This window comes from Cyclobacteriaceae bacterium (genome assembly GCA_013141055.1).
GTDB lineage: Bacteria > Bacteroidota > Bacteroidia > Cytophagales > Cyclobacteriaceae > ELB16-189.
In genome coordinates this window covers 576715-1038087 of sequence record JABFRS010000002.1, presented here as the reverse complement: position 1 = coordinate 1038087, position 461373 = coordinate 576715, and the positions used below count along the sequence as shown (strand labels likewise).

Here is a 461373-nt window from a genome sequence, read left to right as displayed (position 1 = left end):
ATGGCAGAAGACCCTACTTCACCCGCTTTGATCGTCTGCTTGAAATAGTTCATTGCAATGTATTGCCATACGTCACGACAATAGTCCAGAAGGATGGTGTCAATTCTCTTGATCCCATCAAACAAAGCGGCCATGTTATCATAATGCTCTATCTGAGTAGTGGGATGACTTCTTTTCAGTCCTAGATATTTTGAGACAAACTGATCGCCAAATACCAGCCAGTCAATTTCAGGATAAGCAATATGATGCGCATTGAAATTGCCTGTCGCGCCGCCAAACTTTGCGGAATGTGGAATCTGAGTGAGAAGCTCCAGTTGCTTTTTGATTCTAACAGAAAATACACTCAACTCCTTTCCTAATCGTGTAGGAGATGCTGGCTGACCGTGAGTTCTTGCCAGCATGGAGATGTCTTTCCAACGAGTCGATTGCTGGTCGATAAGATTTGTAACCCCGGCAAGTTTCGGAAGAAATTCCTTTTCCAGAAATTCTTTCAGTAATAATGGAGTTGCTGTATTGTTAATATCCTGGGAGGTAAGTCCGAAGTGAATGAACTCTTTAAAACCGGACAGTCCGTTCTCATCAAACTTTTCTTTGAGGAAATATTCAACCGCCTTTACGTCGTGATTGGTAATTTTTTCAACTGCCTTGATCTTACCTGCAGCCACCTCATCAAATTGCTCATAAAAGGAACGAAGAAGTGTAAACTTATCTTTTGGAAAAGCCTGCAATTCAGGGAGTGACCATTCACATAAGGCGATGAAATATTCAACCTCCGTGCGAATGCGATAGCGCATCAGGGCATATTCCGAGAAATAGGACGCTAAAGATGATGTTGTTTGAAAATAACGACCATCAATAGGGGAAATAGCCGTAAGGGAATTGAGCTGCACGGGATGCTGATTAAGCCGCTAAAATAAATCATTTTAACCAATCATTAACTTTTCCGTTTACGGGATTGTAAAATCAATCCATTAGATTTGATGGGTTTTTTATAAGACCTACCTATAGATTATTGATGAGACAACTTTACCGGATTACAGGTATTATTTTATTGGTTTGCAGTAACTCATTCCTCTTTGCTCAAAAGCAACCGAAGAATTCTCCGGGAATGGAATTACCGATCCGGAAAGCAAAGAGCGCCATGGTTCTTGATGGTAAGCTTGACGAGCAGGACTGGAAGGATGCAACTGTCGCCACCAACTTCTTCCTTAATTATCCGGTAGATACCGCAGCAGCACCTTTTCAAACAGAAGCCCGCATGACATTCGATGATCATGCAATGTATGTTTCGTTTGTTTGTTATGATGACAATACGCCTCACATTGTTCAATCCCTTCGACGGGATTTTGAATACGGAGCAAATGATAACGTCGGAATCTATTTCGGACCCTATAACGATGCGATCAATGGATTTTATTTTCGCACAACTCCTTACGGTGTGCAGTCAGAAGGAACAATTTCAGGAGCCGGTGCAGAAGATGGAGCCTATAGCAGTACCTGGGATAATAAATGGTATTCACATGTTATAAAATCGGATGACCGATGGGTAGTAGAGATGATGATCCCATTCAAGAGCTTTCGCTTCAAAGGTGAATTATCAGAATGGAATGTAACCTTCCTGCGATCTGATCTAAAGCGGAACCATACATCAAGCTGGATTGCTACTCCGATACAATTTATACCAGCTTCCTTTGCGTTTTCGGGAAAACTGAAGTGGGTAGATCTTCCGCCACATCACACAACCAATATCTCACTGATCCCTTACATCGCAGGTGGTACATCGGCAGATAATACCACAGTTCCTGTAACAAAGTCAGACGAACTACAGGTAGGTTTTGATGCAAAGATCGGAGTGACGCCATCCCTCAATCTTGACCTGACAGTCAATCCGGATTTTTCCCAGGTGGAAGTGGATCGTCAGGTGATCAATCTTACACGATTTGAATTCCAGTTTCCTGAGCGACGACAATTCTTTCTGGAGAATAGCGACTTATTTGATCGCATGGGTTTCCCTGATGCGCGCCCATTCTTCTCACGAAGAGTAGGACTTGCAAGAGATTCTTCAGGAAACCTGAAACGTGTACCAATTCTTTACGGTGCCCGATTGAGTGGATCACTTTCCAAGAAGTGGAGATTGAATGTAATGAACATGCAGACGAAGGAAGCACTTGAATTGGGGTTGCCTTCCCAGAACTTTACCGTTGCTGCTCTCCAGCGTAATTTCTGGAAACAATCCAGCGTGCAGCTTTCATTGGTGAACAAGCAATCGCTTGGAGTTGGATCCGGTGATTCCGTGAAATTTTATAACAAAGATCTGTGGAAGGATCGTGTTTCAAATAATGTAACGCAGCGTGTTCTAAATGATTTTAATCGTGTGCTAAGTCTGGACATTGAAAGCAGGAGTATAGACAACACATGGTACTTCAGTGGTTATTATACTAAATCATTTGACTCATTTAATACTGAGAAGCAGGCTTCCGGAGGAGGTTTTCTCCAGCAAACCAAACGTCACTATCAGATCTTTACAGGATCAACATTCGTTGAAAAGAATTATGTAGCGGAAGCTGGATATGTTCCAAGTCGTGGAGTTTATCCGGGAGTGACCAATCTTTTCCTCAGCGTCTATGGAACGATCTATCCAAAAAATAGTATCCTGGTAACGATGAGGCCGATGCTTGATCTGTCAGCGTCAGTAATTCCAGGAGGTGATGTAACAGACAAATCAGCTGCCTTAGGGTATAGTTTCAATTTTTTGAATACATCCATGCTGACACTGGGATATGTTCACACTTTCCAGCAGATGACTAATGACTTCAGTCCGATCGATGCGGAAAAATTTACCAACTTCTTAATCGGAGAGCGCTATAGCTGGAATCGATATTCATTAATATATCAGTCGGATCAGCGAAAGCTCTTTAAATACACTTTAGGTAGTACGAAGGGTGGATTCTATAATGGTGAGAATCTGAATTTCAATGGAGAAATCAGCTATCGCTATCAACCGTATGGAAGCGTTTCAGTAAGATTTGATTACAATGATTTAAAGCTTCCAGGAAACTACGGAACGGAAAAATTATTTGTGGTTAGTCCCAGGTTTGACCTGACGTTTACGAAGAATATTTTCCTCACAACTTTTGTCCAGTACAATACTCTGGCTGATAACGTAAACTTAAATGCACGTTTTCAGTGGAGGTATAAACCCGCAAGTGATTTCTTTGTTGTCTACACCGAGAATTATCTGCCTGAAAGCCTGGTAAGCAAAAGCAGGTCATTAGTCTTCAAATTAACCTACTGGCTCAATATTTGAAGTAAAGTTTGAGAGAATAGACTTTGGCTCGTAGCTTTGCTGCTGTCTATTGAGCAGACAAGCGTTAGGTTTTACTTAAATAGTGTACGATGGCATTTGGCCTGTTTAAAAAGTCCGATAAGAAGAAAGAAGAGTCTCACAGCGGTCCTCGTTATTACGACCTTACCGTTAGAAATATCATTCAGGAAACGAAAGATGCTATTTCAATTGTTTTTGAGCATCCTGCATCCGGAAAAATCGCATATAAATCAGGACAGTTTCTTACCCTCATTGTAAATGTCCAGGGAAAGGAAGTTCGACGTGCTTATTCACTCTGTTCATCTCCTTTTAGCGATGATCATCTCGCTGTTTCCGTCAAACGTGTTGATAATGGTTTAATGTCCAATTGGCTACCTGATAATATAAAATCGGGTTCTATCGTGAAGGTCATGGAACCGATGGGCCAGTTCACCACAGAGTATTCCAAAGAAAAAAAACGCCACCTGATCTTATTTGCAGGTGGAAGTGGTATTACTCCCATGATGTCGATCATCAAGAGTTTGCTAACGCAAGAACCCGATAGTATTGTTTCTCTTATTTATTGTAATCGCAATGTTGACAGCATCATCTTTAAAGATGAATTGACAAAATTGGAAACAAAGTATGAAGGAAGATTACAGACTGTTCATGTCCTTGATGAGGCTCCAATGAACTGGCAGGGATACTCAGGGTTGCTGAATCATGATATGCTTGTGAAACTGTTTGAACGCATTCCAAGCTGGGGTATCGACAAGTCTACATATTTAATGTGCGGACCTGAAGGAATGATGAAGAACGTAGAGGCGATTCTTCAGGAACATAAGATTCCAAAGGAAAGAGTTTTTAAAGAGAGTTTTGTCGCGGGTACGATTGCGAAGGATGAAAAGAAAGAACCCGCTGCGACAGAAAACAAAGCTCGTGAAGTGACGATTCGTTATGATGGTCAGGAATATAAAGTATTGGTGCAGCCAAATCGCGCGATTCTTGAAACAGCATTAGACGCAGGTATTGATTTACCTTACTCATGTCAGAGCGGTTTATGCACAGCTTGCCGTGGAAAAGCTTTATCCGGAAAAGTTAAGCTCGATGAGGAAGAAGGATTATCTCAGTCGGAGAGGGCAGAGGGTTATGTGTTGACTTGTGTTGGGCACCCGCTGACAGATGATGTGGTAATTGAGATTGGATAAATTAAAGTGAACAATAAAGAGTAAGAAATGTGACTTCCCGGTCACATTTTTCTTTAGTTTACGTTCTGATTTCCCTGACACATAACTTGCCTGAATGAAATCTTTCTTTCACCAGCGTTTTGAAGAGCAATTTTTAAATAGCGAAAGACTTCGTACAAGGATCCTGCTGATCTCGTTTAGCATAGGAAGTCTATATGCAATCATCAACTTTTTCATTCTCAGTGGTGAGGCATCGTCCGAGCTGAGAAATGTTATGAGATCCGCGATGCTATTTCTCCTATGCATGACGATCTTTGAGTGTGCTACTTTTTATCTGATCAATCGTGAGATCAGTAAAGGTTCAGGAAAGATTCCGGTGGCTTATTCTTATATCAATGCGTTCATTGAAATTTCTTCGCCGACCTTAATCATGTTGATTGTTGCGGCTAATGTTTCCACTCCCGCCATCGTTCTGCAATCACCGATAGTTTATTTTTATTTCGTTTTCATTATCCTGTCAACACTTCGCCTGGATTTCAGGCTTTCAGTTTTTATTACTCTCATCGCTTCCATTGAATACCTCTTGCTCAGTCTCTATCTTATCGGGTATCATTCACCCGGAGCAATTGATCAGTTACAGAATTCATTCGTTTCCATTCTTGGCAAGTCCCTTGCAACATTTATGTGCGGAATGGGTGCGGCATTTGTGTCAAGGGAAATCAGAAAGGAGATTGACCGATCTCTTGCATTTGCACAAAAAGGAAGCGAGGTCGTTAATATGTTTGGTCAGCAGATATCGAGAGAGATCGTTGATCAGATGCTGGAAGAAAAAGGAAGCATTCCAAGCAAGAAGATGAGAGTGTGCATCATGTTTATTGATATCCGGAATTTCACTTCCTATGTTGTTGGTAAGACACCTTCAGAAATTGTTGCTTATCAGAATATGTTTTTTTCAGTGGTGGTAGATGTTGTAACGAAACACCATGGAATCATCAATCAGTTTCTGGGTGACGGATGCATGGTAACTTTTGGTGCGCCAATGGCTGTGTCCAATCCCGGAAAGAGTGCGGTGATAGCTTCGTTGGAAATACTGGAGCAGCTTTCTCAAAAGCATAAGAATGGTGAGATTCCTTTAATAGGCGTTGGAATGGGTATTCACGTGGGTGAAGTAGTAACCGGAAATATCGGAACATCAGTCCGTCAACAATATTCCATTACAGGAACTCCTGTGATCCTGGCGGCTCGTCTCGAACAGCTCAACAAAGAATATCAATCGCAAATACTTGTTTCATCTCAGGTGATGGAAGAGATCGATCAAAGTCAATACAAATCTGAAAACCTGGGAAGCGTGATGGTGAAGGGGTGGAGTGAGAAGGTGGAGGTCTACAAACTGGCGTAATAAGTCAATGTTATAAGTGAGAGAATGATTGTGAAATCACTCTCTCACTAATCTTTGTCAGTTCTTCGCTTTGTTGAACTCAAAGCCATCAATATTAACCTTGCTTACTTTTCCGTCAATTCCAAGGCTGAACAGCGCATTGATCTTTCCATTTTCTTTTTCATCAAACCAGCCACGGAAAGTATCATAGTTCCAATGGTCAACCGTTGCTTTGATAAAATTATTCATATTGATCGCCAGTTTGTTATCGGCGACTTTAATATCCAGCTCACCGTATTGTGGTGAAGTATATTTTCCTGCGTATTCTGTGATGACCAGAGAAGGCTTGGTATTTAATACTCTCTTCTCTTCAAAAGTCTTTTCGGCTTTTTGCTGATTCTCGCGAAGAGTCGAATAGAGCTTTAGCATTTCCCTGCTCCAGTCGCGATCTCCGCCAAGAGCAAATAGATCCATTGCCTTATACATCAGCGCATGGCGTAATTCAGCATGATCATAATTCTCAAAAATGTAGAAGCCGATATTTTCTTCCTGAATTTGAGCATTGATAGCCGTTAATCCTGAAAGACTTCCTGTATGAAAATTCAGCATCTTTCCTTTATAATCGTGCTGGAACCATCCAAAGCCATATGTTTTCCAGTGTGGCTTGGTTAACGTCTGCGTTGGATAAAATTCTGCATCTGTAACAATGGTTTGTGGCTTGAACATTTCTTTCCACGTTTCCTTTTTCAGCAATCTTCCTCCGCTGTATTTACTGCTGTCAAGCATGCACACAACCCACTTGCTCATATCATCAATGGAAGACCATACAGAGCCTGCCGGGCCCACTGCATCATCTTTAGTATAGGTAATAGGTGTGATCACATTCTCAATCTTGAAATGTGGTTTTGTCTGATTGTCATCTTTAATGTACTTCCTCATAGGCGCTGTGCGTGTCATTCCAAGTGGAGTGAAGATTTTTTCCTGGATGTAAACTTCCCATGGTTTACCACTGATCTTTTTAATCACTTCTCCTGCCGCGATATAAAACACGTTCTGATAAATAAATCCTGCGCGGAAAGAATAGCTCGGCTTCACATCGCGCATCTTCCTAAGCACCTCTTCAACAGGTATGTCCATCAGTCCCCATACAAAATCTGCATTGCCGACACCGCTATTATGTAGAAACAGATCCCGCACACGCAATTCACGAGTCACATAAGGATCGTATAATTGATATTCAGGAAGGTATTTGCTAACCGGATCATCCCATTTTACTTTTCCTTCGTCTACCAGAATACCCATGCACACTGCCGTCATTGCCTTTGTGGTAGAAGCGCACGCAAAAAGTGTTTCTGTATTTACGACACCAGGTTTTCCTATTTCCCGCACTCCGTATCCTTTTTTCAGAATCACCTTTCCATCTTTCACCACGGTTACGGCAAGTCCTGGAATTTCCCACTGCTTGCGACCAGCTTCAACATATTGATCAAACTCCTTGATCTTTTGATCCAGCGTAGAAGTCTTCTGTGCAAATGCGATGGAGCAAATGAATAAAAAGGGAAGGACAAGTTTCATGGTTTGGGATTAGGTTACACGTATGACTAAGATTTTACAGATGGGTTAGACGAAGCTTTGCGAGAGATGATCATCCGCGCAAGCGCAGACACAGCAACTACAACCCATACAACATTAATGACGGTCGATGCAAAGGCTTCTTTGTAATTGGTGTAAACGATCAGAAAAATTCCACCCGTTAAATTTAAAAGTTGAAACACCAGGGAGTCTGATTTTATTTTCTGATAGCTATTCAAAGCATAAGCCGCAATTACAGCCGCTGATCCTGCCCATCCGATGGTCTCGATAATAATTTCTAAAGTTGTCATATTCTTACTTTCTCAATTTTACACGCAACAAATACATATCGTTGGTGATGTATAAAACTTTTCCGTCAGGGGATAATGCAGTATTGGAGCATGCTTCATCAAGCTTGATCTTTCCTAAAAGTTTTCCTTCAGGATTGAAGATAAAAACACCACCCGGTCCTGATGCGAAGATAGTCCCATTGTCATCCACTTTTAATCCATCAGGAAGTCCCTTTACAGATGAGGTCAGAGAGGTAGCATCATAAAATATTGATCCACCTGAGATAGCGGCATTACCCGTTCCATCCGTGATCATGTTATATTTATACCAACGTGCTTTATCAGAATCTGAATTGGCAACATATATTTTTGTATGATCGGGAGAGAACGCGATGCCATTGGGTCTTGTGAGTGAATCGACTAGAAGATTTACCGTTCCATCCTTTGCAATACGATAAACTCCCTGAAAAGAAATTTCTTTCAAAGAATCAGCAGCTAATCCATAGGGAGGATCCGTTAGATAAAAATCACCATTGTAAAAGGCAGCGTCGTTAGGACTATTAAATCTTTTGCCCTGATATTTATCAGCGATGGTCTGGTACTCTGCTTTCTGTACATCCACAGTGGCGTTCATCCGCGCAAGTCTCCTGTCGCCATGCTGACAGAGAACGAGTGTTCCATTATCATCCAGTAAAAGTCCGTTAGAGCCTGGCTCACCTCCAATTGGTTCGGTGGTAGTATGTCCTGAAGGAAGGAGATAGGTTTCAATACCTTTCTCTTCTGTCCATTTAAACACAGTATTTTTGGGGATATCTGAAAAGAGGAGCATTTTTTGGTCCTCGATCCACAGTGGACCTTCCGTCCATTCAAATCCCTCGGCAATCACCTCAACTTTCGCATCTTTTGTAATAATGTTATTGATCGCTGAATCAAGGCGTTCAATGCTTCCGATGGTTTTTGTCTCGATGGAGGGCTTACAGCCGTAAATCAGGGCTATTAAAACTATTCCGAGTATTCTCTGTTGACTTTTCATGCGGGTTTGAAATCTGCTTTCTGTGTTGGTTCGTAAGTTTAATAAAATTCCATGGCATGGTATCCTTTCTGAAGATTTTCCTGAGTGTAGTATGGCTTTTTATGGTCTATATGGTCGTTTCGACAAGCCTGGAAAGCAGCCTATTCGAAGAGTGGAACTTTCTGGGATCAATCCCCTGGATGAGAGCAACTCTGTGGGATTTCTACGCCAATGTCCTCGTTATTTATCTCTTTGTTCTGTACCGTGAAAGAAACCTTGCTATCAAGCTCATGTGGGCTATCCTGTTCTTTACACTTGGCAGCATTGGCACCATAGGTTACATATTAATTGAATTGTTTTCCCTGAAAAAGGGAGAGAAGATAGATGTTTTGCTGAAACCAAAATCAGCACATTCATGATCGCACTAACCGATCTGTTCATCTATGGTGCAATAGCATTGTTGTTATTGTTCACATTCACATGGTTGATTCAGCTTCAGACGAAGAATGCAGCCATCGTTGATACTATCTGGTCTGCAAGCTTTCCCATGCTCGCGATCATTTATTTTATTTTTGTGAATGGTTACATGCCGCGTCAACTATTGATTCTTGGCGCTGTCTGCTGCTGGGGATTTCGCTTGGCTTTTCATCTATACCAACGTACAGTAGGTCAACCAGAAGATGTCCGGTATACAGCATTGCGCAAAGAGTGGGGCGATAAGCAAAACATTCTCATGCTTCGGTTCTATTATTTCCAGGCCATCCTTGCATTGGTGCTTTCATTACCCTTTGCATTGATCATGGTCAACCCTGCAGAGGAATTAAATTATTTCGAGATCATTGGGGGTGTGATATGGTTTGTGGCTTTGATCGGGGAGACTATCGCCGACAATCAATTAAAGAAGTTCAAGGAAAGTCCGTCCAATAAGGGAAAGGTTTGTGATCGCGGACTATGGTATTACTCACGTCATCCTAATTATTTCTTTGAATGGATGATCTGGATAGGATTTTTTGTGATGGCATTGAGTTCTCCCTTTGGATACATCAGTATCATCTGTCCGATTGCGATGTGGTTTTTCCTTACCAAAGTGACAGGTATCAAATACACTGAAGAACAAATGGTTAAATCCCGTGGTCAGAAATTCATCGAATATCAAAAAACGACATCACCTTTTATTCCATTACCAAAGCGCAAACCTTAATTGTTCATTCATTTTAATGTAAAAATATGTGGTACAACAGCCTTCTTGAAAAAAACCTCGTTCCTGATTTTCTTATTCGTGCCGGAATCAAAAGAATTTGTGCCGAAAGAATTAAAGAAGAGACAGTTGCTGACTTTGAACACCAACAGCAGAAGTTCATGGACTTCGTTGCGTTGCTTAAGCAAAGCCCGATTGCTGTTGAGACCAAAGCTGCCAACGAACAACATTATGAAGTTCCTACAGAGTTCTTCAAGTGGGTATTGGGCAAGAATCTTAAATACAGTTCAGGCTATTGGAAGGATGGCGTTACTTCATTCGATCAATCGGAAGATGACATGCTCAGCCTTACCTGTGAGCGTGCAGAATTGAAGAATGGGATGGACATCCTGGAATGTGGTTGTGGATGGGGATCGTTGTCGCTCTTCATGGCGACAAAATTCCCGGAGAGCAAGGTAACAGGTGTTTCCAATTCTGCTACCCAGAAACTATACATTGATTCTGAAGCAAAGAAACGTGGCATCACCAATCTTCAGATTATCACGTGTGATATGAATGTTTTTCAAACCTCAGAAAAATTCGATCGCATTGTGTCGGTCGAGATGTTTGAGCACATGCGTAACTATAAATCATTGCTGGAAAAGCTTTCGGGTTTCCTTCGTGATGATGGCAAGATGTTCATTCATATTTTCACACACCATTCTTTGAGCTATTTGTATGAAGTGAAGAATGATACTGATTGGATGGCGAAGTATTTCTTCTCCGGAGGCATCATGCCGAGTGATCACCTGTTGCTTTACTTCGCTGATCACTTCAAGATTGAAAAACACTGGCGTGTCAATGGAATGCATTACAGCAAGACTTCTGAAGCATGGCTGACGAAGATGGATGAACATAAGGAATTGATCATGCCTTTGTTTGAAAAAACTTATGGGGAAAATCAGGCAGTGAAGTGGTGGGTCTACTGGCGTGTCTTCTTCATGGCGTGTGCCGAACTGTTTGGATATAAAAATGGTACAGAGTGGATGGTCAGTCATTATCTGTTTGAAAAGCAGCCTCAGCATCATTCACTGGCGCAGGCACTTTCAATGGAAGAGCGCAATGATTATTTCTCTGCAGAAAAGTCCTTCCGTAATAATTAATCAACGACCTAACAAAAGATCATGGAATCAATAGCAATCATAGGAACCGGCATCGCAGGAATGGGATGTGGACACTTTCTTCATCGCGAATACGATCTTACTTTCTACGAGCAGAACTCATACGTAGGTGGTCATACAAATACCGTCTATGTTGAAGAGGACGGTAAAAAGATTCCCATCGATACGGGCTTTATCGTTTTTAACGAGACGACATATCCTAACCTGGTAAAACTATTCAGAGAGTTGAATGTCGGCGTCAAGCCCACCAATATGTCTTTTGGTGTACAACATTTGCCCAGTGGTCTTGAATACAGCAGCCTGAATCTTTTCGCACAGAAGAAAAATTATTTCAGTCCTGGTTTTTGGAAGATGCTTCTCCAGATCAATCGCTTCTATAAAGAGGCTGAAGAAATTCTTACGAATGATCGATTCATCTCCTATTCCATTCATGATTATGCAAAGGAGAGAGGCTATGGAGACAGATTCCTATATGATTATATCGTCCCAATGAGCTCAGCTCTCTGGTCGACGCCAACGGATATTACTTTAAAGTATCCTGCCCGCGCTTTGGTACAGTTCTTTAAGAACCATGGCCTGCTTGGAATCACCGGACAGTTTCAGTGGTATACTGTTCACAATGGTAGCTGGCAGTATCGTGATAAATTGATTGCTCCTTTCAAAGACAGGATACAGTTGCGTAATGGGGTTCAGAAAGTGGTCCGTAAAAACGGAAAAGCCATCATCACATCAACCGATGGTTCTGAAAAAGTTTATGATAAAGTAATCTTTGCATGTCATGCTGATCAGACTTTACGCCTGCTGCAGGATCCTACCGAACTGGAAGGAAGACTTCTGAAAAACTTCGATTATCAAAAGAATATTGCCACTCTTCATACAGATGAAGCGGTTATGCCGAAAATCAAATCGACATGGTCAGCGTGGAATTACCGTGTTGAAAAGGTAAAGGGTGAACTGACAACCTGCACCATTTATGACATGAACATTTTGCAAAAGGTTTCTGCAAAGAAAAATTACTTTGTTTCTATCAATGATCCTGGTGTGATTGATGAATCTAAGGTGATAAAGAGGATAGAGTATGATCATCCAATTTTTACACCTGCAACGGCCGAAGCGCAACGCCTTCTCCCAAGATTGAATGAAAACGGTGTCAGTTATTTTGCCGGAAGCTATTTCCGTTTTGGCTTCCATGAGGATGCCTTTACCAGCGCGGTTGATCTCTGTACAAAACTGCTCGGAAGAGACGCCTGGGCCGCTCCGAAGGTCAAAAATCCGGAAATGCTGGTCACTGCGTAGATAGTGGAAATTCGTTAGGAAAATGAACTCTTGCCTGTATCGTTGCGAAGTTATGCACCATCGTCTGGTGCCGCGCGAGCACAAATTCCGGTATAATGTATTCATGTTTTACATCGACCTCGATGAGGTTGAGCAACTTCATAAAAAGCTCCGCTTCTTAAGCTGTGGCAGGTCAAACTGGTTCAACTTCAGAAACCAGGATCATCTTCAGTTTCCACTTGGAAAAGGACACAATCAGAAATCAGTAAAACAGAACGTTTTAGATTATTTGAAAAGCCAGGGTGTCACAGTAGAGGGCAGAGTAATGCTGCTCACAAATGTTTCGACGCTGGGTTATTCTTTCAATCCTATTTCATTCTACCTGTGCTTTGATACGGATAACAATCCTGTGTGCTCAGTAGCGGAAGTTTGCAATACTCACGGTGAGATGAAACTCTACCTGTTGGACAAAGATTGCTATGATGGAACAGCGTTTGGTAAGCTTGTAACAAAGAACTTTTACGTTTCACCTTTCACTGACCTCGATGCTGCCTTCCACTTTATATTTAAAGTTCCCGGTGAAACAGCGCTGATGCGTGTTGACGACTATCAGGAAGGCAAGCGATTCCTGCTGACTTCCCTTTCCGGAAAAAAGAAACCGTTGAATGACTGGAATTTGCTTTTCTATGGTATTCGCTTTCCGTTCATCACAATGGGTATAATGTTCTCTATCTATTGGCAGGCATTACGTCTGAAATTGAAAAAGATTCCATTTCGCGATAAAGATTTTAACATTCACTTACAACAGGATAAGTATCAATACAAAAAAGTATAACCTATATGCCATCTACTTCCTTAGTTCTAACCAGAAAGTACTCATTGTATGAGACGTTGCTATTCAAGGTTTTCAATCAGCTTCCGCTGGGCTCTCTTGAACTTGAACTTCCCGATGGCCATGTCTTGTATTTTGGTAATGGAAACGAAGTGAAGGCGCGGATCCGTGTCATCAACAACGACTTCTTTTCAAAGTCGGTATGGTATGGTGATATTGGCTTTGCTGAATCCTATATGGATGGCGACTGGTACACAGACAATATTTCTGATGTTATCTCATGGTTTATCATCAACCTGAATTATAACCCGATCCTGACAGGAAAGGGAGTACGTAAGTATGCAATCAACTTTGCCAGGTTGTTTAATAACTTATACCACAAGGCAAGAAAGAATACCATCGCGGGATCGAAAAAGAATATTTGTGAACACTACGATCTGGGGAATGATTTTTACAAGTTGTTCCTTGATAAGACGATGACATATTCAAGTGCTATTTTTCAACATGCTGATCAAAGCCTGGAAGATGCGCAAACTGAAAAGTATGATCGTCTGTGCCGCCAGATATCATTAAAGCCAACGGACCATATTCTTGAGATTGGCAGCGGCTGGGGAGGATTTGCTGTGCATGCTGCAAAGAACTATGGATGTAAAGTCACAACCGTAACGATCTCCGATGAGCAATTCAAATATGCGAAAGCAAGATTTGAAAAGGAGGGATTGCAAGATCAGGTTGAAATTCGTTTGCAGGACTACCGCACACTGGAAGGAACTTTTGATAACATTGTTTCCATTGAAATGCTGGAAGCAGTAGGGCATGAGTTTCTGCCGGTGTATTTCGCAAAGGTTAATGAACTACTGAAGTCCAACGGAAGTATTGCTCTTCAGGTGATTACCTCAGGGGAGAAACGCTATAATGAATTCCGCAAGGATGTCGACTTTATTCAGAAGCATATTTTCCCGGGATCACAAACGCCTTCTATCAGCGCGATCCAGGATGCGATCAACAAGGTTTCTGATTTGAATCTGTTTGATGCAAAAGACATTGGTCTGCACTATGCAAAAACTTTAAAGCTGTGGTCTGACTCTTTCAATCAAAAGCTGGAAGAAGTGAAGAAGCTTGGAATGGATGATAAATTTATCCGTAAGTGGAACTACTATCTTCACTATTGTGAATCAGCGTTCAGACTCAGACATGTATCGGTGATGCAGTTGGTCTACACCAGACCCAACAATACAAGCATCTAAACATTTAAGATCTCAAATAAGAAAGGGCTTCGATCTTTAAATCGGGAGCCCTTTCATTTTTACTATCGCTTTTAATTCTACTTTCTTTCCTGGTACAGCTTCCTCATCGCCATAAAATGTAAACCATACGCCATCGGCACCAGCAATCCCGGTAACCAAATAAACGGGAAATGGGTAAGAATTGTATTCGTGGGTTCATTCATAAATACTCTGAATGGTGTTGGCAGGGAGAGAATAGCAACAATAATGATGTTCATCAAAATCCCCAATGAAATGACATTCCAAAGGATCATGACTGTTCTGTTCTTCGAAAAGAAATAAGCTGCGAAAGGAGCTGTGACACCCACAACGACATCAATGTTTCTTCCTTCAAAGGTCATTTGCACAGGAAGTACATTTTGAATGAACAGCATCCAAAGAAGTATTTCCACAAACAATCTGAAGACCTGAAGTCGCACGATGTTGAGCATTGGTATTTGCTTTAAAATCTCGGTCGTCTTACCGGAGAATGTTGAGAACAGAAGTGTGATCAGGGGAAACACCAGCAGGATCATGAAGCGGGGAGGAAACGTGGAGAAGTCCTGGAAGAAGCCGATCAATCCTAGAACACTGATCACCAGCGTCCAGCCAATGGTAACTATGACTGCGCGGTTGAAGACTGTTGATTTCTTCTTCTCATCCCAGGAAGTCAGGAAGATTGCTTTTCTGAGTTCCTTGAATGCAAGGGCGTACATAACAATGGTGAGTACGATAAAGCCTGTCTGAGTGAGAATGAGGGGGGTATTTTCCATGTGATTTGTATTTTTTTCAATAATACGGGCCGCTGTGACAGAGAGTGTTGACAAAAGTTGCTAAAAATCCGGAAACGCCATTCTGGTCGTACATTGAGCAATGGCACCATCGAAGCTCATCCGGACCCTCGTTCCTTTCCTCTTCTGGATGATATCCTCATTCATAGCCTTTGGGCAATCTCAGGTAATCCTCAATTCAAAGAAACTTTTTGAGGAACGAAGCTTCGAAAAAGCCAAAGCTATTCTAAGCAATGTTCAGTCAACTCATTCCGACTATGCAGAAGCACTATACTATCAGGGAAGAATTGCAGTTGAAGAGAGAAAGTATGATCTGTCAATTGAGAAATTTGAAGAAGCCATAGAGATCAATCCTGAAAACGTTGAGTATCACAACTGGCTTGGAGTTATGTATGGAGTAGTGGCCATGAATTCCAGTCCATTGAAGCAGGCTTACCTCGCACCCAAAATCAAAAACGAATTTGAAAAAGCAGCATCCATTGATCCGGACAATCTTCCAACTCAATGGGGGCTCATTACCTATTATACAAAAGCTCCCGGATTTTTAGGCGGCAGTTGGGAAAAAGCATTGGCATGCGCTGCTACAATCACACGCCATAACAAAGCACAGGGCATACGTGCATATGCATTAGTACATGCAGGTCAGAATAAAACTGCGTTAGCGGAAAAAGAGTATCTCGAAGCAATTCGATTGGAGCCAACCACATGTGAACATGTTTTTGCTTTAGCACAATTCTATAACGATCAAAAACTTTTCGATAAGGCAGTTCGCCTATATGAAGATGTGCTCAATAAAAATCCACGGAACATGGTTGCATCCTATCATCTCGGTGCAGTGAGCGCTACTTCCGGATTACAGGCCGACAGAGGAATTGCCTGTCTGAATCAGTATCTCGCTTATACACCTCGTCCAAATGAGCCAGGACATTCTGATGCCAATCTTAATCTTGCTTTGATCTATGAAAAAAAGGGAGATAACAGGATGGCTAAAAAATATTATGAATCAACACTTGCGATCTTCCCGGGAATGAAAGAGGCGAAGGAAGGTCTCGCCCGAGTTAATTGATTCTTTAACTGACGATCTCCCTGAATCTTGTCGGATACACTCCGCTCTCATTCTTAAACAATCTGCTAAAGCTGCTCACCGTATCAAAGCCGAGTTCTCTTGCAATCCCACCAATTTCAGATTTACCTTTCAATAGTTCTTTAGCCTTCTGAATCTTTAAAGCTGTAATGAGCTGATGTGGTGTTTGATTGTAAGCAAGCTTGAAGAGTCTTAGAAAATGAAACTTGGATAAGCAACTGATGCGCGACAGTTCATCAAGATCCGGATTGTGATGATAGGATGAATAAATATAGTCCGTTGCGTGAAGCAGTCTTTTCAGTATCTCTTCCCGTGTGGATTGTTTTACAACAGTTAAATTGGATGAGATCTTTAGCACTTTCTTTTCTTCATTCAACAGGATGGTGACGAGCTGGAATAATTTTTCCTCTACAAGAAGTTTGTCATTGTCGCCGCTCCTGATATCAGAAATAGTCTGATGAAACTCTTTTGAAGATGGGATCAATCGGTTATAAAAACCGAAGTTTTCATTTCTGGCATCAAGTCTGTTTTCAATCAATTGATCCGGTGAAGAGAAGATGCTCTGAAAAGCTTTTTTAGAAAATGCTTCTCCGAAGTGAATGTTAAAGGTTTCAGCAGGCTTCTGATTCTCTACCTCAAGCGTATAGACTTGTTTGGTATTGGAGATGAAAAACATTCCCGGTGTCAGCGCTACTCTTTTGCGGTCGACCGTCACATGACTTTTGCCGGAAAGATTACTGAAAATGGAGAGCGGTCCGGAAATATTATCCCGAACGATGTTACTCGCAGTGACATTTAAGATCGCCGTTGGCCATCCCTGATTTTCCAGCACATGGCCATTCGCCCCCTTGCGATTGGCGAATTGATCCGCCACTTGTGATTTCAGCCATGCCAGGTTAGGAAACTGCTTTAAAATCATGGTCCCTTCAACGATTTCTATTCTGTAAAGTTCTCCCCCGTGAATTTATGAAAAAGTGATTTGGTAATTTGAAATTTTGGTGATTGGTTCGCCGTTGATTTAAAGATAGTTGTTACTTTAAACTTACATCATCAAATACTTAAGCTAAATGTCTGAACTCGTTATTCCCACTCGCCCTAAGCGCCTCTTTCTAAAGGAAGATTTCACAGTGACTAACTGGGAGGAATTAAAGCCCTATTTCGATGCTCTCCTAAACAAGAACATCAGCTCTTCTTCCGACCTCAGGGATTGGTTCCGCGATCGCAGCGAACTGGAGTCCGCCATCAGTGAGGATCTTGGGTGGCGATATATTCGCATGACATGCTACACAGATAACAAAGAGAACAGCGATAAGTACCAGGATTTTGTTCAGAACATTCAACCACAGATCGCACCTGTTTCAGATCAGCTGAATAAAAAGGCTGCCGCTTCACCTTTTCTTCAGGAGCTTTCCAAAGAACCAGGATTTAATATCCTTATCCGCAACCTTAAGAAGGATATTGAGCTCTTCCGTGAAGAGAATGTCCCTCTTTACACTGAGATCAATACCGAAACACAGAAGTACGCACAACTGTCAGGGGCCATGACCATTGAATGGAAGGGGCAGGAGCTGACATTACAACAGGCATCCGTTGTTCTGCTGGAAACAGATCGTGCTGTTCGTGAGGAAATGTATCACAAGATCACAGCGCGTAGATTGAAAGATAAAGATGTGCTGGATGAGCTGTTCACCAAACTTATAAAGCTGCGCCACCAGGTAGCGGTGAATGCCGGGTTCTCCAATTTCCGTGACTATATGTTTAAGTCATATGGAAGATTCGACTACACACCAAAAGATTGTTTTGATTTCCATGATTCTATTTCGTCAGAAGTAGTTCCGGTCATCGAAGAACTGGTAGAAGCAAGAAAAGAATCGTTGGGGGTTGACACTCTTCGTCCCTGGGATAAAGCGGTGGATACGCAAGGTCGCCCTGCTTTGAAAGCATTTGAAGGCGGCAAGGATCTAACCGATAAATCCATTGAGTGCTTTAAGCGAATTGATCCATTCCTTGGGGAGTGTTTGCAGATCATGAATGCAATGGGTCACCTTGATCTTGAATCCCGCAAAGGCAAAGCGCCGGGGGGTTACAATTATCCTTTATCAGAGATCGGAGTGCCGTTTATATTTATGAATGCGACATCCACTATGCGTGACATGACTACAATCATGCATGAGGGCGGACACGCTGTTCACAATTTCCTTACGAAAGATCTTGCCCTTGGAGACTTCAAGAGCCCGCCAATGGAAGTTGCCGAGCTTGCATCAATGTCGATGGAATTAATTTCCATGGATCAATGGGATATCTTCTTTAAGAATCCTGAAGACCTGAGTCGCGCACGCATGGAACAACTGGAAGATACTATTGAGACGCTTCCATGGGTAGCGACCATTGATAAATTCCAGCATTGGATCTATGAAAACCCGGAGCATACTACCGAGCAAAGAAAGAGACGCTGGAATATTATATTTCATGAGTTTGCAGATACAGTAACCGATTGGCAGGGACTTGAAGAAGCAAAGGACTACCTGTGGCAGAAGCAGCTTCACTTATACGAAGTGCCATTCTATTATATTGAGTACGGCATGGCTCAACTCGGTGCCATCGCTATCTGGAGAAATTATAAGAAAGACAGGAAGCAGGGATTGGATGGATACCTCAATGCATTAAAGCTTGGAAATCTTAAGACTATTCCTGAAATCTACAAGGCAGCAGGAATCAAGTTCGACTTCAGCAAACCTTATATTAAGGAGCTGATGAGTTTCGTCAAAAAAGAAACGGGCATTTGAGAATATACTGGTGGTGATGATGAGATGGATGAAGCTCATCATCACCACTGAATTACTTGATCAACGAGGAGGTATGATCATATACCGCCAGCCACTTCCCATCAATTTTCTGAAAGATCAGTGTGATCATTCCATCCATCGGACCGACCTCACGTGTGAGGTGAAAGCTGGCGCTCACTACAAAAGTGGTTGGTGAAAGGGGAGTGATCTTCAGGATTTCATAACCGAGGGTACCCATCGACGCACGGTCAGGATAGGCCTTTTTGTATTGCTCAAGCACATCCTGCCATCCGTGATTGATACCCCGCTGACTCATGAACTGAAGTGCATCGGATTTCCAGTAGCCTTCCATAAAAGCTTCCAGGTCGCCGTTGTTCCAGGCAATTTGTTCTGCATCCAGGATCGCCCGGATAGCAGCCTCGTCTGCTTTTACGTCGAAGGTGGGTCTCTTTAAATAGTCGCAAGCAGCGGTAAGGATGCAAAAGATCAGCAACAGACTGAATTTTGATTTCATGAGTGGAGGTTTAAGCCAATTAAAGTTAATATTTTGCATCTTTTAAACGCATGAAGAAGATAAGCTTTAGTGATATTTTGCCGCACGTGCTGGCCATAGTGGTGTTTTTGATTGTCACCATCTCTTTTTTCAACCCATTTTTTTTTGAAAACAAGACCCTGAACCAGAATGACATTACCCAGTTTATCTGGGGAAGTCAGGAACTCAGGGATTATCGCGCAGAAACTGGAGACGAAGGTCTTTGGGCCGGGACGATGTTCAGTGGAATGCCAGCATACCTCGTCAATCTTGATTGGAGTGACGACGTGGTGGTAGCCATCAAGAAAACATTATCTCTTTTCCTGCCTCATCCGATCTGTAACATATTCCTTGCCTTCATCTCCTATTATATAATGCTTCTTGCCTTCCGGGTAAGACCCTATCTCGCCATCGCGGGGGCATTGGTATTCGGATTGTCTTCCTACATGATCATCGGCCTTAGTGCTGGTCATAATGCACGTATCGGAGCCATTGCTTTTATGCCGCTGGTGATGGCAGGCATTCATCTTGCGTTTACCAATCGCAGAATCCTTGGATTGGGAGTTACGGCTGCCGGACTTTCACTTCAGCTTCGTGAAAATCACCTCCAGATCACCTATTACCTCATGATCATCGTGATCGTGTATGGGATTATTCAATTGGTAGAAGCGATCCGTGAAAAGAAGCTTGTTGAATTTTTCAAAACAATAGGCATCCTCGTCGGTGCCGCTGCCATTGCCGTGTGCACATTTATTGGACCGCTGTGGGCGATCACTGAATTCAGCAAATACTCAACGCGTGGACAATCTGAACTGAAAACAACGTCTACGAATACCTATGGCTCCGGCCTGCCGAAGAGCTATGCCTTTGCGTATAGCAATGGAATCTTTGAACCTCTTACTGCACTGGTGCCAAATTTTTATGGTGGAAGCAGCTTCAGTGCTCTTGTGAATGATGAGAAGAGCAAGACCTATCAGGCACTTGTAAACTCAGGAGATCAGAATATGGCCAACCAGCTTGCGCAACGTTCTTCATCTTACTGGGGTGATCAGCCGCTGTCGGCTCCATACTATGAAGGTGCTATCGTCGTGTTTCTTTTTGTGCTGGGATGTTTTATTGTAGAGAAGAAGTATTGGATATGGCTTGTGACTGTCAGCGGTATTGCGATTGCCATGAGCTGGGGTGACAGTTTTCAGTCATTCAACTATTTTATATTCGATTACCTCCCGGGATACAACAAATTCAGATCCGTAACATTTGTGATGGTCATTGTATTCTTTTCTCTTCCATTGCTTGGAATGATGGGATTGGAAAGTATTCTGCAAACAGGTGTAACCAAAGAAGTAAAGAGAAAACTTATCATCGCATTTGGTCTGACCGGCGGAGTGTGTTTGTTATTTTTTGTCGGTGCATCAGCATTCTCCTATGCTCGTCCCAATGAAGCAAATCTTCCTGCCTGGTTCCTGAATGCCCTTCATTCAGATCGTGAATCGTTACTGAGATCAGATGCTTTCAGATCTCTTGCTTTCATCACCTCAATCTTTATTCTCCTCTACTTTGACGTTCCAAAGAGAACTTTCATCGGCTTTGTTGCCTTCCTGATCATCATGTCTACCATCGATGTGGTAGTAGTGGATAAGAGATACTTTACAGAAGCAAACTATCAGCGTAAGACCAACATGACAAAATTCACTGCGACTGCTGCGGACGAGGCCATGCTTCAGGACAAGAGCTATCATCGTGTGTTGAACATTGCGGATTTCTATAGCGCTGCAACTTCTCAATTCCACAATTCTCTGGGTGGCTACAATGGAGTTAGATTAAAAAGGTATCAGGAATTGTATGATTCAGCTATCAGCGTTCAGACCGAACAGCTGATCGAAACTCTTCAGAAAGGTGCTCCTGAATTCAAAAGGTTTGGTGTGCTGAATATGCTCAACACAAAGTACTTTGTTTATGGACCGGATGTCTCCAACGTAATTCCGAATCCCGCCGCCAATGGTGTTGCCTGGTTTGTGAAAAATGTGGAGGAAGTTAATTCCCCTAACGAGGAACTGATAAAAACACAAAGTGTCAATACAAAAGAAGTTGCTGTTATCGATGTATCAAAGTTCAAAACAAACCATCTTCTCACATCGGATTCACTCGCCAGTATCAAACTGATAGAGAAAAAACCATTCTGGCTGAAGTATGAATCTCAAACTTCACAGGCGGGTCTTGCTGTCTTTTCAGAGATATACTATCCATGGGGATGGCATGCAAAAATCGACAACGTCGAAGCTCCCATCATGCGGGCCAATTACGTCTTGCGGGCATTGGAACTTCCGAAGGGTACGCATACCATTGAATTTGTATTCGAGCCAAGGCCTTATACCGTGGGCAACAAGATCACCATGATCTTTGGCTGGATATTGTTGCTTGTTTTATTGGGAAGTCTAGGATACAGTCTTCGAAAGCAATAGATTCAGGAATTGAATGAATATGAACGCAGCACTGAAATCAAAAATTGAGAAAGACTTTGTTGCTCGCTTTCATAAAAAGCCTTCACTTTTCGTAGCGCCTGCCAGGATCAACATCATCGGTGAACATGTCGACTACAATGACGGGTTTGTTATGCCTGCCGCTATCGACAAAGCTTTTGTATTTGCCATCACCTCCAGCGGCAATGAGAAGTGTAATATTTATGCCGACGATTTTAAGGAAGGCGTCTCATTCTCCATTCATGATCTGAATCCGGGTGAAACCTGGCTCAATTATATCATGGGAATGCTGGATGCGTTTCAACGCAAAGGTCTTCTCACCGGCGGCGTGGACTGTGTATTCGGTGGAGATATTCCTGCCGGCGCCGGTATGTCATCGTCTGCTGCATTGTGTTGTGGATTTGGAGCTGCACTGAATGATCTCTATCACCTCGGACTGGATAAGCTGACCATCGCACAGATGGCTCAGTATGCGGAACATGAATTTGCAGGAGTGAATTGCGGCATCATGGATCAGTATGCATGCCTCTTCGGTGAAGATAAGTGTGCCTTGCTGCTGGATTGCAGAAGTCTCACCCACGAAACATTAAATTTCTATTTCCCGGATCACTCACTTCTACTGATCGATACTAAAGTTAAGCATACGCTAAGCTCTTCAGCATACAATGACAGAAGAGAAGCTTGTGAAGCAGGAGTGTGGGCAGTTCAAAAAAAGTACAAAGAAGTTCACTCCCTGCGTGATGTCACTCGCGCGATGTTGCTTGAACATCAGGAAAAACTGGGTGAAGACATTTTTACTAAATGTCTTTTCATCGTGGAAGAAATTGAACGCGCCAGAAAAGGAGGGGAGCTGGTGAAGCAAAAAGATTTTAGCGGACTGGGTGATCTCATGTACAAAGCTCACTGGGGTTTGAGCAAATCATACAATGTGAGTTGCCAGGAACTCGACTTTCTTGTTATGCTGGGAGAGCAAAACAAAGCTGATGTCATAGGTTCCCGCATGATGGGCGGCGGTTTTGGAGGTTGTACCATCAATCTTATCAGAAACGAGGCGCAGGAATCTTTTAAAGAAACGGTTCGCAAAAAATATTTTACTACTTTTAATCATGAACCTGAATTCTACTCCGTTCGCCTTTCGGAAGGAGTACATAAACTCAACAATGACTAACCCTACTTTAAGCTTCATGCTTACGGCGCTCAGCTAAAAAACCTATGCAACAACTAGCTACATTCGATTACATTGTCTTCCTTATCTATTTTGTGATTGTTACATCCTACGGCTACTGGATCTACAACCGGAAAAAGAAAGCGTTGGCCGACTCAAAGGATTTCTTCCTTGCCGAAGGTTCCCTGACATGGTGGGCAATCGGTGCCTCTCTGATCGCATCCAATATCTCTGCCGAGCAAATGATCGGTATGTCTGGCTCAGGATTTAAAATGGGTCTTGCGATCTCTACCTATGAATGGATGGCGGCCGTTACGCTTATCATCGTCGCTGTATTCTTCATCCCGGTTTATCTCAAGAACAAGATCTACACCATGCCGCAATTCCTACATCAGCGGTACAATGGAACGGTTGCTATGATCATGGCGGTGTTCTGGCTTATGCTGTACATCGTTGTAAACCTTATGTCCATTTTATACCTGGGTGCCCTTGCAATCAGCGGCATCACAGGCTTTGATATCTACTTATGTATTATGCTCCTGGCAGTCTTCTCGATTGTCATTACGCTGGGAGGTATGAAAGTGATCGGCTATACCGATGTTATCCAGGTATTCTTCCTGGTGCTCGGCGGACTGGTAGCAACCTATATCGCATTGAACCTCGTCTCCCAACAGGCAGGCCAGGAAGGAATTCTCAATGGCTTCAGCATTCTTACAACAGAAGCCAACGACCACTTTCACATGATCTTCAAACGGGACAATTCCAACTATATGGATCTGCCCGGCCTCACCGTCTTAATCGGTGGTATGTGGATCACGAATCTAAATTACTGGGGATGTAATCAGTACATAACACAACGTGCCCTCGGTGCAGATCTTAAAACGGCACGCAGTGGACTTCTCTTTGCCGCTGGCTTGAAATTGCTCATGCCGATCATCGTCGTGTTACCAGGTATCGCAGCGTACATGCTTCACTCAAAAGGATACTTCGCTACCGAGATGCTGGATTCAAAAGGTATTATTGATGTGAACAAGGCATATCCATCACTATTGAATCTTCTTCCGAACGGAATGAAAGGTCTCGCTTTCGCTGCATTGACCGCGGCCATCGTTGCGTCACTGGCAGGTAAAGCGAATAGTATTGCCACTATCTTCACGCTCGACATCTATAAAAAAGCAATCAACCCTGAGGCTTCTGAATCAAAGCTTGTAAGCCTCGGTCGTATCGCCGTCATCGTATCGATGTTCCTTGCCGTGATCCTTTCATTATTGATCGGTGAGAAATTAATGGGTGAAGGAAAACAGGGATTCCAGTATATCCAGGAATATACCGGCTTCGTATCACCGGGTATCTTCGCCATGTTCATCCTCGGCTTCTTCTGGAAACGCACTACGTCCAACGCCGCATTGTTTGCTACCATCGGAGGATTCTTATTCTCTCTGATATTCAAAGTAATGCCTCAGTTTGTTGACCTGTCATTCCTTGCACCGATAGGCTTCGCAGTTCCAAACGCAGACGGTATCTATGAGATCCCATTCCTGGATCGCATGGGATTTGTCTTCGCGCTGTGTATCCTCGGTATGAGCATCATCACCAACATCGAGAACAGGAGAGGGGTTAAGACCAACGGACTGGAAATTGACGCCAGCATGTTCAAGCCATCACCGGCATTCACTGCAATAGCATTGCTGATCATCGGACTGATTGCAGCATTGTATACGATTTACTGGTAAGAATAAATAGCTGGTTGCTTATGTTTAGCGTGAGCAACCAGCATTTTCCACTCACAGATGAACAGACTTGATCGCCTTACTGCAATTCTTGTTCAGCTTCAATCAAAAAAGATTGTGAAGGCAGAGGAGATTGCGGACAGGTTTGAAATAAGCCTCCGCACTGTCTACCGCGATGTGAAGTCATTGATGGAAGCTGGTGTACCCATCGGCTCTGAAGCCGGCACCGGTTATTTTATTGTAGATGGCTATCATCTTCCCCCAGTGATGTTCAGTCAGGAAGAAGCCAGCGCCATGCTGCTCGCCAACAAGCTGGTGGAAAAGATGTCTGATCGCTCTATCCGCGCGGCATATGAATCAGCATTGTTCAAGATCAAATCGGTCATGAATGATGTGGATAAAGATCATCTCGAAGTGCTTCAGTCATCAGTGATGGTGGCACGGGCGCAAACTCCAGACACCGCCGAATTCCCCAATAACTTCCTTACCAATATTCAACGGGCACTGGTTCAGAAGGAGGTGCTGGCAATAGAATATCAATCGAACCAGGAGGAGCTCACCACAAGAGAGATCGAACCCATCGGCATACAGTATTATAGTGATCACTGGCATCTGATAGGATGGTGCCGTCTTCGTGGTGGCTATCGCGATTTCAGAGCAGACCGCATCAGGTCACTGAATAATTGCGACAAGAAATTTGACGGACGCAATCTCGTCAGCCTTCAGGAGTATCTGCATTCATTGATGGAATCTTACAAGGGACTTGAAAAAGCAGTAGTGGTAATCAATAAGTCTGTTCTCAGCCAGAGAAGATATGTCTATGGTTGTATTTCTGAAGAAGATCTTGGAAGCAGCCTGCGATTAACATTTCTGGTGGACCGTTTTGATCTGCTGGCACGCTGGCTGATGTCCTATGGCAGCAATGTTGAAGTGGAGCATCCGGAAAAATTGAAAGAGATCATTATCGAATATGTGGAAGAACTACAGGAGCATTATGTTTCTTCCGGTGTAAGTCATTATAAATAAACTAAGAGTACCATGGATCAGCAGTCTTCGAATCTCAATCAAAGAAGAAAATTTCTCACACAACTGCTGACCGGGTCAATGGCAACCCTTGCGCTTCCTGCTTTCGCGAATGATCTTTCCTTCGCTTCCGCGGAATCACTATCATCACCAGAAGATCCTTCTGATGAACGTTACTGGGAAATGATCAAGAAGCAATTTATGGTTCCGTCGAACCTCATCATGTTCAATGCGGCGAATCTTTGTCCAAGCCCTTATTATATCAATGATATTGTAGATACCGCTATGAAAGGCCTGGAGAAAGATGTCTCCTTTCAATACAGAAGTCAGTTCGCTGCAAAGCGTGCAAAGTCATTGGAGAAGATGTCGCAATTCCTGGGGGTGTCAAAAGAGGAAGTGGGAATTGTGCGCAATGCTTCAGAAGCTAACACGATCATCGTTCAGGGTCTCGATCTTAAGTCAGGGGATGAGATCATCATCTGGGATCAGAACCACGCCTCCAACGGAATGGCATGGGAACAACAGGCCAGACGTTTTGGATTGGTGATAAAGAAGATATCCATTCCGGTGCAACCAAAATCTGTGGATGAGTTGATAACTCCATTCGCGAAAGCGTCACAGCAAAAACAAGAGTCATTGCTTTCTCGCACATATCCAATGTCAGTGGAATAGCATTGCCGGCAAAAGAGATTTGTCAACTGGCAAAAGCTAAGAATATATTGTCTGTTATCGATGGTGCGCAATCATTGGGAATGATGGATTTGAATCTCACCGAGATCGGCTGTGATTTCTACACCGCAAGCACTCACAAATGGCTCATGGGCCCGCTTGAAAATGGAATTTTCTTTGTGAAAAAGGAAAACATCGCGCGACTCTGGCCAAATGTTCTCAGTGCAGGCTGGAAGGACACCACCACAACAGTAGATGAGAAACTCTGTGTGCTGGGTCAGCGCAATGAGACTTCGGCCTTTGCTATTCCCGAAACGATCGACATGCATCTTACCATCGGCAGGAAAGTCATTGAGGCAAGAGTAAGGAAGGTCAATGGTTATCTTAAGGAACGCATTCAATCCCGCATTCCCCAGGCCACCTTTGCTTCGCCACTTTGGGAAGGGGCCTCTGCCGGAATTACCATTGTTGGTCTGCCGGGAAAAACTCCCGCTGACATCAATCAAAAGCTTTACGACACCTATGGCATTGCTGCTGCTCCTGCCGGTGGAATCCGTATGTCACCGCACATTTATAACACCCTTGCTGACGTCGACAAGGTTGTGGAGGCGCTGGCTGCTCTGGCGGTCTGATAAGGCATTCTTTTTGTGAAATATTTTTCATCCACGGTTTTCTACTGACATAGGGCTGTCACCCACTGTTCGTTGATTAGCATAAACTTTAAAATTTATGCAGATCAAAGACATCAAACCCGTCAATTTCCTGTTCTTCCGTACCGAAACAAGGGTTAGTGAGCTTGCCAAGTTCCTGCCTGTCTCTCAGGAAATATTCCGTGAGGCAGTACTTCGTTTCATTCCGATCACCGGACCCGTGCACTGGCATTATACCGGTTTGACCGATATGGAGAAACCGTTCACGCTGGAGGTTTGTGTTCCTGTTGCCGGGATTCCAAAAGAATATGATGGCCTGTTTCATTTCAAGAGAACGGATTCTTTCAAATGCGTGGCAGTGATCCATGAAGGCAGCTGGGATAAGCTTCCCGATACCTATGGAAAGATCTTCGCTTTTCTGGGTGAGAATAAACTGCAGCCTTCCGGTGTTCATCGCGAATTGTATATCAACGTCGACTTCACCCATCCTGAGGCAAACACAACAGAAGTACAATTCGGAATTCTGTAAACAAAGAATAAATACTTAACGACATGTCACAAAATCAAATGCTGAACTGTCATTCATGCGAACACCTGAACTCTGAACTATGAAAAAGACCTGCTACCTCTTCATCTTCCCCGGCTTCTCCGATTGGGAAGCATCGTACGCCACCGTTGGGATATCCCTGAGCGATCGCTATGAAGTAAAAACAATTGCCATTCAGAAAACAATGGTGAAGTCTCTGGGTGGAATGTCTGTCCTTCCTGATTATGATTTCATTCCTGAAGTAGACTTAAAAGATATAAACTCATTTAACACCGGCATCGTTATACTTCCGGGTGGCACTGCCTGGGAAAAAGGATCCAATAAGGAAATTGAACCGTTGGTAAGGCACTGTCTTGAGAACGGAATTCCGGTTGCTGCTATTTGTGGGGCAACAGTTTTCCTGGCCGACCACCATTGGCTGAACGATCGTGCACATACCAGCAACGACCTGGGATATCTTCATGCGATGTCTTCATCTTATCGTGGTCACGACTTCTATCTCGAAAAACTTTCTGTCAGAAATGGAAACCTCATCACCGCCAACGGCACTGCGCCTGTTGAGTTCGCTAAAGATATCTTCGGTGTCCTGGGAATCAACAACGAAGAATCGGTCAAAGAATGGTTTCAGTATTTCGAAAAAGCGGTTGTTCAATAACTCTCTCACACTAAATCTCACATTAAATAAATCATCCATATGTCAAATTTCAGTATCAACACATCTGTTACCATCAACGCTCCAGTTTCTGAAGTATGGGATGCTGTCACCAATCCCGTGCAGATCAAAAAGTATATGTTCGGCACCGACACAAAATCCACCTGGAAAGTAGGAGAGCCGATTGTCTTCAGTGGAGAATGGGATGGGAAGCCGTATGAAGATAAAGGCATCATTCTCGCCATAGAGAAAGAGAAGCTTCTCAAGTATAACTACTGGAGCAACCTCTCCGGAACAGAAGACACCCCTGAGAATTATGCTGACATCACTTATGAGATGGAATTCAAAAACGGTAAAACGGTATTTGCTGTCACTCAGACAGGATTGAAAACAGAAGAAGCCAAAGCTCAGTCTGAGTCGAACTGGGGAATGCTGCTCGGTGCTGTTAAAGAGATGCTCGAAAAGAAAGATTAAGGATTGTGATCAGGGATTAAAGGGACGCTGAACAAGGTTCCTTTAATCTTTCCTCTTTAATCTCTTTCTTTGCATTGTGGAATTACCCGAAAAAGTTCAGGCAGTCGAAAATGTATTCAAAGACCTCGATGCTGCGATCTCTAAATTCCAGTCAGGGTCAAGTCTTCATTGCAAGTTCGGTTGTGGTAAGTGTTGCTTCAAACCTGATATAGAAGCGACCATTCTCGAATTTCTTCCCTTTGCATTTTATCTGCATCAGCAGGGAACTTCAGAAGAGTGGTATGAAAAACTTAAATCCAATGATGCACCCATCTGCCTGATCTTAAATCCTACACAGGGTGGCACTGGTCTTTGTTCCGAGTATGTCTATCGCGGAATGATCTGCAGACTGTTCGGCTATTCGGCCCGTACCAATAAGTATGGAATGCATGAACTGGTAACGTGCTCCATCATCAAGACCGAACAGGCCGTTGCCTACAACGAGGCTGAAAAGATCATCGAAGACGGAGGGGAGGTTCCTGTCATGAGTGAATACTACATGCAGCTCCACAGCATCGACTATCTGCTCACAAAAGACTTTTATCCCATCAATCAGGCCATCCTAAAGGCCATCGAAACGGTAATGCACTATTACGCTTACCGGTAGGTTACCCCCACTTCCCGAGACTTATAAACCTTCCGGTGAAACGCTTTTCTGATTATATTTGTTAACAGTCCATGAAATCGAACACAATGAGAAAGTACTTGCTCATAGCCCTGACGGCTATTTCTTCCGTCAGTTTTGCACAGGAAACGCATTCCAGTCCCGTAAAATGGATGACCTTTGAGCAGGCTGTAGAGAAATCAAAGACTGAAAAACGCAAGATTTTTATCGATGTATACACCGACTGGTGTGGCTGGTGCAAGGTGATGGACAAGAATACCTTTAGTGAAGCGCAGGTTGCCAAAGTCCTCAACGAAGAGTTCTACCCGGTGAAGTTCAATGCTGAACAAACTGCTGACATCGTTTTCAACGGAACCACTTTCAAATTTATAGGTGAAGGAAATCGCGGCACTCACCAGCTGGCGATGGCATTGCTCAACAATCAATTGTCATATCCAACAGTTGTGTTCCTGGATGAAGAATTCAAAATGATCCAGCCGCTTCCCGGCTATCAGAAGGCAGAAGACTTTCATAAGATCATCACCTTTATTGGTGAAGATCATTACAAGACAGTGAAGTGGGCCGACTGGCCAGCGATGTACAAGTCTCCTTACCAGCAACCTCCTGCAGGTAATGGATCAGGACACTAAACAACAGAATACAATCTCATAAAAAAACCCTCGAAAGAGGGTTTATATTTTTATCTCACCTGCGTGAGCTTATAAAGCATTGACCAATAATTAATTTCCCTGTCCCTTCTCTTCCTGCTCCTTGGCAGTCTTGCGGGAATCTACATAGGCAAGCGCATTTACAAATCCGAATAATAATGCGATGATGAGGATGAATAAGTTGGCTCCGTCGCCTGCTACCTGCTCGAACATAGTCTTGTTGTTTTTAGATTTCCAAAGGTAATCGTTCAGGGCAATTCCCAAAAGCCATAAACGACTAATTTTTAGCTTTTATATGCCTAATTCCTCTTTATTCTTCTTTAATACGTCAATGATGAAAGCGATATGCTCCGTCAGATCCACCCCAAACAGTTCAACGCCCTTGTAGACCTCTTCCCGGTCCACCTTCGCCGCAAAGTTCTTGTCTTTCAGTTTCTTGATCACCGACTTGGGTTCCAGCGTTGAAATTCCTTCCGGTCTCACTTGTGCACATGCCACCACAAATCCGGTCAGCTCATCACATGCCAGCAGTCCCTTGTCAAGTATGGTATCATATGACACGCCCCATTTTGTGTAATGTGCTGAAATAGCATGAGCGATCTTTTCTTCACCCATGCTCCTTAGCTTTTCAACAATAACCTTTGGATGCTCTTCCGGAAATGGCTCATAATCGGCGTCATGCAGCAATCCCGCCAATGCCCATTCTTCCTTATTCTCTCCCAGCTTTTCAGCATAAGCTTCCATTACGAGTTCAATCGTTCTCATGTGACGCAACAGGCTCACATTTTGAGTCATGGATTCAAGAATGGTACGGGCTTCGGAATGTGAGATCATAGAGAGAATTACAATTAGAAATGAAGGCTGAAAAATAAGAGAATTTTATCGGCGCGGTGCCCTCATTCTCTTCCTCATATAGACCACATTCACTACCAGCAGCAACGCTACTGCCGCAATCACCACGGTGGTGATCACAATCTGTGTATTGCGAAGTTTAAGTGTTTTGATCCTGCTGTCAGCTTCAAGGGCATCTACTTCCTTTTCACGCTCCTGTAATTCCAGGGCTACATCCATTTGTGCAATGCGGCGACTGCTTTCTTCACCGTAAACTTTCTCACGGGCTTCATCATACTTTACCATCGCATCAAAAGCTTCTCTCATCTTTCCCTGTTTCGAATAATTGGAAGCCTTGCTCTTCCAGATCTGGGGCAGGTAGAATGAGGCATTCATCTCTGCTGCCAGTGCCTCGGCCTGATCCAGGTACTTCTGCGCCTGTGCAGGCTGATTACCTTTTGTATAGACTTCACCGATGTTGGCAAGCAATGCCAGCTCACTCACTTTATCATTCTGTGCGATAACGATCTTCAATGCGCGTTCATAAAATTCAACAGCACGCTGAAAGTTATTCTGACGATAATAAAGATTTCCGATGTTGCTCAGCGGATCTGCAAACTTCAATCCCGACTTCTCACTCAGCTTCCAGGCTTCATTGTAATAGGTCATCGCCTGATCATAGAGCTGCAGTTCGCTGTGGAGGTTTCCAAGATTATTCATCGATCCAACGATCCTGTCGGCTTCACCCATGGCAATAAATCCATTGTGTGACTCCTGAAAGTATTTCAATGCCTGACTGTAATCTTTCTTCAGGAGGTAGATGTTAGCAATGTTGTTCTTCGTGGTAGCGATACCTTCTCCGTTGTTGATCTCCACATAGATATTGGAAGCTTTGATGTAATTCTCCAAAGCATAATCCAGCGCACCCTGGTTCTTGTAGGATATTCCAATGTTGTTGAGAGATGCTGCCATCCCTTTCTGATCATTGATCTCTGTTGCCAGCGTAAGGGCCTCATGACTATAGCCGATGGCCTTGACGGGATCGGAATAGATATACGCCCGGAAGAGCTCATTCATCACCTTCACCTTTTTATCACCCTGTGCAGTTTTAAGTGCATTTTCAAGGCTGTCGGTAGGAGAGCCCATGACAGAGGACCCGAAAAGAGCCAATACTATAATGATAAGAGAGGTGCGTTTATTCATTTGGGATGTTTAGGAAGGCTAATTTAAGACAAATGCAGCAACCACAAAGGCGCCGCCGCTCACGGAATGGTCGTGGCTAAAATGCGTTTTTAAATTTATCTTTAAACAAACAATCTCCATATGCTGAAATTACTCTTCGTCATTCTTTTATCACCCGTCTTTCTCTTCGCACAGGAGGACAAGAAAGTCATGGAACCTATCAACCGCCTCTTTGAAGGGATGAAAAAAGGTGACAGCGCTCTCGCTCATTCTGCCTTTCGTCCAAATCCTTCTTTCTATACCGTCTTTGTTGACAAGACAGGCCAACCTGCTATGAAGGCAAATGCTCTGGGTGATTTCTTAAAAGCAATCGGAACACCACATAAGGATGTCTGGAATGAATTGATCTGGTCACCGAAAGTGGAGATCGATGGAAACCTTGCACAGGTCTGGGTGCCCTATGGCTTTTATGTGAATGCAACCTTCAGCCATTGCGGTGTGGATGTTTTTAATTTGTTTAAAGATGGTACCGGACAATGGAAAATATTTCACCTTGCCGACACCCGTCAGAAAGAAGCTTGCTCAGTGCCAAAAGAACTTACCGATAAACTGAAATGAAAAAATTAATATTTGTTCTGTTGATGCTCGTCAGCATTGGCAGCTTTGCACAATCTCCTACCACGATCATTCTCGTGCGTCATGCAGAGAAAGCAAGTGAAGGCGGCAATGATCCTGAGCTTTCAGATGCAGGCAAGCAACGCGCTGAACTTCTCGCGAAGACATTGAGCAAGACAAAGGTGACTGCGATCTATTCAACACCTTATAAGCGCACAAAGAATACGGTAGCGCCACTGGCAACCGCAAAAAATCTGACCATCGAAACCTACAATCCAAAGCCGGAAGAGCTGGATGCTTTGATTCAGAAAAATAAAGGCGGGACTGTTGTAGTAGCAGGACATTCCAACACTACACCTTCTTTCGTCAATTACCTTACCGGAAACAAAGGTGAGTATCCCAACTTCGACGATGCTGATTATGGAAACATCATCATCGTTACATTCGTTGAAAAGGGCAAGGATGTAAAGGTGGTGTGGATGAGTTATTAGAGATTAATCATCGGGCCCGCCCGAAATGAAAATTTAATGTGCAGGCATGAGTGCTCAGGCTTTTACCTTTCATGTTTCCTCTCTCATCACACGTAGTGCGAAACTATTCATTGCCATTACTCTCATTGTCTCCATAACCTCCTTCGCACAGGACAAGCAGATACGAAAAAGCATTTTCTTTGATGGAGGCAGTGCTTACATCGATGAGTTCCAGGCGGCAGATCTTGCTCACTGGCTGGACTCCATTCCCAACTTATTGGACAAGTATGAGATACAGTTGATCAGTCACACCGACAACATCGGGAGCCGTCGCTCTAACCAGATCCTTTCCCGCATGCGAAGCGAAGCCGTATTCGAATTGCTGATCCAAAAAGATATTCCTGAAAAGGTGATTCACATCAAGGACTGGGGATTTGAGAATCCGGTCTATGAAAACACGACCTACAAGGGGTTGATCATGAACCGCAGGGTGGATGTGATCCTGCATCCTGTCGTCTTCTGAGGTAATTTCCATTCAATTTTTGACTCCGGCCTCGCCCGGAATCGAACACCTTTTTTCACCTCCGGACGTATTTAGCGAAACTATTCTTATAATTCAGCCGTCTAAAGGTGGTAGTGCAGATGGCACCATTATTGGCATTAGGACCCGGGCCTGAAGGTAGGCAGGGCGCAAAAACCCAAAAAATATAAGATGATCAAGCTTCAAAATGTTGACAAGTACATTGATTCACGCTTCCAGCGTACGTTCATTCTCAAGAGTATCGACCTCGAGGTTAAGCAAGGTGAATTCGTAACCCTCATGGGTCCCAGCGGGGCCGGAAAATCCTCGCTCATGAATATCATCGGGATGCTCGATGAACCTTCTGCCGGAGAGTATTACTTCTTCGATGAGCCTGTCCATAAAATGAAGGAACGCCAGAAGAGCGAAATGCATAAGAACTATATCGGATTCATCTTCCAGGCATATCACCTGATCGATGAGCTTACCGTATATGAAAACATTGAAACTCCGCTTCTATATAAAGGCGTTGGCGCAAGCCAGCGTAAGAGCATGGTAGCGGAATTGCTCGACCGGTTTAACATGGTTGCCAAGAAAGATCTTTTCCCTGAACAGCTCAGTGGAGGTCAACAGCAATTGGTGGGCATTGCCCGTGCTATTGTTGGTGAGCCAAAACTATTGCTGGCGGATGAGCCTACCGGAAATCTTCATTCCGATCAGGGTAAGCACATCATGGACATTTTTCAAAAGCTGAATGAAGAAGGTATCACCATTATTCAGGTAACACACTCTGAAGAAAATGCAAAGCGCGGCAAGCGCATTGTGAAGGTGGTTGACGGAACGATTGAGTCAGACATATTAAACTAAGAAAGACAGTAAAAGACAATTTGAAAAAGATATGAAGCGGACGTTACTTTTCCTGGCCATCATAGGCACGATCACATTGAATGTTGAAAGATCTGAAGCGCAGGTCAAGGTGCTCACTTTTCAGGATGCTGTAAAAATTGCAAGCCAGAACAGTGTATTGCTCAATCAGCAAAAGAACAACCTTGAGCTGAGTCAGTTTCAAAAAGTACAAAGTATTGCGGGTATCGGACCGAACGTAAACCTGAACGGTTCTGCCTCCCAATACAATGGTAACTCGTTCAATCAGAATACCGGTACGGTTGTCAATGGTATTCGTGACAACGTCAGCGGATCCATCAGCGCGAACATTAATTTGTTCAGTGGATTCAACCGCATCAACCAGGTAAGACAGTTTCACAATGCCCTGGATGCACAATCCTATTTTGTAAAACGTACTGCACAGGATGTTATCAATACCGTAGCAACACAATACTTGAATGTGATGCTGGATGTAGAGCTTTTGAAGATTGCCAAAGAGAATCACATTGCATTGGAAAAGCAGTTGCAACAGGTGAAAGAACAGGTTGCATTGGGTGCCCGCTCTCCGGTGGATGAATACAATCAGGATGCTCTTACCAAAGCTGCGGAGTTGAGAATGGTGCAGGCAGAGATCAATCTTAACAATGACAAGACCTTATTGACGCAGACACTTCTGATTGATCCGATGGAATTGTATGACGTTGAGAAACCAAACTGGGATCTCAATCAGCTTGGATATGACACCCTTGACATTGAAAGACTTGCTGAAGAGGCAAAGATCAATCGCGGGGATTATCTCCGCGCTGTGAAGAGTGAAGCAGCAGCACGTTATGGTACTGCGGCAGCAAGAGGATATCTGGCGCCGTCATTGATTGCCTTTGGCAGCTATGGATCTTCTTACAACTATCAGCACGGAGTTTCTGATTCTGTTACCAACACATATTATTCACCGGTGGTGATTGCAAATCCTGCAACACCTTCAGGTTATTCAATTGCTGAGATCAGCGAGAACAGGAGAGAAGCGAATCAGCAGAGACCACGTTCCTTTGATGAGCAGTTCCGCACCAACAATGCCTACAAGCAATACGGTTTGCAGTTGACAATACCATTGTTCAATGGTCTGCAGAACAGAGCCAATGTAAAACAGCAGAAAGTGCTTTATGAAAATGCCCAGCTGACCCGCAAGAATCTGGAGTATCAGATCAAGAATGATGTGATCCGCACCGTCCGCAACTATGATGGATCGCGCAAAGCATATCTCATCAGCGTGGATCAGGAGAAAGCGGCGGCACTTGCGTTGGAGCTTGAAACCGAGCGTTATAATCTTGGAGTGACGAGCTTTGTTGAATTCACGAATGCCAACAGAGTATATGTGCAGGCGCTGACTGACAAAGCGCAGGCAGAATACAAATTGGTGTTTCAGAGAATCGCGATTGAATACGCGATCGGAACGCTTAAGCCGGAAGATCTGGAATAGTCATGTAGTCTTAGTGCTGCATGGCTATAGGCAATTTCTCTGCAAAGAATGTTGCGTACCTACGGCACGCCGGTGCAAATTCTGGACTTCGTTGACTACAAAGATTTAGTCCTCCGGGACCGTTAACCTATAGGCACAAATAGATAACACAATAAGAGATGTACATAGGTGCTGGTCGCAGCGGGACTCAATCTTTGTAGAAAATCGTATGATTTAGTTGGGCCAGCGTGCCGTAGGTACGCAACAATATGGTCCATGCCTTCAAATAAACCGCACTACCAAATATCAGCTTTGCTGATCTTCGAACTCAACTTTAACTGCATCCTTGTTAATCCATTATCTGAAGCAAAAGCTATTTCTTATCCGTGTGTGTCCGTGTTCCTGTATTTTTTCTTGTCTCAGGTTGGTATTAATCACCAACCTATTTAGTGCATTTTCCACCCTCTATTTCCAAACTTTTCACTAAATTTGCAGCCCTGTTCAATCGAAAAGGGCCATCCTGATAGGTTTCAGGGCGGTATTACTCACAAATTTGCAGCGTTTCGGCCCGACCGTCTGCATGTAAAATCAGGGCAAATTGTATGGCTAAAGGTGAAAAGAAAGGTGGCGATCAGAAAGCTACCAAGACAGACGCTCCAAAGAAACCTCTTGCAGTAAAAGGCGCTGAGGCAGACATGGACGTGAAAACAGCGGAAGTTGAGCTCGAGAACGATGAGCTTGCCGCTTTCAAAGCAGCAAAACGTGCTGAAGAAGAAGAGGGTATCAGCCGCGTAGTACGCGATGTTACCGCTCGCAAGAGTGCATCTGCAAACACAGTATCATTGGAAGGTTTCGACTGGGATACTTTTGAGCGCAGAGGTTTTGGTGAAGGTTACAACACTAAAGACCGCGACAGCATGTTGAAGCTTTACTCTGGCACCGTTGCCACTGTAAACAACAGCGAAGTAGTAAAAGGAACTGTCGTAGGTATCAACAACCGCGACGTGATTTTGAATATCGGATTCAAGTCAGATGGTCTTGTGCCATTGGCTGAGTTTAAAGACATGTCGAATCTTAAGATCGGCGACCAGGTAGACTTATTCATCGAAGAGCGTGAAAACGCGATGGGACAATTAGTTCTGTCACGCAGAAAAGCGAAGCTGGTGAAGGGCTGGGAATATGTACAGACAGCATTGGATAAGGATGAGATCATCGAAGGTTTTGTAAAACGCAGAACAAAGGGTGGTTTGATCGTCGATGTATTTGGAATCGAGGCATTCTTGCCAGGATCCCAGATCGATGTGAAGCCTATCCGTGACTTCGATATCTATGTTAACAAGAACATTGAAGTGAAGGTTGTGAAGATCAACTACACGAACGATAACGTTGTGGTATCTCACAAGGTGTTGATCGAGAAGGATCTTGAGCAACAGAAGGCAGCGATCCTTACAAACCTTGACAAGGGTCAGGTGTTGGAAGGTGTGATCAAGAACATGACCAACTTCGGTGTATTCATCGATCTTGGAGGTGTTGACGGATTGCTCCACATCACTGACATTTCATGGGGACGTATTGCGCATCCGGAAGAGATGCTTAAGCTTGACCAGACCGTTAAGGTGGTTGTGCTTGATTTCGATCATGAGAAGAAACGTATCTCTTTAGGTATGAAGCAGCTTACGCCTCATCCTTGGGAGTCACTTCCAGCCGACATTCAGGTTGGCTCAAAGGTGAAGGGCAAGATCGTGAATGTTGCCGATTACGGTGCGTTCCTCGAATTGCAGCCTGGCGTTGAAGGCTTGATTCACGTAAGTGAAATGAGCTGGTCACAGCACTTGAGAAATCCTCAGGATTTCATCAAGGTTGGAGATGCTATCGAAGCAGTTGTATTAACGATCGACCGTGCAGAGCGCAAGATGTCATTAGGCATCAAGCAATTGACAGAAGATCCTTGGACAAGACAGGATGTGCTTACTAAGTATGCAGTAGGTACTACACATAAGGGAATCGTTCGCAACCTTACCAACTTCGGATTATTCCTTGAGTTGGAAGAAGGTATCGACGGATTGGTACACGTATCAGATCTAAGCTGGACGAAGAAGGTGAAACACCCTTCAGAGTTTGTGAAGGTAGGAGACAGCCTTGAAGTGAAGGTATTGGAATTGGATGGAACCAACCGCAGACTGGCATTGAGCCACAAGCATTTGGAAGAGAATCCTTGGGATACATTTGAGTCGATCTTTGCTGTGGGCACTGTTCACAAGGGAACGATCGTCAACAAGAACGACAAGGGAATGGTAGTTGAGTTGCAATATGGAATCGAAGGATTCTGTTCTACGAAGAATCTTGGCAAGGAAGACAATGGCAAGGTTGAGATCGGAGAGACCCTTGATTTCAAGGTATTGGAATTCAGCAAGGAAGACAGACGCATTACATTGAGTCATCGCGCGATGTGGTCAGCAGAAGAAGAGAAAGCAGCAGCGCCGGCAGCGGCAGCGAAGCAGACTAAGAAAGCTGAGCCAAAGGGCAAGACGATCGCTAACATCAACCAGCAGAGTGAAAAATCTACGTTGGGAGATCTGGAAGCGTTGAGTGCGTTGAAAGAGAAGATGTCCGCTGGAAAGTCAGCTTCTGCTGACGACAAGGCAGAATAAGTTTTAGTAATCAGTAAACGAAAGTTAAAGGTGGTCGATTTATTGACCACCTTTTCTTTATAACCGGGAAAGGTTAATTTTGATGCTTGCTGCTCTTCTTAAAGAGTAATTAAAATAAAAGGTCTCGTGGCCGAGTGGCTAGGCTGAGCTCTGCAAAAGCTCCTACAGCGGTTCGAATCCGCTCGAGACCTCCAAGAAGGCCCAGTCGCATAAGCGCTGGGTCTTTTTTTATTTCTCGGGGCATTTTCGGGGCAGTTACCTCTATAAAGTAATCTAGTGACTGAATCCTAAGGCATCATCGTGAAATGATGAGAAGAGCGCGATGAAGAGTTCAGATCGTCGAAATTTATTTCAAATTTTACGACGCACTTGATATGAAAAAACACCAACATTTTATTCCGCGATCCTACCTAAAGAATTTTGCCCTCGAAACAGAGAAAGATAAGTTCATGGTTGAGGCTAAGTATCGTTCTGACGAGCAGCCGAAAGAAAGACTTATTAGTATAGCAGATATCTGTGTTAATAAAAACTTGTATACAATCCCCAAAACTGACAGCGCAAAAAAGTACGCCCTCGAGGACTTCTACGCGCAGCATGTCGATAGTGTTTATCCCGAAATTTATAATTGGCTGATCGACCCCACCTTCAAAATAATGACGGCTTTGCAGAAGGTGAAAATGTTAATGACGGTAATGAGCATGTTTTTTAGGACTCCGCGTTTTCTAAAGTTTCACGAGGAGAGGTTTGACACGGCTCTTGAACGGGCACAACACGAAATGGATGGAAATGGCAGAATAAAATTCACATTTGATGGAAAGGCTTATGACGTTCAAAACGGAGAAGAAGAGAACGTTCGCCAAGACTACCATATAGAAAATAAAAAGAAGTTCCTGCACAGTCACCTGGAGGCATGGCATGACTTTACAAGAATCAAGATCAATGCAAATGTTGCGGTAAGTAGGATTTATGATGATGGGGAACTTATAACCTCAGACAATCCGGTCGTTATTCGACGCATGAAAGGGAGATTTCAAAGTATATTCGATCCGGAAAACATGATCGAACTTCCCCTAGATAACAAGCATTATCTTACCATTTATCCAAATTCCGAAAACGTTGGTACTGGTGAGTCAATCGGCAGAGGGTCATGGGATAAACTTTTTGCGCTCAAAATAAACTACAACACCGAGCAACACTCGACAGATTGGCTGTTGGGAAAGCCAAATTCAGTTCGGGCGCATGTTTTGGATCAGCGCAAGTATGGTGCCCACACGCCCGAAAACTACGAAATGCTAATAGACCGACTTGAAATGGAAAAAGATATGAAGGAAATACTGAGGCTTGTCCAGTTGGGATCAATCAGGATTTCGCTAGTCATGTCACTAAAATGAGGGTAAAGAAAATTTGGCAAGGCACTCCCCAACTCAATGAATTGGTTGATCTGTGTTCTCAGCATGGTTATTCGACCGCATGAACCTCAAGTTTTGTATTCTAGTCGGTAAATGACATTAGTAATCGTCCAAAAGGCGCGACTCTCCTTATAAGGTGTAATCTATTTTTCAAGTTGAAATTAAATTTACTTAGGCAAAATGTTGGCCTTCACGTTTTGTTCACTTAACATATGGTAACTAATTTCTTATCATATGGTAACTAAGGAATTAACAAATGGTAAGAACTGGAGGAGAGAAGAAGTCTGTAGTGGTGGATATTCTCGCGGCATCATTTGATGACAATAAGAGTGTCAATTATGTTGTCAAGCAGGACGCTAGAAGAAAGGAACGCGTCCGGGGCTTAATGGAATATTCATATAATGTTTGCAATGCTTTTGGTGAGGTATGGGTTTCAGATGATGAGCAGGCGTGCGCGCTGATCCTACTACCTGATTGTAAAAGGACAAATCTCGATGCGATTTTAAGGGATGTGAAACTCGCCACATCCGTTATTGGTTTAAGCCGGGTAGGTCAAGTCTTGAGCCGTGAATCGAAGATCAAAGCGTTCCATCCGAAGGAACCTTTCAGCTACCTGTGGTTTGTTGGAGTCAGACCGGAGGTCCAAGGCAGAGGAAAAGGCAGCCAGTTGCTGAATGAGGTCATTAAGGGACAAGACAGCAGGCCTATTTACCTTGAAACGTCCGTCGAGAAGAATCTTTCTTGGTACAAAAAACATGGGTTTGAGATCTTCAACACATTAGACTTTACCTATACCCTTTACATGATGCGCAGAGTAAAAGGCTCTTTGTGATTAAGAAGACTTTGTTTGGTTTATGAGGCTTGAATTTGTTAGTAGGTAGAATAGACTGCATTGGTTATGAACTTCATGGGCACGCAGATGCACATGGTTACCTTCGTGATAACCGTATTCGAGATGGCAATGCTATTCTTCCAGGTTATCTATTTTCTGGAAAGAACGAGTGATAGAAAGCGACTTCTTTACCTTATCCTCCTTGTCTCGGTAATCCTTTACAACATCACCAGCGGATTATTTCCCGATCAAAACATTCCCATCCCGGTAATGCTGCAAACCATTTTGGCTTACCTCTTTGCATTTGGAACGTCGATGTACTTCGTTTACTACTACTATAAAGCATTTAATCTCAGACGCCTCAAATTCTTTGTCACCTTTGGTTCTTTGATATTCCTTTTTGTGCCCTTCCTTTTCTTGTTTGTAGTGCCGTACTATATAACAGGTGATCTTGCTCAAAGTAGGAAGTTGGGCGTAGTCATCCCGTTTCTTTATGGTATTGCCTTTATCGGCGCGACAACTCGTGCGTTCATTTACAAATTCCGGGAGAGGGAATACTCCGACAGGATAAAATTCCAATTGGTGATATCTGCCTACATAGCCTTGTTATGCTGGGTAGCATTACCGTTGATAGTCTTTTTCGGAGATTTTCAGGTTTTGGAACATTCTGTGACTAATTCCGGGTTCATGGTGATGACCTTAGTGTATATCCGGTCATCGATACATCAGGCTAGAAGGGAATATGACCTACTTCTAGATCGGGTGCATAGCCTGGAAAAGCTTATTGAAGTGAATTGCGGGAAATACAATTTGACGTCCAGGGAGACTGAAATAGCAAGACTGATCATGAAGGGGCACCCTTATAAAATCGTTGCTTCAGACCTTGGAATCTCCGAGAAAACGGTAGCCCGCCATGTCTCCAATATTTTTTCCAAGGTTTCGGCCACTAACAAAGTTGAACTGATCAATAAACTTGAGCAACGGGATGTACAAGTCCATTAACCCTTAATTATCCCCCAATTTGCTATCCCAATCCGGGAAACTACATAGAAGTATGTACCCGATTACGCCATTTTCCCTATTGCATGACGGTGTCAAACCTTGAAATTTTGCATCGTCAAGTTGGTTGTCAATAAATCAGGGGAAGGAAAAATGCAGGGCGATTGGACTATGAATTTAGAAATATCGAATCCTTGATCCGAAATGCAGTCAGCTCAACAATAAAATCCAAGAGTTCTCTTGGGGAGCAATTTGCAAATACTCGGAAAGCCGTTGCGGAAGAGAAGGCAAGGGTCCGGAATTCATTTGCAATGCAAGTGGTAGCTTTCCAAGACAAGGATCAGGTAACGCGCTACGTCCACTACCACCAGAGTTGCCTGATCACCTTCATTGATGAATTATACCTTTTGGCAACGCAAGAGGCTCCTAAAAAAAATGTGTTGAATGTCGCGTTAAGGTCAGAGGCATTCTTTTTTTGTGACCAGGTGGAGGGGATTCTTGATTTCATTCAGGTGGAATTCAAATCATTTTTTAATGTCGAGGCGAAGGTGCCAGAATTAAAAAGGTCAGTGTTTGTAAAACGATTTTCCAGGGAAGCAAGCAGGTTAGAGGAATTTGTACTTGTCAACCAAATAAACCCGGTCCTGGCTGGCATCCTTACAAGTACTTCGCGTGCCTTTCTGAGTGCAATGAGAATTACCTATCGATTGATGTCTTATGTCGAGGATCTGGTTGCTCAAGTGTTGAACCTAAAAGAGGATGCCACATTCAAAGAACCGAATGCCGCAATACAAGCGATCCTACTAAGCCTGAATTTCAATTCTCCTGAATACTTTAGATACTACACAGCCCACATCCAGACAGACTTTGAACCTGACGCGGCTGCAACATTAGCATTCTATTTCAAGCAGGTAAATCAAAGCAGACAACAGCCAGGAGTTGCTTACGACATCAATTCACCATCGATCAGAGAGGATTTATCAAACTGGCTACGGGAGGAAATTCTCTTTATTCAAAACAAGCTTCCTGCCCGGGCCCGGCAAATTGAGGAACCAACTGCCGAAAAAGATGATTTCAAGGTCGAACTAGATATGTCCGTTTCGCAATTCGCTCTTTTCACAAAGGCGTTTGTCGAATCTGGTGTCATACAGAACAAAAACGTATCCGAACTTATACGGTTCCTATCAAAATTTGTTAAAACGAAGAGATCGGGTACCATTTCACCGGAAAGCCTTCGGATAAAATATTACGATGTGGAGAGCAGTACGAAGGACGCCGTTAAAAACCTCCTTCACACGGCGATTGGATACATAAATAGCAATTAAATATTCGGGTTATGAAAACAGAAATTTGTATTATCGTTTCAGTTGGCATTTGTTTGATGTCATGTGGAAAGAAGAATAGTGATACTGGTACCGACAATATCTCGGGCACGTATGCAAGGGAATATTCAATGAGAGTAACTAATCCCGAAACCGGGGCCGAAATTGGGATGCGAACAATCCGTGACACAATTTTCATTCAGCCTATCGATCAAAAGTTCGAGGTCTCAAATCGCAAATGGAAACTGAATGACTATGATAAAGATGGCTGGAAAAACATGGATCACGACGAGGATCGCCCCAACCCAACAGCTCTAATGACTTTCGATGCGAAAACCGCTACCTTCACTAACGATCAATTCATTGCTGCAAACACCCTATCTCTAGATATAACTACCCACTTTTTGTATCCAGGAAATAATCATTCAATTTCATTCAAGAAGGTTTCAGCAGATTGACAGGTAGGTAACCGTGAGATTTAGTAAATTGATTCTCGATCCTTGAGAACCCTAATCTCATGAATATGCCACGAATTATTAATCCAAATGCCACTCCCAATCACAAAAATATTTTTGAGTCGTTGGACTTGATAAATGAGCTACAGGAAGATCACTACGTAACGATTAATAAGTCAAATAGTCGCCTCGACAAAGTACTGGCTTACTTAAAAAAAGTGGACAGAGGATTCAAGCTCAACATCGAGGATGAACACGCGCATCGATATGATTTAGGAGACGTTGCAGAAGTAAAGCTAACTTCCAATAGTTTTGAATTCAATGTTGAAAAGGTCTTCATTAATAATATCTCTGATTCAAATGTATCTGGTTCGGTTTCAAATTTCAGCATTGGTCAGTTCAAGAAGACCGAAAACAATTTTTATAGATTGTTTGTCCCGCTAAGGCAACGGACTGATTTCCACTTCTACATTGCGCTGTTCGGATACCAAACAAAAAAGCATCGAAGTTCAGATTGCATAAGGATAAATTATTCCAATTTGGACTTGGACCTCTACTTGTACTCGGACAAAGCAACAAATTCGACTTATGTTATTTTCGATGTTTCTCAAAAGCTTTCCTTTGAGAAATTCATTGATTATTGCTTTTCAACAATAGTGTCATTCGGATACGTCACCGGCTCAATGCCACAAGATGAAGGATATTTTATTACATACGACGATGCTGGCCGGCAAAAACCCAAAGATGTATATTATTCGGACCTTCGGCCATCGATTAAATCAATGTACTCGCCTATTTATGCCAACGCCTTTGGCTTAATGCGAGATCGAAGCGAGTTCAAAGCCACCGACAAGGTTAATAAAACTCTTCGCCCTCTTCGAAGAGAGGAATTCTCTAAGCTCTGTCAATGGGCGCATGATTCATTAGAATTCTCTTCCGTGTTGCTTCTTATCATTGAGGCGACTGCAGCCTCCCTTGTCATTATGCCTGCGGGGATGTCGGTTGCTTTGGAGGGTTTGACGAACTTGATTATCGAGACAAATAAAGAAACCATTTCACCAATTCAGGACAAGAAGATTTCGAAGAAGGTAAGGGCTGAATTAAATAAGGTCATTGACGACAATAGCAAAAGCCTTCAACCAGAGGGTATCAAGATTCTGAAAACAAGGATTGAGAATATTAACCAATTAACCAATAAAGCAAAACTGACTAAGCCATTTGAGCTTTTAAAATTTAAGCTTTCACAAGAAGATCTTCGGGCTATTGAACATAGAAACGACTTTTTACATGGACGATTGACTTTAGGTATTACAAATGATAACAAAAATGCAAGTACAGAGATCTATTACATAGCTCTTAGGCTTTATACGTTACTTGCGGTACTTATTTTGAAGTCCGTGGGATATGACAACAAGGTTGTAAACTACCCAATGACTCAAATGGAGGTCTACGAAAAGAAATTTAAAGAACCTTTCTTTCGACAGGTTTAGATGCTGCCAATTGCATCTTAAAAAACGGCACGAAAACAATTTTTTGTGATTGATCCTCAACAACTTACCGGGGTACCTGTTACCCCTGTTACTGTTTTAGAAAACACTCCCGCCTTTCCTTTGAGCCATAATCAAAACGGTTATGGCAACAACAATCATCACTCTCGAAAACCTGCAAAATTTCAAGCAGGAACTGCTGGCGGAGATACAAAATCTCCTCGCACAACGACAAACCACGCCTGCACGAAAGTGGCTCAAATCTCGTGATATAAGAAGGCTACTGGGTCTTTCTCCAGGCACTCTCGCGAACCTCCGCGTCAACGGGACCCTGCCCTTTACCAAAATCGGCGGAGTCATCTTTTACGACTATGACGACCTCCAAAAAATGATTGAGGCGCATAAGCATAATCCACATTTCGCAGGAAAAAAGATCAACCCCTGAAAAACATGGTCAAGGCAGTTTCCAAGAGGTCTGAATCTCAGACTTGCCAAAGGTCAGAAACCCACATTCTGGTTTCGGCAAGATGTACGAATGCTAGCGCATTCGTACTGAAGACCCTGCAAGGCCTACAGTGGAAAGCCTCGGAACTCGGCTTTCCAAACCCCTCAAAATCCCAGAATTTATGACACGCAAAAAAGCTGACAGGGACGCAAGACTAAGCAGGCTGATTGGCCTGCGGGTATCGGAGTCGTTTTATAAGCGACTAAAAGAATGGCTCGCAAACAGCAACTGCCGGTCTATCACAGAACTGACCAGGAGCATCCTCTACAGGGAAGAGATAGTATGGAAGCATACCGATGCCTCCCTTGAATCGACCGCCATCGAACTGGCAGGGATCAGGAAAGAGCTAAACGCGATCGGCAAAAATATCAATCAGATCACGCACCACTTCCACACCACCGACAGCGCACGGGAGAAATTCTATGATGTGCAGCGGATCGATAAAGAATACAAACAGGTCAGTGCCAAAGTTGAAAGGCTGTTGACAATTGCCGGTGAACTTTCAAAGAAATGGTTACAGTAATCAATAGCGCAAAACGAATGCTGACCATTCTCAACTACAATGAGAATAAGGTTAAGGAAGGTGTTGCCAAGTGCATCCTGGAGAATTCATTCGGTCGCCCGGTTGAAAAACTAACCTTTAATAACAAAGTCAACGGGCTTGAGGCATTCAGCCAGATGAACCGGCGGGCCACTTCAAAGGCTGTTCACATATCCATCAATTTTCATCCCGAAGAAAAACTAACCGAACAGAAATTAAGGGATATAGCAAATGACTATATGGATATGATCGGTTTCGGCAAACAGCCTTACCTCGTCTATCAGCATTTTGACGCCGGACATCCTCACATCCATGTGGTCACCACGAATATCCAGCGCGACGGCAGCAGGATCATTATGTACAACATTGGCTGGAATCAATCGAAGAAGGCAAGGTTGGAGCTTGAGAAAAAGTACGGACTTATGAAAGCGAAAGGACGCACCTATGAACTCAATCCTGATCATGCGAAAAAGATTGTCTACGGCAAATCTGAAACGCGAAGAAGTATCTCGAACGTAGTGACTAAAGTGGTGCAGTCCTATTTCTTCACCTCACTTCCTGAATTCAACGCGGTCCTGAGACAGTTCAATATCATAGCGGACCGAGGAGCAGAGGATTCAAGAGTTTTTAAGCACGGCGGATTGCAATACAGGATTCTTGACGGCAAAGGAAACAAGACCGGCGTTCCGATAAAGGCATATTCAATTGTGGGACGCCCGACGCTGACACGCCTCGAAAAATTGTACAAAGGCAACGAGCGCTTGCGAGGTCCACACAGGTCGCGCGTTATAAAGTGTTTCGAAGATTCCTTTGGCCGGAGCAAGACCCTGACAAGAAGCGCGTTCATCGGTGCGCTGCAAAAGCAAAATATCTACACACTATTCAGGGAGAACGACGAGGGCAGAATCTACGGAGTAACCTTCGTCGATAATGAAACAAAGGCGGTGTTCAATGGAAGTGATTTGGGGAAACCCTACGCAGCCAAAGCATTGACCGAGAGACTAACTGGTTTGTCAGGCCCGACCACCAAGCAGGACTTTGAGCATGTCGTCGTTTCCAATGGTCAAGGTGACAAGGAAAGAGAATTCGGTTTTGCGGAGACAATGGAAGATCTCGCCGAAGCCAAAGCTTTCGACCATACGTCACCTGATGCTGCAATGAAACGAAAGAGGAAAAAGAGAAAGGGAAAGTCAATTTAATCTAGTCACATGGCACACACAGGAGAGAACGAACAAGCTTTGCAGAAGATCATTGATTTCATACGACTGCTGAGTATCGTCGTAATGCTGATTCATTTCTATTTCTATTGTTACGCCGCATTCCAGACATGGGGACTGACACATTCTTTATCTGACGATCTTTTCAAAAATATCTCCCGAACCGGACTCTTCAATACCGTCTATACTTCGAAAGGCTTTGCCCTCGCCCTGCTCATCATTTCGCTTGTAGGTGCCAGGGGCAGAAAGGATGATACCATCAGTTTGCGTCTCGCAGTTTACTTAGCCATTGGCGGACTCCTGATATTTCTTTTCGGGCATTACATCCTCCTCATTCATATCGGAGCTAGTCTGGCCTGTTGTATTTACATAGCCATTACGACAATCGGATACGGACTTATGCTGTCCGGTGGCACCCTTCTATCACGTTTGATCAAACTGAATCTTGGCAAGGACATTTTCAACAAGGCCAACGAGTCATTTCCGCAGGAAGAGCGGCTCCTTGAAAATGAGTATTCAATTAACCTCCCAGCCGTCTATACGCTTAAGGGTCAGAAAAGAAAAAGCTGGATCAATGTGATCAATCCATTCAGATCCCTGCTCGTGATCGGAACGCCTGGAGCCGGAAAATCCTATTTCGTAATCAGGCACATCATTACCCAGCACATCCGAAAGGGCTTCACCATGTTCCTGTACGATTTCAAGTACGACGACCTGACGCGGATCGCTTACAACGCTCTTTTGAAATATCAGGGAAAGTATAAAGTCAAACCTGCATTCTATGTGATCAATTTCGATGTGATCTACCACCGCTGTAATCCACTCGACCCGGCAACGATGACAGATATTACCGACGCAACGGAATCCTCAAGAACCATCCTCCTGGGATTGAACCGGGACTGGATAAAGAAGCAGGGCGATTTCTTCGTGGAGTCGCCGATCAACTTCCTGACCGCAATGATTTGGTTTCTTAGAAAGTACAATGATGGAAGATACTGCACCCTTCCCCATGTCATTGAGCTAATGCAACTCGACTATCCCAATCTCTTCAAATTGCTCAGGACGGAACCGGAAATAGAAGTCCTGATAAACCCATTTGAATCAGCCTTTAAGAATTCTGCTATGGAGCAGCTCGAAGGCCAGGTGGCCAGTGCCAAAATAGGTATGGCCCGTTTGTCTTCGCCTCAATTGTACTATGTACTCTCCGGTAATGATTTTACGCTAGACATTAACAATCCTGATGAACCTAAGATCATTTGCATGGGAAACAATCCCCAAAAGCAGCAGATATACGGTGCTGTACTATCCCTCTACATATCGAGGGTTATAAAGCTGGTCAATAAGAAGCATCAGCAAAAAAGTAGTCTGGTTTTCGATGAATTTCCTACGATCTACTTCAATGGCATTGATACCCTGATGGCGACAGCTAGGGCGAACAAGGTAGCGACGACTTTGGCGGTACAGGATTATAGTCAGTTGAAAAAGGATTACGGACGTGATCAGGCCGAAGTTATTATGAATATTGTGGGCAACGTGATCAGCGGGCAGGTCGTTGGCGAGACCTCTAAACTCCTTTCGGAACGTTTTGGAAAGATTGTTCAGGAGCGTGAGAGTGTTTCCGTGAATGCCTCCGATACATCCGTTAGCCGGTCTACCCAACTAGATTCCGCTATCCCACCTTCAAAGATTGCGTCCCTTTCCTCCGGGGAGTTTGTAGGAACCGTCTCAGACGACCCCGACCAAAAGATCGACCTCAAAGTCTTTCATGCCGAGATAATTAATGATCACGAAGCTATCCGGGCAGAAGAAATTAGCTATAAGCCAATCCCAATAATTCGACAAATCACGGAATATGAGATTCAACAGAATTATTTCAAGATCAAGAAAGACATCCAGGAGATACTAAGTGCAAAACTGAAATAACAAGGCCATGAAAACCATAGACATAAATGCATATTCGTCTCAACTCCAAGACAAGTTGAATTCAAAGATTGAAAATATTGCCGGGGAAAACGCAGACTTTATTCAACGGTCAAGCAAAAGCCTCGTCGCTATTCAGGAAGTACTTTCGGACATGAAGGAATTTGTTTACAAATACGAGTTTCAGAGCGCGATCGAGGAAGTTGCATTCTTCAAAGAGACGAAGCCTGGATTTCTGAGTCAGTACTATTACTACGATGGTCTAATTGACCTAAAGCTTAGCGAGCCTGTAGATCATGAGCGACTCAAGTTCCATTACTTCGATCAGCTTAGTAAACAGCAAGAATTTGTAAAGGCTCATCAGGAATTTTACATCTATTGTGTCTCAGGATCGACGCATTTCGACGAGCAGTACTTCACTCGGGGTAAAGCAATATTTAAGGCACCTGACATAGACACCAGATTCTCGACCGGCTACGATAATACCTTAGCGCGAATACTCGCGAGCCATCTGATTAGAGGTCGTGTGGAAAAACTTATCAAAGGGTTGGTTAACGAGCCCGGTATTTCACCCCTGAAATGGACTGCAAAGAAAGCTGATCTAGTGGAGTTGATCTATGCCTTACATAAAGTGGAGGCATTCAATGATGGAAAGGTGGAGATCAAGCAAATCGCTAATCTGTTTGAAAACCTCTTTAACGTGAGTCTCGGCAATTTTTACAGACACTTTCAGGAGATCGGCCTTCGAAAGGGTGGCCGGACAACGTTCATCGATCTGTTGAAGGAAAAATTGGAGCAACGGTTAGATGAGAAACTATAGAGATCATGAGAACTATTGGGGACATCAAGATTTATCATTGGAGCGAGATTCAGGATTCCTTCCTGGGGGCAGATATTTTCCTCGGCAACGGCTTTTCTATTAATATTAACACAGCTCTGAATTATCGATCCCTGTTTGACAGGTTTCTGACATACCTCGACGCTGCCGATCAGCTCATATTTAAGAAATTCAACATGACCAATTTCGAAGGGATACAGGGGAAACTTGTCGACGGTTCGGAAGTCAATAAAGCATTTGATCTCGACACCCTCAAATTTGAATCGGCCCTGAAGAAACTGAGACTTGGACTGTTGGGCGCAATTAAAGATCTACACCCAGCCTACTCCCAGATTGATCCGAATACAATTTTTCAATTGTCGCAAAAGCTCGACTGGTTCGAGGACATCTACACCACCAACTACGACACTTTCCTTTATCATATCATGCTTGCTACCCTTGACCGGGCAAAGCGCAATAGTGTCGTTAAGAAGTATCAGGACTTCTTCAGGGCAGAAAACGGTCGCCTGGAATTTGCTGATAAGCTATTGACCGGCTTTAAGAACATATACTATCTCCACGGCGCACTTTTCCTCCGTAAAGAGGACGACCGGATAATCAAGATTAGACGCGGGGCCAGGAATGAGGAGCTCCTTGAACTGATTAGACTTCAAGTCCATATCGGCTATTTGCCAATTTTTGTTTCTGAAGGGAGAGCCGCCCTGAAAGCAGAAACGATTTCGAAGAATCAGTACCTATCATTTTGTCGTGATGCGTTCAAGGCATCGTCCAATGGCCTCGTCATTTACGGATTCTCATTCTCAAAATGTGACGACCACCTGATAACGCACCTGAACGGCACCAAAAGGAAGCTCGCCATAGGGATCTACCTTAAAGGTCTCACTGAAACCCAAATTCAACGACATATCCGGGGAATCCATGAGAATCTTTTCAAGTATCGCGCCCGTGAAATCAAGTTCTTTGAATCGTCCAGCCTATTCTGAAATTTGCATTGAAATGATCAGGAACAAGGTATAGCCGCAAGCAATGACGCTCACCCACCCAATCACCCCCAGTATCCAATAGGAGACTTCTCTACCTTGAAATAGTAGGCAATTCCTGGCGAACAGTTTAAGGAAGTGGACCATTTAATAAAGTGGCTAACCCACCTGGGAGGTCGGCAATTCAAAGATAATCAACACATTATTACCATATAAGGTGTGCTATCATAAGTGGTAACATTAATGTAAATTACTGCGGAATTTGGCTTCCGTGAAAGAAGAGGAAGCCGTACAACAGTTACAGGAAAGGATTGGTCAAAAGCTCACACAACTCCGTAAGGATAAGGGCTACACCAGCCACGAAGATTTTGCTTATGACCATGACATCCCTAGAGGGCAATATTGGCGCGTTGAGAAAGGGAAAACCAACCTGACCCTTAAAAGCATGGTTAAACTCTTGGCTATCCATAAGATGACCGTCGAGGAGTTCTTTGCGTCGCTAAATAAAGAATCTAGAAAGTAGAAGAATCACGGTACAAGTGCTTATTGTCTTATTCAAAGTTGGATTTAATGGTGATTACCCCATATCATGCGAAATATTACGCTTATGAACTGACGAAACGTAGCTCTTCCGACAGCGTAGAAAAGCTGGCGTCAACCCTAGTTGATGCGCAGGTTGACCTCAATCCACATCAAGTCGATGCCGCACTGTTCGCATTCCATTCTCCCCTCTCTAAAGGAGCTATCCTCGCCGACGAAGTTGGACTAGGAAAGACTATCGAGGCCGGACTAGTTATTGCTCAGAAATGGGCTGAACGAAAACGTAGAATCTTAATCATTACTCCAGCTAACCTCAGGAAACAGTGGTCTCAAGAACTGTTCGATAAGTTCTTCCTTCCATGCCATATTCTGGAGGCAAAATCCTTCAATAATGCGGTTAAGAATGGAAACATGAATCCATTCATTCAAGGCGAAATAGTTCTTTGTTCATACCAGTTCGCAAGGTCAAAAGAGTCATACGTAAAGAGTGTCAAGTGGGACTTGGCCGTAATTGACGAAGCACATCGGCTAAGAAATGTATATAAGCCAAGTAATAAGATTGCTAAATCAATCAAAGCATCCCTGGAAGACATACCTAAAATATTGCTTACAGCAACTCCTCTTCAAAATAGCTTAATGGAGCTTTACGGCCTCGTGAGCATAATCGACGATTTTACTTTCGGGGATCAAAAGAGTTTTAGGTCTCAATACAGTCGAATAGCAAATGGAACTGACGACCAGCTATTTTCCGAATTAAAAGAACGACTTAAGCCCGTCTGCAAACGAACATTGAGAAGGCAAGTCTTAGAATACATTAGCTACACAAATCGAATTGCCCTTGTTGAAGAGTTTTATCCAACTCAGGAGGAGCAAAGGCTTTACGACCTCGTCTCGGAATATCTTCAAGCTGACAATCTGTATGCTTTACCAGCGAGTCAAAGGAAATTAATGACCCTGATACTCCGAAGACTATTAGCATCTTCAACCTACGCAATATCAGGAACACTAGAAGGTTTAGCCGCAAAACTTCAAGGCATTATAGCAGAAAACTCGAACTCAAAACTTGAATCAGAACTAGAAGACAATTTTGAAACATACGATGAATTAAAAGATGAATGGGAAGAAGAGCCTGAGGAAATAAGCGCCAATGGAGAATTAACGAGACTCGATTTCGAAAATATTAAAACCGAAATCAAGTCACTAAAGGAATTTGAGGGCCTGGCCAAGTCAATACGAAAAAACTCAAAGGGAGAAAAACTGTTTACAGCGCTTGAGAATGGATTTAAAGAATTACACCGCCTAGGTGCCCTGAGGAAGGCAATTATTTTCACTGAAAGCAAGCGAACTCAGGAATACTTGAGAGAAATCCTTGAAGGACGTGGGTACGAAGGAAAAGTTGTTCTGTTCAATGGTACCAATACCGACCTTAAATCCAAAGACATATATCAGCAATGGACTGAGAAACACAAAAATACAGATAGGATTACTGGATCTAGGTCCGCAGACATGCGTGCAGCCCTGGTAGACTATTTTCGTGATGATGCAACAATCATGATTGCAACTGAGGCCGCAGCCGAAGGTATTAATCTTCAATTCTGCTCACTGATCATTAACTACGATTTACCTTGGAATCCGCAGAGAATTGAACAACGGATCGGCAGGTGCCATCGATATGGTCAGAAATTCGACGTTGTGGTTGTAAACTTTTTAAATAAGGCGAACGCAGCAGATCAACGGGTGTATGAACTCCTGAAAAATAAGTTCAAGATCTTTGATGGAGTTTTTGGCGCTAGCGATGAAGTACTCGGTAGTATTGAAAACGGAGTAGACTTTGAGAAAAGGATTGCAAGTATCTATCAAGAATGTCGAACCACTGGGCAAATCGAAATAGCCTTTAATCAACTGCAAGCTGATCTGGAGGCAAGTATTTCCGATGAGTTCAGTCGTACGAGGCAGCAATTATTGGAGAATTTCGATGAAGAGGTTCACGAGAAACTCAGAATTAACCTGGAAGAAAGTAAAGCGTACCTATCGAAGTATGAAAGCTGGCTTTGGAGTATAACAAAATATAGTCTAGGTGAGAATGCCGTCTATTCAAAGGATGAGCACTCTTTCACTCTCAAGACAAATCCTTTTCCTGACACCCAAATTCACTCTGGACCATATCGTATCGGAAAGAACATCGAAGATGCTAACATCTATCGCATCAACCACCCGTTAGCTCAAATCATCATAGAACGATGCAAGACCTTCAGGCCAGAGCCTGCAGTTTTGGAACTTAGCTACTCTAACTCAGGAAAAAAAATTAGCATACTAGACGACTTAATTGGCAAGTTTGGGTGGCTTATAGCTAAATCTTTGTCTGTTTCAACATTTGAAACAGAAGACTTTATATTGCTAGCAGGTGTCACACAGGATGGCCTACTCCTTGATAAAGATCAATGTTCTCGGTTGTTCTCGATTAATGTCGAAAGCCATTCCAAAGAAACAACTCTTCCCGAAGATGTGCTTGCAAAGCTAGAGTCTGAACTAAAGCGGCAGCAACAAAGTGCTTTAGAGGATGTTGGAACACGAAACATCAACTATTTCGATCTGGAATTGGAAAAACTTGATAAGTGGGGTGAAGATCGCAGGAATTCATTAAAGGTGACATTGAAAGAATTGGACGATCAAATCAAGGAGATAAAAAAGCAAGGTCGCCTGGCCCCAAATCTGCCCGATAAACTTAAACTTGAGAAGGAAAGAAAAAAGCTTGAAAGCACAAGAGATGAGGCATGGCACGACTATGATAGTGCGGCCAAGGCGATTGAAAAAAATAAAGATGAGCTAATTAGCGCTATCGAAAAGCGCTTAGATCAAAGACTGGCGGAGGATCACCTTTTCACTTTTAAGTGGATCATCACCTAATGACTTATGGACAATAACGCAAAGGTTGCAACAGAAATAGTGACGAAGCTTAAGGAACGAAAGCTTGTCTGTGAATCTGATTCGGTTGTTGAAAGTAAGATATCAAATGGATCAGTCCGAGAAAATGACTGGAAGGTTTTTTTAGAACATAAAATAAGAGAATTGGAAAAACAGAAAGCGGCCAACGATACCATTGAAACTGAGTGAACTACATATTGAGTACTTCCGAGGTGCTACTAAGCCCTTCACCCTTCGATTTAGCCAGGGCAAGAACATTACCTTGCTATACGCAGAGAATGGGAACGGAAAGTCCACAATTGCCGATGCCCTCGTATGCTTGTGTACTGATGGATTTGGTTCTTTGGACGATAAGTCGAACATCGATTTTTCGTACTTGAAATCTTTGGGTTCAAAGAACTCAGATTTGCTGATCAAGCTCACCACCGACACACAAGTCTTTCAAACGACCTTATCTTCCTCGTCTAACAAGCTTACCAAGGACCCCAATAAGGGTCAACCCAAACTTAAAGCTCTGAGAAGGGCGCAAGTGACGTCGTTTATTGAAGACACACCGTCGGAGAGGTATAAAGTCTTGTCCTACTTCATTGATGTCTCGAACATTCAGAAATCTGAGTCTGAACTTAAGAAGTTAATAAATACCCTTGAGGAGGACTTGGAACGAAATGTCAAGAGCCTGTCGGATGCAAATCAGACCTTGCAGGATATTTGGAACAAAGGCGGAAAACCCTTAGGTGACATTGACACGTGGATCGCTGCGGAAATCGCAAAGGATAATGCACAACTTCAGAAGGACTACGAACAGAACAAGAATGTTCTGCATATATGGCAGTCATTTCAGACTATCGTCGAGAGTATCCAGCAGGAAAATACGAAGTACAAATCTGCTAAAGAGGCCTTTGAGGCCGCTGACGAGAATCTGAAGAAGTATCAGCAAGAAAACACTCAGTATGAGGCAGATCTACTGACGGTGTTGACTGAAACAAGAAAATTCCTTCAGGGAAAGACTTCTGTCGAAAAATGCCCAGTGTGTGGAAAAGAAAACGACCGACAAAGTCTTCTTCAGCATGTTTCAGATCACATAACCAAGATGGAGGATCTAAACAAGCTGACTCAGGCTCTCAAGACTGCAAAGACAGAAAAGGACAAACTACATCAGAGACTTGAGGGTCAAATTGAACCTTTCAATAGAGGCGTCATAAAATTTAAGGACGAGGCGTCCAAATTGACAACTTACAATTTCAATGATCTGTTAAAGTCAATCGCGTCGGCAAATTCAACGCGAGACAACTACCAGGCGTTCGTTGGTGTATTTGACCAAGCCAAGGCTGAGATTCAGAAATTGATCACAGACAATGATGCCACTAGTAAATCGCTCAACTTTAGCAATTCAATTAAATCCAACCACAATAGCGTACTACAACTTACAAAAAAGTGTAATCAACTTGAAACCCTAGTAAATCAAGCGAAGCCTGCTTTGGTGATAGTGGAAACGACGAGAAAGGAATTCATTGACAGTGAGCTAAGGTCTATTTCTGGTGAGGTAGAATCGATGTATAGAAAGATACATCCAAACGAAGGTTTAGGCAATGTGAAGCTCTTCCTCAATCGAACATATCAAAGTTCGCTCAGTCTGACAGCTGACTTTCATTCAGTCTCAGATGTGACCCCCCAATCGGTCTACAGTGAATCACATCTAGATACATTAGGCATTTGCATCTTCATTGCACTTGCTAAGAAGGAGAGTAATAAGGATCTGGTTCTTGTTTTAGATGACGTTGTGATGTCCGTAGATGAAAAACACCTCGATAGAATCATTGACCTAATTCATGATGAGGCGAAACACTTTGCTCATGTAATAATTTCTACTCATTACCGTCCATGGAGAGAACGATATCGAAATCATAGAGCCCCAAGTGCGGACGTTCAATTTGTTGAACTAAGAGGATGGACAAAAGAGCGAGGTATTACTCAGGCCAAACCTCAGTTAGTCCTTGAAGAGCTTCGACATTATTTAGTGACTCCTGAGAATTTCCACAGGGAAAACCTCGCTGGAACGACCGGTAGATTTCTTGAGGCCATTCTGGATTTTTTGACGTTCAACTTTCAGTGCAGACTAAAACGAAAGCCAGGTGCGGACTACACATTAAATGACTTATTGGACGCACTTTCGAACAATCTCCTTAAGATCCTGAAAGTGCATCAGATGGAACCTCTGGCTGATGGGAAGTACAGCACAACAAATCACACGGCTGAAATAGCCTTGAAACCAGTCATAGAAAATATAAAGACGTTGAAGGCGGTTCGCAATCAAGTAGGAGCTCACTTCACCTACGATGGTGCGCTAGTAAGCGACAGCGATATAGAAGAATTTGCAAAAGCCACGATTCAGCTGGCAGAATTGCTGATTTGCCCAGTTGACGGCAACCTGCCTGACAGAAACAAAACCGGTTCGTTTTGGGAGACCAAGAGTGGTTCAGTCCGACTCTTTCCGTTAATTGAGCCATAATTTATCGACCACATGGAAATAGAGAAATTGACATTAGCACCAATGAGCATTCCCGAAGCGCAACAACAAAGGTTAAAGGAGTTATTCCCCGAAGTATTCACAGAAGGAGGCAAGGTCGATTGGGACAGGTTACGCCTTACTCTTGGTGAACAAGTTGACGTAGGAAAGGAACGCTTTGGTATGAACTGGCCAGGTAAAGCGGATTGTTTTAAAACTATCCAACAGCCTAGTATTGCGACTTTAGCTCCGGCACGTGAAGAGAGTATTGACTTTGATACTACTCAAAACCTTTTCATTGAAGGCGACAATCTTGAAGTATTGAAGCTTTTGCAAAAAAGCTATCTCGGCAAGATCAAGATGATTTACATTGATCCACCATACAATACTGGAAATGATTTTATTTATCCAGACAACTATTCTGAAAACCTTCAGACTTACCTCGAATACACCGGACAGGTGGACGGCGAAGGAAGAAAGTTTAACACTAATGCTGAAACAGACGGGCGTTTTCATAGCAAATGGATGAATATGATGTATCCCCGTTTATTTCTATCAAAGAACCTAATGAAAGAAGATGGCCTGGTTTTCATTTCCATTAATGATGGTGAGGTCAATAATTTACGAATGATTTGTAACGAAATTTTTGGGGAAGAGTGTTTTGTTACTGCTCTAATCTGGAAAAGCAGACAAAATGTAGATAGCAGAGCTCAATCAGGGGTTTCAATTGATCATGAGTACATTGTGATATACTGTAAAAGCATCTCAAGGCTAAAAGGAAAGGAAATTGACAAAAACAAGTACTCAAATCCAGACAATGACACACGAGGACCCTGGATGAGCAACAATATGTTGGGACTGGCAACGCGAGCTCAACGCCCTAACTTACATTATGACCTAACTGACCCTGAAACGGGAATTATGTACTCTTGCCCTGAGTCTTCGGGCTGGAGGTATTCAAAGGAAGCCATGGATCAAAAGATCAAGGATAAGAGGATCATTTTTCCTAAAAAAATTGACGGTAGACCAAGGGAAAAAATATTTTTGAACGAACTATCTAGTACCCAAACAAACTTTTCATCCCTATTGGATGAAGATTTAGTTGGTCATACTCTCAATGGTACAAGGGAAGTGAGAGATATTTTGGGGGAAAACATATTTTCATTTCCGAAACCTGTCTCTTTGCTAAAGGTACTTGTGGAACAAGGCAGTGCGGAAGATGATATCGTATTGGATTTTTTCGCTGGATCAAGTACAATCGCACACGCGGTAATCAAACTCAATCTCGAAAATCAACAGCGTAGGAGATTTATTTGTGTTCAATTACCCGAGCCAATTGAAACAGGTCAATCGAGTAATAAGGACTTCAAGACAATATCTGATGTCAGCAAAGAGAGAATCAGGCGTGTTATTGCACATGTTCGTAAGGAACAAAACGAAAAACAAACTGAGGCGAAGAAGACACTATTTGGTACGGACTTGAAGGATATAGATTTAGGTTTTAAGGTGTTTAAGCTCAATCAATCAAATTTTAATTTGTGGAAAACAGATACTGAAAAATCTGCTGAATCTATAATAAAGCAGCTAGAGCTAAATATCAGCCACATTTCACGGGACGCTAGCCAAGAGGCTATCCTATTTGAGCTACTGCTAAAAAGCGGATTCGAATTGACGACTTTAGTAAGCAAGGAAGCCATAGCAGGAAAATCTGTATTTAGTGTCGCTGAAGGAGAACTGTTTGTTTGCTTAGAAAAGGAATTAACTCTGGAACTAATTAAAGGAATTGCGGAAAAGAGGCCGTCACGAGTAATCTGTCTCGATCAAGGTTTTCAAAATAATGACCAATTGAAAACAAATGCAGTTCAAATAATGAAGAGCAAAGGAGTAATCAAGTTTCAAACTGTATGAAATTAAAGTTTGATAGCTCCCAACCCTACCAACTTACTGCCATCAGCAGCATTGTTGACTTATTTGATGGACAACCCCTAAGTCAGGGCGATTTCTCTATCGAGCTAACAGCCTATGACAATTTCGGGCAAAAGAGTTTACTTCAAACGGAATTGGGAACCGGGAACAATCTGCTCTTGTCCGATGAATCTATACTAAAGAACCTTCAAAGGACTCAAGAAAAGAACGACCTTGATCATACTAATGAAGACGAGTTTAAAGAAAATGCGTTGAATTTTTCCGTTGAAATGGAGACCGGTACCGGCAAGACGTATGTTTACCTGCGGACCATTTTCGAGTTAAGTCACAAGTACGGTTTCAAGAAATTTATTGTAGTGGTGCCAAGTGTGGCCATTCGGGAAGGTGCGTTAAAAAACATTGAGATTACCAAAGACCATTTCAAGGCTCTCTATAATAATATTGAGTTTGAGTACTTTGTTTATGATTCACGTAAGGCCAATAGGCTGCGGCAGTTTGCAACCAGCAATCAGTTGCAAATCATGATAATTAATATTGATGCATTCCGTAAGGATTTTTCAGATGATGATGATAGCAAAAAAAGTAATGTTATTTTCAAAGAAAGTGATAAACTCTCAGGCAGAAAACCGATTGAATTTGTTCAAGCCGCCAGGCCTTTTGTAATAATCGATGAGCCTCAAAGTGTTGACGGCACGCCAAAGGCGCAGGAGGCTATTAAGTCGCTGAACCCACTTTGCATTTTTCGTTACTCAGCTACTCATAAGAATGTTTACAACCTTGTTCACAAACTTGACCCTATTAAAGCGTACGAACTTCGTTTGGTAAAACAAATTGTAGTCGCTTCTGTTGAGGGTGTGAATGCACAGAATGATGCCTATATAAAATTACTAGCCGTCGACAATAAGAAGGGAATCCAGGCTCGGATCGCAATTCATGAGAATACCCCGAAAGGCCCAAGAGAAAAGAAGATCTGGGTTAAGCAGAATGCAGATCTGTACGTATTGTCAAACGAGCGCGAAAACTATCGAAATGGATTTCAAATAACAGATATAAGTGCGGAACCCGGCAACGAATACATAGACTTTACGCTTGGCAGGCTAATGCTTGGCCAGGAACGTGGCGGAGTTAGAAATGACCTCATGGAGGTTCAGATTCGAAACACTATCAAAAGGCACTTGGACAAAGAGTTGCAATTAAAGGGCAAGGGCATCAAGGTGCTATCTCTTTTTTTTATCGATCGAGTTTCCAACTATCGTGAGTACGATGCGGAAGGACGACCGGTTAAGGGCAAATTTGCGCAACAATTCGAAAAGCATTACCAGGAATTAATTAAGCAACCTCAATACAAGGAACTGGACGAATTCAGCGTTGACAGAATTCACGATGGTTATTTCAGTCAAGATAAGAAAGGGGCTTTTAAGGATACCAGCGGCTCAACTAAGGATGACGATGATACATACGCCAAGATCATGCAGAACAAGGAACAGCTTCTTTCAAATGAAGAGCCTTTAAAATTCATTTTCTCACATTCGGCATTGCGCGAGGGGTGGGACAACCCAAATGTTTTTCAAATCTGTACATTGAACGAATCACGGTCTGCAATGAAAAAACGTCAGGAAATAGGTCGTGGTCTGCGTCTTCCTGTAAACCAAAATGGAGAACGAGTGTTCGATGACAATATCAACAAGCTTTTGATAATTGCTAATGAGAGTTACGAGGATTTTGCCCGAGCGTTGCAAACGGAGTATGAAGATGATTGCGGCGTGACATTTGGTAAAATCCCTAAAATTGGATTCTCAAATCTGATTCAGAAAGTTGAAGCTGGCGTTGAAATAGGTCTGGGGCGGATCGGTTCAGAAAAAGTATGGACTGAATTGGCAGCAAAAGGATTTATCGATGCTAGTGGGAAGATCACTAAGACTTTCACTCCCCAACAAGACGGGTTTTCTCTAGGTCTAAGTGATGATTTGAAGGAATTGGAGCCTCAAATCATTGACCTGCTACAAAGCTATCAACTAAACAGACACATCAAGAGGGACGAAGAACCAAAACGGCTTAAGATTAACAAACAAGTATTCCTTGACTCGGAGTTTGAAAACCTTTGGAATAAGATTAAGCACAAAACAACCTACGAGGTCAAATACTCAACAGAGGAACTTGTTTCTAACAGCATCAAGTCAATCAGAAGGATGGAAAAGGTTGAGGCAATGAGTGTCTCATATCGAGAAGCACAATTGGATATTGACATAAAAGGAATCACCTCCGAAGAAACCAGGGTACATTATCTTAAGCTTTCACACCTCGGTGGTTTACCAGACATTATCGCCTATATTCAACGTGAGACGGAGTTGACAAGAAAGACCATAGTCGAAATCCTGAAAGGCAGTGGACGCTTGGAAGAATTTGCCATCAACCCACAAAAATTCATGGACGCAGTTTCGGGCATAATCAAGATTGAACTACATAAGGTAATGATCGATGGCGTTCAATACAATAAGATTGCAGGCGATGAATGGCGCATGACACAATTCGAGGACGTTGAAATCTTAAGTTATCTACATAATCGGTTGGAAGTAAAGAACTCTATTTATGATGCTGTAGTTTATGATAGCGAGGTGGAAAGGAAATTTGCGGACGACTTGGACAAACGTGATGACATTAAGCTATTTGTTAAGCTGCCTAGATGGTTTCAGGTAGAAACGCCAGTAGGATTTTACAATCCTGATTGGGCTATTGTTAAGGAAGAAGACGTGAAGATCTATTTGGTGAGGGAAACAAAAGCTACTAAAGATTTTGAAAAGCTCAGAAACTCGGAGGCTGATAAAGTTAAGTGTGGCAGAAAGCACTTCGATGCACTTGGTGTGGATTTTGATGTTGTGACTTCCTCGGTGAATTTATGAATGGAAATTCTAGTAAGAGAAAACAAAATATTTCAAGATTCAGAGCTCTTCTTTTTTGAAAATGGCTTTGCCATTTCGGAGCATGAGCAACTTGAAAAAGCAAGAGCTTTTGCTATTTCGGCGAAAGAGGAATCTCTGTTCGCGGTCTTCACTTCATCATCTGAAGAGTTCGAGTATTGTTGTAAATCTCCGTCAAAACTAGAGGACCTCGAAAGGAAACGAATAGCGAAGCGGATACTTTATTTTATTCGTTGCCGAGACAGTGGCTCGTATGAATTTGTTCTTTGCACGAATTTGATAACGAAAAAAGAACAATTTCTGAAATATGTCAATGGGATTTTTCAGGGAAAACTGACATCACAACATTTACAAGCACTCATCGAAAGAAAACCGATACATCTTTTTCGTTTTAATCATGAAAAGTATCAGGTTATCGGATACACCCTTAATATAGGATGGGATCAGGAAATATTAACTAAACCAATCTTTAATCGCCTAATACAAGAAGACATTCGGGAACGAGTTAATGAGCTCTTTACATCAACTCGTAAGGCCGTGCCGCGCGTGACTGCAGCCAAAGAATTGTTTTATAAGTCGTCAGTGATTAAACGATACAATGACGTCGTAGCCCTGTCCGACTTCGTCGTTGCTACTCTAGAGTTAAGGCGGGATTCTTATGTACTACTAAGGGATCTTCGTGGGGAAGTATTCATTTCATTTCTAAATTTGGATGATGAGGTATTTGACATTCATCTAAAGGTCAATTCAACTCGGTACGCACGAAGGCCCTTAATTGATTCAAGCCAGTTTCCTCTTGTCATCTATTTGAAATATGCGTCAAGGGTTGATTTGTTCAGCGTTCTTGAAAACGAGAGGGAGTACGAAATTGACTTGGAACCCGAATATTTCGAAGGAAATGTCTGGTATCGCATAGGCTAGAGAAGCGTGAGGCCGCTCATCGTAGCCGTAGACTGATAACTTACAAGATCTTACCCATAACGATGTAAGTCTTAACAAAAAGCAATTGATAGAGTTATACGAGAACTGCAAATATGCAAACACGTTGGATGAACTGATAGCAGCATGCATTGTAGCTGTGCCAAAACCAACTTAAATAAATCGTCCCCATCTTCGCCCGAACTTCTGAATTTTCAATTTAGTTAGCCCGCACTTTCGCCTTCGTAATCAAACACGAAGGCTATGTTACAATCAATTTCCTGGCAGGAGTTCTTTACGACGATCAGCCTGATCGTTGGAAGTTATTATGCAATCACCGTGCTGTTACTCTACAGCGAAGAGATCAAATTTATTTTCAAACAAAAGAAGTCAAACGCTATCAGCGAGATTCTCGCTACCGATCAAAGTGATTCAAATGAATCCAACGATCTCATGGGGAAAGTCAAATGCATGACCACAGTAAATGTTCCACATGAAAAAAGTGTCGATGCAGAGGATGTGGAAGTTAAAGAGATGGTGAAGAAAAACGAACCTGAGGAACCGATTACGGTTTCTACCGCCGACGCTCCAGAGGATACACTCGCGAAAGCTGTCGCCGAACTTCTCAAACAGGCAAATTCAATAATCGAAAACTTCCCTCCCTACGACAAGGAGGAAGCAATGCTTGCTTTCAAACCGCTATTCTCAAAGTTCCCACAACTCATTGAATCGAGTTTTCAGGATGAAATCAACGTCTACATTCAAAATGGATTATTCGGTAACCCCAACACTCAATTCGAAGAGGATGAGATCAAATCATGGTGGCTTGATGACAACAAAGATTTTACAACAAACTAAAATCAATCAAATAAATACAAATGCTATGAAACAGAGGATTCATTTAACAATCAGAAAAGGCAGGGCTTTTGGACTGGCGGTGGTTATCTACGCCTTGACTCTTCTCTTGCCAGCTCATGCCCAGGACGGCAATGCCGGAATCAATGAGGCAACAATGAGAGTGAGAAGTTATTTCACCACCGGCACAAGCCTTATGTATGCCATCGGTGCAATTCTCGGTCTTGTCGGGGCCGTCAAGGTTTATCAAAAATGGAATAGTGGTGATCCGGATACAGGGAAGGTGGCTGCTGCTTGGTTCGGAAGCTGTGTATTTCTTGTCATTGTTGCTACCGTGCTTCGCTCATTCTTCGGAATCTAACTTTTCGATTATGGAAGAGTCTAGAATACTCCCGATACTTAGAATCCATGATACCGACTTCCACGTCGATCTGGAGAAACTTGAGTTCCGTCAAGTCGATAACGACAAAAATACAATCTCCTTTTATGACGTGCACGACAGCGGCGACCATACCGAGGTCATGTATGACCCTAAGACCAAGAACGCATTCAAGGGAAGTTGGGGAGAAATGTCGCAACGAGAAGACCTGGTGCTCGTCAAAATGCCGCCTGCAATAGAACTCGACACGCAATACATCGCCGACCAGTTAGTGAAGAATCTTCGAGAGAAGTATTTCGGCATCAGGCAAACCGACGATGAAGACAAAGTGCGTGGGGATGTGAATCAAAAGACAGATCAGGTTAGTCAAAATCCCACACCCGAGGCATTCTCAAGAAATGATGCGAAGAGCCCAAACGAACAGAAACGAAAGGCCGGACGAGGAATATAATCTCACGTACATGAGCAGCATTTATAAGATCAACAAGGGAATCAACAAGCCAATCGAGTTTAAAGGACTCAAGGCACAATACATCGCATACTTGGCGGTGGGCTTGATAGGATTGTTGATCCTGTTCGCAATACTCTACATCGCCGGTGTCAATATGTTCTTCTGCTTGGCCCTCGTCGGGATACTCGGAACTATTTTGTTCATGACCGTCTACCGGATGAGTGATAAATACGGGCAATACGGTCTGCTAAAGAAGTTGGCCATCCGGAGTATCCCGGACGCCGTCACTGGAAGGACACGCAAGATTTTCACTCAACTCACAAAGGCAAATCATCCATGAGTCAGCCAATTTCCCTCTCGAAAGTATTTCCCATCTACAAAGTCGAGCACGACTGTATCCTGTCAAAGCAGGGTGACATTACCCTTGCCTACGAGGTGACTCTCCCGGAGATATTCACGTTGTCGGATCAGGAATACGAAGCCTTCCACCAAGTGTTGGTCAAGGCCATCAAAGTTCTACCGGCCTATTCTATTTTCCATAAACAGGATTGGTTTTTCTCAAAGGGATACAAGGCTGATTTTGAATCCAAAGACACGTCATTTCTCTCGCGGGCAAGCGAGAGATTTTTCAATGAGCGCCCATACCTGGATCACCGATGCCAGATCTTCCTTACAAGGAAACCGGCCAATAGAAAGCCATCCAGCTCAGTGTTCTCAAATCTCATTCGCCGGACCATCGTGCCGGAGGAAACGCTCAATCCACAACGGATGCAGGAGTTTCTTGACAACGCAGGTCAGTTTGAAAGGATACTCCAGGACAGTGGGTTCATAAAGCTTCAACGTATCAGGGATGATCAACTTGCAGGGACGGAAGAAAGCCCCGGACTCCTGGAGAGGTATTGCTTTCTTCTGGCAGAGTCAGACAAACCAGTGGTGAGCGACATTCATTTCCGGGATGAACTGCGGATTGGAGATCAGCATTGCCAACTGTATTCCCTTGCTGACGTTGAAGACCTGCCTTCATTATGTGGATCACGTATTAACTACGACAAATACTCCACCGACAAGACAAAGTTCAGCGTCGGATTTGCGTCTCCGCTGGGTCAATTGCTTTCGTGTAATCACATCTTCAATCAATACATATTCATTGAAGATTCACACAAAACGGTCAAGCAACTCGAAAGCAAACGGCTGAGACTGCAATCTCTTTCCACCTATTCCAGGGAAAACTCCATCAGCCGCGACGCGACCAATGATTTCCTGAACGAGGCTATTTCATCTCAAAAGCTTCCCGTCAAGGCACATTTTAACATTATGCTTTGGACTGAGAACAAGCAAGAGCTAAAAGAACTTAAAACGCAAGTCTCGTCGGCTTTAGCACAAATGGATTCAGTAGCCCGCCAGGAAACCGATGGAGCCCCGCAGATTTTCTGGGCAGGTCTTCCGGGAAACGAGGCAGACTTTCCTATGAATGACACCTTCGACACGTTCGCCGAACAGGCGACTTGCTTTCTCAATCTCGAAACGAATTATCAATCGTCCATTAGTCCTGTGGGCATCCGCCTTGGCGACAGGTTAACTGGCAAACCTATTCACGTTGATATTTCTGACGAACCGGTAAAGAAGGGAATATGTACCAACCGGAATAAGTTCATACTTGGCCCTTCCGGAAGCGGAAAATCATTCTTCACCAACCACATGGTCCGCTCATATTATGAGCAGGGTACCCACATCGTACTTGTGGACGTTGGTCATTCTTACAAGGGGTTGTGTGACCTGGTGAATGGATATTACTTCACTTACGACGAAGCCAATCCTATTCGATTCAATCCCTTCTATATCGGACAGGGAGACACGCTTGACACCGAAAAGAAGGAGAGCATCAAAACACTTCTGCTTGCCCTTTGGAAAAAGGATGATGAGACATTTAACCGCTCAGAATACGTAGCATTGTCCATTTCCCTTCAGATGTATTACAAGCAACTGAACGAAAACAGGAAACTGTTCCCATGCTTTGACACATTCTACGAATTTCTAAGGGATGTCTTTGTCGCGACCCTCAAGGAAGATAAAGTCAAGGAAAAGGACTTCGACGTAGAAAATTTCCTATACGTTCTACGGCCTTACTATAAAGGTGGCGAGTTTGATTACCTGCTGAATGCCAGGGAGAATCTTGATTTATTAAAGGAAAGGTTCATCGTCTTTGAGCTGGACAACATTAAGGATCACCCGATCCTGTTCCCGGTTGTCACAATCATTATTATGGAAGTCTTCATTTCCAAGATGCGGAAGCTGAAAGGAGTTCGCAAGATGATCCTTATCGAAGAGGCATGGAAGGCAATTGCTCGCGAAGGCATGGCGGAATATATCAAGTACCTATTCAAGACAGTTCGAAAATTCTACGGAGAGGCAATTGTTGTCACCCAGGAGGTTGAAGACATTATAAGCTCACCGGTTGTCAAGCAGGCAATCATCAACAACTCAGACTGCAAGATCCTTCTGGATCAAAGCAAGTACCAGAACAAGTTCGACCAGATACAGGAACTCTTGGGATTAACTGAGAAGGAGAAGGCTCTCGTACTCTCCATCAATAAAAGCAATGATCCCTCTCGCAAGTACAAAGAGGTGTTTATCAGCCTTGGCGGGATGCTATCGAAAGTTTATGCCACTGAAGTTTCCTTGGAGGAGTATCTGGCTTATACAACAGAGGAATCCGAAAAGATTAAAGTTCAGGCCTATTCTAAAAAATGGGGAGGAGATATCCGCAAAGGCATTGCTGAGTTGGCGAACGATATACGGTCAGGTAAATCTTAAAAGCACACTTATGAATCGATTCAGGAAATCACTTTTTATCACGCTTTTGGGAACGATAACACTTGTGGCAACACCTGTGCGTGAAGCAAAGGCAATTGCAATCCTCGAAATAATCAGGCAAGCCGTGATCAAAGTTATCAAGGCCGTTGACCTCATGATCCAGCGAATCCAGAACAAGACGATCTGGCTTCAAAATGCTCAAAAGGTATTGGAGAACAAGCTATCTCAATTCAAGCTTGACGAAATCGCTCAATGGACTGAAAAGCAAAGGCAACTCTACAAGAAGTATTATGATGAACTCTGGCAGATAAGGAACAACCTGGCCAATTATCACCGGATAGCCCTTGCTATTCAGCGTCAGAAGCAACTTGTTGCGCAGTATAAGTTCACCTGGCAGATGGTAAGTCAGGACAAGCATTTTACGCGGTCCGAGATTGATTACATCTATGTAGTCTACACCGGCATCCTGAACGATAGCCTTTATAACCTCGATCAGATACTGCTGGTAATTAATTCCTACAAGACACAAATGTCTGATGCCAAACGACTGGAGATCATCAACAAGGCCAGCGAGGGTATTGAAAAGAACTACGACGATCTCCAGCAATTCAATAACCAGAATATCCAACTGAGCCTTAATAGAGCCAAGAACCAGCAAGAGGTGGACGCTGTCAGGAAACTTTATGGATTACCAACCGAATAAAGCTATGAAACACATACTATTGATATGTATCGCAGTACTGCTGTTCCACAATGTGAAAGCCCAGACCTTGGACGAATGGTTCAGGCAGAAGAAAACGCAAAAGAAATATCTCGTTCAGCAGATCGCCGCCCTTCACGTATATCTCGACTATCTCAAAAAGGGATATACGATAGTGCACAATGGTCTCAACACCATCGAAAACATCAAGAATGGGAGTTTCAACCTTGATCGTGATTTCTTTAGCTCGCTCAAGAATGTGAACCCGGCAATCAGGAACACGGCAAAGGTGGCTGACATCATTGCCTTCCAGATCTTTATCAGCCGCGAGTTAGGAAGGGTTTACAATTTCTGTTCCGGCAACAAGCATTTCACGCCTGAGGAGATCAGGTATATCGCGCAGGTTCACACCAACATGGTGTTTTATTGCGACGCCTCCATTTCTGAGCTGCTAACAATCATTCAACCTTATAAGACCGAAATGACAGACGACGAGAGGATTCATCGCATTGATAAGATCTACGATGAGATGAATGACAGGTGCGGGTTCGTTCGCGCCTTCGGAGGTGACGTTCAGGTGATTTTAATGGAAAGGGCCAAGGAAGAAAAGGAAACTGAATTGCTCAGGAAGAACTACGAGACACTTTAAGAATACCCTATGAACCGGATGACAATAATACTGACAGTTTTAATGAGCCTCATTGGGACAATCAGATCCTTTGGACAATCCGACGAGGCACAACAGCTGCTATTGAACTGGGAGAAACTCCAGGAGCTTGAGAAGATACTCGACAATATGTACGTCGGCTATAAAATACTCGACAAGGGTTACACCACGATCAAAAATATTTCAGAGGGCAATTACACAATTCATCAATTATTCCTTGATGGACTTTTTGCTGTAAATCCGGCTGTCAGGAATTACAAGAGAATACCCTACATCATCGATTACCAAAAATTGCTTGTCAAGGAATACAAGAATGCCTACAACCGGTTCCGTGATGATCCGCACTTCACTCCGCAAGAGATCGAGTATATGGCAAATGTCTACAACTACTTATTCACAGCCAGTCTGAGGAACATCGATGACCTGGTCATGATAACCACGGCCACGAAATTAAGAATGAATGATGATGAACGGATGAGGGCCATTGACCGGATTTTCTATGACATGGAAAGTAAGGTAGGCTTTCTCAGAAGCTTTAATAATAGCACTCAACTATTGGCAATTCAACGCGCACGCGCGGCCAATGATGTAAGAACACTAAATCATTTGTATGGGATCAACTAATCACGAAGACCATGAAAATAAAATATTTTAAACCATCAATAATATTTCTCGGCGTGAGCTTTTTGCCTGGCGTTTTAAATGCTCAGAGCTTCACGGGAGAGATCCACAGCCTGCAAAGTGTCCTGGACCAGCTGTATTATGAAATGCTGCCTCTGTGCAGTCAACTCGTCGCCGTTGGGCGTGGGCTCGCCGGCTTTGCAGCGCTGTGGTATATTTCTTCAAGGGTATGGCGGCATCTTTCCAATGCCGAACCCATCGACTTCTATCCATTATTGAGGCCGTTTGCTCTCGGTCTTTGTGTGATGATGTTTCCCTACGTTCTCGCGATGATCAACGGAATTCTCCAGCCTACGGTAACGGGCACTGCGGCAATGGTGACTGGCTCCAACAATGCGATTGCTTATTTACTCAAACTAAAGGAGGAAGCGATCAAAAAGACCCCCGCATGGCAAATGTATGTAGGGACGGACGGAAGCGGCGACCGCGACAAATGGTATCGGTACACTCACCCCGACGGCACCGAGGAAGGAACGCTTGACGGGCTTGGCAACGATATCAAGTTCGCGATGGCCAAAGCATCCTATAATTTTCGCAACACGGTGAAACAGTGGATGTCGGAGATACTGCATATTCTCTATGAGGCTGCAGCTCTCTGCATTAATACAATCCGAACATTCTACTTGATCGTGCTGGCAATCCTTGGGCCTTTGATCTTTGGAATATCCGTTTTTGACGGACTTCAACATACATTGACGGTCTGGATCGCCCGGTACATCAATGTTTTTTTATGGCTACCCGTAGCTAACATCTTTGGAGCGATCATTTCGAAGGTACAGGAGAACATGCTGAGGATCGACATTCAGCAGGTGACGAAGTACGGTGATACATTTTTCAGTGAGAACGATACCGCTTACCTGATATTCCTGGTGATGGGAATAGTTGGATACTTTACTGTTCCCAGCGTTGCAAATTATATCGTACACGCCGGAGGCGGCAATGCCCTTCTTTACAAGGCATCCAATGTGTTCACAGGCGGGTCCATGGCCGCTGTAAGCACAGTCACAGCCGGATCATCAGCGATGTTCAATTCGTCATCCAACCAATCCCAGCCAACGGGATCAGGTCAATCGACCCAGGGAAACGGAACTGAAGGTAGTCGTCCTGCTACAGGAGATTATATGCACGATAAACTCTCTGGCAAATGAGCGACAGGACGATTTTCCGACAGCTAATGAACATTGATTCAGCATTCAGGCATATAAGGCTATTCTCATTTGCGCTGATCATGGCATGCATAGTGATCTGCGGCTACACTATATATAAGAGCTTCCAAATGGTTATGCACATTGAGGAACGCATTTACATCCTGTCCAATGGAAAGGCACTCGAAGCCTGGTCCGCCGAAAGGAAGGACAACATTCCTGTAGAGGCCCGCGATCATGTGAAGATGTTCCATTATTACTTCTTTACGCTTGACCCGGATGACAGGGTGATCGAGGCGAACGTGACAAAAGCGCTTTATCTGGCAGACGCTTCCGCGAAACGTCAATATGACAACCTCAAGGAAAGCCGGTACTATTCAAACATCATCTCGGGCAATATCAGCCAGGAGATTGTAACCGATAGCATCCGGGTTGACGTCAATCAGTATCCATTTTATTTCAGAAGCTACTCAAAGCAAAAGCTGATACGCACAACTTCCATTGTAACACGAAGCCTGATCACGGAAGGGTATCTAAGAAATGTGTCCCGTTCAGACAATAACCCTCACGGCTTCCTAATCGAAAAGTGGAGAACACTGGAAAACAAAGATATCAAAACCGAGAATCGATGACAGAATTGAAACAGAAGGCGGAAGATCTATCAGGAAGGATAGGGTCCGCAGTGAAAACCAAAGTGGGCATGTTTAGCAACAGGTTCAACGCATTGGAGTCAGGGACAAAAAAATGGAGTCTCGCGCTCTTAGGCATTTCGATGGCGTGTATGTGCACAGCCATAATAATAAACGGGTTACAGTCTGGTAAGCCCGAATATCTGAGAACAGAAAGTATATCACTACCAAAAGACATTTATATGGACACAATAAAAGCAGAACGATTAACGCCGGTCGGGAAAATGAAAGGTGAAGTTTACGGAGAGTTTGAGTCCTTCTACCTGGCTACCAACAAGGAGGGTAAACTCTTTATCAACAGGAACATTGAGTATTCAGAGAATGCGTATGACAAATCAAACGGTTGGGAGCAAATAACCAGGCAGCAACTTGAAGTCTTTGAAAAACACCTTGACCTGATACCTCCAAGGAAAAAAGGAATGAAGAGGTAACGCAAGAAAATTCTATTCAACAACAAAACATAATTTATATGAAACCGCATACACAGAAATTTTTGCAGAGAAGGAGGTTTGTGATGGTGATGCCTATGCTGGTATTGCCTTTCATTACCGTGATCTTCTGGTTGCTCGGTGGTGGCCAGAATTCCGATCCGACAGCCACGACTTCAGAGAACGCGGGGTTGAATCTTCAACTTCCGGATGCGCATTTTGAAAATGAGCAATGGAACAAGTTGGCGCTTTATGACAAGGCTGAAAGAGATTCTCTCAAATTTAACGAGGAACGACAGAACGATCCCTATTTCAAGCTTGAAGCCCTGGAAGATGAGCCAACAGGTGAAGGGCAGCAAGAGCCTTCAACACAGACCCCCACTGCGAAATCGCGATCAAACAAAAACCCGAAAGCCAAGCAAAAGGAAGTCGTTGATCCTAATGAAGCGAAGGTCAATCAAAAGCTTGATGAATTATACAGGGAATTGAATAAGGCAAAGGAGCCGCAAGTCAGTAATAAATCCGAAGTAACAAATTCAGAAAATGTGCCTGATCCCCAGTTCTCGTCGGATGTACAAAAGTTGGAGCAGATGATGGAAATGATGAAGTCCGGTGATGCTGAAGATCCTGAAATGCAAAAGCTAGGCGGCATGTTGGACAAGATTCTTGATATACAGCATCCCGACAGAGTCCGTAATAAGATCAAGGAACAAAGTGAGCTTAAGAAGGGAAAGGTCTTTCCGGTTGAAACATCGCACGTTGAGGAAAACATTTCCATGATCAAAGGCTCCAATGGATCACAAGCGATTGTTGAGGATTCCGCAGTGTTACTAAGCAGGGCTTTTTCGGTTGGGGCAAGACAAAACCAATTTTATAGCCTCGACGATGAGAACTCACAGGAACAAAAAGCGGGTAACGCCATTGAAGCCATTATACACGACACACAGGAGATCGTAGCTGGATCAACGGTAAAAATGCGACTCCTTACCGACGTCTATGTTAACGGCAGGCTCATCCCCAAAGATCAATTCGTTTACGGGACCGCAGCAATCAACGGAGAAAGACTGACTATCGCTATTAACTCCATCCGTGATAATAATTCACTATTCCCTGTTTCTCTTTCCGCCTATGACCTGGATGGCCTTCAGGGAATTTACATTCCTGGCGCGATTACCCGTGATGCCGCCAAGCAATCTTCCGATCAGACAATGCAAAGCCTTCAATTCATGACAATGGACCAGTCGCTAAGCGCACAAGCCGCGAGTGCTGGTCTTCAGGCCGCCAAAGGACTCTTTAGTAAGAAGGTCAAGCAGATCAAAGTGACAATCAAGGCTGGCTATAAGATCTTCCTGATGGATGCCAACTGAGAATTGGTACACGCAAAAAACGAAATACAATCAAAGTTATATGGATTAGCGAAAGGATACTATGGGGATTGTGCCTCTTATGCTGAGAAATGCGAATAGTCCAATCCCGGATGAACTGATTTCGGTGTCTCATTCCAACAATTTTAAACATTACAACTATGCTATTATTCATTGGAGCCTTATTTGGCGCGATAGCGGGATTGTTCGGTGCAGCCGTGGGCGCACTTGGCGCAGCGGCGCCAATCATCCTACTGATTATTTTATTGTAAGGGCCGGGGACGGCGTTGCCGTCCCTTCCTTTTCACTCAGTTCCATTTTTTATAAACGTTAAAAATATTCGACATGCAATACTATTTGAATAATCTCATTACAAGGTTTCTACTGGGCTGGTGCCTGGTGGTCGCCCTAGCATTAAACGCAAAATGCCAATCCAATATGGAAACGCAAAACGTGGAAGTGACTTTTAACAAGACGTCCACGATCGTCTTCGCCGCTGTCATCAAAAGTGTGGACCGGGGAAGTCGGGATGTACTGGCGCAAAAGGCAAAAGGAGTTGAAAACGTTCTTCAGGTAAAAGCCGCGAGGCGGGATTTTCCGCAAACCAATCTTACAGTGATCACCGCCGATGGGGTGCTTCATCATTTTACCGTGAACTATTCAGAGCAACCAACCAGCCTGACAATGGTTACTGATCAATTGGCCGACCCTCCAGTTGACCCACTGATCTTTCAATCGGCGTTAACCGAAACGGACATAGAGAACTATTCAGCAGGAATAGCCAAAGACAAACGAAGAATACTCGGAGTCAGCGAAAGCGGTAACAAGATGGTCATAACGCTTCTGGGTATCTACATTAAAAGCGATGTCATGTTTTATCACTTCCGGATAGTCAACCGCTCAAACATTGACTATGACATAGATTTTCTGAAATTCTATATCCGGGATAAAGCCCGGATAAAAAGAACAGCCTCTCAGGAAATTGAGATCAGGCCACTCCATATCTATGGCAATGACAAGGAAGTAAAGGGAAATTCTTCGACTGACATTGTTTACGCCTTGCAAAAATTCACCATCCCAGAGGCTAAATACCTACAAGTCGAATTGTTCGAACAAAACGGAGGACGGCACTTTAACATGAACATCAAAAACAGAACGATCGTCAACGCCAGGCTACTTGAATAACGATGCTTTCAGATTTAAATCATTATTACAAACTATTAAACAAAACGTTTATGAACACCAAGAATTTTGAATTTTTAAGAGACGGTCTCAAGTACATGGGTTTCGGTGAGAAACTCAATACCGACCTTGAGGCGAGGATCAAAGAACAACCGGCTGAATTCCAGCTTTCGCTCCAGGGTGAGTTCAAACGAGACGCAGTCACCGATAAGGTGGATTACAAGCTCGATTTTAAGAAGTCCGATCAAACGGATATGTACTTCTTCAACCGGTACCAGGCGACGCTTCGGGGCGAAGATTCATCCCAGGATAAGTCACAGACCTTCTACATTACCAAGAACTCAGGAATGACAGCCAAGGAAGCTTATAACCTTCTGAGTGGCCGATCAGTCAATAAAGACCTGACAAACAAGGAAGGTCAGCCGTTCAACGCCTGGCTCCAGCTTGACTTCAAGGAAAAGGACAAGAACGACAACTTCAAGGTGAAGCAGTTCCATTCGGGCTACGGTTATGACCTGGAGGCAGTCCTCAATCGCTACCCGATCAAGGAACTCTCAAGTAACGACGACAAACTTAAGATTATGAAATCCCTTGAAAAGGGCAACGTCCATCAGGTGACTTTCGTCGGGGAAGGCAAAGAAGATAAAATGCACATCGAGGCGAATCCACAGTTCAAGACCCTGAATCTCTATGATGCCAAGATGCAGAAGGTATTCCAGGGGATTGAAAGAAAGGAAGTGAAGGAGGAGCCTGAAAAGGGAAAGGAACAGGAGAAGTCGAAGGACAAGAAGGAGACGCGAAAGCAGGAAGATATGGACGAAGGTGACAGAAATCACGAAAAAAAGCAGCCCAGATCTCGGCGTGCGAGAGTTTAGGCTACCATCCGATTACAGAATGAAAGCCCGCCGAAGTACGGCGGGCTTTTTTAAATCTCATCGCAAAAGATGAAAGAAATATCCAAATAAAACTGCCACTTTTACAAACGAATCGGCACTCCTGTAGAAGATCAATTACTTAAAATGCAGGCAATTTCAGAGAACCAGAATTCTTCTGGCCGTGATTGAGCGAATAATTTAGACCAAGTAAACCTATGGATTACATCATTGAAATTGCATTAAATAAGTATACTGACTTCAATAAATTTGAAGAACTCGCAACGCGAATATTGAATGATGAGGGTTATGACTCAATCCGTGCAATTGGCGGTGTCGCTGACAAGGGAATTGACGGCGAAGAGACACGCTACTATCATGACGGGACTAAAAAGACCATCTTTCAGTATTCATTGGATAAACGCAATAGGCAAAAACTAATTGATACCATCGAAAAACTAAAGGAAAATGCAATACAATTTGAAAGCATTGTATTTGTCACAATTAACCAAATCAATAATACTGAGAAACTAAGATCTGATATCAGAAAGCATTATAAAAATGCATTTCAAATCGACATCGTAGAAAGAAAAACAATTCTTTCTCGTTTGGCTGCTAATAATTACAGTTTATTCAACATCTACTTTCCCAATATTCGCTCGCAAATTGAAAGCACCGTCTTTAATAAAAAAGTGTATTTTTCTGATGAAACTGCGGACGTTTTACAAACCTCTCTATTAAAATGTTCGCTGCTTTTTACCTTTAATAGGAATGCGCAGTCGACGCGAAAAGATCTATTTGATAGACTTATACTGTCGGTCATTGCTTCTGCGAATGGAGTAACCACCAAAGATATTTTAAATACTCTTAACAATAAATATAGTCGATCATTCAGCGAGGATCAGATTAAAACCTCAGCTCTGCGTTTAGTTAAGCAAGAATTTGTAAACAACAACAACCAATCGTTCTCCGCTAGCAAAAGAGCTATTGAATATATTGAGGGCAGTGTAACAAAAATTGAACAATCGACGGATGCGTTGATAAATGACATTGTCGATAAAGTAATAGTTGCGGAGAATTCTCAATTAGATCGAGCAACTATAGCAAAGGTAAAATCTAATGTAAAAAAATCTCTTAGTGCATTTTTTAGATTACATGGTGTTGACTACACTAATTCGCACATAGCTGAGAAGTCAGTGAATGCCGACTTTGGATTTGAAAAGAATAAGGCCTTGATTGATCTTACGAAAGAAGGCCTGTCAGAAAGGATCGGTACTGCCCTAACGTATTCGATTGGAGATACAATTCAAAATCCTACAGACGAGCAAGCAGAAACTTTATCGCATTGGGCCAAAGCATTTATTGGGCTCCAAATATTGAATTTAGATCCTGCTTTGAAAGAATTTCAAGCCACGAATTTTTCAAAAAAGACGTTCATAATTGACACCGACTTTTTACTCAATTGCTTAGTTGAAGAATGTGAACTAAGCAAAATATACCGCAGACTTGTTAAGCAGTTGAAGGTTCTTAACTGTAAAATGATCATTTCGCCTGGGGTAATTGCCGAAGTAATTAAGCATGGAGAGGCCGAGAATAACTACACGTATTTTCGAGCGACATTCAAGACCGTAGATGAAAACATTGTAAATGAAAAGATTCACAATGTCTTTGTTAAAGGCTACTACTTGGGCCTTTTACATGGGAGCATATCTCAGACAACAACGTTTAAAACATACTTGTCCAACTATATCCATAAAGATGCCCCCTATCAGTTTATTGTGGATCTGATTGAGCAATACTTTCCTAACACGTTTATATTCGAAGAATTGTCGACAACTTCCCAGAAGCCCCTTGATCAAGAACTTTTGGAGAAATTGACAAACCTAATAAATGATCAAACCAAGAATACATTTAAGGCCCAGTGGAGGAGTGAGGACGAGAACCGCGAAGTGTCGTTAAATGACGCAAAAATGTACTTAATCACCTATTTCTTAAATGAACAGACATCCCACGATCCTAAAGCGATTCTTCCGGGTAAATACTATTTACTCACTTCCTCTACAAGAGCCGCGAGATGTGGACTAAGGATTAATCTGACGACGTCTATTTCTGTAAAACCTGAAACATTAATCAGCCTTTTGGATCAATTGGGCTCCTTTGAAATTAGTTCAAAGGAATTCGTGAACGTTTTCGAAAACCCTTATTTAGTAGAGGTGGCTAATGAATGTTGGACTGACATAAAGACTTTGATTGATGCGGGAGTGGATTTACGAGATAAGAACCCGGTAAATCTTAGGTACGAGTTGAAGGACACAATTCATTCTTATTTAATTGAACGAAACAAATACGAGAACAACGAAAGTCAGTCTGAGGAAAAACAGGAAGAGGAAGTTGAGTTTAGTGATTTCATTCAGTTCGCTAGGCATGTCAAAGCCAAAGGTTACAAATTTACCCCTAGCATCGAGCAAATAATTGGCAAGTTTAAGGAAATGCAGACAGACATTAAGGAGAAGGATAAGGCAATAAAGGAGTTAAGAGAAACTACGGTGATTTTTGGAAGGAGAAAACAAAAGTATCTTGACAAGATTGCTAATGCCAACAAAAGAAAATGAGATCTCTATCGGTACCGCTCCTGTTAATTACGAAACTCTCAAGCTAAGTATTTGAAATATATGTAGGCGGATTAGGTCGTCTCTCAAGCCTATTGCTCGGGGAACTGCTTAAGGTCAAGGACCAAGAAACCTGCTAGGTTATTTCAACCACTTCTTCCGGAACCCGTAAGCCACCAGTTGCGCAGCATTCCTCACCTGAAACCGATTTAGCATTTCCATCCTCAGAGAATCAATAGTTTTCTTACTGTTCCCCAGTTTTTTGGCTATTTCCTCACTGTTGTAACCCTCGGCAATAAGGCGTAAAACTTGAAGCTGCTTGTCGGTGATATCTTTTTCCACCCCCAAGTTTACAGGATATAAATATTTAGGTATATTTACCCCCGTATTTATACGGTATTGCCATTCGCGCAATTGCCTGAAAATCAATTAAAAACAAAACAAACGGTTATGCGCTACCCATTTGTAAAACTTCCGAAAAAGGTCGAAATGGCTCTTTTCCTGATCGGCGAAGAGTTGAAAGGCCGCAAATTCTTTAATGAACTCCAGAATATCGGAGTGTCCGACTCCCCGTACGAACGCCATTTCAATGCCCCAATTGCTGTATGCCTAGGTCTGGATGACCATGCTGACAATGTGTTCACCCAGATCGATAACATCCTGGAAAGGCACAGCGAAAAGATCGACGCAGACGACAACGATTCGGTCATGAGGCAGGTATTCCGAGCCTACGTAGATCTTGTCATCGAGCGGCGGGCTCAAAGACGAAATAAGGCAAAGCTAAAGGGAACCGACTATGTTGAGCCCGGTCCAGTAGCAAGGACAGGGAAAGCTGACTTTCGAAACCTTGCTCCATTCGACAGCATTGCGCTTGACACATTCGCCGATATAGTACTCATCCCGGGTGACAAGGAAGAGTTGGAGATAATATCAGAGGCGAACCCGGACAATTATATACTTGCGTTCGTAGAAAACCGACGTCTCTTCATTGTCACGGGGAAGGTGGAGCCAGAGTTGATCCAGGCGACAATCTATATCACCTACAGGACTCTAAGTGGATTGGTCGTTCATCATTCAGGCAAAGTCAAGTGTGATGGAACCATTGAAACCGACAGACTTGGCGTAGTCCAAAACGGCAGGGGATCAATTGAACTTGATGTAGAAACTCTGGTGGTGGATTTAACCTTAACCAAGTCTGGCTCACTGACCGTCACCGGTTCCTCGGACGAAACAATTGTTCTTAATACAGGAACAGCAACTATTGACGGCGCCAATCTTGAAACGACATCGGCTAAAGTGACTATCAAAGATTCAGGTGAGGTCATGCTCGCAATCGAAGATGAACTAACGGCGCGGCTGGATGGAAAGGGCTGCCTTTTGTACAGTGGCTCTCCAAGATTGAAGGCTTTATCTGGTGAGGGAGAAGGAACATTGAAGCAAATCGAAACCAGTACAGAAGATGGCAAAGAAACCGAAGAAGAAGGCGAAGTGCAGGAAGACTAAGCCACGGAAAGCAGAACCTATCCTAAGTATTGAATTGCAGGAGAAGTTTGCTCATTTCCTGAGTTTTGTATCTCCCAAACATTTCAGCCGAAGCTTACGGGATGCCACTCTGGAAATCTCTAAAGATTGCGACGTGGGTGTGCCAAACTATTACGCTGAATTAATCGACGGATTGGAAATGTTCTTTCATGTCCTCGACGTCGCCGAAGATGAAGGCAAACACTGTAGCAAGAATATGTATGAACGCTAATCCTGATTCCTCATGGACTCCAGAGCTAATGACGAAGTTTTGCTTGGCGCTTTGAGGAACGATGACCCGAATGCTTTTGAGATCATTTACCGCCGTTATGCCGAAAGTCTTTATAAGTATATCTCGCAAAAGGTGTTCACACACGAAGACGCTGACACGGTCCTTATCAACGGATTTGTTTCCTTATGGAATTCCCGCAAAGAGATTGGAACAAAGAACCTCCATGACCATCTACTTTCGACAATGAGGACTGAATTGTGCAGATACATAAGGAACTCGCCCGACATCGAAAGTTATCGGCAATCCTTCAGGAACTTCGTGACATCGACTGACCCAAGAAATTCGATGCAAAACGAGTTGCCGGTTACCGATTCACAAAAGAGAGATTTCTCGGACACTCTAGATGTGGTGATCCCAAAGATTCGACCAGAAACAATAATTTGCTTTGGTATCAGAAGTTCTGCATTCAGTCTTTGGAGCCCATTTAGAGAAAGCGAGCAGTCACTGGTCACGACCTACGATCTCCTGATAATACTGACACAAGGCGATAAGAACCTGAGGGAGTTTACTTCTGAACAGATAAAGCAACATTCCACAAGTACAGTCAAATTCAATCCGATCTCGCACAGCAGCAAGGCTGTCAGGGATGCTATCTCATCAGGCAACCACTTTTTTCAGACTGCATTTCAGACGGGCATACTGGTTTATGGAGAGCATCAGCCAATCAATTCACCTTACGAACCAGAGGCTCATGCCGACAGTATTGTTCGCAGAGTCAATGCACGTGCTAAATTTTCTCTAGCCAGGGAATTCTATGAAGTCGCTACCAACTGCCTTACTAAGGAGAAATACGATGTGAGTATTTTTACACTTCACCAAGCCGTTGAACTTGCATGTTCAGCAATACTCTTGAACGAACTCGGATACCGGGCTTCATCGCATAGTCTAAAGAAGTTGTTTCATCTCCTTCGGAATGTCACTTCGATATTTGTTGAGGCTTTTCCTGAATCGACCGAAGAAGAGATAAATCTGTTAGACCTACTGCACAAAGCGTACTCTGACGTTAGGTATAAGGATAACTATTATGCTGATCCCCGGCTTGTTCAAGCGGCGCATGGGCGAATTGACAAAATCCTGAATGCCACCGAAGACTTGTTAAAAGACTTTCTTGTGAATGGATACTTACCAAATGTTAAGTGACGGAATATTCCCGCACTATTGGTAAATTTATAAGGCAAGTTTTTCGGAAACCCAATGTGGCGGACTCTGCCTTCGGGATCGTGCTGGAAGTCTATTGGAAACCGATGGTTTTGCATATACGGAGGTGGAAAATAAAGTCACCTCCGTTTCTTTTAAAGAAAGATTCCGATCGACGGGCCTTTATCTTCCTGCAACTCCACTTTTCCTCCATTATTGACATGTACTTTGAGGAAAAAATCGATGAAAATACTTTGGTTCATCATCGGCTTGCTAACAGTTTCAACGGCGAATAGCCAGTCTCTTCACGAATTACTGAAACGTGCTGAGTCCAATTACCCATCATTGAAGGCGAAAGTGCTGGAAACCCAAGCTGCCCAATACAATGTTGCCAGTGTAAGAAATTCAGCCCTACCATCCCTTGATGCGGCCTATCAGGTCAACTATGCCACTTACAATAATATCACTGGTATGGCCCTGTCTCAATATCTGGTGCCCATGACTGGTCCGCCTTCATCGGATAATAGTTCCAGTGGGGTCTTTGGCAGTATCGGGAGCCTTTTACTCAAATGGGAGCCATTCACATTTGGCCTACGGAGGTCCCGAATTGACCTAGCCAAAACCAGCGTTCAATACAATGAAGCGGATGCACGCAACGAGGTATTCAAGCATCAGGTAACATTTATCAATACTTACCTCGACTTGCTCATGGCGCATGAACTTCTAAAGGTGTATTCCAAAAACCTGGAGCGTTCGAATGAGAATTTGAGAGTCGTGAGCACGCTTACAACAAGCGGCCTTCATCCCGGCGTAGATACAGCATTGTTTCACGCAGAATTATCCCGTGCTAAAATCGAATTGCTCAATTACAGGAAATACGTGGAAACGCAACAAGCCGCCTTGGCGGAATTACTGGGTAGTGATGAATCTGCCTACACTCAGGATAGTAGTTATTTCAGCCTTCTTCCTTCAAACACTCCCGACACCATATCAAACAGTCACCCGTTATTGGCACTTTCGAAGAGCAAGCTTCTTATTTATCAACAGCAGCAGACTTCCGTACGGCGCACGCTCAACCCGAACTTATCCGTGTGGGCTACTGGGTATGCAAGGGGTTCGGGAATCCGTTACGACGGAAGCGTTAATTCAAGTGATGGCCTGTCGTTCAGTCGCTACAACTACGGAGTAGGTGTTCAACTCAGTGTGTCATTACTTCGCTTTATCGACGTTCACAAACAGATTCAGCAACAAGGCGCATTGATCGGCGCCCAGGAAGAAAGACTCAAACAGGTGAATCTCGAACTGAATAAACAGAATCGGGTTGCAGAATTGACATTCCAAAATGCAGTTGAGATTGCTCAAGAGAGTCCGGTCCTCTATAGGTCGGCAGAGTTTTCATTCCGCGCGCTGGTCACGAGGTACAACTCGGGTCTCGCCAATTATGCCGATTTGATCCAGGCTCAGTACTCACTGGTAAAAGCGGAGACGGAATTAAAGAAGTCCTATCTGGAGGCGTGGAAGGCGCTTCTCTATAAGGCAGCCGTTCAAGGCGACATTGAAATATTTTTGAATCAAGTGAATTGAGCGGTATGAATTTAATACAAGTCGCACTACGCAGACCTGTTACAGTGGTCGTAACGATCATGGCTATTTTGATTTTTTCGGCTGTCGCCATCCGTAACTCCAAGATTGATATTTTCCCAACGGTTGGCTTACCTACTATTTATGTTGCTCAAACCTACGGTGGCCTTTCTCCTCAACAAATGGAAGGTTTTATCACGTCATACTATGAGTATCATTTCCTCTACATCACCGGGATCAAATTTGTGGAAAGCAAATCTGTCCAGGGTGTAACATTGATCAAATTGCAATTTCATGAAGGGACTGACATGGCTGCGGCGATGGCCGAAACAGTGTCCTATGCAGCCAGGTCAAGGTCATTTATGCCCTCCGGCACATTGCCACCCTTTATCATGCGCTATGATGCAGGCTCTGTTCCTATCGGTCAATTGGTCTTCAGTAGTGAAACAAGGTCATTGGGTGAGATTCAGGATCTGGCATTGTTTAAGGTGCGACCTATGTTTGCTTCTTTGCCTGGAGTTTCGGCACCACCACCATTTGGCGGGAATCAAAGAACGGTATTGGTCAAGGCCGACCCCGAACGAATGAGAAGTTACGGACTGACACCCGATGATCTTGTTACTGCCATCGCGAAGAATAACACCATTTCACCAGCTGGAAACCTTCGGGTGGGAGATTTCACACTGATAACGCCTTCTAATAGTGTGGTTGACAATTTCAAGGAACTTGAATCAATACCTCTTAAGACTGGGACCGGTGCATCCATATATGTGCGGGACGTGGCCAGTGTTGACAATGGTGCAGATGTGACCTCGGGCTACGCACTAATCAATGGGAAGCGTTCGGTTTACATTCCGGTTACTAAAAGAGCCGACGCTTCCACCTGGGATGTTGTCCAAAATATAAAGAAGGCACTCCCTGATATGCAGGCTGCCGTTCCAGAAGACATAAAAGTGTCTTATGAACTGGATCAATCCGGCTACGTTGCAAATTCTCTAAGAAGCCTTTTGTTTGAAGGTGCGCTCGGTGCAATCCTCACAGGGCTAATGGTTTTATTGTTTTTGGGTGACCGGAGAAGTGCACTTATAGTCGTTCTCACCATTCCGCTCGCGTTACTTTCAGCAGTTGTGTTTTTATACCTCTTTGGGCAGTCGTTGAATATTATGACGCTCGGTGGTCTGGCATTGGCTGTGGGTATATTAGTAGACGAAGCGACGGTAACGATTGAAAATATTCATCACCACCAGGAGAACGGAAAATCCAAAGCACGCGCTATCGTTGATGCGTGTAAGGAAATTGCGCTTGCGAAGTTACTCATTTTGCTCAGCGTTCTGGCAGTATTTGTGCCCTCTCTCTTTATGTCAGGGGTACCAAAGTCAATGTTCCTTCCGCTGTCACTTGCCGTCGGTTTTGCAATGATTTCTTCATTTCTGCTGTCCCAGACTTTCGTTCCTGTTGTCGCTAATTGGCTTTTAAAGAACAAAGCCGATACCCGGAGCCCGAGATTCGACCGGTTTAAAGATTGGTACATCAAATTTTCGGACAAGCAAAACCAACGATCAAATGTTCTGGCCCCGCTGTTTTTAGTTATCGCTCTACTTATTGCAGGGCTGGGCTATTATTTTATTGGCACTGAAATATTTCCGCAGGTGGATGCGGGTCAATTTCAAGTTCGATTGCGTATGCCCACCGGAACACGGATTGAGCGAACTGAACAAGCTACAAAGAATATTCTCGGGATGATTGAGCGCATGGCGGGCAAGGATAACATTGCGATTACTTCGTCTTTTGCCGGACTGCAACCTCCGACCTATGCGATCAACCCCATCTTTTTATGGACCAGCGGTCCCCACGAATCGTTAATGAAAGTGAAATTCAAGGACAACTCGGGAATAAGGCTTGACAGATTCAAGGAACAACTTCGCGACAGCGTAAAGAAAGAAATGCCATCCGCATTAATTTCTTTTGAACCGGCTGATCTGGTTGATCAGGTGATGAGCCTGGGGACAAATACGCCCATTGAAATAGCCATTCAGGGTAGAAATCTTGCTCAAGGCCGTGAGTACGGTGAAAAAATAAAAATAGAGTTAGAAAAGATTCCCTATTTAAGGGATGTTCAATACGGACTTCCCCTCGACTATCCAAGTCTTGAAATTACCTACGACCGTGTCCGTGCCGGGCAGATGGGTGTCTCCGTTGAGCAGGCATCTAAATCGGTATTAGCCGCTACATCTTCCAGTCGTCTGACGCAGCCCTTGTATTGGCTCGACAAAGCGGCAGGCAACGCCTATCAAGTTCAGGTAGAATATCCACAATTCAGGATGAACAGCCCAGACCAAATTGAACAGATACCAATTGATGGACGTGGTGATCAAAATGTCTACCTGCGAGATGTTGCCGACTGGCGGAAAACTAATACCGCAGGCGAATACGACAGGCTGAATCAGCAACGCTACATTACTATAACTGCTAATATCAATAAAAAAGATCTTGGCTCAGCGATCGAAGACGCGAATATGGCCATAAAACAAATCGGACAGATACCTACGGGTATGAAGATAAATTTACGTGGACAGGCGGAAACATTAAATGAAACGTTGCGCGAACTGGGAACGGGGCTTCTGCTAGCTATCGTAATCATTTTTTTATTGCTCGCGATAAATTTTCAGTCTTTTAACATTTCGCTGATCATACTTTCAGCTATTCCAGCGGTAATAGCCGGATCATTTCTCCTGTTATTGCTTACGGGCAAAACCTTGAATATTCAGTCGTTCATGGGGACAATTATGGCCATTGGTGTTTCGGTGTCGAATGCCATTCTGTTGATCACGACCGCAGAAGGATTGCGACAGCAGGGCACCCATACGAACGCAGGGCTGGAGGCGGCAAAGAATCGCTTGCGTCCAATTCTCATGACAACCATAGCAATGATCGCCGGAATGATCCCAATGGCAATAGGGTTCGGAGAGGGCGCAGAACAGACGGCCCCGCTTGCCATTGCTGTTATTGGTGGGCTATTCTTTTCAACGGTTACAGTTCTGTTCATCTTGCCTGTTGTCTATAACCGGATAGCAGGAAAGAAGAAATATATCAGCGCGTCTCTTGATCCAGACGACGAAACGAGCGTGAATTTTGGACAATAGAAACATTCAATTTCAACCCATGAGATCTTTTGCAGTTATCTTATTTTTTGGCTCCCTGTTAGCCGCTTGCAGTCAGAGACACGATAACAACACGACCAAAAACGAACCAAAGCCAGATACGCTGAAAGTGTTATCGCTGAAGAAAGGAAAAGTAGAAAAGCAGACTTCCCTTCCCGGTGAACTTTTTGCATTTGAACATGTGGAGATTCACCCCAAAGTGACGGGATATATAAAGCAGTTGAAGGTTGACATTGGCACCGTGGTAAAGCGGGGGCAGATACTTGCAGTGATAGACGCTCCTGAAATACAGTCAAGGCTCGGTGAAGCAAATGGAAAATTCCAGGCATCAAAGGCGAAATTCCAGGCAAGCCTTGATAATTACAATCGGATTAAGGATGCGGCCAAGACAGAAGGTGTAATTGCTCCCAGTGAATTGGAACGTGCAAAGAATCAAATGCTAACGGATAGCGCCGATTATAATGCAGCCAGATATTCGGCCGCGTCGTTTCAGCAAGTAGGCAATTATCTAGCGGTCGCGGCACCATTCAACGGAACTATCACGCAGCGGAACGTCAACGAAGGTTCCTATGTCGCACCAAATGGCGGAAAACCTATACTGGTAATCGAAGATAATTCTAAGCTCAGATTGCGCATTGCCGTCCCTGAAGCGCTGACTGGCGTTTCTCTAAAAGACAACAAGGTAAAGTTCTCGACCAAAAGCAATCCGAATCAATTATTCGATGCCGTTTTGATGAGGAAGGCTGGCACCATAGATGCAGACACAAGAACAGAGATTTGGGAGTTTGAAATACAAAATGAGAAAGGCGCATTAAAGCCGGGATCGTTCACTAACGTTGTCATGAATATCTTCAGGAGTGAGAATTCGTACCTGGTCCCATTCTCATCTGTTGTCACAACTCTTGAAAGAAAGTTTGTAATCAAGGTCTCCAATGATTCAACGCACTGGATCGACGTATCGCAGGGATTGAACCTGTCGGATAAAACAGAGATTTTCGGCAATTTGAAAGAAGGTGATACCCTTGTAATCAAAGGAAATGAGGAAATTAGGGCAAAGCAAAAAGTTGCTGTCAAATTTGCCGGTAAGTAGGTCCAGACTAATAATATGAAAGTCCTGATTGTTGAAGACGAAAAAGACCTTCAGTCAATATTGATTGATTTTCTCACACGCGAAAAATACGCATACGATGCAGTAAGCACTTATTCGGAAGCGTCCGAAAGGATCGCTTTATACGACTATGACTGTATTTTGCTAGACATCAACCTACCCGATGGAAGTGGATTCAAGCTCCTGGACGAACTCAATGACGTAAACAAATCCGAGGGTGTAATCATTATATCAGCCCGCAATTCAATTGATGACAAGATAAAGGGACTTAATCTCGGAGCTGACGACTACCTCACCAAGCCGTTTCACCTTTCAGAACTTAATGCCAGGATACAGGCGGTGATCAGGAGAAAAAAATTCGACGTCAGCCGCAAGATCACTTTTGCAAACATAGAACTTGACCTGAAGCAACTGTTAGTTAAGGTCGGTCAGGATCAGGTCAGCCTGACACGAAAAGAATTCGATATTCTTCAGCATCTTATTGCAAACAAGAACATCGTGATTTCGAAAAACGCCCTTCTTGAGTATATCTGGGGAGACTATGTGGATGCTTCTCTCTCACTGGATCTCCTTTCTACTCACTTGAAGAACCTGAAAAGGAAACTGAAAGTAGCCGAGGCAAAGGCTGAGATACGCAATGTCTACGGGGTGGGCTATCAAATAATGGAGTTATGAAGCCTTTGAAACTCCTTTATCTGACATCGCGAAATTATCTGGCCATATTCTTTGGTCTGCTGGTTCTATTTTTTGGTGTGTTTTATTTCATTCTGCGATTTGAGGTGACACAAAATATCGATGAAATTCTTTTCAACCGAAAGAACTATGTCATCGAAACGTTCACGGCACGAAACGGTAAGGTGCCATACGAGGAATTCAGTTTCACGGATTTTACAATTACCCCCGAAGCAGCCGGATATACATTCGACGATGTTTATTCGGATACGCTGATTTTCGAAAAAACAGACCAGGAGCTTGATGAGTACCGGAAGCTTACAACATCATTTACATTCGATCATCAAAACTACAAGCTTGAAATTGTTAAGGCGCACCTGGAGGCGGTTGAGATAATCAATACGGTCGTCATTTCACTAGGTTTGATCTTCATTTTGATGCTTGCGGTTTTTTATTTTACGACACGCTTTTATTCTGGAAAATTATGGTATCCATTTTATCATAGCCTCGAACAGCTAAAGAAATTTGAGGTGGAGAAATCTGCTGGAATTGAGTTATTGGATTCAAGGATCGAGGAGTTCAACGAGTTGAATAAGTCGATAGCTGATCTTACAGAAAGAGCGCAGAATTCATTTGTCAGCCAAAAGCAATTTATTGAGAACGCTTCGCATGAAATGCAGACTCCGCTGGCCGTGATTCAAAATCAACTTGAAATGTGGATCGGTGATGCTAATCTGACGGAGTACCATTCGGAAAAGATTCGGATGTTGCTGGATTCAACCCGACGTCTTTCAAAGCTAAACAAAACGCTTTTGCTCCTCTCGAAGATTGAAAACCAACAATTTTTTGAAACGGAGAAAAATGACGTCAAAATACTGGTAGAAAAAATACTTACTTACTTTGAAGGGCAGCAGGAAAATCTGGAGATCCAGGTGTCCTTACAACTCAACAGCGTGTATGTAGAGGCAAACCCCATGCTTCTTGATGTGCTACTGACGAACCTTGTTAAAAACTCGTTCCTTCATAACATCGCAAAGGGATCAATCGACATTCGCGTGACAGAGAACGTATTTGAAATAATAAATACATCTAATTCAGTTGAGCTTCCACGCAACAAGCTATTTCAACGCTTCTTTAAGCAATCAGCAGCAAAGGACAGCTGGGGGCTGGGTCTGGCCATAGCAAAGAAGATTTGCGACATCAACGGTTGGTCGTTGAAATATGAGTTTCAAGGAAATAAACAGGTTTTTAAAGTCCATTTCGGCAAAAGCCCGGTTGCGGTTGTTTGAAACTCCACTATTTCTCCAATATGATGCCCTAGTTTAGTGGCAACCAAACTGCATGAAAACAACCTGGCTTTTAAACATTGCGGTTCTCTTTGTCGGGCAAGCCAATTGCCAAACAAACCAGATCGTATTTGTTTGCGAGCATGGGTCAGCCAAGAGCATCATTGCGGCGACATACTTTAACAAACTCGCAAAAGAGCAAAATATTCCCTGGCTTGCCATATCGCGTGGCACCGATCCTGATGCGGAAATTTCACCCAAGACAAGAGCTCTTCTAATGCGTGAAAATCTGCTTAACAATTCTCTTGTCCCACAAAAAATTAATCAGACCGACGTCGATGCTTCGCAGCAAGTTGTTCTCTTTTTTCCATTGCCTGCTGATATTGGAACCAAGAATAACACACGAAATTGGTTGGAGGTCCAGGCAATGAACGACGACTACAAGAAGTTGAGAGACGATATCCTCTTAAAATTGGTTCCTTTAATAGACTCACTCGCAAACCATAAATAACAAGACAATGGACAGAAACGAATTCTTAAAGACATCAGCGATCGTTGCAGGGGCCGCCGCCTTATTGCCAACCAACAGCGTATTCTCACAAAGCCTTCAGCAATCAGGATTAGATCGCTTGACCGACAAAGACGGCAACTTCGCTTTGCAACCATTACCCTACAATGAAACCTTCCTTGAGCCGTCGATGGATCAGGAGACCTTACACCTCCATTATACGTTTCATCATGGCGACGCGGTGAAGGCGGCCAATACCGACCTTACCAATATCAAAAAGGCTATCGACGCTAATGTGCTTGACACCGTTGACTACTGGACAAAGAAGCTATCGTTTCATTTATCATCACACATACTCCACACCATCTTTTGGACAAATCTGACGAACAAGAAGAGTGATCCAGCTGGAGCCCTGCTCAAACAAATTGAAAAAGATTTCGGATCGTACGACATGTTAAAGGCCTTGCTTGGTAAGACAGCCAAAGGTGTTGACGGCAATGGCTGGGGCATTCTTGGATATCAGCCCTACACGCAAAAGCTGACTGTATTGCAATGTGAAAACCATGAGAAGCTTACCCAATGGGGCGTCATCCCGATTCTTGTTGTCGATGTGTGGGAGCATTCGTATTACCTCAAGTACAGGAATCGCAGGGCGGAATTTGTGGACAATCTTTTTCCAATCATCAATTGGGACAATGCGGCTGAAAGGTTTCAACTGGCAACTCGGTTCAACTAATGTCAACAGAAAATCAACACTAACATGAAATTGACAAAAATCATTGTAGTGGCGCTGGTTGTGGCAACGAGTTGCGCCAGTGAGATCGAAATCGCGTCCTCTGATGTGCCTACTGCTGTGATGACTGCATTCAACAGCAAATATCCGCAAGCGAAGGACGTTGAATGGGAGATTGAAAAGCAGGACGGGAAACTATACTACGAAGCTGAATTTAAGACTGATGGTAAAAAGATGGAGGCGTACTTCCGTCCTGATGGAACATTTTCGAAAGTGGAATAGATTAGCAACGCAAATGTCTTAACCTTACGATTTGAAGAAATCTCTACCGGTACTTTTAGCCTGCCTTATTTCATTTGTTTCTTTTGCTCAACAACCGGAGCAAAGAGAGATCAGCGAATTCTCGTCAAGAACCGGACTGAAAATAAAAAAAGCAACTGGTCGTATTACTGTAGACGCGCTAATGAATGAGGAAGATTGGGCGACGGCTGATATTGCTGGAAAATTCAAACAAGTATTTCCATTTGACTCGTCATACGCCAAGGCACCTACAGAAGTCAGGATGACGTATGACGAACAATTCATTTACATTTTCGCGGTACTGCACAATATCGGCGACCGGAAGTATGTGACCCCTTCTCTAAGGAGAGACTACGACGGTCAAACCAGTGATGGATTTTCAATTGTCTTTGACACTTACAAAGACAAAACGAACGGATATTACTTCGGCATTAATCCATTCGGTGTCCAGCGTGAAGGATTAATTGTAAATGGCGGCGCTACGAGCGATGACATATCCTTTACATGGGACAACAAGTGGTATTCGGAATCGAGAATACTCAACGACTCCTGGGTATGTGAGATCGCCATACCATTCAAGACAATTCGTTTTAAGCATGGGTTGGATTCGTGGAACATGAATTTGTTTCGAACAGACAGTGAGTACACGGAGCGGTCAGCTTGGACACCCATACCTAGAGTCTATCAGCTTTTTAGTTTGGCATTTGTCCAGGAGTTGATCTGGGACAAGCCACTTGAGCATCCCGGAGGTAATGTCTCTATTATTCCTTACACAGCAGCAAAGATCAATCGTAATTTTGAAGAGGGTTCTCCCGGCGAAAAACAAATTGCCATAGGTGGAGACGCAAAGGTCGCTCTTGGTCCCGCGCTTAACCTGGACATCACGGTGAATCCAGACTATTCGCAGGTAGAAGTTGATCAACAGGTTACCAACCTCAGCCGTTTTGAAATATTTTATCCAGAGAAGCGCCAGTTCTTTCTTGAGAATGCTGATCTCTTTGGCAATTTTGGTTATAGTAATGCGCGACCTTTTTTTTCGCGACGTATCGGCGTCACCCGCAGTAATGCAACGGGCCAAAACATTCAGAATCCCATCATCGGCGGTCTCAGACTAAGCGGAAAAATAAATAACAAAACGCGGATAGGTTTTATGAACCTCCAAGCAGCCGGTGTGGACAGTATTAATTTGCCATCCATTAATTATACTGTTGCCGCAATTCAAAGAAGGATATTCAGCCGGTCGAGTATCGGACTAATCATGATCAACAAACAATCCTTTCACGACTCTACCGATACAAAATTCACTCTGACACCCGATAAATACAGCCGCCTTGTCGGAGTGGATTATACTCTTGCCTCTCCTGACAACAAGTGGAATGGTAAATTCTTTTATCACCGCTCTTTTGACGAACGTAAGCTTGACAACGCTTACGCGACCACGTTTAAACTGAACTATAAGGTCCCCAATTTCGAGGCGAGCGTTCTGGCGCAGGACTTCGGCACAAACTATAATCCTGAAGTTGGCTACGCACCGCGTACCGGGTACAGTCGAATAGCCCCGGAAGCCTACTACTCATTCTATCCACATTCCAAGATCATTAATAATCATGGACCTGGGTTTGACGTCGACCTGCTTGGCAATAAGAAGTTTGGTTTCACAGACTGGGATGCTAATCTTTGGTACAATGTGACTTTTCAAAGTACAGCAAATGGCTTTGTAAGACTGAGGAAGGACTACACCTATCTTTACTTTGATTTTGACCCGACCAATACGGACGGGGTCAAGCTACCACAGGGCACAGGATACTATTATTATTCAGCGATATTCTATTTCGAGTCAAACGCCCGCAAAAAATTCTACTTCAATATTACTCCGAGGTTCGGTCAGTATTTCAATGGCCGCCGGTACGCATCGGACGCCACGTTCAGCTATCGATTACAGCCTCATGCTATAATATCGATGAATGTGAGTTACAATCATATTGAACTACCAAAGCCATATGCAACGGCCGATTTGGTACTGATCAGTCCGAAGTTTGACTTTACGTTTTCACGGAAACTGTTTTGGTCGACCTATCTGCAATACAATAATCAGATTCATAATTTTAATGTCAATTCAAGGCTTCAATGGAGATTCAAACCGGTTTCTGATTTCTTTCTGGTCTATACCGACAACTATTTTGCCGATACTTTTAAAGAAGGCAACGTGCTTTACCTCGGCCAGCCGAAGCTACGGGCGATAGTGTTGAAGTTCACGTATTGGCTGAACCTTTGAACATTCCAATTTGTGGAATCTCGGCAGTCTTATCTTTCGAGTGCTGCGAGTTGTAATAAGCTATCTCGTCCCGCAAACAGTGTTTCATCATTGCATTAAATGTTGGATGTGCGAAACTTCTGTTTAGTTTTCTGTTGACAATTGGCTGAAGCTGTTCCTCACCCCATTCCAAGAAAATATGACGGGGTTGCAAGTAAGGATCGGTTTTACGACGCCCTTGGTAATAACCGTTGAAGTTGGCAGTCAGGACGTCAGGGTTGAGCCCGATTTCTTTCAAAATGGTCCAAATTTTCTCAGCTTTTGGCATTTCAAAGACCAGTCGTACTTCTTCGCTCACCATAGAGCAAAGGAATCCAGTTCGATTTTATTTTACTAATTATTTTAGTAATTCTGAGTGAGAAGTGGTAATTTTATCAAAAATAGCGGGAATTGGAATTCAACTTTAGATCCTTTAAGCAGCCAGAGTTCGACTCGCTGCTTCACGGCTTGCGACACGCGTATAATTTGGGCGCCGGACATGTTGTAACGTACAATCGTGACGGTGACATGACAACAGCCCTTATAGAAGACAATGTCGTTGCCCAATTTTCAAAAGAAGAAATAGCAGAACTAACAACAGTGAAATAGACAGGCATTGAATCAGACACGGAGCAATTCAAAACAGCACAAAAAATCAGGCATTATGACAGCTGAAAAGAGAACAATCAAGATTCGCGCGATGATGAACACTAACCTTGAGTTTACAGACAGAGCGCGGGGCAAGTTCAGTCAAAAGTTTATTGATTTCCTCGTCGATACAGACGAAAGCTTCCGAAACGAATTAATGATTCCTATAAACAATGAGGTAGGACTGTTCAATTGGGCGATAGACTTCATCGAGAATCCCGCTGAGGGTTTCCTGGTTGACATTTACTGTGATGGGCTGAATGATTATCATAGGATTCTGAACATTATCACCGGTCACTTTCCAGACACGGAATTCCTTTTTTACAATAAAGGACCGATCAATACGCAGGTTGCTGCCTGATGCACCTAAGGCGGGAAGCCCATTTCACCGCAAGCCAAAGGTAGGCCCGTCGCGGTACCGTTGTAAAGGGCAAGGCAAGTGTTGATCTTATTTTTTATCCACTCTGGCATCGACACCCTTGACAACGGTACCGCGCCGAGCTCAATTGGCGGCTTGTCGGAAGCAATGGTGGGGTGGATTCACCCACATCAAGAGTTATTTAATGTTGGAGATCGTAAAACCTGACTTGAAATTCCATGTCGCCGTGCAAGGCATTGGTGGATTGGTACAGATCGAATAGCATTTCGGAATGTTGATCTGAGTCAACTCTAATTTTCTCGCCAACTAGATCAAATCCTCCATCGATGTTGCTCACTCCTGCGACAGCACGTCCTAAGCGTGTAGGTGTCGCAAAGAAAATATAGTTTTTCAACGACAGAAACTCCGAAGACCCAATCTTCATGCGTACTTCATTTTTGCCTTTCTTCAAAATGGTTGTTAAGTGTAATTTTTTGATCACGTCAATGCATTGTTCGGTCGACATCTGCCCGAGGGTCGCAGACCACCTTCCGTAATAAATTCGATTTTGATTTTTGTAATCACCAATAATAGCCGTTATCGCCTCCGTAATCCGTGCTTGCAGTACATCCTTAGAACCAATTGAGTCCTTTAAGGAGTAAATCAACAGCCTCCTAGCTTTCAGATCAAATGGCAAATCATCGACCTTACCATAGGCTTCATTGAAAACAGAAATGACATTGCTCCAAGACATTTGCGAAGCGGCGTAACCTAACTCAATCAATACGTTTGGATTAGGGGTTTTTCTCACTTGATCAATGTGACTATTAATGATTGAGATGTCACCAACAAAAATTTGACTGCTCTTTATCTTATCAAAAATTGTGTTCGCTATGTCAGGCGATCCACTAACACCGCTGGTGTCTCTATCGATTGCGATTTCTAAGTCAACTTCGTCTTTTTGAACGTTTTTGATCGCCTTCTCAATTGCTGTTTGTATGGCTGTTCTATTGGAATTGTTTGGGAGATCCGACTGCCAGGAATAAAACACTGAAAATTTCATTAGTTGATCGCTGTTAGTTTATAATTATTGGGGCTTTTGGGCTCAAGCACTGGTGTTTGAGAAGGAAATAAAAACAACCGTATAGGCTAGTTACTTACCTCCTGGCTTAAGTAGTCGTTATCGATATTAAGAATTTCACGAAAACTTCTTCCGTTAATGAGTTTTCTGGTGGGAAATTGCCGATCCGTATCGGTAAAGATATATTGATCAACATTCAGTATGGACGTTGTCAGCGGATATTCGGCCCAGGGATTGTGCCATAGAATCGGACGAGCGCTGTTAAGGTTCCATCTGCCTAAATCTTTGAAAAGTAGGAGAGCAGATACGGTTCTATTCTGTGGCTTTTCATTGCATTTCCAGAAACCATCCTCATAAAACAAGGCTTGCATAATATCCATCTCATCCATATAGAAATCAAAACTATTCAGACAAATTAGATAAGGCAAGGAAAGACTACCATACTTACTTGCGCGTTTTCGATTTAATGAGTTTCGAAGAGAACTGACTGAATCTATTATTTCTGCGCCACCACTCGAATTAATTCCGAGTGTACGGGTGCTCTCCTTCGGTTTTGGAATCAATGAGACGGTTATCTTCCAACCGCTTTCTTCCATCGTCCAATGATTAACGTCGTGCAAAGAGTCTACCGGTGTTTGCCCTTCCGCGATCACCTTTTTTACAAAGGAGATAATCTTGTTCTTGGCGATAGAAATGGTGCCTGATCGCTCAAAATCCACGTTGATGTAATAATCAGGAGAAGCAACTGACTCGATCATGTCTTTGATTTGATTTTCTAACCGGTCAATACCAGGACTATGATTTGGAAGACCGGATAGCGTACATTCTGCGATCAAAATCTCTTTCCGTTTTCTGTAAACAGTAAAGTCAGGACGACGACTTGAACCAGCAATTGAGGGTAACTGAAAAAAGACCCTATAACCAAGATGGCGTAAGAATTGAAAAGTGACCAATTCAAAAAAGGCTCCCGCGTGCTCCTTGTCCTCGTGAGATGTGAACCTAGCAACGAAATCTTTGTCAAGAGGGAAGTCGCAAACCCACTCGATTATTTTGTTTCTAACGTATGACGCGGCCTTCCACGCCGAATTGTCTAAAAATTCATAATTGGAGCTGTCGTGATTTGCTCTAGCCATACTTGTTCTCTTGAAGGCGGAAAACAGGGCTAAATTACCCCTTCTCATCCGCCTATTGCCACACATTCTCTTGAAATGTGAAATCAAGTTCTGCCACACTTGGTTATAAAAGCTGCTCGCTATGTTTGCCATCAGAATTCCCAACGCTTTCATGTAGAAATCAATTATCCGAACACCTGCAGGTACTCAAGGTTGACGGGCACAGGCAGCAAACTAGCCGACTTAAGATATCTTCTTGTCCCCCTTCTCATCAATCATCGGTACAAAATTAGCCTTATCACGGAATATGCTGGCAAGGAATTTCCGGCATAAACGGTTTCCCCCTTTTCAGTCGTGCCTCCTTTAAGGAACCCCCATTTATTCCGTTCCTCCTTGCGCAAATTCCTTCATAAGGCTGTGTGTGCACCATAATTAATTCAAACGATTATGGAAAACACAAATGAAAAGAAAATGTTTGAGGTAGCTGAGATACAGCTCACCTACAAGTCCAACGTGAAGCCATCGTTACGTCCGAAGATCAATGGGTCAAGGGATGTTTATGAAATCCTTAAAGGGAATTGGGATGATTTAAAAATTGAGTTTATTGAACAATTCAAAGTGGTTCTCTTGAACAGAGCCAACAAGGTTCTTGGAATCCTGGAAGTATCCACTGGAGGAGTCACCGGAACTGTTGCCGATCCGAAAGTGATCTTTGTGGCTGCCCTCAAGGCTAATGCCTGCGGGATCATAGTAGCACACAATCACCCTTCGGGAAATCTTACCGCCAGCCAAGCCGATATTGACCTCACCAGAAAATTAAGAGAAGGCGGTAAATTTTTGGAGGTTCCATTGCTTGATCACCTGATCGTGACTACGGAGGGATACTTTTCATTTGCTGATGAGGGGCTCATACACTAAGCCGGTGGATGGAAATGATTCAAGAGATTTTGAAGTCTTTTGGATCATTTTCATCTTTCAGTTTGTACTATTTCATAAATATCATCCCCACCTTCGGGCGAACTTGTGCGGGTTCGATGATCAATCTCCAGAATTTAGCCCTCACACTTAGAGAGTTGAAGGATGGGAACGGATAAGGTTTTGGCTCAATTGCTGGAAGAATCGCTGCAAAGAACCTTGCAGGCGATCATGCCAAATGTCATTGAAAGTATTATTACTAGGTATCCATTGGCAAGCCAGGAGTTCATTGCGATAGAAGAGGCGGCAACCCGCTATCATCTAAGCAAAAGGACTTTCTACAACTATCACAAACGGCATTATATTACGCTGCGATCAACTGAAGGAAAAACATTTGTATCTATCGTGGAGCTTGAGAATCATATCAGACAGAATCCGATTCCAATTCATTGTGAGAACCCGATCTTAGCTTCTAACAAGTGAGTCAGAATAAATTTCGTCCCACTTTGTATTAGCATCCTCAAGAATTTTCTTATCGACATCGAGGTAGCGCTTGTAAGAATTCCATGTGGAATGGCCCGATCTTTTCATGCTTACCTGGGGAGCAATTCCAAGCTTGGCATCAATAGAAATCGCAGTTTTTCGCATGAACTTGGTGCTAAATATTTCTTTAAGCGGAACCTTCTTAACATCCAGCAGGCTTCCTGATGAATTATAGCTTGGTATTTCCTTGGGTTCATCCCATTTCAATAGTGCAGCGATAGTCTTAAGATTAACATTCATACGGTAATTGGACGGGACATGAGGAAAACAGTAATTGTATTTCTTTAAGATCTCCACACCAATTTTATTCGGTGCTATGTCAAGATGGGCTTTCCCGGTTTTGTTTTCGAAATAGGTCAACTTGCCTGTAGAGAGTTTTCTTTGATCTTCACGAAGTCCCTTGCCGATCTTTTGGAGGTCACCATGACGGGGGCCACCGATGGAGACGCCGAAGACAAAGATGTCGCGTGTCCGCTCCAGTTCTTTCCTTTCACTTAGATCCTTTTGATACAATTGAATGAATTGCTCGTAGGTCAAACCTATCGGATCACCATACCTGGCTTTTACACTGATCTTGCGGTAGGCAGAAGGTATCTTGATCTTATCGTCATCATCATTCCACTTTATCCAGTTGAGAAAGATCCTTAGATTTTTAAACTGTTTGTGAATAGTAGGACCCTTGAGTTTCTTGATGATTTCCTTGCCCTCCTTGTTGATGCTTTTAGTTTTTTTATTGGTTAGGTAATCCCGAAACTGTTCGAGTTTGCCTAAGGTCAGTTCCGAAAATTCCAGCTTCATATTTTCACCAAAGCACTCTTTGAGGTGTTCCAAAGTACTCTTATAAGATTTCAAACCGGCGTTAACTGTTTTAGATTTGGTATCGATGAATTCCTGATACCAATCATACACACCGCGCTCTTTTTCTTCTTTCGCGGAAGGTTCCCCAAGATATAATCGTTCAATTTGTTTTGCTGCAGGCTCAATATTCTGAAGCCTGAGAAGCGCAGTAATGTCCTGAAGTTTGGAAAGGCATTTGGAAAGATTGCGTTGGTTCTTTTCAAGCTGGCTCTTTTCTTCTTTGCTGATCTTGTCGGTAGGAGTGATCAGGCCGGTTTTGGTATCCAAGCTGTATTTTTCTGCGTTGAGGGAAACCTCAGTATAGAACCTTCTTCTCTCACCTTGATGAATATATGTCAGAAAGATTCCATTCAGACCTTGCTTATCGGTCCAGTCTTTTCGTATGGAGCAACTCACTTTTGCCATACTCAAAGATAGGATTTTCGGGGCATATTCGGGGCATTCTCGGGGCAGTTTTTACTAAATATTTCGACGGTGCCGTTCTGAAACGTTGTATTTAGCGCATTATAATGCATTGTCAGGAAATAGAAGGTAACGGTGTGAATCCGCTCGAGACCTCAACGAATACAAGCTGCACGGCGATAGCCGTGCGGCTTTTTCGTTTTTATAACGAGCCAAGACGAGGTCTTTCACTATCACCGCGCTCGTATGTATCTGGATAATCTTCGATAATTACTTTAACGTCTTGAGCGAGTTATGAAAACGAAAAAGCCGTAGCACGCATTAGCGTGCGTGCAGCTTGTATTCGTTGAAGCGCCCAACCCCCAGGATCGCCGCAGGCAATCCGATTTTCTTTCACTTTGCGTCAACAAAACAATTCGAATCACTCTACGCATTGTCACGCCGCCTCGTCCTCCGCCTCGTCTCGCAAAGGAGGAAAGGCAATCCGTTTTTATAACGAGCCAAGACGAGGTCTTTCACTATCACCGCGCTCGTATGTATCTGGATAATCTTCGATAATTACTTTAACGTCTTGAGCGAGTTATGAAAACGAAAAAGCCGTAGCACGCATTAGCGTGCGTGCAGCTTGTATTCGTTGAAGCGCCCACCCTTAGGATCGCCGCAGGCAATCCGCATTCTTTTACTGAAATCATAAGGTCTTTAATAAGCGAATAAAAAAGAAAAACTAGCCCCTGAAAGGGGCGTGGCTTTCAGATTTGTTGAAGCGCCCACCCCCAGGATCGCCGCAGGCAATCCGATTTTCATTCACTTTACGTCAACAAAACAATTCGAATCACTCTACGCATTGTCCCGCCGCCTCGTCCTGAGTAGCGTCTCTCAAAGGAGGAAGGCAATCCGTTTTTATAACGAGCCAAGACGAGGTCTTTCACTATCACCGCGCTCGTATGTATCTGGATAATCTTCGATAATTACTTTAACGTCTTGAGCGAGTTATGAAAACGAAAAAGCCGTAGCACGCATTAGCGTGCGTGCAGCTTGTATTCGTTGAAGCGCCCACCCCCAGGATCGCCGCAGGCAATCCGATTTCATTCACTTTGCGTCAACCTTTGCGTCAACAAAATAATTCGAATCACTCTACGCATAGTGACGCCGCCTCGTCTCGCGAAGGAGGAAAGGCAATCCGCATTCGTTCAAACCCAATAAGGTCTTTCATAAGCCTATAAAAAGAAAAACCAGCCCTCCCCAAAAAAAGTCAATGTATTATCTGAAAAGTAGAAACATATGCTCACCTTTCCCGTATTGAAGAAAATAACCCTAAAGTATGATCGGATACATCGGTGAATTTGAAGAGTTAGTGCTTCTTACCATCGCAGCATTGGATGAAGCCGCTTATGGCGTTGCTATCAAGGAAGATATCGAGCAACGAACCGATCGCTCCATCAGTATTGGTGCCCTGCATTCTACGATTACCCGTTTGGATGAAAAAGGATTTATTAAATCCTGGCTTGGTGACCCGACACAAGCGAGAGGTGGAAGAAGGAAGCGCTACTTTCAATTAACAAATCAGGGCAAGGCTGCCTTGCGCAAAGTAAAGGCATTGCGCGATGAACTTTGGGATCTTTCAAAAGTAAATCTGGCGTTTTCTGCATGAAAGAAATAAAACCACCGAAGCTCGCTCAAAAACTTTTTGAATGGTTTTGCAACGATGCTGCCGCTGTAGAAGACCTGCGTGGCGACATCGAAGAATTGTTCTATGTCAATATCGAAAGGATGCCGGTGTGGAAAGCCAGACTGAACTATTGGATGCATACACTGTCGCTCGTGACTTCCTATGCAGTTAAAAAGCGAAAAAAATCAATCACTGAATTCTCATCTGCAGAATATTCTATGGACATATTAAAAAGCTATTTCCTTATTGCTACCCGCAGTTTAGCAAAGCATAAGTTCTTCACCATCATCAATGTATTAGGTTTAGCCATTGGCATGTCCATTAGCTTGTTGCTGATAGCAATGATCACGTTTGTATCAACCTATGATGACTTTCATGTAAACAAGGACCGAATCTACAGGGTTGTTACAAAAACTAACCTTTTGGATAATCAGGAATTTGCAAGAGTACCACTTCCGTTAGCAGAAAAGCTAAAGAGTGAGTACCCTGGAATTGAAGAGGTTATTCGGATCAGCCCCGATTTATCAGGCGAAGCAGAATTTGATGGCAAGCAAATTCCGATGGATGGTTTTTTTGTGGATTCCCACTTCTTGAATGTGTTCTCATTTCCTCTTTTGAAAGGTCACGCAACAACATCACTTGAGAAGCCGAATAGCATGGTTATTACCGAAGCAGGAGCCCTACGCATGTTTGGTAACGAGGATCCGATGGGTAAGGTGATCAAACTTGAAAAATTTGGAGAATTTGAAATAACAGGGGTTTTAAAACAGCTTCCTAAGAACTCACACATTCAGTTTGAAATATTGGTACCGTTTCAGGTGTTAGAAAATTTTGGACAAGCCCAGGGTTTTGTTGCTTCCGAAAAAAGATGGTCAGGTTTGGATATCTACACGTACTTACTTCTGCCTGAAACTTTTTCAGAGGATGATCCGGAACGCATTGTCACCTTTATGAATACGGTAGCGAAAGGAGTATATTCTGAAAACTCGGATTTTTTAGCTTCTTTCTATCTGCAATCTTTAGAGGATATTGTGCCCGGACCGGATTTGGCATATGAAATAGGTCCGGTATGGGACCTTCCCACTTTTATATTCTTTGGCGTGCTCACGCTGCTAATATTATTACCTGCTTGCTTTAACTACACCAACATTTCAATTTCAAGGGCACTAAAGAGATCAAAGGAAATTGGTTTGCGAAAAGTAGTCGGGGGTCAACGGAATCAGATTTTTTTCCAGTTCGTTCTTGAAACCGTTATTGTTACGCTCCTGGCATTATGTGTATCCTCTGTGTTTTTTGTCTTAAGCCGGAATGAATTCACAGCAATGATCGCAGCTTCTGAATTTTTGGACCTTACACTAACAACTACAACGATACTATGCTTTGTTGGCTTTGCTGTTTTTGTTGGCCTGATAGCGGGGGCAGTTCCCGCACTCTATTTCGCAAAACTCAATCCAATTCAAGCGTTGAAGAGTACGTCATATTCAAAAGCTTCAAAAGGATCTTTTCTGCGACAGTCCCTTATCGTTGGGCAGTTTGCTCTATCGTTGGGATTTATAATGGCTGTTGCCATCACAACTAAGCAACACATTGCCACATTGAATTATAACTTTGGTTTTGACCAGGAAAACATTCTGGATGTTGAGCTTCAGGGAGTAGACCCGAATATTTTCAGGAACGAATTTTCGAAATTATCAGACATCCAGGCTGTTTCGATGTCTTCTGGCATTATGGGGGCACTCCCGCAAGAGCCAGCATGGATTCAGAAGACTGAGGAGAAAGATTCTATAGACGTGAGGCAAATTTTCGTTGATCACACTTACCTGACAAATCTTAACCTGGAATTAGTAGCCGGAAAAACTTTTCCGGACCAGCAAGAAGGTCGGGAGCGTTTCATTATTGTGAATGAAGAATTTCTTAAGCAGTTTAAAATTGCACACCCCGTTGACGCCCTTGACAAAACAGTTACTGTTTCTGGTGTAGGGGAGCTTACGATCATCGGTGTAGCAAAGGATTTTCACTATAGTGATTTGAGGATGCCGATCCAAAGTTTCTTTTTTCGCTACAATCCTAAAATGCTTAACTACGCGAATCTGAAAGTTACATCAAGCGACATGCACGCAACGATCGCGAAGATGGAGGCTGTTTGGAAAACCATTGGAGGGGAGAAGAAATTCGAGGCGCGTTTTTTTGATGACGAAATTGAAGAAGCTTATTCTGTATCCTATTCATTGATTAAAATTTGTGGGTTCCTTGGATTTCTGGCCATTACAATCTCCTGTCTTGGTCTTTTAGGTATGGTTGTTTACGCCACGGAAACCCGAACCAGGGAAATTGGCGTGCGAAAGGTAATGGGCGCATCGTCTTCTACTATCGCTATGCTTCTTTCAAAAGATTATTTGAAGCTGATGCTTATTGCAACGGTAATTGCCACACCCCTTACGTATTTCTTCTTTGATGTATTGTTATTTGGCGAACAATCCTATCCAATTGCAATTGGAGCGTTAGAAATTGTTGCCAGCATTTTGCTGTTGTTTGTGTTGGGGGTCGTCACAATTTTATCTCAAACGGTGAAGGCTTCCAAGGCCAATCCTGTTGATACATTGCGTTACGAGTAGGGGAGCTTAAGTTCGCTGAGTGTAGTAAACCTTATTTTCACGGGTGAAGTCAAACAAGGTCCTCCATAGCGTTTCGCGAAGGTGGAATGCACCCACCTATAGGATCGTCGCCTCGTCCTCCGTAGCGTCTCGCGAAGGAGGAAAGACAATCCACTTCATTTTAATTAATAAATTGAGATTAAATTGATGGTATTCCGCAGGAACTCAAAAAATTAAATGTTCCATCATATTTCGCAACTGGTCTAGTCTGATCCATTTCATTCCCATGTGGCACGAAGATTATTAGTCCTTGTCTTGCTCTAGTCATCAATACGCGATAGGCATTCTTCAGATAAGATTTTTCAATCTCACCAATGATTTGCTTCCATTTAGTCCCTTCAAAACTTTGATAGTTCCATTTATTGTTCTCAAAATAGAAATTAATGTCCCAGGCAAGTGCTACATAATCAATTTCTAACCCTTGAATATCGAATTCGGTAGCAACTATCTCCAGGTAGTGAGAAGATCGAACATCACCTGAATTATTTAAAAACCATTCTTCTGCAGAGATATCATTTTTTACATCGATACCTACAGGTCGAAGCCTCATTCCTCCAGAACTTCCTACCAATCCGATTCTCTCTGTTCCTTTAGCGTTTCTATGAAGCCAATCTTTTGCTTTTTGAAGATCTCGTGTAAGATAAATTGGAAACACATTATTGATTTCCTTCAAAATATTCCTTGCTCCAAGAAAATTCCCATTGAGAATTTCGTAAACAAAATTTGAAGTTTTTTCAGATCGAAAAGAACGAACCGAGACAGATAGATGAAGATCTTCCTTAACGGAACCATGCTGTTCTAACCATGAGGATAGATGTTCATTTTTTAAATAATTTTCATTCGTAGTTATCAAATTTGAGTAATATATATTCCAATTTGGGTATTTATTTTTCAGGGCCTCTATCCATTCTGAAAGTCCAGCTTCTCCTGTATTAATTTCCTGCCCACCACCAATTAAACAAATAACAGTACAGTAACTTTCATGTCTATTCATCACTTCAATCAGGAAATCAGGCTCGGACATATCAAAATCTTTGCCTTTAGATTTCATAAACGAAATAGCTTTTTGCCGAGTCCATGCTCTTTGAGCTTCGTCAAATACTACAACCTTTTCATCAGGCGCCTGATTAGAAATCAAATTGTCGTCCCTGAAATGATGAATGTTCTGAATAAATGCATTTGCCTTTATTGCTGAATTTTTCTTAGTTAATTTTTCTCCATTCTCTTTAGCATGCTGCACTTCATCTCGAACTAAAGCTTCCCTTAATACATACACTAAAGGACCATTACCCGATAGGAATACTGCATTCTCATCTTCATGAGCTTTTCTACGTTCGTTTGCAATATTAAGACCCGCTAAAGTCTTGCCTGCCCCTGGCACTCCCGTAAGAAAGCATATGGATTTTGAAGAACTTTTTTTTGAATGTTCTATGATGTTATTAATACACTCTGTAGTTCTCGACAGGTTTATGGCTCCAGAGTCACTCCTTGAAATTTCAGAAACGGAATGTCCTCTATATAAAGCTTGAGATGCTTCAATAATTGTTGGTGTTGGTTTGTATTTCGCATTCTCCCATTGTTCCGTATCAATGGTTTTTCCACTGGTAAGTGAAATAGCTTGACTAATGATTTGCGAAATGTTGTTTTGATTTGATTTTATAGGTAAAAATAAATTATTCACCATTTCAAATGTATTTTCAATGGAGGGTGCTTTAGTAGAGATTAAAACTGGAGCAATTTTCTCTGAGTGACTACCTTCATGAAAATTTTGTAAATCGAGACAATAATCAATTACTTGGTCGATAGCATACTTTTGATACAGAGCGTCCCCAACCTTAAATTCAATGACAAAAATGACGTCATTAATAATAATTATATTATCTACTCGCTTTCCCATTCTAGGAATTGAGAATTCAAAATAAATTTTTCCTTGCTTGAATATCTTAAGCGATTCTTTGAGTATTTGAACTTGTTTTATCCAGGCATTTTTTTGCAAGTCTTCAAGCGCATGGTGATGATTAAGTGCTAATTGACCCAATATTTTGGTTTCATTTTCAGCTAAGAATCCCGGTATTGTATTAGAATAATAACTTCTTTGCATTTTAATAATTTGATTCTACACCAATTCTTACTAACATTTAACAACAATCCCCCTCACTCCCCATACCTCTTCCCCCACACCTCTTTCCCCTTCTCATGTTCCCCTTCGTATTTCAGTTCACCGTTTTCATACCATGAGTGTGATGGGCCGTGAAAGAGATAGTCTTTGAAAGAGTATTCAGTTTTTAGTTTGCCGTTGGGATACCATTCTCTTTGAATGCCTTCGGGGTAACCGTTTAAGAAGTTGCTTTCGGCGAGCATCGATCCGCCAGGAAGATATTGAGTGGCAGTGCCGGTGAAGGGTGTGCCATCAAGCGTGCAATACCATTCCCCCATCTTGTCCTGTAAGAATTCAAGTTTCGATATGTCGATGATGTCCGCCATTCTTTAAATTTTCTGTTGTCACGTATGGTTGAAGTTATAGATTTTCTCCTGAATGAGAGATGCGACTGGGTATGATCTGAACAGAGATCGAATAGAGATCGGATAGAGACTGGGTAGACTCTGGGTAGCGACTGGGTAGAGATGGGAAAGAGTAGGTCCAGGATCAGAGAGGCAACCGTGATGAATCAGAGAGGAATAGGGGATGGATCAGAGAAACATCAGAGAGCAATCAGAGGTGAATCAGAGAAGAATAAGGGAATAGATGGGGAAAAGCAGTGTTTTATAGGGGATCGATCCGAGGTGAATCAGAGGTTTATCAGAGAAAGCAGCGTTTTTATAAGGGAAACATCAGAGAGCGATCAGAGAAACATCAGAGAAAGCATGCAATGGTAGCTGAAAAGTCCGAGGAACCTCCGAGAAACGTTCGAGAAACACCCCCAAAAACCCTCAAATCAGGCTAAAAACGAATAAAAGGGTGTTCAAAATCTGAGGTGGACTATCAAAAAGTGCGATTTTGGGGTGATTTGGAGGTTTTCTGCAAGCGTCTGGTATAAGCCAGTTATTCAAAAGGCTTAAAACAGACTAAAAAAGCCTTTTAACGGAACCATATAGCACTAAAAAGCTATAGGATGTGGCCTGATGAGCGATGAACGGCGAAGCCCTGTAGCCTTAGTGCTACAGGGACACGGATTATCAGCTACGCTGATGGGCACTAAAAAACCATCTGTTTTTGGGGCGTTTGTCGCCCGCTTCCGGACGAGGCGGTCAGTTTCTTAACAGTTTCTAACAGTTCTTAACAGTTCTTAACAGTTTGTAACAGATCGTGAGTGTTCGTGTAGTTTCGTAACAGTTTCTAACAGTTCGTGACATTTTGGTTTTGCGGCCGTTGCATATTTGGGGCATGAACAAACAGACGGCATATGAAAACCAGAATCAGAAAAAGCCATTTGGAAAAACACAAAGAAAAAAAGGAACGTGACCATGTAGCCCTAGTGCTACATGGCACGGATGCACGGATAAAAGGTAATACAGCTTTTACTTGAGAAAGGAATGCAGATTGACACGGATGCAGTGGGACACTGCGAAGCTAACTAACAGCGTTTGTTTTATAAAGGAATATGGTCAAGGCCTTTGCTTCAGCGCAAGCGGCGAGATATGGTTTATAATTCACCATGAAACATTCACCATCATAAGCGTCGATTCCAATATGTGGTAATACGCAACTAACAATCTCGCCCCTTCAGGCTTAATGCACTTTTGCATCCGAAACCCTGGCTAATAAATCTCGGCCCTTCAGGGCTTAAGCTTGTAGCCATCAATGAAGCATACTTCAAATGAACCGTGCTTACCAATATCGGCTTGCTGATGAGTGCTCTTCAATTTACCTGCTTCCGTGTCTCCCGATATCTATCGGGACAATTTTTCGAAGCAAAAGTGGTTTTATTATTTATCCGTGTGTGTCCGCTATGCCATATAGCCTTAGTGCTATATGGTGTTCCCAGTTCTGGGTTTACTGTCTCCCTCATATAAACAACAATACCAACGTCAGCACCACACCCGCCGCTGCAAAGTACAACCCCTTCCTGAACACCGATGTCTTTGGTAAAAACATATAGAATGCAGACACTACAAAAAATAACAGCGACACTCCAAAGAAGATATTCAAAAAGAACAAGGGTTCTTTGGTGGATGCCTTGTGAAGATGGGTAAGTCTTCCAATAACATACGGTAACTCTTTCACGGTTTGTTGTGCCAGGCCGGTCTGCTTGTTATAGTTTCCCTGGCGGAAGGTCAGCGTGGTCTCTGTCTCACTGTCAATCTTTATATCCCGTATGCGGAGCTCTTTGCCTACTTGCTCAACATTGAGGTTTGGAGCCAACTGTTTTTCAATTTGCTTTTCCTGTTTAAGAAAATCGGTATCACGGAAAATCAATATGATTCCACTGATCGCATACACGGACATAATGCCGGAAAGAAAGTATCCGAGGTAGCGATGGTAGATGCGCATTTTATCATTCATGGGGGAAGTTTTTTAAGGGCCGAAATAACGGTTAGACAATCAGAATGTCCAAAATATTCCAGGCGAAACGTGAAAATAGATGTTGATGATGAGAGGCTCGTGATCGTCTGTAGGTATTTTTAAAGGGAGGGATGGTAGATTTTGAATGGCCTTTAGAAAAACTCGCCATATAGCACTAAGGCTATAACACGGATCCATCCTGCAGACAATACAAATGATGGCCACGGATGATCAGCAAAGCTGATGGGTGTAGAGAATAGTAAGGTCAGTGAAAACTGATTTAGGTTAGTGTTAGCACCAACCATGGCCACCATATAAAAAATGTAGCGTACCTACGGCACGCCGTGCAAATTCGATTGCATTGACTACAAAGTTTAGGGGTCCAGAGGACCTGATCCTAGTTTCTTAGACAAAAAATATTCGCAGCAAGATAACCTGCTGCGAATAGAATTTATCTTTTGCTTACTTCAATCCCCACAACTCCACATGCGCCTTCTTGTCTGCTTTGTTGGGCTCCGACTTATACGTAAATACTACCTTGGTAATTCCGCGGGTTGGATCCTGTAAATAGAATTCCTGTGTTTCCTTTCCAACTTTGAAAGTGCCCGTTACCGGAATGTTTTGCATCGTTTCATTGTCGAAGTAAACCACCACCTTGCTCACAGTGATCGGAGCTTCAGCAATCTTCAGCTTGATCGCTTTGAATTTATCATTGCCCATCACAACAATGGACTCGCTTTCCTTTGTGAAGTCGGCTTTCACTTCACCGATCTTGTGCCATCCCGGTTTCGTGCTGACAATGACGGCTGGATCCTGAGCAAATGCTGATTGACCGTAAGCAATCACTGCTATGAAGAGAATGAGTAGTTTTTTCATGGTATATATAGTTTTTGGTTACCGCTGAGGATACAATTTGCATGCCGCAGGAGCACAGGCCCTGGACATGATACCATTGATTATGCATGCCTCTAAAATAAACCGTACTAGTAATTATCAGCTTGCTGATCCGCGAACTCAAATTAACTGCATCTGTATCAATCTGTTTTCATTTCCAAAGCAAACGCTGTTGGTTATGCTTCACAGTGCAACGCACTGAATCCGTGTATCCGTGTTCCTGTATTCATCTCCCAATCAAACGCTGTGGTTATCCCCGGGAACACTTTTTGCAATACCCATCCCAATGATCATTCTCGCGATTATCCTCACCATTATCTCCATCCTCATCCTCCTGAGGCTATTATTGCCCTCGTGGATGCTGAATAAAATCAACACCAGACTCGCAAAATCCGCAGAGTACAAGGGTCGCGTCGAACGACTTTCACTAAGCCTCCTGAATCAGAAAGTAAAGCTTCACTCAGTTCGTATTAACAAACTCACTCCTGCAGGAGCGGAGATTCCTTTCTTCACCGCTTCTTCCGTCATCGCTTCCATTCAATTCAGATCATTATTAAAAAAGATATTCAAAGCCGACATCCTCATCGAAGAAGGTCAGATCATCATCACGTCCGACAAAAAAGAAACCAGGAATACGGACAGCATAACCACTCCTTTTAATCTTAAAAATGAATTAACACAGATGATGCCCTTCGTCATCAACCTCCAATGTGTAAAAGGCAAAGGCATCTACCTTTCGCAAGGCGCGAAGGGACCTGTGAATCTTGAACTAACGGATCTCGAAGTGACGATCCTTAATCTCACCAACATAGATCACAACAGCAGTGAACTTCCCGCGAGGGTCAGCATCGGCGGCAGCGTATATGGTGGCAAACTCACGTTTGAAATGAAGCTTGATCCTCTCAACGATCAGCTTACGTTCGATATGAACACCAAACTTGAGAAGGTAAGTCTTCCACTCATGAATGATTTTCTGAGATCTTATGCAGGACTGGATGTGAGTGCAGGCACTTTTGAAATGTACATGGAGGTGGCAGCGCGTGAAGGGGAGTTCAACGGTTATATCAAACCTATTATCCGCGACCTGGATGTTATCAGCGCTCAGGACAAAGACGACAAGTTCTTTACGCGACTATGGGAAGGGCTCGTGGCCGGTGCCTATCAACTGCTTAAGAATAAATCAGAAGATCAGGTAGCAACGAAGATCCAGATCAAAGGGAAGCTGGATGATCCTCATATCAATATTTTTTCCGGCATTGTGTCCATTCTGAAGAATGCTTTTATCCACGCGTTGAAACCTACCGTGGAAGACGTGATCAATCTTAATACAGTGAAAGCCACCATGAAGAAATCGGGCAGGTTTGTTAAGGATGTCCTTGGTATTTAGATACCACTACTTTTAAATTTCAGAAAATCTGCCTAAGTTGTATGTGTCTCCCCTAAACCAAACACTATGACTACAGCAATAAAACCTGCTACTACCTTCTGGATCATCGGCGTGCTTGCACTGCTATGGAATTTAATGGGCGTGTCTGCCTATGTTATGCAAATCATGATGACGCCGGAAGCGATTCAGGCATTACCGGAAAATGAACAAGCCCTGTACACCAACATACCGATGTGGGCAACGATGGCCTTTGCTATCGCAGTCTTCGGTGGAGCACTTGCCAGCGTACTTTTGCTTATGAGAAAAAAACTCGCTACTACCATTTTCATGATCTCATTTGTTGGTATTGTAGTACAGATGATCCATTCTTTCTTTATCAGCAATTCAATCGAAGTTTACGGACCTGGTGGCATGGTGATGCCGGTGATGATCATCGTAATCGGTGCTTACCTGATCTGGTACTCCAAGAGTGCCAGCGACAGGGGATGGATTAATTAGCCATCAGAATTGAGAAGCCAATTTGTTACCTTTGACTTCTGTCATTAATTAAAACCTATTATGAAGCACTTATTTGTCATTCTGATCCTGTTTGTTTCTATCAACTCATTCGCTCAGTCCACAGACGAGCTGGATAAAAAAGGTGGTTTCAAGGACTTCAAGATCGCAGAAGATATTTCCACTTATAAAGACAGGGCCAAGTTCACCAAGACCCTGGACAATGCAGACACCAAGCTTTTCCTGGTAAAGGATCGCGTAAGCGTAAAGATCTATACAGGTGAAGTAGAGTTGAAAGTCTATAAAGAAAAAGTGGCGGAAGTGATTGTCTCTTTCAAGAATTCAAACAAGGACGACTTTGAAGATCTGGTGAAGTCTCTGGAAGTTCTTTACGGTGAGTCAAAAGCCAACAAAAAGAAATCTGCAGAGCTGGATCGCTTTGAAAAGATCCAGACCTGGAGTGGAAAAACAATCGAGCTGAGAATCGGATACGATGCCAACCGCAAGCTGAGCGAGATGGTGTTCTCAGGAAAGAAGAACGATATCGATAAATTGAAAGAAGAATTCTAAAGAATTGAAGTTAGCTGCATGATTATCGGTCTGCAAAAGACGAGATCGTGCAGCTTTTAACTTCGATCTGACTGATCACAACCGACTTATTCTCATCAAAAGTAACAGGCACCAGCGTTAGGGTGATCTTCCTGTTCAAAAAGCTCTTAGGGTTATTGATCTTGCTGGCAGACAAAAAATCATTAAGATTAAAAGCGTATGAATTGGCATCTCCGAAAGTAGAGAAGCTGCCGATGTAATTCTTCTCATCCGTTGAAGTAAGATGAGTGGCATCCGGTAAATCAAGAAATACTCGTACCGTGCTGCGTTTAACAGAAAGCTGGAACGTGGATAGTTCCAGCTTTAAGACCAACGGCTTTTCAGGATTCAACGACTCTGAATTTTTTACTTCCTGATCAACTTTAACTTCTGTTGTAAAAGTCTCACGCAGTTGTGCCGTACCCTGGTTGCTTTGCACAGGGCTGCACGACTGAATGACAAGGAGTAAAAAAATCAGAATCATCGGTTTCATTTACTATAGAAATACAATTTCCGCGCCATCAAATTTAATCTCTGCTGACTCAGCAACAGCCTTATTGTTTTCCAAAGGTACCGGTATTAGCTGAATATCGATCTGCTCTGCAACGATGCCGGCTTTTGCCTGGTTAAGCTTGCTGATGGTATTCGTCAGATCGAAAACATAGGAGAAACCTTCTGCCTGTCCGCCGCCATGCTGATTGTGGTCCACATGTGCTGCCGCAAAAAAGCTGAGACTTCCTACATAATGCGCATCATCGGCAGGAGTAGTTGGCTTCAGATAAGGGCAATTCATGAACACTCGAACGCGAACATTCGGATCTGCCGGAGGTGTTACGTTTTTTACAATGGCAAGAATGCGTCGCTGCTTTGGTGTATTAAGCTTTAGCGTATTTGCTTCGGCCACCGCACTCTTGGTAATCGGTACGGAAAGAAGTCCGTCTTCTTGCAATGTTGCCGTTGTCAGTTGTGTGAAAGCAAACTTGCGACTGAATGCCATGGACATGAAATCGGTGCTGGAAGCAATGACCTCTGCCGCAACAGGATTGATGTTGGGATAGGTATACCCAAGGGCAGTAGTAGACTCCATGTCCCCTACAGTTACATCATACTTTGCTGATTGAGGATCAACAAAGTTCCCTCTGAATACAAACGTCTTCCAGAAAGCATTGTTAGAATTGGATCTGCCTCTTGAATTCCAGTCGGCCCATACTCTGTCAATGTTGCAATGGTGAAGCCAGAAGATCGGGTCACGGGGAGAAAACATCGCACCCATATTGCCGCTGATCCATACATGCACATCGTCGTGCGGTGTATGCTCCAGGGTTGATTTTGTTCCTCTGCCTCGCTGCCAGGAAGGATCAATGCTATTCTGATTCCTTGGCATGAAGCTTCCGAAAAGTTCAAAGACTGTTTCTTTAAATATTCCATCCATGACCTTTGCCTTACCAACGGATTCATCGGGAAGCTTGCTGACTTGTGTTACTTCGCGGGTCGCATCCATTAAAGTTCCATTCCAGAACGGAGCAGGGATAGAGCGGTTGGTAGTCCAGTCCCAATACGGCAATGCAAAAGTAGGAGTAGCCGTAACATCCCGTATGATTTTTTCAAGACACTGCAGATACGCTCTGTGCCATGGAAGGAAATACCAGTTACCGTGTGGACAGAAATTTACATGGATAAGAGCAAGGTTCTCCCAGTTCCTGGCATCATTGGCAGGAAGATTCTTTAACAACGTAACACCTCTCACGTAAGTAGCAAGGTCATTTGCTGCATTAGGCTGATTAACATCCCGCCGTGTGACGATAGCTGGTTGATTAAATGAAAATAGTTCTTCAGGTATCAGCAGTGGCACAAGACCTGCCATGCCTGATTTGATAATGAAATCTCTTCGTGTGGTTTTCATATGACAATGGTTTAAGGTTTTGCGGTGGGCTTAGGTAACTTTAACTTAAGGGTGATGGTATTTCCTTTCGTTGAACCAACTTCCAGAGATGGCCCGATGCCAACCACACCAATCTTGAATTCCGCACCTGCCGTGCCTTTGGTAGAGATGACCAGCGCTACCTCAAGATCAATCTCGTTAAGATTGTAGTCAGGACTCTGATATTCCTTGATGCAGGTTCCAAGTGATTTCAAAGCTTTAACAAGATCTCTGTTGGTAGATTTCAAGTTCCCATAATCCGCAGAGGTCAACAGTGACTTTGATTTATTGGGTTCAAAATTGAAAGTGAAGGTGGTGGTTCTTTCTCTGCCCCGTGAACCGCCGGCTTTGATCACCCAGAAGGAAACTTCGCCACCCACTTCCCTTGAAACTCCATTCGCGAGACTTACTTCTACCTCTTCAAGGAAGTTAAGAGCATTGTCGGCGCCGGAATACCCCTCAGCATTGTACGCTTCACAGATCGCAAGCTGAATCCCTTTGAGGATATCCTGAACCTTTGCATAATTGGTTTTAAGCTCTGTGTCCGAGGGGACTTTCATGGTCCTGCATGAGCCAAATGACAGGAACAGTATCACGCATGATACTTTGATTAAAGTTTTCATAAAATGTTTGTTAGTTAAGGTTGTGGGGTGCACCTTAATTTACAAATCCTGGTGGGTAGCTATTGAACAGTTACATTACTGTGAGGTATGCTTTGAATTGAAATCCTAAAACGGAGGTGAAAAGATTCTATGAATTTGAGTATTGGTAAGCACTTTTAATTATGTTACCCGGGTATAGTTTGCCTAAAGGATCCTTTAGATAAACTATAGAATAATTTAGATTGGAGGCTAGCGCTTTAAGGATATGAATCCGGTAAGGGTCTCGCGCTTTGCAAACTGTATCTTATAAAAGTAGGTTCCGGTGGGAAGTTCTGTTCCGTTCTTACTGGTTCCTGTAAATGATACGGAGGAATTATCATAATTGGTGCCTTCCCAGATCTCATCTCCCCAGCGATTGAAAATAAATACTTTGTTTTGCCGCGTGTCCGGAATGATATCAATGTATTCAATGTAGAAACTGTCATTCTTCCCGTCACCATTGGGGGAGACAGCATTATAGATCCTGATATCTCTTTCGAGCTGAATCGAGATGCTCTTCTTTGAACACATCATCGTGAGATCGCAAACCTGTAGTTCAATTACATCTGATCCTGTAAAAGGAAGTCCTGTGTAATCAATTACCAATTTGAAATCTTCCACCGTGGCTTTGGCTCCGCTGGAAGGTTGTGTGACGATCACAATAGAAGACGGATCCAGATTGCCATCCGTATCACTCACCAGATCACCAAGATCAATAGTTATCACTCCATTGTTAAATGCTGCCCCAACCTCAGCCGCTACATTCGGTGGATTACAAGGACTCACTGTGGCAGTCACCGGTGCTTTAGCGCTCTCGCATGTTCCGTTATGAATCGAAACGCCATAGCTTTTTGTTGCTGCAAGATTTGCAATAACATAGGTCGCGTTGACCTCACCCGGGATCAATGTTGCTCCATCATACCATCTGTATTGTCCGTTGGTTCCCCCTGAGGCTGTAAGCGTGACACTTGCTCCGGAGCAGACAGGCGCCGGATTGCTTGCCAATGGTGAAGCAGGTAATGGAATCACATTTGCATCTACAGGAGTGCGCGAGCTTTCACAGGTTCCATCATGAATGGTAACATAGAAAGTAGTAGTCGTCGTCAGCACTGGTGTGATGTAGGTTGAGTTAACCGCACCGATGATCGCTGTACCACCAACCGATGTTGCGTACCAGCGATACTGACCTGCCGCAGCACCGAAGGCGGTGAGGGTGATCGATGAATTTGCGCATCCATTGCCTGCTGTAACAGTTGGAGCCGATGGCGGTGCATTGATTGTCGCGGTCACTGTGGTGCGGGCACTTTCACACGGACCGTTGACGATCGATACATAATATAAAGTGGTGGTAGTTAAAGATGGAGTTGTATACGATGCATTCACTTCTCCCGGGATGGCAATCCCGCCACTCGGCAGCGTATACCATCTGTAATTTCCCGCAGTGGTGCCGCTGGCAGAAAGGGCTACCGTTCCAGGTCCGCAGTGATTTCCATTGGTGACGGTCGGGGCGGTAGGAGGAATGCATACCTCGACGGTAAAGTCGGCAGCCAGTGTATAGCTCCAGAATCCTTTGGAGTCTTTTACTCTTATATAAAGTTTATGATTGCCGGTGGGCACACTGCTCATGTCGAGACTGAATAGCTCATCGATGCTGGCGGATGCAGTGATGGGCAGATTTATTCCTGAACCAAAGCCCGGATCTGTGTCAACAAAGTATTCTGCCTTTACAATCGTTGGAGCTGTAAACACATTGAAAGGAATTATATAAAACTTACGATGAAGGAATAGCGACCATCTTCCGAGATTATCCTGATAACGAACTGCCGCCTGATGGAAGCCTGATGCCAATGCACTGATGTCGAGGCTGAAAGTATTATCCAGAGTCGCTCCGGCAGTGAGAGGCAATGAAACTCCGTTGCCGGGACCGGGATCAGTGTTTAAGAAATATTCTGCTTTCACGATGCTGGTGGCAACCGTTGGTGGAGCAACCGGTGCAGGCAGAATGTAGAATCTCCTGCTGGTCGTTAATGTCCATCTTCCAAGATCATCCCGATACCGGAAGCCAACGATATGAAATCCACGTGACAGTGCGCTGATGTCGATGCTGAATTCATTGTTCTGTGAAGCGGACGGAGAAATAGTGAGTGGGATTGCGTTGCCATTGCCAGGATCATTGTCAATAAAATACTCCGCACGGTTGATCGTCTGCGCTGATAATTCAACACAGAAGAGGAAGCATGCGAAGAGAAGAAGGATCCTTTGCATTTTTATTAATGAACGGTTGCTTTCACTCTTACTCTGAGAAGAGTAGTGGGTTGTATGGATGAATTCTGAACATCGGCAGAAGTGATCTCAGGAATCGCAGGCAAGGCACTCAAATCATATCCACTGCCGGGAGCGCCGCCACTTGGAAAAGGATGTGCGCCTCCATAGATCCCCAGGTCAGAACCATCCGTTGCAGCATTGCGAACAGGCGAGCCTGACTTCAGGCGATAGTTATTGACGTCATTAAAGAATTCAAAGTTTGCAACGCTTTCATAAAGAGGATCCACTCCCACGAAATTTCCACCACCCGTGTTTGTCGTTCCTTCAAAGGAATCATAAGGTGGAGAATTGCCAACCGTTGTGGTATTGTAAAGATTGTTGTTGAAGGTATTGTTGTCCACCACACTTTGCCGCATTACAATACTCTGTGTGGTAAAAATGTTATTGGTGATGGTGCTGTTTCCAACATAAAGAAAGATGGCGTTGTGAAATACATTATGATCAATGATCGTGGCAGGATCAAAGAAGAACGACACTCCTCCAACGATGATGTTGTTCTGGATCTTGACGTTTTTGCTATTGTATCCTCCATCTACACCGCCTATGATATTATTGTAGATGTTCCAGTTTTCACAGGAAGGATTGGCAGCCGTGGCAATTGTGGTAATGGAGTTTCTGAAAAGTTTGATATCATTCACCGGCAGCGTGCCGGCGGCAATACTGATAAAGGTGATCCTGCATCCTTCAATGATGGATCCAGAAGGATCATTTCCTGCTGTAGCCTTAAAGGTGATGTTGCCCAGCCAGGTGATGAGATGAAATTGTGAATTGGTCTTGTACCCGCCACCAATGAGAATGATTTTCCGGTCGATGATGAAATCAGTGTACTGCGTGGCGGAGACATTCACATACACCGTGTCCCCTGAGGTTGATGCATTGATGGCATTCTGAATGGTGGTAAACTGAGCGGGGTTGATGGCATCATTGCTCACCGTCCGGATAGTCGCATACGAGACGGGTGATAATAGAATAAGGAGCAGGCCGAGTTGAAAGGACTTCTTCATAGTAAAAGGTTTGCATGAAGCTACAGTCCGCAGGGTTTTCAATCTTTGGGGAATTAGTCAACACCGGTATTTTTTTAGTGACGAGGTGCTTTTTTCGAGTCAATTTTCGCATCAACTTCTGTATCTTCCAGTCTTGTCACCCCAAATGAAAGTCATCAGCATCCTGGTTCTCATCTTCTTAATAACGGATTGCTTTGGGCAGTCCAGACCGGACAGCGTGATCGCAACGCTATCGCACCAGCCTGACTCTGTTAAAGTGCAGACATTAAATCAGCTGGCCCTTCAGTATTCCCAAAGAGATAATGTCCGGTGCAGGCAGTATGCTGAGAAAGGGCTGGAGATTTCAAAGACTATTAATTTCTCAAGGGGAGAGGCGGATGCATCGTGTATTTTATGTGGAGTGATGGCTCAGCAGGGACAGTTCTCTGAAGCGCTGGACATGTGCAAGCGCGCTGAAGTCATTTATGCTAAAGCGAATTACGGAATTGGATTGGCAGATGTATTTAATCGTGTGGGACTGGTCTATAATTTTCAGGGACAGTATCCGCAGGCACTGGAGAGTTTTACAAAATCGCTGAAGCTCTTGCGTCAGCTGAATCAGAAAGACAAGATCCCATTAACGGAAGAGAATATCGGTATGGTCTATTTCCGTCAGGGCGACTATCTGCTGGCGTTGGATTATTTTAAAGAGTGCTACAAAGAATATCAGGAGCAGAATAATATTTCATCATCCACCAAGATACTGGTGAACATGGGTGCGGCATACAATCGTCTGAAGATGCCGGTTCAGGCACTTGAAGCACATATGAAATCCCTGGAGTTCTTTGAGAAGAACAATAACTACATGGGGATGGGGATTGCAAACAACAACATCGGAAATGTTTATTGGGAAACGAAAGATTACAGGAAAGCGCTTACATACTATGAAAAGAGTCTTGCGATTAAATTGAAGATGAATGATAAACGTGGAACGGCGGTTTCCTTAAAGAACATTGCGGAGACGTACCTGATTCTTAATGAATTTGATAAGGCCAAAGAGAACATTGACCGAAGTCTGAAGATTGCGGAAGAGATCGGGTCGAAAGAGCAGATGAAAGATGCTTATGATATCCTGGTAAAGGTATATGAGGCGACAAAGGATTATAAAAAAGCATTGACCTTTGAAAAGAAAATGATGCAGGCAAAGGACAGTTTGTTCTCATCTGAGAAGACAGAGCAGATTTCCCGGATGAGGGCGTTGTATGAAACAGAAAAAGCGGAACGGGAAACGGAAGTGGCTAAGCTGGAAGCTCTGAAAAAAGATGTTGCTATTGAGCTTCTGAATAAAGAGCGTGAGGTAGAAGAAGGTCAACGGAACGTTCTCATTATAGCAGTCATTTCATTGCTGGCGATTTCTCTTTTGATCTACTTTCAGTTTTATCAGAAGAAAAGATCAAACCAGGTTCTCGTGGAGAAGAATGAGATCATTGGCAAGGCATTGAGCGAACGGGAGATCTTGCTGCGGGAGATTCATCACAGAGTAAAAAACAATCTGCAGATCATATCAAGTCTTTTGAATCTTCAGTCCAGGAGTGTGGAGGACAAAGCAGCACACGGTGCAGTGATTGAAAGCAGAAATCGTGTAAGGTCCATGGCGATGATCCATGAGCAATTGTATCAGGAAGATACTTTGACAGGCGTGTCGATGCCGGAATATGTTCAGCATCTGGTGGATAGTTTAGGGCGATCATACGGTGTGGATCAGAAGAACATAGAATGGAAGCTTGATGTTGATGCGCTTTTGCTCGATGTGGATACTGCCATTCCCCTGGGTCTGATATTGAATGAGCTGCTGACCAATTCACTGAAGTATGCGTTTGCGGATCAACAGACTGGAAGTATCTCGGTATCATTGAAGCAAAAGAATGGGAAACTTCACATGTTAGTATCTGATACCGGAAAAGGAATCGATGTGAATGAGAAGTCAGGGAATTCATTCGGGTTGAATCTTGTCAACTCACTGGCTCAGAAGTTAAGAGCGGAAGTATCCATCTCAACCGATCGCGGTACACGCGTTGAGCTGGTGGTGACTGAATTTAAGTTAGCGAATTTAAAGTCCGCCGTACCGGTTTAATTCAGGCGTACTGCTTATCTTGGTAGCTAAACCTTTCGGGTCTTGAGTGGATCAATTCTTATTGTTGAAGACGAGCCTATCATCGCCAGTGATATCGCAGCGACTCTGAAAGATCGCGGTTTCGTAATTGCAGGCATTGTGGACAACGCTGATGATGCCATGAAGTTTCTCTCCACGACTACACCGGATCTTGCGTTGCTGGATGTCAAGATCCGGGGAACTAAAGATGGCATCGCGCTGGCTCATGATATCAGGGCACGCTATAAGCTTCCGTTTATTTTCCTCACCTCTTACTATGATGCAAAGACGGTAGATCGTGCCAAGGCTGCTGAACCCGAAGGTTATATTGTGAAGCCATTCGATGAGAATGATCTCTTCATCAATGTTGAAATGGCGTTATATAAGAACAGGAGTAAGCCTGCTGCACCGGTTGCGGATAAGTTCTTTGTCAAGAACAATCAGGAGATGATTGCTTTGGAAGTCAGCGACATTCATTATGTTGAAGCGTTTGACAACTATGCCAAAGTCGCGACCGATAAGGAGAAATATATTGTCAGTCATACTTTAAAAAGTGTAGAAGAAAAGCTGATCACAAAAGGATTCGTGCGGGTGCACAGATCATACCTGGTCAATTTTCAAAAGATAAGCTCCATCTCTGAAGGATATCTTTTTATCGGCCTCACTAAGATCCCGCTGGGTCAGTCATACCGGGAAGAGCTTTTAAGTCGCATAACTTTTCTATAGGCAGGCATGTTTGCCCAGGTACAAAATCCGGATCACCTAGAAGCGCAAGAGCTGGATGCTTATCTCGCTCAGGGATGGTTCCGGATGGGCCAGACTATTTTCACCACAAACTTTATACGCTTTCAGCAGCAGATCCACAGCACCATCTGGTTGCGGATTCTTTTGGATAGTTATGTTGCTGATAACACTCAGGTAAAGTTATTCAAGCGCAATTCAGAATTCAGGATAAGCTTTAAGCTGGCGGAGATAACAGAAGAAAAGGAAAAACTTTATTCGATCTACAAGCAGACCGTTTCTTTTCCAGCCAGTGACTCACTTCAATTTCTGTTGCTGGACAAACGTAATAATAGTGAGCAGCCTGCAACGAAGACAGGTTCTATTTTCACAACGTACGAAGTAAATGTTCATGATGGCGATCGGCTAATCGCCTGTGGCTTCTTTGACCTGGGTGCCGTCAGCGCGGAAGGTATTACCTCGTTTTATGATCCTGAATATAAGAAGCATAGTCTTGGGAAGTATCTGATCTATCTCAAGATAAAGTTCTGCAAGGAGTTGGGAATGCAATACTTCTATCCGGGTTATTTCGTTCCCGGGAATCCGCATTTTGATTACAAGCTGAGCATAGGAAATGAAGTGTTGCAGTTTTTGCAATTGTCTACACAAACCTGGGAACCCATTCAGACTTTTCTTCCGGAGAATATTCCCTATGATGTGATGCGTGTAAAGCTTTTGCAGGTTCATGAGATGTTATCTGCGACCGGACAATACAGTAAGCTGCTCAAGTATAATTTCTTTGATGCAAATTTCGTTCAGGAGATGCGTGATACCGGTCTGCTGGATTTCCCGATACTGTTATTCTGCGGCGTGATTGATAATGTGGAGCCGATTCTGGTGTATGATGTAAGAGATGGAATGTACCATCTCTTGACGTGTGTACCGGCATGGAAACCTTTTGAGGTCAATTCCGATGAGGAGTTTTATTCCGATTATTTCCTGATGCCGGTGGCGGAGATATACCGCTGTGAGGAAGGTGAAGAAATCGGGAATTTTCTGATCAAGCTGAAGAATGAAGTAATGAAAGAAGGGAAGGCCACGGATGATCACTAAATATTAATGTTCCTCTGTAGAATTTGAATCCCGCAGAACCTAAATTTAAAGGATGAGGCTCGTTCTCTTTATCTGCCTTTTGTGCATCCTTTCAAACACCTTTGCTCAGGAGTATCGGTTGAATGGAGTCGTGCGCAATTCTCAGGGACATCCTTTGTCATCTGCCAGCATTCAGATTCTTTCTGTTAAAAAAGTTATGATCTCGGGGGAGGAAGGTAAGTTTTCTCTCCAGCATCCGGCTGGTAATGTTGAGATCGAGATTTCATATACGGGGTTTAAGAGATTTCGGGAATCATTCAATCTTCAAAAGGACACAACGGTTTATTTCTTTCTCGAATCCAAAGTAGAGCAGCTCGATGAAGTTGTCGTCTCTTCTGATCGCCTCCTGCAAGCGGAGCAATTCAAGACGACGCGCATGAGCACGGTTAACCTCACCGAAAAAGATATTACTTCAATACCGGTCTTTGGTGGCGAAGCCGATCTGTTGAAGATCATTCAGTTGCTTCCGGGTGTTTCGAAAGGAGTGCAGGGCAGTACGGACTTGTTCGTTCGCGGTGGAGCAGCAGATCAGAATCTCGTTTTGCTGGATGGCGCTCCTGTTTATAATACCGGGCACCTGTTCGGATTTCTGTCTGTGTTCAACTCGGATATTCTCCAGGGAGTAGAGTATATCAGTGGTGCATTTCCGGCACAGTACGGCGGGCGACTTTCTTCCATATTGAATGTCAATACAAAGTCTACGATGTCTTCTCATACGGAAGGGCAGGGAAGCATTGGGTTGCTCGCTTCACGACTGATGATCCGCCAGCCTATCATTAAGAATAAACTTGATATCTGGGTTGCCGGCCGTCGGACGTATGTTGATCAGGTGGTAAAGGCAGTGGGGCAGGACCTTCCATATTATTTCTATGACATCAATGCAAAAGTCATTTTCAAACCAACACTTCGCGACCGGATTGAAGTATCCCATTACTCTGGTGAAGACAAATTGAATTACAGACGACAACCTCAGGATACTTCTGCGCGAAGAAGAAACATCTCCAGCAACTTTACGATCGCCAACAGTTCGCAGACTTTACTCTGGAAAAGACAGATCCAGCCCAACATTCATTCAGCGCTTTCACTCTATCGCACAAACTTTAATTACACCATTCAAACGGGCTTTGAAGAGAGTAGATTGTTCGTTCATTCTTCCATTGAGGATGTTGGCGGGAAGTATTCATTGCACTGGGACAGTGTCGGTCAGGTGTCTATCACGGCAGGAGTGGAGTCTGCGCATCATAAAGTAAGTCCGAATATTATTGACACCTCCGGCAGTATCGCAGAGTTGCTGCAAAGCAGTTCAACACAAGCTCAGACCAGTCTTGAGTCAAGTGCATTTATTCAGGCTGATGGAACCTGGGATCAGAACTGGTCATGGAGTGCGGGCTTTCGTTTGTCGTCTGCAATTGTTAGAGATAAATTCTATTCCAATCCTGAACCCAGAGTGGCGATTCGTTATAAGCTGAGTGAGACACTCGCATTAAAGGGAAGCTATTCACGGATGGCTCAGTATCTCCACAGAGTATCCAGTGCTGCCGTTGCTTTCCCTACCGACATCTGGTATCCGGTTACAAAAGATGTTGTTCCGCAGACTTCAGACCAGCTTACACTTGCTCTTCAAAAGCGGATTCCCGGGATGAATGTATTTATAAGTCTGGAAGGATATTACAAGAACATGAATGATCTTATTGGCTATCGTGAAGGTGCCAATCTCTTTTTGAATACAGAGTTTGAGAAACAATTGATCCAGGGAAAAGGTACAGCATATGGATTGGAAGTTCTGATAAAGAAAGAATCAGGAAAGCTTACAGGATGGATCAGCTATACGTTATCCAGGTCTGAACGTCAGTATGATGAAGTTAATAATGGCTTGTGGTTCCTTTCACGCTACGATAGAAGGCATAACGGAAGTGTGGTAATGAATTATGAATTTGCCAAAAGGTGGTCTTTCTCTGCTGTGTTTGAGTTTATCTCAGGTTCAAGATTTACACCCATTGTAGGGCGATATGCAGTGCCTGCCAATACATTGGGAGGGATTCAATTGATACCAGTGTACGCCACGATGAATTCTGTAAAGCTTGCCGACACTCACCGTCTTGATCTTGGAATTAAATTAAAGTCAAAACCGGAAAAGAAATTTCAATCTGAATGGTTTGTAGGGATTTACAATGTCTACAACCGGGCAATGCCTTACGGAATTGTCATTCAGCAAAATGCAGATGGTTCTTACCGGTACGAGCAGCCTGGGCTTTTTGGATTACTTCCTTTTGTTAGCTACGGTTTTAAGTTTTGAGTATGAGAGCAGTGAATTATATCGTGGGATTCGTTTTGGCGGGGTTGATGGCAGGATGTATTCCTGATCCACTTCCTGTAACGGATATTGAGAAACCCGAAACAAAAATTGTGGTGTCATCTCAACTGGTACCGGGTACAGGCCTTGTGGTTTTTGTTACCAAAAGTGTGGGTGCATTGGAGGCAGGCGGAAATTCCGATCCGGAAGTATTGCTGGAAAAGATCGCTATTGCGGATGCAACGGTTACTCTTCGTCACGGTACGCAGTCGGATGTATTGAATAATCTTGGAAATGGGTTATATGGAGGATTCAATACTCCATGGTCTTCCGGCGATGTGTATGAGTTAACGGTGGAGACCTCAACGTTAGGAACGGTATCGGCAATTACGCAAGTGCCACAGGCAATAGGCTTTACATCGGTGGATGTGCAATTCTATCCAACAGGATTTGATTCACTCTTGCAGGTTGACTACAGTCTGAATGATCCGGTGGGCAGGAATTTTTACATGGTCAGCGTTCAGAAGTTTTCGCAGAAGCAGAATTTACAATCTATTATCAATCCGAGAATATTCACTCACCTGACAGATGATACCTCTTTTGATGGAAAGTTATTTGAAGAGGACTTCAGGACGTTGTTCAGGAGTTTCTCTAAAGGTGATTCGGTGGCTGTTGTGATGTCCAATGTGAGTGAGGACTACTACAAGTTCCTGAAATTGAGAAACGACCGATTCAGGTTTTCGGAATTTTCGAGTGAGCCTTTCAATTACCCAACGAATGTGAAAGGAGGCTATGGATTTTTCAACCTCCATGCCCCGGACATCAGGGTATTTGTGCTTGAGTAGCTTTTGCTACTCAACAAAATGCCAGCAAACACCTGCGATGTCAATGACATTCACTTCTTTCCCGTATGGCTGCTGTGTGATTTTGCTGATGCTGATGCCAAACTTTTCAGTGAGCTTCTTTTCCAGAACGCCATTGCGGAATTCCTCTACATTGTCAATGCGGACGGTAAGCATCAGGTTTTCAGCAAATTCTTTTGAATCATACTTCTGAAGGATGAAGCCACATCCATCCCGTTCATAGCCAACAAAATCGCCCTGGTCCCAGGCAATGTCAAATCCAAGTTCAACAAAGAGTTTTTTTGAAGCTTCAAAGTTATTCCCGGAAGGAATGAAGGGTTGGAGACTAAGGAATTTCATGCGAGATTGGATTATCATACAAGATAAAGGAAGAAAGGAAAAGGTCTTAGCAGGAATATCCTAACTTCGTGGAAATTTAATTCGATGTATTCCAAAAGCTGGCTGATCATAAAGGACGATTCAAAAAGGACCTTTGAAATATGTGGTCAGGAAACCAACACAAATTATTTCACTAATAATGTCTATGGAATGCAAAAGGCGGGAATGAATGTCAGCGGCATCACACCCTCCCTTACCAATAAAAACTCAAGCAAAGAACTTGTAAAGGTTCCGGGCTACACTTTGGAAGTTGGACTGGAGAAGAGACTTGCTGAAGAATACCGTAAGATAACGATGGGCGCCATTGAGGATTGGTAAAGTTCGATAGTTCTAAATTTTATCTTCCATTGCATAAGAGGTGATCTCCTCAATCTTTTCATTCCTGAATTGGAATACGTCACAATACGAAACTCTTCCTGGCTGGTTATCGGGAGTGGTGTAATCGCAATATCCCTGAATAGCGATAGAGCTGTCTCCAATGATGCTGTTCTTATTCTTCAGGATTGTGTCGCTCATTTCTTTTCCAATCTCAGTACACCATTCGATTACTTCATCCTTACCCTTAAGGATCTTATTTCCAATGATGTTCCATTGAATGTTCTCTGACAGATATTCAAAGGCAAACTGAAAGTTTCCTTTAGAAAATTCTTCGCTGATCTTTTGCTGAATAGTATTCATGGCTAATAAGTTTATGTCGTTTTGTTAATACAAACTTAGAGCCTCTGCCTCGTTCGATGCGGGTGGAGGTGCGACTTCCTGAGGGGGTGAGTACGACAATTTACCGATAGCCTGCTGCCTGTATCTCAAACAGTTCAGAGTATCTGCCTCGGTTCTTCATCAATTCCTCATGTGATCCGATCTCGGAAACTTTCCCGTCGGCAATCACAGCAATACGATCTGCAATTCGAACGGTTGAGAACCGGTGAGAGATAACAATGCCAATTCTTCCTTTCAGATTTTGCTTTAATTCTGCAAAGATTGCTGCCTCTGCTTCCGGATCAAGCGCTGAAGTAGGCTCATCCAATATCCAGATATCGGCATCACGATACATGATGCGCGCAAGTGCCAGTCGCTGCCATTCACCACCGGACAGATCATGTCCTCCTTCAAATAACCTTCCGACTTTTGAGTCCAGACCATGAGGCATTTTTTTAACGAGCCACTCACTTCTTGAATCTTCCAGTGCTTCCAAAACGAGTTCATCTGAAACAGGGACATCCGGTCTTCCCATCGTCACATTCTCACGCACCGTCAATTCATAATTTGGATAGTCCTGAAATAAAACTCCGATACGGTTTCGTAAAGCTTCAGGCTCTGTATTCTTAAGATCCACGCCACCGATTTTTATTGAGCCCTGATCAGCATCATAAAACCTCAGAAGCAGCTTTACTATGGTGCTTTTACCGGCACCGTTCTCACCGACCAATGCAATCAATTCACCACTTTTGATATTGAGATTGAAATCCTTTATGGCATTTTCGGAACTTCCTGGATAATTGAAGTTCACATGCTCAAAGGTTATCCCCTGATCAAGCTTGACGGGGAGTGATTCAGGATGTTCGATGGTCTTGATTTGCTGATCTAATGAAGTAAAAGAAAAGTAATCATCCAGGAAGGTCGTATGCTGATCTACTGAAACAAATGTGCTGGATATTTGAGTAAGCGTTGAAGAAACAGAAGTGAATGCTCCAATGACAAGAACGACACCACCCGGATCAATAGAACCTTCGGCACCTTTGATGGCTACAAAAAGATACGCCAGCGCCAGTGTAGTTCCAGTTACCAGGCCTGTCAGTAATGAAACACGTGTACCGGATTTGTACATGATCTCGCGTTGACGATAAAGACTTTCAGAAAGCGCTTTATGTCTTCCCAGTAAATAGTCGGCAAGAACATAAGCACGGATTTCTTTCGTGGTTTTCGGTTGAACAAGAAGATCACCCAGGTATCCTCTTTCCCTTTCTTCGGGCGTCTCTTTATAAAAGAATTCGTAGAGCTTGGATGTCACACGACTTTCAAGAGCAAGTGAAAGTAATGCCGCGCCAAGCGCAAGGATCACCAGCATATAATGCAGACTTGCAAGGAGTGAAGCCATCAGAATGATGGTAACGATATTACCTGACAATCCTAATACAGACCAGGTAAGATCACCAGGCCGCCATGAGACATCACGCTTGGCCCGTGCAAGCCGGTCATGCCAGTTTGAATTATCAAAGTTTCCCAGATCAACCTTGGATGCTTTTGCCAGCAACCTTCTTTCTGCCTCGAGCTCTACCCGTCGAACGAAAAGATTTCTTCCATAGCCCATATAAGCACTGATTGTGCGTTGGACACTGACAACAATCCATAATCCCAGAACGACATAGAGAATGTCATTAAACGTACCGTTGTGAAGTCGCGCGTCAGCAATACGATTGACCAGCACGGCACCGAGATAGACGGAGATGGGGAGCATCGTCGCATTCAGCATTCCCAGTAATGAAAAACGTATCAGTGATTTTGGGGAAGCTGCCCAGGCAAGTTCCATTCCTTTTCTGAGGTTGGCCCTGATACGTTTTGCGCGACCACCGGATTTGGATTTTTTTGTTTCCATGCCCTTAAATTAATAGAAGTCTTTCATCATCAGTCGTTTTTGATTCTTGATTATTCACTTCCCATGGCAGGGTATTTGTATTCTTCCTGAAAACCTCTAAACCCCCAAATCAGCTTGCAACAAGAATCCACCCGGTATCTTATTTATTCCAGAATTGCCCAGATCATTCTAGGCATCATTGGATTCTTTTTCATTCTTTACGTCGGACAGGAGATTTTGATCCCGGTAGTATTTGCCATTCTGATCGCGATTTTGCTGAACCCGATTGTGAACTTCCTGTGTTCAAAGAAGATCAACAGGATCATTTCAATTGTTATTGCCATTCTCTTCCTCACTATTGTTTTTGGAGCCCTGGGATTCTTTATCATTACTCAGGTCGGGCAATTCAGTGACACATTCCCATTGTTCAAGGAGAAGTTTTCAATTCTCACCAACGACATACTACACTGGGCGGCAGATACTTTTAAGATAAGTGAGCCGAGGATCAAAGAGTGGATCAGCAAATCTCAAAAGAACATTGATGGCATGATGGTGCTGGAAGGAGTGATGGGGACTCTGAAGGGCATGCTCGCGGTCTTTGTCATGCCCGTTTTAATATTTATCGTTCTTTACTATAAACCGCTATTCCTTGAATTTATAATGGAGCTGTTTGAAAAACGTGAACAAGGTGTAGTTTCAGAAGTATTCACGGAAACAAAATCTTTAATACAGCAGTATCTCGTCGGACTTTCCATTGAAGCGATTATTGTAGCGGTGCTCAATTGTGCGGGATTGTTAATTTTGGGAATACCATATGCAATTCTTCTTGGAGTATTAAGTGCCTTGCTGAATGTAATCCCTTACATAGGAATACTGTCGGCAAGTGCATTGACAATTCTTATTGCTATGACTATGAAATCTGCCGGAGCGGGACTTTCAGTATTCATTCTTTTTCTGATAGTGCAGTTTATCGACAATCAATATATTCTACCCAAGATCGTGGCAGGAAAGGTTCAGGTCAATCCTTTGTTTTCCATTGTAGTAGTGTTTGCTGGTGGAGCTCTATGGGGAATACCAGGAATGTTCCTCGCTATACCGCTTACTGCTATTGTCAAAGTTATATTTGATCGTGTAGATTCTTTAAAGCCCTTTGGACTTCTACTCGGCGATACTATTCCGGGTCAGGCTAAGAGTACAGGCAAGAGTTCAAAAAAATAAGTTTAATTATGAGGTTGACGTTTTCAGCCAACCTCATAATTAATGATTTAAGGATTGATTAAGCAATTGCTTTCGCGGATACCAACTGATAATCAGTATAGCCTTTTTCATCTGGCATGTAGAAGGTAGTAGGATCAGGCTTTACAAGCTCCAGATCATTTTCAAGGACGTGAGGAAGATTTGGATTTGAGATGAATGAACTTCCAAAAGAGATCAGATCAGCTTCATTGTTTTCAAGCGCTTTGATAGCGCGTTCTTTATTATAGCCGCCATTTAGAATGAGCAGCTGATTGAAGTTTGTTCTGATTTGTTTCAGGAGCTCCTGACCCTTCTCATTGCTTCTTGCTGCATAATCTACAACATGAAGATATACGAGTTTCATACTGCTTAGTTCTTTTGTCAGGTAGTCATAGGTCTCAACGATCTCATCATAATGTGGCATGGTGTTGAAGGTTCCATAAGGTGAGATTCTGATGCCCGTCTTTTCAGGTCCTATACGTTCAGCAACAGCTCTGGCGACTTCGATGACAAAGCGCGCACGATTGATAAAGCTTCCACCGTATTCATCCGTTCTTGTATTGGAATTTGGATTAAGAAATTGCTCCAGTAAGTATCCATTGGCGCCATGAAGCTCTACTCCATCAAATCCTGCTTTGATTGCATTGCTCGCGGCTTGTGCATACTCTTCAATGGTACTTTTAATTTCTGCCAGGGACATCTCTGCCGGCTTCTCTGTTTTCTGTAATCCCTTTGTGTCTGTCCACATATCAGTATCGGCAGAAATAGCTGAGGGAGCAAGATGTTTTGCGTTCTTGGGAAGATTCTCACTGTGAGCTACTCTTCCGGCATGCATCAGTTGTGTAAAGATCTTACCATTATTCTTGTGAACTGCGTTGGTGATTTTTTTCCAGGCTTCTACCTGATGATCACTGAATATTCCCGGAATCCTGGCGTAACCCAATCCGTTAGGTGAGGGAGAGTTGCCCTCTGAAATGATCAGTCCGGCGGAAGATCTCTGCTCGTAGTATAGGGCCATCAGATCGTTCGGTGTATTATTGATAGCGCGGCTTCTGGTCATAGGAGCCATGACAATTCTGTTAGAAAGTTTTAATCCTTTGTTAAGCGGAGTGAAGAGTTTTGATTGAGTCATAATTTTAATTGTTGAGTTCAGGCAGAGATAACTTTAACTTCTGTTGTTCAGTTCAGACAATAGCCGACTATATTTTTGATTTTTCACTGCTGAAGGTGAACTTTTCCCGGAAATGGCCTGCAGAAGTCCAAACGAGGATGAGAAAGTTGAGTTCTGGTCTTTAATATTGTCTATGATTCAGAACATTGCTCATGTGGCCATCGTCGTAAGAGATTACGATGCGGCTATAAAATTTTATACCGAGAAGCTGAACTTCGTCCTCAGGGAAGATATAAAAATGGATGGGGAGAAGCGCTGGGTGCTGGTTCAGCCTCCTGGCTCAACGGGTTGTTCGCTGTTGCTGGCAAAGGCAGTTGGCGATGAACAGGCGGATAGAATTGGAAATCAAACGGGAGGAAGGGTTTTTCTTTTCCTCAGGACAGATGATTTCTGGAGAGACTATAATTCTATGATCGCCAAGGGTGTTCGTTTTGTTCGTGAACCTAAAAGCGAAGCGTACGGAATAGTTGCTGTATTCGAAGATCTCTATGGTAATCTCTGGGATCTTCTTGGCGCTCCGGCATAAAAAAGCCACCCCTTTCGGAGTGGCTTTTTAGAAATTCGGTATTCAGGTGCTTATGATTCTTTAAGAGTAGAAAAATCAAAGCTTGTCTCCAGGAACTTCGTCGTGAACTTTCCTGATTTGAATATTTCATTATCCATCAACGCAAGGTGGAATGGAATAGTAGTCTTGATACCAACAATGACAAACTCACTTAATGCTCTCTTCATACGGGTGATCACTTCATCCCTTGACTGACCTGTTGTGATCAGCTTGGCAATCATTGAATCGTAGTTGGGAGGAATAGTGTATCCGGCATAAACGTGACTATCTACACGAACACCATGTCCTCCGGGTAAGTGTAGGTTAACAATCTTTCCTGGTGATGGTCTGAATCCGTTAGCAGGATCTTCTGCATTAATGCGGCACTCCATGGCGAATAAATTAGGGAAGTAGTTTCTTCCTGAGATCGGTACGCCTGCCGCAACTTTTATCTGTTCTTTGATAAGATCGTAGTCCGTTACTTCTTCTGTGATAGGGTGCTCCACCTGGATACGGGTATTCATTTCCATGAAGTAGAAGTCTCCGTGCTTGTCCACCAGGAATTCAATCGTACCAACACCTTCGTAGTTGATTGCTTTTGCTCCCTTGATGGCAGCCTCACCCATACGCTCGCGCAACTCCTGGCTAACAATTGGAGAAGGTGTTTCTTCCACCAGTTTCTGATGTCTTCTCTGGATAGAGCAATCACGTTCTGAGAGGTGACATGCTTTACCATATTGATCTCCGACCAACTGTATCTCAATGTGACGTGGCTCTTCTACAAATTTTTCAAGATAGAGACCGTCATTACCGAATGAGGCACCTGCTTCACGCTTGGCATCATCCCAGGCTTTCTTGAATTCGGATTCATCATTGATAATCCGCATTCCTTTTCCACCACCGCCGGCAGTTGCCTTTACAATGACAGGATACTTTATCTCTTTGGCGATCTTCATTCCTTCTTCAATGGAAGAAAGCAATCCGTCAGAACCAGGGATTACAGGTACACCTGCTTTTCTCATGGTATCCTTGGCGGTAGCCTTATCACCCATGAGATTGATCATGGTAGGAGTGGGCCCGATAAATTTAATTCCGTACTCATGACAGACGGCAGAAAATTCAGCACGCTCAGAAAGAAAACCATATCCCGGATGGATAGCATCGGCATTGGTGATCTCGGCAGCAGAAATGATCCGTGGAATGTTCAGGTATGAATCTTTGCTTGGAGGAGGTCCGATACAAACTGCTTCATCAGCAAAACGCACATGAAGGCTTTCGCGATCAGCAGTAGAGTAGACCGCAACAGTTTTGATATCCATTTCCTTGCATGTGCGAATAATACGCAATGCAATTTCCCCACGATTGGCTATTAATATTTTCTTAAACACGTTCGTTCAGTTTGGTAGTAAAATAGTTTGTTGGTTTAAATCAGAGCATAAAGCTCACCAACTAATCAGGTTCTACGATAAATAGCACCTGATCATATTCCACTGGCGATGAATTTTCAATCATCGCTCTTACGATCGTACCGGATACTTCCGATTCTATTTCATTGAAAAGCTTCATCGCTTCAATGATGCAAACAGTTTGTCCTTTGGTAACCTTATCACCCACTGAAACGAATGAAGGGGTGTCAGGATTGGATGAGCGATAGAATGTACCGATCATTGGCGACTTGATTTCAACGGTGTTCTTTCCTGGAACCGCAATTGGAGTTTCAGGTTTTGCAATCACTGGAGGAGTAGTAATCTGCTGATGTGCTGCAACCTGCTGAGGAGCTTGCATGGTCATCATCGCTGGTGCTGATGATTTCATTACTTTCTGATCCGGCTCACGCTTCACATGAAGCTTAAGTTCTTTTGTCTCAATGTTGACTTCATTAAGTCCCGACTGGGAGATGAAGTCAATGAGGTCTCTTATTTCACTTGTTTTCATTTCTTGGTTTGATTTGGGTCCTTCCGACTTAGCTGCGGCTGCGGATTTTGATTTGCCTTTTGATGTAGATTCTTTTGTCATTTTTTGGCAATGGTTAGTAGTTACTTAACACGTTCAATATACGCCCCTGTTTGGGTATCGATTTTTACATTGTCTCCTGTATTGATGAATAACGGTACGCGAATTTCTGCACCGGTATCAATTGTTGCTACTTTCAAGGTGCGGGTTGCTGTATCTCCTTGAACACCTGGTTCTGTATAAGTGATGTTTACAACTACTTGTTGTGGCGCTTCGGCGGTAATGGCAGTTGTTCCGTTTTCGAAAGCGATCATCAGCAAAACACCTTCCTTGATATATTTAGCAGAATCACCTAATAAAACTCTGTCAACATAAACCTGATCAAAGGTTTCGTTGTCCATACATACCAGGCTGTTGCCATCGTTGTAGAGGTACTGATAGTTCTTTGTTTCAACACGCAGAAGCTCTACTGAATCTCCCGGACGGAATCTGTTTTCAGCGATTTTTCCATTGCGAAGGTTGCGCATTTTTACCTGATAGAATGCTCTTAGATTTCCTGGAGTTCTGTGTTGAAGTTCTTCAACCTGCATAATGTCGCCGTTGTAGCGAATATAATTTCCCTTACTTAAATCTGAAATCGTAGCCATAGAAAAAATGAATTGTGAAGTTACTAATGAATTAAATATTTACAAGATTACTGCGTCCTTAGCTATTATAAGCCCACTTTACATAAACGGCACCCCATGTGAATCCACCTCCGAAAGCTGCAATAATCAGATTGTCGCCTTTCTTTAATTTCTTCTCATAATCCCATAGTAAAAGCGGAATCGTACCGGCAGTGGTATTGCCGTATTTTTCAATGTTCATCATTACTTTATCTTCTGTAATGCCCACTCTGTTAGCAGTGGCATCAATGATGCGTTTGTTCGCCTGGTGAGGAACCAGCCATTGAATGTCTTTTGATGTAAGGTTGTTGCGCTCGGCCACCTGTGCTGCGACATCCGCCATGTTGGTAACTGCAAATTTGAATACAGCAGAGCCCTCCTGATACACGTAATGCATTCTTTTATCCACAGACTCATGCGTTGCAGGCATGCGACTGCCGCCGCCCTTCATGTGCAGGTAGCTTTCGCCGGCACCATCACTTTTTAATATTGAGTCAATAACTCCAACATCTTCCGTAGTTGGTTCCAGTAACACACAACCTGCGCCATCACCAAAGATGATGCATGTGGTGCGATCTGTATAATCGAGGATCGCCGACATCTTATCACCACCGATCACAACTATCTTTTTGTATTTACCTGATTCGATGAAGCTTGCTCCTGTCGATAATCCGAAAATAAATCCTGAACATGCTGCGCCAAGATCATAGCTGAAAGCATTTGTAGCTCCTACAGCAGTAGCAACGATGTTTGCCGTTGCAGGAAATGTCATGTCTGCTGTAATAGTAGCGAAGATGACAAGGTCAATCTCTTTGGGATCTACTTTGGTCTTGGCAAGCATTTCTTTCACAGCAGCAATTGCCATAACAGAAACTCCAAGATGGTCTCCCTTTAATATTCTTCTTTCTTTAATTCCTGTTCGTGAGGTGATCCACTCATCGTTGGTGTCGACGATTGTTTCCAGTTCTTTGTTGGTCAGAATGTAGTCAGGTACATAACCACCTACACCAGTAATCGCTGCTCGGATTTTATTCATATTATATCTAAAAAAAACAAATGCCCGACTGTTATCCAGTCGGGCGTAGACCTATGCTTATCGTTATAGCTGATTCTTAAAATCAGCGAATCGAATCGAATGGTGATTAATCAAATGAAAGAAGTTCATACTTGCTTACGCCAGTACTTCCTTCTCCATTACAACATTACCCTTGAAGTAGAGTTTTCCCTCGTGCCAGTAGGCGCGGTGTGGCAGGTGATGCTCACCAGTTGTTGGGTCAATTGTAAATTGTTTCGCAACAGCCTTGTAGTGAGTTCTTCTCTTGTCTCTGCGGGTTTTGGAGGTTTTTCGTTTCGGATTTGGCATAACTATTTATTTTAACTTTTTCAATTTTTCCCATCGCGGATCGATGGCATCCTCATCTTTTTCTTTTTCACTAATTGGAGAGGAGTAAACCAATTTTATATCACTTTCTTCAAGGTCGTCTTCCTGAAACTTAGGATGTAATCGCTTCATGGGTACGTTTACCGCAATTAACTCATACATATACTGACCTATATCCAAACTTTGCTGATTTCGTGTGATCATCACGATCTCGTCACTCAGTTCTTTTTCTTCTTCACCATACTTGAACAGGATCGTACGATCAATGTCCATCGGAAAATCAAAAGGCTCCAGACTCCTGTCACAAATCAACCTCGCTGTTCCTTCAATGCGAAAATTGGTTTCAATCAATGTTTCGCGTTTGTCAAGGGTCACCGCCGCCTTAAACTGTCCGCCTTCCAGAAGCACCTGACCATAAAGCTTAAAGAACTCATCACCGAACTCGTAGTCAAAGCGATGTGCCTTTTGACTCAATCCAACGATGTTAACCTTAAACTCCTGCGCCCTCATTACTTCCGAAATAAGCGCGCAAATTTACCACGTTTTTCTGAATTGGACGGAGAAATTCCGGATTTGTGAGTTCGTTTTTTGAGGGATTTGAAGGTATTTACTGATTTTGAGCTCAGGCCCATGCTGTGCTGGTACTCTCAGGTGAGTGTATAGTCCTCAAAAACCTTCTTTTTAAGCTGATCCAATGGTACTTTTTCGAAGTTTTCCACAAGGAAATCCACCACCGTTTTCTTGAATCCCAGCTTGATTGCAATGTTTTTGGTGAAAATCAGCTCACTTTCAAAGACTTTCTGATCGACGAAAATCAACTGGATCGAACTTATCAGATAATCAAGCTTTTGACCCTGGGAAAGGGCTCCAAGTGTTTCAATAGGCTCAGGATTGCGAATTAGCTCCGTAACGACCTCTTCCGAGAACTTGCGTTCCCTGGCTATCTGATAAATCATGTCACGCTCGGTCTTGGCGAAATGCTTGTCCGCCTCTGCCAGTTGAATCAGGATGTTGAGCTTTTTCTTGGTAACGATATCCATTCAGTAGTGCTTGCTACCAAATTTAAGCATTCTATCGCTGGAAAAGCAGTCTTCGGGATAAACCTGTATTAGTTACAGACCACTGACAGTCTGATTCGTTCTGTTGTTAATAATATCTGTCGCCAGGAAGATCGCCTGCCTCAGAGAACTTTCATCTGCCTGATTCTTTCCGGCAATGGAATATGCTGTACCATGATCCGGAGAGGTTCTCACGATTGGCAAGCCTGCTGTAAAGTTGACACCGTTTTCAAAGTCGATGTACTTAAATGGAACCAGGCCCTGGTCATGATACATCGCCAGAATGCCATCAAACTTTTTATGCTGGCCTGAGCCAAAGAAACCATCGGCAGGGAATGGTCCAAAGATGAGTTTGCCTTTACTTTTTAAATCCTCGATCACCGGTTTGATCACCTGAATTTCTTCGTCACCGATGAGGCCTTCATCTCCGGCATGCGGGTTAAGTCCCAGTACCGCGATTTTTGGTTTACCGATATGGAAATCTTTCTTCAGCGAAAGTTCCATCAATCTTATTTTCAATTCCACACGCTCGCGTGTAATGTTCTTCGAAACATCTTTTAAAGGAACGTGTTCAGTAACAATTCCAACTTTCAATGATTCACCGACCAGCAGCATCAGACTTTCGGTCGCTTCAAATGTTTGTGTGAGGTATTCTGTGTGTCCGCGAAATGGAAATTCCTCACAGTGAATAGTGTTCTTGTCAATAGGAGCTGTTACGAATCCATCAATAAGACCTTCCTTGATTTCCTCGACTGCTTTCTTCAGGCTTAGCAGTGCGGCATTGCCTGCTTCTTTCGATGGTTGCCCTGGCGTGATCCTGATTTCTTCTTCCCAGCAATTGACAACGTTGATTGCTTTCGGAAAGAATTGTCCTTTTGTCTTTACGGTACTGTAATTCAATTCCTCCAGTGCCATCAGCTTCCTATAATACGATAGGACCCGCGTCGATCCATAGATCACCGGGGTGATCATATTCAAAATGCGTGGGTCGGTGAGAGCCTTGATTATAACTTCAGGTCCGATGCCATTAATGTCGCCAAGCGTGATTCCAATCCGTGGTTTATGAGAAGAGGGCTGAGTAGAATTCATAAGGGCAAGGTAGTGAAAAGTACAGAGAGCGTACAGAAGTCATGAACACAGTTGAAGCAATCACTTGCTGCTTCAACTTATTAATTCTTAATTCTAAAAGAATAGCAGTAGTTTTCAGCATGGTTAGACCCAAGAAATTTCTAGGCCAGCATTTCCTGAAGGATACCAGCATCGCAGAGAGGATCGTTGAATCCCTTGAGCTGCCGGCTGATACCCGATCGGCTGTTCTTGAGATAGGGCCCGGCACTGGTGTTCTTACGAGAGGATTGATGGCAAGAAAGGATGTTGATCTCAAGGTCATTGAAATAGACTTTGAGTCCATCGCTTATTTAAAGAAACAGTTGCCAACCCTTACCCTCCTGGAAGGAGACTTTCTTAAAAAGGATATTGCGTCCTTCTTTCCCGGCTCTTATAGCATCATTGGAAACTTCCCTTACAATATATCTTCACAGATATTCTTCAAGGTTCTGGATCACCGGAACCAGGTTGATCAGGTGGTGTGTATGCTTCAAAAAGAGGTAGCCGATCGTATTTGTTCCAGTCATGGAAGCAAAGTCTATGGGATCCTCAGTGTTTTGTTGCAGGCTTTCTATGATATTGAGTATTTGTTCAAAGTTCCACCGGGAGTTTTTATCCCGCCGCCTAAAGTGATGTCAGCGGTTATCCGGTTGAAGCGAAATAAAAGAGAGACACTCGATTGTGATGAGCAACTTTTCAAGAGAGTTGTTAAGGAGTCATTTCAAAAGCGCCGGAAAACCTTGCGTAACGGACTGAAACATCTAAATTTGCCCAGTGAGTTGGTGGTGTTGGACATCATGGACAAGCGACCTGAGCAATTATCAGTAGAGGATTTTATTTCTTTAACACGATTGATCCAACAAAGTGAAGGAGTTCGTTGAATTTGAATTGACCAAAGAGTTTCGTGACCGCTTTCAGGAGGCCCTGGATCAGCGTGATAATGCTTTTATCCTTGAAAGCCTTACCGATATCAATCCGGCTGATATCACTGCTCTCTTGTATGAATTCAATTCGGAAGAGTCCAAGTATACCCTCGATATTTTACCGCTGGAAGTGCGTTCCCAGATCATCAGTGATCTTGATAGTGAAACCCGCACGACCTTTCTGAAAAACTATGAGCATGGTGAGATCACGGAAATCATTGATCTCCTGGATTCCGATGATGCGGCAGATATTCTTAATGAACTACCTATCAAGACCAGTGAGGAAGTAATCGCAGGTCTTAATCCTATCCTCAAATCACAGGTTATTGATCTTCTCCGATACGATGAGAATGTTGCCGGTGGTTTGATGGCGAAGGAGTTGATCAAGGCACGCAGCAACTGGTCTGTAGTTCAGTGTGTGGAGGAAATCCGCAAGCAGGCGGAAAATGTTACCAAATTCTACACTGTGTTTGTTGTGGATGAAAATGACAAGCTTCTGGGAACGGTTTCTTTACAGGAGATTGTCACCTCGGATGCCAATAAATCGGTGGCTGATATCTATGAACAGGATGTCGTTTCTGTGGAGACCTATCTGCCCGATACAGAAGTTGCTGGTATCATGAAAAAGTATGACCTGGAATCTGTTCCGGTTGTAAACGTTCAGGGGCAACTTGTAGGAAGGATTACCATTGATGACGTTGTGGATGTGATCACTGAACAGGCTGAAGAAGATCGTCAGCTCATGTCTGGTATCACAGAGGATGTGGAGGAGGATGACACTGTCTGGAAAAATACCCGTGCCCGACTGCCATGGCTGTTAATTGGAATTTTCGGAGGAATGCTCTCTGCCCGTTTCATGGGATTATTTGAACAGGAACTTGCCCGGGTTACTGCTATTGCCTTTTTCGTTCCGTTGATTCAGGCAACCGGAGGAAATGTAGGAATTCAATCCTCGTCGCTTGTGGTGCAGAGTCTTGCCAGTACTGATTTTGTCGATGAAGGAATCTGGCAGCGATTGACCAAAGTACTGTTTGTTGCTTTATTGAACGGTTTGGTTCTCTCAGTATTGGTGTTCGGTGCCAACTGGATGCTCTTTGGAAACCATCAGCTTTCTATTGTTGTATCGATTGCATTATTCAGTGTGGTAGTCTTTGCCTCGCTGATAGGAACCATTACTCCTTTGATATTGGACCGATTTGGATTCAACCCCGCCGTAGCATCCGGCCCATTTATTACCACGATTAATGATTTATTGGGATTAACCGTCTATTTTATTACGATTCACCTGATGTTATAATCTCGTGTAAGGTTCTCTCAATTATTGTTAAAGTTCCGCTGGTTACTTAATTTACCTTTGTTAAAATCTTTAACCATTTGAAGCTTTTTACAAGACGATTTTCCTGGAAAAACATGAAGGTAAACTTCTCAGACAACGCCAATTCGGTGGTTGAGAAGCCTTTACTTACATCATTGATCGTTTTGGTGACTGTCACCATCCTTGTAGTTGCCCTAAGCTTTAAGTTTTATCTGAATGACTTCGACAAATTCTGGGAGCAGATACTGGTAGAGGCTCATGGTATGATCTTCGATATTGCGATCATCGGTATTTTACTTTTCTGGCTTAATCAAAACGGTGAAATACGTCAGCGGATCAGAACCTTTAAAGATGAGATTGATGACTTTCGTTTGTTGGAGTCAAATGAGGCGGCATTCCGTATGGTGGGGAACATCAAACGTCTTAACCGTCATAAGATCCATGAGATCAATCTTGTTAACTGTTATCTGGCACGCACTCACCTTAGTTATATTAATCTGAAAGGATCTAATATGAATTCGGTGAATCTCTCCAGCGCATCCTTGCTGGAAACCAATCTTGAAAACACCCGTCTGAATCAGACTAATTTTGAAAATGCAAACCTTAATCAGGCAAATCTGAGAGGGGCATATGCCAGTGGAGCGAATTTCAAGGATGCTTTTCTTATCAAAACACAATTTGAAAGTGCATTTTTAATTAAAGCTAATTTTGCAAATGCCTATCTGATGGAAGCTAATTTACAGAACAGCTATCTGATGGGTGCTGACTTTGAAAATGCGAGTCTATATAAAGCAGACTTCAGAGGAGCGAAAGGACTTACCATTGATCAGCTCTCAAAAGCGAAGACGCTTTATCTGGCGAAATTTGATGATGATCTTCAGGAACAAATCAAAGAAATGATGCCAGAGCTTGCGGAAGCCTGAGGTAAGTTATTGAATCCACATTTTATAGTAGATCAGGCGCTTTTAGCTCAACGCTTTGTGCTTTATGGCCATTTTAACTATCTTTGAATTCATAAAGCAACAACGGTTTCCGCAACGAAGCCGTTGTTGCTTTTTTGCCGTATCCTGAATCAATAGCGTTACAGCATTTATATAGTAGATCACATAATTCGTTTCATTATGAGCAAGAGTATATCATATTATACAAAAGAGGGGTTGGAGAAGATGACGAAGGAACTCAACGAACTTAAAACCTCTGGACGTAAATTCATCGCTCAGCAAATCGCTGAAGCTCGTGATAAAGGTGATTTGAGTGAAAACGCAGAGTACGATGCAGCGAAAGATGCACAAGGTCACCTTGAAGCAAAGATTGCCATGCTTGGCGAACTTGTTTCCAATGCAAGATTGATCGATGAAAGCAAACTCGATGCTTCCATCGTCTCCATTCTTTCAAAAGTTACCATCAAGAATAAAAAGAATGGCGCGTCTGTTACTTATATGCTTGTATCAGAAGAAGAAGCTGACCTGAAGGCAGGAAAGATATCAACCCAATCGCCCATCGGTAAGGGATTGCTGGGCAAGAAGAAAGGGGATATGGCCAAGATCAAAACACCTGCCGGAGAACTGGAGTTCGAGATTACCAATATCGGCATCTGATTTATGCCTTCGATTTTCACCAGGATCATCCAGCGTGAAATTCCAGCTCACATCGTTGCTGAGAACGAACATTACATTGCCTTTCTTGATATCATGCCTTTGCAGAAAGGTCATACGTTAGTCATTCCCAAGAAAGAAGTTGATTACATTTTTGATCTCGATGCAGAGACACTTTCAGGCTTGCATCTATTCGCTGCTGAAGTGGCAAAAGCCATCAAGACTGTTACTCAATGCAAGCGAGTGGCGGTAGCGGTGCTTGGAATGGAGGTACCTCATGCTCATGTTCATTTGATCCCCATGAATGCCATGAGTGATGCAAACTTCTCAAATCCCAAACTGAAGCTTTCTCAGGAAGAACTTGCTGCTGTTGCCAACAGCATCCGTAAAGAATTATAACATGATAAAAATTGTCAAGCCGACTTTGCTGCTCAACGAAGCAATCTGCAAAGCGAACATTTTGCGCATGGCCGACAAAGCCAGAAAGGCAAATGTTAAATTCCGTCCCCATTTTAAGACTCATCAATCTCTTGCAGTAGGAGAGTGGTACGGTGAGTTAGGTGTGGATTGTTGTACGGTATCATCTATAAAGATGGCCACCTACTTCGCGGAAGGGGGATGGAAAGATATTACCATTGCGTTTCCACTGAACACTCTTGAGATCGACGCTATCAACAAGCTTGCATCCATTTGTAAATTGAATGTCCTCATTGTTTCTCCCGAAACTATAAAGCAATTAAAAGGAAAACTAAAACAGCCTGTTAACTGCTTCATTGAAATCGATCCAGGTTATAAACGTACCGGCCTCCTTCCGACAGACCATGCCGGCATTGATAGAATTCTGGCTGAGATATCTTCCGACCCATTACTGACCTTCAAAGGATTTCTGGCACATGCGGGACATAGCTATCAGTCAAGAACACGCGAAGCAATCATGAAGATCCACAACGATTCAATATTATTGATGAAAGTACTGGGGGATCACTATCGCAAGCAATATCCTCAACTGGTTTTATCTACAGGCGATACGCCAACATGTTCTTTAGCAACAGATTTTACAGGCGTGGATGAGATCCGGCCCGGCAATTCGGTGTTCTATGATCTTCAGCAAACTGAAATTGGCTCATGCACAAAAGATCAGGTGGCCATCGCAATGGGATGTCCAGTGGTGGCGATGAATGAGGAACGTGGTGAGATATTCGTTCATGGTGGAGGCGTTCACTTTGCCAAGGATGCAATGAAAAAGGAAGATGGCACGATGTACTATGGTGAGATCGTAAAACTGAATGACTCGGGATGGGAATTACCGTCCACTACAATGTTTATGAAATCTCTCTCTCAGGAGCATGGGGTGGTTAAGGCTTCAAAGGAAGAGATGAAAAGTATCAGGATCGGTGATGTGCTGGGTGTGTTGCCGGTACATGCGTGCCTTACGGCAGATGCGATGGGTGCTTACACTACATTACAGGGTCAGGAGATTCAAATGATGAAGTAAAAGCTTAAGTCAGCTTGATATCCACGTTCAATGGATAGCGCATGAGATAATCCAGTGCATCCTGAACGGTCATTCCTTCAAACAATACTTTGTAAAGCGTGTCTGTAATCAAAGGACGAACCTTGTAATACTCACTGCACTTTTTCGCAATACGGATCGCGTTGACACCTTCGGCAACTTCTTCCATGTCTTCCAGAATGTCTTTGAGCTTTTCTCCTTTTGCAAGCCGAAATCCTACTGTATAATTCCGGCTCATTGGACTGTTGCAGGTGGTGATAAGATCTCCGATACCTGCAACCCCTAAAAATGTTTTTGTATCTCCTCCCAGCACCTTGCCGAGATAGACCATCTCCACAGCACCGCGACTGATTAATAATCCCTTTGCATTCTCACCGTAACCCAATCCGCTGAGCATGCCCGCGGCGATAGCAATAATATTCTTAATGACACCGGCAATCTCAACTCCTACAAGGTCATTGTTTTCATAAACCTGGAAGCGATCGTTTCTTAACAATCTTTTACCGGTTTGTATCACCTCCTGAAAATGACTTGCCACCACCGTAGCTCCGGGTTGGCGTTGTGCGAGTTCCTTGGCAAGATTGGGGCCGGCCAAACAACCAACCCGTACGACCACTGTCTCTTCCTGAATCACCTCACTCATCGTGCGGACTTGCTTGCGACTGAGGGTCTTCACGGTTTCAATCGTTTCACCCTTTTGTAACTTAATATCAAAACCTTTTGTACCGTGAATGAGAATATGATAGGGATGAAGGAAAGGTGCAAGGGTTTTGATCACCGTTCTGAAATGTGAAGAAGGAACGATCGGGAAGATCACGTCGCACTGACTTGCAAGATATTCCATGTCGCTGGTGGGCAGGACATTCTTGCTCATCTTGTAACCACGGTTCTCGTGGGTTTCCAGAATCTTCTTTACAACTTTTTCATCACGTGCGTAGAGAAGCACCTTACGATTTCTCGCAATGATATTGGCTATTACTGTGCCGAAGTTGCCGGCTCCGATTACTCCAATGGGTTTATCAGATGAGCTTCTCAAGGTCATAGCCCACGAGGCGGTTGTGGTAGTAGTAGAGAACGTTAAGATCCTGTGTAACGATATTTCCTTTTTTGTTTCTCAGCAAGGGTCTCTTCAAATGGAAGATTCCCACGTTATCCAGTCCACGGCGTATAATAATATCGGCTTCTCCCTTGAGATGAGTTGCGTGATAAACTTTACCCTGATCCTTCAGGTTATAGATCTCTTTTCTTACTTTCTTGAACATCGCTTTGAATTCTTCATAGTCGATCTCAAGATCTTCTTCCGGTAAGCGAAGGAATCCAAATAAATCAAGCTTTGGATATTTGCGCTGCCACATTTCAAAAGCAACGAAAGCTACGAGGTGACTTGCGAAAACACGATTAATGCGATGATACTCGCTTACGATCCTGGATGACAGCATGCGGGTATACTCGTTCTCACGCTGCTTGTCGATGGTAACTTCGCCACCCGTCATGAAATACTCACGCGGGTTGATGATCTGTCCGTTAGCATCCAGACTGTTTCCGTCATCGTCAACATAGTTGCCCATAACGTCTAAGCCCGGACCAACGGAAACTGAAATGCTTGAGCCTTTGGTGAAGAACTTGAACATGAACTTGATCAGCTGAAAGCTTCCGTAGTTATCTTCTTCCGCAAAGTAACGATCCTGACCTTTTACCTGGAGATAGTCTTCAATAAGTTCAGGGGCTTCCAAAACAAAGTGATAATTGAGCGTAACCGGCACGACGAATATTTTCTTTGCATCCGGTTTGTTCTCAATATAAAGATTGCGCTGCGCTTCGATTGCTGTGCTGAGCAAGCCAAGCTTCAATTGTTTTTCGATCAGGCCGGAGCGTGAACGCGTTCCTCCCGGGAAGAACAAACTATGAGCGCCTTTCTGAAGTGCAAGATTTGAATACATCCTTAGCGTTTCGAGGTAAGGAAGATTTTTCTTTCTGCGGTCTACCTTATACGCCCCAAGGCTGTTCATAAAGTATGCAAAGATCTTGATGTTGAAGAGGTTTAATCCTGCTCCATAAAGAAATGCCGGTAAACCCAGGGAATGGATCACCCATCCGATCAGAATACTATCCAGATTGCTGAAGTGTGTAGGAACGATAACGACCGTGCCTTCCTTTGCAAGTTTGCGCAACATCTTCACCTTACCTACGATGTGAATCTTATCGCGAAGGCTGTATTGATTTCTGAAGTAGGCTCCGAATTTTTTTACACGTGCTCCATTGAGCAATCGGACAAACCAGAACTTGATGACCTCACGGGCGAAGCGATAAGAGCTTGGCTTGAATGATCCGGCGATCTCATTCGCATAGCGATGTACGATCTCATAAAGAATTTCTTCTTCCTTCTTTCCGGCTTCTTCAGCAGTTTTAGTGTTGAGTTCAATCAGATCATTTTTGATCCTTGACCAGAACTTTGGCTCATCTTTGGGATCGACTCTCCAGCGATTGCGCTTAAGGCGATTTTGTTCACGGAAGACGGTGGCTTCAAGTTCGTCGATCAGTTGTTTACGGGAAGGACGCAAAAGACGGATCTGTTCGATGGCTTTGGCAGTAACCTCTTCCAGGAATTCCTTTCGGTTCTTACTTAGCTGGTAAACAGGCCAATCCGGGATGCCGTCCAAAATAGGCTCATACCCGATATTTTTGTTCTTCTTTTCTACTAAAATCTCCGCCATAGCTATCGACTGGGGTTCAAAGTTAAGAACTTTGAGAACATTAGACCTTTCCCATTGCCTCGTGGAGGGCCTGGCCCATGGATTCGAATCGCTGGAGGGCGGATTGGATGAATTCTTCGGACACCACCAGCTTGATATCCTCTTCTGAAGTAAGGTCGTATTCCTGAATTTTATAAGTCTGCTCAAACGGCCCTTGCTCAAGCTTGATCAGATAGCGATTGTTCCAGTGGAAGAGAGTGATCTTACAATGTGTGTGAGGTATTTCTCCGATGACGCGCATGGAGGCAAGGTAGAAAAAAGAAATCTGAGATGTGCGTACAGGAAGCTCCGGAAACTATTCCTTTTTAAATTTTCTAATGACTCTCTAATTTCTCTTCAGAAGGAAAAATCCGCCAAGGATGGATGCCGGGGCAAATACGAATATGGCTAACAGTTGTGACCAGTGATTGCCTTCTGCTTTGAAGAAGGAGAAAGTTGCAAAGCCAGCGATGATCAGTGCAAGAACATAATTGATGTTCAGATTTTTTGTCCTGGCAATGAGTTGCAATACGAGTCCACCCAACAATGAAAAGATTGTCCCGTAGACAGCCGTCAGTAATTTAAAGCCAGTAGATGTTTCTCCGTGTGGATTTTGTCCTGATACCTTAAATAAGATGACTGAGCTTGCGACAAAAATTGCGTACCCGGCAATAACGCCTGAAATTTTTCTTAGCATGGATCAGTTGATCTTGAGATCAAAGGTAGAAAATCTATACCAATGCCAGCGAAGGAAAACCAGTTCCAATGATCTTTGAATCTGTGCCCAGCCAGTTCTTCAGCATGGTAGCATACACCTGACGAAAGTCTACTTCATACATCAGGTCGCCCTGGTCAAGTCTGAGAAGATCAGGTGTCTTGTTAAAGAACCCTGGTGTTTTAAGCTTGCCACCCATGAGAAATAAATTGTTTGCAGTGCCATGGTCTGTGCCGCCGCTTGCATTCTCTTCCACACGTCTTCCGAATTCCGAAAAGGTCATGATCACTGAACGATCAAAGTTGCCGGTTGCCTTAAGATCTTTCACGAAAGTGTTCACTGCTTCTGAATAAGTCGTCAGCAATCGTTCCTGTTGCGCGGTTTGTCTGACATGTGTATCGAATCCCGTAAGTGACGCATAATAAACTTTTGTCTTAATGCCAGACTGGATCAGTTCGGCAATGGTCTTTAGTCTTTTTGCAAACTCATTGTTAGGATATTCCAGGCCTGAACGTGAGATCTTCGACTTGTCATAAATGTATGCTGCATTCGAGACCGTCTCCGCCATCGTCTTGTACAGGTATTCTACATTGGGCTCATCGGCATGGTTCTCGGAGACCTTTTTGTAAAAAGAAGATTGTGTTGCCTGGTAAAGTTTTGCAGGATCCTTGATCGCCATTCCTTTTACACGTTCGCCCCGCAGTGCAAGACTGAGTGAGTCATCAATCTCTACCGCTGTGTGTGATCCGCATCCTTCGCAATTGGAATCCAGATATCGTCCGATCCAACCCGTTGACAAGTATTCATCCGACTGACTTGCTGTCTGCCAGATATCCATTGATCTGAAATGTGAACGATCCGGATTGGGATATCCTACATTATTGATCACTGTCACAAATCCCTGATCATAGAGTTCTTTGAATTTACTCATTGCGGGATTGAAGCCCAGTTCATCCGTGCCTTTCAGTGCCTGCTCTTTTGTGATTCCAATAGAAGGCCGCATGCGATAATAGACATCGTTGCGGTAAGGGATGATCGTATTCAATCCGTCATTGCCGCCAGACAGTTGTATAATGATCAGAATCTTTTCAGAGTCGGAAACATTCTCTGCCTCCATGGCTTTAAGAAACTGTGGAATCAGCAGAGAACCCGAAGTGATCAGGGCTGAAGTTTTTAGAAATCCTCTTCTTGAAATATTTTCCATGATCAGCAAAGTTGATATTCAGGTACCGACATAAATCCTATAAATGCTTTCTTAACGAACTCAGCATCTCCGTGTGTGCTTCCGGCCAGTCGTGCGATGTTGCTTTGATTCGTTGATGTGGTGGGTCGGGCAAGTAAAAAGCTTTGAATGGTTTCCAGCGTTTCTGTTGCGGAACTTTTGGTAAACTGATTTGCAAGATTTGTCCAGTCGACATTGCATTGGAGTCTTCTCTTTTTTGTTGCCTCTTTGCCCAGGCCATTTGCATCGCCATCATCAGCTGCTTCGAAATCTGTTTCACTGCCTCCAAACAATAGCATGGGCAATGAAACTCTGAAGGTAAGGCTCGTGCTGTCGATCCATCCCTTGCCCGAAGTCCATCCACTTACATTAGGCGGATAGAATAAAATTTGTCCCAGTGCGCGCTCGAGGAAAATAATGCTCTGATCGTTTTCGAATTTGCCTCCGGTGTGCAGCAGCAGGCTGATGATAAGATCGATCGGTGATTTGATCCGGTTACCGATATGAGTGGCATTATTGAATTCATCCGACTGAAGCATCGTCTGCAACAACTTCTGAATGTTATAATCGGATTTGTAAAATGATTCACTCCATTCATCAGCAATTTTGCCTGGCGCATTCTGATCCGAAATAAAGTAACGGTAAAGCTTATTCGTAATGAAGCTTGCAGTCTTCCGATCCTCAAGAATACTTTCCAGGATATCTTCTCCGGTAAAGTTGCGTGTAGTGCCCCTGAAAGTTTTCGAAGAGAAGTCATGCTGCTTCTGCCGGAATTGAAATTCTCCCTGGACATTGAAAGCCCATCCTGTAAAGGCACGCGCCGCTTCTTTAACATCAGTCTCTGTATAATTTCCACGACCCAGTGTAAACAGTTCCATCACCTCCCGTGCAAAGTTTTCATTGGGATGATCTTTCCGGTTTTGCTGGTTGTTCAGGAACTGAAGCATGGCAGGATCTTTTGAAATACCCATGAGCATTTCCCGAAAGGATCCTAAAGCTGAAGTGCGTAGAATGTTATTCTGCTGTTGTGCAAAATAGGGGACCAATGTTCTGCAGGCGAAGTGACCATGCCAGAAGAAGGTCATCTTTTCGCGAAGTGAAGGATCGGCAATTATCTTATCTACCCAGTCGACATTGAGCTTCATGAGTTCCTGACGCGACTTGCTGAAAAGCTCTTTCACCATTTCCTTTCGAGTGGCTTTATCTTTCATGGATTGCAGATCACCGGCATCGATCTCCGGCTTGGGAACCGAATTCAGCAGGGATACCTTTTGCGACTCCTTATTAAGGTCTGCAAGATCGATTGCCGGACGGTTGATACTTAATCCAAATGCCGCACGGTTCATAAGATGTTTTACCCTAGGCTGGGGGATAATGATGCTCATGTTTACGTTTTGTCTCCTTTAGATATTAAATAGAGCGTAAAGTTTAAACGAGTATTCCTCCTGATCCAATATTTAAGATGAATGAGCGTTTTTTACCGTGGAGCAGGGAAATTCTTCTTTTAATTTTAACCTGTAGAACGGCTGAGTTATTGTAAATTTGATTCTTTGAGGTACTAACTTACGGGGATGCGTATTCGATATCTGATTCTTTTGACATTGCTGATATTTTCAGGCTGTTATTCAGCGAATGCCACTCACCTTCGGGCAGGAGAAATAACCATCACCCGCCAGAGCTGTACCAGTCTCACATTTACCATTACCATCACCGTCTATACCAACACGGGTTCCCAGATCAGGTTCGGCGATGGCTTGCTTGATTTCGGTGATGGAAGTGATCCCTTCACAACACCTACTGTTGAAAACACACCCCGCACTGACCTCGGTCCTGATATTGGTACGGTAACGTATTCCACCACCCACGTATACGGTGGGGCGGGTAGATATATCATCAGCTACATTGAGCCCAACAGAAACGCTGGCATTCTTAATATGTCACAATCGGTAGATACTCCTTTTTATATGGAGTCCGGATTCACGATTGATCCGTTTGTTGGTTGCGACAATAGTCCCCGACTGTTGGTTCCGCCAATCGATAAGGCCTGTACCGGTGCAGCATGGTATCATAACCCTGGTGCATACGATCCTGATGGCGACAGCTTGTCGTATGAATTTACAATCCCTAAGAAGAACAGAGGTATTCCTGTTGATAACTACCGCGATCCAAACGTTAAAGAATTCTATGACAGAATTGGTATCAACTATGGCACAGCCAATGAAACTGCTGATGGTCCTCCGACTTTTACAATCGATCCGTTAACGGGAACTATTGTATGGAACTCTCCCGGCGTCTCAGGAGAGTATAACATTGCTTTTGTTATAAGACAGTGGAGACAAGTTGTAGGCATATGGATCAACACGGGATATGTCGTGCGGGATATGCAGATCATTGTTGAAGACTGTCGTAACAAGCGCCCGGAACTACAGGTGCCTGCAGATCTTTGCGTTGAAGCCGGTACAAAAATCAATGCTGATATATTTGCTACCGATCCGGATAATGATCCTGTCAAGATCGAAGCATTTTCACAGATATTAAATCAGGGAGTTAATCCGCCTTTCCCAAGTCCCGCGACTTACACTCCCTTCCCGGCAGTGAATCAACTCACAGGCCCGGGCCATACAGCGAAACTTTCATTTGAATGGCAAACAACCTGCAATCATATTAAAGAACAACCTTACCAGGTGGTGTTCAAGGTCACAGACAATCCACCAGTATCAAGAGGTGCAAAGCTTGTTCAATTCAAAACATGGAATATAAGAGTGGTCGGGCCTGCGCCTGTATTTAAAAATCCTCCGGTACTGATACCATACCGCACCGCAAAGCTTGAATGGAATACCTATCCATGTCAGACAGCAGAAGCAATGCAGGTGTGGAGAAGAGTTGACAGCAAACCGTTTACACCGGCTGCCTGTGTTACCGGCATACCAGAGTCACTTGGATTCACCAAGATCGCTGAAGTGCCAATCACACAAACTATTTATAATGACACGAATGGAGGCAAGGGACTTTCTCCGGGTGCAAAGTATTGTTACAGACTGGTAGCAGTCTTCCCGCGGCCGGGTGGAGGAGACAGTTATGTTTCTGCAGAAACCTGCATGCCGCCGATTCCTGAAACTGCTCCGATCATCACGCATGTGACGGTCGATCAGACGAAGACTTCCGGTGGAAAGATAACCGTTAAGTGGAGAGCGCCTTTTGCACTTCCGGATACAACGATCTTCAGATATAAAGTCTTCCGTGCGGAAGGCCTCTCAGGAATTCTGAAACTTATCAGCCCTCATACCGGAACATTGGTCAACACCTCCTATCAGGATACCGATGTGAATTCAGAGGCTCTTTCCTACAACTACCGTGTGGTGATGTTCAATGCATCGAATCAGCCAACCGATACTTCTTCCACGGCTTCACAGGTACGGCTTGAAGCGAAGCCATTGTTTCAGGAGATCAGACTTACCTGGAATGCTGTTGTGCCATGGTCGAACAAGACAGACAAGTTCCCGTATCATTATATTTATCGCGGACCGGAAGGAGCCACCGAGGCTCAGCTTGTGAAGATTGACAGTATCCGTTCAATCACAGGAAGATTTACTTACAGCGATATAGGGTTGGATAACAACAAGAGATATTGCTACCGGGTTATGACGCAGGGAGTTTATGGAAATCCGCTGATCAAGGAACCATTCAAAAACTTCTCACAGATAATCTGCGCACAGCCGAATGACCTTGAGCCGCCGTGCAAGCAGGAGCTTTCCATTGTTGCTACCACGTGCGATCAGTATTATACTTCACAGCCATGTTCTGTTCAGAGCTTTAGTAACACAGTGTCCTGGAAGAAACCTCTGGACCCGGATTGTCTTCTGGACATCAAGACGTATAATCTTTATTTCGCAAAGCAGGTAGGAGATGAGTTTACACTGCTGGCATCCGGTATTACCGATACCGTATATGTTGATTCGTCATTGCCATCGTTCGCAAGATGTTATAAAGTTGCGGCGGTTGACAGGGCGGGACAGGAGAGTGAGTTGAGCGAGTCATTCTGTTTTGACAACTGCCCTCACTATGAGCTTCCCAATGTATTTACACCTAACGGAGATAATTGTAATGAGAAGTTCAGCGCCTTCAGCGACCGGGCCATCATTGACGAGGAAGGTAATGGACCTTGCGGTGTGATTGATCCTGTTGAAACAAGAAGACGCTGCGCCCGCTTTGTTGAAAGTGTAACGTTCACCGTCAGTAACCGGTGGGGTAAGGAAGTCTATACGTATCAATCCGGTGGAGAGAAAAATATTTATATCGACTGGGATGGTAAGGACAATGACGGCAAGGATCTTTCTTCAGGAGTCTATTATTATAATGCTCAGGTAACGTTCACCGTCGTAGATCCGAATCAGAAGAAGAAGGACATCCGCGGATGGGTGCAGATCATCCGGTAAATCAACCTCTTACATTTGGATTCACACCCTTCGTTGGGAACAGACCGCCATGCGAAGTTCGTTACGGAGACTTTTTTATCTTCGCATAAAATTTCGATTTCATGAAGGCATATATTTTTCCGGGTCAGGGTGCCCAGTTCACAGGAATGGGCAAGGACATTTATGATTCCAATCCCCAGGCAAAAGCATTGTTTGATGAGGCTAACAAGATCCTGGGCTTCAACATCACCGATACGATGTTTGCCGGAACGGCGGATGAGCTAAAGCAAACCAACGTTACCCAGCCGGCGGTTTTTATTCATTCTGTTGCGGTAGCACTCTCGAGCGCATCCTTTGCCCCGTAGATGGTAGCGGGTCATTCACTGGGCGAATTTTCTTCTCTTGTTGCCAACAAGGCGTTGTCATTTGAAGATGCGCTGAAGCTTGTTGCCAAACGTGCTCATGCCATGCAGCGTGCCTGTGAAATAAACCCTTCTACCATGGCGGCAGTTCTCGGTCTTGATGACAGCAAGGTAGAGGAGATATGTGCATCTATAAAAGAAGAGATCGTTGTTGCTGCAAATTATAATTGCCCGGGACAGCTGGTGATCTCCGGATCCATGAAGGGAATTGAGATTGCCATTGAAAAACTTAAAGCTGCCGGAGCAAAACGCGCACTGCCATTACAGGTAGGAGGAGCATTCCACTCACCGTTGATGGAGCCCGCTAAGGAAGAGCTTGCAAAAGCTATTGAATCAACACACTTCAGCACTCCCATCTGTCCTGTATATCAGAATGTGAATGCACAGCCATCCAAAGATGTTGCTGTTATTAAGAAGAATCTTATTGACCAACTGACCTCACCGGTGCGATGGACGCAATGTGTGCAAAGCATGGTGAACGATGGTGCCACCCTTTTTGTAGAATGCGGTCCCGGAAAAGTTCTCCAGGGATTGGTGAAGAAGATCGCCCCGCAGGCGGAAGCTCAAAGCGCGTAAAGCTAATTTATTTTAATAGCAGGAAGCGTATCCGTGCATTCATCCAGTAATTGCCGCATACTTTTTTTAAGTACAGGATGGATCATTTCCGGAACAAGTTCTGCCATGGGCTCCAGTGTAAATCTTCGTTGAGCAATGGCGGGATGAGGAACGACCAGATCAGGTTGGGATATGATCTCCTCACCATAGAAAAGAATGTCGATATCGATGGTGCGGCTTCCCCATTTTTCCATCCGTATCCTTCCGAGGCCGGACTCAATTGAAAGAATTGCTCTTAACAGATCCTCCGGAGATAAACCGGTAGTGAGCACAACCACCTGGTTGAGAAAAGGTGACTGGTCTTCCTTTCCCCAGGCAGCAGTTTCATACATTGAAGAGTGATAAGCATCACTGCCAAGCGAATGAATTTCAAGGAAAGCTGCATCTATATATTGCCGCCGATCACCCTGATTTGAACCTAAAAGAAGGAATGCCCGTACCATACTGTAAAATTGATATTTTTGCGGTCTAAATCAGTGTTATGAATTTTTTTAAGTTGTTTTTCGCTTCCTGCCTGGGCACCGTTGTCGCTTTTGTGGTCATCATATTTTTATCCATTGCGATGCTGGCAGGGCTTTCAACTGATAGCCAGGTTTCCATAGGCGAAAAATCCGTGCTTCATCTCAACCTGGAAGCGCCGATCACTGAACTTGAAATGGAGGATGCTCTTGCCGAGATCATTCCGGGAACGGGAAACCAGAGCTATGGCCTTTTGCAATTGAAAGAAGCTATTCAACATGCTGAAACGGATCCTAACATTGAGGGGATCTATCTCAATACATCCTACCTGATGACCGGAACGGCGTCGATCCAGGAGCTTAGAAATTCGCTGATCGATTTCAAAAAATCCGGCAAGTGGGTTATTTCCTATTCTGATTTCTATACCGAAGGAGCCTACTACCTGGCAACAGCCGCCGATAAGGTGTATATGTATAATGAAGGCGAAGTTGAGTTCAATGGACTGACATCGGAAGTATTATTCTTCAAGAAGATGTTTGACAAGCTGGACATCAAGCCAGAGATCTTCCGTGTCGGAGATTTTAAAAGTGCCGTAGAGCCATTGATCCGCGAAGATCTCAGTGAAGAGAATAAACTGCAGCTCAACTCCATGCTGAATTCAATCTATGGAGATATGCTCAGCGGAATTTCAGACGCCCGCAACATCCCGGTAGAAAAATTAAGAGAGATCTCTGACAAGATGCTGGTGCGCAGTGCACCGGATGCCGTTACCTATGGCCTTGTTGATTCATTGTATTATGATGATGAGATCAAAGACATTATCCGCGGCAAGCTGGGACTGGAGAAAAAGGCGACGATTCCTTTTGTGACCTATCGCAAGTATAAAAAATCATATACCTCTTCAGGCTCTTCGGCGAATGAGATCGCTGTGATCGTTGCTGATGGAAATATTGTATTGGGCAAAGCAGACCAGGGCAACGTGGGTGCGGAGACGATTGTACAGCAGGTAAGAAAAGCCCGGAACAGCGACCGCGTGAAAGCCATTGTGCTGAGAGTAAATTCTCCGGGTGGAGTTTTCCAGGCAGGAGACATGATGTGGAGAGAGCTGATGCTGGCGACAAAACAGAAACCGGTGATCGCATCGATGGGAGACTATGCTGCATCGGGAGGTTATTACATTGCCATGGTATGTGATACGATCGTGGCACAGCCGACTACCATTACCGGTTCAATCGGAGTATTCGGTATCACGTTTGATCTTAGCAAATTCCTTGACAACAAGATTGGCATTACATCAGAGGAGGTAAAGACCGGTGAGATCGGGGAGATGCTGAGTGTTGCTCATACGATGACGGATGTTGAGAAGAGCATTATGCAGAAATCCGTGGATGAGATCTATGAGACGTTTACAAGCAAGGCTGCGGCAGGAAGAGGCATGACGCAGGACAACATCAAGAAGATCGCATCTGGACGAGTGTGGACGGGGACGCAGGCGAAGGGCAACGGCCTGGCCGATGTCATTGGTGGCTTTGATGATGCGGTGAAGATCGCGGCAAGCAAGGCGGGAGTTGAAGATTACAAGCTTCGCTATTATCCGCAGCCACGACCTTTCATTGAACGACTGATGAACAACTGGGAAGAGGACAACACCAGGAGCGCGATACGTTCCGAGCTGGGAGTGTACTATCCGATGTATGAAGAGTGGCAGAAGGTGAAGACCCTACAGGGAGTTCAGGCGAGAATGGGAGTGGAGTTTAAGGTGAAGTAGAAGTTAATGCATCGATTGTTTTTTGATTGGATCTGACGATTCAAGTGAGAGGAATTCATAAGACCCTCACAATTCCGCAGGCACCTCAACCGGATATTGATTCCTACACCACTCATAGTAGTGGCTCTTCTTGTTGAAGAGGGAGGAGTGGCTGCCTTCTTCCAGGACTTTACCGTTTTCAATCAGCACGATCTTGTCGGCGAGGGCGATGGTGCTGAGGCGGTGGGCAATGATGATGACGGTCTTTCCCTGGCTTCTGAGGATTTGGATCATCTTCTGTACATATTGTTCTGATGCTGCATCGAGGGAGGAGGTAGCTTCATCGAGGATCAGGATCTCGGGATCGCGGTAGAGTGCACGTGCGATGGCAATTCTTTGCTTCTGACCCCCGGAGAGTGTGGCGCCATTTTCACCGAGGTAGGTATTGAATCCATTGGGTAATCTTTCGATAAAATCAAGAATGCCCAGGGAGGTGCTGATGGAGATGATCTTTTTCATGTCCGGTGTAGGGTCTCCTGCAGCGATGTTATCAATGACATTGCCTGCAAACAGATCGATCTTCTGCGGAACAATGGCGATCAGTTTTCTTAAGGAATGATGATCCAGGTATTTCAGATCGTATTCACCGATGTGAACATTTCCTGAAAGGATCGGATAGAGTTTTTGGATGATGTGGATGATGGTGGACTTGCCAGAGCCGCTTTCCCCGACCAGTGCCACGACGCTACTTTTGGGGATGAGGAGGTTTAATCCCTCAAATACCGTGGTTCGGGTTCCGTAGCGGAAGAAGACATCTTTAAACCGGATATCTCCGATCATGGAGGGAGTGAGTTCAATTTTGTTCTCTTCATCCTCATGTTGGAGATCAATGATTTCAAATAACCGATCGGCGGCGATGTATGCATTTTGGAAGATCTTGTTCAAGCCGATGGTGTTGCTGACGGGGGAGGTGAAGTAACCAATCAGAGCATAGAAGGAGAGAAGTTCTCCGGGTGTTATTTGCTGATCGAGGACAAACCCCGCGCCGATCCAGAGCAGTAAGATGGTAAAGGAGCGCGAGACAAACTCCGTTGAAAAGCCGGATGAAAGGGCGTTGAGTCCTGATTGGTAGACTGTGTTGAGGAGTGTGTAGAACCTATCCTCAGTTTTATATTGAGCCTGTTCCTCCAGTCCCAGGCTCTTGATGGTGCTCATGGCGTGAATGGACTCTACGAGCTGGGCTTCCAGTTCTGCTGAGTTTTCCATCAATCTTCGCTCGACTTTTTTATTTAGCCTGTTTGTAATCAGATAAATAATGGAATAAAAAGGAATGACCAGTAGCATGATGATTGCTAGCTTCCAGTAGTAGGTGAACATCAGGCAAAAAGAAAGTACAATGATGAAGAAATTGACTGCGAGATTGATAAATACGTCATTGATAAATGCCCTGATCTTGACGGCATCATTAATCCTCGATAGTACTTCTCCCACGCGCATCGTGTCGAAGAATTGCTGTGGCAACTTAAGCAGGTGCTTATAGTACCCCAGAATCAATCTAGTATCAATTATCTGACCGGTTTGGAGGGTGAACAAGCTCTTCATGTAGCCGATGAAAATGGCAGTCAGCATAAGAGCAAACATGACAACACTCATGAGATTGAGAAGATTACGATTTCCATCAATCAGTACGTAGTCGACTATTTTTTGAACGTAGATAGAAGTGCTAAGTCCAATGAAAGTGTAGACCAATGCTCCGAATAATGCCTGGATCAGAACTGATTTATGAGGCTTTACTAATGTCCATAGTCGATTGAAAACAGATTCTTTTAGATTTCCTTTTTGAAAGCTTTCTTCGGGGAGCATAAGTATTAAAACCCCTGTCCATGTCTTCTTGAATTCTTCATTTCCCAACTGATGCATTTGACCATCTGCAGGATCCATTATTTCGATGTAATGCGTCTTTACTTTATAGATGACTATGAAATGATGGAGCACTTCTTTGACGGTCACGTGCGCAACAGCTGGCAACGGAATTGTGGAGAGACTTTCAAAAGTTCCCCTTACGCCTTTAGAGTCGATCCCAAGTTGCTTTGCTGCTTCGATCATTCCAAGTACGTTAGTGCCTTTTTTATCTGTTGAAGCTAATTGACGAATGCGGGCAACTGGGTATCGAAGTTTGTAATGAGCAGCGATAGACGCAAGACATGCGGCACCGCAATCCGTGATGTCTCTTTGTTTTACCTTAGTACCCTTATTCATCACCTGTTTTAAAGATTTGGATTAATCCAATCATCAACCTTATCAAATAATAATTGCCACAAAGTTCTTTCAGTAACTATAAAATGAGATCTGAGTGTCATTCCCTTCCTTAGCAGAACTTTCTGACCGTTTTTTAATTGAAGAAAGTCCTTATCCAAAGAGCAACGAACTTCAAATACAGGTTTGTTCTCGATGATCTTTATGTCACGGGAAATCAGTAGTACTTTTCCTGCCGCAAAGCCCCAGTAATTGTAATTATATGCATCTATTTGAAAGCGGACTGGCATATCGATATGAATAAATCCTATGTCATTAGAAGGGATCATTGCTTCTATTATAAGACTCGTGTCAGGTGATATTTGCCCCAACTCCTGATTAGAGAGCACAATACTTCCTTTAGACAGTCCTTGCATATTCTGAAGTGTTCCAGTAACAGGAGCAACAATTTGAAGATAGTGCTTCTCCTTTAGCAGTAGTCCGACTTGAGATTTATTTTCTTGAATTTCTTTTTCGATATTTCTTTTTTCAGACTGCCATTGATTTAATTGAGTTTGTTTCAGGGTCTTGAGATCATCGTTGGCTTTCTCAAGTTCAAATTGAAAATTCTCCAGATCAACATCTGTGATTACTTTTTGATTGTGAAGTTTTTTGTTTCTTTCGAAATCGTTCTTCGCCTTCTGATAGTGCGTAAGTCCCCAATGCAGTTTTTGCTGGTACTGTAGAAATGATTGTTTGTATAATGCTGTATAAAATTTATAAGATAAGATTTCATCACTCACCAATAGTGTAAGATCTCTAAGATAATCTTGAAGTTCATCTATTTTTATCTGAAGATTTTTTTCTTTTTCGGAGTTTAATTCGTTTTCTAAAGTGTATAAAGTTTGACCCTTTTCAACATTGGAGTTTTCTAAAAAAAATGACTCTTTGATTTGTCCGTTGACCATTGATCTAATGGAGTGGATTTTACTTGCAGGGCGTATCAGACCAAGTGATTTTATGCTAATAGAAATTTTTATAAATGAAAGACCGCAAAAAACTGCAATAAAGGCTAATATGGAGAAAATGTAAATTACTCCAGATCTTGAGGCATTTTGTGGTATTGTGATTTTGGGTAAAGCCCGATTGAGGTTTGGTATATTGGATTTCTCAGACATAAATACCTGTTTATTATGTTTTTTTGTTTGAATTCTCTATCAAGTAAAGGGGGGCAAGGCATAGAAGCGAACAGCAGATAATAATTCCGCTTTGCATGAAGACTTCCAATTCTTCATATTGATAGTAGATAACTGAAGATGCTATCACTATTCCAAGATTTACCATGATCATAATATGAATGTAAATCGATCGTATTTGCTTTAGTTTCATGACTTAGTATATTGAAAAAAGTGTGCTTTGATGAGCAAAGCACACTGAATTTAAGAATGAAATTCTTAAGAGATTATGCTAACTGTTTATTAACAGCAAACTTCTTCAACAGGTGCAACCTCCTCAGGACATTGTTGTTGTTGGTGTTGTTGCCGCAATCTTGGTAGGACTCTTTGTTCGAAGTATGCTAAAGCCACTCCTACGAAAAAGAATACAATCACATCGCCTCCAGATGTTTCTTTGCTTTCATTGTAGGTAAGCTCAGTTAGTGCGGCATTTTGAAAATTTTTCATTTGATTGAGGATTTTTAATAACCGGATTGCCTCCGGAAAGGGCTGTCAAAAATCTGTTTGACTCAGTTGGTGGCCGACCATAATTCGAATATGCTACCCTTGTTGTCAGGAGGCAACTCCCTATGACTAATAGTCAGGAAAACCATACACATCTCGCGTTAGAAATCCATTGGCGGATGTGAGTGATGTATTATCTTCGTTATGGCTGTTTTATTTTTAGATAATAGCACTTAACGTTATATTATGAAAAAAATCAGTATGTTGTTGGTAGAAGATGAAGCTCTTATCCGCCAAGGGATGCGTTCATTACTGGAGAGAGAGGAATTTGTTAAAGATATTCATGAGGCGTGTGACTCAGTTTCATTTTGGGAGCAGCTTCATAGTCATCCTATTGATATTATACTTCTTGATATTAAACTTCCTGGTGCTAAGGGTCAGGAGATTATTGCTGAACTTTCCTTAAAGGAAAGGCGACCGAAAGTGATTGTTGTTACCGGACTGGAGGGGGTGGAACTCATCATAAATCTTCTGAAGGTAGGTGTGAATGGTATTGTGTTTAAACTTGATGGATACACAGAAATTGTAAGAACCATTAAAGAGGTAATGACTTCCGATCATTTCTTTCAGGAAAAAATTTCGGGGATCATTCAGAATAATGCGCATCGCTGGGATCATATCCCTCCAGTTTTGCTCAGCTTTCAAGAAAATGAATTGTTGAGGATCATCGCTAGTGGACTAACCACGAAAGAAATGGCGGTTAAGCTCAAGATGACAGAGGCTACCACGGAAACATATCGAACTCGACTCATAAAGAAATTAGGTGTCCCTAACTCAGCAGCTTTACTGGCTTATGCTTACCGAAATGGGATTTTATGAAGCATTAAAGATGCTTCTATCTTTTTAATCAATTCGGTAAAATACCTTTGCCAATAGTCCTTTGATGCCCTTGTGATAGCTTAGTTTGGCTCCGATTACATTTGATCTCATTCTTAGTGTATTATGCTTTTTCTGAAGTATCTCAATGAATTCTGGAACCTTGGAGAACCCTGTCCCATCATCCTCAACTTCAATTATGACTTTATTTTCAAGCCATTGCAGTCGAATCCAGACATGCCATGCAGAAGAGTGCTTAAGTGCGTTATGTATCAGTTCCTGTATAATCCTGAAAAGATAAATCTCTGCGAGTTCAGGTATTTTTTGTTCTTGACCAACATTCTCAAAGTGAATAGTTCCTCCGCCAGGACGTTCAAGATTCTGGCAGAGCATAATGATCCCTTTTTGAAAGGAATCATCTTCCATTTTAGCAGGCAGCAATCTTCGAGAGATGCGACGAATAGATTGAACTATTTCCTCAAAGTCAGCATTCATTCCAACAATAAGAGAATCCACTTCTCTTTTATTTTCCTTAGAGCGATCAAGCCGGTCGAGGTAAAGCCTAAACACGGAGATTTTTTGAATGAGATCATCATGTATTTCAGCCCCCATTTCGTTAATAGCCTGTTCACAAATTTCCATGGCTTGTCGAGATACTTCAGCCTCAAAAGATGTTTTGGACTTAAATAAGTAAAACATTTTTATTAACTTTTAATTATAATTACAATGTCACCCTTTCATTTCGAACAGTAATTTAAATGAAAAAAACGCAACTATTTTGCGGTTTCATTTTTTTTAACCTGATGATTCAATTCTTGCAGGCTCAGAATCCGCGTATTGATTCATTAAAAAATGAACTGACGAATAATAAAGAGGCAAATCGCTTTGATATCCTTTGGGGTCTTGCGTACGAGCTTTTTGACGTGGACAATTTTCAAGCTTTAGACTACGCGTCACAGGCTCATGAATTTGCTTTAATTCATCGCGACACATTGAGTATAGTTAAATCAGGCAGAATCTATGGCCAGCTGCTAAGGAGGGTTGATAGAGTAGAAGATGCTATTGATGTTCTCAATTCAGTGTTGTTCATGGCAAAACGTCATAAATTGAAAAAGGAACTGAAGATTATTCTAAATGCTTTAGCTACTGCGCATGTGGAACGATCTGAGTACACCAAGGCTCTAGATTATAATTTTCAATCTTTGGTGATGAGGGAATTTGAGGGAGACAAAAGGGAAATTAGTGTCTCTCTAAACAACATTGGAATAGTTTATTTTAGAATAGAGAATTATAGTCTAGCGCTAGAGTATTTTTTAAAATCGGTCAAATTAAAGGAAGAAATTAGTGATTCGACAAGCTTAGATTTAATATTTATTAACATTGGTCTTTGTTACGGTGAACTTAAAGAGTATAACGAATCAAAAAAATACTTTGATCAAGCAAATATTATTTGCTATCCTAACTGCAGTTATAACGTAGTTATGGCAAGGGAATTTGGTCTTGGATATTTTTGGCTTGCGAAAAAATCTTATCATGAATCTCAGATGCATTTTGAAAAATCTCTAGAAATATCAATAAGAGAAGGCTCGAGAAGACATCAATTGGAAAATTTGATAGGTTTAATAACTCTTTTCTTAGAGACTAACAATTTTGCTAAATCAAAGATTTATTTGGACTCGATTGATCAAATATCGCAAAAAGATCAATATCCAGAATTATTGGCTAGTATCTATCGATCGAATGCTGTATACTATGACAAAGTTAAAAATTCGACAGTTTCAAACTTGTACTTTATTAAGTACTCGGAGTTAAGAGATAAAAGGTTAAGTGAAGAGATAAATAGAGATTTATTTAAAGTTCAGGCTAAAATGAGTGAACGAGAAAATCTTGGACAAATTGAATCACAAGGTCGTATATTAAAACTGCAAGAAGAATCATTATCTCAACAAAAAATTTTAATTGTAATGATCTCTGTTATTGGATTGCTTGTAACAGGCCTGTTGATAATATTATTTCGAAGAAATAGAATCAAACAAAGGATAAATATTTTACTTGATCAAAAAGTTAAAGAAAGAACTATTGAACTGGAAAAGAATAGGAATGATCTTAAGCACGCTCATGACGAGCAAGCCCATATATTAAGTCTTGTTTCGAATGACCTAAACTCTTCCTTGGCGACAATCAAAGGTTTATCAGAAGCCGCAAAAATGGATTTGCCAGAAGAAAAGATAATTTACTTTAAAGAAGCGGAATCAATGACGCAGAGGTTAATTGGATATGTTAATCGATATCACTTTAACAATAAAATCAAGTAAGCCATCCGATTATAGTGAATGGCTTACTTGATTTTGTTTAATGATCTTCAGAAACAATACCCCCTAAAGTCCCGGCTTGATAGTTTAGTGTCGTTGCAGAATCCCTGTTCTTAGCCGTCTGAGGAGTCTTCCCCACTTTGGTTGCCCCCAGGAAGATAATCAGGGCAAGTATGAGAAGTAGAATTTTCGTTCTCATAAAATTATTTGGGATCTGAACCAATACCTCCATTACCTCCTGCTTTAGGTTTTATTTCTTGTTCCGTGCAGGACGTTATTGCAAAAGAACTAATAACAAGAAGAACGATAATGAATAATAGTTTTTTCATAGAGTTGAGATTAGGTTTTGTTAATTTGAGGTTTCATGTTGGTTTGGTCAAATTTGTAAAACCAACTAAATATGTCCTATGTAATATTTTGTAAAAAATTACCTGTGTACCAAAAAAGTCATTTTTTGTTTATCGTTTTATCCTGTCTCATCCTTCCGCATGTGGCTGCTTTTGGGCAAGAGGCTAAGATTGATTCCCTAAAAAAAGAGTTAGCAAATGTCCACGATACTAGTAGATTCAATGTATTATGGGGTCTAGCGTATGAACTTTTTGATGTTGATAATCTGAAGGCGTTAGACTACGCAAGATCGTCTAACGCTTATGCTAAAAAAGAAGGTGATAGTTTGCGAATTGTGAAATCTGGAAGAATAGCAGGTCAGCTTTATAGACGTGTTGATCAGCTTGATAAATCGATTGAAATTCTAACAGAAACTTTGCCAATATCAAAAAGAAATTTTTTTGATAAAGAAACAAAACTGATCCTAAACTCCCTTGCTTTAGGCTATACCTTTAAAGCTGAGTATGACAAAGCATTGGAGTATCATTTTCAGTCTTTAATAATGAGAGAGGCTGATGGAGATAAAAAACAGATCAGCATCTCATTGAATAATATTGGGTTGGTTTATTATAAACTGGGAAACTTCGAATTGGCTCTGGATTATTACCTCCAATCTCTTAAGTTAAAGGAGGAGACCAAAGATACATTCGATATTATTGAATTATATCTGAATATTGGATTATGCTACAATTGGTTGGTAGATTATAAGCTTGCACAAGAGTATTTTCATAAGGCTTTTAAAATGTGTTCCACAGATTGCGATACTAAGATCGTTATTATTGGAAAATTTGGTCTTGGAACCTCTTTTTTAGGATTGAAGAATTTTGAGGAAGCGAAAAAATATTTTGAAGAATCTCTTCATCTTTCAACAAAGGAGGGCAATCAGAGATTTCAGGTTGAAAGCCTAGTGGAACTTACTCGTGTTCATCTTGCAATTGATGAATTGGCAATAGCCTTTGTATACTTGAATCAATTAGATGCTCTTGATGAGGTTACGCCTTACAAGGAAAGTCTTCTCAGTGTTTATGAATTGAGTGCTGATTATTATACGAGAGCTGGCAACTTCGAAAAGGCCAACTTCTTCCAGCGGAAGTACTCTGGATTAAAAGACAGCATCTATGCCGTCAGCGTGATCAAGAACCTCAACAAGGTGCAGACGCAGTTTGCCCAGCGGGAGAACCTGGCCATCATCGCCGCCAAAGATCAGAACCTTGCACTCAATGAAGAGGTGATCTTGCAGCAACGCCTGCTCAACTGGCTGCTTGCGGCCGTCATCCTCCTCACCGCCGTACTCGGGGTGGTCATCTACCTCAACTTCCGGAAGATACAATCTGTCAACCACGCACTCGCCTCCGCCAAAACCGTCATCGAAGATCAGAACCACCTGCTCGATCACCAGGTGCAGACGAAAACCAAAGAGCTCGTCCACACCAACGAAGCTCTTGTGAAAGTCAACGACGAGCTCGACAACTTTATCTATAAGACATCCCATGATATCCGCGGACCGCTGGCAAGTCTCAAGGGCATGGTCAACCTCGCCATCATGGATGTGAAAGATGAAAAGGCGCTGGCCTACCTCGGCAAGCTGGACCTCACCGCCGAGAAGCTGAACACGGTGTTAACGCGTCTGCTGATCGTCAACCGTATCAACCATGCGGAGCTGAAGCCGGAGGAGATCCACTTTGAACCCATCATCCAGGATATCCTCACGTTGCAGATGAAGAAGGGCGTTGCTCCCAAGATCAATATTGAATATGAGGTGGCATCGGATGTCAGGCTGGTGTCGGATGCGGAGATGGTGCGTCTTATTCTTGAGAACCTGATCGACAATGCCGTTAAGTTTTATAATGAGTCGGATCATGTGAAGTCGTTCGTGAAGATCTACGTGCGTGAGGAAGGCGGGAAGGTGGTGGCGCATGTGATGGACAATGGTACGGGCATTGTGCAGACCAGCAGGGAGAATATCTTTCACATGTTTGTGCGGATATCGGAGCGGTCGGAGACAGGGGGCATAGGTTTATACCTGGCGAAGCTGGCGACGGAGAAGCTGGGGGGAGACATTACGTTGAATGAGAGTCATGAGCATCATACGGATTTTGTGGTGATCTTCCCGCACGACCTGGAGAAGATCATAGAGCAGCGCAAGGAAGAGCAGCGACAGCTGGAGAAGGAGAAGATGTGGATGGAGGGAAAGGGTGGGGCAGTGCAGTCGGCGTGAGGTGAATGTTTGGGCGAGTGTGGGAATGTTGGGCGAGGTCTATGACATCGTCCGATTCGAAGGATAGTTTTCAGAGCGAAGAGGGATTTGTAACCTGCGATAGTCTAAATTGATTTTATGTCAATGGATGTTGACGTTGATAAGTTGCTGATAGGATTATTCTTCATTCTATGTGCATTGATTTTTCTGAGGCTTAATTTAAAATTTAAATCTCGGAAGGATTATGGTTACGGTGATACTTTGATTTGGACAGGTATAATTGGTTCTTTCGTTGGAGGAATATGGATGATTATTCTTGCATTCCAGTAGCGAATACTGGATATTCCCGCTCGTCTGGATATACTTTATCATATGGGAATGTTGGGCGAGGTCTGTGACCTCGTCCGATTCGAAGGATAGTTTTCAGAGCGAAGAGGGATTTGTAATCCTTTCTTAAATTCACTTTAACATCATTCTATCATGGTAAGATCTTCCAACGCACCCTGCATCGTTTGACTGACTGAAACATAATCTATAACATGAACCGTGAATGTTCCCCGACAGCCGTGGCGGGTGGGCGTCCACGAATGGCGCGGCGTAAGGCGATGCACCAAATGATCAGATTAAGAGCAAAACTATCAGAGACGCGCAGCATTCGTGGGGCCTTTTCTTTTGCCTTACTTTTCTTTGGGCAAGCAAAGAAAAGTAAGAAGAGTTAATGGAGGGTACCCTCAAATCTGAAAACGGTTAATGACGATTGGTTGAAGCGAAAAACTCAAATGCTGAAAAATTCTAAACTCCGCCTAATTTTAATAAAGAGAAGGAGAAAATCAGTACTTAAAAAAAACAAATTAATTATATGAAATACTTTAGTAAAACACTTATTATTATTCCTTCAATTCTGATAGGGGTTTTGATTGGATGGTTCGTGTTTGATAGTAGAGAATGTGCTGAGATAGATAAGGAAGCTATAAGAGGGATACTTGAACGACATGAACGGATTAACACAACATTAAAGCAAGTTGATGGTATAACAGAAAGACTTCATGTGAAGATAAATGAAAAACTTGCAAATTATCCTATAACAAGTCGCCCTGATACAGTCAAGGACATACTACAGCATTCTTTAGCTGTGATAAGTCAATATTCAAGTTTAAGTTCATTTCTTAGTAAGGTCCATAAATCGGATTCTATTGTGCTTGAACGAGCTCTTGTAGGGCATTGAAATTGAGTTGTGATATTGTTGTAATATACTTTATCGGGTGGGGTCGTTGGTGGAGTCTGCTCCCGCTCGTCTGGATATACTTTATCATATGGAATCGTTGGGCGAGGTCTGTGACCTCGTCCGATTCGAAGGATAGTTTTCAAAGCGAAGAGGGATTTGTAACCTGCGATAGTCTAAATTGATTTTATGTCAATGGATGTTGACGTTGATAAGTTGCTGATAGGATTATTCTTCATTCTATGTGCATTGATTTTTCTGAGGCTTAATTCAAAATTTAAATCTCGGAAGGATTATGGTTACAGTGATACTTTGATTTGGACAGGTATAATTGGTTCTTTCGTTGGAGGAATATGGATGATTATTCTTGCATTCCAGTAGCGAATACTGGATATTCCCGCTCGTCTGGATATACTTTATCATATGGGAATGTTGGGCGAGGTCTGTGACCGCGTCCGATTCGAGGGATGGTTTTCAGAGCGAAGAGGGATTTGTAATCCTTTCTTAATAGTCAATTCGGCATTGGTCAGATGGATAGATGATGAAGCTTACAAGTTCAGAGCGCAGTTAACGTTAAGATAGGTATGGATTAAAAATCCTCCTTCGTTGGGAGATGGTGTTTCAGGCGAGGCCCGGATTGCAAATCCGGCCCAGCGGTGAATCTGATCCTGTTGCAAAAGGCACTGGGCGGGGCGTTGAACGGATTGCTCAAAATCTGCCAAAAGTTGGCGATATAGGTGATATGAGTAAAGTTGTTGTAGGTACTGTCGTGGCATTAAATAATACTGGTAAGGGGGAACTTAAGCCAGAGTATGACTTTAGACATACGGGAATTATCTCTGAGGTTATCAGGGGTGATGATGGTCGCATAATCTCAATGAAAATGATTGATTCGGGTGGAACTGCTGGAAGCGGAGCTTCTGGCCCAAGAGTCTCTGAATTAATCACTAATGGCGAATCTCAATATTGGGGGAATAGAATAAATGGATTTTATAAATGGGATACTAAACCAGATACCGGAGCTCAGTCTACAAATACTGCTAATGCCGTTACGACGAAGGCGAATTTCACATGTGAACCGAAATAAGGTAACTTATGATAAGAAATAAAATATTATATCTATTAGTCTTGTTTATTGCTTCCTGTTGTACGAATACCTCGTCAAGACAGAACATTGTAATAAAAGATGACTATCCAGATAGCTTGTTCAAATACGCTGACATGAGAATAATTTCAAATGATAGTTTGGGAAAGGATTACAATCGTCAGGCAATTCAATTTAAATTAAGGCGGCTGAGTCCAAGTGACAAAATTGAATTGACTGATTCTTTTTTTGGAAAATCCCTTCCTTATGATGCGTACTTTTACTCAAAACAGAGTGCGGTTAATCAGTCGACGCCAATTTTGGTACTTGCAAATGCTGATGATTACCAATCTGTAATTATGTTCGTTATGTCAAGCAAGCAAGTGCTGGACAGACTCGAATTGACACTTCATTCCTGTGATGCTGTTTCCCAAGGCAACGGGAAGGAAGTTGTGAATTGTCATGATCGGTACTCAAAGTTTTTAAATGATTCCACGATTCAACTTACGGACTTAAAAATATCTATTAATGACTATGAAAAAATCGATGAGATCACGACCATGGATTCGTTGAGTATAGATTACAGGATAACTTCAGAAGGTAAGATTGTACAGGTTAAAAAGGATAGCATCAGGAGTGTCAAGAAGAAGACCTGAAAGTCCATGGTGATAGAGATATGAATCTAGTAGAAGTTTACTTTGATGATTTTAAGGTGGAGCATGTGAAATCGCCTGTAGTGCAGACAGAACGATTATTATTCGTTTGGGTTGGCCTTCAACCCCTGCTAGTCCGGATATACTTTATCGCGGGGGATCGTTGGGCGAGGTCTGTGACCCCGTCCGATTCGAAGGAGTTTTCAGAGCGAAGAGAGATTTGTAATCCTTTCTTAATATTTCACTTTAGCATCATTCTATCATGGTAAGATCTTCCGACGCGCTCTGCATCGTTTGACTGACTGAAACATAATCTATAACATGAACCGTGAATGTTCCCCGACAGCCGTGGCGGGTGGGCGTCCACGAATGGCGCGGCGTAAGGCGATGCACCAAATGATCAGAATAAGAGCAAAACTATCAGAGACGCGCAGCATTCGTGGGGCCTTTTCTTTTGCCTTACTTTTCTTTGGGCAAGCAAAGAAAAGTAAGAAGAGTTAATGGAGGGTACTCTCAAATCTGAAAACGGTTAATGACGATTTGCTATATTGAATAGTGAAGCTTTCGGGTGCAGAGCGCAGTTAACGTTAAGATATGGTATGGATTAAGAATCCTCCTTCGTTGGGAGATGGTGTTTCAAGGGAGGCCCGGATTGCAAATTCGGCCCAGCGGTTTGGGTAACCAATGAGGCGGCAAAAGTAGTAAACGATAGAGTGGTTGATGGTCATACTTTTGGCTATAACACATTTCTCAATTGGGCTGCAGATAAATATTTAATAGCTCTAAGGATGATAAAAAATAGAATATGAGTTATAGTGGTTTCTTACGATTTATAGGTGTGCTAATAACGGTAGTATTTGTTGTGGGTTTTTTCCTACTGTTCATTAACTCGCCAGGATCTTTCGAAAAAAGTGATAGATTAAGTATTGCGTCTTATTATTTAATGGGTATTGATCGAGGTAACTTGGCGATTTATCTATGCTATCATATCCTTGGTGGATTGCTTGTTATTTTTTGTATGGGATTTTTATCTATTCGGGCTAAACAGATTCAAGTTTTTATTGCGAAAGTTCTTCTGCTTTTCTCGGGAATTCAATGGCTAAGTTTTGGAATATTTCCTGATAAGGAAGTTGGGGAAGACTTATTTCTTCTTCGGGTTATTGTCTTTAATTTGACTTGTTTTCTCAGTTTCCTGATACTTGGCGTTGATTTTCATTCAATAAGTAGAAATAAGATCGCAACATATTATACAATTATAACGGCTGCAGGTATGTTAATCATATTTCTTAATGGAGTATTTACTCTCGAAAATCGATCATTTCTATTCACTAATATTCACATTAGCATGTATTTTGCATGGTTTGGTTTTTTTGGGGTATTGAATTTTTTGAGATCGGATAATTTAAATTTATCTTATGTCAATAGATGTTGATAAGTTGCTAATAGGATTGTTCTTCATTCTATGTGCAGTGATTTTTTTAGGTCTTAATTCCAAATATAAATCTCGGAAAGATTATGGATATAGTGACACCTTGGTTTGGACAGGCATAATTGGTTCTTTCACCGGAGGAATATGGATGATTATTCTTGCGTTTCAATAGAGTAGTTATATACTTTATCTTATGGGATCGTTGGACAGGTCTGTGACACCGTTCGATTCGAAGGATAGTTTTCAGAGCGAAGAGGGATTTGTAATCCTTTCTTAAATTCACTTTAACATCATTCTATCATGGTAAGATTTTCCGACGCGCTCTGCATCGTTTGACTGACTGAAACATAATCTATAACATGAGCCGTGAATGTTCTCCGACAGCCGTGGCGGGCGGGCGTCCACGAATGGAGCGGCGTAAGGCGATGCACCAAATGATCAGAATAAGAGCAAAACTATCAGAGACGCGCAGCATTCGTGGGGCCTTTTCTTTTGCCTTACTTTTCTTTGGGCAAGCAAAGAAAAGTAAGAAGAGTTAATGGAGGGTACTCTCAAATCTGAAAACGATTAATGGCGATTGGTTGAAGCGAAAAACTCAAATGCTGAAAAATTCCAAACTCCGCCTAATTTTAATAAAGAGAAGGAGAAAATCAGTACTTATAAAAAAACAAATTAATTATATGAAATACTTTAGTAAAACACTTATTATTATTCCTTCAATTCTGATAGGGGTTTTGATTGGATGGTTCGTGTTTGATAGTAGAGAATGTGCTGAGATAGATAAGGAAGCTATAAGAGGGATACTTGAACGACATGAACGGATTAACACAACATTAAAGCAAGTTGATGGTATAACAGAAAGACTTCATGTGAAGATAAATGAAAAACTTGCAAATTATCCTATAACAAGTCGCCCTGATACAGTCAAGGACATACTACAGCATTCTTTAGCTGTGATAAGTCAATATTCAAGTTTGAGTTCATTTCTTAGTAAGGTCCATAAATCGGATTCTATTGTGCTTGAACGAGCTCTTGTAGGGCATTGAAATTGAGTTGTGATATTGTTGTAATATACTTTATCGGGTGGGGTCTGCTCCCGATGGTCCGGATACTTTATCGTGTGGGAATGTTGGGCGAGGTCTGTGACCTCGTCCGATTCGAAGGAGAGTTTTAAGAACGAAGAGGGATTTGTAATCCTTTCTTAATATTCAATTCTGCATCGGTCTGTCACAGACAGATCATCATGAAAACCGGATTTTCTTGTTTCCGGGGTTGTTGTAATCTTGTTGAAGGAAAACAACGTTTATTGAGGGACTAAAAACAGATTTAAAACGAGGCGAAAATGTTAACTTTGAAAATGCAAACCAGGAAAGTTAAGGACATCGATACCGAGCGATCTTTACTGATTAAAGAACTTCAGCAAGTAGATGATATATCTCTGCTGAAGATGTTAAAGACCGTGCTGCACTATGGACTGAAGAATGAAGGACGTATCAGCGTTGAGCAATATAACCGTGAATTGGATGAAGCCGAGGCAAGGGTGGATGGGGGAGAATTTTTTACTCATGAAGAAGTAAAAAAGATGTCTAAGGAATGGTGAAGAAATGTAAGCTTGTCATAGTATGGGATAAGCAAGCCTACTACTCACTACAACAAGTCTATGATTACATCAAAGAAGATTCTCCGGTCAATGCTGAGAAAGTCCGGAAAGGCATTTTGAGGATCACTGATAGTTTAGCAACTCATCCGGAAAAATATCCGCCAGACAAATACAGGACAAAGAATATGGGAAGCTACCGGGCTTTTGAGAAATATTCCTATAGGGTTACTTATAGAATCACCCATAAAGAAATTATTATTCTTCGCGTTCGTCATGTGAAGCAGGAACCGAAAGAGTACTAACTCCCGTTGGGTGGGGTCTGCGACCTCGTCCGATTCGAAGGATAGTTTTCAGAACGAAGAGGGATTTGTAATCCTTTCTTAATTTTCACTTTAACATCATTCTATCATGGTAATATCTTCATGAAAACGGCTCATGAAGATTTGCTATATTGAATAGGTAAGCTTTTGAATTCAGAGCGCAGTTAACGTTAAGATATGGTATGGATTAAAAATCCTCCTTCGTTGGGAGATGGAGTTTCAGGTGAGCCCGGATTGCAAATCCGGCCCAGCGGTCCCACGCGGCACGAGCAACTGCTTTGGGGGAAGAGGCGGGCTAACGGGGGAGGCGAATCAATGTCCGCTAATGGGAACAATATTTTTACAGGAACCCCAAAAGTTAATGTGGGAGGCAATATAGAAGGGTTCGGAGTTGAGGCAGAGATAAATATTGATAGCAAGGATGTAACAACAAATGCAGAAGCGCCTATTGCGCCAGGTGTAGCTGCGGTAACAAGTATAACAAAGATCAATGATCGCACTACAGTTACTCGGACAGAACTTCAAGTTGGTTTTAGTGGAGGATTAGATCTTATGGGTGATTTGAAAGGTTATACTGTTCTTGGTCAAGATACCTCTGTGCAATCCAAAAAGAAAAAATGAAAAAGTTTATTTTTTTCCTGACATGTTTTTTAGTGGTATCAATTTCATATGTTACCTATTACTATTTACCTCATACTAAAGAGGAGTACTATGAAAATGGTCATATAAAAATCAAATATTCGATAAAAAAAAATGCGCCAGATGGTTCATATACTGAGTATTATGATAATGGCAATGTTAAACTAGTGACTCAATTTGTTAAAGGAAATCAGAATGGTAAAACAATTACTTATTATGAAAATGCTCACGTTGAAAGGGAGGTTAGTTTTGTGAATGGGGTACAAAATGACAGCATGAAACTTTATTTTCCTGATGGCAAAATATCAGAGATAGGATTTTTTGCTATGGGCAAACAGGAAGGTTTGTTTAAGTCATTTTATAAGGATGGCTCAGAAAAACTCCGAGGAAAATTCATATCTGGTAAAAAAAACGATACTTGGATTGAATATGATGAGAAGGGTAATTTAGAATTGATATTTTATAAGAAAGGCGCAATTGAGTCCCGTTTTTTTCTGAATTCATATCAGAATTATAAATTTAATTATGAATTAAAACTTCCTGCTGGATGGAACATAACAACAGAGGGGGGAACTTTGCGGCGTTCGCAGGGAAGACGAAAAAACTATCTCCAACAAGTCTTGCAATTGTAATTAGAGAAGTTCAAAACAATGCATCACTATCTCAGGAAATTGAGTCAGAGTTAGAGGCTAATCGAAAAATGGTTGAAGACTTTTTCTTGATTAAAAAGAAAATCTCAGTTACTCTGAATACTTCTTTTGTATATTTTAAGGGTAATTACAATGGATTAAAATATTATTTTCTTGTTTTTCAGTATAAATCATCCGATGAGTTAGTAACTGTTACATTAGGGTACAGTTCCGCTGGCGTAGATACCGAGATGGAAAATTCATTATTATCAATTATAAGATCTTTGGAATACAAAGGTCGTCGCATTTTTTTGTGAATCAACTAAGTAGTTGAGTTGTGATATACTTTATCGGTTTTCTTCATTTCCCCGCTCGTCCGGATATACTTTATCGTGTGGGATCGTTGGGCGAGGTCTGTGACCCCGTCCGATTCGAAGGAGAGTTTTCAGTGAGAAGGGGGATTTGTAATCCTTTCTTAAATTCACTTTAACATCATTCTGTCATGGTAAGATCTTCATGAAAACGGTTAATGAAGATTTGCTATATTGAAAGTCTGAATAAAAGCTCACGACTGTCAATTACCATTCAGATTTTGACCAATCTAACTCCGGACCAACTTTCTGAAAATCTCACAAGTGTTAATCCTGGATTATCGGGAAGTCAGCTTATGAAGAATAGGGGACAAGCCATTCAACAGGCATTAATAAATATGGGAGTTGATCCTAGACAGATTGTTTATATGTATAAGACTGATGTCCCTAAGGGCCAGGCAGGTTCCATTAATATCATTTTTAGATAGAAAGTTCTGATGAGACTTTTACTTTTGTTATTAATTTTCTACTGCCTTTGGGCGTCAGATAATAATTCAGTCAATAGTATTTGTTGGTCTGAGAATTATAAATTGACTTGGAGAGATTTTAAAGGCGTTCCAGATACAACAACTTCTTTTGTTAATATGAAAGCAGCGACAGCCTATCAACTTAAAAGGGATTATTTAATTGAATCGGGATTTCCGTCTTATCGTATAAAAGCGGTTTTTCAAAGACAAAAGTCATGGACTCGTGATACTTTAAGCATTGATCTTTTGAGTCATGAACAAAGACATTTTGATATTGTGGAGTTGTATGCAAGAAAAATGAGAGAAGGAGTCAGTAGGCTAAGATTAAATAAAATAAGAGAAGAGCAACGATATGCTGAATTGATAGCTACTAGCCTTAAAGAGTTAAAAGCCTATCAACGTGAATATGATAAGGAAACGCAAAATGGTGTTATTGATTTCATTCAGACAGAATGGGATTCAAAAATAACTAAACAATTACGGGCTCTGGAGAAGTATAAAAGTATTAGTGAGGATTGTGAGAAGTAGTCCGCTGGAAGTTTGTCCACGAATGGCGCGGCGTTAGAGTGGCGAGCAAAAGAAAAGTAAGAAGAGTTAATGGAGGGTACTCTCAAATCTGAAAACGGTTAATGACGATTTGCTATATTGAATAGTGAAGCTTTCGGGTGCAGAGCGCAGTTAACGTTAAGATATGGTATGGATTTAAAAATCCTCCTTCGTTGGGAGATGGTGTTTCAAGGGAGGGCCCGGATTGCAAATCCGGCCCAGCGATCCCAGGGTGTTCAAGCGGGTGTTTTGGGGAAGAGCTTGCTATAGAAATAAATAAGACTTCAAATAAGGATAATGGTATTGTGATCCTTGTTTAAAGTCTAAGCGACACGCGGCAGAGCTGTCGCGCCAGGGACAAAAATAAATAGTATTGCACAGACCCGGTTCCCCCGGACTGTGCAATACTATTATCTTAATGAAAAATCAGTTGAACTGATTCTTGTCTTCCATTGCCAGGCCCTTGTTGACACGTGGTTCAACAGTTACAGCCTTCTTCACCGCAGCTTTTGGAAGCTTCGCAGTCTGTGTGCTGGCAACCGTTAATGTTACCAGGGAAATGACAGTTGAAAGAATGATGATTTTTGCTTTCATAAGATTTTTAAAGTTAAGCTTATGCTATATAAATTAGTTTCCTTTTGGAGGGCAGCCAGGACCACCGAATTGACATCTGTCAGTACCGCCGTCATCCTTAGGTTTGATGTTTTCTTCAGTGCATGATGAAACTGATACCATTGTAATAAGAGCGAATGCGATTGTGTAGAGAAGTTTTTTCATTTGGTTTTAAGTTTGATTGGTTTGGTTTGGTTTTTTTTAATTAGGTTATTAATATTAAGTTGATTAAATTTTAAATTGTGTTCGTCTGTACATGTCGTTTTGACGAGTGCAAAAGTCACATTTCGTTTGAATTCTTACATTGTAATATTTTTTTAAAAAGTACAGGTGTACCAAATTTTTTTAGGAATTATCAAAAGCGTAAGGGTCTGCCTCATTTTTATCTGTGGGTTTCTCACCATAGGCGCGCATGCTCAGAGTTATGAAAGGATCGATTCATTAAAGCAGATCCTCCGCACCGCCGAACGCGATCAAAGATTTGAAATTCAATACGCACTCTTCCGTGAATACCTTCCCATCGACCGCGATCAGTCGCTCCACTACATCAGCGATGCACTGGAACATGCACTCGCACTCGGCGACAGTCTCGGAATCGTAAAAGCATCCAACGGCAAGGGATATATTTTTGAATATGACGGCAATCTCAAGGGCGCCATCGTCACCTTTGAATATGCACTGGAGATCGCCCGCCGCAATCACTACGCCAACCAGATCAAATACATCTTAAACAACCTCGCCAACACCCACATCTCCGCGGCATCATACGACAAAGCCCTTAACTATAACTTTGAATCCCTCAAGATCCGCGAAATAGAAGGGAACCCGGATGAGATCGCCACCTCCCTCAATAATATAGGCCTCGTTTACTTCGGTCTGAAAGATTATGAAAGCGCCCTGATCTATTTCGATAAGAGTTATCAGGTGAAGGTCAAGAACAAGATCACCTATGAGTTTGAACAGAGTCTTGTCAACCTCGGTCTCGTTCACAATGAGCTGGGCAATTACGACAAGGCAGAGGAGAGGCTGAAAGAGGCCGTGGCTATCTGTAAGACAAGAGAGTGCAAGCCGGCCGTTCAGCTTGAAGTGAACCAGGCATTGGGGGTGTCGTACCTCAATCAGAAGAATTACACTCAGTCGGAATTCTATTTTAACCTGGCCATGGAGTTTGCTCAGAAGTCCGAAATTCCCGAATACACCGCCTCCAATTTCTACTGGCTTGCGAAACTGAAATACAGTCAGCAGCAGATGGAACAGGCGGTAAGTTTTCTTGAGAAGAGCCAGGAGATCTGTGTGAAGATGGGTTACAGAAACCTGACGCTATTGAACTACTTATTGTATTCCAAGATCTATGCGGATCAGAATGATTTCAAGATGGCTTCCAGCTACCAGGACCGTTACATCCGTCTGAACGAAGAGATCTTTAATGGTGACCTGATCAAGAATGTGTCGAGGATCCAGAGCGACTACGAAGAGCGGAAGAACATCAAGACGATTGCAGAGAAAGATGAAATCCTTGAACTGAATCAGGAAGTGATCGGGCAGCAGCGCACATTGAACTGGCTGTTGATCACGGTCATCGTTCTTACCAGCACCCTGGGGTTTGTTATTTACCGCAATTATCGGGGAATCAAGGCTGTAAATGAGGCTTTGGCCTCCGCCAAGCGCATCATTGAAGTTCAGAACCAGCTGCTGGATCAGCAGGTTCAGGATAAAACAAAAGAGCTTATCGACACCAACGAGTCGCTGGTAAAGGTGAATGATGAGCTGGATAATTTTATTTATAAGACGTCTCATGACATCCGCGGTCCGCTGGCGAGTCTGAAGGGTATTGTCAACCTGGCGATGATGGATGTGAAAGATGACAAGGCGCTGGGCTATCTCAGCAAGCTTGATCTTACTGCCGAAAAACTGAACATGGTATTGACGCGTCTGCTGATCGTGAACCGGATCAACCATGCAGAGCTGAAGCCGGAGACCATACACTTCGAGTCGATCATTCAGGAGATTCTCACGCTTGAAATGAAGAAGGGTGTTCCTTCCAAGATCAGGATCGAGTATGATGTGGAGCCTGAGATCGAGCTTACTTCCGATCGTGAAATGGTGAGACTTATATTGGAGAATCTTATCGACAATGCGCTGAAGTTTTATAATGAGTCGTTGCGGATCGAGTCGTTTGTGAAGATCGCCGTACGTAGCGTAGACGGAAATGTAAAGGCGCATGTGATGGATAATGGTGTGGGGATATCACAGATGAACCGCGAGAAGATATTCCAGATGTTTGTCAGGGCATCAGAGCGTTCAGAGACCGGCGGCATTGGATTGTACCTGGCGAAGCTGGCGACAGAGAAGTTAGGCGGAGACATCAATCTGATCTCCACTGATGAAAAGTACACTGAGTTTATTGTGGAATTCCCGAAGAATCTTTTCAGCATCATTGAGAAGAGAAAAGAAGAGCGGAATCGCCAGGAGCAGGAGCGAATGCAGGTGGGCAGATTAAGTGCCCAGCGGCCTCCCGACTTTGAGATGATCTGAGTTGTACTTCAGAATCACAAAAATAGTTCCATCCGTATTTTTAGTATTGCATGCATCATCGCGGGGATGAACCGGTTAATCCTGAATTTCAAGCTTTGTTACATGCTGACAAAGGTGACCCCGATGGGGGAGATTTTATTTTAACGGCAAGTGATTCACGACTGATAGTTCATGATCCTGCCGTCAGTTTATTAGTTTTGTGGGTTGTTTTTCGAAAATCAGAGAATGTCAGAGAGAAAAGAGATTAAGCGATACATGGTTACGTCGGCCCTTCCTTACGCCAACGGTCCGAAGCATATAGGCCATTTGTCAGGGGCCTATATTCCGGCAGATGTGTATGTAAGGTTTTTGCGGCTTTTGCAGAAAAATGTGGTTTTTGTGTCCGGAAGTGATGAGCATGGAACTGCCATTCCGAACCAGGCATTAAAAGAGGGTACCACCGCTCAGGCGATCATTGACAAATACCATGTAATGATCAGGGACTGTTTCGAAAAATTGGGAATTTCTCTGGATATCTATCATCGTACCAGCGAAAAGATCCATCATGAGACGTCGCAGGAGTTCTTCCTCAATCTATATCATAAAGGACTGCTGACGGAGGAGACATCCGAGCAGTATTTTGATGTTCAGGCTAACGTATTCCTGGCAGATCGTTATATCGTGGGCACCTGCCCGAGGTGTTCCAACCCAAATGCCTATGGCGATCAGTGTGAACGGTGCGGTTCGACGTTGAGTCCGCGTGAGCTGATCAACCCCCGGTCGACCCTTTCCGGGAATGCGCCGATCCTGAAATCAACGAAGCACTGGTATCTGCCATTACAAGATTATGAGCCATGGCTCCGCGAATGGATATTGAAAGAGCATGCCGATGACTGGAAGACCAACGTGTATGGCCAGTGTAAGTCATGGATCGACTCCGGGTTACAGCCCCGCGCGATGACCCGTGACCTGGACTGGGGAATAAAAGTTCCGCTGCCGGATGCAGAGGGGAAAGTATTATACGTGTGGTTTGATGCTCCGATCGGGTACATCTCTGCGACACGCGCACTTTTCCAGGAGATGAGTGACGGCAAGCAGCAATATTCTGCACCGAAGTCGGACTTTGGCAAGGTGAAGGCAGACGACTGGAAGAAATACTGGGAGGACGAGGAGACGAGTCTCATACATTTTGTGGGCAAGGATAATATTGTGTTCCATTGCATCATCTTCCCGGCGATGCTGAAGGCTTCGGGTCAGTATATCCTTCCGGATAATGTTCCGGCGAATGAGTTCATGAACCTGGAAGGTGACAAGATGTCGACGAGCCGTGGGTGGTCGATCGAGATGCATGAATACATAGAGCAATTTCCGGATAAGCCGGATGTGTTGCGCTATGCATTGCTGACGAATCTTCCTGAAACCAAGGACAGCGAGTTTACGTGGAGAGATTTTCAGTCGAAGAACAATAATGAGCTCGTTGCCATCTTTGGAAATTTTGTGAACCGCGCACTGGTGCTGACGCAGAAGTACTTTGATAATAAGGTTCCGGTTGCGGGAGCGTTGACGGCCATTGATCAGAAGGCGATCGATGATGTGAAAGAATTCCCATCACGCATTGCGGCGAGTATTGAAGCATATCGTTTCCGTGAGGCGACGGCATTGCTGATGGACCTTGCCAGAACGGGCAACAAGTATCTGGCGGAGACCGAACCATGGAAGCTGGCGAAGACTGACATGGAGAGAGTAGGGACGATTTTGAATATCGCGTTGCAGATATCGGCGAACCTTGCGGTGCTTTGCGAACCATTCCTTCCATTCACATCGCGCAAGCTGAAAGACATGCTGTTGGTGGGAGATCTGTTCTGGAAAGACACTGGTTCGGTGAAGCTGTTGAAGGCAGGACATTCGTTAGGAGTGGCCGCATTGTTATTTGAGAAGATTGAAGATCCAATTATAGAAGCGCAGATCAGGAAGCTTATGGAAACAAAGAAAGACGAGCCAACGCCAAAGGTTTCGGCGGTCAAGGCCTTAAAGGCGGAGATCACGATTGATGATTTCACGAAGCTGGACATCCGGATAGGGAAAGTGGTGGCGGCGGAGAAGATGGAGAAGTCCAACAAGCTACTGAAGCTGACGATCAACAGTGGGTTGGATACGCGTACGATATTGAGTGGGATAGCGCAGCATTATACTGCGGAGGAGATGGTAGGCAAGCAGGTGACGTTCATTGCGAATCTTGCACCCCGCAAGATGATGGGGATGGAGTCGCAGGGGATGATATTGTCTGCTGAAGATCATGATGGCAAGCTGAAGCTGCTGCAGCCGGGAGGAGATGTAGAGCCGGGGAGTAGTGTGAGTTGAGGGTCTTGCAAGCTATTAGAGAGAATGAAGAGGAAATGGAAATAGATTTTTACTATTTACTTTTTGGCCTATCAACTATTCTCTTTGGATTGATAATGTTAAATTTTGGTAAGAAATTGAGGAAGGGAGAAAGAGTAATACTTAAACAAAAAAATCCCGTCTGCTTTCGCAAACGGGATTTGATTCTGATAAAAGAAATATAATTACTTCTTCTTCTCGTCTTTCTTTGGAGCTTCTGCAGCCGCCGCAGCCGGTGCACCTGCAACAGCAGGAGTAGAAGCAGCTTCAGTAGCAGCCTTCGTAGCATCTTCAGCAGCCATCTTAGCGGCACGCGGAACTTCCACAACGGCGATAGACGACTGATGTGGGTCTACAAACGTAAGGTTCTTGATCTTCATGTCGCCAACCTTTACTGAGTGATGGAAGTCAAGCTCAGAACAGTCAACATCAATATGATCCGGCATGTCTTTCGGCAACGCCATCACTTTCAATGATGCCTTCTTGCGAACCAATGTTCCACCCTTGGCAACACCAGGAGCCTGGCCCACCATGCGGGTAGGGATGTCCATCTTGATCTTGCGGTCATCAGCGATGCGCAGAAAATCTGCGTGCAGGATGATCTCACTCACCGGATGGAATTGTGCTTCCTGAAGAATGGCCTGGCACTCTTCGCCTTCAATGTTCAGGTGAACAAAGTGTGCTTCGTTTGTGTAAACGATGTCACGGAATAAAATCACCGGCGAATAGAAATGTACTTGTTGACCACCTCCGTAAAGGACGCATGGAACATTACCTTCCTGACGGATATTTTCAGCAGCCGCCTTGCCGAGATTTGCTCTGTGATACCCTATAATCTCAACAGTTTTCATAATTGTTTATTTGTTTAGTTTAAAATTGATTACAACTTGATAAATAATGAACTGATCGACTCATGATCATGGATCTTGCGGATCGCTTTCGCGAAAAGCGTAGAGATAGAAAGCATCTTGATCTTGCTGCTTTGCTGTCTCATCGGAATGGTATCCGTTACGACAATCTCTTCCAGATTTGAGTTCTCGATATTTTCATATGCTTTGCCGCTCAGCACTGCATGCGTACAAACCGCACGGACTGAACGCGCACCATTTTCTTTCAAAAGAGCCGCTGCTTTGCAGATCGTGCCCGCTGTGTCCACCAGGTCATCCACCAGTACAACATCTTTTCCTTCCACTTCACCAATGAGTCGCATGGACTCTACCTTGTTGGCCTCCTTGCGGTACTTGTCGCAGACAGCAAGATCGGCAGTGAAATACTTCGCGAAACTTCTGGCACGTTTGATACCACCGACATCCGGAGTGGCAAACATGATATTGGGAAGGTTGAGTGACTTCAGGTAAGGAATAAAAATATACGCTCCGTCCAGGTGATCTACGGGGATGTCAAAGAATCCCTGGATCTGGTCTGCATGAAGATCGCAGGTCATAATTCTGTCGGCGCCTGCAGCTGATAAAAGATTGGCAATCATCTTGGCGGCGATGGCAACCCGTGGCTTGTCTTTACGATCCTGGCGTGCATATCCGAAATAGGGGATGATGACGTTTACATTCGCGGCGCTTGCACGCTTGGCGGCATCGATCATCAGGAGAAGCTCCATGAAATTGTCTGCCGGCGGGAATGTTGACTGTACCATGAACACATCATGGCCACGGACGGATTCTGTCAGGTAGGGCGACATCTCCCCGTCGCTGAACTGCTGGTAGTTCACTTCGCCGAGGGACTCACCATATGCCTGAGCAATTTTGTCTGCCAGATAGGTGGTTGCGCGACCTGAAAATATTTTTACCGCCATTCGATTAATTAAAAATCCCGCATCAGCGGGATTGATACTGTTGCCCGACCAGGGCTCGAACCTGGACTTTCCTGAATCAAAATCAGGCGTGTTGCCAATTACACCATCGGGCAATACCTTCCAAAACTCGCTTCCTGAGTGTTCAGGGGCTTATTTTGGACTGCAAAGGTAGAATTATTTCGTTAAAGAAAAACCCTTGGGAGAGAAGATTTAAGGGGTTTTACAAGGGATCACATTCCCTTGTCTTCATCATTGGTTGGTGAACCTTCAATGAATCCGTCTGCCCAGAACCTGTATTTGTCCAGGATCGAGATCACTGCGTTTTTCAGGTGACGGTTATTATGAAAGTCGATGCCTCCGTAAACGGTGGTTGCGTAGCCCTGCCAGATCGATCGGTTCTGGCGGCGATCAAAGAATTGTATCAGGAGCGTTCCTGAATTGAGTGTAAACTTTTGCTGTGTGTAGTTGAGTTCCGAATTCTGGGATTTGATCCACTCTTCAATCTCCGGCTGGCTGTAGCCATTGAGCTTAAGACTGTCGTTGAACATTTTGAACCCTATAATAAGATGTGGTTTGCTGGTGGATTGCTTGTATCCCAGGAAGCGCATTCTTGAAACGATTGATTTCTCAATTACAGCATTCACCATGCTGGAGTCAGGAATTCCGATGGGGCGCATGATCTCAAAAGTGCGGTACTTTTTGAAGTTGCCACGGTAGCTATAATCATATTCTACCGGCAGCTCTTTATAACCGAGACAGGAAGAAAGTATGGTCAGTAATACGAGATATGGTAAAATTCTCCGCATAGCTCAGGGTCTTTTAGGTAATGTATCCAAAATTTAGCGCAGATGTAACAATATATCAATCGGACATAGTGTTAATTTTTTGACCCTCTTTTTTGGCCTGAAAAGGAACAATTCTGCCATTAAGATTGGATATTGCCTTCCTTAAAATGATCTTTCTGAGATACTATTAAAATCATACCGCCGTGAACCAGTTTTCCTCCATTGTCTCTACCCGCTTCTCTATATATAATAGTCTGTTTCTGAATCTTCCTTTTCAGAATATCTCCAGAACAGGAAATTTTTTGCCGCTGTTGCAGCAAGCCTGTGAGCAGGGATTTGAAGCAGGCCTCCAGCCGGATGAGATCATGAGCAAGTTCTTTGATGATTATCTGCCCGGCAGCTCTTCAAAAGAGAAATTTGACTTTCTGTTTCGTGTAATCCAATACATTGAACGACAGGTTGTATTGTTTGATTCTATCGAAGACTCTTCTTTTGAACAGATCAATGATGTCAGGGGCAAGGGTTCTGTGGCTGCACTTCTGTTAAGAGCAGATGCTGATGGAAGACGCCAGGCGTTGCGCGAAAGCGTAGAAGATTTTTCTGTTCGTGTAGTGCTCACCGCTCATCCTACTCAGTTTTATCCGGGCCACGTGCTTGCGATCCTTACCGACCTTGAAATTGCCATACGCCAGAATGATTTTCAGCAGATCAATCTGCTGCTTCAGCAACTTGGCAAGACCGGATTTATCAATCAGGAAAAGCCAACACCTTTTGATGAAGCAGTAAGCTTGTGCTGGTATCTCGAAAACATTTTCTACCAGGCTGCACCTGCTATTGTGGAGCAATTCATGAAGGGCTTGTCTATTCCACTAGATGAATGGAAGAACGACCGACTCATCAGCATTGGCTTCTGGCCCGGTGGCGACCGTGATGGGAATCCTTTTGTTACGACAGAGATCACATTAAAAGTGGCGCAAAGATTACGTCAGGGAATTCTGAGAAATTATTATCAGGATGTTCGTCAACTGAAACGAAGATTCACATTTGAAGGTGTCGAACCTTTGATACAAGGTATCGAGAAGAAGCTGTACGGAGCGTTATACACCAACGATGGCTATACTCATTCTTCCGAATTACTCAATGACCTGCAGGCGACACGGAAGATTCTTATCGAGCGTCACGGAAGTTTGTTCCTCGATCTGCTGGAAGAATTCATTCTGAAGGTCCAGCTCTTCGGATTTCATTTTACGTCACTGGATATCCGGCAGGATGGACGCAAGCACGAGCCGGTGGTAAGAGCCATTCTTGCCAAAGGCGGTAAGGAAAAAGATGTATTTGACCAGGCTTCTGATCAAAAGAAAATTGAACAGCTGTTGAAGTTCACACCGGATGAATCTGCACTCAAGGTCGATGATGCTGTTGCTGCTGAAACAATTTCAAGTTTCAGTGCGATCAGGTTCATTCAGAATCAGAATGGCCCACAAGGTTGTCATCGATATATTATTAGTAATTGTCAGAGTGCGTTTCACATCATGCAGGTCTATCAGATGGCTCAATGGCTTGTAGCTGACAAGAGTACATTGCCACTGGATATTGTTCCATTGTTTGAGACTATCGATGATCTTGCTCATGCGCAGAAGATCATGGAAACTGTTTATCAGATCCCTGCATACAGAAAGCATCTTGAAAGCCGCAATAACAAACAGACGATCATGCTCGGCTTCTCTGATGGAACGAAGGATGGCGGCTATCTCCGCGCCAACTGGTCGATCTTCAGGGCAAAGGAATCTTTAACTGATATCTCCAGAAAATTCGGTATCACGGCGCTCTTCTTTGATGGAAGAGGAGGCCCTCCGGCACGTGGCGGTGGCAACACGCACGACTTCTACGCTTCACTGGGAGATTCCATTGAGAACAGTGAAGTTCAGATCACGATTCAGGGCCAGACGATCAGTTCAAACTTTGGAAAGGAAGCCTCTTGTCAGTACAATCTCGAACAGTTGCTTTCGGCAGGATTGGAGGGCAGGGTATTTGGACATCCTTCCAGCCAGTTATCTAATGATGATAAGGCATTGCTGGATCAGCTGGCAGAAGCAGGATATAAATCTTATCTGGATCTGAAGCTGGATCCGAAGTTTGTTCCCTACCTGGAGAAGATAACACCGTTGCCATACTTTGGTGATACGAACATCGGATCGCGCCCAGTGAAGCGGTCCAGTGGTGAAGGTCTGAAGTTTGAAGATCTGAGAGCAATTCCTTTTGTGGGATCGTGGGCGCAGATGAAGCAGAATATTCCAGGATTCTATGGAGTAGGGAGCGCGCTGAAAGAATTAAAAGATAAAGGAAGATGGAATGAGTTGCAGGCGTTGTATCAGCAATCGCTTTTCTTCAGAACGCTGGTGGGTAATAGCATGATGTCATTGACCAAGTCATTTTATCCTGCTACTGCCTACCTCGCGAAAGATGAAGAGTTTGGTGCATTCTGGAAGAAGATGTTTGCCGAGTATGAGCTGTCGCGCAAGATGATTCTTGAGCTGGCGAATATGCCGGAGCTGATGGAGAACAATTCACAGATACGGGAGTCGATCAAGCTTCGTGAGAAGATTGTGCTTCCATTGATCATGCTGCAGCAGTTTGCATTGATGAATCTCCGGAGTGGCAACGACAAGGAAAACGAACAGCTCTATCGCAAGCTGATCATTCGGTGCATGTTTGGAATTATTAATGCGGCGAGAAACTCCGCTTAGATCCTTTTGAGCTCTCAACAAGTCTGTCTGCCATTATCTTTCGGTAACGGCAGACAGGACTCATCTTACGTTTAATAAAAATTAACTAGTTACTGCTAACTAACTTTATCTAACGTAGCAACTCGTTGGATCATTTGAAACAACTCAGACGACCGTAATCGATTTCTGAATGAAAAGAATTTCCGGTATCGATTGAAAAGGGGAGTCAAAAAAAGAGGAGACCAAATGATCTCCTCTAAATCACCCATAAACCAACTCCCTTTATTTCTTGTTGTTCTTTTTTGAATTGAATACCCTGCTGAAATTGAAACCGAGCCGTACGGCCTTTGCCCCATCTGTGAAGTTGGTGGTGGTCCGTCCCAGGAATTGCGGTTCGATCAGTCCTGTTGAGTTGGTCAGCATGATTTGAAAAACGTGACCGCCGGTATCTACGTCGAATCCGATAGCGACAGGATTATAAAACCCTTCACCGATGGTATTGGATTGGTTATAATAGTATTCTGCCGTCAGGGCCATACGCTTGCTTACTTTCAATCGTGCACCAACACCCATTGAAAACAATGTTGTCTTCTGATCATCGGCCTCTACAAGATTGCGATGAAGGAATGTCGGCATGAGCTGAAGTGAAAAGCGTTCGCTGAATTTCCTGGCGATCAGTATTTGTCCTGTGTAGGCAAAGCGGTCGTTATCGGTGCGGATAACTCCGGGAGGCCATTTCTCAGTATCGATGGCAAGAGCACCGAGAATGGAAATTGTGAAAGGCATATTGATTACACCTGCTGACTGACTGATGATCTTATACTTTGCATAGAAATCGTAGGTAGGAGGAGGAACAAATCCACCGAGTCCACTGCTTCTCCCAATACCGACGGCAAGCTTGTTGCTGATCCCATAGTCAAGTCCGAAACGGATGGCTGCCTGATTCATGCCAAGAAATGTGTAGACAGGATCTTCCAGTGTTCCAAAGCGATGGGAGAACATCAGTTGCCACACACCCTTTCCAGGTAATTCAACAGAGTGGCCGTTGATGAGGCGTGTTCCCTTGAAAGTTGCGGAAGTGTAAACGGTTTCTTCTGGCTCATTTTGCTCCATGAGTGAATCCAGGTTCTGTGAGAATGATGGAAGAAAGCTTACGGATAGTAATGCGAAAAGAATAGTTCTATTTATTGTAGGGTTCATAGGTGAAGGCTGCTGTTACATTTACTTTCTCTGCGAGTTTCTCCCAGAGAATTTTAGGGCGATCGATCTTGTAATCGGAAAGGGTGATGAAGAACTTTGTTTCGCCCTGGATTTTTCCATCTTCTGAATGGAGGACGACATTGATTTCAGTTTCCTTTGAAACTCCATGAAGTGTTAATGTGCCGGTGATCGAAATTTCAATAGACTCAATGGATTTGAAATTGATCTTTTCAACATCTTTTATCTTTCCCTTGAATTGAGCTTTCGGATACTTTGAAGACTCCAGGTAGTTCTCATTGAAATGTTCTTCCATTAATGGACGTTTGAAATGAAAGTCTTTAATGGGAATGTTAATAGAAATCTCTCCCGTAGTGCTGTTAAAGAAACTCCATGCTTTCGTATTGATCGCATCAATATCCTCAACAGGGGTGCCGGCAAAGAATGATATCTTTGAGGACGTCGCCTGATAGAGTGATTGCGCGTTCGTTACGCAGGCAGTGATGGCAAAAAGAAAGAAGAGAAGGATTCTCATTATGAAAATACTCTTAAAGAATTTCCGGTAAGCTCTGTTTTATATTGAACGAGAGATTGCGTTGCCGGACCGTTGATGACGGATCCTGTGGAAGAGTAATCGGATCCATGATTCGGACAGTGAAAAGTATTGCTGCCGGCAACATATTGGATTGTTGTCCCCTGGTGGGTGCAGGCGGCAGAAACAGCGATGAAGGTTCCTGTGCCGGTGCGGCCGATAATAATTCCATTTTGAACAAGAAAGCCGCCATTATTGGACAATGCTCCTGTGGAGACATCAATCGTAAAATCAGGATTGGCGGGAGGTGCAGGAAAGACTCCATTGGCATCAGATGAAGATGAACAGCCTGACAATGATCCTAAGCAAGCGGGCAAAAGAAGTGCGGCGGCGCCAATTCCTACCTGACTGACAAACTCTTTTCTGGTCATAAAACGGGGTTATAGGTTGTTTTTGTTAATCACGCAGGATTTACCGGAATGGTTGGTTGCAATAATTTATATTTTTGAACCAACCATTTTCACATTGTCTGCGTGATGCTGATTATGGTTCGAAAGTGTCTGACCCTAAAGCTTCTAACCCATCGAAGAGGAGAGAGAACTTCAGAATCTGATTAAGGCTTGTCGGAAGAAGGATCGCAAAAGCCAGGATAAGCTGTATAAACAGTTTTACGGATTTGCTATGGGTATATGTTTGCGGTATTCCCGGTCACGGGAAGAGGCAATTGAAATACTGAATGATGGCTTTCTGAAGATCATGACGAATCTGGATAAGTATAATCCTGGATTGTCATTTAAAGGATGGCTGAGAAGAATTATGACGAACGCGGCGATAGATCACTTCAGAAGAAATGAGAAGCATTATGACAATGTTGATATTTCTTATGTCAAAAATGAGAGCCTGACGTCGGATGTGCTGAGCGATCTGTCAGAAGAAGTGATTCTGAAAGCGATCCAGGAACTGCCGCCTTCGTATCGTATGGTTTTCAATTTGTATTGCCTGGAAGGATATAAGCATGCAGAGATCGCGCAGAAGCTGAATATCAGTGAGGGTACTTCCAAGTCGAACCTGAATATTGCAAGGATTAAATTGAAGAAAGCGTTGAGCGTTGAGTTTGACTTAAATGTTGAGCAAAATGGATGATCAGAATTTTGATAAGTTTATAAAAGACAAGCTGGAGGGTTATCAGGATCCTTCCTTTGATGAGTCTGCCATGGCGGGCTTTCATGAAAAGCTTTCGGCGGTTCAGCCATTGCCCTTTTATCAACAGACATGGACACATTACCTCGCAGCGGCTTCTATCGCGGTCCTTACCGTTATACTATTCTGGTACTCTTCTTTTGAAAAAGGAACGAATAATGTTTCAGAAACTAATAAAGCTCAGTTAAAAATTGATTCACTACTCATTGTTATTCATGATCTGAAAGAGCAGGTTTCATCAACATCATCATTATCTTCTTCTTTGAGTAATGATAATGTTTCAAATACTGTTAATCAAAAGGGTGAAGAAGGGTCTGTAATCGTTAATGAAAGGACATCTAAAGGCAGTTCACGGAAGATGATTGCCCTGGGTCGGACAAGCGATCTGCCTGCGGAGATTTCCAGCGTGTTGATGAGGAAAGGTATGCTGGTAGATGATAATGGTTCTGCATACCTCGTGGCTCCAGACAAAGAGGGATTAATGTATGTTTCTCTTGATCATGATCAGAAGAGTATAAGCAGTGTTTATCCTTCCCCGCGATTTAATGGATCATTTGTGTCCGTCAGCAGAAAGGAGAATGAAGTTGCCAGAGTTACATCGATCAAGAAGAATGAGATTTCCTCAGAAAAGAGAGAAGATCTGGAAAAGCATTATACCAATGGGATCGGAATTAACCTTGGTCCTCATGCCGACCTCATGTCGCAAAGTTTTTCAAAAGGTCATGGATTGATTGTGCCAAGATTTGGATTGCTGGCAGAGGTGGTTGTATCTCCGAAACTGAGCTTTGAAGCGGGTGTTGATTATTTCTACACGGCGATGGATTTCGACCGTAACTTCCAGTTCCAGACGATAGAAATTCCTAATCTCGATTACAGTCTTGGTACCATCAATCAGGCTCACATTGAAAACACAATCCTTTCAACACCAATCTCTATTAAATACAGGAAATGGGTTTCTGAAAAGAACCAGGCGTTTGTCAGAATCGGATACACACCGTACTTCTCTATTATCCAGGAATACCAGTGTGGATATGAATTTAATAACATGTCGGGCAACTCCTATCCACCACCTTATTATTCCACAAATCACCAGGTGACTTCCATTCTTCAGGTAAAGGACAATTTCTTCTATGGAAATACAACATCTGTATCTCTTGGATTGACACATCAAATACGAAACAAGGATAAAATAGAAGGGTCTCTTTTCTATGAATCAAGTCTTGCACCGGTAGGTCACGAAAGACTATCCATGTCGCTCTTTGGAATCCGGACCGCTTACTGGTTCAGGTTGAGATAGAGAACTTCTCTGAGACGGGAACCGGTAAGATTTTGCAAACATCATTCTGATGACTTCCTGCCCGGGTGTGTCATAAAATAAATGCTGTATCATTTCAATGCTGGTGCTGGTATTACTCTCTTCTGTCTTTTCAGAATCTATCTTCTGTGCGTAATCCGGATTCTGATGGAATGATCGAAGAGTCATACAACATGGATTGGTAATGATAAACACGGGAAATACGGACAGAAGGTTGGTTCCGACCGGGGGTATATTCCTATGATTTAAGAAAATCCAGTAATTTGAATTGCCCGGACATCTATTTATATAAATGGTGAGCAGAATTGGCGTCGCGGGTATTACTTTGGTTAGCTGAAACAGACTCTATTTATATGAAAAGCTTTATCGTGATCCTCCTTTGTTCCTGCTTTGTAACAGGATTTTCACAATCCCTTGTCGACTCCCGCAAGCAGGAGATTGTTTTTAAATCGGTCAATGTCATTCCGATGGATACCGAGCGCGTTCTTGAAAATCAGGATGTGGTTGTGAAGGCTGGAAAGATCACAGCGATCGGAGCAACCGGAAAAGTAAAATTCGGAAAAGAAGCAATGATCATTGATGCAAAGGGAAAATACCTGATGCCGGGCCTCGCAGAAATTCATGCGCACGTTCCGCCAGTGGATGACATTGCACCAATGAAAGATGTGCTGACCTTATTTGCCGTCAATGGTGTTACAACGATTCGTGGGATGCTGGGACATCCAAGACATATAGAGCTAAGAGCAAAGATCCAGAGCGGAGAGATCATTGGGCCGCATTTTTATACTTCGGGACCATCCTTTAACGGTAACAGTGTCAAGACTCCTGCAGAAGGCGACAAAATGGTGCGCGATCAGAAGACAACTGGCTATGATTTTCTCAAGATCCATCCTGGACTGACATTGGAAAATTTCAATGCTGTAACAAAGACAGCCAAGGAAGTTAAGATACCGTATGCTGGACATGTACCGTTGGCAGTAGGAGTGTGGCGTGCGATGGAGGCAGGTTATGCATCAATCGATCACATGGATGGATTTATTGAAGGAATGACACCTGGCATTGAAACTATGACTCCTGAGCAAATAGGTTTCTTTGGATTATTTGCAGCAAGCAAAGCAGATGAATCAAAAATTCCTGTGTTGATGAAGGCATTGCGTGAGAATCACATTTGGGTAGTGCCCACACAATGCCTTGCTGAACGATGGATTGCTCCTGATAAGAGTCCCGATGAACTTCGCAATGCTCCTGAAATGAAATACATGGATCTAAAGACACTCGACGCCTGGACCGAGAACAAGAAACGCCAGGTGGCAACACCTGGATACAGTGAGCCGGTGGTTACAAATTTCATCCGATTAAGAAAGAAACTTATTTATGAGTGTCAGAAAAACGGAGTCGGATTGCTGCTGGGCTCCGATGCACCGCAAGTATTCAATGTTCCTGGCTTTTCGATTCATCACGAATTAAAATATATGGTAGATGCAGGCCTGACTCCTTATGAAGCATTGCGTTCAGGAACTGTAAACGTAGCGACATTCTATCATCAGACAGATCGCGGAACGATTAAGACGGGAAATATCTCTGATCTGATATTGCTGAATGGAAATCCTTTGAAAGACATTACGCAGACAACAAAGATTGAAGGCGTGATGTTGGAGAATAACTGGATGGGGAAGGAATATATCGGTAGTGAGCTGAAGAGGCTTGAGAAGAATTAGTAACAGGTTACGAAAAAAGGGAAGTTATGAGAATATTTAATTTATGCGTGTTCGTTATGCTGATGTCTTCTGGAGTGTTTGCTCAGAAGAATACGGGATCGAAAAGTTCTGCTGAAAAGTTGGATGCGGAGATCAGTAAGATGGTAAATGAGATCTCTGCAGATAGTATCAAAGCCCACATCGCGAAGATGGTGAGTTTTGGAACCAGACATTCGTTGAGCGATACAGTAAGTCAGACCTCTGGTATTGGCGCAGCAAGACGGTGGGTGGCTTCCAAATTCTATCAGTTCAGGAAGCAGTCTAACGCAGATATGAAAGTAGAACTGGATCCCTGCGAGGTGAAACCGGGAGCAAGAAATCCCCGCATTCCAAGAAGAGTGATCATGAAGAATGTGGTGGCGACGCTGAAGGGAACAGATCCAAACGATAACAGAGTATTGCTGGTGAGTGGTCATTTGGATTCTCGCAATACGGACGCAATTGATAGTGTGGGTAAGGCACCGGGTGCAAATGATGATGCATCAGGGGTTGCAGTGGTCCTGGAACTGGCGCGCGTAATGTCAAAAAGAAAATTCCCGTGTACAATCATTTTTGTTGCTGTGCAGGGAGAAGAGCAGGGCCTCATTGGCGCACGGTGTATTGCGGAGAGATTCAGAAACACGAATGTGAATCTGATCGCTATGCTGAACAATGATATTGTCGGCAATTCTGTGGCGAGTGAGACAGGAGAGAAGAATGACAGGACGGTGAGGATATTCAGTGAGATGATTCCGGCAGTGGAAACGGATGATGATAAGAAAGTCCGGGAGTCATTGCGATCTGAGAATGACAGTCCTTCGCGACAGCTGGCGAGATATATCAAAGAAGTTTCGGAGCCTTATGCAAAAGGATTTACAGTGACGATGAACATGCGACCTGATCGTTTCTTAAGAGGAGGAGATCATACTCCGTTTTTGCAGAATGATTATATCGCAGTGAGATTTACAGAGTTCAATGAGAACTTCACGCAGCAGCATCAGAATCTGAGAACGGAAAATAGTATTGCTTACGGAGATCTTCCTGAGCATGTAGATTATAAGTATGCAGCGAATGTGGGGCGTTTGAATCTGGCTGCGTTGGCGTCATTGGCAAAAGCACCGGGACCTCCTGAAGGAGTGAAGATGAAGATCAACCTGGATAACATGACCTATCTTACATGGGAAGCGCCAAAGTCCGGACCGAAACCGAAGGGTTATAATGTTCTGATCAGAGAGACCTATCAGCCGTTTTGGGAAAAGAAGATCTTTGTCACTGAGCTGAAGGCAGATCTTAAATTCTCAAAGGATAATTATTTCTTTGGTGTGCAGGCAGTAGGAGAGGATGGGCATTTGAGTCAGATTGTATTGCCGGTGCCGGTACGGTGATATTGGTTAAGGAACTTTCCAACCAAAGGACGGGAAGCTGTGTCTAATCGTAAAGATTACCATGAAGAATCTGACCCCTGTAATATTTGTGTTTTTGATCATTGGATTTATCTCCTGTTCCAGGGATAATGCTGTCGCTGATATTTATAAACCTGAATCCAGAATAGGTTTATGGATTACAGCTGATAAAAGTGATACGATTGAATTTGTGGACAATGCTAACTTTATCAGGAAAGGATACTACTCTACGCCGGAAGCATATTTGTATGAAATAAAAGATAATACGCTCTATTTGCGGAAGCCAAACATAAACTCCGAAACACAACATCCGATTATGAGTGCAAGTGAAGGTAAGGTGGTGCTTGCAAATATGTACATCACTATTCTTTTGATAGGAGAAAGTAATGCAGGTACTTATTATAAGGAGCCTTAGAGATTAAAAAAAGCCATCGATGGTCGCATGATTCAACTTTTAGTGCTTATTGCAATTTCATGGGCGTTGGTTTGGCTGATAGAGAAGAAGAATCTTTCTGTTTTAGGTTTGACACCAACCGTTGACCGATTAAAGTATTTTTCAATCCTTTTAATTGTTTCAGCTTTATGTTCTGCGGCTGCATTTCTTTTAAGAATGTACTTTGCAAAGGAGGAATATTCGATTTCCTCAACGATGTCACCTGGCTCAGTGGTGGAAGAAGTGTGGAATCAATTCAGGACGGTATTAACGGAAGAGCTTCTGTGCAGGGGAGTTCTACTCTATATTCTGATTAAAAGATTTGGGCAGGGTAAGGCAATTTTAATTTCAGCCATCATTTTTGCTGCGTTGCATTGGCTTAATGCTGGTGTATGGGGAAATGTTATGCAGATGGCTATTGTGTTTACTTTTACATTTGCTATGGGACTTTTACTGGCATATTCTTATGCTAAGACATTTTCCCTGCTGATCCCATTTGCGATTCACTTCGGCTGGAATCTGACACAAAACTATATTTTCCCCGATACACATACAGGTAATCACGTTTTTGAATTAGCTCTGCCGCCTCCCATTGTAACAGTTTCTTACCTGACACTTTTTGTTATGTTGTTACTCCCAAAAATATCTGTTATTCTATTCAACTATTTAGTTGTGCGACAGTATAAGCAGGCTGAGATTCCTTAGTCATAAGGCATGGATGATTATAGGAATTTGTTAAATCAACTAGGTTACCATCATTAGCAATGATAAATTCATGAGTATGAAACTAAATAGAATTTTCAGAACTCTACTGATCGTTGTGATCCTGGGTTCCAACATCGGTTGTGACCAGATTTCGAAAAGTGTGGTAAGAGAGCGAATTCAAATTGATCAGCAATTCGGATTTATCGATAATCATGTTCTGCTAATGAAAGTTGAAAATCCAGGTGCTTTTCTAAGTCTAGGCGACTCGTTACCCCGGTTTTTAAGAATACTGCTTTTGACGATCATCCCTGTGATCGTTCTTTCCCTTGGCTTTATTTATGTATTGGCAAAAAAGACTCTCTCAAAAGGCATGGTGACTGGAGCCTGCTTCGTGATTGGAGGAGGAGTCGGAAACATTTACGATAGGATTGTATATGTTTCTGTGACTGACTTTCTTCACATTGATTTTGGGATCTTCCGGACGGGTATTTTTAACATGGCAGATGTTTCAATTCTTGTAGGGGCGTTCATTATTGTACTGGATTCTCAGATCAGTAAGCCTGAGGAAAAGATTAACCAAGTCTAAATCTTTGAGGTTTAATTTATTCGACCGAAATAATCTCTGTCTTCATTCCTTCACTCTTTACACTCACCATACTCTTTCCTTTGTTCTTCTTCATTCTGATGATGGCTCTTCCATTATAAAGCTGGACGTAGTTTGAGCCGCCGGAAGTTCCCTGATGGTCAATCAATGTTCCGTCACCAGCAACAGCGAACCTTACAAAGTTGGAAGCATCCAGGCATTGTATCTTATTTTCATCTATCATTTTTACCTGAAGCGTAACCATGTCACCATCATCGCTGATCTTTTCAATCATCATACTTCCTGGCTTTCCCCATTTCTGTGTCTGGTAGAAAAATTCAATATGGTCCTCTGTAGTGATTTTTCCTTTTTTAGCGAGCACCCTGACCTTGTTCTCACCATTGTTGAACTTCATCATCCATCGAAGTCCGGCAGCAGGGAAATCCTGCCCGTTTCTTTTTTTTACTCCATAGCTCTTTCCATTAAGAAATAACTCAGCTTCATCGCAATTAGAGTAGACCTTTACCATTTTTTCTTCATCTTTTTCGCCCCAGCGAACCGGCCATGAATGTCCGTAGATATGAACCATCGGTTTATTCGTCCACCAGGATTGGAAAACATAGTATGCTTCTTTCTTGGTAAAGTCACGTTCCACAACCCCCTTTTGATTCATGTAAGGAACGGGATTATCAGGGCGTACCGGCGTTGAAAAATCTTTGAATGGCCAGTAGGCTGTTCCCGTAAGCAATGGCATTGTCTCCTGTTCTTTCAAATGCCAGTCGATCAGATTGCAGATATAGGATTCACTCCAGTCGCCGTCTTTGGAAACGCGGGCAGAACCACCAAATAATGATGCATCACCTGCACGCTCATCCACCGTTTTAGTGGATACTATTTTGCTTAATGTATTGTCAGGTGTTTCTGAATGACGACCTGCATGACTATCTCCACCCCATTCGACATGAAGGAAGTGCTTTACTTTTTCGAATTCGGTTTGTGTCGCTGTTTTATAGTCGGTATAAATTCCCCGATACCAACCCGCCCAGATAGAAGGTGAGTAAACATCCACTATGTCTTTGCAGAAATCACATCGGCGTATTGCAGTCTTGCGGGAAGGATCAAGTTGATGGGAGAGGTCGTTGAGCTCTTTCATAAAAGATCTGATCTTTTCCTTATCAAATTCAGGAAAATCTCCCGGCCAGTCATTTTCATTCCCCAATCCCCAGATCATAATGGAGGGATGGTTATAATGCTGTTCGATCATATTGGTAAGCATGCGTCTTGCTTGCTGTTTATAAATGTCATTGCCCAACCCGCCCCGGCACCATGGGATTTCTTCCCATACCAGGATGCCAAGACTGTCACATAGATCCAGAACAATACGTGACTGCTGATAATGTCCGAGCCTAATAAAGTTGACGCCCATTTCTTTCATGGAGATCATTTCTTCGAGGATCATCGATTGAGTCATCGCAGCCGCCACTCCTGCATGGTCTTCATGACGATGAGTACCTCTTAGCAGAAGTCTTTGACCGTTTAATAGAAAAGGTCCTTTCTCAACAAATTCATAATTCCTGAAACCTACTTTTTCTTTTTGGGTGCTTTCACCCAGGGACGTTTTAAGTGTTGTGGTGACCGTGTAAAGTTTAGGAGTTTCAGTAGACCAGCGCACAGGATTTTTTAAATCAAAGGTTGCGATGGATTGATCTCCGCTAAATGTATTCAATTGAATTTTTCTCTGATCAACTATTTTTCCGGATGGATCAGTGAGTGTTACAGATATTTCGCCTTCCGATTTAGAGTCTGGATTGTAAAACCGCGCCTTTATGTTGAGCTTTCCGATCTTGCCTGCTTTGTCCGTTTCCGCGAAAGCGAATAGTTTATCAATTGAAACAGCTGGAGCGTAGACAAGATTGAGGTATCGGTAGATTCCACCATAAATATTAAAATCAGAAAGACTCGAAGGAATCATTTCAAGGTCGCGGGAATTATCCGTGCGGATTGATACCGGTATCTTTCCCTTGAATTGTTTTTGAAACTCTTCCTTGGTCTTGAATTGATTAACAGCATCAGTGATGTCGACAGTCCATTCATCATAACCGCCTACATGCTCACCAACTTTGGTAGTGTAAATGTAGACTTCGGTTTTTTGGCCGGCTCCTTCAAAGTGAAGAAGTGTCCTTCCTTTATCATGCGGATTGCTAATGCTGAGTTGCGTACGATACCATGCCGGCCCCTGATAATAATTAACATCAGGATCTACAGCATCCAACGCATTGACACAATGAGGTAATGAGACAGAATCCCATAGCGGCACACTTTCAGGATTTCCTTTGCCAACGGGGCGGACAGCTTCCCAGATACCACCGAGATCCTGCTTCAGAAATTCCCAATGATCATTCAGTCTTGTTTTTTGCTGTGCATGAATGAGGGAGCATCCTGAAAGAAGGATAGCCAATAATAAAATTCTTTTGTTCACGGAGTGTAAATTATTTCAGTTGAAGCATATGATGTATTCCGAGTTCCAGTCCACGCAGCTCTGCAAGTCCTCTGAGTCTTCCGATCGCAGAATATCCGGGGTTTGTTTTCTTGTGAAGGTCATCGAGCATCTGATGACCGTGATCGGGACGGAATGGAATAGGATCTTTTCTTTTCTGCTGTTCTAAAACAAGTGCATGCATCACAGCGGGCATGTCAACATCTCCATCAAGGTGATCAGCTTCAAAGAAACTTCCTTCTTCATCTCTGCGGGTACTTCTTAAATGAATGAAATTGATCTTGCTGCCCAGACGCTGAACCATTCCCGGCAAATCGTTGTCGGCCCTTACTCCGAATGACCCAGTGCAAAAACACAATCCATTAAAAGGAGAGGAGTAAGCGTTGATCAGTTGTCTGGCATCAGACTCAGTGCTTACCACGCGTGGCAATCCAAAGATCGGATAAGGAGGATCGTCCGGATGAATGGCAAGCTTCACCTGCTCGCGTTCGGCCACCGGACCGATGTGTTTAATGAAGTGGTAAAGATTGTTGCGTAGCTGCTGATCATCAATGCTGGCGTATTCATCAAGAACACTTTGAAATGCTGAAAGAGTATAACCTTCTTCTGCTCCTGGAAGTCCGGCAAGGATATTTTTTTGAAGGGCCAGAGCCGAATCAGTTGTTAATTTTTCAAAATAAGATTTAGCTTTTGCAACTACCGGCAATGAGTAGTCGCTTTCTGCATTCTTTCTTTTTAATATAAAGAGATCGAAGGCGGCAAATGCAATAGCATCAAACCGAAGAGCCTTTGATCCATCTCGGGTTACAAAAGCCAGATCGGTGCGCGTCCAGTCCAGCACGGGCATGAAATTGTAACACACTGTTTTTACTCCGCAAAGTGAAAGATTTGTAATACTCTTCTGATAATTGCTGATATACTTTTCAAATCCGGGCTTTTGCTTCTTGATATCTTCGTGTACTGGAACACTTTCCACGACTGACCAGGTCAACCCTGCGTTTTCAATGATCTCTTTCCTTTTTCTGATCTCGTTTACCGGCCATTCTTCTCCATTGGAAATATGATGCAGAGCGGTAACGATGCCTGTGGCACCTGCTTGTCTGATGTCACTCAGACTAACGGGATCATTTGGACCGAACCATCGCCAGGTTTGTTCTAACTTCATTTTTTGAATTTTACTTTAGCCAAATCAATGGATTTCTAACCGGAACATTGCGGATCACTTCTTCAACTTTCGGATCGTGATCAAGATTTTTCCAGGTGTTGTACCAGTTTTTTTCATGAAAAGCAACGGCTCCAAAAATCAATGATGGTTGGGCAACAGGCCAATTATCCCAATACATCACATCCTCTTGAAATTTCCATGAAGACTTATCATTAAGATAGGGATATAAAAATTCAATTCCTTTGCGAATCGATTTTCCATCCTTCGTCTGATATTTCCATAGGTCGTTTTTATCATCAGAGAGAATCTGGCACACCATGACCATTGCATCCAGATTAAAAATTGAATAGCCATAAGGTTTGGTTCTTTTCAATTCCAGAGGGAAGCTCCCATCGATTGCCATTTGATTGGGTAACAATACAGTTTTATAGCGGTCACGACAGAAATTCAGAAGCTCGTTGTTGTTGGTAAACTTTGCGAAGGAGGCAACTTGCATGACCCAACATGTTCCATGGTTGTTCAGCGCATTCATTTCTTCCTTTCCGTAAGGATGTGTAGTTAGCCATGTCAGATAATCGCTAAACCATTTTTTTATTTTAATTACTGTCGATAGATCAATTGCTTTAGATTTCTCTATGACCATCACGCCTTGTGCGACCTCCATAAGATGGATTGTGTCAATGATCCCGATGCCTCTGCCAGTGACTTTGCCTTTGATTGCTTGCGCGAATTGCAGGTTAGGATTCATCAATGTCTCTGAATTGACAAACCAGGCTTTCAGGTGCGTGACGGCATGTACGACATACTTTACATCACCGGTTAATTTGTAAGCAGATGCAAGCGATCCGATGATCTTACTAAAGCGGATCATGGCGAGGCGATGGGCGACAAAATTCTCCGGATTAGTTAATCCATCGCGTTGAATGTAAGGTCCGTTTATATTGGTAGAGTCCGGCCACCAGTAATCTCCTTCCGAATAAAAATCATGCAAACCACCAGCAGTTCTAGGGGAAGAAGTAGTAGTTACAGTGATAGGTTTCTGTCGTAGAGCTTCTTCGGCAGATCGTAATATCTGTTGACGTAACGTTATGCTTATTTCTTTTTCATTGATCTGCTGACCATAAAGAATTCCCCGTGATGAGAGAATAATCAGACATAAAAGAATTCTAAAAATCATTTGAAAGTTATCCAAAGAGGAGAAGAAATGCGTTCTGAGAATTTGTCCAGATAATTATTCCAGATGTCTTTTGAAGTGATCACTCCGGCTTTCTTCCATCCAAAACCTGTATAGTAAACCAGTTGACTGGGTTGGCTCATCAACTTAGGAGATTTCATTCTGGCAAGAACATACAATTGGCTAAGATCTTTTTTTGGAGTTCTGTAATCAATGTATTTTATCAGTGATCCCTTTCGAATCACAACGCCGGTACCCAACTCTGAGTCGTCGATGGATTCCCAGTAGCTAAACCATGCCTTTGTGGAGTCTGCACTCGTAACGCCTTTTTTGTCGTGAAGCGTTATTCCTACGGTAACATTGGGTATACTTCCAGAGCTATGAATAAATTCTTCCACCATGTAGAGTTGACTTCCGACATCAAGAGTGATCTGTTTTGTTTCCTGAATGGTGACATCGTCCACTTTCCACGGGGCGTACGTTAGAGTAAAAATATTCCGCAAAGGTCCTTCTGCTATCTTTCTGTATGAGATAAAATTCTTTGACACATAGAGGGAATCATTCTTCCAGACACCGATGCCGCCGCAACCTCTGCTTGCACCAACATGGTAGGGATCATAACCCTCATTCTGATCATCCTTGTGATAGCTTCCACCATCCACATATTTTTTGTACCATTTGTCGATGATGGGATAATCAACTCGTTTTAGCCAGCAATCCAGTCCGCTGGATAGTGTTCCTCCTTTTTCATTCTGATCTACGAGTCGTTGTGCTTCCGGTCCATACGTACGAAAGGCAACCAGGTTATTTTCCCATGCAAAGTCATCAATGCGTTCAGGAACATATCGGGAATGAGTGAGGCTTGGTGCTGTTGCTTTCTTAGAGCCAACCTGAATTTTATATGTCTGGGTTTCGTTAGCTCCGATGGTTGCCTGAAATACAATCTGATCGTATGTAGAGTCGCCATTCATATCAATTAGTTGACTGATGACGATTTTACTATTTTGATAAACTTCCAGTAATGGAATCTCTTTTGATTTTATTCTAATAAACGAAATCGGAACTGTGACAATCTCCTTCCGTTCGTAGTTGAGATTATTTTTGACGACAATCTCCTTGACGACAGGAGATTTAAAGGAGGTCAGGCATAGAATGCAAAGAAAAATTGGAGCGATCCGTGTATAATGCATATGCTGGATTTCATTTCTTCGTCGTCATTCTGTCATAACGAATCAGAGCCTCAAGATAATAGTAATCTGCATAAATAATTGGCACATCGACTTCGGATTTTGCAGGCTTGTGACCAGTGCTGTGCATCAGAATAAAATCATGATTACTACCTGTATTGGCTAGATAGGAGGGACTGCTCAGGCTTGTCAGAATTTCTTCAGAGAATTTTTTGTAGCGTTCACCCTCTTTGACGTAGCCACTCAGTTCAAGTAATCCTGAAGCAGTGATGGCAGCCGCGGATGCATCTCTCTCCTCATTTGGAATATTCGGAGCATTATAATCCCAATAAGGAATTCTGTCCTTGGGAAGAGTAGGATAACTGATAATAAAGTCAGCAATCTTTACAGCCTGATCCAAAAATCTTTTGTCTCTTGTTTCGCGATAAGCGACTGTATAACCATACATGCCCCAAGCCTGACCTCTTGCCCAGGCAGATTCTGCACTGTATCCCTGATGAGTTCCTTTCCAGATGGTATTGCCCGTGAGTGTATCATAATCAACTACATGAAAGCTGCTGTTATCAGGCCGGAAGTGATTCTTCATCGTTGTCAAAGCATGGGTAACGGCGATTTTATAGAAGCTTGAATCGCCACTTGCTTTGGTTGCCCAGAACAGCAATTCAAGATTCATCATATTATCGATAATGACAGGAAACTGCCACTTGCCATGATTCCATGAGCGAATCGTTCCTGTCGATGGACGAAACCGTGATGACAACGAACGCGCGCCTTGCAGAAGTATTTCTTTATAAGCTGGGTCTTGTGTTAATCGTAATCCATTTCCGTAAGAGCAATAGAGAATAAATCCCAGATCATGAGTCGATCGGTTGAATTTCTCTTTCTCTAAACCTTTGGTCCATTTTCTTGCAGCGATATCCCATTTTTTATCCTTCGTGAGATCATACATGTACCAGAGGTTGCCGGAATAAAACCCACTGGTCCAGTCGCGCGATATAACTGCATTGAGTGTATCAGCCTTTGTTGATCTTGGAAAACGTGTTGAATCTTTAAAATCCTTTAAGCGTTGTTCAAGTTGTTTTTGTGCTGCCTTGAGAGGCACTTTGGGATTGAATTTTTTACTGACATAAAATCCGGAGAGTAAAATGGTGCAAAAAGCAAGGATGATATAGATATTCTTCATGTCCGTCTTAAAAAATTAAAAGCATAAGTTACCAATTTGTAAGAGGTAACTTATGCTTGAATTATGAGTTTAAAAACCTGGATTGTTTGGCTTTAAATTCGGGTTGATTAGAATTTCCGATTGCGGTACAGGGAATAGCAGGTGATTATCATCAATGTCACGGTTGTAAACTGTTTTCTGATATTGTTTCAATCTCCCCATTCTGATGAGATCATAACGGCGGTGACCTTCCATGCAAAGTTCCCAGGCACGCTCCTGAAGGAGTGCATCAATGAAATTATCATTGGTAGGAGTGGTTCCGAATGATAAAGGTCCCAGACCTGCTCTTGCCCGAACGAGATTGATACCATTGAATTTGTTCACGTCTCCGGTGTTAATAGCATTCGTTGCTTCTGAGTGCATCAACTGAACGTCCGCCATTCTCAGGATGATAAAGTTGTTTCGTGCGTTGTTGTTTCCGTTTGCGGTACGATTTGGATCCCTGTACTTGTTCAGATAATAATAAGGCAATACCGTTGCGCCAGCCATGTTGCTGGTATTCCATGCTTTTCTAATATCCGTTCCTCCAAACGATGCAACGAAAGCATTGTTAAGCTTGAATGAACCTGAGCCCTGACCACCGATCACACCGGCAACCGTTGGGAACATCATTGCGATCACGATATTTCCTGTAGCGTTCGGATTGTCAAACTGGACAGAGAATATGTGTTCATCCTTATTCTCCTTAGCTGGATCCGGATCGAAAATGTCTCCGTAAACAGGAATTAGTTTGTAAAGATTCTGAGCGATCACACGATTACATGCATCCAGTGCTTTTTGATTATCTCCTGATACAGCGGCAGAAGTTGAGGCACGGGTAAGATAAACTTTTGCTAGAAGGGCGGCGGCAGCCCCACTGGATACGCGACCTTTTTCCCCAGTAACAATTGCATTTTCTTTAACACAGTTTGCTTCAGCGAACGTAAGATCTTCAATGATCTGGGTATAAACATCAGCAAATGCTGTACGTGCAGGTTTTAAATTTGGGTCACTCGGACTCTTTATGGTTTTCAAAACCAGGGGCACATCTCCAAAAGAACGAATAAGGTCAAAGTATGCGAGGGCACGTAGAAAACGTGCATTGCCAAGGATGTTATTTTTGCTGGCATCATTCATAACGATTGACGGAACTTGTTCCAATAAATCGTTCGCGCGATTGATCATGATGTAGGAATTGATCCACCAGTTCCTGATCTCATCGTTTGCGTCGGTGTAGAAGAACCCCTCAATTTCCTGACGAGGTGCATTCACAAGTGCCGTCTGCAGATAATCCCCCGGTAATTCTGACACGAGCCACGCTGTTCGCTGATAATAGGTTTGCGCCTGCATGGGAACAAACACGGCGTTCAAACCAATTGCCGCATCCTTCTCAGTTTTGTAAAAATTATTTCCAAGAAAGTCGTATGGCTTTTCTGTAAGGAAGTCCTGGCAGGATGAGAGTATGCCAAGGATAAAAATAATTGCTATATATTTTTTCATAGTGATATTCATTTATGCTTTAAATCAGAAACCAAGACGAACTCCTACAATGAAAGTCTTCGAAGCCGGGAAAGCGTTGTAATCCGTGTTCAGGCTTAAGTTATCAGACCCGAATGAGTTTACTTCCGGATCAAAGCCTTTGTATTGTGTGAATGTGAAGAGATTTTGTCCTGTCACATAGATGCTCGCTGACTTCAACGTATTTCCAATTGCTTTTGGAATCGGAAGATCATAACCAATGGTTATGGTCTTTACTCTGAGAAAACTTCCGTCTTCAAGAACTTCACTGGTGATACCGGTGCTTCTGCGGGCAACACTGTTGGCCTTTGGAATAGTATTGCTTGTTCCGGGACCTGTCCATCGATCCAGCATGGTTGTCATCTTATTTGTGTTGGTAGTTCCGGACTCAAGCTCGTAGCGATTCAGATTTAAAACATCCTGACCCTGAACACCCTGCAGAAGAACCATGACATTTAAGCGCCCTACTGTAACAGTGTTAGTCATACCATAGTAAAAATCAGGCTGTGCACGTCCAATGATAACGCGATCATCAGAGTTGATAATGCCATTCTTATCCTGATCAACATATTTAGGATCCCCAGCTCTGTAGGTTGGAGTAGTGATTCCGGATGCAACGATCTCCTCAGCTGTCTGCCAGATTCCATCAAACTGATATCCATAGAAAGATCCGATAGGCTCTCCAACGCGAAGGATGCTTGTAGTTGATGCACCTGATCCGGGGAACAAGCTGCTGCTGGAGGCACCAACAATGCGCTGAGTTTCTCCATTCAAGTCGAGCACTTTATTACGATTACGTGTAAAGTTAAGATTGGTAGTCCATTTTACTTTTTTGGAATCGATGTTGATGGTTGTTACTGAAAGCTCGAAGCCATTGTTTCCAACCTTTCCAGCATTCAGAAGGATACTGTTGAGTCCTGCAGTTTGTGGAATAGCAGCCTGAAGCAATAAATCACTTGTAACCTTGTCGTAGTAATCGGCAGTAAGGAGTACGCGATTATCAAACAAGCCCAAGTCGATACCAACGTTAAACGATGCAGTAGATTCCCAGTGCAGATCAGCATTGGCAATGTTTGCAACCGCCTGACCAACAAGTCTGGTAACACCTGATACATAATTGGAATTTGTATAACGTCCCATGGATTGGTAAGGATCAATTTCCTGATTACCAACGATTCCGTAACCTACGCGAAGCTTCAGGTCGCTCACCTTAGTGATGTTTTTCATGAAGTTCTCTTCAATTATCCTCCATGCAATTGCACCTGAAGGAAAATATCCCCACTTTTTATTGGGACCAAATTTGGAAGAACCATCTGCACGCATGGTGAACGTAACAAGATATTTATTCGTGAGTTTATAGTTAATACGTCCAAAAAAGGATGCTAACTGGTTTCCTGTTTTTGAAGATGTTGGAGCTACTGCACCGGAACCAATTCCAAGATTATTGGCACCTAATGCGTCAGTAAAGAAAGATGTAGCTGCCGATCTGAAACTTTCAGTGATGGATTGCTGTGCACTGAATCCGCCGACAACGTTGATAGTATGCTGACCGAATTCTTTATCATACGTTAAAGTGTTCTCATTTACCCAGTTGGTCCTGTTGGTAGATGATTGTGCAGCAGAGCCTACCGTTACCCCACCACCGAAGAATATTCCGGATGGAACATATGAATTGATATTTCCGTAATTCATATCAATACCACCACTCACTCTCAATTTTAGTCCTTTGATGATGGAATATTCACCTGCTGCATTCAGTAATGCGCGAAATACATTCCGATTGTCTGAAGCAGAATTGGCATACTGCACAGGATTACCCGTTTGTGTTGTTTCAACATATGGTGCCGGGCCATTGCGTAAGGTATAGTTTCCGGTTGCATCGTAAACAGGTACTCCTGGATTCATACGCATTGCATCCATGACAACTCCACCTGCAGAACCTCCTGCAGTATTGACCAATGATTTATTTTCAAGTGAACGTGTTAATTGGCTGGTGAAAGAGAAATTTAACTTTTCACTCACTTTCCTGTCTATGTTAAATCTTAATGAACCTCTTTTGAATCCTGAATTGATAATGATACCATCCTGATCAAAGTAATTCATACTTACATTGTAACGGGTGCCGCCGCTACCACCATTAAACCCTAACTGGTAGTTGCGGATCGGTGCCGTTCTGAAAATTTCGTCCTGCCAATCTGTTCCTTTTCCAAGGGCATCAAGATCGGCCTGAGTAGGATAGGGAAGAGCAGTTGTTGAACCTGTTTCCTGATTAGTCAAAGATTGAACGTCATTCAGGTAGGAGCCGAATTGCTGAGCATTCATCAAATCATATTTCTTGCGCACCGTCTGAATGCCAGTATAAGCTTCAAACGTGATGGAGTTCTGATCCATCTTTCCCTTTTTGGTTGTGATGATAATAACTCCGTTAGCTCCACGACTTCCATAAATGGCAGTTGCGGATGCATCTTTCAATACATCGATTGATTCAATATCGCTTGGGTTAATGCTGTTGAGATCTCCTGCGCCTGGAAAACCGTCAATTACAAACAACGGCTGATTGCTTGTATTGATAGAGTTTGTTCCGCGAATACGGATTGAGATATTACCACCTGGTTCAGCACTTGTCTGTGTGATCTGAACTCCACTTACACGTCCTTGCAACATCTGATCTGCGCGTGTAACAGGTACGTTTCTGATCTCTGACATGGCAACAGATGATACAGCGCCAGTGAGATCACTTTTCTTTTGAGTACCATATCCGACCACTACCAATTCACTCAGTTGGGTAACATCTGTTTTCATTTCGATGTTAACCTGACTTAGTTCACCTACAGCAACTTCCTGGTTGCTCATTCCAATAAAAGAAAAGGTCAGGACGGCTCCGGCATTTACGTTGATAGAGTATTTTCCATCAGCATCTGTTACCGTACCATTATTGGTTCCTTTTTCGAGGACGTTTACCCCAGGAAGACCTTCTCCTGTATCAGCCTTAACCAAGCCAGTGACCAATCTGGTCTGGGCCTGGGCGGGAAGCACAGAAAACAGGCCGAAAACCACTAGCACCTGAAGGATGTGTGTCAGCTTGTTAGATAAATTTTTAATCATAGTTTTTTAGGTTAGTGCGTTTAGATTGCCAGCGATTGCAATCGATTTAAATCAATGACGTATAAAACATGTCTTTCCCCTACAAGAGGAAAAATTAAATCAGTTTCTAAGGGCGCTCGTGGGTATTGGTATTCCAGAGTGCATGGAGGATCTCCGGATTACCAGTTCAGGCATCAGCACGATTTTCTTTGGTATAAACTTGTCAAGGGGAGAGGCACTTATCTCATCCAGAAAGATCTCTGACGCGATGTTTCCCATTCGCTTACAATGTTGGTCGATCGATGAAAGCGGTGGATCACTGAACTCTGTAAAGGGTTCATTGCTGAATCCCATGATCGCGACCTGTTCAGGTACTTTGACATTTCGCTCCTTCAATACCTGCAAAGCACCCATTGCACTGAGATCACTGGATGAAAAAACAGCGTCTGGTAATGCATCGAGTTCCAGAAGCTTGACCATACAATTTCTCCCATCGATCAATTGCATATCACCTTCCACCACTAATTCGCTGAGGAAAGGAATACCGTTGTCTTCGAGCGCTGCCTTGTAACCCCGAAGTCTTTCTTTATAAATATTGATCTTTTGATAGCTGGTTAAATGAGCGATTCTGTTGCATCCTTGTTGAATAAGATGCTCTACTGCCTTGTAAGCACCGAGATAATCGTCAATGACCACGTGACTGATCTCCAGTTCATCATTGGATCGGTCAAACAGGATCACCGGGATGTTTTTGCTCTTTGCTTTTAAGAAATGATCGAAATTTTCCGTCTTTTTTGAGTGAGAAGCAATGATTCCGTCTACCCGGGAATTCAGCAAAGCTTCAACGGCAGCAGCCTCAAGCCTGGGATCTTCGTGCGTCTGGCAGATCATAACCTGGTAGCGTGCTTTGATCGCCACTTCTTCAATGCCTCTTACGATGGATCCAAAAAAGTTACGATCGGCCGAAGGTATGATTACACCGATGATATTGCTTTTACCATTTCGCAACGCAGCGGCGATGTGATGAGGTTGATAACTGAATGCTTTTGCTGCTTTGTTGACAGCGCGTTTTGTCTGTTCGCTGATGCGTGGACTATCATTAAGTGCTCTTGAAACAGTGGAAGCGGCAATTTGAAGCTCCCTGGCGATATCGTGAATAGTTGCTTTCTTGGTCATAGTTTACCCTTACATTAATCCATCCTCTTCCAGTCTATGGCGTAGTTTGTCAAAGTGATTCTTGCTGTTACTGTTGGAGGAATTATTTTCGCAGCGATCAAGCAGCAACAGTTTTATCAATTCATATTCAGTTTTTAATTCCGGATCATTAGACAATAGCTCCATAAGCTTTCCGGAATCTTCGGAAGTACCTTCCCGGGAGAGACACCGGGCAATCAATTCATAAGTTTCAGATGAGTATATTTTCACAGTCTCTCACAAGACGGCAAAAGGGTAGGGATACCCTTACAAGGATTGCTAAAATGCTTAAATCAGTGCGATATGGCGTTAAATCCTCTCGTCAATAATCAGAAGTTTGAAATATTTAGTTCTCCACGGAGATGTTTCAATGCTCTTCCCATTTGGGTATCAATAGTTTTAATGCTGAGATTTAACTTTTCTGCAATTTCTTTATATGTGATCTCTTCATTTCTGCTCATTAAAAAAATGATCCGGCACTGAGGTGGAAGAGTCTGAATAGCAGCCTGAATTTTTCTTGAAAGCTCTTCATAAACAATGGCCTCAAGAGCAATCGATTGACCACACGGAACGTCAGGGATATTCTCGATGCTTGCGTGCTTGGTATTCTTTGATTTTCGGAGGCAATCCAGTGAACGGTTACGAACTGAAGTGACCAGATAGGATGCAAACGAAGTTTTAATTTGTATGTCTTTTCTGTTTTTCCAGAAATTATAAAAAACGTCATCCACAACCTCTTCTGCTAATTCTATGCTATGAACAATCCTGCTGGAAAGGTGGCAAAGGGAGCGGTATGTTTTGTTGAAAAGTCTTTCGAAAGCTACTGCGTCATTATGAAGTGCAACGCGTTGGAACAATTGATCAATTCCTTGATTTCCGCAGTGTAGCGTAGGCGCATAGGGTCTTGCCTGCTGTTGCACTAAGGTTGATATTGTGTTCATTGTGCGCAATCGATTGTACTAATTTTATACGATGGTAGGAATATTTATTAGAAAATGGTTGCTTATTAAAATATATTTTATAGGGACCGTTCCCGGGAACGATCCCAACTTTTCTGACTACCTTACTATGGTAAAAAATGAAACAAATTCATGAGCAGTAATTCCGTCACGATAAAAGACATTGCAAAATTCCTTGGCATTTCTAAGTCAACAGTGTCGCGTGCGCTATCAGAACATTCAGATGTCAACATAGAAACGCGAAAGAAAATCATTGAAGTTGCGGAGCGATTAAACTATCAGCCTAACGCACTTGCACTTAACCTAAAACAGCAGCGAACCAATACAATAGGAGTGATCATTCCTGAAACGGTTAATCGCTTTTTCGCAAAAGCGATCGGAGGCATTCAGCGTGTAGCAAATCTGGCGGGTTATAATGTGATGATCTGCCAATCCGACGAATCTTATTCCGCTGAGCGAAGTAATCTGCGATCCCTCATGGCATCACATGTGGATGGGGTATTGATTTCTGTTTCTGGTGAGACAGATCGTACTGATCATTTTGAGGTATTGTTACAGAAAAAAATCCCCGTTGTATTTTTTGATAGGGTTCGGGAAGATCTGAACACTTCTCAGGTATTTACTGATAATTATGATATCGCTTTTGCGGGAACAGAACATCTTATTGCTCAGGGATGCAAACGCGTAGCAATTGTGGCAGGTCCTCAAAATTTATATAATAGCCGCCATCGTCTGAATGGGTATCTCGATGCATTGAAAAAGCACGAACTGCCGGTAAAAGACAGTTATATCATTCATTCTGATTTCAGAGGAGTAAATGTGGAAGATTACACTCGCAGGTTAATCAACCTTCCTCAACGTCCCGATGCAGTTTTTGCCATCAATGATTATTCAGCCATTGAGATGATGCATGTTTTTAAAAAAAATGGACTTCGTATTCCTCAGGATATTGCAGTGTTGGGTTTTAATAATGAAAAAATCTGTCGTTTCGTTGAACCTTCTCTAAGCACGATCGATCTATCGGCTTATGATATGGGTGTAGCTTCAGCAGAAATACTGTTAGACCAAATCAAAGATCCCGGAGCTCCTATTAAGAAGAAGCTGATAAAAAGTGAACTGATCATGAGAGAATCAACTCACTTGATCTCAAAACACTAAAGGATAAGGAAATAATTGCGGCTAAGGTCATTTTTGAAATTCAAGCGTGCGTATCCAGAACGATTCTGAATCCTGAAAAAAAGACTTGCCCTTGGAATAAATAGTGGCTTTCCTTTGTCTAATCCTCAAAACCAGGTAGTGCCGAATGGAACAAACCGATGATGACTTGGTAAGAAAGTCCCGAAATGGCGATGATCAGGCGTTTAAAGCCCTGGTGATGCGGCATGAAGGAAAAGTCGCGGGGGTGGTTCAGTCCATGCTGGGTGCTACACCCGAAGCCGAGGATGTCGGCCAGGAAGTATTTGTAAGATTTTATCAGTCTATGGACAAATTCAAAGGTGAGTCTGCTCTGAGTACCTATTTGATTCGAATTGCAATCAATCTCTCTATCAATGAGATCAAGAAAAGGAAAAAGCAGAATTCGCTCTTCACGAAAGAAGAGGCAGGACTCAATGTTAGAACCACGGATGATAAGAGTGATGTGAAAGAAGTTGTTGCTTATGAATTGAAGCGCCTTGATCCTGACTTTCAGTCGGTCGTAACGCTAAGATTAATTGAAGGTTATTCAACAGAAGAGACAGCGGAGTTATTGGGTATACCGCTTGGAACAGTTCTTTCACGACTATCAAGAGCGCAGAAGAAATTAAAAGGAGTTTTAGCAAAACATATAGGAATATGAGCCACGAAGAAACCGAAAACTTGTATCTCAAGTCACTGGATCAACCATTGTCTGATTTCGAGAGGCAATTGCTTACTAATGCAATTCAAGGAAATGCTGGTTTTGCTGAAGAGATTGAACGTTATAAAGAAATGCGTGAATCATTGACGCGTCAGCAACCCGCTACATTCGGTCCTTATTTCGCTCAGAAAGTGATTAGCCGTATTCAGGGAATGAGGGAGGAGATCGACAATAGTATTGCTTATTTCTTTAAGAAATATCAGCTCCCTGCTTTCGGTTTCCTGATTGCCCTGGTTGTCGGAAATATGTTTTTTACTCCTACAGATTTTTCAGACTCCGCAGATGTAACAACCGAAGATTCTTCTTTTGTAGAATCTTCCAATGATGATGAACTTTTATCATTCGATTTTTTTGAAAACTTTAATGAATAATTTGTTATGACCTCAGAACGTAAGAAAGCAGTACTTTTTTTATCAATCACACTGGTGATTGGGATTTTAATCGGAGCGATGATTCCTTCCTTTTTTGGGAGAATGCGTCATAAAGTCGGTATCGATCGGACTAAAATGGAACAGCGTGATAATAAAAAGGATGCAAAGAAGATGGATCGCAAATCAGGATTTGAGAGAATGGTCTTTCGTATTACCAAGCCTGATTCTGACCAGGTAAAATTGATCAGACCCATTTTGAATGAAACCTCATTGCAGATTGAAGCTCTTGAAAGAAAGTCTAATGAGGAGATGTCTGCAGTAATGGATTCAATGAAGGCGAAACTCAAGCCTGTATTGAGGGAAGATCAGATGAAAAAACTTGAGGACTTTTCACAAAAGGCTCGTGCGAGGCGCCGCAGATAATTGAAGTAAAGTGATCTATACTGATTATAAATAAATATTTTTTAAAAAAATTATTGCCAACATTTATCACAACTCTTCAGGATGGATCGCTTCAACGCCGCTGCACTGAAAAGGTTTTGCGAATTCCGACAATCTCCCATCAATGTTCACCACTCTCAACAATGAATGCTTTATTCAAGCATTCTGATTTGATTCTTTCTGTCTACTAACCGTTAGGTTTCAACCTGATATCGACACAGTTTAATAGTCTTTTGATTCCATTCAGTGTGTGAATCAGGGGTTTAGTGTAACGCTTTTCAAATTGCTCCGTTAAGCCACCTCTGAACACCCCAAACAAATACTTTATGAAAAAAATATTTTTACTGGCACTCGTTATGATGAGCATGCAATCATTTGCTCAGGATAAGAAAAAGACAAAGGATGAAACCTTTTTTAGCAAGGAGATTGAGAGCACTGGTTATGGAGCAATTACGACACAGTACTCTGAATTCAATGGGAGAGGCGCCATCTTCATGGGCCTTTATGGCGGTTGGATGATCAATCATAGACTGATGATCGGATTAGGCGGTGGTGGTCTGATGAATCGCCCCGACGGCTTCAATAAAGTTGGCGAGCATGATGGATCGAATGAGATTCAAATGGGATATGGCGGTCTTATGGTTGAATATACTTTCGCCAGCACTAAGAAGATACATCTGACTACCAGTGCATTAATTGGCGGAGGTGGTGTGTCAAACGGTCACTATTCTCCGGTTTCAAACACGCAGGCAACGCAATGGCGTATCATAGATGACTCTGGATTCTACATTTTTCAACCTACGCTGAACATTGAAATGAACATGACCAATTGGTTTCGCATAGCAGCAGGTGGCGGTTATCGTTATGTAACAGGAGCTGAGATCGCTGGATTGACTAATGGACAAATGTCAGCACCCACTGCAAGCCTTTCATTGAAATTTGGATTATTCTAGAAAGAATTAGTAAACACCCCTAAGTAAAAACGCCTCTGATCATTGAGGCGTTTTTTTATACTTCTTATTTCTTCGTTTTCTTTACCCACTCTCTTGCATTTACGAATGCTTCCATCCATGGTCCTATCTCATCTTCCTGTTTCGATCGAGTATAGTATGGCCAGTTCCATGGGAAAATGGTTCTCTCAATGTGTGGCATGATCGCCAAATGTCTTCCGTCTTTTGAACACAGCGCTGCTGTTGCAAAATCCGAATCATTTGGATTGCCAGGATATTCAGGATAAGTATAATTTGCTGCAATGGTGAATGATGTATTGCTCCCTAGCCTAAACATTCCCTCACCGTGAGCAAGCCAAACCCCTAATCGCGCTCCTTCATAACTGTGAAGCATTACAGAATTATTCTTGGGAATTTCAATATTAATAAAAGTAGACTCAAACCGGCCAGAGCCATTATGATGCATCTTAGGATGTTCATTCATTGGCATTTCTCTATTTACTAATCCTAACTCCATCATCAACTGACAGCCGTTGCAAACACCAAGACTAAGTGTGTCAGAGCGCATATAGAAATTATCAAGTGCTGCTTTGGCCTTTTCATTATAAATAAAAGCACCTGCCCAGCCCTTTGCAGAACCTAATACATCTGAATTGCTAAATCCACCAACAAACACAATCATATTGATGGTTGAAAGATCTTCGCGACCCGTAATAAGGTCAGTCATATGAACATCTTTCACATCAAAACCTGCGAGGTAAAGTGTATATGCCATCTCACGATCCCCGTTCACACCTTTCTCGCGAATAATGGCTGCCCTTAATCCAGATGATTTTCTTCTCTTTGGATCTATCTTAAGTGTCGAGAATTTACCATCAAATGCTGACTGGAATTTGTATTCAAGCTTCTGTTGAAAGATATTCTTCTTCCTGATGTCTGCATGACCTTTTGTTCTCTGAAGTTTATCCAGAAGGTAAGAGGTCTTAAACCATTTTTCACGAAGCTGTGGAATGTTAAAAGAGAATGACTGACTTCCGAATGAAATATCAATGGTAGATGAATCAATAACGTCTCCAAGCACCTTAAAATCGATTTTATTCTTCTTTAAAATATCAATTACTCTTTCATCTGAAAACTGGATAACGATGGATGGATTTTCACTGAAGAGAACTGCAACAGGCTCCATTCCCATTTCAGAGAGATTGAGTTTCAATCCAACGAGTGGTAAGGGGAAACACATTTCCAGTAGGGTGGTGATCAATCCTCCCGCTGAAACATCATGTCCGGCAAGTATGAGATCTTTTTTGATGAGCTCCTGAATTGTATTGAATGCCCTGGCGAAGTAGGCATCATCGGTCACATTAGGAACCTCTGTACCCAACTGATTAATAATCTGGGCAAAACTGCTTCCGCCAAGATTGAAATCTGCTTTTGAAAAATCAATTCCGATAAGTTTTGAATTGGCTACGATTTTAAGATCAGGTGAAACTGTCCTTCTTATGTCCTCTACTTCAGCAATGGCAGAAATGATAACTGTTCCTGGTGAGTGAACAACTTCACCATCTTTGTATTTCTGCGTCATGGAAAGGGAATCTTTGCCTGTGGGAATATTAATCCCTAACGCGCAAGCAAAATCACTAACCGCCTCAACGGCTTTATAAAGTCTTGCATTCTCTCCGGAACTCTTGGTCGGCCACATCCAGTTTGCACTTAATGAAACTCCTTTTAGTCCGTGTGAAAGAGGAGCCCATATAATATTAAGTAATGATTCGGCGATCGCAAGCTTGCTTCCTTTAGCAGGATCTATCATGGCAGCAGCAGGAGCATGACCAATACCAGTTGCAATTCCTTTATGGCTTGTAAAGTCAAGAGCCATCACTGAAACATTATTCAAAGGAAGCTGTATGGGTCCACACGACTGTTGTGTGGCAACTTTTCCGCTCACGGAGCGATCAACCTTATTCGTAAGCCAATCTTTACAGGCAACGGATTCAAGTTGGAGAACTTGCTCCAGGTAATATTGAATATGTAACGGATCGTATATTAGTGCTTTATAAGAATTCTCTTTTGTTACATCTTTTAAAATGGTTTTGGGAGAAGATCCAAAAAGATTATCAACCATCAGATCGAAAGGCCTGATGCTTTTATTTTTGGTAGCGAAGGTGAGTTTATGATCGCCAGTAGCTTCACCCACAACATAAAACGGTGCTCTTTCTCTTTCTGCGATACGATTAAAGTTCTCGACTCCTTTGGCACCAATCGCAACTCCCATTCTTTCCTGAGATTCGTTGCTAATGATTTCCTTTGCGGAAAGCGTTGGGTCGCCTACTGGAAGCTGATTAACTTCAATATTTCCCCCTGTTTCTTCCAGAAGTTCACTCAGACAATTCAAATGACCCCCTGCACCATGATCATGAATTGAGACGATGGCATTTTCCTTTGACTCAACCATTGCCCGGATGGCATTCATCACACGCTTTTGCATTTCTGGATTGGAACGTTGAATGGCATTTAGCTCTACCGCGTTTCCAAACTGACCGGTAGTCACGGATGAAACAGCAGCGCCGCCCATTCCGATGCGATAATTATCACCTCCAAGAATTATAATCTTATCGCCAGCTTTTAAATGTTCCTTCTGGCTGTCTTTCTTTTTGCCAAAGCCAACTCCTCCAGCGAGCATGATCACCTTATCGAATCCAAAATTAGCATCGCCTTCAAAATGCTCGAATGTAAGTACACTTCCTCCGATCATGGGCTGACCGAATTTATTTCCAAAATCACTCGCACCATCAGAAGCCTTGATCAGAATCTCTGCCGGAGTTTGATACAACCATTTTCTCTCCTTAAAATTTTTCTCCCAAGATCTTCCATTCTCAAGTCTCGGATAGGAGGTCATGTACACAGCTGTTCCGGCAAGTGGAAGTGAACCCTTACCACCTGCAAGTCGATCACGGATCTCGCCACCAGAACCGGTAGCAGCTCCATTGAAAGGCTCAACCGTTGTTGGGAAATTATGAGTTTCTGCTTTTAATGAAATAACAGAATCGAAGTCTTCGATAGTAAAATAATCAGCAGTATCCTGACGTGCGGGGGCAAACTGCTCGATGGTCGGCCCTTCGATAAAAGCCACATTGTCTTTATAAGCGGAGACGATGTAGTTAGGATTTTGTTTGGAAGTCTTTTTAATAAGTTGAAAAAGTGTAAACTCTTTTTCTTTTCCATCAATAATGAATGTGCCGTTAAAGATCTTGTGTCTGCAATGCTCAGAGTTGACTTGAGAGAATCCAAAAACTTCACTGTCAGTAAGTTTTCTGCCGAGCTTTACGCTAACATCTTTCAGATAATCGATCTCATCAGCACTGAGTGCCAGGCCCTCATTGTCACTGTAGGAAGCGATATCGTCAATTTCATAAATAGGTTCTGGAGTATGATGAATTGTGAAAGTACTTTGATCCAGAGTTGTGTAAAGAACCTGAAGCATTGGATCATGAGGTGCTTTGTCGTTTTCAACGGAAGAAAATTCCTCAATTCGCTCAATGCTGATCAGCCCCATATTTTGAGTGATCTCCACAGCATTCGTGCTCCAGGGTGTTATCATTTCTTTCCGAGGTCCGACAAAGTATCCGGTCAAAGACTTTTCATTCAGAGGTTTTGCGCCTCCGAAAAGCCATATCAGTTTTTGTATGTCGTCAGTGGAAAAAGATTGTGCGTGCCCAACCGCATAAAGTTGGCTGGAAAGAGACCGGAAGAATGAAATCATGTGGTGAAAGTGAGTCCAAAATTACAGGATTTGTGGAATTATGGGGAAGGTTATTTACTTTAATCACCCTCCTTTAAATCTATTTCCATGAAAAGTCAGTTGGATGTTTGGCTCTTTTGCTGACGAGTTTTTGCATGTTTTGGTTGACCGATTCTAAACGCGCAGGGCAATGGGATATAATTTTTTGATCGAAACCGCAGCTCAATCGTAGCAATAGCCCTTGCGGGTCTCCAATCCATGATTGTAGTGCCTCCTTAAATTTTCCCATTTTTACTAAAATATTAAAATGGCTGTCGCGTCTTTGTTCTTGTATGGAGCGAGTAGTAGCGATCGACTTAACCCTGATGCAGGAGATTAAACAGGAGACTTTCCGGAAGGAGCGAGGAAAGCTTTTAAGCTTTATCCGTGGGAAGGTTTCGTCCAGCGAGGAAGCGGAGGATATCATGCAAGATGTTTTCTATCAATTCGTTGCAGGATTTGAATCGATTGAGTCGCTGGATCGGGTTACATCGTGGCTATATAGTGTTGCGCGCAATAAAATCATAGATCGCTATCGTCGTGATGCTGCGCGTCCTAAAAAGACAGATTTCGAGGGAATGATAGGAAATAAGGACGAGCCATTGACACTTCAGGAGATCTTACCTGATTTGGATAATACTCCTGAGCAGGCATTACTGCGTGAGGCAATCTGGGATGAGATTACTTTGGCATTGGATGAATTGCCGACTGATCAGCGGGAGATATTTATTCAAAATGAAATGGAAGAAAGAAGCTTTCGCGAAATATCGGAAGAAACGGGAGTGTCAATCAATACACTGCTTTCGCGAAAGCGTTATGCAATATTGGCCTTGCGGAAACGATTACAGAAGTTTTACAACGACGTAGTCGACGAATAAAGAAATTGAAAACATTAAAATAATAAGTTATGAATCGTGTACTGTGGGTGTTGAAATTTTTAGTGCTTGGAATACTGGTAATGGTGGTGATAGGTCTGGTGACACAAGGATTGTGGAATTGGTTAGTGCCGGTGTTATTTGCCGGGCCTGTCATCACCTTTTGGCAGGCATTAGGTCTGCTACTTCTAAGCAAGATATTGTTCTCAGGCTTTCACAAAAGTGGCCACCGTGGTCAGCATAAGCCGGGATGGGGCTATTACTGGACTCAGAAGTGGAAAGGTATGTCACCAGAAGAAAGAGAAAAGCTCAAGCAAAAGATGAAAGAGAAATGGTGCTATCCCGAAAGTAAACCAAAGGAGTCATCTGACACGATAAGCCAGTAGGCTGAGATTCTAGAATTATATCCCTTCATATTCCATTAAGGATGAAAATGAAGGGATTTTTTTTGCCTAAACGGTCGAATTTTCCCCTTAAATCCTTTATGAGAGCATTTCAAACGGTTGAAAAAAATTGGTCAAAAGTTTCTCGGGTTTTTTCGGGAAATGGCCAACCAATTCTAAAAATGGCCGTTAAAGGAAACTACGGAAACTTTGGTTATCACAATAGTTTCCATAGTTTTGCAATTAATATGGAAGACAAAGACATAAAAGACAGGATTTTACAGGGCGCAACGGAGCTTTTCATGCGTTACGGGATCCGGAGTGTTTCGATGGATGATGTGGCCCGCCATCTCTCCATGTCTAAGAAAACGCTCTATCACTTATTTCGCAGATAAGGATGAGATAGTGACAACGGTGGCTTCATTTCACATGGAGAATGACAAAATCAGGTTTGAAAATTTTCACACCACTGCCAAGAACGCCATTGATGAGCTAATGAAGATATCTGAATGCATTAAGACAGATTTTCAAAAGATGAATCCCTCATTATTGTTTGATATGCAGAAGTATCATGCAAAGGCGTGGGAATCCTGGTTGAATCACAAGCAGAATTATGTGAAGCAATCGGTCATCAGGAATCTTAAGCAAGGCATTGAGGAAGGATTCTTCAGGCCGGAGATCAACACCGAGATACTGGCGATCGTGAGACTGGAGACGATTCAGAAAACTTTTGAAGGCCAGATCTTTCCTGCTGAGAGCTTTAACATCGCCGATGTAAACATTCAGCTTTTTGAACATTTCGTTTATGGAATTCTAACAGATAAAGGTCGCAAGGCCTATGAAAAATCGAAACTACAACCCAATAACCCCGAGTTAATATCTCAACCTATATTATGAAACGACTATATCTATCCTTCATTGCAATTCTGTTTTTAGTCTCTGCATACGGCCAGGAAAAATCTCCTGTTTCGTTTACGTTGCAGCAAGCTATTGACTTTGCCAAGGAGAACAACCCCAATTTAAAAAGTGCAAAGATTGCAATAGACGCTGCGAGATCAAGAGTGAATCAAACAGTTGCTACTGGATTGCCGCAGATTACTGGTTCGGCTGATATGAGCAGTAACTTAATTATCCCAACTTCATTCTTGCCTGCCGAAGTCTTTGGTGGCCCGTCGGGAGAGTTTGTTGGGGTGAAATTTGGAACTCAATATCAGGGAAGAGCCTCTCTAAACGTTGATCAGATGATCTTTAACGGATCATATTTCGTAGGACTTAAAGCAAGTCGTACATATACTGAATTGTCGCGTAAAGATCTGATCAGTACAGAAACAGACCTCGTTGCTGCTATTAAGAAAGCTTACTATTCTGTCTTGGTGAACAAGGAACGCCTTTCTCTGGTTGAGAAAAATTACGGACGACTTGACTCTCTGGTAAGACAGACGGAAGCAATGTTTAGCAATGGCTTTGCGGAAAAAATTGATGTCAACCGCGTACAGGTTCAATTGAACAACGTCATTACTGCCAGGAATGCCGGTAGGATAGGTGTTGAAGTGAGTACTAATCTTCTAAAATTTCAAATGGGCCTTGGGATGAGTGAGCCAATAGAATTGGCAGACAACCTGGAGACTATAAGATTACTTGCCCTGGATGAAGATATGAATAAGGATTTTAGCTACAGCAACCGAATTGAGTACAGTAAGATTGAAACTAACCTGGCCTTAACGCAATTGGATATAAAAAATACCCAGTCTCAATATCTACCATCGTTGAATTTTTACGGTAGTTATGGTGTCAGTTATGGTTCCTCGGATTTTAATGATTTCATAAAGATCAGCTCTCGTTGGAAAGATCTTGCTGTTATTGGCATCAGAGCAAACATTACTCTTTTTGATGGACTTAGTAAGAGTAACCAGATCCAGCAAAAGAGAATACAGTATAGACAATTGGACAATGCAAAACTCTTGACAAAAAATCAAATTGACATGGAGCAGGTACAATCAAATCTGACGTTCAAGAATAATCTCGAAACACTCAAGTCTCAGAAATCCAATATGGACCTTGGTGAAGAGGTTTATAAAGTCGCAGTAATAAAGTATCAGCAAGGTGTTGGTTCAAACATCGAAGTTATTAATGCTGACGCCTCTTATAAGGAAGCTCAGACAAATTATTATGCCGCTCTTTACGATGCATTGATTGCATCTGTTGATCTGGAGCGTGCTTATGGAAAAATTCTAGAATCAGAAAAGTAATAACCCACAACCCGATAAAAACTAATCATGAAAACTAAATTATACTTAAATGCTATTCTTGCAGTTGCTGTTGCGGCCTTGATCGCTTCATGCAGCGGTGCATCAAAAGATAAAGCAACCCAACTTGCTGAATTGAAAGCTCAGCAAACAAAGCTGGCTGCAGACATTCGTAAACTTGAGGACGAGGTGGCGAAGGAAAACCCTCAAGCTACCAAGGCAAGAACAAAGGAGGTAGGTGTTACTGAAGTAAAACCTGGCAAATTTGAATACTTCATTCAAACTCAGGGTTCTATTGAAGCCATTGATAATATCATGCTTAGCGCAAAAAGTGCCGGCATCATATCTCAGGTTTATTCACGCGAAGGAGATGTTGTCAAGAAAGGCCAGACTTTGGCACAAATTGATAATTCACTTCTGACTCGCAATGTTGATGAGCTGAAATCTTCAATTGACCTTGCGACAACTGTCTACAATCGCCAGAAGAATCTTTGGGATCAAAAGATCGGAACTGAAGTTCAGTATCTCCAGGCAAAGAACAACAAGGAAAATCTTGAAAAGAGACTCGCTACTCTGAACGAACAAATTGATATGTTCAGAATCAAATCACCTATTGATGGTTCTGTTGATGAGGTGGATGTTAAGATCGGCCAGAACGTAGCTCCCGGTATGCCTGCATTCCGTGTGGTAAGTTTTGATAAGCTGAAAATGAAGGCGAACGTTTCTGAAGCTTATGTGATCTCTGTTAAGAAAGGCGATAAGGTAAAACTCAGCTTCCCTGATATCAATAAAGAGTTTGAGGCACCTGTTACATTCGTTGGAAAGACTATCAATCAGCTTTCAAGAACATTCCCATTGGAAGTAGCACTTCCAACTCTGCCTGATCTCCGTCCTAATATGAGTGGTGTATTGAAAGTTATTTTCAAAACCGTTCCAGACGCAATTACTGTACCTGTGAATGTTGTACAGGATGTGAATCATCAGAAGATTGTCTACATCGCTGAAGTAGACGGCAACAAGCAGGTAGCAAGAAGAAAGGTTGTGGAGGTTGCAGGCGTGTACGGTAACGTAGCACAGGTGAGTGGCTTGAAATCCGGTGACAAAGTTATTACTGTCGGATATCAGGGATTGAATGATGGTGAATTGATAAAATTCTAAACGAAGATGTGACTAAGGTCGGACCCCAATCTTAATCCAACTTCTAACCTCTAATTATATGCAAGACATAGAAAAAGAATTTAAGCCCACCAGTTGGGCCATTGATAACAAGGTGAGTATTTACGTAGCCACGATATTCGTGTGTCTCGCAGGTATCATGACCTATGTTGGTCTTCCAAAAGAAAACTTTCCGGAAGTTGTGTTCCCACAGATTTTCGTTGCAACAGTTTACCCTGGTGCTTCACCAACAGATATTGAAAATCTTATCACCAAAGAAATTGAGAAAGAAGTCAAGTCAATTTCAGGTGTAAAGAAGATCAAGAGTAGCTCTGTCCAGAGTTTTTCCAACGTCATTATCGAGTTTGAAACAGATATTGATGTTGCGGAAGCGAAAGTAGAAGTAAAAGATGCTGTTGATCGCGCAAAGCAAAATCTTCCTAGTGATCTGAAGGATGATCCTCAGGTTATAGAAATTGATATTTCTGAACAACCAATCATGAATGTCAACCTTTCGGGAGACTATGATCTCGCGACGTTGAAAAAGTATGCTGAGCAGATGCAGGATGCGATTGAAGCTGTCCGTGAAATCAGACGTGTAGATATCGTTGGTGCATTGACCCGCGAAATACAAATCAATGTTGACATGTTCAAGTTAGGACTGGCTGGAGTTAGTCTTGATGATATTGAAAATTCGGTAAGAGGTGAAAACGTGATCATACCAGGAGGGCAGTTGTCTGTCGATGGAATGAAAAGATCTCTAACGGTCAATGGTGAATTTATTTCTGCTGAACAATTAGGTAATACTGTTGTGGGATCTACCAAAGGTGGTAAGATCTACATGAAGGATATCGCCGATGTGATTGATTCCCATAAGGAACAAGAGAGTTTCGCTCGTCTTGACAAGAAAAATGTAATCACGCTTAACGTTATTAAACGTAGTGGCGAGAATCTGATCATTGCGTCTGACCAGATCAATCAGATTGTTGCTGATTTCAGACAAACATTACCGGCAGGAGTGGAGATTACCATTACAGCTGATCAATCTGATCAGACACGTATGACCCTTCATGATCTTATTAATACAATCATCATTGGATTTGTATTGGTAACACTGATCCTTATGTTTTTTATGGGGGCTACCAATGCAATATTTGTTGCGTTATCAGTTCCTCTATCTGCTTTTATTTCCTTCCTCGTTTTCCCGACACTAGGGTTTACGCTGAATATGATGACGCTATTCTCATTCTTGCTGGCGTTGGGAATCGTTGTGGATGATGCAATTGTGGTTATTGAAAATACACACCGCGTTTTTGACAACGGAAAGGTTCCAATCCGGAAAGCCGCTAAAATTGCTGCTGGTGAAGTATTCCTTCCTGTATTATCAGGTACACTTGTTGTTCTTGCGCCGTTTATACCCCTGGCATTCTGGCCAGGTGTAATCGGAAAGTTCATGTTTTATCTTCCGATAACTCTCATCGTAACGTTGCTGGCTTCATTGCTTGTAGCGTATATCATGAATCCGGTTTTTGCCGCTGACTTCATGGATGTTCATGATCATGATCATGAAACGAAGAGCAAATTCACACGTGGGTATAAGATCACTGCAGTTGTTTTTGCATCTCTTGCGCTTGTATCTTACATCATAGGTTGGTTTGGTATGGGTAATTTTGCAGTCTTCATGTTTGGAATTTATTCCCTGCATCATTTCTTGTTAAGTCGTGTCATATCTCATTTCCAGACTGACGCGTGGCCTAGAGTGCAGGTTAGATATAAGAAAACAATTGCTAAGCTATTACAAGGTTACAGACCAATATGGGTTATGTTAGCTGTGATTGGATTGTTTTTCGCTTCAATAGGATTTACAATTATCCGTAATCCACCGGTTGTATTTTTTCCTAACGGTGACCCTAACTTCATTTTCACGTACGTCACCATTCCGATTGGTACAGATCAGCGTGTTACGGATTCGATCACAAACATTGTGGAGAAGCGTGTGACAAATGTTGTTGGTGAAAATAACCCAATGGTTAAATCGATTATTTCCAATGTCGCTGTCGGAGCTTCTGAAGATCCGTTTGGTGGTACCAATGCACAACCTCACTTGGGAAAAGTGACGGTAGCTTTTGTTGATTTTTCCAAGAGAGATGGACAATCAACGAAAGTGATATTGGATTCAATTCGTAAAAATGTAAAGGGTATCCGTGGAGCTGAAATTTCCGTAAACCAAGAAGCTAATGGCCCTCCGACAGGAAAGCCAATCAATATTGAGATTGCTGCAGAGGACTTTGATATTCTGGTTGCAACAGCAAATCGCACGAAACGTTATCTGGATTCACTTCAGGTTCCAGGTGTGGAAGAATTGAAATCTGATTTTCAAAGTGATAAGCCTGAGATTATTATTTCAATTGATCGTGAGAAGGCAAACCGGGAAGGTATTTCAACTGCTCAAATAGGAATGGCATTGAATACTGCGATCAATGGAAAGGAAGTTTCAAAGTTCCGTGATGATAATGATGATTATGAAATAACACTTCGAATCAAGGAAGATCTGAGAAACGATATTAATACGTTAATGAATCTTCCATTGACATATCGAGATATGAGTTCCGGTGGACAAGTTCGCCAGGTTCCAATGTCTTCAGTAGCTAAAATTGAATATTCAAACAGCTATGCGGGAATTCGACGCATCGATCAGAAACGTGTGATTACTTTATCATCCAACGTTTTGACTGGTGCAAATGCGAATGAAGTTGTAGCGGATATCCAAAGTAAAATATCTGATTTGAGTGTTCCGGATGGAGTGACTATTAAAATGACAGGTGAACAGGAAGAGCAGGCTGAAACAGGCGCATTTCTTGGAGTAGCGGCGTTGACAGCCCTTGGTTTGATCCTTATGATTCTTGTCACTCAATTCAACTCAACGAGCAAACCCATCATTATCCTTGCGGAGATTGGATTCAGTATTATCGGCGTGCTGATTGGATTCTCTTTATTCAAAATGGAAATTTCGATTGTCATGTCAGGTGTTGGTGTGATGGCCCTTGCGGGGATCGTGGTAAGGAATGGAATTTTGATGGTTGAATTTATAGACTTGCTGATTTCTCAAGGAATGGAATTGCGTGAAGCGATTGCCGAAGCGGCGAAGACGCGTATGACTCCGGTTTTGCTGACAGCAATGGCTGCAACACTTGGACTAATTCCGCTCGCCGTGGGTTTGAATATTGACTTCGTAACATTGTTTACAGAATTCAATCCTCATATCTTCTTTGGTGGCGATAACGTTGCATTCTGGGGACCTCTTTCATGGACAATGATCTTTGGATTGATCTTTGGAACTATCCTGACACTCTTTCTGGTACCCGTTATGTATCTGCTGATTGCCAAGCTGAAGTCTAAGGTTTTCAAGAAAAGCAAGGCTCCTGAAGTAGTTTCTGAGACCGTTGTAGTAGCACATTAAAATAAAATGCCTGAAAAGTCGTCCTTTGTAAAGAAGGGACGACTTTTTCATTTATGAGGTACCGGATTATGACAATTGCTATTTTCATCTTCTTCTTTCTGCTGATTGATTATTATTTCTTTCAGGGCGTTTTGGCAGCTAGTAAAAATTGGTCTCCAGCTTTAAAAAGTATTATTAGAATTGGATTTTGGGTTCCGACTTTCCTTTGCATCGTAGCTCTTTTCTGGTGGGCTATTGGAAACCCTTATTACTTTACAGCAACTACCCGCAGCTTTATTATTACTGGAATTGTTGCAACTTATTTTTCTAAAATACTTGGAATCATTGTGCTCTTTACGGATGATCTTCAAAGGGGTGTAAGATGGATTGTTGGTTTGTTTTCTGAAAAAAAGGAAAGGCTTCCCGGTACTGCTATCCCTCGTTCTGAATTTTTATCAAAAGTTGCATTAGCAACTACCGTCGTTCCCTTTACGGCTTTTGCCTATGGAATTCTTTCCGGCGCTCATGATTACAGAGTGAAAAAAGTGACTGTTAAATTGAAAAATCTTCCGAAGGCATTTGACGGTATTCGCATTGGTCAACTTTCAGATATTCATTCAGGAAGTTTTTGGAATAAGACTGCGGTCAAGGGTGGAGTGGAAATGATGATGAAAGAAAAGCCTGATGTTATATTTTTTACGGGCGATCTGGTGAATAATGAAAGTTCTGAAGTAAAGGACTACGTTCCGATCTTTGATAAACTGAAAGCTCCTCTTGGTGTTTTTTCAGTGACAGGTAATCATGATTATGGTGATTACAAAAACTGGACGTCAGAAGCGGAGAAGAAAAAAAATTTTCAAGATCTGGTGCAGGCTCACAAGCTCATGGGTTATGATATTCTTATGAATGAACATCGTTTTCTTGAGCAAGGTGGTGAAAAGATTGCAATTATAGGAAACGAGAACTGGGGTGCTGGAAGATTTTCAAAGTATGGAAAACTTGATCTTGCATGCCAGAACACAGACGAGGCGGCAGTTAAGTTGTTATTGTCTCATGACCCAACTCATTGGGATGCACAGGTAAGACCTAATCATCCTGATATTGATGTAACCTTTGCTGGTCATACGCATGGATTTCAATTTGGAGTTGAAATCGGTAATATCAAATGGAGTCCTGTGCAATATGTTTATCGTCAATGGGCGGATTTATACCGCGAAGGGGATCAGTATATTTATGTCAATCGTGGTTTTGGTTTTCTTGGCTATCCCGGAAGGGTAGGTATGCCACCAGAACTTACGATCATGGAATTAAAAAGAGGATAGAAGTGAAACCTTCCTCGTTAATTTCTATACTAGAATTCTAATCTTGAATCTCAACTCTCAACAGAAATTCTCTTATTCCCTTTAAACATCTCCGTTATTGTTTTCTTGAAAGAGTCCTTTTCTTTAACGCTAAGTGGACTTAGATCAAAAATATACTTCGTTTCACCTTCTTTGCCCCAGGGTTCAATGGTTAAGTTTGGTTTGTGAATGTTTTCTTTTTGAAACTTCTTAACATAAGCCTGAAACTTAGCCTTGGCTTTGTGATCAATTCCTGATCCGGTACTTAGAAAATTGACTACCAATTGATCTTCAGTAAAATTGCCCGATGCCCTTCCATTGACAACGAGTGCCAGTGTAAGGAATAGTATGGACAGGAGTGTTGTGATGGTTCTTTTATTGGATTTCATAAGAATACCTTTCGTGTAATTTTATTTCAGTAACTCATACAATTCTCCTGCCACAACCCCATCAGGATTGCTGACTGGCGCTTCAGAGCGTTAAATACACCCTGGATCCTTTAAATAACCTCTATTCATAAGTCAAATATTATTTGCAATGCCTATTTCTTCTTTGTGCTTTACAGTCCCAAAGGTATCTTTAGCGTAAAGAATATTTTATGTTTCAAGGTGTTATTCCAGCTCTAACAACAAAGTTCAACTCTAACGACACGCTCGATTATAAATTGTTTGAGAAAAATCTCAAGGCCCAGCTTGATGCTGGTGTTGAAGGTGTCATTCTTGGAGGATCTCTTGGTGAGGCGAGTGTGCTGTCAACAAACGAAAAGTTTGATTTGGTAAAATTCACTCTCGAGAAAGTTGCCGGTAAAGTTCCGGTCATCCTTAACATTGCAGAAGGAAGTACACGAGATGCAATAAGTCTTGCGCAATCAGCTGAAAAGCTTGGATGCAGAGGATTGATGTTGTTGCCGCCTATGCGTTACAAATCAGATGACAGAGAAACGGTAACGTATTTTAAATCTGTTGCAGCAGCTTCTTCATTACCCATTATGATTTATAATAATCCAGTAGACTATAAGGTAGATGTGACACTGGATATGTTTGCTGAATTGGTGGATGTTCCTACCATTCTGGCAGTAAAAGAGTCTACGCGCGACGTGAGTAATGTAACACGCATGTTCAATCGCTTTGGCCAAAGGTTTAAGGTACTTTGTGGTGTTGATCCTCTTGCAATGGAAGAATTGCTGATGGGTGCGCATGGATGGGTAGCGGGACTAGTCTGTGCTTTTCCTGCTGAAACTGTTACGATCTATAAATTGATAAAAGCCGGAAGAATAGCAGAAGCTTTGGTTATTTACCGTTGGTTTCTTCCTGTTCTGGAACTTGATATTCATGCAAAGCTGGTACAGTACATAAAGCTTGCAGAAGCTGAAACCGGTCTCGGTTCTGAAATTGTCCGCGCTCCAAGACTTACATTAGTGGGAGAGGAGCGTGAGCGGATTCTTAAGATCATTCGCGACGGTATCTCAACAAGACCAGTTATCCCCAACCTATAAGTTCAATAACCATAATTCTGATAAAATGCATACCAACCTTGCTCAAAAATTCTCCAAGTTTTCGGAACACTGGCACCCATACATCATTGGTGAATTGAATGAAAACTATGTAAAGATTGCCAAACTGAAGGGTGATCTCATCTGGCATAAGCATGATGGTGAAGACGAATTATTCATTGTCCTGGAGGGAACGTTAATGATGGATTTCAGGGACAAGGCAACGGTCTCTACAAAACCAGGAGAGATTCTTATTGTTCCAAAAGGAGTTGAGCATCGCCCCTGGACACAAGATGAGGAAGTCAAGATTATTCTCGTTGAGCCTAAATCGACCAAGCATACAGGGGATGTGATTGTTGAACAAACAGTCACTCAGCAAGAATGGATATAGTGAACTAACAGATAAGTATGTTTAAAGATATTGGAGATAAAGAGATTGATAAGATTCTGCAACAATCGCAACAGGCATTTTTGAAGTATCGACGCGTAAGTGGACTTTCAAAGTCTGTGTTTCTTGAAGTCATTGCAAGTGAAATTGAAGCTTTGGGTGAAGCCCTGATAAGGACAGCAATGGAAGAAACAAATCTTCCTCAGGCACGATTAGAAGGTGAACGTGCCAGAACCTGTAATCAACTCCGTCAATTCTCTGCTTTAGTGAAAGAAGGATCATGGGTGGATGCAAGGGTAGATACAGCAGTTCCTGATCGTACCCCCTTGCCTAAACCTGATATCAGAAAAATGATGGTTCCTTTGGGCACCGTAGTTGTTTTTGGCGCAAGTAATTTTCCTTTTGCATATTCAACTGCTGGTGTGGATACTGCTTCAGCACTGGCTGCCGGATGCCCTGTTGTATTAAAGGCACATCCTGCTCATCCTGGAACTTCTGAACTTGTTGCAGAGGCAATCTTAAATGCTGCTTCGAAAACCGGAATGCCGGAGTATACTTTTCAGCATATTCATAGCTCAAATTTTGAATCAGGAAGGATCCTGGTTCAGCACTCAATAACGAAAGCGGTAGGATTTACAGGATCTTTTTCTGGAGGTAAAGCATTGTATGATTATGCCGCTCAACGCCCTGATCCAATTCCTGTATTTTCTGAAATGGGTAGTATCAATCCAGTGTTCATCCTTCCAAAATCTTTGAAAGTGAGAAGTGAGAAAGTAGCAGAAATGTATGCAGCATCGATCACTCAAAGTGTTGGACAGTTTTGCACCAACCCGGGCATTATGTTTAGTGTTGACAACCCTGATCTTGAAAAATTCGCAAAACAGTTGGGGGATAAAATGAAAGAAATCGCTCCTGCAACAATGCTCCATCCCGGAATCGCAGCAAGTTTTAAAAAGAACCGGGAAAAGGCTTTAACTCAAAAAGGTGTCTCTCTAATTGCAGAATCGAATCAAAAGCCGAAAGAGAATCAGGGAGTTTCTACATTGTCGACGGTGCATGCAAAGGATTTTCTGAATAATCCAGTTTTGGAGGAAGAGGTATTTGGGCCATATTCTTTATTGGTCAAAGCATCTTCCATCGAAGAGCTTACAGAAGCCGTTCATAAATTGCCAGGACAACTGACTGCCACTATCATTGGTGAGGAAGATGACCTGATTGAATATGCTGAGTTTATCCAACTTGTTGTCGAGAAAGCCGGACGCATTATTATCAACGGCGTTCCTACAGGAGTAGAAGTGTGTCCTTCCATGCATCATGGAGGACCTTTTCCGGCAACAACAGATTCGCGTTTCACCTCCGTGGGAATAGATGCTATAAAACGGTTTGTTCGTCCTGTTTCATTTCAGAATTTTCCCGATGTTTTACTTCCTGATGAATTGAAATATAGTAATCCACTCCATATCTGGAGATTAGTTAATAATGAATTAATGAAATAATTGGTGGGTATATCACTCTTTTTATAAAATGATCAATACTTTCACTTGCATAGATGCTCACACCTGTGGTAATCCCGTTAGAGTGGTTGCGAAAGGCGGACCTGCTCTCATTGGCAAGGACATGAGTGAAAAGCGTCAGCATTTTCTCAAGGAGTATGATTGGATCAGAAAAGGACTAATGTTTGAGCCGCGCGGGCACGACATGATGAGTGGGAGTATCTTGTATCCTCCATCTGATCCAGCCAATGATGCTGGTGTTTTGTTCATTGAGACCAGCGGCTGTCTCCCTATGTGTGGGCACGGAACAATCGGGACTGTGACAATTGCCATTGAAGAAGGTTTGGTAGTGCCAAAGAAGCCTGGCCTTCTCAACCTTGAAACTCCTGCAGGAATTGTAAGAATTGAGTATAACCAGGAAGGAATTAAAGTAAAATCAGTCAAGATCAGGAATGTAAAAGCTTACCTGGCAGCAGAAAATATTTCAGCTTGTTGTCCTGCTCTGGGTGAACTTACTTTGGATGTTTCTTACGGTGGAAATTTTTATGCAATAGTAGATGTCCAGCCGAACTTTCCCGGATTGGAGAAATTCACTGCAGATCAATTGATAAGCTATAGTCGTGAGCTGAGAGCTGATATCAACAGCAAACATCAATTTATTCATCCTGAGAATCCAACGATTAATGGATGTAGTCATATTCTTTGGGCAGGAAAGGTAATTGATCCTTCTTCAACCGCCCGCAACGCAGTGTTCTATGGAGACAAGGCAATTGATCGTTCGCCTTGTGGTACCGGAACTTCAGCACGTCTTGCTCAATGGTTTACAAAAGGTAAATTGAAGCAGGGACAGGAATTTGTTCACGAAAGTATTATTGGCTCAAAGTTCATTGGACGTATAGAAGAAGTTACCCAAATTGCTGGCAGACCTGCTATTATTCCAAGTGTTGAAGGCTGGGCAAAAATTTACGGACACAACACAATTACCATTGATCCTGAAGACGATCCTTACGCTTATGGATTTCAAGTGATCTAATCTGACTGCAAATGAACAGAGTTGGAATTGTTGGAGGTGGCATCATAGGACTGAGCAGTGCCTATTATTTAATAAAGAGAGGGTTTAAGGTTACAATTTTTGATAAGACGGATCTGTCAGAAAGCTGCTCAATAGGGAATGCGGGTATGATCGTCCCCAGTCATATCATTCCATTAGCATCACCGGGAATGATCTCCAGGGGATTTCGCTGGATGTTTAATTCTTCAAGTCCTTTCTATGTAAAACCAAGATTCAATCGCGATCTTATTCAATGGGGATATCAGTTTTATAAGCACTCCAACAAAAAACATGTTGAACGATCTGTTCCTGCATTAAAAAACTTAAGCCTTTACAGCAAGTCATTGTATAAGCAATGGTCGGATGAACTGCCGTTTGATTTCGGGTATAAAGAGAAGGGACTCTTGATGCTTTATCAGAATTCTGAAACTGAAAAAGAAGAATTGGAAGCTGTGCATGTTGCAAACAAAGCGGGGGTAGAAGCTCATATTCTTTCTTCAAAGGAAATTCAGGATTTGGAAACACAAGTTCGCGTTACAGCAAGGGGAGGTGTTTATTATCCTGGTGATGCACAGATCATTCCACAATTGCTCGTGACTCATTTGATTAGTTATCTGAAACAGATGGGTGTTGTATTTCAGACTTCAACGAAGATCACCGGGTTTCAACCAGATGATAGAAGGATAAAATTTTTGACTACAGATCGCGGTGATTTTGAAGTGGATAACGTGGTGATAGCTGCGGGCTCGTGGTCAGGAGCATTGCTGGGTATGTTCGAGATTTCCGTTCCAATGCAGGCGGGTAAGGGATATAGCTTTACATTGAATGATGTTGCTCAGAATATTCAGATACCGACCATCTTTCTCGAGCCCAGAGTTGCAGTTACGCCTATGGGAAATTCATTGCGCTTTGGTGGAACAATGGAGATATCCGGAGTAGATCATTCCATCAATATGAATAGGGTGAAGGGAATTGTCAACTCCATTCCTGATTATTATCCGGATATGAAAGTAGGGATTCCAAAGATTGAAAATGTATGGCATGGTTTACGTCCATGTTCTCCGGATGGATTGCCTTACATTGGAAAGTCAAAGAAATGGATAAACCTTACAATAGCTACAGGTCATGCTATGCTAGGTATGAGTCTTGCACCTGGTACAGGAAAGATCGTGAGTGATGGGATTATGGAAGAACATCTTGATTTAAATATTGATGCCTTCGATCCGGAACGCTATGATGACAGGAATCGATTGAAATAAAAAATGTCCTGCTTTCGCAGGACATTGAGTATATCGCAGGATAAGAATTATCTTATTAGTCTTCGCGATTGAAACCGCCTCTTCCGCCGCGGAAACCACCACCACCACCACCGCCATTGCTGCGGAAGTTGTTAGGTCTTTCTTCACGTGGGCGAGCCTCATTCACCACCAGGCTTTTGCCTTGAAAGTCAGCGCCATTAAGACTTGTGATCGCCTGACGAGCAGAGCTATCATCAGCCATCTCTACGAAACCGAATCCACGGCTGCGTTGAGTAACCTTGTCCATAATGATCTTTGCAGTGGTCACTTCCCCAAATGCTGCAAAATGCTGTTTTAGTTGGTCTTCGGTTGCCTTCCAGGGAATGTTGGCTACATAAATGTTCATGTGTACTGTTGAAATTAGTTAAATAATAAAGTTCCGTTAATCAATAATCTCAACTCAACTGAAGTACCAGGTAAACTATGTGCCGACAGGGCCGATTATTTTATTAACCGAACAAATATAATAATTTTTTAATTATCAAAATTTGATACAGTTAAAATGAACCTTTTTGGATGCCCGGCTGCCATTTGTTACAACAGGCAATTGTGGCTAGAGTCCCAGTTTTTTAACAGGGTAAGTCGTGCTTTTTTCCTCTCACCATCCTTAAAAAGCTATTTGGAAACTCAATTTCTGTGTTTTTGGACGAACACATAGACACGGTCACAATAGGTTTTAAATGGAAATTTCTTCTACCAACCCCAAAATTATCAGGAAAACAAGGCAAGCAGGTACACTTCTAGCCTTTATATTCGGGATGATCTGAAATAAATTTTGACAGACTTTTCTGTGCGGTCGCCCTTACTTTCGATTGCAAAAATGGCGTCCATCCAAGCAATGTTCCTGAGAGACCCAGCGCCATTCCTGCCCACTTCCACAGGTTGAATGAATCTGTATGACGAATGATCTTTCCGTCCTTAAATTCAAATTTTCCTGCAATGACATTATGAACTTTTCTGCCTGTTCTCGAAAATGAATACACTGCATCCCAATTGCATGATCCACTTTTATCGTCTGACTTTACATTCTTAAATGTCACAACCAGGTCCTTTCCTGCAGTTACCAGCATATGCCACATTGCTTTCGCTTCCTTTCCTTTCAGATTTGGAAAGACAGGATCTGAAAATTGAATTTCCTGATGATAACAAGCTTGCATTCCTTCCCAGTCTTTCTTTTGGAATGCTGTGTAAAAATCTTCGATCACTTTATTGTGGTTAGTCATAATTTCTATTTTCTTTTAATCCATTCGAAGGAAAAGACATCCGGTCTGGCATAATGTCCAATTACATCAAAATCCATTTTTGCTTTGATGATCTCACGATGATCTATTTCTGCGGTGATAATTCCTTCTTTCTGATAGAGAGGCCCTGCGATTACCTTACCCAACGGATTGATGATAACACTGCCGCCTGTGCTTGGTAACGACGGATGGTCCTTGTCCAACAAGATTTGTAGATCGGCAGGATAATGTTCTCTGGATAGGTATTGATTGCAACCTAAAACAAAACATCTTCCCTCGCATGCAATATGTGTGAGTGAACCTTGCCAACTATCCCTGCAGTCTGCGGTAGGAGCGAGATAAATTTCTATTCCTTGCTGGTACAAGCTCATACGTGCAAGAGGCATATAGTTTTCCCAGCAGATCAAGCCTCCGACCTTACCTAAAGAAGTATCAAGAACGTTTAAATCTGTTCCGTCACCTTCCCCCCAGATGATTCGTTCTGCAGCTGTCGGCTTAATTTTTCTATGACGGTGAATTAGCTGTCCTTCAGGTGAAAAATAAAGTAATGAACAATAAAGGGTGTCACTTACTTTGTCCTTTTCGGTCACGCCGATAACGACGTAAGACTTTACTTCTTTTGCCCATTTAGCTATCTGATCTGTTTCAATTCCGGGGACTTCAATTGAATTTTCCCAATACCGAAGAAAAAGTTCCCGGCCTTCAGGAGTTCGTCCTCCAACAGAGGTGCCAAAGATCAACCCTCTGGGATATCCCGGAATAAAAACTTCTGGAAAGAGAATTAGCTGTGGTTTGCTGCTGGCAGCCGAATGAATAAGCTCACCAATTTTTAAAAGTGTCTTTTGTTTGTCAAAAAAGACTGGCGAAGCCTGAACAACCGATGCAATGAATGGAGACATGCATCGAAGTTAGGTTATTATTCCCGCTGATTAAAATGATAAATGATGTCTGGTAATATTTGCAGGCAAGTAATACGATGCTTAGTATACTCGCTCTACTGTTCCAGTTCCGTAAACTTTCTTTGTGAGTGTCTTCGTATTTCCCTTGTGCTTAACGCTTCCACTTCCGTGAACATAAGCTTCAAGACTATTAGTAACATTAACTTCACCGAAGCCGCTTCCGCTTAGTTTTACTTTGCCCATTTCAACAGGACAATCAAATCCTTTTAGGCTTCCACTTCCGCTAACCGATGCATCGAGTGAGGTGGCATAGCCTCTCAGAATCAGATTGCCGCTTCCGCTTACTTCTGCTTTTACTGTATTTCCTTTGATATCAACATCCAGCGTTCCGCTTCCTGACACACCCAATGTTATGAAATCAGATGCGATAGAATTTTCAGAAATGATCTTACCTGCCCCGTTTACCTGCAATTCTGTTACATTTTTCATGCTCACGTAGATCTTCATAGTAGGATTTAACTTAATGTCGTCGATCTTAGCCCAGAGACTCTTATTAGGAGTTTCAGCTTTACGTTCAACATTGATCATAAGAACACCATTTTCTACTTTGATCTCACTGACTGCAAAAATCTCCGTCAGAGCCTCGACCACGACTTCCTGCTTGTTGGTCTGTTTCAACATTACTGTATAATTTGAGTTGACATAAATGCTTTTAAAATCGGCTAGTTCCAGAGTCTTTTTGGTGGTCTGTGAAAATGCTATTGACGCTGCAGAAAGAAGAAGAAGTGACAGAACGATCAGGAAGAAGAGGACATTTATTTTTCTCATGGCTCGGTTGGGTAGATTAAGGCTAAAAAATGCAGGAATAGGTTAAGACTATCGTTATCAGATCGTTAAATCTACAAACAAAGCGATAAAATGTCCAAACTGGAGTTAAGTAAAATCTAAAATCACTTCTTAGACTTCCTGAAAATAAGCCTGTAAACAATGATAAACAGGGCAAGTCCGATGGCTAAAACGAGTCCGACTTCAGGGGTCACATGTGAGGTTCCGTGCATATATGAGCTATCAAGGGTTAAAATCTCACCCGAATCTGAAATTTAATATCATTTCCTGTATTCCCAGCAACTGTTTCATTTCCAGAGCCTATTTCTGCCTGATTGATGTATCGAATATGCGACCATCGAAGCCAAAGATCTGTGTTTTTGGAAAGGCTGTACTGTAACAAAACGTAGTTTCTGACACCGACTCCATAGTAAGCAGGAAAGGAATATGCTAACCAGACGTTTTTTTCATAGACATAAAGCCGATTATCGTAGTCATCAGTATCGAAAAGAGCATATCTCAATCCAAGGGACCAGCGATTCAAGGTGAAATTCAAATCCTGAATCAGAGCCATTCCCTGTGTTGAATGTCCATTAAATTCGAAAGTGCTGAATTGCGCTCTTGTTTTGAAAGTGAAGTAAGGCGGAGCGACATAATCACAGTTGATCCAATAATTTCGCTTAATGCCAAGATCATTGAAATAAAGTGTAGTCTCATCACTCAGATTTCGAATTTTCGATTCTTCCCTCATCTGTATAAATAATAATACTTTTTTTTTGAAGGAGTATAGTTAAAGCGAATGAGCCATTCACTTCCATCAGAAGGAGAGTAGCTTCGATAGCGCAACCAGGGGAATTGAAAAATGTCCATATATCCGCTTGCAGTAAATTTTTTATTGAAGGAATATTTCCATCCCCAGTAAAACCCTTCCTCATTCTGAGGTGTCGAACTTTCGGATAACGCATTAGAGTAAAAAGAATAGAAGTCTTTTGAAAAATTTCTGTAAAGCATAGAAACCTCCAATTGATTCGACAGATTTCCAAGTAGTCCTGCCGTAATTGCGTTTCCGTGATCTATGGTTTGAGCAGCCTCAGTAAAGAATGTAAAATTTGACCAATGAAAATTAACAAAGATTCCCGCATTGCGATTTACTGAACCATTGAAGGCAAACTGATTATACGGAAAAGTGGTTCTTAAGACGGGTTCACTAAAATCAATCTGATGAAAGATAGCGCCAGCATCGATTCGTGAGGTTCTAAATTGAATCACAATTCCTTTACCGGTTTCTGTTATCCTCTGCCTTCTTTGGATTTCGGTGGGTGTTCGGTGCAGGCCTGAAGCATTAAAGGAAGAGACTACAACATCTTCTTCTGTTTCCTGATTTATCGTTCCGTCTTTTTTAGTACTGGAAAAAAATGCATGCAGGGTAAAATTTTCAGAAAGAGCATAGCTTCCGCTTGCACCTCGAAAGAAATTACTTTCTCCGGCGGAAGTATAAGGAAGAAATCCAAGATTGCCTCTTCTGACTGTTGTTACCGTTTCAGAATTTTTCCCAAATCCGAAAGCGCTTCCCAGAATTAAACCCTGACCAAATTGTGTCTGATAATCTCCCACAATAAGATTTTTTAGTTTCCCTTTGTTCATCACCTGTGCGTGAATTGATAAATAGTCGAGGCCATAATACTGTTGTGATGGTAGCCATTGTAAAACTTCACCAGGATCCTTCTCGGCTGTAAATCCGAAGCTGAAATCATTTGAGCGCGAGACACGATACCTTAAATAAAGTTTTTCCGGAGATCCTTGATATCGCTGTGAAGAATCTGTTTCGGACTTATAGCCTTTTTTAGTTTCTATACTCCGCTCTATTCTTATGACTAAATAATTATTCTTCTCTTCAGAGACTCTTTTAAATAGGGATGAATTTAATTTTGATTGAGGATCAATTACTGTGACAAACGGGATGATCTTGTCGAATGTTGCTCTACTCCAGTCAGGGATCGATTGTAATTCATACACCGAGAGTAGTGGGCCATTCTCGGTGCGGTAGGAAAGGAATTTATCAATCTCATTTTCATTGACGACAAACAGACCTTGTAATTGCTCACGCGTGATGCTATTAAGATCAATGGGGTTGGACAATAGCTGAGCAAGATTTTCATATAGGTCTTCATAATTCAGATCTAGATCCTGAATCGGGAAGATCTCATCTGTTAATTTTTCAAGATTAAAATCCTTTCTTGGGTAATCCTGCGAATACACGATTTGTGGAATCAGAAAGAGTGCAATACAAATCAACTTTCTCATTTCTTGTTCGAAGTTTCGATTCTATAGGCTACCGAAAGCTGATGAGTACTTCCAGGAATTCTGCTAAATGAAAGGGCATAGTCGATGACGAGTCTCCTGGCTTTTGATCCGATTCCGAAGTACCCAGCAGAAGGATTCAGATTAAATCCTGTCCGAACAAATATCTTTTTGTGAATTGTGTATTCCGCACCGAGTTTCCACCGTGCATCGTAATCGAGATCTTTTTCTATTTCTGTTGAAATGAAGAAGGCATCTGCGGGTTTTAATCCGATCCCAGCTACAAGTTTTGTTGGAAGTTGTTCATCTTCCGATATTCTGGATTGGTTAATGTTAACAATGTAGGCTCCAACGAGGATTTGCTTTGTGATCTGAGCAATTCCTCCAAAATTGATACTGACTGCATTCTTAATTCCAAAACCTGAAGCATTGTATTGAATGTAATTAGCTTTAATTCCAAGGGATGCAATACCAAATTTATTGCTGAAGCCAGCGCTTAGTATTTGTTCGCTGTAGATTTTATCGCCAAACTTGAATATCCCGATACCTGCTGTGCCAAACTTAAATGGCAGGGAGAAAGCCGCAGCCATTCTATTTGCGCCTAATAATCCAGGCTGCATGTCATAGGCAAAGAAGACTGAAGTGTTTTTTATTTCTGCAAGTGCTCCGACATTATTGAATAAAGCTGCATCATCCTTGTGAGTAGCGCTGGAGTAACCCATTCCGGCTGAGCGCGCTCCCATCAAAGTATTAACGCTTTGACCGTGACCAACGGTTGCGAATGCAAACCATGATATCAGGAAGTAATACTTCATTCCATGTGATTTGAAATTAAGTTTACACCTTTGCAAAGAATGCAGCCGAAAATGAAACGATATGTTTTCCTGATCTTCTCAATAATTACATCGCATGTGCTTTATGGACAGTCATCTGACACCGTAGAATACTATTCAACAGGTCAAACCCGCGCCAGAGGAATGATGTCACATGGTTTGAGAGTGGGTGCATGGAAGTTTTTTTATTTGTCAGGAAAACAGAGCGCAGTTGAAAACTATGAAGAGGGCAAATTGAACGGGGAGGTTGTTTATTTTTATCCAGGCGGAGGTGTTTTGGGAAAAGAGAATTGGGTATCGGGAAGTTTGATGGATTCGGCATTTTACTACCATGAGAATGGAAGGATTGAAAAGAAAGGAAAGTACAACCGGAGTCAATACGATGGTACGTGGAAACATTTCTTTGATAACGGTAAGATCAGTAGAACTGTAAGGTATGAGGATGGATTACCGGAAGGAGAGACAAAGGTCTTTTCTATGAACGGAATACTTCTTCAATCGGGAAGCTATCATTTAGGTATAGAAGAAGGTCATTGGAAATTCTATGACGAAGCTGGTAGACTGGATTATGAAGGTTCCTATAAAGATGGAAAGCGCATAGGTATCTGGCACCAATATGATCGAAAAGGAAAGAAGAAAATCTGGAAGGGTGATTAAAACTCTTTCTTGATGTTGAAAAATACTCCGCCAGCTGGCTGTCCCTGTGTAAACGTGTACTCTACTCGAAGTACGAGGTCATAGGTAGTAACCATATCCATCCCAAATCCTGCGCCTGTTAGCCACTGATTGGAGAAGCGTTGATTTAATGACTTCTCATCGTAATAGGGATAATTCTGAATGTACCCGACATCAAAAAATGTTTTAACGTAAATAGCTAATGGAAGATAACTGAATTGTTCAATGGGCATTCTTTCTAATTTCCATACACGAGAGAATATTTTTTTCTTAAAAGTGGTCTTATTCAAAGCGAATGCTGGGCCTTCGATTACGTAGTTCTCATAACCTCTCACCAACTGATTCTGATAACCTAACCCATTGAATGAATTGTACGGTTGGTTCTTCCTGCTGCTATAAAATCCTGAAGTAAAATTCGACAGATAAAAATCATTTTTTAGAGGCCAGTGCCTTGCATAGCTCAGATTAAGCTCCCATTGATCAATATCATCTGTTGGGAAGAGTCCTGTCTTTCCAATGGTTCCGGTTATCTGATAACCTTTTAAGGGATACAGTACTACGTCACGGTGTTCTGAGTTAAAGGCGTATCCGAATGAAAAGTACCGTTGCGTAGTTTTATTGTTGTTATAATAAATGGGATTCAGCATCAGAACCGTGTCAATTACCTCTGACTGTCTGAAATTCAAACCCAAAGAATGTGTTTCGTAAAATGATTTGCGGTAGGAATAACCAATACTGGCTCCAAAAGTTGTTCTTACAACTTTCTTGGTTTGTAGAAACACAAGTCTGTGATCCAGTGTCTGGTAAGCAATGTTTTTAGGTGATCCGTAATCCAGACTAAAGGTGAGCCCTTGTTTTTGTTTACGATCAAGGTTTGGAATTCTATATTGCAGATCAAACTTTCGAACGAAGCCAAATTGTGCGGTCAATCTGAGTGATTCATTCCGGCCACGGAAATTATTTTTATAAATGCGCATCCCATAATTGATGCGATCAAGGTCATGATTGTAGTTGTTCCACCATTCGTTAAAATTCCTGTCAGAAAGTTCAAAAATTGGTACAGGAAAAATATACCAACGTTCTGTGACTTCGATCAATAGATCAATGTGATCGTTGCCAAGTTCCAACGCCCGCACAGTAACAGTATTGAATAGCCTGAGATTATAAATTTTGTTCTTGTCCCATTGCAGAATACCAGGAAGTTGTTTTACGCTGACAGTGTCTCCCGGATGGAGCGATATTTCTCTTTCAAGGATCCTATTGCGTGTAACTTTATTGCCAATAATGATAACACGGTCAACGTAAAGAATCCGATTAAGTGAATCGATTTTTTTTTGCTGAATTGAATCAGTCTGCGTGACCTGTTCCTGAAAGTCTGTTTCCGCTCCTCCGAATGTCAGCAATATTCCTACTAACCAGGCCAGCATGTAAGCTCATCTTGAATTAATGATATGAACGAAGAATTCTCTTTAGTCAATATAATCATGTATTAGATTGTGGCAACCGATAAGATCTGATCAGCACGAAAATTCCAACGATTACCAGTGGAATGCTTAGGATCTGTCCCATATCCAGGGGGAGATTTTCTTCAAAGGGCACCTGAACTTCTTTCAGATATTCATATAAGAAACGCAAGCTCCACAGAATTATCATAAAGTAGCCAAAGATTCTTCCTTCGGGAAGCCCGGCTTTATGCAAGGACCATATGTATAAAAGAAAGAGGAACAGGAAAATGCAGGATATGGCTTCATAAAGCTGTGCCGGATGGCGTGAGATACCATAGGTGGTAATCTTTGCCATCACCTGATTTGTTTTTTCATCCAGAATAGTTTGAACTGGCTGTGTAACTCCGAAATTATCAATGAACTCACTCAGATAGCGTGAGTTGAGGATACTTCTCGCGTCCAGCTGAATGAAAGTTTGTGCCTGACTTTCCGGAACTCCTGGTTTGAAAAACACAAAGAGCTTTATTGGCATTCTTCCATTGGGCCCATTTGGAGTGTTGGGATCTCTTTCCACGACAACTTCTTGCACGGGATTGGCTGGGTTGTCCTGATCACCTTCCAATGCAGTGGTCACATGATTTATAAAAACAATTCCATAAGAAGCGTCTGTAGGCTTGCCAAGAATCTCTGAATTAAAATAATTCCCAAAACGGATCATAGCACCTGTCATGGCAACTACAATGACAATGCGGTCAAGAACCTGAAGATAATTCTGTCCTGGTTTCTTCTTTCTTGAATACAACCATAGTGCAAAAAGAATTCCTATTGCAGCACCATGACTTGCCAAACCCTGAAGTCCTGTAAACTCAAAAGTGGGGGTGAATTGAAAAGGAAGAATAATTCCTAACGGATCCTGCCAGATAATCTCAGGTTGATAGAAAAGGATATGTCCTAATCTTGCACCAAGGATCGTGGAAAGAACCATGTAGATGGTCAGCGTGTCAATATCGGTTTCGGGTTTACCTTCCTTGCGATAGATATAGTACAATACTTGCTGACTCAGAAGAAATCCAAGAGCGAATAATAAACCATACCAGCGAAGAGTAATAGGTCCAATAGTGAACAGTTCAGCACTTCCGTTCCAGATTATGTAATTCAGTGTATGCATGCGCAATGAGAGAAATTAATGCCGGTAAATATAGGTAGAAACTGGTTGCCGGTAACTAGCAGTCTGTAAGTAGGTATTGATTAGGAGGGTATACTATTAGACCTTGTCCAGTTCCTCAAGTTCTTCAGTAAAACTTCCTGAAAGTATTGGAAATCTGCACCAACTCCTGGGGTCAACATTGAGATCGTCAAAGTGAAAGGAAGGAGCAAAGCGTTCACGTTTCCATTGATTGATGGACCAAAGTCTAAAGAATTTTTTAATCCAGCCTTTCAATTCGGATTTTGGGTACTCAGAAGAAAGTCTTTTGAAGATTTCAACCGGAGGTCTTCTTTCAAAAATGGCCAGACGCTCGATAGCAACCAGAACATTGTACGGCATCAGATCTTTTTCATCAGTTTGAGCACGCTCCGATGGACGTAGTTCAGCAGTAGGTTGTAAATGATTGACTGGATCAAGACCTTTATGATCTAATGCCTGTTGCGCCCAGCGAAGCCATTGAATGATAAATGGTTTATCGATGCCAGCAATAGGAGCAAGGCTTCCGCTTGTGTCTCCGTCCATAGTGGCATAACCAACATCACCTTCACTTCGATTGGAAGTTGTTAATAGAATGGATTGCTTGATGTTTGCCAGCAACCAGATAATCGGGGATCTGGACCGTGCCTGAATATTTTGCAAGGCAATATCATCCTGATCCCAGGTTAATGATCTTTTTAAAGCTCCTTCAATTTTTGTCCGATAGGAATTTGTTTCTTCTTCGATCGACCACTGATAGAATTGAGCACCAATAGAATCCGCTAATGTTTGTGCTGCGTGAAGAGTTTTGTCAGAAGAGTTTTTTGTCGACTGATAAGCGCATGTTAGAATTTTATTGACGGCTTTGTTTACATCTATGGGTAGGTCCTTTTCTTCAAAGCCAAGCTGTGCCCAGAATTTTTCCCAGCCTATTTCTTTTGAGGCTCTGCGAATCATTTCAGCCACCAGGACTGCACATAAAGACGAATCGGCACCACCACTGAGGCTTAATACAAATCCTTTGGATTTACTTTTCCTCAGATAGTCAAAAAGAGCAAGGGATGCAGCACGGGCAAACTCTTCATTCTTTTCTTTTCCGTCAGATGATTTTATGATTTCTGATTTGGCAGGATTCTCAAAATCAATCAGGCAGGAGAGGAGATTAAAATTTCTGAAAGACAAACGGCTGTTTTCTTTCAGGAGCTTGCCTTTTTGTGAGATGATAATATCTCCATCATAAATCATTCGGCCGGCTTCATTACCTAAATGATTAACAAATAAATAAGCGCAGTTAAATTTCTCCGAGCCATCGAGAACGACTTCCTGAGCTCTTAGCTCACTTTTTCCGAAAGCAAAATGACTTGCGCTTGGATTCAGGATAAGGTCCACTTTGCGTTCAGCAAGACGATAGCCTGGACGATTCTTCTTTCTCCAGGCGTCTTCACAAATTTCGAAGCCGAAATGAATGCCATGACTTTCGTAAATAAGGTCCCCCGCACTGATTTCTTTTCCTTCGATAGTAAGACTAACTACTTTCCCGGCTGGCCACGCGTCAAACCATCGCGGTTCATAATGCACTCCGTCTCTGGCAAGGTTTTGTTTAAGCGTAACACCAAGAATTTCCTGATTTTTAATGACGCAGACCCCGTTATAAGTAATGGAGTTGATCCTTACCGGGATGCCAATACAGACAATAATATCTTTTGAAGCTTCAACAACGGCAGAAAGTTTTCTCCAGGCCGTTTCAGTTAGCCAATCACTGAGAAAAAGATCTTCACAGCCATAGCCGGTAAGGCAAAGTTCGGGCAGGCAAAGAAGTGCTACATTTTGCTTCCGTCCTTCCTCAATAGCATCAAGAATATTGGTGACATTGTTCTTCCAGTGAAAAGGAATCTGGTTTAATGTGGCTCCGGCTATCTTGAGAGTAGTCATTAAGGCAAAGGTAGGATATGGAGGCGGTTATTTTATGGAAATAACGATGAAAGGCCGCTACACAATATTTAACTGTTCGCATGTTTTCATGGCAGCATCCTGTTCGGCTTTCTTTTTTGTAAATCCGAAGCCGGTGCCATAAGGCTGGTCGTCAATAAATATCTGGATCGAAAACTCTTTCTGATTCTTGGATTTTTTAGTCTCCATCATTTCAAAGCGTACCGTTTTATTATTACGCTGTGTCCATTCGATGATCTTGCTCTTATGATTAAAGTTAGATTGGATAACAACTTCAAGATTAAAGTGAGGTTGGATCAATTTATCAATCACAAATTTTTTAGCCCGAAGGTATCCGCGGTCGAGGTAGATAGCGCCCACGATGGCTTCCAGTGTGTTGCCCAGCACTACTTGTTGAAGTTGTACATTTTTCTGATCGAACTGCACGATGAGATTGATGCCCATCTTTCTTGCAAGAAGATTCAGTGAATCACGATTCACAATACGTGAACGTATTTCCGTAAGGAAACCCTCATCTTTGAAAGGATACTTCTTGAAAAGATAATCCGCTACGGCTGCGCCAAGAATGGCATCACCTAAATACTCCAATCGTTCATTGGATTCCCGAAAGCCATCAGTCTCCTTGCTGCGACTTGTATGAAGGGTAGCAAGTTTGTAGAGAGAAAGATTGGATGGAGTAAATCCAGTAATGGCCTGGATTGCCTTGGTCAGTTTTTTATCGTCTTTCTTTGATTGACTGGCGGAAATTTTCAGGATGCTCCACACAGGGTGACCTTACTCAGGCTTTCTGATAATGATACAGGCATTATGTCCACCGAAGCCAAACGTATTGCTTAATGCGATGTTGACATTGCGCTTTTGAGCTTTGTTGAATGTGAGATTAAGGTTTGGATTGAGACCTTCATCATCAGTAAAGTGATTGATCGTAGGAGCAATGATTCCTTCGTTCAGCGCCAGAAGACAAGCGATAGCTTCAATGGCTCCCGCAGCACCCAAAAGGTGACCTGTCATTGATTTTGTGGAGCTGATATTCAGCTTAGATGCATGTTCACCAAAGACTTTTTCGATTGCCTTGATCTCTCCAATATCTCCAAGAGGAGTGGAAGTTCCATGGGTATTTACATATTCAATGTCGGACGGTTTGATACCAGCCTCTTGAATAGCAAGGTTCATAACATTGATAACACCCGCACCTTCAGGATGAGGAGCAGTGATGTGATATGCATCGGCAGTCATTCCGCCGCCGAGAATCTCACCATAAATTTTTGCACCGCGTGCTTTCGCATATTCATATTCTTCAAGCACCAACGCACCAGCACCTTCTCCCAGAACAAAACCATCACGATCCTTATCATAAGGGCGTGATGCAGTTTCAGGAGAATCATTGCGTTCAGAAAGGGCTTTCATAGCATTGAATCCACCAATGCCTGCCTCACAAACAACTGCTTCAGAACCGCCTGAAATAATCACGTCAGCTTTGCCTAAGCGGATATAAGTAAATGCATCGTAAATAGCATGAGTAGAAGAGGCGCAGGCAGATACCGTTGTATAGTTCGGTCCACGAAAGCCATACTTAATAGAGATATGTCCTGCGGCAATATCCGCGATCATTTTCGGAATGAAGAAAGGATTGAATCGTGGAGTACCATCCCCACGTCCAAATGATTTCACTTCTTCCGAGAATGTTGTAAGACCTCCAATACCCGACCCCCAGATAACCCCGACACGATCAGGGTTTATGGTTGAAAGATTAAGTTGTGAATGGATGATTGCTTCATCAGCAGAGATAAGAGCGAACTGCGCGAATGGATCGAGTTTGCGTGCTTCTTTCCGATCCATAAAGTTGGTCGGATCGAAGTTCTTTAGCTCGCACGCAAATTTGGTTTTGAAGAGAGTTGCATCAAACCTGGTTATAGGTGCAGCCCCGCTTTTTCCGGCTTTTAAACCTTCCCAATATTCGTTGAGAGTATTTCCGATTGGCGTGAGTGCACCTATCCCAGTGATAACAACCCTTTTAAAATTCATGCTGAAAAATTGGTGTCAGAATTTAAAATCAGGATACGTCCTGATTATTTCTTCGCGTTTTGTTCCAGATAAGAAATTGCTTGTCCTACTGTAGCGATATTTTCTGCCTGGTCGTCCGGAATGGAGATGTTAAATTCTTTTTCAAACTCCATAATCAACTCGACTGTATCAAGAGAATCTGCTCCCAGGTCGTTCGTAAAGCTTGCCTCAGGTGTTACTTCAGATTCTTCTACTCCCAGTTTGTCGATGATGATCTGTTTTACTTTTTGTGCGATGTCAGACATGTTTATAAGGTTTAAGGTATTTTAAAAATCTGCGCAAAGTAAGAGATTTGGAGCCATATTGTCAAACTTTTTACTTTTCAATATACCTGTCCAAATGACTGCGAAAATCAAGAAAAATAAGCTTGAGATTGAATACTCTTATGATTTTGAATTGCTGGGAGTGAGGACTTCATTAAAGGGCTATAAACTGGCCTGGCACCTCAATAAAACATTGAAGACCAATCTGGTAAAGCAGCAGGATCTGATCATTCACTTTAAAAAAGACCTTACTGCATCCTATGATCATTATTCATTTCAGACGCCGCTTAATGAGCTGCACCTTTTCAAAAACAGGGCTATGGAAGGAGAGAACGCCACGCCTGAATTAGTACCTGAATTTCCTCATTTTGATTTCATTTTAATGACCCAAAGTGAGGAAAACCTGTCCGGAAATCGATTGCAGGAATACTTGCGGACTATTCCTTCCGTTGAATTGGTCACTTTGATACCTTTGTCGGCCTTAAAATCGAAGGATAGCTTTATTTTTTAATGAAATAGCCTTTGATTAAGGCCTCACAGAACTAACTATCAGAATGGAAAAAGCTTCTTTTAACAAGACCAAAATTGTTGCCACCGTCGGGCCAGCATCCAGTTCAAAAGAAATGCTTCTCGCCCTTGCCAAAGAAGGTGTTGACGTATTCAGATTGAATTTTTCTCACGGTAAACATGAAGACCACCAAAAAGTGATTGACTTTGTGCGTGAGATCAACAAAGAAATGGGATCTCATATTGCCCTCCTGCAGGATTTACAGGGCCCAAAAATCCGCGTTAATGAAGTTAAGGAAGGTACAATTCTCACACCAAGAGAAACCCTGATCATTACTACCCGTGAAGTGGTGGGAGATCATCAACTGGTCAGCACCAGCTATAAAGGTTTGCCAAATGACGTCAAGCCAGGTGACATGATCCTGATCGATGATGGTAAGATTGAATTGAAAGTTATAGAAGCAAGAGATATAGATGTTGTCTGTGAAGTGGTTTACGGCGGCCCATTGAAATCCCGCAAAGGAATCAACCTCCCTTATTCAAAGGTTTCGGCTCCATCGTTAACAGAAAAAGATCTAGTAGACCTCGAGTTTGGTCTGAAGAATAAAGTTGATTGGATAGCTCTTTCATTTGTCCGTAAGGCAAAAGACATTGATATCCTTCGTGCGATCATTGAAAAGAATAACTCAACCAGTCGCATCGTTGCAAAGATTGAAAAACCCGAAGCCCTGGAAAATATTGATGCAATTCTTGCGGCAACAGATGCTGTCATGGTGGCCCGTGGTGATCTTGGAGTTGAGATCTGGCTGGAAGAAGTTCCAATGGTTCAGAAGATGCTCGTTGAAAAATGTAATAAACTTGCCAAGCCTGTGATTGTCGCAACGCAGATGATGGAAAGCATGATTGAGAACCCGCGCCCTACACGTGCGGAAACCAACGACGTTGCGAATGCTGTTATGGATGGAGCCGATGCTCTAATGCTTTCTGCAGAGACCGCGGCTGGTAAGTATCCTATTGAAGTGATCCGAAGCATGGTTCGTACCATCGGGTCAGTAGAAAAGCAAGCAGCTCTTTACTACCGCTTTCGCGAAGTCGATGCTCACTCACCAATCTTTATTCACGACAGTTTGATCCTGGCAGCCTGTAAACTTGCACAGGAAGTGAATGCTAAAGCAATTGTAGGAATGACTTCTTCGGGGTATACAGCTTTCAAGTCTTCTTCACATCGTCCAAATGCAAACATTTTTGTGTTTACCGGAAATAAGGCTGTATTGAACACGCTGAATCTTGTGTGGGCTACACGCGCATACTATTACGAGAAGTCAAATTCCACAGACGAAACAATTGCGGATGTTCAGGAGATATTAAAACGTGATGGTCATGTAAAGACCGGAGATATCTTCATCAGTCTTGCCAGCATGCCAATTCATGAAAGAAGCAGGACCAATATGATGAAAGTAAATATTGTGAGCTAAAATTTGGTAATTCATTGATTTGAATTTTGTCAAATCAATGAATTACTGATTACTTATTGGTGTTACCAAAATAACATTTTCCCTCTCTACAACGACTGCTCCGGCAGGATCTCCTTTTCTCTTCCTCACAAATTTCTTAGCAGTATATGCTACAGGGCAAAGCGATTCATTCTTGCGTTTGGAATAAAAGGCCGCAAGACCCGCTGCATGTTCAATGACATCTTTTGGAAATGGCTTTCCTGATTGGTACTTGATCAGGACATGTGATCCTGCCACATCTTTGGCGTGAAGCCACAGATCTTCTTTGTACGAGTGTTTTAATGTAAGTGTGTCGTTTGATTGTGCATTCTTTCCTACCCAAATCCTGAAGCCTTTGAACTCAAACTCCCGATAAGGGAGTGCAAGCGTTTTTTGCTTGTCCGGTACTTGTTTAACAACATCGCCCGAAAGATTTTTTAATGAATTCAAATCAGATGCACTCTGTAAGGATTGCTGAAGTTGTTCAAGTTGGAAAACTTCTTTTTCCTTTTTTTCTATTGAATCTTTTAAGGTCTTAATCTCAATTGCCTGATTTTTTGACTTACGATAAAAAACCTCGGCATTCTTCTGTGGGCTCAGTTCTTTCTTGATCTTTATGGTGACGGGCTTCTGATCGTTATAGAAGTTTTCTACCTCTACCACTTCTGAGCCTTGTCGAATGTTGTTCAGATTGGCCATAATAAGGTCGGCCCATTGCTGATAATGTACATCAGTTTCAAGTTCTGATAATTTTTGTTTATTCTTTTCAAGGTAGGACCTTGCTTGTTTCAATTTCCCGTTGACTTGTGAGAGGAGCGTAGATTTTTCTTTTTGAAATGCCCCGGTTGAAATTCTCTGATGAAAGAATTCATTGATTGCCTCTATTGGATCTTGAAATTTATTGACCGTGAATTCGGAAGGGAAAAGACTTAAGGAAATGCTCTCATTCGTATTCGTAATAAAGTATGAAGGCTTTTCCAGCGCCTTTAACATCTCCATTATCAGCTTCCAGCGGGCTTCAATTCCCATCTTTTCAAAGCCATTTTCATTTAAATGACTCCAGATCTGTTTGCCGAATGTGAAATAGATTGTGCTTAAGGCCGACTGATTTTTTGAGAAGTTCTCAAAGCTCCAGTCAATCGTGCGATCCAGTTCATTTAATTTGAGTTCAAGATCTGCCTGAAAGTTATTGCGAAATATTTCCTGAACATTATTGCCGGTAAACCAGATAACGTTTGAGCGCGCGCCATGCATAGTAAAGATAAGAGAATGCTCGTTCTCCAAAAGCACGGCAAAGCTTCTTTCATTTGAAAATTGACGAACACCCAAAACTTTATTCATGATAATCTTCTCAAAAAGATCAATACTGTTTTTTCGGGCACGATGAAAAGCAGTCGGAAATGATAAACACTGGAATTCAGGAGTGAGACTGGCTTTTATGAAGAAAGAACTCTTAGCGTTATTGAATTCAAGAATCAGTTCGTCTTTGTTTTGGCTGAAGCAGGAAACTAATGTGAATCCTTCAAGGCAATGCTGGAGTGAGTTAGATAGTTGACGAAGGAAATAGAAGTTATTATGCACAAGTCAATATCCAGGGAGACGATCCGGTCTACAAAGTAACATTTAACCCATCATAAGCCAAGGCTATGGAAGAAGGGAGTTCCTTCTCAATTTGCTTGTGGAGGCCAAGCTTATGACTAATGTGAGTAAAATATGTTTTCTCAGCACCAATTTTTTGCGCCATTGCGAGTGCTTCCGGAAGATTAAAGTGAGAGACATGTTTTTCGCGTTGAAGGGCGTTGAGCACAAGAACCTTCGTCCCTTTTAATTTCTGAATGGTCTCTTCTGAAATCAAATTTGCATCCGTGATATAACTGAAATCCTTGATGCGAAAACCTAATACAGGCATGTGCAAGTGCATGACGGGTAAAGGAATGAACGTAACTCCTTCAATACTAAAAGCAGAATCAAAAATCTCGATCAGATTGAGTTGAGGAATGCCGGGATACCTGTTGGGTTCAAATGCATAAAAGAATTCGGATTTCAATTGTTCAAGGACAGGCCGCTGTCCATAAACATCCATGTCTTTTCCTTGAAGAAAATTATACGCACGAACATCATCAAGACCTGCTGTATGATCTTTATGGCCATGGGTAAAAATCACCGCATCGAGTTTGCGAATATCTTCACGTAGCATCTGCTGACGAAAATCAGGGCCAGTATCAATCACGAAACTTTTTCCGTCAACAGAAACGTGAACAGAAGTACGAAGCCGGTTATCTTTAAAATCAAGAGATCGGCAAACTTCACACTGGCACCCAATCACGGGTACACCTTGTGAAGTGCCGGTGCCAAGAAATGTGATTTTCAATTATTGAAGTTTGACTTCTTCAGAGGCAAGTTCTTCATACAATTTCAAATTCTTCTCGCTGAATTTACTGGTATCGAGCGCAACGTTTCTGAAGATTTCAAGAAGGATATTAATCTTGCCCTCTGTTGTAAAAAACTTATTAACAACAATGATCTTTTGGTCGCGGAGCAGGCAGTAACCTGATTTGAAATTGCCTTTCTCGTAGCGTAGGAAATAATCCGATTCTGCGATAAGGTCTTCCATTTTGATGAGAAACTGATTGGTATACTTAATCATTCGTAGTGGCGAATTTTGCTGCAAGTTAGGGACAAATAGATGAAAGATTAAAAGATTAAGACGAAAGATTGGAGATATGTTGACCAAAGGAAACCTGCCCGTAAATTCAACAAGTTTTTCTTTTACTTTACAATCATGTCTTCCACCAAAACTCTTATTGTAATCGCTGGCCCTACGGCGGTGGGAAAGACCGAGTTAGCAATTAAAGTTGCGCGGCATTTTGATACCGAAATTGTCTCTGCTGACTCCCGGCAGATATATAAAGAGCTGGAAATAGGAACAGCCAAGCCCACAGAAGAGGAGCTTTCCATGGTCACACATCACTTTATTAACACGAAATCGATTCAGGAGAATTATGATGCTGGCACCTATGCACGAGAGGCCAGAGGGGTAATCGATCAGCTGTTCAAAACTCATGATTATCTTGTTATGTGTGGTGGATCAGGATTATACATCAAGGCTGTGACTGAGGGATTTGATGATCTTCCTGAGGTTTCTGACGTCATACGATCTCTGGTAATTGCAGATTATAACCTTAAAGGATTGTTGTGGCTTCAGGAAGAGGTTGCTTCACATGATCCAGACTATTTTGAAGTAGTGGATCGTCACAATCCCCAAAGATTGATGAGGGCGTTGGAGGTAATAAGAAGCAGCGGAAAAACGTTTTCAGGTTTTAGAAAAAAAGAGAAGATCGATCTTCCTTTTAAGGTAATTAAGATTGGATTGGAACTGGAACGCGAAGAGCTGTATAAACGTATCGACGACAGAATGGATAAAATGATAAGTCAGGGATTGTTCGAAGAGGCCGAAAAATTCTTTACGCTGAGACATTTGAATTCATTACAAACCGTTGGCTATCAGGAACCATTCGGTTTTTTTGAAGGAGCATTTGACAGGGAAGAGGCAATCAGGCTGATGAAGAGAAATTCCAGAAGATATGCGAAAAGACAGATGACCTGGTTCAAGAAGGACGGAGAGATTAATTGGTTCGGCTCCGGAGACATTATGAAAATACTGAATGTGATAAAGGACGGAAGTGTTTAGAATTTTTTAAAATTAGGAGATGAAGAGAAGGTCTTTTATAAAAGCGGCAGGAACTCTTACCGTTGCGCTATCTACGGATGTTTCTGCTTTTGCTAATATATCGTTTCCGGCAAGTGACTATAAAATCGTACTGCGAAACGGAAGATCTTTCTATGAAAATAAATGGCAACTCCTGGATATCGGGATTGATGGTGCGGGAAAATTGAAGATCGGTCCTGTTAATTCATTGCAAGGAGAGCAGATCATTGATGCCTCAAACAAAATCGTCTCACCTGGATTTATTGATATCCTTTCTGATAACTCCGCTAGTCCTCAACGTACCTATAAGATTGTAGAGAAATTTAAAATCGCGGATGGCGTTACAACAGCATTGCAGATGCATGGCGGCAACGCGACAACTTCAGTTTACTATGAGGCGTTTGGTAAATTACCTCATTACATCAACTATGGCGTCTCTACCGCGGTCATGCACATTCGGTATGGAGTTCAAAGCTTAACCGATCGCAAAAAGAAAGTTGAGAAATGTCTGGAGGAAGGAGCGCTTGGTGTTTCTCATAGCATTGAATATCAGCCTACTCCTTATGAAGAGACCCTGGAGTATGCAAGGCTGGCGAAGAAGTATGACCGGACTTTCTTTCTTCATTTGAGGTACTCATCGTCAGAGCAAGAGTTGGAAGGTGTGGATGAAGCAATCCGCATTGCAAAGAATAGCGGAGCAAGAGTTCATATTGATCACCTTCACTCGACGGGTGGTACCTATCATATGAAGGAAGCTTTGGATAAAATCCAGCTTGCCAATTCACAAGGACTTTCAATTACTTGCTGTGTTTATCCCTACACCTTCTGGGCAACCTATTTGCATTCAAAAAGATTTGATGAGGGCTGGCAAAAGAGATATGGACTTACCTACAATGACCTGAGATTGGTAGGCACTGGTGAACGATTGACCAAAGAGAGTTTTGCAAAGTACCGGGCTTTGAAAAGATTGGCCGCTGTTCCGGAAGGAACTCTTCCTCTTGAGAATACAGTTGACCTGGCACTCAGGAAAGATTTTTGCATGATTGGTTCAGATGGTGGGATAGAGTATGAACCTAACGCGAATTCTCATCCGAGAGGAGCTGGGTGTTTTTCCACAGCGATTCGTCATGGTCTTGATATTGGAATGCCTCTCGAAAAAATTCTGGAAAAAGTGACAACACTTCCGCGCAGTCTCATCCTGCCAGCTATGAATGAAAGGGGTGTCTTGAAGGAGGGTACATTTGCTGATATCACAATTTTCGATGAGAAGAAAATCAAAGCAAAGGCTACTGTTGAAAATCCAAACCAGTTCTCGGAAGGTATTGAGTTGGTGATAGTTGGCGGCGTTATTACTTATAAAGATGGAAAGTTGATTGGAAGTAACGGTGTTGGCATCCGATACCAGAAGGTATGAGAGGTCAGAACATTAGACTTCTTATTTTTCACATTCTTTATTCTGCTCTTCAGAAACTAATTTAGCCCCGTGAAAAAACTCCTCATCATCACCTACTACTGGCCTCCTTCAGGCGGTAGCGGCGTTCAGCGGTGGTTGAAGTTTGTTAAGTATCTACCTTCCTTTGGATGGCAACCATTTGTATTTACTCCCGACAAACCTTCTTTCGAAATCAGTGATGCTACTTTGTTAAAAGATGTTCCCAAAGAAGCGGAAGTCATCCATTTTCCAATCTGGGAACCATACGGACTTTTTAAAAGTATTTCAAAGATTGCAGGCAGGAAGTCAGTGAGTCAAATTGATATGATCTCTTCAGGAAAGAAGAGCATGTTTCAGCGTATCAGTAGCTGGATCCGGGGGAATGTGTTTATTCCTGATGCCCGCATTTTCTGGGTAAGTCCTTCAGTAAAATTTTTACAGGATATTATTCATTCAAATAATATAACAACGATCATCACTACAGGTCCGCCACACAGCCTTCATCTGATTGGATTAAAGCTTAAGAAAAAAAATCCTTCTCTTCATTGGGTTGCTGATTTCCGTGACCCCTGGAGTGAGTGGGATCTTTTGGATACTCTTTCATTAAGCTCATTTGCGAGAAGAAGGCATTGTGAACTTGAAAGGGAGGTACTTCAAACCGCAGATCGCGTCGTAACAATTGCCCCCTTTCATGTAGATCGGCTAGAAGTATTAGGAAAAAGAAAGGTAGATCTGATCACCAATGGATTTGATGAAGATGATTTTGCGGGAATTCAAAAGAATGCCACAAACATTTTCACCGTCCGGCATATTGGAATGGTAGATGAGTTGCGGGATCCCAAACCCTTTATGCTGGCAGTGAAAAACCTCTCCATTCAATCAAATGAATTCAGTAAAAATGTTAAGATTGAATTTATCGGATCCGTAAATACTGCCTTTCGGGAATTTGTTGCAGCAGATCCATTTCTTTCTGAGATCACTCTGTTTTCAAAACCGATGCCACACGAGGCTTTGGTGAAACTCTATGGTGAGACAGATATTCAGTTGTTGATATTGGCACACACCGCTCTGGCAGCCGGCAATCTTCCTGGTAAGTTTTTTGAATACCTCGCGAGCGGAAATTTTATTTTTGGAGTTGGGCCTGAAATAGGAGATGCTGCCACGATCTTACAAAGTACACAAGCAGGACGCATGATTGATCGGAATAATGCAACGGCGATCAAGGCCTTATTGCTGGAACGTTTTGAATGCTGGAAAAATGGTTCTACAGAAGACAGAAGAAATGTGAGATTGTTCAGCAGAAAAGTGCTGACTGAAAAAATGGTGAGCCTCCTGAAGTAACAGATCGCTAAATTGGTATCTTAAAATACCTTACAATTTTTATAAAGAGATTATTCCCATCAGGAGATACGCGAAACCACAGAGTCAGCACTCCAAAGACAGTCGTAATGACGGCAGATCGGGATATCATATCTGCAATTACCCAATCTACTCTCGGCATCAGATATTGAGCAATCCAGGCGGCAGCGCCGATAACAATTACTTTTATAAAGGCAGATGAGAATGGCTGAAGCCTCATTTTTATCCAGATAAAAATAAACTTAACAAGGTTAAAAACGATCAGCGTAACAGCGGTGCCTATTGCAGCCCCTTCAATACCATAGATTGGTATAAGAATATTGTTGGATGTAATGATGACAACTGCAAGAATTAAGATCAGAATAATGTTAAACCGAAAATACTTTGAATAAACGATCAGCTCACTACTGGGACCGAACAACATATCAACAAGCTTTCCGGCACCTACAATGATCACCACCCACTTACCGGTTTCATAAATCTCACCTTTGGGCATTAGTAAAAATATTGAATCGAGATTGGAAACAATTCCTATCAAGAGCAGGGTTCCAAGTATGAACTGATTCAATGAAGTTTTGTGGTAAATATTTTTGACTTCAGCGAGATCATTCTTTTCAAAGCCTCGGGAAATAAGGGGAGAGGCAATCTGTGTCATGGCCCGCTTTGGAATTTCAATAACGGTGGCCATGTATGCGGAGGTTGTGTAGATCGCAACAGATTCAAGTCCCAATAGACCGGCTACCATCAAACTGTCAACTTTACCAATGATGATCAGGCCGGCAGTTCCGGCAAAGCTTAACAGGCTAAAGTTGATAAGGTCTTTCCAGAGGGCGGGCTCAATAGATCGGATTTCAATTTTCAAATCAAGATAGCCCTGAGCTAAAAGTGTTCCCACTAATATGAGCAAACAGAAGACATAGATCAGCACAGAGCTAATCATTACCTGTGGAAAAGTAAGTACTCCTTTGAAATACAACAGAACGAGAATAGCCAGCAAAAGTCGAACGACTATTTCTTTGAGAAGATTAGGCAGAACATTTTTCAGAAGAGATCGTGAATAAACTTCCAGTAAAGTAGTGATCACGGTGATGAATGTCAGCCACAGGGCCAGACTGGAATAATGAACAAATTCTTTAGCGTTGGCTTGAAAGTATCCAAGGATTTGTTGTTCAAAAACGAAGAATCCAATAAGGAAGAATCCAAAGGCGATCATGCCTGCCAGCAATATGATATTGATGAAATTTCTGGATCGGGTCTGGTTTCCCATGAAGCGGGGAAAGAAACGGATGATGCTTTGAGCCAGTCCGAACTGAGCAAATTGGGCTAACAATATTGCTGAATCTTGCAGGGTGCGCATCAATCCCACCTGCTCAGGTGATAAAAAGCGTGGATACAGATAAAGCAAATTCACATAACCAATCCCCACACCGATGTAAGATATGATGGTGGTAATGATGCTTTGTCTGATGATGACACCCATTTTTGAAATTATCTGCCCGCAAAATACTTTATTTGTAAAACTTAACGTCATTCTGTGGGATTGCTGAATAATATTTTAGGAAAGAAGGGGCTTCAATTTTTTTTCGAAAGACTTTATCGTTTTTCACTTAAAGGAATGAACTATGGCCGGGCCAGCGACTATAAGCATAACGGTGAATCATCGATGCTGACCCAGATCAGTTCCCGTATTGAATCTCTTTCTCCTGTTCTTTTTGATGTCGGAGCGAACAAGGGAGAATTTACCCAGCATATCCTTGATGTTTGGGAGGGAAGAAAGATTCGCTTGTATGCCTTTGAGCCTTCAGTAAATACGTTTACTATTTTGAGGAATTCGACACTGTACTCTGAGGATGTACATCTGATCAATAAGGGTCTAAGTGATAAGGCAGGTAAACTGGAGCTTTACTATGATCGTGAAGGTTCTGGACTGGCATCTGTTTATCAACGTGATCTTTCATATCACAATATTGATTTTACAGATCACGAGACAATTGAGCTCACTACACTGGATGAGTTCTGTGAAGAGAATGAAATTGAGTACATCGACTTTCTTAAACTTGATGTTGAAGGACACGAGCTTGCGGTTTTAAGGGGCGGCAGAAAGATGTTTGAGGAAGGAAAAGTTAAAATGGTTCAATTTGAATTCGGCGGATGTAACATCGATTCGCGATCCTTCTTTCGTGATTATTTTGATTTCTTCAAAAAGGACTTTGATCTTTACCGGATATTGTCTGATGGTTTGAGGCCTGTAAGTTCTTATTCCGAAAGACTGGAAGTTTTTCTTTCTGCAAATTATCTGGCGGTGAGAAAAAATTGAATAATAATGATTCTAAACACCAAACCATTACCTAGTTTGGCAACTTCAAAAACAAACATTCTCCAATGGGGCTTAAACAAAGACTTAAGAAAATTCCTCAGGCCTATAATGCTCTCCTGTTTATATTGAACAGTATAAATTACTTTGACTGGCGTTTCCATCGGGATTTTCCGCGGTATAAAATCACACCTTATTGGCAACAGCGTATCGCAATTGTGAAGATGAGCACGGATAACCAAAAGCTGGAGCATGTTGCTGAAGCTGGGAAGGTCTTCTCAGACCATCAGCTTGTTCATAATGGAATGAAAATCACCCTGGGTAGTTATTATGATTATGGTAACACTCATCTTCTGATGGAAAATCATGGAGTTCATGAGCCTCAGGAAGAATATGCGTTCAATGAGATTATGAAAGTAATTCCTGTTGGTGGTACCATGATGGAGCTTGGGAGTTATTGGGCATTCTATTCGATGTGGTTTGCAAAACGTGTGAGGGGCGCTCAGTGTCTTATGATCGAACCTGATCCTCACAAAATGAATTTCGGAAAGTTGAACTTTAAGCTAAATGGATTGGAAGGAGTTTTTGATGCTGGGTTTATAACGGATGAAGCAGACATCAATCCTTCCATCCCATTTTATTCAGTCGACTATTTGATGAAAAAACATAGTATTAGTCATTTAAATATTCTTCATAGTGATATTCAGGGTTATGAGTTGAAAATGCTGGATGGATGTAAGGATGCAATGAATGCCAGTAAAATTGACTACTTTTTCATATCAACTCACAGCAACGAACTTCATCAATTGTGTATTGATAAATTGAAGCGTCATGAGTATTTAATAGTCTGCGATGCTGATCTTGATGAGAGTTTTTCTGTTGATGGTTTGATTGTAGCTAAAAGAAGAGGAACGGAAGGCCCTGACATAATTAGTATTTCCAAGCGGGTCAAATAGGAATGATTTATAATTTTTGAGACTTTAAATATTCTGGCATGTTGAAATGCTTTACGGTGATAATGCTCATTACCTGCATGCTCATTGAATCTCAGGGACAGGTCTATCCCACTAAATTCAAAAAAATAAGCCGGACTTCCGGAGGTTTAACGACTCCCATCAATACTGGAGCAGTGTTTGGTATACTCTGTGCTGCTATTGGTGATCTTGATGACGATGGTGTTACAGATATCGCCGTGGGGGCGACCAATCAAGGAGGTGCAGACAGAGGTTCAGTCTTCATACTTTTTTTGAACAGAGACGGAACTGTAAAAGGAAGCCGTGAGATCCTCCCATTAGAGTCTAACCAGAATGATTCTTTTGGATCCTCAATTGTCGCATTGGGCGATATGAACGGTGATGGAATTGAAGACATTGGCGTGGGTGCCAACTACGATGGAGATGGTGGAGGGACTTCGGGATCGCTCTGGATACTTTTCATGGAAAAGAATGGTACCGTGAAAGGTTCACAGAAAATCAGTGCTACACAAGGAAATTTTACACAACCCTTAACTGGTTCTTCAACTTTTGGAACAGGTGCGACCAATCTTGGAGATTTGGACAATGATGGAGTAATCGATTTGGCTGTTGGATCGTTCGGACATGGACAAATTGATGGTGCAGTTTATATTCTCTTCATGAATAGCAATGGGACTGTAAAAAGTTCAAGAAAGATTACTCAAGGTACAGCGGGCATTTCGTTTGATAACGATGGATATTTCGGATATGGTTTAAGTGCACTGGGAGATGTGGATGGTGATGGAGTCACGGATCTAGGGGTTGGTGCTCACCGCACGGATGACGGAGGTGTGGATCGGGGAGCAGTCTGGGTAATCTTTCTAACCTCCACTGGCTCAGTTAAGGGTTTCAATAAGATAAGTGCCACTTCAGGAAGTTTCACGCAATCGACTGGTAGGTTAGGTGTTTCTATTGCAGGGATTGGAGATTATGATAGTGACGGAGTGCCAGATATGATTGTGGGAGGCAATGATGCTTCGGGCAGTGGTGCCATATTCTATTTGATGTTGAATAATAACGGAACTGTGAAATCGAGTTATAAAATTAGCTCAAGTAGTGGTAATAATGATTTGGTTCTAAAATCGAATGATTATTTTGGAGGAAGCATTGCTTTCTTAGGAACCGATATTAATAATGACGGAATTAAAGATATTGCCATTGGCGCTTTTCTTGATGATGATGGAGGAACGGACAGCGGTGCAATTTGGATAACTGCCGGTTGTCAAACACCCACTTCCGATGCAGGTACCAATCAAAATGTTTGCTCTGGTAATCAAGTGATTCTTCAGGCTGGCAATCCTGCGATTGGCACAGGTACTTGGTCTGTATTGCAAGGTGCAGGTATTTTTGCAAACTCTCATAATCCTATAAGTCAGGTGAATAATCCGGCAAAGGGGATTAACAAATTTGTTTGGACTGTGATGAATTTTTCCTGCTCTGCAACTGATACGGTAACCGTTGAGGTTCTTGAGATGCCAAAAGCAAAAGCAGGAATAAATCAAAATGTTTGTATTACTGATCCTGTAATTCTTGGGGCTGAAAGCCCTTCTCTTGGTATCGGCACATGGTCAGTATTGCAAGGTGCGGGTAGTTTTATAAACTTACATGATTCCGAAAGTCAAGTAAATAACACTGAAATAGGGATTAATAAATACTTATGGACTGTAATAAACTTAACTTGTTCAATGAGTGACACTGTTACGATAACAGCATTTGGAAAATTGAAGGAAACAGATTTTCCAAATGTAATCACACCCAATGGAGATCTCAAAAACGATGTATGGATTATCAATAACATCAACGATGCACCTGATAATAACATTAGGGTATATAATCGATGGGGTTTGTTAGTCTTCAATGCCTCCAACTACAAGAATGATTGGGGTGGTGATCATCTTTCTCCAGGAACTTACTTCTATTACTTTTCTGATGGCTGTAAAACGGACATTAAGGGTTCGCTGTTAATTACTCATTAGAGTAATTTTTTGAGAAAGAAAAGCCGGCTAACTTTGACCATTAAAGATTCTGAATAATGATCATTGTTCGTCTTAGAGGCGGTTTAGGAAACCAGCTGTTCCAGTATGCTGCTGGTAGCGCTCTGGCGGAGCATTACAAAACCGAACTCACACTGGATCTTTACACTTACACAAAGCATCCTTATCGTAAGTTCGAATTATCCAAATTCAACATCGATGCTCGTGAAGCCACACGAAAGGAAATTCATCAATTTACGGGTTCCAATCCCATAATCCGTTATCTGAACAAACGGGAAAATTACTTTCGATGCCCCACCGTCTTCGTTCAGCCACACTATCATTTTTATCCTGACTTTCTTTCACTGCCTTCCAACCTTTACCTCAGCGGCTATTGGCAGAGCGAAAAATATTTTGAGTCCATTTCTGAAAAGATAAGGCTTCAATTTTCGCCAAGCCTGCCCCTTGATTCAAAAAATGAAGGGATGAAAATGAAAATGCAAACTGAAAATAGTATTGCGGTGCACGTCAGGAGGGGAGACTATGGCGCAGAGACAAAGCACTCCTCTTCGTTCTTCAAAGTGCTCCCGATGGATTACTATCAAAAAGCGATCTCGAAAATGAACTCAGAAATCGAGCAACCGATTTATTATTTTTTCTCTGACGATTCTGAATGGGCCCGCAAGAATTTTACCAATATGAATGCTGTCTTTGTAGATCATAATAAAGGAAATGAATCTTATAAAGATTTATTACTTATGTCCGCCTGTAAACACAACATCATCGCCAATAGCACCTTCAGCTGGTGGGGTGCTTGGTTAAATCGGAACTCAGAGAAAAAAATTATTGCTCCACAGCAATGGTTTGGGTCAGATTATCTCACTAAAAAAGAACCAGTTTATACAAGTAGGTTATATAATACAAAAGATCTTATCCCTGAATCATGGGTAAGACTTTAATCACCAATGTTGTAATGCTTGCGAATGCGGGTCACAAACCGCTTGACACACGCATCTATTACAAGGAAGCCAGATCATTAGTGCAGTCGGGCTACAAGGTTTCCATTATCATTCCACATCACGAGGATTTTGTAAATGAAGGTGTCGCTATTCTTTCAGTTCCGTTACCACGGAAAGGATGGGAGCAATTGGTAAAGTGCCCCTGGAGAATTTTTAAAAAAGCAATGAAACAGCCGAAGGATGCCGTGTTTCATTTACATGATTCTGAACTGTTGATGGTTGGAATTGCTTTGAAGGTGTTCAATAGGAAGGTAATTTACGATGCTCATGAAGACACTCCTTTGCAAATATCATATCAACATTGGATTCCATGGATTGTCAAAAAACCTTATACATGGTTTTACAGAATTCTGGAGAAGATTGCAGGATGGTGGTTCGATGCCATCATAGTCGCTGAGCCGGTGATTGCGAAATATTTCCCGTCACGTAAAGTAACTCTCATTAGAAATTTCCCAATCAGTGAATCCTTCAGGGAAATAAAAAACTCACAAAGCAGCTCATTAGTATATGTCGGATTGCTCAGTAAGCCCCGTGGTCTTGTTGAAATGCTGGAGGCACATCGTATTGCATCAGAAAAAATTCCCATTGAATTTATTCTCGGTGGAAAGTTTGCGCCCGCATCTTTGGAAAAGGAATTGTTAGCAAAGTATCGGGTGAATTATCGTGCATGGCTTCCATACAATGAGATGATCGCTACTGTATTCTCTTCTACAGTTGGAATTATTGTCCCGCACCCTATTGAACGGTATAAAACAAATTATCCTGTCAAGCTATTTGAATACATGGCAGCTGGCAAACCTGTGATTGCCTCACGTGAAGGTGAGTCAGCAGCATTTGTCATCGAGGCAGAGGCGGGTATTCTCGTTGATCCGCTAAACGTAAACGAAATTGCGGAAGCCATCACCAGACTAATATCTTTTCCTGATGAAGCAAAAGTGATGGGCGCACGTGGAAGGAAATTGATCTTTGAGAAATACAACTGGGAAAAAGAATCAGAAAAATTAATAGGACTTTATCGTTCTCTTTAAAATATGTTTAAAAGTTTTTACAGAATTTTATCAAGTCTCGGTATCTATCCGAAATTAGTACTCACAAGCCTGAAAGGTTGGCCATACTTTCGACGTGATTATCGGGAGATAAAAAAGCAACTCAAGAACTATCCTGATTTTCAAATCTCTGGACTCTATCCAGTCTTACGTGAGCGTTTTGAGACAAATGGTGATTTGAAAAGCCACTATTTTCATGAGGACCTCACAGTTGCCAGGCGTGTTTTTGAAAATAAGCCCGTAAAGCATGTTGATGTTGGTTCACGCGTTGACGGATTTGTGGCCCATGTAGCCTCCTTTCGTGAGATTGAAGTTTTTGATATACGCCCTCAAACGGCAATCGTAAAAAACATTCGCTTTATCACTGCTGACTTTATGGAGGTGTCTCCAGAACTTTATGGATATACAGATTCATTGTCGTCACTCAATGTTATTGAGCATTTTGGACTTGGTCGTTATGGGGATCCGATTGATGTAAAAGGTCACCTGAAAGGAATTCAAAACATGAACAAGGTTCTGAAGAAAGGTGGAAAATTTTATTTCTCTACTGCCATCGGCCCTCAACGCATTGAGTTCAATGCTCACCGTGTGTTCAATGTAGCATATCTGATCAATTTATTTGAACCAGATTACACTATTGATTTTTTTTCCTATGTAAACGATCGCGGAGATCTTTTTGAAAATGTACCTCTTGCGGAAGAAGATGTAAGAAATAATTTTGGCTGTGTATTTGGATTCGGAATATTTGAAATGACAAAAAGGTTTTGATGCTGACTTAGAGCTTCTTCACCTTATCAGGATTCTCCTTCACAAAACTCTCCCAGCTTCCTTTCTTCGCCTTCCCAATCCCCTTCTGGTAATGATGACATACTGCAACACCCAACGCATCAGAGGCATCCAATAGTTTTGGTAGTTCTTTCAAGTTAAATATCTGCATCAGCATTTCGCTACCTGCTCTTTCGATGCATTACCATTTCCGGTAACCGATTGCTTTACCTTTTTAGGAGCATACTCCGTTATTGGAATATCGCGGTACAGTGCAGCAGACATCGCCACTCCCTGCGCACGCCCAAGCTTCAGCATCGACTGAATATTCTTTCCATAGAAAGGAGCCTCCAGCGCTACCTCATCCGGCTTGAATTCTTCCACCAACCCCAGCACACGATCAAATATCTTCTTGAGCTTCAGCTCATGGGTTTCATAGCTGCTGAGCTGGATCACACCAAACTGAATTAAATCCATTTTGCTGCCTCGGATCAGGATCAATCCGTAACCCATCACGTTTGTTCCAGGGTCTAATCCGAGAATTATTTTCTCTTTTGGAAGCGTGCTTGGTTTCGTTACTTTTTTTTCAACTTTGCTCACACCCGCAAAATACAGACAACTTTTTCAATGACCGGCATCTTCACCGTTATTTTAAGTTTTTACTGTATCCTGCTCATCGTCCTGCTCGTCGGCTGGATCCTTGTTCGCAGGCAATCCATTTCCCTAAATAAGGTTGCAACACCCGGCATTTCTATTGTGCTCGCTGCAAGGAATGAAACAAACCTTATCGAAAATATTATCACTGACTTTTCCAGGATCGCTTACCCTTCAGATAAATTCGAAGCAATCATTGTAAACGACCATTCAACAGATGATACAGTACTTCGGGCCGAACAACTTACAAAGAACTTTTCCAACATCCGGATCCTTCATCTCCCTCAAGGCAAAGAGGGTAAGAAGCAGGCATTGACATTCGGGATAGAGAATTCATCATTTGAAATCATTGCCGCCACCGATGCTGATTGCCGTATTTCCAAGAACTGGCTTCGTTGCATTGCATCTCATTTTGAAACGGATGAAACGAAAATGGTTATCGGTGCAGTTAAACTCACTGCCGGTAAGTCTTTCTTTAAACGATTGCAGGTAATGGAATTTATAAGTCTTGTGGGATCAACAGCTTCCACCATCGGACTCGGACACCCGATCATGTGCAACGGTGCGAACCTTGCATTCAGAAAAGATACTTTCAAAGAAGTAAAAGGTTATGAAGGAAATCTTCAGATCGCGTCCGGTGATGATGAATTTTTAATGCGCAAGATTTTTAAGCGCTATCCAACTGGAATAAAATTCCTTAATTTTTATGAAGCCGTTGTCAGCTCGTTGCCACAGGAAAGTATCTCAGGATTCTTTCAGCAAAGACTTCGGTGGGCCGGAAAATGGAAGCATAACTCTGACCTTGTCACTCAAGCCATTGCTGTTTTGATACTGTTGGCACAGATCTCTTTTATCGGATTGATAATTCGAAATCTTAATAGTGTGGATGCCACCGTCGTGCTGATCGGTGTCAAACTTTTTTTGGAAGGAACCATGATCTTTTGGACCGGAAGGTTTCTGGAGAGACGCTTCGATGTTCTGGCATTTGCCGCTCTTCAGATATTATACCCTGTCTATGTTGTGGTAATCGGCATTGCTTCACTCATGATATCGTATCGCTGGAAGAATAGAAATTATAAGTAAGGTATATTGAGGTAATTTTCTTTTATTTTTACCGTTGATACAGAAATGAAGGAATCAGAACTACAGATACAATTAGACCGTAAAGAGCTTGAACTCAATGCACTGCTTGAGATTACGCAGGCGATCAATAGCAATGTGCCGGAAGAGTCTCTGTACAAGATGTTTAACTTCACCCTTCGCTCAAATCTTAGGATCAAAAAACTGGCCCTCTATGTTTTCGACGAAAAATGGAGATGTGTTGTCAATTTTGGAACGAAGACTAATTTTCTCAAATGCCCTCTGGACGATCGCTTTCACCTCATCAAACAGGTGCACAAGCTTATCGAATTTGAAAACGACTGCAACTTCCATGAGTTTGATATTGTCGTTCCTGTCGCTCATCAGGATGACACTCTCGCCGTTGTCTTTGTGGGTGGGATAGAGGCCAACAAAGAGAACCGTGATTACGAAGACAGCATTCGCCTCATCCAGGCGTTAAGTAATATCATCATCGTTGCAATTGAGAATAAAAAGCTCGCCCGCAAGCAATTGGAACAGGAAGCTTTCCGCAAGGAGCTTGAAATTGCCAGCGATGTTCAGCAGTTTCTCTTTCCTGATAAGCTTCCAAACACAGAACGATTGAAGATGGTAGCAAGCTATCTTCCTCATGACATGGTAGGAGGTGACTATTATGACTATGTGCCTATCAACAAGAACCAGTTCTTACTGTGTGTTGCCGATGTAAGTGGAAAAGGAATTGCCGCTGCACTGATGATGTCCAATTTCCAGGCTTCGCTCAGAACGTTGCTCCGTCAGATGCCAAACCTTTCTGAGATTGTCGAAGCTCTTAACTATCAGGTGCTGGACAGCGCCAAAGGCGAACGATTCATAACTTTCTTTGGTGCTATTTATGATATCAATCTGAAGACACTGGTCTATGTGAATGCCGGTCATAATCCTCCATTATTATATGATCGTAAACATGGTATCCGGTTGCTGGAAGATGGATGTACTGTCCTCGGTGCTATGCAGCCTTTGCCATTCCTGAAGGAAGGCTTCATTACCGACCTTGATGATTTTCTATTGTTCTGCTATACGGATGGTCTGACGGAAACAGCCAATGAGCAGGATGAAGAGTACGGACAATCTTCCCTTATCAAGTATTTCGAAGAGAACCATGAAAAGGATTTGAATGTAATTCATCAGGATATCATTGTCAGGCTGGATGGTTTCAAAGGACGTAATAGTTATCGCGACGACATCACCATGTTAACATGCCGCGTCAGTAACTAATAAAAATTGAACAGGCAGATTCAGGATACATATCAAAATGTTTTTCAGAAATCCATTCTTTCTTCCCTGGATCTATCCTCAGCTTACCTGGAGAATACCTACAACTTCCAAAGAACTTTATCTGACATTTGATGATGGCCCTGTTCCCGGACCAACTCAATACGTTCTGGAAACACTTCTGAAGTCAGGTATCAAATCAACTTTCTTCTGCATTGGAGACAATGTCAGAAAGCACCCAGAAGTTTTTAACCAGATCATCAAAGATGGTCATGCCATCGGCAATCATACGTTCAATCATTTGAGCGGCTGGAAAACAAGCGCGCAATCTTACATTGAAAATGTAAATCTTTGTGAAGAGCAGATTCAGCAACAAGCGAAGACCCGGCTCTTCCGACCGCCTTATGGCCGAATTACAAGAACGCAGATCAAAGCTCTTTCTGATTATCAAATAGTAATGTGGGATGTTCTTACCCATGATTACAATAAAAACATCTCACCGGAAAACTGTCTGAAGGGTTCAATCGGAGCAACCCGGGAAGGATCAATTATTGTATTTCATGACAGTCTGAAAGCCGAGAAAAATATGACCTATGTTCTGCCTCGCTTTATTGATCACTTCATGAGTCAGGGGTATTCATTTAAAACCCTGCATTGAATTACCGATCTTTGCCATAATGGCGATTCAAAAAAGAGTTATCGTTTGTCCGCTCGACTGGGGTCTTGGTCACGCAACCCGTTGTGTCCCTGTTATCCGTGAATTGACAAAGAGAGGAGCGCAAGTCTTCATTGCCTCAAGCGGAGGTGCATTGGAATTGCTGCGCCAGGAATTTCCTCAGCTTGTCTTTTTTGAGTTTCCTTCCTATGACCCCGTTTATCAGGGCAAAGGTTCCATGTCATTCTCAATGATTCTTCAATTGCCGAAGTTCAGAAAGGTAATAGAGGAGGAGCATGTTGTGCTCGAAAGACTGATTCAGGAAAATAAGATCGATATCGTTATATCAGATAACCGATATGGTTGCTGGACCTCATCCGTAAAATCTGTTTTCATTACACACCAGGTCAATCTTCTGATGCCAAAAGGATTTATCTGGATGTCACCCGGAGTAAATCATCTTCTTCATCAGTATATAAAGAAGTTTTCACAGGTGTGGATCCCTGATATGCCGGAAGCGGAGTTGACGAAGCCTTTTACTTCCCGAAGCGTACCCAACCAGAAGTACATTGGCTGGCTTTCAAGATTTGAAGGCTCCAGGCCTGTCAAGCAGCAATTCGATATTCTCGCTCTGGTATCCGGGCGGAACCCCAGCGATCCATGTTTGAGAAAATAGTAACTGACGAATTAAAAAGATCTGGATTAAAGTCCTTGCTGGTAGTTGGCAAACCAGATACACCTTTTCATATTCAGAAAGGACGATTGGAAATTGTTAATCATCTCACTTCTGATAAGCTGCAGACCGCCATTCGCGATGCGGGCGTTGTGATATGCCGCAGTGGTTATAGTAGTGTGATGGATCTGATTGCAATGGGGAAGAAGGCTATCTTTGTTCCAACACCTCAGCAGCCGGAGCAGGTTTTTTTGGCAGATTATCTGAAGGAACAGGTTGTTGCATTTTCAATGGATCAAAAAAAATTTTCTGTTAAGGAAGGTATGAAGACGGTGGATCAGTTTAAGGGTCTGTCGTATTATGAATATGATAACGCGCTTCTGTTAAAGGCCATTGATTCTATAGTCGCATGAATGCATTTCTGAAAAGCTTTCGCTATGCTGTAAAGGGTATTAAGGTTGTTGTGAAAGAGCAGCGTAATTTTAAGATCCTGCTTTTTATTGCTGCGATCGTTATTGCTTTTGGATTTTACTTTAGCATCACTACGGCAGAGTGGATCGCCATTATTCTGGTCATTGGCATGGTGCTGGCAATGGAAATGATAAATACTTCCATCGAATACATCATCAACATGATCTCGCCGGAATATTCACATGTTGCTGGAAAGATCAAGGACATCGCAGCGGGAGCAACGATGATTGCAGCGATCGCTTCAGTCATAATTGGTTTTATTATTTTTAAAAAGTATTTACTGGGATGAGATTACAAGACCCTGTTACTGTTAATTCTGCGTCCGACTATTGGGTCGACACTCACACTCATATCTATTCAGAAGAGTTTAAGATTGATCGTGAAGATATGCTGGTGCGTGCTGGCGATGCGGGCGTGAAGAAAATGTTCATGCCCAATGTGGATCATGCCTCGATCGATGGAATGATGGAACTCGAACGAAAGTATCCGCAATCATGCTTTCCAATGATGGGACTTCATCCCTGTTCTGTAAAGAAGGACTTTGAAAAAGAACTCTATATCGTTGAGACGTGGCTCCATCAAAGAAAGTTTTGTGCAATAGGAGAGATGGGTACAGACCTTCATTGGGATAAAACATTCTGGGATCAGCAGAAGGAGGCTTTCCGGATTCAGGCAGCGTGGGCAAAGAAATTTGAATTGCCGCTGGTGATTCATAGCAGGGAGTCAATTGATGAGACCATAGAAATACTGGAGTCACTTTCAGATGATAAACTCACAGGTATCTTTCATTGCTTTTCAGGAACCGCAGATCAGGCAAAGAGAATAATCGCTCTTGGATTTCGTCTTGGAATCGGGGGAGTGGTAACATTCAAGAATGGTGGGTTGGACAAAGTGTTGCCGGAAGTGACGCTTAATAATATTGTCCTTGAAACGGATAGTCCCTATCTCGCACCTGTGCCTCATCGTGGTAAGAGAAATGAGCCGGCATATATACCTTTGATAGCTGAGAAAGTCTGTGACCTTATGAAAGTCAATATGAGCGAACTTCAGTCAGCCACAACTTCAAATTCCTTTAAGATATTTGCTAACGCTGGTATTTAATTTTAATTCACAATGAATCAGAAGCCCCTTACCGTCAACACTGCTACTCCCTTAAAGCCGAAGGCAAGGGTTATGATTATCTATACGGGAGGAACTTTCGGGATGGTGCATGATGCGAATGGAGTATTGCTTCCATTCGATTTCTCTTTGATCCTTGAGCATCTTCCAACGTTGCGAAATTTATTTCTGGAGATCACTATTATATCTTTTGATGAGCCCATTGACTCTTCCAACATAGAGCCTGAGCACTGGCAGATGATCGGCAACATTATTAAAGAGCATTACGAAAGTCAGGATGGATTTGTGGTATTGCATGGAACAGATACCATGGCGTATACAGCTTCAGCCTTGAGTTTCATGCTTCAGAATCTTGCGAAGCCTGTTGTATTTACAGGAGCGCAGTTACCAATTTCAGAACCGAGATCAGATGCACGTGAAAATCTTATAACGGCATTGGAGATTGCCTCAGCATGGGAGGATGGAAAAGCAATCGTACCGGAAGTTTGTATTTATTTTGACTATGAACTTCTGAGAGGATCTCGTGCAAAGAAAGTTGAGAGCATGCACTTTGATGCATTTAACTCTGGTAACTATCCGCCATTGGCGAAAGCAGGAGTGAAAATTGATTACAACGTATCGGCAATCAGGCCCTTGTCGGGAGGAAAGTTGAACCTCGTATCCAAGTTCAGCAGGGGTGTTGCTATTCTTAAGTTGTTTCCGGGTATTAATGCTGAGACCGTTGCTCCTGTAATTAGGAATCCAAATCTGAAAGCCCTGGTGATCGAGACCTTTGGATCCGGCAATGCACCGTCGGCGTCCTGGTTCATCGATCTGTTAAAAGAGGCAATCTCAGGAGGTCTGCTGATTCTTAATATTTCACAGTGTCCAGGAGGAATGGTGATTCAGGGAAAGTATGAAACCAGCAGGGCGTTGAGAGATATTGGAGTCATCAGTGGTGCAGACATGACAATTGAAGCTGCTGTTACCAAGCTGATGTTGCTGTTGGGGGAACATGGATCAGAGAAAACCAAACAACTGATAGGTAAGCCCATCGTGGGGGAGATGAGTGAGGACCAGATATAGGGGAACTTTCAATGTGTGAGTCACACAAAAGAAGTTAGTTTAACTATATAAGATTGTTTGGCGAAGCTCTCCTTCGCGAGCGACTCGCGGATTGCATCCGTCGTAGCTCGCTTCGCCGAAAGATTCGCGGATTGCATCCGCTGTAGTTCGCTTCAGCGAACGATGGCGGAGAGGGCGGGATTCGAACCCGCGATACCCGTGAAGGTATACACACTTTCCAGGCGTGCTCGTTCGGCCACTCTGACACCTCTCCAAAAAGGGTCACAAAGAAATAGAAAATAAGGGAAAAGACAGTTTTAGTTGTGACTTTTCGGAGGGTTAGGGTTTATTCTTACCGACTGTCAAACAAAAGCGAGTTTTTTCCGGTAAAAATTTGAGATTTCTTGTTTAGAAATGAACAAAAACTTTAATTTTGGCCACTTCAAGACTTAGACTTAAACCTTAAACCATGAAAAAACAATTCGCTATTCTTTTCTTTTTCGGAGTGCTCCTCTGCGGATCGATCGCCACGATTGCGCAGACAGCTGATACTACTAAAGCAGAACCTGCACCCGTTGAAGCAGCCCCTATGGCAGCTGAAACTCCAGCAGCTGACGCACCGGAAGAAATGACTTTCCATCAACAAGTAAAAGACTACTTCATTCAGGGTGGTGTGCCATTCATGTGGCCAATCCTGATTTGTTTGATCCTTGGTTTGGCAATCGCCATTGAAAGAATCATTACATTGAATATGGCTACAACTAATACAACCAAGCTTCTTGCTCAAATCGAAGATGCTTTGGCAAAGGGTGGTGTAGAAGCTGCTAAGAATGTAACTAAAAATACTCGTGGCCCTATCGCTTCAATCTTCACACAAGGTTTGATGCGCGCTTCTGAAGGAGTTGACATGGTTGAAAAATCAGTTGTTTCTTATGGCGGTGTTGAAATGGGTAAACTTGAAAGAGGTCTTATCTGGATATCATTGTTTATTTCACTCGGACCCATGCTTGGGTTCTTCGGAACTGTAATCGGGATGGTGTTCGCATTTGATGCGATTGAAGCTGCCGGTGATATTTCTCCTCAGGTTGTTGCGGGTGGTATGAAAGTGGCCTTGATCACTACCGTAGGAGGTCTTATCGTAGGTATGATCCTTCAGGTGTTGTATAACTATCTCGTTTCTAAGATTGATACGCTGGTGAATTCTATGGAAGATGCCTCTATCTCCCTGGTTGATATCCTGGTGAAACACAAACTTTCTAAATAATCTGACCTATGGATTTAATTGACATCGGTATCTACTTTGCATATATTCTATTCTTTGTTGCAGCAGGAGCAATGGTTGTTCTTCCATTGATCAATGCCCTTAGATCTCCTAAGGATCTTGCAAAATCTGCGATGGGAGTTGGTGCACTAGTAGTCCTTTTTATTATTGCATTCGCTCTCTCAAGTGGTAGCCTGAACGCAAAGTATGTTAATCTGGGTGTAACGACTGAATTTAGTTCTCGACTAATCAGCGCTGGATTGACAATGTTTTACTTTGTGTTTGCCATTGCTTTGATTGGAATGATCTATTCTGAAATCAGTAAAGCATTAAAATAGCCATAAACACATGCCACGTTCAACTCCAGAAATTCCGAATGCGTCGATGGCAGATATTGCGTTTCTGCTGTTAACGTTCTTCCTGGTAACAACTACGATCGCCAATGACCGTGGATTGAGCATACAGCTGCCTCCTCCTCCTGAAGCACAACAGGATTTGGAAGTAAAGATCCAGGAACACAATATGTTCAAGATTCAAATCAATTCATCTGATAACTTGCTGGTGGAAGGAAACCCAATGACCGATATATCCGGTTTGAAAGAAGAAATAAAGAAGTTCATCCTCAACAAGGGTGCTGATCCACTTTCTTCTGACTCTCCTGAAAAGGCCATTGTTTCCTACAAAACTGACCGTGGTACAAGCCACAAGAAGTTTGTGGAAATCCTTGACGTCATCCAGGCTGCTTACTATGATGTGTATGCAGATCAGGCTGGTGTTACAAATGCAAGATTTCGTGAAGCTGCTTCTGACCTCACAACTCAAGAGAACAGACAGATTTACGATAAAGGCAGAGCCGGAGTACCGATGCAGGTTTCTATTGCAGAACCTACAAAAGTTGGTAACTAATAATTTAACAAAGACTTAAGAAGACTATGTCAAAGTTTAAGAAAAAGGCTCAGGTAAAACAGGACATCCCGACATCTTCCATGCCGGATGTGGTTTTCATGTTGCTGTTCTTTTTTATGGTTACAACCGAATTGAGAGAAACAGCCATTGATGTACAACAGCGTATTCCTGAAGCTACCCAGCTTCGTAAATTGCTTCGTAAATCTCTGGTAACTAACCTCTACATCGGAGAGCCTAAAAAAACAGAACAATTTGGTAAAGAGCCAAAAATTCAGGCAGATGATGTGTTCATCGAACCTAAGGATATCATCCTTTGGGTGAACCGTCAGAAAGATTTGCTCGCTGAAAACGAACGTGATCAGCTGACAATCTCACTGAAAGTAGACAATGAAGCCAAGAGAGGTATCATCGCCGATGTGGAAACAGAACTCCGCAAAGCAAATGCCCGTAAAATCCTTTACACTACTCTTGAAAAGAAGAAAGAAGAAAAATAGAATTGTTTTTCAATAATAAAGGGACCTCCTGACAATGTCGGGAGGTCTTTTTTTTGGGTCTTAAGCGGATCTTTACATTATCTTTAATCTGTGAGCAGTCAAGTCATTACAACCCCTATCAATGACCCTAAGATCATCCGTGCCTGGTGCATGTATGACTGGGCCAATTCAGTGTACTCTCTTGTCATCACATCAGCCGTATTCCCTGTTTACTACAACGCCGTCACCACATCCAAAGACGGAGGTGACATCGTGCTCTTCTTTGGATATCCTATTGTCAATTCAGTTCTCTATTCCTATGCACTGTCTTTCTCTTTCCTGTTGATTGCTCCCTTTCTTCCATTGCTTTCAGGAATGGCAGACTATACCGGCAACAAGAAGGCGTTTATGAAGTTCTTCGTTTACCTCGGAGGCTTTGCCTGCATGGGTTTATTCTTCTTTACAAGAGAGAATGTAGAGTGGGGCATAATATGCTCCATCCTGGCAAGCATCGGGTACGCAGGAAGCATTGTCTTTTATGATGCCTTTCTGCCTGAGATAGCCTCTCCCGATCGTTTCGATGCCGTCAGTGCAAAGGGCTACTCACTGGGTTACTATGGAAGCGTGATCCTCCTTGTGATCAACCTGGCTATGATCCTCTCATGGTCCACCTTCGGCTTCCCCGATGAAGGAACAGCCACACGTTCTTCTTTTCTCATGGTGGGACTATGGTGGATCGGATTTTCTCAATTTGCATTCGCCCGTCTTCCCGACAATCCTTTTCAAAGAAAACCAACCGGCCGTGTTCTGTTTAATGGATATCGCGAGCTAGTAAAAGTCTGGAAAAGCCTCAGTCAGTATTTTAATCTGAAACGCTTCCTCTTTGCTTACTTCTTTTTTAACATGGGCGTCCAGACCGTCATGTATCTCGCCGCTTCTTTCGGCGCGAAAGAACTCAAGCTGGAAGATGGCAAGCTCATATTTACAGTGTTGATCATTCAACTGGTTGCATCAGCAGGAGCACACGCCTTTTCCAATATTTCCAAAAGACGTGGTAACAAAGCTGCCCTTATGATGCTGATCGGAATCTGGATCGGGATCTGTATCCTCGCTTACCTCACTACCAATGAATATGAATTCTATGGCGTGGCCTTCCTGGTAGGGATTGTCATGGGAGGAATTCAGTCCCTGTCAAGAGCAACGTATTCAAAGCTCATTCCAACCAATGCGATTGATCATGCTTCGTATTTCAGCTTTTTCGACGTGACGTTCACCATGTCCATCGTCTTCGGAACTTTCTTTTACGGTCTCATCGAACAGATCTCCGGCAGCATGCGCAACAGCACTCTCGCACTCATGGTATTTTTTATTATCGGAATGATATTGCTTTCAAGAGTAACCGTTACCAACGAAAAAACCTCAGAGGTTTGACTCTGAGGTTTTTTACTTAATGTATCCAGACCACTAAATTAATATCTCAGGTGCTTCACCGTTGCGCCGTTATTAATCAATTGCTTAAGTGAGTCGATTCCAATCTTTAGATGAAGGTCAACATAGCTTGCAGTTACTACTTTATCGCTTGCCTCAGTCTTCACTCCATCCGGTACCATCGGTTGATCCGAAACTAAAAGAATAGCACCAGCCGGAATCTCATTATAAAAAGCCGTTGAGAAGATCGTCGCCGTTTCCATGTCAATGGCCATCGCCCTGATCTTGATCAGATAATCCTTGAACTGTTCATCCCACTCCCAAACCCGACGATTGGTTGTATAAACAGTACCCGTCCAGTAATCCTGATTATTATCACGGATGGTAGTTGAAATTGCTTTCTGCAATGCGAAGGCTGGCAGGGCAGGAACTTCCGGTGGGAAATAGTCATTCGATGTTCCTTCTCCTCTGATGGCAGCGATAGGAAGGATAAAATCTCCCAGATCATTCTTCTTCTTAAGTCCGCCGCACTTGCCCAGGAACAGACATCCCTTGGGCTTAACCGCTGACAGACAGTCCATAATCGTCGCTGCATTCGGACTTCCCATTCCGAAATTAATAATGGTGATTCCTTCTGCAGTAGCACTTCGCATAGCCTTGTCCATTCCATGAACTTCCACGTTGTGCCATTCAGCAAATTTCTTTACATAGTTATCAAAGTTGGTGAGGAGGATATAGTCTCCGAAATCTTCCAGGGCAAGACCTGTATAGCGGGGTAACCAATTTTCTACAATTTGTTCTTTTGTCTTCATGTTGTTTTGATAATGATTGCGCTTCAGTTTCTGTTTGGGGTTAATAGCTGCTGTTAGCAACTCTGAAGCTGGCCTTGTGAATTTAGTTTGGATTCAGGTATTTTCGTTCCATGACTCCTCTCAATCTTCCGGCCTATGACTTCAAAGTTAAGAAGAGTGAGGGAAAAGTATGGATTTTTGATAGTCTGCGTAAAAAATTTGTAGTCCTTACCCCCGAGGAATGGGTAAGACAGCACTTTGCGAGCTTCCTGATTCAGGAGCATCATTACCCAAAATCACTCTTTAAGATCGAAGGAGGCCTTTCCTATAACAAAATGTTGAAGCGGTCAGACATTCTTATTCATGATCGTTCAGGTAAGGCATGGATGCTGGTGGAGTGTAAATCTCCTTCCATCAAGCTAAGTCAGAAGGCTTTTAATCAGGTGGCAATCTATAATATGACGATCGGAGCAAAATATATTGCTGTCACCAATGGCATGGTTCACTTCTGCTGCATCGCACCTAAGCCCGGTCAGGAGGGAAAGTTCCTGGAGGATTTTCCGGACTTCGAAAATCTGGAATCACCAGAAAGTCTTCAACTTTAAACTTTACTCTTTCGCTTTTAGTCTTTTCTTCTTTCCGATATCAAAATTTGCTCCTACAAGAATATTTGATTGCAGGAACAGAAAGTGCTGATCAGCTCTGTCTTCACTGAATTTCGTAGTTCGGATATCTGGCATGTTGATGTAGCCTGCTTTTAATTCACTTTGAATAAAGAAATGATCAAAGAACGTAATGTTCAGTCCTACAAATCCGCTGGCTCCATATCCCGCAAGGTGAAACTCATCATATCGCTCGTTGCCAAGCAGGGTAGTATTGGATTTAGGTAGCAACGCTCCAATTCCAAATCCTTCCGTAACATTCAAATCAATATTCGGTAAATGATATCTCCTCAGATTTAAGATGTTGTCAAACCTCCTGATCTCTGCATTGATATAATTGAGTCCGTCCGTATGCTCGAACATAAGGAAATCGGTTGATAGCAAAATGTTGTCATTGGTGTACGTTCCATCATAGCCGGTACCGCTGTTCTGGATCGAGCCGTTGATCCTGACATTCTGATCCTGCTGCATCACATATTTCATGTGGTCAAGTCCCAGGGAGATGCTCCAGTTATCTTTAAAGAAATATCCTATTCTGAAGTTGGTTTGAGGAATGGTGATCGCAGACGGATTAATATAGGGATCCAGCCCGAATGGAGTCTGGTGGTCTCTGGCCTCTACTTTGGCAAGGCTGAAATCGTAATTGGTTCCGTGAAAATGGATATCAGAATTCGTGTACCAATCGCTGTTCCAACCCCAGTAGGCAAAAAATTGATGCTTGTAATGTTTGGTGGAAAACGGCTGCTGATTTTGACCTTTCGAAATAATGGCGGTACCCAGGAAAAGAATAAAAAATACAGCTTGTTTCATTGATTGGATTACAAGGCAGCAAAGATATTCTTTAATTAACGCATTTAAAGATCCGAATTACTCCGTGTCTGTTTTTTGACTGCTTAACTTTCTCAAGGGTATTTCTGCTCTTATCTGAAGGATAGAATTTTTGGCAGGAAATGCATCATCTTTCACGACATACATCAGTCCTGTATAATACTGAAGCCCAAGCGTTAATCTTCTCCTGAACGCAATCCCCATCGTTACTCCGGCATCAAATTGATGCATAAGATATTTGGAGTCCACAATGAGCACATCATTTCCAGTTGAAGATTTATAAAAGTCCTTACTCCCTGTAGTAACCATAAACTGTGGCCCGACATTTACACTGAATCGATTGGTGATGTAATAACTGACAGGCGCTTCAATGCTGATACTGGTAGTCCTTCTTTCAACATCATCCGTTTTTAACCCAAGCCCTGAATAAACCGCCGGTGCCGGGAGATTAAGCCCACGGGCTCCTGTACCGTAAGGAAAGAGGATGCGTGGATCGATTGAGAATCGTTCAGCCAATTTAAATCTTCCATAAATTCCTATGGAAACGTGATTGGCTAATGTACTTCCACCAACACCTGAATAGGTTGTTGCACTGAAGCCAGCAATAATACCGATTTCTCTTTTTGGAATATCAGCCTGCCCAAAGCAGAAGACAGAAGTCATGGTCACTAGCAGTAAGCTCACTAACGGATTTGATTTCATTCTTAAATAAAGTTTAAGACTTCCCGGATGTTGTTGAGTTGCCGGAAGTTCTGATGTTCGACTTTCTTCTCAATTTTCTCATGACCCCACGTAACATGATAAGGTATATGAAATGCATGACCGCCGATATTAAGAACAGGCAGGATATCCGACTTAATTGAATTGCCGATCATCATAAATTCATGTGGCTGAATGTCCAGGTGACGGATGAGTTTCAGATAATCCGAATCTGCCTTCTCAGACATGATCTCTGTGTGATGGAAATAATTGATGATCCCCGATTTCTTTAGTTTGCGTTCCTGGTCCAGAAGATCTCCCTTCGTCGCAACCACCAGCCTGTATTTTCCTTTAAGTGCAATCAGAACATCTTCGACTCCCTCCAGTTTCTGAATAGGCTTATCAAGAAGCTCCTGTCCATATTGTATGATCTTCTCGATCACCGTGTTTCCAATGGTCTTGTCGGAAACATGAATAGCCGTTTCAATCATCGAGAGCATGAATGCCTTGATGCCATAACCGTACAGCGGGATGTTCTTTATTTCAATCCGCAGAAGTTCTCTTGCGGTACTATGTTGGGGAAGATATTCCTCCAATAGCTCAAAGAATTTTTTTTCCGTCTCCTGGAAGTAGATCTCATTATCCCAGAGTGTATCATCTGCATCAAATGCAATTACCTTGAGTTGGCTTTGGTCTGACATTGAAGAATTCCTGTTAATAATGAATTAAGATACAAAATTGTTCAAAAAGCCCTGAGCCAGGAGTTTTAGTTTTAAGATCTTTTAGACTTATTTTGAACATGGATCGCTCGCACTATAAAAAATCAGACATCATAGTCTTCGCCATCCTCATCCCGTTCATCAATCTCTTTAACTATTACCTGACCTACAACAATATCACGTTTAGTCTCAGAACATTTCTCACCTTCACAATCGATACACTGGAGGGATTTGTAGCCTGGGCTGTTATTCATGTGATCATTCTGTATCTCGACAAAAAAATTCCTTATGCCGGAAATGTTCTAAAGCGCATTATCATTCAGTTGATTTCAACTGTCGCCGCCGCAATTCTTTCAGTGATCGTCCTTACGTTTACCATAAATTATTTTGCAAGTGATAATCCTTTGCCCGCAGGCTTTTTTCTGTATGATATTTTTATCATCTCCGTTTGGTTTGTGGTCATCAACGGCATCTACATAGCAATCTATTTTTATCGCGAATGGCAGTGGGCGGAAAACAAAAGACAGGAAGACAATAAGATCAAAGCATCCGGGTTCAGAGTTAAGACAGGCAAGCAGGACTTATTGCTTTCGTTTGAGGAAATTGAAGGCTTCTGGGTGCAGGATGAGTATGTAAGCTGTTGTACCATTTCCGGTAAGAAGTATGTCTTGGATCAATCAATCGACAAGCTTGAAAAGATACTTCCCCTCTCATTTTTCTTCCGTTTGAATCGTCAGTTTATGGTCCATCGCAATTCTGTCGCCGGTTTTGAGCGATCGGAGAATGGCAAACTGAACATCCTTTTAAAGCCATCCCAATTCCTTCCGCCGGTCATCAACGTCAGCAGAACGAAGGCAGCGGATTTTAAAGAATGGTTTCAGTAGATCGTTAGGCAGTTCGCCGCTAAATCTGCTACACTTCACGGAGAAACTTTGAAATTGATCAGTCAGGGGCCTTTACAGCCGTATAATTCCCAAAAATTATACCTGCATGAACACCTCAGATCAACCCCTTCAGGACCAGATTTCATCAACCCGCTTTCATGGATTGGATGCCGCCAGAGCTATTGCCCTGCTGATTGGCATTCTTCATCATGGGATTGAATCTTTTGTCACCTACGCAAACGGTGACTGGATTACACAGGACTCACAAAGCAGCCTATTCCTTGATATTGTCTTTTACGTTTCTCACGTCTTCCGCATGCAGGCATTTTTCCTCATGTCAGGATTTTTTGCTCATATGATCTTCCATCGTAACGGACTAAAAGCATTTGCCCTCAATAGAATGAAGCGACTGGTTATTCCTTTCATAGTCTTCTGGCCTCTTCTGTACTTCTCTCTTTACAATTTGTGGATCTGGGGAATTCAGTATAACCAGGGCTTGTCATATGCCGCGGCCGTTGCGAAACTCCCATCGTACATGATCTGGTCTCACGGTTTTCCACTCATGCATCTTTGGTTTTTATATTTCCTTATTCTCTTTTGTGCCGGTGTTGTTGTCTTCAGATCTCCGATCGTTTCCTGGATCGATCCTTCATGCAGAATTCGTCATGCAGTTGACAGGTTAATTTCCTTCTTTATGAATCGCTGGTGGGGGAGTCTTGCCTTTGGATTGGCAATGGTAGGTCCCATGCTGGGAATGACGGATTGGTTTGGAGTAGATACTTCTGCATCAGGACTAATACCGAGAGCGGCATCTTTTATTATTTACGGATTATACTTTACACTTGGATGGTTTCTTCATCGCCAGTCATTCTTAATGGAAGGCATGAAGAAATTCAGAGTTGTCAATCTGTGCATGAGTATAGTCATAACATTTTCTGTTATCATCATTAGTCTTTTGTTCAGCGAACCAGCTGATCCTGCTGATGGCCGATTCATTTTGATGGGTATTAATACATTGTATGCATTTGCCTCCATGACGATGGTCTTTGCATTTATCGGGTTTATGCTCTCATGGTTTGAAGATCCCAGCCCGACGATCCGCTACATGGCAGACAGCGCCTATTGGGGATACCTCATTCATTTACCGATCATAGCATTTTTAGAGATCATTGTGGCAACTTCAGATATCGTGTGGCCTCTGAAACTATTGATCATCATCGTTCCAGCTGCTGTTTTGTTGTGGTTCACCTATCAATACGGCGTGCGAAACACCTGGATTGGAATTCTTCTGAATGGCAAAAGAAAAGGTTAGGACTTTCTCAGGATTTTATTGATATTTTAATTCAGATAATGGATTAAAATATCAATATGATGTTAAGAAGCATTTTAGCTCTCGTGTTTATAAGCCTTTGCTCACACATTCATGCTCAACAAGCACGGCTGATTGTAAGAGGGGATGATATGGGTTATTCCCATTCCGGGAATGAAGCGATCATTAAATCTTTTAAAGAAGGCATTGAATCTTCTATTGAGATCATCGTTCCGTCACCCTGGTTTCCGGAGGCGGCAAGATTGCTGAATGAATATCCTCAGATCGATGTAGGCATTCATCTTGCGATCACCAGCGAGTGGGACAATATCAAATGGCGACCGTTATCAGAATGTCCCAGCATTGTGAACGCTGATGGCTATTTCTTTCCCATGTTATTTCCCAACAAAAATTATCCGGGACAATCTGTCTCCGAGAACCAATGGAAGATTGAAGACATTGAGAAAGAATTCAGAGCTCAGATCGAACTCGCGTTGAAGAAGATCCCCCGCATCAGTCATATCTCTTCTCACATGGGTTGCACAGATCTTGCACCCGCCGTTAAAGCAATGACAAAGCGTCTGGCAAAAGAGTATAAGATCGACATTGACTTGTCGGAATACCAGGTGGAGTATGTTGCGATGGAAGGTGCCCGGAAAACATCGGAAGAGAAAATTCAAAGCTTTATGAAGATGCTTGACAAGCTTCAGCCGGGAAAAAACTACCTGTTTGTCGAGCATCCTGGTTTTGATAATGCAGAGCTGCGGGCTGTTTCTCATATTGGCTATGAAAATGTTGCTGAAGACCGGCAGGGAGTAACGGATCTTTTTACAAACGATAAAGTAAAAGAAATGATCAGGAAGAAGGGTATACTTCTGATTGGTTATAAAGATCTTCTGACGGGAAAGAAATGATTCACTTTTAAGTAGCTTCGAACCTTACCACGTAGCGCCGCTACAGAACTTCCGTGCTGTCATCCCTTAGTTTAGAAAGTATCGCCATTGTCATTGCTGTAGCACTCCTGATCGGCATGGCGAAGACCGGTGTTCATGGTGCCGGAATGCTTTGTGTCCCCCTGTTTGCAATAGTGTATGGTGGTAAATTATCAAGCGGACTGATGTTGCCGCTGCTCGTCATTGCAGACGTCATGGGTGTCTGGTACTATCATCGTCATGCTTCTTTTGCGCATTTGAAGATCCTGTTCCCCTGGGCAGCATTAGGTGTCATCGCAGGAAGCTGGGCGGGTAACTACATCCCTGAAGATACATTCAGGGTCATCATGGCCATCACTATTTTCGCCAGTCTGATTGCAATGATATGGCTTGAGCTGGGAGGGAAGGAAAAAATTCCTGATAGTATTTACTTAGGGATCGCTGCAGGATTTCTGGGAGGATTTACTTCGATGGTTGGCAATCTTGCCGGCACTGTGATGGTAATTTATTTCCTGAGCATGCGGTTACCCAAGAATGTTTTCATTGGAACCACAGCATGGTTTTTTCTCGTCGTTAATTGGTTCAAGGTACCTTTCCATATCTGGGTATGGCATACCATCAACATAGACGGATGGATACTCGCACTCTATCTGACACCCGCTATTGTGCTGGGAGCCTTTCTCGGAATTGCCTTTGTCAAGAAGATGAGTGAAAATGTTTATCGCTGGTTTATTGTCGCCATGACATTGGTAGCTGCGATTGTAATGTTGTTGAAGTAGTTTATTGCGTAGCAAATTTTGCTCCTACCCAGACGGAAGGCAGTGCTGTTAACGCTAATGCAATAGGGTACCAGTGATCCGAAAGATCCCACCCAATCACAATCCCAACAATACTGAGGGCAGTTCCAATGCATCCAAGGATAAAAGCATTTCGCATCGGATCGGATGGTGAGAGTTTTGCGGTGACATAACCGCCTGCTATTCCATACACAGTTCTGTATAAAAGTGCGAGTGCCAGCATCCATGTCGAAAGTTTTCCTTCTTCCCGCGTTGGAAAGATATCGTTAGACTCAAGGATGTAGTCCGTTGCGATAGAAAGCAGGACAATCGTTATCATCCCCGCAAGGATGGCTCCAATACTTTTAAGGGTCTTCATGATCAATATTATTTAAGTTTCATGTAATAGTCCTTCTTCTTTTTATCAAGCTTCTCCAACGTGTTTCTGAGCATCGTTCTTGGCATAGTGGAAGCATGCTCATCAAGAAATTCAATGAGTCGCTCGTGATCTTTATCACCTGCGAATCTCAGCATCCATCCTGCGGCTTTCTGTACAAGATCTTCTGTTTCTTTCAAAAGCATTTCTGAGATCTTGTAAGTATCATTAAGATCACCGTGACGTATAAAATAGGTAGTACTCAGAATAGCAGTCCTTCGTTCCCACATATTCTTTGATTTAGCCATCTTGTACAGCAATGTTCTTGGCTTGTCAAATAAATAGCTTCCGGTCATGTGAAGACATCCCAGATCTACAAGATCCCAGTTGTTGATGCGATCATGTCTTCGCATGTAAAGATCAAATAACTCTTTTCGGCGGATGTCACCTGTGTGCTTGTCACGGGCTGATTTATCCATGATGCTTACTGCTCCAGCCCTTACTTCGTGAATCTTATTCTCCAGTAATTTTTCTATTTCTTTAACCGGCATGTTCATGAATTCCTTTGCTACTCCGAAAAGTGAACCCATCCGGATGCCCATAAATGTATCACCTGCACCATAAGATCCATCATCGGTCTTAAAATATCGCTGAAGCTTTTCTTTCTCTGCGTCTGATTGCAATGATTTTAATTTATCAATGAACTTCTTCGCGGTGAGTTCTTTTGATGAAATGACAGACTTGGTTTTTGGCTTGCTCTTTAAGCTTTTCCTTGCAGGCATGACTCCTGGATTATTTAAATCTAATTTATCAACTAAGATAAATTATTTAGCTCATCCCTTACTTCCATTAAAGCAAATCCAAGGAGATTCAAGCCCCTCCATGTTGCGGGATTTTCAATCATGGGAGCATCCTGACTCAATCCAATACCCCAGATCGTGTCAACGGGACTGGCTTCTACAATGATCCGATCACCGGTGCTGACGAGATAGTCTTTAAGCTTTTTACTCTGACTGAACTTATGATAGTTGCCGGCCTTTACGATGCCAAACTTTTCCTGATTCCACTTATCTTCATTGAAATTTCTGATCTGCCTGCCAAGTTCTTTTACAGCTCCGGGTTTATCGGAAAGAAGAATCTTCCGGAAGATCTCTGGCTCATTAAAGAGTATCGCCTTTTGTGCCATCATCCAATGTTCAGCAGTAGGGTAGAGAACCCCTTCAACAGTGAAAGGAGAGTCGTACCATTGACTGAATACAAATTTCCCTGCTTCATCACTCTTTGAAGAATGACCCCAGAAGAAAATATATTTTAAAATTTCTCCCTGGTTAAACCTTGCGGTGAGCGAGCTTATATCATACTTCATGTCTCCATGCTTTGTTGGATTTAAAGATAATCACTGTACCTTGTTTAAATACAAATTTCTATGAGTATCATACGGGATCGTGAACTATCACTGTCGGAATTAATTGAAGAATCCAATCTTGTTGTGGAAGTCGGGTTTATAAAGAAATATACAGAAGAAGTGGCAGTTACGAGAATGGATTCCTTTGAGACATTTCCGCCCTTTATCAAGAAGGGAAATATTTTTAAAGTAAAAGGAGTATTAAAAAATACAGCAAAGATCACAGTTCCGGAAGAGATCAAGGTTCCTGAAGAGAACTGGAGACGATCGCTCAGTCAGCATAAAGAAGCTGTCATGAATGGACCCAGCAAATCCTACACAGTGCCGGAATACAAGACGGAAGTAAAGTCGATCAGTAAGGCGGGAATACTATTCCTCCATCATTTCCAGGATATGTTTGATCTTACGGCAAAGAATGCATTTGAAGATTTGAACAGCAAAGAGAAAATAACGATGATCATCCAGGATGAGAATCCTTTTGATAAAGGTGTCAGATAGTGATCTCTATATTATTTCCTTCAGGATCCAGTATCACACTTTCGTAATACCCATCTCCGGTTGTTCTCGGCTCACTTTCAATAATGTATCCATCGGTGCGGAGACGTTCTGTAAGATTATTGACCTCTTCTTTGCTGCCTGCCGCAATGGCGAAATGAGCAATTCCTTTCACAGAACCGCGCTTTGCGGAAAACTCATTGATATCGTGCCGATGCATTAACTCTATTCGTGTCTTGCTTTCTCCGAAGGAAAGGAAATAGGAACTGAATCCTTTCTTTTCATTCCTGTATTGATCATTGGAAGTCAATGCAAAATACTTCGTATAAAATTCACGCATTCGTTCCAGGTCTTCCACCCAGATGGCAAGATGTTCGATCTTCATCAATTTGAATTTCTCTTAATATAATCTTCCAGTGTTCCCTTCTCTTTCATCTTGACGTATTTTTCTATGCTTTTGATTTTGGGAATGGAGCCACTGTTCTTTGTGTATACTTCCATAACGGCTTCTATTCCTTTAAGATTATTGGCAGCCTTATTATCAGCATCCCTGGTTTCAATTGTGTTTTTAGCCCACGCGCCCATAAAGATCATCAGCAGATCGGGTGAATCCATAAAGGTTACAATTTCCTGCTTGATTTCAATGTGAACATCCGGAGTTCCTGTAAGCCATTGCATCAGGTAGCGATTGGCCTCCGTCCTTTTTTCTTTTTGTTCGGTAAGGGGAGTCTTCATTAACCAGTCCACGCAGGAAAGAATGTTCTTTTCCTGAGCTGCAAAATCTTCACGACTCTCCAGCTTGATGTCTTCCGGAACCTTAAACTCCTGTGAAAAGGTTATCAGGGATGTAAATGCAAAAAGGAATGTGATGATGGTCTTTTTCATGTGGGATAGTTTATTCCAAAATAACAATATCGGAACTGAAGTACCATTTTCAGAATACGGTATAAATAAAAAACCCAACCCAGGCAGGGTTAGGTTCTTTTGCTGTTGAGCTTAAAATCTATCTATTGGAGGGATGCTCGTCTTGTCTTTCCGGAGAAGATAATCCAGTGAATACCTTCCGCCTCCTGTGATGACCAGTGTGATAGTCATGCCTGCCCAGAGAATAAAGTACTCATATCCTTCTCCGGCCTGATTGCCAAACCAGTTCATAAAGAATCCATTTGGTAAATGTGTTGTGAATACAATTCCTGCTGCAAGAAAAGTAAAGGCGACTCCAAGTGCTCTTGTTCCCAGGCCTGCCAGTAAGGCAAGCGTTCCTACTGTCTCAAGCAGGATAGTTAAAAATCCCAGAAGCCATGGCATCCCGATAGTTTCGGTAAAGAATTGCATCGTTCCGGTAAAGCCATATCCGCCGTACCATCCGAATAGTTTTTGTGCGCCATGCGGGAAGATAACGAGGGCAAGGACTACTCTGAGCAAGAGCAATGCTGAAGACAGATCTGATTTGGTGATTTGATTTTTCATTTTGATTAGTGTTTAAGCTGCGTAATAGAATTTTTCTCTGATGATCTTTTCGTCTTTCCATTCCTGGATGGAAACCTGTTTGTAGTTTTTAACACCCCATTCTTTGTGGGTGTAATCGTAATGCCACTCCACCATGGTGACTCCTGCACCAACAGTGATCTTCAGTGGACGTGCGCCACGGAATTCTGTGATGGAGGCAAAGAATTCTTTTTCGCGTTGGCGGTTGGCATCCTTCCCAACGGTAGGAGCGTTTTCATTTTCCTGCATGATCACGTCGTCGTGATAATACTTTTCAAAGGCCTCCAATGCCTTTCCCTGAAGTACTAAATCGTTCAGGTCTGTGATGTTCTCGAGTAGTTTTTTCATGTGTGCTTTTGTTTTATTTGATGGAACAAAGCACGGGCGAACGGCCCCCGGTAAAAATGAGGTAGGTTAAAAAGGGATATTAAACCAGGTTAATAAAGTTTCCCTCGCCAGATGAAAAGCTTATAAAAAAGGACACTCAATGGGACATTATCCGATACCTGACAGATATTAACCTGTGATTAGATGGGTATTGACCTATGAAAAGGGTATTAAGAACCTAGGCAGAACCTAGCCTGAACCTAGCCTGAACCTAGGTAGAACCTAGCCTGAACCTAGGTAGAACCTAGCCTGAACCTAGGCAGAACCTAGCTTGAACCTAGGCAGAACCTAGCTTGAACCTAGGCAGAACCTAGGGAAAGAGATGAAATTGGGTGACAGACATCACCAATTCCGACTAATTCCCAATTGCAAATCCATGTCTTCAAAATTCCGATCAGGATAACCAAAGACTGTGCAGAATGGCATCAAAATTTACGATCAAACAATGCTGATGTTACAGATTGTATGAATTTTTTTTTGTGGAGAGGGTCTTAGGCGAGTAGCTATGGATGACGCATGCCTTCAAATAAACCGTGCTTATCAAATATCAGCTTACTGATGAATACACTTCAAATTACCTGCTTCCGTTAATCTAATTTCCGAAGCAAAAAAATTATCATTGCTCAAAGACCAACTGACTTCTGATCTTGCTTAGAAACTCCTTTGTAATCCCCAGGTAGGAGGCAATCATATACTGAGGCACCCGCTGCTCAATCTCAGGATACATCTTTCGGAACTGAAGATATTTCTCTTTAGCAGTAAAGCTGAAATTTCTAACGATCCTTCCTTCAGACGCAACAAAAGCTTTCTGAATGATAATTCTGAAAAAGCGCTCAAGCCTGGGAATTTCCTTATAGAGAAATTCAAGGTTATCATACGAGAATTGTATCACCTCAGTATTTTCCAGGCACTGAACATTATAATTGGCAGGCGTCTGACTGATATAACTTCCAAGATCTCCCGTCCACCAGTTCTCAATGGCAAACATCACAACATGCTCGATTCCATTGTTGTCGGCATAGAAAGTTCTTACGCAACCTGAGATCACGAAGCTCTCAACTTTACAGATGTCTCCCTGCTGAACAATGAATTGGTTCTTCAGATATTTTCTGTGGATCAGTTTAGATTGAAGAAGAATCTCTTCCTGACTGGAAAGATCGACATACTTCCGGATGTACTTCAGAATGGGTTCGGCATTCATAGGACCTTGTTCCATCACTTATCCAATAATTTAAGCCATTTGGAAATAACTTTTTTCAGGTCTGCCTCTTTCGCTTTCACTTCCTTAAGATCGGAAAAATTGGCGATACGCCTGCCGTCAGCATAATCGCCTTCCAGCAAGCCTGTTTTATCTCCAACAATAGCACCGGATGGAAATATAAGTCTGATCGCGTCCTTCTTATGAAGATTGAATACAACGATATGCCTTTTATATTCTTTTGGATCAAAGGGTTTCATTTCCCCGGTATAGAAAAAGGAGGGAGCATTCCACTTTATTTCTTCACCGATCTCTTTATCCGTGCTGAGGATGATCTTTCTTAATGCCTCCATCACCTTCACCAGCGGATGCACGGCCGACTTCATGAACTGATCTACTTTTTCTGGTTCAGAAAGTTTGACCGTCGTACTCTTCTTCGTTGGCATTGCTAAATTTAATTAAATACTGAAGACAATAGATCGCCATACTTCAATAAAAATGCCTGCGACAGACTTGATCCATCGCAGGCATTTAAAAATCTGACAAATAACTTATCCTAAAAACTCTTTCACTTCTGTGAATGGTAAGTTGAATGAATCGGCAACAGCCTTATACACTACTTTACCCTGGATAACATTCAATCCCTTTCTCAGCTCCATGCTCTCCTGACAGGCTTTCTTCCATCCCTGATTCGCAAGCTTGATCGCATAAGGCAACGTTGCATTTGTAAGGGCAAGGGTAGAAGTGTATGGAACTGCTCCTGGCATATTCGCCACACAATAATGAACTACATCATCAATAATATAAGTAGGATTCTCGTGGGTTGTTGGCTTACATGTTTCGATACAACCACCCTGATCCACCGCAACGTCCACTAGCACGGTACCCGGTCTCATAGTCTTTAACATGTCGCGTGTGATCAGCTTCGGTGCTTTCGCTCCCGGAACCAGCACGGCTCCAACAATAAGATCATGTGTCTTTACAAGTTCGCGCAGCACATAATCATTTGATACCATCGTATGAACATTCTTTGGCATTACATCGTCAAGGTAACGAAGACGGTTAAGATTGAGATCCGTGATGATAACATCCGCGCCCATACCCGCTGCAATTTTGGCTGCGTTGGTTCCTACCACACCGCCACCGAGGATCAGAACTTTACCAGGCATTACTCCGGGAACACCACCCAGTAATATACCGCGACCTTTCAAAGGTTTCTCAAGATATTTTGCACCTTCCTGTATGGCCATACGTCCTGCTACTTCACTCATCGGCACCAGCAGGGGCAGGCTTCCGTCAACACGTTCAACGGTTTCATATGCAAGACAAACAGAACCCGTTTTGATCATGGCATGTGCCAATGGCTCGTAAGAAGCAAAGTGAAAATATGTGAATACCAATTGATCTTTGCGAATGAGCGTGTACTCTTGCTCTACAGGTTCTTTAACCTTCATGATCATTTCAGCAATGCTGAAAATGTCTTCTGCAGTGGGAAGGATCTTCCCGCCGGCTTTTAAATATTCCTCATCTGAAAAGCCACTTCCTTCTCCAGCTTTGGTTTGAATGTAAACGGTGTGATTTCTGCGGGTCAGCTCTTGTGCTCCGGCAGGAGTAAGCGCCACGCGGTTCTCATTATTCTTAATCTCTTTTGGTACACCAATGATCATAATGATTATAAGTTTATAGTTCTGTGTTTGTTCTGATCTGAATTTTATCTGCAATGCTGCGTCAAATGTGTGTTTAACGAGCGGCGCGCAAAGTTAGAATTTTTCACTTAAATAAAACCCACTTTGAATACACAATCCAATCATGCATTTGCAGGTCTTTAAGACGCTGAATATGTGGGTTTGATTATAATAGGGTGACCATCCGGGGGTATTTATCTCTTTGAAAAAGAGGTGGGGAAACTTTGGTAAAAAACGGTGATTGGGTTCAATTCTTTCGTTCCTGACAGTAGTATCGCAATTTTATTGGGGTAAAATTTTCATTTTGAACCCTCTTCCTAATTTCTTTAATTTTGATTCAATCCATTCAATAGAACGTGAGCCAGACAAAAGCCATTAAGTCGAGATTTACGGAGAAGAAGATTGCTTCCATTCTGGCAGACTACAAGCTCGCTTGCGCCAGTCGTGAGGCAAGCCTGATTGGCCGTAAGGAAGTATTCATGGGTAAAGCCAAGTTTGGAATCTTCGGCGACGGCAAAGAGATCGCCCAGATTGCAATGGCAAAGGTCTTTAGAAATGGTGACTTCCGCTCCGGTTATTATCGTGATCAGACGTTCATGCTTGCCATCGGCGAACTGACGCTTCAACAATACTTTGCTCAGTTGTATGCTCATCCGGATGTGAATGCGGATCCCGCCTCTGCAGGAAGATTGATGAATGGTCATTATGCTACACGAATGCTGGATGAGAAGGGTGCATTCAAAGCATTGTCAAAATCAAAGAACAGCAGTTCCGACGTTTCACCAACAGCATCACAGATGCCGCGTCTAGTGGGACTTGCCTATGCTTCAAAACTTTTCAGAAATAATCCAGGATTAGCCGGACTGACCGATCTTTCCACCAAGGGAAATGAAATTGCCTTTGGAACAATCGGTAATGCATCGACTTCAGAAGGGATGTTCTTCGAAGCGATCAATGCTGCCGGAGTTCTTCAGGTACCAATGCTCACCGCAGTCTGGGATGATGCGTATGGTATCTCTGTTCCAAAAGAATTTCAGACAACAAAAGGAAGCATCTCCAAAATCCTTGAAGGCTTTCAGCGCGACAACAATAGCAAGGGCTATGAGATCTATAAAGTAAATGGCTGGGATTACGAAGCGCTTTGTAAAACATTTGAAGCAGCAGAAAAAGTTTGCCGCGAAGAACATGTTCCTGTGCTCATTCACGTAGATGAAATGACCCAGCCTCAGGGCCACTCCACTTCAGGATCACATGAGCGTTACAAATCCAAAGAGCGATTAAAGTGGGAAGTTGAGCATGACTGTAATCGCAAGATGCGGGAATGGATTCTTCAGAATGAACTCAGCACTCCGGAAGAATTAACAGAACTTGAAAAGGAAGCAAAAGCTTTCGCCAAATCCGAAAAGGAAGCAGCATGGAAAGCATTTAATAAAGATATTCAGCGCGATCAGCGTGAGTTGATGGGTTATCTTGAGGATGCCAAATCCCAGAATGAAGCCATCGATGATATTCGTCATGAACTTGAAAAGACCATCAATCCTCTTAGGCTGGATTCTGTAAAGGCTGCCAAAAGAACGCTGAGGCTTCTCATAGGAAAACCTTCTGAGGTTCGTGAAAAGATAATACAATGGGTAGAACGTACTTCTTCTGAAAATGAAGAGCGCTACAGTTCCCATCTCTACAGTCAATCAGAATGGTCTGCATTGAAAGTGAAGGAGCAGAAGGCTGTGTATTCAGACAACTCTTCATTGGTGGATGGTCGTGAGATATTGCAAGCTTGCTTCCGCGCTGCTCTGGAACGTGACCCTCGGGTGCTTGCTTTCGGAGAAGACGTTGGAAAGATTGGCGATGTAAATCAAGGCTTTGCAGGCTTACAGGAAAAGTATTCCGACCTGCGTGTCACTGACACAGGAATTCGTGAATGTACCATTCTGGGTCAGGGAATTGGCCTTGCGTTGAGAGGTCTTCGTCCTATTGCTGAGATACAATACCTGGATTATCTCTTGTATGCCATTCAGATCATGTCTGATGACCTTGCATGTCTTCAATATCGCACCAAAGGCGGACAGAAAGCACCGTTGATCATTCGTACTCGTGGTCATCGTCTGGAAGGTGTATGGCATGCTGGTTCCCCGATGAGCCTTATCCTCGGAAGTATCCGTGGTATCTATGTTCTTACACCGCGCGACATGACGCAGGCGGCAGGATTTTATAACACGATGCTTCAGTCTGACGATCCTGCTTTGATGATCGAGTGTCTGAATGGATATCGAATGAAGGAAAAGCTTCCTGATAATGTCAGTGAGTTTACAGTGCCGTTGGGTGTGCCGGAAGTATTGAGGGCGGGAACAGATGTTACCATTGTTACGTATGGATCTATGTGCCGTGTTGTGATGGATGCAGCTAACGAACTTGAGAAAATCGGAGTTTCATGTGAGGTGATCGATGTGCAGACATTGCTTCCTTTTGATATTCACCATTCAATAGTAGAATCACTCAAGAAAACCAATCGTATTGTTTTCGCAGATGAGGATGTTCCTGGAGGAGCTACCTCTTTCATGATGCAGAAAGTGCTGGAAGAGCAGGGGGGATATCATTTCCTGGATGCAAAGCCATTGACGATCACAGGCAAAGAGCATAGACCAGCTTATGGCACGGATGGTGATTACTTCTCAAAGCCAAATGCCGAAGAGATCGTTGACAAGATCTATCTCATGATGAGAGAATCAGATGCGGATAAGTTTCCTCCGATCTATTAACTGATCTTAAACTCTGATCCTTATTTGATTGAGGAGCAGAGGCTCACTTTCAACAGTATTACTCCTGTTTAAAGACCGGTCCTGAATGGTAACTTTCACTTTGAATTTCCGGCTTCCAATAATCAGTTCAAAAAGCGGTGACGGGAATCCCCAGTTGATAGTACCTTCAATGGGAACGCTCTTTCCGGTTCTTGAAAGAATGGGAAACCGTCCGTTGCTGGATATACCGCAACTATTGGGGCCTGTTACAAAATCCGTTTGAAAGTTAAGTTCATTGTATTCCGCTGTGATAGGATCCTGTACATAGAACTTGATGAACCAGTTGTAATAGTTTGGGTTGAGCTGAAAATAAACGGTGTCAATTTTACCATTGATTTTACGGATCTCCCAATTAAGACAATAGTAAGGTTTTATGAAAGCAGGAAGAGTATCGTAGTTCGGATTGGTACGACGGGTCTTGTATGTGATTAAAGAATTATCAAGGAATCTGAAATAGTACTTATTGTTGTAAGGATCCAGCGTATCCGGATCATTGAGACCGAGGTCGCCATTTCCATCTTTGAAAGTGACGCTTACGATGAGCGAATCGTTCAGACTGGGGTTGGAGGCATCTTTGTACACCGTTTTCACATAGGAAATGACCGGTGTATTGGAATACTCAGGTGGATCGAAACAAGAACCCATCAGGACTGCCACCACCATGAATAAAATCAACCCTTTTCCTGACAACTTCATTTATTATAAATTTACCAACCTGTAAAATTGTAACCGCTTGCAGACATTTGAAAGTTTTGCCACAGATTTATATCCTGAAAACGAAGATAGCTTCCGGGAAATTGCATTAAAACAATTCCACTTTCAAGCGGTTAACAGCGAAGTTTACCGAAATTACCTCACTTATCTGGGGGTATCAGCAGACAAAATCAACTCTTTAGCAGAGATACCCTTCCTTCCCATCAGCTTTTTTAAATCTCATAATGTTGCATCCGGTCAGTGGAGACCGGAGGTTGTATTTACCAGCAGCGGTACTACAGGGCAGGAGGTAAGCAGACATTCAGTCCCTTCCCTGAATTTTTATCTAAGGCACAGTCAAAGATTATTTGAGACGGCCTTCGGACCCCTGGATCAGTTTCATGTATTGTGCCTGCTGCCTTCTTACCTGGAGCGCACAGGTTCCTCACTGGTGGCAATGGCCAATCATTTCATTCAGGAAAGTAAATCACCCTCTTCAGGATTTTATCTCAATGATCTTGAAAAGCTTGTCAGGCAGCTGGAAGAGTTGAAAGGAGGTAAGAAGGTTTTGTTACTGGGGGTTTCATTTGCGCTGTGGGATATGGCAGAACAATTTGATGTAGATCTTAGTCATTGCATTGTGATGGAAACCGGTGGGATGAAAGGACGCCGTCAGGAGATTACGCGACAGGAGCTTCACGGTATTCTGTGTGAGAACATGAATATTGACAAGGTCTATTCTGAGTATGGAATGACGGAATTGCTGTCGCAGGCATATTCGATGGGAAATGGAGTATTTGAGTGTCCACCGTCAATGAGGGTACTTTTGCGGGAAATAAACGATCCCTTTAGCCTGGAAAACCATACAGCGGGACTGATAAATGTGATTGATTTGGCCAATGCCCATTCCTGCTCTTTTATTGAAACTCAGGATTTAGGGAGATTAGATCAGAATGGTCATTTTGAGGTACTTGGACGAATGGACAATAGCGACGTCAGGGGGTGTAATCTGCTGGTCGGTTGACCATTTTTCTCGCTAAAGTGACAAAAACTTACGTCAGGCTTGCGAAACAGGGGGGCTTTACTAATTTTGTTACCCATAAACCTAGCCATTATGAAAAAAGTTTTAGCAGTTATCGCGTTAGCAGGATTCCTTACTTCATGCAGCCAATACACTTGCCCAACCTACAGCAAGAAGGATATCAAGAAGACTGAGAACAAGATCTAGTAGTTTGCTTTTCTTTTGTCTGACCTTGACGATTAATCTCGGAAGGATGTCAGATAAAATTACAGATACTTCTTCACGTCCTCAGGCTTGATACTATCGCCGGCCATAATTACCAACCTTTCAATAACATTCCGCAGTTCGCGGATATTGCCTGCCCAGGGATGGGCTTCCAATAGCTTAATCGCTTTCGGCTCGACTTCTTTTTTCTTCGATCCATATTCTTCCGAGATATCCTTTAAGAATTTCTCAGCAAGGAGTGCGATATCTTCTTTACGATCAGTAAGAGCCGGCACATCAATGAGGATCACTCCAAGGCGATGATACAAGTCTTCACGAAAGTGATTTTCTGTAATTTCCTTCTTAAGGTTTTTGTTGGTTGCCGCAAGCACACGAACGCTCACGGAAATATCTTTATCACCACCCACGCGGGTGATCTTATTCTCTTGTAATGCCCGCAATACTTTAGCCTGTGCGGCAAGACTCATATCTCCAATCTCATCCAGGAACAAAGTACCTCCTTCAGCCTGTTCAAACTTTCCGATACGTTGCTTTACGGCAGAGGTGAAGGATCCTTTCTCATGACCGAATAATTCACTTTCAATCAGCTCACTTGGAATAGCGGCGCAGTTAACCTCTACAAATGGACCATCGGCGTTATGACTTTTTTCATGGATGGATCTTGCGACAAGTTCTTTTCCACTTCCATTAGGTCCTGTAATAAGTACGCGCGCTTCGGTAGGAGCGACTTTATCGATCATTTCACGAACACGGTCCAGGGCAGGAGAAGCGCCGATCATTTCATACTTGCGTGAAACTTTTTTACGAAGGGATTTTGTCTCTTTTACCAATGAGTTGCGGTCCAGTGCATTTCTTACAGTGATCAGCAGGCGATTCAGGTCAGGTGGCTTCTGCATAAAATCGTAAGCTCCCATTTTGATTGCGTCCACTGCCATTTCAGTAGTGCCATGAGCAGAGATCATAATAAAAGGAGTGTTGATATTTTTGTCTTTGGCTTTCTGCAACACTTCCATTCCGTCCATCTTCGGCATTTTTATATCACAAAAGGCCAGGTCATAGGTACTGCTTTCGAGAAGGAGCAAGCCTTCCGCGCCGTCTTTGGCTTCATCGACTTCCAGCTTTAGTTCTTTTTGATCTAAAAGGATCTCCTTTAGTACTGCACGAATGCTGGCTTCGTCTTCGATGATTAGAATTTTTGACATAGGGCAAAAATAGTGAAACCTGCCGCGCTTTCACGCAACAGGTTTCATGTTAAAAATGCAAGCCGATAAGCCGGGTTCTGTTCCCTGAAAGACACATGTTCCTTCAGGGCACCTATCATTTGTCTGGCCTCGTCATCACTGACGGACTCTAGCAGCCTACCCGTAACGCTGTCTGCCAATTGGCGGACAATAGCGAGCAGCTATTCCAAATGAATGGACGTCACTTATTTGGCTTTTCAACTCGTAAGGTTTACCATGCCTCCAATGTCACCATTCGAGCGGTGAGCTCTTACCTCACCTTTTCACCTTTTCCCCTGAAGTACACTTTCGTGATTTCAGTGGTAGTCTGTTTTCTGTGGCACTTTCTGTTCCTGAAACATTTAACTGCTTCAAGACCTTCCTGTTAGGAAGTACGATGCTCTATGTTGCCCGGACTTTCCTCCCCCCGACAAGTCGGGAAGCGATAAGTTGTCTTGCATCAGCAAAAGTAGGTAAAAGAATGTTAAATGCGGATTTAGTGCAGTAGCGCTAGTGGATATCAGCGCCTGTCAATTTCATTTCATACTGATCCGCAAGATTGGCGACTTCCTGTAACATCTCCTTGATATCATCTTCTGAGGAAGCTTCCAATGCAGAAACTGCCTCAACCTGAAGATAGTTTTCAGATATCATGAACCTGCAGTAATTAAAGAATGCAGTCTGCTCCAATAGCATTTTGAAATCAATCGTATCCGTCATAGGGCAGACCTTGGAAGTGAAGGTAATCACCTTGCGGTTGTACAGAGCGCTTTGTTTGATATTGCCCATCACCGTTTGAAAGCGGTTTCCGGCAACGGGAATAATGATCACTGAAAGTGTTGAGTTATATTCAATATACTGACCATTGATCTGTTCAGCGTATTTTTTCATGAAGGCGGTGAAGTCCATGGCGGTTCAAATTCAGGTCACAAGTTACTGTAGAAACAGCTTTGAAATTAAGAATTTCTTAAGAATTAAAGTCCTTGCTGGTTTCTATGCTATTTCTGTGTAATCGCCTCTATTTAAAAATAAACAGGATGAAACTTCATGCCTTCACTTGAAATTTCGATGGCGGGGGCAGGGAACTTGATAACATTCAGAATCCTCAATCCTGCATTCATAATCTTTGAGGAGGTCTTGACTTCTGTGAGATTCAGATCAAACGATAAAAAGTATTTCCGGTGAGGAGATAGATTCATTAATGCATTCTCTTCATCACGGGCACGAACCATTCCTTCAGCACCAACACCTACTGCCAGCGTGAGCCACGATGGAAGCGGAAGGATTTTGAAGCTTGCGCTGTACCAGAATGTCTGTCCGTTATAATCTTTTAACACTTCTTCCAGAAAGCCATCTCCCAGCATATTAGGTCGCAGAGGAGCAAAGGCGGTAGGGTGAAAGGAGAATTTTGGCCAGACCATTATCTTTTTGAAGATGAGGCGTTGTGAAATAAATGCAAGGCAACCAGCTGCATTGGCAAGTACATCGTAAACCGATGCTCCATAATCCTGTGAAAAACCATCGAATATTTCAATGGATGAAACGAAGAGAAAGCCGAGAGTCGCTCCCCAGATAGATGCTTTGCGCGTGTCAGGTTGAGCCCATGTAAGAAGTCGTGTTGCGAGCACACTTACCTGAAATGTCCAGAAGAAATGGGCAAACTTGTCCATCTGCTTCCACTCTGCTGCGTCATTGAAGAAATGAAAGGAGCCTCCCCATTGTTGAGAATACCAGGCATAACCCAATGCCAGCATCATGAGCGAGTATACACCGAATGAGAATGCCAATACCCCTTTGATTCGCGCTCTTGCAAATGACGGGTCCTTGATATTTTTGAAGAATGTCTTAATTCGATCCCTGATCGTCATCTGGTTCTTCTTCAGGAGGATTTTCTTCCAATTCTCTTCTTCTTTTTTCCCGTGCGGAGGTGAGAAGATCTTTAAACGTATTAAAGTTCTGTGTATAAGTAAAACTTGCGCCTGTGGTAACGGCCGTGGTCTGGTTGTTCAGCGTTCCCTGCAGCTGATTGACATTGGAACGACTGTACATCTTTACTTTGAATTTTCCATCCGGTGTAAGAAGGTAATCTACTGTCCAGTCGCCGGCAATGGTTGAGATCTCCGAACGGGTCACTTGTGAATTACCGAAGTTACCGTCTTTAGTAACACGCAATCTTCCATTCAGGAATGAATAGGAAAGCCTTAGCTGGAAAGTATTAAAGGTTTCCTGATCCAGCTTTCCCAAGTCAAGATCTACCTCCAGATTCTGATCCACCTGGCTGAGCCAATAGCTTAATTGATTGGACAGCAACTCACTCACACTATTGTAGAGAGAACCACCCGTATCGAACGCATCAAGAGGAGAAAGCTTTCGCAGGATGATCAAACTGAATACCTGTCGTTTTAATTCCTGCTCATCAAGCTTCGCCCTGAATGCGTTGAACTCAAACTTAAGGTTAACGGATTTCCCGGATGTTGCTGCCGTAACGTTGTCAGGAAGATTCTTTGCTTCAATGTCATAATTGAAAACGGGTGAAAGCATTGCTCCATCCAGTTTTAGAAGTACTTCCACCGGATATTTTCTTTTGATATTCGGATCATTTACAAGGGTCTGGTCCGCCAGAATAGGTCCGAGGGAAGTCAACTGACGATAGCTTGCGGTAATATTAAGAATTGCCTGATAGGGATCACCGAACCAGGTAATACTGCTTCCTGGCCTGATGCTGAATTCTTTATTGATAATATCTGCCAGGGTAAAGTTGTAAGCTCCTTCGGTAAAGGCCAGTGATCCAAACATGTTAAAATCACCTTTGGTATCTATCTGAAGCTGTAGGTCACCGTTACCTCTTCCACGGATAATGTCTCCCGATTTAATATCGAAAATGATCTCAGCATAGGCATCCGGTGTTACTTCAACATTCATATCCAGAGAGATTCCGGAGAGTTCGCGCTTCAGAACTTCCTTTGCTGCAATTTTCTTTTGAAGGCTGTCAGTGAAATGTGTGAACTGAATGAACTCCTTCTTTTCCTGGGAGGAAGTTCCGCCGACAGGGATAGAAAGTCTGGTGTTTTTATTCGTTCGTACCGTGGAGGATATTTTAAGATTGGCAACGGGGCCGAGAATATTAAGGTTACCTGTTCCAAAAGCCTGACCATAGAAAAGATTGTTATCCTTTGCCGTAGTATTCAGCAGATGAAAATTATTAAACGAGGCATCAATGTCAATTCGCATCTTGGAGAAACTTTTGTGCGCGATATATCCATCCAGTGTTCCTTTATTTTTGAAGGGATCGATCAGTTCGAAGTCCTTGAAGAGAATGCGGGTAGGGGTGATGCCAACCGTTCCGGTTATTTTGTATAGTGTTTTCAGGTAATTGATCATCAGCTGACCATTCTCAATTTTTGCTTCCCCCGTGATGTTTGGTTTGGCAAAGGTTCCTTCAATGTTATAGACACCTGTGATCGTGCCATCGAGACGAGTGAAGATATCTTTGATAACAGGCTCCAGCAACTTGAGGTTTGCCTTCTCAAGGATTGCTTTTGTGTGTAATGGATTCTCTGTGTCTTTGGGATCATAGTATCCCTTGATGTCAACAATCCTGTTTTTAAGTCGATCGATTGTAAAATCAATGTTGACGTGATCAGTTTCAGGATCACGGACATTATTCCCTTTTATCTCACCTACAAAAAAATCGTTGATAACGAGAGAATCAATCGTGAGCTGATTCTCAATATAAAGACTGGAGTACATATCCCGTTGCCTGATCTCCGCATTTAAAAGTCCCTTGAATTTTTCTGAACTAAAGAAGTCGAAGAAGGAGAGATCAAAATTTTCAATACTGACTTCCAGGACTTTTGTGGGATCATGGGATATGGCGCCATTGATAATGATGGATTCTGCCTCATGCCGGATGCCTAGATTGTGAATATCCCACTCGCGTCCGCTGACAAGCGTGTAGTTTCCTTTGTTGAAAGTCCAGTTCTCCCCCAGTATTTTTACGGAGGATGGCAGGATCCTGATCTTGGTACTGTCATTGAGAAAATCAATTTCAGAACGGAGGCGAATAGAGTTATCATACCCCTCCTGATCGATATCAAATCCCAGATCAATGTGATCACGGTTCCAGATGCCTTCTACAAAAAGGTTTTTGGTATAGACATTTTTGTTCAGCTGCTGCCTGGCGGAGTTGACTGTAAGTTGTGCCAGTACCTGTGCGCTATCCCTGACTTTCGATCCATTAAACTCGATTTCATTTCCAATAAAAGTTTGACCATTGTAGGTGATGGAGTCAATGGTTGAGAACATCTGAAGGTTGGAAGTAATGTTGTTGGAAAATTCGCCCTGAATTAAAGTCTCTTTCGAGGAGTGAAGATCAAGATCCAATAGCTGGAATACTGGATTCACATTGTGAACTTCAGCCCTGATGATCGCTTTATAGGTTTGTTCAGTCTTTGGCTTGTTTGCATAATAACCCTGAATGGCAATAGGATCATTCTTAAGATTGAGCAAGAACTCACGGATCAGACGATCGATGTCATTGAATAATGTTGAATAGTAAAAGTCACCTTTCAGTGAAAGATCCAAGGCTGAGCTACGCAGGGTAAGAGATCTCTGATTGTTTTCATTTTCAGAGATAACCCTGACCGAATCAAACAGGATCGTCTCGTCGCGGAATTGTACCTGCGTGTTTTTGAAAAGAGCGGTACCGATAATGGAATCCAGCTCCAGGCCTTTGCTATCAATATCCACGTATGATTGAAGAAAGATCTTTTCTTTGGTGAGCTTCAGTTCGTGAAGGAGGGCAGTGTCGAGCCGTGCCTTGACGTTGATAAGATCTTTTCCTTCACGAAGGTCAATGGAACCTGTCATGCTGAATTGAAGGTTTGGATCATCAATATCCATTTCACCTTTGAAAAACTGATTGGCAAAACGTGCGTTGGAGTGAATATTGGAATAGGGATATCCCCATAAGCCAATGGAAGCAACGTCGCCGTTCAGGGTAAAATCAGCAGTCTCTTTATTAAAACCTTTCCCGTTGATCTTTCCGCTTAACGTCACCTTTTGGAAGTTGATGGTGTCGCTGAGAAATGTTCCCAGATCAAAATTGGTAAGCTGGAGTTTTCCACTGTAGGAAGACTGACTGATGTTATCTTCTGCGATCTTATAGTTAATGTCCGATTGGACTTTTCCGAAGCGGGTGTTGAAATCGCCATTGGTTACAAAGTCATTGATGAATCCGGTGAAGCTTGCCTTTAACTGTATCTGATTAAAGCGTGCGAGATTGGTATTGACATTTTCGGGAAGGATAAAAGCAATGTCACGAACCGAGATCGTGGAAGGTTTAAGCCTGGCGTTGATGAATGTTTCTTTAATGGAAGGAAGTCCATCCATTTCAAGACTACCGGTAATGTAGGATGAGCCAATGGAAATTTCCATCGGATTAAAATTGAAGTGATTGATTTTTCCATTGAATCTGCCACTTAATAAGATCGGATCTTTCCATCTTTCCAATCCAGACGTAAAGACACTGAGATCATCCGGATGTAGTCTTGTCTTATTGAGGTGAGCTTCAATAGTAACTTTATTATAAAAGTCACTCAGATCATCCTGGCTATTGTATTTAAGGATGATAGTATCTGAAACATGACTCTTGTTAACATTCAGATTGAGTCCACGAAATTCCATCGAGGATTGACTGATGCGAAAGAAGGTGCTCATCTCTTTTATGGTGAGCTGGGTCTTCCGATCCTTTGCCTGCATGGACTCAAGATTGAACTCGATCGTATCACCGATGACTTTAAAATTATTCAGATTACCTTCGTCCAGGCCAATGATGAAGTGATTGGAGTCAAAGCCATAACGGGTAGAGTCTTTGTCAATGCGGTTGTAGGAGAATTGGCATTGCTCCACCACCACTTCCCCGATGTTTACCTTGGCACCTGAGCCTCCTGTACTTTTCTTTCCGGATGAGAGTTGTTTTTCAATGGCAGCGATCCATACATTAATGTTGAGATCTTTCGAGCTGTCAGATTCCGGGATGGTAACAAGATTCACAACACCACCGGTGAGGGAAACGGCATCGAGGTTTATGTTTTTGTTTTTTGTAAGACTCTTGAGACTGTAATTAATATAAAGGCGGCCTGCCTCGATCATGGTATTATTCTGGGGATCGGTGATGCGGAGGCCCTTGATTTCAAGGCGATCATACCAGAGGAGGTAAAAGCTATCGAATTCTGTTTCGAAACCTGAGACTTCAGAAAATCCCCCTACAAGCCGGTTAACAATTGCTTTTTGAACGGAGGGGATCTGCAGTACACCGAATGCTACAACAGCAAAAACCAGTGTTCCAAAAAGGCCATAGAGTACAATTCTCTTTAGCCACTGTAGAACCCGAATTTTAATAACTTGCCATTTCATTCACCTGAATATGCGGCCTACTATCCTTGCTATTGAGTCTTCGTGTGACGAGACTTCCGCGTCTGTAATACAGAACGGCAAGGTACTCAATAATATTATAGCCTCGCAGACTGAGCACCATAAATACGGTGGTGTAGTACCTGAACTGGCATCCCGGGCGCATCAGCGTCTGATCGTGGAGGTTGTTGATGAAGCAATGAATGGAGCGGCTGTCAAACCACAAGATCTTGACGCTATTGCCTTCACAAGAGGACCCGGCCTGATGGGAGCTTTGCTGGTAGGAGTTTCCTTTGCAAAGGGACTGGCGCTTTCGCAGAACATTCCCATCATCGAAGTGAACCACATGCAGGCACATATTCTTGCTCACTTTATTCCCAGAAATGGGGATGGCGGGATCGCGTCATCTGTACCTAACTTCCCATTCCTTTGTTTGACTGTTAGTGGTGGTCATACTCAGTTGGTGATCGTTAAAGATCATCTTGATATGGAGATCATTGGTCAGACACAAGATGATGCGGCGGGTGAGGCATTTGATAAGGCGGCGAAAATTTTAGGACTTCCATATCCGGGAGGACCGCTTATTGATCGATATGCCAAAGAGGGTGATCCAAAGAAATTTAAGTTCCCGGATACTGATATGCCCGGATTGGATTATTCATTCAGTGGCATTAAAACTGCTTTCTTGTATTTTGTAAGAGATGGAAAGGAGAAAGATCCGGCTTTTGTGGATAACAATCTGAGTGACATCTGCGCCAGTCTTCAATCTAAACTCGTCCGGATGCTTCTCGGTAAACTTGAAAAGGCAAGTGCGCAGACAGGAATAAAAGAGATTGCATTGGCAGGAGGAGTATCTGCTAACTCTGCCTTGCGAAAAGGCTTAAGTGAATTAGGAATGCGTCATGGATGGAGAACTTTCATTCCTGAATTTCAGTATTGTACCGATAATGCAGGCATGATCGCGATGGCGGCACACTTTAAATACATCAAGGGAGAATTTGCAGGCATGGATATCACACCTGTTCCGAACTTAAGCATTGACGCAGCTGTTAAATGAAAAATATTTTCAAAACGGGTGACGAAAAAGTTTATAAAAAGACTGTGGAGGAATCTGATCAGGCGATTTTTCACAATGAGATTTTACACGCAGTTTGTTCTACCTTTGCCCTTAGTCGTGACTTTGAATGGTCTTCCCGCCTGTTTTTTTTGGAGATGCGCGATGATGATGAAGAGGGTGTAGGGACGTTTCTTCATATTGATCATAAGAGTCCTGCATTTGTTGGAGAAGAGATCGTGATCAAGGCAACGATTGAGGAAATCAGGGGAATGGAGTTGATCTGTGGAATCGAAGCGAGGGTTGGAGAAAGATTAATTGCCATTGGAAAGACAGGGCAGAAGATGTTGAAAAAGGAAAAACTTTTAAAAATATTCACTAAGAACTGAGAATTGCTTCACTAAGGAATGGCATCGGACAGGTTTTCAAATACAGTCAATATAAAGAACAAGCAAGCTTCGTTTCAATATGAGTTGTTGGATACGTATGTGGCGGGTATTGCTCTGCGCGGAACAGAGATTAAATCGATTCGTGAAGGAAAGGTGAATCTCCAGGATGGGTATGTTTACTTCAATGACCAGAGTGAAGCATTTGTGAAAGGTGTTAATATCAGCCCTTTTACACAAGGCACTCATTACAATCATGAGGCAGCGCGTGAACGAAAGCTTTTGTTAAAAAAATCTGAAATGGTGAAATTGAAAGCCCGGATCGAAGAAAAGGGTTTGACAATTGTTCCCCTCAGATTGTTTATCAATGATCGTGGATATGCAAAACTTGAGATCGCCGTTGGAAGAGGAAAGAAAACTCATGACAAGAGGAATAGCATAAAGGAAAAGGACATTAAACGCGAATTATCCCGCGTCAAATTTTAGTATTTAAATCATTCATGGAAGCAGGAGAGTTTGGAGTATGTCGTTTGGCCGTAGTGCCGATTCGTTTAGGTCCCCTTGACAGTGCTGAGCAGGTGACTCAGTTATTGTTTGGTGATCACTATGAGGTGATAAGTGTTTCGGCAGATGCTAAATGGGTTTTGATCAGGGTCTATACCGACCAGTGTGAAGGATGGCTGGACGCAAAACAGCATCATGCAATATCGAAAGATTACTTCGATCAGATCAATCATACCGATTACAAGATTACGACAGACGTTGCTTCAACGGTTCTGTACAAGAAAAGTCCTTTGACCATTGTTATGGGAAGTATTGTTCCGATTTCCAATTCAGAACTTTTTAAAATTGAAGAGCAATTTGCTTTCAATGGTGAATCAAAAGGACTGGGTCAGCGTCGTGATGGGGATTTTCTAAAAACTGTCGCGAAAAAATATCTGACATCACCATTTCAGTGGGGGGGTAAGAGTCCTTTTGGAATTGATGCTGCCGGATTTGTTCAGATGGTATTTAAAATTACAGGCTACTCGCTGCAGCGCACAGCAAATCAGCAGTCCAATCAGGGTAAGAAGATAAAATCAGGAGAGGAATTGTGTGTTGGTGATCTTGCATTCTTTGCTGAGAAGAATGGTAGTGTCAATCACGTAGGTATTATCCTGGATGATGAGAAAATAATCCATTCTTATGGTCAGGTAAGGATTGATAAAATTACTGAAGAGGGAATTCTGAATCCTGAAACCAAAATCTATAGCCATCTGTTGCACTCTGTCAGGAGAATCATAAATTGATTTGAAGTTTTTGGGCCTGATCCCACTCGGCATTCATCAAATTTGATGTTTGCAGAAATAAAAGTTTGAGACTATCTTTTCATCATGGATAGTAGGGTATTGGTACTTAATCAAGACTTTAGTCCGCTCATGGTATGCTCGGTCGAGCGTGCTTTTATCCTCGTTTATCTCAATAAGAGCGAAATGATCCGTTCGGCCAACGGTCATAAGATCCACAGCATTACCCGTAGCTTTCCAATGCCTTCTGTTATCCGGTTAAACCGATACGTGAATGCTCCATATAAAGGTGTTAACCTCACACGCCAGAATATTTTCAAGCGTGATAATTTCGAATGTCAGTATTGCGGAACAAAAAGAGATCTTACTCTCGATCACGTGATTCCAAGCTCACGGGGTGGTGCTCACTCCTGGCTGAACCTCGTTGCAGCATGCAAGAAATGCAATGCTAAGAAAGGAGATTACTCATTGGAAGAAGCTCAGATGACGATGCGTACCCGACCTTTTAAACCTTCCTATACATTGTTTCTGAGAGATATCAGTGGCATGAAGCAGGAGGAGTGGGATGAATTTCTTAAGGGAGCTTAAAACTTCAACCGGAACACGGTCTTAACTCCCGGCTCTGATTCCAAAGACAAAGAGCCATTGTGCATCTGCATGATTTGTCGCGATAGACTGAGACCAATTCCTGAGCCTGTTTTCTTGGTAGTAAAGAACGGGACGAACACGCGGTTGAGGGCTTCTTTAATAACTCCCTGACCATTGTCCATTACTTCGATAATCACCGTATTGGCAACCGCAGTGCCAGAGAGTTCAATCTTCGGATCTTTAGTTTCCCCAAGAGCCTCAATAGAATTCTTGATCAGATTTATAAGGACCTGCTCGATCATCTCTTCGTCAGCCTGAATCGTCAGATAGTCCGAATCATAAGAGATGCTGAAATTGATAATCGTCTTTTTAATTTCTGGTCGCATTAGCTGAGCAACCTTTTCAATCAGCTCTTTTACCAGTACGGTCTTTATTTTCGGTTGTGGAACAGAAGTATATTCACGGTAAGCATCAATGAATTTGATAAGGCCCTTGCTTCTGTTTTCAATGGTGCTTAATCCTTCACGGAGATCTTCAGCTCCTTCATTTTTCAATTCATAATGATTGCTCATCTGAACCATATCATGATCCAATATCTCCCGTAAGGTGGAGGTAAGGGATGAGATCGGAGTGATGGAATTCATGATCTCATGGCGAAGTACTCTGGTAAGATTTTGCCATGCCTCAATTTCCTGCTGCTGCAACTCAGTCTGGATATTCTGCAAGGTGAGGAGTTTCATGGTATTGCCTCTGATCCTGAGTTCCGTTGCCTGAATCGTTAATTGAAAATCCTGATCGGCCTTGAACAAAGTACTCTTGCCGGGTTCCACTTCGCGAATGGCCTCAAGAAGCTTAGAGTTTTTGTCGGCCAGCTCATCAATGTTTTTGATCGTCTGGACACCCATAAATTTCTTGGCGTTCGCGTTAATCAATTGAACGTTTCCTTCAGGGTCAAATGAAAGAATGCCGGTCCGAACCTGCTGAACAACTGTATTGAGATATTGCCAGTGTTCTTCTTTTTCTGAACGGGCTTTGCGAAAGGCTTCCAGCACTTCGTTGAACTCGTTATTCAGATCCCGAAAGCTCGCGCCAAGCTTGTTATCGGCTGTGAATCCGGAAATGAAATCAGAATATTTAACTGATTCAAGAAATCGGGTAAGCTTGCGGTTCGTCTGGGATGTAAACCGATACAATTCCATTAACTGCCCGATGATAATTGCGCCCGTGAGCATCGCGGCAAAGATCATATTGGGATGATTGATCATGTACACGAAGAGTGCCATGGTCAAACCAATGAGAGAAACGCGAAATGCAATGCGAAACCGAAAATCCCTGAGAAACTTCAAATGAGAGTTGAGTTATAAATTTTTACCTGCGAAATTCCCCACAAATAAGATTGAATTACACAAGATTTTAAAGTCCATGCTTTTCCAATCTCCGGTATAGCGACGATCGGGTCAAGCCTAATTCAGCGGCAGCCTGGGTAATGTTGCCATTATACTTTTTAAGCACCTTCCGGATGAGAAGCTTTTCTACCTCATCAAGATTAAACTGGTCAAGATTAAGCGGTTGCTCGTTTTCTTTTCCACCGGTAGAGTTGAAATTAAAATCTTCTGGTTGCAGTACAGAGCTATTGGAAAGAATAACTGCACGTTCAATGGAATGCTGCAACTCCCTGATGTTTCCCGGCCACGGATGCTTGTTCATTCGGGTCATCGCACCATCACTGATCTTCGTTATATTCTTGTGATATTTTTCAGCATAGTGTTTTAAGAAATGGTGGGAGAGAAGTGGAATATCTTCCATGCGATCTCTCAGTGATGGAATTTCAATCTCAATGGTATTAACTCTGTATAAAAGATCCTGTCTGAATCGATTCTCTTTCACCATATCATATAATGGCAGGTTGGTTGCGCAGATCAGGCGTATGTCGATTGCAGTGTCTTTGTTGGCACCTACTCTGCTGACCTTTCGATTTTGAAGTACGGTCAGGAGCTTTGCCTGCAAGGGCATGGACAGATTTCCAATTTCATCCAGGAACAATGTTCCGTTGTTTGCGATTTCAAATCTCCCTGGACGATCTTCCTTGGCATCTGTAAACGATCCGCGCTTGTGACCGAATAGTTCGCTTTCAAATAAAGTTTCTGTAATGGATCCAAGATCGACACTTACAAAAGACTCTTTGCCACGGGAAGAATGACGATGTATTGCTCTTGCAATTAACTCTTTACCAGTTCCATTTTCACCCAGGATCAAAACATTTGCATCAGTATGAGCTACACGATCAATGGTTTGAAAGATTCTCTGCATGGCAGCACTCTGTCCGATGATCTCTTGATAACGATCATTGACTGCCTGATTGATCTCAAGATTCTTGAGCTTCAGTGTGTGGACTTCATCGCGTGTTTCGCGCAAGCGCATAGAGGAGTAAAGCGTAGCCAGCAGTTTTTCATTTTCCCATGGCTTCAACACAAAGTCAGTTGCTCCGGCCTTGATTGCTTTTACTGCCATTTGAATGTCGCCATATGCGGTGATGAGGACAACGACCGCGGAGGGATCTATTTCCAGTATTTTCTCCAGCCAATAATAACCTTCTGAACCGCTGCTTACGTCTTTCGTGAAGTTCATGTCAAGCAGAATGACGTCATAATTATCATGATTCATTAATGCCGGAATTGCTTCGGGATTTTTCTCAATGTCTACCTGTGCAAAATGACGCTTCAGGTGCATTTTGGCTGCTTTGAGTAAATCTTCGTTATCGTCAACGATGAGGATTTTTCCTTGCTTTTGGTCAGTCATCTGATCTGTTTTAATCTATTTTACTAAGCGATGGGCAAAGTTGATACCGATATTGATAAACCCTTAAGGCGCTTTATTTTCCAATATTCGTCCTTGCAATTTATATAAACTACGTCCGTATCCGGACAGATACGTTCAGCTTTGAACGAGTATTTTCGGGAAAAGATGGCTTTTAGTTCGATTTGGCCATTGGCACGGTAGTTGGAAACGTGGAAGGCATCCTTCCCGTTAAACAACCGGAAAGAATAAAAAAACACCTAAGAATGGATAAGCAGATCAAAAAGAAGACCTGGACAGTAAAGAGAATTTTGACTTACGGTGGTATCGCTGTATTTGTATTTTTTGTTTCCTATCTATTGATTTTTGCAGATCGACGTTCGACGTTGGTTGTTGAAAAAGACAAGATCACAATCTCCGAAGTTAAGCGTGGTGAGTTTAAAGAGTATATTCCTCAAACCGGTATTGTTGAACCAAGTCGTCAGGTTTTTCTGGATGCTATTGAAGGTGGAAACATTAAGCATATTGTTCGTGAGAGCGGTGCTATGGTAAAAAAGGGTGACGTTATCCTTGAGATCACAAATTTAAATCGTGAGATCACCGTACTGGATCAGGAATCAAATCTTACTCAAACCATCAACAGAACCCGGGATACTCGCGTAACGATCAATCAAAATGCTTTGCGTCAACAGGAGAGTTTGATCACTATTGATAATGCTTTGGCAACTCTGAAACCTAAATACCTACGTCAAAAGCAGTTATTTCAAAAGAAATTGATAGCTCAGCAGGAGTTTGAGCAAACAGAAGCGGATTACCTTTCTAACCTGAAGAGACGCGATATTACCTATCAGGCATTTGTGATAGATTCAATCAGCCGTTCCAATCAACTTGGACAGTTGGATGCCTCTGAGAGAAAGCTTCTTTTAAGTCTTCAGAGTGTTGGAAAGATTCTGGACAATCTTACATTAAGAGCTCCTATTGACGGACAATTGTCAACACCACACTGGGAGATCGGGCAATCTGTAACAATCGGTCAGCGCCTTGGTCAGGTGGATATTGTTGGACAGTATAAAGTGAGAGTTCCTATTGATGAGTTATACCTGCCACGAATTTCAACAGGTCTTCATTCTACAACGGACTTTGCCGGCAAGACTTATAATCTTACGATTGCTTATGTCTACCCTAACATCACAAATGGTCGTTTTGAAGTAGACATGAATTTTGAAGGGGAGACTCCGCAAGGAATTCGAAGGGGTCAGTCGTTGAGAATGCGTATTGAACTTGGTCAGTCTTCTGAAGAACTTTTGTTGCCGATGGGCGGATTCTATAAGGATACCGGCGGTAACTGGGTATTCATCCTGGAAGGCGAGGATCGTGCCGTGAAACGCGACATTAAGCTTGGTAGAAAGATGGGAAGTGAGTATTTTGAGGTATTGGAAGGTCTGAAACCAGGCGAAAAGGTAATCACTTCATCATACGAGAACTTTGGTACCAACGAAGTTTTAAAATTAAAATAGTGCAACTATTTGACCGATCTAGCGTCTAATGGTCTGTAACCAATTGAAATAAAGACAGTATTTAATAAAACTATTTAGAACTAACTGACATCTAACCACAAACTCCTTAAGTTATGATCCGATTAAAAAACCTAGAAAAAGTCTACACAACGGAAGAAGTAGAGACAACGGCACTCAACAGCATCAACCTTGAGATCAAGGATGGTGAGTTTGTTGCCATCATGGGGCCCTCAGGATGCGGTAAATCTACCTTGCTGAATATCCTCGGCTTGCTGGATAATCCTTCTGGTGGTGAATACCATTTCGGAGAGCACGAAGTTGCTAAATACAGCGAACGCCAGCGTGCACAATTACGTAAAGGATCCATTGGATTCGTGTTCCAGAGCTTTAATCTAATTGACGAGCTTACCGTTTTTGAAAACGTAGAGCTTCCATTATTATACATGAAAGTGCCGGCATCCGAAAGAAAGACTCGTGTCGAAGAAGTATTGGAGCGCATGAATATCATGCACCGCCGCAATCACTTCCCTCAGCAGCTTTCTGGTGGTCAGCAGCAGCGTGTTGCGATCTCCCGTGCTATTGTAGCAAAACCAAAGGTGATCCTGGCCGATGAGCCTACAGGTAATCTTGATTCAGCCAACGGTGAAGAAGTAATGAAATTGCTTTCTCAGTTGAATGAAGAAGGAACTACCATCGTAATGGTAACTCACTCACCTTATGATGCAAATTATGCTCACCGTATCATCAACTTGTTTGACGGTAAGGTGGTCACTGAAAATATCAAAGAACATTTTCACGTTTAGTCTGTGAGTAAAGACTTCAAGGTCTACGCACCTTGAATGCGTTCTTCATAGTTTAGGTTTAGGTTAGAATGAAACCCGCGTTGTTCTGCTGCATCAGGATGACGTGGGTTTCGTCATTGAAGACAATCTTTAGTTTAATGAACAGTTTTGTACAATCAAGTGTACAGCATCGAACACATTTGATCGCTGAATCTTGTTAATTGACCAGAATCTGTATTGGTACAATTGTTGGCTCATGCAACCCTTGTATAATTCCCTTGTCCCTGTCCTGACTTTCTCTTTTTCAATTTCTTATTCATGCCCCTATGATTAAAAATTACCTCCTCATTACTTTCCGGAACCTGATGAAAAACAAACTTTTCATCATCATCAATGTTTTTGGAATGGGTATTGCCATTGCGTGTTGTATTGTTGCTTACCTCAATTGGGATTTTACCAATAGCTGGGATTCCAATCAATTGAAAGCTGAGAAGATCTATCGTGTTCAATCCATAAGGGAATTTCAGGGTAAACGCGAGCGTCACGGATTAGCGCCAATTCCGCTAGCGAATTACATAAAGCAGAATTTTAAGGATGTGGATAAAACCGTCCGCTACATGTCAGCATACTGCGATATGAGGATTGGAGATAATGTCTATGGTGCCAACACTGCTTTTGTGGATTCAGCGTTCTTTGATCTTTTTAATTATGAATTGAAGCACGGAACCTTCGCAGACTTTCATAGTAAGGGTAAAATCTTTATCAGTGATGAAGTCGCGCGAACTTACTTCAACTCTGAGGATGTTGTGGGGCGTACCGTTTCCCAGATTATATTAGGTAAGGATGGTGTCAGAAGACCAAAAGAATTTGAAATCGGAGGCGTTTTCAAAAGGCAACCACTGAATTCAACTTTTCGTGCTCAGGTAATTACGCTCTATGATAATTTCTGGGACATTAATCTGGATTCTACTTACACAGAAAATAACTGGAGGAAATGGACGCATGCATTGTTTCTTGAAATTGATGACCCTTCCAGCGTAGCGGGCATCGAGCAACGTCTTCAACAGTATATTGAACCACAGAATAAAGTCCGTGATGATTTTAAATTGACATCCTATCATCTTGAGAACTTCAAGGGTATGATGAAGAGGAGTCGTCAGAATCCAAGAGTCGATAGTGATTACCTGGGTGGAGGTGTTCCGGATGAGGCAGTAACAGCACCTTCTATTCTTGCGGGTATGCTATTGTTGCTCGCTTGTTTCAATTTTACCAATACTTCTATAGCAATTTCAAGCCAGCGGTTAAAGGAGATTGGCATACGAAAAGTAATGGGGGGAATGCGTTTTCAACTGATTGCGCAGTTCCTCGGAGAGAATCTTATTCTTTGCTTTTTGGGATTAATCGCAGGACTATTAATGGCTGAGTTTCTCGTTCCTGCGTATGATTCTCTATGGGAATTTATTGATCTTAACTTAAGCTATACAGAGAACATAGGATTTCTCCTGTTCCTGGCAGGCTTGCTGGTATTGACGGCAATTATAGCTGGAGCTTATCCATCTTTTTACATTACATCTTTTGAGCCAGTCAGTATTCTGAAAGGAAAATCAAAATTTGGCGGCACCAGCTGGTTTACGCGTATTTTATTGGGAGGTCAGTTCGTGATATCGTTGACAATGCTCATAACAGGCCTTGCTTTTTATCGCAATGGACATTACCAAAAGGAGTATGATATGGGATTTGCTTCTCATGGCGTTATTTCTGTTTGGGTAAATAATGAAGGCTCCTTTAATACCTACAGGGATGCTCTGGTTTCTAATCCTGATATTCTGGTGATTGCAGGTACCCGCCATCATATCAGCAATGGCTGGAATAATGATCCGGTTAAGTTCGAAGACATCGAAAAAGAGATTGACATCATGGATGTTGGTGACAACTATTTTGAAGCAATGGATATGACTTTGACAAGCGGAAGAAAATTCCAGAAGGATTCAGAGACAGATCGTAAGGAATCAATAATTGTAACTGAGCAGCTTGTTCAGGAATTTGGATGGAAGGATAATCCAATTGGAAAACGATTGGTGTGGCATGATACCGTTCAATTGTTTGTCATAGGAGTTGTAAAGAATGTATATGCAAGGGCACTGTGGGAACCTACCCAGCCTTTGATGATTCGCTATACAGCTCCATCGCACTATCAGCAGCTCATTGCAAAAATGGATCCCGCAAAGGTAGGAGAGGTGAATGCTTACATGGAAAAGAAATGGAAGGAGATTAACCCAAATGCACAATACCCTGGTGAAATGATTGATTCTGAGCTTCAGGAAACAAATGAGATCAATAATAATGTTGTGATCATGTTTGGATTTCTTGGTTTCTTCGGTGCCCTTATGACAGGTATTGGATTATATACACTGGTCTCTCTCAATATTGTGAAAAAGATGAAAGAGATAGGTGTAAGAAAGGTGTTAGGTGCATCGGTTGGCAATATTGCAACGGTGATTAATTATGAGTTTATGGTTAATCTGGCCATTGCTACAATCATTGGTGGTGCATTGGGATATTTTATGACCGAGTGGCTGATGGATTCTATCTGGGAGTATTATTTAAAGATTGGTGCTCTCAGTATCAGTCTTGCTGTCATTACAATGGTCGGTATATCCGTACTTGCTGTCGGTTATAAAACAGTTTCTACCGCTTCCCTCAATCCAACAAAAACATTACGTGATGAGTAAGGCCATGGTTACAATTATGATCATCTATGATTTTATTTCAGAATCACTGTAACCAATGATAAGTCTTTAGCGTCTGACATTCAGAGTCGCTAAAGCTTATCATTATGTTAAGAAACTATTTTGTCGTTGCTATTAGAAACATTCTAAAGTATAGATTCTTTTCAGCAATCAATATTTTCGGAATGACAGTGGGTATTACATCATGCCTGCTTCTTATATTATATGTTTCAAATGAGCTCAGCTATGATAAATTTCATAAGGATGCAGACCGGATCTATCAGGTAGGCTTGCATGGTAAACTGGGAGGGCAGGATATAAGAGTATCCAATACATGCCCTCCATTGGCGGCCGCTATGGTTGCTGAGATCGCTGAAGTTGAGAGTGCAACGCGGATCGCGCAGATGGGTTCCCCATTGATAAAGCTGGGCGATGATTCTTTTACAGAAGAGAAAGTCTATTATGTTGATTCAAATTTCTTTGAATTTTTCTCTTACAAACTTAAAGAGGGAGATATCAAAACTGCATTAAAGGAGCCCAATACCCTTGTTCTTACAGAAAGAATTGCAAAAAAATACTTCAAAGAGGAAAACCCTGTTGGAAAGCTTATTGTAATAGGGGATAAAGGAAAGACTTATACCGTCACGGGTATCGCGGAAAACTCGCCATCAAATTCTCACTTCACTTATAATATTCTTGTGTCTTCTGAATCAACGGACCGCCTTAAGCCAAATGCTATCTGGCTGAATAATTTCATGTATAATTATTATAAGCTTCATCCAAACACGACCCCCGCTCAGGTAGAAAAGAAATTTGAGCCCATGGTAATAAAGTATGTGGGCCCGGAGATGGAAAAATTTATGGGCAGTTCTCTGGCTCAGATGAAAGAGGCGGGTGGTGCATACGGATACTTTTCAACCAATATTCTTGACATCCATCTTCATTCAACTGCTCAAGGTGATATTGATCCAGGTGGAAATATCATGTATGTATATTTCTTTAGTGGAATAGCGGTGCTTATCATGATCATTGCCTGTATCAATTTTATGAATCTTGCTACGGCAAGATCTGCAGGACGTGCTAAAGAGGTAGGTCTTCGCAAAGCACTGGGATCTTTACGCACCCAAATGATTGGTCAATTCCTCGCAGAATCAATGATGTATAGTTTTGGAGCCGTTGTGCTTTCATTGATCGCATGTTATTTTCTTCTTCCACAATTCAATGAATTAGCGGGAAAAGAATTGGGCATGCAGGTTTTTGTAAGTCCATTTTTCATCGTTGGGATTATTGGATTAATGTTGGTCGTGGGTGTGGTGGCAGGAAGCTATCCGGCATTTTATCTCACTTCTTTTTCTGCGGTTGAAGTGTTGAAAGGAAAGGTAAGATCAGGAATGAAGAGCAAGGGTATCAGAAGTTTTCTGGTAGTGTTTCAATTTGCTCTTTCAATTTTCCTAATCATTTTCACTGTGGTTGTTTTTCAGCAGATCAAGTTTATGCAGGAAAAAAATCTGGGTATTGACAAGAATAATATTTTGATGTTGGAAAATGCAAATAGACTGGGTAATAATAAGGCGGCATTTAAAAATGCATTGATTCAGCAAACAGGAATTGTAAATGTGAGTTATGCAAACAACACATTTCCAGGTATAAATAATACTACTGTGATTAAGTCAGTAGGTTCAGAGCATGATCACATAATAGGCGTGTACTCTGCTGATTATGAACACCAGCAAGTGATGAAATTTGAATTAAAGGAAGGACGTTATTTTTCAAAGGAGTTTCCAACAGATTCAATGACAGTGATTTTGAATGAAGCTGCCGCACGTGAATTTGGTTTTGAAAACCCAATTGGTCAGGAGATTCTTTACAATGGAAATGGAGATGAAAGTAAAAAGTATAAAGTAATTGGTGTGATGAAGAATTTCAATTTCGAATCTCTCCGTGAAAACGTTCGCCCTTTATGTCTTTTCCTTCGCGAAAATGAATACAACCTGCTAATTCGTTATAGCGGTAATTCATCAGCTGTTGTTGAAAATGTGCAAAACTTATGGAAGCAGCACGCTGCCGGATCTCCTTTTGAATATTCTTTCATGGACGAGAGTTTTGATAAGCTCTTCAGAACAGAACAAAGAATGGGGCAGCTTTTTAGCATCTTCTCCGGACTTACAATTTTCATTGCATGTCTTGGTTTATTTGCGCTGGCAGCTTTTACATCTGAACAACGAACCAAGGAAATTGGTATACGCAAATCAATGGGTGCCTCTTCTTTTAGTCTTACTCTGTTGTTGTCTAAAGAATTTACGAAGTTGGTAGTGATTGCATTCATCCCTGCAGCAGTGATAGCCTGGTATGTTTCCGATCAGTGGCTTCAGGGTTTTGCATTCAGGGTACCCATCAGTCCGGTTGTATTCTTGCTTAGCGGCCTTTCTTCGATCGTGATCGCCTGGCTGACCGTCAGCTACCAATCAGTGAAGGCTTCCGCAGCCAACCCTGTGGATTCACTGCGGTACGAATAGGTTTCAGCTTAAAGTTAAAATTTGACACGTCAGTGCCTGATATAGGGCACTGGCTGTATTTACGAGCAGTGTCTGAAACCTTTGACCTTAGATTAGCGTCTAATCACGACTCCCTAATTATACCCTATGTTTGAAAACTACCTGAAAATCGCCCTTCGGAACATTTTAAAACAAAAGTTCTTCTCGGCCATTAATATTATTGGCCTTGTCATCGGGATGGCCTGCTGCCTGCTCATTTTTGTCTATGTAATGGATGAGGTGAGTTATGATAAGTTTCATCCTAACAATGAGAATATTTACAGGATTGGTCTCCATGGAAGAATTTCAGGTCAGGAGATCTATACAAGCAACTCCAGTGTTCCTGTCGGACCTGCAATGCAAAATGAGATTCCTGGTATTGAAAAGATGGTACGTGTCGCTCGTGCCGGGTTTGGTAGTGGAGGCATGGCTTTCCGTTATGAGGATAAGTCATTTACAGAAGAGAAGGTGTTTTATGCAGACTCCAACTTTTACGACTTTTTCGGCTTCAAGCTTTTACAGGGAGATCCAAAGACTGCTTTGAAGGATGCTTATTCGATCGTCCTTACGGAAGCATTTGCTATTAAATATTTCGGCACGACCGATGCACTTGGGAAAACATTAATCATTGGAAATGATAAGTGGTCTTGTAAAGTCACCGGTATTACAGAAGATGCTCCTTCGAACTCACATTTTCATTTTAATGCAATCGTTTCTTTTATTACCAGCAGAGATCAATTTTATAATGGCTGGACAGGAAATTCTATTTACACCTATATTCAGAAGACTCCAACAGCCTCTGTGAGTGAGATCAATTCCAAACTTGAAGACCTTGTTGCTAAGTATGTTGGTAAAGAGGTTGAGCAGGGGCTAGGTGTTACTTTTGAACAGTTCAGAAAACAGGGAGGTTTGTATAGTTACTTTCTTTATCCTCTTACAGATTCTCATTTATATTCAGCTTTCAATGATGACATAGAGCCTGCCAGCGATATCCGTTATGTATACATTTTTTCAGGTGTTGGACTATTTATCCTCCTGATCGCATGCATCAATTTCATGAATCTTTCAACGGCCCAATCTGCTGGAAGAGCGAAAGAAGTTGGACTAAGAAAAACACTGGGTTCTCAGCGTGGGCAAATGATAGGGCAGTTTCTGTCTGAATCTTTTCTTTATAGTTTAGTAGCAATTGTATTAGCCATTGCGCTAAGCTTTGTAATGCTTCCTGCATTCAATTTGCTGGCGGGCAAAACGCTTTCACTGGATGCGTTGATGAGTCCGGTTTTTATGACCGCTGCTGTGGTATTGATCTTGCTGGTGGGTATTGTCGCTGGAAGTTATCCGGCTTTTTATCTGACATCATTTAGTGTTGTTGAAGTATTAAAAGGAAAAGCGAAAGCGGGAATGAAGAGCAAGGGTGTGAGAAGCTCACTTGTGATCTTTCAGTTTTCGGTATCAACGTTTTTGATCATAGCAACCGTGGTAGTGTTTGAGCAGCTGAGTTACATGCAATCAAAAGACATGGGCATAGATAAGCAGCACGTGATTACCGTTTCTGGTGCGCGTCGTTTGGCGAACAACGTGAGTGCTTTTAAAACTTCTGTTGAAGCTCAGGCAGGTGTTCAAAAGGCCAGTTATACAAACAATGCCTTCCCCGGTGTTAATAATACATCATTATTTCGCGAGAAGGGAAGTGATGTTGATCATCTTGTTGCGTCCTACCGCGCAGATTGGGATCATCTGGATGTGATGAAGATCGAATTAAAGGAAGGTCGATTCTTCAGCCGGGAATTCAAATCTGATACCATCGCTATCATTATAAATGAAGCTGCTGTGAAAGAATTTGGTTTCACCAATCCACTGTCAGCAGAAGTTCTTGATTATAGTAATGATGTTCCAACGGTCGTGAAAGTGGTTGGTGTTGTAAAGGATTTCAATTTCGAATCTTTAAAGCTTAAGGTTCGTCCCCTGATCATTCTGTTTGCCCCAACGTCCCGGCATCTTACAGTCCGGTATGATGGTGATCCCAAAAGCGTAGTGGCTTCCATTGAAGCGCAATGGAAGCAATTGGCTCCGGGAGAACCTTTCGAATACGCATTCATGGACGAGCGTTATGATTTGTTATTCCGCAGTGAGATGAGACTGAGAGATATCTTTACTGTATTTTCAGGTCTTGCTATCTTCATTGCCTGTCTCGGATTGTTTGCGTTGGCTGCATTTACAACAGAGCAGCGTACAAAGGAGATTGGTGTAAGGAAAGCCCTTGGTGCATCTTCAATTAGCCTTACAATTTTGCTTTCTAAGGAATTCACAAGACTTGTGCTTATTGCCATTGTTCCTGCAGTTTTGCTTGGCTGGCTGGTAGCTAATTGGTGGCTGAAGGACTTTACCTATCGCATTGATTTGAATCCTATGTTATTCATAGGAAGTGCTCTCCTGGCAGTCCTGATTGCCTGGATTACGGTGGCGTATCAGGCGATTAAAGCATCTGCATTGAATCCAGTGAGTTCGCTTAGATATGAATGATCAGAGGAATATTGAAGATATGAGTTATGCACAAATGCATCATTAAGTATCTAATAATCAATTTTTTAGCTCTGTGGACAACTTGTGTCTTTCTTGGGGTAGCATTCCGATAAGATTGCGGTAATACAGTGGTAAATTTGATAACGCATAAAACGTAATCCCATGGAAAATAAAAAAGTCTCTAAAAAAGCATTGCGAAGTCTTTTAAAGGACTCTTTGCAGGAATCAATAGGCCATCTTGAGTTGCCAAAGCCTAATAAAAAAGTTAAGAGGATCATTGACCGTACTACAAAGAAGATGGCACTGGAGTTTTCTTATCTGTTGAAAAAAGAGTTTAAGAGAAGCAGACCAAAGAAGGCCAAAGTAGAAGAATCTTCACAAGCTGCTGCTTGATTAAAATATTCTGATTCGTAATGAATTTGCGATGAACCGTTTGATATTGAAAATATCAAACGGTTTTTTTATGTTCTTTCGATTTCATTTTATAATAACAAACTCACCTTCATCAATTACTCCATCTTCAACTCTATACACTACAACACCGGAGGGCATTTTAAACGCCCCCTCAGAAATAGGTCCTACAACGGCAGCACTTTGTTCAAATCGTATTTGTTGTCCTTCTGTTTCAAGATAATACCGTTGACGTGAGTGATGATGTCCCCCCAACGCCAAAGGAAACGGATGTGATTGGAGTATTGTGATAACTTCGTGTGCATTGGATACAACGTGTCTGAACTGTAATGTTCCCTTTTCATTTTCCAATGTTCGACCGGGCCCGTTGGCGGTGTAACCCTCAAGGCTAAGTGTTCCAGAGATAAACGGGACATGCTGAAAAGTAACTACTGGCATGCTGGCAGGTATGGCAGCAAGATCTTTCTTTATCCACTCACGCTGCAGAGAATCAATTGATCCGTAATAATACATGTCATCGTACTCCAGTGAGTTCAATGCCATAAAGTGAATGCCGCCGTAATTGAATGAATAGTAATCAGGTCCAAGGTAATGCCGATACATCTTTCTGCCGTATAACGGATTTTCTTTGCTGACACCGGAGAGATTTCTTTCAATTCCAAAAAGTTCATGATTTCCTGGTGCAGTCCAGATGGGAGTGGGAACTCTATTCATCTCTGTTTTGAATAATTCGTAAAGACTACTGGCTTCCTTTTCAGGAACGCGTAATGCATCCTTTACCAGATCGCCTGTAATAAGTACGAAGTCAGGATGAATTGAATCTATCACTATTTGAAATTTCTTAATTCTGTCAAGACTTTGGGGGCTGATATGGGTGTCAGAGGCGTGAATAAAAATGAACTTCTTACCCATACTTGATTTTGTCAAAGCAAAGTCAGCCATGACAATGCTGGTACGTAAATCAATCTTTTGAAAGAAAGATCTTACGGTTTTGTACCCTTGAGGCACTGAGACGAAGATTACCCCGAAGCCTTTTGTATTCGTTAATGTATAAAATCCATTAGCATCAGTAAGAACAACATTGATCTGATCAGAGACGGCAACGCCTTTTATTCCAGTTTCAGACTTTTCACGAATTCCATTACCATTGACATCATTGAATACGATTCCGGAAACAGAAGTGGCAAAAAGGGGAGAGAAGAATGAAACAAGGATTAAGGAGAGGAAGAAGGATTTCATGTCAATGAAGTTGAGCGTTTCTGAAGTGCTTCAAAAATACTCACATTCATCAAAATTAGTAGCATCCCATAGAAGGTGTCTTCAAAGGGAATTGTCATGATTCTGATCCCGAGATTTTCAGCGTTGTTGTACCATACCACGGGTTCTTCAATAGCAGTTCCTGTCAGTATACCGTTTACAATAAAAAATGGAATGAGAATGAAGAGGTAAGCAAAATAGAATCTTCCAAGATATTTTGGTTTGACCACAGTGATCAGAAAAATCAGAAAGAGGGATGTAGAAAGGAACGTTACACTGGTGTACCACTTATCGTAGTGCTTAATGCCGACGACAAGCAACCCAAGAATAAGAACCCATGTCAGCCGTTTTCCGTTATCCGGAAATACTTCCGCTTTTCTTAAATAGTTCACGGCTTCATATGTAAAAACACAGGCGTAGGGAATGCAGATGAAAAAAAGTATTTCTTCGATTGGGAGATGAAAGAAGTAGATGCCACTCAAATATCTCGTATTGAACCCCCAAACACCTATTTGAGTAAAGAATTCATCCCATACAATAAATATGATTGCTGGAATGAGAATCGCCGGCCATAAATACTTCCACTTTTTTGAAAAGTTCTCTCGTGGAACAAAACTAAAAAGCAATGGGAATAATATGGTGAGAATATCCAGCAGCAGGTATGTGTACTTTTCCAAACCTTATTGTGTTTCTTTTCGCGTTTCTTTTACAACAAATTTCTTTGGAGTATATTTTTTAGGAGCATAAAGAAACCCAAATGCCTCGCATTCGTCTTTTGAATGTTTGCTGTGATGTATATAATGCGCATGGATCATTCTCTGTAAATAGCTACTTCTTCTTTCGGGTCTCCACTTGATGCGTTGATGAACAATTACATCATGAAAGACGAAATAGAATAACCCATAGCAAAAGATGCCTACACCTACTGCTATCAGATAAGGATTATATGAGGTAACGCTTCCGTAATACAAAAGTCCGATGGAGGGAAGGCTAAATACAACAGCGAACCAATCATTTTTTTCAAGGACATGATCATGAACGGTGTGATGAGATTTGTGCCAGGTCCAAAGAAATCCATGCATGATATATTTATGGGAGAACCATGCCACGAATTCCCAGAATAGAAATGTGCTGACAACGATCAGGCTACAGAATACAATCGTCACACCATCCATCACCTTTTATGATTTCTTTTGGAAATAAGTTTGTAGCACTTTATTACGATATTCAAAAATAGCATTTACATGTTGGCCTACAAACAACCATTTGGCAATCTGACCGAGTGGACCCAATGGAATTGCGTAGTCAAGTTCATCTATCATCTCAATGCCTCCAGGAACAGATTTGTAGATGTGTTTATGATGCCATAGAGCAAATGGACCGGATAACTGCGTATCGATAAAATAGTCAGGCTCTTGTACGTCCGTGATCTTTGTGATCCATCCCGTACGTATGTAGGGAAGAACATTCACTTTGTATTTGATGACCTGTCCTGAAAACATTTTCTCACCTCCGCTGATTGATAGTATTTCAAAATTCATGTGTGCAGGAGTGATGACGGATAAGTTTCTGGGGGATGAGAAGAAATCCCACGCTTCAGCCTGAGAAATCGGGAGAAATTGGGTGCGTGTCAGATGGTATGTTTTCATTGATTCTTAAACAACGGATGGCTCAAATGGTTTAGGTAATGTATGCAAGCTATCTGGATTTTTTCACTGTAGAATCCTCCATTTTTCGTTTTAAGTCGTCGTAAATGCCCCTTTACATTGTCGTTTCTGCCCCCTTTAGAATTCTCTTTAACTTTCTAAGTTTGATCAACCAACTCAACCAACAATGAAAGCTGATGCAATTGTTTCAAAGGATATTGATGCCTACATCGCAGGTTACCCGGAAGAAGTTCAGGAGAAGTTACAGAAAGTAAGAGAAGCCATCCGTAAAGCGGCACCCGAAGCAGGCGAAACGATAGCATATGGAATTCCAACTTTTACACTCAATGGAAACCTTGTTCACTTTGGTGGATTCAAAAATCATATTGGATTTTATCCTGCACCGATGGGGATTGCAGCGTTCAAGAAAGAGCTATCGGTTTACAAGGGAAACAAAGGGTCAGTTCAGTTTCCGCTGGATAAACCTATGCCGCTGGCTTTGATTGCGAAGATTGTAAAATATCGTGTGAAGAAAAATCTGGAAAAGACTAAAGCCAAGTTGAAGAAGAAAGAAAAGGAAGCCTGAAATAAATGATGTAACCAGTTCACAACAACTATCTTGTTTTGTCGTTTATTACTAAATGAAAAAGCTTGTCATTCCAGCCCTCATTGGAGTTATTCTAATAGGAGGTGTTTATGCAAGAAGAAAGTACTTTCAGGTAAAAGCGAAACCGCTCAATCATAAAGAAGCGTCTGTTGCAGAGCTCGCAGTCAACGAATTAAAAGATGGGGATTTAATCTTTCAGACATCTACTTCCAAACAAAGTAAGGCAATTCAACTTGCTACAAAATCGAAATACTCTCATTGTGGAATTATCTACAGGGAGAATAATAGCTTTTATGTTTTTGAAGCAATTCAACCAGTGAAAAGAACCCCTCTTGTTGAATGGATTGCTCGGGGAAAAAATGGTGAATATGTTGTGAAGCGATTGATCGAACGCGATCATTACTTGACGTCAGAAGTATTGGGCGAGATGAAAGTAATTGGAGACGGATTTGCTGGAAAAGATTATGATCCCGAGTTTGATTGGTCTGATGACCGGATCTATTGTTCAGAACTGATCTGGAAGATTTATAAGAGAGCAACTGGTCTTGAAATTGGATATCTTCAGAATCTTAGTGAATTTGATTTGAGCAGCGAAGTAGTAAAGAATAAATTAAAGGAGCGATATGGTGATGAAATTCCAAAAGATGAGAAAGTGATATCACCGGGAGTAATGTTTGACTCCGAGTTACTGGAAGTGGTAAGGTCAAATTAAAAAAGGTTGCAATAGATAAGATTGAGGAGGCGAATAGTATTATTCTTTAAGTGATGATTTATACACCCTCAATACCCTTTCCCTTGCAAATGCATGCTCAACGATTGGAGTTACATAATCTTTCGATCCAAATTCGGGAACCCATTTCTTAATGTAAACCAACTTGGGGTCGAATTTTTCTGTTTGCAACTGTGGATTAAATACACGGAAGTAAGGAGCTGAGTCGCAACCAGAACTCGATGCCCATTGCCAACCACCATTGTTTGGTGCAAGATCAAAGTCGAGAAGTTTGATTGCAAAGTATGCTTCCCCCCATCTCCAATCGATCAATAAGTGTTTGGTTAGAAAACTCGCGACAATCATTCGTACACGATTATGCATAAAGCCAGTGCTGTTCAATTCACGCATACCTGCATCTACAATCGGATATCCGGTTTTACCATCACACCAGGCCTTAAATTCATCGGGATCATTCCTCCATTTTATATTATTATAAGCAGGTTTGAATGCACTCTTTGCCGCGTGAGGAAAATTAAAGAGGATCATATGATAGAAATCTCTCCAGATCAGTTCATTCAGCCAAACTCCATTTTTCTTTAGTGCGATTTGAACAAGTTTACGAATACTTACTGTGCCAAACCTAAGGTGCACACTCAATTTTGTCGTTCCCTGAATAGCAGGAAAATTTCTGGTCTTGTCGTATTTCTCAATGATGGATTGTTTGATCGCTCTTTCAGGAAACCATGGATGTGTTTCTATAAATCCAATTTCTTTTAATGTCGGAAAGGGAAGGGGTTTTATTTTCTTAAAATTAGAAAAGTACTTTTCATTCGGATAGCTCTTTACATAGAATTTGCTCAAGGTTGCTTTCCACTTGCGGCTGTAGGGTGTGAAGATCGTGTAAGGTGTGCCATCGTCCTTCATTACTTCAAGTTTTTCAAAGATCACCTGATCTTTAAATGTTTTAAGTTCTGATCCTTGTTTCTCAAGGAGTTTTCGAACTTGTTCATCACGCTGTATGGCATAGGGTTCATAGTCGTGATTAGTGTAAACAGTTTTAGGTTTCAGGGTTTTAAAAATATCTACTGGATTTCCATAAAGGACCAGTAATGAGCTGCCTAATTTTTCCAGTTCAAGTTTTAAATGTTCGAGCGACTGATGAATAAATTCTACACGGCGATCAGTTTTATCATCAAGCTGATTCAAAATTTCAGTATCGAAAATGAAAATTGCCAGTACATTTTTATTTGCTTTTAATGCATGATACAGACCTGCATTATCGTTAAGTCTTAGGTCTCTGCGAAACCAGAAAATGCTTGTTTCCTGAGTGATGATGTTATCGGTGCTTTCGGGATTATAAGTCTTCAATTTTAAATCGCTTTTAATACTATAACACTGACATTCAATAGATTGTTATCCTTTTACACATTCTTTTACTTTTTTTATGGAATTCGCCCTTGTGTGGCATCTATATTGTGACTTTTAGAAAATGATGTATTTTATCACTATTATCAATAAAAAACGCCGTATGATTAAGCAATTCGTAGTCCTTGGACTTATTTTATTTTATGCCCAAAGCTGCACGGCACAAACTAAACCCCAACAAATGCAAAAATTCGACTTTGAAAAGGCCTGGAAGGAAGTAAATGAAAATGAAGGAAAAGGATTGCCGGAATCGGCTATTAAGATTGTAAATGAGATATATAGTAAAGCTAAGGAAGAGAATAATACCGGAGAGTTGGTAAAAGCTGTTATTCATAAATTCAAATTCACTGACGCAAAAGAAGAAAACGCATTTATTAAGAATATGGTCAGTTTAAAGGAAGAGGCGCGTCTTGCCACTTTTCCTGTAAAACCATTGCTCCACTCAATGCTAGGTGAATTATACTGGCAGTATTATCAGCAGAATCGGTATGAGTTTATGAACAGGAGCGAAACTGTGAATGTCTCAGAGACTGATATTGAAACATGGAGTTTAAGCAAAATTGTACAAGAAACTTTTGAAGAATATAAGAAAAGCCTTGAGGATTCGGAGAAAAGTAAGCTTGAGAAGATCGATGTCTTCAACACTGTCATGTATCAGGGAAATGAGTTAGGACGTGTCTATCGACCAACATTGTATGACTTTCTTGCTCATCGCGCTGTTGACTTTTTCCAATCTCAGGAAGCAGGTTTAACTAAGCCAGCTTATTTTTTCACACTTGATAAAGAGGAGTACTTTTCAGAGTCGAAGAAGTTCGTTGAGGTGAAGGTTGAATCGAGAGATACTTTGTCGATGAAATTTTATGCCATCAAAATTCTGCAGGACCTGACTCGTTTTCATTTAAATGATAAAAATATTGAAGCGTTGGTGGATGTTGACCTAAAAAGACTTCAGTTTGTAAACACTCATTCAACGACACCCAACAAAACTGGACTCTATCTCAAAGCTATTGAACAACTTGAAAAAAATAGCATTGATAACAAGATAGTAGGAGTCATTACTGCAGAGAAGGCAAGTATTTATATTGGAAAGGCGGCACTTTATTCACCCTTGATCTCCGATGATCATAAATGGGATTTAAAGAAAGCGTATGAGATATGCGAGGAAGCGAGAAAAAGATTTCCTGATTCCTATGGCGCCATCCTTTGTGAGAATTTGCAGGAAGGAATTAAAACAAAATTTGTAGCATCAACCATTGAAGATAATAATCACCCTAACCTTCCTTTTAAAGCCCTTGTTCGATATAGAAATTTTACCGAATTAAATTATCGCATTATTAAGGTGACCAGGGATGAAGTTCAGAACCTGAGAAGGAAACTTGATAAGGATTATAATGTTGATCGTGAACAGAAATTCATTGAATATTTCGCTGCGAAGACCCCCTTGAAAAAAGGTAAGTATCAGCTCCCAGATGATGGTGATTATCAACAGCATAATATTGAAGTGAAACTCGATCCTGTTCCAGAGGGAGAGTACATGATTTTATTTAGTAATCGGTCTGATTTTTCCACTCCAAAGAATGGAATGGCATATGCTTTCACAGTTGTCTCAAACATTAGCTATGTTCATCGCAATACGGATGGTGGTGAAACCGAATTCTTTGTATTGAATCGTCAATCCGGTGAACCAATCGCAGGTGTCACGGCAAATGTTTTCACCCAGCGTTATAACAGCTCGAAAGGCATTTACGAGCCGGTCAAAGCTGGTACTTACAAAACGGATGAAAAAGGATATTTTAAAATCCCATTTTTCTTAAAAGAAGACCGCAGAAGTTTTGCAGTGAATTTCAATAAGGGAACGGACTTCAATAGTACAGAGAAGATTGACAAAAGGTATTACTACAATGAATCAATCAGTCAGTATAAGGAAGATCCTGATTATGCAAGAATTCAAACATTCTTTTTCCTGGATCGTGCTATCTATCGTCCAGGGCAGACAATCTATTTTAAGGGATTGGTAATTGAAACAGATGGAAAGAATCCAAAGATCAGAACAAAATATACTACCCAGGTTTCGCTATTGGATGTAAATTATCAGGAGCGCGGCAAGGTGATGGTCACCACTAATGAGTATGGAACATTTAGTGGAGTATTCACCGCACCTAATGGCGGACTGATGGGCGAGATGCAAATACAGGACGGGTCAGGATCAGTCTCTTTTTCTGTTGAAGAATACAAGCGTCCAAAGTTTGAGGTAGGATTTAATCCCGTTACTTCAGCATTTCGGTTAAATGACAAGATCAAAATGGAGGGATATGCCCGTGCTTATTCAGGAGCGAATATTGATGGAGCAAATGTGAATTATCGTGTAGTGCGTGTTGCGACGTTTCCTTTCTGGTGGTTTTGCCGATGGGGAAGCTATCCTTCTTCACCTGAAATTGAGATTATCAATGGATCTACAAAGACCGATGCTGATGGAAAATTCGTTGTTGATTTCACTGCAATTCCGGATCTCAGTGTGGATAAAGCTTCTGATCCTACGTTCACCTACATGGTTTATGCTGATGTAATTGACATCAATGGTGAGACGCATAGTTCATCTTCTTCCGTTTCGGTGGGATATAAATCGCTGAGTGTTTCTGTTGATATTAATAACATTAACAGGGATCAAAAGGATACTAAAAATCAGTTTTATATTAATACCACCAATCTTTCAGGAGAGTTTCAGGCGGCAAAAGGCCAGATAAAAATCTATTTATTAAAATCCCCCGCCAGAGCTTTCCGCAAAAGATCATGGACTCAGCCCGACAGAAAACTTTATTCACAAGAGGAATATTACAAACTTTTCCCTCATGATCTATTTGATGATGAAGCTAATAAATTCAAGTGGGGTAGAGATAAAGAAGTATTATCCTTGAATTTTGATACTGAAAAACTAAAAACTTTTGACATTGCCAATATTCAACAGTGGAAAGACGGTGAGTATGTTCTTGAGATATCCTCCATCGATAAGGATTCTCAGCCAGTTCATGAAGTGTTTTATTTCACAGTTTTTGCGCCATCATCCAAACTAATTCCAACTCCTGCTATAAGTTATTTCCAGGCAGTTAAGACGACTGCTGAACCTGGAGAGACTGCTTCTTTCACGATCGGAACATCAGAACCTGTTGTTAAGGTATTGTATGAGATTGAGCATGATGGAAAGATCATTTCAAGCGAATGGTTGACGCTTAAAAATGAACAACGATTGTTGCAGATTCCCATTAAGGAAGAGTATCGTGGTAATATTGGGGTGCATTATACTTTTATCAAGGATAATAGATTGTATTATCAAAACCTCACCATCAACGTTCCTTATACAAACAAACAACTTGATATTACCTTCTCAAGCTTTAGAGATAAGCTTCAGCCCGGGGCGAACGAGCAGTGGAAGATATTGATCAAGGGCAAAACAGCAGATAAAATCGCAGCAGAGATGGTTGCCACTTTGTATGATGTTTCTCTGGATGAATTTCGAATGAATAGCTGGTATGCAAGTTTCTATAATTCTGCCTATGCAAGAAGGGGATGGCAGAGTGTGAATGGATTTTTAAATCAGGAACTGACTCTCTATGCAAGCACCTGGAATCCGAATGATGCAAGATCTGCTTACGGTCCCTATTTCGATCATTTAAACTGGTTTGGAGTCAATTTCTACGAATTCTCAAGAGATTCAAGACGCTATAGATCGATGGGTGCTGCCTCTCCGGCAATGAGTAAAAAATCCATGAAGGAATCTGAACAATTGAGTGAAGAAGTGAAGGTAAATGATATGGCACAGCCTGAGAGTGTAGATAGAACTGATTCACAGGTTGTCGCGAAAGAGGCAGACAAGGTTGATATGTCTGATGTTAAAATCAGAAAGAATTTTAACGAGACTGCCTTCTTCTTCCCGCACCTTCAAACCAATGAAAAGGGTGAGATCATTATAAGCTTTACAATTCCTGAAGCGTTGACCCGATGGAAAATGCTGGGATTTGCACATACCACAGATTTGAAATCTGGCTGGACTCAAAACCAACTGGTTACTCAAAAGGATATCATGATAGTACCCAATCAACCAAGATTCTTCCGTGAGAATGATAAAATGATTTTCTCTGCGAAGATCAGCAGCCTGGTCGACAAGGAACTCACAGGGCAGGCACAGCTTGAATTTTTTGATGCCCTTACTATGAAATCTGTGGATGTTTTGATGAAGAATCAGAACAAAGCAAAGACCTTTGCGCTAAAGCCACGTCAAAGCACCAGTCTTGAATGGAGCATTGAAATTCCGGAAGGAGTGCAGGCGATCACCTATCGGATTGTTGCAAAAGCAGGAGATTTTTCTGATGGTGAAGAAATGGTGCTGCCAGTAGTTACCAATCGCATGCTCGTTACAGAAACGTTGCCATTGCCGATTCGTGGTAAGCAAACCAAAGAATTCAAATTTGAAAAGTTGTTGAATAATAAATCAACAACGTTGCGCCATCAGCGCTACACCTTGGAGTTTACTTCCAATCCTGCTTGGTATGCGATTCAGGCATTACCATACCTGATGGAGTATCCCTACGATTGTGTGGAGCAGACTTTCAGTAAATTCTATGCGAATAGTATTGCATCGCACATAGCAAATTCAAATCCACGCATCAAGCAGGTTTTTGATACCTGGAAGAATATTCAACCGGATGCGTTGCTCTCGAATCTTGAGAAGAATCAGGAACTAAAATCTGCTTTACTGGAAGAAACACCATGGGTATTGGAGGCTAAAGATGAAAGTCAGCGCAAGCGAATGGTAGGTGTCCTGTTTGACCTTAACAGGATGGCAGGTGAATTGGATCGTGCGTTGGATAAAATCAGGAAAGCACAGGAGTCAAGTGGTGGATTTAGCTGGTTCCCTGGGTTGCCTGAAGATCGTTACATGACTCAACACATCGTATCAGGCATGGGGCATCTTGATGTGATGGGTGTCAAGTCTATCCGTACCGACAGCAGAACATTTGCGATGATTACCAGCGCTGTCAGTTTCATGGATTATAGATTGGCAGATGATTACGAAAGGCTGAAAGCCCTTGCGAAACGTAAGGAGATTAAGCTGGAAGACAATCATATCAATTATATTCAGTTTCAGTATCTCTATACAAGAAGTTATTTCAAGGATATAGAAGTTCCGACTGCTTCAAAGGAAGCGTTTGATTACTTCCTGGGACAGGCAAAGAAATACTGGCTTTCAACGAACATGTACATGCAGGGAATGACGTGCCTTGCTTTGCATCGCTTCAATGACAAGGCGGTGACGGCCGATATGATCAAATCTTTTTCAGAAAAGGCATTGCATTCTGAAGAGATGGGAATGTACTGGAAGAGTGATCGTGGCTACTACTGGTACCAGGCGCCGATTGAAACCCATTCCCTGATGATAGAGGTTTATGATGAAGTGGCCGGTGATACCAAATCTGTTGAAGATATGAAGGTATGGCTGCTAAAGCAGAAGCAAACTCAGGATTGGAAGACCACCAAAGCAACTGTTGAAGCTTGCTATGCATTGCTAAGAAGAGGAACGGATGCTTTAGCAAGTACCAAAATGGTAGAAATAAAAGTTGGCAATGAAGTAATCGACCCAACGAAAAGAGAGGATGTTAAAGTTGAAGCAGGAACAGGCTATTTCAAAACTGCATGGCAAGCAGGCGACATTAAGTCTGAAATGGGGAAAATCACAGTCACCAAAACTGATGACGGTGTTGCCTGGGGTGCAATGTATTGGCAGTACTTCGAACAGCTTGATAAGATTACACCGGCCGAAACTCCATTGAAGTTGAAAAAGGATTTATTCCTGCAAGTGAATACAGATCGCGGGCCGGTGATTACACCGATTAATGATAAGGCTTCTTTTAAAGTTGGAGATCTCGTGAAAGTAAAAATTGAACTTCGTGTAGATCGTGATATGGAGTATGTTCACCTGAAGGATATGCGTGCAGCAGGGTTTGAGCCAATATCCACCATTTCTCGTTTCAAATATCAGGACGGATTATATTATTATGAGAGCCCAAGAGATCTAGCAACGAATTTCTTCATTGAGAATGTTCATCAACGATTTTTTTATCGGTTAATGGCTTCTTTTCCCAAATGGATTCTGAAACAAGAGATCAAAGGATAGGTAAGTAGTGTACTCAAAATTCTTCTCTTCATTTCTCCAGAATTGATGCATTAATCCAACATCGAGAAAAACTGAAGGCTTGTGGAATGTATGTCGGAAGAAGGTGCTTAATCGATCTTCCGTAAATTCCAGTGTACTCCATTGAGATTGAGAATTCTTGCTGGTAGCAGTCAGCCACTCATTTGCTACGATAATCTGGTTAGACTTGCTTGTGTTTACAGGAATGTTGATTTGAGCTTTCAATCGCAGTCTGACTTGAAGAGGAGTGGGCCAGGGATCACCATCTGGTGTAAAGAAGACACGATATTCTGGGCGAAATGAATATGTAAAAGTTGTCTTTCGGTATTCGCGTTTGAAAAAAAGCCGTAAATAGTATCGTGTTTCTTTCCTGTAAGCTGGCTCTTCTGAAGTATAGGGTGCTTCCTTTTGGTAAAGATCCTGAAGTCTGACACTCGCTCCAAAGGCAGTCTGCCAACTCTTGTTGAATTGAAATAACGTTTCCTGATTCAAAACAAAAACCGCTGGCTTTTTGAGAGCGGAGAAATTAATGGGATCGCTTTGTTCAGAGCCTCCGATGTAAATGGTTGTTGATATTCTGCTGGATATTTTTTGATTGAAACCTATAGCTCCCCAGCTTACCATTTTGGCACCATCCAATCCTGGAGGGGAAATTTGTCCATGAACTACTGCGACTCGCAGGAATGTGATTATTGCAAATGTGATTTTTAGGCTTGATTTCACTCTGAATTCTGCTTTTTACACGATAAACCTGGCAAATATCAGTGTTAATTGAAAGTTACGCCAATGTTAAATTCATAATATTTGGATAATATTTGGTTAACTACTTTTGCCAGCATTAATACAAAAATGATGCAGGGGTAATGATAAGATCACTTTTTCTGACCTTAATTCTTCTCGCCGGATTCGCCCCAACCTCATTTGCACAACGTGAAGTAGTTAATCAACCGGCTCAATGGTTTGCTTTTGTTTCTCATACCCGGGTCAGCAAAACATTTTCGATTTTGGCGGAAGGCCAGTTCAGATTTGTAAATAATTTGGAACCTATGCAATTTCAGGCGCGTACCGGATTGGACGTGTCGGTTAATAAGCACTTTTCTTTCATGCCAATGGGTTATGTCTATGTTTGGAATCCCATCTATGGCAATCAACCAGCTTCGTATTCAAATAATGAGCATAGGATTTTTCAGCAGGTTCAATACATACATCAGTTTGGTAGATTCCATTTTAGCCATAGAGTAAGACTTGAGCAAAGATTTATTCAGGTGCATGATAATGTTGATGGTGAAATTATCAATAGGGGATATGACCTTTATCTGAACAGAATAAGATATCGTCTGCAGATGATTATCCCTTTAACGCATAAAGAGATGGTTCCCAGGACATTTTATCTTAGTTTTTATAATGAACTTTTTGCTGACTTCGGTCCCAATGTTGTGAGTTCAGATCCTGATCAAAATCGATTCTTCGCAGGAGCGGGATATAAGATCAGTAATAAAGTAAATTTTCAGGTAGGATATCTGCATCAGACGCTTGTAAAACTATCCTGGACAAAGCAGGAAGATAATATTGGTCTTCAGGCTCTGTTTGTTTACAATATTGATCTTACTAAAAAAGAGAATTAGTCCGGGCTTACGAGTTCAAATTCCGGATGGTGCAAAATTATTTTAAACCACACTGTATAATTTTGTGGATTCAACTCAAGATCCTTGTAGAGATCCTCCATTGGCATGTATCGCCAATCTTCAACTTCTTTTAAATTGATTTCAGGTTTGCCATCATAGCGGCCTATAAAAACGTAATCGAGCTCATGTTCGGTTAAATTATTTTCCAACTCTGCTTTGTATATGAACTTGAATGCAAATTCTGGAAAAAGCTCAATTCCCATCTCCTGCTTCAGCTTTCGTGCAGTAGCATCTGTCATTGATTCTTTGGGCAGGGGATGACTGCAGCAAGCGTTGGTCCACAATCCACCACTGTGGTATTTTGATGATGCGCGCTTTTGCATCAGGATTTCACCTTTCGAATTAAAGATCAAAATCGAAAAGGCCCTGTGAAGAAGACCTTTAGAATGGGCCTCTAATTTTTCCATCGTTCCAATCTCACGATCATCATCATTGACGAGTATCACCTTTTCCATTTTCAGATCAGGTTAAATTGGTGTTTGAGAAATGAGTAACCAAGGATCGCCAGTTTATATCGATTGGGAATGCGTACACGGCTCTCCAGCACTTTATCTGATGGAAGCCGCTTGATCTTGCGGAAGAGTGCCTTGTAATAGACAAACGCAACATATACACCAAATCTTGCTCCTCGCGGAAGTTGTTTAATGCCTTTATATCCTTCATGAAAATCAGCAGCGATACTCTCTTCAATTTTTCTTTTATTGAGATCATCGAATTTTTCAATTTCTATTTCAGGAAAATAGGTGCGTCCCATTTCAAGATAGTCGGCATTCAGATCACGTAAAAAATTGATCTTCTGAAAAGCAGATCCCAATTTCATAGCGGATGGTTTGAGTTGCTCATAAGCAGCATTCTGACCGTTTGTGAAAACCCTCAAACACATCAAGCCTACAACCTCAGCAGATCCGAGGATATATTTTTCAAAGCCTTCCTGATTGTAATGCTTTTCTTTCAGATCCATCTCCATGCTGTAGAGAAACTGCTCTATCAACTCATGATCAATCTTGTATTGATGAACCGTTGACTGAAAACTATTTAAGATTGGATTGAGGCTTATCCTTTCTTCAATGGCTTTCCACGTATCTTCTTTAAACCTGTTTAGCAATGATCCTTTATCGTAATCATGGAAAGAATCTACGATCTCATCAGCAAATCTCACAAACCCGTAAATGGAATAGATAGGATTGCGTAGTTTTTTTTCAAGACATCCTATGCCCAAAGAAAATGAAGTGCTGTACGATCTCGTTGTAAGACGACTGGTGTTAATGCAAACCTTATCAAATAGTAGCTTTTGGCTCATGCAGTCTTCAATCTTTCAAAATTTACCAATTAATTCTTTCTTCATTCTTTGACGGTTCAACTCCTGAGCGACCACCTGACCTGAAATAATCGACGGTGGCACGCCAGGGCCTGGAACTGTAAGCTGTCCAGTATAAAACAGATTTTTTACCTTTTTGTTAACGATCGAAGGCTTAAGATTGGCTGTCTGAGAAAGCGTATTCGCCAAGCCATAAGCATTCCCCTTGAATGCATGATAATCATCGATGAAGTCACGGTGGGCGTAACTCCTTTTATAGATAATGCTTTTTCTGATCGGTTCTCCGGTAAGATACTCCAATCGATCAATCATAAGATTAAAATATTTTTCCCTGATTTCGTCTTCATCATTTAATCCCGGAGCCACCGGCATTAGTAAAAATAGATTCTCACAGCCTTCCGGAGCCACCGAAGGATCTGACTTTGATGGACAGCTTATATAGAATAATGGATTTGTCGGCCAATCAGGATGCTCATAAATTTCCCTTGCATGAAGTCCAAAATCCTGATCAAAGAAAAGATTGTGGTGAAGAAGATTCTTTACCCTTTTATTAATTCCCACATAGAAAATAAGACTTGAAGGGGCCATTACTCTTTGGTTCCAATACTCTTCTGAATAATTTCTGAACTTACGTGGGAGTAACTGTTGTTCCACATGATGGTAATCGGCACTCGCCACAACATAATCTGAGGGTTTGTTCACTCCATTTATTATTATGGAAGTAATGGAGTCATGATCAAGTTCAAATCCTTTTACCTCACTATTAAAATGAAATTTTACACCTTGATCTTTTGCTACTTCGAACATGCCTTCTATGATCTTGTACATTCCACCCTTTGGATACCAGGTGCCTAATGCCATGTCTGCATAGTTCATCAGACTATAAAGAGCCGGTGTTTTAGAGGGCATAGCTCCAAGAAATAATACCGGGAATTCCAATAATTGAATGAGACCAGGATCCTTAAAATTCTTTCTCACGTGAGTTGATAGTGATTGAAAGACATCAAGCTTAAAAATTCCTTTGAATAGTTGGGCATCAAAAAGTTCAGTAATGGATAAACCTGGTTTGTGGACCAGCTTGTTAATCCCAACTTGATATTTGAATTTTCCTTCCTCGAGAAAAGAAGTAAGTCTGACTCCGCTTCCTGATTCTCTTTTTTCAAACAAATCATGAAGACCTTTTAATCCTGAAGGGACATCCATGACATCCTCTTTTGAAAAAAAGATCCGATAGGAAGGATCAAGTCGGATTAATTCATAATATTCTGACGAGTTCTTACCAAAGCGATTAAAGAAATTTTCGAATACTTCGGGCATCCAGTACCAACTAGGCCCCATATCAAAAACAAATCCTTGCTCTTCGAATTTTCTCGCTCTTCCTCCTGGTGTGCTATTCTTCTCAAATACAGCCACATCATTTCCATCCTTTGCAAGACAAGCTGCTGCGGAGAGACCTGAAAAACCGGAACCAATAACCGAAACAGATGACATAGAGAATGTTAAGTCCTGTATTCTAGCGATAACCTACCAATTTTTTCTGGATTTCCTTTCGCGCATGAAAGATCCTGTTCTTCACTGTTCCAATAGGTAGTTTCAGAAACTCTGCTATTTCATGATACTTGTAACCCGTTGCATGCATTTTGAATGGAATAAGTAGTTCATCCTTAATGTTGTTCATTTTTCTCCAGACTTCTTTAAACTCCATACTTTCTACAGGGCGATTAAAGGTATGCTCATCTTCAACATTGAGAAAGTATAGATCCTTTGAATAATCATGCGATGTTCTTTCGCGCTGAGTTTTACGATAGTTATTAATGAAAGTGTTTCGCATAATCGTAAAGAGCCATCCTTTCAGATTTGTATCTTTTCTAAATTTCTTTCTGTATTTCAACGCCTTTAGAATCGTATCCTGAACCAGATCCTGGGATTCTTCACGATTGGATGTGAATCGATAAGTAAATGTTCTAAGTGTGGGCCTGAGCTCCGAAATGCTGCTGTCAAATTCTAGGGCTGTCATGGGCTTTTTGTTTAAGTTTCTACTTGAAACTTTGGACAAATTTAGTGCCATCACACCCGTGTTTAGTGTTTTGTTTAACGTCAAATTTTTCCTGAAAAGCCCCCTATAAGCCTTTTATAAGCTGAATTAGCTCTTTTGCCGTAAAGAATAGTCTTAGATTGGATGGAATTTTTAGTGCCGTCTTGCGAAGGACCTGACCAGTGGCAAAAACAATGCACTCAGGCTGCTCAGAGCAAAGCTTGTTAAGTAATTCTGGACTTCATAAGACCCAGGAGAATTGGTGATCGCTGTGATAAGGATTTTTGGTTGATGGGTCTTGCAAACACTTACCACATCTTTATAGGGCACCATTTGACCAAAATAATAGGTCCTTAAACCTGCCCTTTTAACAAGGTAATAGTAGAATAAGAGTCCAAGTTCATGGAGCTCATTTTCCGGAAGGAAGAGTAAGGCTCTGGTATTGTTTTTTGAAGCCAATGGAAGTGCGTCAATCGCCACAATGATCTTTTGACGGATCAGATTTGAGATGAAATGCTCCTGCGCAGGTGAGATATTTTCAGTTTGCCAGAGAATTCCAATTTTATCCAGGAAAGGATAGATGATTTCGGTAACTGTTTTTTCGAATCCGTAGCGACTGATTATTTTTTCAAGTACTTTTTCAAAATTGCCTTCATCAAGATCAACCATTGCAACAATCAACTGATCAATATGTATATCATTACTGCTTCTTAGATCACTGAGCTCGCTTACCTTTTTGATTAGCTGATCTGAAGAAAGGTCGGCTATTTTAGATATTTTTACTCCATTGTTGTTGAGCAGGGAGATGTTGATTATTTTTTTCAGATCATCATCAGAATAGTATCGAATGTTGGTGTTGGTCCGTTGTGGTGTTACAATCCGGTGGCGTTTTTCCCATATCCGAATGGTATGGGCCTTGATCCCGGAAAGTTTCTCTAATTCTTTAATGGAATAATTCCCCATCCTGACCTTTTCTTTGTTTGAATAACTCAATAAAAACAGTTTTGTTCAAAGTTTTGTGAAAAAAAACGATCCTGACATTCAAAAAGCTGTTGATTGGTTCAATAAAATGAACTGGAAACCCTTTGCTTTTCAGCAGGAGGCTTGGTTAGCTCATTTGGATGGAAAGAGCGGCATGATCAACGCTCCAACTGGAAGTGGTAAAACGTATTCGCTAACCGTCCCCATTTTGCTGGAAGGGCTCGGTAGTAAGGAAAAAAAAATTCAGGCCATCTGGATTGCACCTATTCGTGCACTGGCAAAGGAAATACAGATTGCAGCTACAAATGCGACTGAAGGGCTTGGATCTTCCTGGAAGATCGGCGTACGCTCAGGTGATTCAACGGCGGCTCAAAAAGTAAAGCAAAAAGAGAAACCACCTCAGTTTCTCATCACCACACCAGAAAGCTTGCATTTGTTGCTTTCCCATAAAAAATACGCTGAATATTTCTCAGAACTCAAGACGATTGTTGTGGATGAATGGCATGAGTTGATGGGATCTAAACGTGGTGTGCAAATGGAACTCGCACTATCCCGACTTAAAACTGTAGCTCCAGGTTTGAAGATATGGGGAATTTCAGCAACCATTGGAAACATGGAACAGTCCCTACAGGTTTTGTTGGGATCTGATTATTATAAGAAAACGCATACAGTTATCAAGGCTGATATTCATAAAGAAGTGGAAATCGTTTCTGTGTTTCCTGACAAGCTCGAACGAATGCCGTGGGCAGGTCATCTCGGAATTCATTTATTGAATAAGGCAATAGACATTGTTCGTAATAATAGGAGCACACTCATCTTTACCAATACCCGATCTTTTGCTGAGATCTGGTATCAGAAAATGCTGGATGTTGCACCTGAACTTTCAGGGCAAATCGCAATGCATCATGGATCCATCAGTCAGAAGATCAGACACTGGGTTGAGGATCAGCTTCATGAAGGAAAGTTGAAGGCGGTAGTATGTACCTCTAGCCTTGACCTTGGCGTTGATTTTCGTCCTGTTGAAGCAATTATCCAGGTTGGAAGCCCGAAAGGGGTAGCAAGATTTCTTCAACGTGCAGGCCGTAGCGGTCATCAACCTGGAGCGGTGAGTAAAATTCATTTTCTACCAACCCATTCGCTTGAGTTGGTAGAATCCGCAGCGGTTAGGGAAGCGATGAAAAGGAATATTGTTGAAGACCGCATTCCGTATCTCAGATCTTTTGATGTGCTGGTTCAATACCTTGTGACATTGGCGGTGTCTGATGGATTCAGGGAGGAAGAAATATTCAAGGAAGTGAAAGGTACCACTAGCTTTGAGTCAATCACGGAAGAGGAGTGGCAGTGGGCGTTGCGTTTCATTACGACAGGCGGTGAATCATTAACTGCATATGATGAGTATCGTAAAGTGGAAGTTGACAACGGCATCTATCATGTTGAAAATAGAAGGATTGCACTCAAGCACAGGCTATCAATCGGTACGATCGTGGGTGATGCTTCTTTATTTGTCAGGTTTGTCTCGGGAAAGAATCTTGGAACCATTGAAGAAGGATTTATATCACGATTGAATCCAGGAGATGTATTCTGGTTTGCAGGACAAACGCTCGAATTGGTTCGTGTCAAAGATATGGAAGTGCAGGTCCGCAAGAGTAAAAAGAAGTCTGCCCGTGTTCCTTCCTGGCAGGGAGGAAGGATGCCGCTCTCATCACAGATGAGTGAAATGATTCGTTTTAAGATCAACGAGGCAGCAGAAGGACGAAATGATGATGAGGAGATGAAGTTTCTAAAGCCATTGATGCAATTGCAGTCCGATCGGTCTCATCTCCCCAAAAAGAATGAATTTCTGATAGAGTATTTTGAAACAAGTGAAGGTCATCATGTAGTCATGTATCCATTTGAAGGACGACTTGTACATGAAGGCCTGGCTTCGCTGGTAGCATATCGCATTTCTCAAATCAAACCGATTACGTTCTCCATCGCTATGAATGATTACGGTTTTGAATTACTTTCTGATCAGGAGATTCCTATCTATGAAGCAATTGAAACGGATTTATTGGGTGTCGATAACCTGTTAAAAGACATTCAGGCAAGTATCAACTCAGTAGAAATGGCCAGAAGGAAATTTCGTGATATAGCATCGATTGCCGGACTGATCTTCAAAGGTTATCCTGGACAAAAGGTGCGCGACAAACATATTCAATCTTCCTCCCAGTTGTTTTTCAATGTATTTCATGATTACGATGCCACGAACCTACTGTTACTTCAGTCCTACGAAGAAGTGATGGATTTTCAATTGGAGGAAGCGAGAATGAGAAAGGCACTTGAGAGAATCGCCAGCCAAAGAATTATTGTTAAGGAACCTGAGGCACCGACGCCATTCGCTTTTCCGATTATCGTTGATCGTTTAAGCAGGGATAAATTAACCTCTGAAAGGTTGGAAGATCAGGTGAAGAAGATGTTGCTGAAATATGATTCTTAAGAAATTAAAGATTAGAAACAATCTTATGAGTTTCTAATCTTTAATTTTAAAATATACTTCTAAAGATCAGGAATAATGTTCCGGACATCAGCACTACTACAGGAACTGTAAGACACCATGCGATGATAATGTTCCTTACGGTATCAGGTTGTAGGTTCTTAACGCCTTTACTGGCTACCATACTTCCTGCAATCCCGGATGAAAGCACATGTGTTGTGCTGACAGGCAATCCATAAGAGCTTGCAAGGCCAATAGTAGTGGCCGCCACAAATTCGGCGCTGGCTCCCTGAGCGTAGGTAAGATGTTCTTTACCAATTTTTTCCCCGATGGTTTTAACGATTCGTTTCCATCCGATCATTGTTCCTAAACCTAAAGAGAGAGAGATCATTACGATTACCCAGCCTGGTGAATAGTCTGTAACCTTACGAAGATCTTTAAGACTATTTTTTAGAACAGTCTTGTCGCTTTCACTGACGCGGGCTTCTTCTTTTTTTAAAAGCTCGTTGAGATTGCGATCCATTACAAGAATATCCTTTCTAACTTCGAAGCGTTGTTCTTTGGGAAGTTCACTGATGGTACCGATGTTTATCATGGTAGCCTGCAGTCTACCGTTCATTTCGGACGCATCCCGTAGCCTGAGCTTATCTGGTTCTGATAATGGATTTGGATCAATCGTTGAGATAACTGATTCTATTTTATGAATAGGATCCATTAGTTTCCTTGCATCATAACTTGCATTCAATGCGAAAAATCCGGGAACAATTCCAATCAGTATCAGCATGATAAGTCCCACACCTTTCTGACCATCATTCTGTCCGTGGAAGAAGCTTACAAATGTACAGGTCAATAAAAGTGTTCCGCGGATTGCTGTTGGTGGGGGAGCATTCTTTTTTGGTTCTTTAAACAGATCATCTCCATAGGATTTTCCTTTTGTGGTAACCCTTAAAAGATACATGAGGATAATAGTGATGGCAAATCCAATCAATGGTGAGATCAGAAGTGCAAGTCCCATTTCTTTTGCTTTCACCCAGTTCACAGCAGAACTAGTGGCGCCTGGCAGAAATGAATAAGCAATTCCTACTCCAAGGATTGATCCAACCAAAGTATGAGAGCTTGAACATGGAATACCCATGTACCATGTAAGAAGATTCCAGAAAATAGCACTTAATAGAAGTGCCGCTACCATGGATATGCTATGAGCTATATTCTGATCTACGAGCGATTCAACCGGAAGAAGATTTACAATTCCCATCGCCACTGCAATTCCACCATAGAAAACTCCAAGTGAGTTCATGAAACCAGACCATATGACGGCTACCCATGGCTTCAGGGAATTAGTATAGATAACTGTTGCTACTGCATTGGCAGTGTCATGAAATCCATTTACAAATTCGAAAGAGCAGGCTGCAATGAGGCAGATGATCAGAAGTACCGAGTAGGAAAATTCTAGTTCAAACATGGATTTTAGTCAGGTAACCGGATTGCCAGGAGAGGCCTGAAAACCCATAGTGGCGGCTAAGGTAAGGCGACTTGCTATGCCCTGTGTTATGCCAGTGTTAAAAATTTTAAGCGGCTATTTCTCCTTATTCTGCAATTCATTGATCCTTAAAAGGATAGCAAAAAAGGGGTTCAAATTCTGATTCATTCGTACTTTTAAGACATTGAAAACAGCGATTCTTAAAGATGGTATTCAACTCCTTCCTGAAAAGGCGATTTTTCTGCCAGAGGAAAAAGTTCTGATCGTGGCGGATCTTCATTTCGGGAAGATCAACCATTTCAGGCAGGCTGGATTACCAGTTCCTAAATCTGCCAATCATAAAAATGCAGAGAACCTGATCGACCTGGTTAATCTCTGGAAGCCATTACGCACAGTATTTTTGGGAGACCTGTTTCACAGTCACTACAATGAAGAATGGGAAGTGGTCGGACAAATCATCAGGCATTTTCCAGGCTGCAGCTTTGAGTTAATCATTGGCAATCATGATATCATGAGCGAACAGCAATACATCCGAAATGGAATCAAAGTGATTGATCAGGATGTCATTGGTTGCTGGATATTGACGCATGAACCAATGGATCGATTGGAAATTCCTGATGGCAAAATCAACATGGCGGGCCATATTCACCCAGGGGCATTTATGCAGGGTAAGGGAAGGCAGTCAGTAACTCTTCCTTGCTTTTGGTTTTCTAAAAATCAGATCATTCTTCCTGCCTTCGGTTCTTTCACCGGACTTTATCCGATCAGTCCCGCTGAAGATGATAACGTATTTATTATCATAGAGAATAAGATTATGGAAGTAACCCTCTCACCAACTAAGAAAAGATCAAAAGCTGCACGATGAAAAAACTACTGATTATTTTATTGTTGATAGTGAGCAGATCTTTATTTGGTCAGGATACAACCCGATTGTCTCTTCTTTTTACCGGGGACATCATGCAGCATGAATCACAAATCACGGCAGCATTTAATCCTGACTCAAATCGATTCGATTATAAACCTTGCTTTCAATATGTAAAACCTATTCTTTCAGCACCTGATCTTACTATTGGTAATCTTGAATTGACATTGGCAGGTCCTCCCTACAAAGGCTTTCCGCAATTCAGTGCTCCGGATCAGTTGCTGGATGCTTTGAAAGATGCAGGATTTGATGTCCTTGTTACCGCCAACAACCATTGTGTTGATCGTGGAAGAAAAGGTCTCGAGCGAACCATCGATCAACTTGATCAGTATGGTATTCCTCATACGGGAACTTTTAAAGATACTCTTGACTGGCTCAATAATTATCCATTGATTGTGAATTCAAAAGGTTTCAGTTTTTCGTTATTGAATTATACTTATGGTACGAATGGTATAAGTGTAACAAAACCAAATATTGTTAACAGGATTGATACGGCGCGCATTCGAAAGGATTTGAAAAAAGCGATGGAACAGAAGACGGACGTCGTCGTTGTATTTCTTCATTGGGGAGAGGAGTATAAAAACTTACCCAATAAATCACAGAAACAAATAGCGGACTTTTGTTTTAAGCACGGAGCAAAAATTGTTATTGGGGCTCATCCACATGTATTGCAACCACTGGAATGGAGAAAGGAAACGGATCAGGTAATTGCATACTCACTTGGAAATTTTGTTTCAGGTCAGCGGGATCGCTATAAAAACGGTGGAGCGATGATACATATTGATCTTGAGAAAATCGTTCAACGCGACAGTGCTTCTTCCGTTAAGATGACAGAGGTGAGTTATTCACTGGCAGGAGTGTACCGTGCACCGGATGCCAGAAGAACGTATCAGCTTATTCCTGTTCAGCAGTTGGAAAATGATTCAACTTTGATAGAAGGAAATATAGCCCGTGAAATGATCCGCCAATTTGGTGTTGATTCACGAGCGTTATACGGAAAGGAAAATAAAAATATTGAGGAGAAAAGATTGAAGACTAAAGATTAATCTGTTGTTCTCATTCTTAGGATTTAGTTATCTCCTTTTTCCTGTATTAAAAAATACGCCGATGGAAAATTCAAGTCCTGTAAAATCAACGTTGGCATCCTTAAAATCTTCTGCTACCGTTTGAATGGTTCCACCAATGTTCCCACCAGAATAACTTCCTGTTAATGGCAGCTTGGATTTCCCCATAAGATAATTCGTTTCAATAGAAATTCCCCATTGCTTTGTAACATCAATCGTTAATTCTACGCCTCCCTGATATCCAAATCCGGGATTGTTCTCAAATGAGTAAGACGAGTTAACGACATCCCAACCTGCATACTTGCGTAAGGCTTTGTCCAGATTTCCATTGTTCAACCTTTGATCAAAAGCGTAAAAGAAAAAAGCACCCGCTTTGATATCAAATTGGACTCCTTTGCCGCGGATGTTAAAGACAAGTTCGGCAGGAATAAAAAGTGTAAAGTTAGGACCTGTCAGTGCGGATTGACTTTCAAAAGGCAGATCGATAACGTTCAGTCCAGACATCCTGTATAATGATGCGCCTGTTTCCAGAGAGATGAACCTGTTTAGATCGACGCCAAGTCCACGGAAAGAAAATGGACTAATAGGAGTAGAGAACTCACCGTTTCTTGGAATAAAATAGGAAAAAGATAATCCAACATTTTGAGCGAAGGCCTGTTGTGTACCGATAAAACAAAAAGGATGATGAGCAACCGCTTCATTATTTCTATTTTTCAACGAAGATAGTTCATCTTTTCCATTGAAATAATTTCAACGACGGTATGATGCCTTTCTGTTAGATTTACGTATCAATTTAATCTATGAAAAAAGTATTTATTTATCCTTTTGGTTGTATTTGGATGTGCATCTAAAAGGACACCTGCTGATCTCATCATTTCCGGTGGTACGATCTACTCCATGAATGAAGCCAGTAAACGGGTGGAAGCGGTAGCTGTCAAGGCCGATACAATTTTATTTGCCGGAAGTCTGGCAGAAGCTGAGAAATTCAAGGATGAAAAAACCGAAATGATTGATCTGAAAGGAGCCACGATGACACCTGGATTTATTGAATCTCATGGACATATCATGGGGTTGGGCTATACTGAACTTCGTCTTGATCTTATGTACATTAAAAGCTATGATGAGCTTATCCAAAAAGTAAAAGAAGCAGTTGCAAAAGCTCAACCTGGTCAATGGATACTTGGCCGTGGATGGCATCAGGACAAATGGGATAAGAAGCCGGAGAAAATCGTAAAAGGCTTTCAGACTCATGATCTCCTTAGCGAAGTGTCACCCAATAACCCGGTTTTTTTAAGTCATGCAAGTGGGCATGCTGCATTTGCAAATGCAAAAGCAATGCAAATTGCTGGAGTGAATCAGCTTTCAATTGAGAAATTGGAATCGAATCTTGGTGAAGGGGGGGAGATCATTCGTGATCAATTGGGAAATCCAACAGGTATCTTCAATGAACGTGCCCAGGGACTTATCAGTAAGTTCATTCCGGAGAATACCGCTGATACAGATGCTCAGGCATTGGAGCTTGCCATGACTGCCTGTGCGCGAAATGGAATTACGGGTTTTCATGATGCAGGTGCCCCCGGAAAAAATATCGAGTTGTTTAATAGATTTAATGCAGAAGGAAAATTAAAGACCAGACTCTATGTTATGCTTACAGGATGGGATAGAGACCTCATCTATCAGTGGTATAAGAAAGGACCTCAGATTGACCCACGTGGTGTAACAGTACGTTCCATAAAATTAAACTGCGATGGAGCACTTGGATCAAGAGGTGCATGGCTCCTGGAGGAATACACCGACCGTCATGGTTTTTTTGGGATGGCAACACTACCTATGGATACTGTTTTGAAAACTTCACGTGATGGATTGAAGTATGGCTTTCAGGTTTGTTCTCACGCCATTGGTGACAGGGCTAACCAGGAAATCCTGGACCGTTATGAAACTGCTTTCAAAGAAAATCCTTCCGTAAAGGAACCACGCTTTCGTATTGAGCATGCTCAGCATTTATTTCCTTCAGACATTCCACGATTCGGAAAGTTAGGTGTGATTGCCGCCATGCAGGCGATTCATCTTTCATCCGACAGACCCTGGGCTATTGAAAGGCTGGGAGAGAAGCGTATCAAAGAAGGAGCATACATGTGGCAATCATTATTGAAGTCAGGCGCAAAAGTTATAAATGGAACAGACGTTCCGGTAGAACCTATTAATCCCATTGCAAGTTTTTTTGCTTCTGTAACACGCCAGACATTAAAAGGTGAACCTGAAGGTGGATATGAACCTGAAGAAAAGATGACACGTGAACAAGCGTTGCGTTCATATACGCTTGACGCTGCGTTTGGAGCATTCGAGGAAAAATGGAAAGGCTCAATTGAAGCGGGCAAGCTTGCCGACTTCACCATATTTTCCCAGGATATTATGACGGTACCGGATGGTGATCTTTTAAAGACAGAAGTCGTAATGACGATTGTTGGCGGAAAGAAGGTCTACGAAAAGCAATAAAAAAAACGTCACTGTTTGCAGTGACGTTTTTTAGAGAATGCTATAAAGAATTATTTAAGGAACTTGTGAGCGCGGGCCATCAGATCTTTACGATCGGAGGTTATGGTTGGATCACTGTATATTCTGCTGGATAATTCGCTGACAACTTTCTTGTTGTAGCCTAGTTTTTCTGCAATACCTTCACAGAAATGAACTTCACTTTTGAATACCTGACCATCGCTCTTCATGAGTTGAATGAGATGGTATAGGTTCTCGAATTTCTGGTCTTCAGTAAGGCCTGATAGATTTCCAATAGGTTTTGGATTCTTCATCATAGCATCTACTTCTTCGTTGGAGAGGCCATTGGCTCTTCCAATCATGTGAATGGTCTTTGATTCTTTTTCCCCAACGCTCCGGTCACTGGCCGCCAGGTTAATCAAAACGTTGATTTGTTCTTTGATCATAGCTTTTAATTTTGCGTCAAGTTAAAGTTTGAAACCATCGAAATTTATATAAAAATAGAGTAATTCTTACATTCAATCGAAAATTTAGTATAAAATGCGACTTTGTTGTGCAACCTATTAAAGAATGGTTGGTCAATTGATCAAAACCTGTAAAACAATGAAAATAAAAGTCTTAATCCTGCTAGCGTTTGTGTCCCTTTCCTTGATTTCTGGTGCTTCAGCGCAACAAAGTGAAGTACGGAATGTGGGGTCTTTTAAAGGTATTAAGTCCGCCACTGGTATCAATGTCTATTTGAAAAAAGGAGATAAAGAGAGCGTAAAGGTTGAGGCTCCAAAAAACTTGTCAGATGTAGTGACAGAGATTTCAGGCAGCTACCTGAAGATTCAAATGCGCAGCAGCGGCGGTTGGGGTAACAACACTTCCGCAAAGGGAGTGAAGGTTTATGTTACTTATGTTGAAATCGATAAAATATCAGCCAGTTCGGCCTCAAATGTTTTTTCTGAAGGAATAATGAAAACCGCGTCCATGGAGATCCATGCATCCAGTGCTGCCAATATTGAGGTAAGCCTAGATGTTACTGATCTCGACGTTCAGACTTCCAGTGCCGGTGATGTCGTGCTGGAAGGAAAAGCAAAGACTATCAACGCTGAAGCAAGTAGCGCTGGAGAAATTGATGCTTATAATCTTGCAACAGAAACAGCTTCGGCAAGCGCCAGCAGTGGCGGAAGCATTAAGATCAATGTTTCTACTAATCTCACAGGTCAGGCAAGTAGCGGTGGAAGCATTCGTTACAGAGGAAATCCAGTAAAGACAAACACGAATTCAAGCAGCGGCGGATCAGTTACCCGATCAAATTAATATTCTGCCTATTAATTCTGCTGATATTCTCCCATCTTTAGAGAATGGAAAGCTTGTTCGATGGCGCCAATAATCGGTTTTATCCGATTCTCATGGTTATCTTTTTCCGATATGTGATTCTTGCGGGTATAGCCTTTGTTATTTTTTACCTGCTGAGAAGGAATGCATGGTCGTTTAAGAAAATTCAAAGGAAATTCCCGGTTATATCAGATTATCAGCGCGAGTTTTTATACTCAGTCAGTACTGCTTTCATCTTTGCAGGATTAGGATACCTTTTTTTTCTTGGACCTTTAGCCAGGTATACTCTGGTGTACAAGAACTTTAGCGATCATAGCCTCTTGTATTTCTTTTTCAGTGTTACTGTTATTCTTGTTGTTCACGATACTTATTTCTATTGGGCACACAGATTGATGCATCATCCCAAATTATTCAAGTATTTCCATAAGGTTCATCATCTGTCAACAAATCCATCTCCGTGGGCTGCTATGGCGTTTCATCCATTAGAGGCAGTAGTAGAGTTTGGTATCATCGTAGTGATATCATTTCTTTTCCCGGTTCATCTGGTTGCTATCGCATTATTTCTCCTGATCATGATGATCTACAATGTGTATGGACACCTCGGATATGAACTTTATCCTAAAGGATTTTCTAAAAGCATGATTGGAAAGTGGATCAACACTTCTATCAACCATAATCAGCATCATGAGCATTTCGTGGGCAACTATGGATTGTATTTTCTGTGGTGGGACCGGTGGATGGGTACCCTTCGCGAAGACTACGATAATAAATTTGAAGAGGTGAAATCAAGGAATTCCTAACTCTTCATTTGAACCGATTCATTCCATCATACGCCAATCCCAGTCCAACGCTTGATAGTTTGTTCTCGTCCGCAACATCTGCCTGTGGAAAAAGTTTTTTAAACTCCATTTGAACAGCAGGTACTTCCGTAGAACCTCCTGTAAGAATTACAAGATCAATATCTTCCTTTTTTACTTTTGCAAGCTTAAGACATTCGGATGCTGCCTGAGAGATTTTTCTAATTCTTTCATGAATAGCTTCTTCGAATTGACGACGACTAATGTTTACCACAAGGCTATTTTCAAGAAAGTCGAAGGGGGATTGATAATCATTCATAGTAGTAAGTGCAATCTTGGCTTCTTCAGTTGCCGCCAAAAGTGAATGCCCCGTCTCTTGTTCCAGCACTTTGAGCAATCGTCCGAAACGCATTTTGTCGTGTGCCTGGTAGAGCATTTGACGTGTCTGTGAAATTACTTTTGTGGTGTAGAGAAAATTCACTTTACTCCATTCCGCAAGATCATGGTATGGTTTGGGAGGAACTTCGAGGTTCTTCTCTCCGTAGGTAGTTTGATAACCGATCTCAGGCATAACGGCTGCAAGACTAAGATCTTTGTCAAAGTCATTACCACCCACGCGCACGCCGGTATTGGCAAGAATATCCGAAGTGCGATCTGTTTTATGGATAAATTTGTTGGATAAACGAATGACAGTGAAGTCGGAAGTTCCGCCACCTAAGTCGGCGACAATGGCGAGCTTTTCTCCTTCAATTTTAACTTCATGTGCAAATGCCGCCGCGATAGGTTCGAACTGAAATTCTACATGCCTGAACCCAACCTGCTCTGCAATGGCTTTTAATTCCTTTTGAGCACGTATATTCCCTTCAGGATCATTATCAATAAAGTAAACAGGTCTGCCCATTACCACATTTTGCAGTTCTGTTCCTGCGTCAGCATCTACCTTGTCCTTCAGATTCTTAAGAAATGAAGCAATGATCTTTTCGAAACGCATCGGCTTCCCATTGACAAGCGTTCCTTGTTTCATAAGGGAAGTTCCCAATACACGTTTCAGACTTCTCATAAATCTTCCATCAAGTCTGCTGAAGAAAAGATTTACAGCTTCCCGTCCGTAAAGAGGATTATTGCCACGCTGATAGAAAATTGCACTTGGGATTGTTACGTGCGTGCTTTCCACTGGAACGAGATGAATCTCACCACTGTTAGCGATTGCAGCACTTGAGTTAGAAGTACCAAAGTCAATTCCGCAGGAAATAGATTGTCCCAACCCTTTTTTTTTTGAGGGTGGCAAGAGTACAACTAATATTTGTTATTCGAAAGATTCTAAGACATCCAAATCTTCAAATTTTCAGACTTACAGGATCTTTATATCCTGGGGCATATTTTTCAAAGAGGTTGTATACGACATACAAACCCAGGCATGCTGTTACAAATCCGCCTATGATGTCTGTGAAATTATGAACTCCTAAAACGATCCTCGACATCATCATAATAATCATCCAGGGGATTGAAGCGGCCCTACTTCTGGGTGTTCCGAATAGTAGGATCATAAATCCCAATGCGGCAACGGATGTCTCTGCGGTATGTCCAGAAGGAAAGGAATTGCTGCCCCCAACACTGTACTGTGTGATGCGCGAATCCACTTCATAAGGACGGGGTTCTTTTACGGTGCGTTTAATGCTCTGAGCGATAATTCCGGAAAAAGCCATCGCCAGCAAAACGATGAGGGCATTGCGCGTATAATTCTTCTTTTTAAGCCATAATCCAATGATCAGAAAAATAGCAGGAATTCCAATGTTGATGTATTTCCCATAATCTGAAATGATCTGGAAGAAAGTAATGGAAGTAGGTGATTGCTGTGACTGAAGGGACGCAATGATATCCTGTTCGTAAAGTTTAAAGGGTGATACGCGTAGAATGCACAGGGCCGCAAGTAAGATGATCAGGGCACCAGTGATCAACCAAAAGTTTCTTTTCATAGATAGAGGGTCAAAAATAGGGAAAGGCCTTCAAGGTGAAAAATACCTGTGTCTCAACCTCTTGACAGTTAAGTTTTAAACCGTCTATATTAATGAAACCCATATGTTTAAATTTTTGACCATTTTTTTAATCAATAGGGTCAAAAAATACCTTTGCAAAATAAAAATTGGTCTATTTTTGAGCCCGAATAGATTTAAACCAACCCTACTATGGCACAATTACGCTTTGAAGCCCTTAAACGTTTGAGCGAACGCCACAAAATTCATGTGGACGCGGCTTCTCCTAATATTTCTAAAATTTTTGGTGAGAATGTCTTTGGTACTGAACAAATGAGAGCTTCTCTCGCACCTGCTGTATTCAAAAAGGTGAGTTCTTCAATTAAGAATCACGAAAAAATTGACGAAGCAACTGCTGATGCTGTAGCAGCTGGCGCTAAAACATGGGCGATTGCAAAAGGTGCCACCCATTTTACTCACTGGTTTCAGCCCATGACCGGTGGTACTGCCGAAAAGCATGATTCCTTTTTTGATGCTACTTCCGGAATAGAGCGCTTCAAAGGAAGTGAGCTTGTTCAGCAGGAACCCGATGCATCATCATTCCCAAGTGGTGGTATTAGAAGCACATTCGAGGCGCGTGGTTATACAGCCTGGGATCCAACTTCACCAATGTTCCTTTACGGAAAGACATTATGTATTCCTACGATCTTCGTTTCCTATACTGGAGAAACCCTAGATACTAAATCTCCATTATTAAAAGCATTGAAGGCTGTGGATGCATCTGCGACCAGAGTTTGTCAGCTTTTTGATAAGGATATTCAACATGTTGTTGCTTCGCTGGGAGCGGAACAAGAGTATTTCGCTGTAGACGAAGCATTATACATGGCACGTCCTGATCTCGTGATGGCAGGCCGCACAGTATTTGGTCATGCGCCGGCACGGGGTCAGCAGCTTGAGGATCATTATTTTGGAACAATCCCTGGCCGCGTTTATGATTTCATGCGTGAGTTTGAAATTGAATCATGGAAACTTGGCATTCCTGTAAGAACCCGTCACAATGAAGTGGCTCCGAGTCAATTTGAGGTTGCTCCTTTATTTGAAGAAGTGAACGTTGCGAACGATCACAATCAGTTGATGATGGATGTTATCAATCGTGTGGGAGAGAAACACAAGTTGAAGATACTTTTCCATGAAAAACCTTTTGCTGGACTGAACGGTAGTGGTAAGCATAATAACTGGTCCTTGATTACGGATACGGGTGTTAATCTTTACGCACCTACGGGTTCTGCTCGTGATAACCTGATGTTCTTAACATTCTTCATTACAACGATAAAGGCTGTTCATGAACATGCTGATCTCCTTCGTGCCAGCATTGCCACAGCTGCGAATGATTTCCGTCTGGGTGCTAATGAAGCGCCTCCAGCAATCATGTCTGTATTCATTGGTTCACAAATGACTGCAGTTCTGGATGAATTGGAGAAGAAGGGAAATGTTAAAATTGAGAAGGGTGATAACATGTATATGAAATTGGGAATTGATCAGATTCCTGAGATCATATTGGATGCTACTGACCGTAACAGAACTTCTCCTTTTGCATTCACAGGAAATAAATTTGAATTCAGAGCAGTAGGAAGCAGCGACAATTGCGGAACTCCGATGACCGTTCTGAATATGATTGTTGCAGACCAATTGGATAAATTCCATGATGCGGTTAATAAGGAAATCGAAAAGGGTACTGAAAAGCGTCTTGCTATTGTTAACGTCCTCAGAAAGTATATCAAGGAATCCAAGAACATCCGTTTCGAAGGAGATGGATATTCAGATGAATGGGTGAAGGAGGCAAGCAAACGTGGTTTGAATAACATAAAGAACATGCCACGCGCAGTGAATGCCTTTATGTCTAAATCGTCTCTTGAACTTTTTGAAAAACATGATGTCATGAGCCATAAGGAAGTAGAGGCTCGCAATGAGATCAAGCTCGAGAGCTACATTAAGAAAGTGCAGATTGAAGCTCGTGTGATTGGTGATCTGGCTATCAATCACATTATCCCTACAGCAGTGGCTTACCAGAATAAGCTCATCGTTAACGCGAATGGCTTGAAAGGCCTTGGGGTTGATAATAAAGGTGTGATTCAGACCATCAAAGAGATTTCTGGTCACATTGACATCATCAAGTCCAGTGTTAACAAGATGATTGAGGAAAGAAAACGTCTGAATAAGCTGTCAGATACGCATAAAAAAGCAAATGGTTATTGCGATGATGTCAAGGAAAGATACTTTGAGTCGATACGTGATTCAGTTGATAAACTCGAATTGCTGGTGGATGATGAAGATTGGCCACTGGTGAAATACAGAGAACTTCTCTTTTTGAGATAGTAATTTACCAATACCTAAATCCTGACGAAGGCGACGCATAAAAGTGTCGCCTTTTTCTTTTTTGGAAAAGAAGGGTAGTTTGGTGCAGATTTAGCCTATGAAGAAATTACTGCTCTTATCTGCATTGTTGATCAATGCATTTCCAATCTTCTCACAGAAGAAGCCTATTGTTGAAATAAACAAACTTGTAACACAGCCTTCGGTGGAAGCGCCTTTGGCTTTTCTTTCAGCAGATGAGATGAGAGGTCGCGATACGGGATCCAGAGAACTCGATATAGCAGCGAATTATATAGCTTCACAATTCCACGCATGGGGATTAAAAACAGTTGCTGGTGCAGACAAATATTTTCAGCCTGTTGAACTGCATACATTCACTCCTGTGGCTTTTGCGGAACTGAAGTTTAAAGATGATGCTCTGAAATTCAATGAGCAGTTCCTGGTATTGGAAGGTGTTAACGGTGACTTTACAGGTGAATTTATCTTTGTAGGATATGGATCTAAAGAAGAAATGCCCGCTGATATCAGAGGAAAGATGGTGGTATCAATTGTCGGTTCAAGACAGGCTGTCGGAGTGCAACAGATAATTGCTGCGTCCTCTGAAAAATTTGACCGCGTAAAAGCAGCAGGCGGCGCGGGATTGATAGAGTATTTTGTAACTCTTCCATTTCCATGGCAGGCATTGGTAGGATATTTTACTTCGAATGCACGGACTGGAATAAAAAAGGACGGACCTGATTTTCCTCATGTATGGATGAAAGATTCAGAAGTTGCAGGAATGAAGGAATTGAAAGAGCAAAAGAAGGTGACTGGTTCTTTGAATATCAATGCGAAAATGCCTGTGCTCGTCCCCTCCAGGAATGTTGTTGGCATGATTGAAGGAACTGATCCTGTTCTTAAGAATGAATATCTGGTGATCTCAGCTCACTATGACCACGTTGGCGTAGGCGTGAAGAAAGGGCAGGATTCAATTTATAACGGGGCGCGTGACAATGCACTAGGCACAGTAGGCATGATGACCGCTGCGCGTTTCTTTTCGCAGTTTCCTCCAAAGCGTTCCGTATTGTTTATTGCTCTTACTGGAGAAGAAAAAGGTCTGTTGGGAAGTGCCTGGTATGCAGAGCATCCACTGGTACCTCTGGCTCAGACTATTTTTGATCTTGATTGCGATGGTGCTGGTTACAATGATAAATCAGTTGCTACGGTGATTGGATTGGAGCGTACAAGTGCTGAAGCTGATATTTCCAAAGCGTGTAGTGCATTCGGATTGAAGGCTGGAAAAGATCCGGTACCGGAACAGAATTTATATGAGCGTTCTGACAACTATAACTTCGCTAAAAAAGGAATTCCTGCCGTAGATTTTGCGCCGGGAATAAAAGCATTTGATGCTGAATTGATGAAGTACTATCATCAACCGGCTGATGAAGTTGGGTCCCTGGACTTTGAATACCTCGTGAGATTTTATAAGGCTTTTGTATATGCTAATTACTTAATCGCCAATGGGCCAAAAGCTCCAACGTGGACGGCAGGAGATAAATATGAGGCAATAGGGAAGTCGCTTTACAATAAATGAAATCTGTGAATCTTTATTTATTGTCCGAAATTCATCAACCCTGCTTCTTCCAGGTCGAGCTCATACTCCAGCTTTCGTAACACTTCGTCAGGATATTGATTTTTTCTTCTTGCTGATTTTATTTCCCTTCGCTCGAAGTTGATCATGTGGACCTGAAGTTTGTTGTATTCCCTGAAAACTTCTTCCGAGTGGCCTGAAAGATCAGCCGTTAGCATCCTTCGATTGATCTGATCGATTTGACGTTCGAATTTAGTTTTGATATGATGCAATGCATCGCGTGTTGCATCCTCCTGGGCATAGTTTGATTCAATGAATTCAATTGCTGCGTAGGAGAGATACATTCTCAGCTTCTTTTCTTGTTCCTCCAGATTATCAGGATCAGGAATTTTAAACCACTTGATCAAAAGAGGTAGCGTGAGTCCCTGAAGTACCAATGTCATAAGAATAACACAGAACGTGATAAATAAAATTGTATTTCTGAACGGGAAGGGAGTTCCGTTCGTGAGGGTTAGGGGAAGCGCAAGAGCAGCTGCGAGTGAAACAACACCCCGCATACCACTCCATCCGCCCAGTGCAACAGATTTCCAGTTTGGCAAGGGTTCATTTTCCCGAACACCCTTGAATAGATAAGGGAGATAAGTTCCTGGAAATATCCAAAGGATCCGTATGACCATGATCAAAAGACTGATCGTTACACCAAAGAAGATCGCTTGAGATAGCGTGAATCCATCAAGGTTATTAATAATCAGAGGAAGTTGAAGGCCGATGAGAATAAATACAATTCCATTTAAAATGAAGATCAATGCTTCCCAAACGCTGTATGCCTGAATGCGCGAGTCAAACTTGAATATCTCGTCAGAACGCCAGGAGAGAAACAGTCCGGCGCTGACAACTGATAAAACTCCTGAGAAGTGATAATACTCAGCTGCTAAATAGCAGAGGTAAGGTGAGATCAATGTAATGGCCGTATCAATGCTGGGTGTTGTTGGAAGGTACCTGTGTATGAAGTAAAGAATATTTGCAATAGCGATTCCTATCACTACTCCCATGATGGACACTAAAACAAATTGACTGGAAGCATGGCCAAAGGAAAATGTGCCGGTCAGGATCGCGGCAATAGCGAAGCGATAAATGATTAAGCTGGAGGCATCATTGATCAAACTTTCTCCTTCCAATATGGTAGAGAGTCGTTTAGGAACTTTTAATCCTTCCATAACTGAAGTGGCAGCCACTGCATCGGGTGGTGAGATAATTCCACCCAAAAGAAATCCCAACGCCAATGTAAATCCAGGAATTAAAAAGACTGAAAAATATGCGACCACGGTAGAAGTGGCGATCACAAGTCCGAAGGCAAGAAGCATGATCGCTCGACGCCATTTCCAGAAATCATTCCAGGATGTCTGCCATGCGGCGGCATAAAGAAGTGGAGGCAGAAAAATAAAGAATACGATGTCAGGATTTAATTCAATCTGCGGCATTCCTGGAATCATCCAGATTACAAGACCAGCCAATACGAGAAGAATGGGATAGGGAACTTTGATTTTTTCAGCGACAATCGCCAGAAGGGAAACGCAGAAAAGGAGAAATACAAAAACTATGAGTTGCTCGGTCATGCGATAAAGATAGAATACAGTCCATCATTTTTAAAGCCCGATCGCCAAATTGAAGATGATCACTTTGATCAATGAGAGGGTAATAATTCAAGAATAGCATCCCGAATGAGCTCTGGATTTGACCACGGCACAAAATGCGTCATACCTTCCACCATTTCCACTTTTACTTCAGTTCCAGTGAGCATTTTTTTTGCAAAGGCGGCATTTTCTTTTGGAACCAGTGTGTCCTTCGTTCCCTGAATGACAATCGTTTTCGCTTTTACTTTAGGCCAAAGCGGGATCATTTCTTCCAACTCAGGTTTTAATTTATATATCTCATCGTTTGAAGCCCGAATAGAGCGTGGGAGAAGCCATTTAAGGAACGGCGTTGCAAGAGGTCCTCTGAACCACTCATAGGGTTCTAACTCAGGATCAATGCTTGGGGCAACCATCACCAATCCATCAATGAGATCCGGATAATCCATTGCCATGCGTGCGATCAGGGGGCCACCCAGTGAATGACCCACCAGGATAATGGGGCGTTGCGATTTATGTTTCTCAAGAATTGGTTTTAGTAATGCTGCCTGCTTTTCAAGAGAAGGCTCAGCATATCCAAAATTGGAAGCACCAAATCCCGGACGATCCACTGTGATGAGTTGAGCTTTTGAAAGCAGTGAAGTGTCTGCCATGAAATCGATGAAAGCGCTGAGCGAACCGGGTGAGCCGTGAACAAAAACAACCAAGGGTAGGGTAGAGTCGCCAACCTCAAGATAGTTCATGACCCGCTTGTCGACGTCATATCGATGCAGTGTGCCTTTATTTTGTTTGCCGGAAAAATACTGATTGATTTCAGATTTACTCATCCGGAATTGCATGCAGCTATCCATGAGCATCATCAGGCAGGAAAAAATGAAAAGTGGAATAATTAGCTTCCACCATTTCTTCCAGGAATTCTTCATGGCTTAAAGATGAAGAATCTTTTTGTATTGTGTGGGGTTGTTTAACAGATCAATGGCAGACTTAATTCCTGCGTCTTGTTTGAATGATACTTCGATCCGTCCTCGTTCAAGGTAATACCTGATAACGATATCTTCTTCCAGCATGAGCTTGATCTGATCTTTAAAAGTGATCAGGTCGTTCTTTCTGCTTTCTGTGAGGCGCGCCTGTATCTGATCGATCTGTGGTTTCAGATCATCATAGAAACGTTCAGTCTTTGCTTCCTCAGCAAGTTGACTCAATCGTATTTCGATGGGTGAACGATAGTTGTATTCTTTTGTTTTTACCCAGCTGACAAATTCGTTATACTCAGCGTCGGTCAGACTGAAATTCTTTGCGTCCGGAATCGTCGGATGCTTTGCTGCATAGATGGTTCCGTAATCAAAAACTAATCCGTTTGTGTATAAGACTTGTGTCAGCGTACTTGGAGCTTCTTCCGGTAATAATACATCGGGATCAATTCCACCACCATCATAGACGGTTCTTCCTCTTGTTGTTTTAAATGCTTTCTTACTGGAGTCAGGAACAGAGGCAACACTACCGTCATCTCTGCGATGCGTGTAATCCAATACCTGAATGCAGCGACCGGTAGGAGTGTAGTATTTTGCTGTGGTAATTTTTATTTGGGCATTGTATGACAAAGGACGGCTCAGCTGAACCAGACCTTTTCCGTAAGACTTTTCTCCGATAATTACTGCACGATCATAATCCTGTAAAGTTCCTGCAACAATTTCAGATGCGGATGCACTACCGCGATTGATGAGAACGGCAACCGGAATATCGAGATCCAAAGATGGATTAAGAGTTTCGTAATTGATGTTGTTCTCCTGAATCTTTCCTTTCGTAGTAACAACTTGTTTTCCTTTTGCAATGAAGATATTACAGATGTTTACGGCTTCGAACAATAGACCTCCTGGATTGCCACGAAGATCAAGGATGATTGATTTCGCACCTTTTTCTTTCAAAGCCACGATAGCATTCTTGACTTCTTTACCTGCATCAGCCGTAAAGTCTATCAACTGGACGTAACCAACATTGCTGGAGACCATTCCAAAATAAGGAACGTTGCTGATCTTGATCTTTTCCCTTTTGAATTCAAGTGTAATGGGTGCACTTTCTCCATAACGCAAAACCGTTAATGAAACAGGTGTTCCAACCTGACCACGCATCAAGTGATTTGATTCTTCTATAGTGATCTTGGATAATTCCACTTTATCCATTTTGATAACCTGATCACCGATCTTGAGGCCACCCTTATATGCAGGATACCCCTCATACATCATCGTCACAATTGTTCTGTTTCCGGCAAACTCCTGGGTTACGGCTCCAATTCCTCCATAGTGTCCATTATACATCGTTCGGAAATCTTCAACTTCATCTTCAGGAATGTAATTCGTGTAAGGGTCGAGTGAATTCAACATTGCATCAATTCCCGTGCGCACCAGCTTATTGGGATTGACATCATCAACATAAAGAGCATTGACTTCTTTAAAGAGAGTGGCGAAAATGTCGAGGTTCTTGGCAATCTCGAAGTAGCGGTCAGCGGGAGGCGTGAACGCAAAAAGGGTGAGTGCAAAGGCAACTCCAACAAACGCAATCCATTTTTTCATCCTATGCAAAGTTATCTTCTATATCTACGGAAACGTCTGAAGCTAAGTTTTCATTGTTCCGTGAAAGGTTTCCTTAAAATTTATCCGGTATCTGGATGATCCTGACGACAATTTCGTGCGGATCTCCATCCTTGTCCAGGAGGCTGAATTTGACCATGGGGTTGTCGCGGTTGATGTTGCTCTCAACATTGACAATTTTATTATCCTGAAGGTGCTTTTCTATATCCTTTTGCAAAATAAACAGAGCGTTGGCAAAGTCCACTTCCAGGGGACTTGGATTATAGGCAGCAGTCTTCATACAGATCAGTAGGTTGGGAGAAATTACCAGCGGATAATTGCAGAAGCCCAGGTAAAGCCACTGCCAAAAGCCGCTAAACAAATTAAGTCATTTTCCTTGACTCTTCCGTCGGCCCAGGCCTCACTTAGAGCAATTGGAATCGAAGCGGCTGTAGTATTTCCGTACTTCATGATATTATTATAAACCTGATCTTCGCGCAGAGCCAGCTTTTCCTGAATGAACTGACTGATGCGGAGATTCGCCTGGTGAGGAATCAGCAAATTAATGTCCTCTTTTTTAAGATTGTTGGCAGTCAGCGCTTCATTGATGACTTCCATAAATCTTACTACAGCATGCTTGAAAACCATGCTGCCATTCATATAGACTTTGTATCCAGAGGTGTCTAATATCTGATCTGCCTGACGCTCTTTTGGCGGGCGACTGCTGCCGGGATCTTTAACATAAAGCTCTTCAGCAAATTTTCCGTCGGAGTGAAGGTGAGTTGAAAGAATACCTGGTTTATCTGATGCCTGAACGATGGCAGCACCGGCACCATCACCGAAGATTACTGCAGTATTTCGGCCGCGATCGGTAACATCCAATGCAGTCGACTGAATTTCTGCACCCACTACCAGAATGGTTTTGTACATCCCTGACTTTATAAATTGATCGGCAGTCGACAAAGCATAAATAAATCCTGAGCATGCATTCCGTATATCAAGAGCTCCAATACTTTCAAGCCCAAGCTCGCGTTGCAACAATACTCCCGAGCCAGGGAAGAAGTAATCCGGAGTGATCGTTGCAAAGACAATAAACTCAATATCTTTTTCGGTGAGATTGGCACGCTTCAATGCCATGCGTGTGGCTTTGGCCGCCATATTAGCTACCGTATCTTTTGCGGGATCCAACCATCGGCGCTCTTTAATGCCTGTACGCTCTATGATCCACTCATCAGAAGTATCCATGACCGTAGAGAGATATTGATTGGTGATGACCGTTTCCGGAACGTGGTGACCGAGGGCGACAATCTTAGAGTAAGGCATAGTCGATTTTTATAAAAACGTGAGGGCAAATGTAATTTAATTTGGTGATTTGAAAATCCACAGTGAGTATTCCCATTTGCTTAAAAAGAGGTTTCTGAATCAGGTTGGCTTAAACTTCTTTCATTTTCCGATGGCTGAAATTTTAGCTATCTTCAAAAAATGAAATGGTTATTGCTTTCACTTTTCATTGGAGCAGCACTATTCACGGAAGGACAAGTAGTCTTCCGCAACGACTTTATAATCGGTCGTCATCAAAAAATAAAGAACAAGGGCCTTACTTTCATTACGATCAACCTTGATCGTCATCCCAATCTGAACATGCTGATCAACGGAAGAGGAGGCAGAAGCCTTGTGATTGATGTAGCTGCATTGAAGAATCCAATGAAGACCTATTCGTATTCAGAACTCGCAGAACGGATTTATACACCAGGACCTGTTTATCAACCGAGTGTAGCACCTGTACCAATGCACCTACTAATGGAACCACCTCCAAGAATTAAAATGCCTGCTTATAGCAGCAGGATTTTTGAAAGCAGACTGTAATAATCTGCTGATAGTGATTACAATACTACGTTTACAATTCTTCCTGGCACTACGATCACCTTCTTAGGAGCTTTTCCTTCTGTCCACTTCATGACAATCTCTGAAGCAAGAACAACTTTCTCAATATCCTCCTTTGGCATGTCAAGGGCAAATCTCATTTCAGCGCGCACCTTTCCATTGATAGAGATCGGATAATTGAAATCACTTTCCTTTAAATAACTTTCATCAAAGGGAGGGAACGTTGCTTTCACAACGCTATCTGTATGTCCAAGCTTTTCCCACAACTCCTCTGTCATGTGAGGGGCAAAAGGAGAGAGGGCGATTACCAAAGGCTCAATGATCGCACGCTTGTTGCATTTTAATGCGGTCAATTCATTAGAGCAGATCATGAACTCACTTACAGAAGTGTTGAATGAAAAATTCTCTACATCCTGTTCTACCTTCTTCAGTGTTTTATGAAGAATTTTTAACTCCTCGCGGTTAGGGGCTTCATCGCTGACTTTGAAATTTGCGTTTGAGTCGTGAGCCAGATTCCAGAATCTTCTCAGGAATTTATAAACGCCATCGATGCCATTGGTGTTCCAGGGTTTCGATTGCTCCAAAGGTCCAAGGAACATCTCGTAAAGACGTAATGTGTCGGCACCGTAACTGTCGATGATCTGATCCGGATTGACAACATTGAAATATGACTTGCTCATCTTTTCAATTGCTGAGCCTGTGATGTAGCTTCCGTCTTCCTCGAGAATGAATTCAGCATTAGTAAAATCAGGCTTCCATTTCTTAAATGCTTCGGTGTTCAGAACTAATCCATCAACAATATTGATGTCAACATGAAGTGGAGAAAAAGACTCGAATGAAATATTAAATTCACCACTCTGCAGTTTGCCATCCTTTCTGTATTTCTCGTTTATAATCTCTAATTGACGAGTGATTTGTTTACCAGCTGATAAGCGGCTTAATGATTGCTTTTCAGCCAGATCCTGATTCTTCACTTCTGGATAAAGGGCTTCCCGTACTCCATTGGAAATAAAAATGGTTGGATGAGCAGAAGCCTCCCCATTGCAAGTAACGAACGCACGATATACAAATCTTGAATCTCCTGTAATCTTACCCTGATTGATCAGCTTCTTAAAAGGCTCATCAAAATTCAAATACCCAAGATCTGCCAGAACCTTAGTCCATAATCTTGCATACAATAAGTGTGCTACAGCATGTTCGGAACCTCCTACATACACGTCCACCTGGTTCCAATACTCAAGCGATTTCTTTCCCGCAAACTCTTTATCATTATGCGGATCCATATAACGCAAAAAATACCATGCAGCACCCGCATGTGTCGGCATAGTGTTGGAATCTCTCTTTTCGTTCGGTCCAATGTTGATCCAGTCTTTAAGATTCGCTAATGGTCCCTCACCGGAACCTGATGATTTAAAGTTGTCTGATTCAGGCAATGTGAGCGGAAGATCTTTTTCAGCCATAGCGTATGGCATGTCATCACGGAAGATTACCGGGAATGGCTCTCCCCAATAGCGCTGACGACTCCATCCTGCATCACGCATCTTGTAATTTACCTGTCGTGTGCCAATACCTTTCTCTACAAGCTTTGCAACGATCACATCGATAGCAGCTTTCATTGTCATGCCGTTCAGAAAATCAGAATTTTCTAAAATTGCATCGTATGTTGGATTTGCCTCCATGTAATCATAATACTTGCCGATGATGTTGGTAATCGGAAGCTTAAAATGCTTGGCAAACTTGTGATCACGTTCATCACCGCAAGGCACACCCATAATCGCACCCGTTCCATAACCCGCTAAAACATATTCACTGATCCAGATCGGAATCTGTTTATTATTAAACGGATTGATTGCATATGCTCCTGTGAAAGCCCCAGTGATCTTTTTCACTTCGGCCATACGCTCAATTTCAGAACGGCTTTCAACATATTTCAAATAGCCATCAACATCTGCCTGCTGTGCTTTGCTGGTAATATCTTTCACCATTTCGTGCTCAGGAGCAACCACCATGAAGTCAACACCAAAGATGGTTTCAGGACGAGTTGTAAAGACGGTCATGTTAGGAACTACCGATTTCTCACTCTTTACATTGAATATAACTTTCGCCCCAACACTCTTTCCAATCCAGTTGCGCTGGATCTCTTTCATGGAGTCACTAAAGTCAATCTCATCAAGACCTTTTAATAGACGCTCTGCATATTCAGTAATACGCAAGCTCCATTGACGCATCTGTCGTTTAACTACCGGAAATCCACCTCGATAGCTGACTCCGTTAATCACCTCATCATTCGCCAGTACGGTTCCCAATGCTTCACACCAATTCACGTCAGTGTAGGCCAGATACGCAAGACGATATTGCATTAATACTTCCTGCTGCGTCTTTTCATTAAATGATTTCCATTCAGCGGAAGTAAAAATTTCTTTTCCATTCGCTAACCGGAACTTTGTATTTGGAAATGCATGATGCGTGTTTCCTTCGACTTCAAAAATCCTGATCAGCTCAGCAATGCGTTCTGCTTTTTCTTTCTTGCGGTTGAACCAGCTGTCAAAGATTTGCAGGAAGATCCATTGCGTCCACTTGTAATATTTCGGATCGCAGGTCTGCACTTCGCGATCCCAGTCATAACAGAAACCGATCTTGCCAAGCTGTCGCTTGAAGTTCAGAATATTTTCCTGGGTGGAGATTGCAGGATGGATGCCATGTTCAATTGCATATTGTTCGGCAGGTAAGCCAAAGGCATCAAAGCCCATGGGATGCAGTACATTAAATCCTTTTACCTTTTTAAAACGGGCAACAATATCGGATGCAATATATCCTAGCGGGTGACCAACGTGCAGGCCAGCACCGGACGGATATGGGAACATGTCGAGGACGTAGTACTTTGGTTTGACCGTATCCAATTCAGTCTTGTAGACCTTATTGTCAATCCAACGTTTTCGCCACTTTTCCTCAATTTTCCTGATCTCGTCCTTCGAATATTCGGCCATGCTTGCTGTTATTTATTAATGGACTGCAAAAATAACCTAATCGGTGAAAAGTAGGAGTGTTTTTCTTATCGCCACCGTGAATTAAAGTGCATTGATAAGGTGTCGCAATTTGCGACACCTCTTTTAAAGCATGCCAATATTCTTCCTGAGATGAATCTTATAAAGATGTCAGGAATTCAGGATTGCTTGCCTTGAAGGGATTTAACATTTGAAGCTTCAAAAACTTGAAAGAAGATCCTTAAAGCAAGATGAAGAAGTGAAACTGATCTTTAAATATTTGAATGAGTTGCTAAATCCTAAAGCTGAGCCGATGCGACGGATTGGCTTCAAAGTCTAAAGCCTGTACTTCTAAGGTGTCGCATTTTGCGACACCCCTTATCCCCAAAAAGAAATCATTTAATACAGTTCATCCTAACCATCCAACAGTTCAGTAGGTCTTATTAAGTAATCATGTCCCGAAAGGACAGATTTGTCGTGTAATCAGCCAAAAAAGGCCATATGAAAACGACACTACTAACTCTTTCATTCCTTCATTTTTTCCTCCTTTCATTCTCCCAGTCTGTTATTTCTGGTAAGATCCTGGATGAAAAAGGAGAAGGTATTCCAGGTGCCAACATTTCTATCCGTGATACATACGATGGGGCAAGTTCAGCGGTGGATGGTTCCTTTTCATTCAAGACAAATGAAACAGGTACTCAAACGATAGTCTCCACTTTTGTTGGCTATAAAAGTTTTGAGCAAATCATTGAGATAACGGGTAAGCCAATTGAATTGATCATTGTTCTTAAGGAAGAGATCAATCAACTGGAAGCTGTGACCATTTCTGCAGGTTCATTCACTGCAGGTGAAGAAAAGAGAAGGACCATTTTAAAAGCTGTAGATATTGCAACCACTGCAGGTGCTACTGCTGATATCGCTGGCGCATTGAATACACTTCCAGGAACTACAAAAGTAGGAGAGAGCGGCAGATTGTTTGTGCGGGGTGGAGGCAGTAATGAGACAAGGACATTCATTGATGGACTTGTTGTGCTGGATGCATACGGTCCATCTGCTCCCAATACTCCTTCCCGCGGAAGATTCCTTCCATTCATGTTTAAAGGAACAAGCTTCAGCACCGGTGGATATTCTGCTGAGTATGGGCAAGCTTTGTCGTCCGCTCTTGTGCTTAGTTCAAAGGATAAGGCTGAGATGAATCAGACCGACATTGGATTTTTATCGGTGGGAACTGACCTCGCTCACACGCAGGTTTGGGATCGTGCATCGGCGTCAGCGAAAATTCAATACACCAACATCCGTCCTTATTACAGTATCCTCAGTCAGCGTGTTGACTGGATTGATCCTCTTGTTTCTTTTCAGGGGAGCTCTGCCTATCGCCAGCAGATTGGAAAAGATGGACTGCTTAAAGTATTTGGAAACTTCAATCATTCAACCTTTGCGCTTAACAATCATGACATTGATCAGCCGGAACTTAAGCAGAGGATGGATCTCACCAACCGGTATGGTTATGGAAACGTTGCGTATCAAAAACCTCTGAATGAAAACTGGTCATTGCGAAGTGGTTTCGCTTACAGTTACAATGAGAATGCAGCGCAATTCAATTTTCATCCTGCTACAGAAGTTGAAAAAGGAATTCATACAAAGCTGGTGCTGGAGAATTCTGTTTCTGATAAGATCGAATTAAGATTTGGCGGAGAATTAATTGCCAGAAGCTATTCTGCCTCAAAGCAGGACGAGATTTCTCTGCAAACATTTTCATCATCTTTTAATGAAAGCATCGCTGCTTCATTTGTTGAAATGGAAGCATATGCCAGTAATCATTTTGTTGTGAAGGGTGGAATGCGGACCGAATACAATTCATTGTTGCGTCAGGCTTCACTTGACCCAAGAGTATCACTTGCCTATCGTCCAGGCAAGCAAGGACAATTTTCATTCGCCTACGGAACTTTTCGCCAATCGGCCCAGAATCAATACCTGAGAGTCAATAACAACCTTAACAGCGAAAGAGCGGAACACTTCATCCTGAATTATCAGATCATTAATAACAAGAGAACTTTCAGGGTTGAGACTTACTACAAAAAATACAAGGACCTCGTCAAGTTCATGGATGCAGATGGATTTGTATTAAATAACAATGGTAATGGATATGCAAAGGGAGTGGAGTTCTTCTGGAGGGACAGTCAAACCCTGCGCAATGTTGATTACTGGATTTCATATTCCTTCCTGGACACTCAGCGTGATTATCTGAATTTCCCTTCTTCAGCAACACCAACCTTTGCATCCAAACATAATTTTTCATTTGTGTATAAGCACTTTGTGACAAAATTGAAATCACAGTTAGGATTCACATACTCCTACAGCAGTGGAAGACCATATTATAATCCTAACAATGAGAACTTCAATTCTGATCAGACACCTGACTATCATGATGTCAGTGCGAACGTCGCCTATTTACCAAAAAACTGGTTGATAATTTATCTGTCCTGCACCAATCTCCTGGCACGCGACAACATTTTTGGTTACACGTATAGCAGCACACCTGATGCAAATGGGGTATATGCCAGTCGTGCTGTTACTCAACCTGCACCACATTTCCTGATGGCAGGAGTATTCATCACGATCACTAAAAACAAGTCAATTAATCAACTACCAAATTTATAATTAACTCATAACCTTTAAATCCAATTATTATGAAAACGATCATCTTATCCCTCATTATCGCATGCTCCTCTGCCTGTGCATTCTCAAATGATGCCAAGTACTTTGAAACCATGGGCAAAAGCATAGAACAGGTTTATAGAGCTCAAACCATTGAAGAGATCCAGCAGGCAGTGAATGTTCTTGACAGGGTCGGAAATTCAGAAAAGACCAAATGGGAACCATTCTATTATGCATCTTTTGGATATGTATTGATGGCTACCAAAGAAGGCGACGGAACAAAGAAAGATTCCTATCTCGATCAGGCGCAGTTGGAAATAGATAAAGCAATAGCCATTAATGCAAATGAATCGGAGATTGTAACGCTGCAAGGATTCATTCATACCATTCGTGTCACTGTAGATCCAAGGTCAAGGGGTCAGAAGTATTCAAGCCTTGCCATGCAGTCGTATGGAAAAGCTAACAAGTTGAATCCTGAGAATCCACGTGCACTTGGATTAATGGCTCAGATGCAGTTTGGAACAGCCCGTTTTTTGAATGCATCAACAGCAGAAGCTTGTGCTACCGCAAAAATTGCTCTTGAAAAATTCGCCAGCTATAAGTCTGAAAATGTTCTGGCGCCGGTATGGGGAAAAGAAACAACGGCAGAACTGTTAAATCAGTGTAAGTAATTTTTACCTGATCAATAAAACTTATATTAGCTTTTGCTTTCAGATTTAACTTTCAGCATTCATGGTAATGGGTTCGTCATTGTGGTCAAAATCTCTCAGGGTTTTTCTGATCTCCATCGTGGGGTCGGGTATCATGACCTACTTTACGTGCACAAGCTGCCACACGAATGCTGAAAGTTATCTTTGGGTTACTGGATTTGGTTTCAGTGTATGGTTCTTTTTGTGGATGGGCAATGACGTCCTCACTCATTATGCAAATGACAAAATCTCCTGGGTAGAATTTCCTATTAAAAGATTGGTCGTTGGCATTATTATCACAACGATCTATACAACAGGCATTGTTTTGCTGATTGATTTTGCCTGGTCACAATTGGTGCCATTCAAAATTGGAAATAATAGATGGATCGTCGGATTTTCCCTGATCCTTACTTTTTTAGTGTCACTGTTTCTCCATGGGAGAGAATTTCTGATCCGTTGGAAGCAATCTGCTGTACGGGAAGAGCAGTTGCAAAAGGAAAATGTCCGTTCACAATATGAGAGTCTGAAGAATCAGGTTAATCCACATTTTCTTTTCAATAGCTTAAATGCCTTGACCAATCTTGTGTATGAAGATCAGGATAAAGCGGCTCGGTTCATTAAACAACTCTCTGAAGTTTATCGATATGTCCTTGATACCCGGGAAAAAGAAGTCGTGCCACTGGAAGACGAGTTGAAATTCATTGATGCTTACCTGTTCCTTCAGAAAATAAGATTCGGTGAGAAGCTTAAAGTAGAAATCAATTTATCGGGTGTACAATCTTCTGTCGCTCCGCTGGCAATGCAGATGCTTCTGGAAAATGCGATCAAGCACAATGTAGTGTCAGAAGACAATCCATTGACCCTTAAACTTTATTCGGAAGAAAATTTTATTGTGATTGAAAATTCAATCCTGAAGAAGAATTCTTTACCGGAACCTACTTCAGGGCTTGGATTACAGAATATTAAGAGGAGGTATGAATTTCTCAGCAATACGAAAGTTGAAATCTCCGATAGCGGTGATAAGTTCATTGTCAGATTGCCAATCATTTCAACATTAGTATGAAGATATTGATCATTGAAGATGAAATACAGGCAGCGGATCGGTTGGAGAACCTCATCCTGAAAATATCCTCTGGTTCTGTCATTGTTGGTAAGCTTGATTCTGTAAAACGTTCTGTGGAATGGTTTTCAAAAAACCTTCCGGTGGATCTGATCTTTATGGATATCCAGCTCGCGGATGGTCTTAGCTTTGAAATATTTGATAAGGTAGAAGTAAGATCGCCGGTTATATTTACAACTGCTTATAATGAATATGCTTTAAAGGCATTTAAAGTAAATAGCATTGATTATATTCTGAAGCCTGTTGATCATGAAGAGCTTTCCAATGCATTTAAAAAATATGAGCGCCTTGTGGGAAGCAGTCAGCCGCAGGAAAAAATGATTGAAAGCATCGGCTTTGCCATGCAAATGCTTACCAAAAAATATAAGGAGCGCTTCGTTTTAAAAGTAGGAGAGCACCTCAAGTCGGTCGAAGTAAAAGATATCCTTTTTTTCTATAGCCTCGAGAAAGCCACATTCGCCCAGACTTCCGACGACCGCAAGCATATTCTGGATTTCACATTGGATCAACTGGAAGGGATAATCGATCCTTCGCGATTCTTTAGAGTAAACAGAAAATACTTTGTTGGTGTCGATTCAATTCAGGACATGATCAGCTTTACCAATAGCCGACTGAAACTTCTGCTAAAGACCAGCGATGATATGGATATTATTGTGGCCCGCGAACGTGTACAGGAGTTTAAAGAATGGCTGGATCGATAAACTTTGCGTTTTCCGCTTTGGGTTTTATATTTAGTTTATGAATTGCATCAACTGCGGCGCTGAAGTTCAGGGTAAATTCTGCTCCCAATGCGCCCAACCTTCGCCTCCCAAAAAGCTTTCTTTTGGAAATTTGTATCATGACTTTCAGGCCAGGATATATGGCTTTGATGGAATGTTTCCCAGAACTCTGAAAGACCTGACGATTCATCCAGGTCCTGCATCCAGATGTTTTATTGAGGGAAACCGGGTATTGTATTATGGGCCTGTAGGCTACTTCTTTTTGATGATCACGCTCATGCTGCTGATTGCAGAAATACTGAGTGTTGATTTGGTGGCATTCATGAAATCAGCCAGCGAAACTTTTCAGACAGTCAAGCCAGGCAAAGGGCAGGCGCAGTTCCAGAAAATGGTCCTGCAGTTTAGCTCCGACAACATAAAATTGTTTTCGTTTGCCATCATACCTATTCAGGCTTTTGTTTCCAGGTACATTTTCTTTCGTAAGAGCGGACTGACTTTTCTGGAGCAATCTGTCCTTCCATTTTACCTTCAGGGACATATGTATTGGCTAAGTATTTTCGCGCTCATTTATTTCAAGATTTCAGGAGTGTATTTTCCTAACGACATCATGGTGGTGATGATGATCTTGTACTTCAGCTATGGTCAAATGAGTTTTTTCACCCACCAGTCAAAGGTCAAAGCATTCCTCAAGGGTTTTGGAGTATATGCGGTTTCAATGATTTTCTTTACAATTATTGTAGCCATTGTAACAATCATAATCGTCATAAATAATAAGGAAGTCTATGATTTGGTTAAGCCTTCCAATAACAAGTAGATCAATGATGCGCTGCTTTGTCTTAAACAATTAGTCAGGTTTTATCAATCAATTGTCTTTTGACGGACACATCCTCTGGTCATAAGATGCGTTTCATTTCTGACCTTTGACAAAATTTTAAACCTATGAAATTTACCACCCTTCTTTACTGGGCAACCCGCATTCTTGCAGCTGTGATCATGCTTCAAACTCTGTATTTCAAATTCTCAGCATCACCTGAATCTGTTTACATTTTTACTACAATAGGAATGGAACCGTGGGGACGCATCGGAGTGGGGGTCATGGAGTTGATTGCTTCTGTACTTATTCTGGTTCCGGCAACAACATGGCTGGGTGCAGGACTCTCCCTCGGTTTGATGGCGGGTGCCATTGGCATGCACTTAACCATTCTTGGAATTACAATTCCATCGGAGAATGGAGGGAACGACGGAGGTCAGTTGTTCCTGTATGCTGTCATCGTTACAGTATGCTCTCTCTATGTTCTCTGGTATGATCGCGAGAAAGTAAAATCAGTAATTCAGAAATTTATTAAGAAGTAATTACGGTTTCCTGATCAAAGCCACCAGCTGATCAGTTTCTTCTTTAAACTCAGGAGCGTCTTTAACAGTTTCTTTCAAACCCTCTAATAAATAGTTAGGAATGGGTTGATTCGCAGCTGTCTTTTGTGCAAGATCTTTTAATATGTCTGAGGCATCTTTCTTCGTTGAAAGCGAACTTACTTCAATACGATCCTGTAATTTTTTAATTGCCTCAAGCGTTGGGTTGGTAGTTATCACAGTAACTACTGGCTCAGTAATTTTTGGAGCCTGAAGACATTTATTGTACTCCTCGACGACCTTATCAATATCCTTTCTTTTTAATTCCTCGCTCTTGATCTTATCACTCACAGACTGACAATCGCCGAGATAAGTCATTAACACCTTCTTGAAATACAATCCCGGTACTTCCATTGCCGTACCATCTTTTTTAACGAGGTAGTCATTTTCGTAGACATAGCTGTTGGGACGCCGTGCCTTATACAGACTTAAAAACCCTGACCGGATTAGCTTCATCATCCGGTACGCACCCTCTACTGACTTGACAGGGGTGTATGTTTCACCTTTAATGAATACGCTTTTAAGTTGAATGCAGGTGAAATGACTTTTCTTGTCGGGTTGTACAACATCCACGCGATCGATAATGTCATAACCCTGGATCTGGACTTTCCCGCGAAGGGTATCATTCTTTTGTGTCACAGCATAATCCTGTGCATGGGTTAATCCTGAAATAAGGATCAGCAAAAAGAAAACGACTGCTTTCATTTAGAGGTATATTTTAACCACAAGTTTAACGTTATTTGAAAATACTTTATTGGATTTTTTTTAATAAACCCTGTAAATTCGGGCGAATTCTTAAATATGGTAGATTATAATCCCAAGGCTTGGTTTTCTCTGATCACACATTCATACAGTCGTCACGTGATGCGGACGCTGCAGCCCGTTTTGATCTTTATGGCTGCATACTCGGCAATTACATGTTATCTTATCCTCGACGTTTTCAGATTGCATGAGAAGGATTTTCACAGCACCATTTCCATGCATTCCCTGCTTGGAATCGTGCTCGGCTTGTTCCTTGTCTTTCGTACCAATTCTGCCTACGACCGCTGGTGGGAGGGGAGAAGGCATTGGGGAAGCATGGTCAACAATACCCGCAACCTTGCTCAGAAGATGAATGCTTTTCTGCCATTGGATGATATGGAGAACCGTAAATTCTTCAGCGCCATGATCATCAATTTTGCCAGATCTGTCAAGGATCATTTAAGAATGGGTGTCAACGTTGCTGAACTTGAACCGGTAGGAGACAACTTCCTGGACAATTTTAAAAACGTGAAGCACGTTCCCAATCGTGTCTCCTCCATGATGTATCAGCGTATGAATGAATTGTATCAGAAAAAAGCTATTTCCGGAGATCAATTATTCCTTGTAGACAAAGAATTAAAAGAGTTTTCTGATATCCTGGGTGCCTGTGAGCGCATTAAGAATACTCCTATTCCATATTCCTATTCGATGTATATTAAGAAATTTATTTTCATCTACATCATCACTCTGCCCTTTGGTTTTGTGACAACAACAGAGTACATCACTATTCCGATTGTTGTCCTGATCTCTTTTGTGATCTTCAGTGTTGAATTGATTGCAGAGGAAATTGAGGATCCTTTCGGAAAAGATGTGAACGATCTTCCTACAGATGAGCTGACCTCAAAGATCCGCGATAACGTGAAAGAGATCTTGTTGCCTCAACCTGCCAGCAAGGTATAGATCCCGTACAGGATAATTAGCAATATCATTACGCCATACATCACCAGGTCTACTCTGAAGTAAGCTTTGTATTCGCTGTAGAATTCACGGAGCTTTCTGAACATAACCGGATATATTTTTTGGTATTCGTAAAACAATTGACTCTTTTTGACGTCTTATTAAGTATTAGGCCAAATTACTATTATGCAGAGATTGTTTTGGGTAGGAGCATTTCTTTTTTTATGCTCAACAACCTTTGCTCAGGAGAAATTTACGATCAATGGTTATATCAAGGACGCTTCCAACGGTGAAGCACTGATCGGAGCAACCGTCTACATTAAGGAGATCAAAAGCGGTGCTACAACGAATGAGTATGGCTTTTACTCCATCACCCTGCCAACAGCTTCTTACTCCATAAATTACACTTACATCGGATTTCAATCGGTTGCCAGAGAGATCGTTCTCGACAAGAACACCGAGATCAACATCGAACTCCAGGGGGAAGCCGAACAGCTTCAGGAGGTAGTAGTGAAAGGTGAGATTGAACAGGCCAACGTTCAAAACACCGAAATGAGCACCAATAAGCTCGAAATGAAAACCATCCTGAGAATCCCTACACTCTTTGGTGAATCGGATGTGTTACGAAGCATTCTCCTCCTGCCGGGTGTAAGCACAGTCGGCGAGGGCGCTTCAGGATTCAATGTCCGTGGTGGAAGTGTTGGACAAAATCTCATCCTTCTGGACGAAGCTCCTGTCTACAACTCTTCACATTTGTTTGGATTCTTCTCCGTATTTAATCCTGATGCTGTGAAAGACACCAAGCTCTACAAAGGTGCGGTCCCTGCCCGATATGGCGGCCGTCTCGCATCCATCCTTGACGTGCGCATGAAAGAAGGGAACAGTAAAAAACTGGAAGCATCTGGAGGAATCGGATCGATCTTCAGCCGGTTGGCGATCGAAGGACCGATCATTAAAGATAAAGCATCCTTCATCATCGCCGCCCGACGTTCCTATATCGATGTTCTCGCGCGTCCTTTTGTTCAGCTTTTAAAGGATGGTGGTGCTCTGAACTTCTACGATCTGACCATGAAGGCCAACTATAACATCAACAGGAAAAACAGGTTATATCTTTCCGGATACTTTGGAAGGGATAATTTCAAGTTTGATAAAACCCAGGGCTTTGATTGGGGAAATGCAACTTCAACGCTCCGCTGGAATCATCTCTTCAATGAAAGACTTTTCTCAAATCTCACACTCGTTTACAGTAAGTATGATTACTCACTGCAATTCGGAAAGGACGACCGGAATACTTTCAGCTGGAATTCTTCCATCTCTAATTTCATCTTCAAACCTCAATTCACCTACTTCATTGATAAGAACAATGAATTGAATTTCGGTGGCGATCTGACATACTACACCTTTGAACCTGCCAATGCAGTTGGTGTTACCAATGGCAGACCCGTCGACATCAGTCTCGATAAGAAATATAATCTTGAATCAGCACTTCATCTGGGCAACAGCCAGAGAATCAATGACCTCTTCTCAATCGAATATGGATTGAGATTCTCTTACTTTCAATACATGGGACCCGGTACTGCCTATACCTATCGAGACACCATACCCGGGATCCGAAAGCCTGTTGCATCCACAAGGAAATACAACAGCGGTGAGAATATTGCAGTCTATAATAACCTTGAGCCACGACTTTCTTTTAAGGTCCAATCCAGTCCCACCAGTTCTGTAAAAGGTAGCTACAACAGAATGGTGCAGTATCTTCATTTGATTTCCAACACAACTGCATCCAATCCACTCGATGTATGGAATCCAAGCTCTAACAATGTAAAACCTCAGCTTTCAGATCAGTTTACACTGGGATATTTTAAAGACATTGGTAAGGAGAGAGCTTATGAGCTTTCTGTTGAAGGCTATTTAAGATATACCCAGAACCAGCTTGACTACATTGACGGCGCAGATCTTTTGATCAATCGTTTCCTTGAAGGTGATCTGTTAAGCGGACAGGGGAGAGCGTATGGTATTGAAACCTATCTTCAGAAGAAGACCGGCCGTCTTACTGGATGGATAAGCTATACGTTGGGAAGATCAGAACTCAAAGTTGATGGCATCAATAAAGGTGAATGGTATGAAACCCGTTTTAATCAGACACACAACCTCAAGATAGCAGGATTCTATGATCTGAATCAACGATGGTCTGTATCCGGTAATTTTGTATTTAACTCAGGAACGCCCACCACGTTTCCAACCTCCCGATATAATCAGCAGGGCCTCCTGGTTCCTTACAATGCAAATGAATCCCGCAATAATGTTCATTTACCAAGCTACCATCGCCTCGATATTTCTTTCAGATTGGAAGGAGTGAAAGTGAGAAATGGCAAGCCAAGAAAGAATACGGACTATTGGGTATTCTCTCTTTATAATGTGTACTCCAGACGGAATCCCTTTTCAATTTATTTTTCACAGAATGATCAGAGAGTTCCGCAAGGCCAGCCTTTGCAGTCGCAGGCGACACAGCTGTCAATCATTGGTTCAATCGTTCCATCAGTTTCCTACAATTTTAAATTCTGATCGCGATGAGATTTACTAAAAACTATATCATTTTATTTTTCTCATTACTGCTTCTCTCATGTGAGGACAAGATCAATCCTGCTCTTGAGAGTGCTGCTCCGTTACTGGTAGTGGACGCGTGGCTCAACAACAAACCAGGAAGTCAGGTGATCATCCTCACCCAGTCCCAACCTTATTTTGAAAGCACAAATCCTCCGGGAGTATCTGGTGCGGATGTTACCGTAACTGATGACAAAGGAAAAGTATTCACATTCGTTGAAGATGGTAGCAATGCCGGCTATTACCGATGGACACCTCCCGTCAATGAAGTTTTTGGAACCGTTGGCAACAAGTATTCTCTCTCCATCAAAGTGAACGGAGAAATCTTTGAAGCATCCTCTGCAATGGGTCGGGTGCCGGTCATTGACAGCCTTACCTATGATACTGAAAAAAGAACAGGCTCAACAGATTCATTAACAAGAGGGCAATTCTGGGCAACAGATCCGGAGGGAAGCGGAGATACATATTGGATACGCACTTATAAAAATGGAGTTTATCTTACAAAGCCATCCGAAATCAATGTTGCCTATGATGCAGGATTCTCCGGTGGAGGAGTAGCAGATGGTGTTGTATTCATCACACCGATCCGCAGAGGAATTAATTCACGTGATGAGGATGCCGATGGCCGCAATGTTTCTCCAATTGTTTCAGGTGATTCACTGAATGTCCAGATACACTCCGTTACACTCAGTGCATTTAATTATCTCAACCAGGTCGCTATCCAAACCGACAGGCCGGGGGGCTTTCAGGAATTGTTCTCAACACCTTTGGCAAATGTGTCGACCAATATCACGAACACCAATGCCAACGGAAGCAAAGCACTCGGATTCTTCAATGTCTCTGCGGTTTCTTCTGCTGGAAAAAGATATAAGAAAAAATAATCCACCCGACCCTCACCCAGGCCTGTGGATTTAGCTGAGTCCAGGTTTTTATTTTGCGTTTGAAGGTGTAGTTTTCACCTTCTAAACAAAGCCTTTCATGTCTTTACGTCGGGGTGGAATCTTCATAGTTCTCAGCTTACTTTATTTCCATTCCGCTGCCCAGGAGTCTGCCACTCAGGATACCAATGTGCCTGGCATAAAATGGTATCAGATCAATACACCCAACTTCAGAGTTCTCTATCCAAAAGGTTTTGAAGATCAGGCTCAGCGTGTTGCCAATAATCTTGAGACCATACGGGAGCCTGAAGCAAAGTCAATGGGCACGCTGCCTAAAAAGATGTCTATCATCTTGCAGAGCAACTCTTCTGTATCCAATGGCTTCGTAACCTTTGCACCTAAGCGTTCAGAGTTCTATACGATGCCTTCTCAGAATTATAATTTTGCGGGAACAAATGACTGGCTCAACTTACTCTCTTCTCATGAGTACCGTCACATGGTTCAGTTCCAGCGAAGTATCACCGGCTTTAACAAGTTGCTGTATTTTGTCTTCGGACAACAGGCAACCGCGGGTATGGCTTTCGCTGCCGTCCCTCAATGGTTTTGGGAAGGTGATGCCGTTGCTACTGAGACTGCCTTTACACCCAGTGGGAGAGGTCGCATTCCAAACTTCGACCTGCTTTTCAAGACCAACATCATGGAGGGGCGGACCTTTAACTATCACAAGCAGTATCTGAGATCTTACAAGAATGCAATTCCAGACCATTATGTCCTGGGATATAATATGGTTTCATATCTCCGTAAGAAAACAAATGATCCACTCATCTGGGAAAAGGTGGTGGGTCGCTCCTGGGATGTTCCCTTTATACCCTTTGCTTTTTCCAACTCATTAAAGAAGGAGACGGGTTCGTATGTCAAGGATCTGTACCTGGAAATGGCGCAGCAACGGAAGAAAGAATATGAAGCAGCGATTAATGCGTTCCAGCCAACCGCGTTTGAATCAGTTAATAAAAGAAAATCGGAAGCTTATACAGATTATTCTTTCCCGCAGTTGCTGGATGACGGAACCATTCTGGTGACAAAATCCGGTATCGGGGATATTGATCAGTTGGTAAAGCTTGACGCGAATGGCAATGAACTGAAAAAATATGTTCAGGGTCAGATCAATGCCTCAGGAATGCTCTCTGCTGCCAATCAAAGAGTCGTATGGAATGAGTTTCGCTATGACCCACGCTGGAGTGTTCATACTTATTCTGTCATAAAGGGATATGACTTTGGTGATAAGGATGCGAATGTTATTTCAGATCACTCACGATATTCTTCTGCCGCTCTCTCACCGGATGGATACCAGGTGGCAACGGTGCAGACAACGGAAGAGTATAAGATCACCATCGTGGTGTTGGATTACTATAGTGGTAAAGTATTGAAAGAGTTTGCAAATCCCACCAATGATCTTCTTTCCATGCCCCGATGGACTCCCGATGGTAAATCCATCATCGCTTTGCGTGCCAATACAAATGGAAAGACCATCACCAGATTTAAAATAGAAGACGGAAGCTCCTCAGATCTTATTCCTTTCTCACAGGAAAATGTTGGATATCCGATTGCGTTTGGAAACTATATCTTGTTCAACTCTCCTTTAAGTGGGATTGATAACATCTATGCCATTAATCCGGACACTCAGGAAAAATTCCAGATCACTGCCAGCAAGTATGGAGCCTACAATCCATTTGTTTCCAAAGACGGCAAAACAATCTATTATAATGATCAGACCCGCAATGGGCTTGATGTAGTAAAAATTCCTTTCGATCCTGCATCGTGGAAAAAAGTAGAAGCCACACAACCTGCACCTAATTCCTATCAGCATCTGGTGGATCAGGAAGGACGCCCCGACCTCTTCAAATCTATAACACAGACAAAGTTTGAATCAAAGCGCTATCATCGTGCTTCCGGTATGATCAATCCTCATAGCTGGGGACCTTACTTTTTAAATTCATTGACCAACATTCGCCTTGGCATCCTTTCGCAGGATATCCTGAGTACCACACGCATCGACGCAGGTTATATTTTTGATCTTAATGAACGCACCGGAACATGGAAGGCGGGAGTCAGTTATCAGGGAAAGTTTCCCATTCTTGATCTCTCAGTTTCCCAATCGACGCGCTCTGTTGATGAAGGCACTGCAGAGACCTGGGTCATCAACGGAACTGATACTTCTTTTGTAGACAGAAACGTAAAATTCACCTGGAAGGAAAAAAATGTTGAAGGCGGTTTCAGAATTCCATTGACTACTACCTCATCCAAATATTTTGGAAATGTTACGCTGGGCAACTCTGTGGGATATACCAACGTCACAGAATTCAGCAACTCGATCAATGATACTCGTGTTATTCCGGCGGTCACCATCAACGGAGCTGTGCTCGGTGCATATCAGTTTTACAGTTACATCGGAAATGGTAACCTGATCTATAATCACTTTACGTTGTCAGCTTACAGGCTGATGAAGCAAAGTCGTAGAGATATCAACAGCCGATGGGGGCAGACTTTCAATCTCGGATTCTATAACACACCTTTTGGCGGCGACTTTACTGGATCTCAGGCATCTTTCACAACGCAGCTTTATTTCCCGGGCTTCTTCAAGCATCATTCAATATGGGGCTACTGGGCATTTCAGAGAAATGAGCTTAATCCCCTTGCCCTGGATCGCAATGGAAAAGGCATCATCGACAATTCTGATTACTATTTCAGAAACCAGATACCCTTGCCTAGGGGCCAGTCGGTTGCAAGATTCCAGGATTTCTACAGCATGTCGGTCAACTATACCATGCCTGTCTGGTATCCGGATATTGCTATTGGACCGTTGCTGAATATTCAGCGTGTGCGAGCCACCGGCTTTCTTGACTATGGATATGGACGAAGTAAATTCGGAAATAATGACGCCGTTTCCAGAAGCTATACCAGCGTTGGAGGCGAAGTGAAATTTGACATCAACGTCCTTCGCTTTTTGCCACAGTTCAATATCGGTTTCCGGTATAGCTACGGACTGGATCCCCGGGTGACGAGATATGAAATCCTCGTCGGAACCTTTAATTTTTAGATTTCCTTAAAGTGATGGCAGGTGCTTGAAAATCGCCTCGTTACGCCTATTTTTGACTTTATATCCATTTTTAAATAAGAAACATGGCAGAAATTATCCGCATGCCGAAAATGAGCGATACGATGACCGAAGGGGTGATCGCGAAGTGGCATAAGAAGGTGGGAGATTCAGTGAAGTCGGGGGAACTAATGGCAGAAATTGAGACTGACAAGGCGACGATGGATTACGAATCGTTCAACAGCGGCACCGTACTCTACCTCGGTGCAAAGGAAGGTCAGCCCGTGCAGATCAACGGAGTGCTGGCAATCGTCGGCAAGCAGGGAGAAGATTATTCAGCATTGTTATCAGGCACAGCCGCTCAACCAGCAGCAAAAGCGGAAGGAGCATCAGCAGCACCTAAGGCAGAGACCGCTACCGCAGTGGCCGCCGCACCTGCAGAAAATATTGATACAACAGGAATCAAGGCAGAGATCGTTTTGATGCCCAAGATGAGCGATACCATGGCAGAAGGAGTCATCGCATCATGGCATAAAAAGGTTGGTGATGCTGTCAAGTCCGGCGAGCTTCTCGCTGAGATCGAGACAGATAAGGCAACCATGGAGTATGAATCTTACAACACTGGTACATTATTATACATCGGTGCAAAGGAAAAAGAACCGGTAGCCGTTAACGGTGTACTGGCGATCATTGGTGAAAAGAACGCAGACTGGCAGACGCTTTTGAAAGCTCATCAGTCAAAAGGTTCAGGTACGAAAGCCGCAACAACAACTACAGCTGCTGCCGCTCAACCTGCTTCTTCCTCTAATGGTGCTGCATCTGCAGAAGCTACCAAAGACACGCATAGCAACGGAAGACTCAAGGCATCTCCTTTGGCCAAGAAAATGGCAAAGGATCTTGGTTATGATATCGCAAAAGTTCAGGGGTCCGGAGAACATGGACGTATTACCAAACGTGATGTTGAAAACTTCAAGCCAGGTGCTGCACCAGCATCCGGTGGATCAAAAACTTCAGCTCCTGTGGTTTTACCATCGGTAGTAGGACAGGAAGGCTTTGAAGAAGTTCCTGTGTCCCAGATGCGCAAAACTATCGCCAGAAGACTTGCAGAAAGTAAGTTCAGCGCTCCGCATTTCTATCTCACGATGGAGATCAATATGGACAAGGCCATCGAAGCCCGCAAGAGTATCAATGAAATTGCTCCTGTTAAGATATCTTTCAATGACATGGTGATCAAGGCAGTCGCTGCCGCCCTTCGTCAGCATCCTGACGTGAATGTCAGCTGGCTGGGAGACAAAATGAGAAAGAATCATCATATCCATATCGGGGTGGCAGTAGCTGTTCAGGATGGATTACTGGTTCCTGTCATTCGCTTTGCCGACAATAAATCATTATCCCATATCGCAGTAGAAGTTAAAGACCTTGCCAAGAAAGCTCACGATAAAAAGCTTCAGCCAAGTGACTGGGAGGGTAGCACATTTACCATTTCCAATCTTGGAATGTTTGGTATCGAAGAATTTACCGCAATCATCAATCCACCGGATGCATGTATCCTCGCAGTCGGAGGTATTAAAGAAACAGCGATCGTGAAGAACGGTCAGCTGGTGCCGGGAAGCGTGATGAAGGTAACGATGTCATGCGACCACCGTGCAGTGGACGGAGCAGTGGGCTCTGCATTCCTTAAAACGCTGAAAGGCCTGCTCGAAGACCCGGTCAGAATTCTTATTTAGTTTCTAAAATAATCACTCCGAAATCTTGAGTCAGGAATCCAACACCATACATGCCACAACCATTCTGGCTGTTCAACACAATGGACAAGTTGCTATCGGTGGTGATGGTCAGGCTACTCTGGGTAATACCGTTGCGAAGAGCAATGTAAAGAAGATCCGTAAGCTTCAGGACGGGAAGATACTGGTGGGTTTTGCCGGCTCTACGGCCGATGCTTTCACGCTGCTGGATCGTTTTGATGAGAAGCTCAATGCCTATGGTGGCAATATGAAACGTGCTGCCATTGAGCTTGCGAAAGACTGGCGGATGGATCGCATCCTTCGTCGTCTGGAGGCAATGCTGATCACGATCAACAAGGATGAGATATTGATGATCTCTGGTACCGGAGATGTGATTGAGCCAGACCAGCAGGTAGCAGCAATCGGTTCAGGATCAATGTATGCACAATCTGCGGCGTTGGCTTTGAAGAAGTTTGCTCCGCATCTGACAGCAGAAGAAATGGTTCGTGAAAGCCTTCACATCGCAGCAGACATCTGCATCTATACAAATCATAATCTGATTGTTGAGAAGATAGGATAGGCATTACTATTCAATCAATGAGACTGGAAGTTCAACACATAGTTGGTGCTTCTTCCGCCGGCAGGATCTTTCATTAAAACATTTTTAGTTACAAGATCCTGAAGATCACGCAATGCAGTATCGTGGGAGGACTTTGTCAACTTGGCCCATTTCGATGAAGTCAAGGCTCCTTCAAAATGATCCAGCAGTTTATTCAGCATCAATTTCTGTCGTGTGCTTATTCTATCCATAGACTACTGTTTTGACGATATTCTACGCAGAATTTGCGTTGAATAGGCTCGTTAATCTACGCAAGGTGAATAGCAATTGGGAGGAAAGAACTTCTGATTCAACCTTCTCTTAACTCTTCTCAATCGCTCTCCTGATCACCCCACATGCCTCATCGATCTCCTGATCTGTTATCGTAAGTGGAGGTGCAATTCTGAAACTGTAGGGATGGGATAAGAACCAATAGCAGATAACGCCATGCTGCTTGGCGTATTCCACAATTCTGTTCACGCGTTCCTCTGAATCAAAGTCGATGGCGAACATCAGTCCGATCCTTCTGATCTCTTTTACCTTTGGATGTTGAAGCCTGGATTCAATTCTTTTGCCTTTAGCTTCTACCTGACTGAGAAGCTTTTCCTCTTCAATGACTTCGAGGGTTGCCAAAGCAGAGGCACAGCATACCGGATTTCCTCCAAAGGTGGTGATGTGCCCCAGCATTGGATCGAAGGTAAAAGCTTTCATTTTCTCTTCCGATGAAATGAAAGCACCAATGGGTAATCCACCGCCAAAAGCCTTCGCAATGGTGAGGATGTCGGGCGTGATGCCATAGTGTTCAAAGGCAAATAGCTTACCCGTGCGACCCATGCCGCACTGGATCTCATCAAGGATCAGTAATGCTCCCGTTTCATCACATCGTTTCCTGAGTGCGAGCATGTATTCCTTTGCAGTGATTCGCACACCAGCATCCCCTTGAATCGTTTCGACGATCACGCAGGCGGTCTGATCAGTGATCTGGGATAGCTGTTCTGAAATGTTAAAATCTATAAAGCGAACTTCCGGAAGGAGAGGCCGGAATGCATTCTTCTTCTTTTCGTTTCCGGAAACGCTGAGCGAACCATGCGTGCTTCCATGATACGACTTGTTAAAAGAAATGATCTCCATTCGACCGGTCCAGCGCTTGGCAAGCTTAAGGGCACCTTCGTTGGCTTCTGTTCCCGAGTTGACGAAGTAGGAACAGTTCAGGGATTTGGGCAGCAGACTCGCAAGCTTTGCAGCGAGGAGGTTAGGGGTGGACTGAATATATTCTCCATAGACCATAACATGAAGATGCTTGTCCACCTGGTCCTTGATGGCCTTTACCACCTTTGGATGACGATGCCCGACATTGCTGACGGAGATCCCTGAGATCATATCCATGTAGCGCTTTCCATCAGGCGAATAGAGATAGATACCCTCGGCATGATCGATTGCTATGCCAAAGGCCAGGGGAGAGGTCTGCGCTATGTTGTGGTAGAAGACTTCGGGATCGAAATTCATCCTGCAAAGATTCGCAGAAATAGCATACAAAAGAAAAACCTCTGCGGTTTCCCACAGAGGCTTTTCACCAAAACACTTTCTTTATCTATTCAACTGAAGCGGTCGTGAATCTTCCTGGTTGATCTGTCTCTGCCATTGGCTTGTATTTCGCACGGCGTGGAGCAGAAGCAAACAGGGAACGCTTAGGGTTGGAAGTTCTTTTCTTATAGAGGAGGTAGCATGCTTTATCAGACTTGCTTTTGAAAAGCGACACATGGTTTTTGCTCTTTGCTTTACGATTCGCACGTTGAGCATCTGCCGGCAATGAGAACAAAATGCAAGCGATGATGAGGATAACCAATACCAATAATTGAGTTACTCTCTGGCGGAAATTGACGGTGGAAAGTTGGTGTGCCATGTGCTTGTTGTTTTATGTTGAATCAAAGGTGCACTTGTAGTGAGAGAGAAATTGTCTAAAAGCGGGAGAAACACTACATCAGTAAATAAGAAGATGAAAGGTCAGGGATTAAAGATCAGGCTATCTTTCATCTGAAGCAGGCAAAAAAAATGCCCCCACAGGAACTGCGGAGGCTATCACTAAACACCCCTATTTGTGATCAATTGGAAGAAGCTACCCCTGGGTTTTCTGTTTCTGCAAGGACTGCTCTACTCTTTGATGAACGTCTCGCGGAGGCCATCATCGGATGCTTCGCCTGTGAGTTTCTCTTCTTCTTGAGAATGCTGCACGTCTTGTTGGAATCCTTGTGTACCTGGATGCGATACTTCGCTTTGTCGTAACGCATCGAACCTTGTGCTTTGGCTACCTGTGAAAATAACATAGTAGCCAGGATCACGACTACCAGAACAATGATCTGGGTAAGTCTGTGACGAACATTGATGTGTGATGTGCTTGACATAATCCCCCTCGTTTCGTTTATCAATGGTTCAAAGGTGCGGCAGGCAGCCGTAAGAAATTCTCCAAAAGCGGCCCAAATCCTACATCCGTAAACTAACCGGCAAAGTCAGAAGGGAGTGAAATAGAAACATTCTCAATTCATCATAACTGACTGATTTATAACAGAATAAAGCTGATTCAGGAGTATTCTGCAAAGGGGTAGACACGGGGATAATACCCCAGATTTCGGCTTCGGGGAGATGTGGCGGCAATCAGAACCTTACATGGACTCGCAAAAGGGGTGAATCCCCAAACTGCCGGAAGGGAGATCTGGAATACCTTTTTAAGGGAATCAGACCCAAAAAAAACGGTGTCTTTTTGGGACACCGTTCTCTATTGTATAAGGGAAGTGATTACAACTTTGCCAATGCCTGAACCAGGTCAATCAGTTTGTTGGAATATCCCCACTCGTTATCATACCATGCTACGACTTTTACAAAGCTGTCGTTCAGTGCGATACCAGCCTTTGCGTCGAAAATACAGGTGCGTGCGTCTCCGATGAAATCGGTAGAAACTACTTCGTCTTCAGTATATCCCATGATGCCTTTTAGGTCGCCGTCAGCGGCTTCCTTCATGGCAGCCTTGATGGCGTCATATGATGCAGGCTTTGCAAGACGAACTGTCAAATCCACAACAGATACGTCAGCAACCGGAACGCGGAATGACATACCGGTAAGCTTTCCTTTCAATTCCGGGATTACCAGAGCAACGGCTTTGGCAGCACCTGTGGAAGAAGGAATAATATTCTGATATCCGCCGCGGCCACCTCTCCAGTCTTTTGCTGAAGGACCATCGACAGTCTTTTGTGTTGCTGTTACGGCATGAACTGTGCTCATCAAACCTTCAACGATACCAAACTTGTCGTTAAGAACCTTGGCAAGAGGAGCAAGGCAGTTCGTTGTGCATGAGGCATTTGAAACGATGGTATGTTCAGCTTTTAAGCTCTTGTTGTTTACACCCATGACAAACGTAGGGGTGTCATCCTTTGCAGGGGCAGACATTACTACTTTTTTTGCTCCGGCGGTGATGTGCTTTTGGGCATCCGCTTTGGTGAGGAAAAGTCCGGTAGACTCTACAATGATTTCGGCACCTACATCTCCCCATTTGAGGTTGGAAGGGTCTTTTTCTGCTGTAACACGGATTTTCTTTCCGTTGACGATCAGCTGACCATCTTTTGCTTCCACCGTACCGCTGAAACGGCCATGAGTAGAATCATATTTCAGCATATAGGCCATGTATTCCGGATCTACGATATCGTTGATACCGACAATTTCAATGTCTTTGCGATCGACTGCTGCGCGAAATGCCAGGCGGCCGATGCGACCAAATCCGTTAATACCAATCTTTGTCATGTGTTTACTGGGTTAAATTTTCCGAGGCGTAAAAATATATCAGTATTAAGGTAAAACCAACCGATTATGTTCCCCGGGGCCGAAAAAAGAATGAACCATTTTTGTCAAATAGCGGGATGCTTCTATCTTTGCGGCTCTTAAAAAAGACGGTCTGTTCGTCTAGGGGTTAGGACACCAGATTTTCATTCTGGTAACACGGGTTCGATTCCCGTACAGACTACAAAATGCTAGAAATGGCATGATTTGAAAGGAATAATTGAATTTAGGTATTCAATTGTGTACTCACAAATCGATTCGGAAATTTTGGGAAATGAAAAGACCAGTCATAAGCTGGTCTTTTTTTATGTGTTATCTTTAGTAAACAATGCCCCAACCTCCAGAAGTATCCCCAAATTTCAATTTTGAATCTGCTTTCTTAGGTGCACTAATTGGTGCTTTTGTAACTGTTGTTTTTAGTTACATAAAGCACCGATATGATTTGAAGACTAAGAAAGACCTTATTGATACCGATCTACAGCATCAGATGGATGAACTTGATAAGTATGAAATTGAGGCTAAACAAATGATTATAGATTTTGAAAATGCCTTTGCGATAGGATTTAAAAATAAATTGCAGTTAGCTTTCGAGGCTTTTTACCCTGATGTTTATGATGCAATGAGTAAAGAAGATCTTTTTAGAATCTATAAAAAGAGACTTCCAAACATAATTCTTATCTACAAGACGATTGGTTTTTTGAAGGAAAAGCGACCTTCAACGTTTGCTTCTGAGTATTTTGAATTATGGAATACTCATAGGATTAGTCCTCTCCATTTAGCTCATAAAGAAAAACATGGACTAGAAGATGATTTTTGTGGCTATCAGCAAGGTCTTTGGGATAATTCTGTTATCGGCCTCAAAAAAAACTTAGAAAGTGTTGGCGAATTAAGAAGTTTAATCAACACCACCCTTACATACAGATTTCGTTGGTGAAAAGTTTTGTAAGATTTTTTGCAAACGCAACTTCAAGGCTAAATTTAATATTCATTACCCCAGTCTTTATGGTCTTCGATGTAAAAAAATTGCAAACAAGATTTGCGCAATTCAAAAAGGACAAAAAGGAAGGAAGAATTATTGATGCAGATGATAATTTTTTCGAATTCTTTTTAGCGGCTGCAGATTTATTAATTGGTGCTGTAACAATTTCGGATAAAGGTAAACCCCTATTTGCTTCTGATGCCCAAAAGGTAGCACGTGCAAATTTCTTCGTTAATATGAGTACTGCAATGGAAGTCTATCTCAAGACTTTAATTGTAGAAAGAGATGATTGGGATGAAAAGGGATATGATGCTTTGATGGATCAAAAAATAACTATTAATGATGCTTTTGAACTATTTAGCAAAAATAAAGTAACAAGGCCGTTTATCATCTTTCATAAAACTTCCTTTCAAAGTCTCGAAAAAATAGTGGATGTATTTTCGAAATTGATGGGTGGGAAAAATATTTTGGATGAAATTGAGAATGTTGAATTTGTGATTGGGGGAAAATCCAAGAATAAAGCAAAAACTACTTTAAAGAAATATCGACCACAATGGAGGAAATCATTGCAGGAAGTATTTGAAATACGAAACAAATTTGTTCATGAAGGTATTTCTCCTAATGAAGAAGATTCAGTTTTCAATTATTGGGATGACGTTTATTATTTTCAAAACTCTGTTAATTTGTATTTTCATAGAAAGAAAATGAAATCGACAAGGAAAGCAGAAGTACGAAACCAATGAAAAAGAAACAAGTATTTAGAGGTCGTGCACCCATTGATGATTATGAAGAGAAAAGCCCAACATCAATCTTCGATTATCAAAACCTTCCTAATAATTACTCTCGTCCTCAGGAGCCTAAGCCACCCTTAACCAGGATGTGGGAAGCATTTGAAGAAACCCAGTTGTTTACTGTTCTCAAAATTGCTGGAGTGTTTTAGGTGCAGTAGGAACAATCTGGACAGTCATTCAGATTTTTATTTAGAGAACAGCTTTAAACCGCGTAATTTTTGAACTCGGTGTCCTGCAAAAGTAAAAACACACAATTTACTCCCGTCCCCGCATTCATCAAATCTGGTATTGGTGAAAAGTATCCAGTTGCCTTGTGCTTTTCGATGTGTTCAATATACTCCATGTTTTCCCCAATCATTTCTGTTCTTATATATAATTTTAATTGAATTTTATCCGGATCATCAATCTCGAATTATTAATCTCTATAATCAGATTTTCAATTCGCACACATATTCAAAATACCCTACAAAAGTTGATGATGTGTAAAATGAAAGCCAACGGGCAATATCCAAATAGGAACTAGTGGTTACATCGTTCAATGGAATTACTTCACCATTTTTTAATTTTCTAGCATGAAGATTAAAGTCTTTATTAAAAGTATATAATTGAATTAATGTAAGACTTATTAACAGGGAAAGGTTATTGTGTTAAATTCAGTTTTTAATATTTGCTGTTCATAAGTAGAAGTTGAGGCTGCATCAACAGTTATTTTATGAACAGGCATTTTTCTATTTGACCTAAAACTCTTTCTATTCGCTTATTATACTCTGCTTTTGAATTCTGATTGAATATGATTCTATTCTGGTCTTCAAAAGTATTTGCCCAAGAATTCAAGCAATGGTTAAATGGGAAAGCTTAAATAATTTTTATATGTGATATAATTATTGTTTCAAATTGTATATAACCTTCAATAGAAATTTACGTATAGTAATTTGAATGCAACCAAATAGGAAAATCCTATACGGTTGCATTTATGGTTTAAAGGATAAATTAAAACTTAATTAAGTTATGAAGAAGTCAACAAAAGTAGAATCTATTCACAAAGATGTGTATGCTAACAATCCAAAGATGAGTGAAACACAATTACTAAAAGAGTTTGTGAGACAACTCACAAAATGCAGAAAGCAGGAACTTGCGGAAAGTGCGTTTACTCTTGTTATTAATCGAGAAAAATCCAAGTGTAGGGCTTGCAAGAAACCGTTTTCAACCACAGGGGGAAAGTGCTCTGAGACTGGGGGAAGATGCAGTTATTACCTGTAAATATTTTCACAAAAGCTGTATATAAGCGTGGCGGTATTCGTGTGTTGCTCAATCATTTATAAAGCTATTCCTTTGTAAAAATTAACATTATGACAAATCAAGAAATTGAAACAATTATGGAACCTGTAGGAAAGGTTTTAAAGGCTTTACAAATAGAGTTAGATGACATTCTCAAACAAAGGGATGATTGGGCAACTTCTCGTTCTGGTACCTCAGATGAGATTCAAATTAATGACAATTATGAAACTCGTTATAAATTAGTCCATCATATGAAGGATGGATTACAAAACTATGCTAAGAATGTGTCGCAAGGAATTGATCTAAATCCCGGATGGACAGTTGAGCAAGTAACAAAGGATGTAGCGATTGAGGCAAATAGAGTTAAGCTGAACTTTCATGATTACCAATGCAAAGAAGGTCAGTTAAAGATTTAGAACCTTCACTTGACCTTATTGCTCTTTTCCTTCAGTGCATTCTTCAGAATTCCATTTATAGAATCTTGAGAATGTATAGTTTTATTCCTTTCAAGAATCACAGAATTCAAATTCTTCTGGGCTAATTGCATAGTAGTTATTAAAGAGTCTTTAACTTCAATTGATCTTTTGGCAATGTCTAATTTATCGGAAATACTTTCCTTATCTAACTTCAATTGTTTTACCATATCGGTGGAAGATTCTCCGTTATCTTTGCCAAGGTTGTAAGCAATACCAATTGCGCTAACAATCAAAAGAAATAAAGTTGATAAAGTAGTCCTTACCACAGTGGTTGAGTATTCAAACGATCTCCCGGCCAATTTGAAATTAGTTTTCTTACTCTTTGAGAATCTTATTGAGGGTGGAGCATATATTGTTTTAAACTTAATAAGTGGTTGATTATTATCGTCCAAGAAAGCATTTATATTTCTTAGCCAATCTTGATAGATCAATTTTAATCTGTTTATATCCAAATTGGAAGTAAAGGGTTTCATTTCCAATGTTGGAAATCTAGTATACTCAGTATGAAAGTAAAAAGTATCTACATTCTCAACTACACAGCGTATACTGAAAATAAACTTAGTTTCTCTATATCGAATTTCGAACACAGCATCTTGCCTTTTTCCTGTAAGTGCAAAGTCCATAGGGTTAGTTGTTACTTCAGTTAAATAATCTATTAACTCCTTCCAAGCAGCTTTTGGTATCATTCAAGTTTTATTAGTTAGGGTCAATAAAGATACACGGGAATATTATTAAAGCTGATGATTTACTTATTGAAATTCCGTACTCAGTGAAGATTAATAATTTAATCAGTAAGTCCTTCAATGTTCCAATTACTTGCGGATGATGATGAGCAAACAAAAATGCAGATAGCGAAACAGGCAAGGGTTTACGACCTGAAAGTACTTATTGAATATGAAATAAATAACCTAAAGGAAGTAGGAAGAATTAAAGTAAAGAGTATGGTATTAGACGAAATAAATAAGTAGATACTGGAAGAAGGATGATCATAATGAAAGAGCAAATAAGACAACTGAAAGACCTGTGCGACCGACTGCACAATGAAAATATATGCAGTGTGCTATTATTACAATGGCTAATAATTGAAGGAAATCTTAATTAAAAGAGGAATCATTAAGGAAATGGGATATAGGGAGAAGTTTGAAAATCATTTTTATAAAAATGATCCTATGAATCATGAAAGGAAAAGATGAGTTGAAGAAGATACTGAACAATTGCCTATTCTATATAAACGCAGGTAGTCCTCTAAGTGCTTATCACTCGGAAAAATACCAGAAGCGGTTAAAGAATTTAATTTATCCTTGCAAGAGAGGATAAAGGATCAATATAATAATTTTGGAATGTTGTATAGGCTTACTTTTGAAGGGAATATTTCTTTACTAACTCAATATGGGAAGGAAAAAAGTATTCATTAATAAAAGTATCATCAAATACATTTAAGTCCTTTATTGGTGCATAATAAGTTGCGGGGTAAAAGTGATAGAAATGAAATAATATTTTTATGTCCCGTGCATATAGCTTTGACCGTGTTATATCAAAGTAAACGGCTTTGTTCTCGACCTTAGCAGAGTTTATAAAGTTCAATATCAAGCAAAACTGTTTGAATACATATTGTGAATTCTGATAAGATGGGATGTCAAAATGCCTTGTAAAATTGTCCATAAAAGTATCTAAATCAGCGTCCGTAACACCCTCTGTTTTCTTTAATACTTCTTCAATTAAAGTATTCATTACATTATTCATTGAACCGTCAAAGTTTCTTTTAGTTTCCTCGAAGCTATAAAGCATATTAAATAGCGTTGTTTCAAAGTTCTGTTTATCCATCAACTCACTTTGCTTTTTAAACTCTGCACTTTGTGTGCTCATTTCCTTTTGTTGTAATAGGATTGTATAGATAATACCTGCCAAAGCACCACCAGAAAATAAAGAGTTAACAACCCCAAACATATCTCCGAACGTTCCCCGTGTCGTATTATCCATATTAATAAAAGCAATCATATTCAAAAGCCAAAGGATAACAATCCCTTTAATGACAACTGGTAAAAAGTGTTTATTCTCATACCACGCCTTTGGTTTCTCTTGTTCAATACTCATACAGTTATATGGATTAGTTTACTAAGATAAGTAATAACGGAAAGTCTTATTAAAGAAATAATCAAGTAATTTTGGCTTTGACATTCAGCCAATGGAATATAAGCCTGTTCATAGTAGTTCTTATAAGTTACTTGATAATGTACTAATTGGGTTAATTAAGTAATGTGACTCTATCTGGTTTTCCGTACAATATCGAAAACGGAATATTAATAACCTTTCATAACTTTAGATTATGATTCTGAAAGACATTGTATCAGGTACAATAATCAGTTCAATCTATTTTCTCCGAAAGGATAAGGCCTATAAGAAAACTGTTGAACAGAAATTAAAGTATTTGGAAGATAATCCTTTGCCGTTGTCTGGTAATGATTATCAGAAAAGGATTAATTAAGGATTTATAACGGCTGAAACTATCTTTGGACTTAACATATCTAATGCTTTCTCTGTTTGTTTTAATGCAACATCCAATTTACTTTCCAAGGAGAGATCTTTACCTTCTGATTCAATGTACATTTCAAATTTATTGACGATGCTTACTAAATCCTTTTTATGATCGGGATAATTATTAATATAAATTTGTCTTCTTTCCCTTGTAAGAGTTCTTACTATCAACAATCCAAATGCGACAACAATTGATTCGTATTTTACATTGTGTGAAGAAGTCTTTTCTTTAAGTTCTTTTTCTACTTCATTAACCTTTGTCTGTAATTCTACCTTTTCTTTGTCAGTTTCCATTCTCATAGTTTGTTTGGATAGATCAACAAATTTTTTCAACTCTTCGACATCGATAAGACTGGAATAGGTTTTCATACTATTAATAATACCTTCCTGCACATTTATCTGAGTTTTGAAAAATCTATTCTGACGTTGAATTATAATAAATAGTGCAATAGACCCAGCAGCCTGTACACAAATTGCAATGGTTGAAATAAGGTCATTCATAATGTTACTTTTTTACTGGTATTAAATTCAAGTTAGCTTCTTTCCTGTGCTCAGCTAATTTCTCATTGATTTTCTTGAAGTAAGCTGCCTTTTCTTCTTCTGTTTTACCATCATTATGAACGGCTATTAATACATCCAAGCAGGTTGAAAGAAGTGCATTAGAATCTAAGCTATTCGCTAAGATTGAATTGATTGAATCGAAGCTTTTACCTTTTAAATCATCTGTATTTTCCATTTGTTAATTGTTTAGTTGTATGGCAAATATAAGTTCACTATGAGCCTTTTGGATGGATTGACGCACATCTTCTTAACAATCTATGCACATTCTTGAGTATTTATAGGAATGAAAAGAAAAGAGAAAGGACGACCAGTATTGCCAATTGAATCACTGGTAAAGGTCATTAAGTTGGAAGATTACAGCAGTACATCTGCATTAGAGATTGCATTAGATTCATTCGTTAGTAAGGGTTGGGTAATAACTCAATCATTCAGCACGAACATAATCTTAACCCGTTGCCATGTTAACCCGTGTACTTGCCAGACCAGACAGTAAACGGTGATGGTGAAGATCAACGCAAGAAGCACCAAATCTGGTTTTGATTCTACGTACTATTGGATAGTAGTTCATAAAGACAAACGACTTATCGGACCGCTAGGAAAGATTGAATTCCAAAAGGCTAAAGATTCCTTGAATATTCCTGCTTCAATTACATTAGAACCTATACTGTAATCACTTCCAAAATAAAGGACTGCGAATTGTTATCATTAACGAGGACAACAACCCGGTAGAAATTTCACTCAACAGGTCTCCGTCTGAAGCTACAAGCATATCACACATTGCCTGACCTTCACTGGTTTTCAGGTACTCAGATACCCGAATCTTACCAGTTCTTCCCGCTCCTTAATCAGATGCGTTGCTCCATTGCTTAATACATATACATTGTCAGCAATAGATCGCACCTGCTCATGAAGGTGATCCGTGATCAGAATTCCTTTATGGATACTGGCCGCTTTTATGAGTGTCTGAAGTTTTTCTATTTGCAGCGGCGCCATGCCGGAAAATGGTTCGTCCAGAATGCAGAAGGGGTGAGGTGAATACAACATAAGACACACCTCAAGAAGCCGTAGCTGACCGAAGGAAAGCTCCCCTGCCTTTTTTGTTGAAAGGTCCTGAATATCGGCAAAAGAATCCTGTATAACATCTGTCCTGACCTGAAACAACTCGAAAGCTTTTCTGATGCTTATAAAATCCGGAATAAAATGTCCTTGCGGAAGATAGGAGATCAATTGTTTACTTAGATGATTTCCAATCAATGGAACTCCGTTGATTCGTATGGATTTGTGCTCAGCACTCATGGAGCCGAATACAATTTTCATAAGACACGATTTCCCTGAGCCATTTCGACCAAGCAAAGCGGTGATCTTTCCTGTCTCGCATTTCATATAAATGGAAGAAAGTACGCGTCTCATTCCGAATTCAAGATGCAGGCTGTCAAATTCAAGGACGTTCATAAAATAATCATGCTTAGACTGAAAAATATAGCTGCAATGAATAAGTCAACGAGGACGATTGATCCGCAGATTAGATAAATGCTAAAGCCGGCGTTGTGAAAGAAGTAAAACCGGTCTGATCTGAAAATTAAAATGTATGAGACAAGAAGGGCTGTTGTCACTGCCTTTTCAACAATCGCGAAAAGAAGGAAGTAAGGATTTTGTGAATATAGAAGATGAAGCGAAATTATAAGAGAAGTAACAATGGAAGGCACCGCGATATAGCGATAGCATAATAATGCAATTTCAATTCTGCGCATATCCCTGTGAGGCAAGGATTGTACCATAATTCTATAAAGGAATAATTCTCAAAAAGTCTCTGTCTGTTAGGGATTGTATAAGTAACTTGTTGCAACTAAATAGAGCGGCCTGTTTTACTTATCTTTAGCTAGTATTGAAGTGAGCTACAATATGAAACGTGAAGATTCTTTACGGAGAGTAAGAGGCAATAATCTTCGAAAATTGCCTAAAGAATAAAATTAAAGCCCGGTAAAATTCACGTTGAGACAGGTATGAAAAAATTATTGCTATTGTCATTGATAATTTTTGCTGCTTGTGTTGACGTCTATCTGGGCTTTAGAAGAACTCCATATTCTATAGCGCGTCATTTTACGGATTTCGATATACCAAGTACATGTAAGGTTGTAACGTTTCAGGATCAGTGGGCTAATAATCCTGGAGGACCTGCTTACGGTAGATTAAACTATGAAAGTGCCAACTGAGAAATTGCCTCCTTCAGATTCTTGGTTGTAAGTCCCACCAACGAAGGAGTTTCAACCCAATGATTCTTAAGTGACTCAGGTAATGAATGCAACGACTTGTCGTCATCAAGAATGATAAATTCTTTAGGAATAGGGTGCGAGTTAAACCACCCTTGAATTTCATCTTTTCTTTTTGAAGGTGTAGCCGCAGATGCAAGTCGCCCCAGCCTTGTAATTCGAAGACCACGTTTCTCAAATATTTGTTTCCATTGAGTAACGGAATACCTGTACCGATGACTAGTGCTGAGAATAACCCGCGTTTCTGATGAAAGAAGACTCTTCAATGCAGTGGTAGACTCCTGGGTAAACACAGGAAATCCATCTTCCAGCAATTCTGGAGTTTTCCAGCCTTTAGCTGGAACCATAACACCATCGATGTCAAGAAAAACCAACATGTTAGCAAAGGTACGTAGAAATTTATTTTATTTTTTCAAGTAATGCCTCAACGCTTATGCTCAGATATTTTGCATCGTCATCATTCAAAATCTTGATTTTAGTATCTGTGTAATAGTCTTCTTCCAATAGTTGAACATTGCACCAATGTATATCCTGTTTTACTAATGGTCGTATTCCTTGCCCTCGTTCGACTTCACATTCTGCAAGAAGCGATGCAAGATAGCGATGATGACCTTCAATGATAGCATTTTCATGAATGCGTATGGTTGGAAACATTATTCCGAGTTTCATCTTCTTATACATCCGTTCGATCAAAGGAAAACTTACTTTTTCTTGCGTTGCAATCAGTGGAATGTTTCCACCATGCATTAGACGTACTAACTTTTCTTTGAGAGTAGCCATTTTGTAAACCGTTATAACACAAATTAATTCGTGAAGTCCCGAAAAATTGTATTTCCACGCTTCTGTTTTCCATACAATCAAATTGGTCTCGCACCCGAAGGACATGTTTGTGCAAAGCGTGTTCTCAATTTTCAGGGGTTTCTTTAAAAACAGATTGGGGGATTTTTCAAGTATCCAACACAATGGGGATAGCTTTTATTACTAAATCAATTTAGTATTGAAGTATGAGCGTGGGTTTTTTGTTCGATGGCAACCCGATGCATTAAAACAGGAGTAATGGATATAATCAAAACAGTTAAAATTTTATTCCCTGCATTGTTAATATCCGCTGGCTCTATTTCCCAGCCGACAGTACGAAAGGAATTGACGAAATCATTTGACAATTACATTCTTCAGCATGTAAAGAATAATGACTTTTCAGGCACAGTTCTGATAGCAAAAAAAGATTCCATTCTGTTTCAGAAAGCTTATGGAAATGCTTCTGCAAAGAAATTAAACACTATCGATACCCGTTTCAGGATATCATCGATAACTAAAACATTTACCGCCGCTATCATCACTCAATTGGTAGAGGAGGGGTTGCTGACGTTTAAGGATACCGTAACTAAATTTATTCCAGGGTACCCAAACGGTAATAAGATTACGATTGAACATTTATTGCGACACCGTTCTGGAATACCCGACTATGCTTCATTTCCTGATTTTGCGGAGAAGATGAAGGCACCCATGAAGTTGAGTGAAATGGTAAATTTGTTTAAAGACAAACCTTTGGATTTTCCGCCTGGTTCTGCAAATAGTTATTCTAATTCAGGCTATACCTTGCTGGCATATATTGCGGAACTAGTTAAAAATAAAAAATTTGAATTACTCCTTCAGGACCAAATACTAAAGCCCCAGGGTTTGCTTAATACCTCTATCGACCATTTTGCTGATTATGAAAAAGCGGGCAGCGCAGCAGGATATAAAATAATGCACAATCGTGAAACAGAGAAAGTAGCTCCCTACTTTATTGAGAATTTAATCGGCAGTGGTTTTCTAAGTTCCACGTCTCACGACATATATAAATGGACAAATCAGGTCTTTTCGTCAAGGGTATTCGACATTCGTAAAGCGCTATACGGATGGGCTTCAAGAAATTATTTTGGATATGATTTGATTGAACAGTCGGGCAGAACCGACGGCTTTATTGCCTATACTTCCTATTATCTAAAAGATGGGCTAATGATTATTTACCTGGGCAACATAGAAAGCTATGTTTTTAACAGGATGAAAAAGGATCTCGCAGCCATCTATTATGGCAAAGATTATGAAGAGCCCGAAATCAGAAATACCCAGAAAATTGGGAATTCCAGCAAACAGAAATGGGTGGGGAAATTCCAACTGGATGCTGCTACTGCCTTTTCGATTTATGAATCACAAAATACCTTATACTTCAAATATAACAATAGCAAAACTGCGCACGAGTTAATACCATTAAAAGAGAATGGTCTTTTCTTAAGATTGTATGGTGTTTCGCTTAAGTTGAAAGATAATCTCGTTTACTGGGTAGCGGATGGTGAAAGTAAAGAGTGCAAGAGGATTGAATAATAAATCACATCTTCGCTCAATTGAAGATCCTGAAGTGACTCTTAGGAACAGGGCGCTCCTAACGGAGCTTTTCACCAATCCCTCTCTTCAAATACCAGTACGTAATCAGCGGCAGCGCCAAAACCTGAAACAGAAAAATAAATAATGAAGTAACCCCCTGTGCCTTGTTCTCATTAGCCCGTACGAGAATTGATTGAACAGAAGACCCGCTTGAAAACAAAACCATATTGCACAGGTTCCATCCCAGGTGCAGACCCATCGGTAAATACATAGAACCTGTTTTGGCAAAAGCAAAAGCCCAGGCGAGTCCTGCAATACCTGTCATCAGAAAAGTAATCACCATCATCACCGGATTTCCCAACGTATTGAACGTAAACCAGTGGTAAATTCCAAAACAGCTTGCTGAGAGAAAGCACGCCTTCGTTACACCAAGTTTTTTTATAGCGATATACAGCAAAGCTCCCCTGAAGATCAGCTCTTCATATAAAACGGAGACCAGCGTGTATCTCGAGCCTTCCAGAATTGCAGACCCGGTTATCTCACTATTTAATATCCATTGATTGTTGCCAAATGCCGTTGTCATGATTTCATACGCCGCACAACACGCCGCTGCCACCAGCAACCCTCCAAAAAGATGAATCATTCTGAATCTTGTGGGCGTAATCCCCAACGCAGGCAGATGTTCTTTGCAGACAACCCAGAGTAATATCCAGGATACTATTACCTCAACTAAGATGCCGGCCATTGTGGCAAAGGTAGATTAAAGCAGCACAAATACTCCCGTAATGATCAACGTGCAAAGATCCACCACATATTCGAGCTTATTTAGAATTTGAAATTATAACCAGTCCGTATCACCTGCGTTTCATAAAAATCCGTGCTGGTATATCGGAAGCCATCACCCTGAACATCTCGTTTGACCCTCAACGTATTGGCAATGTCCGTTGCATTCAGGAATATTTCACCCTTGCCATTCTGTATCGTCTTCTTTACTCCGATGTCCAGATTGAATCGTGAATAGATCTTTCCCTGTGGTATCACGTCCGGTGCCAGGTATACGCCCGTCAACTGAAAATCAATACCTCCCTTGAAGTGTATCAACCCATTCAGCTTCACACTACCTGATAGTATCTGCTGTCTTGCCGCCGTGAATGTATTTTCCGACGGATATTTATTCGTAACCGTAAAACCTTCAATCTTATTCTGATAGCCATTCAGATTAAGATTGATCGTCGCCCATTTTTCTATGTTCTGTGAAAAGATGATCTCAACTCCTGCCATCGAACTGTTGCCTGCGTTTTGAAAGATATTATAGATGAGGTTGCTGCCAGGCACCACACTTCCTATTCGCGTGATGGTGGCTTCCATCTGCCGGTAATACAAAGCCGTGTATAAATATCCGTTGGTCCGGTTTGTTTTATAGCCCAGTTCAAATGAGTTGGTGAACATCGGCCGCAATCCCGGGTTACCGACTTTAATAATTCCCGCATCATCATACTTTGGAAAGATCCGGATGTCCACTTCATTCGGCCTGTCCACTCTGCGATTATAAAATACTGAAAGAATATTATTGGAGTTGATCTTGTAGGCAAACCTGAAATTCGGAAAGGGCTGAGTATAATTGTATCCGTCACTCTTATAAGTAGGGTGGGTGGGATTAACGGAATAGTAGATCTCCACATATTCCACACGAAGTCCCGCCTCCAGTTCTACCTTCTGACTTTCATAAACATACGTTCCATAGACTGCAGGAATGGTCTCGCTGTAATTCGCCCATCCACCCGCAGCTGAATCCAGTGGTGAGTTCAGTCCTGGAATGAACTGCATGTTGGTAGGAATGTATCTTCTGCGGAATTTCACACCTGTCTCGAAGCGTCCGTATCGCAATGGTTGTACATAGTCGAGATTAAAATCATAGACATGCTCGTCCGACAACAGCTTGAATGAATCCAGTCCGGTGTAAGTCGGGAGTATGTTTTCAAAGAAGTATTTTTCATCCTCACGATGAAAGGTATAGTTGAATCCTGTATTCAAAGTTCGGCCGGGCTGCTTGAACTTGTGCTGCCATGCCGCTGTAGCCGTCACCGTAGTCTTTAATTCATCTTCAAGAAAACGCCAGAGCCGTGTTCGTTCAGAAAGCCTTCCGTTAAAGAACGGTTCATCACCATGATCGAGAATCTTTTCACTGCTGAACAAACCGGATACGGTGATGGTATTATGATCGTCAACATACCAGTCGAAACCTGTTTTTCCGGTAATGATGTTGGTGTCGCGGTTGCGCACCGTTTGCTGTCGTACGGTATCGCCGTTATCATAATACCGGTCAACAAATTCATTCTTGTTCAGGGTGTGCGTGTAGAGATTATCAGCCTGCAGGAAAATATTGACTTTCTTCTTACGGTAGTTCAATGACAACGATGGATTGATCTTCGGTGTCATGGTGTACTGCGGCCTTATAGTAGGATAGTTCTCCTGCTTCACCCACCATGCGCCGGCACCAACGGCTAATCCCACCTTTCCATTGAATCCTTCTTTAACTTCTTTTTTATAAATGATGTTGATGATACCCGCGTTTCCATTGGCGTCATACTTCGAAGATGGATTGTTGATCACTTCAACTTTCTCAATGGACGAAGCAGGAATATTATCAAGTCCTCTTTGATTGCCAAAACCTGTCAACGCTGTTTGCTTGCCGTCGATCAGTACTGCTACACGATCGTTGCCGCGAAGACGTACAGTTCCGTCCTGTTCGATCGTAACGCCCGGAAGATTTTGCATAACCTGAAGCAAGGATCCACCGCTTTGATTGATATTATCGGCCACTGAAAAAGTTTTTTTATCCAGGCTTTCTGAAACTTCATCCGCCTTTCCGGTAACGATTACTTCATTCAGCGCTGTTGCACTCTCAGCCATTTCAATCATCCCCGCATCGAGGTACTCACTCAGCTTTCCAACCAGTACAGGTTGAATCACACGCGTGTAGCCTACAAAGGAAAAATCAAGGATGTAGTTCCCCGGTTTGGTAACGATCACAAAGCGACCTTCGCTGTCACTGATCGTTCCGGTAACGAAGGCACTGTCGGACTCATTCTTCAAAAGAACATTCACATAGGGAAGTACCACGCCTGAGCTCTTCTCTTTCACCACACCCGAAAGGGTCACTTTTGAAACCTGGCTGTAGCCAACCGTGACTACCGCTGCAAGTAATAATACCAGACTAATCTTTCTCATCATTAGCGTTCAGACCATAAAGGTGGTGTCAGATCTGTGAACATTTGAATTTGTGGAATGAAAGAGAGGAATTTTTTTTTGAGACCTGAATCAGAAACAGAGAACCGACTGGAATAGGGATAGACTCTGAATAGAGACTGGGTAGGATCTGAATAGAGTCTGGGTAAGGATGGGCAAGGATCAGTCTTGAATCAGAGAGGAGTAAGGCAGGCAACCGAGAGGAGTCAGAGATGAATCCGACATGAATCCGACATGAATCAGAGAAACAACAGAGAGTGATCAGAGGCGAATCAGAGAAGTATCAGAGACTGAAAGGTAAAATACAGGCATTTAACCGAGAGTGATCCGGGATGAATCAGAGATTTATCAGAGAATCCAGCGTTTTTATCAGAGAATCATCAGAGAGCGATCAGAGAAACATCAGAGAAAGCATGCAATGGTAGCTGAAAAGTCCGAGGAATGTCCGAGAAACGTTCGAGAAACACCCTCCAAAACCCTCAAATTGGGCTAAAAACGAAGAAAAGAGGGTATGAATTTGGAGGTGGGGGGTCAAAAATGGCGATTTTGGGTTGATTTGAAGGTTTTGGGGTAGAGTTTGGTATGGCCCAATATCAATCTACATCTGAAAAGCTAAAACGGAACCGTGTGTCCTGAAGCCTTAAAGTGCTACAGGGACACGGATTATCAGCTACGCTGATGGGCACTAAAATCCCTGCGTTTTTGGAGCGTTTGTCGCCCGCTTCCGGACGAGGCGGTCAGTTTCTTAACAGTTTCTAACAGATCGTGACAGTTCTTAACAGTTTGTAACAGATCGTGAGTGTTCGTGTAGTTTCGTAACAGTTCTTAACAGTTTCTAACAGTTCGTGACATTTTGGTTTTGCGGCGGTTTCATATTTGGGGCATGAAAAACAAACGGCATATGAAAACAAGGTCAGAAAAAACAAAGAGGGAACAATGGCCACCCTGTAGCCCTAGTGCTGCAGGGTAGCCTTAGTGCTACAGGGACACGGATGATCAGCTACGCTGATGAATTCTATAAGCCCACGGTTTTAACCGTGGGGTGATGATAGGGTATTATCACTCCAACCATTTTAATGGTTTCAAAATTAGTCTGCGTTTAGAAAACCATTAGAAATGGTTACCGGTATTGATATCAATTTATAGCCCATGGTTAAAACCGTGGGCTATCCAATTCATCGGTTGCAATGTCTTCATAAAAAAAAATGTTGCGTACCTACGGCACGCCGGTGTAAATTCTGATGATGTTGACTACAAATATTTGGTCCCTCCAGGACAGTTAACTAACGGCAATGAGAGATGTCATAGGTGATTTTGATACACGACCATTAATAACCCAATGTGAAATGTAGGTAGATACTGGTCCCAGCGGGACCCAATCTTTGTAGAAAGATTATGTTTAGTTCGACCAGCGTGCCGTAGGTACGCAACAATATGATGAACAATTTTATTTGAGTTTCAAAGCAAACGCACTTGGTTATGCTTCCGCAGCTTTAACCGCATCCGCCATCTAGCACTAAGGCTACATGGTCACGCCTGCATTCATTTCCAAAGCAAACGCTATTGTTAAGGAACTCACAACTTAAAATGAGGATTATAAATTATCCCCATCACATTTCCCCACGGATCTTTTACCGCCGCTACCACAATGTCACCTCCGACATTGGCTGGCTCCTCAAAAGGTGTTGCTCCGGCAGCCAGTAATCCATCATATACCTTCTGCACATCACCAACTCCCCAATATGTTGAGATCCGGTCGCCGGTCGGAATAATAATCCCGTCATCCATTGGCTGCAATCCGAATTCATATCCGCCGACATTAAATCCAACATAAAACGGCTCATCAAAATACGGCGGTGTTTCAAAGATCTTGGTGTACCACGACTTCGCCGCAGCAAGATCCGGTACTTTATAAATCAATGTGCGAAGTCCCAGGAATGATGGCATAAGATCTATGTTTCGTATAGGACCAAGATAATAAAAGAAAAACCATCCGGCATCGTAAACCCTGGCCTTCAGCCAGGCTAATAAATTTCGACCCGTTGGGCCTTAAGTTCAGAGCCATCGATTATACATATCTACAAATAAACCGTGCTCTCAAATCAAAGGCTTTTCTATCCGTAAATCCGTAGTCCTGTATTTTTTTCAAAGCAATAAGATATATTTAGGTCAACCTAAATGAAAACCTCAACACTTTTTCTGGCACTCACAATCCTGAGCCATGTTTGCTTTGCACAGAATTCTCGTGTTGATAGTCTCCGCCAGCTCATTGGAAAAAGTCATGATGCCGGCAGGGAAGCCAGAGTCCTCGAAGAACTATGCTTCCGCTTCTTCATCGCTTCACAACCGGATTCCATTGCACCGTATCAATCAAAGCTTCAGTCAGTATTAAAAAATAATAACGATCTCCAGCTTAGTGCTCTTTCTGATTTTTATAAAATACAGATCATCTCGTCAAAAGATTCAGCAGAATTTTTTCGTCTCAGCTCCATTGCTCTCAATGCCGCAGATGAAATTAAATGCAATCAGTGTATCGCTCTTCATTATCTCGCCAATGGCCTGGTGTATAGAAAGTTCCAGCAATTCTCTCTTGCCGTCGCCAGTCTCAAAGAAGGTATTGAATCCATCGCGACAATCGACGACAGGAGGGCCCGTGAAATAAAAAGTGCCCTGAATGCAGCATTGGCCAACACCTATCATCAGCTGGGAGATTTTTCCACCGCCCTTCGATATGGTCTCGATGCATTGCGCATTGCCGAAGCCTTGAACGACGTTACTCTTAAAAACAAAGTCTATACACCGCTCAGCACCATTTACGCCGACCTGTCATCACCCAACAATAATCTCGGTACCCAGAATGATCGTGATCGCTATCATTTACTTGCAAAAAAGTTCATGATAAAATCATACGAGACTACGTTGCTGCTCAACGATGAAAGAACTTCCGGCACATCTGCATACAACCTTGGGATATTCTATAATGACGAAAACCAACTGGACAGCTCTAACTGGTTTTTGAAAAAAGCCATTGCTCATGGTGTGAAATCTGACTACCCCGAACTGTTGAGCAGCGCTTACAACATCATGGCGATCAATTTTTCAGAGGTGAAGATCGATACCTCATTGATCCTGATCGGCAAGTCCATTGCGTATGCGAAAAGTGCCAATCTCATTCGTCACCAGGCATCTGCTATGTTGTCCAGGGCCAATTTATTGCAAATGTCGGGGAGGAGTCGGGAGGCGTTGACCCAGGCAGAAGAAGCATTGAAACTTTGTCTGCAATCCGAACGCAAAGTATCCATTCTCAATGCCTACAAAATATTATCAGAGCTGAACGAGGAAACAGGCAACACCGCAAAGGCTTATGATTATTATAAAAAACATATTGCCATTAAGGACAGTCTCGTCAGTGAAGAGAACTACTCCCGTATTGAAGAATTGAAAACGCAATACGATGTAGAATTAAAAGATAAGGAGATCAACAACCTCACTCAGCGAGGGATCATTCAATCATTGAAGTTGCGACAGGGGAACAGGCTTATCGCATCGCTGGCAATTTTTATGATCCTTGCCGGCGGCGGTGTCTGGCTTCTGCTCCGGCAACGAGCATTGCAACAAAAACAGGCCATGATGGAAGCGGAGCAACGCCTCAATCGTGCGCGCATGAACCCTCATTTCTTTTTCAATGCCCTGACATCATTGCAGCAGCACGCTATAAAAACCAACGATGGGTTAACCCTTGCCACTCATATCAGCCAGTTTGGTAATGTGATGCGCAAGACACTGGAGAGTACGTATCAAGAGTACATTACCATTGAAGAGGAGATCGAATACCTTCAGCAATATCTCCAGATACAGAAGAACCGGACTGCTGAATCATTTGATTTCACCATTGATGTTGCACCCTCTTTGGAGATCCATGAGCTGCTCATCCCGCCGATGATCATTCAGCCGTTTATTGAGAACAGCATCGAACATGGCTTTACCGGCACAGACATTAAGGGAAGGTTGATTGTCCGTTTCAGTGAAATAGCAGATGAGCTGTGCATTACGGTAACGGATAATGGCAAAGGCATGGAAAGTGTCGTCACGGATAATAACGAACATATTTCACGCGCTACCGGGATCATCAAAGACCGGCTCTACCTGCTGGGTATCAAAGTAAAATCCAATGCGAGGTTTAACATTTCAAAGAACCCGGAAGGACGCGGCGTACTCGTGACTATTTATCTTCCAAAGTTGTTTCGCTAATATTGGGCAACCTAACCGCCCAGGGTATCATGAAGATTTTATTGATCGATAATGAAACCGACGTCCGACAGACGCTCAGCGATCTGATCCATAAGATCAATCCGATGGGGTATGAAATAGAAGAAGCATCCGGTGTAGAGACAGGCATTCAGAAAATAACATCCTTCCAACCCGACATCGTTTTCCTCGATATTGAAATGAATGACGGCACAGGATTCGATCTTCTGAAGCGTATTAACGGCATTAATTTTCAACTGATCTTCACGACGGCTTTTAATCAATATGCGATCGAAGCATTTAAATTCAGTGCGATCGATTACCTGATGAAGCCCGTTGATCCGGCAGAGCTTGCCATCAGCCTCCATCGTGCATCGGAGAATATTCAGTCAAAGAATATTCAGAAACAGCTGGAGATAATGCTGAAGCACCTTTCCGGAAATGCAGCACCCGACCGGCAAATTGTTTTGAAAGACATGGATGCAACGTATTTCATCAAAGTGAGCGACATCCTCTATTGCATGGCAGAAGGAGCGTACACGCAATTCTTTTTTCAGCAAAGTGATCCTATCCTGGTCTCGCGCAATCTGCACAGTCATGAAGAGTTGCTCGCACCCATGGGCTTTATCCGCACACATCACTCATGTCTTGTGAATCCGATACACATCAAAATGTTTGATCGCAAGACCGACAGTCTCGTTCTCAGCAGCGGACATTCGGTGCCTGTTTCACAGCGCAAGAAAGATTCTGTCATTGAGATCCTGGAGAACAGGAAGTAGACCCTTGCACTTGTAAATCAGCAGCCATCACTTGTAAAGAGTTCACCTTATAGGGTAAATCACTCCGGTTTCGTAGTGTTCAATTGATTCTCTTTCGGAAAATCAATCTGACCTATGAAAAACATTCTGCTCATTTTCATTTTCATCAGCACGTGTGCGAAGGCTCAAACCGTCGGCGAGCTTTGGGGAGTTACGTATGGCGGCGGTACTCACGATATCGGTGTGATCTACAAGACCGCTGCCGATGGTACCGGATATGTAGTGAAGCACAACTTCACATATAGCATTCCTGCTTCACGACCTTACTATTCACATCTTATCCAGGCAACGAACGGTAAGCTGTATGGAATGACGCAGGAAGGTGGTAATACCAACAGCGGAGCGATGTTTGAATATGATCCTGTTACCGGTGCATTTGAAAACAAGATTGATTTCAATGGAACGAATGGAGCAAATCCTTTTGGCAGTCTTCTCCAGGCAGCGAACGGCAAGCTCTATGGGATGACTCGCTTTGGAGGTTCCGACAACAAGGGGATAATATTTGAATATGACATCACGACAAATGTATTCACAAAGAAGTTTGACTTCACTGGAGCCAATGATGGTGCGGGTCCCACGGGTAATCTGATCCAGACTGCCAATGGAAAGATCTATGGGATGGCCAATCTCGGAGGTCTGTTCAATAGCGGTTCAATGTTTGAGTTTGATATTACAACCAACACACTCACCAAGCGACATGACTTTACACCTTCCGGAGCTGATGGTACCGAACCCTTTGGAAGCTTAACGCTTGCATCTAACGGAAAACTTTACGGAATGACATTGAGAGGCGGAACAAATAACCTGGGTACTGTATTTGAATTCAATCCAACGGGTAATGTCTATACCAAGAGAGTTGATATGGCGAATGCAAATGGCGTTAGCCCTCAGGGTAGTCTCACAAGTGCAGCAAATGGAAAACTTTACGGAATGACTTTCAACGGTGGTGCCAACAGTGTTGGTGTCTTATTCGAATTTGATCCTGCTACAAATACTTATACCAAGAAGATTGATATGTCATCCGCAGAAGGAAGTCTTCCCTATGGTAGTCTGTTTCTGGCAGGCAGTGGAAAATTGTATGGTCTTACCTATGCCGGCGGTTCTGGCAATGGAGGAGTATTGTTTGAGTACGATGTCGCCGGTAACACATACACTAGAAAATACAACTTCGGAGTGAATCTCAACGGTGTGAATCCGCCCGGAAGTCCGATGATTGCTTCCAATGGAAAAGTGTATGGCATGACCATCAACGGAGGTTCACCCTCAACTAGTTCAGGCGTGCTGTTTGAGTATGACCTTGTAACAACCAATTATAAAAGAATTCATTTTAAGAATACTGAGAAAGGATATTACCCTGATGGTGGTGTGATCGTTGCCAATAACAAGATTTATGGAATGCTTACCCAGGGGGGAGTTGCCTTGAACAACGGCTCCGGTCTCTTGTATGAATTTGATCCTGTTACCAGTTTGTATTCTATAAAATTCAGCTTCGATGTTACGAATGGAGATGGCCCCGGAGGTAATAGCCTGATGCTGGCGAATAACAATAAGATCTATGGAACCACAAGTCTCGGTGGAACAAACGGAACGGGTGTTCTCTTCGAGTTTGATCCTGTTACAGGAGTGTACACAAAGAAGGTAGATTTCTTTGGAACCAAAGGATCACGCCCACGCGGACAACTTGTGCAGGCATTCAATGGTAAATTGTATGGAGTGACCAACACCGATGGTGCCAACAACAGAGGAACCATCTTTGAATATGATCTGTCCGGTGTGTACACTGTTAAATATAATTTCAGTGATGCACTGGGTTATAATCCCGGATTAAAACTGGAACTCGCAGCAAATGGTAAGCTCTATGGTACATTAAAAGAAGGAGGTGTTAACAATGTGGGGATACTCTTTGAGTATGACCCGGCGACGAACGTGTACACAAAGAAGTATGACTTTACTTTAGCTTCAGCATATCCTTCACGGGGCCTCACGATATCACGCAACCAGAAGTTATATGGCTTCACCGAAGAAGGTGGCTTAAATGATGGTGGGATATTGTATGAGTATGACCTGGCGACCAATGTATTCACCAAGAAATTTGATGTTGCCTCTGGAAATAATTTTGGCTTTTCTTTCGGCAGGATGGCAGTGGGATGTAATGGTAAGTTATATGGCAGTACCCAGGATGGTGGCTCCAGCAGTACCGGACAAATTTTTGAGTATGATCCTTCCACCAATGTAATCGTAACCAAAAAAGATCTCAGCGGACTCACCGGACAATATCCAAAGAATGGTGCAATTGTTTTTTGGCCGCCGCCTCAGCCTTCCATCACTGCCAACACGGCTAATATCATGGCACCCGTTCTTACGTCAAGTGCCTCTGCCGGAAATCAATGGTATTTAAATTTCACTGCAATTGGATCGGCGACCGCGCAGACATACACCGTTGCTCAGGAAGGTGTCTACAGAGTGATCGCATCAGTCAATGGTTGTCCGAGTACATTCTCAAATCCATTATCATTTATTGTCACGGGACTGGAGCCGCTGATAAAAACTCCTCTGGTGGTCTATCCGAATCCAACCCGCTCTGAATTGATGTTGGATCTTTCAGGATTTGAAACCGATGTTCCTGTAGCCATCTCAGTGATTGATATACTGGGAAGAAATATTCAGAGCGCACAGGGAAGCGGTGGTCAGCAGGTAGCGTTGGATGTTCGCCATTATACAGCGGGTCAATACAGGGTCATTGTTCAGCAGGGACAAAATCGTGTTGTGAAGGCATTTATTAAATCACTTTAAAATCAATTGAGATGAAGATCACAAAAGTTTATACTACTATATTAATCGCCATTGTTACTATTGGGATGTTATCGATATCCGGTTGCAAGGACAATGGTCCCTCTGCACTGGACGTCAGAACAAAAGCACTTACTGCAAGCGGCTGGAAAGTCAATGCGGTTACCATTGATGGCGTTGATCGTACAGCACAACACGCGAGTATGACATTAACATTCAGCGCAAGTGAATACACTACTACCAATGGCGGCTTTGTATGGCCGGCAAGCGGGACGTGGGCTTTTGCAGGAGCAGACGCAACCATCATTACAAGAAGCGATGGGGTAGAGATCACGGTCGTGGAATTGACAGATGCTTCATTGAAGTTGTCGTTTGCATGGACAGGTACTTATCAGCAGGGAAGGGTGTCGTCGCTAAGGGGTAATCATATCTTCAGCTTTGTGAAATAGCTGAAGAAAAATTCAGGGAATGATGGAGGTTTGGCCATGGAGAAGTTTCCACCGGTTACGCCGGATCAATACTCCCGTTTCGATAAGATGAAGATTGGTAACATTGCCCGCAGTATCAACCATTCTTGAGCGCACCTTTGCGGAATAAGAAGCAAGCTCGCGGCTTAGTGGAATGATGCGAAGGGTGTCGAAAGAGTTCTCTACTAAGGAATATTGGGGAGCTGCACTCCTTAATATATGTGCGACGGTGTCGTAGGAGATGGGATGGTCATATCCAGGCGGTGTCCAGAAGAACTCGGCTGAGCTGTCCAGATGTGCTAATTCTCCTGTTAATCCTGACTTTTTAATGTCCCGGTAATAGTCATCAAGCGCTTCGCGTGCCGAGCTGATAACTTCCTGCTTTTCTTTTTCTGATAACTCCCGTTGCGCACAGGAAGTCAGTGCAATCAGGATGGCAATGCATGGAATGAAGCGTGTCATAGCAAGACTAATTTAGGAATTTGCTTTTATTATCCCGCCCCGGATTACGTGATACGTTCTTTCTGTCCATGTAATTCTAAAATAATTTACTGACTTCAGGTACTGACGTTGCAAACACGGGTAATCCCGTATCAAAGCGGTTACGCCGCGATTTCATTGAGCATGAAGAATGTAAAATTGTAAAACAAAAAACATGAAGTCATCTATGAGAATCAGAAGAATGTTGAATGTAGTCACGGTCAGTCTGCTCTTTATTTCCCTGTTGCAGCTTACCTCTTGCAAGAAAAATGAAGCAGTGAGCCCGACACCCAAGATCGAAGCGTTGGCTGACGCCGATGGTGCTCCCGGAGTAACTACTGCCAGCGCAGGAGCGTCCCTTACCATCAAAGGATCCAATTTTAGTCCTGTTCCATCCGAGAACATTGTAAAATTCAATGGTACACTCGCAAACGTAACGGCTTCAACAACAACAGAACTCACAACGACGGTTCCTGAGGAAGCAACCACCGGAAAGATCTCCATAACCGTAAATGGTGTTACCTCTGTATCCGCTACTGACTTTGTTATCAATACATCGTCTCCGGTACCCATCATCAATTCATTCAATCCATCAACAGGGTTTGCACCACGTGATGGAGGTCAGGGAACAATGGTCTATATCAATGGAGCTGCATTTAATGCTCCGGAAGTAAAATTCAACGGCACACCCGCGCGTGTTGTTTCTTCTTCTGCTACCACAATTATCGTAACGGTACCTATTGGGGCAACTCCTGGAAAAATATCTGTTACGTCTGCAGGCACCACTGTGCTCTCAACAAGAGATTTCATGGTGAGGCCTATGAATGAATCTGTCATTTCAGGATGGAGATCCACGTGCGAGAATTTCATCATCCGTGGTGAGAATTTCCATATGATCCCTTCTATGAATGAGGTAAAGTTCAATGGTGTTCCGGCGATCGTAACCGCTTCATCTTTCTATGAACTTGTTACAACACTTCCTGCCAACGCAACATCTGGTCCGGTCACAGTGACGATCAATGGATTCACAGCTATGGGTCCACCCATTATCATACCGGAGATCAGATCATTCTCTCCGGCCGCTGCAACAGCAGGAGCACAGGTAACATTGCGTGGTGATAACATTGGCGGGTTTCAATACACCGATAAAAAATCAAATTGCCATGAAGTGAAATTCAATGGCATCCGTGCAGAGCTGACCTTTGTTTCTGAGAATGAAATTATTGCCATTGTTCCTGCAGGTGCTACTACCGGCAAGATCACAATCAGTGGCAATGGAAGAACATCTACTTCTTTAATTGACTTTATTGTATCGGTTGCTCCGTCGATCAGTTCATTTGCTCCGATGGCAGGTACTCCGGGATCACAGGTTACGATCTCCGGATCTGATTTTGTTCCAAATTTATTAGGCAACGCAGTGAAGTTTAATGGTGTAAGAGCCAACGTCATTTCTGCATCTTCTTCACAAGTGATCGTTACCGTTCCTACTGGTGCAACGTCAGGAAGGATATCTATTGATAACGTGGCAGGATCAGCAGTTTCTACTTCTGACTTTACCATTAACCCATTGCCGCCGCTTGAACAGATTACATTCGAGCCTTTTCAGGGCCATTCCGGAACAATGGTAACGATCAACGGAACCGGCTTTAACCCGGTGCGTGAAGAAAACAGAGTTTACTTTGGTAGTCCGATGGGAATGGCGCCCGTTATTACGGCATCATCAACACAACTAACCGTTATTGTTCCGGCCACTGCAACGTCAGGAAGAATATCAGTAATTGTGAACAATGTCACAATTATGTCGGGTATGGATTTTCATTTCATTGTTCCGCCGCCATTTGTAATAAATGTTCAGCCGACGAGCGGGGTTGCGCAAGCACCCAATGTACCCGGAACACGCGTGGTGATCAATGGAGTAAATTTCAGCGTGCTTCCATTTGAGAATGTTGTGCGATTCGGTAATGTGTTTGCTCCTGTAATTTCGAGTTCGCCAAACAGACTGGAAGTTATCGTTCCTCCCGGAGCAGTGTCAGGACCTATCACTGTCACGGTGAATGGTATGATCGCCCATAATCCGGAGATACAATTTACAGTTCTGCCATAAGCTAAGTCTTTGTCTAGGTATAAAGCTGCCCATAGTCCGGGCAGCTTTTTTTATGGATTAGTATTTTATTCTGAATTACCCCGTCACTTCCACGGATCGCTCTTCCAGCTGATCCATCTTCATCTTGTCCTTTGATTTTAATCCGCGGCTTCTCAGGAAAGGCATGAACGTAAGTGCGATCGTGATGGTGATCATTCCCTGGATGAACAGCGTGTTGGGTGTTCCAGCATTGTGTGACAACCACCCGATCATTAAACTTCCGATCGGCTGCATGCCAAAGAATGCCATTGCATAATAACTGATCACACGTCCGCGCATAGAAGGAGCAACAGCAAGTTGTATCAATGTGTTGCTGATCGTAGTCTGTGACATCATTCCAAAACCTGTCATGATCAGGAAGGGTATTGCCAGTGTGATGCTGGTAAGATGAGAGAATGCCGCCAGCCCGATGCCGAAGATAATTGTATTAACAAATAATACTTTCTTAAGATCTGTGCCGGGCTTCAGTGATGCCAGGAAAAGTGCACCGCTCAATGCACCTAATCCAATCAGGCTGTTGAGGAAACCAAACGTTGTGGCACTGCCAAGGAATATCTCCTTTGCATATACCGGAAGCAATGTTATGTAAGGCAATGATAACAAACTGATCAACGCCAGCATGAGCATGACTTTGCTGATGGAAGGAGTTTCTTTCAGGTAATTGAAGCCATTCTTCAGATCTGTGATCGCATTGCTGATCCGCTCCGGTTTTTTATAGACCGGCAATCTTAAAAACAGAAGGGAGGTGATGACGGCAATGAAGCTGAAAGAATTGATCATGAAACAAACAGGTGCTCCAAGATTTTCGAGCACAATTCCGGACAGAGCAGGACCCACCAATCGCGCAAGGTGGACCATCGATGAATTCAAAGCGATTGCATTGGGAACATTTTCCTTGCTGTCCACCATATCATATACCATTGATTGTCTTGCCGGTACATCAAATGCGTTGATAGCACCGAGGATAACACTCAATACCAGAATATGCCAGACTTCATAATGATTGGAAAGTACGAGTAGCGTGAGCGTGATCGCCTGAAGGAGGGAAGCGATCTGCGTGATTAATAAAACGCGGTAGCGATTGTAACGATCGGAGATAACGCCACCGAAGATGGAAAGAAGAAATGAAGGAAACTGTGCCGCGAATACAGCGATGCCCAGCATTACGGAAGAGCCGGTCTTTTCATAGATCAGCCAGTAAACTGCTGTTCGCTGCATCCACGTTCCAATAAGAGAAATGGATTGTCCTGAAAAGTATAGTCTGTAGTTTCTGCTTTGAAATGCCTTGAGGGCTGCAACTTTCATGAATACTGCAACTAAAATAATTGTGCCCTGATTGAAAGTAAATTAACCAAAGCAAGCAGTAGGCTCACCAGATACTTTATTATTTCTTAGGCTTCTTGCCTCCGACGGTCTTGGAATAATTCACCTTGGGAAGTGGAGCAGTATGCCGCTCTTTGAACTTGGCTTTGGTTTGGATGATCCTTGAAACCCCGAACGTTACAGAAAGAAAAACATCCCGGCGCTGACCATAGAGATCAGGAGCAGCGGTATTTCCATTGATATCAGGTCCACCGGAAGGAGTTGATAGCTGATCAAGATAGGCTTTGCTGCGAGGGTCAAACAATGAGAAGTTTGCGCGACCATCCACCATTACACTCCAGTTGTCACTGAGGTCGAGATCTGCACGCATGCCAATCGCACCGAACAGCTGGAAGGAATTGAACTTATCTTTTGAAACGTACACCTGATTGGAAATAGCAGGAACGAACACACCATCATATGCAACAGTATATCCATCCGGAACAGTAACGCCTGAAGGATATCTTAGTTTCGCTGCACTATTGTTGATTGTTTCTGTTCCATCCAGCAGGAAACAAAAATCCGCCGCTGCAAGAAGACTGAGTCGGAAGAAAGAAAGATCATTGAGGTGAAACTTCAGTGCGAGTGGCAGACTGAAATAATTCATAGAGATGTCGCGTGTGCCAACATCACCGCCGGTAGCATTAAGGATCGTATACGTTTGACCGATCTTGAGGAAGCTGGGAGAAATCACATAGCCAAATCCTGGCCGGTCGTAGCCATAGTGAAATCCTATGGGCGTTCCACGAATCTCGAATTTTGAACGATAACGGGGATCCTTTTCGAGGCCTTTATCAATTGTGATGGGGACGTTGAACCCGCCAAAAATCCCAAATGACTCAGTATTCTGAGAATAGAGATCTTGTATAGAAATCGCCAGGACAGCACAAAACACGAGTTTCCTCATGAACCAGGTTTAAGTCAAACGGACCAAAATACAACACACTGCTGTCTCCTCACAAAGGCCGTATCTACAAAACTAAGACAAAATCGCTATTGAGCGATATACTTAACAAGGCATGCAGTATTTTGCGCTTTTTCAAGGGATATCGCATGATAATGATGTTTAAGAGGCTGGCAGAAGGGTTCCGGTTAAAGGGAAACATTTATGTCGCTCTTGCCCTCTCTCTTTTGCTGATGATGAGCATATATATGTTATGCAGGGTCAGCTTTTACTTCTATAATGCTGAGTTCTTCCCAGACATGACCTTCAGCAGATTTGGAAAGATCATGCTGGGTGGATTGCGCTTTGATCTGTCAGCACTTCTTTATCTGAATTCACTTTTCTTCCTGTTGTTGATCATCCCATTTGATTTCCGTTTCCGGAAAGGCTATCAGAAAGTACTGAAATATCTTTTTCTCATTGTGAATTCCATCGGACTGGCGATGAACATTTCCGATACGCTGTATTATCAATACACACTGAGAAGAACAACGTTGAGTGTGCTTCGGCAATTCGAGAATGAGCAGAACATTGGAAGTCTCATCTTTCAGTTTCTTCTGGATTACTGGTACGCTTTGATTTTCTGGGCGGTGCTGGTCTTTATCATGACAAAGTTGTTTGGCCTGATCAGGATTGACGGGCCGCAGGTAAAGAACAGGACAGCATATTATTTTTCAGGAGTGGTGGCGATGCTGCTGATCGTTGGATTGGTGATCGCCGGGATGAGGGGAGGCTTTGGAGAAAGCACGCGTCCTATTACGTTGAGCAATGCTGCACAGTATGCAACGCATCCAAAGGATATCAACCTTGTGCTGAATACGCCGTTTGCAATTCTTCGCACTGCGAAGACTCCTGTGATACAGCGTGTGAACTATTATTCACAGGAGGAAGCCGATCAGTTATTTCCCACGCTTCATGTTAGGGAAGATAGTTCGTCCTTTCAACCGAAGAACGTTGTGGTGATCATTCTTGAAAGTTTCTCAAAAGAATTTTTTGGAATCTACAATCGCGACCTTAACAATGGAACGTATAAAGGGTATACACCTTTCCTGGATTCATTGATCGGACAATCGCAAGCCTATCAGTATTCGTTTGCCAATGGAAGGAAATCCATTGATGCAATGCCCTCTGTGATCTGCAGCATTCCCTCCATTGAAGTTCCGTATGTATTGTCTCATTATTCCGGCAATAAGATCAATAGTCTGCCAGGCCTGTTGAAAGAGAAGGGTTATTATACTTCATTTTTTCATGGTGCCCCGAATGGGTCCATGGGCTTTCAGGCGTTTGCCAACCTCTGCGGCTTTGATGATTATTTTGGAAAGGATGAATACAACAACAATGACGACTATGATGGCATCTGGGGAATCTGGGATCATAAGTTCCTGCAGTTCTATGCTGACAAGATGAATACATTTAAAGAGCCCTTTTATACAAACTTCTTTTCGGTGTCATCACATCATCCTTATAATCTTCCGGATGAATTCAAGGGAACGTTCAAAGAAGGGGATATGAGTATTTACAAGCTTATTGAGTACACAGATTATTCCTTAAAAAAGTTTTTCCAGAAGGCTTCTAAGATGCCGTGGTATAAAAACACGGTCTTTGTGATTTCTGCCGATCATGCCTCTGCTCAGATCAAAGTCCCCGAATACAATACGGCATGGGGTTATTTTTCAATTCCTATTTTCTTCTTCCAGCCTTCAGGTAATGATCACAGCTTCAAGCAGGAGATCATCCAGCAGGTGGACATCATGCCGACCGTGTTGGGAATGCTTCATTATGATAAATCGTACATAGCTTTTGGCAGGGATATTTTCCATGACAAGACAAAGCCCTTTGCTTTTAATTATCTTGATAATACCTATCAGGCCTTTCGTGGAAATTACCTGTTGCAGTTTGATGGGACAAAGACGATGAGTCTCTATGATTTCAGGAACGATAAGTTCCTAAAGGAGAACCTTCTTTCCAAACTTCCGGATACGGTAAGGGTGATGGAGGGTCAGCTCAAGGCATTCATCCAGCAATACAATAACCGGATGGTAGATGATAATCTCACCATCGAGGGACCGCAATCTCCGGGAATTAAGAAAATGGAATAGGGGTTAGTTCTCCTTTAGTTGTCATACGCATAACTAACCCCATGCGTATGAAAAAATTTACATTCTTACGAATTTCAGCCCTTTTTCTGACTTTGCTAATGATGCAGGTTTCCTGCGTTCATGAAGAAGATCCGGGACCTCTTCAAAGCGAAGAAAAGAATTATGTCCTCCAGGATTTTGATCGCCTTGATATCGGATACTCGTTTGTGATTACTGTTCAGCAGAGTCCGGTGTTTTCAATTCTTGTCAGGGGAGACAGACGAAATCTGGATGATCTCGGTGTTATAAAGGTTGGATCCACACTGAATATCCGGTACACGGATAATCGTTCGCATGAGCACACGACATACATTACGATCACGATGCCTGCATTGGCAGGTGCGAGCTTATCGGGAGCAAGCAACACCACGATGAGTGGTTTTAAGGATGCGGACAATATGGATATAATCCTGTCGGGTGCTGCGATTGCTCAATTGAATATAGAGTCTAAGAAATCAACCATTAATTTATCGGGTGCGTCAAAGCTTACGCTCTCTGGAAAGACAGATGCTATGGATGCAAAAATTTCAGGAGCTTCGGAACTGTCTGCCTATGCCATGAATGCGATGGTAGTGGATGCGGATGCTTCCGGTGCTGGGAAGATCAGCGTATTTGCATCGCAGTCACTAAAAGCAAACGCAAGCGGAGCAGGGATCATTTACTATAAAGGCAATCCTTTACTCAACGCAACAGTGAGTGGCGCAGGGATGGTAAAATCGGAGTAATGACTAAGATTACGCCAGATTGTGATATACAGTTTGTACATCATCATCTTCTTCAAGAGCCGTAACGCATTCCATCACCTCATCCTGCTCAGCTTCGCTTAGCTCTTTTGTTGTGTTGGGAATGAATTGCAATTCTGAGCTTTTAGGAATCAGGTTCCTTGACTCAAGGAATTTCTGCATGTGTCCAAACTCTGTGAATTTGGTATAGATGATGGTTTCTTCTTCATCCTTCTGAATGTCTTCTGCGCCGCCATCGATAAGATCCAGTTCGAGCTCGTCAAGATTAAGCTTTGCGGGATCAAATTTGAATACGCCCTTGCGTTCAAACATGAAGGCAACAGAACCGGAGTTTCCCATAGTGCCGCCATTCTTGGAGAATCGCACGCGCATGTTGGCTACTGTTCTGGTGGGATTGTCAGTGGCACACTCTACTACCACTGGTACACCGTGAGGTGCATATCCTTCATAGATTACTTCCTGGAAATCTTTTTCTTCTTTTGAAGAAGCGCGCTTGATAGCATTCTCAACGCGGTCCTTCGGCATGTTGATACCTTTGGCGTTTTGAATCGCCATCCGCAGACGAGGATTATTGTCAGGGTTAGCTCCTCCCAGCTTTACGGCAATGGCAATGTCTTTTCCAATGCGGGTAAATCCTTTAGCCATCCGGTCAAACCGGGCGAACATTTTGTGCTTACGTTTTTCAAATACGCGTCCCATAGTAGTAATCGATCAAGTCAATCAGGGTGTAAAAATAACGGCCTGTTTGGAATAAGAAAATAGCAGGGTGAAATGATGTAATCAGGCCAATCCGGAGTAATAAAGATTGAATTCGAGAGGACTGGCTTCTGTAAAAGCATCTTCTTTGAGGTCATCGAAAATCTGTTCATCAAATTCAAGATCGCGGCTTTCAATTTTTCCGTCGCTGAATATTGTGATTTCAGTGCCTTTTAGCTGAATGGGATTCACCTTTACGATGATTTTTGCACCTTCTATCTCTTTTTTGAAGTACTGATGAACGATATTTGAACCCATTAGAAAAAAATTAGTACGTGAAACTGTCCTTGCCGGAACGGATCGAAACAGATCGACTCATCTTAGCGCGCTTAAAATACGAAGAAGCCGAAGAAATTTTCTATACCTATGCAAGCAAGGCGGAGGCAACGAAATTCATGTCGTGGCCAACCCATAACAATCTCGAAGATACACGGACTTTTTTAAAGTATGCGGTGAGTGGATGGAGCGCTGGTACAGACTATTCTTATGGTATCCGGTTGAAGAAGAACCACAGGTTCATTGGAAGCTGCGGCATTCTTAATGATGAGGGCAAAGTCCAGTTTGGTTATATCCTCAGTCCGACGCACTGGGGGATGGGTTTTGCCACAGAGGTTTGTAGAAAATTAATGCAGGTCGTGCGCACTGTGCCGGAGGTTTACAGGATCAGCACTTTTGTGGATGTTGAAAATGTGGCATCTTCAAAAGTCCTTTTAAAGTCAGGCCTTGTAGAAGAGGCACGGCTTGAGAAATGGTTTAAGTTTATTAATCAGAATAGTGAGCCCAAGGATTGCTTTTTATATAAGTTGCCACTGTAACACCCCAACAGATGACTGGATTTTTTAAAGTTGCTATTTGCTCAGGATTAAGACTCTCGGCTCTTTTTATACTGATGATCTATAGCGAATCGGTATTTGCTCAGAAAGCAAAGGACTTTACAGTGGTTATCAAAGATCTGGCAACAAGACTTGAGAATGCCCATGCGTCAAGTCAGCCTCTGCGATTGGCCATTGTTCCATTGGGAAACACACGATCAAAAAGCTCTCATCTTTTTGGAGACTACGTTACTGAATCGATTACAGCAAAGCTGAGTGAGAACCCCAGCAAGTATAAGATATTCGAACGCAAGAGACTGGATGCCATACTAAAAGAGGATGAGTTAATGTTATCCGACCTGATGTTGCCGGAAGCGGCACAAAAGATTGGTAAGCTTGTGCCCATTGATGCATTGTTTTCTGGAACCTACACAAAGCTGAAGACCTATGTAGACATCAGTGCACGATTGATCGATGTAACGACAGGGGAGATATTGGTAAGCTTTTCAGGAAGAATAAAGATCACCCGGAATCTCAAGATGTTATTTCCCCTGAATGAGCAGGATGAAACTCCCGAGGATCTCACTATTAGTATTAAGCCAGCACCTGTAAAGGCAGAACCAGTGAATCAAAAATCGATGGATGAGATATGTGCCTCCAGGATGAAGGAATTTCAGGTCAAGCTGAATGACTTGTCAACGGATGAAAAAGTGTCTCACATTGCTCATGAGGCGATGAAGATCCCATTCATTAATAAATGCGGCGAGATTCATTTTGAAGTGATGTATTATTTTAACCGGTATAAGATCATTCATCCTGAGTATGAAACTTTCCTGCTCTCAACATTGGATACTATTGCGTTTCCGTCGCTGGATGACCGCGCATTCAATATAATAAAGTTCGCAGCCAGAGACAGTGTTATTGATGCCCGTGATTGGAAGGTTGGACTTCATACCATGATGAAGACCAGCAGCTATCTTTCAACGTACGTCGGATACTTGTTGGGTAAGTCGAAATCTTCTGCAGATGAATCTCAGGAAAGAATTGATACTTACTTCAAGCTGGTGTCAGACGGTAAGATGGGTTTGCCCAAAGCAATCAGTATGAATCAGGCATTTCTGAATATGATGTCAGGCCTGAGGTATGGCACTTCATTGCGGGAATATGTATATCCTAAATATGCTCCCTTCCTGACGCTCGATACTTATACCGCAGGCAAGGTTTATCATGAGCTGGCGGATCTTTATCTCGATGAGGATGATCCGGCTAAAAAGACGATGATCATGGAATGGATCGCGGATTTCTTCAACAAGCACTCTGATGAAAAATCGCATGAGCATCTTTATGATTTTGCCCGGTCGTTCGAATTGACAGATGATGAGGACAGAAATAAAAAGATTGTAAAAGAATATCCCGCAAGAGACCTGAAGCTTCTGGTGAATCGGTGTAAGGATAAGTTCTCAGAGTATGCTATGAAAACTCCTTATAAAAATCAGCAGGAGGACAGGATCAGATTTTGTGTAGCCAACAATATCCCTGTTCCGGGGGTGATCACTTCAATCAGTCAGGCGGATCAGATATTGAAGGGAAGTGATCTGAAAGAGCAATTAAGAGTAATGAAACTTCTTTTTCAGATGGGGGACAGACCTAAGCCAATTGAGTCGACGATCATTTCATTGCTTTCGAAGCGCAGTATCAATGACAAGGAGACGATGACGGAGATCCAGGTTCTTGCGATGGCTATCTTAGGTCATATTAAATCGCAACAGCCAGCGGCGATTGACTATATGACTTCAAAATTGATGAGTTATAATTATGATGAATCGGAGCATGCCACGGCGGCATTGCTCGAGATTGGAAAACCGTCGGTGGCTCCTTTGATAAAGCTCCTCAACAAAACGACGATTCATGACGGCGGACTTCGGTATAAAATTGTTGTGATTCTCGGCAAGTTGGGGCCGTTAGCCAGGTCAGCAGAGCCTTCGTTGCTTAAGTTGAAATCAGAGAACTCAAATTCGGATATTCAATATGCAATCGAAGCTGCCCTTCAGTCAATCAACTGATTGATTTCTTTGTAAGAAGGAATTCTGATATTTCTTACCAGATCCTCATCAAGGAGGTTTGCCCATGTTCTCATATATTTTACAACATCGCTTTTAATGTTGAATTGAAGATTTCGCTCTTCAAAGGGGAGTGTGATGAGAATATTCTGATCAGAAAGTCTTTCAAGATGCTTGAGGTCATCGGATTCAAATCCAAATGCGATCAATTCAGATATGACATCATCCATTGGCAGTCCGCTGGTAGGGCAATAGTCATTGAGTTGCTCACTCCAGTCCCCGTGACGCTGCATTGCGCGTCCATGAATTTCTTCTTTCGTAAGCTTCGTCACTTCCTGGGCAAGGAATCCGCAGTTGCAGACTCCCATATGTCCCCACTGATAGTTTGAACTAACCTCAAGTTTTTGAGCGACGGTCCGGATTGCCTGGATGATTTGGAGTGAAGGAGTTGCCATATTGAAAGGTGAATCGTTACCGGGTTCCAAATTAACAGATAGACCGATAAGCATCAATTAGTTATGAATGACGATTTGGAGGCTATTTGAGCTATTTCTGTCATTAATGAAAACAATGATTTTGTTAATTTGTTCCCTCTGACTATACTTGCCGGAATATTAATAATTTTAAAACAATGGGTAGGGGAGACAGAAAATCAAAGAAAGGTAAAGTCTGGAACGGTTCATACGGTGTATCCAGAAACAAGAAGGCTATCAAGGCAAGATTGAAAAGAGTTACTTCTACCAAGCCAGCAAGTGCTGCAGCAGTAGAAGAAAAGCCTAAGGCAAAACGTGCTCCTCGCAAGAAAGAAGCGGCAGAATAATCATGAAGAATATCAATACAACAGCATGGTGGTGGCATCGTTCGAATTTCGATCGGTGTATGGCTGTGGTATAAACTTTCTATAAAGAAATTTTCTAACTAAGACCCGCTCCGATATAATCGGGGCGGGTTTTTTATTTATTGACATTGAATTGAGAAACATGAAGTATAAACTGACAACACAATCAAAGAAACTTTTGGCGGACACGCTCACGCCTGTAAATATCTATCTCAAATTACGTGATGTGTTTGCGGGAAGCATTCTTCTGGAAAGCTCGGATTACCATGGTCATGAGAACAGTCTCTCTTTCATTTGCTGTGACCCGATTGCCTCATTCCAGGTGAGGGATGAAATGATTGAAATGAAATTCCCGGATCACACTATTACAAAGATTAAAATTGATTCGCGCGATCAGGTATTGAGCAGTCTGGATCAATTCAGACTTTCCTTTGATGCAGATCAATCACAACAAAAGTATGCGTCTGCTGGATTGTTTGGTTATATGGTGTACGATGCAGTTCGGTATTTTGAAGATGTGAACCTGGAAATTTCGGAAAGACTTGTGCCTGATATTCTTTACAAGGTTTATCGCTACGTCATCATTGTTGATCATTTTTCAAATGAGCTGACACTTTTCGAACATACTCCTGAAGTAGAAAATGATTCTGACGGCAAGAAAGATGGATTGGAAAAACTGGAGAAGATCATTTACAGTAATCGCTTTTCAACATTTCCATTTGAATCAACAAAAAAAGAAACTTCCAATGTTACAGATGAGGAGTTTCTTCAAATGATTGGAGAAGGGAGAAAGCACTGTTTTCGTGGAGATGTATTTCAGATAGTTCTTTCCAGGAGATTTGTGACAGAATTTAAGGGAGATGAGTTCAATGTGTATCGTGCTTTACGTTCGATCAATCCATCACCTTATCTTTTTTATTTTGATTACGGAAGCTTCAAGATATTTGGATCTTCACCGGAGGCCCAGATTCAGATCAAAGGCGGTGTAGCGAATATCTTCCCCATCGCTGGGACTTTCAGAAGATCTGGAAATGACAAGGAAGATTCTGAACTGGCAGCAAGACTATCAAAGGATGAAAAAGAAAATGCTGAACATGTGATGTTAGTGGATCTTGCGAGAAATGATCTAGCAAGAGATTCAGATGAAGTGACGGTAGAAGTATTTAAGGAGATACAGTATTATTCACACGTTATTCATTTGGTGTCAAAGGTATCGGGCACTTTAAGAAGAGGGAAATCGCCTTTAAAGCTTGCGGCTGATACTTTTCCGGCAGGAACGTTGTCAGGCGCACCTAAGCATCAGGCAATGACGCTCATTAACAAGTATGAGAATATTAATCGCAGCTTTTATGGTGGTGCGATAGGGTTCCTGGGATTCAACGGCGATTTCAATCACGCGATCATGATCAGAACATTTTTGAGTAAGGATAACAAGCTTATATGCCAGGCAGGAGCAGGGGTTGTGGCCAAATCAATTCCGGCAAGTGAACTGCAGGAAGTTAATAATAAACTAGAGGCATTGAGAAGAGCCATCACCATGGCTGAAGGAATTTAAGGAATAGAGAAGAGAAATATAATGGGACTTATGAAAATACTGGTATTGGATAATTATGATTCATTCACCTATAACCTGGTACATATTATCCGGGAGTTTGGTTTTGAAATGGATATTTTCAGAAATGATAAGATCAGCATTGAGGATGTTGGTAAGTATGATAAGATACTGTTATCCCCTGGCCCTGGTATTCCGGACGAAGCTGGAATTCTTAAGCAGGTCATTAAAACGTATGGACCTACTAAGAGCATTCTTGGGGTTTGTCTGGGGCATCAGGCGATTGCAGAAGTTTATGGGGCAACGCTTTTTAATCTTCCCAATGTTCTTCATGGAGTTACTTCAAAGATGCAGGTAACAAAAGGTTCGGAGAAGTTGTTTCAAAACATCCCGGAGAAATTTGACGCGACACATTATCATTCCTGGGCGGTTGTTCCTGAGAGCATCAAAGGTGATCTTGAAATTACTGCTGTCAGTGTTATTGGATTGGTCATGGCTATTGCCCATAAGAAGTATGATGTAAGGGGGGTCCAGTTTCACCCTGAATCAATAATGACAGAGCATGGAAAGAAGCTGATTGAAAACTGGCTGAACAATTGATTATGAAAGAGATATTAAATGAATTGATTGAGCATCGCTCACTTAGTAAAGACGCAGCAAGACAGGTCTTGGTAGAGTTGGCATCGGGGAAGTATAACCCCAGCCAGATGAGTGCATTCATGACTGTTTACATGATGAGAGGCATCACGATTGAGGAACTTCAGGGGTTCAGAGATGCCATGCTGGAATTGTGTGTTCCTGTAAATTTTGATTTGCCTGTAATGGATGTCTGTGGAACCGGCGGTGATGGAAAGAATACTTTTAATATTTCAACATTGTCTTCATTTGTAGTTGCTGCCGCGGGTCAGCCTGTTGCCAAGCATGGTAATTATGGAGTATCTTCTGTCAGTGGGTCTTCGAATGTATTGGAGTATTTTGGTTACAAGTTCACGAATGATATTTCAGAACTTGAGCGAAGTCTGGAACGTGCAAACATCTTCTTCATGCATGCACCGCTCTTTCATCCGGCGATGAAAAATGTTGCTCCCATCAGGAAGGAACTGGGTGTAAAGACCTTTTTCAATATGCTAGGGCCGATGGTAAATCCGGCTTTTCCAAGAAGGCAATTGGTGGGGGTTTTTAGTCTTGAACTCGCCAGACAGTATGGATATCTCTATCAGAATTCTAAGAAAGAATTCGTCATCCTGCATGATCTGAAAGGCTTTGATGAGATTTCGCTCACAGGGCCAATTAAAGTTTTTAGCAATGAAGGTGAAAAAGTTTATGAGCCCGAAGATCTGGGGATGAGTGAGATCAAATTTGAAGAGATCAAAGGTGGATCAACAGTTGAGGAGTCAGCAAAGATCTTTTTGAAAATTCTGAAAGGAGAGGGAACTCAGGCTCAGAATAATGTAGTGATTGCAAATGCTGGTATGGCATTATATTGCGCGGATCGTAAGTCTGGCATGGAAAACGCTTTCGGCAAAGCAAAGGAATCTCTTGAATCAGGAATGGCTCATCTTGCATTTAAAAAGCTTATTGAAAAATGAACATACTTGATAAGATCGTTGAGTATAAACTTAAGGAAATCGCTGAGCGTAAGCTGGCTTCTCCGGAGGTCATGTTGGAGAAGATGAAGTATTGGACGCGGCCAACGATCTCACTTAAAAAGGAATTGCTGAGAGAAGATCGTCATGGCATAATAGCAGAATTCAAGCGTAGGTCACCTTCAAAGGGAATTATAAATGCTGAAGTTTTAGTCGAAGAAGTCACTCAGGGATATATAGCGGCAGGGGCATCAGCGCTTTCTATTCTTACAGATTCAGAATTCTTTGGAGGAAATAGTCAGGATCTGATCAATGGAAGAGAAGTGAATGCATGTCCCATCCTGCGAAAGGATTTTATTCTGGATGAGTACCAAATTATTGAAGCTAAAGCGATGGGGGCAGATGTTATATTGCTCATTGCAGCAATGCTATCGCCGGATCAATTGAAAAGTCTTTGCTCGCTGGCGCATTCTCTTCACCTGGAAGTTTTAATGGAAGTTCATAATGAGGAAGAGCTAATAAATAATCTAAATGCTAATGTTGATATCATTGGTGTGAACAATCGGAATCTGAAGACTTTTGAAGTAAGTATTGAAGCGAGCAAACAGCTGGCGAGAATCATTCCGGAAGAAGTAATAAAAATTTCTGAAAGTGGGATTGATTCTGTGCAGGCAATTGTTGAACTGAAAAGTTATGGATTCCGGGGTTTTTTAATGGGACAAACTTTTATGGAGCAAAAGGATCCTGGAGCGGGAGCCTTGAAGTTTATTAATGAGTTAGGGGGGAAAATCGGGTAATGAATTCATTAGAAAAGATAAAGCTAAAGGTCTGTGGAATGCGGGACGCTGGAAATATTCTGGATGTTGCTGCGTTACATCCTGACTATATGGGCTTTATTTTTTATCAAGGTTCGAAGCGCTTTGTTGGAAAAGATTTTGCAATCCCTGATTCGCTATCAAGGGATATTAAAAGAGTGGGTGTATTTGTTAATCAGTCAACGGAAGAGATTGCTGACACAGCCACAGAACATTCTCTTAATCTGATTCAACTTCATGGAGATGAATCACCTCAGCAATGTGATGAGTTAAAGGAAAAAGGATTTGAGATCATAAAAGCGTTTGCTGTAGGAAACGAATTTGATTTTCAAACAACCCTCAACTACAAAAAAAGCGTTAACTATTTCTTATTTGATACGAAGGGTAAGGATTTCGGCGGTAATGGAATTACATTTCAGTGGGATTTGCTAAAGAATTATGATCAGGAGATTCCGTTTTTTTTAAGTGGTGGAATTTCTCCCTTGAATATTATGAATATAAAAAACCTTTCGGATATGAATCTTTATGCGATTGATGTTAATAGTGGAGTGGAAAAGGCGGTTGGAGTAAAAGATGTTGGCTTGATTAAAAAACTAGTGCAGATATGAGTTACGCAGTAAATGAAAGAGGGTACTATGGTCAGTTCGGGGGAGCATTCATTCCTGAAATGCTTTATCCGAACGTTGAAGAGCTCCGTCAGAGTTACTTAAGCATCATCTATTCACCCGAATTTCAGAAGAAATTCCATAAACTGCTGAAGGATTATGTCGGACGACCTACGCCTTTGTATTTCGCCTCAAGATTATCAGAGCAGTACAAAACAAAAATCTATTTAAAGAGGGAGGACCTTTGTCATACCGGTGCTCATAAGATTAACAATACAATTGGTCAGATACTTTTGGCCAGGCGATTGGGTAAGAAAAAAATCATCGCGGAGACTGGTGCAGGTCAGCACGGTGTAGCAACGGCAACGGTATGTGCACTGATGGGCATGGAGTGCATTGTGTACATGGGTAAGCACGATATGGAGCGCCAACGTCCGAATGTTGAGAGGATGCGCATACTCGGAACAACGGTTGTCCCTGCCTTAAGTGGCAGCATGACGTTGAAAGACGCAACGAATGAAGCAATGAGACATTGGATCAATCATCCTGTCGACACTCATTATATAATAGGTTCAGTAGTGGGGCCTCATCCTTATCCTGACATGGTTACGAGATTTCAATCCGTGATCAGTGAAGAAATGAAAACTCAGTTGACAGAAGCGGAAGGAAATCCATTTCCGGATTATGTAATTGCGTGTGTTGGTGGGGGAAGCAATGCTGCAGGAGCATTTTATCACTACCTCGATGCAGATCATGTTAATCTTATTGGTGTAGAGGCTGCAGGAAAGGGAGTTGACTCAGGTGAGTCGGCGGCAACCACTGCGTTAGGTAGGCCTGGAGTATTACATGGAAGTAAGACATTGTTGATGCAAACTGAAGATGGTCAGGTGGTGGAGCCCTATTCTATTTCTGCCGGACTTGATTATCCCGGTATTGGTCCTTTACATGCACACTTGTTTGATGTTGGTCGTGTTCAGTTTTTAAGTGTGACCGACACCGAAGCAATGGAGGCTGGAATTGAATTGAGCAGAAACGAAGGGATTATTCCTGCGATTGAGAGTGCACATGCTGTTGGAGTTCTCAAAAAACTTCAATTCGATAGCGACGATGTTGTGGTTATTAACTTATCAGGAAGAGGAGATAAGGACCTGGAGACATACATCAAGTGGGGAAAGTATTGAGTAAGAAAGATTAAAAAATGAAATTGAAAAATCTGACGCATATGAGAATTGTCTATTTATTGATAAGCCTATTTTTTGTGACGGCTTGCGGATCGAAGCAGTCTAAAGAAATGCCCCTTGATGTTGAGGCGTATAAAACGGAGATAGAAGCCTGGCACAAGAAACGCGTTGAAGATCTGAAGGGTCCAAAAGGCTGGCTGAACCTTGTTGGTTTGTATTGGCTGAACGATGGGATCAATACTTTTGGAAGTGGTTCACAGAATAATATTGTTTTTCCACAGGGTAAAATACCGGACCGCGCCGGATTCTTTCTTCTGAAGCAAAATAGTGTGACAATTGAAACACTACCCGGTGTGGATATTATGAGTAATGGCAAGCCGATTAAATCATTAGTAGTTTATCATCCTGATTCTGCAAAGGCTGTCGTTCAGGATTATGGATCATTGCAATGGTTCATCATTAAACGCGACAATAAATTCGGAGTTCGCATACGTGATTTTGAAAGTTCTGGAATTCAAAACTTCACTGGTATTGAAAGATTTCCGGTCGACCCTCTCTGGAGATTGCAAGCCACTTTTGAAAGAGCTTTGGATTCAACAAAGACCATTCCTATTACTAATGTGTTAGGACAAACCACCAATCAGCCATCACCTGGTACGTTAATTTTTAGCATTGACGGGAGTGAATATCGTCTTGATGTCCTGGACGAAGGTGGTGATGAGTATTTTGTTATTGTCGGAGACAACACCAATACTCATGAAACTTACGGTGCAGGAAGATATATGTATGTGAAGCCGCCGGATTCGAATGGAAAGACTATTATTGATTTCAATAAAATATACAATCCACCCTGTGCATTCACTTCTTTTGCTACCTGTCCATTACCGCCAAAGCAGAATGTATTAAATATTTCAATTACCGCCGGAGAAAAGAACTACGGCATGAATCACTAAAGATGAAGAACAGAATAACTACTCTTCTTGAAAAAAAGAGCAAGGATCTATTGTCAGTTTTTTATACCGCCGGGTTCCCCTCTCTGGAAGATACAGGTGCCATTGCCATAGAACTTGAAAAAGCAGGCGCAGATTTTATTGAAATAGGAATTCCTTTCTCTGATCCTGTGGCGGATGGGCCCGTCATTCAGGAAAGTAACAAGATTGCACTCGACAACGGAATGACATTGATCAAATTGCTTCAGCAGGTGCGTGATATCCGCAAAGAGGTGAAGTTCCCTATCATTCTTATGGGTTATCTCAATCCCGTTCTGCAATATGGTGTAGAAAAATTCTGCAAAGATGCATCTGAAGCAGGAGTGGATGGATTGATCATCCCGGATATGCCGATGGATGAGTACCAACAAGAGTACAAGAAGACCATGGATGCTTATGGTTTGTGTAATACCTTTCTGATCTCTCCAACAACTTCAGAGGAAAGGATACGGAAGATTGATGATTCAACGCATGGATTTATTTATGCAGTCTCCTCTTCCAGTACAACGGGTGCCAGAGATTCCTTTTCTTCTGATCAAGAGGAATACTTTAGGAAAATAAGCCAGATGAAATTGAAGAATCCATTCCTGATCGGATTTGGAATCTCCAACCACAAAACATTTTCTACCGCGTGTGCTTATGGATCAGGCGCCATTGTAGGTAGTTCTTTTATTTCTTTGCTGAAGAACCGATCTGGTTCAGGAGGAGAGATTGGGGAGTTTGTTAAAAATTTAAAATCTAATTGATATGATCGTATATGGCATCAAGAATTGTAATACCGTAAAATCGGCGCTCGACTGGTTGAAGAAGAATAAGATTGAGTTTGAATTTCATGATTATAAATCAAAAGGAATATCTGCTGCTAAGCTGAAAGAGTGGAGCGGTCAGGTGGGATGGGAATCACTCGTCAATAAACGAGGAACTACATGGAGGCAATTGGATGAAGCTACTCAGGCGAAGGTTAAAAATGAATCGAGTGCTATTGCATTGATGATGGAAAAGACCAGTGTGATCAAGCGTCCTTTGATTGAAGAAGGGAAGAAAGTAATTACACTGGGCTTTGACGAGGCAGAGTTTAAGACAAAGTACAAATAGGATTTTTATTGAACTTCCTGAAAAGCTTTCTCTGGACGCTTGTGAACCATTGGAAGCTTGTTCATGCGTGATACTTCGATCGTATAAACTCCAAACTCTTCTACCACCTTTCCCCAGATTTCATAAAATCCTCTTCCACGGAAGGGATACCTGCTCGCAACATCTGGAAAATGAACTGTATCAAATACATCTCCGTTCGCATCATAGAACGTTCCAAAATTCATCGTCTCTTTATTTTTCGTTCTGGTGTCTTTGGTGGTGACCACATAACCGATGATGTGAACTTGCTTGTTAATTCTGGATTTGAGTTCACAACTGACTGTATCACTGGAATGATCAGATTTTAGTAACCTGAACGGACTGCAAAGTGGAAAACCAATCAACTCAAGTTCATCGAAAGCATCTTCGAGCGTATGGCGATGGAGGGGTGGTAATGGATAATCTCTCGGTTCCGTATCAAACAGATCAACAGTGGTAGTAGGCTTTGCTTTTGCATTACTGAAATAAAGCATGGCTTCCCATAATAACTTCTGTTTTGTTTTTCCTGTAAATCTCAAAGCTCCCACACGTATGAGTATCCTAAGCTGCTCAAGACCCACGCCGGGTGTTCTTCTAAGAAAATTGTCCATGCTTTTATAGGATCCGTTTTTCTTTCGTTCCAATGGAATATTCTGAGCGAGCTTATTCTCGAGGCTCTTCAGATGGATAAATCCCATATAAATTTTATCTCCATAGATCGTAGTGAGGTGATCACTAAGATTTACGCATGGCGCTTCGATGCTGGCGCCATTCATACGTGCTTCATGAAAATAAAATTCTGTTCTGTAAAAACCCCCAAAATTATTGATGACACCCACCATGAACTCCAAAGGATAATGAGCTTTCAGAAACAGACTTTGATAGCTTTCCACAGCATAGCTCGCAGAATGTCCCTTGGCAAAGGAATACCCTGAGAAGCTTTCGATCTCCAGCCAAACTCTATCAGTGACACGTTGCTCGTATTTTTTTTCCCGACAGGATTCAAAAAAGCGATCACGTATCCGTTGAAATTCTTCTCTCGACCGGTATTTCCCTGACATCCCTCTGCGTAAAACATCGGCCTCAGTCAGCGTGAGTCCTGCAAAATGATGCGCCACTTTAATAACATCTTCCTGATAGACCATCACTCCGTAAGTTTCCTTCATTAATTCATCCATCAACGGATGAATAACCTCATAACTTCCACCGTTTCGTACGGCATGGAATCTTCTGATATATTCCTGCATCATACCTGAGCTTGCCACTCCCGGACGTATGATCGAGCTGGCGGCCACCAATGTCAGATAATCTTCGCATCGCAGTTTCCCCAGAAGCATCCGCATGGCAGGTGATTCCACATAAAAACATCCGATGGCCCTGCTATTGCGCATGAGATCTTTGATCTTATCATCTTTCTTGAAGTCGTCAAACCGATGGACATCTACATCGATGCCCTTATTTCTTTTTACATGCTTTACAGTTTCCTTAATATGCCCAAGTCCGCGCTGGCTGAGAATATCGAATTTGTAAATACCAAAATCCTCAGCGTTATGCATTTCAAAATGCGATACGGGATATCCCTTCGGTGGCATCTCCGTAGCAGTATAGGCATAGATTGGCTTTTCAGTAAGCAATACCCCGCCGGCATGAATGGAGAAATTCGCAGGCAATTCTTTTTTAACAATCAACTCTGCATAACCATATACCATTTTTGCGATATGATCACGCTCCATGCTGATTTTTCTGGTTTCGACGAGATCATCAATTTCATGCTTGGGTAAACCAAAAACTTTCCCCAGCTCACGAATGATGGACTTGCCCTGATAGGTGACATGAGTTCCCAGCAGGCAGACATGATGATGATTATACCTTTGAAAAATGTAATTATAGATTTCATCCCGGTTATCCCATGAGAAATCAATATCAAAATCCGGAGGAGTAGTACGCTCTTCATTCAGAAAGCGCTCAAAATACAGATCAAGTTCAATAGGATTAACATTGGTAATGCCCAGGCAATAGGCCACAGTGCTGTTGGCACCGCTTCCTCTTCCTACGAAATCATAACCTTTGCGTTTGGCAAAATTGATGAGATCATAAGTGATGAGATAGTACGCGGTAAATTCTTTCTTCTCAATGATGGATAATTCGATTTCGATCCTGTCTCTCCAGACATTTTTGTATTTCTCATCTGCAAAAATTCTTTTATAACCTTTCTCAGTTTCTTTCCTGAGAAATGCAAGATCTTCTTCTTTGCTGTTTGTAAAGAATTTCTTGTTCTTGTCAACCTGCTGCGGACAATCAATTGAACATTGATCCAGTATAAATTTTGTGGCGGAAATGATCTCAGGATAATCGGCAAAATGCTTTTCAAGCTTTTCTTCCGGAACCATGAATTCATTTTTTAGCGCTTGCTGATGTTCCGGTAGCTTGCTCAGTAAAGTGTTGTTAGCAATCGATCGAAGCAGCCTATGTGTATTAAAGTCTGTATAAATAAGCTTGTTGTCTTTTCTCTGGGGTGGGAGAAAGGTGACCGGATGAAGCACCACGTAATACGATGAATGCAGTACATTGACATGATGTGGTCTTACACAATCTTTGCTAAGCTGACTCAGCCGGAATGCACTCAACTCATGTGGACGTATCCCGATAAATTCATGTGGACGCAGTTGAGAGGGTTCACGTTTCCCCAATGGATAGATAACGAAGACATTTTCAAATTCCGGTGCACGGGATGGTAATGATATAGCCTCCCGATTATGATGTGAGAGGAACTTGTTGATCGCTTCAAATCCATCATTATTTTTGGCGATGGCGATATAAAGGAGCTCGTGTTCTCTTTTAAATTCAATTCCTACAGCGATGTCTAACTGATAAGGTTCCTTTTCGAATTTGGTAAGATTGTTTTTATCGGGCTTGTTTGCATCACACACCCTCAGCATTTCCATATAGGCCGCTGTATTATTAATGTCAGTAAGAACGATTTTATGTACCCCGCACCGTTTCGCTTCACTGAATAATTCTTTTGTGTGAAGTGTTCCGTATTTGAAACTAAATCCTGTGTGACAGTTGAGATACATAAGATTTAAGTTTTATCAGATCTAGGCGGCGAATGGCAGATCGATATAATGCATCCATTTCTTTGGGGCTTTCTTCAACACAGTAATATGATCGCATTTAAAGTATTCACTGTAGGAAAGATTCTTCAGGCTATTCCATGCGATAAGAAAGTCGCTGGTGTCCAGATTCTTTGCAATGGTAATGTGCGGCAGGAAGCCTGTTTCTTGTCCCGTGATCCCCTGAAAGACATCACAGATCGGATTTTTGTAAACGATCTCCAGGTAGATCGTTCTTTTGTTAGGACCATGAGTGAAGAAATTCAGATTTTTGATATAAACATGAAAGGGATTGAACATCGACACTTTGGTATCCATCTGATACAGCACCCGCTCCGGATGTGCGTCGCGGTATTTGAATAACGATATATGCGCTTTTGAAAATTCATCTTCGAAGGTGTGACCAATAGCACTTTTGACGTGATTCTTAAGGGCTGCCACGTAATCAACCACGCTTTTGGAAGGCGAGATGATAAAAAATAATTCATTGGATGAACCTGAATTTGAACGGAGAGAACCTGCTTGCTTTTTCATATATGATCTGTTATAATTTCAAAACTTTTCCTTTGAACATATTCATTTCCATGCGCACTCTTTTGTTTACGTCCATAGTGGTGGCGCGAATGAGTTTCTCAGCTCCATGTTTGTGCTTGATGAAATCCATCGCTTCGTAGAGATTGATGTCTTCTTCTGTATCATCAAACAGACTAATCTGATGATTACCCTGTACTAACTGGCTGAGTCGTACGCCCACCAGCCGGATCAGCATACGCCTGTTATAGAGTTTGTCAAAAAGCTCTTGCACTACATGCAACAGGATATGATCGGAAGAGGTGTATGGAATATGTATCTGTTTGGTTTCTGTATCGAAGTTGGAATAGCGCACCTTGACCGTAATGCACGATGCGAGTTTCTTTTGCTCACGAAGCTGGAATGCGACTTTCTCTACCATCGCGATGAGAATGGATTTCAATTTTTTCACATCAATAGTGTCCTCTTCAAACGTTGATTCGGTAGAGATAGACTTTTGCTCACTATAGGGAACTACCGGTGATTCATCAATCCCATGTGCTTTGTTCCAGAGCGATAGTCCATTCTTTCCGAAAGCACTGATCAGAAATTTGACTGGCATCTCACGGAGTGTTGCGACGGTATGCACACCCATGTCGTACAGAAAAGAAGATGTCTGCTTTCCGATCATCGGGATCTTCTCAACAGAAAGAGGTGCGAGAAAATCTTTTTCTTCTCCTGCCGGAATGTTTCGTTGCGCCCGTGGCTTGAATTCTCCTGTCACAACTTTTGAAACAAGCTTGTTTACAGACATGCCCATGGAAATAGGAAGCTTACTTTCTTTTTGAATGCTGTTCTGTAATTCTATTGCCCACTTAAAAGCACCGAAGAATTTGTCCATGCCGCTCGCATCAATATAAAATTCATCCACAGACGCTTTTTCAAAGAGGGGAGCCTTATCGGCAATGATCTCCGTTACAAGATGTGAGTTGAGACTGTATGCTTCCATGTCTCCGGAGATAACGGTCGCATCAGGACAAAGCTGAAGAGCCAGATACATGGGCATCGCAGAATGAACCCCGAACCGACGCGCTTCATAACTACACGCAGCCACTACTCCGCGACGACTTTGTCCCCCAACGATCAAAGGCTTGCCCCGAAGCTTCGGTTCTTTCTTACATTCTACCGCTACGAAGAATGCATCCAGGTCCATATGAATGATATTCCGATCCACAGCCGCTAAACTACAAAAATTAGTATTAAATACTAAAAATATTAGTATTTCTCTTTAGAATGTCCTTATTTTGCATAGAAAGCAGGATTTATCCTTCATTAGAAAAGGCTATAGACGCTGTAAAACATTTAAGGCATGAGTAAGAAGGAGACTAAAAAATCAGAAGTAATGCTGCTGGAGAGCAAACTTTATTCTCACATTCATCAGATTCGAAAGCACAAGGTTATGCTCAGTTTTGACCTGGCTTCTTTATATCAGGTAGAGCCAAAGATCCTTAACCAGGCAGTAAAAAGAAACATGAGCCGGTTTCCGGATGACTTTATGTTTCGATTGACAAACAAGGAATGGGATTTTATAAGGTCACAATCTGTGACCTTAAACGGAAGAGGAAACTTTCCTAAATATCTTCCTTATGCCTTTACAGAACAGGGTGTGGCAATGTTATCAAGTGTACTGAATAGTCAATGTGCGATTGCGGTAAACATTCAGATTATGAGAATGTTTGTGAAGATGCGGCAAATGGTTGTTGAATATGCTGAGCTCACCAAAAAAATCGAAAAGCTTGAGCAGGGACACATGGATCACCAGTTAGATATTGCCTCAATCTTTAAACTGATCAAGGAACTACTGGAGCCATCTATAAAAAACCGTGAGCCTGTAGGATTTAAAATGAAAAAATAGAACGACGGCTTTAATTCCGAACGATTCTCATGCAGTATTTTTGGATACTGTTTATTTTCCCATAAAAAAATCTTTCTCCGCAATCGGATTTCCTGATGCTCTTCGGAATGCAACGATCTGTCCGGCGTGCCATACACAATCTTCTATCGGGCCATTAATTAAATTCCAGAAAGGATATTCATATAGTTTCCTGCCGTCCGAATAAAGAACTTTAAAGTCTTTCATATCCTGATCGGTAGCTTTTCGTAATAAGTCGCTTGCTGCTTTTAAGTTCTCCAAAGTCTTTTTTCTCATTTCTGCAAAGGGGAGCTTTACATCCTGACCATTCACATTTACTTTTTTCAAGGGAGCATTCATGGCCATAAACGACATCTCATAAATGTGTTCGATTGTTTCCTGACATGAGCGTGCATCAGAACTTGGCTTGTAGGCAAGATCTTTTTCATTTAATCCTTCGGTTGCCCAGTAAAACCTAAACCCCAGGCCATCAATCATTCGTGCCGCTACACTACCTGCCGTGTAGGTATCCGGGTAAGTGGTGATGGAAGAAAAGGGAAGGGTTTGTGCAGGTAAAGAAACTGCATAACATAATATGAGAATACTGAGAACTGATTTCATCGCATTAATTTTTTGGTAAATGAAAATTAATCAATTGCCATTACTCTTCATTTTTAATTATGGGTATTCTTTCACTCTTTCATTCCTTAATTCTTTAATTTATCTTCCCGAACCCATAATCCTGATCCATGAAATACATTCTCCTGTTATTAGCTTCGGCTGCTTTGTTTGCCTGTACTTCTAATAAATCATCCGAACCCGTCACGGAAGTAATACCCATCGACAGCCTCTTCAAAGACTACTACGCATTTAAGAAGCGCATCAATCCTCTCGAAGCGACGAAAGCAGGTTTCTCTGAATACAATTCTCAGCTGGCCAATTATATCTCTGATCCCTACAAGAAAGATCTGCTCACCAACTATAATATGTTCCTGGAGGAACTGGCAAAATATGATTCTGCTAAAGTTTCCCCATCACAGTGGTTAAGCATGGGTGTGATGGAGTGGGATTGCAGGATCAAGATCGAAGGCCTGAATAATAAGATTGTGACGATCGCCTCACCGATGTACGACATGCCCACATTTGAATTATTCCCCTTATTACAAATACAATCGCTTCACCTGTACTTTTCACAACTCGCAGGTGGCACAAGTCTACAACCTTTCAAGACAGTTGAGGATTATGACAACTGGCTGAAGAGAATCGATGCTTACTTTCCTTTTCTAGACACCTGCATGGTGAAGATGAATAAAGGAATTGCAACAGGAGTGGTATTGCCAAAAGTGCTGATCAAAAAAATGATTCCTCAACTGGATGGATTCATTAACACGCCGGTTCCGAAACATCTTTTTTATGCTCCCATAACGATGATGCCTGCTGATTTCTCCACTGCTGATAAAGAACGGTTGACGACGGCTTATACAGCGATGGTCAGCAATAAACTGATTCCAAAGTATAAAGAGTTGCAGGATTTTCTCATCAATACCTATTTGCCAGCAGGCAGAGAAACAGCGGGATTAAGCGCATTGCCGGGAGGAGCAGAGACATTCCAGTATCTGATCCGGTATCACACGACTACAAACATGACTGCTGAACAAATTCATGCATTGGGAAAAAACGAAGTAGCACGCATCCGGGGTGAAATGGAAAAGATAAAAGAATCCATTGGCTTCAAGGGTGATCTGAAAGCGTTCTTCGAACATGTCAGAAAGGACAAAAAGCAAATGCCTTTTAAGAAGCCTGAGGAAGTGATCGCAGGCTTTAATGCAATTCATGAACGAATCAAGGTAAAGCTTGGAGATGTATTTGATCTCAAACCTAAAGGTGGTTTTGAAGTTCGAAGGACTGAATCATTCCGTGAAGGTTCTGCCAGTGCCGAGTTTCTTCCCGGAAACAAGGATGGTTCCCGTCCCGGTGTTTTCTATGTTCCCATTCCGGATGTGAAGAGCTATAATAAATTTACCGACGAGGCATTGTTCCTGCATGAAGCGATTCCCGGACATTATTACCAGCTGACCCTGCAGCAGGAGAATGAAGAGCTTCCTGAATTTTTACATCCTGAAAGTATCTCCGTGTTTGTGGAAGGATGGGCATTGTATGCTGAGTCACTGGGCACGGAACTTGGAATCTATGAAGATCCCTATCAGCATTTTGGAATGCTCAGCATGGAAATACATCGGGCAATTCGCCTTGTGCTGGAGACAGGCATTCATACCATGGGATGGACCCGCGAGCAGGCCATTCAATATTCATTGGAGAATGAGGCGGAGTCAGAAGACAAGATCATTGTTGAAGTGGAGCGATATATGGCAACGCCTGGTGCTGCATTGTGTTATAAAGTCGGGCAGATCAAGATCCGTGAGCTAAGAACAAGGGCAGAAAAAGAACTCGGTGATAAATTCTCTATCAAAGAATTCCACAATCAGGTGCTGAACTCCGGAAGTCTACCATTGGTGTTGCTGGAGGAGAAAATCAACAGATGGATTTTGAAAGTGAAGGGTTAGTGAAAGCAATATTGACATTCAAGTTTTAATTTTCATTTCATCGTATGAGACTTTCCCTGATCATTCTTCTTTTCATTTCCGGAACTCTTTATTCCCAATCCACAATAGAGAACATTCCTAATCAGAAGCTCATCAACAATAGTTATGTCTCAAATCCGGATGGAATACTGGATCAGTCTACAATAGCGGGGATCGACACAATTTTAAGTTCATTGGAGAAGAGAACAACCGTGCAGGTGGCGGTAGTAATTCTTAATTCAATTGGAAGTTCGGATGTGACAGACTTTGCACAAAAACTCTTTGATGCATGGAAGATCGGACAGGCAGGCAATGATAATGGACTCTTGTTGCTTTTGGTGAAAGATCAGCGTACTGTAAGATTTCATACCGGCTATGGATTGGAAGGAGTCTTGCCAGATGTCACCTGCAAGCACATCGAAATGAATTCCATGGTCCCCGAATTTAAAAATGGTAATTATAACGGTGGCGTCCTGGCAGGTATTCAGGAGGTTGATAAAATACTTACCAATCCTTCCTATGCTGAAGAGCTCACAGCACCCCCTGTAGAAGTAAGCGGCTGGGAAACTTTTATTGCCTTCATCTTAATGTTTGTGGCACCGATTGTCGGTATCGCTTACTGGATCAAAGCTGCCAATGGTCATTTTTATAATTCGAAATATCCAGGCGAAACATTGTATTTCGAAATGAGATTGAAGCGATGGGTGTGGCTTCTTGAGTTCTTATTTCTTCCTGCCCTTATTATTCTCTTGTTCAATTTCAGGAACAATGAAGATGCGGCAGGCTTGTGTTTTCTTTCTCTCTATCTCTATTTCATGCTTACCCTGTTTCACCGGTTGGCGCGGGTAAAGAATGTGATCAAACGACTTCAGGAGAAGGAGAAGTACTATGAGATCGTGGAGTTTCTCAGGAAGGGACAGATCTATTGGTTTTTCATGGGATTACTGTTTCCCCTTCCATTCTTTCTATACTTCTTTTATCATATCGCCCGGAAGCGATCATACCGTAACCATCCCCGCACGTGTACCAAGTGCCAGGGCGCTATGAAGAAACTATCGGAATTAAATGAAGATGAGTTTCTGTCAAAGGCACAACAAATGGAGGAGACGCTCAAATCTGCCGACTATGATGTCTGGCAATGTGGTTCATGTCAGAATATTCAGATGAATATCTATCCGAACAGAAGATCAAAGTATACGGCATGTCCCAAATGCAAGACCCTTGCGTATTATCTTTCCGGAAGCCGCACCATAAAGTCTCCAAGCTATTCATCATCAGGTCAGGGCGAGGAAATTCATCTTTGTAATTATTGCAATCATAGAGTAAGGTCTACCTTTTCTATTGCACGACTCACCCGTAGCAGTTCGTCGGATAGTTCTTCCAGCAGCTCTTCATCCTCTTCCTCCAGCGGGGGAAGCTGGGGTGGAGGTAGTTCAGGTGGAGGTGGAGCCAGCAGTTCATGGTAGTTGGAATTATCCAATCTAAAATTAAACCCAATGAGAGAAAATAATTGCAGATGCTTTTATTGAAAAACTCAAAGTATTTGATGAGTTTGGCTACTTAAATAGGAACTCTATCAGAATATTCTATAACAGGAAAGAAGAGTTGATATTGAATTCGACGGTAAGTGGCATTATTACAATAAATAAAATATTCTTCATGAGAATACTTCTCTTTTTCCTCGTTCTGATATCGGTTGTTGGTTATTCTCAAAAGATAACGATTGTAAAAGGTCCTGTCATCGACCAAAAACAGCTGCGTGAGCAATTGGACATCAAGAGATTCTCTTTCATACGGAAGAATACCTCCGTTTCTTCAACGGTATTCTTTGACACCCGCGAGCGTAAGGCTTATACAGGTTATGGACTGAATGGCGGAGCTTTCTGGTTCATGAGCTTCAATGATTATGTCAATCCCTCAGGAATGAAAAAACTGTCCGCTGAATTTGTCTCCACAGGCGATAAAGAAACGGTTCAGATGGTGGGATTCGTCAGGAACACAACAAAGCTTTTTATTCTATACACCATTGATTTTCCGGATCAGGATCAATTCTCTCTCTATGTCAATGAAGTGAATGGTGACATGCAATTAATGGGAACACCCATACTCGTGAGTTCTTTTTCAGGACTTAAGCAATCCGGAAGCGGACTGGGTCTTGAGAAATCCAAAGATGAGCAGTCATTTCTTGTCTTCAGACTATTCAATACAAAGGCCAAGGAGAAGCAGAAGTTTGAATGCAGGTTGCTGGATGCCTCTTTCGGGGAGGTCTGGCAAAAAGTCTTTGAACCCGGTAATCTTGATAAAGAACTTTCAATACAATCTTTCCAGGTTGATAACTCCGGTAACTGCTACATCCTCGCAGAGAGGACATTGAAAGGCGACAAGCGTCCGATCTTAATGAGCTATTTGTATAAAACAAAGTCTTTCACAATTTCAGAGCTGGGACTGGATGTTGGTGATAATTATGGTGCCAACCTTGAATTGCTGGGAGGCGTGAAGCCTTATGTCGTTGGAATCAATAAGCAGAAAAAGAACTTTGTCTACTTCGTCAATCGCTTCAATGTTTCGTCGGGTACCATGGAACTTCTTGGATCGTCCATGATCGATAAAGACTTTAACCGATTCGCCAACATCGGCGGGTTTGATGATTCTCACTGGGGCGTCGTAAACCTTGTTTCACTTGAGAACAATGATCTTGTGGCAACCTTTGAAGCCAGTCTCGTAATGACCAAGAATGGAGTAATCTATGGATATTCCAATTACTACACATACGTCGTGAGCTTTACAGAAGATGGAAAGTCCAAATGGACGCACGTGGTAAGAAAAAAGCAGATGGGCATCATGGGTAGTTTCCTGAGTCATTATGTTTTTCCCTACAAGAACAAGGTACTTATCGTCTATAATGACCGACCTGAAAACATGAAGCGTGCGCTTAACTATGTTGAGCTGGAAGTTTTCTCCGGCAAGGACGCTATGATGACGGTTCAGGAGATTGATGATCAGGGTAAAGCCACCAAGTATCCGTTGACCAAAGACCCTCAGCTTGCTAACTACAGTCTCAACCTGGAGACGCTGTCAAAGATTCAGGACAATCTTTATCACTCTGGTGTCATCACCTTTAAGAGCAGAACCACTGTCGATTCCAGGGCCGTTACCATTAAAATCGAGTAATTAGCTTCCTCATCAGGGGATTAAAATTTCTATATTTGAAGCCGCTTTCAAACGATAGATGCCATCTTCATCCACAACGGTAAAGACTCCTAAAAATCCTGTTGATAAAAAAACGCTTGTACGCGCGTATGAGCTTATGTGTACGGCCAAACGCATGGGGGAGACGTATGAAGAAAACCGGGAGATCTGCAGCAAGTATGTTCACAGCACTTCCCGGGGTCATGAAGCCATTCAGCTGGCGGCAGGTCTTCAGCTGAAAGCGTTTGATTTTGCTTCGCTCTATTATCGTGATGAATCGATGCTGCTCGCGATGGGACTTGAGCCCTATGAGTTGATGCTTCAATTGATGGCCAAGCGCGATGATCCCTTTTCGGGAGGTCGTTCGTATTATGGTCATCCGTCATTAAGGCGTGAAGGCTTTCCGGTTATTCCCCATCAGAGTTCGGCCACTGGCATGCAGGCAATCCCGGCAACGGGTATGGCGCATGGACTGGCCTATCTTGAATCACAGAATTTATTAAAGGGTAAGAATAAGCCCGTTGTTATTTGTTCTCTTGGTGATGGCTCTGTTACCGAAGGTGAAGTGGCAGAAGCTTTTCAAATGGCGGCTCTTAAAAAACTTCCCATCATCTATCTCATTCAGGATAACGGTTGGGGAATTTCTGCTACCGGTGCTGAGATGAGAACTACCGACGCGTATGAATATGCTGCCGGGTTTAAAGGTATTGAACGAATGCGCGTGGATGGTTCTGATTTTAGCGACAGCTATCTTGGAATGGAGAAAGCCATTGCCTTCGTCCGTGAAAACAGATCTCCGATTCTCGTACATGCAAAGTGCCCACTGTTGGGACATCATACTTCCGGTGTAAGAAAGGAATGGTATCGTGAAGATCTTGAGCTTCATGGTAAAAGTGATCCGATCATCATCCTGGAGAAACAAATGCTGGAAGCTGGTTATGGAAAGGATGACCTTGAAGAAATACGTCAGCGTGCTGCAGATAAAGTAAAACAGGATTATGAGCGCGCCGTTGCATCGCCGGATCCTGATGTGAATGATTTCAACTCACATGAATTTGCGGAAACGACTATCCTTGAAGAGAAGGGACAGCGCACTCCGAAGAAAGGTGAGAAGGTTGTGATGGTAGACGCTGCCCTGCATGCTGTTGAAGAACTGTTGAAGAAACATCCTGAAGCTTTGTTCTATGGTCAGGATGTTGGAAGAAGGTTGGGTGGTGTATTCCGTGAAGCAGCAACGCTTGCGCAGAAGTATGGTGATGAACGTGTTTTTAATACTCCGATTCAGGAAGCGTATATCGTTGGTTCTACTGCCGGTATGTCTGCCGTGGGATGCAAGCCAATCGTTGAGATACAATTCGCCGATTACATTTGGCCGGGAATCAATCAGCTTGTGGAGGAACTTTCCAAAAGCTGTTATCTCTCAAAAGGAAAGTTCCCTGTTCAGTCATTGATACGGGTTCCGATTGGTGCATATGGCGGCGGTGGCCCCTATCATTCCGGAAGCATTGAATCGACATTGCTTACCATCAGAGGTATCAAGGTTGTTTATCCTTCCTGTGCAGCGGATATGAAAGGATTATTAAAAGCATCTTTCTATGATCCTAATCCTGTTGTTCTTCTGGAGCACAAGGGATTATACTGGAGCAAAGTTCCTGGTACTTCTGAGGCAAAGATGACGGAGCCTGATGAAGAATACATGATACCCCTCGGCAAAGCCAATAAAGTTTTACAGGCGGATGAGAAGCATATCCATGAAGGAGATTCTGCTGTGATCATTACCTATGGAATGGGAGTTTACTGGAGCAAGGAAACTGCCAAAAGTTTTAAAGGCCGTCTCGAGATCATTGATCTGCGAACATTGAATCCTATCGACTGGAACATGATCACTGATTCCGTGAAAACTCATGGTCGCGCGCTGGTGCTCACCGAAGAGCCATTGCTGAATTCATTTGCTGAATCACTGGCGGGAAGAATTTCCAAGGAATGTTTTAAATACCTGGATGCACCGGTCAGCACGTTAGGTGCCGTTGATCTGCCCGCAGTTCCCCTCAATGTAGATCTTGAGAAAATGATGCTTCCCAATTCTGCAAAGCTGATATCTGCACTGGAAGATCTGTTTGGCTTTTAAGCTGATGATCTATCAGGTCATAAACCTGTGACTTCATCAGAACGGATATCCGATCCCCACATTCCAGATCACCGGCTCTTTATAATTTGAATACGATCCATCTGCATTCCTTACCGCGTATGGTTGGGAGAAGCTGATCCTGTCAAGCACAAAGCGTTCACCTTCAGGTCTGGATGGATCCCACGCTTTCATCCCTACATCCACTCTGAGTACAAGGAAATTAAAATCAAAGCGAAGTCCGAAGCCGGTGCCGACAGCAATTTCATTGTAGAACTTATCGAAATAGAATTTTGTATTACCCTGGCTTGACCAGCTCGCAGTTGTTTCGCTGGTGGCAGGCGTTGTTGCCTGTTGGAATGACCATACATTTCCGGCATCAATGAAGATGGCTCCGTTGACGAATCCAAAAAGATGCTTGCGCCATTCGATACTTCCCTCCAATAGAATTTCTCCCGGCTTCTCATATCGGTAGTCAAACAGTCCATTGCTTATAGGATCGGTGCTGAGGTTCGGAGGGAAGGAACCTATCCCCAACCTTCGTGGACGCCATGCACGAACGCTGTTACTTCCTCCGATGAAGAAATACTTTTCATATGGAAGGGCATTGTTGCCTCCATAAGAGTAGGAGACTCCTGTATTCAGGCGGAAGGCAACGGAAGTATTGCGGTCAATGATCTTCTTTCTTCTGTAATCGAGTCCCAGTCGCAAGTATTTGTAAGTCTGAAGTCCGCGATCGGTAGCATAGGTAGGTGTGTAGAAGTTAAAGAGCGTGCCGCCGCTTTCTGCTTTCACCTGCATAAAGTAAGAGCTCCTGTCATTATTACCATAGTTATTCGGATTCCAGGTCATGGCAAAGATGGTACTGCTGACCAGCGATGGTTTGAATGAGTTGATCAGGTTATTGCCCTGTGTGGCCTGCAGATTCAAAAGAGTAGCGTTGAATGCACTGTCTGTTGTCGACTGGATGATCTGCAGATTTACCAGTGTCAGTGAATACTGGCGCGTCCTGTTCTTACTCTCCCATGTATAGGTTCCAGATATCGTTACGTTGGATCGCTGATACTCGGGCCGGTCAGTATACGTATATCCTGCCAGCAGTCGCGTCTTGGGATTGTACTTACCAAAACCTTCAGCAGCTTTCCCCAATGGAAAAAGGAACTGTGGAAAGGTTACGGAAGTATTGATGTTGGCCTCCGTGCTTTTATAAACGTTTCCAATCTCTGTTGCAGAAGCAACACCTTCAAATCCGAATCTTCCATTCAGTTCAAATATTTCAAGACCATGAAAGATATTTCTCTTCTTAAAGCTGAGACTATAATACGGACCCGGGAATCCCTGTGTCACAGTCACACCCGCTTCATTCGTCCAGGAGTAGCGATCCAGCGGACTGGTAAAAATATTGGCGATGAATTTTCCTCCAGAGGTGTCATAATTGATATTGACAAACTTGAAGATATCAAGATTGGCAAGCTGACGTTGTGTTGAAAAAGTATTTGTACGACTATAAAGACTGTCGCGGTGAATGAAAACACGATTGGTTAATATTTTCTTGTTATACTGGTCCAGGAAATAATTGTATTTGATATCATGATAGTATGTGGAGGTTCTTTTGACACCCGATTTGTTCTTCACACTGGCATCGGTGGTAAAGTTGACAGAGTCTATCCTGAATACTTTGTGATGTGCGTGATTGACAGGATCTGAGATGGCCATTTGAAGGGCAATAGCATTTCGCCTTCTGAATGCGGTGTCGATCTGGAAGTCAATGTACTGCTTGCTGAAATCGTAATAGCCATGATCTTTAAGCATGAGATCAATACGGTCCCGCTCTTCACTGATCTTCTTTTGTTCGTACCGATCGCCGATCTTTAGCTTGCTCAACGGCTCATAACGTCTCACCAGCTGCATTACCGCTGTGTCGGCAATTCTATAGAAAATAGTGTCATACAGGAATGGCTGTCCCGGCGTGACGATATATTTCACTTTTACCTTCCGTTTCTTTTCGATGATCTCCGGTTTTGTGGATCCCAGGAAATAGCCTTCGTTGAAGAGATAGATGTTGATCTTGTCGACGGTAGCGGTAACATTGGCGGAATCATAGACTGAAACCTTTTCACCCCATTGCATGGGAAGATTTCCGTTTTCGATTTTGAAATTGAGGGCTTCGATCTTTTGCTGCTTGCGGAACTGAAGATTTATTTTCTTCTGATCGTTGTCTGTTGCCGCGATCTTTCTGTCAAACTTCTTCTCTTTCTTTTCCTTTTTCCGGACGAAATCATTCTTGCTTTGAATGAACCACGAAGTCTCTTTATTGAAGCGCCTTAATCCCAGATAATACATCCAGGTAAGGGTGTTGATCGGCAACCCCAGGAACCGGCGGTTTGCTTTCTGAACATAGAAATCGTCGTTGAGTCCTTCCTTGTCAAAACCTTTGGGAACTTTGATCGACTGCTTGTCAAGGAGCTTCTGATCTTTCTCGAGATACTTGGTGCCAACACATCCGCTGATCACAAGACCCATACACAGCCCAATCGAAATTTTGGTAACTTTCAGTTTTGCCCCGCGTATGCTTTCGAAATCCAAGATCAGCTTCATTAAGTCCCTGCAAGTAAAGAAATACCGCCAAGCGGAGCAATGCTTTCTCATTCAGGGTGCTAAGACGGTGAATGAAACACTGACTTCCGACTTCGAGATATTGACGCTTCTGGGCACACAGGAGTTTCTGAGTTCTGTTGACGACACAATATTAGGTAAAGTCAAAGAGATCATCCGGGTGTCAGAAACAGAACTTACTACCGTCGGCTCTGTTGAGACAAATAATTCTGCTCTGGCTGTCGTCAGGATGAAGGCCCAGGTAAAACCTTCGATCAAGTCCACCGATTTTGTGCTCGTCCTCGACGACATCCGCGATCCCGGAAACCTTGGAACCATCATCCGCACAGCAGAATGGTATGGTATCAGGGCGATCATTGCTTCACCGGAGACGACCGATTTCTATAATCCGAAAGTCATCAGCGCCACCATGGGTTCTTTCCTGAGAACGAATGTATTCTACACCGCCTTGCCTGAATTTCTGTCAGGCGTATCGATGCCAGTCTATGGTACTTTCCTGAAAGGAGAGAATATCCACACCATGAAATTTGGCAAAGGTGGATTGATCGTGATTGGCAATGAGTCCAAAGGAATATCAGAACCCGTTCAGAAATTTGTGACGAATCGGATTACCATCCCAAGGTTCGGAGAAGCAGAGTCTTTGAATGCTTCAACAGCAACGGCGATTGTTCTCGACAATCTACGCCGAAGTCTATAGAAACTTTTTGCTTTGATGAGACGCCTCTTCTGAAAGGCGGTGTGCCTGCTCTTTCCCAAGATACTTGTCGATGATCGAATGCCCCGCATAAACTGCCGGCGTCAGTAAGATGGCTACTACAAATTTGTAGATGTAGTTGGTGATACCGATGGCAATGATCTGCTTGGTTGTAAATACTCCGTAGAATGCAATGAACAATACTACGAAGCTGTCGATCAGCTGTGACACCAATGTAGAACCGGTTGCTCTCAGCCATAACTTTTTAGATCCTGTCATCAGTCGCAGCTTGTGAAAGATGTAAACATCGGCAAGCTGCCCGATCAGGAATGCCGACAATGAACCAATGATGATCCGTTGTCCCTGACCGAAGATCTTGTTGAACGCAAAGTCCATGTTGAAATAGTTTCCTGCTGAGTCAACATTGTTGGCATCGAGCCACCATCCTGCGGGAGGCAACTTCATCGTGAGGAAGATGACGATAAAAGAGTAGGCGATGAGTCCTGCGGTAAGATAGCTGAGTCGCTTTACACCTGGCTGACCGAAGTACTCATTGATGAGATCGGAAGTGATGAACACTACTGGCCAGATGACAGCACCCGCAGTAAGATTGAAGTCCATGGTAAATCCAAGGATATCAAGATTGGCAGGAGCGAGGCCGAGGGTATTCTCTCCTGAGAAGATCTTTACGCCGATCATTTCAGCGATGAGCGCATTGGTCAGGAAGATCCCGCTCAATACGATCAGCAGTCTGTTCTTCTTCTGATCAAGTTCCTGTTCCATCAATCTGTAAGTTCAAAAGTTTCTCCTTCGATACCCAGAGAAGTGTTGGGAAATATTTGCATGGCCTCTTGCAGCACCAGGTCCAGGTCTTTGTAGCGGGCGGAGAAATGTCCGATGATCAGCTTTTTTGCTCCTGCCTGAAGCGCAACCGTTGCTGCTTCCGCCGCCGTGCTGTGAAAGGTCTCTCTTGCCTTTTGTTTTTCTTCTTCCAGAAAGGTAGCCTCATGATAAAGGATATCAACGTCTTTGATCTGTGCTGTTATCCGTTCTGATGGTTGTGTGTCTGAACAATAGGCGTACGAGTAGGAGGTCTTTGCCGGCAAGGTGAAATCGCTTGCGCGCAGCAACACGTTACCATTATCATCCAGCACATCGTGTCCTTCTTTTAATTTAACGATGTGTTGAAGTAAGATGCCTTCATTGAGTTTCGTCTTATCGAGACGCAGGCTCTTCGTTTTCTCACGAAACAGAAATCCGGAAGTCTTTATCCTGTGATCCAGTGGTATTGATTCTATTGTCACGGTGTCATCTTCGTAAAGTATCTCAGCAATGCCTTCGTTGAGCGGATGAAAGATGATCTTATAATGTAATGAGGAAGATGAATGTTTGAACTGTGCCCTTAGTATTTCGTCAAGACCTCTGAATGCATAAAGATGCAGATCGCTTTCACGCCTTTGAAGATGCATGGAGAATAGTAATCCGGTGAGTCCGAGATAATGGTCTCCATGAAGATGACTGATAAAGATGTGATTGATCTTATGAATGCCAAGCGAGTATCGCATCAGCTGCGATTGTGCACCTTCACCACAGTCGATAAGAAAGTGACGATTCTGAACGATAAGATATTGAGAGGTAGTAAACCTGCCGTATGCTGGTAGTGCGCCGCTGGAACCGAGAATGGTCAGTTTAAGAGACACGCTTAAGCACTTAGCTTACTCTCCGTCCTTCATGTCTTTTTCAATCTCATGCATAAAAACTGCATCCACTGCTTCTTCAATGGTAGGAACAATATTCAAAACACTGTCCAGTTGTGAGATCTTGATAAGCTTGAGAGTATGTTCGGAGAGGCGGGCGAGAATAAATACGCCACCATCTTCCTGAAGGATACGATTTCCAACCAGCAAGGCGCTGAGGCCGGAGCTATCGGTATATTTTATTTCTGATAGATCGAGGATGATATTTCTGATGCCTTCCGCATGAAGGGTGATCAATTCAGACTTCAGTGACGGTGCCACGCTGGAATCCAATTTCTCTTCGTGCAGTGCTAGTAAGCTGTATTTTTCTTGCTTATCGATCGTGTATTTCATCCTTCTTTATTTCCAGGTAGTTTCAGGCCTCAAAAGTAATTCAATTTAGGTAATTAACGATGCTCCCTTCAATTCGTTCCAAAATAGAACCTGAATTAAGCGTAGTTAATTTTTCTCCCGTCATTTGCTCGTATAATTCGCGGTATCGGTCAGCAATGGAGAGCACAATGGCGTCTGTCATCTCCGGTACTTTCTGACCATCCTTCCCCTGAAAGCCGTTTTCAATCAACCACTGTCTTACAAATTCCTTTGAAAGCTGTTTCTGAGTTTCACCCGCAGCCTGACGTTTCTCATACCCTTCTTTATAGAAATACCGGGATGAATCAGGTGTATGAACTTCATCAATCAGATAGATCTTGCCAGCGTGCCGGCCGAACTCATACTTGGTATCCACCAGAATAAGCCCGCGTTGTGCTGCCAGTTCAGTGCCCTTGGCAAACAATGCCAATGCATACTTTTCCAGCGTCTTGTATTCACTCTCTGATACCAGATTTCTTTTAAGTATTTCTTCTCTTGAAATGTCTTCATCATGCCCCACATGTGCTTTGGTAGTTGGTGTGATGATGGGATGGGGAAGCGGATCGTTTTCTTTAAGACCTTCCGGTAACGGCACTCCGCACAATAATCTTTTTCCTGCCTTATACTCACGGGCAGCATGACCTGCGAGATATCCTCTCACCACCATTTCCACAGGATAGGTTTCGCATTTGAATCCGATGGTAACATTGGGATCAGGAGAAGCCTCCACCCAGTTGGGAACGATATCCTTTGTTGCTTTCAGGTTAATGGCCGCAATCTGGTTTAACACTCTTCCTTTATCAGGAATCGCTTTGGGTAATACCACATCAAAAGCAGAGATCCTGTCGGTGGCAACCATGGCCATGCGGTCGCCGAAGTAGTACACATCACGGACTTTGCCACGATAAAATCCTGTTTGTCCTTTGAGTGTGAAGTTGGTTTCTTTTATGGCGGTCATCGGCCTCAAAGTAAAAGTAAACTACTTGGTTAGCCTAGACTTTTGTGAAAAATGTCGGTCGGATCAGTTCTTCTTTTCTTCTGCCAGGATCCCGGCCTTGAAGACCAACGTTCTCTGGAGCGCGCCGGATGCATCAAACTCTTTCCATTCCTTGTGCTTCTTGCCAGCGACATATTCTCCCTGCTCTTTCATCTTTCCGTTCTCATGGTAGGATGTAAATAATCCATGCGGCCTGCTGGAGCGATATTCCCAAACGGATTCAACTTTTCCGCTTTCGTAATAATTCTTTACCGTGCCTGTGATCAGATTGAACTGCCAGGTCTCTTCTGCCTTTTGCTCTCCGTTGGGATAGTAGGTTGTGCGCAAGCCATGCAGCTGACCATTCAGATAGGTCTCTTTCAACGTAAGTGTCTTTCCATCTTCTCCATAAAATTTCCACACACCAAAAGGTTTTGACTTCCGGAAATTCTTTTCATAGGTGGCCTTACCCTGATCATTATATCCTTCTTCCATTACATCGATCCCGCTGAGCGACACCGTCTCTTTGATCTTTGTCTTTCCGTTGGGATGATATTCATAATTACTTCCGGTCTTCGCTCCATCTTTATACTGGAATTTATGACGGACCGTTCCATCCGCATAGTAAGCAGTGTTGACATCGGTCAGTCTGCCGTTGGTGAAGAATCCTTCCAGCATCAGGTGACCCTGCTCATCATAGTTTTTAAAGTTGCCGGTCTTCTCTCCATCCTTCATGGTAGAAACTGTTTCCAGCTGACTGTTCCGGTAATAGGTCTTGTAAAAGCCATTGATGATACCGTCTTTGAAATTCGCTTCTTCCGCAAGGACGCCTGTTTCATAGAAGCTTCTTGTCGGACCGTTGGGCTTACGATTCTTATACGTGATCTCTTTCTTGACCTTTCCGGAAGAATAGTACTCAACCATCAGACCATCGGGCTTACCCTTCACGAACATCGTCTCATGTTTGGTAACACCTGACTCGTAATACGATTTAATGCTGTCTACCAGTTGATTGTTGCGATAGGAAGCTTTCTGTATCTGTGCACCGGTCTCATCATACACTTCCACGGGACCATGACGCATGCCGTCGAGGTAGGATATCTTTCTCTGAAGCTTTCCATTGATAAAATATTCCATGAATGCTCCGGAGCGGTAACCGTTTTTGTAGGCGCCTTCCATCTCAAGTTTCCCGTTGGGATAAAATCTTTTGTAAGGTCCGTCGAGTAGCTGGTCGTTCTCAGCGCTGACAAAATAATCTTCCATGACATGCCGCTTGGCTCCATCATAGTAGACCTTGATCTGCTTTTGGGCAAACAGTGTAGAAGACGACAGTAAAATGAGAAACAGTATACGAAGCATGCTGTAGTATCTGAAGGTTAGGTGTGTTTCGAACGCTCCGGTTCCTTCGTTATTTCAAAATGATCTGCTAATAATTCTGACGGCGTCATTCTTATCAGCACATCATTGGATTAACCGAGATTTTCAATAACAATTGCCGACGCCCCGCCACCTCCGTTACAGATCCCGGCAACCCCGATCTTTGCATTGTTTTGCTTCAGGATGTTGGCAAGTGAAAGGGTGATGCGTGCACCGGATGCTCCCAGGGGATGTCCCAATGAAACGGCTCCGCCATTGATGTTTACTTTTTCAGGATCAAGTCCGAGAAGCATGTTGTTGGCAATGGCCACTGCCGAGAATGCTTCATTGATCTCATAATATCCAACATCTTTCTTGTCGACACCTGCAGCTTTCAGTGCTTTCGGAATGGCAAGGGATGGTGTTGTTGTAAACCACATCGGATCCTGTGCTGCATCTGCGAAGCCAAGGATCTTTGCAATTGGCTTGATGCCTAATTCTATTGCTTTCTCTTTGCTCATGAGGATCACGGCAGCGGCTCCATCATTCAATGTGGATGCATTAGCTGCGGTTACCGTTCCTTCTTTTGTAAAGACCGGTTTCAATCCCGGGATCTTATCGAAGTTCACATTCTTGTATTCTTCATCTTCAGCAAAGAGTGTGACGTCGCCTTTCTTGCCCACCATCTCTACCGGGATGATCTCATCCTTAAATTTTCCTGCGGCCCATGCTGCTGCTGATCGCTTGTAGGAGTTGATGGCATAAGTGTCCTGATCCTGGCGACTGATCTTCATTTCTTTTGCTGTGTTGTCGGCGCAGACACCCATCGCGCAATGATTGTAAACATCGGTCAGGCCATCATAAGTAAGTCCGTCGAGAAGTTCGCCGTTACCAAACTTGTATCCTGTACGGGCTTTCATGAGATAGTAAGGAATGTTGGACATGCTTTCCGCACCTGCCGCTACAACAATATCATTTTGTCCCAGCATGATGGATTGAGCACCCACCATAATTGCTTTCATTCCGGATGCACATACTTTATTAATAAGTGTGCATGGGATTTCATAACCAAGTCCAGCACCTACTGCTACCTGAGTGGCAGGAGCTTGTCCGAGTCCTGAGGAGATGACATTTCCGAAGAAGACTTCCTGGATCAGCTTGGGATCAAGGTTGATCTTTTGAATCGCTCCCTTCACGGCAACGGATCCCAGCTTTACAGCAGTGTGACCGGCCAGTGAACCTCCAAAGCTTCCGATAGGAGTTCGAACGGAAGAAACGATGTAGACTTCTTTCATATGATAATGTCTTTAAACCTCTGTGTTAAATTACCAATCGGGCTTGCCCTTGCTCTTTGGCTTGGTTGCCTTGCGTTTATTCTGCTGAAGATACTGCACTTCCTGATTCTTCATGGCTTCAAGCACCATCTTTGCTTTCTCTTCGCTGATCTTCATGTCTTTCAGCTTCTTGGAAGTGGAAGGAGGCTTTTCTTTTTCGTCCTTGGGATCTTTATTTTCCTTCTCCTCTTTTTCTTTCTGCTCTTTCTCCTTCTGTTCCTTTTCTTCCTGGTCCTTCTTGTCCTGATCTTTTTTCTCCTGGTCCTTCTTCTTCTGGTCGTCTTTCTTTTGCTGATCGTGCTTCTTCTGATCTTTATTATCCTTGTTGTCCTTATCGTCTTTTTTCTCGTCGTCTTTCTTCTGATCCTTGTCCTGCTGTTTCTGCTTCTCTTCCTCTTTCTTTTTTTCTTCCAGCTTCTTCTTCAGCATCTCATAATTGTACCGTGCTTCCTCGTTGGCAGGATCTGCCTTCAATGCACTCTTGAAATAATTCAATGCCTCTTCAAACTTTCCATTGCGGTTGTTTAACACGCCGAGCTGTTGATTGGCAACGGAACGGAATTTGGGATTGGCACTGGTGGTAAGGGACTGATAACTATTCTGTGCGTTCGTTGTATCCTTGAGCTGGAAATAGGAGTGAGCCAGGTTCATGCTGACCTCATCTTCTTTCACGCCCAGTGAATCGAGTAATTTATATTGAGCAACTGCCGCTTTGTAGTCGCCCGCGAGATAAGCCTTCTTCGCTTCTGCCTTTGCACTGTTGACCTTAGTGATCTTGCCGGGAGGATCAATGAAGAGCAGCATCAAAAGAAAAATACAGTACTTGATCATATGCTTACCGTTTTAATGCTAAGGACTATATCCAGCAGGAGCAATATCAGTGCCGCTAACAGAAAGTAGAAGTACCGGTTGGCGGAAACGTCCACCATTCGGGCGTCACGGGTTTCTCCTTCGATCTTGCTGATGGTGTTGATCATTCTGTTCACGTCGTTGCTGGACTCATTGATCTCATAATACTGACCGCTGGTCTGGTTCGCCAGCTTCTTTAACGATGCGGAGTTCAATTTTGATATAACTGTTTTTCCCTGCTGATCCAGCTTGTATCCACCGCGACCGGCGTTGATCTGACTACCTTTCTCCGTGCCGATGCCGAGGGTGAAAACTTTGATCTCTTTCTCTTCAACTTCTTTGGCGATCTGATCGGTTTCTTCACCGAAGTCTTCACCGTCGCTGATGAGGATGATCACTTTTGATTTCTGATTGGTTCTTGCGCCTTCCTGATCTTCCAGTTTCTGCAGGGCCATTTTCATCGGCGGTCCGAAGTCGGTGCCGGAAGCAGGGACCAGGTTGGTGTTCATGGTCTCGATGAAGAGGTCGAGAGCATTCTGATCGTAGGTGAGAGGACATTGCATGAAAGCCTCTGACGAGAAGATGATGACGCCGATCCTGTCGGATGTGAAAGAGTTGACGACCTTCTTAAGTTCGAATTTTATTTTCTCCAGTCGGGTAGGTTGGATGTCGAATGCATCCATGGACTTGGAGAGATCGACACAGATCATGATGTCTTTGCCGACGGATTTGATCTCTTTTTTGGAGTCGCCGAAGGAGGGACCGAGGAAGGCGACGATGATGAGGATAAAGAAAAGCGTGCGGATGGCGAGCTTTACGAATACGGTATAAAAAGGAGTGGAGAGGACCCTGCTGATGCGGATGATGCGGACGAGGTAGAGGCCATAAAAAACGGCGAATGCTCCAACGAGCACCATTTCAACCCAGGTAAAATCACGGAACCAGACCATGGGGTAAAATTAGTATAGTTCCCGGAGATTTTCGAGTGATTTGGGGTGGGGAACGACCGTTGGTAAGATTATTTGAGGGAAAGTTGGAGGCTAGAGTAAAACCATAGCTGCAGAGAAAAAATACAGAAACACGGATGCACGGATAGTAATAAAACCACCTTTGCTTTCGTAAAATGGATTTACACCGAAGCAGCTAAAGCTGCGGGGCATAACTGACGGTGTTTGCTTTGGAGCTCAACCCATGATTACAATGAATATTTCAAATGCAATCGTTCATCATTGTTGCGTACCTACGGCATGCTGGTCCAACTAAATCATCTTTTTCTACAAAGATTGGGTCCCTCCGGGACCACGAACTACATGTCACATTGGGTTACCTCATAACAGTCTTTTTAGCGCTCCCCTCTGACAACCCTCATTGCGATAGTTAAAGGTCCCAGCGGGACCTGATCTTTGTAGTCGATGTAGTGCATAATTTGCACCGGCGTGCCGTAGGTATGTAACATTTTTGTCTAAGGAACCGACCTTATCACCGACCTATCACCCATCAGAAAAGCTTTTCTCCCGGAGGTGTAATTCCTTTCAATCTCAGATAAACTGTTGTTTGTCCGCGGTGGTGAGTCTGGTGTTCAAATGCTTTGCTGATTCCTGTGCCACGGGTATAGGTTTGACCGTTAAAGAACTTGACCGGTTCATCAAGCTTCTGGTCGTCCAGGGTTTTTAAGATACCAATAACAAAGTCGTATGATTCCATCACCACTTTGGTGAGTGCTTCCTTGTTTTTGTATTGTTCCATCTTCTCAATGTTGGCTTTGAATAAAATGTCTTTGCCAGTGGACGTTGCAACAATGCCCTGACTTCCCATGGCAAGGTGAAGCATCTGTTCTGCGAAGCTTCTCATTTCAGGAGAAGGTTTAAAATTAACGGCTTCTTCAGAAGCGGCATCGAGGTATTCTTTTGTGTATGCTTTTGCCCGTTCCCAGTCAGCGATCATCTGATCGACTCTTGGGGATGCGGCGGGAGTTGGTCCTTTTGGAAATGCTGACAAACTGAAACAGGAGATGATAAGCAGGAGGAGGATCTTTTTCATGGTGGTGTGTTTATACATTAAAGATGGGGAGGAGAATTTCTCTATTTGTAACCCGGGCGGTGGTAATTAAGTAATTGTCCGATATCGGGAATACGGATGTAATAAGGATAAGAGGAGCTTTTGCTTTAGAAATGAATGCAGGACCACCGTTTGCTTTGGAAAATGAATACAGGACGACGGATACACGGATAAGAAATAAAACACTTTTGATTTCGTAAAAAATGGATTGACACAGATGCAGTTAATTTTGAGTTTGCGGATCAGCAAAGCTGATATTGGTAAGCACGGTTTATTTGAACCATGCGTCATCGATAGCCACAAGCTTAAGGCCCAACGGGTCAAGATTTATTAGCCCTGGCCGCAGGCCAGGGTTTCCGATGCAAACGTGCATTTAAGCCCTGAAGGGGCGAGATTGTTAGTTGCGTATTAACAATTGGAATCGACGCTTATGATGATGAATGTTTCATGGTGAATTATCAAACCATAATCTCGCCCTTAATCCTGCGCTGAAGCTTCAGTGTAGGAGCTTCAGGCCTTTGATGCTCTTTCTTAAGCAAAAGCTGTATTGCTTTTTATCCATGAATCCGTGATCACTTTTTCTTTTGGGTTTGATCCTTTTAATCCGTGGCCACTGTTTTTTCTTCAACTTTTTTCAAACGAAGGTTCTCCACCATCGACAACAAAAATCGCTGATATCTCTTTATCCTTTTACGGCCGTAATAAAATGTAGCCATTGAACAAAGCGTTTTGGCAAGTCCGACGGGAATGGTATTGGTGAGGTCGTAGAAGGCGAGCCAGAACAAGCTATACTTTTTTGAGAGCAGGCCCAGCTTATTTTCTTTTGCCAATGCGGCGAGGATAAGATTTGAATCTTCACAACCCTGGTGGCCGGGTTCCAGAATTATATCGACGATGACTTCATGGTCTGACTTGTTCTTGTAGGTATGAATTTCGGTAAACTCAATTTCGGGCGACAGTTGGCCGATGTTCAATTTAAATTCCTTGCCGCTTTTGATGAGGATCAATTGACCTTCTATTACCCTGAACGATTCATTGTATTGGGTATGGTAATGCATGACCGCGCTGGCACCGGGAGGGAAGACGGCACGGGTCACAGTTCGTGCGCCGCCGTTGGAGTGTAAGGATTCGATGGTGATGGGTAATTGCTCCATTCGGAATCCTCAACAAAAATTATTCCCAGAGGTGGGGATGGCTTTTGATGAATGCAGGACCACCGTTTGCTTTGGAAAGAAATGCAGAGAACACCCTATAGCACTAAGGCTATATGGCATGGCGGATGCACGGATAAGAAATAAATACACTTTTGCTTCTGTAAAATTGTCCCGATAGATATCGGGAGACACGGAAGCAGGTAAATTGAAGAGTACTCATCAGCAAGCTGATATTGGGTAGCACGGTTCATTTGAAGTATGCTTGATGGCTACAAGCTTAAGGTCTGAAGGACCGAGATTTATTAGCCAGGGTTTCGGATGCAAAAGTGCATTAAGCCCTGAAGGGGCGAGATTGTTAGTTGCGTATTACCACATATTGGAATCGACGCTTATGATAGTGAGTGTTTCATGGTGAATTATAAACCATAATCTCGCCCCTTCAGGGCTTAAGCTTATCTCCACATTCTAATACGGCACGCTTCGCATGCCGCTAATAAATCTCGGCCCTTCAGGCCTTACCATATTCCTTTACTACAAGGAGACGCTTTTGGTTAGCTTCGCAGGGTCCCACTGCATCCGTGTCCCTGTAGCACCAAAGCGGGCGCTCATCAGGCCACGCCGTATGGCCTTTTTTAGTGCTATATGGTTCCGTTTTAGGCTTGTTTTGAGGCTTGGACTAAACTGTGACTCTACCAGGCACAACTCAAAACCTCCAAATCACCCCAAAATCGCCACTTTTAACATTCACCTCCAGATTTACACTCCATTTTCTTCGTTTTTAGCCCAATTTGAGGGTTTTTGGGGGTGTTTCTCGAACGTTTCTCGGACATTCCTCGTACTTTTCAGCTACCATTGCATGCTTTCTCTGATGTTTCTCTGATCGCTCTCTGATGATTCTCGGATAAAAACGCTGCATTCTCTGATAAATCTCTGATGCGTCTCTGATCGCTTCCCAATAAAACCGTGCTTTTCTCTGTCTCTTGCCTGATTGTTCTCTGATTCGCCTCTGATTACTCTCTGATGTTTCTCTGATTCATGTCGGATCGGTCTCTGATTCACCTCGGTTGCCTCTCTGATTCATGCCTGATCCTTTCCCATGCTTACGCGGAGTCTATTCGGATCCTATTCAGAGTGTAGTCGGTTGATATTCGGATTCAAGACCTATCTCACCCTAATGGTTGTCGGTATAAGGTGCAGGAAGGAGAGTGGTAACATTCTATCTTTTGTAAGTGTCTGAAACAAATGAGCAAGCTGGACTTTTGAAAATCTCTGACTCCTTTATGGAAATTGAAATACTCCAGCATCTTAAGAGTTAAAGAAATAAAATGAGGACATTTTTATCATTAGTGGTGACAATAATGGCGGGTATTTCAACTCTTGGCTCAGCACAGCATGAATTGATCTTAACTGAAGAAGATAAGGTTGCCTGGATTAAAAAAATGAATGAAGAACGTGATTTAGCAAAGCGATTGGAAATACTTCGAATCAGAATACTCGTAGATACAATGTTTATGTAAGAGAATCGAATCACCTCTTGATCCCAATATGGGGTGGGTATCTTGATATTTTCGAAAACCAGGTTGGGATATTCAAATAGAATTTGGCTTCGATAGAATTCTTTATCTCTCCAGGCATTAAAGCGTGTGGATTGAGGTCGGGTCGCACCCGACGTAGCCCGCATGCCAATATTTCTTCGAAGAATGTATAAAAAAAACGCCCGCTGAAACGATAAGTTTCAGCGGGCGAAGTCGGGGCGGCAGGATTCGAACCTACGACCTCCTGGTCCCAAACCAGGCGCGATACCGGACTACGCTACGCCCCGAACTACTATCCAAATTCAGCGTAGAATAAATTTGGAGGCGCGAAGATATTAATAGTTATCGTAAGCGCAAGAAATAAAATGTGATCCGGCAGGGAATCGAACCCCGAACCGTCAGCTTAGAAGGCTGATGCTCTATCCAATTGAGCTACCGGACCGAAGGTAGAGCGGAGAGGGGGGGATTCGAACCCCCGGTACGGTTTAACCCGTACGACAGTTTAGCAAACTGTTAGTTTAAGCCACTCACCCACCTCTCCTTAAACAGTCGGCAAATATAGGCGTTACCAGTAATTTTCCCATAACTGCCCCCAAATAACCATCCTTTCTTATAATTGATGCTATTGCTCACCCATAGATCTGTGATCAACAGCATCTATCCACAATGCTTCTAGCAGTTCTATATGCTCATCGTCCGCCTGCGAACGACCTAAGACATTAGCGTACACATCTTTAGGAATCATCTTTCAATTCATGCCGGAATCGCAATGGCGCGAATTTGGCATATCATGGTCGTCACCTGAAACCGACAAGCCGCATGCTCAAAAATATTCTGATCACTTCCCTGAGAAATTTCTTCCGCAACAGGGTCTTTTCGCTCATCAATATCATCGGCCTCTCCGTCAGCATGTCCCTCGGTATGCTCATCATCATGATCATCAAAGAGCAGCTCTCGTTCGACAACTTCCATCACGACAGCGACCGGATCTATCGCGTTAATACCCGCCTCCTTCATCCCGAGTGGGGAAGCATCGAATTCGCCTCAGCTCCGTTGCCATTAGGACAGGCTATCAACGACTATACTTTCAGTGAACAGGTCGTGAGTGTCAGCCGGCATCTGAACGGCGATGCCACTTTCCATAATGTCAGCGTTCCTGTTAAAGGTCTCATCGTGGATCCTTCTTTTTTAAAGGTGTTCAACTTCCCTTTTGTAAAAGGAAACTCCAACACAGCGCTCGCGACTGCCAACAGTCTCGTGCTCACTCAGCGCGCAGCGGAGAAAATATTCGGTACCGCGGAACCCATCGGACAAACGATCTCACTGGCCGGGTATGGCGACTTCATCATCACCGGTGTCTTGCAAGAGTTGAAAGGTAAAACACATTTTGATTTTGAAATGCTTTGCTCTCTTTCCAATCTTCCTGCCTTTGAAAAGAATGGTAAGATGAATCCTTCCATGAGCGACTGGAGTGCGTATGATAACAACTATCTGTACGTTAAACTAAAAGATGGTCACAAGGCAGAAGAGATTGAGCAGGCTCTCGATGAAGTCAATAAGAAATACTGTGTTGGTCTGAAATCAGACGGTCGCGATATCGCATATTCATTTTACCTGCAGCCTTTAAATAAAATTACTCCCGGTCCTGAGTTGTCAGGACAAATGGGAAAGGGGATGCCTGCTTTCTTCCTGATCTTTCTTGGTGTCCTTGCCGGCATCGTCATACTAATGTCTGTGTTTAACTTCACGAGTCTCACCATTGCAAAGTCGTTGTCGCGCGCAAGAGAAATAGGTGTACGCAAAGTTGTGGGAGCGAAGCGCTATCAGGTGTTCCTTCAGTTCATTGGTGAAGCTGTCGTGTTCTCGATGGCATCGCTGGTGTGTTCATACCTTCTGCTGCAGTTTCTGAAAGATATATTTCTGCAACTGTCATTCAATCAGAATTTCCTGCTTGAATTCAACGAAGATATTTCACTGTATATCATTTTCATTTTGTTCGCGATGGTGGTGGGCATTCTGGCGGGAACGTTACCAGCCGCGTATCTCTCTGCGTTCAAACCATCACAGGTGTTGAAGGATGTTCAGAATCTCAGGATCTATTCAGGACTCACCCTGCGAAAGATCCTGATGGTTACGCAGTTCACACTTTCGGTGATCTTTGTGATCATCGCGTCGGTGGTAACACGTCAGGTGGATTACATGCTGACGGCAGATTATGGAATCAGTCAGGAAGATAATCTCAACATGGACCTGCAGGGTATTGCCTTTGAAAAGATTGCAAATGAAGTCAGGAGTGTGCCGGGTGTGATAGCAGTTGGCGGAGCATCGCATAAGCTCGGAACATTTGAGGGAGGTTCAGGTGATTATAAAAAGAACAAGGATGATCAGTCGGTGAACATGCATGATTTTGCTGTAGATGATCACTACATTGAAAACCTGTCGCTTGTTTTCCTTGCCGGAAGGAACTTCAATCCAGAGGAGCAGGTGGGAAGAGAGAAAGATGTTATCCTCAATGAAACTGCGGTTACGCATTTCGGATTTCTGAATCCGAACGATGCATTAGGTCAGACCATTTATGCAAATGATTCTATGATGCTAAGGATCATCGGAGTTGTTAAAGACTTTCACTTTCGTCCGTTGACGAATAAGATCGGTGCGCTGGCACTACGATACAATAACAGCAAGCTTCAGTATTTAAGTGCGAAGATCCACCCGGCACAAAAAGAGTCGGTGATAGTATCTCTTAATGTGATCTGGAAAAAGCATGATGCTGTTCATGCGATGGATTATAAGATGATGGACGAGGAGATTGACGCGGCGTATCATCAGGCGGGCATGAAGGATATTCCGGTCATCATAGGATACATTACGTTCCTGATCATCACGCTTGCGTGTCTGGGGATGCTGGGCATGGCGATGTATGCTTCGCAGATCAGGGCGAAAGAGATTGGTATCCGTAAAGTAATGGGGGCATCGGTGGCAGATGTGTTGCTGCTGCTGAGCAAATCATTTATGATGCTGGTAGGTATAGCCCTTATGATTGGAGTTCCGGTGAGTGTGATCCTGGGTCAGGGATTTCTGGAAGACTTCGCCTACAAGATCAGTATCACGCCACTTCTTGTTTTAGTGAGTGTAGTGATCATTGCCGGAGTGGCATTAGTGACGGTATGGTCTCAAACGATCAGGGTTGCTACTTCGAATCCGGTAAGGTGGTTGAGGCAGGAGTGATGACCTTCTTGTATTGGACATCAAACTCAAGTTTATCTTTGCAGAGTGAAAAAATTCCACTCCTTACTCAATCTTTCCCTACTTCGTATAGATCAAACTTAACCTATTTGTTGAATTACCATTTAATTGAAATATTTCAAAAGGTTTCTTAGTCGCCAGAAAAGTTAAATAATATTTTTGTTCTTCTATTAAGTCATAACGATATAAATTGAATGAATGAAATTCGAGATTATCAATCACGATAATTCCATCATACATTACTTTAAATTTTAGTTCTTCCTTGTCGTGATAATATGATGCAACTCTTTCCTTCTCATCTTTAACTATTTGTAAAGTATCTACAATTTCGATCACTCTGTTTTGAAAAGTCAATTCAAGCTCACTCAATCGAACAATCGTATCTACTACAACACAGTAATAGTTGCTATCAAAATCCCGAATACAGCTGTTGTTAATAATTTTGAGTCGAGTTTTTAATGCTTCATCAAGAGCATAAAAGTCTGTACTTGGATTGAGGAGTATTAAACTATCGCCAACAAAATAAAATCCGGAATCCTCGACATTTCCGTAATGTCCTTCGGACTTGAAAATGAACCGTCCGTTCTTTTTGAACTCATATGTCCAGTAAGTACCTGCCCAAAAGCCTTCATACTTCTTGTCAAGAAATTGACCTTTCTCCTTGCAAGAGCTCAGAAGGATAAGTATCAATCCGATTGATATATGTTTCAAGTAACCCAAATTATGCAGTTCAATTATTTACAAATACTTATCCCCATCATCTCCTCTTCATCATCGTCCCCGTCAACGCGGCAAACCCTGCCGGTAATCCTCCTATAAAGGAGGTAAGCACAAAAAGCAATGCCGGTGTCTTGGTCGGGAAGATACGCGCGACTTTCTCCGTCAGCACCGATTGGGTCTGAAGATCAATCATTGTAGCCGTGGCAAACCACAGCAAGCCTACGGCTACCAATCCCGACAGAAAAGAGATCCATCCACTCTTACCAAACACATATCCTCCCGCCATCGCGCCAATGATCAGCGTCCACCATGGAAGGAAATACTGAAGTATAAAGCAAAGTGCAATCGTAAAGAGTGTTTGTTTCAGGAAGTTCATTTCGAGGGAGATAATTGAGTGTTAGAATATTGAAAGCCTTTAAGTTGTTCCGGTGAAGAGACAAAGTGCATCGTAAAATATTTCGCCTTTGTCCACGGTTCGATCATGTTGTTGTAAAACGGACTGCCGGGATTGCCGCTTTGTCCTCCCGGATAAACTCCCCAGGCCTTTAGTCCCGCTTTCTCAAGACTCACCACCATTCTCCAGGATGGTCCGTGATTCTTTGAATGCGCATTGACGATATCATGATTGCCACCATGAATAATATGGTAGCTCAAGGCTTCCTGTCGCAGGAGATGTGTGATCACTCCATCTTTAAATACTCCCCACTGTGGATCTTTTTTATTCTTTTCTTTCCACGCTTCTATATCATTCACACCCTTAACAAAAGCTTTTCTCAGAAGTTCGGTTGCCGTTTCTTTTTCAGGTGTGGAGATAATATCAAAGAAGGAGAGTGTTGGCTTATTCTTTATCAGCCAGAGTGTATTGAACGTCGTTGGCTTCCGCATGGCAACATGAGCGCTATCCATTTCATCCCAGATCATCGGGGACAAAGCATCCCACCATGCTTCATAGTATGAAGCACCTTCTGATTCAAGATTGTTATAGTAGTCCCACGACTGTAGAATCTGCAATGCTTTCTTTTCGTTTTCTTTCAGACTGCTTTGATCCAGTGAACTGATGAAAAGCGGAAGACTTTCTGCTGCTTTCAGATTGTAATTGTCATTCTGAAGCCTCATCAGGTCGGCAGGAGTGATGCCCTTCAGTTCTGACAGCACTTTATTGATCCTTCTGTTGCGATACGCTTCGTAAGAAGAAGCTCCTACATAATAGGGATAAGTAGAATCGGCCGGATACTGATTCGCAGAGCTGACAAAGGCACGTTCCGGATTTTTATACATCACATTCTGATCGTTGGGAATGAATGCTTTCCATTCTTGTGAAGTCAGTGTTCCATCAAGAATGAATTTTCCTTCTTCCTTTCTTCTGACAGGATATTTCCCCTGTATTCTCATCGCGATGTCGCCGGAGACAGAAGCAAAGACAAAGTTCTGGGCAGGACTTGAATAAAGATCCAGCGCTGCCATGTAATCACCATGATTCTTTGCGCGATTCATTCTATGAAACGTCATCATCTCGTTGGATGGATCGTGTGCAATCCACCGGAAGGCGAAATGTGCTGATTCACTTTCCTGGTGAAAGCTTTCATCAAAGACCACCGGACCATGATGCGTATAGGTTACAGTATCATAGAATGGCTCTGCATTCTTGCGAAGGAATTTTTCAATGACTTTCTGAGTAGGCTTCCAGTCGCCGTCACTTCTGTAGGAGTTCTTTGCATTATCCCTGAACTGAATTTTATACCAGTCGACCAGATCACGTTGTGCATTGGTAACGCCCCATGCAATGGAATCATTGAACCCGCTGATCACGTTAGGCGAACCAGGAAGAGAAGCTCCCATGGTGTTGACCGTAGGAGAGTTCAGATGAATAATATACCAGATGGATGGAAGGTTTAACAGAAGGTGAGGATCATTGCATAGTATCGGCGAACCGGATGCAGTCTTTGAACCGCTCACTGCCCAGTTGTTGCTTCCCACATCGGGTGGCGACTGATCCAATGGCTTTTGTGAGATCAGCTCGGAAGGTAATGCCATTGGCAATGTGTCCATGACAATTGGTTTGAATTTCCATTTGCCGGTGTTGTCAACGATGGGATCACCGACAGGCTCACGGTCAGGATAAAGAAGATCCAGTGTTTCTTTTCCGAAGAGAGACAATGCGTTGGTCATCTCCAGATCTTTTTCACCCATGTTAAGAGTCTGCGCCATGTTCTTGAGAAGCAATGCACACTTGATATTGGTCCAGGGTTCAGGTGCGTAATCGAGCAGCTTATATTCGAATGGATAATCTTCGTAGTCAAGAGATTGAACATAGGCATTGATACCAGCCGTGTAGTGGTCAACGATTGATTTGCTGATGGGATCAGTCTCCATGACTTCCACAGCACGCTTGGCGGCGAAGACCATTCCAAGTCTTCTCTGACGACGATCATAGTCAAGTGCGGCACTCCCTACAATTTCAGAGACTCTTCCTGCGGCGGCATGTGTCTGGAATTCCATCTGCCATAAGCGATCGGATGCTGTTACAAATCCCTGTGCGGTATAAAGGTCATTGTCATCTTTAGCGAAGATGTGTGGTATGCGCACGCTGTCATATAAAACAGAAACAGGTGCGGTAAGTCCGGTGATAGAAAGATTCCGGTCAACGGGTTTGGAAGGTTCAGCATTCTGCCAGAAACCATGGAAGGGATCGAGGAACTTTCCAAGGGGAGGAATGGGAGATCCGAAATTCCAGCTGCGATTCAGAGCGTAGGCCAATGCTAACGTGATGATGAGCGGAACAGCGACTTTTACAATTTTCATAGGGAAGGCTGGGGGGCGGAAAGTTTAAAAGCTGGACTCTTAAATATTATCTAATTTTCGGCATAATTTGTTTCCATTACAAGTCACTGATGACCACCTCTTCCAATCCCTGGTTTGTTTTCTACACAAAGAGTCGTCAGGAGAAAAAGGTCCGTGATGTGCTGAGCAAGAAAGGCTTTGAGGTATTCCTTCCCATGCAGAAGGTAATGCGTCAGTGGAGTGACCGCAAGAAGAAAGTCGAAGTACCGCTTTTCAATTCCTACATATTCGTGTCGGTTCCTGAATTCAGGATCAGCTCTGTACTGGAGATCCCGGGTGTGGCGTGGGCGATCCGGCAGGAGGGCAAGCCGGCGTCTTTACATCCAAAGGAGTTCGAGGCCATCATCCGTTTTATTGAAACCGGACTACTGATAGAGGCGTTGCCGGCAGATGATATTGAGAAGGGAGAGGAAGTGGAAGTCATGGACGGACCGATGAAGGGGTTGAAGGGATTTGTGTCGGGAAAGGGGAAGGAGAAGTTCGTTGTGATTTTGGAAGCACTGGGGCAGGCTATCAGGGTGGAAGTGAGCGGGTTATTGTTGAGGAAGGTTTGAAAACCAAGGACGGAAAAGCCTGGAGGAAACAGGGATCACGGATTTACGGATAAAGAAATAAATACACTGTTACTTCTGATGGTGCTTTCAAATAAACCGTACTACCCAATATTAGCTTTGCTGATGAATGCTTTTCAATTTATCTGCATCCGTGTCAATCCATTTTCCAGCGCAAAAGCCATTTATATCCGTGAGTGTTCATGTTCCTGTATTCTTCTAAGTAAAAGCCATCGTAATGGGGGGTTACTTTAGCCTCAGATTATATATAGAGTAGTTTTATTACTCATCCAATTTTCTCTAATTTCGCGCCGTGCTGGACTCGCTAATTACCTCAAAAACGCGTGTTAAGATGCTGCTCAAGTTCTTTTCGAACAGCAGTGCATCGGCTTATTTGCGTGAAATGGCAAAAGAGTTCGGTGAATCAACTAATTCTATCAGGCTAGAACTCAACAACTTATCCAAGGCTGGTTATCTTGTTACGGAGGAGAAAGGCCGTTCTATCTACTACCGGGCGAACATTCAGCACCCCTTATATAATGAGTTGAAGACCCTTGTCCACAAGTACCTGGGCATCGACAAGATCATAGACGACGTCATCCAGAAACTGCTGAAAAGGCTGGGCAAGCTGCAAATGGCTCTGATCACGGGCGACTATGCGGAGGGCCGGGATAGCGGAATCATTGATCTGATCATTGTGGGCGACATCGACCAGGAGTATCTGAAGCAGTGTGTAGATAAGGTAGAGAAGCTGATCAGCAGAAAAGTGCGTACGCTGGTGCTTACGTGCGATGAATTTGAGAAGAATAAAGGCCATTTGAATGCTGACAAGGCACTGTGGCTATGGAATATAGATAAGCCGGAGTAGTTCCGGGAAAAATCACTTATTGAGCCTGCTCATCCTGTTACCTGGGACTGAGGAGGCGAAGCTGTAAGAAAATGGATAGGTTACCGAATGACGCTGGTTTGAATTACTTCATGTTCATTTGGTCTGCCAAAAGTGTCAATGGATTTGTCTAATTTTCGCCCCTTTTATAAGCAAAAAAACCTAATGCCTGATTTAATCCCCCCAAGATTGAGCCGTTTTAAAAGAGTGTCTGATCTTCGAATTTTTGCTGCCGTTGTAATTTTGCTTGCAGCCTCTTCCTGTGTTACGAATCGTAAGTACCAGATGATGCAGAAGAACGACGTTAATGTTTCGAATCTGCCATCCGATTCAGTTATGCGAGAGTATTCTGTGAAAGGCTTCGAGTATAAAATTCAAACAAATGACATCCTCTCAGTGAGGTTCGAGAGTTTGACACCTAAGGAGTTTGATTTCTTTTCGAGTGGTAACAATGCACAGCTACCCGGTGGAGGTTTTGTTGGAGGAGCACTGTTGCTGGGAGATATCGTCGATGATGAGGGGTTGATACCATTTCCGGTGGTTGGAAAAGTCAAGGTATCTGGTCTTACGGTATTCGAGGCTCAGGACAGTCTTCAGGTGATTGCCAATAGGTATCTTGAATCACCTATTGTGAAAGTAAGATTGTTAAATTATCGTGCTACTTTTTTAGGAGAGGTAAACAGGGAGGGAGTGATACCTATCAATAACAATCGGATCAGTATGCTTGAGGCGATTGGTTTGGCAGGAGGATTAACGGATATTGCTGACAAGAGCGATGTTAAATTGATTCGACAAAAGGGGGACAAGACGGAGGTAGTGTACTTAAACTTGCTGGATGAGAATTTCATTAACTCACCTTATTACTATGTCTATCAGAATGACGTGCTGGTAGTTCCTGCGTTAAAGCAACGCGCCTACAGAAAATACTCGGCACAAAATATTTCTCTAGTGCTTTCAGCTGTATCTCTTCTGCTTCTTGTGTTTACCCTGAACAAATAACTCTCCAACCAGTGGCTGCAATTCAAAACAATAAAGAGATTCTGAGCATTAAAGACTCAGATCACAAAAGTCTTATTGATTATAAGCGTATTGCTTTTCACGCTCTTCAATATTGGTACATTACTGTGATATGTCTTGGTGTTACTTTGGCCATTGCATTTTATAACAATCGATATACACAACGGATTTATCCGGTCACGGCATCCATCATTATTCGTGAGCGGGAAGAGACCAGCGGTGCGGAATTGCTTTATAAGAATGCTCTGATCGATCAATACAGAAATTATTTAAATGAGCCATACATTATCAAATCTTATCCACTCATTCAAAATGTGGTGCAGGAATTGAATTTTATGGTTTCATTTTACAGGGAGGGTTATGTGCTGACGACAGAATCCTACCATCTCCTTCCGACAGATCTTACAGTAGACCCTGCTCATTCTCATCCAGCCAGCTATATTTTTAAGTTAGTTGATGAAAATACTTTTTCCCTGGGTTATATGGGTTCATTGGAATCTCAGAAATTCAGTATTGGGAAGCCTATCGTGTTTGATGATAACACAATTCTTGTAGCAAAAATACCAGAACGATCTTTTGATGGGTATCTGAATGTAACCTATCAGCTTGTTATCAACGATCCTTTTTCTGTTGCCTCTGAGTATGTAGGTAAGTTGAATGTTGGATGGGCGGAAGAAAGGTCGGGAGTTATCAACCTCGATGTTAACGGGCCAACGATCGCAAAGGAGATTGATTTTATAAGTGGCCTGATCCGAAGCTATCAGCAATATGATCTGGACAAGAAAAACCAGACAGCCGACAGAACGGTAAAGTTTATCAAGAGTCAGTTGGTTAATATATCGGATTCACTAAAGCTCTTTGAAGGTCAGTTGCAGCAATTCAAGAGAAATAACAGAACCTCCACCGGGGGAAAGGAGCTGGGTGTTGAAGCTCAAAGCATTTATAATAAAGTGGAGGCTTTGGAAGTTCAGAAGGCAGAATTAATGATCAAGGATAAGTATTATGCTTACCTGAAGAAATATATTTCAGAGAGTAAAGATCTGGATCAGATCATATTGCCATCTTCGATGGGAATTTCGGATCCTGTCATTTCGGCTCTTGTAATGAAGATCGTTGATCTTCAGTTAGAGATCAAGTTATACATTGATCGTGAGAAGTCGGTCAACCCCCTTGTTACCAGTAAGCTCAATCGACTGGCGGAACTTAAAAGGGAACTTGTTGAATCTTCCGAGAGTCTGAAGTCGACTGACAAGATAAAGATGGATTTTCTGAATCAACAGATCGCGAATGCTGAAAAGCAAATCGGGTATCTTCCATTGGCAGAACGACAGTTGATCTCTATTCAGAGAAATTATTCGTTGCTGGAGAATCTATATGTGTTCTTGATGCAAAAGAAATCGGAGGCTGAAATATCCAAGGCTTCCAATACATCGGATATTATTGTTGTGAATCCTCCCATGCTGGCGGGTGGTTCCATTACTCCAAAAGTTTCACGCAATTATCTATATGCAATTATTGTGGGGCTTGGCATTCCTGTTTTGATATTTGTTCTCATGGAGTTGTTCAATACCAGGGTGCAATCAAGGGAAGACATTGAGAAGATCACTGCCATTCCTTTTATTGGTGGAATTGGTCACAAGAAGGGAAGCTTGAATCTTGAAGTTCTTAAATTCCCTAAGTCATCGATCTCCGAATCCTTCAGAGCGCTGCGATCCAACCTGGTTTACTTTACAGGTAAGAATGACAAGGCTGTATTTCTGATCACCAGTTCTATTAGTGGTGAAGGGAAGACGTTCACATCTATCAATCTTGCTTCGATCTTCTCGTTGTCAGGAAGAAGAACCTTAATCGTGGGAGCGGATATGAGAAAGCCGAAATTGTTTATGGATTTTGGTTTGAGCAATGATGTAGGGTTAAGCAGCTATCTTGCAGGAATCGCTGAATTCGATGCGGTGGTTCAAAAAACTGATTATCCTAATCTGGACATGGTTAGTGGAGGACCTGTGCCCCCCAATCCATCTGAGCTTTTGTTAAGCAAGCGCATGGTAGAATTTATGAAAATCGTAAAGGAGAATTATGATTATGTTATCATTGATACTCCTCCTATGGGTATCGTAACGGATGCCTTTGCGATTTCCGATTATGTAGATCATACCATTTTCCTTGTCAGACAGGATCATACTCCGAAGGATCTTCTATGGTCTGCTCAGGACCACTATGGTTCTGGTAAAGTAAAGAACATCAGTATTGTCTTTAATGATATTTATCGTTCTGGTCCTGGTTACGGATATGGTTACGGATATGGATACGGTTATGGTTACGGATATGGCTATGGTATCAGATCGAAAAAAGGAAAGAAGAATGATGGTGATGGCTATTATACAGAAAGCTAAGATCTGTTGCAGAGATTTTTCTAAAACGCAGATATTACATTGAGTGTAAAGGTCATTATAGAGCCGGGGCGAGCTGAAAAAAACTATTGGCGTGATCTCTGGGTCTTCAGAGAATTATTCTATATTCTATCCTGGCGCGACATTAAGGTTCGTTATAAGCAAACGGTTATCGGAGCAGCGTGGAGCATACTTCGTCCGTTGCTTACAACTTTGATATTTACTGTAGTGTTCAATAAAGTTGCCAAGCTTGGGGCTCCTCCTCAATATCCTTACATCATACTTGTTTTCACTGGAATGCTTCCATGGAATTTCTTTTCCACTGCATTGTCGGAGGCCAGCAATAGTCTGATTGGTAATACTAACCTTATCTCGAAAGTATATTTTCCACGCATGATCATACCGGCCAGCTCGATCATTACCAGCCTTGTTGATTTTGCCGTCTCGTTTGGTATTCTTGTTGTAATGATGATCTATTATCAGGTTATTCCGTCTGGCAATGTCTGGATGCTGCCTTTTTTCATTGTTTTGTCTTTGCTTGCATCTCTGGGTATTGGTTTATACATAACCGCATTGAATGTCAAGTATCGGGACTTCAGATATATTATTCCA

Annotated in this window: 410 protein-coding genes, 7 tRNA genes, 1 other RNA gene and 6 pseudogenes (2 of these 424 cut by a window edge); 248 read left to right on the top strand and 176 right to left on the bottom strand. The window is 42.4% G+C overall.

Annotated elements, in window-relative coordinates; all coding sequences use genetic code 11:
• A protein-coding gene (gene purB / locus HOP08_19175; protein ID NOT77051.1) for an adenylosuccinate lyase crosses the window boundary here: on the bottom strand, window positions 1-890 show its 5' portion. The gene continues 454 nt to the left of window position 1, outside the view; 890 of the gene's 1344 nt are visible here — the first part of the coding sequence; its start codon is at window positions 888-890; its stop codon lies off the left edge, out of view.
• Between the two features lie 125 nt (window positions 891-1015).
• Here purB and HOP08_19170 point away from each other — a divergent pair, with 125 nt between their 5' ends.
• The 3 genes from HOP08_19170 to HOP08_19160 all read left to right on the top strand — a co-directional run bounded on the left by HOP08_19170 (window position 1016) and on the right by HOP08_19160 (window position 5890).
• Window positions 1016-3307: a carbohydrate binding family 9 domain-containing protein gene (locus HOP08_19170; GenBank protein ID NOT77050.1), complete on the top strand. Its 2292-nt coding sequence runs from the start codon at window positions 1016-1018 to the stop codon at window positions 3305-3307.
• Window positions 3308-3396: 89 nt separating this feature from the next.
• Window positions 3397-4512 (top strand): ferredoxin--NADP reductase, encoded by a 1116-nt coding sequence (locus HOP08_19165; protein NOT77049.1) that lies wholly within the window; start codon window positions 3397-3399, stop codon window positions 4510-4512.
• A gap of 94 nt (window positions 4513-4606) precedes the next feature.
• Window positions 4607-5890, top strand: coding sequence for an adenylate/guanylate cyclase domain-containing protein (locus tag HOP08_19160; GenBank protein NOT77048.1), 1284 nt, complete (start codon window positions 4607-4609; stop codon window positions 5888-5890).
• A gap of 57 nt (window positions 5891-5947) precedes the next feature.
• Here HOP08_19160 and HOP08_19155 read toward each other — a convergent pair whose 3' ends face one another.
• From HOP08_19155 to HOP08_19145, 3 genes are read right to left on the bottom strand one after another with little or no spacing between them, the layout of a single operon-like run.
• Window positions 5948-7444, bottom strand: coding sequence for a serine hydrolase (locus HOP08_19155; protein ID NOT77047.1), 1497 nt, complete (start codon window positions 7442-7444; stop codon window positions 5948-5950).
• Between the two features lie 26 nt (window positions 7445-7470).
• Complete coding sequence (locus tag HOP08_19150) at window positions 7471-7752, bottom strand: hypothetical protein (protein ID NOT77046.1); 282 nt, start codon at window positions 7750-7752, stop codon at window positions 7471-7473.
• Window positions 7753-7756: 4 nt separating this feature from the next.
• Entirely contained in the window at window positions 7757-8764 is a 1008-nt protein-coding gene (locus HOP08_19145; protein ID NOT77045.1) for an SMP-30/gluconolactonase/LRE family protein, read from the bottom strand.
• 56 nt (window positions 8765-8820) lie between these two features.
• Here HOP08_19145 and HOP08_19140 point away from each other — a divergent pair, with 56 nt between their 5' ends.
• The 6 genes from HOP08_19140 to HOP08_19115 are packed head-to-tail and all read left to right on the top strand — an operon-like array spanning window position 8821 to window position 14455.
• Complete coding sequence (locus HOP08_19140; GenBank protein ID NOT77044.1) at window positions 8821-9162, top strand: DUF1475 family protein; 342 nt, start codon at window positions 8821-8823, stop codon at window positions 9160-9162.
• On the top strand, window positions 9159-9944 hold the full coding sequence (locus HOP08_19135; protein ID NOT77043.1) for a DUF1295 domain-containing protein: 786 nt from the start codon (window positions 9159-9161) through the stop codon (window positions 9942-9944). Before HOP08_19140 ends, HOP08_19135 begins: the two co-directional genes overlap by 4 nt.
• A 26-nt stretch (window positions 9945-9970) precedes the next feature.
• Complete coding sequence (locus HOP08_19130; protein ID NOT77042.1) at window positions 9971-11083, top strand: class I SAM-dependent methyltransferase; 1113 nt, start codon at window positions 9971-9973, stop codon at window positions 11081-11083.
• 21 nt (window positions 11084-11104) lie between these two features.
• The gene (locus HOP08_19125) at window positions 11105-12397 is read left to right on the top strand and encodes an NAD(P)-binding protein (GenBank protein NOT77041.1); all 1293 of its coding nucleotides are present in this window, start codon (window positions 11105-11107) and stop codon (window positions 12395-12397) included.
• A gap of 22 nt (window positions 12398-12419) precedes the next feature.
• A complete protein-coding gene (locus tag HOP08_19120) occupies window positions 12420-13211 on the top strand; it encodes a DUF1365 domain-containing protein (GenBank protein NOT77040.1) in 792 nt (263 codons plus the stop codon).
• A gap of 5 nt (window positions 13212-13216) precedes the next feature.
• The gene (locus HOP08_19115; protein NOT77039.1) at window positions 13217-14455 is read left to right on the top strand and encodes a class I SAM-dependent methyltransferase; all 1239 of its coding nucleotides are present in this window, start codon (window positions 13217-13219) and stop codon (window positions 14453-14455) included.
• 77 nt (window positions 14456-14532) lie between these two features.
• Here HOP08_19115 and HOP08_19110 read toward each other — a convergent pair whose 3' ends face one another.
• Window positions 14533-15246, bottom strand: a complete 714-nt coding sequence (locus HOP08_19110) for a hypothetical protein (GenBank protein ID NOT77038.1) — start codon at window positions 15244-15246, stop codon at window positions 14533-14535.
• A gap of 100 nt (window positions 15247-15346) precedes the next feature.
• Between HOP08_19110 and HOP08_19105 the strand changes: the two genes are divergently transcribed.
• A complete protein-coding gene (locus HOP08_19105) occupies window positions 15347-16330 on the top strand; it encodes a tetratricopeptide repeat protein (GenBank protein ID NOT77037.1) in 984 nt (327 codons plus the stop codon).
• A gap of 4 nt (window positions 16331-16334) precedes the next feature.
• Here HOP08_19105 and HOP08_19100 read toward each other — a convergent pair whose 3' ends face one another.
• Complete coding sequence (locus tag HOP08_19100) at window positions 16335-17267, bottom strand: helix-turn-helix transcriptional regulator (protein ID NOT77036.1); 933 nt, start codon at window positions 17265-17267, stop codon at window positions 16335-16337.
• A gap of 148 nt (window positions 17268-17415) precedes the next feature.
• Here HOP08_19100 and HOP08_19095 point away from each other — a divergent pair, with 148 nt between their 5' ends.
• A complete protein-coding gene (locus tag HOP08_19095) occupies window positions 17416-19134 on the top strand; it encodes a M3 family oligoendopeptidase (GenBank protein NOT77035.1) in 1719 nt (572 codons plus the stop codon).
• Window positions 19135-19186: 52 nt separating this feature from the next.
• Here HOP08_19095 and HOP08_19090 read toward each other — a convergent pair whose 3' ends face one another.
• Window positions 19187-19648 (bottom strand): DUF4440 domain-containing protein, encoded by a 462-nt coding sequence (locus tag HOP08_19090; protein NOT77034.1) that lies wholly within the window; start codon window positions 19646-19648, stop codon window positions 19187-19189.
• A 50-nt stretch (window positions 19649-19698) separates the two neighbouring features.
• On the opposite strand from HOP08_19090, the gene HOP08_19085 reads away from it, so the two are divergent.
• The 11 genes from HOP08_19085 to HOP08_19035 all read left to right on the top strand — a co-directional run bounded on the left by HOP08_19085 (window position 19699) and on the right by HOP08_19035 (window position 30349).
• Complete coding sequence (locus HOP08_19085) at window positions 19699-22128, top strand: hypothetical protein (GenBank protein ID NOT77033.1); 2430 nt, start codon at window positions 19699-19701, stop codon at window positions 22126-22128.
• Window positions 22129-22147: 19 nt separating this feature from the next.
• The gene (gene galK, locus HOP08_19080; protein NOT77032.1) at window positions 22148-23314 is read left to right on the top strand and encodes a galactokinase; all 1167 of its coding nucleotides are present in this window, start codon (window positions 22148-22150) and stop codon (window positions 23312-23314) included.
• 44 nt (window positions 23315-23358) lie between these two features.
• Entirely contained in the window at window positions 23359-25044 is a 1686-nt protein-coding gene (locus HOP08_19075; GenBank protein ID NOT77031.1) for a sodium/solute symporter, read from the top strand.
• 57 nt (window positions 25045-25101) lie between these two features.
• Window positions 25102-26067, top strand: coding sequence for a YafY family transcriptional regulator (locus HOP08_19070; GenBank protein NOT77030.1), 966 nt, complete (start codon window positions 25102-25104; stop codon window positions 26065-26067).
• 12 nt (window positions 26068-26079) lie between these two features.
• Window positions 26080-26736 carry an aminotransferase class V-fold PLP-dependent enzyme gene (locus HOP08_19065; protein ID NOT77029.1) on the top strand — a complete coding sequence of 219 codons (657 nt, stop codon included), beginning with the start codon at window positions 26080-26082 and terminating at the stop codon, window positions 26734-26736.
• Window positions 26667-27365, top strand: a complete 699-nt coding sequence (locus HOP08_19060) for an aminotransferase class V-fold PLP-dependent enzyme (GenBank protein ID NOT77028.1) — start codon at window positions 26667-26669, stop codon at window positions 27363-27365. Before HOP08_19065 ends, HOP08_19060 begins: the two co-directional genes overlap by 70 nt.
• 97 nt (window positions 27366-27462) lie before the next feature.
• Window positions 27463-27912 carry a hypothetical protein gene (locus tag HOP08_19055; protein NOT77027.1) on the top strand — a complete coding sequence of 150 codons (450 nt, stop codon included), beginning with the start codon at window positions 27463-27465 and terminating at the stop codon, window positions 27910-27912.
• Between the two features lie 79 nt (window positions 27913-27991).
• The gene (locus tag HOP08_19050) at window positions 27992-28585 is read left to right on the top strand and encodes a glutamine amidotransferase (GenBank protein ID NOT77026.1); all 594 of its coding nucleotides are present in this window, start codon (window positions 27992-27994) and stop codon (window positions 28583-28585) included.
• 39 nt (window positions 28586-28624) lie between these two features.
• The gene (locus HOP08_19045) at window positions 28625-29056 is read left to right on the top strand and encodes an SRPBCC domain-containing protein (GenBank protein ID NOT77025.1); all 432 of its coding nucleotides are present in this window, start codon (window positions 28625-28627) and stop codon (window positions 29054-29056) included.
• Between the two features lie 76 nt (window positions 29057-29132).
• On the top strand, window positions 29133-29702 hold the full coding sequence (locus HOP08_19040; GenBank protein ID NOT77024.1) for a YkgJ family cysteine cluster protein: 570 nt from the start codon (window positions 29133-29135) through the stop codon (window positions 29700-29702).
• Between the two features lie 86 nt (window positions 29703-29788).
• Entirely contained in the window at window positions 29789-30349 is a 561-nt protein-coding gene (locus HOP08_19035; GenBank protein NOT77023.1) for a DUF255 domain-containing protein, read from the top strand.
• Between the two features lie 90 nt (window positions 30350-30439).
• Here HOP08_19035 and HOP08_19030 read toward each other — a convergent pair whose 3' ends face one another.
• The 3 genes from HOP08_19030 to HOP08_19020 form a co-directional block, all read right to left on the bottom strand.
• Window positions 30440-30580, bottom strand: a complete 141-nt coding sequence (locus HOP08_19030; protein ID NOT77022.1) for a hypothetical protein — start codon at window positions 30578-30580, stop codon at window positions 30440-30442.
• 78 nt (window positions 30581-30658) lie between these two features.
• The gene (locus tag HOP08_19025) at window positions 30659-31198 is read right to left on the bottom strand and encodes an HD domain-containing protein (protein ID NOT77021.1); all 540 of its coding nucleotides are present in this window, start codon (window positions 31196-31198) and stop codon (window positions 30659-30661) included.
• Between the two features lie 48 nt (window positions 31199-31246).
• Window positions 31247-32401, bottom strand: a complete 1155-nt coding sequence (locus HOP08_19020; protein NOT77020.1) for a tetratricopeptide repeat protein — start codon at window positions 32399-32401, stop codon at window positions 31247-31249.
• 120 nt (window positions 32402-32521) lie between these two features.
• Between HOP08_19020 and HOP08_19015 the strand changes: the two genes are divergently transcribed.
• From HOP08_19015 to HOP08_18815, 41 genes and pseudogenes are all read left to right on the top strand, one after another.
• On the top strand, window positions 32522-32998 hold the full coding sequence (locus HOP08_19015; protein ID NOT77019.1) for a hypothetical protein: 477 nt from the start codon (window positions 32522-32524) through the stop codon (window positions 32996-32998).
• Window positions 32995-33486 (top strand): histidine phosphatase family protein, encoded by a 492-nt coding sequence (locus tag HOP08_19010; GenBank protein ID NOT77018.1) that lies wholly within the window; start codon window positions 32995-32997, stop codon window positions 33484-33486. Before HOP08_19015 ends, HOP08_19010 begins: the two co-directional genes overlap by 4 nt.
• A gap of 46 nt (window positions 33487-33532) precedes the next feature.
• Window positions 33533-33988 carry an OmpA family protein gene (locus HOP08_19005; GenBank protein NOT77017.1) on the top strand — a complete coding sequence of 152 codons (456 nt, stop codon included), beginning with the start codon at window positions 33533-33535 and terminating at the stop codon, window positions 33986-33988.
• Between the two features lie 189 nt (window positions 33989-34177).
• Window positions 34178-34852: an ABC transporter ATP-binding protein gene (locus HOP08_19000; protein NOT77016.1), complete on the top strand. Its 675-nt coding sequence runs from the start codon at window positions 34178-34180 to the stop codon at window positions 34850-34852.
• Window positions 34853-34883: 31 nt separating this feature from the next.
• Entirely contained in the window at window positions 34884-36347 is a 1464-nt protein-coding gene (locus HOP08_18995) for a TolC family protein (GenBank protein NOT77015.1), read from the top strand.
• A 674-nt stretch (window positions 36348-37021) separates the two neighbouring features.
• Window positions 37022-38977, top strand: coding sequence for a 30S ribosomal protein S1 (gene rpsA / locus HOP08_18990; GenBank protein ID NOT77014.1), 1956 nt, complete (start codon window positions 37022-37024; stop codon window positions 38975-38977).
• A gap of 120 nt (window positions 38978-39097) precedes the next feature.
• A tRNA-Cys gene (locus tag HOP08_18985) sits at window positions 39098-39171 on the top strand.
• 180 nt (window positions 39172-39351) lie between these two features.
• Window positions 39352-40368, top strand: a complete 1017-nt coding sequence (locus HOP08_18980; GenBank protein NOT77013.1) for a DUF4238 domain-containing protein — start codon at window positions 39352-39354, stop codon at window positions 40366-40368.
• 274 nt (window positions 40369-40642) lie between these two features.
• Complete coding sequence (locus HOP08_18975) at window positions 40643-41218, top strand: GNAT family N-acetyltransferase (protein NOT77012.1); 576 nt, start codon at window positions 40643-40645, stop codon at window positions 41216-41218.
• A 123-nt stretch (window positions 41219-41341) separates the two neighbouring features.
• Window positions 41342-42220, top strand: a complete 879-nt coding sequence (locus tag HOP08_18970) for a helix-turn-helix transcriptional regulator (protein NOT77011.1) — start codon at window positions 41342-41344, stop codon at window positions 42218-42220.
• Between the two features lie 191 nt (window positions 42221-42411).
• Entirely contained in the window at window positions 42412-43542 is a 1131-nt protein-coding gene (locus tag HOP08_18965; protein ID NOT77010.1) for a hypothetical protein, read from the top strand.
• 11 nt (window positions 43543-43553) lie between these two features.
• Window positions 43554-43997, top strand: a complete 444-nt coding sequence (locus tag HOP08_18960; protein NOT77009.1) for a hypothetical protein — start codon at window positions 43554-43556, stop codon at window positions 43995-43997.
• A 65-nt stretch (window positions 43998-44062) separates the two neighbouring features.
• Window positions 44063-45484 (top strand): hypothetical protein, encoded by a 1422-nt coding sequence (locus HOP08_18955; GenBank protein ID NOT77008.1) that lies wholly within the window; start codon window positions 44063-44065, stop codon window positions 45482-45484.
• Between the two features lie 142 nt (window positions 45485-45626).
• Window positions 45627-45926, top strand: coding sequence for a helix-turn-helix domain-containing protein (locus HOP08_18950; protein NOT77007.1), 300 nt, complete (start codon window positions 45627-45629; stop codon window positions 45924-45926).
• 181 nt (window positions 45927-46107) lie between these two features.
• The gene (gene mobC, locus HOP08_18945) at window positions 46108-46509 is read left to right on the top strand and encodes a plasmid mobilization relaxosome protein MobC (protein NOT77006.1); all 402 of its coding nucleotides are present in this window, start codon (window positions 46108-46110) and stop codon (window positions 46507-46509) included.
• Window positions 46497-47726, top strand: a complete 1230-nt coding sequence (locus HOP08_18940; GenBank protein ID NOT77005.1) for a relaxase/mobilization nuclease domain-containing protein — start codon at window positions 46497-46499, stop codon at window positions 47724-47726. Before mobC ends, HOP08_18940 begins: the two co-directional genes overlap by 13 nt.
• Window positions 47727-47735: 9 nt before the next feature.
• On the top strand, window positions 47736-49667 hold the full coding sequence (locus HOP08_18935) for a type IV secretory system conjugative DNA transfer family protein (GenBank protein ID NOT77004.1): 1932 nt from the start codon (window positions 47736-47738) through the stop codon (window positions 49665-49667).
• A 7-nt stretch (window positions 49668-49674) separates the two neighbouring features.
• Window positions 49675-50484, top strand: a complete 810-nt coding sequence (locus HOP08_18930) for a hypothetical protein (GenBank protein NOT77003.1) — start codon at window positions 49675-49677, stop codon at window positions 50482-50484.
• A gap of 5 nt (window positions 50485-50489) precedes the next feature.
• Complete coding sequence (locus tag HOP08_18925; protein ID NOT77002.1) at window positions 50490-51485, top strand: DUF4917 family protein; 996 nt, start codon at window positions 50490-50492, stop codon at window positions 51483-51485.
• 268 nt (window positions 51486-51753) lie between these two features.
• A complete protein-coding gene (locus HOP08_18920; protein NOT77001.1) occupies window positions 51754-52005 on the top strand; it encodes a helix-turn-helix transcriptional regulator in 252 nt (83 codons plus the stop codon).
• Between the two features lie 50 nt (window positions 52006-52055).
• Window positions 52056-54929 (top strand): DEAD/DEAH box helicase, encoded by a 2874-nt coding sequence (locus HOP08_18915; GenBank protein ID NOT77000.1) that lies wholly within the window; start codon window positions 52056-52058, stop codon window positions 54927-54929.
• 6 nt (window positions 54930-54935) lie between these two features.
• Window positions 54936-55136 carry a hypothetical protein gene (locus HOP08_18910; GenBank protein ID NOT76999.1) on the top strand — a complete coding sequence of 67 codons (201 nt, stop codon included), beginning with the start codon at window positions 54936-54938 and terminating at the stop codon, window positions 55134-55136.
• 73 nt (window positions 55137-55209) lie between these two features.
• Window positions 55210-57456 carry a hypothetical protein gene (locus tag HOP08_18905; protein ID NOT76998.1) on the top strand — a complete coding sequence of 749 codons (2247 nt, stop codon included), beginning with the start codon at window positions 55210-55212 and terminating at the stop codon, window positions 57454-57456.
• 42 nt (window positions 57457-57498) lie between these two features.
• Entirely contained in the window at window positions 57499-59361 is a 1863-nt protein-coding gene (locus tag HOP08_18900; GenBank protein NOT76997.1) for a site-specific DNA-methyltransferase, read from the top strand.
• Window positions 59358-62279, top strand: a complete 2922-nt coding sequence (locus HOP08_18895) for a DEAD/DEAH box helicase family protein (protein NOT76996.1) — start codon at window positions 59358-59360, stop codon at window positions 62277-62279. The genes HOP08_18900 and HOP08_18895 overlap by 4 nt, the downstream gene beginning before the upstream one ends.
• Entirely contained in the window at window positions 62280-63218 is a 939-nt protein-coding gene (locus HOP08_18890; GenBank protein NOT76995.1) for a hypothetical protein, read from the top strand. It abuts the gene before it with no gap.
• Window positions 63219-63479: 261 nt separating this feature from the next.
• Window positions 63480-64073, top strand: coding sequence for a hypothetical protein (locus HOP08_18885; protein ID NOT76994.1), 594 nt, complete (start codon window positions 63480-63482; stop codon window positions 64071-64073).
• Between the two features lie 25 nt (window positions 64074-64098).
• Window positions 64099-64431, top strand: coding sequence for a DUF4134 domain-containing protein (locus tag HOP08_18880; protein ID NOT76993.1), 333 nt, complete (start codon window positions 64099-64101; stop codon window positions 64429-64431).
• Window positions 64432-64441: 10 nt separating this feature from the next.
• Entirely contained in the window at window positions 64442-64900 is a 459-nt protein-coding gene (locus tag HOP08_18875; protein ID NOT76992.1) for a hypothetical protein, read from the top strand.
• 10 nt (window positions 64901-64910) lie between these two features.
• On the top strand, window positions 64911-65240 hold the full coding sequence (locus HOP08_18870) for a DUF4133 domain-containing protein (GenBank protein NOT76991.1): 330 nt from the start codon (window positions 64911-64913) through the stop codon (window positions 65238-65240).
• Window positions 65237-67714: a TraG family conjugative transposon ATPase gene (gene traG, locus HOP08_18865; GenBank protein ID NOT76990.1), complete on the top strand. Its 2478-nt coding sequence runs from the start codon at window positions 65237-65239 to the stop codon at window positions 67712-67714. The genes HOP08_18870 and traG overlap by 4 nt, the downstream gene beginning before the upstream one ends.
• A gap of 10 nt (window positions 67715-67724) precedes the next feature.
• Window positions 67725-68417 (top strand): conjugal transfer protein TraI, encoded by a 693-nt coding sequence (locus HOP08_18860; protein NOT76989.1) that lies wholly within the window; start codon window positions 67725-67727, stop codon window positions 68415-68417.
• 4 nt (window positions 68418-68421) lie between these two features.
• A complete protein-coding gene (locus tag HOP08_18855; GenBank protein ID NOT76988.1) occupies window positions 68422-69063 on the top strand; it encodes a hypothetical protein in 642 nt (213 codons plus the stop codon).
• Between the two features lie 9 nt (window positions 69064-69072).
• Window positions 69073-69705 (top strand): TerB family tellurite resistance protein, encoded by a 633-nt coding sequence (locus HOP08_18850; GenBank protein NOT76987.1) that lies wholly within the window; start codon window positions 69073-69075, stop codon window positions 69703-69705.
• An 11-nt stretch (window positions 69706-69716) separates the two neighbouring features.
• Window positions 69717-70910, top strand: coding sequence for a conjugative transposon protein TraJ (gene traJ, locus HOP08_18845; GenBank protein ID NOT76986.1), 1194 nt, complete (start codon window positions 69717-69719; stop codon window positions 70908-70910).
• An 11-nt stretch (window positions 70911-70921) separates the two neighbouring features.
• On the top strand, window positions 70922-71539 hold the full coding sequence (gene traK / locus HOP08_18840; GenBank protein NOT76985.1) for a conjugative transposon protein TraK: 618 nt from the start codon (window positions 70922-70924) through the stop codon (window positions 71537-71539).
• Window positions 71536-72027: a hypothetical protein gene (locus tag HOP08_18835; GenBank protein NOT76984.1), complete on the top strand. Its 492-nt coding sequence runs from the start codon at window positions 71536-71538 to the stop codon at window positions 72025-72027. The genes traK and HOP08_18835 overlap by 4 nt, the downstream gene beginning before the upstream one ends.
• A gap of 38 nt (window positions 72028-72065) precedes the next feature.
• A complete protein-coding gene (gene traM / locus HOP08_18830; GenBank protein ID NOT76983.1) occupies window positions 72066-73391 on the top strand; it encodes a conjugative transposon protein TraM in 1326 nt (441 codons plus the stop codon).
• Window positions 73392-73826: 435 nt separating this feature from the next.
• Window positions 73827-74573: a conjugative transposon protein TraN gene (gene traN / locus HOP08_18825; protein ID NOT76982.1), complete on the top strand. Its 747-nt coding sequence runs from the start codon at window positions 73827-73829 to the stop codon at window positions 74571-74573.
• A 50-nt stretch (window positions 74574-74623) separates the two neighbouring features.
• Window positions 74624-75379: pseudogene (locus HOP08_18820) on the top strand (hypothetical protein).
• A 281-nt stretch (window positions 75380-75660) separates the two neighbouring features.
• Window positions 75661-78054, top strand: coding sequence for a hypothetical protein (locus HOP08_18815; GenBank protein ID NOT76981.1), 2394 nt, complete (start codon window positions 75661-75663; stop codon window positions 78052-78054).
• A 138-nt stretch (window positions 78055-78192) separates the two neighbouring features.
• On the opposite strand, the gene HOP08_18810 is transcribed toward HOP08_18815, so the two are convergent.
• Window positions 78193-78393 carry a helix-turn-helix transcriptional regulator gene (locus tag HOP08_18810; protein NOT76980.1) on the bottom strand — a complete coding sequence of 67 codons (201 nt, stop codon included), beginning with the start codon at window positions 78391-78393 and terminating at the stop codon, window positions 78193-78195.
• Window positions 78394-78501: 108 nt separating this feature from the next.
• On the opposite strand from HOP08_18810, the gene HOP08_18805 reads away from it, so the two are divergent.
• From HOP08_18805 to HOP08_18750, 12 genes are all read left to right on the top strand, one after another.
• Complete coding sequence (locus tag HOP08_18805) at window positions 78502-79554, top strand: hypothetical protein (protein NOT76979.1); 1053 nt, start codon at window positions 78502-78504, stop codon at window positions 79552-79554.
• A complete protein-coding gene (locus tag HOP08_18800; protein NOT76978.1) occupies window positions 79511-79804 on the top strand; it encodes a hypothetical protein in 294 nt (97 codons plus the stop codon). The genes HOP08_18805 and HOP08_18800 overlap by 44 nt, the downstream gene beginning before the upstream one ends.
• A gap of 12 nt (window positions 79805-79816) precedes the next feature.
• A complete protein-coding gene (locus tag HOP08_18795; GenBank protein NOT76977.1) occupies window positions 79817-81004 on the top strand; it encodes a HEPN domain-containing protein in 1188 nt (395 codons plus the stop codon).
• Between the two features lie 240 nt (window positions 81005-81244).
• Window positions 81245-82585 carry a TolC family protein gene (locus HOP08_18790; protein ID NOT76976.1) on the top strand — a complete coding sequence of 447 codons (1341 nt, stop codon included), beginning with the start codon at window positions 81245-81247 and terminating at the stop codon, window positions 82583-82585.
• Between the two features lie 5 nt (window positions 82586-82590).
• A complete protein-coding gene (locus tag HOP08_18785; GenBank protein ID NOT76975.1) occupies window positions 82591-85725 on the top strand; it encodes an efflux RND transporter permease subunit in 3135 nt (1044 codons plus the stop codon).
• Window positions 85726-85744: 19 nt separating this feature from the next.
• On the top strand, window positions 85745-86833 hold the full coding sequence (locus HOP08_18780; GenBank protein NOT76974.1) for an efflux RND transporter periplasmic adaptor subunit: 1089 nt from the start codon (window positions 85745-85747) through the stop codon (window positions 86831-86833).
• A gap of 15 nt (window positions 86834-86848) precedes the next feature.
• A complete protein-coding gene (locus HOP08_18775) occupies window positions 86849-87526 on the top strand; it encodes a response regulator transcription factor (GenBank protein NOT76973.1) in 678 nt (225 codons plus the stop codon).
• Entirely contained in the window at window positions 87523-88812 is a 1290-nt protein-coding gene (locus tag HOP08_18770; GenBank protein NOT76972.1) for a HAMP domain-containing histidine kinase, read from the top strand. Before HOP08_18775 ends, HOP08_18770 begins: the two co-directional genes overlap by 4 nt.
• 52 nt (window positions 88813-88864) lie before the next feature.
• A complete protein-coding gene (locus HOP08_18765) occupies window positions 88865-89320 on the top strand; it encodes a hypothetical protein (GenBank protein NOT76971.1) in 456 nt (151 codons plus the stop codon).
• Between the two features lie 7 nt (window positions 89321-89327).
• The gene (locus HOP08_18760; protein ID NOT76970.1) at window positions 89328-90053 is read left to right on the top strand and encodes a superoxide dismutase; all 726 of its coding nucleotides are present in this window, start codon (window positions 89328-89330) and stop codon (window positions 90051-90053) included.
• Between the two features lie 24 nt (window positions 90054-90077).
• Window positions 90078-90332 carry a hypothetical protein gene (locus HOP08_18755; GenBank protein NOT76969.1) on the top strand — a complete coding sequence of 85 codons (255 nt, stop codon included), beginning with the start codon at window positions 90078-90080 and terminating at the stop codon, window positions 90330-90332.
• Between the two features lie 31 nt (window positions 90333-90363).
• Complete coding sequence (locus tag HOP08_18750) at window positions 90364-92625, top strand: carbohydrate binding family 9 domain-containing protein (GenBank protein ID NOT76968.1); 2262 nt, start codon at window positions 90364-90366, stop codon at window positions 92623-92625.
• Here HOP08_18750 and HOP08_18745 read toward each other — a convergent pair.
• Entirely contained in the window at window positions 92603-92965 is a 363-nt protein-coding gene (locus tag HOP08_18745) for a hypothetical protein (GenBank protein ID NOT76967.1), read from the bottom strand. The genes HOP08_18750 and HOP08_18745 overlap by 23 nt on opposite strands.
• Before the next feature lie 342 nt (window positions 92966-93307).
• Here HOP08_18745 and HOP08_18740 point away from each other — a divergent pair, with 342 nt between their 5' ends.
• Entirely contained in the window at window positions 93308-93652 is a 345-nt protein-coding gene (locus HOP08_18740; GenBank protein ID NOT76966.1) for a hypothetical protein, read from the top strand.
• A 199-nt stretch (window positions 93653-93851) separates the two neighbouring features.
• On the opposite strand, the gene HOP08_18735 is transcribed toward HOP08_18740, so the two are convergent.
• Window positions 93852-94712, bottom strand: a complete 861-nt coding sequence (locus HOP08_18735; GenBank protein ID NOT76965.1) for a hypothetical protein — start codon at window positions 94710-94712, stop codon at window positions 93852-93854.
• A gap of 86 nt (window positions 94713-94798) precedes the next feature.
• The gene (locus HOP08_18730) at window positions 94799-96016 is read right to left on the bottom strand and encodes a hypothetical protein (protein ID NOT76964.1); all 1218 of its coding nucleotides are present in this window, start codon (window positions 96014-96016) and stop codon (window positions 94799-94801) included.
• A 273-nt stretch (window positions 96017-96289) separates the two neighbouring features.
• Here HOP08_18730 and HOP08_18725 point away from each other — a divergent pair, with 273 nt between their 5' ends.
• Together HOP08_18725 and HOP08_18720 are read left to right on the top strand one after the other, a co-directional pair.
• Complete coding sequence (locus tag HOP08_18725) at window positions 96290-96760, top strand: JAB domain-containing protein (GenBank protein NOT76963.1); 471 nt, start codon at window positions 96290-96292, stop codon at window positions 96758-96760.
• Window positions 96761-96922: 162 nt separating this feature from the next.
• Window positions 96923-97240 (top strand): hypothetical protein, encoded by a 318-nt coding sequence (locus HOP08_18720; protein ID NOT76962.1) that lies wholly within the window; start codon window positions 96923-96925, stop codon window positions 97238-97240.
• On the opposite strand, the gene HOP08_18715 is transcribed toward HOP08_18720, so the two are convergent.
• Complete coding sequence (locus HOP08_18715; protein ID NOT76961.1) at window positions 97223-98563, bottom strand: site-specific integrase; 1341 nt, start codon at window positions 98561-98563, stop codon at window positions 97223-97225. The two genes, HOP08_18720 and HOP08_18715, sit on opposite strands and share 18 nt — an antisense overlap.
• 1318 nt (window positions 98564-99881) lie before the next feature.
• Between HOP08_18715 and HOP08_18710 the strand changes: the two genes are divergently transcribed.
• Together HOP08_18710 and HOP08_18705 are read left to right on the top strand one after the other, a co-directional pair.
• On the top strand, window positions 99882-100211 hold the full coding sequence (locus HOP08_18710; GenBank protein NOT76960.1) for a PadR family transcriptional regulator: 330 nt from the start codon (window positions 99882-99884) through the stop codon (window positions 100209-100211).
• On the top strand, window positions 100208-102844 hold the full coding sequence (locus HOP08_18705; GenBank protein NOT76959.1) for an FtsX-like permease family protein: 2637 nt from the start codon (window positions 100208-100210) through the stop codon (window positions 102842-102844). The genes HOP08_18710 and HOP08_18705 overlap by 4 nt, the downstream gene beginning before the upstream one ends.
• A 178-nt stretch (window positions 102845-103022) precedes the next feature.
• Here the strand turns inward: HOP08_18705 and HOP08_18700 are convergent, their stop codons facing one another.
• The 4 genes from HOP08_18700 to HOP08_18685 form a co-directional block, all read right to left on the bottom strand.
• A complete protein-coding gene (locus HOP08_18700) occupies window positions 103023-104984 on the bottom strand; it encodes a DUF2075 domain-containing protein (GenBank protein ID NOT76958.1) in 1962 nt (653 codons plus the stop codon).
• A 53-nt stretch (window positions 104985-105037) separates the two neighbouring features.
• Window positions 105038-105367, bottom strand: coding sequence for a hypothetical protein (locus HOP08_18695; protein NOT76957.1), 330 nt, complete (start codon window positions 105365-105367; stop codon window positions 105038-105040).
• 1522 nt (window positions 105368-106889) lie between these two features.
• Window positions 106890-107387, bottom strand: coding sequence for a hypothetical protein (locus HOP08_18690; GenBank protein NOT76956.1), 498 nt, complete (start codon window positions 107385-107387; stop codon window positions 106890-106892).
• A gap of 462 nt (window positions 107388-107849) precedes the next feature.
• On the bottom strand, window positions 107850-108263 hold the full coding sequence (locus tag HOP08_18685; protein NOT76955.1) for a hypothetical protein: 414 nt from the start codon (window positions 108261-108263) through the stop codon (window positions 107850-107852).
• A 232-nt stretch (window positions 108264-108495) separates the two neighbouring features.
• Here HOP08_18685 and HOP08_18680 point away from each other — a divergent pair, with 232 nt between their 5' ends.
• The 3 genes from HOP08_18680 to HOP08_18670 all read left to right on the top strand — a co-directional run bounded on the left by HOP08_18680 (window position 108496) and on the right by HOP08_18670 (window position 110733).
• On the top strand, window positions 108496-109668 hold the full coding sequence (locus tag HOP08_18680; protein NOT76954.1) for a DUF748 domain-containing protein: 1173 nt from the start codon (window positions 108496-108498) through the stop codon (window positions 109666-109668).
• 66 nt (window positions 109669-109734) lie between these two features.
• Window positions 109735-110166 (top strand): hypothetical protein, encoded by a 432-nt coding sequence (locus HOP08_18675; protein ID NOT76953.1) that lies wholly within the window; start codon window positions 109735-109737, stop codon window positions 110164-110166.
• A 60-nt stretch (window positions 110167-110226) separates the two neighbouring features.
• Window positions 110227-110733 carry a hypothetical protein gene (locus tag HOP08_18670; GenBank protein NOT76952.1) on the top strand — a complete coding sequence of 169 codons (507 nt, stop codon included), beginning with the start codon at window positions 110227-110229 and terminating at the stop codon, window positions 110731-110733.
• Between the two features lie 22 nt (window positions 110734-110755).
• Here the strand turns inward: HOP08_18670 and HOP08_18665 are convergent, their stop codons facing one another.
• From HOP08_18665 to HOP08_18645, 5 genes are all read right to left on the bottom strand, one after another.
• Window positions 110756-111235 carry a hypothetical protein gene (locus tag HOP08_18665; protein ID NOT76951.1) on the bottom strand — a complete coding sequence of 160 codons (480 nt, stop codon included), beginning with the start codon at window positions 111233-111235 and terminating at the stop codon, window positions 110756-110758.
• Window positions 111236-111247: 12 nt separating this feature from the next.
• Complete coding sequence (locus HOP08_18660) at window positions 111248-112654, bottom strand: tyrosinase family protein (GenBank protein ID NOT76950.1); 1407 nt, start codon at window positions 112652-112654, stop codon at window positions 111248-111250.
• An 11-nt stretch (window positions 112655-112665) separates the two neighbouring features.
• The gene (locus tag HOP08_18655; protein ID NOT76949.1) at window positions 112666-113295 is read right to left on the bottom strand and encodes a hypothetical protein; all 630 of its coding nucleotides are present in this window, start codon (window positions 113293-113295) and stop codon (window positions 112666-112668) included.
• Window positions 113296-113523: 228 nt separating this feature from the next.
• A complete protein-coding gene (locus tag HOP08_18650; GenBank protein NOT76948.1) occupies window positions 113524-115578 on the bottom strand; it encodes a T9SS type B sorting domain-containing protein in 2055 nt (684 codons plus the stop codon).
• A 5-nt stretch (window positions 115579-115583) separates the two neighbouring features.
• Entirely contained in the window at window positions 115584-116642 is a 1059-nt protein-coding gene (locus HOP08_18645; GenBank protein ID NOT76947.1) for a hypothetical protein, read from the bottom strand.
• A 145-nt stretch (window positions 116643-116787) separates the two neighbouring features.
• Here HOP08_18645 and HOP08_18640 point away from each other — a divergent pair, with 145 nt between their 5' ends.
• Genes HOP08_18640 through HOP08_18620 form a run of 5 tightly spaced genes read left to right on the top strand, consistent with a single transcriptional unit; the run spans window position 116788 to window position 123783 of the window.
• A complete protein-coding gene (locus HOP08_18640; GenBank protein ID NOT76946.1) occupies window positions 116788-118755 on the top strand; it encodes a tetratricopeptide repeat protein in 1968 nt (655 codons plus the stop codon).
• A 42-nt stretch (window positions 118756-118797) separates the two neighbouring features.
• Window positions 118798-119499 (top strand): response regulator, encoded by a 702-nt coding sequence (locus tag HOP08_18635; protein NOT76945.1) that lies wholly within the window; start codon window positions 118798-118800, stop codon window positions 119497-119499.
• Window positions 119500-119505: 6 nt separating this feature from the next.
• On the top strand, window positions 119506-120606 hold the full coding sequence (locus HOP08_18630) for an arginyl-tRNA--protein arginylyltransferase (GenBank protein ID NOT76944.1): 1101 nt from the start codon (window positions 119506-119508) through the stop codon (window positions 120604-120606).
• Between the two features lie 52 nt (window positions 120607-120658).
• Window positions 120659-122941, top strand: a complete 2283-nt coding sequence (locus tag HOP08_18625; GenBank protein ID NOT76943.1) for a TonB-dependent receptor — start codon at window positions 120659-120661, stop codon at window positions 122939-122941.
• 2 nt (window positions 122942-122943) lie between these two features.
• Entirely contained in the window at window positions 122944-123783 is an 840-nt protein-coding gene (locus HOP08_18620) for a DUF4249 domain-containing protein (protein ID NOT76942.1), read from the top strand.
• A 6-nt stretch (window positions 123784-123789) separates the two neighbouring features.
• Here the strand turns inward: HOP08_18620 and HOP08_18615 are convergent, their stop codons facing one another.
• Entirely contained in the window at window positions 123790-124140 is a 351-nt protein-coding gene (locus HOP08_18615) for a hypothetical protein (protein NOT76941.1), read from the bottom strand.
• Window positions 124141-124224: 84 nt separating this feature from the next.
• Between HOP08_18615 and HOP08_18610 the strand changes: the two genes are divergently transcribed.
• The gene (locus HOP08_18610) at window positions 124225-124497 is read left to right on the top strand and encodes a hypothetical protein (protein ID NOT76940.1); all 273 of its coding nucleotides are present in this window, start codon (window positions 124225-124227) and stop codon (window positions 124495-124497) included.
• A 12-nt stretch (window positions 124498-124509) separates the two neighbouring features.
• Here HOP08_18610 and HOP08_18605 read toward each other — a convergent pair whose 3' ends face one another.
• The gene (locus HOP08_18605) at window positions 124510-124857 is read right to left on the bottom strand and encodes a nuclear transport factor 2 family protein (GenBank protein NOT76939.1); all 348 of its coding nucleotides are present in this window, start codon (window positions 124855-124857) and stop codon (window positions 124510-124512) included.
• A 100-nt stretch (window positions 124858-124957) separates the two neighbouring features.
• Window positions 124958-126772 carry an ABC transporter ATP-binding protein gene (locus HOP08_18600; GenBank protein NOT76938.1) on the bottom strand — a complete coding sequence of 605 codons (1815 nt, stop codon included), beginning with the start codon at window positions 126770-126772 and terminating at the stop codon, window positions 124958-124960.
• Window positions 126773-126913: 141 nt separating this feature from the next.
• Between HOP08_18600 and HOP08_18595 the strand changes: the two genes are divergently transcribed.
• Entirely contained in the window at window positions 126914-127969 is a 1056-nt protein-coding gene (locus HOP08_18595; protein ID NOT76937.1) for an AI-2E family transporter, read from the top strand.
• A 58-nt stretch (window positions 127970-128027) separates the two neighbouring features.
• Here HOP08_18595 and HOP08_18590 read toward each other — a convergent pair whose 3' ends face one another.
• Window positions 128028-129119: an alkene reductase gene (locus HOP08_18590; protein ID NOT76936.1), complete on the bottom strand. Its 1092-nt coding sequence runs from the start codon at window positions 129117-129119 to the stop codon at window positions 128028-128030.
• Window positions 129120-129291: 172 nt separating this feature from the next.
• On the opposite strand from HOP08_18590, the gene HOP08_18585 reads away from it, so the two are divergent.
• Window positions 129292-129684: a VOC family protein gene (locus tag HOP08_18585; GenBank protein ID NOT76935.1), complete on the top strand. Its 393-nt coding sequence runs from the start codon at window positions 129292-129294 to the stop codon at window positions 129682-129684.
• Window positions 129685-129734: 50 nt separating this feature from the next.
• Here HOP08_18585 and accC read toward each other — a convergent pair whose 3' ends face one another.
• The 8 genes from accC to pdxA form a co-directional block, all read right to left on the bottom strand.
• The gene (gene accC, locus HOP08_18580; protein ID NOT76934.1) at window positions 129735-131090 is read right to left on the bottom strand and encodes an acetyl-CoA carboxylase biotin carboxylase subunit; all 1356 of its coding nucleotides are present in this window, start codon (window positions 131088-131090) and stop codon (window positions 129735-129737) included.
• Between the two features lie 61 nt (window positions 131091-131151).
• Entirely contained in the window at window positions 131152-131637 is a 486-nt protein-coding gene (gene accB, locus HOP08_18575) for an acetyl-CoA carboxylase biotin carboxyl carrier protein (protein ID NOT76933.1), read from the bottom strand.
• A gap of 101 nt (window positions 131638-131738) precedes the next feature.
• Complete coding sequence (gene efp, locus HOP08_18570; protein ID NOT76932.1) at window positions 131739-132302, bottom strand: elongation factor P; 564 nt, start codon at window positions 132300-132302, stop codon at window positions 131739-131741.
• A 58-nt stretch (window positions 132303-132360) separates the two neighbouring features.
• Window positions 132361-133356, bottom strand: coding sequence for a ketoacyl-ACP synthase III (locus HOP08_18565; GenBank protein NOT76931.1), 996 nt, complete (start codon window positions 133354-133356; stop codon window positions 132361-132363).
• Window positions 133357-133491: 135 nt separating this feature from the next.
• Window positions 133492-133683 carry a 50S ribosomal protein L32 gene (gene rpmF, locus HOP08_18560; protein ID NOT76930.1) on the bottom strand — a complete coding sequence of 64 codons (192 nt, stop codon included), beginning with the start codon at window positions 133681-133683 and terminating at the stop codon, window positions 133492-133494.
• A gap of 6 nt (window positions 133684-133689) precedes the next feature.
• Entirely contained in the window at window positions 133690-134211 is a 522-nt protein-coding gene (locus HOP08_18555) for a DUF177 domain-containing protein (protein ID NOT76929.1), read from the bottom strand.
• A 137-nt stretch (window positions 134212-134348) separates the two neighbouring features.
• Window positions 134349-134741, bottom strand: coding sequence for a hypothetical protein (locus HOP08_18550; GenBank protein ID NOT76928.1), 393 nt, complete (start codon window positions 134739-134741; stop codon window positions 134349-134351).
• A gap of 72 nt (window positions 134742-134813) precedes the next feature.
• A complete protein-coding gene (gene pdxA / locus HOP08_18545) occupies window positions 134814-135848 on the bottom strand; it encodes a 4-hydroxythreonine-4-phosphate dehydrogenase PdxA (GenBank protein ID NOT76927.1) in 1035 nt (344 codons plus the stop codon).
• 119 nt (window positions 135849-135967) lie between these two features.
• Here pdxA and rsmA point away from each other — a divergent pair, with 119 nt between their 5' ends.
• From rsmA to HOP08_18515, 6 genes are all read left to right on the top strand, one after another.
• The gene (rsmA, locus tag HOP08_18540) at window positions 135968-136747 is read left to right on the top strand and encodes a 16S rRNA (adenine(1518)-N(6)/adenine(1519)-N(6))-dimethyltransferase RsmA (GenBank protein NOT76926.1); all 780 of its coding nucleotides are present in this window, start codon (window positions 135968-135970) and stop codon (window positions 136745-136747) included.
• Window positions 136731-138086 carry a magnesium transporter gene (gene mgtE, locus HOP08_18535; protein NOT76925.1) on the top strand — a complete coding sequence of 452 codons (1356 nt, stop codon included), beginning with the start codon at window positions 136731-136733 and terminating at the stop codon, window positions 138084-138086. Before rsmA ends, mgtE begins: the two co-directional genes overlap by 17 nt.
• Window positions 138087-138199: 113 nt before the next feature.
• Window positions 138200-139027, top strand: coding sequence for a pentapeptide repeat-containing protein (locus HOP08_18530; protein ID NOT76924.1), 828 nt, complete (start codon window positions 138200-138202; stop codon window positions 139025-139027).
• A gap of 198 nt (window positions 139028-139225) precedes the next feature.
• Window positions 139226-139702 carry a transcription elongation factor GreA gene (greA, locus tag HOP08_18525; protein NOT76923.1) on the top strand — a complete coding sequence of 159 codons (477 nt, stop codon included), beginning with the start codon at window positions 139226-139228 and terminating at the stop codon, window positions 139700-139702.
• 3 nt (window positions 139703-139705) lie between these two features.
• Window positions 139706-140098, top strand: coding sequence for an HIT family protein (locus tag HOP08_18520; protein ID NOT76922.1), 393 nt, complete (start codon window positions 139706-139708; stop codon window positions 140096-140098).
• 1 nt (window position 140099) lies between these two features.
• The gene (locus tag HOP08_18515) at window positions 140100-141194 is read left to right on the top strand and encodes an alanine racemase (GenBank protein NOT76921.1); all 1095 of its coding nucleotides are present in this window, start codon (window positions 140100-140102) and stop codon (window positions 141192-141194) included.
• 4 nt (window positions 141195-141198) lie between these two features.
• Here the strand turns inward: HOP08_18515 and HOP08_18510 are convergent, their stop codons facing one another.
• The 6 genes from HOP08_18510 to HOP08_18485 form a co-directional block, all read right to left on the bottom strand.
• Window positions 141199-142254, bottom strand: a complete 1056-nt coding sequence (locus HOP08_18510) for an NAD(P)-dependent glycerol-3-phosphate dehydrogenase (GenBank protein NOT76920.1) — start codon at window positions 142252-142254, stop codon at window positions 141199-141201.
• Window positions 142232-143926 carry a glycerol-3-phosphate acyltransferase gene (locus HOP08_18505; protein NOT76919.1) on the bottom strand — a complete coding sequence of 565 codons (1695 nt, stop codon included), beginning with the start codon at window positions 143924-143926 and terminating at the stop codon, window positions 142232-142234. Before HOP08_18505 ends, HOP08_18510 begins: the two co-directional genes overlap by 23 nt.
• Window positions 143927-143966: 40 nt before the next feature.
• Complete coding sequence (locus tag HOP08_18500) at window positions 143967-144206, bottom strand: hypothetical protein (protein NOT76918.1); 240 nt, start codon at window positions 144204-144206, stop codon at window positions 143967-143969.
• An 84-nt stretch (window positions 144207-144290) separates the two neighbouring features.
• Complete coding sequence (locus HOP08_18495) at window positions 144291-144641, bottom strand: hypothetical protein (GenBank protein NOT76917.1); 351 nt, start codon at window positions 144639-144641, stop codon at window positions 144291-144293.
• 34 nt (window positions 144642-144675) lie between these two features.
• On the bottom strand, window positions 144676-145854 hold the full coding sequence (locus HOP08_18490; GenBank protein NOT76916.1) for a DUF1501 domain-containing protein: 1179 nt from the start codon (window positions 145852-145854) through the stop codon (window positions 144676-144678).
• Between the two features lie 11 nt (window positions 145855-145865).
• Window positions 145866-147266, bottom strand: coding sequence for a DUF1800 domain-containing protein (locus HOP08_18485; GenBank protein NOT76915.1), 1401 nt, complete (start codon window positions 147264-147266; stop codon window positions 145866-145868).
• Between the two features lie 186 nt (window positions 147267-147452).
• Here HOP08_18485 and HOP08_18480 point away from each other — a divergent pair, with 186 nt between their 5' ends.
• The gene (locus HOP08_18480) at window positions 147453-150317 is read left to right on the top strand and encodes a gliding motility-associated C-terminal domain-containing protein (GenBank protein NOT76914.1); all 2865 of its coding nucleotides are present in this window, start codon (window positions 147453-147455) and stop codon (window positions 150315-150317) included.
• A gap of 101 nt (window positions 150318-150418) precedes the next feature.
• Window positions 150419-151294, top strand: a pseudogene (gene fabD, locus HOP08_18475) (ACP S-malonyltransferase).
• A gap of 2 nt (window positions 151295-151296) precedes the next feature.
• On the opposite strand, the gene folK reads toward fabD, so the two are convergent.
• On the bottom strand, window positions 151297-151776 hold the full coding sequence (folK, locus tag HOP08_18470; GenBank protein NOT76913.1) for a 2-amino-4-hydroxy-6-hydroxymethyldihydropteridine diphosphokinase: 480 nt from the start codon (window positions 151774-151776) through the stop codon (window positions 151297-151299).
• 38 nt (window positions 151777-151814) lie between these two features.
• Between folK and sppA the strand changes: the two genes are divergently transcribed.
• Window positions 151815-153560, top strand: a complete 1746-nt coding sequence (sppA, locus tag HOP08_18465; GenBank protein NOT76912.1) for a signal peptide peptidase SppA — start codon at window positions 151815-151817, stop codon at window positions 153558-153560.
• Between the two features lie 66 nt (window positions 153561-153626).
• Here the strand turns inward: sppA and HOP08_18460 are convergent, their stop codons facing one another.
• The 3 genes from HOP08_18460 to HOP08_18450 all read right to left on the bottom strand — a co-directional run bounded on the left by HOP08_18460 (window position 153627) and on the right by HOP08_18450 (window position 157456).
• On the bottom strand, window positions 153627-155798 hold the full coding sequence (locus HOP08_18460; protein ID NOT76911.1) for a peptidase domain-containing ABC transporter: 2172 nt from the start codon (window positions 155796-155798) through the stop codon (window positions 153627-153629).
• Between the two features lie 8 nt (window positions 155799-155806).
• Window positions 155807-156952, bottom strand: coding sequence for an HlyD family efflux transporter periplasmic adaptor subunit (locus HOP08_18455; GenBank protein ID NOT76910.1), 1146 nt, complete (start codon window positions 156950-156952; stop codon window positions 155807-155809).
• A gap of 300 nt (window positions 156953-157252) precedes the next feature.
• Complete coding sequence (locus HOP08_18450; protein NOT76909.1) at window positions 157253-157456, bottom strand: hypothetical protein; 204 nt, start codon at window positions 157454-157456, stop codon at window positions 157253-157255.
• A 243-nt stretch (window positions 157457-157699) separates the two neighbouring features.
• Here HOP08_18450 and HOP08_18445 point away from each other — a divergent pair, with 243 nt between their 5' ends.
• On the top strand, window positions 157700-158332 hold the full coding sequence (locus HOP08_18445; GenBank protein ID NOT76908.1) for a response regulator transcription factor: 633 nt from the start codon (window positions 157700-157702) through the stop codon (window positions 158330-158332).
• A gap of 24 nt (window positions 158333-158356) precedes the next feature.
• Here HOP08_18445 and HOP08_18440 read toward each other — a convergent pair whose 3' ends face one another.
• On the bottom strand, window positions 158357-159028 hold the full coding sequence (locus HOP08_18440; GenBank protein ID NOT76907.1) for a hypothetical protein: 672 nt from the start codon (window positions 159026-159028) through the stop codon (window positions 158357-158359).
• Window positions 159029-159087: 59 nt separating this feature from the next.
• On the opposite strand from HOP08_18440, the gene HOP08_18435 reads away from it, so the two are divergent.
• Window positions 159088-160644, top strand: coding sequence for a tetratricopeptide repeat protein (locus HOP08_18435; GenBank protein ID NOT76906.1), 1557 nt, complete (start codon window positions 159088-159090; stop codon window positions 160642-160644).
• Between the two features lie 37 nt (window positions 160645-160681).
• Here the strand turns inward: HOP08_18435 and HOP08_18430 are convergent, their stop codons facing one another.
• Window positions 160682-160840: a hypothetical protein gene (locus tag HOP08_18430; GenBank protein NOT76905.1), complete on the bottom strand. Its 159-nt coding sequence runs from the start codon at window positions 160838-160840 to the stop codon at window positions 160682-160684.
• A 255-nt stretch (window positions 160841-161095) separates the two neighbouring features.
• On the opposite strand from HOP08_18430, the gene HOP08_18425 reads away from it, so the two are divergent.
• The 11 genes from HOP08_18425 (at window position 161096) to HOP08_18375 (ending at window position 172167) form a co-directional block, all read left to right on the top strand.
• A complete protein-coding gene (locus HOP08_18425) occupies window positions 161096-163246 on the top strand; it encodes a tetratricopeptide repeat-containing sensor histidine kinase (protein NOT76904.1) in 2151 nt (716 codons plus the stop codon).
• 838 nt (window positions 163247-164084) lie between these two features.
• Window positions 164085-164450, top strand: a complete 366-nt coding sequence (locus HOP08_18420; GenBank protein ID NOT76903.1) for a hypothetical protein — start codon at window positions 164085-164087, stop codon at window positions 164448-164450.
• 634 nt (window positions 164451-165084) lie between these two features.
• Window positions 165085-165534, top strand: coding sequence for a hypothetical protein (locus HOP08_18415; GenBank protein ID NOT76902.1), 450 nt, complete (start codon window positions 165085-165087; stop codon window positions 165532-165534).
• Window positions 165535-165668: 134 nt separating this feature from the next.
• Window positions 165669-166187: a hypothetical protein gene (locus HOP08_18410; GenBank protein ID NOT76901.1), complete on the top strand. Its 519-nt coding sequence runs from the start codon at window positions 165669-165671 to the stop codon at window positions 166185-166187.
• 802 nt (window positions 166188-166989) lie between these two features.
• Window positions 166990-167616 carry a hypothetical protein gene (locus HOP08_18405; protein ID NOT76900.1) on the top strand — a complete coding sequence of 209 codons (627 nt, stop codon included), beginning with the start codon at window positions 166990-166992 and terminating at the stop codon, window positions 167614-167616.
• A gap of 677 nt (window positions 167617-168293) precedes the next feature.
• Complete coding sequence (locus HOP08_18400; protein NOT76899.1) at window positions 168294-168659, top strand: hypothetical protein; 366 nt, start codon at window positions 168294-168296, stop codon at window positions 168657-168659.
• 311 nt (window positions 168660-168970) lie between these two features.
• Window positions 168971-169213 (top strand): hypothetical protein, encoded by a 243-nt coding sequence (locus HOP08_18395; protein NOT76898.1) that lies wholly within the window; start codon window positions 168971-168973, stop codon window positions 169211-169213.
• The gene (locus HOP08_18390) at window positions 169207-169515 is read left to right on the top strand and encodes a type II toxin-antitoxin system RelE/ParE family toxin (protein NOT76897.1); all 309 of its coding nucleotides are present in this window, start codon (window positions 169207-169209) and stop codon (window positions 169513-169515) included. Before HOP08_18395 ends, HOP08_18390 begins: the two co-directional genes overlap by 7 nt.
• Window positions 169516-169710: 195 nt before the next feature.
• Entirely contained in the window at window positions 169711-170154 is a 444-nt protein-coding gene (locus HOP08_18385; GenBank protein ID NOT76896.1) for a hypothetical protein, read from the top strand.
• Entirely contained in the window at window positions 170151-170804 is a 654-nt protein-coding gene (locus tag HOP08_18380; protein NOT76895.1) for a toxin-antitoxin system YwqK family antitoxin, read from the top strand. The genes HOP08_18385 and HOP08_18380 overlap by 4 nt, the downstream gene beginning before the upstream one ends.
• Window positions 170805-171609: 805 nt before the next feature.
• Window positions 171610-172167 carry a DUF922 domain-containing protein gene (locus tag HOP08_18375; protein NOT76894.1) on the top strand — a complete coding sequence of 186 codons (558 nt, stop codon included), beginning with the start codon at window positions 171610-171612 and terminating at the stop codon, window positions 172165-172167.
• Between the two features lie 444 nt (window positions 172168-172611).
• Here HOP08_18375 and HOP08_18370 read toward each other — a convergent pair whose 3' ends face one another.
• Window positions 172612-172779 (bottom strand): hypothetical protein, encoded by a 168-nt coding sequence (locus tag HOP08_18370; protein NOT76893.1) that lies wholly within the window; start codon window positions 172777-172779, stop codon window positions 172612-172614.
• A 33-nt stretch (window positions 172780-172812) separates the two neighbouring features.
• A complete protein-coding gene (locus HOP08_18365) occupies window positions 172813-172962 on the bottom strand; it encodes a hypothetical protein (protein ID NOT76892.1) in 150 nt (49 codons plus the stop codon).
• A gap of 165 nt (window positions 172963-173127) precedes the next feature.
• Between HOP08_18365 and HOP08_18360 the strand changes: the two genes are divergently transcribed.
• A complete protein-coding gene (locus tag HOP08_18360; GenBank protein NOT76891.1) occupies window positions 173128-175332 on the top strand; it encodes a tetratricopeptide repeat-containing sensor histidine kinase in 2205 nt (734 codons plus the stop codon).
• Window positions 175333-175557: 225 nt separating this feature from the next.
• On the top strand, window positions 175558-177672 hold the full coding sequence (metG, locus tag HOP08_18355) for a methionine--tRNA ligase (protein NOT76890.1): 2115 nt from the start codon (window positions 175558-175560) through the stop codon (window positions 177670-177672).
• A gap of 203 nt (window positions 177673-177875) precedes the next feature.
• On the opposite strand, the gene HOP08_18350 is transcribed toward metG, so the two are convergent.
• The 4 genes from HOP08_18350 to HOP08_18335 form a co-directional block, all read right to left on the bottom strand.
• The gene (locus tag HOP08_18350) at window positions 177876-178541 is read right to left on the bottom strand and encodes a 50S ribosomal protein L25/general stress protein Ctc (GenBank protein ID NOT76889.1); all 666 of its coding nucleotides are present in this window, start codon (window positions 178539-178541) and stop codon (window positions 177876-177878) included.
• Window positions 178542-178570: 29 nt separating this feature from the next.
• Window positions 178571-179500, bottom strand: a complete 930-nt coding sequence (locus HOP08_18345) for a ribose-phosphate pyrophosphokinase (GenBank protein NOT76888.1) — start codon at window positions 179498-179500, stop codon at window positions 178571-178573.
• 40 nt (window positions 179501-179540) lie between these two features.
• A tRNA-Gln gene (locus HOP08_18340) sits at window positions 179541-179613 on the bottom strand.
• Between the two features lie 117 nt (window positions 179614-179730).
• Window positions 179731-180306, bottom strand: a complete 576-nt coding sequence (locus tag HOP08_18335; GenBank protein ID NOT76887.1) for a DUF4136 domain-containing protein — start codon at window positions 180304-180306, stop codon at window positions 179731-179733.
• 182 nt (window positions 180307-180488) lie between these two features.
• Between HOP08_18335 and HOP08_18330 the strand changes: the two genes are divergently transcribed.
• Complete coding sequence (locus HOP08_18330; protein ID NOT76886.1) at window positions 180489-183032, top strand: phosphoenolpyruvate carboxylase; 2544 nt, start codon at window positions 180489-180491, stop codon at window positions 183030-183032.
• Between the two features lie 261 nt (window positions 183033-183293).
• Here the strand turns inward: HOP08_18330 and HOP08_18325 are convergent, their stop codons facing one another.
• The 3 genes from HOP08_18325 to HOP08_18315 are packed head-to-tail and all read right to left on the bottom strand — an operon-like array spanning window position 183294 to window position 185171.
• Window positions 183294-184211 carry a hypothetical protein gene (locus HOP08_18325; protein NOT76885.1) on the bottom strand — a complete coding sequence of 306 codons (918 nt, stop codon included), beginning with the start codon at window positions 184209-184211 and terminating at the stop codon, window positions 183294-183296.
• Window positions 184192-184743, bottom strand: coding sequence for a YceI family protein (locus tag HOP08_18320; protein ID NOT76884.1), 552 nt, complete (start codon window positions 184741-184743; stop codon window positions 184192-184194). Before HOP08_18320 ends, HOP08_18325 begins: the two co-directional genes overlap by 20 nt.
• A complete protein-coding gene (locus tag HOP08_18315; GenBank protein NOT76883.1) occupies window positions 184743-185171 on the bottom strand; it encodes a Rieske (2Fe-2S) protein in 429 nt (142 codons plus the stop codon). The genes HOP08_18320 and HOP08_18315 overlap by 1 nt, the downstream gene beginning before the upstream one ends.
• A gap of 151 nt (window positions 185172-185322) precedes the next feature.
• Here HOP08_18315 and HOP08_18310 point away from each other — a divergent pair, with 151 nt between their 5' ends.
• Window positions 185323-185883, top strand: coding sequence for a sigma-70 family RNA polymerase sigma factor (locus tag HOP08_18310; GenBank protein NOT76882.1), 561 nt, complete (start codon window positions 185323-185325; stop codon window positions 185881-185883).
• Window positions 185876-187237 (top strand): hypothetical protein, encoded by a 1362-nt coding sequence (locus tag HOP08_18305; protein NOT76881.1) that lies wholly within the window; start codon window positions 185876-185878, stop codon window positions 187235-187237. Before HOP08_18310 ends, HOP08_18305 begins: the two co-directional genes overlap by 8 nt.
• Here the strand turns inward: HOP08_18305 and HOP08_18300 are convergent.
• On the bottom strand, window positions 187184-187423 hold the full coding sequence (locus HOP08_18300; protein ID NOT76880.1) for a hypothetical protein: 240 nt from the start codon (window positions 187421-187423) through the stop codon (window positions 187184-187186). The genes HOP08_18305 and HOP08_18300 overlap by 54 nt on opposite strands.
• A gap of 185 nt (window positions 187424-187608) precedes the next feature.
• Between HOP08_18300 and HOP08_18295 the strand changes: the two genes are divergently transcribed.
• The 5 genes from HOP08_18295 (at window position 187609) to HOP08_18275 (ending at window position 192118) form a co-directional block, all read left to right on the top strand.
• Window positions 187609-188973, top strand: coding sequence for an amidohydrolase family protein (locus HOP08_18295; GenBank protein ID NOT76879.1), 1365 nt, complete (start codon window positions 187609-187611; stop codon window positions 188971-188973).
• 26 nt (window positions 188974-188999) lie between these two features.
• Window positions 189000-190376: a M28 family peptidase gene (locus tag HOP08_18290; protein NOT76878.1), complete on the top strand. Its 1377-nt coding sequence runs from the start codon at window positions 189000-189002 to the stop codon at window positions 190374-190376.
• A gap of 61 nt (window positions 190377-190437) precedes the next feature.
• On the top strand, window positions 190438-190809 hold the full coding sequence (locus HOP08_18285; GenBank protein NOT76877.1) for a hypothetical protein: 372 nt from the start codon (window positions 190438-190440) through the stop codon (window positions 190807-190809).
• 27 nt (window positions 190810-190836) lie between these two features.
• Entirely contained in the window at window positions 190837-191532 is a 696-nt protein-coding gene (locus tag HOP08_18280) for a CPBP family intramembrane metalloprotease (protein ID NOT76876.1), read from the top strand.
• Window positions 191533-191602: 70 nt separating this feature from the next.
• Complete coding sequence (locus HOP08_18275; protein ID NOT76875.1) at window positions 191603-192118, top strand: signal peptidase II; 516 nt, start codon at window positions 191603-191605, stop codon at window positions 192116-192118.
• 16 nt (window positions 192119-192134) lie between these two features.
• Here HOP08_18275 and HOP08_18270 read toward each other — a convergent pair whose 3' ends face one another.
• From HOP08_18270 to HOP08_18225, 10 genes are all read right to left on the bottom strand, one after another.
• The gene (locus HOP08_18270; protein NOT76874.1) at window positions 192135-194594 is read right to left on the bottom strand and encodes a DUF4982 domain-containing protein; all 2460 of its coding nucleotides are present in this window, start codon (window positions 194592-194594) and stop codon (window positions 192135-192137) included.
• Window positions 194595-194604: 10 nt separating this feature from the next.
• Window positions 194605-195777 (bottom strand): mannonate dehydratase, encoded by a 1173-nt coding sequence (gene uxuA / locus HOP08_18265; GenBank protein ID NOT76873.1) that lies wholly within the window; start codon window positions 195775-195777, stop codon window positions 194605-194607.
• 10 nt (window positions 195778-195787) lie between these two features.
• On the bottom strand, window positions 195788-196954 hold the full coding sequence (locus HOP08_18260; GenBank protein ID NOT76872.1) for an alginate lyase family protein: 1167 nt from the start codon (window positions 196952-196954) through the stop codon (window positions 195788-195790).
• Window positions 196951-198141, bottom strand: coding sequence for a DUF4861 domain-containing protein (locus tag HOP08_18255; protein NOT76871.1), 1191 nt, complete (start codon window positions 198139-198141; stop codon window positions 196951-196953). The genes HOP08_18260 and HOP08_18255 overlap by 4 nt, the downstream gene beginning before the upstream one ends.
• 10 nt (window positions 198142-198151) lie before the next feature.
• Entirely contained in the window at window positions 198152-199321 is a 1170-nt protein-coding gene (locus tag HOP08_18250; protein NOT76870.1) for a glucuronyl hydrolase, read from the bottom strand.
• Between the two features lie 69 nt (window positions 199322-199390).
• The gene (locus tag HOP08_18245; protein NOT76869.1) at window positions 199391-200839 is read right to left on the bottom strand and encodes a RagB/SusD family nutrient uptake outer membrane protein; all 1449 of its coding nucleotides are present in this window, start codon (window positions 200837-200839) and stop codon (window positions 199391-199393) included.
• A gap of 24 nt (window positions 200840-200863) precedes the next feature.
• Complete coding sequence (locus HOP08_18240) at window positions 200864-203962, bottom strand: TonB-dependent receptor (protein NOT76868.1); 3099 nt, start codon at window positions 203960-203962, stop codon at window positions 200864-200866.
• Window positions 203963-204061: 99 nt separating this feature from the next.
• Window positions 204062-205117, bottom strand: coding sequence for a LacI family DNA-binding transcriptional regulator (locus HOP08_18235; protein NOT76867.1), 1056 nt, complete (start codon window positions 205115-205117; stop codon window positions 204062-204064).
• Between the two features lie 9 nt (window positions 205118-205126).
• Window positions 205127-205366 carry a hypothetical protein gene (locus HOP08_18230; GenBank protein ID NOT76866.1) on the bottom strand — a complete coding sequence of 80 codons (240 nt, stop codon included), beginning with the start codon at window positions 205364-205366 and terminating at the stop codon, window positions 205127-205129.
• 98 nt (window positions 205367-205464) lie between these two features.
• Window positions 205465-206076 (bottom strand): RNA polymerase sigma-70 factor, encoded by a 612-nt coding sequence (locus tag HOP08_18225; protein NOT76865.1) that lies wholly within the window; start codon window positions 206074-206076, stop codon window positions 205465-205467.
• Between the two features lie 150 nt (window positions 206077-206226).
• Here HOP08_18225 and HOP08_18220 point away from each other — a divergent pair, with 150 nt between their 5' ends.
• The 5 genes from HOP08_18220 (at window position 206227) to HOP08_18200 (ending at window position 209756) form a co-directional block, all read left to right on the top strand.
• Window positions 206227-207252, top strand: a complete 1026-nt coding sequence (locus HOP08_18220) for a LacI family DNA-binding transcriptional regulator (GenBank protein ID NOT76864.1) — start codon at window positions 206227-206229, stop codon at window positions 207250-207252.
• A gap of 145 nt (window positions 207253-207397) precedes the next feature.
• Window positions 207398-207931, top strand: coding sequence for an RNA polymerase sigma factor (locus HOP08_18215; protein ID NOT76863.1), 534 nt, complete (start codon window positions 207398-207400; stop codon window positions 207929-207931).
• The gene (locus HOP08_18210) at window positions 207928-208362 is read left to right on the top strand and encodes a hypothetical protein (GenBank protein NOT76862.1); all 435 of its coding nucleotides are present in this window, start codon (window positions 207928-207930) and stop codon (window positions 208360-208362) included. The genes HOP08_18215 and HOP08_18210 overlap by 4 nt, the downstream gene beginning before the upstream one ends.
• Before the next feature lie 6 nt (window positions 208363-208368).
• Window positions 208369-208785: a hypothetical protein gene (locus tag HOP08_18205; protein ID NOT76861.1), complete on the top strand. Its 417-nt coding sequence runs from the start codon at window positions 208369-208371 to the stop codon at window positions 208783-208785.
• 344 nt (window positions 208786-209129) lie between these two features.
• Window positions 209130-209756 (top strand): hypothetical protein, encoded by a 627-nt coding sequence (locus HOP08_18200; GenBank protein ID NOT76860.1) that lies wholly within the window; start codon window positions 209130-209132, stop codon window positions 209754-209756.
• Between the two features lie 64 nt (window positions 209757-209820).
• On the opposite strand, the gene purL is transcribed toward HOP08_18200, so the two are convergent.
• Window positions 209821-213513 (bottom strand): phosphoribosylformylglycinamidine synthase, encoded by a 3693-nt coding sequence (gene purL, locus HOP08_18195; GenBank protein NOT76859.1) that lies wholly within the window; start codon window positions 213511-213513, stop codon window positions 209821-209823.
• Window positions 213514-213857: 344 nt separating this feature from the next.
• Between purL and HOP08_18190 the strand changes: the two genes are divergently transcribed.
• The 8 genes and pseudogenes from HOP08_18190 to HOP08_18155 all read left to right on the top strand — a co-directional run bounded on the left by HOP08_18190 (window position 213858) and on the right by HOP08_18155 (window position 222951).
• Window positions 213858-214409 carry an RNA polymerase sigma factor gene (locus HOP08_18190; GenBank protein ID NOT76858.1) on the top strand — a complete coding sequence of 184 codons (552 nt, stop codon included), beginning with the start codon at window positions 213858-213860 and terminating at the stop codon, window positions 214407-214409.
• 29 nt (window positions 214410-214438) lie between these two features.
• Window positions 214439-214720, top strand: a pseudogene (locus HOP08_18185) (hypothetical protein).
• 170 nt (window positions 214721-214890) lie between these two features.
• Entirely contained in the window at window positions 214891-215184 is a 294-nt protein-coding gene (locus tag HOP08_18180; GenBank protein NOT76857.1) for a helix-turn-helix transcriptional regulator, read from the top strand.
• A 34-nt stretch (window positions 215185-215218) separates the two neighbouring features.
• Window positions 215219-215686 (top strand): hypothetical protein, encoded by a 468-nt coding sequence (locus HOP08_18175; protein NOT76856.1) that lies wholly within the window; start codon window positions 215219-215221, stop codon window positions 215684-215686.
• Window positions 215683-217038 (top strand): TolC family protein, encoded by a 1356-nt coding sequence (locus HOP08_18170; protein NOT76855.1) that lies wholly within the window; start codon window positions 215683-215685, stop codon window positions 217036-217038. The genes HOP08_18175 and HOP08_18170 overlap by 4 nt, the downstream gene beginning before the upstream one ends.
• A 27-nt stretch (window positions 217039-217065) precedes the next feature.
• The gene (locus HOP08_18165; protein ID NOT76854.1) at window positions 217066-218193 is read left to right on the top strand and encodes an efflux RND transporter periplasmic adaptor subunit; all 1128 of its coding nucleotides are present in this window, start codon (window positions 217066-217068) and stop codon (window positions 218191-218193) included.
• 58 nt (window positions 218194-218251) lie between these two features.
• Entirely contained in the window at window positions 218252-221650 is a 3399-nt protein-coding gene (locus tag HOP08_18160) for an efflux RND transporter permease subunit (protein NOT76853.1), read from the top strand.
• A 68-nt stretch (window positions 221651-221718) separates the two neighbouring features.
• Entirely contained in the window at window positions 221719-222951 is a 1233-nt protein-coding gene (locus tag HOP08_18155; protein ID NOT76852.1) for a metallophosphoesterase, read from the top strand.
• A gap of 50 nt (window positions 222952-223001) precedes the next feature.
• Here HOP08_18155 and HOP08_18150 read toward each other — a convergent pair whose 3' ends face one another.
• Window positions 223002-223358, bottom strand: a complete 357-nt coding sequence (locus HOP08_18150) for a hypothetical protein (protein ID NOT76851.1) — start codon at window positions 223356-223358, stop codon at window positions 223002-223004.
• A gap of 209 nt (window positions 223359-223567) precedes the next feature.
• On the opposite strand from HOP08_18150, the gene HOP08_18145 reads away from it, so the two are divergent.
• The 5 genes from HOP08_18145 to HOP08_18125 are packed head-to-tail and all read left to right on the top strand — an operon-like array spanning window position 223568 to window position 228652.
• Window positions 223568-224464 (top strand): dihydrodipicolinate synthase family protein, encoded by an 897-nt coding sequence (locus HOP08_18145; protein NOT76850.1) that lies wholly within the window; start codon window positions 223568-223570, stop codon window positions 224462-224464.
• Between the two features lie 25 nt (window positions 224465-224489).
• Window positions 224490-224852: a cupin domain-containing protein gene (locus HOP08_18140; protein NOT76849.1), complete on the top strand. Its 363-nt coding sequence runs from the start codon at window positions 224490-224492 to the stop codon at window positions 224850-224852.
• 17 nt (window positions 224853-224869) lie between these two features.
• Entirely contained in the window at window positions 224870-226345 is a 1476-nt protein-coding gene (locus HOP08_18135) for an aldehyde dehydrogenase (NADP(+)) (GenBank protein NOT76848.1), read from the top strand.
• Between the two features lie 28 nt (window positions 226346-226373).
• Complete coding sequence (locus tag HOP08_18130; GenBank protein ID NOT76847.1) at window positions 226374-227375, top strand: 4-hydroxyproline epimerase; 1002 nt, start codon at window positions 226374-226376, stop codon at window positions 227373-227375.
• Window positions 227376-227386: 11 nt separating this feature from the next.
• Window positions 227387-228652 carry an FAD-dependent oxidoreductase gene (locus HOP08_18125; GenBank protein NOT76846.1) on the top strand — a complete coding sequence of 422 codons (1266 nt, stop codon included), beginning with the start codon at window positions 227387-227389 and terminating at the stop codon, window positions 228650-228652.
• Between the two features lie 55 nt (window positions 228653-228707).
• On the opposite strand, the gene HOP08_18120 is transcribed toward HOP08_18125, so the two are convergent.
• From HOP08_18120 to HOP08_18090, 7 genes are all read right to left on the bottom strand, one after another.
• Window positions 228708-229037 carry an RNA-binding protein gene (locus tag HOP08_18120; protein NOT76845.1) on the bottom strand — a complete coding sequence of 110 codons (330 nt, stop codon included), beginning with the start codon at window positions 229035-229037 and terminating at the stop codon, window positions 228708-228710.
• Between the two features lie 394 nt (window positions 229038-229431).
• On the bottom strand, window positions 229432-229914 hold the full coding sequence (locus HOP08_18115; GenBank protein ID NOT76844.1) for a nuclear transport factor 2 family protein: 483 nt from the start codon (window positions 229912-229914) through the stop codon (window positions 229432-229434).
• A gap of 5 nt (window positions 229915-229919) precedes the next feature.
• On the bottom strand, window positions 229920-230831 hold the full coding sequence (locus tag HOP08_18110) for a carbon-nitrogen hydrolase family protein (GenBank protein ID NOT76843.1): 912 nt from the start codon (window positions 230829-230831) through the stop codon (window positions 229920-229922).
• Window positions 230832-230912: 81 nt separating this feature from the next.
• Window positions 230913-231659 carry a DUF2807 domain-containing protein gene (locus HOP08_18105; GenBank protein ID NOT76842.1) on the bottom strand — a complete coding sequence of 249 codons (747 nt, stop codon included), beginning with the start codon at window positions 231657-231659 and terminating at the stop codon, window positions 230913-230915.
• A 247-nt stretch (window positions 231660-231906) separates the two neighbouring features.
• Complete coding sequence (locus HOP08_18100; protein ID NOT76841.1) at window positions 231907-232407, bottom strand: hypothetical protein; 501 nt, start codon at window positions 232405-232407, stop codon at window positions 231907-231909.
• A complete protein-coding gene (locus tag HOP08_18095) occupies window positions 232404-233960 on the bottom strand; it encodes a helix-hairpin-helix domain-containing protein (GenBank protein ID NOT76840.1) in 1557 nt (518 codons plus the stop codon). The genes HOP08_18100 and HOP08_18095 overlap by 4 nt, the downstream gene beginning before the upstream one ends.
• The gene (locus HOP08_18090) at window positions 233957-234772 is read right to left on the bottom strand and encodes a hypothetical protein (protein ID NOT76839.1); all 816 of its coding nucleotides are present in this window, start codon (window positions 234770-234772) and stop codon (window positions 233957-233959) included. Before HOP08_18090 ends, HOP08_18095 begins: the two co-directional genes overlap by 4 nt.
• Before the next feature lie 51 nt (window positions 234773-234823).
• Here HOP08_18090 and HOP08_18085 point away from each other — a divergent pair, with 51 nt between their 5' ends.
• Window positions 234824-235447: a toxin-antitoxin system YwqK family antitoxin gene (locus HOP08_18085; GenBank protein NOT76838.1), complete on the top strand. Its 624-nt coding sequence runs from the start codon at window positions 234824-234826 to the stop codon at window positions 235445-235447.
• Here HOP08_18085 and HOP08_18080 read toward each other — a convergent pair.
• The 6 genes from HOP08_18080 to HOP08_18055 all read right to left on the bottom strand — a co-directional run bounded on the left by HOP08_18080 (window position 235444) and on the right by HOP08_18055 (window position 242352).
• The gene (locus HOP08_18080) at window positions 235444-236892 is read right to left on the bottom strand and encodes a hypothetical protein (protein NOT76837.1); all 1449 of its coding nucleotides are present in this window, start codon (window positions 236890-236892) and stop codon (window positions 235444-235446) included. The genes HOP08_18085 and HOP08_18080 overlap by 4 nt on opposite strands.
• 55 nt (window positions 236893-236947) lie before the next feature.
• Window positions 236948-238078: a prolipoprotein diacylglyceryl transferase gene (locus HOP08_18075; GenBank protein ID NOT76836.1), complete on the bottom strand. Its 1131-nt coding sequence runs from the start codon at window positions 238076-238078 to the stop codon at window positions 236948-236950.
• A gap of 96 nt (window positions 238079-238174) precedes the next feature.
• On the bottom strand, window positions 238175-240025 hold the full coding sequence (gene nadE, locus HOP08_18070) for an NAD(+) synthase (GenBank protein NOT76835.1): 1851 nt from the start codon (window positions 240023-240025) through the stop codon (window positions 238175-238177).
• 57 nt (window positions 240026-240082) lie between these two features.
• On the bottom strand, window positions 240083-240808 hold the full coding sequence (rnc, locus tag HOP08_18065; GenBank protein ID NOT76834.1) for a ribonuclease III: 726 nt from the start codon (window positions 240806-240808) through the stop codon (window positions 240083-240085).
• Window positions 240809-240817: 9 nt separating this feature from the next.
• Window positions 240818-242068 (bottom strand): beta-ketoacyl-ACP synthase II, encoded by a 1251-nt coding sequence (gene fabF, locus HOP08_18060; protein ID NOT76833.1) that lies wholly within the window; start codon window positions 242066-242068, stop codon window positions 240818-240820.
• 44 nt (window positions 242069-242112) lie between these two features.
• Window positions 242113-242352 (bottom strand): acyl carrier protein, encoded by a 240-nt coding sequence (locus HOP08_18055; GenBank protein ID NOT76832.1) that lies wholly within the window; start codon window positions 242350-242352, stop codon window positions 242113-242115.
• A gap of 94 nt (window positions 242353-242446) precedes the next feature.
• Between HOP08_18055 and HOP08_18050 the strand changes: the two genes are divergently transcribed.
• Window positions 242447-242881: an IPExxxVDY family protein gene (locus tag HOP08_18050; protein NOT76831.1), complete on the top strand. Its 435-nt coding sequence runs from the start codon at window positions 242447-242449 to the stop codon at window positions 242879-242881.
• 43 nt (window positions 242882-242924) lie between these two features.
• The gene (gene pyk, locus HOP08_18045; GenBank protein NOT76830.1) at window positions 242925-244352 is read left to right on the top strand and encodes a pyruvate kinase; all 1428 of its coding nucleotides are present in this window, start codon (window positions 242925-242927) and stop codon (window positions 244350-244352) included.
• 42 nt (window positions 244353-244394) lie between these two features.
• On the opposite strand, the gene HOP08_18040 is transcribed toward pyk, so the two are convergent.
• From HOP08_18040 to HOP08_18030, 3 genes are read right to left on the bottom strand one after another with little or no spacing between them, the layout of a single operon-like run.
• Window positions 244395-245951 carry a DUF814 domain-containing protein gene (locus tag HOP08_18040; protein ID NOT76829.1) on the bottom strand — a complete coding sequence of 519 codons (1557 nt, stop codon included), beginning with the start codon at window positions 245949-245951 and terminating at the stop codon, window positions 244395-244397.
• A gap of 28 nt (window positions 245952-245979) precedes the next feature.
• Entirely contained in the window at window positions 245980-246741 is a 762-nt protein-coding gene (locus HOP08_18035) for an MBL fold metallo-hydrolase (GenBank protein ID NOT76828.1), read from the bottom strand.
• Window positions 246742-247017, bottom strand: a complete 276-nt coding sequence (locus HOP08_18030) for a hypothetical protein (GenBank protein ID NOT76827.1) — start codon at window positions 247015-247017, stop codon at window positions 246742-246744.
• 135 nt (window positions 247018-247152) lie between these two features.
• Here HOP08_18030 and miaA point away from each other — a divergent pair, with 135 nt between their 5' ends.
• From miaA to HOP08_18015, 3 genes are all read left to right on the top strand, one after another.
• Complete coding sequence (miaA, locus tag HOP08_18025) at window positions 247153-248061, top strand: tRNA (adenosine(37)-N6)-dimethylallyltransferase MiaA (GenBank protein ID NOT76826.1); 909 nt, start codon at window positions 247153-247155, stop codon at window positions 248059-248061.
• A gap of 19 nt (window positions 248062-248080) precedes the next feature.
• Complete coding sequence (locus HOP08_18020; GenBank protein ID NOT76825.1) at window positions 248081-249493, top strand: amidohydrolase family protein; 1413 nt, start codon at window positions 248081-248083, stop codon at window positions 249491-249493.
• 69 nt (window positions 249494-249562) lie between these two features.
• On the top strand, window positions 249563-250852 hold the full coding sequence (locus HOP08_18015; GenBank protein ID NOT76824.1) for a glycosyl transferase: 1290 nt from the start codon (window positions 249563-249565) through the stop codon (window positions 250850-250852).
• A gap of 7 nt (window positions 250853-250859) precedes the next feature.
• Here the strand turns inward: HOP08_18015 and HOP08_18010 are convergent, their stop codons facing one another.
• A complete protein-coding gene (locus HOP08_18010; GenBank protein ID NOT76823.1) occupies window positions 250860-252350 on the bottom strand; it encodes an oligosaccharide flippase family protein in 1491 nt (496 codons plus the stop codon).
• 135 nt (window positions 252351-252485) lie between these two features.
• Here HOP08_18010 and HOP08_18005 point away from each other — a divergent pair, with 135 nt between their 5' ends.
• From HOP08_18005 to HOP08_17980, 6 genes are all read left to right on the top strand, one after another.
• Window positions 252486-253187, top strand: coding sequence for an FkbM family methyltransferase (locus HOP08_18005; GenBank protein NOT76822.1), 702 nt, complete (start codon window positions 252486-252488; stop codon window positions 253185-253187).
• 65 nt (window positions 253188-253252) lie between these two features.
• On the top strand, window positions 253253-254140 hold the full coding sequence (locus HOP08_18000) for a hypothetical protein (GenBank protein NOT76821.1): 888 nt from the start codon (window positions 253253-253255) through the stop codon (window positions 254138-254140).
• Window positions 254141-254202: 62 nt separating this feature from the next.
• Window positions 254203-256173 (top strand): T9SS type B sorting domain-containing protein, encoded by a 1971-nt coding sequence (locus HOP08_17995; GenBank protein NOT76820.1) that lies wholly within the window; start codon window positions 254203-254205, stop codon window positions 256171-256173.
• A gap of 56 nt (window positions 256174-256229) precedes the next feature.
• Window positions 256230-257129: an alpha-1,2-fucosyltransferase gene (locus HOP08_17990; protein NOT76819.1), complete on the top strand. Its 900-nt coding sequence runs from the start codon at window positions 256230-256232 to the stop codon at window positions 257127-257129.
• Window positions 257114-258217: a glycosyltransferase family 4 protein gene (locus HOP08_17985; protein ID NOT76818.1), complete on the top strand. Its 1104-nt coding sequence runs from the start codon at window positions 257114-257116 to the stop codon at window positions 258215-258217. The genes HOP08_17990 and HOP08_17985 overlap by 16 nt, the downstream gene beginning before the upstream one ends.
• A gap of 195 nt (window positions 258218-258412) precedes the next feature.
• Window positions 258413-259003 carry a DUF268 domain-containing protein gene (locus HOP08_17980; GenBank protein NOT76817.1) on the top strand — a complete coding sequence of 197 codons (591 nt, stop codon included), beginning with the start codon at window positions 258413-258415 and terminating at the stop codon, window positions 259001-259003.
• A gap of 7 nt (window positions 259004-259010) precedes the next feature.
• Here HOP08_17980 and ruvC read toward each other — a convergent pair.
• Window positions 259011-259513: pseudogene (gene ruvC / locus HOP08_17975) on the bottom strand (crossover junction endodeoxyribonuclease RuvC).
• Window positions 259514-259627: 114 nt separating this feature from the next.
• On the opposite strand from ruvC, the gene HOP08_17970 reads away from it, so the two are divergent.
• The 8 genes from HOP08_17970 to HOP08_17935 are packed head-to-tail and all read left to right on the top strand — an operon-like array spanning window position 259628 to window position 265989.
• A complete protein-coding gene (locus HOP08_17970) occupies window positions 259628-260737 on the top strand; it encodes a glycosyltransferase (GenBank protein NOT76816.1) in 1110 nt (369 codons plus the stop codon).
• Between the two features lie 45 nt (window positions 260738-260782).
• Window positions 260783-262009: a PP2C family protein-serine/threonine phosphatase gene (locus HOP08_17965; protein ID NOT76815.1), complete on the top strand. Its 1227-nt coding sequence runs from the start codon at window positions 260783-260785 to the stop codon at window positions 262007-262009.
• Between the two features lie 37 nt (window positions 262010-262046).
• On the top strand, window positions 262047-262664 hold the full coding sequence (locus HOP08_17960) for a polysaccharide deacetylase family protein (GenBank protein NOT76814.1): 618 nt from the start codon (window positions 262047-262049) through the stop codon (window positions 262662-262664).
• A gap of 19 nt (window positions 262665-262683) precedes the next feature.
• The gene (locus HOP08_17955; protein ID NOT76813.1) at window positions 262684-263337 is read left to right on the top strand and encodes a hypothetical protein; all 654 of its coding nucleotides are present in this window, start codon (window positions 262684-262686) and stop codon (window positions 263335-263337) included.
• A complete protein-coding gene (locus tag HOP08_17950; protein NOT76812.1) occupies window positions 263322-263747 on the top strand; it encodes a hypothetical protein in 426 nt (141 codons plus the stop codon). Before HOP08_17955 ends, HOP08_17950 begins: the two co-directional genes overlap by 16 nt.
• Window positions 263744-264094 (top strand): diacylglycerol kinase family protein, encoded by a 351-nt coding sequence (locus tag HOP08_17945; protein NOT76811.1) that lies wholly within the window; start codon window positions 263744-263746, stop codon window positions 264092-264094. The genes HOP08_17950 and HOP08_17945 overlap by 4 nt, the downstream gene beginning before the upstream one ends.
• Window positions 264091-264906 (top strand): TatD family hydrolase, encoded by an 816-nt coding sequence (locus HOP08_17940; GenBank protein ID NOT76810.1) that lies wholly within the window; start codon window positions 264091-264093, stop codon window positions 264904-264906. The genes HOP08_17945 and HOP08_17940 overlap by 4 nt, the downstream gene beginning before the upstream one ends.
• A gap of 12 nt (window positions 264907-264918) precedes the next feature.
• Window positions 264919-265989 carry an asparaginase gene (locus HOP08_17935; protein NOT76809.1) on the top strand — a complete coding sequence of 357 codons (1071 nt, stop codon included), beginning with the start codon at window positions 264919-264921 and terminating at the stop codon, window positions 265987-265989.
• Between the two features lie 163 nt (window positions 265990-266152).
• Here HOP08_17935 and HOP08_17930 read toward each other — a convergent pair.
• Window positions 266153-266242: transfer RNA gene (locus HOP08_17930), tRNA-Ser, on the bottom strand.
• Window positions 266243-266437: 195 nt separating this feature from the next.
• Here HOP08_17930 and HOP08_17925 point away from each other — a divergent pair.
• The 5 genes from HOP08_17925 to HOP08_17905 all read left to right on the top strand — a co-directional run bounded on the left by HOP08_17925 (window position 266438) and on the right by HOP08_17905 (window position 270039).
• A complete protein-coding gene (locus tag HOP08_17925) occupies window positions 266438-267232 on the top strand; it encodes a MotA/TolQ/ExbB proton channel family protein (protein NOT76808.1) in 795 nt (264 codons plus the stop codon).
• 8 nt (window positions 267233-267240) lie between these two features.
• Complete coding sequence (locus HOP08_17920) at window positions 267241-267567, top strand: hypothetical protein (protein NOT76807.1); 327 nt, start codon at window positions 267241-267243, stop codon at window positions 267565-267567.
• 10 nt (window positions 267568-267577) lie between these two features.
• On the top strand, window positions 267578-268135 hold the full coding sequence (locus HOP08_17915) for a biopolymer transporter ExbD (protein ID NOT76806.1): 558 nt from the start codon (window positions 267578-267580) through the stop codon (window positions 268133-268135).
• Window positions 268136-268161: 26 nt separating this feature from the next.
• Entirely contained in the window at window positions 268162-268629 is a 468-nt protein-coding gene (locus HOP08_17910; protein NOT76805.1) for a biopolymer transporter ExbD, read from the top strand.
• A gap of 117 nt (window positions 268630-268746) precedes the next feature.
• The gene (locus tag HOP08_17905; protein NOT76804.1) at window positions 268747-270039 is read left to right on the top strand and encodes an MFS transporter; all 1293 of its coding nucleotides are present in this window, start codon (window positions 268747-268749) and stop codon (window positions 270037-270039) included.
• A gap of 38 nt (window positions 270040-270077) precedes the next feature.
• On the opposite strand, the gene HOP08_17900 is transcribed toward HOP08_17905, so the two are convergent.
• The gene (locus HOP08_17900; GenBank protein ID NOT76803.1) at window positions 270078-270848 is read right to left on the bottom strand and encodes an AMP nucleosidase; all 771 of its coding nucleotides are present in this window, start codon (window positions 270846-270848) and stop codon (window positions 270078-270080) included.
• A 110-nt stretch (window positions 270849-270958) separates the two neighbouring features.
• Between HOP08_17900 and HOP08_17895 the strand changes: the two genes are divergently transcribed.
• Window positions 270959-271432 (top strand): type I restriction enzyme HsdR N-terminal domain-containing protein, encoded by a 474-nt coding sequence (locus HOP08_17895; GenBank protein NOT76802.1) that lies wholly within the window; start codon window positions 270959-270961, stop codon window positions 271430-271432.
• Window positions 271433-271435: 3 nt separating this feature from the next.
• On the opposite strand, the gene HOP08_17890 is transcribed toward HOP08_17895, so the two are convergent.
• From HOP08_17890 to HOP08_17880, 3 genes are all read right to left on the bottom strand, one after another.
• Complete coding sequence (locus tag HOP08_17890; protein ID NOT76801.1) at window positions 271436-272257, bottom strand: hypothetical protein; 822 nt, start codon at window positions 272255-272257, stop codon at window positions 271436-271438.
• 99 nt (window positions 272258-272356) lie between these two features.
• Window positions 272357-273019: a PorT family protein gene (locus HOP08_17885; GenBank protein ID NOT76800.1), complete on the bottom strand. Its 663-nt coding sequence runs from the start codon at window positions 273017-273019 to the stop codon at window positions 272357-272359.
• A 2-nt stretch (window positions 273020-273021) separates the two neighbouring features.
• Window positions 273022-273717 carry an HAD family hydrolase gene (locus HOP08_17880; protein ID NOT76799.1) on the bottom strand — a complete coding sequence of 232 codons (696 nt, stop codon included), beginning with the start codon at window positions 273715-273717 and terminating at the stop codon, window positions 273022-273024.
• A gap of 98 nt (window positions 273718-273815) precedes the next feature.
• Between HOP08_17880 and HOP08_17875 the strand changes: the two genes are divergently transcribed.
• The 4 genes from HOP08_17875 (at window position 273816) to HOP08_17860 (ending at window position 277639) form a co-directional block, all read left to right on the top strand.
• A complete protein-coding gene (locus HOP08_17875; GenBank protein ID NOT76798.1) occupies window positions 273816-274619 on the top strand; it encodes a LytTR family transcriptional regulator in 804 nt (267 codons plus the stop codon).
• A 106-nt stretch (window positions 274620-274725) separates the two neighbouring features.
• Window positions 274726-275931, top strand: a complete 1206-nt coding sequence (locus HOP08_17870; protein ID NOT76797.1) for an acyltransferase family protein — start codon at window positions 274726-274728, stop codon at window positions 275929-275931.
• Between the two features lie 56 nt (window positions 275932-275987).
• Window positions 275988-276842 (top strand): ChbG/HpnK family deacetylase, encoded by an 855-nt coding sequence (locus HOP08_17865; GenBank protein NOT76796.1) that lies wholly within the window; start codon window positions 275988-275990, stop codon window positions 276840-276842.
• Window positions 276843-276958: 116 nt separating this feature from the next.
• Window positions 276959-277639: a sulfite exporter TauE/SafE family protein gene (locus tag HOP08_17860; GenBank protein ID NOT76795.1), complete on the top strand. Its 681-nt coding sequence runs from the start codon at window positions 276959-276961 to the stop codon at window positions 277637-277639.
• A gap of 1 nt (window position 277640) precedes the next feature.
• Here the strand turns inward: HOP08_17860 and HOP08_17855 are convergent, their stop codons facing one another.
• From HOP08_17855 to HOP08_17845, 3 genes are read right to left on the bottom strand one after another with little or no spacing between them, the layout of a single operon-like run.
• Window positions 277641-278015, bottom strand: coding sequence for a hypothetical protein (locus tag HOP08_17855; GenBank protein ID NOT76794.1), 375 nt, complete (start codon window positions 278013-278015; stop codon window positions 277641-277643).
• Between the two features lie 8 nt (window positions 278016-278023).
• The gene (locus tag HOP08_17850) at window positions 278024-278794 is read right to left on the bottom strand and encodes a DNA alkylation repair protein (GenBank protein NOT76793.1); all 771 of its coding nucleotides are present in this window, start codon (window positions 278792-278794) and stop codon (window positions 278024-278026) included.
• 32 nt (window positions 278795-278826) lie between these two features.
• Complete coding sequence (locus tag HOP08_17845; GenBank protein NOT76792.1) at window positions 278827-279378, bottom strand: NADAR family protein; 552 nt, start codon at window positions 279376-279378, stop codon at window positions 278827-278829.
• 60 nt (window positions 279379-279438) lie between these two features.
• Here HOP08_17845 and HOP08_17840 point away from each other — a divergent pair, with 60 nt between their 5' ends.
• Window positions 279439-279915: a hypothetical protein gene (locus HOP08_17840; GenBank protein NOT76791.1), complete on the top strand. Its 477-nt coding sequence runs from the start codon at window positions 279439-279441 to the stop codon at window positions 279913-279915.
• On the opposite strand, the gene HOP08_17835 is transcribed toward HOP08_17840, so the two are convergent.
• From HOP08_17835 to ald, 7 genes are all read right to left on the bottom strand, one after another.
• Window positions 279908-280297: a glyoxalase/bleomycin resistance/extradiol dioxygenase family protein gene (locus HOP08_17835; protein NOT76790.1), complete on the bottom strand. Its 390-nt coding sequence runs from the start codon at window positions 280295-280297 to the stop codon at window positions 279908-279910. The two genes, HOP08_17840 and HOP08_17835, sit on opposite strands and share 8 nt — an antisense overlap.
• A complete protein-coding gene (locus HOP08_17830; GenBank protein NOT76789.1) occupies window positions 280297-280797 on the bottom strand; it encodes a hypothetical protein in 501 nt (166 codons plus the stop codon). The genes HOP08_17835 and HOP08_17830 overlap by 1 nt, the downstream gene beginning before the upstream one ends.
• Before the next feature lie 111 nt (window positions 280798-280908).
• The gene (locus tag HOP08_17825; GenBank protein NOT76788.1) at window positions 280909-281382 is read right to left on the bottom strand and encodes a DoxX family protein; all 474 of its coding nucleotides are present in this window, start codon (window positions 281380-281382) and stop codon (window positions 280909-280911) included.
• Between the two features lie 12 nt (window positions 281383-281394).
• Window positions 281395-281748 (bottom strand): nuclear transport factor 2 family protein, encoded by a 354-nt coding sequence (locus HOP08_17820; GenBank protein ID NOT76787.1) that lies wholly within the window; start codon window positions 281746-281748, stop codon window positions 281395-281397.
• Between the two features lie 655 nt (window positions 281749-282403).
• Complete coding sequence (locus HOP08_17815) at window positions 282404-282988, bottom strand: Crp/Fnr family transcriptional regulator (protein ID NOT76786.1); 585 nt, start codon at window positions 282986-282988, stop codon at window positions 282404-282406.
• 14 nt (window positions 282989-283002) lie between these two features.
• On the bottom strand, window positions 283003-283431 hold the full coding sequence (locus tag HOP08_17810; GenBank protein NOT76785.1) for a DUF1801 domain-containing protein: 429 nt from the start codon (window positions 283429-283431) through the stop codon (window positions 283003-283005).
• A 105-nt stretch (window positions 283432-283536) separates the two neighbouring features.
• On the bottom strand, window positions 283537-284652 hold the full coding sequence (gene ald / locus HOP08_17805) for an alanine dehydrogenase (protein NOT76784.1): 1116 nt from the start codon (window positions 284650-284652) through the stop codon (window positions 283537-283539).
• Window positions 284653-285149: 497 nt separating this feature from the next.
• Between ald and HOP08_17800 the strand changes: the two genes are divergently transcribed.
• Complete coding sequence (locus HOP08_17800; GenBank protein ID NOT76783.1) at window positions 285150-287429, top strand: transketolase; 2280 nt, start codon at window positions 285150-285152, stop codon at window positions 287427-287429.
• Between the two features lie 6 nt (window positions 287430-287435).
• On the opposite strand, the gene HOP08_17795 is transcribed toward HOP08_17800, so the two are convergent.
• The gene (locus HOP08_17795; GenBank protein NOT76782.1) at window positions 287436-288164 is read right to left on the bottom strand and encodes a hypothetical protein; all 729 of its coding nucleotides are present in this window, start codon (window positions 288162-288164) and stop codon (window positions 287436-287438) included.
• A gap of 37 nt (window positions 288165-288201) precedes the next feature.
• On the opposite strand from HOP08_17795, the gene HOP08_17790 reads away from it, so the two are divergent.
• Window positions 288202-289185, top strand: a complete 984-nt coding sequence (locus HOP08_17790; GenBank protein NOT76781.1) for an acyl transferase — start codon at window positions 288202-288204, stop codon at window positions 289183-289185.
• Window positions 289186-289448: 263 nt separating this feature from the next.
• Here the strand turns inward: HOP08_17790 and HOP08_17785 are convergent, their stop codons facing one another.
• From HOP08_17785 to HOP08_17765, 5 genes are all read right to left on the bottom strand, one after another.
• A complete protein-coding gene (locus HOP08_17785) occupies window positions 289449-290609 on the bottom strand; it encodes a sigma-54-dependent Fis family transcriptional regulator (GenBank protein ID NOT76780.1) in 1161 nt (386 codons plus the stop codon).
• A 50-nt stretch (window positions 290610-290659) separates the two neighbouring features.
• Window positions 290660-291089: RNase P RNA component class A (gene rnpB, locus HOP08_17780), an RNA gene on the bottom strand.
• A gap of 48 nt (window positions 291090-291137) precedes the next feature.
• On the bottom strand, window positions 291138-291536 hold the full coding sequence (locus HOP08_17775; GenBank protein ID NOT76779.1) for a hypothetical protein: 399 nt from the start codon (window positions 291534-291536) through the stop codon (window positions 291138-291140).
• 113 nt (window positions 291537-291649) lie between these two features.
• A complete protein-coding gene (locus HOP08_17770) occupies window positions 291650-292495 on the bottom strand; it encodes a DUF2279 domain-containing protein (protein ID NOT76778.1) in 846 nt (281 codons plus the stop codon).
• Window positions 292473-297044 carry a hypothetical protein gene (locus HOP08_17765; protein ID NOT76777.1) on the bottom strand — a complete coding sequence of 1524 codons (4572 nt, stop codon included), beginning with the start codon at window positions 297042-297044 and terminating at the stop codon, window positions 292473-292475. The genes HOP08_17770 and HOP08_17765 overlap by 23 nt, the downstream gene beginning before the upstream one ends.
• A 10-nt stretch (window positions 297045-297054) precedes the next feature.
• Between HOP08_17765 and tsaD the strand changes: the two genes are divergently transcribed.
• The 5 genes from tsaD to HOP08_17740 all read left to right on the top strand — a co-directional run bounded on the left by tsaD (window position 297055) and on the right by HOP08_17740 (window position 300355).
• Window positions 297055-298098: a tRNA (adenosine(37)-N6)-threonylcarbamoyltransferase complex transferase subunit TsaD gene (gene tsaD / locus HOP08_17760; protein ID NOT76776.1), complete on the top strand. Its 1044-nt coding sequence runs from the start codon at window positions 297055-297057 to the stop codon at window positions 298096-298098.
• Window positions 298095-298484: a hypothetical protein gene (locus HOP08_17755; GenBank protein ID NOT76775.1), complete on the top strand. Its 390-nt coding sequence runs from the start codon at window positions 298095-298097 to the stop codon at window positions 298482-298484. The genes tsaD and HOP08_17755 overlap by 4 nt, the downstream gene beginning before the upstream one ends.
• 18 nt (window positions 298485-298502) lie before the next feature.
• Window positions 298503-298967, top strand: coding sequence for an SsrA-binding protein SmpB (smpB, locus tag HOP08_17750; protein ID NOT76774.1), 465 nt, complete (start codon window positions 298503-298505; stop codon window positions 298965-298967).
• Between the two features lie 14 nt (window positions 298968-298981).
• Window positions 298982-299770 carry a C40 family peptidase gene (locus tag HOP08_17745; GenBank protein NOT76773.1) on the top strand — a complete coding sequence of 263 codons (789 nt, stop codon included), beginning with the start codon at window positions 298982-298984 and terminating at the stop codon, window positions 299768-299770.
• Window positions 299771-299854: 84 nt separating this feature from the next.
• Window positions 299855-300355, top strand: a complete 501-nt coding sequence (locus HOP08_17740; protein NOT76772.1) for an HNH endonuclease — start codon at window positions 299855-299857, stop codon at window positions 300353-300355.
• Here HOP08_17740 and HOP08_17735 read toward each other — a convergent pair.
• Both HOP08_17735 and HOP08_17730 read right to left on the bottom strand, forming a co-directional pair.
• A complete protein-coding gene (locus HOP08_17735; GenBank protein NOT76771.1) occupies window positions 300352-301638 on the bottom strand; it encodes a GHKL domain-containing protein in 1287 nt (428 codons plus the stop codon). The genes HOP08_17740 and HOP08_17735 overlap by 4 nt on opposite strands.
• A gap of 130 nt (window positions 301639-301768) precedes the next feature.
• On the bottom strand, window positions 301769-303154 hold the full coding sequence (locus tag HOP08_17730) for a sigma-54-dependent Fis family transcriptional regulator (GenBank protein ID NOT76770.1): 1386 nt from the start codon (window positions 303152-303154) through the stop codon (window positions 301769-301771).
• Window positions 303155-303417: 263 nt separating this feature from the next.
• Here HOP08_17730 and HOP08_17725 point away from each other — a divergent pair, with 263 nt between their 5' ends.
• The 6 genes from HOP08_17725 to HOP08_17700 all read left to right on the top strand — a co-directional run bounded on the left by HOP08_17725 (window position 303418) and on the right by HOP08_17700 (window position 313629).
• Window positions 303418-304668 (top strand): HlyD family efflux transporter periplasmic adaptor subunit, encoded by a 1251-nt coding sequence (locus HOP08_17725; GenBank protein NOT76769.1) that lies wholly within the window; start codon window positions 303418-303420, stop codon window positions 304666-304668.
• 113 nt (window positions 304669-304781) lie between these two features.
• Complete coding sequence (locus tag HOP08_17720; protein ID NOT76768.1) at window positions 304782-305471, top strand: ABC transporter ATP-binding protein; 690 nt, start codon at window positions 304782-304784, stop codon at window positions 305469-305471.
• Window positions 305472-305815: 344 nt separating this feature from the next.
• A complete protein-coding gene (locus HOP08_17715; protein ID NOT76767.1) occupies window positions 305816-308182 on the top strand; it encodes an FtsX-like permease family protein in 2367 nt (788 codons plus the stop codon).
• Between the two features lie 104 nt (window positions 308183-308286).
• Window positions 308287-310695 (top strand): FtsX-like permease family protein, encoded by a 2409-nt coding sequence (locus HOP08_17710; protein ID NOT76766.1) that lies wholly within the window; start codon window positions 308287-308289, stop codon window positions 310693-310695.
• Window positions 310696-310821: 126 nt separating this feature from the next.
• Window positions 310822-313236: an FtsX-like permease family protein gene (locus HOP08_17705; protein NOT76765.1), complete on the top strand. Its 2415-nt coding sequence runs from the start codon at window positions 310822-310824 to the stop codon at window positions 313234-313236.
• A gap of 162 nt (window positions 313237-313398) precedes the next feature.
• Window positions 313399-313629: a hypothetical protein gene (locus tag HOP08_17700; protein NOT76764.1), complete on the top strand. Its 231-nt coding sequence runs from the start codon at window positions 313399-313401 to the stop codon at window positions 313627-313629.
• An 84-nt stretch (window positions 313630-313713) separates the two neighbouring features.
• Here HOP08_17700 and HOP08_17695 read toward each other — a convergent pair whose 3' ends face one another.
• The 4 genes from HOP08_17695 to HOP08_17680 are packed head-to-tail and all read right to left on the bottom strand — an operon-like array spanning window position 313714 to window position 316553.
• Window positions 313714-314886, bottom strand: a complete 1173-nt coding sequence (locus tag HOP08_17695; protein ID NOT76763.1) for a hypothetical protein — start codon at window positions 314884-314886, stop codon at window positions 313714-313716.
• Entirely contained in the window at window positions 314883-315581 is a 699-nt protein-coding gene (locus HOP08_17690) for a lycopene cyclase domain-containing protein (GenBank protein NOT76762.1), read from the bottom strand. The genes HOP08_17695 and HOP08_17690 overlap by 4 nt, the downstream gene beginning before the upstream one ends.
• Window positions 315582-315584: 3 nt before the next feature.
• The gene (locus tag HOP08_17685; protein ID NOT76761.1) at window positions 315585-316079 is read right to left on the bottom strand and encodes a beta-carotene hydroxylase; all 495 of its coding nucleotides are present in this window, start codon (window positions 316077-316079) and stop codon (window positions 315585-315587) included.
• 6 nt (window positions 316080-316085) lie between these two features.
• On the bottom strand, window positions 316086-316553 hold the full coding sequence (locus HOP08_17680; GenBank protein NOT76760.1) for an SRPBCC family protein: 468 nt from the start codon (window positions 316551-316553) through the stop codon (window positions 316086-316088).
• 184 nt (window positions 316554-316737) lie between these two features.
• Here HOP08_17680 and HOP08_17675 point away from each other — a divergent pair, with 184 nt between their 5' ends.
• Both HOP08_17675 and HOP08_17670 read left to right on the top strand, forming a co-directional pair.
• Window positions 316738-317136, top strand: coding sequence for a hypothetical protein (locus tag HOP08_17675; GenBank protein ID NOT76759.1), 399 nt, complete (start codon window positions 316738-316740; stop codon window positions 317134-317136).
• A 55-nt stretch (window positions 317137-317191) separates the two neighbouring features.
• A complete protein-coding gene (locus tag HOP08_17670; protein ID NOT76758.1) occupies window positions 317192-317869 on the top strand; it encodes a YiiX family permuted papain-like enzyme in 678 nt (225 codons plus the stop codon).
• 39 nt (window positions 317870-317908) lie between these two features.
• Here HOP08_17670 and HOP08_17665 read toward each other — a convergent pair whose 3' ends face one another.
• Window positions 317909-319204: a deoxyribodipyrimidine photo-lyase gene (locus HOP08_17665; protein ID NOT76757.1), complete on the bottom strand. Its 1296-nt coding sequence runs from the start codon at window positions 319202-319204 to the stop codon at window positions 317909-317911.
• Between the two features lie 271 nt (window positions 319205-319475).
• Between HOP08_17665 and HOP08_17660 the strand changes: the two genes are divergently transcribed.
• Window positions 319476-325463 carry a hypothetical protein gene (locus tag HOP08_17660; protein NOT76756.1) on the top strand — a complete coding sequence of 1996 codons (5988 nt, stop codon included), beginning with the start codon at window positions 319476-319478 and terminating at the stop codon, window positions 325461-325463.
• Here HOP08_17660 and HOP08_17655 read toward each other — a convergent pair.
• Window positions 325413-326204, bottom strand: a complete 792-nt coding sequence (locus HOP08_17655; protein ID NOT76755.1) for a hypothetical protein — start codon at window positions 326202-326204, stop codon at window positions 325413-325415. The two genes, HOP08_17660 and HOP08_17655, sit on opposite strands and share 51 nt — an antisense overlap.
• A gap of 140 nt (window positions 326205-326344) precedes the next feature.
• Here HOP08_17655 and HOP08_17650 point away from each other — a divergent pair, with 140 nt between their 5' ends.
• Entirely contained in the window at window positions 326345-327106 is a 762-nt protein-coding gene (locus HOP08_17650; GenBank protein NOT76754.1) for a DUF2490 domain-containing protein, read from the top strand.
• Here HOP08_17650 and idi read toward each other — a convergent pair.
• The 5 genes and pseudogenes from idi to HOP08_17625 all read right to left on the bottom strand — a co-directional run bounded on the left by idi (window position 327103) and on the right by HOP08_17625 (window position 331482).
• Window positions 327103-327621 (bottom strand): isopentenyl-diphosphate Delta-isomerase, encoded by a 519-nt coding sequence (idi, locus tag HOP08_17645; protein NOT76753.1) that lies wholly within the window; start codon window positions 327619-327621, stop codon window positions 327103-327105. The two genes, HOP08_17650 and idi, sit on opposite strands and share 4 nt — an antisense overlap.
• A 2-nt stretch (window positions 327622-327623) precedes the next feature.
• A complete protein-coding gene (locus tag HOP08_17640) occupies window positions 327624-328466 on the bottom strand; it encodes a phytoene/squalene synthase family protein (GenBank protein ID NOT76752.1) in 843 nt (280 codons plus the stop codon).
• Between the two features lie 15 nt (window positions 328467-328481).
• Window positions 328482-329975: a phytoene desaturase gene (gene crtI / locus HOP08_17635; protein ID NOT76751.1), complete on the bottom strand. Its 1494-nt coding sequence runs from the start codon at window positions 329973-329975 to the stop codon at window positions 328482-328484.
• 22 nt (window positions 329976-329997) lie between these two features.
• Window positions 329998-330501 carry an RNA polymerase sigma factor gene (locus HOP08_17630; GenBank protein ID NOT76750.1) on the bottom strand — a complete coding sequence of 168 codons (504 nt, stop codon included), beginning with the start codon at window positions 330499-330501 and terminating at the stop codon, window positions 329998-330000.
• Window positions 330502-330604: 103 nt separating this feature from the next.
• Window positions 330605-331482, bottom strand: a pseudogene (locus HOP08_17625) (MerR family transcriptional regulator).
• 55 nt (window positions 331483-331537) lie between these two features.
• Here HOP08_17625 and HOP08_17620 point away from each other — a divergent pair.
• Window positions 331538-333976, top strand: a complete 2439-nt coding sequence (locus HOP08_17620; protein ID NOT76749.1) for a ligase-associated DNA damage response DEXH box helicase — start codon at window positions 331538-331540, stop codon at window positions 333974-333976.
• 46 nt (window positions 333977-334022) lie between these two features.
• Here HOP08_17620 and HOP08_17615 read toward each other — a convergent pair whose 3' ends face one another.
• Window positions 334023-335435, bottom strand: coding sequence for an inorganic phosphate transporter (locus HOP08_17615; protein ID NOT76748.1), 1413 nt, complete (start codon window positions 335433-335435; stop codon window positions 334023-334025).
• Window positions 335436-335637: 202 nt separating this feature from the next.
• On the opposite strand from HOP08_17615, the gene pdeM reads away from it, so the two are divergent.
• Complete coding sequence (pdeM, locus tag HOP08_17610) at window positions 335638-336318, top strand: ligase-associated DNA damage response endonuclease PdeM (protein ID NOT76747.1); 681 nt, start codon at window positions 335638-335640, stop codon at window positions 336316-336318.
• Complete coding sequence (locus HOP08_17605) at window positions 336315-337421, top strand: CapA family protein (protein ID NOT76746.1); 1107 nt, start codon at window positions 336315-336317, stop codon at window positions 337419-337421. The genes pdeM and HOP08_17605 overlap by 4 nt, the downstream gene beginning before the upstream one ends.
• A gap of 27 nt (window positions 337422-337448) precedes the next feature.
• Here HOP08_17605 and HOP08_17600 read toward each other — a convergent pair whose 3' ends face one another.
• The gene (locus tag HOP08_17600) at window positions 337449-338156 is read right to left on the bottom strand and encodes a hypothetical protein (GenBank protein NOT76745.1); all 708 of its coding nucleotides are present in this window, start codon (window positions 338154-338156) and stop codon (window positions 337449-337451) included.
• Window positions 338157-338336: 180 nt separating this feature from the next.
• On the opposite strand from HOP08_17600, the gene HOP08_17595 reads away from it, so the two are divergent.
• Entirely contained in the window at window positions 338337-339935 is a 1599-nt protein-coding gene (locus tag HOP08_17595) for an amidohydrolase (protein ID NOT76744.1), read from the top strand.
• A 50-nt stretch (window positions 339936-339985) separates the two neighbouring features.
• Here the strand turns inward: HOP08_17595 and HOP08_17590 are convergent, their stop codons facing one another.
• Window positions 339986-340378 carry a TerB family tellurite resistance protein gene (locus tag HOP08_17590; protein NOT76743.1) on the bottom strand — a complete coding sequence of 131 codons (393 nt, stop codon included), beginning with the start codon at window positions 340376-340378 and terminating at the stop codon, window positions 339986-339988.
• A gap of 157 nt (window positions 340379-340535) precedes the next feature.
• Between HOP08_17590 and HOP08_17585 the strand changes: the two genes are divergently transcribed.
• Together HOP08_17585 and HOP08_17580 are read left to right on the top strand one after the other, a co-directional pair.
• The gene (locus tag HOP08_17585; protein ID NOT76742.1) at window positions 340536-341237 is read left to right on the top strand and encodes a DUF2807 domain-containing protein; all 702 of its coding nucleotides are present in this window, start codon (window positions 340536-340538) and stop codon (window positions 341235-341237) included.
• 44 nt (window positions 341238-341281) lie between these two features.
• Window positions 341282-342055: a sterol desaturase family protein gene (locus HOP08_17580; protein NOT76741.1), complete on the top strand. Its 774-nt coding sequence runs from the start codon at window positions 341282-341284 to the stop codon at window positions 342053-342055.
• Between the two features lie 4 nt (window positions 342056-342059).
• Here HOP08_17580 and HOP08_17575 read toward each other — a convergent pair whose 3' ends face one another.
• Together HOP08_17575 and HOP08_17570 are read right to left on the bottom strand one after the other, a co-directional pair.
• Window positions 342060-343316 (bottom strand): Hsp70 family protein, encoded by a 1257-nt coding sequence (locus HOP08_17575; protein NOT76740.1) that lies wholly within the window; start codon window positions 343314-343316, stop codon window positions 342060-342062.
• A gap of 73 nt (window positions 343317-343389) precedes the next feature.
• On the bottom strand, window positions 343390-344028 hold the full coding sequence (locus HOP08_17570) for a phosphatase PAP2 family protein (GenBank protein NOT76739.1): 639 nt from the start codon (window positions 344026-344028) through the stop codon (window positions 343390-343392).
• 210 nt (window positions 344029-344238) lie between these two features.
• On the opposite strand from HOP08_17570, the gene HOP08_17565 reads away from it, so the two are divergent.
• Window positions 344239-346401 (top strand): glutamine synthetase type III, encoded by a 2163-nt coding sequence (locus tag HOP08_17565; GenBank protein NOT76738.1) that lies wholly within the window; start codon window positions 344239-344241, stop codon window positions 346399-346401.
• Between the two features lie 97 nt (window positions 346402-346498).
• Window positions 346499-347971 (top strand): M28 family peptidase, encoded by a 1473-nt coding sequence (locus tag HOP08_17560; GenBank protein NOT76737.1) that lies wholly within the window; start codon window positions 346499-346501, stop codon window positions 347969-347971.
• Window positions 347972-347988: 17 nt separating this feature from the next.
• Here the strand turns inward: HOP08_17560 and HOP08_17555 are convergent, their stop codons facing one another.
• From HOP08_17555 to HOP08_17535, 5 genes are all read right to left on the bottom strand, one after another.
• Window positions 347989-349584 (bottom strand): Na+/H+ antiporter, encoded by a 1596-nt coding sequence (locus tag HOP08_17555; protein NOT76736.1) that lies wholly within the window; start codon window positions 349582-349584, stop codon window positions 347989-347991.
• A 68-nt stretch (window positions 349585-349652) separates the two neighbouring features.
• Window positions 349653-350522, bottom strand: a complete 870-nt coding sequence (locus tag HOP08_17550; GenBank protein ID NOT76735.1) for an alpha/beta hydrolase — start codon at window positions 350520-350522, stop codon at window positions 349653-349655.
• 3 nt (window positions 350523-350525) lie between these two features.
• Window positions 350526-352169, bottom strand: a complete 1644-nt coding sequence (locus HOP08_17545; GenBank protein NOT76734.1) for a S41 family peptidase — start codon at window positions 352167-352169, stop codon at window positions 350526-350528.
• Between the two features lie 73 nt (window positions 352170-352242).
• The gene (locus HOP08_17540) at window positions 352243-352467 is read right to left on the bottom strand and encodes a hypothetical protein (protein ID NOT76733.1); all 225 of its coding nucleotides are present in this window, start codon (window positions 352465-352467) and stop codon (window positions 352243-352245) included.
• A gap of 23 nt (window positions 352468-352490) precedes the next feature.
• Entirely contained in the window at window positions 352491-353489 is a 999-nt protein-coding gene (locus HOP08_17535; GenBank protein ID NOT76732.1) for a ketoacyl-ACP synthase III, read from the bottom strand.
• Window positions 353490-353648: 159 nt separating this feature from the next.
• On the opposite strand from HOP08_17535, the gene HOP08_17530 reads away from it, so the two are divergent.
• Window positions 353649-354032: a hypothetical protein gene (locus tag HOP08_17530; GenBank protein NOT76731.1), complete on the top strand. Its 384-nt coding sequence runs from the start codon at window positions 353649-353651 to the stop codon at window positions 354030-354032.
• Between the two features lie 17 nt (window positions 354033-354049).
• Here HOP08_17530 and HOP08_17525 read toward each other — a convergent pair whose 3' ends face one another.
• Window positions 354050-357037 carry a leucine--tRNA ligase gene (locus tag HOP08_17525; GenBank protein NOT76730.1) on the bottom strand — a complete coding sequence of 996 codons (2988 nt, stop codon included), beginning with the start codon at window positions 357035-357037 and terminating at the stop codon, window positions 354050-354052.
• A gap of 498 nt (window positions 357038-357535) precedes the next feature.
• Between HOP08_17525 and HOP08_17520 the strand changes: the two genes are divergently transcribed.
• The 6 genes from HOP08_17520 (at window position 357536) to HOP08_17495 (ending at window position 363573) form a co-directional block, all read left to right on the top strand.
• Window positions 357536-359695, top strand: coding sequence for a TonB-dependent receptor (locus tag HOP08_17520; protein ID NOT76729.1), 2160 nt, complete (start codon window positions 357536-357538; stop codon window positions 359693-359695).
• A gap of 29 nt (window positions 359696-359724) precedes the next feature.
• On the top strand, window positions 359725-360363 hold the full coding sequence (locus HOP08_17515) for a hypothetical protein (protein NOT76728.1): 639 nt from the start codon (window positions 359725-359727) through the stop codon (window positions 360361-360363).
• Window positions 360364-360424: 61 nt separating this feature from the next.
• The gene (locus tag HOP08_17510; protein ID NOT76727.1) at window positions 360425-361444 is read left to right on the top strand and encodes a histidine kinase; all 1020 of its coding nucleotides are present in this window, start codon (window positions 360425-360427) and stop codon (window positions 361442-361444) included.
• Window positions 361441-362202: a response regulator transcription factor gene (locus tag HOP08_17505; protein ID NOT76726.1), complete on the top strand. Its 762-nt coding sequence runs from the start codon at window positions 361441-361443 to the stop codon at window positions 362200-362202. Before HOP08_17510 ends, HOP08_17505 begins: the two co-directional genes overlap by 4 nt.
• Before the next feature lie 37 nt (window positions 362203-362239).
• A complete protein-coding gene (locus tag HOP08_17500) occupies window positions 362240-363034 on the top strand; it encodes a DUF3667 domain-containing protein (GenBank protein ID NOT76725.1) in 795 nt (264 codons plus the stop codon).
• A gap of 125 nt (window positions 363035-363159) precedes the next feature.
• Window positions 363160-363573 carry a DoxX family protein gene (locus HOP08_17495; GenBank protein ID NOT76724.1) on the top strand — a complete coding sequence of 138 codons (414 nt, stop codon included), beginning with the start codon at window positions 363160-363162 and terminating at the stop codon, window positions 363571-363573.
• On the opposite strand, the gene HOP08_17490 is transcribed toward HOP08_17495, so the two are convergent.
• Window positions 363574-364335, bottom strand: a complete 762-nt coding sequence (locus tag HOP08_17490; protein ID NOT76723.1) for a hypothetical protein — start codon at window positions 364333-364335, stop codon at window positions 363574-363576.
• A gap of 96 nt (window positions 364336-364431) precedes the next feature.
• On the opposite strand from HOP08_17490, the gene HOP08_17485 reads away from it, so the two are divergent.
• The 6 genes from HOP08_17485 (at window position 364432) to hslV (ending at window position 374208) form a co-directional block, all read left to right on the top strand.
• Entirely contained in the window at window positions 364432-365331 is a 900-nt protein-coding gene (locus tag HOP08_17485) for a bestrophin (protein ID NOT76722.1), read from the top strand.
• Between the two features lie 183 nt (window positions 365332-365514).
• The gene (locus HOP08_17480; protein NOT76721.1) at window positions 365515-367893 is read left to right on the top strand and encodes a TonB-dependent receptor; all 2379 of its coding nucleotides are present in this window, start codon (window positions 365515-365517) and stop codon (window positions 367891-367893) included.
• Window positions 367894-367898: 5 nt separating this feature from the next.
• Window positions 367899-368813 carry a DUF4249 domain-containing protein gene (locus HOP08_17475; GenBank protein NOT76720.1) on the top strand — a complete coding sequence of 305 codons (915 nt, stop codon included), beginning with the start codon at window positions 367899-367901 and terminating at the stop codon, window positions 368811-368813.
• A gap of 97 nt (window positions 368814-368910) precedes the next feature.
• Complete coding sequence (locus tag HOP08_17470) at window positions 368911-371907, top strand: hypothetical protein (GenBank protein NOT76719.1); 2997 nt, start codon at window positions 368911-368913, stop codon at window positions 371905-371907.
• Window positions 371908-371990: 83 nt separating this feature from the next.
• Window positions 371991-373631: a pyruvate dehydrogenase complex dihydrolipoamide acetyltransferase gene (locus HOP08_17465; GenBank protein ID NOT76718.1), complete on the top strand. Its 1641-nt coding sequence runs from the start codon at window positions 371991-371993 to the stop codon at window positions 373629-373631.
• Between the two features lie 46 nt (window positions 373632-373677).
• Window positions 373678-374208: an ATP-dependent protease subunit HslV gene (hslV, locus tag HOP08_17460; GenBank protein NOT76717.1), complete on the top strand. Its 531-nt coding sequence runs from the start codon at window positions 373678-373680 to the stop codon at window positions 374206-374208.
• Between the two features lie 14 nt (window positions 374209-374222).
• Here the strand turns inward: hslV and HOP08_17455 are convergent.
• From HOP08_17455 to gap, 5 genes and pseudogenes are all read right to left on the bottom strand, one after another.
• Window positions 374223-374420 (bottom strand): annotated as a pseudogene (locus HOP08_17455) (DUF4172 domain-containing protein).
• A gap of 127 nt (window positions 374421-374547) precedes the next feature.
• Window positions 374548-375732 (bottom strand): aspartate aminotransferase family protein, encoded by a 1185-nt coding sequence (locus tag HOP08_17450; protein ID NOT76716.1) that lies wholly within the window; start codon window positions 375730-375732, stop codon window positions 374548-374550.
• Window positions 375733-375817: 85 nt separating this feature from the next.
• Window positions 375818-376129 carry a hypothetical protein gene (locus HOP08_17445; protein NOT76715.1) on the bottom strand — a complete coding sequence of 104 codons (312 nt, stop codon included), beginning with the start codon at window positions 376127-376129 and terminating at the stop codon, window positions 375818-375820.
• 199 nt (window positions 376130-376328) lie between these two features.
• Window positions 376329-376628 carry a hypothetical protein gene (locus HOP08_17440; protein ID NOT76714.1) on the bottom strand — a complete coding sequence of 100 codons (300 nt, stop codon included), beginning with the start codon at window positions 376626-376628 and terminating at the stop codon, window positions 376329-376331.
• A gap of 391 nt (window positions 376629-377019) precedes the next feature.
• Window positions 377020-378018, bottom strand: a complete 999-nt coding sequence (gap, locus tag HOP08_17435; GenBank protein NOT76713.1) for a type I glyceraldehyde-3-phosphate dehydrogenase — start codon at window positions 378016-378018, stop codon at window positions 377020-377022.
• 148 nt (window positions 378019-378166) lie between these two features.
• Here gap and HOP08_17430 point away from each other — a divergent pair.
• From HOP08_17430 to HOP08_17410, 5 genes are all read left to right on the top strand, one after another.
• Window positions 378167-378238, top strand: a tRNA-Glu gene (locus HOP08_17430).
• Window positions 378239-378382: 144 nt separating this feature from the next.
• Window positions 378383-378988: a hypothetical protein gene (locus tag HOP08_17425; protein ID NOT76712.1), complete on the top strand. Its 606-nt coding sequence runs from the start codon at window positions 378383-378385 to the stop codon at window positions 378986-378988.
• The gene (locus HOP08_17420; GenBank protein ID NOT76711.1) at window positions 378985-379776 is read left to right on the top strand and encodes a hypothetical protein; all 792 of its coding nucleotides are present in this window, start codon (window positions 378985-378987) and stop codon (window positions 379774-379776) included. The genes HOP08_17425 and HOP08_17420 overlap by 4 nt, the downstream gene beginning before the upstream one ends.
• Entirely contained in the window at window positions 379773-379973 is a 201-nt protein-coding gene (locus HOP08_17415) for a hypothetical protein (protein NOT76710.1), read from the top strand. Before HOP08_17420 ends, HOP08_17415 begins: the two co-directional genes overlap by 4 nt.
• A 1200-nt stretch (window positions 379974-381173) precedes the next feature.
• Window positions 381174-381518, top strand: a complete 345-nt coding sequence (locus HOP08_17410) for a hypothetical protein (protein NOT76709.1) — start codon at window positions 381174-381176, stop codon at window positions 381516-381518.
• Window positions 381519-381523: 5 nt separating this feature from the next.
• Here HOP08_17410 and HOP08_17405 read toward each other — a convergent pair whose 3' ends face one another.
• The 7 genes from HOP08_17405 to HOP08_17375 form a co-directional block, all read right to left on the bottom strand.
• Entirely contained in the window at window positions 381524-382264 is a 741-nt protein-coding gene (locus HOP08_17405; protein NOT76708.1) for a hypothetical protein, read from the bottom strand.
• Window positions 382265-382931: 667 nt separating this feature from the next.
• Window positions 382932-383672, bottom strand: a complete 741-nt coding sequence (locus HOP08_17400) for a hypothetical protein (protein NOT76707.1) — start codon at window positions 383670-383672, stop codon at window positions 382932-382934.
• 387 nt (window positions 383673-384059) lie between these two features.
• Window positions 384060-384614, bottom strand: coding sequence for a hypothetical protein (locus tag HOP08_17395; protein ID NOT76706.1), 555 nt, complete (start codon window positions 384612-384614; stop codon window positions 384060-384062).
• Window positions 384615-384618: 4 nt separating this feature from the next.
• Entirely contained in the window at window positions 384619-384849 is a 231-nt protein-coding gene (locus HOP08_17390; GenBank protein ID NOT76705.1) for a hypothetical protein, read from the bottom strand.
• Window positions 384850-385472: 623 nt separating this feature from the next.
• Complete coding sequence (locus HOP08_17385) at window positions 385473-386126, bottom strand: ATP-binding cassette domain-containing protein (GenBank protein NOT76704.1); 654 nt, start codon at window positions 386124-386126, stop codon at window positions 385473-385475.
• Window positions 386127-386868: 742 nt separating this feature from the next.
• Window positions 386869-387321, bottom strand: a complete 453-nt coding sequence (locus HOP08_17380) for a hypothetical protein (protein NOT76703.1) — start codon at window positions 387319-387321, stop codon at window positions 386869-386871.
• A 22-nt stretch (window positions 387322-387343) separates the two neighbouring features.
• On the bottom strand, window positions 387344-387724 hold the full coding sequence (locus HOP08_17375) for a hypothetical protein (protein NOT76702.1): 381 nt from the start codon (window positions 387722-387724) through the stop codon (window positions 387344-387346).
• A 276-nt stretch (window positions 387725-388000) separates the two neighbouring features.
• Between HOP08_17375 and HOP08_17370 the strand changes: the two genes are divergently transcribed.
• A complete protein-coding gene (locus HOP08_17370; protein ID NOT76701.1) occupies window positions 388001-389311 on the top strand; it encodes a serine hydrolase in 1311 nt (436 codons plus the stop codon).
• Between the two features lie 58 nt (window positions 389312-389369).
• Here the strand turns inward: HOP08_17370 and HOP08_17365 are convergent, their stop codons facing one another.
• The 3 genes from HOP08_17365 to HOP08_17355 form a co-directional block, all read right to left on the bottom strand.
• Complete coding sequence (locus HOP08_17365; GenBank protein NOT76700.1) at window positions 389370-390056, bottom strand: CPBP family intramembrane metalloprotease; 687 nt, start codon at window positions 390054-390056, stop codon at window positions 389370-389372.
• 80 nt (window positions 390057-390136) lie between these two features.
• Entirely contained in the window at window positions 390137-392542 is a 2406-nt protein-coding gene (locus HOP08_17360; GenBank protein ID NOT76699.1) for a TonB-dependent receptor, read from the bottom strand.
• Window positions 392543-394135: 1593 nt separating this feature from the next.
• Window positions 394136-394507: a VOC family protein gene (locus HOP08_17355; protein NOT76698.1), complete on the bottom strand. Its 372-nt coding sequence runs from the start codon at window positions 394505-394507 to the stop codon at window positions 394136-394138.
• Window positions 394508-394738: 231 nt separating this feature from the next.
• On the opposite strand from HOP08_17355, the gene HOP08_17350 reads away from it, so the two are divergent.
• The 4 genes from HOP08_17350 to HOP08_17335 all read left to right on the top strand — a co-directional run bounded on the left by HOP08_17350 (window position 394739) and on the right by HOP08_17335 (window position 400865).
• On the top strand, window positions 394739-396811 hold the full coding sequence (locus HOP08_17350; GenBank protein ID NOT76697.1) for a histidine kinase: 2073 nt from the start codon (window positions 394739-394741) through the stop codon (window positions 396809-396811).
• A gap of 29 nt (window positions 396812-396840) precedes the next feature.
• A complete protein-coding gene (locus HOP08_17345; protein ID NOT76696.1) occupies window positions 396841-397587 on the top strand; it encodes a response regulator transcription factor in 747 nt (248 codons plus the stop codon).
• A 114-nt stretch (window positions 397588-397701) separates the two neighbouring features.
• A complete protein-coding gene (locus HOP08_17340; protein ID NOT76695.1) occupies window positions 397702-400419 on the top strand; it encodes a T9SS type A sorting domain-containing protein in 2718 nt (905 codons plus the stop codon).
• An 11-nt stretch (window positions 400420-400430) separates the two neighbouring features.
• Window positions 400431-400865 carry a hypothetical protein gene (locus tag HOP08_17335; GenBank protein ID NOT76694.1) on the top strand — a complete coding sequence of 145 codons (435 nt, stop codon included), beginning with the start codon at window positions 400431-400433 and terminating at the stop codon, window positions 400863-400865.
• Between the two features lie 12 nt (window positions 400866-400877).
• On the opposite strand, the gene HOP08_17330 is transcribed toward HOP08_17335, so the two are convergent.
• Window positions 400878-401345 carry a hypothetical protein gene (locus HOP08_17330; protein NOT76693.1) on the bottom strand — a complete coding sequence of 156 codons (468 nt, stop codon included), beginning with the start codon at window positions 401343-401345 and terminating at the stop codon, window positions 400878-400880.
• Between the two features lie 193 nt (window positions 401346-401538).
• Between HOP08_17330 and HOP08_17325 the strand changes: the two genes are divergently transcribed.
• Window positions 401539-403467 carry a hypothetical protein gene (locus HOP08_17325; protein NOT76692.1) on the top strand — a complete coding sequence of 643 codons (1929 nt, stop codon included), beginning with the start codon at window positions 401539-401541 and terminating at the stop codon, window positions 403465-403467.
• Between the two features lie 75 nt (window positions 403468-403542).
• Here HOP08_17325 and HOP08_17320 read toward each other — a convergent pair whose 3' ends face one another.
• Both HOP08_17320 and HOP08_17315 read right to left on the bottom strand, forming a co-directional pair.
• Window positions 403543-404811: an MFS transporter gene (locus HOP08_17320; protein ID NOT76691.1), complete on the bottom strand. Its 1269-nt coding sequence runs from the start codon at window positions 404809-404811 to the stop codon at window positions 403543-403545.
• A gap of 79 nt (window positions 404812-404890) precedes the next feature.
• Window positions 404891-405775, bottom strand: coding sequence for an outer membrane beta-barrel protein (locus HOP08_17315; protein ID NOT76690.1), 885 nt, complete (start codon window positions 405773-405775; stop codon window positions 404891-404893).
• A 152-nt stretch (window positions 405776-405927) separates the two neighbouring features.
• Here HOP08_17315 and HOP08_17310 point away from each other — a divergent pair, with 152 nt between their 5' ends.
• Together HOP08_17310 and HOP08_17305 are read left to right on the top strand one after the other, a co-directional pair.
• On the top strand, window positions 405928-407910 hold the full coding sequence (locus HOP08_17310) for a sulfatase-like hydrolase/transferase (GenBank protein ID NOT76689.1): 1983 nt from the start codon (window positions 405928-405930) through the stop codon (window positions 407908-407910).
• A gap of 47 nt (window positions 407911-407957) precedes the next feature.
• Window positions 407958-408674 carry a DUF2807 domain-containing protein gene (locus HOP08_17305; GenBank protein NOT76688.1) on the top strand — a complete coding sequence of 239 codons (717 nt, stop codon included), beginning with the start codon at window positions 407958-407960 and terminating at the stop codon, window positions 408672-408674.
• Window positions 408675-408683: 9 nt separating this feature from the next.
• Here the strand turns inward: HOP08_17305 and HOP08_17300 are convergent, their stop codons facing one another.
• Complete coding sequence (locus HOP08_17300) at window positions 408684-409391, bottom strand: YebC/PmpR family DNA-binding transcriptional regulator (GenBank protein NOT76687.1); 708 nt, start codon at window positions 409389-409391, stop codon at window positions 408684-408686.
• An 81-nt stretch (window positions 409392-409472) separates the two neighbouring features.
• A complete protein-coding gene (locus tag HOP08_17295) occupies window positions 409473-409706 on the bottom strand; it encodes a hypothetical protein (GenBank protein ID NOT76686.1) in 234 nt (77 codons plus the stop codon).
• Window positions 409707-409723: 17 nt separating this feature from the next.
• On the opposite strand from HOP08_17295, the gene HOP08_17290 reads away from it, so the two are divergent.
• Window positions 409724-410263, top strand: coding sequence for a GNAT family N-acetyltransferase (locus HOP08_17290; protein ID NOT76685.1), 540 nt, complete (start codon window positions 409724-409726; stop codon window positions 410261-410263).
• Between the two features lie 11 nt (window positions 410264-410274).
• The gene (locus HOP08_17285; GenBank protein ID NOT76684.1) at window positions 410275-412323 is read left to right on the top strand and encodes a hypothetical protein; all 2049 of its coding nucleotides are present in this window, start codon (window positions 410275-410277) and stop codon (window positions 412321-412323) included.
• Here the strand turns inward: HOP08_17285 and HOP08_17280 are convergent.
• Window positions 412308-412775, bottom strand: a complete 468-nt coding sequence (locus HOP08_17280; GenBank protein ID NOT76683.1) for a hypothetical protein — start codon at window positions 412773-412775, stop codon at window positions 412308-412310. The two genes, HOP08_17285 and HOP08_17280, sit on opposite strands and share 16 nt — an antisense overlap.
• A 176-nt stretch (window positions 412776-412951) precedes the next feature.
• Between HOP08_17280 and HOP08_17275 the strand changes: the two genes are divergently transcribed.
• The 10 genes from HOP08_17275 (at window position 412952) to HOP08_17230 (ending at window position 420981) form a co-directional block, all read left to right on the top strand.
• On the top strand, window positions 412952-413140 hold the full coding sequence (locus HOP08_17275; GenBank protein ID NOT76682.1) for a 30S ribosomal protein THX: 189 nt from the start codon (window positions 412952-412954) through the stop codon (window positions 413138-413140).
• Between the two features lie 160 nt (window positions 413141-413300).
• A complete protein-coding gene (locus HOP08_17270; GenBank protein NOT76681.1) occupies window positions 413301-414713 on the top strand; it encodes an anthranilate synthase component I family protein in 1413 nt (470 codons plus the stop codon).
• A 30-nt stretch (window positions 414714-414743) separates the two neighbouring features.
• Window positions 414744-415310 (top strand): aminodeoxychorismate/anthranilate synthase component II, encoded by a 567-nt coding sequence (locus HOP08_17265; GenBank protein ID NOT76680.1) that lies wholly within the window; start codon window positions 414744-414746, stop codon window positions 415308-415310.
• Window positions 415311-415312: 2 nt separating this feature from the next.
• The gene (gene trpD / locus HOP08_17260) at window positions 415313-416299 is read left to right on the top strand and encodes an anthranilate phosphoribosyltransferase (protein ID NOT76679.1); all 987 of its coding nucleotides are present in this window, start codon (window positions 415313-415315) and stop codon (window positions 416297-416299) included.
• Entirely contained in the window at window positions 416296-417093 is a 798-nt protein-coding gene (trpC, locus tag HOP08_17255; protein ID NOT76678.1) for an indole-3-glycerol phosphate synthase TrpC, read from the top strand. Before trpD ends, trpC begins: the two co-directional genes overlap by 4 nt.
• A gap of 17 nt (window positions 417094-417110) precedes the next feature.
• Window positions 417111-417719: a phosphoribosylanthranilate isomerase gene (locus HOP08_17250; protein NOT76677.1), complete on the top strand. Its 609-nt coding sequence runs from the start codon at window positions 417111-417113 to the stop codon at window positions 417717-417719.
• On the top strand, window positions 417716-418897 hold the full coding sequence (trpB, locus tag HOP08_17245; protein ID NOT76676.1) for a tryptophan synthase subunit beta: 1182 nt from the start codon (window positions 417716-417718) through the stop codon (window positions 418895-418897). Before HOP08_17250 ends, trpB begins: the two co-directional genes overlap by 4 nt.
• A gap of 41 nt (window positions 418898-418938) precedes the next feature.
• Window positions 418939-419850, top strand: a complete 912-nt coding sequence (locus HOP08_17240) for a DUF1684 domain-containing protein (protein ID NOT76675.1) — start codon at window positions 418939-418941, stop codon at window positions 419848-419850.
• A 2-nt stretch (window positions 419851-419852) separates the two neighbouring features.
• A complete protein-coding gene (locus HOP08_17235) occupies window positions 419853-420632 on the top strand; it encodes a tryptophan synthase subunit alpha (GenBank protein ID NOT76674.1) in 780 nt (259 codons plus the stop codon).
• 1 nt (window position 420633) lies between these two features.
• Window positions 420634-420981, top strand: coding sequence for an ArsC family reductase (locus HOP08_17230; GenBank protein ID NOT76673.1), 348 nt, complete (start codon window positions 420634-420636; stop codon window positions 420979-420981).
• A gap of 5 nt (window positions 420982-420986) precedes the next feature.
• Here HOP08_17230 and HOP08_17225 read toward each other — a convergent pair whose 3' ends face one another.
• The 3 genes from HOP08_17225 to dinB are packed head-to-tail and all read right to left on the bottom strand — an operon-like array spanning window position 420987 to window position 425835.
• Entirely contained in the window at window positions 420987-424076 is a 3090-nt protein-coding gene (locus HOP08_17225; protein ID NOT76672.1) for a DNA polymerase III subunit alpha, read from the bottom strand.
• Window positions 424077-424097: 21 nt separating this feature from the next.
• On the bottom strand, window positions 424098-424646 hold the full coding sequence (locus HOP08_17220) for a 2'-5' RNA ligase family protein (GenBank protein NOT76671.1): 549 nt from the start codon (window positions 424644-424646) through the stop codon (window positions 424098-424100).
• Window positions 424647-424656: 10 nt separating this feature from the next.
• Window positions 424657-425835, bottom strand: a complete 1179-nt coding sequence (gene dinB / locus HOP08_17215; protein ID NOT76670.1) for a DNA polymerase IV — start codon at window positions 425833-425835, stop codon at window positions 424657-424659.
• Between the two features lie 156 nt (window positions 425836-425991).
• Between dinB and HOP08_17210 the strand changes: the two genes are divergently transcribed.
• Window positions 425992-426537 (top strand): ORF6N domain-containing protein, encoded by a 546-nt coding sequence (locus HOP08_17210; protein NOT76669.1) that lies wholly within the window; start codon window positions 425992-425994, stop codon window positions 426535-426537.
• 51 nt (window positions 426538-426588) lie between these two features.
• On the opposite strand, the gene HOP08_17205 is transcribed toward HOP08_17210, so the two are convergent.
• Window positions 426589-427155 carry a hypothetical protein gene (locus HOP08_17205; GenBank protein NOT76668.1) on the bottom strand — a complete coding sequence of 189 codons (567 nt, stop codon included), beginning with the start codon at window positions 427153-427155 and terminating at the stop codon, window positions 426589-426591.
• 128 nt (window positions 427156-427283) lie between these two features.
• On the opposite strand from HOP08_17205, the gene HOP08_17200 reads away from it, so the two are divergent.
• From HOP08_17200 to HOP08_17185, 4 genes are all read left to right on the top strand, one after another.
• Entirely contained in the window at window positions 427284-429098 is a 1815-nt protein-coding gene (locus HOP08_17200) for a DUF885 domain-containing protein (GenBank protein NOT76667.1), read from the top strand.
• 44 nt (window positions 429099-429142) lie between these two features.
• Window positions 429143-430582, top strand: coding sequence for a TPM domain-containing protein (locus HOP08_17195; protein ID NOT76666.1), 1440 nt, complete (start codon window positions 429143-429145; stop codon window positions 430580-430582).
• 193 nt (window positions 430583-430775) lie between these two features.
• A complete protein-coding gene (locus HOP08_17190; GenBank protein NOT76665.1) occupies window positions 430776-432287 on the top strand; it encodes a hypothetical protein in 1512 nt (503 codons plus the stop codon).
• 58 nt (window positions 432288-432345) lie between these two features.
• A complete protein-coding gene (locus HOP08_17185) occupies window positions 432346-434433 on the top strand; it encodes a tungsten formylmethanofuran dehydrogenase (protein ID NOT76664.1) in 2088 nt (695 codons plus the stop codon).
• 36 nt (window positions 434434-434469) lie between these two features.
• On the opposite strand, the gene HOP08_17180 is transcribed toward HOP08_17185, so the two are convergent.
• On the bottom strand, window positions 434470-437028 hold the full coding sequence (locus HOP08_17180) for a BamA/TamA family outer membrane protein (protein NOT76663.1): 2559 nt from the start codon (window positions 437026-437028) through the stop codon (window positions 434470-434472).
• Between HOP08_17180 and HOP08_17175 the strand changes: the two genes are divergently transcribed.
• Window positions 437000-437743 (top strand): RNA methyltransferase, encoded by a 744-nt coding sequence (locus HOP08_17175; GenBank protein NOT76662.1) that lies wholly within the window; start codon window positions 437000-437002, stop codon window positions 437741-437743. The genes HOP08_17180 and HOP08_17175 overlap by 29 nt on opposite strands.
• On the opposite strand, the gene HOP08_17170 is transcribed toward HOP08_17175, so the two are convergent.
• The 10 genes from HOP08_17170 to HOP08_17125 all read right to left on the bottom strand — a co-directional run bounded on the left by HOP08_17170 (window position 437738) and on the right by HOP08_17125 (window position 447575).
• Complete coding sequence (locus HOP08_17170; GenBank protein NOT76661.1) at window positions 437738-438523, bottom strand: queuosine precursor transporter; 786 nt, start codon at window positions 438521-438523, stop codon at window positions 437738-437740. The genes HOP08_17175 and HOP08_17170 overlap by 6 nt on opposite strands.
• The gene (locus tag HOP08_17165; protein ID NOT76660.1) at window positions 438523-439440 is read right to left on the bottom strand and encodes a ribonuclease Z; all 918 of its coding nucleotides are present in this window, start codon (window positions 439438-439440) and stop codon (window positions 438523-438525) included. The genes HOP08_17170 and HOP08_17165 overlap by 1 nt, the downstream gene beginning before the upstream one ends.
• 15 nt (window positions 439441-439455) lie before the next feature.
• Window positions 439456-439830, bottom strand: coding sequence for an STAS domain-containing protein (locus tag HOP08_17160; protein ID NOT76659.1), 375 nt, complete (start codon window positions 439828-439830; stop codon window positions 439456-439458).
• A gap of 40 nt (window positions 439831-439870) precedes the next feature.
• Window positions 439871-440806, bottom strand: a complete 936-nt coding sequence (locus tag HOP08_17155; protein NOT76658.1) for a phosphoribosylaminoimidazolesuccinocarboxamide synthase — start codon at window positions 440804-440806, stop codon at window positions 439871-439873.
• Window positions 440807-440869: 63 nt separating this feature from the next.
• Window positions 440870-442183 (bottom strand): toxin-antitoxin system YwqK family antitoxin, encoded by a 1314-nt coding sequence (locus HOP08_17150; protein ID NOT76657.1) that lies wholly within the window; start codon window positions 442181-442183, stop codon window positions 440870-440872.
• A gap of 110 nt (window positions 442184-442293) precedes the next feature.
• Complete coding sequence (locus tag HOP08_17145; GenBank protein ID NOT76656.1) at window positions 442294-443475, bottom strand: acetyl-CoA C-acyltransferase; 1182 nt, start codon at window positions 443473-443475, stop codon at window positions 442294-442296.
• Between the two features lie 30 nt (window positions 443476-443505).
• Window positions 443506-444345: a hypothetical protein gene (locus tag HOP08_17140; protein NOT76655.1), complete on the bottom strand. Its 840-nt coding sequence runs from the start codon at window positions 444343-444345 to the stop codon at window positions 443506-443508.
• Window positions 444342-445313, bottom strand: a complete 972-nt coding sequence (locus tag HOP08_17135) for a VWA domain-containing protein (GenBank protein NOT76654.1) — start codon at window positions 445311-445313, stop codon at window positions 444342-444344. The genes HOP08_17140 and HOP08_17135 overlap by 4 nt, the downstream gene beginning before the upstream one ends.
• A 547-nt stretch (window positions 445314-445860) precedes the next feature.
• The gene (locus HOP08_17130; protein NOT76653.1) at window positions 445861-446403 is read right to left on the bottom strand and encodes a DinB family protein; all 543 of its coding nucleotides are present in this window, start codon (window positions 446401-446403) and stop codon (window positions 445861-445863) included.
• 617 nt (window positions 446404-447020) lie between these two features.
• Window positions 447021-447575: a cupin domain-containing protein gene (locus HOP08_17125; GenBank protein NOT76652.1), complete on the bottom strand. Its 555-nt coding sequence runs from the start codon at window positions 447573-447575 to the stop codon at window positions 447021-447023.
• Window positions 447576-448900: 1325 nt separating this feature from the next.
• Here HOP08_17125 and HOP08_17120 point away from each other — a divergent pair.
• A complete protein-coding gene (locus HOP08_17120; protein ID NOT76651.1) occupies window positions 448901-449092 on the top strand; it encodes a hypothetical protein in 192 nt (63 codons plus the stop codon).
• A 231-nt stretch (window positions 449093-449323) separates the two neighbouring features.
• On the opposite strand, the gene HOP08_17115 is transcribed toward HOP08_17120, so the two are convergent.
• The 3 genes from HOP08_17115 to HOP08_17105 all read right to left on the bottom strand — a co-directional run bounded on the left by HOP08_17115 (window position 449324) and on the right by HOP08_17105 (window position 449651).
• Window positions 449324-449397, bottom strand: a tRNA-Pro gene (locus HOP08_17115).
• An 81-nt stretch (window positions 449398-449478) separates the two neighbouring features.
• Window positions 449479-449552: transfer RNA gene (locus HOP08_17110), tRNA-Arg, on the bottom strand.
• Between the two features lie 10 nt (window positions 449553-449562).
• Window positions 449563-449651, bottom strand: a tRNA-Ser gene (locus HOP08_17105).
• Window positions 449652-449929: 278 nt separating this feature from the next.
• On the opposite strand from HOP08_17105, the gene HOP08_17100 reads away from it, so the two are divergent.
• The gene (locus HOP08_17100; GenBank protein NOT76650.1) at window positions 449930-452338 is read left to right on the top strand and encodes an FtsX-like permease family protein; all 2409 of its coding nucleotides are present in this window, start codon (window positions 449930-449932) and stop codon (window positions 452336-452338) included.
• 78 nt (window positions 452339-452416) lie between these two features.
• On the opposite strand, the gene HOP08_17095 is transcribed toward HOP08_17100, so the two are convergent.
• From HOP08_17095 to HOP08_17085, 3 genes are read right to left on the bottom strand one after another with little or no spacing between them, the layout of a single operon-like run.
• Complete coding sequence (locus tag HOP08_17095) at window positions 452417-453067, bottom strand: hypothetical protein (protein ID NOT76649.1); 651 nt, start codon at window positions 453065-453067, stop codon at window positions 452417-452419.
• Between the two features lie 46 nt (window positions 453068-453113).
• Window positions 453114-453452 carry a hypothetical protein gene (locus HOP08_17090; protein ID NOT76648.1) on the bottom strand — a complete coding sequence of 113 codons (339 nt, stop codon included), beginning with the start codon at window positions 453450-453452 and terminating at the stop codon, window positions 453114-453116.
• Window positions 453449-455878 (bottom strand): penicillin acylase family protein, encoded by a 2430-nt coding sequence (locus HOP08_17085; protein ID NOT76647.1) that lies wholly within the window; start codon window positions 455876-455878, stop codon window positions 453449-453451. The genes HOP08_17090 and HOP08_17085 overlap by 4 nt, the downstream gene beginning before the upstream one ends.
• An 89-nt stretch (window positions 455879-455967) precedes the next feature.
• Here HOP08_17085 and HOP08_17080 point away from each other — a divergent pair, with 89 nt between their 5' ends.
• The 5 genes from HOP08_17080 to HOP08_17060 form a co-directional block, all read left to right on the top strand.
• Entirely contained in the window at window positions 455968-456471 is a 504-nt protein-coding gene (locus HOP08_17080; GenBank protein ID NOT76646.1) for a UpxY family transcription antiterminator, read from the top strand.
• A 310-nt stretch (window positions 456472-456781) separates the two neighbouring features.
• Window positions 456782-457336, top strand: a complete 555-nt coding sequence (locus HOP08_17075) for a winged helix-turn-helix transcriptional regulator (GenBank protein NOT76645.1) — start codon at window positions 456782-456784, stop codon at window positions 457334-457336.
• A 183-nt stretch (window positions 457337-457519) separates the two neighbouring features.
• Entirely contained in the window at window positions 457520-458353 is an 834-nt protein-coding gene (locus tag HOP08_17070; GenBank protein ID NOT76644.1) for a polysaccharide export protein, read from the top strand.
• A gap of 11 nt (window positions 458354-458364) precedes the next feature.
• Window positions 458365-460764, top strand: a complete 2400-nt coding sequence (locus tag HOP08_17065; GenBank protein NOT76643.1) for a polysaccharide biosynthesis tyrosine autokinase — start codon at window positions 458365-458367, stop codon at window positions 460762-460764.
• A 39-nt stretch (window positions 460765-460803) separates the two neighbouring features.
• A protein-coding gene (locus HOP08_17060; protein NOT76642.1) for an ABC transporter permease crosses the window boundary here: on the top strand, window positions 460804-461373 show its 5' portion. 249 nt of this gene lie beyond the right edge of the window; the window shows 570 of its 819 coding nt (coding positions 1-570); its start codon is at window positions 460804-460806; the stop codon falls past the right edge of the window.

Coding starts and splice junctions, on each gene's coding strand:
- HOP08_19170 (NOT77050.1), top strand. CDS start 1,016: ATGAGACAACTTTACCGGATTACAGGTATTATTTTATTGGTTTGCAGT.
- HOP08_19165 (NOT77049.1), top strand. CDS start 3,397: ATGGCATTTGGCCTGTTTAAAAAGTCCGATAAGAAGAAAGAAGAGTCT.
- HOP08_19160 (NOT77048.1), top strand. CDS start 4,607: ATGAAATCTTTCTTTCACCAGCGTTTTGAAGAGCAATTTTTAAATAGC.
- HOP08_19155 (NOT77047.1), bottom strand. CDS start 7,444: ATGAAACTTGTCCTTCCCTTTTTATTCATTTGCTCCATCGCATTTGCA.
- HOP08_19150 (NOT77046.1), bottom strand. CDS start 7,752: ATGACAACTTTAGAAATTATTATCGAGACCATCGGATGGGCAGGATCA.
- HOP08_19145 (NOT77045.1), bottom strand. CDS start 8,764: ATGAAAAGTCAACAGAGAATACTCGGAATAGTTTTAATAGCCCTGATT.
- HOP08_19140 (NOT77044.1), top strand. CDS start 8,821: ATGGTATCCTTTCTGAAGATTTTCCTGAGTGTAGTATGGCTTTTTATG.
- HOP08_19135 (NOT77043.1), top strand. CDS start 9,159: ATGATCGCACTAACCGATCTGTTCATCTATGGTGCAATAGCATTGTTG.
- HOP08_19130 (NOT77042.1), top strand. CDS start 9,971: ATGTGGTACAACAGCCTTCTTGAAAAAAACCTCGTTCCTGATTTTCTT.
- HOP08_19125 (NOT77041.1), top strand. CDS start 11,105: ATGGAATCAATAGCAATCATAGGAACCGGCATCGCAGGAATGGGATGT.
- HOP08_19120 (NOT77040.1), top strand. CDS start 12,420: ATGAACTCTTGCCTGTATCGTTGCGAAGTTATGCACCATCGTCTGGTG.
- HOP08_19115 (NOT77039.1), top strand. CDS start 13,217: ATGCCATCTACTTCCTTAGTTCTAACCAGAAAGTACTCATTGTATGAG.
- HOP08_19110 (NOT77038.1), bottom strand. CDS start 15,246: ATGGAAAATACCCCCCTCATTCTCACTCAGACAGGCTTTATCGTACTC.
- HOP08_19105 (NOT77037.1), top strand. CDS start 15,347: ATGGCACCATCGAAGCTCATCCGGACCCTCGTTCCTTTCCTCTTCTGG.
- HOP08_19100 (NOT77036.1), bottom strand. CDS start 17,267: ATGATTTTAAAGCAGTTTCCTAACCTGGCATGGCTGAAATCACAAGTG.
- HOP08_19095 (NOT77035.1), top strand. CDS start 17,416: ATGTCTGAACTCGTTATTCCCACTCGCCCTAAGCGCCTCTTTCTAAAG.
- HOP08_19090 (NOT77034.1), bottom strand. CDS start 19,648: ATGAAATCAAAATTCAGTCTGTTGCTGATCTTTTGCATCCTTACCGCT.
- HOP08_19085 (NOT77033.1), top strand. CDS start 19,699: ATGAAGAAGATAAGCTTTAGTGATATTTTGCCGCACGTGCTGGCCATA.
- galK (NOT77032.1), top strand. CDS start 22,148: ATGAACGCAGCACTGAAATCAAAAATTGAGAAAGACTTTGTTGCTCGC.
- HOP08_19075 (NOT77031.1), top strand. CDS start 23,359: ATGCAACAACTAGCTACATTCGATTACATTGTCTTCCTTATCTATTTT.
- HOP08_19070 (NOT77030.1), top strand. CDS start 25,102: ATGAACAGACTTGATCGCCTTACTGCAATTCTTGTTCAGCTTCAATCA.
- HOP08_19065 (NOT77029.1), top strand. CDS start 26,080: ATGGATCAGCAGTCTTCGAATCTCAATCAAAGAAGAAAATTTCTCACA.
- HOP08_19055 (NOT77027.1), top strand. CDS start 27,463: ATGCAGATCAAAGACATCAAACCCGTCAATTTCCTGTTCTTCCGTACC.
- HOP08_19050 (NOT77026.1), top strand. CDS start 27,992: ATGAAAAAGACCTGCTACCTCTTCATCTTCCCCGGCTTCTCCGATTGG.
- HOP08_19045 (NOT77025.1), top strand. CDS start 28,625: ATGTCAAATTTCAGTATCAACACATCTGTTACCATCAACGCTCCAGTT.
- HOP08_19035 (NOT77023.1), top strand. CDS start 29,789: ATGAGAAAGTACTTGCTCATAGCCCTGACGGCTATTTCTTCCGTCAGT.
- HOP08_19030 (NOT77022.1), bottom strand. CDS start 30,580: ATGTTCGAGCAGGTAGCAGGCGACGGAGCCAACTTATTCATCCTCATC.
- HOP08_19020 (NOT77020.1), bottom strand. CDS start 32,401: ATGAATAAACGCACCTCTCTTATCATTATAGTATTGGCTCTTTTCGGG.
- HOP08_19015 (NOT77019.1), top strand. CDS start 32,522: ATGCTGAAATTACTCTTCGTCATTCTTTTATCACCCGTCTTTCTCTTC.
- HOP08_19010 (NOT77018.1), top strand. CDS start 32,995: ATGAAAAAATTAATATTTGTTCTGTTGATGCTCGTCAGCATTGGCAGC.
- HOP08_19005 (NOT77017.1), top strand. CDS start 33,533: ATGAGTGCTCAGGCTTTTACCTTTCATGTTTCCTCTCTCATCACACGT.
- HOP08_19000 (NOT77016.1), top strand. CDS start 34,178: ATGATCAAGCTTCAAAATGTTGACAAGTACATTGATTCACGCTTCCAG.
- HOP08_18995 (NOT77015.1), top strand. CDS start 34,884: ATGAAGCGGACGTTACTTTTCCTGGCCATCATAGGCACGATCACATTG.
- rpsA (NOT77014.1), top strand. CDS start 37,022: ATGGACGTGAAAACAGCGGAAGTTGAGCTCGAGAACGATGAGCTTGCC.
- HOP08_18980 (NOT77013.1), top strand. CDS start 39,352: ATGAAAAAACACCAACATTTTATTCCGCGATCCTACCTAAAGAATTTT.
- HOP08_18975 (NOT77012.1), top strand. CDS start 40,643: ATGGTAAGAACTGGAGGAGAGAAGAAGTCTGTAGTGGTGGATATTCTC.
- HOP08_18970 (NOT77011.1), top strand. CDS start 41,342: ATGGCAATGCTATTCTTCCAGGTTATCTATTTTCTGGAAAGAACGAGT.
- HOP08_18960 (NOT77009.1), top strand. CDS start 43,554: ATGAAAACAGAAATTTGTATTATCGTTTCAGTTGGCATTTGTTTGATG.
- HOP08_18955 (NOT77008.1), top strand. CDS start 44,063: ATGCCACGAATTATTAATCCAAATGCCACTCCCAATCACAAAAATATT.
- HOP08_18950 (NOT77007.1), top strand. CDS start 45,627: ATGGCAACAACAATCATCACTCTCGAAAACCTGCAAAATTTCAAGCAG.
- mobC (NOT77006.1), top strand. CDS start 46,108: ATGACACGCAAAAAAGCTGACAGGGACGCAAGACTAAGCAGGCTGATT.
- HOP08_18940 (NOT77005.1), top strand. CDS start 46,497: ATGGTTACAGTAATCAATAGCGCAAAACGAATGCTGACCATTCTCAAC.
- HOP08_18935 (NOT77004.1), top strand. CDS start 47,736: ATGGCACACACAGGAGAGAACGAACAAGCTTTGCAGAAGATCATTGAT.
- HOP08_18930 (NOT77003.1), top strand. CDS start 49,675: ATGAAAACCATAGACATAAATGCATATTCGTCTCAACTCCAAGACAAG.
- HOP08_18925 (NOT77002.1), top strand. CDS start 50,490: ATGAGAACTATTGGGGACATCAAGATTTATCATTGGAGCGAGATTCAG.
- HOP08_18910 (NOT76999.1), top strand. CDS start 54,936: ATGGACAATAACGCAAAGGTTGCAACAGAAATAGTGACGAAGCTTAAG.
- HOP08_18900 (NOT76997.1), top strand. CDS start 57,499: ATGAGCATTCCCGAAGCGCAACAACAAAGGTTAAAGGAGTTATTCCCC.
- HOP08_18895 (NOT76996.1), top strand. CDS start 59,358: ATGAAATTAAAGTTTGATAGCTCCCAACCCTACCAACTTACTGCCATC.
- HOP08_18890 (NOT76995.1), top strand. CDS start 62,280: ATGGAAATTCTAGTAAGAGAAAACAAAATATTTCAAGATTCAGAGCTC.
- HOP08_18885 (NOT76994.1), top strand. CDS start 63,480: ATGTTACAATCAATTTCCTGGCAGGAGTTCTTTACGACGATCAGCCTG.
- HOP08_18880 (NOT76993.1), top strand. CDS start 64,099: ATGAAACAGAGGATTCATTTAACAATCAGAAAAGGCAGGGCTTTTGGA.
- HOP08_18875 (NOT76992.1), top strand. CDS start 64,442: ATGGAAGAGTCTAGAATACTCCCGATACTTAGAATCCATGATACCGAC.
- HOP08_18870 (NOT76991.1), top strand. CDS start 64,911: ATGAGCAGCATTTATAAGATCAACAAGGGAATCAACAAGCCAATCGAG.
- traG (NOT76990.1), top strand. CDS start 65,237: ATGAGTCAGCCAATTTCCCTCTCGAAAGTATTTCCCATCTACAAAGTC.
- HOP08_18860 (NOT76989.1), top strand. CDS start 67,725: ATGAATCGATTCAGGAAATCACTTTTTATCACGCTTTTGGGAACGATA.
- HOP08_18855 (NOT76988.1), top strand. CDS start 68,422: ATGAAACACATACTATTGATATGTATCGCAGTACTGCTGTTCCACAAT.
- HOP08_18850 (NOT76987.1), top strand. CDS start 69,073: ATGAACCGGATGACAATAATACTGACAGTTTTAATGAGCCTCATTGGG.
- traJ (NOT76986.1), top strand. CDS start 69,717: ATGAAAATAAAATATTTTAAACCATCAATAATATTTCTCGGCGTGAGC.
- HOP08_18835 (NOT76984.1), top strand. CDS start 71,536: ATGACAGAATTGAAACAGAAGGCGGAAGATCTATCAGGAAGGATAGGG.
- traM (NOT76983.1), top strand. CDS start 72,066: ATGAAACCGCATACACAGAAATTTTTGCAGAGAAGGAGGTTTGTGATG.
- traN (NOT76982.1), top strand. CDS start 73,827: ATGGAAACGCAAAACGTGGAAGTGACTTTTAACAAGACGTCCACGATC.
- HOP08_18815 (NOT76981.1), top strand. CDS start 75,661: ATGGATTACATCATTGAAATTGCATTAAATAAGTATACTGACTTCAAT.
- HOP08_18805 (NOT76979.1), top strand. CDS start 78,502: ATGCGCTACCCATTTGTAAAACTTCCGAAAAAGGTCGAAATGGCTCTT.
- HOP08_18800 (NOT76978.1), top strand. CDS start 79,511: ATGGCAAAGAAACCGAAGAAGAAGGCGAAGTGCAGGAAGACTAAGCCA.
- HOP08_18795 (NOT76977.1), top strand. CDS start 79,817: ATGGACTCCAGAGCTAATGACGAAGTTTTGCTTGGCGCTTTGAGGAAC.
- HOP08_18790 (NOT76976.1), top strand. CDS start 81,245: ATGAAAATACTTTGGTTCATCATCGGCTTGCTAACAGTTTCAACGGCG.
- HOP08_18785 (NOT76975.1), top strand. CDS start 82,591: ATGAATTTAATACAAGTCGCACTACGCAGACCTGTTACAGTGGTCGTA.
- HOP08_18780 (NOT76974.1), top strand. CDS start 85,745: ATGAGATCTTTTGCAGTTATCTTATTTTTTGGCTCCCTGTTAGCCGCT.
- HOP08_18775 (NOT76973.1), top strand. CDS start 86,849: ATGAAAGTCCTGATTGTTGAAGACGAAAAAGACCTTCAGTCAATATTG.
- HOP08_18770 (NOT76972.1), top strand. CDS start 87,523: ATGAAGCCTTTGAAACTCCTTTATCTGACATCGCGAAATTATCTGGCC.
- HOP08_18765 (NOT76971.1), top strand. CDS start 88,865: ATGAAAACAACCTGGCTTTTAAACATTGCGGTTCTCTTTGTCGGGCAA.
- HOP08_18760 (NOT76970.1), top strand. CDS start 89,328: ATGGACAGAAACGAATTCTTAAAGACATCAGCGATCGTTGCAGGGGCC.
- HOP08_18755 (NOT76969.1), top strand. CDS start 90,078: ATGAAATTGACAAAAATCATTGTAGTGGCGCTGGTTGTGGCAACGAGT.
- HOP08_18745 (NOT76967.1), bottom strand. CDS start 92,965: ATGGTGAGCGAAGAAGTACGACTGGTCTTTGAAATGCCAAAAGCTGAG.
- HOP08_18740 (NOT76966.1), top strand. CDS start 93,308: ATGACAGCTGAAAAGAGAACAATCAAGATTCGCGCGATGATGAACACT.
- HOP08_18735 (NOT76965.1), bottom strand. CDS start 94,712: ATGAAATTTTCAGTGTTTTATTCCTGGCAGTCGGATCTCCCAAACAAT.
- HOP08_18730 (NOT76964.1), bottom strand. CDS start 96,016: ATGAAAGCGTTGGGAATTCTGATGGCAAACATAGCGAGCAGCTTTTAT.
- HOP08_18725 (NOT76963.1), top strand. CDS start 96,290: ATGGAAAACACAAATGAAAAGAAAATGTTTGAGGTAGCTGAGATACAG.
- HOP08_18720 (NOT76962.1), top strand. CDS start 96,923: ATGGGAACGGATAAGGTTTTGGCTCAATTGCTGGAAGAATCGCTGCAA.
- HOP08_18715 (NOT76961.1), bottom strand. CDS start 98,563: ATGGCAAAAGTGAGTTGCTCCATACGAAAAGACTGGACCGATAAGCAA.
- HOP08_18710 (NOT76960.1), top strand. CDS start 99,882: ATGATCGGATACATCGGTGAATTTGAAGAGTTAGTGCTTCTTACCATC.
- HOP08_18705 (NOT76959.1), top strand. CDS start 100,208: ATGAAAGAAATAAAACCACCGAAGCTCGCTCAAAAACTTTTTGAATGG.
- HOP08_18700 (NOT76958.1), bottom strand. CDS start 104,984: ATGCAAAGAAGTTATTATTCTAATACAATACCGGGATTCTTAGCTGAA.
- HOP08_18695 (NOT76957.1), bottom strand. CDS start 105,367: ATGGCGGACATCATCGACATATCGAAACTTGAATTCTTACAGGACAAG.
- HOP08_18690 (NOT76956.1), bottom strand. CDS start 107,387: ATGAATGATAAAATGCGCATCTACCATCGCTACCTCGGATACTTTCTT.
- HOP08_18685 (NOT76955.1), bottom strand. CDS start 108,263: ATGAAAAAACTACTCATTCTCTTCATAGCAGTGATTGCTTACGGTCAA.
- HOP08_18675 (NOT76953.1), top strand. CDS start 109,735: ATGACTACAGCAATAAAACCTGCTACTACCTTCTGGATCATCGGCGTG.
- HOP08_18670 (NOT76952.1), top strand. CDS start 110,227: ATGAAGCACTTATTTGTCATTCTGATCCTGTTTGTTTCTATCAACTCA.
- HOP08_18665 (NOT76951.1), bottom strand. CDS start 111,235: ATGATTCTGATTTTTTTACTCCTTGTCATTCAGTCGTGCAGCCCTGTG.
- HOP08_18660 (NOT76950.1), bottom strand. CDS start 112,654: ATGAAAACCACACGAAGAGATTTCATTATCAAATCAGGCATGGCAGGT.
- HOP08_18655 (NOT76949.1), bottom strand. CDS start 113,295: ATGAAAACTTTAATCAAAGTATCATGCGTGATACTGTTCCTGTCATTT.
- HOP08_18650 (NOT76948.1), bottom strand. CDS start 115,578: ATGCAAAGGATCCTTCTTCTCTTCGCATGCTTCCTCTTCTGTGTTGAA.
- HOP08_18645 (NOT76947.1), bottom strand. CDS start 116,642: ATGAAGAAGTCCTTTCAACTCGGCCTGCTCCTTATTCTATTATCACCC.
- HOP08_18640 (NOT76946.1), top strand. CDS start 116,788: ATGAAAGTCATCAGCATCCTGGTTCTCATCTTCTTAATAACGGATTGC.
- HOP08_18630 (NOT76944.1), top strand. CDS start 119,506: ATGTTTGCCCAGGTACAAAATCCGGATCACCTAGAAGCGCAAGAGCTG.
- HOP08_18625 (NOT76943.1), top strand. CDS start 120,659: ATGAGGCTCGTTCTCTTTATCTGCCTTTTGTGCATCCTTTCAAACACC.
- HOP08_18620 (NOT76942.1), top strand. CDS start 122,944: ATGAGAGCAGTGAATTATATCGTGGGATTCGTTTTGGCGGGGTTGATG.
- HOP08_18615 (NOT76941.1), bottom strand. CDS start 124,140: ATGAAATTCCTTAGTCTCCAACCCTTCATTCCTTCCGGGAATAACTTT.
- HOP08_18610 (NOT76940.1), top strand. CDS start 124,225: ATGTATTCCAAAAGCTGGCTGATCATAAAGGACGATTCAAAAAGGACC.
- HOP08_18605 (NOT76939.1), bottom strand. CDS start 124,857: ATGAATACTATTCAGCAAAAGATCAGCGAAGAATTTTCTAAAGGAAAC.
- HOP08_18600 (NOT76938.1), bottom strand. CDS start 126,772: ATGGAAACAAAAAAATCCAAATCCGGTGGTCGCGCAAAACGTATCAGG.
- HOP08_18590 (NOT76936.1), bottom strand. CDS start 129,119: ATGACTCAATCAAAACTCTTCACTCCGCTTAACAAAGGATTAAAACTT.
- HOP08_18585 (NOT76935.1), top strand. CDS start 129,292: ATGATTCAGAACATTGCTCATGTGGCCATCGTCGTAAGAGATTACGAT.
- accB (NOT76933.1), bottom strand. CDS start 131,637: ATGAAAACAAGTGAAATAAGAGACCTCATTGACTTCATCTCCCAGTCG.
- efp (NOT76932.1), bottom strand. CDS start 132,302: ATGGCTACGATTTCAGATTTAAGTAAGGGAAATTATATTCGCTACAAC.
- HOP08_18565 (NOT76931.1), bottom strand. CDS start 133,356: ATGAATAAAATCCGAGCAGCGATTACTGGTGTAGGTGGTTATGTACCT.
- rpmF (NOT76930.1), bottom strand. CDS start 133,683: ATGCCAAATCCGAAACGAAAAACCTCCAAAACCCGCAGAGACAAGAGA.
- HOP08_18555 (NOT76929.1), bottom strand. CDS start 134,211: ATGAGGGCGCAGGAGTTTAAGGTTAACATCGTTGGATTGAGTCAAAAG.
- HOP08_18550 (NOT76928.1), bottom strand. CDS start 134,741: ATGGATATCGTTACCAAGAAAAAGCTCAACATCCTGATTCAACTGGCA.
- pdxA (NOT76927.1), bottom strand. CDS start 135,848: ATGAATTCTACTCAGCCCTCTTCTCATAAACCACGGATTGGAATCACG.
- rsmA (NOT76926.1), top strand. CDS start 135,968: ATGGTTAGACCCAAGAAATTTCTAGGCCAGCATTTCCTGAAGGATACC.
- HOP08_18530 (NOT76924.1), top strand. CDS start 138,200: ATGAAGGTAAACTTCTCAGACAACGCCAATTCGGTGGTTGAGAAGCCT.
- greA (NOT76923.1), top strand. CDS start 139,226: ATGAGCAAGAGTATATCATATTATACAAAAGAGGGGTTGGAGAAGATG.
- HOP08_18520 (NOT76922.1), top strand. CDS start 139,706: ATGCCTTCGATTTTCACCAGGATCATCCAGCGTGAAATTCCAGCTCAC.
- HOP08_18515 (NOT76921.1), top strand. CDS start 140,100: ATGATAAAAATTGTCAAGCCGACTTTGCTGCTCAACGAAGCAATCTGC.
- HOP08_18510 (NOT76920.1), bottom strand. CDS start 142,254: ATGACCTTGAGAAGCTCATCTGATAAACCCATTGGAGTAATCGGAGCC.
- HOP08_18505 (NOT76919.1), bottom strand. CDS start 143,926: ATGGCGGAGATTTTAGTAGAAAAGAAGAACAAAAATATCGGGTATGAG.
- HOP08_18500 (NOT76918.1), bottom strand. CDS start 144,206: ATGCGCGTCATCGGAGAAATACCTCACACACATTGTAAGATCACTCTC.
- HOP08_18495 (NOT76917.1), bottom strand. CDS start 144,641: ATGCTAAGAAAAATTTCAGGCGTTATTGCCGGGTACGCAATTTTTGTC.
- HOP08_18485 (NOT76915.1), bottom strand. CDS start 147,266: ATGAGCATCATTATCCCCCAGCCTAGGGTAAAACATCTTATGAACCGT.
- HOP08_18480 (NOT76914.1), top strand. CDS start 147,453: ATGCGTATTCGATATCTGATTCTTTTGACATTGCTGATATTTTCAGGC.
- folK (NOT76913.1), bottom strand. CDS start 151,776: ATGGTACGGGCATTCCTTCTTTTAGGTTCAAATCAGGGTGATCGGCGG.
- sppA (NOT76912.1), top strand. CDS start 151,815: ATGAATTTTTTTAAGTTGTTTTTCGCTTCCTGCCTGGGCACCGTTGTC.
- HOP08_18460 (NOT76911.1), bottom strand. CDS start 155,798: ATGAATAAGGGTACTAAGGTAAAACAAAGAGACATCACGGATTGCGGT.
- HOP08_18455 (NOT76910.1), bottom strand. CDS start 156,952: ATGTCTGAGAAATCCAATATACCAAACCTCAATCGGGCTTTACCCAAA.
- HOP08_18450 (NOT76909.1), bottom strand. CDS start 157,456: ATGAAAAATTTTCAAAATGCCGCACTAACTGAGCTTACCTACAATGAA.
- HOP08_18445 (NOT76908.1), top strand. CDS start 157,700: ATGAAAAAAATCAGTATGTTGTTGGTAGAAGATGAAGCTCTTATCCGC.
- HOP08_18440 (NOT76907.1), bottom strand. CDS start 159,028: ATGTTTTACTTATTTAAGTCCAAAACATCTTTTGAGGCTGAAGTATCT.
- HOP08_18435 (NOT76906.1), top strand. CDS start 159,088: ATGAAAAAAACGCAACTATTTTGCGGTTTCATTTTTTTTAACCTGATG.
- HOP08_18430 (NOT76905.1), bottom strand. CDS start 160,840: ATGAGAACGAAAATTCTACTTCTCATACTTGCCCTGATTATCTTCCTG.
- HOP08_18420 (NOT76903.1), top strand. CDS start 164,085: ATGAAATACTTTAGTAAAACACTTATTATTATTCCTTCAATTCTGATA.
- HOP08_18410 (NOT76901.1), top strand. CDS start 165,669: ATGAGAATAATTTCAAATGATAGTTTGGGAAAGGATTACAATCGTCAG.
- HOP08_18405 (NOT76900.1), top strand. CDS start 166,990: ATGAGTTATAGTGGTTTCTTACGATTTATAGGTGTGCTAATAACGGTA.
- HOP08_18400 (NOT76899.1), top strand. CDS start 168,294: ATGAAATACTTTAGTAAAACACTTATTATTATTCCTTCAATTCTGATA.
- HOP08_18395 (NOT76898.1), top strand. CDS start 168,971: ATGCAAACCAGGAAAGTTAAGGACATCGATACCGAGCGATCTTTACTG.
- HOP08_18390 (NOT76897.1), top strand. CDS start 169,207: ATGGTGAAGAAATGTAAGCTTGTCATAGTATGGGATAAGCAAGCCTAC.
- HOP08_18385 (NOT76896.1), top strand. CDS start 169,711: ATGGTATGGATTAAAAATCCTCCTTCGTTGGGAGATGGAGTTTCAGGT.
- HOP08_18380 (NOT76895.1), top strand. CDS start 170,151: ATGAAAAAGTTTATTTTTTTCCTGACATGTTTTTTAGTGGTATCAATT.
- HOP08_18375 (NOT76894.1), top strand. CDS start 171,610: ATGAGACTTTTACTTTTGTTATTAATTTTCTACTGCCTTTGGGCGTCA.
- HOP08_18370 (NOT76893.1), bottom strand. CDS start 172,779: ATGAAAGCAAAAATCATCATTCTTTCAACTGTCATTTCCCTGGTAACA.
- HOP08_18365 (NOT76892.1), bottom strand. CDS start 172,962: ATGAAAAAACTTCTCTACACAATCGCATTCGCTCTTATTACAATGGTA.
- metG (NOT76890.1), top strand. CDS start 175,558: ATGTCAGAGAGAAAAGAGATTAAGCGATACATGGTTACGTCGGCCCTT.
- HOP08_18350 (NOT76889.1), bottom strand. CDS start 178,541: ATGAAAACTGTTGAGATTATAGGGTATCACAGAGCAAATCTCGGCAAG.
- HOP08_18345 (NOT76888.1), bottom strand. CDS start 179,500: ATGGCGGTAAAAATATTTTCAGGTCGCGCAACCACCTATCTGGCAGAC.
- HOP08_18335 (NOT76887.1), bottom strand. CDS start 180,306: ATGCGGAGAATTTTACCATATCTCGTATTACTGACCATACTTTCTTCC.
- HOP08_18325 (NOT76885.1), bottom strand. CDS start 184,211: ATGAACCCTACAATAAATAGAACTATTCTTTTCGCATTACTATCCGTA.
- HOP08_18320 (NOT76884.1), bottom strand. CDS start 184,743: ATGAGAATCCTTCTCTTCTTTCTTTTTGCCATCACTGCCTGCGTAACG.
- HOP08_18315 (NOT76883.1), bottom strand. CDS start 185,171: ATGACCAGAAAAGAGTTTGTCAGTCAGGTAGGAATTGGCGCCGCCGCA.
- HOP08_18305 (NOT76881.1), top strand. CDS start 185,876: ATGGATGATCAGAATTTTGATAAGTTTATAAAAGACAAGCTGGAGGGT.
- HOP08_18300 (NOT76880.1), bottom strand. CDS start 187,423: ATGACTCTTCGATCATTCCATCAGAATCCGGATTACGCACAGAAGATA.
- HOP08_18295 (NOT76879.1), top strand. CDS start 187,609: ATGAAAAGCTTTATCGTGATCCTCCTTTGTTCCTGCTTTGTAACAGGA.
- HOP08_18290 (NOT76878.1), top strand. CDS start 189,000: ATGAGAATATTTAATTTATGCGTGTTCGTTATGCTGATGTCTTCTGGA.
- HOP08_18285 (NOT76877.1), top strand. CDS start 190,438: ATGAAGAATCTGACCCCTGTAATATTTGTGTTTTTGATCATTGGATTT.
- HOP08_18280 (NOT76876.1), top strand. CDS start 190,837: ATGATTCAACTTTTAGTGCTTATTGCAATTTCATGGGCGTTGGTTTGG.
- HOP08_18275 (NOT76875.1), top strand. CDS start 191,603: ATGAGTATGAAACTAAATAGAATTTTCAGAACTCTACTGATCGTTGTG.
- uxuA (NOT76873.1), bottom strand. CDS start 195,777: ATGAAGTTAGAACAAACCTGGCGATGGTTCGGTCCAAATGATCCCGTT.
- HOP08_18260 (NOT76872.1), bottom strand. CDS start 196,954: ATGATTTTTAGAATTCTTTTATGTCTGATTATTCTCTCATCACGGGGA.
- HOP08_18255 (NOT76871.1), bottom strand. CDS start 198,141: ATGCATTATACACGGATCGCTCCAATTTTTCTTTGCATTCTATGCCTG.
- HOP08_18250 (NOT76870.1), bottom strand. CDS start 199,321: ATGAAGAATATCTATATCATCCTTGCTTTTTGCACCATTTTACTCTCC.
- HOP08_18245 (NOT76869.1), bottom strand. CDS start 200,839: ATGAAAAAATATATAGCAATTATTTTTATCCTTGGCATACTCTCATCC.
- HOP08_18240 (NOT76868.1), bottom strand. CDS start 203,962: ATGATTAAAAATTTATCTAACAAGCTGACACACATCCTTCAGGTGCTA.
- HOP08_18235 (NOT76867.1), bottom strand. CDS start 205,117: ATGACCAAGAAAGCAACTATTCACGATATCGCCAGGGAGCTTCAAATT.
- HOP08_18225 (NOT76865.1), bottom strand. CDS start 206,076: ATGAACACAATATCAACCTTAGTGCAACAGCAGGCAAGACCCTATGCG.
- HOP08_18220 (NOT76864.1), top strand. CDS start 206,227: ATGAGCAGTAATTCCGTCACGATAAAAGACATTGCAAAATTCCTTGGC.
- HOP08_18215 (NOT76863.1), top strand. CDS start 207,398: ATGGAACAAACCGATGATGACTTGGTAAGAAAGTCCCGAAATGGCGAT.
- HOP08_18210 (NOT76862.1), top strand. CDS start 207,928: ATGAGCCACGAAGAAACCGAAAACTTGTATCTCAAGTCACTGGATCAA.
- HOP08_18205 (NOT76861.1), top strand. CDS start 208,369: ATGACCTCAGAACGTAAGAAAGCAGTACTTTTTTTATCAATCACACTG.
- HOP08_18200 (NOT76860.1), top strand. CDS start 209,130: ATGAAAAAAATATTTTTACTGGCACTCGTTATGATGAGCATGCAATCA.
- purL (NOT76859.1), bottom strand. CDS start 213,513: ATGATTTCATTCTTCCGGTCTCTTTCCAGCCAACTTTATGCGGTTGGG.
- HOP08_18190 (NOT76858.1), top strand. CDS start 213,858: ATGCAGGAGATTAAACAGGAGACTTTCCGGAAGGAGCGAGGAAAGCTT.
- HOP08_18180 (NOT76857.1), top strand. CDS start 214,891: ATGAGAGCATTTCAAACGGTTGAAAAAAATTGGTCAAAAGTTTCTCGG.
- HOP08_18175 (NOT76856.1), top strand. CDS start 215,219: ATGGAGAATGACAAAATCAGGTTTGAAAATTTTCACACCACTGCCAAG.
- HOP08_18170 (NOT76855.1), top strand. CDS start 215,683: ATGAAACGACTATATCTATCCTTCATTGCAATTCTGTTTTTAGTCTCT.
- HOP08_18165 (NOT76854.1), top strand. CDS start 217,066: ATGAAAACTAAATTATACTTAAATGCTATTCTTGCAGTTGCTGTTGCG.
- HOP08_18160 (NOT76853.1), top strand. CDS start 218,252: ATGCAAGACATAGAAAAAGAATTTAAGCCCACCAGTTGGGCCATTGAT.
- HOP08_18155 (NOT76852.1), top strand. CDS start 221,719: ATGACAATTGCTATTTTCATCTTCTTCTTTCTGCTGATTGATTATTAT.
- HOP08_18150 (NOT76851.1), bottom strand. CDS start 223,358: ATGAAATCCAATAAAAGAACCATCACAACACTCCTGTCCATACTATTC.
- HOP08_18145 (NOT76850.1), top strand. CDS start 223,568: ATGTTTCAAGGTGTTATTCCAGCTCTAACAACAAAGTTCAACTCTAAC.
- HOP08_18140 (NOT76849.1), top strand. CDS start 224,490: ATGCATACCAACCTTGCTCAAAAATTCTCCAAGTTTTCGGAACACTGG.
- HOP08_18135 (NOT76848.1), top strand. CDS start 224,870: ATGTTTAAAGATATTGGAGATAAAGAGATTGATAAGATTCTGCAACAA.
- HOP08_18130 (NOT76847.1), top strand. CDS start 226,374: ATGATCAATACTTTCACTTGCATAGATGCTCACACCTGTGGTAATCCC.
- HOP08_18125 (NOT76846.1), top strand. CDS start 227,387: ATGAACAGAGTTGGAATTGTTGGAGGTGGCATCATAGGACTGAGCAGT.
- HOP08_18120 (NOT76845.1), bottom strand. CDS start 229,037: ATGAACATTTATGTAGCCAACATTCCCTGGAAGGCAACCGAAGACCAA.
- HOP08_18115 (NOT76844.1), bottom strand. CDS start 229,914: ATGACTAACCACAATAAAGTGATCGAAGATTTTTACACAGCATTCCAA.
- HOP08_18110 (NOT76843.1), bottom strand. CDS start 230,831: ATGTCTCCATTCATTGCATCGGTTGTTCAGGCTTCGCCAGTCTTTTTT.
- HOP08_18105 (NOT76842.1), bottom strand. CDS start 231,659: ATGAGAAAAATAAATGTCCTCTTCTTCCTGATCGTTCTGTCACTTCTT.
- HOP08_18100 (NOT76841.1), bottom strand. CDS start 232,407: ATGAGGGAAGAATCGAAAATTCGAAATCTGAGTGATGAGACTACACTT.
- HOP08_18095 (NOT76840.1), bottom strand. CDS start 233,960: ATGAGAAAGTTGATTTGTATTGCACTCTTTCTGATTCCACAAATCGTG.
- HOP08_18090 (NOT76839.1), bottom strand. CDS start 234,772: ATGAAGTATTACTTCCTGATATCATGGTTTGCATTCGCAACCGTTGGT.
- HOP08_18085 (NOT76838.1), top strand. CDS start 234,824: ATGAAACGATATGTTTTCCTGATCTTCTCAATAATTACATCGCATGTG.
- HOP08_18080 (NOT76837.1), bottom strand. CDS start 236,892: ATGCTGGCCTGGTTAGTAGGAATATTGCTGACATTCGGAGGAGCGGAA.
- HOP08_18075 (NOT76836.1), bottom strand. CDS start 238,078: ATGCATACACTGAATTACATAATCTGGAACGGAAGTGCTGAACTGTTC.
- nadE (NOT76835.1), bottom strand. CDS start 240,025: ATGACTACTCTCAAGATAGCCGGAGCCACATTAAACCAGATTCCTTTT.
- fabF (NOT76833.1), bottom strand. CDS start 242,068: ATGAATTTTAAAAGGGTTGTTATCACTGGGATAGGTGCACTCACGCCA.
- HOP08_18055 (NOT76832.1), bottom strand. CDS start 242,352: ATGTCTGACATCGCACAAAAAGTAAAACAGATCATCATCGACAAACTG.
- HOP08_18050 (NOT76831.1), top strand. CDS start 242,447: ATGACTGCGAAAATCAAGAAAAATAAGCTTGAGATTGAATACTCTTAT.
- pyk (NOT76830.1), top strand. CDS start 242,925: ATGGAAAAAGCTTCTTTTAACAAGACCAAAATTGTTGCCACCGTCGGG.
- HOP08_18030 (NOT76827.1), bottom strand. CDS start 247,017: ATGATTAAGTATACCAATCAGTTTCTCATCAAAATGGAAGACCTTATC.
- miaA (NOT76826.1), top strand. CDS start 247,153: ATGTCTTCCACCAAAACTCTTATTGTAATCGCTGGCCCTACGGCGGTG.
- HOP08_18020 (NOT76825.1), top strand. CDS start 248,081: ATGAAGAGAAGGTCTTTTATAAAAGCGGCAGGAACTCTTACCGTTGCG.
- HOP08_18010 (NOT76823.1), bottom strand. CDS start 252,350: ATGGGTGTCATCATCAGACAAAGCATCATTACCACCATCATATCTTAC.
- HOP08_18005 (NOT76822.1), top strand. CDS start 252,486: ATGAACTATGGCCGGGCCAGCGACTATAAGCATAACGGTGAATCATCG.
- HOP08_18000 (NOT76821.1), top strand. CDS start 253,253: ATGGGGCTTAAACAAAGACTTAAGAAAATTCCTCAGGCCTATAATGCT.
- HOP08_17995 (NOT76820.1), top strand. CDS start 254,203: ATGCTCATTACCTGCATGCTCATTGAATCTCAGGGACAGGTCTATCCC.
- HOP08_17990 (NOT76819.1), top strand. CDS start 256,230: ATGATCATTGTTCGTCTTAGAGGCGGTTTAGGAAACCAGCTGTTCCAG.
- HOP08_17985 (NOT76818.1), top strand. CDS start 257,114: ATGGGTAAGACTTTAATCACCAATGTTGTAATGCTTGCGAATGCGGGT.
- HOP08_17970 (NOT76816.1), top strand. CDS start 259,628: ATGACCGGCATCTTCACCGTTATTTTAAGTTTTTACTGTATCCTGCTC.
- HOP08_17965 (NOT76815.1), top strand. CDS start 260,783: ATGAAGGAATCAGAACTACAGATACAATTAGACCGTAAAGAGCTTGAA.
- HOP08_17960 (NOT76814.1), top strand. CDS start 262,047: ATGTTTTTCAGAAATCCATTCTTTCTTCCCTGGATCTATCCTCAGCTT.
- HOP08_17955 (NOT76813.1), top strand. CDS start 262,684: ATGGCGATTCAAAAAAGAGTTATCGTTTGTCCGCTCGACTGGGGTCTT.
- HOP08_17950 (NOT76812.1), top strand. CDS start 263,322: ATGTTTGAGAAAATAGTAACTGACGAATTAAAAAGATCTGGATTAAAG.
- HOP08_17945 (NOT76811.1), top strand. CDS start 263,744: ATGAATGCATTTCTGAAAAGCTTTCGCTATGCTGTAAAGGGTATTAAG.
- HOP08_17940 (NOT76810.1), top strand. CDS start 264,091: ATGAGATTACAAGACCCTGTTACTGTTAATTCTGCGTCCGACTATTGG.
- HOP08_17935 (NOT76809.1), top strand. CDS start 264,919: ATGAATCAGAAGCCCCTTACCGTCAACACTGCTACTCCCTTAAAGCCG.
- HOP08_17925 (NOT76808.1), top strand. CDS start 266,438: ATGAAAAAACAATTCGCTATTCTTTTCTTTTTCGGAGTGCTCCTCTGC.
- HOP08_17920 (NOT76807.1), top strand. CDS start 267,241: ATGGATTTAATTGACATCGGTATCTACTTTGCATATATTCTATTCTTT.
- HOP08_17915 (NOT76806.1), top strand. CDS start 267,578: ATGCCACGTTCAACTCCAGAAATTCCGAATGCGTCGATGGCAGATATT.
- HOP08_17910 (NOT76805.1), top strand. CDS start 268,162: ATGTCAAAGTTTAAGAAAAAGGCTCAGGTAAAACAGGACATCCCGACA.
- HOP08_17900 (NOT76803.1), bottom strand. CDS start 270,848: ATGAAGACAAAAGAACAAATTGTAGAAAATTGGTTACCCCGCTATACA.
- HOP08_17895 (NOT76802.1), top strand. CDS start 270,959: ATGACTCCTCTCAATCTTCCGGCCTATGACTTCAAAGTTAAGAAGAGT.
- HOP08_17885 (NOT76800.1), bottom strand. CDS start 273,019: ATGAAATCAAATCCGTTAGTGAGCTTACTGCTAGTGACCATGACTTCT.
- HOP08_17880 (NOT76799.1), bottom strand. CDS start 273,717: ATGTCAGACCAAAGCCAACTCAAGGTAATTGCATTTGATGCAGATGAT.
- HOP08_17875 (NOT76798.1), top strand. CDS start 273,816: ATGGATCGCTCGCACTATAAAAAATCAGACATCATAGTCTTCGCCATC.
- HOP08_17870 (NOT76797.1), top strand. CDS start 274,726: ATGAACACCTCAGATCAACCCCTTCAGGACCAGATTTCATCAACCCGC.
- HOP08_17865 (NOT76796.1), top strand. CDS start 275,988: ATGATGTTAAGAAGCATTTTAGCTCTCGTGTTTATAAGCCTTTGCTCA.
- HOP08_17860 (NOT76795.1), top strand. CDS start 276,959: ATGGCGAAGACCGGTGTTCATGGTGCCGGAATGCTTTGTGTCCCCCTG.
- HOP08_17855 (NOT76794.1), bottom strand. CDS start 278,015: ATGAAGACCCTTAAAAGTATTGGAGCCATCCTTGCGGGGATGATAACG.
- HOP08_17850 (NOT76793.1), bottom strand. CDS start 278,794: ATGCCTGCAAGGAAAAGCTTAAAGAGCAAGCCAAAAACCAAGTCTGTC.
- HOP08_17845 (NOT76792.1), bottom strand. CDS start 279,378: ATGAAGTATGATATAAGCTCGCTCACCGCAAGGTTTAACCAGGGAGAA.
- HOP08_17840 (NOT76791.1), top strand. CDS start 279,439: ATGAGTATCATACGGGATCGTGAACTATCACTGTCGGAATTAATTGAA.
- HOP08_17835 (NOT76790.1), bottom strand. CDS start 280,297: ATGAAGATCGAACATCTTGCCATCTGGGTGGAAGACCTGGAACGAATG.
- HOP08_17830 (NOT76789.1), bottom strand. CDS start 280,797: ATGAAAAAGACCATCATCACATTCCTTTTTGCATTTACATCCCTGATA.
- HOP08_17825 (NOT76788.1), bottom strand. CDS start 281,382: ATGAAAAATCAAATCACCAAATCAGATCTGTCTTCAGCATTGCTCTTG.
- HOP08_17820 (NOT76787.1), bottom strand. CDS start 281,748: ATGAAAAAACTACTCGAGAACATCACAGACCTGAACGATTTAGTACTT.
- HOP08_17815 (NOT76786.1), bottom strand. CDS start 282,988: ATGAATGCCGAACCCATTCTGAAGTACATCCGGAAGTATGTCGATCTT.
- HOP08_17810 (NOT76785.1), bottom strand. CDS start 283,431: ATGCCAACGAAGAAGAGTACGACGGTCAAACTTTCTGAACCAGAAAAA.
- ald (NOT76784.1), bottom strand. CDS start 284,652: ATGATCATTGGTGTACCAAAAGAGATTAAGAATAATGAGAACCGCGTG.
- HOP08_17800 (NOT76783.1), top strand. CDS start 285,150: ATGGGTAAAGCCAAGTTTGGAATCTTCGGCGACGGCAAAGAGATCGCC.
- HOP08_17795 (NOT76782.1), bottom strand. CDS start 288,164: ATGAAGTTGTCAGGAAAAGGGTTGATTTTATTCATGGTGGTGGCAGTC.
- HOP08_17785 (NOT76780.1), bottom strand. CDS start 290,609: ATGTCAAAAATTCTAATCATCGAAGACGAAGCCAGCATTCGTGCAGTA.
- HOP08_17775 (NOT76779.1), bottom strand. CDS start 291,536: ATGGACTTCACCGCCTTCATGAAAAAATACGCTGAACAGATCAATGGT.
- HOP08_17770 (NOT76778.1), bottom strand. CDS start 292,495: ATGACGATCAGGGATCGAATTAAGACATTCTTCAAAAATATCAAGGAC.
- HOP08_17765 (NOT76777.1), bottom strand. CDS start 297,044: ATGAAATGGCAAGTTATTAAAATTCGGGTTCTACAGTGGCTAAAGAGA.
- tsaD (NOT76776.1), top strand. CDS start 297,055: ATGCGGCCTACTATCCTTGCTATTGAGTCTTCGTGTGACGAGACTTCC.
- HOP08_17755 (NOT76775.1), top strand. CDS start 298,095: ATGAAAAATATTTTCAAAACGGGTGACGAAAAAGTTTATAAAAAGACT.
- smpB (NOT76774.1), top strand. CDS start 298,503: ATGGCATCGGACAGGTTTTCAAATACAGTCAATATAAAGAACAAGCAA.
- HOP08_17745 (NOT76773.1), top strand. CDS start 298,982: ATGGAAGCAGGAGAGTTTGGAGTATGTCGTTTGGCCGTAGTGCCGATT.
- HOP08_17740 (NOT76772.1), top strand. CDS start 299,855: ATGGATAGTAGGGTATTGGTACTTAATCAAGACTTTAGTCCGCTCATG.
- HOP08_17735 (NOT76771.1), bottom strand. CDS start 301,638: ATGGCACTCTTCGTGTACATGATCAATCATCCCAATATGATCTTTGCC.
- HOP08_17730 (NOT76770.1), bottom strand. CDS start 303,154: ATGACTGACCAAAAGCAAGGAAAAATCCTCATCGTTGACGATAACGAA.
- HOP08_17725 (NOT76769.1), top strand. CDS start 303,418: ATGGATAAGCAGATCAAAAAGAAGACCTGGACAGTAAAGAGAATTTTG.
- HOP08_17720 (NOT76768.1), top strand. CDS start 304,782: ATGATCCGATTAAAAAACCTAGAAAAAGTCTACACAACGGAAGAAGTA.
- HOP08_17715 (NOT76767.1), top strand. CDS start 305,816: ATGAAAAACAAACTTTTCATCATCATCAATGTTTTTGGAATGGGTATT.
- HOP08_17710 (NOT76766.1), top strand. CDS start 308,287: ATGTTAAGAAACTATTTTGTCGTTGCTATTAGAAACATTCTAAAGTAT.
- HOP08_17705 (NOT76765.1), top strand. CDS start 310,822: ATGTTTGAAAACTACCTGAAAATCGCCCTTCGGAACATTTTAAAACAA.
- HOP08_17700 (NOT76764.1), top strand. CDS start 313,399: ATGGAAAATAAAAAAGTCTCTAAAAAAGCATTGCGAAGTCTTTTAAAG.
- HOP08_17695 (NOT76763.1), bottom strand. CDS start 314,886: ATGAAATCCTTCTTCCTCTCCTTAATCCTTGTTTCATTCTTCTCTCCC.
- HOP08_17685 (NOT76761.1), bottom strand. CDS start 316,079: ATGGATGGTGTGACGATTGTATTCTGTAGCCTGATCGTTGTCAGCACA.
- HOP08_17680 (NOT76760.1), bottom strand. CDS start 316,553: ATGAAAACATACCATCTGACACGCACCCAATTTCTCCCGATTTCTCAG.
- HOP08_17675 (NOT76759.1), top strand. CDS start 316,738: ATGAAAGCTGATGCAATTGTTTCAAAGGATATTGATGCCTACATCGCA.
- HOP08_17670 (NOT76758.1), top strand. CDS start 317,192: ATGAAAAAGCTTGTCATTCCAGCCCTCATTGGAGTTATTCTAATAGGA.
- HOP08_17660 (NOT76756.1), top strand. CDS start 319,476: ATGCAAAAATTCGACTTTGAAAAGGCCTGGAAGGAAGTAAATGAAAAT.
- HOP08_17650 (NOT76754.1), top strand. CDS start 326,345: ATGATAAGATCACTTTTTCTGACCTTAATTCTTCTCGCCGGATTCGCC.
- idi (NOT76753.1), bottom strand. CDS start 327,621: ATGGAAAAGGTGATACTCGTCAATGATGATGATCGTGAGATTGGAACG.
- HOP08_17640 (NOT76752.1), bottom strand. CDS start 328,466: ATGAGCCAAAAGCTACTATTTGATAAGGTTTGCATTAACACCAGTCGT.
- crtI (NOT76751.1), bottom strand. CDS start 329,975: ATGTCATCTGTTTCGGTTATTGGTTCCGGTTTTTCAGGTCTCTCCGCA.
- HOP08_17630 (NOT76750.1), bottom strand. CDS start 330,501: ATGACAGCCCTAGAATTTGACAGCAGCATTTCGGAGCTCAGGCCCACA.
- HOP08_17615 (NOT76748.1), bottom strand. CDS start 335,435: ATGTTTGAACTAGAATTTTCCTACTCGGTACTTCTGATCATCTGCCTC.
- HOP08_17605 (NOT76746.1), top strand. CDS start 336,315: ATGAAAAAACTACTGATTATTTTATTGTTGATAGTGAGCAGATCTTTA.
- HOP08_17595 (NOT76744.1), top strand. CDS start 338,337: ATGAATGAAGCCAGTAAACGGGTGGAAGCGGTAGCTGTCAAGGCCGAT.
- HOP08_17590 (NOT76743.1), bottom strand. CDS start 340,378: ATGATCAAAGAACAAATCAACGTTTTGATTAACCTGGCGGCCAGTGAC.
- HOP08_17585 (NOT76742.1), top strand. CDS start 340,536: ATGAAAATAAAAGTCTTAATCCTGCTAGCGTTTGTGTCCCTTTCCTTG.
- HOP08_17580 (NOT76741.1), top strand. CDS start 341,282: ATGGAAAGCTTGTTCGATGGCGCCAATAATCGGTTTTATCCGATTCTC.
- HOP08_17570 (NOT76739.1), bottom strand. CDS start 344,028: ATGAAAAGAAACTTTTGGTTGATCACTGGTGCCCTGATCATCTTACTT.
- HOP08_17565 (NOT76738.1), top strand. CDS start 344,239: ATGGCACAATTACGCTTTGAAGCCCTTAAACGTTTGAGCGAACGCCAC.
- HOP08_17560 (NOT76737.1), top strand. CDS start 346,499: ATGAAGAAATTACTGCTCTTATCTGCATTGTTGATCAATGCATTTCCA.
- HOP08_17555 (NOT76736.1), bottom strand. CDS start 349,584: ATGACCGAGCAACTCATAGTTTTTGTATTTCTCCTTTTCTGCGTTTCC.
- HOP08_17550 (NOT76735.1), bottom strand. CDS start 350,522: ATGAAGAATTCCTGGAAGAAATGGTGGAAGCTAATTATTCCACTTTTC.
- HOP08_17545 (NOT76734.1), bottom strand. CDS start 352,169: ATGAAAAAATGGATTGCGTTTGTTGGAGTTGCCTTTGCACTCACCCTT.
- HOP08_17540 (NOT76733.1), bottom strand. CDS start 352,467: ATGAAGACTGCTGCCTATAATCCAAGTCCCCTGGAAGTGGACTTTGCC.
- HOP08_17535 (NOT76732.1), bottom strand. CDS start 353,489: ATGCCTTACTCTAAGATTGTCGCCCTCGGTCACCACGTTCCGGAAACG.
- HOP08_17530 (NOT76731.1), top strand. CDS start 353,649: ATGAAATGGTTATTGCTTTCACTTTTCATTGGAGCAGCACTATTCACG.
- HOP08_17525 (NOT76730.1), bottom strand. CDS start 357,037: ATGGCCGAATATTCGAAGGACGAGATCAGGAAAATTGAGGAAAAGTGG.
- HOP08_17520 (NOT76729.1), top strand. CDS start 357,536: ATGAAAACGACACTACTAACTCTTTCATTCCTTCATTTTTTCCTCCTT.
- HOP08_17515 (NOT76728.1), top strand. CDS start 359,725: ATGAAAACGATCATCTTATCCCTCATTATCGCATGCTCCTCTGCCTGT.
- HOP08_17510 (NOT76727.1), top strand. CDS start 360,425: ATGGTAATGGGTTCGTCATTGTGGTCAAAATCTCTCAGGGTTTTTCTG.
- HOP08_17505 (NOT76726.1), top strand. CDS start 361,441: ATGAAGATATTGATCATTGAAGATGAAATACAGGCAGCGGATCGGTTG.
- HOP08_17500 (NOT76725.1), top strand. CDS start 362,240: ATGAATTGCATCAACTGCGGCGCTGAAGTTCAGGGTAAATTCTGCTCC.
- HOP08_17495 (NOT76724.1), top strand. CDS start 363,160: ATGAAATTTACCACCCTTCTTTACTGGGCAACCCGCATTCTTGCAGCT.
- HOP08_17490 (NOT76723.1), bottom strand. CDS start 364,335: ATGAAAGCAGTCGTTTTCTTTTTGCTGATCCTTATTTCAGGATTAACC.
- HOP08_17485 (NOT76722.1), top strand. CDS start 364,432: ATGGTAGATTATAATCCCAAGGCTTGGTTTTCTCTGATCACACATTCA.
- HOP08_17480 (NOT76721.1), top strand. CDS start 365,515: ATGCAGAGATTGTTTTGGGTAGGAGCATTTCTTTTTTTATGCTCAACA.
- HOP08_17475 (NOT76720.1), top strand. CDS start 367,899: ATGAGATTTACTAAAAACTATATCATTTTATTTTTCTCATTACTGCTT.
- HOP08_17470 (NOT76719.1), top strand. CDS start 368,911: ATGTCTTTACGTCGGGGTGGAATCTTCATAGTTCTCAGCTTACTTTAT.
- HOP08_17465 (NOT76718.1), top strand. CDS start 371,991: ATGGCAGAAATTATCCGCATGCCGAAAATGAGCGATACGATGACCGAA.
- HOP08_17450 (NOT76716.1), bottom strand. CDS start 375,732: ATGAATTTCGATCCCGAAGTCTTCTACCACAACATAGCGCAGACCTCT.
- HOP08_17445 (NOT76715.1), bottom strand. CDS start 376,129: ATGGCACACCAACTTTCCACCGTCAATTTCCGCCAGAGAGTAACTCAA.
- HOP08_17440 (NOT76714.1), bottom strand. CDS start 376,628: ATGTCAAGCACATCACACATCAATGTTCGTCACAGACTTACCCAGATC.
- gap (NOT76713.1), bottom strand. CDS start 378,018: ATGACAAAGATTGGTATTAACGGATTTGGTCGCATCGGCCGCCTGGCA.
- HOP08_17425 (NOT76712.1), top strand. CDS start 378,383: ATGCCCCAACCTCCAGAAGTATCCCCAAATTTCAATTTTGAATCTGCT.
- HOP08_17415 (NOT76710.1), top strand. CDS start 379,773: ATGAAAAAGAAACAAGTATTTAGAGGTCGTGCACCCATTGATGATTAT.
- HOP08_17410 (NOT76709.1), top strand. CDS start 381,174: ATGACAAATCAAGAAATTGAAACAATTATGGAACCTGTAGGAAAGGTT.
- HOP08_17405 (NOT76708.1), bottom strand. CDS start 382,264: ATGATACCAAAAGCTGCTTGGAAGGAGTTAATAGATTATTTAACTGAA.
- HOP08_17400 (NOT76707.1), bottom strand. CDS start 383,672: ATGAGTATTGAACAAGAGAAACCAAAGGCGTGGTATGAGAATAAACAC.
- HOP08_17395 (NOT76706.1), bottom strand. CDS start 384,614: ATGAATGACCTTATTTCAACCATTGCAATTTGTGTACAGGCTGCTGGG.
- HOP08_17390 (NOT76705.1), bottom strand. CDS start 384,849: ATGGAAAATACAGATGATTTAAAAGGTAAAAGCTTCGATTCAATCAAT.
- HOP08_17385 (NOT76704.1), bottom strand. CDS start 386,126: ATGAACGTCCTTGAATTTGACAGCCTGCATCTTGAATTCGGAATGAGA.
- HOP08_17380 (NOT76703.1), bottom strand. CDS start 387,321: ATGTTGGTTTTTCTTGACATCGATGGTGTTATGGTTCCAGCTAAAGGC.
- HOP08_17375 (NOT76702.1), bottom strand. CDS start 387,724: ATGGCTACTCTCAAAGAAAAGTTAGTACGTCTAATGCATGGTGGAAAC.
- HOP08_17370 (NOT76701.1), top strand. CDS start 388,001: ATGGATATAATCAAAACAGTTAAAATTTTATTCCCTGCATTGTTAATA.
- HOP08_17365 (NOT76700.1), bottom strand. CDS start 390,056: ATGGCCGGCATCTTAGTTGAGGTAATAGTATCCTGGATATTACTCTGG.
- HOP08_17360 (NOT76699.1), bottom strand. CDS start 392,542: ATGAGAAAGATTAGTCTGGTATTATTACTTGCAGCGGTAGTCACGGTT.
- HOP08_17355 (NOT76698.1), bottom strand. CDS start 394,507: ATGCCATCATTCCTGGGACTTCGCACATTGATTTATAAAGTACCGGAT.
- HOP08_17350 (NOT76697.1), top strand. CDS start 394,739: ATGAAAACCTCAACACTTTTTCTGGCACTCACAATCCTGAGCCATGTT.
- HOP08_17345 (NOT76696.1), top strand. CDS start 396,841: ATGAAGATTTTATTGATCGATAATGAAACCGACGTCCGACAGACGCTC.
- HOP08_17340 (NOT76695.1), top strand. CDS start 397,702: ATGAAAAACATTCTGCTCATTTTCATTTTCATCAGCACGTGTGCGAAG.
- HOP08_17335 (NOT76694.1), top strand. CDS start 400,431: ATGAAGATCACAAAAGTTTATACTACTATATTAATCGCCATTGTTACT.
- HOP08_17330 (NOT76693.1), bottom strand. CDS start 401,345: ATGACACGCTTCATTCCATGCATTGCCATCCTGATTGCACTGACTTCC.
- HOP08_17325 (NOT76692.1), top strand. CDS start 401,539: ATGAAGTCATCTATGAGAATCAGAAGAATGTTGAATGTAGTCACGGTC.
- HOP08_17320 (NOT76691.1), bottom strand. CDS start 404,811: ATGAAAGTTGCAGCCCTCAAGGCATTTCAAAGCAGAAACTACAGACTA.
- HOP08_17315 (NOT76690.1), bottom strand. CDS start 405,775: ATGAGGAAACTCGTGTTTTGTGCTGTCCTGGCGATTTCTATACAAGAT.
- HOP08_17310 (NOT76689.1), top strand. CDS start 405,928: ATGATGTTTAAGAGGCTGGCAGAAGGGTTCCGGTTAAAGGGAAACATT.
- HOP08_17305 (NOT76688.1), top strand. CDS start 407,958: ATGAAAAAATTTACATTCTTACGAATTTCAGCCCTTTTTCTGACTTTG.
- HOP08_17300 (NOT76687.1), bottom strand. CDS start 409,391: ATGGGACGCGTATTTGAAAAACGTAAGCACAAAATGTTCGCCCGGTTT.
- HOP08_17295 (NOT76686.1), bottom strand. CDS start 409,706: ATGGGTTCAAATATCGTTCATCAGTACTTCAAAAAAGAGATAGAAGGT.
- HOP08_17285 (NOT76684.1), top strand. CDS start 410,275: ATGACTGGATTTTTTAAAGTTGCTATTTGCTCAGGATTAAGACTCTCG.
- HOP08_17280 (NOT76683.1), bottom strand. CDS start 412,775: ATGGCAACTCCTTCACTCCAAATCATCCAGGCAATCCGGACCGTCGCT.
- HOP08_17275 (NOT76682.1), top strand. CDS start 412,952: ATGGGTAGGGGAGACAGAAAATCAAAGAAAGGTAAAGTCTGGAACGGT.
- HOP08_17270 (NOT76681.1), top strand. CDS start 413,301: ATGAAGTATAAACTGACAACACAATCAAAGAAACTTTTGGCGGACACG.
- HOP08_17265 (NOT76680.1), top strand. CDS start 414,744: ATGAAAATACTGGTATTGGATAATTATGATTCATTCACCTATAACCTG.
- trpD (NOT76679.1), top strand. CDS start 415,313: ATGAAAGAGATATTAAATGAATTGATTGAGCATCGCTCACTTAGTAAA.
- trpC (NOT76678.1), top strand. CDS start 416,296: ATGAACATACTTGATAAGATCGTTGAGTATAAACTTAAGGAAATCGCT.
- trpB (NOT76676.1), top strand. CDS start 417,716: ATGAGTTACGCAGTAAATGAAAGAGGGTACTATGGTCAGTTCGGGGGA.
- HOP08_17240 (NOT76675.1), top strand. CDS start 418,939: ATGAGAATTGTCTATTTATTGATAAGCCTATTTTTTGTGACGGCTTGC.
- HOP08_17235 (NOT76674.1), top strand. CDS start 419,853: ATGAAGAACAGAATAACTACTCTTCTTGAAAAAAAGAGCAAGGATCTA.
- HOP08_17230 (NOT76673.1), top strand. CDS start 420,634: ATGATCGTATATGGCATCAAGAATTGTAATACCGTAAAATCGGCGCTC.
- HOP08_17225 (NOT76672.1), bottom strand. CDS start 424,076: ATGTATCTCAACTGTCACACAGGATTTAGTTTCAAATACGGAACACTT.
- HOP08_17220 (NOT76671.1), bottom strand. CDS start 424,646: ATGAAAAAGCAAGCAGGTTCTCTCCGTTCAAATTCAGGTTCATCCAAT.
- dinB (NOT76670.1), bottom strand. CDS start 425,835: ATGGACCTGGATGCATTCTTCGTAGCGGTAGAATGTAAGAAAGAACCG.
- HOP08_17210 (NOT76669.1), top strand. CDS start 425,992: ATGAGTAAGAAGGAGACTAAAAAATCAGAAGTAATGCTGCTGGAGAGC.
- HOP08_17205 (NOT76668.1), bottom strand. CDS start 427,155: ATGAAATCAGTTCTCAGTATTCTCATATTATGTTATGCAGTTTCTTTA.
- HOP08_17200 (NOT76667.1), top strand. CDS start 427,284: ATGAAATACATTCTCCTGTTATTAGCTTCGGCTGCTTTGTTTGCCTGT.
- HOP08_17195 (NOT76666.1), top strand. CDS start 429,143: ATGAGACTTTCCCTGATCATTCTTCTTTTCATTTCCGGAACTCTTTAT.
- HOP08_17190 (NOT76665.1), top strand. CDS start 430,776: ATGAGAATACTTCTCTTTTTCCTCGTTCTGATATCGGTTGTTGGTTAT.
- HOP08_17185 (NOT76664.1), top strand. CDS start 432,346: ATGCCATCTTCATCCACAACGGTAAAGACTCCTAAAAATCCTGTTGAT.
- HOP08_17175 (NOT76662.1), top strand. CDS start 437,000: ATGCTTTCGAAATCCAAGATCAGCTTCATTAAGTCCCTGCAAGTAAAG.
- HOP08_17180 (NOT76663.1), bottom strand. CDS start 437,028: ATGAAGCTGATCTTGGATTTCGAAAGCATACGCGGGGCAAAACTGAAA.
- HOP08_17170 (NOT76661.1), bottom strand. CDS start 438,523: ATGGAACAGGAACTTGATCAGAAGAAGAACAGACTGCTGATCGTATTG.
- HOP08_17160 (NOT76659.1), bottom strand. CDS start 439,830: ATGAAATACACGATCGATAAGCAAGAAAAATACAGCTTACTAGCACTG.
- HOP08_17155 (NOT76658.1), bottom strand. CDS start 440,806: ATGACCGCCATAAAAGAAACCAACTTCACACTCAAAGGACAAACAGGA.
- HOP08_17150 (NOT76657.1), bottom strand. CDS start 442,183: ATGCTTCGTATACTGTTTCTCATTTTACTGTCGTCTTCTACACTGTTT.
- HOP08_17145 (NOT76656.1), bottom strand. CDS start 443,475: ATGAAAGAAGTCTACATCGTTTCTTCCGTTCGAACTCCTATCGGAAGC.
- HOP08_17140 (NOT76655.1), bottom strand. CDS start 444,345: ATGATCAAGTACTGTATTTTTCTTTTGATGCTGCTCTTCATTGATCCT.
- HOP08_17135 (NOT76654.1), bottom strand. CDS start 445,313: ATGGTCTGGTTCCGTGATTTTACCTGGGTTGAAATGGTGCTCGTTGGA.
- HOP08_17130 (NOT76653.1), bottom strand. CDS start 446,403: ATGAAAAAGATCCTCCTCCTGCTTATCATCTCCTGTTTCAGTTTGTCA.
- HOP08_17125 (NOT76652.1), bottom strand. CDS start 447,575: ATGGAGCAATTACCCATCACCATCGAATCCTTACACTCCAACGGCGGC.
- HOP08_17120 (NOT76651.1), top strand. CDS start 448,901: ATGAGGACATTTTTATCATTAGTGGTGACAATAATGGCGGGTATTTCA.
- HOP08_17100 (NOT76650.1), top strand. CDS start 449,930: ATGCTCAAAAATATTCTGATCACTTCCCTGAGAAATTTCTTCCGCAAC.
- HOP08_17090 (NOT76648.1), bottom strand. CDS start 453,452: ATGAACTTCCTGAAACAAACACTCTTTACGATTGCACTTTGCTTTATA.
- HOP08_17085 (NOT76647.1), bottom strand. CDS start 455,878: ATGAAAATTGTAAAAGTCGCTGTTCCGCTCATCATCACGTTAGCATTG.
- HOP08_17080 (NOT76646.1), top strand. CDS start 455,968: ATGACCACCTCTTCCAATCCCTGGTTTGTTTTCTACACAAAGAGTCGT.
- HOP08_17070 (NOT76644.1), top strand. CDS start 457,520: ATGCCTGATTTAATCCCCCCAAGATTGAGCCGTTTTAAAAGAGTGTCT.